Below are 461,373 nucleotides of genomic sequence, written 5' to 3' on the forward strand. Positions count from 1 at the left end.
CACCAAGCTGTTCGAGGGGCTGGTCAAGGAAGGCCTGGGCCTGGAAAAGAGCGCGCGCAAGTTCGCCGGCGACCTCGCGACCAGCCAGGCCGACGCGGTCCGCGACGCCGTCGAGAATCGCGTCGGGCAGGCCCGCGAACGCGCTGCCGACACCTGGGACCGGCTGGAGAAGGTGTTCGAGGAGCGCGTGCAGCGCGCCCTGGTCAAGCTCGGCGTCCCCGGTCGCGACGATCTCGCAGATCTCAGCCGTCGGGTCGAGGCGCTGACCGCGGAGCTCCGCCGACAGGGCGGCGGCAAGACGGCCAAGGCCCCGAGCAGGACGGCCGCCAGCCGTTCCGCGAAAACGGCTGCCAAGAAAGCCACCGCATCGCGGGCAAAGACCAGGCCAGCAACGGCGAAGAAGGCCGCCGGCAAGCCGGCCAGGAAGACCGCAACCCGCAAGGCCGCCCGCAAGGCATCGCCAGGCGCCTGATCGGGACATCCCACTCCGATGGCGGCCCCGCCGCCATCCGCGTCCACCGACGCACCGTTTGGCCCGCCAGTCCGTACACCCGTATGCTCCCCTCCCCTTACGGTTCCGGACTGGCGGGCTTTCTGCTTACCGGCACCGCCATCCGGAGCGGCGCCGAGCCGACCTGAGCACCGCCACGGATTGGCCGTCTGCCTAGCCGCTCACTGACTTCGACGTCGACAACGCGTATAGTCGCCGCGCCTCGCGCGCGTGCGCGTGCGCGATCGCAAGAAGACATCGCACTCGAGGACAGGATGCTCACGGTTTCAACCGTCTTGACCACACTCGGCGTCACCGCCGCCATCGGTGCGCCGCTGACGATCTATCTGTGGCGGATACGCCGTCGCAATCACGAAGTCGGCCGCGGGCTGGCCGCGCTGGCCGCGATGCGCTGGCGCGAGTTCTCCGGTTTCGTGGTGGAGGCGCTGCACGCGCAGGGATTCGAGGCCGACCGCCTCGACTCCTCCCCCCAGAGCGGGCAGGCCGCCGACCTGAAGCTGACCCGCAATGGGGAGAGCTGGCTTCTGAGCTGCAAGCAGGGCCTCAACTACCGGATCGACTCCACGCAGATCGCCAGCCTGGCGGACGCGGTACGTTTCGCCGGCGCGTCCGGGGGCATCGTCGCCACCCTCGGCTCGATCCAGAAGGAAGCCCGCACGAACAACCGTGGCATGGAGCTGATGGACGGCCCCGCGGTGTGGGAACTGGTCGAACCGCTGCTGCCGGCCAGTCTGCGCGACGACCTGGCCGAGCACGCGAAGCGGCGCAGCATCGGCGAGACGCTTCTCGCCTGGGTGATCGCCCTGCTGACCGGCGGCGTGGTCGCATTCGCGATCTCCAACGGCGGCGGCGACACGGCGGCGGTGCCCGCGACCGATGCTTCCACGCGCGCCGCACAGGATGCATCGGCCCCCGCCGTTCCTACGCCCGCCCCCCCTCGGGATGCGGCAACCGCGACGCCTTCCGACGCCACTACGGCGGCCGAACCGGCCCAGCCGGCTTCGCCCGCCGAGGCGCCCGCACTCGACGAAACCCAGCAGCGCCGTGAGGTGGTCGAACGCGTCAGACAGCTTCCCGGCGTCAAGCGGGTGGCCTGGTCGACCCGCTCGACCCTGCTGATCGACATGGATGGCAGCGTCGCCGACGGCCCCGCCTTCACCCGTCCGATCTGTACGGTGCTGGAGAAATACGAGGCGTTGCGCGCGTCGCGGCTGCAGCTGCAGCCGCCGGAAGGCAGCGATGCCCGGGTGCGTTTCATGCAGTGCCGCACCTACTGACCGGCGACGCGCCGGACGCCTGAGCCGCCCCGCTACCGACTGCCGGAGGCGGTCCCCAGGCGACACGCGGCCGTCGCGTCGCCGGCGCCCGGGACACCGATTCCCGATAGCCGCCGCCCCGTGCGCCGGCCTACCAGTGCACCCCGCGCATCAGCGCGGCGAACGCGATCTGCTCGTTGCTCGGCTGCTCGTTCCTGATCCCTTCGCGGCTGCCCTTGGCGGCCGCCGAATCCGGGAACAGCTCGAAGGCGGTGTTCATCACGACCTCGTAGGCCTTGGGCGCGAGCGCATTGATCACCGCGGCGAAAATGCCCAGGCGCGTCGCGATCCGGCTGGGCCGCTCGATGATGCCCTTCACCACAAGGTCGGCCGCCTCCTCCGGCGTCAGCGTCGGCACGCTGTCGTACATCTTGGTCGGCGCGATCATCGGGGTCTTCACCAGTGGCATGTTGATCGTGGTGAAGGCGATGCCCTTGCCCGACAGCTCGCCCTGGGCGCAGCGGCTGAACGCATCCAGCGCCGCCTTGGATGCGACATAGGCGGAGAACCGCGGTGAGTTCGCCAGCACGCCGATCGAGCTGATGTTGATGATGTGTCCCTTGCGTCGCTCGGTCATCTTCGGCATGAAGCCCATGATCAACCGCAGCGAGCCGAAATAGTTCAGTTGCATCGTCCGCTCGAAGTCATGGAAGCGGTCGTAGCTGAGCTCGATCGAGCGCCGGATCGAACGGCCGGCGTTGTTGATCAGGATGTCGACATGACCGTGCTCGGCCAGCACCTGCTGCACCAGCCTGTCGCAGTCGGCCATGTCCGAGAGGTCGGCGGTATAGGCGAAGACCTTCGCGGGAGATGCCTTGCCGCCGGCCGCCCTCATCTCGTCGCGCGCCTTGAACAGCTCCTCCTCGCCGCGCGCGACGATCACGGTGATCGCACCCGCCTCGGCCACCCGCTTCGCCGTGGCCAGACCGATTCCCGACGAACCGCCCGTGATCACCACGACCTTGTTGCGCACCTTGCCCTTCAGCGTGCGGTCGACGAACAGGTCCGGATCGAGATTGCGCTCCCAGTAGTCCCACAACCGCCAGGCATAGTCCTCCAGCCGCGGCACCGCGATGCCGCTGCCCTTCAGCGCGCGCTCGGCGTCGCGGTTGTCGAAGCGGGTCGGATAGGTGACGAACTTCAGCGCCTGCCTGGGAATCCTGAAATCGCGCAGCAGCATGCCGACGAAGCGTCGCACCGGCGGCAGGCTGCCGACTGCCATCCGCACGCTGCCGGGCACGAAGGCGAACATCCGCGCATCGATGCGCATCGTCATTTCGGGCGCGTGCCCGGCGCGGGCGAACAGGTTGAGTACCTCCCCGACCCGCTGCGGCTCGGAATCGGTCAGGTGGAAGCAGTGGCCGTCGAGCCGGGGCTTGTGGGCGATGTGGTCCATCGCGTCGGCGACGAAATCGACCGGGACGATGTTGATGCGGCCGCCCTCGACGCCAAGGGTCGGCACCCACGGCGGCAGCATCTGCCGCATCTTCTTCAGCAGGGTGAAGAAGTAGTACGGGCCGTCGATCTTGTCGATCTCGCCGGTCTGCGAGTGGCCTACGACGATGCCGGGACGATAGATACGCCACTTGACGCGCTTGTCGGCACGCACCAGTCCCTCGGACTCGTGCTTGGTGCGCAGATAGGGATCGTCGAGGCCTTCTGCCTCGTCGAACATGTCCTCGCGGAACACGCCCGGATACAGGCCGGCCGCCGCGATCGAACTGGTGTGATGGAAACAGCCGGCCTTGATCGAGGCGGCGAGATCGAGCGCATGACGGGTGCCCTCGACATTGGCCGCGTGCTGCGATTCCGGGCTGGCGGTCAGGTCGTAGATCGCCGCCAGATGGAAGAAATGACGGATCTTGCCGGTCAGCGCCTTGCGCTGGGCCGCGCTGACCCCGCAGTCGGGCTTGGCCATGTCGCCCTGCACCGCGACCACGCGTTTCATGTCCCAGCCCATCCGCCGGCCGATCTCATCGAGCTTCCTGCGCGACTCCTTGCGCACCAGCACATGGACCGTGCCCTTGCGCTTGAGCAGGTTGCCGACCAGAAACCGGCCGATGAAGCCGGTCGCGCCCGTGACGAAGTAATCCATGACTCCTCTCTCCCCAACCTGCCGGCCGCGCCGATGCGGCCGTCCCGGGCTTACGGTGCCAGAGCCCCGCATGCAGCACAATTCCCTTCCGTATTGACCGCCCCCCCGCTGCGTGATGTGATTCGGGCGAATCCCAACGTCGAGACCAGCACCGATGACGGACCTCAAGCGTGCGTTCGAACAGGCCTCCAAGGATGTGCACGACCTGTCGGAGCGCCCCGACAACGACACCCTGCTGCGGCTGTACGCGCTCTACAAGCAGGGCAGCGAGGGCGACGTGAGCGGGCCCAAGCCGGGCTTCTTCGACTTCGTCGGCACCGCCAAGTACGAGGCCTGGGCCAAGCTGGCCGGTACCTCGAAGGAAGACGCGATGCGCAAGTACGTCGACCTGGTCGGCAAGCTGCGGTCCTGAGGCCGTCATCCGGGCGAATGGCCAGGCAGACGCGCCAGCGCATCCTCGATGCCAGCCTCGCGATGTTCAACGCGCAGGGCGAGCCGAACGTCACCACCAATCACATCGCCGACGAGCTGGAGATCAGCCCGGGCAACCTGTACTACCACTTCCGCAACAAGGACGACATCATCGAGCAGCTGTTCGCGCGCTTCGAGGAGCGCATGGACGATGCGCTGACGGTGCCCGAGGGGCGGCTGCCGGGACTGGAGGACATCTGGCTGCAGCTGCATCTGGTGTTCGAGTGCATCTGGGACTATCGCTTCCTGCACCGCGACCTGGTCGAGATCCTCAGCCGCAACCGCCGCCTGCGGCTGCGCTTCGCACGGATCCTGCGCCGCGCCGACGAGCGCGCCCACGCGGTGATGCGCGGCCTGCTGCAGGCGGGGGTGATGCGGGCGTCGGGCAGCGAACTGGCGGCGACCGCGACCAACGTGCTGGTGATCGCAACGTTCTGGCTGAACTATGCGGCCGCCCGCGGCGACAAGGACGAGCACGCCGCGATCCGCGACGGCATCGTCCAGGTGATGATGCTCGTGGCCCCGTTCCTGCGCGACGCCGAGCGCCTGCACCTGAATCACCTGACCCGCGCCTACATGACCTGACCGCTGTCGCCGCGACGGAACCTGCGGTTCGCGCCGCAAGCATCGCCGTGGCATCGCACGCCGCCGCATCCAGTCCACCGCAAGGAACCGCCATGGCCGCCAAATCCTCCTGGGCCCCCTTCCCGCATGACGCCAAGCCCTTCACCTATGCCGGCGACGCGCTGAAGAAAGCCTGGCCCAAGCTGCATGCGGGCGATCTGGAGCCATTTCCCGACGCCACACGCGCCGCCGTGCTGATCGACGCCGCCGGCAAGGCGGCGCCGAAGAAGCTCGATGCCGACGCCCTTGCCGCCGAACTGCAGGAGGCCTGGCGCGCGTTCCACCGCGGCGACTTCGAGCGGGCTTTCGAGCTCGGCAGTGCGCTCGGTCCGGTCGGCGCATCGGTCGCGGTCAAGGCGCTGGGCATCCACGCCACCTACCTGGTCGACGACGACGGCGAACGACTCAAGCGCTACGAGCGGGCCGCCAAGCTGGCCGAGGCCGCGGTCGCCGCCCTGCCCGACGAAGCCAACAGCCACTACCGCCATGCATTCGCACTCGGCCGCTACAGCCAGGGCCTGAGCATCGCCAAGGCGCTGAAAGCCGGCATTGCCGGCAAGGTCCGCGCCGCCCTCGACACCGCGCTGGAGCTGGCGCCCAAGCACGCCGAGGCGCATACCGCGATGGCGCTGTACCACGCCGAGATCATCGGCAAGGTCGGCGCAATGATCGGCGGGCTGACCTACGGCGCCAAGGCCGCCGCAGCGGAAAAGCACATTCAGACCGCGCTGAAACTGACCCCGCAGTCGCCGATCGCCCATATCGAGCACGGCAACGTCCTGCTGCTGCTCCACGGCGAACGTCAGGAAGACGCGGCCGCAAGCGCCTATGAGAAGGCCGCCAGGCTCAAGCCGCTGGACGCGATGGAGGCGCTCGACGCGGCCTGGGCCGCCGACCAGCTCGAATGAGCCCGGACGCACGGACGCCGAGGGGACGCTTGCCTGCCGCCGCGGCTGCCAGTAAACTGCGCGGCCCACGCCAGACGCCTTTCACGGCCCTGAGCACGGGCGGTTAGCTCAGCGGTAGAGCATTGCCTTCACACGGCAAGGGTCGCAGGTTCGATCCCTGCACCGCCCACCAATCCCGAAGGGCCGGCTCATGCCGGCCCTTTTTCATGTCATCTACCGGCTCATGCCGGCCCTTTTTCGTGCCATCCACCGGCTCATGCCGGCCCGTTCTTGCGCCACCCGCGGCCGGCGGCACAGACTTTCCGTGCTGCCGTACCGGCCGCCACGACTGGAGACGCCGATGCCGTCCGCAACGCCCCTGCTCTACCACAACCCGCGCTGCTCGAAGTCGCGCGCGGCGCTGGCGCTGCTGAACGAACGCGGGATCGAGCCCGGGATCGTCGCCTATCTGGAGCAGCCGCCGTCGATCGACGAGCTGCGCGCCCTGCTCGCCCGGCTGGGCCTGGGCGCGCGCGAGCTGCTGCGCAAGGGCGAGGCCGAGTACGAGGAGCTGGGCCTGGACGATCCGGCGCTGGGCGACGAAGCCCTGATCGCGGCAATGCACATGCATCCGCGGCTGATCGAACGGCCGATCCTGGTCGTCGGCGAACGCGCGGTGATCGGCCGGCCGCCCGAACGGGTGCTGGAACTGCTGGACTGACGCGTTCAAGCTTGAGTCGAATGCGCGGGACGTGCCGTGAGTGGCTGGGACATCAACCCATGATTGTCTGCCATCGGTCGTTCCGGATGAGTCCGACGGTACGTTCGGCAAATGACCAGATTCCCCAGTCGCTGCTTCGCAGAACGGTGAATTGCAGCTGCTTGCGGTTCGGTATTTCCAGAGGCACGAGGTCATCCCCCGACACTTTGTCTATCCCCGCAAGATGCGCCGCATAGATAGAACCCGCGTGGGAGGCTATGCCCCAGTAGTGCCGATCCTCATCGCTATGATTGAGGACCTGCCACTGGTCACCCGATCCAATCAGGACCACGCCATTTCCGCCTGAAATCGCATAACCCTGGCCTGCAAGGGTACAGATACTTGTAAGGTCCGTATTGGTCGGGATATCCAGCGTGGTCCAGCGCTTGCCGTTGAAGTGTGCGGCATAGCCATCGGAGGTAACGGCAACGAAGTCATTTCTGTTGGCGCCGGCGATGTCTTCGATGGTGACGTCCTCACCCTCGACTCTGAGGGGGGGGGAGAGTTTCGATCGTCTCGTTATTCAGCCGATAGACTTGCCCGACCGAGCCCACGCAGATCACATCGTCACCGATGATGCGTATCCGCCGCAGCGGCCCTTCGTCGTCTACCGGCAAGTTTGGAAACAGTGTGCGAGAAGCGCCCAGCTCATCTTTGGTCGTGGGGATCTTCCAATCGAAACGGACAATGGTGCCGTTTTCTCCCAATACATAGGCCAGGCCGTCGGCGCTGGCATCGACCGACAATATCGCTTCGCCGGCCAGGGAGAAGTCGAGCCAGAGGCCATTCTTCTTAACGCCCACCCGGTTCTTCGGATCGTCATAGTCATCGCCAACGGTGCAGGCGAGGATGACGACATCGGGCGCGGGGCTTACGCCCTCCTGGATAAAGGCGTCTTGGATGAATTCGGAGTCTGAAATGCCATTCATGAGCAGGTTCCTTTTTTAGGCATCAGGTTCGCATTGGGCGGCGCGGCTGCTTGGCGCGCGGCAGCGGGTCGCTGGGTTTTACTTTCAACGTCATACTGGCGTGCCCCCGCTTCATAGCGACTTGTCCCGGCGCATCGCCTCGACCTTCGACGGCGCGGCGAACGAGTCACTGCTCGCATCGGCCCAGAAGTCGCGGAACACCGCGTGCTCGGGTACCTGGCCGAGCAGCTCGCCGGGCCTGAGGAATCTGTGCAGCGCCGCCAGCGAGCGCACTTCGATTGGCGAGACCCGTCGCAGGATGTGTTCCGGGCCGACCTGGCCGGGTTCGCTCAATCCGGCCGCGCACAGCATGTCTCGCAGCGCTTTCAGCGTGTTCTGCTGGAAACCCGCCACCCGCACCGCCTTGTCGTCGACGTCGAGGCGGCGCCAGCGCGACGGGTCCTGGGTCGCGACCCCGGTGGGACAGCGGTCGGTATGGCAGCTCAGCGACTGGATGCAGCCCAGCGCGAACATGAAGCCCCGGGCGGCGTTGCACCAGTCCGCCCCCATCGCCAGTGTCCGGGCGAGATCGAAGGCGCTGGTGATCCGGCCCGCCGCACCGATCCGCACCCGGTCGCGCAGGTTCAGACCGACCAGGGTGTTGTGCACCAGCATCAGGGCCTCATGCATCGGCAGGCCGACATGGTCGATGAACTCCGCCGGCGCCGCACCGGTTCCGCCCTCGGCGCCGTCGACGACGATGAAGTCCGGCAGCACGCCGGTTTCCTGCATCGCCTTGGCGATGCCGAACCACTCCCACGGATGGCCGACGGCGAGCTTGAAGCCGGTCGGCTTGCCGCCGGACAGCTCGCGCAGGCGCGCCACGAAGGCCAGAAGCGATTTCGGCGAATCGAATGCGCTGTGACGTGCCGGCGAGATGCAGTCCTCGCCAACCGGCACGCCGCGGGCGGCGGCGATCTCCACGGTCACCTTGGCACCGGGCAGCATGCCGCCATGGCCGGGCTTGGCGCCCTGCGACAGCTTGATCTCGATCATCCTGACCTGCGGGTCGCGGGCGTTCTCGACGAACCGCTCTTCACTGAAGCTCCCATCCGGGTTCCGGCAGCCGAAGTACCCGGAACCGATCTCCCAGACCAGATCGCCGCCGTGCTCGCGGTGGTACGAGGAAATCGAACCCTCGCCGGTGTCGTGATAGAAACCGCCCAGCTTCGCGCCTTTGTTGAGCGCACGGATCGCGTTGGCCGAGAGCGAGCCGAAGCTCATCGCCGAGACATTGAACACGCTGACCGAGTACGGCTGCGCCGTGGCCTGGCCGACCACGACGCGGAAATCGTGCGAACCATGCTCGACCGGGCTCATCGAATGATTGATCCATTCGTAGTCGACCGCGTAGATGTCCTGCAGGCTGCCGAACGGACGCACGTCGCTGACCGACTTTGCGCGCTGGTAGACCAGTGCGCGCTGCTGCCGCGAGAACGGCACCTCGTCGGTATCGGACTGTATGAAGTACTGACGCATTTCCGGACCGATCGATTCCAGCCCATAACGGAAATGCGCCAGGATCGGATAATTGCGCCGCAGCGTGCTGGTCTTCTGCAGCAGGTCCCAGGTGCCCAGCGCGCTCAACGCACCGAACAGCAGCACCGCCCATCCCCATCCGGGCTGCCAGTACCAGGCGAGCAGCGAAATCACGGTCAGGGCCAGGCAGGCGATGTACGCTGAATATCGGGACATGCGACGTCGGAAGCTCCATGTTGGAATTGCCCCGCACAACGGCAGGCAGGAGCGGCATAAGCCGTGCTGGCGGGTCTGCGTGAAAACCCGATCGCGACTTGCGCCGCTCCTACGAAGAACATGCGGATCGACAGGATACCGGGTAGCCCGGGTCAACCATCGGACGGCGCGGCCGGCTGCACCCCTGCATCGCGCAGCGCCCGAAGGATCCGCTGGCCGGCGCGGCCATCGGCCGGCTGCAGTTCCAGCCGCACCTGCTCGGCCTCGATAGCGGCCCGGCTGGCCGAACCGATGATGCCGTCGACTTCGCCGATGTCGTGCCCCCGGGCGAGCAACAACGTCTGCAGCTCGCGACGCTCGGCGCGCGACAGCCCCGGATCGTCGGTCGGCCACGACGCCACGAAGGGGCCGTATCCACGCAGCCGGTCCGAAAGGTGCGCGATCGCCAGCGCGTAGCTCTCGGCCGCATTGTAGGAATAGATCGCGTCGAAGTTCTTGAACACGAGGAATGCCGGCCCCTGGCGCCCGGCCGGCAGCAACAGGGCGGCCTGGGTGTTCCCGGGCACGGCGAATGCCTGCCCGTCGACCCGTGCGACGCCACGCCCGCTCCAGTACGACAGCGGACGGCGACTGGTCCGTCCGGACACCGCGGTATCGAAGCGGTCCGGCAACCGCACCTCATGTCCCCAGGGCTGGCCGCTGCGCCATCCCGAACGCTTGAGGTAGTTCGCGGTCGACGCCAGCGCATCGGGAACGCTGTCGACCAGGTCGCGGCGGCCGTCGCCGTCGAAGTCGACGGCGATCCTGCGATAGGTCGAGGGCATGAACTGGGTATGGCCGAACGCACCGGCCCAGGAGCCGACCAGCTTGTCTGCGGCGACGTCGCCGGACTGCACGATCCGCAGCGTCTCCAGCAACTCGCCACGGAAGAAGCCCTGCCGGCGCCCCATGCACGAGAGTGTGGTCAGCGAGGTCAGCAACGGGCGCTTGCCGAACACATCGCCGTAATCGCTTTCCACGCCCCATACCGCGACCACGGTGGCCGGATCGACGCCGTAGGCCGCCTCGACCCGCGACAGCGTGTCGGCATGTGTCTGCAGCATCGCGCGACCATCGGCGACGCGCTCCTCGTCGACCAGGCCGGCCATGTAATCCCAGATCGGCGTGGTGAACTCGGGCTGGCGGTCGAGCAGCTCCAGCAGCGAAGGGTCGGCGACGACTCCGGCGACGTGGGTGTCGAAGGTCGTCGCGTCGATGCCCGCAGCCAGCGCCCTGCCGCGAAGCGACTGCACGCAGCTGCCGATGTCCGCAGCTGTGGCGGTGGTACAGAAGCCGGCGCCCAGCAGCGCGGCGACGAGGATCGGGATCCGTATGTGCATCGCACCAGCTTACCTGCTGCCATGTGCAAACCGGATCATCGGCCATGCATCGGGATCGATCCCTCCATCGACTTCACGATGCGGGATGGCCCGTTGCGTCGCGGCCATCCCGACCGCCAGCGGGAGCTGGCGGGCCCGTTCCTGGTGGAAGGGGCCCGGCCGCCAGTGCCTCCGTCCGGAGTGCCGTCACCTCAGGGTTGCGCGTCTTCGATCTGCAGATCGTCCAGGTAGAACGACGTGCCGGCGGAGCCCGTTCCCACCAGCACCACCGAAACGGTCGCCGCGCCTGCGGGTGCCTGCACGACCGCATCCACCGACTGCCATCCGGCTTCCTGCACCGGCAGCGCCAGCACGCTGGTGTCCAGCACCTGTCCGTCTCCGGCGCGCCAGTCCAGCACCAGCCGGGGATTCACGGGATTGCCGACGCCACCCCGCACCCAGACGCTCACGGACTTGTTGCCCGGCGAGGCGGCATAACCCGGGTAGTTCGCCACCTCCACCCCCCAATACGCATCGACGACATCCACGCGCAGGCTGTAGCCGCCGCCGTGCGCCTGTGCGTCGCTGCGGGCCACTTCCGCGCCGTACCACGCGCCCCATGAGCCCAGCGATCCTTCCAGGGTCGCGGTGTCGGCATCGACCAGGTTGCCGACGGGGCCCGGTCCCGGCCCCCCGGACTGATCGCTGGTGCTGCCGGTATCCTGCAGGTAGGGCGCGACCTGCCATGCAGCGAAGCCGATGCGCTCGCCCCATCGCTTTGCGAACTGCCACGGACCGAAGTAGCGGTTCTCCGCGAAGCGGTTGCCGGCGTTGAACATCACCTGTTCCTGGATCTCGGCGACGGTGTATGGCGACCAGGGCAGATTGTCGGCGCCCGTGGCGATCAGCGCCTGTACGCCGCAGTAGTCGGCACCCTCGCAGGGGACGACATCCGGATCGAAATGGAATTCGTTGCGCACCACCTCGATGTTGCGCGCGTGCCAGCGGCAGTCGGTGCGATACGGCTCTTCGGCGATCCGCGTGTAGCACGGGTGAGCGGCGTTGATCGGATCGACGTAGTCGTAATCGTGCGGCCCCGGGATCAGCGTGGGCGTCACGAACGGCGTGCAATAGCCCTTGCTGGTGTTGCCGTTCGAATTGCAGAACCGGTTGGTGTTCTCGTAGATCGACACGCCCGAGAAATTGTTCTCGAAATAGTTGTCGTGGACGCGGATCCTGGCAGCGCCGGACGTCGCGGTGGACAGGCGCGAGTCGCCGCCGGACTCGGACAGGTAGATCGCCGGCGCCGGCGACCCCTGGTTGCGCAGCCCCTTGACCCAGGCGTTGTTGATCAGCGCGTTGCCGCGGATCGTCGCGTTGTAGCTGATCTCGTACCAGATGCCCTCGTCATCGTTGTTCTCGATGTAATTGCCTTCGAACAGGAAGTCGATGTTGTTGGTGTCCGCCCACAGACCGACGCTCTTGTTGTCGTGGACCCAGTTGTTGGTCACGCGGGCGCCCTGCACGTCCCAGAACTTGCCGCCGCCGCTGCAGCCGCAGCCGGGCTCCAGCACTTCCCAGTCGTCGGTGTTGTTTCCTGCGATCTCGTTGTGGTCCAGCTCGATGCCGGTGATCGCCGGGCCGCCCTCCACCGGCATCTTGAACATGCTGAAACCATACTGCCCGTTGTCCTTCAGGCAGTTGTAGCGGACGGTGTTTCCGCTGCCGAGGAACACGCCGGCGCCGTCGTTGTCGACGACGGTGTTGTACTCGATCAGCCAGCCGTCTCCCGCATCGTGATTGACCACGCCTTCGTTGTTGTTGTCCAGCCCGCGACCGAAGTTGCGGATGGTCAGGTGGCGGATGGTGACGTTGGTGGCGGTGCCGGTGAAGGCGTACAGGTTGAGGTTGCGTCCGTCGATCACCGCGCCCGGAGCGCCGACGTAGGTCGCGCCATCACGGGCGATGATCTGCCCGTACAGATCATCGCCGAGCGTATGCACGCCGGGTGCGAACCAGAACGTCGCGCCCGGACGGTTGAAGTCGAATCCGCTGTTGTCGCCGGCGGGAACGACAATGGCGCCGCCCGGTGGTGTCGCCGGACCGTCGAGCACGGCCGCGTTTCCACATATGCGTGCCGGCGGCTCCATCGGCCAGGGTGTGCTGCTGTCCGCAGCCCCTGCTCCGCCCTGGGCATGTGCGGCATCGGCGCCCAGCCCGGAAGCGGCCATGGCGAACACGAAAGCCGGTACGCCGACGGAACGAAAACGACGGAAGAGCGGCTGGCGTCGTGCAATGGACATCACGGACCTCCTTGTTGAGTGATCGTGCGGACCGCGGACCGGCCGGTCCGGCGCAATGCGAGAGTCTGCTGCAGCGCATCGGCAAAGACCTGCGACGCGATCACAGTAGGCACAGGAAAGCGCCATCGGATCCGCCTTCACCGGAACGGAGGCGTCGCCGCCGCGCCGGCTTGGACAAGCGCGGGTGACCCCGTCCCCGCATTCCAACGGAATCCTCACCGGCAGACCGGTGGCACGACAGCAACTGCAAATGCCGCTGCGGGCGGAGGGAAGCCGCTTCCCGCGGAGACCGGGACGGCTTTGGGCGAGCACCCGGGGGCTGAAGCGGAATGGCACGTCGTTCGCCGGCGCCTTCTGCCCCGCCCCGGCTCTCGCCATCAACGCGGACGCCCCTCGGATCGCGTCCCCGCGTTCGCCTGGTGCCCGGAGCCGGGATCGAACCGGCACGGCCTCGCGGCCGGCAGATTTTAAGTCTGCTGCGTCTACCAGTTTCGCCATCCGGGCAGCGCTCTGGAGGCCGGCAGCTTACCGCAGGAGCGACGCGGGCCGTGAGCCGCTGCAGAAACGGTCGTGGGAGCGGCGTAAGCCGCGATCGGGAACGCGATCAGTTCATCCGGAAGCTCAATCGCGGCCTGCGCCGTTCCTGCGTTGGTCGTCCCGGAGCCATCGACCGCGAAAAGAAAACGGGACGTCCCTGGAGGAACGTCCCGCGAGTCTGGAGGCCGAGGTCGGAATCGAACCGGCGTACACGGATTTGCAATCCGCTGCATAACCACTCTGCCACCCGGCCGGTGACTGTCGGCAAGCTTAACGCCTTTGCGGGCGTCTGCGCACTGCGGCGCTTTTCGCTTCCCGGAAAAGACAAAACCCCGCGAGGGGGCTTTGTCTGAAAGGCTCGCCCGGATCGGACTGGCCTCATCGAAACTGGAGCGGGAAACGAGACTCGAACTCGCGACCCCGACCTTGGCAAGGTCGTGCTCTACCAACTGAGCTATTCCCGCTGAGGAGCCGCCATTTTAGGCATCGCCACGAAACTGTCAACTAGTTTTTCGCGTTTCCCGCATCTTCCTTCAGGGTCGGCCAGGCGGCACGCAGATAGGCCAGCCCGGACCACAGCGTCAGCAGCGCGGCAGCGGCAAGCAGCCACTCGCCGATCACGAATACAGGCAGGCCGATGAACGGTTCCTGGTACAGCAGGCAGACCAGCGCGACCATCTGCACGATCGTCTTGACCTTGCCGATCGTGGCGACCTTGACCCTCGCGCGCTGGCCCAGTTCGGCCATCCACTCGCGCAATGCGGACACCGCGATCTCACGGCCGATGATCACCGCCGCCCACAGCGTCATCCAGACCGTCGGATGCTTCTGCACGGTCAGCATCAGTGCGATCGCGACCATCAGCTTGTCGGCGACCGGATCGAGGAACGCGCCGAACGCCGAGTGCTGGTCGTAGCGGCGGGCGATCCAGCCGTCCAGCCAGTCGGTGATCGAGGCCAGGGCGAAGATGAACGCGGCGGCGAAGTTGGTCCATTTGAACGGCAGGTAGAACACCAGCACCAGTACCGGGATCAGCAGGATCCGCAGCAGGGTCAGGAGGGTTGGTACCGTCAACTTCATGCAGTGCTCCGCGGGGGTGGGCGGTCGTCGTTGGGGGTGTCGAGCCCGTGCAGGGTCGCATAGATGCGCTCGGCCAGCGCCACGTTTACCCCCTCGACCCGCGCGATCTCCTCGACCCCGGCGGCCTTGAGACCACCCAGGCCGCCGAAATGCCGCAACAGATTAGCGCGCCGGCGCGGCCCGATGCCGGCGATGTCCTCCAGCCGGCTGCTGCCGCGGGCCTTCTGGCGGCGGCCGCGATGGCCGGTGATCGCAAAGCGGTGCGCTTCGTCGCGGACCTGCTGGATCAGCTGCAGCGCCGGCGACTCGGCGCCCGGACGCACGGCGCGCCCGTCCGGCAACAACAGCTCCTCATCGCCCGGTCGCCGTGCCGGCCCCTTGGCGACGCCGACCAGGACCACGCCCTGCACGCCGAGCTCGTCGAGCGCCTCGCGCGCCTGCGCCACCTGTCCTGCCCCGCCGTCGATCAGCAGCACGTCCGGCAACACGCCGTTCTCGTCCATCGCGCGCCGGAAGCGGCGGCCGATCGCCTGGTTCATCGCGGCGTAGTCGTCGCCCGGCTCGATGCCGGCGATGTTGTAGCGCCGGTACTGGCCGCGTACCGGCCCCTCGGCGTCGAACACCACGCACGAGGCGACGGTCGCTTCTCCCATCGTGTGGCTGATGTCGAAGCATTCGATCCGCGCGGCCGGCTCGGCCAGGCCCAGCAGGGCCTGCAATGCCTCGCTGCGGGCCTTCTGCGCCGCATGGCCGGTGCGTTCGGTGGCCAGCGCCAGCTCCGCGTTGCGACGGGCCAGGTCGAGATAACCGGCCCGCTCGCCGCGGACATTGCTGCGGATCTGCACCTTGCGGCCGTCGGCGCTGGTGGACAGCGCATGCTCGATCAGCTCACGGTCTGGAATGTCGCGGTCGAGGATGATCTCGCGCGGCGCCACCTGCTCGCCGTAGTACTGCGACACGAACGCCGCCAGCACCTCCTCGGCGCTGTCGCTGCCGTTGGTCTTCGGAAAGAAGGCGCGGGTACCGAGATTGCGGCCGTCGCGGAACGCCAGCAGCAGCACGCAGGCGGCGGCGTCGCGCATCGCCACCGCGAGCACGTCGAGGTCGGCAGCGCGGCCGTCGACGTACTGGCGCGCCTGCAGGGTGCGGATGGAACCGATCAGGTCGCGCAGGCGCGCGGCCTGTTCGAATTCCAGACGCGCGCTGGCCGCCTCCATCAGCTCGCCGAGCTCGCCTGTCAGCTCGTCGCTGCGGCCTTCCAGCAGCATCGTCGCCCGGCGCAGGCTTTCTGCGTACTCGCCAGCCTCTACCAGACCCACGCAGGGCGCGCTGCAGCGGCCGATCTGGTACTGCAGGCAGGGCCGCGACCGGTTGCGGAAGACGCTGTCCTCGCAACTGCGCAGGCGGAACAGCTTGTGGATCAGGTTCAGGGTCTCCCGAACCGCTCCGACGCTCGGGTACGGGCCGAAGTAGCGTCCCGGAATCGAACGCGCGCCGCGGTGCATCGCGATCCGCGGCCACGCCTCCTGGGTCATCAGCACGTAGGGATAGCTCTTGTCGTCGCGCAGCAGCACGTTGTAGCGCGGTCGCAGCGACTTGATCAGCTGGTTCTCCAGGATCAGCGCCTCGGCCTCGGTGCGGGTGACCGTGACCTCCATCCGCGCGACCTGCGACAGCATCGACGCGATCCGCGGCGACTTCGGCGAGGCGTTGAAGTAGCTGGCGACGCGCTTCTTCAGCGCGCCGGCCTTGCCGACATAGAGCACGCTGTCGTCGGCCGCGATCATCCGGTACACGCCCGGCGCAGTGCTCAACAGGCGAACGAAGGCCTTGCCGTCGAAGGATTCGGACGTGGTGGCGGGCTTCGCGTCTGGCATGGCGGCGATTATCCCGTACCCGCGCGGCCCGGGGCGACCGGGTCGGCAGAGGGAGATTCAGGGACGGCGCTCGCGGATGAACACGGACAGACCGCTGAGGCGCGCTATCGGCGTCTGTCGGCGGTCATCCGTGCCCCGGCCGGCTCTGCTCCCCGGCCGTCGCCAGGCGCGCGATCACGCCGGCGGCCGCCGCATCCAGCAAGCGGTAGACGTGCTCGAACTGCGCCGGGCCGCCGGTGTACGGATCGGGAATCTCGGTGACGCCGGGCACCCCCGCCCACTCCAGCAACAGCGCCGAGCGCGCCCGCGCACCCTCCGGAGCACGCGCACGGACATCGCGCAGGTTGCCGCGGTCCGCGCACAGCAGCCAGTCGAAATCGTGATGGTCGCCGCCGCGGAGCTGGCGCGCGCGCAGCTGTGCGATGTCGATGCCGTACTCGCGCGCCTTCGCGATCGCTCGCCGGTCAGGAGGATCGCCGACATGCCAGTCGCCGGTACCGGCTGAATCGAGCTCGACCCGACCGGCCAGCGGCGAGGCCGCGATCCGCGCCCGCAGCACCCCCTCGGCCAACGGCGAGCGGCAGATGTTGCCCAGGCAGACGACCAGCAGGCGAATCGGTTCAGCCATGGCCGCCCGCCAGCCGCGCCTCGGCCCGGGCCAGGTCCTCGGGCGTATCGACGCCCGGCGGGAACGGTTCGGGGGTACGCGCGACGGCGATCCGGAAGCCGGCCTCCAGCGCGCGCAACTGCTCCAGCGACTCGATCCGCTCCAGCCGCCCCGGCGGCATCTGTGCGAATCGCTTCAGGAACCCGGCCCGATAGCCGTAGATGCCGATGTGGCGCAGCCAGTGACCGCCGTCCGGCAACCGGCCGCGGTCGTGCTGGAACGCGTCCCGCGGCCACGGCAACGGCGCCCGGCTGAAGTACAACGCGTCGCCACTGGCGGCCTGCACCAGCTTCACCGTGTTGGGATCGAACAGGGCTTCGACATCCTCGACCGGCGTGGCCAGGGTCGCCATTTCCGCGCCGCTGTCGCGCAGCAACGCCGCCACCGCCCTGATGCCCGCTGCCGGTGCGAACGGCTCGTCGCCCTGCAGGTTCACCACCACGGTGTCGTCGGCCCAGCCGGCGATGCGCGCGCACTCGGCCAGGCGGTCGGTACCGGACGCATGCCCGCGGGCGGTCATCGCGACCCGTACCCCGGCCCCGTCCAGCGCCGCGGCGATGCGCGCGTCGTCGGCGGCGACCCATACCTCGCGCGCACCGGCGGCGAGCGCGCGGCGGGCGACATGCAGCACCAGCGGCTCGCCGGCCAGCAGCCGCAACGGCTTGCCGGGCAGCCGCGAAGCGTCGTGGCGGGCGGGAATGGCGACGACGAAATCGGACATGCCTTTCAGCGCCCCCCGTCCTGCGGCCCCTTCGCCCCGGCCCCAGAGGCCATCGTTGCCTTGATCGCCTCCGCCATGCCGTCGACTTCTCCGGACAGCAGCATGCCCCAGCCGTTCCCATGGGGCCTGATGCTGACGACCTCCAGCTTGGTCAGCGTGAGCCCGCCAGCCTCGACCGTCCCGCGGGCGACGAAGTGATGGACCTCGCCTTCCTGCACCGAGCCCAGCGGAACGAAGTCGGTGATCCTGATGCCGCCCTTGCCCGGCAATCCGGTCGTCGCCTGCTTCTCGACGAACCGCAGGAAGCTGCGCATGAAACGGTCCGCGGGCATTGCCGCGACCGTTCCTGCGTCGGCCTTGCCGCCGAACAGCATCTTCGCCAGGGCATTCGCCTCCGTCCTGGGCATGGCCCCGAACACGGGCGCCAGCATCGCCCGGAAGCGCTCGGCCTCTTCCGGATGGACGAAGTCGGCGGTCACGCCCACGCCGTCCTCGCGCACCGCTTCGACATAGCGCTGCATGAAGGCCTCGGGCGTCTCCGCGGCGGCCGGGGCGGACAAGAGCCCCGCGACAAGCCCCAGGATCAGCACCGACAGCAGGTGCTTGCATGTCGACATCATCGGATTCGCTCCTCGTTACCGCACGAATGCCCTCCCCGGGCGCCAATCCGGTCCAGCAAGGCCACCCAGAACCCCTCGGGCAGCTCCGCGCTCACCGGCACGCTGAAATGCAGCCCGGTACGGAAGGCCGTGCACTTCACCGCGTCCTTCTCGGTCATCAGCACCGGCAGCCGGCTGCCGAACTCGAAATCGGCTTCGCTGTAGGCGTGGTGGTCCGGGAACGCATGCGGCACCACCGCGATCCCGAGCCCGCGCAGCATCGCGAAGAAACGTTCGGGATCGCCGATGCCCGCGACCGCGTGCACGCGCTGTCCGGCGAATGCGGACAGCGGCCTCGGGCGGCCTCCCAGCAGCGGGATCGCCTCGCCGCAGCGCAGGCGCATCGGCCACTCGCCGAACCCGGCGCCCCCGCCCGCCTCCCGGTCCTCGCCGAGATTGAGGACGCGGAAGTCGCATCCGGCGCCGCGCTCGACCGGTTCGCGCAACGGCCCGGCCGGCAGCAGGCGGCCGTTGCCGTAGCGGCGGCGGCCGTCGATCACCTCGATCTCGATGTCTCGCGCCAGCCGGTAGTGCTGCAGGCCGTCGTCGCAGATCACGATGTCGCAGCCGGCCTCGACCAGAGCGCGAGCTGCGGCGACGCGGTCGCGATCGACCCGGACCTTCGCGCCGGTACGGGCGGCGATCAGCACCGGCTCGTCACCGCCCAGCTCGGGATCGGTATCGGCATCGACCCAGCGCGCCTGGCCGGCATCGTCGCGGCCATAGCCGCGGCTGGCCACGCCGGGCGTGAAGCCCTGTTCGCGCAGCCGGTCGACGAGGGCGATGGTCAACGGGGTCTTGCCGGATCCGCCGACGGTGATGTTGCCGACCACGACCACCGGCACGCCCGGATGGCGACTGCGGCGCCCGTCGCGGTACAGCCTCCGCCGCAGCGCGACCACGCCGCCGTACAGCCCCGCCAGCAGGCGCGCGTGCAGCGGCACCGGCGCCTGTTCGTACCAGTACCGGGGCATCTGCCCGGTCGCCCGCGACGGCTTCGCGCTCATGGCGCCTCGCGGAACTGGAGGCGGTGCAGGTGCGCGTACAGTCCGTCCGCGGCGATCAGCTCGGCATGGGTGCCGCGCTCGACGATGCGGCCCTCGTCCATCACCAGCACCTGGTCGGCGTGCTCGATCGTCGCCAGCCGGTGCGCGATCACCAGGGTCGTGCGGTTCGGCATCAGGTGGTCGAGCGCGTCCTGCACCAGCCGTTCGGATTCGGCGTCGAGCGCGGCGGTCGCCTCGTCGAGGATCAGCACCGGCGCATCCTTCAGCATCGCGCGGGCGATCGCCAGACGCTGGCGCTGCCCACCCGAAAGCCTGCCGCCCTTGTTGCCGATGCCGGTATCGGCGCCGTCGGGCAGTTTCTCGACGAACTCCATCGCATTGGCGCCGCGGATCGCCGCCTCGAGCTGCGCGGGCGTCATCCGCTGCAGCTCGCCATAGGCGACGTTGGCAGCGACGGATCCGTCGAACAGCATCACCTGCTGGCCGACCAGGGCGATGTTGCGACGCAGGTCCCGCAGCCGGTATTCCTGCAGCGGATGACCGTCGAGCAGGATCTCGCCGGCTTCCGGATCGTAGAAACGCGGTATCAGCTTGACCAGGCTCGACTTGCCGCTGCCGGAGCGGCCGACGATCGCGGTGACCGTGCCGGGACGTGCGATGAAATCGACGTCGGCCAGCGCCGGCGTGGATTGTCCGGGATAGCGGGCGGTGACGCCGCGGAACTCGAGCACGCCCCCGGCGCGGGCGAGCGGACGGGTACCGGTGTCGGGTTCGTCGTCTGCGTCGAGCACGCTGAACAGGCGCTCGGCCGAGGCCACGCCACGCTGCAGCATGCCCTGCACATTGGTCAGCTGCTTGAGCGCCGGAATGATCGCCATCATCGCGATCATCAGGGCGACGAAGCCGCCCGCGCTCAGACGTCCCGCGGCGGCCTCACGGCCGGCGAAGAACAGCAGCAGGGCCAATCCGACCGACCCCATCAGCTGCACCATCGCCGAGGAAATGCTGCGGGTCGACTCGACCTTGACGCTCAGGCGGCGGTGGTGGTCGGCCTGGGCGGCATAACGCTCCAGCTCGACGTCCTGGGCGCCGTAGACCTTGACCTCCTGCTGGTTCGACAAGGCCTGGTCGGCCGACTGCATCAGCTGGCCGCCGCTCTCCTGGATCCGATGGCTGATCCGCCGGTAGCGCTTTCCGACCCGATCCATCACCCAGGCCAGCGGCGGCGCCATGACCAGGATCGCGATGGTGACCTGCCAGCTGGTCCACAGCATGACCACCAGGCTGGCGATCACCTGGAACGACTGCTGCAGCATGACCTTGAGCGCGTCGACCGCGGCCTGGGCGACCTGGTCGCTGTCCGAACCCAGTCGCACCAGCATCGACGGCACCGGTTCGCTGTCGAAACGCTGTCCCGGCAGATGCAGGTACTTGCCGAGCACCCTGACCCGCAGGTCGCGGGCGATGCCGCGGCCGGCGCGTGCCATGCCGATGTCGCTGACGTAGCCGGCGATGCCGCGCAGGACGAACAGGCCGACGATGATCAGCGGCAGCCAGATCTTGAGCCGGGAGCCCTGGTTGATGAAGGTCTCGTTGACCACCGGCTCCATCAGCTTGGTGAACGCGCCACCGGCCGCTGCTTCGATCAGCATGCCGACCAGCGCCAGCAGCAGCAGCGGTCGATAGGGCTGCGCGAAGGCCAGCAGTCGCCGGTAGGTCTGCCAGGCCCCTGCCGAGCCGGTCATCGGGCGGCCCCGCCTCCACCCTCGGAGCCGATCGGCGCGGCTCCGGCCGGCTGCGGCGCAGTCGCGATCATCACCCGCTTGAAGCCGAGCTGGCCCAGCGCATCGTAGGCGGTGACCACCGCCTGATGCGGCGTACGCGCATCGGCCCGCAACAGCACCGGACGCTCGCGGTCGCTGCCGGCGACTTCCGCCACGGTGGCCTTCAACGATTCGAGGTCGTCGCGGATCACCTCGTGGTCGTCGACGAAATAGCGGCCATCGGCGTTGACCAGCACGCTCAGGGCCTGGTCGGGTTCGGTCGGTTCGCCGCTGGCCTGCGGCAACTGCAGCTTGAGCACCGAACGCGAATCGAAGGTGGTGGTGACCACGAAGAAGATGATCAGCACCAGGATCACGTCGATCAGCGGGACCAGATTGATCTCCGGTTCGTCGAACGCGCGGTGGTCTTGGATCCGCATGGTCCCGGCCTCAGGCGGTCGCCGCGGCCGGCTGCGACGGACGGGCCGGCGCGGCGACGGGGGCCGTCCTTGCCGGGTCGAGGGTGTCGAGCAACTGGATCGCCTCGTGCTCCATCGCGACGATGTACTCGCCGATCCGGCCGCGGAACCAGCGGTGCATCATCAGCGCCGGGATCGCGACGATCATGCCGGTTGCGGTGCAGACCAGTGCCTTGCCGATGCCTCCGGCCAGCTGGTTGACGTCGCCGATGCCCTGGTCGCCGATCACCAGGAACATCTGGATCATGCCGACCACGGTGCCGAACAGGCCCAGCAGCGGACCGGCGGCCGCGATCGTGCCGAGGGTGTTGAGGTAGCGCTCCATCCGGTGCACCAGGTGGCGGCCGACGTCCTCGATCCGCTCGCGGACCTGGTCGCGCGAACGGTGACGCACGTCGAGCGCCGCCGCCAGCAGGGTTCCCAGCGGCGAAGTCTTGCGCAGGGACTCGATGTGGGCCGGGTCGAGCTTGCCGCGACCGGCCCAGGCCCGCACCTCGTTGCCCAGCCCGGGCGGCAGCACCGCGGTGCGGCGCAGGGTCCAGGCGCGTTCGACGATGATCGCCAACGCGACCAGCGACAGCAGCAACAGCGGGATCATCGGCCAACCGCCGGCCTTGACCAATTCGAGCACTCGCGAACCTCCGGCCGGAGCCGTATTCAATCCGGCCGATAGGATAGCCCAGCCCGCGGAATTCACGTCACCGCGCCCGCAGAGGGCCTCCCGCCACTGTGACCGGGTCGGCGAAGCGGAGAGGAGCCGGGGCACTCCCGAACGCGCCGCGGGGCGCGCATCGGCCGCGGACATTCCGCTGAACGCGCTTCCGGTGCCGCACGGCGCAGCCCCGCCCCGCCGTGCCCATTTCCCCTGCGGCTCAGCGCCCCGCCCGGGCCGCCAGCCTCCGCGCCTCGGCATCCCACAGCCGCGGCTGCGTCGCCCGTCGCGCATTCACGTCGACCCCGTCGCCGCCGATGCGCACCTGCAGGGCGCCCGCCAGGGCGGTGTCGTGCACCTCGGCACCCGCCACCTGCCAGCGGTCGAGGACCGCGGGTTTCGGGTGACCGAAACGGTTGCCGAACCCGGTCGAGACGATCGCATGGCGCGCGGCGGTCGCGGCGACGAAGCCCGGATCGGAGGATGCGCCGCTGCCGTGATGGGCGACCAGCACCACTTCCGCACGCAGCGCGTCCGCGGCCCGTCGCACCAGTCCGCGCTCGATCACCTCGCCGATGTCTCCGGTCAACAGCGCCGCGCCGTGGCGGGTCTCGATCCGCAGCACGCAGCTGGCCTCGTTGCGCAGATAGGGGAAATGCGGCGTCGGATGCAGGAAGCGGAACCCGACCCCGTCCCAGCGCCAGCCCTCGCCGGCGACACAGGGTCGCGCCATCCGCACGTCCGCACCCGCCGGTGCGAACGGCGCCACGACCCTGTACTCGCGCGCCACCGCCTCCAGCCCACCGACATGATCGTTGTCGGCGTGGCTGACCACGGCGCGATCCAGACGGGACACCCCCAGTGCACGCAAGGCCGGCACCACCGCCCGTTCGCCGGCATCGTAGCCATCGCGCACCGCCGGACCCATGTCGTACAGCAGCGTGTGTCCGGCGGTACGCACCACCACCGCCAGACCCTGACCGACGTCGAGCACGTGCAGCTCCACCTCACCCGCCCCGGGCAGGTTGCGCGCGGGAAGCAGCAACGGCAGCCACAGCAACAGCGCCAGCGGACGTGCCGGCACGCCGCGCGGCAGCAGCAGCCAGAACGCGCCCAGCAACGCCATCGGCAGCGCGAACCAGCGAGATTCGGGCAACCAGCGCACCGCCAACGGACTCGCCCCAAGCCATTCGAACAGCGGCCAGCTCAGGTCGAAACAGTATGCCGCCCATCGCCAGGCCCACGTCCCCGCGCCTGCGTGCACGGCTTCCAGTCCGGTTCCGGCCAGCGACAGCGGCACCACCACCAGACTCCACCACGGCACCGCGACCAGGTTCGCGACCGGCCCGGCCAGCGAGGCCTGGCCGAACAGCGCGACGCCCAGCGGCAGCAGTCCGACCGTCGCCACCGCCTGCGCCGACAGGAAGCCACGCAGCGGCCTGCGCTCGTAGCCCGGCAGGCACCACAGCAGCCAGGCGACGCCGGAAAAACTGAGCCAGAAGCCCGCCGACAGCACCGACAGCGGATCGACCAGGAGAATCGCGATCGCGGCGATCGCGAGCGTGGCCGCCGGCTGGAAGCGCCGTCGCCATGTCCGCATCGCTGCGACCACGGCGATCATCAACAGTGTCCGCACGGTCGGCAAGGCGAAACCCGCAGCCGCGGCATAGACGGCGGCACCGCCGAAGCCAGCCATGGCGGCCGCCACCGGTCGCGGGAAACGCCGTCCCAGCCCCGGCAACAGCCACCACAGTGCGGCTGCCAGAAGCGCGGCGAATCCGGCGACGAGACCGACATGGAAGCCGGAGATCGCGATCAGATGGGTCAAGCCGTTCGCGCGCAGCAGCGACCAGTCGGCATCATCCAGTCCGCGGGTGTCGCCCAGCGCGAGCGCCCGCACGAAACGCGCGGTCGGCGATGGAACCCCGACGGCGATCCGGGCCGACATCGTCTCGCGCCAGGCATCGAGCCCGGACGCCGCGGTCAACCGCTGTGCGCGAGCCGGGTCGCGGACATACCCGTTGGCGGCGATGCGGCGGGCCAGCGCGTGCTTCTCGCCATCGAACCCGCCGGGATTGCGCAGCCCGCGTGGCGCCCGCACTCGCGCCGCGAAGCGCCAGCGCTGCCCTGCCCGCAGCGCTTCGGGCGCCACGGGATCGTCGTCATACCAGGACAGCCGCAGCAACCGCCCGCGCAGGACCTCGTGCCGGGCATCGCTGTGCTCGACACGGAATTCGAAACGGGTCCGGCGGGGCTCGTGCACAGGCAGGCCGACGATGCGACCGCTGACCTCCAAGTCCGTACGCTCCAGCGCTGGCGACAGCTGAATCGACAACGCATGGCTCGCGTGCAGCGCCGCCAGTGCGGCGCCGAGCACGAACGCGGCGGGCCAGCGCCAGCCCCGCCACAGCAACAGGCCCGCCGCGGGCAGCGCCAACACCGGCAGCGGCCACGGCGGCAGTTTCGGCAGCAGCATCGTGGCGACGATCCCGGCAAGCAGCGCCGAGCCCGTGGCAACGCCGAACAGTGCCGGCTGCGACCGCTCGGCGGTACCGCATGCGGTCGGGGGCGCGAGCCCTCCGATTCCATGTGTCGCCGAAGCGGTGGCGGTGAGAGATGTATCTGCCGGCGTCCCTGCCGTCGTGTCCATGGGTTCAAACCTCTTCCGTCGATAGCTCCCTGAGCCTGCCCTCGTGCAGTTCGAGCACCCGGTCCAGGCGACGCGCCAGACTGCGGTCGTGGGTCACCAGCACCAGGCTGGTGCCCTGCTCGCGATTCAGCGACAGCATCAGTTCGAACACGGTCGCGGCGGTCTTCTCGTCGAGGTTGCCGGTCGGCTCGTCGCCGAGCACGCAGGCAGGCCTGTTGACCAGCGCACGGGCGACCGCGGCACGCTGGCGCTCGCCACCGGACAGCTCGCCGGGCTTGTGACCGAGCCGGTGGCCAAGCCCCACGGCTTCGAGCAGGTGGCGTGCGCCTGCCTCGGCGTCGGCGAGCGCCTTGCCACCCAGCAACACCGGCAACATCACGTTCTCCAGCGCGGTGAACTCCGGCAACAAGTGGTGGAACTGGTAGACGAAGCCGAGTGCCGTGTTGCGCAGGCGCCCACGCTCGGCATCCGACAGCGCGCTCATCTTCTGCCCTGCGACATAGACCTCGCCGCCGGTCGGCGTGTCCAGCCCGCCGAGCAGGTGCAGCAGGGTGCTCTTGCCGGCGCCGGACGCGCCCAGGATCGCCACGGTCTCGCCGCGCGCCACTTCGAGGTGAAGGTCATGGAACACGTGCGTGCGCAGCGGGCCCTCGGCGTAGGTCTTGGCCAGGCCCTCGCAATGGATGACGGCGTCGCTCATCGCCACCCTCCCCGCGGCCACCGGCCGCGACGGCCGGTCGACCCGAGCCGCCGGGTCTTCCCTGTCCAGCCCTGGCGTTCGCGCACGCGCGCGACGCCGCCATCGGAATGCATGCACTCACTCATATCGCAGCGCCTCCGCCGGTGCGGTGCGCGCCGCACGCCAGGCCGGGTACAGGGTGGCCAGAAACGCCAGGGTCAGCGCGATGGCGGTGATGATCAGCACGTCGCTGGTCTGCAGGTCGGTCGGTAGGCCGGTGATGTAGTAGACATCCGCCGACGGCAGCAGGCTGACCCCGAAAACGCGCTCGATGATGCGCAGGATGTGTTCCAGATTCAGCGTCAGCGCGATGCCGCCGATCACGCCGAGCACGGTGCCGATGACCCCGATCAGCGACCCCTGCACCATGAATACCCGCATCACTCCGCCGGGGGTCAGGCCGAGCGTGCGCAGGATCGCGATATCGGCCTGCTTGTCCGTGACCAGGCCGACCTGCGACGCGACGAGGTTGAAGGAACCCATGAGGATGATCAGCGAAAGCAGCAGGCCGACCATCGTCTTCTCCATCTTCAGCGCGTGGTACATGTTGGCGTTCTCGCTGGCCCAGTCGCTGACGTTGTAGGGGCCTTCCAGCTTCAGCGCGAGGTCGCGGGCGACGTTCCAGGCCTGGTCCATGTCGTGCAGGCGCAGGCGCACGCCGGTCGCGCCATCGCCGATCCTCAGCAGGCGCTGCATGTCGGCCATGTGAGCCACGGCCAGACCGCGGTCGAACTCCTGGTGGCCGGCCTCGAAGATCCCGCTGACGGTGAAGCGCTTCTGCTGCGCGATCGCGCCCATCGGCGTGCTGCGGAAGTTGGACGTGGTCACGATCACGCCGTCGCCGACGTTGACACCGAGCCATAGCGCAAGCTCGCGGCCCAGCACGATGTTGAAGCTGCCCGGCTTCAGCGAGTCCAGCTCGCCCATCACCATCTTGTCGGCCAGTACCGAAGTGGTCGCCTCCCGCTCGGGAACGATCCCGCGCACCATCGCCGGCTGGTTGCGCGCACCGGAGAGCAGTGCCTCCTTCTCCACGTAGGGCGCGGCGCCGGCGACACGCGGATCGGCCAGCGCGGTGTCGATCGCACGCTGCCAGTCCTGCATCGGTTCGCCGTAGGCGCTGACCGTCGCATGGGCGACCATCTGCAGCATGCGATCGCGGATCTCGCGCTGGAATCCGCTCATCACCGCCAGCGTGGTGATCAGCACCATCACCCCGAGCGCGATACCGGCGATCGAGGCGAACGAGATGAAGGAAATGAAGCCGTTGCGGCGTTTGGCACGCAGGTAGCGCAGGCCGATGGCGACGGGGACTGGTTTCAGCATAGCGGGCTATCTTGCCACCGAATCCGCGTGCCGATCCGGCCGGCCGCGCATCAACGCCAGCCTCAGTTCACGTCGCGCCGGGGCCGGCAGCGTATCGGGCAGCCACAGCCGTCGACGCAGACGCCCGCCCACCGTCCGCCAGGCCATGAAGCCCAGCGGCCCGCGCCAGTCGATCCGCAGGTCCTCGACCGCCCTCCCGTCGATGCGAATCCCGCCCTCCGCGGTCACCACGAGGTCGAAGCGCGGGTGACCGGCTTCCCGCCGGACACTCCGAAGCGACCACGCGACCGCGACGAGCGCCGCGGGCCAGGCCGCCGTCGCAGGCAGGTCCGAAAGCAGGCAGCCCATCGCCGCTAGCAATCCGAGCAGCAGGATCGCGATCAACAGCCAACGCGACGGTCGCCACGGATAGCGTCCCGCCAGGGCCACCTCAGGGAGGCAGGCTGCGGATACGGTCGACGAGGGACTGGAGTTCGGCATCGGCGGCGCGGTCGTGGCCCATGAACCAGTGCCAGAGCCTATCGTCCTCGGTGTCCAGCAGCCTTAGGAAAACATCCCGCTCGTCGCTCGGAGCGCCACGCCACTCGCGCTCCAGATAGCGTTCGAACAACTGGTCGAGTTCGCGCATGCCGCGCCGGCAGCGCCAGCGCAGGCGCGCCCGCTCGCGCTCGTCGGCGCCATCCATTCCGGGCCCGCTCACACCAGCAGCTCCCAGGCCAGTGCGCCCCACAGCGCCCACAACACCAGCCCCCCGAACAGGTAGGCCTGAAAGCGATGCATGACCTTGTTGTAGGTGCAATGGATCGCGCTGTGCAGCACCCTCAGGACGACGAACAGCCACGCCAGCACCAGCACGGAAGTGGTCACCTGCCCGTTCGCCGCCGCGATCACCAAAGCCAGGTAGAACAGCACCGGCAGTTCGAACAGGTTGCGGAAGTTGTCGGCGGCGCGACTGTCGGTCAGCCGGGCCGCGGCCTGCGCCGAAGTCGCGACGGACTGCGGGTGGATGCGCTCGCGCCTCATCTGCCCGATGCGCATGAAGTACATGCGGAACCAGACCGCACAGGTCAGCGCCACCATCGCCAGTGCGGGCCACCAGATCGCGTTTTCCTCCATCACGCCCTCCTCCTCAAAAGAAAAGGGCGCGCTCGCGCACGCCCTTCGGGGATCGCTGGATCGCCACGCCAACCGCTCAGGCGCGCCGTGCCAGCATCAGCTTCTTGATCTCGCCGATCGCCTGCGCCGGATTCAGGCCCTTCGGGCAGGTCCGCGCGCAGTTCATGATCGTGTGGCAACGATAGAGCTTGAATGGATCTTCCAGATCGTCGAGGCGCGCGCCGGTGTCCTCGTCGCGGCTGTCGACGATCCAGCGATAGGCCTGCAGCAGGATCGCCGGGCCCAGATAGCGGTCGCCGTTCCACCAGTAACTCGGACAGCTGGTCGAACAGCACGCGCAGAGGATGCACTCGTACAGGCCGTCGAGCTTCTTGCGGTCCTCCGGCGACTGCAGGCGCTCACGATCCGACGGCGTCGCGCTCTGCGTGCGCAGCCACGGCCTGATCGACGCGTACTGGGCATAGAAGTGCGTCAGATCCGGCACCAGGTCCTTGACCACTTCCATGTGCGGCAACGGATAGATCGGCACCTCGCCCTTGCCGTCGCAATCCGAGATCGCCTTGGTGCAGGCCAGCGTGTTGGTGCCGTCGATGTTCATCGCGCACGAACCGCAGATGCCCTCGCGGCAGGAGCGGCGGAAGGTCAGGGTCGGATCGATCTCGTTCTTGATCTTGATCAGCGCGTCCAGGACCATCGGCCCGCAGGTCGACAGGTCGACCTCATAGGTGTCGACGCGCGGGTTCATGCCGTCGTCGGGATTCCAGCGGTAGACCTTGAACGTGCGGACGTCCTTGGCGTCCCGGGCTGCCTGGAAATGGCGGCCCTTCTGGATCTGCGAGTTCTTGGGAAGAGTGAATTCGGCCACGGGTACTCGCTCCGGATCAGTAGACGCGCTTCTTCGGCGGCACCACGTCGACGTCGTCGGTCAACGTGTACATGTGCACCGGGCGGTAATCGATCGACGTGGTGCCGTCCTCGGCGACCGAGCACAGCGTGTGCTTGAGCCAGTTCGTGTCGTCACGCTCCGGGAAGTCCTCGCGTGCGTGCGCGCCACGCGACTCGGTGCGGTTCTCCGCCGACACGATCGTCGCCAGCGCCTGGCCGAGCAGGTTGGACAGCTCGTAGGTCTCGATCAGGTCCGAGTTCCAGACCAGCGAACGGTCGCTGACCTTGACGTCGGCGAACGAGGCATGGATCTCGCGGATCTTCCGCACGCCATCGGACAGGGTCTCGCCGGTGCGGAACACCGCCGCGTCGGCCTGCATCGTGCGCTGCATCTTGTCGCGGATGACCGCGGTCGGCGTGCCACCGTTGGCGTTGCGCAGCTTGTCCAGGCGGGCCAGCGCCTCGTCGCAGGCATCGCCGGCCAGCTTGGCCTGCTTGCCGTCCGGCCTGACCGTCTCCGCGGCGCGGTTGGCCACCGCGCGCCCGAACACGACAAGGTCCAGCAGCGAGTTCGAACCCAGGCGGTTGGCGCCATGCACCGACACGCAGGCCGCCTCGCCGATCGCGTAAAGGCCCGGCACGACCTCGTCCGGATTGCCGTTGCGCAACTGCACCACTTCGCCGTGGTAGTTGGTCGGAATGCCGCCCATGTTGTAGTGGACGGTAGGAATGACCGGGATCGGCTCCTTTTCGACGTCGACGCCTGCGAAGATGCGCGCCGACTCGGCGATGCCCGGCAGCTTCTCGTGGATGACCTCGGGGCCGAGGTGGGTCAGGTCGAGCAGGATGTGGTCCTTGTGCTCGCCGACGCCGCGACCCTCTCGGATCTCGATCGTCATCGAGCGGCTGACCATGTCGCGCGGCGCCAGGTCCTTCACGCTGGGCGCATAGCGCTCCATGAAGCGCTCGCCGTTGCTGTTGCGCAGGATGCCGCCCTCGCCGCGGACGCCTTCGGTGATCAGGCAGCCGGCGCCGTAGATGCCGGTCGGATGGAACTGCACGAACTCCATGTCCTGCATCGCCAGGCCGGCGCGCAGCACCATGCCGCCGCCGTCGCCGGTGCAGGTATGCGCCGAGGTCGCGGAGAAGTAGGCGCGGCCGTAGCCGCCGGTCGCCAGCACCGTGCCCTGGGCGCGGAACAGGTGCAGCTCGCCGGTGGACATGTCGAGCGCAAGCACGCCGCGGCAGGCGCCGTCGGCGTCCATGATCAGGTCGAGCGCGAAATACTCGATGAAGAACTGCGCATCGTGCGCCAGCGACTGCTGGTACAGGGTATGCAGGATCGCATGGCCGGTGCGGTCGGCCGCGGCGCAGGTGCGTTGCGCCGGCGGGCCCTCGCCGAATCTGGTGGTCATGCCGCCGAACGGGCGCTGGTAGATCCTGCCGTCCTCGGTGCGCGAGAACGGCACGCCGTAGTGCTCGAGCTCGATGATGGCCGGGATGGCCTCCTTGCACATGTACTCGATCGCATCCTGGTCGCCCAGCCAGTCCGATCCCTTGACGGTGTCGAAGAAGTGGTAGCGCCAGTCGTCCTCGCCCATGTTGGCGAGCGCGGCCGCGACGCCGCCCTGGGCGGCGACGGTGTGCGAGCGGGTCGGGAACACCTTGGTGATGCAGGCGGTCTTCAGACCCTTCTGGGCGAGGCCGAAGGTGGCGCGCAGGCCGGCGCCACCGGCACCGACCACCACCATGTCGAAGGTGTGTTCGTGGATCTTGTAGGCAGCAGGCATGTCGGTTTATCCCAGCGCGATGCGGACGACGGCGAGCACGCTGGCGGTGGCCGCGACGAAGCAGACGAAAATGTTGGCCAGGTGCAGCAGCGTCGCCGACCACGGCGTGTGCACGTAGTCCTCGATGATCACCTGCAGGCCGAGCTTGGCGTGCCAGAACGTGGCGATCAGGAACGACACCAGCAGCACCGCGTTGCATGGATGGCCGACGCGCGCATGGACGGTGGCGTGGTCGCCGCCGATCAGCGAGATGACCAGGCCGACCACGTAGATCGACAGGAAGACCAACGCGATCGCGGTGATGCGCTGGATGATGAAGTGGCCGGTACCGTCCTTGGCCGAACCCAGGCCGCGGGCGGTCTTGAGCGGATTGCGCAGGCGCGCGTTGCGGTCCGTGCTCATGCGCCACCCCGCTGCATCATCGCCACCACCCACACCAGCCCGGTCAGCACCAGGCTGCCGAAGATGGAAATCCAGCTGTTGCGGACGAAGGCCGGGATCGAATACGCGAAGCCCGCGTCCTGGATCAGGTGGCGGATGCCGTTGAGCAGGTGGTAGGCCAGCGACCAGCTCCAGCCGAACAGGATCAGGAAGCCCAGGCCCGAACGGGCGAAGCCGGTAAAGCCGGCCCAGGACTCCGGCCCCGCGGCCAGGGCGATCAGGCCCCAGGCGAGCAGCAGGCTGCCGGCGGCGAGGACCATACCGGTGACCCGGTGCAGGATCGAGGTCACCATCTGCACCTGCCAGCGGTAGACCTGCAGATGCGGTGACAGGGGACGTTGGGGGTTCGCCATGAGTGGACGGACAGTCTCGGCTGGGCGGCGGAGCCGCGTGGCGGAAGGATCGGGCTTGTGCGGGATGGGGCGGGCGCGCGGACGCGTCAGAAGTCGATGCAGCGGCCGTTCTTTTCCCAGTCGCCATAGCGGGTGGGGTCCGGACCGCCACGCCCCCCGATCTCGACCGCCCTGGCGTCGTCGCTCACCGGCTTCGGTGCCGGTGCCTCGGGCGCGTCGGAATCGGGATCGCGGGTCGTTTCGCCTATCATCTCGGCGTTGAAGCTTAATTCCCGCCCCCATGCCTGACAACCCACAGAGCCACCTGCCGGACCCCGCTGGCCCGCTTTTTGCGTTGCCCGACTGCCACGTCGTCGCCTTGCGCGGACGCGATGCGCTCGCATTCGCGCAGGCGCAGTTCATGAACGATGTCGATGCGCTGGCCGACGGGCAGTGGCAGTGGAGCGGCTGGCTCACGCCGAAGGGCCGCGTGGTGGCGTTGTTCGCCCTGCTCCGGGTCGATCCGCAGACGGCCTGGCTGCTGCTCGCGGATGCCGATCCGGAGGCCTTTGCGGAGGCCCTGAGGCGCTTCGTGTTCCGCAGCAAGATTGAGATCGAAACGCTTGAAGGAAAAGCAGTTTATGCGGACTTCTCGGCGCCATCGGCAGCCCATGGCGCGCATGTCGGCCGGCTTGACGGCGACGAACTCGAGTTCGACATGGGCACCCCGGTCGCGCCGCGCCGGATGTGCGTCGGCGGCCGTCCGGCCGAGGAAAGCCCTGCGCAGGTCGCGCGTTGGCGCCAACACGACATGCAACACGGACTGCCGCGGCTGGAAGCCGGCCAGTCCGGACACTGGACGCCACAGCAGCTGTCGCTGGAGCGCCTGCGCGCCTTCAGCGTCAAGAAAGGCTGTTATCCCGGACAGGAAATCGTCGCCCGCACCCATTTCCTCGGCAAGGCCAAACGGGGGCTGATGCGGATCGAGGCCGCACAGCCGCTGGCAAGTGGACAGGAGCTGCAAAGCGAAGGCGGCACAGTCGGCACGCTCGTCAGCGTCGGCCACGACGGTGCCCAGTGGTCGGCGCTGGTGGTAGCGCCGCTCGACCATCCGCACGACGCACTGCGGGTGGAAGACGTCGAGGTCCGCGAGGCCCCGCTGTTGGACGGGCTGGCGCGCTGAGCGCTGCGCCGGCCCTGCCCCGCCCGCCTGCGGCGCCAGGCTATCCCGCCAGCTCGGTAGCGGCGTCGACGATGTCCTGCTCGCCCGGGATCACCAGGAAGGCGGCACCGGCCAGCGGCGTGTAGGTGTCGGCACCGACCACGCGGCGGAACGGACGCGCGCCGAAGCCGCCTTCGATTATCGCGGTGATCACGCCCTCGCCGACGCCCGCGCTGTGGCGCCCCTCGTCGACGATCAGGATGCGCCTGGCGCCGCTTGCCTGCTCACGGATCCAGGCCTCGTTGAGCGGCACCAGCCAGCGCAGGTCGACCACGCGGCACTTCCAGCCACGCGCGCGCTCGATCTCGCGCACCGCACGCAGGCTCATCGGCACGCCATTGCCGTAGGTGAAGATCACCAGGTCGTCGTTGCCCTCGCCATAGACCCGGCCCTCGCCCAGCGGCATCGCCTCGCCGGGCGGCGGGTAGTCGGTCAGCCAGCCGCCGTCGCCGGCCTCGTACAGGTCCTTGGTCATGTACAGCGCGATCGGCTCCAGGAACACGCTGACCCGCCCGTCGACCTTCGCCAGCGCGGTCAGCGTGCGCAGCATCGTCGCCGCGTCGTCGCCGCGCGACGGGCAGCCGACCACCAGGCCCGGAATGTCCCGCAGAGCGGTGATCGAGTTGTCGTTGTGAAAGTGGCCGCCGAAGCCGCGCTGGTAGCCCAGCCCGGCGATCCGCACCACCATCGGGTTGGCGTACTGGTCGTTGCTGAAGAACTGCAGGCTGGCCGCTTCGCCGCGGATCTGGTCGCAGGCGTTGTGAAAGTAGGCCAGGTACTGGATCTCGGGGATCGGCAGCAGCCCGACGTTGGCGAAGCCCTGGGCCATGCCGAGGATCATCGTCTCGTCGAGCAGCGTGTTGAACACCCGCCGCGGACCGAACGCCTTCTGCAGGCCCTTGGTCACCGTGTAGACGCCGCCCTTCTGCGCCACGTCCTCGCCGAACAGCAGCGTCTCGGGGTACTTCGCGAAGATGTCGTGCAAGGCATTGTTGATCTGGATCGCCAGATGCCGCGGCGGCTGGTTCTCGGGCAGCTTCGCCTCGCTGCCGAATGCCTGCAGACGGCGTTCGCCATAATCGGCGCGCTCCGCCTCCGCTTTCACCCGCGCGGGCGAATACGGCGCCAGAGGCGCGACGACGTCCTCGAGCCGCTCGAGCTTGGGACGGCGGTCGGCCTCCTCGGCGGCGGCGAAGCAGCGCTTGCGGATCGACTCGTACAGGTCGATCACCTCGTCCTTCGTCATCAGGCCCGAGTCCAGCGCGATCGCCGCACTGCGCAGCAGCGGGTCGCCGGCCTCGACGCGGCACAGTTCGTCGATCGAACGCCACTCGATCTCGAAGTCGGTGCCGGCATGGCCCATGATCCGGTTGGTGCGCAAGTGCAGGAAGGTCGGACGCCGGCTCGCACGGCAATGCTCGACCGCCGCCTGAACGTCGCCGTAGCCCGCGGCCAGGTCGAGGCCGTCGGCGTAGAAATAGTCGAGACCGTCCATGTTGCGGAAACGGCTGCCGATCCAGCCCGGCGGCGTCTTCACCGAGATGCCGATGCCGTTGTCCTCGCAGACGAACAGCACCGGCGCCGGCAGCTTCTGGTAGGCGGTCCAGGCGGCGGCGTTGAACGCGGTCTGCGCGGTCGCATGGTTGGCCGATGCATCGCCGAACGAACAGACCGCGATGCTGTCGTCGGGAATCGGCAACGTGTGACCGAGACGCCGGCCGGCCTCGATCGCGATCGCAGTGCCCAGCGCCTTGGGCAGGTGCGAGGCGATCGTCGAGGTCTGCGGCAACACCCACAACGGCTTGCTGCCCCAGACCTTGTGGCGGCCGCCGGAGGCCGGGTCGTCCTTGCTGGCCGCGAACGAGAGCGCCGAGTCCATCACCGGGTCCATGCCCGGCAACTTGCGGAAGCGTTCGGCCATGAAACCGCCGGAGCGGTAGTGCAGGAATGCCGGATCGGTGTGGCGGGTCAGCCGCGCGACCATCGCGTTGCCCTCGTGGCCCGACGAACCGATCGTATAGAAGACCTTGCTCTGCAGCCGCAACACGCGCGCCATCAGGTCCAGATGGCGGCTGATCAGCTGCGACTCGAACAATTCGCGGAAGCCGGCCGCGTCGAGTGCGCTGCCATCGAGGATCGCATCGGTCGCCGCCGGCCGGACATCGGCGCGGCGGTTCCAGCCCTTCACGAACTCGGTGAAATTGACGTCGCATATCTCGGCACGATTGAGTCCGCGCATGCGTGCCGGGATCGGATCGGGGACGGGCTGGAAGGTCATTGCGGTCTGGACGGGAGGCTAGGACGAAGCCGCTCATTCTCCTACACCGCCGCGCTGCCCGCACGTGCGTGCGGCGGCATCCGCGACGGACGTGCCGCGCGACGCCGATCTTCTACCGATCGCACAACCCGCTGCCGGCATGCGAGGCGGCAAGCGCCACCAGCACGACGGCGACGACGTTCATCGCGATGCCGGCCCGCATCATCTGTCCGATGCGCACATGGCCCGACCCGAAGACTATCGCGTTCGGCGGAGTGGCCACCGGTAGCATGAAGGCATAGCTCGCACCCAGGCCGATCGCGACCAGCAGGGGCATCGCGGGCACCCCGAGGCCCAGTGCGACCGCAGCCAGCACCGGCGTGAACGCGGTGGCGATCGCCGTGTTGCTGGTCAGTTCGGTCGCGAAGATGACCAGCACCGCCACCGCGAACACCACCAGCAGCATCGGAGCACCGGCCAGGCCATAGAGCCCGCTGGCGATGAAGCCGTCGACGCCGTGCATGCCGATTGCCGCCGCCAACGACAGGCCCCCGCCGAACAGCACCAAAACCCCCCAGGGCAGTCGCGCGGCCGTTTCCCAGTCCAGGACTGCACGTCCGCGTCCATCCGCCGCGCGCCCGGCGGGCAGCAGGAACAGCGCCAGCGCACCGGCCATCGCGATCACCGCGTCGGTCAATCCCGGCAGCCCGAGCCAGGCGACGAGCTGCGGCCGGAGGATCCACGCCAGCGCCGTCAGCGAAAACACCACCAGCACGGTCCGTTCGCCGCGCCCCATCGGCCCCAGGCCCTCGAGCATGGCGCGGATCCGGATCTCGCCCTCTGGCAAGGCGCGCATCCGGACCGGAAAGGCCAGGCGGGTCAGGTACAGCCAGGCCAGCACGAGGAAGGTCAGCATCACCGGCACGCCGAAGCCCATCCACGCCAGCATGGTGATGTCGCACCCCAGCTGCTCGCGTGCATAGCTGGCGACCACCAGGTTCGGCGGCGAGCCGATCAGCGTCGCGGAGCCGCCGATCGAGGCCGCATAGGCGATCGCCAGCATCAGGCAGGTGGCGAACGGACGCACTTCGTCTTCCGGCACGTCACCGTCGCACGACAGCATGCCGATCACCGACACCCCGACCGGCAGCAGGATGATCGTCGCCGCGGTGTTCGATATCCACATGCTCAGGAAGCCGGCGGAGATCATGAAGCCGGCGACCAGCCGCCGCGGCCCGGTACCGACCCGCAACAGGATGTTCAGGGCAATCCGGCGGTGCAGACCCCAGCGTTCCATCGCCAGACCCAGCATGAAGCCCCCCATGAACAGGAAGATGATGTCGCTGGCATAGGGCCGCACCGCCTCGGCCGGCGTCGTCACGCCGAGCAACGGAAACAGCACCACGGGCAAGAGCGCGGTAGCCGCCAGCGGTATCGCCTCGCCCAGCCACCAGACCGCCATCCATGTCGCCACGCCCGCGGTCATGCGCCCTTCCAGCGGCAGGCCGCCCTCGGCGGCATCGGGAATCAACGCGAAAGCGAGCAGTCCGAGCAACGGACCGAACCCGCGGGCCAGCCGCCGATGCAGACCCGGGCCCGCCGGTGTTTCCGCGCTCGACTGCATGGTCACCTCCGGGTCGGCGCCTGATCAGGTCGACTGGGCGATGCGACGCGCGGCGAAGGCATCGGGAGCCGCCATCGGCGTAAAGCCGGGCGTCTCCGTCACCCGTTGCAGCCAGCCGACGATGGCGGGAAACTCCGCCAGACCGATGCCGCCATGGCCGGCGACATGGGTATAGGCGAACAGCGCGATGTCGGCGATGCCGTACGACGGCCCGGTGAACCAGTCGTTCGCCTGCAGGTGGCGCTCCATCACCGCCAGTGCCGCCCGCCCCTTCTCGCGCAGGACCGGCAGCTCGGCCCGGCGGGGCGAGTCCAGCGGGGTCCAGCCACAGATGAAGCGGGCCACGGCGATGCAGGGCTCGTGGCTGTACTGCTCGAAGAACATCCAGCCCAGCGCCTGCGCGCGCTGCCAGGCATCGTCCGGGAGCAGCGTCGTGCCTTCCGCCAGCCACCACAGAATGGCGTTCGATTCGGCGAGGATGCGACCGTCGTCCAGCTCGATGATCGGCACCTTGCCGTTCGGATTCTTCGCGAGGAACTCCGGCGTGCGGGTGGAACCGTCGTCGGAGCGGACCTCGACCCAGCGGTATTCGCGCTCAAGTTGCTCCAGTGCCAGCCGCACCTTGTGGCAATTGCCCGAGGGCGAGAAACCGTAGACGGTGATCATTGTGCGCGCCCTGCGTGGCGTGCGCGCCACTGCTCGCGGGTCTGGCCCCAGATGTCCACTTCGTGCACGTCCAGCGGCGGCGGCAACACGCCCGGTCCGCGGCGGCTCGACCCCAGCCGTCGCGCCACCGCCTGCGACGCGGCATTGGCCGGCGCGATGCAATGGATCACTTCGCTCCAGCCCAGTGCATCGAAGGCCCAGTCGATCGCCGCGGTACACGTCTCGGTCGCATAGCCCTTGCCCCGCGCATCGGGGTGGAACGCATAGCCCACCTCGGTGCCCGGCCAGCCATCCGGCTGCCAGGGGCCGCCCTGCCCGACCCACTGCCCGCTCGACTTCTCGACCACCGAGAACATGCCGAAGCCCTGCAGCAGCCATGCGCCGGGCATCTGCAGGAAGCGACGCCAGGCATCGCCGCGCAGCAGTGGACCGCCGATATGGATCGAGCTCTCGTGGGCGAACATCTGCGCGTAGCGCTCGAAATCCTCGATCCGTGGCACGCGCAGGATCAGGCGCTCGGTTTCGATGACCGGGCCGTTGGCGATATCCAGACCCACTGCGGAACCTCCGTTGCGTCAGGTGAACCGCTTGCCGGCGCGACACGTTCGGTCCTGGCGCCGGAAGCCGATGAAGGTACGGATCAGAACGCGTTGATGCCGGTCAACTCGCGCCCGATCACCAGCTGGTGCACGGTCTCGGTACCCTCGTAGGTGATCACCGACTCCAGGTTCAACGCGTGGCGGATCGCCGAGTGTTCGGTGGTGATGCCGGCGCCGCCCAGCAGATCGCGGCACTCGCGGGCGATGTCGATCGCCATCCGGCAGTTGTTCCACTTCGCCAGCGATACCTGCTGCGGCTGCATCCTGCCGGCGTCTTTGAGCCGGCCCAGCTGCACCACCAGCAGCTGCGCGAGGGTGATCCGGCGGGCCATCTCGGCCAGCTTGATCTGCGCGCTCTGGGTCGCCGCGACCGGGCGGTCGAACAGGATGCGCTCCTTGGAATAGTTCAGCGCTTCGTCCAGGCAGGCGATCGCCGCGCCGATCGGCCCCCAGGTGATGCCGTAGCGGGCCTGGGTCAGGCAGCCCAGCGGCCCCTTCAGGCCCTTCACGTTCGGCAGGCGGTTGGCATCCGGCACCCGCACGTTGTCGAAGTACAACGCGCTGGTCACCGACGCGCGCAGGCTCATCTTGTGCTTGATCTCCTGCGCGGCGAAGCCGGCCATGCCCTTCTCGACCACGAAGCCCTGGACGCCGTCCTCGGTCTGCGCCCAGACGATCGCGATGTCGGCCAGGTTGCCGTTGGTGATCCACATCTTGGAGCCGTTGAGGATCCAGTCGTCGCCGTCGCGCCTGGCGTTCGTCTTCATGTTGGCGGGGTCGGAACCGCCGTGCGGCTCGGTCAGGCCGAAGCAGCCGATCACCTTGCCCGCGGCCATGTCCGGCAGCCAGCGCATGCGCTGCTCCTCGCTGCCATAGGCATAGATCGGATACATGCACAGCGACGACTGCACGCTGACGAAGCTGCGGATGCCCGAGTCGCCGCGCTCCAGCTCCTGGCAGATCAGCCCGTAGCTGACCGCATTGAGACCGGCGCAGCCGTACTGCTCGGGCAGCGAGGAACCGAGCAGGCCGAGCTCGGCGATCTCGCCGACCAGTTCCTTCGGGAAGCGCCCCTGGTCGAAGCAGTCGCCGATGATCGGCAGCACCCGCTCGTCGGTGAAGCGGGCAACCGTGTCCTGCACCGCCCGCTCCTCCTCGGTCAACAGTGAGCGGACGTCGTAGAGATCGTAGGGATGCAGGGCCATGGCGGATTCATGCGATAGAGGAAACCGCCATTGTATCGACGGCCCATCGGCGACGGCACCCCCGTCCGGCGCGCCGGGTCACGCCATGCGGCAACGCCCGGCGACGGCGCGGTCCGCAGAAGGCACGGAAAAGGGGCCGGTCGCCCGGCCCCTTCGTGATGGATCGCGGTGCCTTGCGGCAGCGGCAATGAACCGCCGCGCGTCAGCCGCGGGTGACCGGCCCGGCGGCATCGGCGGTCTGGATCACCACCTTGCCGTCGACGACCGGCAGGCGGTCACCCGGTTCCTCGTCCATGCGCACGGTGCGCTCCTGGCCCTCGAAGCGGTAGGTCACGTCGTAGCCGACCACCGCGTCCTCGTCGCCGAGCAGGATGCGCTCACCGGGCTTGCTGTCCACGCGCTTGGTGCCGGTCGAACCGTCCGGCGCCCGGTAGGTCACCTCGTAGCCGACCACGCGGGTGTTCTGCGAGGTATCGGTGACCGTGCGGCACTGACGATCGACGCGTTCGACGACCTGGCCGCCCTGGTGGTTGCGGTCGATCCTGTTGCCGATGTAGCCGCCGGCCGCGGCACCGGCCGCGGTCGCGACCTTGCGGCCGTTGCCGCCACCGACCTGATTGCCGATCACGCCGCCGATGATCGCGCCGGCCACCGTGCCGCCGACGTTGCCGTCGCGCTCGGGCATGCGCTCCTGCACCACCACGTCCTCGCAGACCTCGCGCGGATGGGTGCTGGTGCTGGTCTCGCGAACCGGATCGGTACCGATCACGGTCGCGTACAGCTTCTGCTTCTCGGTCACCGGCTCGACCGCCAGGACCTCGGCGAAATCGACCCGGCCGGTCTCAAGCGAAGCCGCGTCATCGGACCCGGCAGCATCCAGCGGCGAGCCCGGATCCGTCACCAGCGCCTGTTCGCCGCCGCGGTCGTCGCCGGTGAAACTCTGGTACGCCGCCACGGCAACGCCACCAACCAGCAGGGACGCCAACGCTACCGCCAACATGTTCTTGTTCATCACGGCCTCCATGAGCGGGAATTCGCCCGCATCGACTGATGGGGCGATTCCATCATCCGGAACCTGAACGGCTGCCTATTTTCGTAACGCGATCTTCAACCGCAGTGAACGACGTTCAGCTCGCGTGATAGCGTTCTCACATCCACCTTGACGAGGTTGCCGATGGCCAATCCAATACTGCTGCCGCTGATGGACTGGGCGCGCAAGCTGCGCTACCCGACCCTCTTCAAGATCACCGCCGTGGCCTTCGCGATCAGCGTGCTGTGGCCGTTCGATCCAGTGCCGTTCCTCGACGAGATCGTGCTGGGCCTGGGCACCCTGCTCCTGGCGAACTGGAAGGACCGCAACAAGACCGGTCATGGCAGGAGCGGCGACGTGATCGACGTTCCGCCCGGACGCGACGGCGGACGCTGAGCGCGCCTCCTGGTTCGCGCCGTCATGCTGGTCGACTCGCATTGCCACCTGGATGCGCCGGAGTTCGGCGTCGACCGACGAGACGTGATCGCCCGCGCGCGGGCCGCGGGCGTGACCCGGCAGATCGTTCCCGCGGTCAGCGCCGCCAGCTGGCCCGGCCTGCGCGAAGCCTGCCGGCTCGCCCCCGGCCTGCACGCGGCCTATGGCCTGCATCCGATGTACCTGGCCGAGCACCGCCCCGAGCACCTCGTCCAATTGCGGGACTGGCTGCAGCGCGAACATCCGGTCGCGATCGGGGAATGCGGGCTCGACTACTTCGTCGAGGGCCTGGACCACGACGCGCAGGGCCACTACTTCGATGCCCAGTTGCGGCTCGCACGCGAGTTCGACCTCCCGGTCATCGTGCATGCGCGCCGTGCCGTGGACGCGGTGATCGCGGCGATCCGCCGTTTCGGCCCCCTGCGCGGCGTGGTCCACAGCTTCTCCGGCAGCCCCGACCAGGCGCGCCGCCTGCACACGCTGGGCTTCCTGATCGGCCTGGGCGGCCCTGTCACCTATCCGCGCGCGAACCGCCTGCGCCGGATCGCCGCCGAAGTACCGATCGAAAGCCTGCTGCTCGAAACCGACGCGCCCGACCAGCCCGACGCGGACATCCGCGGCCAGCGCAACGAGCCGGCACGGCTGACCCACGTGCTCGGAACGATCGCGACCCTGCGCAACATGGTGCCGGACGAACTGGCCCGCGCCACCACCGCCAACGCCGAACGCTTGTTCGGGCTATCCGCCGTAAATGCATCGTGACGCCCACAGGAACGGCGCGAGCCGCGACTGGCTTGAAGGAAAAGCCACATCGCAGCTCACGCCGCTCCTGCGAATCCGGGCGGAGGAGAGCTGACCGGCCGCCAACAAACGGTCATTCGTGCCGATCCGCGTGAATCCGCGGCTCACGGCGTCCGCCGGCGGCCCCGCCTTGCCGGCGCAGCAGCATCTCGAGCGCCTTGCCGACAGCGGCGAACGCGAACGTACCGGTGACATGCGTCGCTGCACCCAGGCCGCCGCCGCAATCGAGCTTGAGCGCCGCCTCGCCGTCGACCTTCGGGCGCACGCCGCAGACGGTGCCGTCGGCCTGCGGATACTTCACGTTCTCCAGCGAGTACACCGCCGGCACGCTGAAGTAACGTGCCGGGCTGCGCGGGAAATTGAACTCGGCACGCAACTTCTTGCGGATCAGCGCCAGCATCGCGTCGTGCTCGGTTCGCGACAGGTCGCGCACCCGCACCAGGGTCGCGTCGGTGCGCCCGCCGGCCGACCCCACCACTACCAACGGCAGCTTCCGGCGCCGGCACCAGGCAATCAGCTCGACCTTGCTGCGGAAGCTGTCGCAGGCATCGAGCACCAGGTCGAAACCGCCTTCGAGCAGCTCGGCCACGTTGCCGGCGGTCAGGAAGCTCGTCACGGCGCTCACCGAGATTCCCGGGTTGATCGCCCGGCAGCGTTCGGCCATCGCCTCGACCTTGGCACGACCGTACTGACCGGCGAGCGCCGGCAACTGGCGATTGGTGTTCGACACGCACAGGTCGTCCGCGTCGATCAGGGTCAGGTGGCCGATGCCGGTGCGCGCAAGTGCCTCGACCGCCCACGAGCCTACGCCTCCCATCCCGACCACCGCGACCCGGCAGGCAGAGAAGCGGGCAAGCGCGCCTGCGCCGTAGAGCCGGTCGACGCCGGCAAAACGCTCCTTCAGCGACGCGTCCAGAACAGGGGAATCAGGGGCTGCGACCATCGGCATAGTGTACGGACGGCAGCCGCTGGCGCCGAGTCGCAGCATGCTATCGTGCCCGCCACATCCAAGGAGGCCAGGCCATGAACGACACCCAGCCCGACACCGCCGCCAAGGCGCCGACGACCGGCAATGCATCCAGGTACCTGTTCCTGTTGATCCTCGGCCTGGTCCTGGGCGTGATCGCGACGGTGATGGCGCTGCGTGCGATCGAGGCCCGCAAGACCATCGACGACCGCCTTCCCGACGCGGTGATGCACGTGCAGCAGTGGCACCTGGACAAGTTGCAGGCCAGCCTCAAGCAGAATCGCTGCGCCGCCACCGACACCCTGCCCCACCTGCGCACCCTGCGCGAGATGGCCAACGACCTCGAACCGGCATTCCCTGACCTTCGCGACGACGAGCGCTTCGTCCAGAGCGCCAGCAAGCTGCGCGCCACCCTCGACACCGCGCTGGCCAACCCACCGCTCAACTGCGCCGGCGTCGAAGCCGTGGCCAAGGACATCGGCAACGCCTGCAAGGCCTGCCACCAGGACTTCCGCGGCTGAACCCACGCTCATCCTGAACGACCCGAAACGGGGCGCCCGGAATTGGCGGAGCGTTCATGCGCGATCTCCTAGCGTGGAGCCGAAGCGCGGGAATGGGCCCGCGCATGCGCCCTTCGACGCAGGAGACCGGCATGAACAGGATCGATCCCAGCAACCGCGATTCGAACGATGCACGCCAGAACGCCCCGGACAATAGAGAGCTCCGTCCGCGCCGTTTCGACCTCCGCCTGATCGGCGTCGCCGGCGCAGGCATGCTCGCTCTGGCTGGCTGTGCGACTCCCGGCTATGGGCCGTCGGGTTCCGCCGGCTACGGCTCGTCCGCGCCTTCGTACGGCAGCGAGCGCTGCTACGACTGCGGCGTGATCACCCGCATCGAGCCGATCCGCACCCAGCGCGCCCCGAACGCCACCGGCGCGATACTCGGCGGCCTGGTCGGCGCGGTCGCCGGCCGCGAACTGGCCGACGACGAAAGCAAGGGCCGGCGCAACACCGCCACCGTCGCTGGTGCGGCGGCCGGTGCGGTCGCCGGCAATGCGGTACAGAACGCGGTCCAGACCCGCTACAACGTGCACGTGCGGATGGACGACGGACGCACCACGGTCGTCACGATGGACAGCATGGGCGGCCTGCAGGCCGGTTCGCGGGTGCGGGTCGCCAACGGCCGCGTCTACGGATACTGAGCCCTCGTCCGGGCTCCAGGGCCCTGATCGTCAGGCAAAGAAAAACCCGGCCAGACGGCCGGGTTTTTCATGGGTTCCCGATGTGCCTCCGGCCTGATGGCCGGCGGAACAGGTACGCGTACGGGAACCGCGGTGATTACAACGGTTCGACCGCGTCGGCCTGCAGGCCCTTCTGGCCCTGGACGACGGTGAAGGAGACCTGCTGGCCTTCCTTCAGGCTCTTGAAGCCCTGGGTCTGGATCGCGCGGAAGTGCACGAACACGTCCTCGCCATTCTCGCGGCTGATGAAGCCGAAGCCCTTGGCATCGTTGAACCACTTGACGGTACCGGTTTCACGGTTCGACATTGACTTGCTCCTTGGAACGTTGATTTGGACATCGCTTGCGCGAAGTGCTGGTTGCAAGGAGGAAGCGAGGTGCAACGATGTAGCGGATCGTCGGATCAACCGCATCGGGCCACGATTCACGGTGACCCTGGCAAGCGCAGCGTCCGCAACTTACCCCGCACCATGTGAAAATGCAATCCGACTCCGACCGGGGGAACCGTCCTCCCATCCAGGCCCGCAGCCGGTCGGTTTCATCCCGGTGCCGAGCGCCAGACCTGGAGCCGATGATTGGACATACACCACCTCTACTACACGCTTGCCGGCGTCCTGATCCTGATCGGCGTCGCGGGCACGGTGCTGCCGGCGCTGCCGGGCGTGCCCCTGGTCTTCGTCGGCATGCTGCTGGCCGCCTGGACCGGCGACTTCCAGCAGGTCGGCTGGATGCCGCTGACGATGCTCGGCCTGTTGACCGTGCTGTCGGTGCTGGTCGACTTCGCCGCCACCGCACTGGGCGCCAAGCGGGTGGGCGCCAGCCGCCTGGCCCTGGTCGGCGCGGTGATCGGAACCTTCGCCGGCCTGGCGTTCGGCTTCGTCGGCATCTTCGTGGCGCCGTTCGTCGGCGCGTTGATAGGCGAGCTGATCCACACCCGCCATGTCGGTCAGGCGACGCGGGTCGGGCTCGGCACCTGGCTCGGCATCGTCGTCGGCACCGTGCTCAAGCTCGGCCTGGCGTTCGCGATGCTCGGCCTGTTCCTGCTGGCCTGGTGGCTGTAGGAGCCGGTCCACGTTCCGGGCCGCCGCAATCGTTTTCATCGGCGGCTATCCTCGTCCCGTGACCCCGTTCGACTCCAAACCCGTCCTGACGGATGCTCCCCCGATGCCCAAACCTCTTCCCCGCACCGCGACCCCGGATACGAAACGCCTGCTGCTGTTGCCCGCCCTGTTCGCGTTGGCGCCGCTTGCCGGACAGGCCCAGCAATCGGCGCAGCCGACTACCGCGGAGGCCTGTCTGCGGATAGATGCCGATGCGGACCGCCTGGCCTGCTACGACGCGTTCCATCGCCGCCAGGCCGGCACCGCCCACGACGCCGACGTGGCCGCACGAGAGGCGCGGGCGATCGCGGAGAACCTGGAGATCGGCGAGCAGGTGGTGCCCGACGCGATACCCGCGATACCCGAGGTCGGCGGCGAGCTGTACCCGCACGAGGATCCGCTGCGCACGGCGATCGCCAATGCCGGCAAGGGCTCGCTGCTCGACAGCCGCTGGGAACTGGCGCGCGACTCCAAGCTGGGCACATTCAATTTCCGCGCCTACAAGCCGACCTACCTGTTGCCGGTGTTCTGGACCAGCGACGTCAACGACACACCGGCGTCGCCGAACCCCAACAACACCGTCACCACACCGCTCGGCCTGCAGGACCTGGAGTCCAAGTTCCAGCTCAGCTTCAAGATGAAGGCATGGGAGAACATCTTCGGCGACAACGGCGACCTCTGGCTCGGCTACACGCAGAGTTCGCGCTGGCAGGTCTACAACGCCGACATCTCGCGGCCGTTCCGAGAGACCAACTACGAACCCGAGGCGATGCTGGTGTTCCGCAACAGCTATCACCTGCTCGGCTGGAGCGGACGGATGGCGGGCATCGGCCTCAACCACCAGTCCAACGGCCGTGCCGATCCGCTGTCGCGCAGCTGGAACCGGGTGATCGGCATGGTCGGCCTTGACCGCGAGAACTGGTCGCTGGTGCTGCGGCCGTGGTGGCGGGTTTCGGAAGATCCGGCCGACGACAACAACGCCGACATCGAGGACTACGTCGGCCGCGGCGACGCGACCCTGGTCTATGTCCACGGAGGCCACCAGTTCTCGTTGACCGGCCGCCATTCGCTGCGCGGGGACGATCGTTCGCATGGCTCGCTGCAGTTCGACTGGGGCTTTCCGATCGACAACGGGCTGCGTGGCCATCTGCAGGTGTTCGATGGCTATGGCGAGAGCATGATCGACTACAACCATCGCGCGACCTACATCGGCCTGGGTGTATCGATGCTGGAGTGGTACTGACGCCGTCGCGATCGTCCGTCGCAGCGCCGGAGACGGTCCCGGACGATCATGATCCACCGCACCGGCCCGGTGACGTCAAGCGCAAGGAGAACACGCGATGAAGATGCGACGCATCCTGTCCCTCGATGGTGGCGGCATCCGCGGCCTGGTCAGTTGCCTGTGGCTGCAGGGGGTCGAGGTCGCGCTTGCGCAGGCAGGCAAGCCCGGCCTGCTGAAGCGGTTCGACCTGCTCGCCGGCAGTTCGACGGGCGCGCTGATCGCCTGCGGGCTGGCGCTGGGGCGCAATCCCGCCGAGCTCGCCGAGCTCTACCGCAGGCAGCGCCACGACATCTTTCCAGGGATGGCCGAGCGCCTGTGGTCACGCGCGGGCCGTCTGTTCACACAGGGCGCATCGGCGCCCCGCTACGACGGCAAGGGCCTGGAGAAGGTGCTGAAGAAGACCTTCGGCAGCGCCACCCTCGGCGAGGCGAAAAAGCCGCTGCTGGTCACCAGCTACGACACCGTGTCGCGCAAGCCCGTGATGTTCAAGAGCTTCAAGCCGGAACATGCCGGGCTGCCGGTCTGGGAGGTCTGCCGCGCCTCGGTCGCCGCGCCGACCTATTTCCCGGCCCACGGAATGACGGTCGAGGGACGCAAATGCTCGCTGATCGACGGCGGTGTCGTCGCCAACAACCCGACCGCCTGCGCGATCGCCGAGGCGATGCGCAAGGACCGCCGCGTCGACAGCGCCCACGACCTGTTGGTGCTTTCGGTGGGTACGGGCGAGCGCAACCGGCCGATCAATCTCAGGACCGCACGGGAATGGGGGGCGCTGGAGTGGGCAGTGCCGATCATCGACGTGCTGTTCGACGGCAATACCGACTCGGTCGACTACATCGCCCGCCACATCGTCGGCGACGGCTATTTCCGCATGCAGGCCGAACTGATGCCCGGGCTCGACGACCTCGACGACGTCACGGAGACCAACCTCGCCGGTCTGGAGGCGATGGCGAACAGCTATCTGCTGCGCGCGGATACCCAGCAGCGGCTCGCCGGGCTCGCGGCCCGGCTCTGAGCCGGACCGCCCGGACGCAGGCTAGGTCCAGTCGTCGATGCCTTCGCGCGCGTAGACCTCGCGGAACGACGGCAGCGCCTTCATCCGCTGCGCATGCGCCGACAGGGCTGGCCAGCCGTCGGCGGGGCGCGGCATGTTGCGCGACCAGCGCATCAGCATCGTGAACACGAAATCGACCGCGGACCTCGTATCGCCGAGCAGGTACGGCCCATTGGCGGCGAGGTGTTCGTCCACCTGCGACCAGGCCGACTCGATCGTCTCGCGCGCCCTCGCCCGGACCGCGCCGGCGCTCTCCTCGCCCGCCGGTTCGTCGGAGTAGAACCACGCGCGATAGGCCGGCATCAGGGTGTAGGCGGCGAACAGCATCCAGCGGTAGTAGGCGGCGCGGGCGGCGCTGCCGACCGGCGGCGCGAGGCCGGCCTGCGGATGCAGGTCGGCCAGGTGCATCGCGATCGCGGTCGATTCGGTCAGGACCTGGCCATCGATCACGAGCGTCGGCACCCGCCCCTGCGGATTCAGCTTCAGGTATCCGGGCGACTTCTGCTCACGCCTGTCGAAATCGAGCATCACCAGCTCGTGCTCGATCCCGAGCTCGATCAGCAGCCAGTGGACCACCAGCGACGCGGTGCTCCTGGAACCGTACAGGACGACGGACATCGGTTTTCCTTCTGCGAGGGGGAGGACGGACAAAAAAGAAGCCGGCACGTGCGCCGGCTCCACAGGAAGGCACTCAGGCTTCGACGACCACCGGGATCTTGCCGATCCGGGTTTGCCACTCGCGCGGACCGGTGCGATGCACCGACTCGCCGGTCGAATCGACCGCGACGGTGACCGGCATGTCCCTGACCTCGAACTCGTAGATCGCCTCCATGCCCAGGTCCTCGAACGCCAGTACGCGGCTGGCCTTGATCGCCTTGGACACCAGATAGGCCGAGCCGCCGACCGCCATCAGGTAGACCGCCTTGTTGTCGCGGATCGCATCGATCGCCGCATCGCCGCGCTCGGCCTTGCCGACCATTCCCAGTAGGCCGGTCTGTTCGAGCATCTGGCGGGTGAACTTGTCCATCCGGGTCGCGGTGGTCGGGCCGGCCGGGCCCACCACTTCGTCGCCGACCGGATCGACCGGACCGACGTAGTAGATGAAGCGGTTGGTGAAATCGACCGGCAACTTCTCGCCCTTGTTGAGCATGTCGACCATGCGCTTGTGCGCGGCGTCGCGGCCGGTCAGCAGCTTGCCGTTGAGCAGGATCACTTCGCCCGGCTTGAAACTGGCGACTTCCTCCCTGGTGATCGTGTCGAGGTCCACCCGGCGCGCGTTCTGCGGGTTGTAGGTGAGCTTCGGCCAGTCCTCGAGCGACGGCGGATCGAGCGCGACCGGACCGTTGCCGTCGAGGGTGAAGTGCGCATGACGGGTCGCCGCGCAGTTCGGGATCATCGCGACCGGCAGGTTGGCGGCATGGGTCGGATAGTCCTTGATCTTGATGTCGAGCACCGTGGTCAGGCCACCCAGGCCCTGTGCGCCGATGCCCAGCGCGTTGACCTTCTCGTACAGCTCCAGCCTCAACTCCTCGACCCGGCTGGACGGACCGCGGACGATCAGGTCCTGGATGTCGATCGGCTCCATCAGCGATTCCTTCGCCAGCAGCATCGCTTTCTCGGCGGTGCCGCCGATGCCGATGCCGAGCATGCCCGGCGGGCACCAGCCGGCGCCCATCGTCGGTACCGTCTTCAGCACCCAGTCGACGATCGAATCGGACGGATTGAGCATCGCGAACTTGCTCTTGGCCTCCGAACCACCGCCCTTGGCGGCGACGATCACGTCGACGGTGTTGCCCGGCACGACCTTCACGTTGACCACCGCCGGGGTGTTGTCCTTCGTGTTCCGGCGCGCCCCTGCCGGCTCGGCCAGCACCGAGGCACGCAATTTGTTGTCCGGATGGTTGTAGGCGCGGCGCACGCCCTCGTTGACCATGTCCTCGACGCCCATCGTCGCATCGATCCAGCGCACGTCCATGCCGATCTCCAGGAACACGGTGACGATGCCGGTGTCCTGGCAGATCGGACGGTGGCCCTCCGCGCACATGCGCGAGTTGATCAGGATCTGCGCCATCGCGTCCCTGGCCGCCGGCGACTGCTCGCGCTCGTACGCCGCCGCCAGATTCCGGATGTAGTCGACCGGGTGGTAGTAGCTGATGTACTGCAGGGCGTCGGCGACGGACTGGATCAGGTCGTCCTGCCGGATCGGAACGGGAGCGCGGGACACGGAAACGTCGGAAGCGGGCTGGCTGGCGGTCACGGGATGGGCTGGCTTGCGGCTGGGGCGCATATTCTAGCGACCCGGCCTGCCCCCCGCCCCTGCCCCTCCCACCCGGCGCCGCTTCCACCCATGGATGCGACGAAGCGTGCGAGCGCCGCGACGAAGCGAAATACGGGGCCCGCCCGCCCCGCGCTAGCATGGGGCACCTGCGGTCCCGGTCCGAATGCCCATGGCCATCGCCATTCCCCATCCGTTGGGGCTCAGCCACAAGCAGCTGTTCTGGATCCTGCACCTGGGCGGCTGGTTGGCCTACCTGGGGCTGGGTTACCTGAGCGCGCTGGCCTACGGCAAGCCCGGCGGCTACGCGATGGTCTACCTGGCCACCGGTGCGACCGGCGCGGCGACCACGCTGGGCCTGCGCTACCTGCTGCGCGCCTGCCGGGGCCGGCCGCCGGCGCTGCAACTGGCGATCATGGTGCTGCCGATCCTTGCCAGCTCGGCGCTGATGGAACGGGCCGGTCGCCATCTCAAGCTCGAGTTCTGCCCGGATTGCTCGCCGGAGAACACGCTGACGGCGTTCTTCTATGCGCTGAGCAACATCTATGTCGTCCTGGCCTGGGTCGGGCTGTACCTGGGCATCACCTACTACAGGCAGTCCCAGGACGAGACCCGGCGTGCCCTCGCCGCGCGCACGATGGCGCACCAGGCGCAGTTGAAAATGCTCCGCTACCAGCTGAATCCACATTTCCTGTTCAACACCCTGAACGCGATCTCGACCCTGGTGCTCGACCGCGACAACGCGAACGCGAACCGGATGGTGCAGAGCCTGTCGGCATTCCTGCGCCACTCGCTGGACAGCGACCCGATGCAGCGGGTGACCCTGCGTCAGGAAATGGACGCACTGACCCTGTACCTGGACATCGAGAAGGTCCGTTTCGCCGAGCGGCTGCAGGTGGAAACCGAAATCGACGAGGACTGCTGGCGTGCGCTGCTGCCCAGCCTGCTGCTGCAGCCGCTGGTCGAGAACGCGATCAAGTACGCGGTCGCGCGCCAGGTCGAGGGTGGCCTGCTGCGGATCGAAGCGCGTCGTGACGGAGACCGGCTGGTGCTGACGGTGACCGACAACGGCCCGGGCTGCCTGGCGCTGGAGGGCGACACCCTGCCCGCAGGGAACGGCGTCGGCCTGCGCAACACCCGCGAGCGCCTGCGGGTGCTGTACGGCGAGGCCGGCACGCTGTGCGCGCGCAACCTGCGGCATGGATTGGAAGTCCGGCTGCAGTTGCCGTTCGAGACCTCTGCCACTTCGGAGCGCGGCCTTGTCCGGACCGATCGCTGATACCCGGCCCCCGCACGGTTTGAAGGACGGCGCCATCCGGCCGATCCGCACCCTGATCGTCGACGACGAGCCGCTGGCGCGACGCGGACTGGTGCTGCGGCTGGCGGGCCATCCCGACATCGAGATCGTCGGCGAATGCGGCGATGGCGCCGCCGCGATCGCCCAGGTGCATCGGCTGCAGCCCGAGCTGATGTTCCTCGACGTGCAGATGCCGGGGGCCGACGGTTTCGCCACCCTCGGCCAGATCCCCGCCGCGGAGATGCCTCTGGTGGTGTTCGTCACCGCCTACGACCACTACGCGATCCAGGCCTTCGAGGCCTCGGCGGTCGACTATCTGCTCAAGCCGGTCGACGAACGACGGCTCGAACAGTCGCTGGAACGTGTCCGGCAGGCCCGCGAGCACCGTGCCGCGCTCGGCCACTGCTCGCAGCTGCTGGAACTGCTGGGCGGGCTCAGCGGCCGGCCGCCGCTGGAACTCGACGAGGCGCTGCAGCCGGATGCGCTGGAGCAGTTGCAGCGCGACGAGCGGCTGTCGGTGCGCGATGGCGGCCGCGTGGTGCGGGTGCCGCTGCACAGCATCCGCTGGATCGATGCCGCCGGCGACTACATGTGCATCCACACCGACGACGATACCCTGGTGCTGCGGGCGACGATGCGCGAACTGGAGCGGCAGCTCGACCCGCGACGTTTCCCGCGCATCCACCGTTCGACGATAGTAAACGCACGCCGGGTCATCGAGACCCGGCCGCACAGCAATGGGGAAAGCTTCCTGCGGCTGGATTGCGGACAGGAGTTGAAGCTGTCCAGGAGCTACCGCGACCGGCTGCAACTGCTGCAGTAGCCGGCGGGCCCACCACGCGGTCTTTGCGGCGATCGCATCGGAGTGCAGCCGACGCAACGCTTCGCCGCGACAGATGCCCGCTTCGCCGCAGGCCATGACCAACGGGCCATAGCCGGTCCATTCATCGCGCGCATCGTGCCCGCAAGCCGATGCGGACACGCCGATGAAACTCACCCAAGCCTCCCTCGCCAATCCGGCCGCGGTCGCCGTCGCGGTCTGCATGGTCTGCGCGTTCGGCCTGATCAGCCTGCTCGGCCTGCCGCTGCAGCTGTTTCCCGACATCGAGCGGCCGCAGATGAACATCCAGACGTCATGGCGCTCGGCCTCGCCGCAGGAGATCGAATCGGAGATCGTCGAGCCGATCGAGTCGGTGATGCAGGGCCTGCCCGGACTGGAGGAGATCTCCTCCGACATCAGCGCCGGAAACAGCTGGCTCAACATGAGCTTCGCGGTCGGCAGCGACATGGACGCGACGCTGGTGGAGGTGCTGTCGCGTATGAACCGGCTGCCCCCGCTGCCGCGCGATGCCGACCCGCCGGTGGTGCAGTCCGGGGGGTTCAACGCCGGCGACACACTCAGCTTCTTCTTCGTGCAGAAGTTGCCGGGCACGGCGGGCGGTGTGCACGACTACAGAAAGCTGATCGAGGACCGCATCGTCCCGCGCCTGGCCGCGATCGAAGGCGTGGCCGGCGTCGAGGTCCGCGGCAACGATGCCGACGAACTGACCATCGCCGTGGACCCGCAACGCGCCGCCGCGCTCGGCATCCAGATCCCGGAGATCGCCGCGCTGGCCGCGGGCGCGACCGACGTCTCCGGCGGGTCGGTCGAAGTCGGTCGGCGCGAGTACGTGATGCGCTTTGCCGGCCGCTATTCGCCCGAGGCGCTGGGCGGCCTGATCCTGGCCTGGCGCGACGGCCGCCCGGTACGGCTGGCCGACATCGCCCGGATCGATGTGCGCCCGCCGCCACGCGGCGCCGTGTCCTACCAGAACGGCAACCCGGCCATCGGACTGCGCATCCTGCGCGCGAACGGCGCCAACGTGCTGGCAACGCTGGACGAGGTCGTCCGCACGGTCGACGCATTGCGCGAGACGGAGTTGCGTCCGCACGGAATCGACATCGCCCAGAGCTTCGACTCGGGCATCTTCATCCGCCGCGCGATCCGGTTGCTGTCCGGCAGCCTGGTGGCCGGACTGATCCTGGCGGTCGGCTGCCTGTGGTGGTTCCTGCGCGACGCGCGCGCGACCGCCCTGATCGCCTGCGCGATCCCGATCTCGATCCTGGCGACCTTCATCGTGTTGAAGCTCACCGGCCGCAGTCTCAACGTGATCTCGCTGGCCGGGCTCGCGTTCGCGGTCGGCATGGTGATGGACGCCGCGGTGGTGGTGGCCGAGAACATCGTCCGCCTGCGCGAATCGGGCATGCCGGCGCTACAGGCGGCGCTGCAGGGCACCCGCCAGGTCGGCGGTGCGTTGCTGGCCTCGACCCTGACCACGGTCGCGGTGTTCCTGCCGGTGATCTTCATGGAGGACGTCGAAGGCCAGCTGTTCTCCGACCTGGCACTGACCATCGCGATCGCGGTCGGAGTGTCGCTGCTGGTCGCGGTCACCGTGCTGCCGGCCGCGGCCGGCCGCTGGCTCGGCATGGGCGGGCGCGGCGACGGCGGGGCCCCATGGGCGCGGATCAGCCGGCATGCGCTGGCGGCCACTGCCAGCCGCCGGCACCAGCTCGCCTGGATCGCCGGTCTGGTCGTCGCGCCGGTGGCGTTGACCGTTGCGCTGATACCGCGGATCGACTACCTGCCGCCGGTGCAACGCGCCGCCGCCGACGCCAGCATCGACCTGCCGCCGGGCATGAGCATCCAGCGCGCCGACCGCGAGATCGCGCCGGTCCTGCTGGAGCGGATGCGGCCGTACATGGACGGCGACCGGGAGCCGAAGCTGCGCAACTGGTACCTGAATTTCTGGGGCGCCGGTTCGGCCTCGCTGGGTGCGCGCACCGAAGATCCGGCCCAGACCGACGCGTTTCTCACGATCATGCGCGAGGAAATCCTCGCCGGCCTTCCGGACACGCAGTCCTCGGTCTTCCGCGGCGCCCTGTTCGGCGGTTTCGGTGGCTCCGCGCGGGCGATCGCGATCCATCTCCAGCACCCGGATGCCGATGCCCTGATCGAAGCCGCGGAACTGGGCCGGCAACGGCTCACCGAACGTTTCCCGGAAGGCACCGTGCGCAGCTGGCCCAATACCGCGGCGGCGACGCCCGAGCTGCGGATCACCCCGGACGACCGCCGTCTGGCTGAAGTCGGCTGGCGCCGCGACGACCTCGCCACCACGGTGCGTACGCTCGGAGATGGCCACTGGCTGGGCGAGCAGTTCGACGGCGACCGGCGCCTGCCGATCATCCTGCGCGGCGCCGGCGAACCGAGCCTGGACTCGCTGCGCTCGGCACCGCTGGCGACGCCGTTCGGTGGCATCACCCAGCTTGCCGACCTCGCCCGCATCGACACCGTGCTCGCACCCAGCCAGTTGCGCCGGCTCGACGGCCGCCGCACGGTCAGCCTGACCGTCGATCCGCCCGCGTCGATCTCTCTGCAGGAAGCGCTCGAGATCGTCGATCGCGAGATCGTGCCGGCCCTGCGCGCGTCGCTGCCGGCCGACGCGGCGGTGCAGGTGTCCGGCAGCGCCGACCGGCTCGGCGAGGTGGTCCGCACGATGGGCGGCAACTTCGCAATGGCGCTGCTGGTGCTGTTCATGCTGATGGCGGCGATGTTCCGCTCGCTGCGCGACAGCGGCTACGTGATGGCGACGCTGCCGATGGCGATCCTCGGCGGCGTGCTCGGCCTGCAGGTGCTCAACCGGGTCTCGGGGCAGAGCCTGGACCTGCTGTCGATGATCGGCTTCATCATGCTGCTGGGCATGGTCATCAACAACGCGATCCTGCTGGTCGCGCAGACCCGCGAGGCGCAGGCCGAGGGCCACGATCTCGACGGCGCCCTGCACGAGGCGCTCAGCCGGCGCCTGCGGCCGATCCTGATCGCCGCGCTGACCGGGGTGATGGGCGCGTTGCCGATGGCGGTCAATCCCGGCCCGGGCGCCGAGATCTACCGCGGCATGGCGGTGGTCACCGTCGGCGGCATCGCGCTCAGCCTGCTGTTCACGGTGCTGCTGATCCCGGCCCTGCTGCGGCTGCTGGAAGCCCGGCTGCCGCACCACGTCCCGCAACCTTCGGCCACGGTCGTCGCGCAAGCGGTCTCCCCCTCCTGAAACCTGCGGATGAAGCCCCCATGTCCACGCGCAAGAAAATCCTGATCGCCGCCGCGGTGCTGGTATCGGCGGTGGTGCTCTACCAGCTTCGCAACACCTCACCGACTGCCAACACGCAGGCGCAGACGGCGACCGCCGAGGACGCGCCACCGGCCGCGATGGTGCGGGTGGCGCCGGCGGTCGACACCGAGTTCGCGCCGTTGCACCGCGCCACCGGCAGTGTGATCAGCCGCCACGATGCCCGCATCGCCAGCGAGCAGGACGGACGCATCGTCCGGATCGCCGATGTCGGGCAGCGGGTCGAGGCCGGCGCGGCGCTGGCGGTGCTGGACGACACCGCGCTGCGCCTGCGCGAGCGGGAAGCCAAGGCCGAGCTGGCCCGGATCGACACCCTTCTCGAACAGGCGCGCCGCCAGGAGCGCCGCTACGCGCAGCTGGCCGATGCGCAGAACATCGCCCGCGCCCAGTACGAACAGCTACGTTCGGATCGCGACGTGCTCGCGCAGGAACGCGCGCGCGCCGCCGCCCTGCTGGAACAGACCCGTCACCAGCGCGCGCAGATGGTGATCCGCGCGCCGTTCGCCGGCGTGGTCGTCGAACAGCATGCCCGGATCGGCGAGTTCCTCGCGCGCGGCGCGCAGGTTGCCCGCCTGGTCGACACCAGTGGACTTGAAATCCAGGCGCGTGCCCCGGTGGCCCTGGCCGCGCAGCTGGCGGTCGGCGATCCGGTCCGGGTGCGTGCCGAAGGTGAGCGTTCCATTGCCCGACGTCCGGCAACGTCATCGGCACCGGCATCGGCATCGGCATCGGGCGAATATCGCATCACTGCGGTGGTCCCCGTCGGCGACGAGGCGTCTCGCCAGCTCGAGATCCGGGTCGCGCTCGACGACGGCCGGCTCCCGGTCGGCAGCGCGGTCGAGCTGGCGATCCCCAGCGAAGCGCCGCGCCAGGTCGTCGCGGTACCGCGCGATGCCGTGCTGCTGCGGCGCGGAGGCAACTACGTGTACCGGGTCGACACGATGCAGCGGGCGCAGCGGGTCGACGTGGAACTGGGCGAGGAGCTCGACGGCCTGGTCGAGGTCGACGGCGAACTGAGCCCGGGCGATCTGCTGGTCGTGCTCGGAGGCGAACGTCTCGAACCCGGTCAGCCGGTGCGGATCGAGGCGACGGAGGCCGTCGCCTCGCATGCCGGCCCCGGCCTCGGGACCGGAAGCGCCGCCCGCCTTGCCGGGACGGCGCGATGAGCCGGCGCCGTTCCGCCGCTGAGGCATGGCTGCTTCTCGCCGTGCTGCTGGCTCCGTCGTCCAACGCGCATGCCTGGGAGCTGACCCCGGCGCAGATGGAGCGGCTGGTCCGGGACGTGACCGCCGCGCAGAATGCGGCCACCGCCCCCAGCGCCGACCTCGAAGACGTCGAACGCCTGTACGACCTCTACACGCCGGATTTCGTCTACGAGCATCCGATGATGGATGACGTGTACACACGCGAGCGACTGCGGAACAATCATCTCGCGGCACTGGAGAAGGGACGCTTCGAAGGCCCCGGGGCCGCCGGGCACGCCTATCGCATCGTCGGCATGATGCACGGCGACAACGCCACCGCCGTCCAGCGCATCAATGCACGGATGGGAGACCGGGCACCGCGGATGGCCGTATTCGAGTTCAGCGACGGCAAGGTCTCGCGGATACGGGAGTACTGGAACTACTGACACGACGGCCACCCTGAGCCACCCCGCCGTCGGCATCGCGGTTCTGCCGCCGTGCCGTGCGTGCGCGCCGGCCGGTTTCGCGTTTCAAGGCGAGCGGCCAGAATCACGGGCATGGACACCCTGATCCTTGCTCTGGACCTGGTCGGCACCTTCGTGTTCGCGCTCAGCGGCGCGATGATGGGCGTGCGCCGACGCCTGGACCTGTTCGGCGTGCTGGTGCTGGCCTTCGCGACCGCCAGCGCGGGCGGAATCCTGCGCGACCTGCTGATCGGCGCGACCCCGCCGGCCGCGCTGCACGACTGGCGCTATCCGGCGATCTGGATCAGCGCCGGCCTGATCGCCTTCGCATGGAGTCCGTGGATCGAGCGCCTGGATCATCCGGTGCGGGTGTTCGATGCGCTCGGCCTGGCGGTGTTCGCGGTCGCCGGCACCGACAAGGCGCTGGGCGCCGGCATCGGCCCGCTGATGGCACCGTGCCTGGGCATGCTCAGCGGCATCGGCGGCGGCATGCTCCGCGACGTGCTGCTGGCACGGGTGCCGCTGGTGCTGCATGCCGAACTCTACGCGGTGGCTGCGCTGGCCGGTGCCAGCGTCGTCGCGATCGGCGACGTGCTGCGGCTGCCGGCGTTTCCGATGACGATCATCGGCGCCGCGCTGTGTTTCTTCCTGCGCCTGGCCGCGCTTCGCTACGGCTGGCATCTGCCGAAGGCGCTACAGGCGCCGCCGGCGGAAGGCAGCGACTGAACCGATTCCACGCTCGGCGTCCCCCAGGCTGTCACATCGGCGCCTCCTGCCCCGTCCCCGATCCCATGACGACCCAGATCTTCGAAACCCATCGTGCGCGCCTGTTCGCGCTGGCCTACAAGCTGCTCGGCAGCCGCAGCGACGCCGAGGACGTGGTCCAGGACGCATGGCTGCGCTGGTCGCAGGCCGACCACGACAGCATCCGCGACCCGGAGGCCTGGCTGGTCACCGCGACCACCCGGCTCGGCATCGACCGCCTGCGCCAGGCACGCCACGAACGCGCAACCTACCCCGGCCCATGGCTCCCCGAACCGCTGCAGGTCGACACCGCCCCCCCATCCGGGCGGGATCCCGAGCAGCATGCCGACCTGGCCGGGCAGGTATCGCTGGCGTTCCTGGCCCTGCTCGAGCGCCTGGGCCCGGAGGAACGCGCAGCATTCCTGCTGAAGGAGGCGTTCGACTACGACTACGCGCAGATCGCGCCGCTGCTTGGCCACAGCGAGGCCAACTGCCGGCAGATGGTTCACCGCGCACGCAGTCGCCTGCAGGCCGGACGTCCCCGCTTCGAGGTGACCCGCGACCGCCATCGCGAGCTGCTGGAACGGTTCATGCACGCATCGCAGTCCGGCGACAAGGCGGCGATCACGCAGTTGCTGACCGCCAATGCGCGGCTGGTTTCCGACGGCGGCGGCAAGGTCACCGCGGTGATCCGCCCGCTGCTCGGCGCCGAGCGCATCGCCCGCCTGTACTGGGCGGTGGCACGCCGGATCGGCAGCACGACCCAGGCCCGTATCGGCACCGCCAACGGCGAGCCGGCGCTGCTGCGCTGGCACCGGGGCCGGCTGCATTCGATCACCACGATCTCGGTCGACGGCGACCGCATCAGCGAGGTGCTGACGGTGATGAACCCGGACAAGCTACGGCGCTGGCAGCACGGTTGAGGCTGGCAGGCCCCCCACGGTATTCGCAGGAGTGGCCGCAGGAGCCGCGAAAGCCGCGAAAGCCGCGAAGGAGCTTTTCCATGAAGGACCTGTCGCGGCTCATGCCGCTCCAACGGCCGTGGTTACAGGGCGCGGGCCGATATTGCCGGTGTCACGCGACGGCGCCCTCGCCCGTCTACCTCGTGCAACGGCCGTGGTGGCCGCCATGAGAAGAGAGCAACGCAATGAATGCATCGCACATCGATTACACCGTCCACGTTCCGCGACACTTCCAGCAGCTGGTGCAGCTCAGCGGCCAGCTGTACAAAGGGCCTCTCGGCGCGCAGCTGGTCGAACTGATCTCGCTGCGCGTGTCGCAACTCAACGGCTGCGTGTTCTGTCTGGACATGCATGCCGACGCGCTGCGCAGGGCCGGCGTCGCCCAGCGCAAGCTCGACACGGTCAGTGCCTGGCGCGAGAGCCCGCTGTTCGACGATCGCGAACGCTCCGCGCTTGACTGGGCGGAGACGCTCAACGCGCTCGGTCACTCGTCGGTACCGGACACCGCGCTTGAAGCGCTGCGGGCACAGTTCGACGAACGCGAGATCTGCGAACTGACCTTCGCGGTCGCCGCGATCCGCGCCTGGAACACGCTCAACGTCGGTCTGCGCAAGCCGTTGCCGGAAACCCCATACGCCGCCGCCGCGGCCTGAGCCGACCCTCCTCTCTCCCAAGTGCGAACGGCCTGCCCCGCCGCAGGCCGTTCCTCACGTGCGGCGGCTACACTGCAGGCGTCCCGGTCACGACAGGCCCCATGCACGCCACCGCGTCGTCCCCGAATTCATCCCGACCGAGCCTGCGCGAGCGCTTCGATGCGTTGCGCAACCTGCCGCCGTTCCTGCGCCAGATCTGGGCCACCAGCCCGGGGCTGACCCTGATGACGCTGGGGTTGCGCCTGGTCCGAGCGCTGGTGCCGGTGGTGATGCTCTACATCGGCAAGCTGATCATCGACGAGGCGGTACGCCTGGTCGGAACCGGACTGCCGCCCGGCGGGCTGGAGGATGCGTGGCGATCCGGGGTGCTGCATCCCCTGGCCTGGCTGCTGGCGATCGAGTTCGCTCTGGCGATCGCCTCCGACCTGATCGGGCGATTGGTCAGCTATGGCGACGCGCTGCTGTCGGAACTGTTCACCAACGCCACAAGCATCCGCCTGATGGAGCATGCGGCGACCCTCGACCTGGAGGACTTCGAGGACCCGGACCTGCAGGACAGGCTCGACCGCGCACGCCGCCAGACGATGGGCCGCATGAACCTGATGAGCCAGCTGTTCGGCCAGGTCCAGGATGCGGTCACCGTGATCAGCTTCGCCGCCGGATTGCTGGTCTATGCGCCGTGGCTCATCGCCCTGCTCGCGATCGCGCTGGTGCCGGCCTTCATCGGCGAATCGCACTTCAATGCGCTGGGCTATTCGCTGAACTTCGCATGGACGCCGGAGCGCCGCCAGCTCGAGTACGTGCGGCAGATGGGTGCCAGTGTGGAGACGGCCAAGGAGGTGAAGATATTCAACCTCCACACCTTCCTGATCGCCCGCTACCGCGCGCTGGCCGAGCGCTTCTTCCGCGCCAACCGTGCGCTCGCCCGCCGCCGGGCGGTCTGGGGCACCCTGCTGGCGGCGCTGGGAACGCTCGGGTACTACGTCGCCTACGCCTACATCGCCTGGCGCACGGCGCGCGGCGACTTCAGCATCGGCGACCTGACCTTCCTCGCCGGCAGCTTCCGCCGCCTGCGCCAGTTGCTCGAAGGACTGCTGGTCGGGTTCTCGCAGGTCGCCGGACAGGCGCTGTACCTGGACGACCTGTTCTCGTTCTTCGAGATCGAACCCGAGATCGCCAGCCCGCCCGATCCGCGCGCGGTGCCGGTGCCGATCCGCGAAGGCTTCGTGTTCGAGAACGTCGGCTTCCGCTACCCCGGCTCGGAAAAGTGGGCGCTGCGCGGGCTCGGGTTCGAGCTGCGCGCCGGCGAGGTGCTCGCCCTGGTCGGCGAGAACGGCGCCGGCAAGACCACCCTGGTCAAGCTGCTCGCGCGTCTGTACGACCCCGATGAAGGCCGCATCCTGCTCGACGGCCACGACCTGCGCGAATACGATCTGGACCAGTTGCGGGCGAACATCGGGGTGATCTTCCAGGACTTCGTCCGCTACCACCTGACCGCCGGCGAGAACATCGGCGTCGGCCGCATCGAGGCGATGGACGATCATGCCCGGATCCGCGAGGCGGCCCGGCGCGCGCTCGCGGACGAGGTGATCGAGGGACTGCCGCAGGGCTACGACCAGGTCATCGGCCGCCGCTTCAAGACCGGTGTCGACCTGTCCGGCGGGCAGTGGCAGAAGATCGCGATCGCCCGCGCCTACATGCGCGACGCCCAGGTGATGATCCTCGACGAACCGACCGCCGCGCTCGACGCACGCGCCGAGTTCGAGGTGTTCCAGCGCTTCAAGGAACTGTCCGACCGCCGCACCGCGGTGCTGATCAGCCACCGGTTCAGCAGCGTGCGCATGGCCGACCGCATCCTGGTGCTGGCCGATGGCCGGCTCGAGGCCAGCGGCACCCACGACGCGCTGATGGCCGCCGGCGGCCGCTACGCCGAGCTGTTCGAGCTGCAGGCCGCCGGCTACCGGTAGAAGCCGCGCAAGCCGCGATGAACCTTCCATGGAAGTCCCCTTCACGGCCTGCGCCGCTCCCACGGCACACCCACGCGGGGTCCGCCGGGCAGCCGACAGCGGGGGTACAGCGTCGACCGCGGCATTCACGTAAAATCGCCGTTTCGATTCAATCCCCCCGCTCCTCATGTCCGCAGCCTTCGGCACCGAGACCGTGCTGGACGTCCGTCACTGGACGGACGACTACTTCAGCTTCACCACCACCCGCGACGACGGCTTCCGTTTCGACAACGGCCAGTTCGTGATGATCGGCCTCGAGGTCGACGGCAAACCGCTGCTGCGCGCGTACTCGATCGCCAGCGCGAACTGGGAAGAGCAACTGGAGTTCTTCAGCATCAAGGTGCCCAACGGTCCGCTGACCTCGCGCCTGCAGCACATCAGGCCGGGCGACACCCTGCTGGTGGGCCGCAAGCCGACCGGCACCCTGCTGATCAGCGACCTGCACCCGGGACGCAACCTGTACCTGCTGGGCACCGGCACCGGTTTCGCGCCGTGGCTGTCGATCGTCAAGGACCCGGAAACCTACGAGCGCTTCGAGCGGGTGGTCCTGTGTCACGGCGTACGCGAGGCCAAGGATCTGGCCTACCGCAACTACATCCTCAACGAACTGCCTCGGCACGAGTTCCTCGGCGAGATCATCAGCCGGAAGCTGCACTACTACCCGGCGGTGACCCGTGAGCCGTTCGAGTTCCAGAGCCACGACCACCGCGGCCGGATGACCGACCTGATGGCCAGCGGCCAGATGATGAAGCACCTGGGAATCGAGCCGCTGGACGCGGAACACGATCGGGCGATGGTCTGCGGCAGCCCGGCGATGCTGGCCGACTTCCGCGCCCTGCTCGACGGCCGCGGCTTCACCGCCGCGCCGCGGATCGGCACGCCTGGCCAGTACGTGTTCGAGCGCGCGTTCGTCGAGAAGTAGGCGCGCGCGTCGGAACGCCGACGACCATCACGGCCGGACGCTCCGATCCGCTCCGGCCACGTAGAATGTCTCCGTTCCACTGTTCCAATCCCATTGGATCCGCCCCGCTGGAGAGACGACGATGAAGATCCTGGTTCCGGTCGACGGCAGCCCCATCAGCACGCGCGCCGTACGCTTCGCGATCAGGCTGGCCAAGCAATTGGGCAAGCCGGCCAGCATCACCGTGCTGGCGGTCAGTCCGCCGCTGTTCCCCGGCGTCGAGCGCAAGATCGGCTCGGCCGCGGTCAGCCGGCACCACGCCGAGGATCACGAGCAGATGCTGGCCGACGCGCGCAAGGCGCTTGACCGTAGCGGGCTCGATGTCCATGAGCGTGCCGAGATCGGCGATGCCGCGACCACGATCCTGGACGTCGCCGGCAAGGAGCGCAGCGACCTGATCGTCATGGGGTCGCACGGCCGCGGTGCGGTCAAGGGCCTGCTGCTGGGTTCGGTTTCCAGCAAGGTGGTCGCTCAGGGCAAGGTGCCGGTGACGATCGTGCGGTGACGCCGATCCGACGACGGCAAACGGCGGCCACGGCCGCCGGCAGGACCCCGCTCAGCCCAGTGCCGCCTCGATGTCGTCGGTCAGCGCCTCGGGCTTCTCGGTCGGCGCGTAACGCTTGAGCACGCGGCCATCGCGACCGACCAGGAACTTGCTGAAGTTCCACTTGATCGCGTCGATGCCGAGGAAGCCGCCTTTCTCGTCCTTGAGCCACTTCCACAGGGGGTGCGCGGCATCACCGTTGACGTCGACCTTGGCGAACATCGGGAAGGTCACGTCGTAGTTCAGCGAGCAGAAGTTCCTGATTTCGGCCTCGTCGCCCGGTTCCTGGTGGCCGAACTGGTCGCAAGGGAAGCCGAGCACCACCAGCCCGCGCTCGGCGTACCTGCGCCACAGCGCTTCCAGTCCCTCGTACTGCGGGGTGAAGCCGCACTTGGAGGCGACGTTGACGACCAGCAGCACCTTGCCGCGGTAGTCGTCGAGCGCGACCTGTTGGCCGTCGATGCCGGTGGCGGAGAAATCGTAGGCGGTGGTCATGACCGTGTCCTTGAGTCGATGGGGTCGTCCCGCAGCATAGCCGTTCCGGCAATGCCGCGACCGCGCCGCCGGTCGCGGACAGCGCGATCGCTCCACCACGATCGCCCCCCACAAACGACAACGCCGGGACATGCCCGGCATTGTCGCTATCCGGCCGCCACGGCCGCTGGCAACGGGCCTCAGAACGAGGCCTTGAACTCCACGCCGACCACTCGCGGCTCGTTGATGAAGCCGGTCAGGTTGTTGAAGTCGATGCCGCCGACCGCCTGCACCTCGTCGAGGATGTTGCGGCCGAACAGGGCGACGTCGTACCTGCCGTAGCCCCAGTTGTAGCCGACCCGGAGGCCGCCCTCGACCAGCGACTTGCCGGTGAACTCCTCCGACTCGTAGAGGAAGAAGTTGACCTCGCTGCGGTACGACCAGTCGGTGAACACGTAGAACTCGCCGCCGTTGTCGAGCGGCATGCCCCAGCGCGCGGTCAGGTTGTGGGTCCACTCCGGCGCCTGCGGCAGCGGGTTGCCGTCGATCAGCGCCTTGCCGTTGCCGTCGATCGGGTCGGTCACGGTACAGGCGGCGCAGACCGACACCGCCAGGTCGTCGTCCTTGATCTCGGTGTCGTTGTAGCTGCTGCCCAGGGTCACGATCAGGTTGTCGCTCAGCCAGGCCTGGAAATCGACCTCGAAGCCGCGGCCGACGCTCTTCTCGGCGTTGAGCAGGATGTTGGCGTTGGCCGAGCCGCCGACCGCGGTCAGCTGCTGGTCCTTGACCTCGTACCAGAAAACGCTGGCATTCAGGCGCGCGCGGCGGTCCCACAGGTCGGCCTTGATGCCGATGTCGAACGCGGTCGAGGTCTCCGGCTCGGCGACCGACTTGGCGTTGAACGCACCGGCAGCCTGGATGCTGCTGCCGCGGTAGCCGGTGGCGACGCGGGCGTACACGTTCACATCGTCGCTGATCGCGTAGGTGCCCGACAGATCCCAGCTGAACTTCTTGTCTTCCGGCGCGGCCGACAGATCGCCATCGGGCTCGGCCGCGGCCAGGTCTTCGAGGGTGCACAGGCCGTTCAGCACGCATGGCACGAAGCCGGTGTTCCAGTACTCCTCGACGTTCAGCTCCTTCTCATCCCAGGTGTAGCGTGCGCCGGCGCGCAGCTCGACCCTGTCGGTCGCCTGCCAGGTCGCGGCGCCGAACACCGCCCAGGAGTCGTTGGTCTGGTTGACGCGCTCGTAACCGTCCTGCGCACCGCCGGCGAGCGAGTCGTAGCTGAAGCTTTCGACGTCGTAGTCCTCCCTGAAGTAGAACAGGCCGGCCTGCCAGTCGAACGCGGTGCCGGTGTTCGACTCGATCCGGAACTCCTGGGTCCACTGCGAATGGTCCGGAATGCCGTCGGCGGTCTCGGAAGCGAACGGAATCACGCCGGGGCCCGAGTCCGGCAGGAACACCGCGCCGAAGCCGCCATCGATGTCGCCGCGGCTGTAGGTCTCGACCGACTCGTAGCCGGTGATCGAATGCAGGGTGTAGCTGCCCAGCTCCCAGCGCAGGCGGGCGCTGGCGCCGCGGCTGTCGAGCTCGGAGTGGTTGAAGCCGTCCAGCGAAACCTTGTCCTCGTCGAAGCCGTCGACCAGGTCGTTGCTGCCGGGCTTGAAGATGTTGGCGCGGAACAGCCGCGCGGTGCCATTGAGATGGCGCGCATGGGCGTTGAGCAACGCCTCGAAACCGTCACCCTCGTACAGGAACTGCACGCGCGCGGCGGACTCGTCGTAGCCCTCGAAGCCGTCGTTCGGGCCCGGATAGGTGTTCTCGACCCAGTCGTCGCGGCGCTGGAACATCGCCGAGGCGCGGGCCGACCAGCGATCCGACAGGCCGCCGCCGACCGCGCCCTCGAAGTTGATCATGTCGTCGCTGCCGTAGCCCAGCTTGCCGTAGCCGCTGAACTCCTGCGACGGGCGCACCGAGTCGAACTTGACCACGCCGGCCGGGCTGTTGCGGCCGAACAGCGAACCCTGCGGCCCGCGCAGCACCTCGACCTGGGCCGTGTCGAAGATCGGGAAGCCCTTCAGGATCGGGTTCTCCTGGACCACGTCGTCGTAGACCAGCGACACCGGCTGCGAGGTGTTGAGGCGGAAGTCGGTGTTGCCGTAGCCGCGGATGTAGAAGCGCGGGAACGCGCGGCCGAACGAGGACTCGATGTTCAGGCTCGGCACGCGACCGGACAGCACGCGCACGTCGCCGCCGCTGGAGCCGAGCACGTCGAGGCTCTCGGCGTTGATCGCGGTGATCGACATCGGCACTTCCTGTGCGTTCTCGACCTTGCGCTGTGCGGTCACCATCAGGGTGTCGAGGGTCTTGGCCTCGCTGTCGGCGACGGTGTCGTCGGCCCCCGCCTCCTGCGCGAAGGCGGCAGGCGCGAGGCCCATCGCGAGCGTGGCGGTGATGGCGGCGGCCAGGGCGTGGCGGGCGAGGACGTGCTTGGCGGTCATGTGGATTCTCGGCAAAGGGGCTGTCGGGAAGGGCTGTCTGGACGAACTGTCGGAACGAATGGACGTACACGGACGTGCGGCCGTCGAGGACGGGGGCCGTGGCTTGCATTGCTGGACAGCCGGTCATGCCGCCTTCCTGGCATCGGTACGGCTTCCGTGACCGGCATGGACCGGGTCGGTCTGGACCGTCCCCTGACGGCCCGGGCGCGGGGCTGCGCGCCTCGGCGGATCGCGTGGCAGGCGGATGTTACAACATCGTTAAAGAGCACGTACTCGGGCGTACGCCCCACCCTCCCCAACCGTGTCCGCCCCCACAGGAGCGGCCATGGGAGCGGCGCAAACCGCGATGGGGCTATTCGGGAAGGCCGGATCGCGGCTTACGCTGCTCCTGCGCCCAGGCAACGGAGGCGAGCCGGCTGCCCGGCGCGCTCAGCGGCCGCTGGCCTGCAGCCGCACCGGCGCGACGAACGGCCGGATGCCCAGTGCCTCGTGGATCTCGCTCGGGTAGTAGGCGCGGTCGCCCTGCAGCACGAAGGCGACCTTGCGGATGTCGGCGATGTCCGCGGTCGGGTCGCCGTCGAACAACACCAGATCGGCGCGCTTGCCGACCGCGATCGAACCGCGGTCGTCGAGGACCCGCGCGTACTTGGCCGCGTTCCAGGTCGCGGTCTGCAACGCCTCGGCCGGGGTCATGCCGGCCTGCACGTACAGCGCCAATTCGCGCTGCAGGGTGAAGCCGACCATCTCGTCGGTGCCGGCGACCACCGGCACGCCGGCCGCATGCGCGCGACCGACGAACTCGACCAGCTTGGCGAAGCTGCGGTCGTAGCGTTCGGCGGTGGCGTCGTCGGGAATGTCCATCTCGGCGGCGCGACGGCCGCGCTGGATGTCCGGCGGCAGGTGGTCGGCGACGTCGGCGACGATCGGCGACATCTCGCCGTCGCGCTGGTGCAGGAACTCGAAGGTCGCCAGCGTCGGGTCGATCACCACCTCGTTCTCGACCAGACTGGCGATGAAATCGCGCACCGGCGCACCGTCGAGGTCGAGCCCGGCGGTCTTGTCGGCGACCAGGTAGAAGCGCGCCAGGGTACGGGTATCGGTGGTCTCGTCGACGAAGAAGTTCAGCAGCAGCTGGTTGATGTGCTGGACCTCGTCGTAGCCGGCGTCGATCACGTCCTGCGCGCGCAGGAAGGCCGGCACGTGCCCGCTGACCCGCAGTCCCTTCTCGTGGGCATAGGCGACGGTGTCTTCCAGGATCGCCTTCGGGAACGAGTTGTAGATCTTCAGCTGCGGGTAGCCGTTGGCCGCATACCAGTCGATCGCCTCCTTCGCCCCGGCCAGGTCGCTGACGACGAAACCGTTGCGCGCGGAGAAGTCGCTCTCGCCCTCCAGGAAGCCTGCGGCGACGATCCGCGGCATCATCAACTTTCCGGCCTCGGCGTCGCGGATCAGTTGCTGCAGGGTCGCGTTATCGTTGCCCATGTCGCGCACGGTGGTGACACCCGAGGCCAGATTGAGGCCGCCGTCCCAGCGGCCGACATGGCCGTGGCTGTCGAACAGCCCGGGCAGCAGCACGCGTCCATCCGCATCGAGCACCTGGTCGGCCGCGGCCAGTTCGCTGCCCGCGTCGCTGACCGACGCGATGCGGCCGTCGCGGACCATGACGTCGCGGGGCCCGCTCAGGCGACCGTGCTCGCTGTCGAAGACGCGGGCGTTGCGGATCAGCAGGGTCCCGGCGACCGGATGCGCAAGCCGCTGCCGCAGGCCCGCCAGCACCTTGCCCTCGGCCGCCTTCTGCCGCGCCTCCAGAGTGTCGGCGCTGCCCTGCCAGCCGTCCTCGATCAGTTGCAGCCAGCCCGGCAGGATGAAGGCGAACATCCGCGGTGCCTCGCCGGTGGTCGCCCAGACGAAGGTCGGGGTCAGGCCGACGCCGGTCAGCGCCAGCAACTGGACCTGCTGCGTCCCCTGCGGCCCCGATACATCGGCCGTCTCGACCTGGCGCATGGTCAGGGTGCCGCCCGGGATCAGTGGAAGCTTGCCATCCGGGCGTTGCGCCAGTGCGGTCAGCGCGACCGAGAACGACTCCGGCGTGCCCCCCAGCGGCGAGTACTGCGCAGTGCCGGCGACCGGCTGCTCGCCCTCGTCCGAGGTCGACTTCCAGCGCGCGATGCCGTCGACGCGGCTGAAGCGCTCTTCCACCGGCGCCCCGAAGGTCGAAGCCCCGGTGACCTCGTACTCCCGGAAGGTACCGTCGTCGGCAAGGCTGAAGCGCTCCTTCAGCTCGGGACCGCGTCCGTTGTCCTTGAACACGAACTCGACCTCGACCGTGCCGTCGTCATGACGGGTCACCACCTGCCGGCCGGCCTGCTTGCCGCCGTCGACGAGGGCGACGTAGCGCAGTGTCTCGGCGGCGTGCGCCGTCGCCGCCAGGGCGCTCAGCAAAGTGGCGGCAAGCAGAACGCTGCCGGTGCGGCGCCAGTGCCGGCACGCGGACCTGGCGATGTCGACATGTCGGTTGAGGGGCATCACGGGGACTCCGGTCGGGTGCCCGGTCCCTGTCCGGGCGGAATCGGAAGATCGCGGCGGCGACGCAACGGAGCGGAGGGGGCGCCCCGGCTGCCGCATGGACCCGATGCGTCGCGGGCACGGGACTGCCCGCTCGCGCACCATGCCGCATGGTGGCAGGCGCGGACAAGTGAAGCCACCCACCGCGGCGCGTGACGTCCGCCACGCCACCGCAGCGGCGTGATCGCCGACACGGTTCGTACGGCCGGGCCGGGACCGCTACTGGATACAGTCGGCCAGCGGCATGTTGAGCGACTGCCAGGCCGAACCGTCCCGGGTCGACTCGGCGAACAGGACCAGCCCCAGACGACGCGGGTCGGCGCCTTCCGGGAGTTCGATCGAGGTCTCGCCGATCACCGGCGCGTGCCCGACCGCCCATGGCCCCTTCAGCGCCCGCACCACGCGGTCGTGGTGCAGGGTCAGCCCGTCGTTCTCGCCTGCCCGCACTTCGGTGCTCAGGCCATCCTGGTACAGCGCCAGCCACAGCATGCCGTCGCCCGTGGGACCATCGCCCGGTGCCGTGGCACCGGCGGCGGGCTCGGCCTTGACCCCGACCCGCAGCCGCGAGTCCTCGACCACGACCCGCATCAGCAACGACACCGGCGCCGTCGTTTCGCGCGCGCCGCGCAGTACTGCGCGTGCACGGCGATCGTCGCGCCAGTCGAGCATCGTCTTGTCGCCGACCATCACCTGGGGGGTGTAGACGGTGCGCCCCTCGTCGAGCTTGACCCGTACGCGCTGGCGCTGGCTGTAGGCGGGATCGGCGAAGCGGTCGATCCAGCCGATCTCGTCCCAGTAGTCGACATGGAACGCCAGCAGCGAGATCCGCGCCGGGTCTTCCTCTCGCGCCAGCGTCGACAGCCAGTCGTCCGCGGGCGGACAGTCGCTGCATCCCTCGGACGTGTACAGCTCGACCAGGGGTGTCAGCTTCGGCTCGCTGCCCACATCGCAGGCGGTCGCGGCCCCGGCCGCCGCCTCGGCCGCGGCCATGCCCGGTACCAGCAGGCAGGCGGCCAGCATCCATCCGCGCCCCGGCCATGACGTGTTCATAGGGGTGATCATCGAACGCCTCCGCCTGGATGGATTGCGCATTCTTCGTGCAGGTTCGCGATAAAAACCGGGAAAATCGGCAAAACAGGCTTCAACTCCGCGCTTCGGCTCGCTCATGTTCCCGCCGCCGGTCCGACCGTCGGCGACGCGGGGTCAGGCCGCGTGCGCAGGATCCATCCCAACGCGCTGGAGCAGGCCAATGAAGTCCCGATTGAGCCCGACCCAAGAGGGCCAATACCCCCGCAGGCGGGATCCGGCTGCGACACCGGCAAGGCAGACAGGCCCGGAACATGGCTTTCGTCAGGGGCCGCCTGGCGCCCCATCCGTTAGGCTTCGGGATTCCTTATGACGAGGTCCGCCTGATGAAACACCCGCTTGCGTTGGCCCTGGCCTTGGCCCTGGGCGCAGTCGCCGTCCCGTCCCATGCCCAGTCTGCCGATGGTGCCACCGCCGTGTCCCCTGCCCTCGCCTCCAACCCGTTCCTGCACGAAAGCCCGCTGCCGCTGCACTACCCTCAGTTCGACAGGATCAAGGACAGCGACTTCGCGCCGGCGTTCGACTACGGCATGGCGGAACACCTCAAGGAGATCGAGGCGATCGCCGGCAACCCGGAGGCGCCGACCTTCGACAACACCATCATCGCGATGGAGAAGAGCGGCCAGGTGCTGGACCGCGCGCTCACCGTGTTCTTCAACCTGACCGGAACCGACACCAACGACACCCGCAACAAGCTGCGCAGCGATTACGCGACGAAGTTCGCCGCGCACCAGGACGCGGTGGCATTGAACGGCAAGCTGTTCGAGCGCGTCGACGCGCTCTACGAAAAGCGCAACGAGCTGGGGCTGGACGCCGAGGGCGTGCGCCTGATCGAGCGCTACCACACCAATTTCGTCCGCGCCGGCGCCAAGCTCAGCGAGGCCGACAAGGCCCGGCTGAAGGAGATGAACGCCGAACTGGCGGCACTGGGCACCAAGTTCAGCGACAACGTGCTCAAGGAGGTCAACGCCTCGGCGGTGGTCGTCGACGACGTCGCCGAACTCGACGGGCTGACGGAGGCCCAGATCGCCACCGCCGCGCGCATCGCCAAGGAGCGCGGGATGGACGGCAAGTACGTGATCACCCTGCTCAACACCACCGGCCAGCCGCCGGAATCGCAGCTGACCAACCGTGGGCTGCGCCGGCGCATCCACGAGGCCTCGGTCGCGCGCGGCAGCCGCGGCGGCGAATTCGACAACCGCGAGATCATCTCCAAGGTGATGAAGCTGCGCGCCGAGCGCGCGAACCTGCTCGGCTATCCGAACCACGCCGCCTACGGGCTGGAGGACCAGACCGCCCAGACCCCCGAAGCGGTGAACGCGATGCTCCGCCAGCTGGCTCCGGCCGCGGTCGCCAACGCCAGGCTCGAGGCCGCCGACCTGCAGGCGATGATCGACAAGGAACAGGCCGCCAAGGGCGAGCCGACCTTCAAGCTGGAACCGTGGGACTGGGCGTTCTACACCGAGAAGGTGCGCGCGGAGAAGTACAACTTCGACGAGTCGCAGCTCAAGCCTTACTTCGAGATGAAGAACGTGCTCGAGAACGGCGTGTTCTACGCCGCCGGCCGCCTCTACGGCCTGAAGTTCGAGGAGCGCACCGACCTGCCGAAGTACCACCCCGACACCTGGGTCTACGACGTCTTCAACGAGGATGGCTCGCAGCTGGCGATCTTCATCTTCGACCCCTACGCGCGCGACTCCAAGCGCGGCGGTGCGTGGATGAACTCCTACGTCTCGCAGTCCGGGCTGACCGGGGACAAGCCGGTGGTCGCCAACCACCTCAACATTCCCAAGCCACCGGCCGGCGAGCCGACGCTGATGACCTGGGACGAGGTGACCACCACCTTCCACGAATTCGGCCACGCCCTGCACGGCATGTTCTCCGACGTGAAGTATCCGTTCTTCAGCGGCACCAGCGTCCCGCGCGACTTCGTCGAGTACCCGTCCCAGGTCAACGAGATGTGGGCCGACTGGCCGGAGATCCTCGCCAACTACGCCAAGCACCACGAGACCGGCGCGCCGATGCCGCAGGAGCTGCTGGACAAGGTGATCGCCGCGTCCAAGTTCAACCAGGGCTTCGCCACCACCGAGTATCTCGGCGCGGCCATGCTCGATCAGCGCTGGCACCAGATCGGCGCCGGCCAGGTGCCGGACGCCGCCGCGGTGATGAAGTTCGAGGCCGATGCGCTGGCCGCCGACGGCATCGACTACCGGCCGGTGCCGCCGCGCTACAAGACCCCGTACTTCAGCCACATCATGGGCGGCTACTCGGCCGGCTACTACGCCTACATCTGGTCCGAGGTGCTGGATGCCAACAGCGTGCAGTGGTTCAAGGACAATGGCGGGCTGACCCGGGCCAACGGCGACCACTTCCGCGAGACCCTGCTCTCGCAGGGCGGCAGCCAGGACGCGATGAAGCTGTTCCGCGACTTCGCCGGCCACGATCCGAAGATCGAGCCGCTGCTGGAGAAGCGCGGCCTGAGCGCCACCACCGGCGTGGCCACGTCCGGCGAGTAAAGCCGGCGTAGTCACAACCAGGCCGTCGGCCACGACGCCACCCGGAGCGGTCCGGGTGGCGTTTTTCGTTGCCGTTCCGCCCGCCAGGGTGATCAGGCCGCCGAGTCCGCAGCCGCCTCCCAGTCCAGCCACGTGCCGGGGTCCTGCGGCAGCACCGTCACCGGGGTGCCGCGTGCGGCTTCGCGCAGACGGCCGATCGGATCCCCGACCTCGACATATTCCTCCATCCCGCTCACCCCGTAATGGATCGGCACCAGTCGCCGCGCACCGATGATGGTCGCCGCCGCCACCGCCTGCTCCGGAGTCAGCACCCCCGGCTGTCCGCTGACCGGCTTGCGCCAGCCAAAGCGTGCGCCATTGACCGGCAGGAAGGCAGCGTCGAAGGGACCGTACTGGCGACCGATGCGCCACCAGTGGCCGTGCCACAGGGTGTCGCCGCCGTGGAAGATGCGGCGCCCGCCGGCCGACACCACCCAGGACACCTGCGGATCCCCGTAGCCGTCCGATGCCGGCACCGCGGTGGCGGTGAAGTCGCCCAGCAGTTGCGGCTCCCACGCCTGGGCCGGCCACGCCCGCGCGGCCTCGGGCAGAGGACGTGGATTGCTGCCCGCCGGATGCAGCAGCACCCCGCCTCCGCCCAGCGCGTCGGCCACCGCGGTGGCGTCGAAATGGTCGCCATGCGCGTGCGTGACCAGGACATAGGCATTGCCCTCGATCGCGCCGACCGGAACAAGCGGGTCGGCGAGCCTGTCGCCCCAGGCATCGGTACTGGCCAGTGGATCGATCAGCAGGCTCGCCTGCGGCAACTGCAGGCGGATACCGGCCCAGGCCAGCCGCTGCACCCGCAAACCGTCGCTCGCGGTCGCGGCACGGGCGTATCCGCCCGGCAGCAGGTTCAGCGCCAGCAGACCGGCCGTGCCGGCCAGCAGCTGCCGGCGCCGCAGCGACGGACCGCGACCGCTTCCACCATCGCCGTTCATGCCGCCACCTCCGTGACCGCGGCATCGAGCTCGAAGATCGACTGCGCGAGGATCACCTCCAGGTTGTGCCGGTGCCACTGGCGCTCGAAGGCGGTCGCTTCAACTGAGGGCGCCAGGCAGTCGTCGATCGGGATCGCCGCGATCCGCTCCGCGATCGGCACCCGGGTGGTGCCGGTGCGGATCAGCATCACCCGCTCGCGCAAGCGGTCCAGATAGTGGATCGCGTTGTCGAGCACGGCCGCCGGGAACTGACCGACATGGCCTCCGACCACACGGCCGCGGCCGAACTGGCGGATCCGTCCGATCGCATTGCGGATCAGCTCCGGATCGGCCCGCGACAGGTAGACGATGTTGCCGACGATGGCATCGCCGACGCAGACCAGATCGGCGTCGGGGACGTCCACGCAGACATGGTCCATGGTCTTGCCCGGGTTGTGCACGAAGCGCAGCCGATGCCGCCCCCAGCGCAGGCTCATCCCGGTGTCGAACAGCAGTTGCGGATCGCGATAGAACCCGTCGACCCTCCGGTTCTGCGACAGGAAGGTGTGCCGGTAGTGCCGATGCGCGATCGTCAACGCATCCGGAAACAGGCACATGCCGGCGATGTGGTCGCTCATGAAGTGGGTGGCGGCGACCGCGCGCACAGTCCTGCCCATCTCCCCGCACAGGACCCGCTGCAGGCTGCGGGCGTCCTCGATGCTGCCCAGCGAGTCGACCAGCAACGCATCGTCGCCATCGAGGAAGGCGGTGGCGACCGACTGATGGTCGCGGCCGACGAACATCAGCACGTCGGGCGCCAACGTCTCGTAGCGAAGTGTTTCATTGTTCATCGCGAGCACCTCATGAAATGCGATGACGCCATCATTGCCAGCGCCCACAGGCGCGACAAACGACAATTGCCCGCTTTCACGTTAGAAAAAATAACTTGATAGGATGCGCGATCGCAGCCGCGCCGAGGCGACCGTGAAACCCCGCCACCCCGCTCCGCTCAACGCGCTCAGGGCCTTCGAGACTGCCGCGCGCTGCCTCAGCTTCCAGACCGCCGCGGGCCGCCTGTTCGTGACCCCCGCCGCGGTCAGCCAGCAGGTCAAGCGGCTGGAGGCCCATCTCGGCGTCAAGCTGTTCCATCGTGGCCATCGCGCGGTCGAGCTGACCGCCGAGGGCGAAGCGCTGGCCACGTCCCTGGGCGAGGTGTTTGCGCGACTCGACCTGGCCCTGGATCGCGCCACCGCCGCCGCCCATACCGACCTGCGGGTCAGCACGATGGAATCGTTCGCAGCCAAGTGGCTGGCGCCACGGCTGCACCGGTTCCACCACGACTTTCCCGAACTCAGGGTGCGGATCGAGACCGGCGACGACCACGTCGACTTCGCCCGCGACGGCGTCGACGTCGCGATCCGCTACGGCCCCGGGAACTACCCGGGCGTCCAGGCCGAACGCCTGCTGGAAGCGCCGGCGTTCCCGGTCTGCGCGCCGTCGCTGGCCGGCGACCGCGAACACCCGCTGACCACGCCCGACGACCTGCGCCATCACACTCTGCTGCACGACGACAGCCCCGCCCGTCGCCATGGCATACCCGACTGGCCGGCATGGCTGGCCGGCAGCGGTGCGACGCGGGTGAACCCGCGTCCGGGCCCCGTCTTCGCCAGCATCTATCTCGCCCAGGAGGCCGCGATTGCCGGTCATGGCGTCGCCCTGGGACTGGCGCCGCTTGTCGAGGAGGACCTGCAGGGCGGTCGCTTGCTGCGTCCGTTCGATCACGTCGCCGGCAACGCCTACGCGTTCTGGCTGGTGCGTCCGCGCGATGCCGCCGCACACCCGGCACTGGACGCGTTCTGCGCATGGCTGCGCCGCGAAGCCGCGACCGAATGAACGCGCCCCGCTCGGCTGCGACGACTGCTGGCGTTCCCCGCATGACCGCCGCCCTGCCCGTCGATGCCGTGGATGCCTGTGATGCCCTGGCCGACTGGCTGCGACGGTACCGGCACGTGTTCGTGCTTACCGGCGCCGGCTGCAGCACTGCATCGGGCATCCCCGACTACCGTGGCAGCGACGGCAACTGGAAACGCAGCGCGCCGATCACCTGGCAGGCCTTCAGCGGCGATCCCCTGGCGCGGGCGCGCTACTGGGCGCGCAGCCAGGTCGGCTGGCCACGCGTCGCCGCCGCAGGGCCGAACCCGGCCCATCTCGCCTTGACCCGCCTGCAGGCCCTGGAGCGGATCGAGCGACTGGTGACCCAGAACGTCGATGGCCTGCACGAACGTGCCGGCAGCCGGGACGTGATCGACCTGCATGGACGCATCGACATGACGGTCTGCCTCGGCTGTGGCCTGCGGATGCCACGAGCCGGGATCCAGACGATGCTGGAGACGGCCAATCCCGAATGGACAGGACTGGACGCGGGCTCGGCGCCGGACGGCGACGCCGACCTCGAAGGGCGGGACTTCAGCCACTACCGGGTTCCGGACTGCGATGCCTGCGGCGGCCTGATCAAGCCCGACGTGGTGTTCTTCGGCGAGAACGTTCCGCGTGCCCGCGTCGATGCCGCCCATGCCGCGCTCGCCCGCGCCGACGCGATGCTGGTCGTGGGCTCCTCGCTGATGGTCTACTCGGGCTACCGCTTCGCCCGTCTCGCGCGCGGGCACGGCCTGCCGTTGGCGATCCTGACCCACGGCGTCAACCGCGCCGATCCGCTGGCGACGCTGAAGCTGGAAGCGGACGCGAGCACGGTACTGCCGGCTGCGGTGGCGCAGATGGAGCGCTGACCCGTCCGCTTCCGTGCCCGCCTTCCACCTGCCTCGCGCCGGCATCGCCCGCCCGGCGGTGACGCGACTTCCGTGCCGCATCACCGCCCCGCGCCTTCCTTGGGGCTATCCTTCCTGCCGTGGCGGGCGCCGCCGTCCGAGCGGCGCTCAGCGACCCCGATGCGGTGGCGGCACCGCGCGGTCGAGCTCGATGCGGTTCAGGTCCAGAAACAGGTCCCGCGCCATCACGCCCAGATCGGGCTGATCGATGAAGAAACCATTGGCGCCGAGGCCGTACAGCTGCAGCGCCTCGGCCATCACCGACTGTACCTGGCCGTTCGCCGACCGCGCGAGGAAGCGCTCTTCGGCACGCAGGGTGTACGGATGCACCAGCAGGCCCTGCCCGAGCGCGTGCGCCAGCATCGGGTGCACGAGTCCGGTGCTGCGCGCCGCCACCTCGGCGTTGCCGTCGCCATCGGCATCGACCGGCGGCTCCAGCGGCAGGCGCGGCAGCAGGTTGCCCTTCCATGGCCCCACGCCGGAAGCGTAGTTCGCCTTCATCCAGGCCAGCACCGGCTCGGTGGCGAACGCGCCGTAGCGGGTGTTGGCCCCCAGGCCGCCTTCGACCACGGTGTTCAATCCGCCGTACAGCGCGACCAGGTCACGACCCTGGGCAACGTTGTAGCGGACGTCGTAGGGCACCGCGTCGTGCAGGTCGTCGTAGAGCTGGACCAGCGGCAGGTCGACGCCGGCCGCCGGCATGATCGCCTTCTCCAGCTCGATCAGGTTCTCGAACTCGAAGCTCTGGATGAACACGCGCTCCGGATCGGTGAACCCCTCGGCGACCAGCGTCTCGATCAGCTTCGCGCCCAGCGACACGCTGATCGGCGTACCGTCCAGGTGGCGCCCTTCATGGGCGAAGTAGGTCGGATGCTTGGTCTCCGGATAGACGCCGATCCGGCGGTGGCCGCGGCTCTCGCGCTTGATCAGCTGCAGCACCTCGGCAAAGGTCGGAATCGCATAGCGGCCGTCATGGCGGGCGTTGCCGGGACGCACGCCGGGGATCCGCTCCTTCGCCCGCAGCGTCCTGATCTCCGCCAGGGTGAAATCCTCGGTGAACCAGCCGGTCAGCGGCTGGCCGTCGACGATCTTGGTGGTGCGGCGGTCGGCGAACTCCGGGCGCTCGGCGACATCGGTGGTGCCGGAAATCTCGTTCTCGTGACGGGCGATCAGCACACCGTCCCGGGTCGCGACCAGATCGGGTTCGATGAAGTCCGCACCTTGGCGGATCGCCAGCCGGTAGGCCTCCAGGGTGTGCTCGGGCCGGTAGCCGCTGGCGCCCCGGTGCGCGATCACGATCAGTCCGCCGTTGCCGGCAGGACGATGATGGCGCCCCGCCGTTCGGGCATTCGTGCTCTCTGCGGCGGGGAGGTCTGACATGCGGGCTTCATCGGCACGGGCCGGCGGCGAGCCGACGGCCAGCGAACAGGCGGTGATCGAGTAGAGCACGAAGGATGCCACCGCGGACGCCGCCCGTGCGGGCAGGCTTCGGCGCGGACGGATCCGGAGTGGCGCTTCGACAGATGGGTTCACGGGGTGCCTCCAATGGCGGGCCGCGGACGCGGCAGGGGTCGGGTCGCCGACTCCCCCTGACAGCCGACGCGCCCAGCCTCGCCCGCGCGGATTGCGGTCCGATGACCGTCATGCGTAGCCGTGGTGACCCTGTGACCCGGGCCACGATGCGCCGCTCAGCGCGGAGCGACGTAACCGCCCGCCACGCCTTGCGGCGACAGCACCAGCTGCCAGAGCTGGGCGCGGCGGGTCCGGAAGGTCGCCATCGAACCGGCCAGGTAGAACCGCCACATCCGCCGGAAGCGCTCGTCGTAACGCGGCGGCAGCGAATCCCACGCCTGTTCGACGTTGCGCCGCCAGGCCTGCAGGGTCAGGTCGTAGTCGGTGCCGAAGTTGTGCCAGTCCTCGATGACGAACCGTCCCTCGACCGCGGTCGCGATCTGCGCCGGCGACGGCAGCATCGAGTTCGGGAAGATGTAGCGCGCGATCCACGGATCGGTCGCGCGATGGCTGAGGTTGCTGCCGATCGTGTGCAGCAGGCACAGGCCGTCGTCCGGCAGGCAACGCCGCACCACGTCCATGAAGGTCGCGTAGTTGGCGTGGCCGACGTGCTCGAACATGCCGATCGAGACGACCCGGTCGAAACGCTCGTCCACGTCGCGGTAGTCCTGCAGACGGATCTCGACCGGCAACCCGTCGCACAGCTCCCGCGCGAACGTGGCCTGCTCCTGTGAGATGGTGATGCCGACGCCTTCCACACCGTGGCGCCTGGCGGCAAACCTCAGCAGTTCGCCCCAGCCGCAGCCGATGTCGAGCACGCGCATGCCCGGCGCCAGCCCGAGCTTGCGGCAGGCCAGGTCGAGCTTGGCCTCCTGGGCAGCGTCCAGGTCGGCCGCGTCGCGCCAGTAGCCGCAGCTGTAGACCAGCCGGCGGCCGAGCATCGCCCGGTACAGGTCGTTGCCCAGGTCATAATGGCGGCGTCCGACCTCACGGCTGCGGCGCCGGGTCTGCAGGTTGAACCAGCGTCCGCGCAGCCGGTCGAGGGCGGCCTGCCAGCCGCTCACCCGCTGATCGAGCCGGGCCTGCATCAGCCGCGCCAGGAAGCCGTCCAGCGAGGCGACGTCCCACCAGCCGTCCATGTACGATTCGCCGAGCCCCAGCGAGCCCTGCGCGAGTACCCGCGCATGGAAGCGCTCGTCGTGGATCCGCGGATCGCACGGGCCCTCGCCATCGACGCGCACGCCGGCCTCGGCCAGCAGGCCTTCCACCCTGCGCTTGATCGGAGAATGCGTTCCGGTCATGGCACCATCGCGCTGCGGCAGTTCGGGCACTCCCTGCCAGGTTGTCGGAAAACGCGCGTCCTTTGCGTTTCGGGGCGCGGACGGTCGGACCCCCGCCCGGCGCCCATTTGCCTACCTCACTCGGCAGCGAACAGCTCCCGGTACTTCTCGGCGACATGCGCACGCAGCACCGACGCCGGCACCTGCACGGACTGCTCGCCGTCCGAGTACGGCCCCACCTGGTAGGGCGGGAACACGAAACGGATCGCGGCGATGCGCCCGTCGCGGCCGATGACCGGTTCGAACTCGCTGTAGTTGTCGGGTTCCGGACCGGTGCCGTCCTCGATCATCCGGCTGGCGTCGCGCAGCATCCGCTCGCGCTCGCCCGGCGCCAGCTCGTCGGCGTCCAGGCGCTGCGACAGCGCGGTGTGCAGGGACTCCCTGACCTGCGTCGAGATCACCGGCCATCCGTCTCCGTCCTCGGGAAAGAGGTCGGTGATCCGCAACCGCCGCTGCTCTCCAGGCAGCCAGACGAAGCGCGCCAGCAGCGGCGAGCTGTGGGCGCCGCCGGTGTAGCTGCTGCCGTCGGCGGCGATCGCGAACAATTCCGGAGTGGCGGCGACCTGGGTGAAGGTCAGCGACAGGTCGTACGGCGCGGCCGTCTCCCCGTCCGCGCGCGCCGCGACCGCCTGCATCAGGTCCTCGCGGGCATCGTCGGCATAGTGCTTGAGTTCGGCCGCCAGCCCGGGGTACTTCATCGCCGAAGGCGGATAGGTGATTCCGATGACGTAGTCGGAGGTGACCTCGGACACGTCCTTCAGTTCCACCGGTTCGGGCGGGACGGACTGCGGGGACGATCCCGCCGTCGCCCCGGTGCTTGCCGGACCGGCGTCCGGGCTGGTGGCGGGCGGATTGCCGCGGTCACAGGCGGCAAGGACGGCAGCGGTGGAAAGGATCAAGACAGGAACGACGACGCGACGCATAGGCTCCATCCCGGGATGCAATGCCATCAAGTTACCGGGATCGACGTGATGCAACCATCACGGAATCATCGGACCGCCGTCGTCCGCAAGCCGTGCCCGCGTCCGCCCCCCGGCCCCGTCAGGCCAGCAGCGCCTGGTATTCCGGATGCCGCTTCACCCATGCCTCGGCATAGGAGCACTGCGTCCTCACCGCCAGTTGCGCCTGCCGCGCATACTCGAACGCCGCGCGCACCAGGTGACCGGCGACTCCACGGCCGCCGATCGCTTCCGGCACCCAGGTATGGGTGACCACCAGGACCCGGCCATCCAGGCGGTAGTCCAGGTACGCCCTCGTGTCATCGACCACCGTGGCGAAGCGGTGGACGTCGGCGTCATGGTGGATCGTCGGCGCGGTGGCGGGGGTCTGTTCGGTCATGCAGGGACTCCAGAGGACGACATTGACGGTAGCGCGGCCGGGCCGACCGCCTCCAACTATTAACACGGCCGGCCTTCCCTGCCGGTGAGCCCGCGGGTCGGGGATTTGGCTGCGTTTCAGCTCGGATCGACCCGACTCGTGGCCAGCATTGACGTATTGCGTCACATTTTTGACCGGATCACGACCGCCTGGACGTGATCACTATTGGCACGAAACATGCGAAACCCCGGGTAAGCGTCAAGGGGAGACAGGGCAATGACCAGCAACCAGATCGCTTTGATCCAGTCCGCCAGCGACTCGGTCCTGATCGACCGTCTGTTCACGCTGGTGCGCAGCGGCGCGGCCGGCGACGAATTCGACGTGATCGACACCGAGGTGTACGAGCGCTTCGCCCGCTCCTACGGCCAGCCGACGGACGAGATGGTCCGCGAGGACCACCTGCTCGCCGCCTGAGCGGCACCCGGGCACCGCCCGCACGGCGGCCCTACCCGCACGGCGGCCCTACATGAACGACGGGCTGGCCAGCTGACGCAGGAAGTGCTGGCCGACCTGCGGCTCCATGAACAGCATGAACAGCACACCGTAGATCGCGCCGGACAGGTGCGCGCTGTGGTTGATGTTGTCGCCGCCGTTGCGGTCCATCCAGAACGAATACGCCACGTACGCCACCGCGTAGACGATCGCCGGCACCGGCAGGAAGAACACGAAGATCAACGACCACGGCGCCAGCAGGATGTAGGCGAACAGCACCGCCGATACCGCACCGGACGCGCCCAGGCTGCGATAGTGCGGATCATGGCGATGGCGCAGCCAGGTCGGCAGGATCGCGACCACGATCGCCGACACGTAGAACAGCACGAAGCCGGCGTAGCCGATCCGCGGCAGGAAGAACGGTTCGATCGCGCGGCCGAAGAAGAACAGCGTGATCATGTTGAACAGCAGGTGCTGCCAGTCCGCATGGATGAAGCCATGGGTGACCAGGCGGTCGTACTGGCGCTTGCGCTCGATCGCCGGCGGCCAGAGGATCAGCCGCTCGAGCAGCCGCGGCTTCTCGAACGCCTGCCAGGTCACCAGCACGGTGATCGCGATCAGTATCAGGGTCGGCATCGGTTCTCTCGCATGTTCTCGTCCATTCCCCTCGCCGTGGCGAGGGGACACCTGCGCTGGCCGGTCACGCCGTGCGGTAATGGTCCTGCATCGGATAGCGGCGGGCGTACAGCGCGAACAGGATCGCCGCCACGAACGCGAACGCCGCGAAGAAGAAGGTCAGGAACGCGTTCTCGCTCAGGCCGGTGCTGGCGATCTGCGCGGTCACCGCCTCGTTGCGCACCGCCGCATTGGTCATCAGCACCCACAGGTTGCCGTAGGACACCGACAGCAGCCAGAAGCTCATGATCGTGCCCTTCATCGAACGCGGCGCCTGGCTGTAGGCGAACTCCAGCCCGGTCGCCGAGACCAGCACCTCGCCGAAGGTCAACAACAAATACGGCAGGATCTGCCACGCCAGCGACACCGTGTCGCCACCGTCGATCCACAGCTGGATCAGCCCGGCCACGATCCAGGCCACGCCCGAGAACGCGATGCCGAAGCCCATCCGCCGCAGCGCGGTCGGCTCGAAGCCGACGCGGCGCAGCAGCGGATACAGCACCAGGTTGTTGAACGGAATCAGCGCCATCACCATGATCGGGTTCAGCGCCTGCATCTGCGCGGCGCTGACCACCAACCAGCTCGGCCACCACCACAGCTCGTGCGGGATGTGCATGGTCTGGCCCTGCAGCACCCAGGTCGAGGCCTTCTGGTCGAACAGCGACCAGAACGGCGTGACCAGGGCGAACACGATCAGGATCCGCAGCACCGCACGCACGCCCTCGACCGCGTGCGCCGGATGCCGGCCGCCCGCACGCTCCAGCTGCATCGACGCGCCGGTCCCGACCAGCGCGATCAGCAGTCCCAGGCCGACCAGCACCGCCTTGACGAAGCCCAGCGACGGGATCAGCGCCAGCGATGCGACCGCCAGCACCACGCCCGCGATCGCGATCAGGGTGCCCGCGCCCTTCCCCGGCGCCGGCCCGAACAGTGCGCTGCGCACCACGTTGAGGAAGGAATCCGGGTCCGGCGGCGACGGCGGCACGTGCACGTACTTGCGGCGCCCGGCCCAGAAGATCACCGTGGCGATGAACATCAGGATGCCGGGGATGCCGAACGCCACGCTCGGCCCGTAGTTGCGCAGGAAGATCGGCATCAGCAGCGACGCGAAGAAGCTGCCGAAGTTGATCGTCCAGTAGAACGCGTCGTAGACGACCTTCGCCAACGACTTGTTGCTCTGGTCGAACTGGTCGCCGACGAAGGCCGAGACCAGCGGTTTGATCCCGCCCGACCCCAGCGCGATCAGGAACAGGCCGGTGTAGAAGCCGGTGCGGTTGTCCTCGAACAGCGCCAGGCACGCATGGCCGGCGCAGTACACCAGCGACAGCCACAGCACCGTGTTGTACTTGCCGAAGAAGCGGTCCGACAGCCAGCCGCCCAGCAGCGGGAAGAAGTACACGCCGATGACGAAGGTGTGGAAGACGTCCTTGGCCGCGCCCTCGCGGTCCGCCTCCGGCAGGTAGGCCAGCAGGATGCTGCTGACCAGGAACGGCACCAGGATGTTGCGCATCCCGTAGAAACTGAACCGCTCGCAGGCCTCGTTGCCGATGATGTAGGGAATCTGCCGGGGCATCTGCCCGGCATTGGCGGTCGCGGCGGGGGTCGACATCAAGTGGTTCCGGGGACTGGCACGAAGGGGCAAGCCTACCTCAGACCGGCTTGTCGAGGGATGTCCGGAACTGCGCTCCGTCGTGAATCAACCTGAACCCACGCTCATGGGCGGGCCGCTGCTTCCGCATCGACGGATCGTGCACTGCAACAACCCACACTGCTGACACCTGCTGTCGGCAGACGCCTGTACGCGCCCTGGCGTCGCGGCATCCCTCCGCTACCATACGGCGCTCCTTCACAAGGCCCGCCCGATGATGATCCGCACTCTGCCCGCCGTCCTCGTCCTGGCATTGTCCGCCCTTTCCCCGACTGTCGAGGCGGCTTCCGACACCTCGCTGACCACGGTCGCCGAGCGCAGCGGTTTCGTGAAGACCGGGCGCTACGACGAAGTGATCGCGCTGTGCGACGCCTTTGCCGCCCGCTACCCGGACGCGGTGCGCTGCCGGACCTTCGGCACCACGCCCGAGGGCCGGCCGATGAAGCTGCTGGTGGTCTCGCCGACCGGCGCGTTCACTGCGGCCGAAGCGCGCGCGCAGGGCCTGCCGGTGACCCTGATCCAGGGCGGCATCCATGCCGGCGAGATCGACGGCAAGGACGCCGGCTTCCTGGCGCTGCGCGAGCTTCTCGACGGCGAAGTCGCACCCGGCGTTCTCGAGCGGCAGGTGCTGTTGTTCGTGCCGGTGTTCAACGTCGACGGCCACGAGCGCTTCAAGGCCTGGAACCGCCCCAACCAGCGCGGCCCGGAGGAGATGGGCTGGCGCACCACCGCGCAGAACTACAACCTCAACCGCGACTATGCCAAGGCCGATACGCCGGAGATGCGGGCAATGCTGGCGCTGTACAGGGAATGGGACCCGCTGGCCTACATCGACCTGCACGTCACCGATGGCGCGAAGTTCGAGCACGACATCTCGATCATGGTCGAGCCCGTGCACGCGGGCGACATGGCCCTGCGCGAGGCCGGCTTCGCCTTCCGCGACGGCGTGATCGGGCGGCTGGCCGAACAGGGCTCGTTGCCGCTGCCGTTCTATCCGTCGTTCGTCGAATACGACAACCCGGCCTCGGGATTCACCGACGGCGTCGCCCCACCGCGCTTCTCCCACGGCTATACGCTGCTGCGCAACCGCCTGGGGATGCTGGTCGAGACCCACTCCTGGCGGACCTATCCCGAGCGCGTCCGCGCGACCTACAACACGATCATCGCTTCGCTGCAGCTGCTGGCCACGCACGGCCGCGACTGGCAGGCGGTCGCGCATGCGGCCGATGCGCGCGCGACCCGGCTGACCGGCACCGAGGTGCCGCTCGACTACAAGGCCACCGAGCAGGTGCGCGCGATCGACTTCCGCGGCTACGCCTACAGCCGGACGCCGTCGGAGGTCTCCGGTGCGCTGATGACCCGCTACGACGAGAGCACGCCGCAGGTCTGGAAGGTACCGCTGCGCGACCAGATCGTGCCCGACAAGACCGAGACCGTTCCCACCGGCGGCTACATCGTGCCTGTCGAACATGCCGAGACGGTCGCGCCCCTGCTCGACGTGCACGGACTGCGCTACACGCGGCTCGCCCGGCCGTTGCAGCACACTCCTGTCGAGGTATTCCGCGCCACCGCCACCGCGTTCGCCGCGCAGCCGCTGGAAGGCCGCCAGCGCGTCGACATCGACGGCGAGTGGTCGCCCGGGACCCGCGACGTCCGTGCCGGCGCGTTGTTCGTGCCGTCGGCACAGCCCGGCATCCGCCTGGCGATGGCGCTGCTGGAGCCGCGCGCGCCGGACGCGCTGGCGGCCTGGGGCGAATTCAACAACGCGTTCGAGCGCAAGGAGTACATGGAGGACTACGTCGCCGAGGAAGTCGCGCGCGAGATGCTCGCCCGCGACCCGGCGGTCCGGGCCGAATTCGAGCGCAGGTTGCGCGAGGACGAGGCCTTCGCCGGCGATCCGCGCGCGCGACTGGACTTCTTCTATCGCCGTCATTCGTCGTGGGACGACCGCCACGGTCTGTACCCGGTGATGCGGATCGGCAAGGTGCCGGCCGGCGCTGAATGATCGGCTCGTTCCGGGGCGCAGGAGCGGCATGGTGAGCGGCGATAACACCGTCACCACGCGAGGGCGCGGATACTGGCGCGCCCGGCCTGCCGGGCAGTCCTGCCCAGGAGTCTTCATGCCACCGTTCCGCCGTCTCGTCCGATCCGCCCTGCCCACCCTGGCGCTGTGCATCGCGCTGGCAGGATGCCAGCCGGGCACGTCGCCGTCGTCGACGGACGGCGGTTCCACCGCATCCGCGCCCGTCGCCGACCGGGCCCGGCTCAGCGGCACCGCGGTCTACCGCGAACGGATCGTACCGCCGCCGGGTTCGCGCCTGCAGGTGCAGCTGATCGACGTCCTGTACGGAACCGCCCCGGAGGCGGTGCTGGCGGAGACGGAGATCGAGGACGTCGGTCCGCCGCCGATCGCCTTCAGTCTCGACTACGACCCTGCGTCCATCCGCGCGAACGGCCAGTACGGCCTGCATGCCGCCCTATACGGCCCCGAGGGCGCGTTGCTGTTCGTCGCAGACGTCCGCCACGCGGTCGCGCCCGGCCGCGACGAGCCCGTCGAGCTGTCGCTCGGGCGGGTGGCGCAGGAAAGCGCCGACGCCCCCGCCATCCATCCGGCCGACGGTATCGGCGACGCCGTCAACCGTCGCCACTGGCAATGCGGCGAACTGCGCGTGGACACCACGTTCGACCCGGCCACCCTCGATACCACGCTGTCGTTCTCCGGCCGCCGTCTCGTCCTCGCCCAGACCGCCACCGCCACCGGCACCCGACATGCCGACAAGGCCGGCAACGAGTTCCGCAGCGAGGGCGACCGTGCCCTGCTGACCCTGGACGGTCAGCCGCAGATCGAATGCACGCCGAGCGACACCCCGTCGCCGTGGACCGACGCGGCCGACCGCGGGATCGGTTTCCGTGCCGCCGGCAACGAGCCCGGCTGGTGGGTCGAGGTCGGCATGGGCGAGGCACCGACGATCGAGGCCGTGCTCGACTACGGTGAGCGCAGCCTGGAGGTCGAACATGCGCAACCCGACGAGCTCGGCTACACCGGGATCACCGCCGACGGCGAACGCGTCACCCTGGTGATCGACCGCACGCCCTGCGAGGACGGCATGAGCGGCGAGGCCTTCGAGGCCAGCGCGCGGCTGGAGGTCGACGGCCGACGCTACAGCGGCTGCGGCGCGTTCCTGTTCGACTGAGCGGCACCGCCGCCTGCGGCGGCGGGACCGCGCGGCCATCGGGCGCCATCGCGCGTCGCTGCACGCCGCCGGACCCGGCCGTTCCCGGCCCCCGACAGCGCGTTCGCGTTGATCGTGATCAATCCCCTGCCCTCCGCCGCGTGGTCCGATGACCCGGCCTTGACACCCGGCTCGGGCGGGAGAAAGATCGGACCGGCTGGTCCAACCAATTGGTCCAACCAACCGGTTCAGGTCACGAAACAGTCATGCCCCGTCCTCGCTTCCACAAGCTCGACGCCCGGCGCCAGGAGTCGATCCTCGAAACCGCCGCCGAGGAGTTCGCCGCGCATGGCTACGACCAGGCCTCGCTCAACCGCATCATCGAGCGCCTGGGGCTGAGCAAGGGTCAGTTCTATTACCACTTCGACGACAAGGTCGACCTGTTCCAGGCGGTCATGGACTGGGCATGGGCGCTTGGCGTCCCGGAGGAGATCGGCGACTTCAGCCACCTGCAGGCCGACAGCTTCTGGCCCACCCTGGAGCGGCTGTCGGAGCGTTCCCGCGAGATGCTGCGCGAGCGGCCGTGGTACGTGGGCGTCTGGCGCCCGCTCTACCACCCGCCGGCCGATCCGCGGGCACGGCAGGTCGCGCAGGAAAAAATCGCGCAGATCGAGGCGATCCGGATCAACTTCATGCGCCATGGGCAGAAGGTCGGCTGCATCCGCGACGACATGCCCGAGGACCTGCTGATGACCGCGATCTTCAGTCTGCGCGCGGCGCTTGACCGCTGGTTCGTCGACCATTGGGACGAGCTGACCGCCGATCAGTGCGACACCCTGCCGCGGTTGATGCTGGACATGTTCCGGCGCATGTTCGAGCCGTGAACCGATGGCACGCGAACCGGCCACCGCGGTATTCGAGGTCGAGGGCCTCAGCAAGGTCTACACGATGGGCGAGGTCCAGGTGCGTGCGCTGGACGACGTCGACCTCAGCCTGCGCGACGGCGATTTCGTGGTGCTGCTCGGGGCCTCGGGCTCGGGAAAGTCGACCCTGCTGAACCTGCTGGGCGGACTCGACACTCCGAGCAGCGGTCACATCCGCTACCGCGGCGAAGCGCTCGACGCCGGCGACGAGGCTGCATTGACGCGTTACCGGCGGCACCACGTCGGCTTCGTCTTCCAGTTCTACAACCTCATTCCGAGCCTGACCGCGCGCGAGAACGTGGCGCTGGTGACAGAGATCGTCAAAGATCCGCTCCAGCCCGAGGAGGCATTGGCGCTGGTCGGCCTCGAACACCGGCTCGACCACTTCCCATCGCAACTGTCCGGCGGCGAGCAGCAGCGCGTGGCGATCGCCCGCGCGGTGGCCAAGCGTCCGGCGGTGCTGCTGTGCGACGAGCCCACCGGCGCGCTCGATCTCTCCACCGGCGTGGTGGTGCTCAAGGCGTTGGCGCGGGTCAACGCGGAGATGGGCACCACCACGCTCGTGATCACCCACAATGCGTCGATCGCCGAGATGGCCGACGTCGTGCTGCACATGGCCGATGGCCGGATCGTCTCCTCCGAGCGCAACACGCACAAGCGCTCCCCGGACGAACTGAAGTGGTGAGGCCGTGCGCATCTCGGCCCTGAACCGCAAGCTGCTGCGTGACCTCCGGGCAATGGCCGGCCAGGCGTTCGCCATCGCGCTGGTCCTGGCCGCCGGCATGGCGATGTGGGTGATGTACCTGTCGAACTTCCAGTCGCTGCAGCGCAGCCGGCAGTCCTACTACGAGGAGCAGCGCTTCGCCGAGGTGTTCGCCTCGCTCAAGCGGGCACCGGAATCGCTGGCCGCGCGCATCGCCGACATTCCCGGCGTGGCACGCGCCGAGACCCGGGTGGTGGCGGACGTGGTGCTCGACGTTCCCGGCCTGCAGGAGCCGGCCAGCGGCCGGCTGATCTCGATACCGGCGGACCGGCGCCCGGCGTTGAACGACCTGTACCTGCGCGAAGGCCGCTGGATCTCGGCCGGCCGCCCCGACGAGGTGCTGGCCAGCGAGGCCTTTACCCAGGCGCATGGCTTCCATGTCGGCGACCGCTTCGCGGCGATCATCAACGGCCGCAAGCGCACGCTGGACATCGTCGGCATCGTGCTGTCGCCGGAATACGTCTACAGCATCAGGCCGGGAGAACTGGTTCCGGACGACCGCCTGTTCGGGGTGTTCTGGATGGAGCGGCGTGCGCTGGCGAACGCCTTCGACATGGAAGGCGGCTTCAACGACGTGGTGCTGGAGCTGGCGCCGCGGGTGCAGACCGACGAGGTGATCGCCAGGCTGGACGCGCTGCTGGAACGCTATGGCGGACTGGGCGCCATCCCCCGCGCGCTGCAGCCCTCGCACTGGACGCTGGAATCGGAACTGCAGCAGCTGCGCAGCATGGGGATCGCGGTGCCGGCGATCTTCCTGCTCGTCACCGCCTTCGTGCTCAACGTCGCCCTCGGCCGGGCGCTGGCATTGCAGCGGCCGCAGCTGGCCGCGCTCAAGGCACTGGGATACCGCAACGACGAGCTGGCCTGGCACTACCTGAAATGGGCCCTGGCGATCGCGACGCTCGGCGCGGCGCTGGGGGTGGCCGCCGGCGTCTGGCTCGGTGCCGGCATGACCGATCTCTACGCGCAGTACTTCAGCTTTCCGCAGACCGATTACAGGGTATCGCCGGCCGTGGTGCTGGGCGCAGTGGCGATCAGCCTGGTCACGGCGATGGTCGGCGCCTACTCGTCGGTGCGCCGTTCGGTCCGCATTCCTCCGGCCGAAGCGATGCGGCCGGAACCGCCCGCGCGCTACCGGCGCAGCATCGTCGAGCGACCGGGATTGCGGCAACGGCTGGGCATGGCGACGCGGATGATCCTGCGCAACCTGGAACGGCAACCGTTGCGTGCGCTGGCGTCGATCACCGGCATCGCCTTCGCCGCCGGCATCCTGCTGTTCGGTTTTTCCCTGATCGCCTCGACCGAGCGCCTGATCTCGCTGCAGTTCTCGGTCGCCGAGCGGCAGGACGTGACGGTCAACTTCGTCGAACCGGCGTCGTCGTCCGCCCGCCACGCCCTGGCGCGGTTGCCGGGCGTCCTCGCGGTCGAACCCGTGCGCACGGTACCGGCCCGCCTGCGCGCCGGCTTCAGGCATCGCGACCTGGCGATCACCGGACTGCCCACGGATGCGCGGCTGCGTCGCATCGTCGACATGGACGGCAATGCGGTGGCACCGCCGCCCGAAGGCCTGGTGCTGTCGGCGATGCTGGCGCGCGTGCTCGACGTCGTTCCCGGCGACCGCGTGACCCTCGAGATCCTGCAGGGCCACCGTCCGCACGTCGAGGCGACCGTCGCCGGCCTGGTCGACGATTCGCTCGGCCTGTCCGCCTACATGGACATCGAGGCGGTGCGCCGCCTGATGCGCGAGGGCGGCACCCTGTCCGGCGCCGCGTTGAAGATCGATCCCGCACGGGAAGGGGCGCTGTCGGACACGCTGAAGGCGATGCCGGTCATCGCCGGGGTCGCGATCAAACGCACCGTGATCGAGAATTTCCGCGAGACGATGGCGCAGAACATCGGCCTGATGATCACCATCAACGTGCTGTTCGCCGGCATCATCGCCTTCGGCGTGATCTACAACGCCGCACGCGTGTCGCTGTCGGAGCGTGCGCGCGAACTGGCGAGCCTGCGCGTGCTCGGTTTCACCCGCGCCGAGATCTCCTTGATCCTGCTCGGCGAGCTCGCGATCCTCACCGCGCTCGCGCTGCCGTTCGGGGCCGTGCTCGGCCAGGGCATGGCGCAGGCGATGGTCAAGTCGATCGAAAGCGAGGTCTACCGTTTTCCGCTGTCCACCACTCCGGCCACGGTCGCCTGGTCGGCACTGGTGGTCATCGCCGCTGCTGCCGTATCCGGCCTGATCGTGCGACGCCGGCTCGACCGGCTCGACCTGGTCGGTGTCCTGAAAACCCGGGAATGAACCACGAGGAGTCGTCGCGATGCCGCGCCCTGGAGCCCCCCTGCAAAGGATCCCCGCCTTCGTCCGCCGCTTCGGATTCCTGAAGAGGCGCAGCGTGCTGCTCGGCGGTGCGGCCGTGCTCGCGCTGCTGCTGGTCGCATTGTGGCCGGAGTCGACCGAGGTCGACCTGGCCGACGTCACCACCGGCGGACTGCAGGTGACCGTCGACGAGGAAGGCGAGACGCGGGTGCGCGAGCGCTACGTGGTCTCGGCTCCGGTCGCCGGCGAAGTCGACCGCATCGAGCTGGAGCCAGGAGATCCGGTGGAAGCCGGACGCACGGTGGTGGCCCGGCTCCGCCCGTCCGCTCCGGTGCCGCTGGACATGCGCGTGCGCGCCGAGGCGGAAGCGGCAATCCCGGCCGCCGAAGCCGCACTCGCCCGCGCCGAGGCCGAGCGCATGCGCGCGGCTACCCTCGCCACGCGCGCCCGCCAGCAGTTCGAGCGGCTGCGGGCGCTGCAGGACAGCGGCGCGATCTCGCGCGATGCCGTCGATGCGCAGAAGGCGGAGACGGATGCGGCCCACGAGGCGCTGCGCTCTGCAGGGTACGCGGTCAGCCAGGCGCGACACGAGCTCGACGCCGCGCGCGCCCGGTTGATCCACCAGGACTCTGTCGCCGACGCCTCCGTTCGCCCGGCCGACGCCGACACCGGTGAGCTGCCCGTCCGCGCACCGATCAACGGAGTGGTACTGCGGCGCCTGCGCGAAAGTCGCGGCGTGGTTCCGGCCGGCACCGGTCTGCTGGAGATCGGCGACGCGGACCGGCTCGAGATCGTCTCCGACCTGTTGTCGTCCGACGCGGTGCGGGTATCGCCTGGCGACGCGGTGCTGATCGAACAGTGGGGCGGCGGCGACACCCTGCATGGGCGGGTGAGACGCATCGAACCCGCGGGTTTTCTCAAGGTTTCCGCGCTGGGCGTCGAGGAGCAGCGCGTCAACGTGATCATCGACTTCGAGGATCCGGTGGAGGCGCGCCAGGCGTTGGGGGATGCCTACCGGGTCGAGGTCCGGATCGTCGTCCGGCACGAGGCCGATGCGGTCAAGGTGCCGGTGGGCAGCCTGTTCCGCGACGCGGGGGAGTGGGCGGTGTTCGTCGCCGAGGATGGCCGCGCGCGACTGCGCAGGCTGACACTGGGCCTGCGCAACAGCCGCGAGGCGGAAGTGCTGGACGGTCTGCGCGCCGGCGAGCAGGTGGTGCTCTATCCCGCCGACGATCTGCACGATGGTGCGCGCATCCATCCACGCGAGAAGCGCGACTGATGGCAACCGCCGTTGTTCTGCTCGCGACGGCGCACCGATGGAGCATGCGGAAGCCGGGCGACAACAGAACCTGAACCCTTTGTGTTCGCGCTCACCTCGCGTCGATTCGCGATGTGTTCGGATGACCCGCAGTTCCATACGTCCCGCATGAATTGGTCCGTTTGAACCGGTCATCCCCCGCCCCGTATCTTCCCTGGTGGCGAGCCACCACAGTCGAAACCGCCAGGCCGGCGGCGCTTCGGCGCGGCGACGGCCTGCCACGCGGTCACTGGTGGCACAACAGCGTCATCTATCAGTTGACGCCGTGGAGCTATCAGGACAGCGACGGCGACGGCAAGGGCGACCTCCCCGGCCTGATCCGGCGCGTGGACTATCTCGCCTCGCTGGGTGTCGACGCGGTCTGGCTGACGCCGATATACGGCTCGCCGATGGACGACCTCGGCTACGACGTGACCCGTACGCGCCAGATCGATCCGCTGTTCGGCGACATCGGGGACTTCCGCCGGCTGCTCACGCTGATGCACCAGCGCGGCCTGAAACTGGTGCTGGACCTGGTGCTGAACCACACCTCCGACCAGCACCGCTGGTTCACCGAGAGCCGTGGCAGCCGCGACAATCCGCGGGCCGACTGGTACATCTGGGCGGACCCGGCCGAGGACGGAGGGCCGCCGAACAACTGGCCATCGGTCCTCACCGGCAAGTCGGGCTGGAAGTTCGAGCCCGCGCGCGGGCAGTACTACTTCTACAACTTCCTGCCCAGCCAGCCGGATCTCAACTGGCACAACCCCGCCGTGCGCGAAGCGCAGCTCGATACGGTTCGCTTCTGGCTCGAGGAAGGCATCGACGGCATCCGCCTGGATGCGGTGAACTTCTACTGCCACGACCCCGAGCTGAAGGACAATCCCCTGCGCACCGACAGCGACGGCAGGCCCGACGGCATCGCTCCCGACAACCCGGCCGCGCAACAGGTGTTCAGCCGCAGCTTCTGCCGGCCGGAAACCCACGACTGCCTGAAACCGCTGCGCGAGCTGGTCGATCGCCATCCGGGGACGATGCTGCTCGGCGAGGTCACCCTGTGCGAGGACACCATCCGCGAAGCGGCGGAGTTCACCCATGGAAGCGACCGCCTGCACATCGCGTACCACAGTGCGCTGCTGTTCCATGCGCCGGCGACCGCGCAGCGGCTGAAATCGATCATCCTGCGTACGCAGCAGGAGTACGGCGCACGCGGCAACTGCTGGATGGCCGGCAATCACGACTACGGCCGCATGCGCGACCTCTGGGGCGGCGGCGACCACGACGATCCGGATGCGTTCTACCGGATGATGGCGGCGCTGCTGCTGGCGGCGCCTGGCGCACTGTGCCTGTGGCAGGGCGACGAACTGGGCCTGCCGTCCGCGCGCATTCCCGAAGACATCGGCGAGGACCAGTTGCGCGACCCGTTCGGACGGGCGATGTACCCGACGCTGCCGGGACGCGACGGCTCGCGCACGCCGATGCCCTGGGACTGCGACGACGGCGACCATTGCGGCTTCAGCGAGGTGGAGCCGTGGCTGCCGATTCCCGCCTCGCACCGCGGCCTCTCGGTTGCGGCACAATCCGCCGATCCGGACTCCAGCCTCAATACCTGGCGCAACCTGCTGCACTGGCGCCGCGCGCAGCCGGCCCTTCTCGAAGGCGCGCTGCGCATGCTCGATCTGCCCGCCCCCGGCCTGGGCTGGTGGCGCGAGCACGATGTCCAGGGCGTGCTGGCGGTGTTCAACGTGAGTCCGCGGCCGCTGGAGCTCGATCTCGCCGCCTGCGGGGACAACGGGTCTGCCGATGCGCTGGAGCGGCTCGAGCCGGCATGGCTGCACGGCTGCGATGCCGAATGGAATCCCGCCACGCGCCGGCTGGCCCTGCCGCCCTGGGGCGTGTGGTTCGCCGCATGCGGGAAGGACGCGACTTCCGGCCGGGAGGCCTGATGTCCCGCACCGACGACGCGAACTGGTGGCGCCACGCTGTCATCTACCAGATCTACCCGCGCAGCTTCGCCGACGCCAACGGCGACGGCATCGGCGACCTCGCCGGCATACGCCGGCGCCTGGGCTACGTCCGCGAACTCGGTGCCGATGCGGTCTGGATCTGTCCGTTCGTCCGCTCGCCGATGAAGGACTTCGGCTACGACGTCAGCGACTACCGCGATGTCGAACCGGTTTTCGGCAGCCTCGACGATTTCGACGCGCTGGTATCCCACGCGCATTCGCTGGGCCTTCGCGTGTTGATCGACCAGGTCTGGAACCATACCTCGGACCAGCACTCCTGGTTCCTCGAAAGCCGCGCCAGCCGCGACAATCCGAAGGCCGACTGGTACGTCTGGGCCGATCCGGCACCGGATGGCGGACCGCCCAACAACTGGCGCGCGACGTTCGGCGGCTCCGCCTGGGCATGGGACGGGACCCGCCACCAGTACTACCTGCACAACTTCCTGGTCGAACAACCCGACCTCAACTGGTACAACCCCGGGGTCCGCGCCGCGCTGATCGAGGTCGGCCGTTTCTGGCTCGACCGCGGCGTCGACGGCTTCCGCCTCGACGTGGCCAACTTCTTCGCGCACGACCGCAGCCTCGCCGACAACCCGCGACGCCCAGCGGACCTGGCGAGGCCGGCCGGCGCGGCGCGCGACGACCCCTACTTCGACTTCATCAACCGGGGCACGGTCAGCCGGCCGGAGACCTGGGAGATGCTCGGCGAGGTACGTGCACTGATGGACGCCTATCCCGGCACCGTGGCGCTGGGCGAGATCTCCAGCGCCGAGGACTCGCTTGCATCCGCCGCCGAAGCGGTACGCGGTCGCGATCGCCTGCACACCGCCTACAACGCATCGCTGGTCAGCGACGAGCCGTTCACCGCCGACGGCCTGCGGCGCCTGCTCGACCAGATGCTGGCGTCCTTCGAGGCTCCGCATCTGTGCTGGACCTTCGGCACCCACGATTTTCCGCGGCTGAAGGGACGCTGGGCACTGCACCGGCGCCACGACGACGACACCGAGGCGCGGCTCGACCGCCTGCTGGCGACGCTGCTGCTGGTGCTGCCTGGCAGTTGCTGCCTGTACCAGGGCGACGAACTCGGCCTGACCCAGGCGCAACTGGGTTTCGAGCAGCTGCGCGACCCATACGGCATCGCCAACTACCCGCAGATCCTCGGCCGCGACGGCTGCCGGACACCGATGCCGTGGACCGACGCCCACCCGGGCGCAGGGTTCACCGATGCCGACGAGCCGTGGCTGCCGATCGCGGCCGAACACCTGCCCCTCGCGGTGTCGCGCCAGCAGGCGGACCCGGCTTCGCTGCTCAATGCATGGAAGCGGCTGCTGGCATGGCGGCGCGCACAGCCGGCGTTGCGCGAGGATCGCCTGCAACCGGTCGACGCGGCCGCCACCGTGCTGGCGTTCGAACGTGGCGAACGCAACCGGATGCTATGCGTGTTCAACCTGTCCCACGAGGCGGCGGTCCATCGTCTGCCGGGGGGCTGGAAGATGGACCCGGAGGCCTCCAACCTGGCGACCCTTCCGCCCGGCGGACTCGATCCGCTGCACCTGCCCGGCTACGGCTGCGCGATCGCCCATCGCCGCTGATCCGCTGCCGGCGGCGTCAGTCCGGCAGCACCCAGCGGCCGACGACCGCATGCGCATGGTGTCGCTGGATGTCGCTGCGGACCAGCGCGAAACCGTCGACGTGCCACGGCACCGGTGCGTCGATCGCGGTTTCGGTCCATACCTGACGGCAGTCGCGGGCGACGGTGACGTGCGGCACCAGCGCCGGTCCCTTGCCGAATCTCACGCCTGCCGCGGCGCCGCGACGTACCAGCCCGTCGTCCAGAGCCGCGCGCAGTTCGTGCAGTGCCGTCGGCACGGTATGGCAGCCGAGCCAGCAGACGCGGGCCGAGGCGAAGCCGCCGGCGATATCGAGCGGCAGCTTGAACGCGCCGATGCCGGCAGTGCACGCCGACTCGGCCGCGCCACGCGCCACCTCGAGCTCGCGCTCGCAGTTCTCCGGCAGCGTGCCGAGCCAGCGCAGGGTCAGGTGATAACGGTGCGGACGCAGCCGGCGGCCACCGTGCGGCTGTCCAGCCTCGACCGCCGTTGCCGCGGCGTCGACCCGCGCACGGATCGCATCGTCGGGCAACAGCGCGAAGAACAGGCTGTAACGCGGCGTCGCGTCCGCCACCTCGAAGCCGGCGAGCTGCGCCTGCCTGCTCACCGGTACCGCCCTGCGCTTGCGGATGGCGCCGCGACCGCCGCCACGTTCAGCGCTCCGCTCCGGAAGCCGGCGCGCCGGTCCGCAGGTGCCCGGCCAGTCCTTCCAGCTGCAGCGCCTGCACCCGGTCTACCACTGGCGCGATCGCCGCGAGGTCATCAGGCGTGTAGCCGCCGGCGCGGTAGAACAGCGTGATCCGGGTGGCGTCATCGCCCGCCGCGACGAGGCGGAACTCGAGTACGCCGTCGACGCCCATGCCCTGCAGCGGTCCCAGGCCGCCGGTCATCCGCAGCAGCTTGCCGGGTTCGACGAACACCACCTGCATGTGCCGGGCCTGGCGCTCGCCGTCCGTCTCGCAGAAGCAACCGCCGGCGCGCGGCTCGATCCGCAACCGCGACTGCGCGCCCCACCAGGTGTGATCCCTCGGCCACCAGAGATCGACGTCGTCGACCAGCGCCTGCCAGACGGCATCGGCATCGGCCGGCACCTCGACCGTGTTCTCGATGGTGAACCCGTGCTTCCCCGCATCCCTGACCCCGGCCGCGGCGGTTCCGCCAAGACAGGCCAGCAGCAGCGCCGCGGCGCCGGTTCGCATCCTCATAGCGGTTCTCCGTTGACGATGCGGCAAGATTACGCCAGCGCCCCCCGGACAGCGACGCACCGGCAGGCGCCGGGCGATCCGGGGTTCAATCGGTGGCATCCTCCAGCTCGCCCCAGCGGGCGTAGGCGGCGTCGAGCGCGGCCTGGGTGTCGGCGACCTCGGCGGTATGCGCGCTCACCGCCGCCTGTTCGCGCTGGAAGAAGGCCGGATCGTTCATCGCTCCGGTCAGTTCCGCCAGCCGTGCCTCCAGCTGCTCGATCCTCGCCGGCAACTGCTCCAGCTCTCGCGCATCCTTGTAGCTGAGCTTGCGGCGCGCGGGCGGCGCCGCCGGCCGGGCTGGAGCGGTGGCGGACGCCGGTGCGGCGCTGACCGTGGCAGCCGCTCCCGCGGTGCGGCGCTGACGCTCCCAGTCGCTGTAGCCGCCGACGTACTCGCCGACCCGGCCATCGCCCTCCATCACCAGGGTCGAGGTCACCACGTTGTCGAGGAAATCGCGGTCGTGGCTGACCAGCAACAGCGTGCCCGGGTAGTCGGCCAGCAGCTCCTCCAGCAATTCCAGGGTCTCGACGTCGAGATCGTTGGTCGGTTCGTCCATCACCAGCAGGTTGGATGGCTGCGCGAACAGCTTCGCCAGCAGCAGGCGGTTGCGCTCGCCGCCGGACAGGCGCGTGATCGGCGCCCGCGCACGTTCGGGCGTGAACAGGAAGTCCTGCAGATAGCCGATCACGTGCTTGGATCTGCCGCCGATCTCGACGTGATCGCGGCCCTCCGCGACGTTCTCCAGCGCGTTCCAGTCCTCGCGCAGGGTCGCGCGGTACTGGTCGAAATAGGCGATCCGCAGGTTGCTGCCCAGCCGTACCTCGCCGTGCGCGGGATCGAGCTGGCCGAGCAGCAGTTTCAGCAGGGTGGTCTTGCCGCTGCCGTTGGGGCCGATGAGGCCGATGCGGTCCCCGCGCATCACCGTTGTGTCCAGGTCCCGCACCAGCGGCCGTCCGTCGAACGAAAAACCCAGCCCCTTCGCCTCGATCACCTTGCGCCCCGACGCCTCGCCCTGCGCCATCGACATCTTCACGTTGCCCTGCAGTTCGCGGCGCTGGGCACGCTCGGTCCGCATCTGCCGGAGCCGCCGTACCCGGCCCTCGTCGCGGGTGCGGCGCGCCTTGATGCCCTGGCGGATCCATGCCTCCTCCTGCGCCAGCAGCTTGTCGAAACGCGCGTTCTCCTGGCTTTCGGCATTCAGGCGTTCCTCGCGACGACGCAGGTAGTTGTCCCAGTCGCCGGGCCAGCTGGTCAGCGCGCCGCGGTCGATCTCGACGATCCGGGTCGCCAGCGCGCGCAGGAACCGGCGGTCGTGGGTGATGAACACCAGCGCTCCCGGCCAGCCCTTCAGGAAATTCTCCAGCCAGTCGATCGCCTCGATGTCGAGATGGTTGGTCGGCTCGTCCAGCAGCAGCACGTCCGGCGACGACACCAGCGCACGCGCCAGCAGCACGCGCCGCTTCATCCCGCCGGACAGGCGCGCGAACACGGCGTCGCCGTCCAGCTCCAGCCTCTCCAGCGTCTCGGTCACGCGCTGGTCCAGCGCCCAGCCCTCGGCGGCCTCGATCCGCGCCTGCACCCGCGCCAGCGCGTCGGTGTCGACGGTTTCGGCATGGCTGAGGTGGTGGAACTCGGCCAGCCAGGCACCGAGCTCGCCCAGGCCTCCGGCGACGACGTCCCAGACATCGCCTTCGGCGCCCGCCGGCACCTCCTGTTCGAGCCGCGCGATGCGGACGCCGTCGGCACGGCGCACTTCGCCATCGTCGGGCTGCAGCTCGCCGTCGATCAGGCGCAGCAGGGTCGATTTGCCGGCGCCGTTGCGGCCGATCAGGGCGATGCGCTCGCCGGCCTCGATCGCGAGATCGACGTGTTCCAGCAGCAGCGGGCCGCCGACGCTGTAGTCGACGCCGATGAGATTGATCAGGGACATCCAACCATTCTAACGGGCCGGCGATACGCGGCGGCGGACGCGATGCTCACGAGCTGCAGGACAGCATCGAGCAGCCGGCGCGATCGCGGGCCCAGTCCGGGCGCCGCGCGGCGAAGGCCTCGCGCCCGGGCTGCTCGTCGTACGGCCGACGCATCACGTCAAGCAGTTCGGTCACGCCGCCGATGTCGCCCTGGTGGGCCCGGTCGATCGCCTGCTGGGCCAGGTAGTTGCGCAGCACGTAGCGGGGGTTGGCGGCGTCCATCAGCGCGGTACGGTGCTCCGGCGGAAGCGGGTCCTCGGCGATCCGTGCGGCATAGGCCGCAAGCCATTCCTGCAACGCCTGCATCACCGCCGCACGCTTGCCGTCGTCGTAGAACGCGTCGCCGAACAGATCCGGCGACAGCGCCGAAGGGTCGAGGGCGGACAACCGGCGGAAGAACAGCGTCATGTCGATCCCGCCCGCCTTCAGCAGCTCGCGCAGCGACTGCATCAGGGCGACGTCTTCGTCGCGGCAGGCCTCCAGCCCGAGCTTGGCGGCAATGTTGCCACGCTCGGCGCGGTTGAACGCCTCCACGTAGCGACGCAGCCCGTCCTGCAGCGCATCGACGCCGTCGAACAACGGCGACAGCGCGCCGGCGAGGCGGCCCAGGTTCCAGTACGCGACCTGCGGCTGCTGCCCGAACCGGTAGCGGCGGTGGACCGCATCGGTGGTGTTCGGCGTCCAGTCGGGATCGTAGTCGTCGATCCACCCGTACGGGCCGTAGTCGATCGTCAGGCCCAGGATCGACATGTTGTCGGTGTTCATCACCCCGTGGACGAAGCCGACCCGCATCCAGTGCGCGACCATCGCGGCGGTGCGCTCGCACACCTCGACGAACCAGTCGCCGTACAGCGGCTCACCTTCGCTCCTCCCGCCCCGGCCACGCAGGTGGGCGAAGTCGCGACGGATGCAGAAATCGACCAGTTGGCGCAGCAGATCGACGTCGCCGCGCGAGGCCGGCAGCTCGAAATTGCCGAAACGGATGAACGACGGCGCGACCCGGCACACGATCGCACCCGGCTCCGCCTCGGGATGGCCGTCGTAGAACATGTCGCGGACCACCGTCTCGCCGGTCACCGCCAGGCTCAGCGCACGCGTCGTCGGCACGCCGAGGTGGTGCATCGCCTCGCTGCAGAGGAATTCCCGGATCGATGAGCGCAGCACCGCGCGGCCGTCGGCGCTGCGCGAGTACGGGGTCGGCCCCGCGCCCTTGAGCTGCAGCTCCCAGCGCTCGCCGGAGGCGTTGACGATCTCGCCCAGGGTGATCGCGCGCCCGTCGCCGAGCTGGCCGGCCCAGTGCCCGAACTGGTGTCCGCCGTAGTTCGCGGCGAACGGCGCCATCCCGTCCAACTGGCGATTGCCGGTCAACACCTCGGCCGCGAGCGGGCTGTCCATGAAGGCGGCATCCAGCCCGAGCCGCGCGGCCATCTCCGCCGACCACGCCAGCATCCTCGGCGCCGCGACCGGCGTCGGCAGGACCCTGGACCAGGCCGCGCCTTCGACCTGACGGACTCCGGGACCGGTGTCCGGATCGCCAGGGGTCTCGCGGACGAAGGCGTTGTCGAAGCGCAGCGTCGATGAGGTGGAGAGCGACATGGGTGTCGGAAGCGTGCCGCGAGCGGGCGCCCCATGATCGCATGCCCGCCGGGGCCGGGTCTGACCCAACCGGCGCTGACCCGCCGACCATCCCGCGCCCGGGACACCGCCGTTGCGGCGTAGAATGCCGGATTGGCCCTCGCGGGCAGTCCCGAGGAAGCCTCCATGAACGACGACAGCACCACCGACGACAGCGCGACCGGCGCACCCCAGGCTCCGGCCTTCTCCGATCTGTCGCTGCCCGAGCCCCTCCTCAGGGCGCTGGCCGAGGTCGGCTACGAGTCGCCCTCGCCGATCCAGGCGGCGACCATCCCGCCGCTGCTGCAGGGCCGCGACCTGCTCGGACAGGCCCAGACCGGTACCGGCAAGACGGCCGCGTTCGCGCTGCCGGTGCTGGCCCGCGCGGTTCCCGGCCAGAAGAAGCCGCGGGCGCTGGTGCTGGCGCCGACCCGCGAGCTCGCGATCCAGGTCGCCGAGGCGTTCCAGAAGTACGCCCATCACCTGCCCGGCTTCCACGTGCTGCCGATCTACGGCGGCCAGAGCTACGGCCCCCAGCTGGCGGCGCTGCGTCGTGGCGTCGACGTCGTCGTCGGTACGCCGGGGCGGGTCATCGATCATCTCGAGCGCGGCTCGCTCGATCTCTCCGAACTCGAATGCCTGGTCCTGGACGAGGCCGACGAGATGCTGCGGATGGGCTTCATCGACGACGTCGAGGCGGTCCTGAAGAAGACCCCCGAGACGCGTCAGGTCGCGCTGTTCTCGGCGACGATGCCGGCACCGATCAAGCGGATCGCACAGACCTACCTGCGCGAGCCGGTCGAGATCGCGATCCAGGCCCGCACCACCACTTCCGACAACATCCGCCAGCGCTACTGGTGGGTCAGCGGCGTGCACAAGCTCGACGCACTGACCCGGATCCTCGAAGCCGAGCCGTTCGACGCGATGATCATCTTCACGCGCACCAAGCAGGCGACCGAGGAACTGGCCGAGAAGCTCACCGCACGCGGTTTCGCCGCCGCCGCGATCAACGGCGACGTGCAGCAGCAGCAACGCGAACGCACCGTGCAGCAGCTCAAGGAGGGCCGCATCGACGTGCTGGTCGCGACCGACGTCGCCGCCCGCGGCCTGGACGTGGAGCGGATCAGCCACGTGCTGAACTACGACATCCCGTACGACACCGAGAGCTACGTCCACCGCATCGGCCGCACCGGGCGCGCCGGCCGCAGCGGCGAGGCGATCCTGTTCGTAACCCCCCGCGAGCGCGGCATGCTGCGCGCGATCGAGCGCGCGACCCGCCAGGTGATCGAGGCGATGGAACTGCCGAGCATCGACACCGTCAACGAGCAGCGGGTCGCCAAGTTTCTCGGCCGCATCGGCGAATCGCTCGAGCGTCCTGACCTGGCGGTGTTCCGCGAGCTGGTCGAGCGCTACGAACGCGAGCGCAATGTGCCGATGGTCGAGATCGCCGCGGCGCTGGCCGGCCTGGTCCAGGGCGAACAGCCGCTGCTGCTCGATCTCCCGAGGGAGAAACCCCGCCCCGAACGCCCGCGCCACGACGCCGACAAGCCCGGCGGCGACCGGCCCGGCCGCGCGCGCGCGCCAAGCAACCGCGGCGAGGCGATGTTCGACGACGCCCATCCGCCTCGACACGTTCCGCACGTGCCGGACACCGGCATGGAGACCTTCCGGATCGAGGTCGGCCACGTGCACGGGGTCAAGCCGGGCAACATCGTCGGTGCGATCGCCAACGAGGCCGAGCTGGAGAGCCGCTACATCGGCCGCATCGACATCCGCCAGGACCACAGTTACGTCGACCTGCCCGAGGGCATGCCGCGCGAACTGATGGAACATCTGAAGAAGGTGCGCGTCGCCGGCCAGCCGCTGCGGATCAGCCGCCCTGGCAGCATCCCCGAGGACGCCGGCCGGCCGCCGCGCCGTCCGCACGGCGGGCGCCCGCACCCGGGCAAGCCACGCGGCAAGCCCGGTCCGCGCGGCCCGAAGAAGCCGCACCGCGGCCGCTGAGCAGGCCTTGCCGGCGCCCTTGCACGGACGGCCGTAGGATTCGCGCCCAGTCCGGCGATTCGCGCCGCGGGCACGAATGGAGCGTGGGAGCGCAACCGCGGGGTGCAGGGTTTGCGCGACAGACTCTGGGGTTCCCGGTGCGGTCTCGAGGATCGCGGCTTGCGCTCCGGCCTGCGGGCGCTGGCAGGCGGTGCTGGTTCCATTCGCTCATGACGACCTCAGCAGTCGCCATCTGCGGCCGCATCCACGCGGCGCCGGTTTTGGCATAGTGCAGCGATCGCCCGTCGCCGCGCCCGCTCCATCCATGCCACGCATCCAGGTCTTCCAGCATGTCGCCGCCGAACCGCTCGGCACGCTCGACCCGCTGATACGCCGGCGCGGGCACCGGATCCGTTTCACCAACTTCGAGCGCGACCCCGACGCGCAGCCGAACATGGAACGCTACCGCGGCCTGGTCGTGCTCGGAGGACCGATGAACGTCGACGAGCGGGACCGCCGCGCGCACCTGCGCACCGAGCTGCGGGCGATCGAGCGGATGCTGGAGCTCGGCCGCCCCGTGCTCGGCATCTGCCTGGGCGCGCAACTGCTCGCGCACGTGCTCGGCGCACCGATCCGCCGCCACCCGGCTCCGGAAGTCGGCTGGCACCCGCTGGCGACCACTGAAGCCGGCCGCTGCGACCCGGTACTCGCCCCGCTCGGCGACGCGGCGCCGGTGTTCCAGTGGCATCGCTACAGCTTCGAGGTGCCGCGCGAGGCCATCCACCTGGCACGCTCGCCGCTGTGCGAGCCACAGGCATTCCGTTTCGGCCACAACGCCTACGGTTTCCAGTTCCACCTGGAGATGGACGAGGCGCTGATCGAGCGCTGGCTGGCGAATCCGAGCTACCTCGCCGAGCTCGCCGCCGACGGCCACCCCACCGATGCCGCCACGATCCGCAACCAGACGCGCGAGCACATCGCGACGATGAAGGCGCAATCCGAGGCCGTGTTCAACCGCTTCCTCGACCTGGTCGGCCGGCCGCAGCGGCGGGTCACCCTGCCCTCGCGGGAGTTCGTCTGACCGGCCCGAACGGGCCTTGGCACCCGCTCAACCGAGCCGCAGGCTGCTCTCGAAACGGCGCTCGCGACCGTCCAGCGGGTCCCTGAAGCACAGCGAGCGGGCCAGCAACTGCAGCGGACGGCTGAAATCGTCGTCCGCCGGCGCCTGCAGCCACGGGTACAGGCGATCGTTGAGGATCGGGACTCCAAGAGCCGCCATGTGCACGCGCAGCTGATGCTTGCGTCCGGTGACCGGTTGCAGCCGGTAACGCCGGATTCCGCTGCCGGCGCCGCCGAGCACCTCGATGCGGGTCTCGCTGTTCGCATCGCCCGGTGTTTCAGCCATGCGGAAAAACGGCTCGCCACGCACGATCCGCGAACGACGGACGCGCGGAAAGCGGCCCTCCAGCGCCGGCGCGAGGGCTTCGTAGCCCTTGTCGATGCGGCGTTCCGGGAAAAGCGCCTGGTAACGCGCCCGCGTCGCCGGCTCGACCGAGAACATCACCAGCCCCGCTGTGTCCCGATCGATGCGGTGCAGGGGAACGAGGGTGTCGAGTCCCGTACGCCGTCGCAGCCTCGACAGCAACGTCTCGTCGACGAAGCTCCCGGCCGGCGTGACCGGCAGGAAGTGCGGCTTGTCCGCGATCAGCAGGTGCGCGTCGAGGTGGACCAGGTGCTCCTCGAACGGGATGGACGGTTCGTCGTCGACCTCGCGGAAATACAGTATCTCCAGCCCGACCCGATAGCGGGCGTCCGCGGACAATGCCTGTCCGTCCGCATCCAGTACCCGCCCGCGGGCGAAGCGCGACTGCCATGTCTCGCGCGGAATCCGCGGAAAATGTGCGCAGACGCCGTCGAGCAGGGTCGGCCACGTACCCGGCGGCAATTGCAGGCGGCTGGGCGGAGTTGTGGGCGCCGCGCTCACGGTCGTTGCATCATCGGGGGCGTTTCCGGCGGAAATCGAAGGCCTCTTCATGTCCACAGCCACGCGGGTTATCCCGGCTTTGCGCAGCGATTGCAAGGGCGCAGCCGGCACCATCCGGACGTTTTCCGCTTCCGGCGGCTCCGACGACGGCCGCGACGGCTAGAATGTCGCTCCTTTGCGCATCGAGCCGGAAATGGCCCTGAATTCCACCGTTGTGAAGGCGGAGCTGCAGATCAGCGACATGGACCGGCATTACTACGCCACCCATGACCTCACCCTCGCCCAGCATCCCTCGGAAACCGATCAGCGCCTGATGGTGCGTATCGTGGCGTTCGCGCTGTACGCCCACGACCGGCTCGAGTTCGGCCGGGGCTTGAGCAGCGAGGACGACCCGGATCTGTGGCAGCGCGACTACACCGGCGACGTCGACCTGTGGGTGGACCTCGGCCAGCCGGACGAATCGCGGATCAGGAAAGCCTGCGCGCGGGCACGCCAGGTCGTGGTGATCAACTACAGCGGCCACGCGGCCGACATCTGGTGGACCCGGATCGCCGGCTCGCTGACCCGGTTGAAGAACCTCACCGTGCTCGACCTGCGTCCCGACACGGTCGACGCGCTGGCGGCGATCGGCAAGCGCGGCATGCGCCTGCAGGCCCTGATCCAGGACGGCGAGCTGCAGCTGATGAGCGATCAGGGCAGCGTCGCGTTGCGGCCGAACGTCCGCCTAGCGCCGCAGTGAGCGCATGACCGCAGTCGCGCATGGCCATCACGACGTGCTGGTGGTCGGCGGCGGTGCCGCCGGCCTGATGTGCGCATTGACCGCGGGCCAGCGCGGGTTGCGGGTGGCGGTCGTCGAACACGCGAACCGGGTCGGCAAGAAGATCCTGATGTCCGGCGGCGGCCGCTGCAATTTCACCAACACAGGCACCTCGCCGGCTAACTACCTGTCGGCCAATCCGCATTACTGCAAATCGGCGCTGGCGCGCTACACGCCCTGGCACTTCATCGAGATGGTCGAGCGGCACCGGATCGCCTGGCATGAGAAGGAGCTCGGCCAGCTGTTCTGCGACGTTTCGAGCAAGCTGATCGTGAAGATGCTGCTCGACGAATGCGACGCCGCTGGCGTACGCATCCACACCTCGTGCGCGATCGAGCGGGTCTCGCTCGACGACGACGGCCGCTACCGGCTGAAGACCACCCATGGCGACATGTCCGCACCGCGGCTGGTGGTCGCCTGCGGCGGGCTGTCGATACCGAGCATGGGCGCAACCGGCTTCGGTTACGAGCTGGCCCGCCGGTTCGGTCACGAGGTGCTGCCCACCCGCGCCGGGCTGGTACCGCTGACCCTCAGCGGCAAGCACCTGGAGCGCATGGACGGCCTCAGCGGCGTGTCGTTGCCGGTGACCGCGCACAGCAACGGCCAGTCGTTCACCAACGCGATGCTGGTGACCCATCGCGGCATCAGCGGTCCGGCGATCCTGCAGATCTCCTCGTACTGGCAGCCCGGCGACGCACTGCATCTGGACCTTCTGCCCGGCGAGGACGCGCTGGAGTGGCTGCAGCGCCAGCAGGCCGCACGCCCGGCCGCCGAGCTGCAGACCGTGCTGTCGGAGGCGATGCCGAAACGCTTTGCCCAGCGGCTGTGCGAGGTCTGGCTACCGGGTCGCGCGTCCCATCGGCCGATGCGCCAGCTCGATCCGGCGCAGTTGAAAGCCATCGCCGGAATCATCGGCGCGTGGCCGCTGGTCGCCAGCGGCACCGAGGGTTACCGAACCGCCGAGGTGACCCTGGGCGGCGTCGATACCGACGGCCTGTCCTCGCAGACGATGGAATCGCGCCGGGTGCCGGGGCTGTACTTCATCGGCGAGGTCGTCGACGTCACCGGCTGGCTGGGCGGATACAACTTCCAGTGGGCCTGGGCCTCGGGCCACGCCGCGGGCATGGCGGCATGACCGCACCGTTCCTGCACCGCTGCGCACGCAGACCGGGACCGGCCGCCCGGTCCGGATCGAAAAGGCCCGCGCCGGCTCAGCCCTTCACCGCCCCTTCCATCGACGTGATGCAGTACCTGTTCCGCCCCGCCTTCTTGGCGCTGTAAAGGGCGCCATCCGCGGACGACATCAGCGTCTTGGCATCGACGGATGCATGGGTGTAGGCGATGCCGATGCTGGTGGTGATCTTCAATGTCGTCCCGTCCACCGCGATGGGGACGGCCATCGCCTCGACCAGCTTTCGCGCGATCGCCTCGGCCGCGTCCGGAACGGCAGCATCCTCGACCACGACCACGAACTCGTCGCCGCCGATGCGGGCCGGCAGGTCGATCGCCCGCACGTTCTCCCGCAACCGCCGGGCGAACGCGCACAGGACCTCGTCGCCCACTTCATGGCCGTAGGTATCGTTGATGCCCTTGAAGTGATCGACATCGAGATAGATCAGGGCCAGCGGATGCCCATGCCGGCGCAGACGCTTGAGCGCGAGCGAAATGCGTTCGTCGAACTGCCGCCGGTTGGCCAGGCCGGTCAAGGCGTCGACGCGGACCAGGCGCTCGAGTTCGCGCCGGCTTTCCTCCAGCGCCTGCTCGGCGACGACCCGGCTGGTGACGTCGCGCGCAGCCGAGATGATGTCGAACTCGCCCTTGCGGTCGATGCTGGGGATCGGCTGCGTCACCGCCTCCACCCAGATGTAGTGGCCGTCCTTGTGGCGCACGCGGTACATGTCCATCCTCGCCCTGCCCGAGGCGACGACATCGGCCATCGCCTCGGACTGATGGTCGCGGTCCTCCGGATGCATCAGGCTCCAGCGCGAACCGAGCATCTCGGCCGGTTCCCAGCCGAGCATGTCCCTCGCCGATGGCGAGACATACAGCCGCTCGCCATCGGGGCGCATCCGCACCACGAGATCGTGCGAGAAGTCGGCGAGCAGCCTGTAGCGGTGCTCGCTGTCGCGCAGGCGTGCCGTCAGCCGTTTGCGCTCGCCCATCGCCAGGGCCACCGGGATGATCATCAGGCACCCCCCGGCGATGTACAGCTGCAGCAGCGCGATGCGCTCCGGCGCACCGATGCCCTCCAGCGCCCACAAGGGACCGTATCCCATCGCCGTCAGGACGCTGCCGATCACCGCGAGCAGGATCACACCGACGGCCACACCGGCAAAACCGTGCCGGAATGCACCGAGCAACAGCGGCGGATAGGCGAGGAATAGCAGTGGGTACCTGAAGAAGAACACGGTGAAGGCGACCGCCGACAGCAACAGCATGATGCCGATGAAGCTGCCGCGCTTCCTTCCCGACAGTGCGAGCGACTGCAATCCCTCGCGATGGACGACGAGCGTCGTCGTGGCGAATATCACCATCCCGACTACATGCGCGGCGTACCAGCTGAACAGATCACGCAGGAAAGAGCCCTCATACACCACGACGGCGGTCGCGGCGGCGAGCACCCCCGACACCGCGCAGGCCGCCAGCGTACTGCTCGTCGCGATGCCACCCAACCTGATCCATTGCCGCGCATCGCCCACGTCCGGCACGAGCCGCCTGACGAACCCGGCGACGATCAGCACTTCGACGACGTTGCTCGCGCCGATGGCGGCGGCATACGCCACCGGATCTCCGGACAGCAGGTGGGCAACGACGTCGGCCGCCAGTCCCGTCGCGACGTAGCCCGGCCACAGGCGCGTCGGCCTGGACAGCAACCAGCCGGTGAGGATGCCGTTGCCGATCCAGATCGCGGACAACTCGCCGGGCGCGCGCACCAGCGCCAGGAGCAGCCATGCGCTCGCCCCGACAAGGAACGCCAGCAACAGGCGATCCAGCCACAGACGTTTCCGCGTCAGCGTCGGCGAATGATCCATCACGGGCCGCTCCAGAGCCGATCCTGGTCGCGGGGGGGCGCCCCGGGGGGCCCCGGGGGGGCGCCCCCCCCGGGGCAGGCCGCACCATGATGCCCCCGGGGCCGGTGACGCGATGTCAACGCGCATTCACGCAGGTCCATGATCCGGTTCCGGACAGCTGGCGAGATCCGGCGATGTCGACCGATCTCCATGCAGTGGCGTGGAACGCTCCGGATTCCGGCCGGGATACGGCCCGATCCCGCGGACGGGAAAATGCCTCGTGCCGGTCCCCGCTGCGGCGTCTCCTTCCCCTGCCACCGCTCCGGTCGCGGGATGGCGCGGCGACGGCTCCTAGATTAACGTTCGATCCAGCCAACAGGGATCGAAAGCATCGATGACCGCCCGGATGGAACGCAATCCACGCTCGTGGTTCGCCTGGCTTTCCGCGGGACTCGGCCTGTCGGCCCTGCTCGGCGTGTTGTGCTTCCATTTCCCCGAACTGCTGACCAGTCGCGATTTCCGGGCGGTCTACAGCGAAGACTTCGCCCGCCGCCTGTTGCTGTTCGGGCTGGTGATGGCATTCGCACTCGGAACCCTGGCGATCCTGCGCAACCGCAACAAGCGGGTCGCGCTGGTCGGGGTCGGCAGCGCGGCGCTGGCGGTGCTGCTCGGCGGGGCGACGGTGCACTTCGATCCGATCGAGTCCACGCCGTTCTCGCTGGGGCTGGACTGGTTCGTGATCTCGCTGTTCTTCTCGGCGCTGGTCTTCATCCCGATCGAGCGGATGCTGCCGGTGCGCTCGAAATCGCCGCTGCGGCCGGAATGGCGGACCGACCTGGCCTATTTCTTCATGAGCCACGTACTGGTGCAGTTCCTGCTGATCGCGGTGACGGCGTCGACCTCGGCGATCGCGGCGCTGGCCGTGTTCCCGGCGCTCAAGGCCGCGATCCAGTCGTGGCCGGTCTGGCTGCAGTTCCTGCTCGCGGTACTGGTCGCCGACATGGCCCAGGCGCTGCTGCACCGGGCCTATCACAAGCTGCCCTGGCTCTGGCGCTTCCATGCGGTGCACCATTCGAGCCGGCACATGGACTGGCTGGCAGGCTCCCGCATCCGCCTGGTCGAAATCGTGCTCACCCGCAGCGCGGTGCTGCTGCCGCTGGTGGTGCTCGGCTTCTCGGCCGAGGCGGTCAACGGCTACGTGATCCTGGTCGGACTCCAGGCGGTACTCGCGCACGCCAACCTGCGCACGGATTTCGGCTGGCTCGAATACCTGCTGGTCACGCCGCGCTATCACCACTGGCACCACGCCCGGCACATCGACTACATCGACACCAACTATGCGATCCACCTGCCGCTGGTGGACATGCTGATGGGCACCTTCCGCCGTCCGCCACGTGGCCAATGGCCGGAGGAGTACGGAGTGATGAAGCTGGAGACGGTGCCGCGCGGGTTCTGGGCCCAGGGGCTGATGCCGTTCTCGCCGCGCAAGGTATTCGCGGACTTCGTCGGCCGCGAGCGACCTGCCGCGCTGCAGGCCGATCGGGGACACGGCGACTGACGGCGGGCAGGATCGCGCGCGTCACCGGCGCAGCAGCGGCCGAACGCCCGCCTTCTCGGGTTCCAGGCCACACCGCGAAGCGATAGCGGTTCGAACACGTTTCAGGCATCGCCCAGGGCAACGCCCAGTCGCTCCTGGCCTTCCCGTGGCCAGCAGGCTTCGCTGTCGTAGTGCCCTTCCGCGGCCGGTACGTCCGATGGAAGTACGACCCAGGGCAGCTTCGATCGCGTGAAACAATGCGCTCCAGGCGTCAGTCTGCCCGGCTGATCCAATGTGCCTGTGAAGACAAGCGCTACGCGCGTGCCAAGATCGGGATGATGGCTCCACAGGGCAATGCCGCATTCTGGGCAGCGCAGGAGCGTCTGCGTGCGACCGGTGTCGGTGGGCACCACGCAGGCTCGCGGATCGCCGCTAAGCAGAGTTATCCGCTTCATCTCGATGATCGCGTTGACAGCGAACGCGCTGCCGGAAATACGCTGGCATTCCGTGCAGTGGCAGCAGTGCACGAAGATCGGTGCACGGGTGAGCCGATACCGGACTGCACCGCAGATGCAGCCCCCCTCGAAGACGCCGTCGATCATGTCTCTCCTCGCCATCATGTCTCTCCTCGCCAAGTAAGGATGTCCCGGAACGACGATCCGGAACGGCTCGATTCGACATCCGCTCCGGAAGAGCCTGGACGTGCGACAGCCCCGGGAGAGGTCGGGCATCCCGCTCCGGCAGCATCGATGACGGGCGGAGCCCGCGGAACCCGGATCAGTCCGTCTGCTTCTCTGCCGGCGGCACCAGCCTCAGGTGGTGGAAGTCGAAGCTGAAGTCGGTCAGCGGCGATATCGCCTCCATCCGCGCTTCGCGGATCTTGCCGTCGGGGTCGAGTGCGAAGCTTACGAAGGCATCCGCATTCAACCAGCGCTCATCCCAGCGCACGATGAAGGTGTCGTGCTGCCAGTGTTCGAGCGACCCGCGCAGCGCCGGCGTATGCAGGAAGCGCATCCGCAGCCGATCGTCGACCTGTTCGATCGCGACGTCGCCATACCAGCGATCGCGGTAGGTGGCGGCATAGCCGGCCAGCGGCAGCGATGGCCTCGATCCGGCGTCGCGCGCGGCCAGGTGTTTCTTCCAGTCTTCGGCGGCCTCGTCGCGATCCTTGGCCAGCGCGGCGGCGAAAGCCGCGTTCCAGTCGCTGGCCGGTGCGCCGAGCATCGCGTCCAGCGCACGCAGCGTGACTGCCTGGAAGGCGCTGCCGACCTCGGCGTTGGTCAGTACGACGATTCCGATGTCCCGTTCCGGCACCAGGGTCAGACGCGAAACCATGCCGGGCCAGCCGCCGGTGTGCCAGACCAGCTTCTCGCCCCGGTAATCGCTCAGGTTCCAGCCCTCGCCGTAGCCGGAGAAGTTCGGCATCGCCGCCTGCAGCTCCGGCACCGGCGCCTTGCCGACCGCGCGCGGCGTCACCACCGTCCACATCGCCTGCTGGCGCTTTTCGCTGAACAGCCGCTGCTCGCTCCCGGCGGCGTCCCGATAGGTTCCGCCGGCCAGCTGCAGCCGCATCCAAAGACTCATGTCGTGGACGCTGGAGTACAGGCCGCCGGCGCCGGAGACGTTGGCCCATGCCATCCGCGGTGCGGGCTGCAGGTCCTTGAAGTCGGCCTTGGCATAGCCGGTAGCGACCTCGTCGCCGGCGCGCAGCGCATCGCTGTTGAAGCGGGTCGCTTCCATGCCGAGCGGACCGAGGATGCGCTGCTGCAGGAACTGCCCGTACGATTGTCCGCTGGCCGCCTCGATCACCAGCTGGGCGACGCCGTAGAGAATGTTGTCGTAGGCATACTGGCCACGGAAACTGCCGTCGATCGGCACCTCGCGCAGGCGCCGGGCGACCTCCTCGGTGCTGTAGTCGGTGGTGGGCCAGTACAGCAGATCGCCTGCGCCCAGGCCCAGACCGCTGCGGTGGGCGAGCAGGTCGCGGATCCGCATCTCGCGGGTGATGTACGGATCGGCCATGCGGAACCACGGCAGATGGTCGATCACCCGGTCGTCGAGCGAAAGCTCGCCCTCGTCGGCGAGGATCGACAGCGACGCGCTGGTGAAGGCCTTCGTGTTGGATGCGATCGCGAACAGCGTATGCGGCCCGACCGGCGTCCGCGTCTCCAGGTCGCGCAGGCCGTAGCCGCGTTCGAGCACGATCTCGCCGTCCTGGACGATCGCCACCGCGATGCCGGGCACATCGAAGGTCTCGCGGGTCTTCTCGACGAAGGCATCGAACCCGGCCAGTGCGGGCGGCACGGCCGCATCGGAGGCGATGACCGCATCCTGCGCCGATGCCGGCGGCAATGGCGCGAGCGCGACCGCCAGGGCCAGCGCCAGAATCCCCGCCGGCCGCTTCCACCCGCCGCCCATGCGAGGGCCCAGCCTGTCTTTGTCGCCTGCTGTCCGCTTCATCCGCCACCTCGCTTCGTGCACAAGCGGCCGACGATACCGCAAGTCCACCGACGCGCCGGAGGGCCGGAAGTCGCATGGCATCATGTGCGCCCGCGCTCGCCGCCCACATCCCGATACGATGCTTCCGGTCCCCTCGTCCCTGCCCGGCCTCGCCGTGATCGGCGGCGGCCCCGCCGGCCTGATGGCGGCCGAAGCCGCGCGCGCGGCCGACGTGGAGGTCGACCTGTTCGAGGCCAAGGGCTCGGTCGGCCGCAAGTTCCTGATCGCCGGCAAGGGCGGTCTGAACCTGACCCACGGCGAACCGCGGCCCCGATTCGACACCCGCTATCGCGAACGCGCGGCGGCGGTCGGCCGCTGGCTCGACGACTTCGATGCCGAAGCCCTGCGCGCGTGGGCCCGCGGGCTCGGCGTGGACACCTACGTCGGCAGCTCCGGACGGGTGTTCCCGGACGACCGCAAGGCCGCGCCGCTGCTGCGCGGCTGGGTCCGGCGGCTGCGCGAACAGGGTGTGCGCTTCCATGTCCAGCATCGCTGGCTGGGCTGGAGTGACGCCGGTGCGCTGCGCTTCGAGACACCCGACGGCGAAACCGCGCACCATGCGAGCGCCACCGTGCTGGCGATGGGCGGTGGCAGCTGGCCGCAGCTCGGCTCCGACGGCGGCTGGGTCGACGCGCTGCGCGGACGCGGCATCGACGTCGCCCCGCTGGAGCCGGCCAACTGCGGTTTCGACATCGGCTGGAGCGCGCACCTGGCCCGCCATGCCGGCGCACCGTTGAAGCCGGTGGTCGCGCACTGGCGCGACGACGAGGGCGAGCATGCGCTGCAGGGCGAATGCGTGCTGACCGCGACCGGGATCGAAGGCAGCCTGGTCTATGCACTATCGGCCGGATTGCGCGAGGCGATCGCCCGTGACGGCGGCGCCGGCCTTGAACTCGACCTCGCCCCCGGCCGCACGCTGGAGCGGCTGCGCGACGAGCTGGCCCGCCCGCGCGGCAAGCGCAGCCGCACCGAGCACCTGCGCCGCGCCAGCGGCCTGTGCGCGGCCAAGGCGGCGCTGGTGGTCGAAGTCCTCGGGCCCGGCATGCTCGACGATGCCGCACGGCTCGCAGCAACGATCAAGCGCCTGCCGCTTCGGTTGCGGCGTCCACGTCCGATCGCCGAGGCGATCAGCAGCGCCGGCGGCGTACGCCTGGAGGGGCTCGACGACACGCTGATGCTGCGCTTTCCGCCCGGCCATGCCCCTTCGGGCGTTTTCTGCGCGGGCGAGATGCTCGACTGGGAAGCGCCGACCGGCGGCTATCTGCTGCAGGCCTGTTTCGCCAGCGGCCTGAAGGCCGGCCGTGGCGCGGTTGCATGGCTACAGCAGTTCTGAAGGAACTGCTTTCCCAAAAAGCAGCCAGTCATGTGACCAGAAGGCGGCGGCCCCATGCCTTTGCGGGACCGTAAGCGGCATGGATGCCGCGTCCCGCAAAAAGGCATGGGGCCGCCGGCTTCCCGCACATAACTCGCCGCCTGCGACAATCCAATATTCAGCCTCGCCGAAAGCACCCCATGATCCGCATCCTGACCCTCGCATGCCTGCTCTTCACCCTGGCCGCCTGCCGCGACCCCGGCCCGCCTCCCGGCGGCACCGTGGCCGAGCTGCAACGCCTCGACGTGGTTGAAGGCGACGGCGCCCTCGCCCGCCCGGGCATGGAAGTCACCGTCCATTACACCGGCTGGAACTACGACGAGCGCCGGCCGGACAAGCGCGGCGAGAAGTTCGACAGCTCGCTCGACCGCGACGAGCCCTTCAGCTTCCTGCTCGGCGCCGGCCGGGTGATCCGCGGCTGGGACGAGGGCGTGGCCGGCATGCGCGTGGGGGGCAAGCGCGAGCTGCATATCCCGGCTGAACTCGGCTATGGCAGCCGTGGTGCCGGCGGCGTGATCCCGCCCAACGGCTCGCTGGTATTCGAGGTCGAACTGCTCGACGTGCGCGAGCGCTGATCAGCGCCATGGTTTTGTAGCCCGGGTAAGCGAAGCGCACCCGGGAAGAGCGGCCGCCGCCCCGGGTGCGCTTCGCTTACCCGGGCTACGGGACTGTCGAAGTCGCCATCCCGGCTCCGGCCAGGGTCTCCAGCCAACTGTCCAGACGCGCCCGGGCATGGCTCTGCAGGACCTTCCGCAACATGGATGTTGCGGATGGGCCCCCATGGACAGGTTTACGGCGTGTCCTGCAGAGCCATGCCCGGGCGCGTCCTCATGCACGCACTCAAAGCAGATCCCATGCCCGGAATGACGGGCACGGAACATTGAGGCTTGAAAGCCCGTCGCGCGGCCCCATCCAGCGCCCTGTCCACGCAACACCGAGCACAGGAGCCCGCCATGAGCGTTGAAACCCACAAGGAAACCCTCGGCTTTCAGACCGAGGTCAAGCAGCTGCTGCAGCTGATGATCCACTCGCTGTACTCCAACCAGGAAATCTTCCTGCGCGAGCTGGTTTCCAACGCCTCCGACGCCATCGACAACCTGCGCTTCCAGGCCATCGCCCAGCCCGAACTGCTCGAAGGCCAGGGCGAGCCGCGCATCCGCATCTCCACCGACAAGGATGCCGGCACCGTCACCATCGAGGACAACGGCATCGGCATGAGCCGCGACGAGGTCGTCGCCAACCTCGGCACCATCGCCCGCTCCGGCACCGCCGAGCTGCTGCGCGGCATGACCGGCGAGCAGAAGAAGGACTCGCAGCTGATCGGGCAGTTCGGCGTCGGCTTCTATTCCTCGTTCATCGTCGCCGACCGGGTCGAGGTGTTCACCCGCCGCGCCGGCCAGCCGGCCAGCGAAGGCGTGCACTGGAGCTCCGAGGGACAGGGCGAGTTCCAGGTCGCGACGATCGACAGGCCCGAGCCCGGTACCCGCATCGTGCTGCACCTGAAGGAAGGCGCGGGCGAATTCGCCGACGACTGGCGCCTGCGCGGGATCATCAAGCGCTACGCCGACCACATCGGCGCCGCGATCGAGATGCCGAAGCGGGGCGAGGACGGGACCGCCACCACCGAGTGGGAGAGCGTCAACGACGCCAGCGCGCTGTGGACGCGTCCGCGCAACGAGGTGAGCGACGACGAATACCGCAGCTTCTACCAGCACATCGCCCACGACTTCGAGGATCCGCTGGCATGGAGCCACAACAAGGTCGAGGGCAACCTGGAGTACACCTCGCTGTTGTACGTCCCCGGCCGCGCCGGCTTCGACCTCTACCATCGCGACGCCAACCACGGCCTCAAGCTGTACGTGCAACGCGTCTTCATCACCGACCGCGCCGACCAGTTCCTGCCGAACTACCTGCGTTTCGTCCGCGGTGTCGTCGATTCCGGCGACCTGTCGCTGAACGTCTCCCGCGAGATCCTGCAGAACAGCCCGGCGGTCGGTTCGATGAAGACCGCGCTGACCCGGCGCGTGCTCGACATGCTCGCGAAGCTGGCCGGCGACGACGCGGACAAGTACGCGAAGTTCTGGGACCAGTTCGGCGAGGTGCTGAAGGAAGGTCCGGCCGAGGACTTCGGCAACCTCGAGAAGATCGCCGGCCTGTTGCGCTTCGCCTCGACCCACGACGACAGCGGCAAGCCCTCGGTCGCGCTCGCCGATTATGTCGCACGTATGAAGGAAGGCCAGGAGAAGATCTACTACCTGACCGGCGAGAGCCACACCCAGCTGAAGGGCAGTCCGCACCTGGAGGTGTTCCGCAAGAAGGGCGTCGAGGTGCTGTTGCTGAGTGACCGCATCGACGAGTGGATGATGGGCTACCTGCGCGAATTCGACGGCAAATCCTTCGTCGACGTCAGCCGTGGCGACCTCGATCTGGGCAGCCTCGACAGCAGCGAAGACAAGGCCCGGCAGGAAGAGGTCGCCAAGGCCAGCGAAGGGCTGGTGGAGCGGATCAGGACCGTGCTCGGCGAACAGGTGTCCGGCGTGCGCGTTTCCCACCGGCTGACCGAATCGCCGGCGGTGCTGGCCGCCGGCGAGCACGACGTCGGCGCGCAGCTGCGGCAGCTGCTCGAGGCCAGCGGGCAGGCGGTGCCCGAATCGCGGCCGGTATTCGAGCTCAATCCGGAGCATCCGCTGATCGCACGGCTCGATCGGGAGAGCGACGGCGAGCGCTTCGACGCCCTGACCCGGATCCTGTTCGAGCAGGCGTCGCTGGCCGCCGGCCATGGCCTCAAGGATCCGGCCAGCTACGTCGGCCGCCTCAACAAGCTGCTGGTCGAGCTGGCCGGCTGATGGGCATGCGCGGGGCGTAACGCCCCGCATGCCTCCGCAGCAGTGGCTTGAACCGCGATCCCCGGGCTGCGCCCGGGAGTCCCCAGAGTTTGCTGCGCAAACCGTGCGCCCCGCCGTTGCGCTTCCAGCCTCCATCGCGCCCGCGGCGCCACGTGTTCCGCTTCAATTCGCGCCCTGTGGCGCCTACGTGCTCTCCTTCAATTCGCGCCTCTGGCGCGAATCGCCCCCTGACTCAGGGGCTGGGCTCCATGACACAGGACCGCGATCAGGCCCTCGCGGGAAAGTCCCGACACGGCTCATGCCGCACCTACGGAGCCCCGCATCGCCCGCACTTCCCGCCGCGGCGGCGCCCCGAACAGACGCCGGTACTCGCGGCTGAACTGCGACGGACTCTCGTAACCGACCCGGTGCGCGGCCGAGGCCGCCTCCAGCCCCTCGCTGAACATCAGTCGCCGTGCCTCGTGCAGGCGCAACTGCTTCTGGAACTGCAGCGGCGACATCGCCGTCACCGCCTTGAACTGGTGGTGCAGCGACGACGGACTCATGTGCACCGCCTCGGCCAGCGACTCGATCCGCAGGCTCTGGTCGAAGCGCGAGCGGATCCACTCGATCGCACGCGCCACCCGCTGCGTGCGCCCATCGTGCACCGCCAGGTCGCGCAGGCGATGGCCGAGTTCGCCCATCAGCACCCGGTAATGGATCTCGCGGCAGGCCGCCGGCGCCAGCACCGGCAGGTCGCGCGGCTCGTCCAGCAGGCGCACCAGCCGCAACAAGGCATCGAGCAGCGCGCCCGACATCGAGGCCACGTACAGCCCCGGCTCGCCGGCGCCCGCCGTTGCCGTCGTCGCGTCGGGCCCCAGGTCCAGCATCAGCCGCGAGACTTCCTCGGTATCGATGTCCAGCCGCAGGCACAGGTAGGGACGCTCCGGGCTGGCCTCCAGGATCTGCCCGACGGCAGGCAGGGTCACCGACACCACCAGATAGTTGAGCGGGTCGTAGTGGAACACCCGGTCGCCGACCAGAGCCCGTTTGCTGCCCTGCACGACCACGCACAGGCAGGGTTCGTAGACCGATGGCAGGCCATCGTTCGGCGAACTGGCCTGGATCAGGGTCAGGGATTTCCAGGCCGAGGCATGCACCCCATCCCCGGGCACCCATCGGGCAATCCGCTCGGCCAGTTCCTGCTGGCGCGGGTCTCCAGAGCGTGCCGACGCGGTTCCGGATTCCGGTTGCAATTGCATGATTTTCATGGAATCTGCCATGCCGCCAAGCATACGCCGCGCACCCACGCTTCAGGAGCGCCAACGGGTCGACGTGCAGGATCGGGCAAGAATCCTGCGGCAACCGGCTACCGGCCCAGGGGCCCGCAGACCTAGGCTGGCTCCGCCGCCTGACAAGGCCTCTCCCCCCAACACCGGAACCCGTCATGACCGCTTCTCCCCCCACCGCCGTCCCCCGCCGCTCGCTCGGACAGGGCCTCACCGTGTCCGCCATCGGCCTCGGCTGCATGGGCATGTCCGACTTCTACGGCCCGTCCGACGAACAGACCAACCTCGCCGTGCTCGACCACGCCGTCGACATCGGCGTGAACTTCCTCGACACCGCAGACATGTACGGTGTCGGCCGCAACGAGGAACTGTTGTCCAAGGTGCTGGCCCGTCGCCGCGACGAGATCGTGCTGGCGACCAAGTTCGGCAACGTGCGAGCGCCCGACGGCACCTTCCTCGGCATCGACGGCTCGCCCGAATATGTCGCCGCGGCCTGCGACGCCAGCCTGAAGCGGCTCGGCATCGACCACATCGACCTGTATTACCAGCATCGTATCGATCCGAAGGTGCCGGTCGAGGACACCGTCGGTGCGATGGCGCGACTGGTCGAAGCGGGCAAGGTGCGTTTCCTCGGCCTTTCCGAGGCCTCCGGCGACACCGTGCGCCGTGCCGCCAGCGTGCATCCTATCGCCGCACTGCAGAGCGAGTATTCGCTGTGGACACGCGACGTCGAGGACGACGCCCTGATCACCTGCCGCGAACTGGGCATTGGCTTCGTCGCCTACAGCCCGCTCGGACGCGGATTCCTGACCGGTGCGATCGCATCGATCGACACGCTGGCCGACGGAGACTGGCGGCGACAGAACCCGCGCTTCCAGGACGGCAACATCGACGTCAACCGTGCGCTGGTACAGGCTGTAACCGAGCTGGCGCAGGCACGCGGCTGCACCCCGGCACAACTGGCGCTGGCGTGGCTGCTGCATCGCGGGCCGGACATCGTGCCGATCCCGGGCACCCGACGGATCGGCCGCCTCGACGAGAACGCAGCCGCGACGACGCTGGCGCTCGATGCGGCCGAACTGGCGCGGCTGGACGAGATCCTGGCCCGTCACGAGGTCGCCGGCACGCGCTACCCGGCCGCAGCCATGGCCAACGTCAACGCCTGACGCCTTCCCCCGGGATCTTCCCGGATTTTCCCCGTGCGCCGGCCAGGATGCCTGCTGGCGCACCTTCGCTCACCAGACCCACGTGCACGCCGCGCGGCGATGACGCACGCCCGTCAACACCTCCAAGCAAGCAGGAAACCCCATGTCAAACTCTCCCGCCAACTACGAAATCAACGGAAAAGTCATCGCCATCACCGGCGCCAGCAGCGGCATCGGCGAGGCCACCGCGTTGCGTCTGGCCGACCACGGCGCCCGCCTGGTCCTTGGCGCCCGCCGCACCGACCGCCTCGACGCATTGGCCGCCCGCATCCGCGAACGAGGCGGCGAGGCCTTGGCACAAACACTCGACGTGACCGATCGCGGCCAGGTCGGGGCGTTCATCGACGCTGCGGTCCAACACTTCGGCCGCCTCGACGTACTGGTGAACAACGCCGGCGTAATGCCGCTGTCGCCACTCGACGCCGGTCGCGTCGACGAATGGGACCGGATGATCGACGTCAACATCAAGGGCGTGCTGTACGGCATCGCCGCCGCACTGCCGGTGATGCGCTCGCAACGGTCGGGCCAGTTCGTCAACCTGTCCTCGATCGCCGGCCAGGTGCTATTCCCGACCGGTGCGGTCTATTGCGGAACCAAGTTCGCCGTGAATGCCATCTCCGAAGGCCTGCGCCAGGAGGCCGGCGCCGACATCCGGGTGACCACGATCGCACCGGGCGTCACCGCCTCGGAGCTGTTCGACAGCATCGCCGACACCGCCACCCGCGAACACCTGGAGAAGGAGTTCCCCGATCCGATTCCCGCCGATGCGATCGCGCGCGCGATCGCGTTCGCCATCGGCCAGCCGGCGGATGTCGACGTCAACGAGATGGTGGTGCGCCCGACCGCGCAGACGCTCTGAGCCGCGTCCACGGATGCCAGCACAGCGTGTCCGGCAGCGTCAGGCCGCCTGCCTGCCGTTGCCGGGCGCTTCCGGGCCGGCACCGTTGTTGCCGCTTCCGACATCGCCTCCGTCGACCAGCGGCCGCAACGCGGGATCCAGCGCCACGCGCTCGTCGAACACGAAGCAGCGGCCGTCGTAATGCGCGCCGCCGACCTGCTCGAAATAACCGAGGATGCCGCCGTCGAGCTGCAGCACGTTGTCCATCCCGGTCGCACGCATCCACAGCGCCGCCTTCTCGCAGCGGATGCCGCCGGTGCAGAAACTGACCACGGTGGCGTCGGCAAGCGCCTCGCGGTGCGGTTCCAGCGCGTCGGGCAGGTCGGTGAAGTTGTCGATCGGCAGGGTCAGCGCGCCAGCGAAACTGCCATGGCCGACCTCCTCGCGGTTGCGCGTGTCGAGCATCACCACCGGCCGGCCGGCATCGTCGTGCCCCTGGTCGAGCCAGCGCGCGAGATCGGTCGGCGCCAGCGCCGGCGCGCGCCCCAGCAGCGGCGAGGCATCGTCGCGGCGGAAAGCGATGATCTCGCGCTTGAGCTTGACCTTCAGCCTCGCGAACGGCTGCGTGCGACTGTGGCTGTACTTGACCCCGATGCCGGCGAAGCGCGCGTCCTCGCGCAGTGCCTCGACGAAACCGTCGATCGCCGCGGCGGTCCCGGCCAGGAACAGGTTCAGGCCTTCCCCGGCGACCAGCACGGTGCCGCGCAGATCGCGCGATCCGGCCAGTTCCCGAAGACGCGCTGCCAGCGGGGCCGGATCCTCGACCGGGGTGAAATGGTAGGCGGCGATATTGACGAACATCGGCCGATTCTACGCGGCCACTGCGTCTTCCACCCTGAATGCCATCGCCCCCTGACAACGGAACCCCGGCCCTTCTGCGCGGTCTGAACCTCCGCATCGCCAGGATGATCGCAGGGGACGCATGGGGCGTTCCCGTCGCGGATGGCGAGCCGGCGGCAACCCGCCGACCACAGGAGATGGAGGCGCAATGAAAGTACAGATCAATACCGACAACCACGTCCAGCACGACGAGTCCCTGACCCGCCACGTCGAATCGTCGGTCGCCGCCGCGCTCGACCGGTTCGGCGACCAGATCACCCGTATCGAAGTCCACATCCGCGACAGGAACGGCGGCAAGGCAGGCAGCGACGACAAGCACTGCATGATGGAGGCCCGCCTGGAAGGCCTGCCACCGATGACCGCCTCCGAGCACGCCGACAGCGTCGCCGCTGCGGTTTCCGGCGCCGCCCGCAAGCTGCAGCGCGTGCTCGACCATGCGCTGGGCAAGCTCGCCCACTGAGCCCGCCTGCAGGAGCGGCGTAAACGACATCCGCGGCTGCGCCCTGGAATCCCCGAAGTTTGCTGCACGAACCTCGGGGCCCTCGTTGCATCACCGCCTCCCCGTCGCAACTCCGGTACGAATCTCCCCCTGGCCCAGGGGCCGGGCCGATGATGCACGGAGGTGCAGGTCCCGCCCCCTCAGTCCTCCCATCGCCGCGCGCCGGCGCCGTCCTCGTGCAGGCGATCGCCGGGATTGGCAAGCCGGCAGCGGTCCAGCGACAGGCAGCCGCACCCGATGCAACCGCCGAGGGTGTCGCGCAACTGGGTCAGCCTGTGGATCCGCTCGTCGAGTTCGTCGCGCCACAGCGTCGACAGCCGCATCCAGTCCTGGCGGGTCGGCGTGCGCTCGTCCGGCAGGGTCGCGAGGGCGTCGCGGATGGTCGCCAGCGGAATGCCGACCTTCTGCGCAACCCGGATCACCGCCAGCCGCCTGAGCGTGTCGCGGGCATAGCGGCGCTGGTTGCCGGCCGTTCGCCGGCTGTGGATCAGCCCCTTGGTCTCATAGAAGTGCAGTGCCGAAACCGCCACTCCGCTGCGTCCGGCAAGCTCCCCGACGCTCAGTTCCGCATGCATGCCCATCGCGATCGACTGACCTCAAGCAATATCGAGGTCATCATCGTCGCCGCGCGGGCCTGCGCACGCAAGCCGTTCACGAACGCGTTGCGTGCAGCAGGACGCGGAGGGTCCGGGGCTCGACGACGGCAGGTGCCGGGCTCGCCGTGCCTGCTGCACGCGATGCGTCAGGTCTCGTCGATCATGCGCTGGTAGAGCGCGACCACCTGTCCCATCAGATGGACGGTGCTCCAGGCGGCGGCGTCGGCCGGTCCTGCCGCCGAAAGCTCGGCGCGCCGTTCCGGCGAACGCAGCAGCGCGGCGACGTGACCGGCGAATTCGGCCGCATCCTCGCGACTGACCACCGCGCCGCGGGTGTCGCGCAGAACGGTCGCCGTGCCCATCACCGCGGTGGAAACGACCGGCACGCCCAGCGCCATCGCCTCGGTCAGCACCAGGCCCTGGGTCTCGGTCGGCGAGGCGAACACGAACACGTCGCCGGCGCGGTAGGCGTCGAGCAGCGCACCGCGGCGGTCCAGGTTGCCGAAGAAACGCACGTTGCGCTGCAGCCCCAGCCGCTCGACCATCTGCTTGAGCCGCGGCGCATCCGGTCCTTCGCCGGCGATGATGAAGAGAAGGTCCGGGAAATCCGGCACCAGCCGCTTCACCACGTCGATCAGGAAGCCGATGTTCTTCTCAACCGCCAACCGGCTCACCGTGACCAGGGTCGGTCGCGCGGGGTCTATCCCGTGCCGCTGCCGGAACGCCGCGCCATCGCCGCCCTTGAACTCCTCCAGGTCGATGCCGGTCGGGATCACCGTCGACGGTGTTTCGATGCCGTAGCGGTCGAGCACTTCGACCATCTGCCGACTCGGCACGATCAGGTGATCGACGCCATGGCAGAGGAACCGCGACGCACGCCGCGCGACCATCCGCAGCGACCCGGCCGGCAGCCACGGCAGGTAGTGGGCGACGTACTCCTCGAAATAGGTGTGGTAGGTCTCGACCGTCGGCACCCCGCTCAGTTCCGATAGCTGCACGCCAAGCCGGTGCGCACGGAACGGCGTGTGGATGTGCACCACGTCCCAGGCCCGCGAGGCCAGCTTCGGCAGGATCCGGCGCATCGCCGAAGCCTTGATCAGGCGGTCCTCCGGATCGAAGAAAATGACGCTCGAGGGCAGGCGGATCAGCTCCAGCCCTTCCAGGCCGTCATCGGCGCGCTGGGCGGCTTCCTGCGGCGGGTGCGCGGACCCGGCATAGTCCGGCGCGACCAGGGTCACCCTGTGCCCCATCCGCAGCAGCGACTGAGCGAAGGTGCGGATCGACGTGGACACCCCGTTCACCCGGGGGAAATAGACGTCCGACAGCATCAGGATGTTCATCCCGAAAGGCTATGTCGGTGCGATGACAGGCAGGTTTCACCGCTGTCGCGACGTCGCGGTGCCGGTGCGCGGCGGGCTGGACACGGTCACCTGGTTGACACAGGCATCGACGCCGGCTCAGTCGTGCGCCGGGTCGGGAACCGACAGCAGCGCCAGCAGGGTCAGCGCGGCCGCCACGACCAGATAGCCGCCGACGGAGGCGAGGCCGTAGCGTCCGGCCAGCCAGGTTGCCACGTACGGCGCCAGCGAGGCGCCGAAGATGCCCGACAGGTTGAACGCCAGCGACGCGCCGCTGTAGCGCACCTCGGCCGGGAACAGCTCGGCCAATATCGTCCCCAGCGGTCCATAGGTCAGGCCCATGATGCCCAGCCCCAGTGCCAGGAACAGCAGCACCCCCGCGCCACTGCCGGCGACGAACAATGGCGCGAACAGCAGGCCGAAGGCGATGATCGCCAAGGTCGCCAGCACCATCATCCGCCTGCGCCCGACCCGGTCGGCGTAGCGCGCGGCCAGCGGAATGGTGAGTCCGAAGCAGACCACGCCCGCCATCTGCATCCACAGGAACTGTTCGCGCGTGTAGCCCAGCTGCGAGGTTCCCCAGCTCAACGCGAACACCGTCATCAGGTAGAACAGCACGAAGGTCGCCAGCGCCGAGACGGTGCCGACCAGCAGCGCGCGCGGATGCCGCAGCAGCACGTCGAGCATCGGCACCCGCACCCGCTCCTGGCGCTCCAGCACGCGCCGGAACGCCGGGGTCTCGTTGATGCTCAGGCGCACCCACAGTCCCAGGAACACCAGCACCGCACTGCCGAGGAATGGCAGCCGCCAGCCCCAGCCGAAGAACGCAGCATCGTCCATCGCCTCGGTCAGCAGCAGGAAGGTGCCGGTCGCCAGGAAGAATCCCAGCGGCGCGCCCAGTTGCGGAAACATCCCGTACCAGGCGCGCTTGCCCGGCGGCGCATTCTCGGTCGCCAGCAGCACCGCGCCGCCCCATTCTCCACCCAGTCCCAGACCCTGGCCGAAACGGCACAGCGCCAGCAGCGCCGGCGCAGCCACGCCCCACTGCGCATGCGTCGGCAGCAGACCGATCGCGACCGTCGACAGGCCCATCGTCAGCAGTGCCGCGACGAGGGTCGCCTTGCGCCCGATGCGGTCGCCGAAGTGGCCGAACACCGCCGAGCCGATCGGCCGGGCCAGGAACGCGAGCGCGAACGTCGCCAACGACTGCAGGGTCGACGACGCCGGATCTCCGGCCGGGAAGAACAGCGCCGGAAACACCAGCACCGCCGCGGTCGCGTAGATGTAGAAATCGAAGAACTCGATCGTGGTGCCGATCAGACTGGCGAACAGCACACGCCATTTCGAATTGGCCGCCGAAAGATCGGCCGCGTTGCCGGCCATCACCACATCGCTCATCAGGGTCTCCACGGGATTGCCGGCGGATCGCCGGTGTCACGGCGTACGGTCCCGGCCGCACGCGCATGCGCCGCTTCGATTGTAGGGGTCATCGCCGGCTGCCTGGGAATCCACAAGACAATGGAACCGTCCGGGGACACCGCATCGTCCTCATCGCTTGTGGGTGATCAGCCGCCGCAGATTGGCGCGCGCGCGGGCTTCCAGGCGCTGGTGGAAGAATTCGCTGAGGTAGATCCGTTCGCGCTGCAGAAGTGCCTTGACGAAGCGGCGGCGGTTGAGCCGGAATAGCCAGGCGGGTACGTGTCCACGGTACTCGCTGGCGATACCGCGATCGTAGGCATCGAACACCCCCGGATCGGCTCCGAGGATCGCCATGTCGCAGTCGAGAAAATGACGCACGTCGTCGGGCGCCGGATCCGCGTCGAAGTCCGAGGGTACGAATCCGCCGTGGCGCGCGGTCAGCCTGATCAGTTCCGCGACCCGTCCCGCGTCGATCCCGGCATCGGCCTGCCAGCGGCCGATCTCCTCGACCGCGAACACCGCAGACCGCGCTTCGTTGTCCCCTCGACCGGGCTCGTAGACCGCGTCGTGGTAGAGCACCGCCAACTCGACCTCGCGCGGCTGCCGCCAGCCGGGTCCGGCGGCGACATCGCGATAATGCCTCAGCACCTCCTGCACGTGGTCGAAGTTGTGGTACGCCCGCGCCGGCTCGGCATAGGCGGCCCGGAGGCGCTCCAGCTGGGCGGGGGGCAGATCGGGCATGGACATGCGGAACTCCGGCGCACGGGATCGACAGGCCGGGACAGGATAGCTGCGGGCGGCGCTCCGGCCGCTGGGACGACCCGTCCGCACGCCTCCGACAGCCGACAGGCGCTTGCACGTCTGGCCTCGCGTCATTGCCGGTCAGGAATCAACCGTTCGTCCGTTGAAAAGCACCTTTCATCAAGAAACAGTGCTCCTGAAATAACCCTGTAACCTACGGCGCACCGGAACGCGGTGTCATTCGTTCGTAACGGACATATGTTAGGCCGCGCGGCCTGGGAGGATTACGATGAAACACGCCATTCTGGTCGCATCGATGCTGGCCGCTCCACTGCTGGCACCGCTCCTTCTGGCCGGCACCGCGGCCGCGCAGGCCCCGCTCGCCGCGCCCGACAGCCAGCCCGCCGCGTACACGTTCGCGGTCGACCTCGACGCGCGCGGCCAGGTCACCGGCATCGCGCCCGATGGAGCGATGCCGGAGGCGGCCCGCAAGGAGCTGGAAAGCCGTATCGGCGAATGGGCGTTCACCCCCGCCGAAGCGAACGGACAGCCCGCCACAACCCGCACCTACCTGCGCGTCACCACCAGCGGTTCCCGCGGCCCCGACGGAATGATGAAAGTGCTGTCGGCAACCACCGGCCCGGGCGTCGCCAGCCTCGCCAATCCGGCCTACCCGACCACCGAGCTGCGCCGTGGCGAAGGCGGCATCGTGGTCCTGCAGCTTGCCGTCGATGCCAATGGTCGGGTCACCGGTGTCGATTTCTATGGCGACCGCCAGCGCGCGTCGCGCTCGCTCGCCAATGCGGCCAAGGTCGCCGCGCAGGACTGGCGCTTCAAGCCCGAGACCGTGAACGGTACGCCAATCGCCAGCACGGTGGTGCTGCCGGTGTGCTTCATGGCGACCCACCCGACCATGTCGACCTGCTCCTGGCAGGGACCGGACGCGAAGAACTTCAATCGCATGGACATCGTCGCGGTGAATCCGGCCGCGCGGGTCGAGACCGGTGTCGGCCAGTTCGCCAGCAACTAGTCGCGCACATCCGCCGATGACCTCCCGAAGTCTGCAGCGCGGACTTCGGGTTCCAATGCGCGGTTCCGATCCCCCGCTCGCGCCTTCGGCGCAAGCCGCCCCCTTCTCCCTTACCAGGGGCTCGAAATGCCGGCAGTCTGTCCAGAAGCCGGAGGCCGTGGGGTTTGCGGGATACGCTGCAAGTACGCCGATGTAAGCTCATCGTCGGCATCCATGCCTCCGAATATCCCGCAAACCCCACGGCCTCCGGCTTCCCGCGCGATGGAGCCTCTATTTACCCTCCGCTACGCTCAGCCGCCCGGCAAGCCGCCGCCGTGAACAACACGTCGGTCGAGGAGTTCAACGCCGTCTCGCACGAATCCTGCACCACACCGATGATGAAGCCGATCGCGACCACCTGCATCGCGACGTCGCTGGAGATGCCGAACATTCCGCAGGCCAGCGGGACCAGCAGCAGCGAGCCGCCGGCCACACCCGAGGCCCCGCATGCCGCGACGGCGGCGACCACGCTCAGCAGCAGGGCCGTCGCCAGATCGACCTCGATGCCCAGCGTATGCACCGCAGCCAGCGTCAGCACGGTGATCGTGATCGCCGCACCGGCCATGTTGATCGTCGCGCCCAGCGGGATCGACACCGAATAGGTGTCCTCCGGCAATTCCAGGCGCCGGCACAGATCCAGATTGACCGGAATGTTGGCCGCCGAACTGCGGGTGAAGAAGGCGGTGATGCCGCTCTCGCGCAGGCAGGTCAGCACCAGCGGATAGGGATTGCGACGGGTCAGCGCCGCCACGATCAGCGGGTTCGCGACCAGCGCGACGAACAGCATGCTGCCGACCAGCACCGCCAGCAGGTGCGCGTAACCGAGCAACGCGCCGAACCCCGACTCGGCGAGGGTCGCGGCGACCAGGCCGAAAATGCCCAGCGGAGCGATGCGGATCACCAGCCTGACGATGAAGGTCACCGCGCCGGCCAGGTCGGACACCACCGCGCGGGTGCCGTCGCCGGCGTGCCTCAGGGCGATGCCCAGGCCGACCGCCCAGGCCAGGATGCCGATGAAGTTGCCGTCGCGCAGCGCGCTGACCGGGTTGTCGACGATCTTCAGCAGCAGCGTGCGCAGGACCTCGACGATGCCCTCCGGCGGCGCCATTTCGACGCCGGATTCCACCAGCCGCAGCGACGAAGGGAAGACGAAGCTGGCCGCCACCGCGACCAGCGCGGCCATCAGGGTGCCGGCCAGGTACAGGCCGAGGATCGGCCGGATGTGGGTCGACTTGCCCTTCTGGTGGTTGGCGATCGCCGCGGTGACCAGCACCAGCACCAGCACCGGCGCGACCGCCTTCAGCGCCGAGACGAACACCGTGCCGAGCAGCCCGGCCGATGTCGCCGCCGACGGCCACAGCCACGCAAGGACGATGCCGGCCGCGAGTCCGACCAGTATCTGCACGACCAGGCTGGTGCCGAACAGGAAACGCAGCACCCGGCTGTCGGGGGCCACGCGCCGGGGTGAAAGCTTGTCGGATGCGGTCATGCCTGCGCCTGCGGACGGATTGCGCCGCATCCTCGCCTGAACACGCGAGCCCGGCAAGCCCATGTCCGCATCGCCGGCGGCAGTCCGCGGCTCGAGGCGCTAGGATCTGGGCTGGCATGCGTTCGAACCGGAGAAGCCGGGGCCACGCCACGCGGCGGAACGCATCGGGGAACCTCTGCCCGATACGATCGGGGCGGCACGCGCCCAAGGTGCGCGCCGGTCGACCGCGAGGCACCACCGCCTGGCCGGGCAAGGAACTGTCGCGCCTGCGGACCGGCGTACGGGCACCCGGCCCAGCGGAAGCGGTTCCTGCCGTCCGGTTCGACCAGAGATCTCCCGACGTCCCGCGAAGCCGTTTGCCATTCTGCCGATCAGAAAACACCTCACGCCAAGGACTGCCATGACGACACCACGTCTCGCGCGACGGTGCTCCGCCCTGCCCGATGCGGTGACGGCGGGGTTCTTCGCACTGGTCTGGATCGCACCGCAGGTACCGGGCGCGGGCGCGATCCGTACCGGCATGTTGATGATGCTGGTCGAGTTCGTCCTGCTGCACGCGTCGGCGATGATCGGCTCGATCGCGCTGAATGCGTCCAGCAGCCCGCGCAGGAAGCTCACCGCGGTCGGCGGCTTTGCCGCGCTGTACCTGCTGTTCATCGCCGCCTGGGCTTGGCAGTTCCGGGCCTGGTGGCCGCTGGTCGCTTTCGGCTGGCTCGTGGTCGGCAAGGCCTGGCTGGTCATGCAGCCACTGCCGCGCCAGGACAGGCGCCAGATGATGCAGTCCGAATGGGCGATCGGGGTAATGGCCTACCTTGCCGGGACGTTCGCCACCGTGTTCCTGCCGATACCCCGCCTGGGCATGGATCCGGCGATCGTCGCCGAGGCCGCCCTGCCCGGCAGCGGACTATGGGTGAGCAGCCCGCACACGGTGATCGCGTTCGGCGTCTTCTACTTTGGCGTGCTTGCGGTCACCAAGGCACGCGGTACCCGGCTGAAGCACGCCCACATACCAGGCAGTGATCCCGACTAGGAAGGAGATCCGGTCCCTGCCTGCTCCCCGCCTCAGGGCGCGGGTGGGCTGGAACCGGCGGCGAATGGGAACTGCATGAAGATCGCGGCGACCGCCTGGTCGGCGGCGGCGGCGCGCTCCTGCGGCGTACGCTGCACCACCCGCCCAATCGCGTCGCCGGTCCACACCAGCCGGTTGCGCGCAGCATCGACCACGTCGATCGTCAGCGTCCCCTCGGTATATCGGCTGACCTCGGTCTGGTCGTACCAGTACGGCACCGCGACGTAATGACGATGGCGGTAGCTGTAGAAGTACGTCACATCGGTGCGCGGCACCGTGTAGACGTCGGTCTTCTCCTGCACGACGGCCTGGAAATTGACCCGGAGGTCGGGCGAGGTCTCGTCGAAGACATAACCGCGCGCGTCCATCTCGCGACGAACGGAGGCCTTGATGCGGTCGGTCAGGTAGGTGGAGTAGCCCGACTCCTCCATCGCCAGCGGCTGGTAGAACGCATAGCTGCGATAGCGCGAGAAGTCGGCCTCCGGGTCGAGTTCGGTCCGCACCCGCGGTCCGCTGGCGCAGGAGGCCAGCAGGGCGATCGCGACACAGGCGAGAACGAAACGGACGAATCGATGGGGATGTCGCATGACGGGCCTCGGCGTGTGCGGTCCGGACGACCGATGCAGGAACGCTACACCGCCCGGCGTCGACATGGAATCACCATTCCTGTCGGACTGCTCCTGCCGGGTCCGGTCCGGACCGCCGCACCCGCCGCCCCGCCCGTGGCAGACTGCCCGCGAAGGCCGGACCCCGCCGGCCGGGAGTCCGGACATGATCCCGCATCGACCCGCCTCCGTCGCGCCGACCGCGTACGACCCACGCACGGCGCCGCGCCCTGGACGCCACGCGCCGTCCGCGCTGCCGGCATGGATCGCCACCCTGCTGCTGGCGACGGTGGCGGCCCTGTCGGCCGGCTGCGCCAGCCTTCCGCATCACGATCCGCTAAGCATCGACGTCGCCGGAATCGAGACCCTGCCCGGCGAGGGCATGGAGCTGCGCCTGGCGGTCAAGCTGCGTGTGCAGAACCCCAACGACAGCGCGATCGACTACCGCGGCGCGGCCCTGCAGATGAGCCTCAACGGCCGCCGACTGGCGACCGGCGTGAGCGACGTCGCCGGCACGGTCCCGCGTTATGGGGAGACGGTGCTCACCATACCGGTCACGGTGTCGGCGCTGGACGTGGCCCGCCAGGTCGCGGCGCTGGCGGACGGCGACGGCGGCGCCGACTGGCATTACCGGATCGAAGGCAAGCTCGAAGGCGGCCTGTTCGGTACCCGCCGCTTCGGCGACAGCGGCACGCTCGACCTTTCGCGGGAACTGGGTCCGTCTGACGGGCGCTGACGCACGACTTCATCCACCGCGACATCCGGCGCCGGGATTGGAGGCCCGGCTCTAGCCACATCGGGTATCAAGAACGCCTGGTGGGCTGAATGGAAACAGGCGGACAGGTGCACCACGAATATACCGTCGCGTTCTTCGACATCCTCGGCTTCAAGCGCACGTCCGAGCGGCTCGGGCTGGCCGAGGTCGAGCGCCGGTACCGCGCGCTGATCGAAGTGGTCGACCGCTTCAACGCCAATTCCGCCAGCCTGTTCGGCCTGCTGAACTTCGAGGAGTCGGCGTACTGGACCGAAGACGGCGACATCTTCATTCTCAACCGGATCGACGGCGCCTATGCCAGCGATTCGATCGTCGTGTGGACGTCGCGCTGGTGGCCCGAATCCCGCGAACTCGATCCCCGGACCCGCGCCCGGCTCGCGCGGGACCCGGAAACGGGCTGGCTGCACACGACGGTTCCCTGCGACAACCTGCTCAGCGTCTGCAACGAACTGGTCTGCCGCAGCATCGAGGTCGGCCTGCCGTTCCGCGGCGCGCTGGCGATGGGGCCGGCCCTGCTCGACTCCGCGCGCACCCTTTTCCTCGGGCCGCCGCTGATCCAGGCGGCGACGCTGGAGCGGGAGCAGGCGCTGATCGGCGCCAGCCTGTGCGCGTCCTTCATGCAGCAATCGATTCCCGAGCGCTTCGCGCTCGGCTTCGACCGCCACCTCAAGCCGGGGTTGGCGCGTGATTTCGGTGGCCAGGTGCTCGACTGGCCGCGTCACTGGCGCCTGACCCGCGGCAGCGATCTGCGCAGCCGGATCCAGGTGTTGTCGCGCGATACCGGCTCGGCCGAGGTGCACTACCGAAACACGCTGGACCTGATCGACCTTTCCGAACGCCAGGAGCGGCGACGGCAACCGTCCGCGCCCGCCGGCTCGCGCGGTCCGTCGCTGCGCGAAAGCCATCCGGCCTATGCCGGCGCCAGGCTGAAGACGCCGTTCCGGGCGATCCGCCGACGCCGCTGAACACGCGCACTTCCCGTCCGGCCGGAGCCGCGGTCCCGCCGGGCACGGTCCGATGCGGTCAAGGCATCAGATCGTCCCATCGGGACAGGGCGGTGATTCCACGTGCGCGGTTGGCCTTGGCCAGCAGCATGTAGACCTCCATCGCCGTCTCCATCAGGTTTCCTCCGGTCGCTGCCAGCACCTCGTCGGCGTGTTCGGCAAGGCGGTGCAGGCGGTCGCGGCGCAGGCGCAATCGCTCGATCGACTGCAACTCGGCTTCGATGATCTTGCGCACGTCGGCCGCGTCCAGCGGTTCCGGCAGCACCTCGGGAAACCAGTCCAGCGCGTCCAGCACCTGCCGGCAGAAACGTTCCGAGGTCGCGCCGAGCCAGCGCCCGTGTCGTGGCCCCTCGCCCTGCGCGCGGATCAGGCGTCCCATCTCCACTTCCATCGCGTCCATGCTCTTGTCCAGGGAACCGAGGCGGGCTTCGGCGAGAACACGGGGCTCGGAATTCTTGGACATCGGACTTGTTCACTCCGGACGGGGGCTGGCCGGCGACGCACGACGGTGTCGGTCCGCGCAGGCGCGACTTTCCGGTAGAACGCGAATCACCCGCGAATCCGGGCGCGGCGGACGGACACCGGAAGATCTGCACATGCCGTCGCCACGGCCCGTGCCAGACTGCAGCCCCCTGAACAGCCGGAGCCGCTTCGATGCCCGTCGCCCCCTCGCACACCGGACCGGTGCGTACCGCTCTCATCGGCTACGGGTTCGCCGGCAGGACATTCCACGCCCCGCTGATCCGCGCGGTCCCGGGACTCGCGCTGTCCGTGGTCGCCTCCGGCGACGCCGCCAAGGTGCATGCCGAGCTCCCGGACGTGGAGGTGATCGGCGACCCGCTGCGCGCGATCGCCGATCCCCGGGTCGAACTGGTCGTGATCGCATCCCCGAACGACAGCCATGTCGCGCTCGCGCAGGCGGCGTTGGGCGCGGGCAAGCACGTGGTGGTCGACAAGCCGTTCACCCTCTCTCTCGACGACGCGCGCGAGCTGGCCTCGCTGGCGGACGAATGCGGACGCCTGCTCTCGGTATTCCAGAACCGTCGCTGGGACAGCGACTTTCTCGCCATCCGCGATGCGATCGACGCGGGACTGGTCGGCGAGGCGATGCATCTGGAGTCCAGGATCGAGCGCTTCCGGCCGCAGGTGCGGATGCGCTGGCGCGAGCAGGCCGGCCCCGGCAGCGGCCTGTGGTGGGATCTGGGTCCGCACCTGGTCGACCAGGCCCTTCAACTGTTCGGGCTCCCCGAAAGGGTGCTCGGCTCGTTCGCCCTGCAGCGCGAAGGCGCCCGCACGCCGGACTGGGCCCACGTCGTGCTCGAGCATGGCGGGCGCCGCTCGGTGCTGCACGCCGGAATGCTCGCCGCCGGCGGCCACTCGCGGTTCCTGCTGCACGGCACCGGCGGCAGCGTGGTGAAGCCGGCGGCCGATCAGCAGGAGGCGCAACTGCTCGCCGGTGTCCGCCCGGGCGATGGCGAATGGGGCCTGGATCCGGATCCACTGCTGCTGCACGACGGCAGCGGCACAACACGCAGGATCGACGCGCCGCGGGGCGACCAGTCGCGCTACTACGCCGCCGTCGCCGGCGCCGTGCGCGGACAGGCGCCGAACCCGGTATCGCCGGCACAGGCGGTCGCGGTGATGGCGGTGCTAGAGGCCGCGATCGCATCCGCCGAAAGCGGACAGGCGATCGCTCCGGCACTCACCGACGCGGAACGCGAGGCGTTCACGACAGGCTGAGCCCGCCGGACCGGTCCATTCCGACTCAGGCGCTGCCGTCATCGCGCAGCCGGCGCCGGAACAGCGCCAGCAGCTTCTCCCAGGCCCGGGCGGCAGCGGCCTCGTCGTAGCGCGGCGTGGTGTCGTTGTTGAAGCCGTGCTGGGTTCCGGCCGGCTGGAACAGCGTGTACTCCACCCCTGCCGCCTCCAGCGCCGTCTCGTAGGCGGGCCAGCCGCCGTTGATGCGCGGGTCGTCCTCGGCCAGCACGACCAGCAGCTCGGCCTCGATCTTCGGCACGTCCTCCAGCGGCGGCGCGCTGCCATAGAACGGTGCCGCCGCGACGAGGCCGGGCAACTGCGTGGCCAGGTAATTGGCCATCGAGCCGCCATAACAGAACCCGACCACGCCCAGGCGCCCGTTGCCGCCCTCGATGTCATCCAGCAGCTTCGCAGCAGCGAGGAAGTCCTCACGCGTCCGGGCCTGGTCGAGTTTCGGGAACAGCGCCCGCGCTGCGTCCTCGCTGCCGGGATAGCCCCCGAGCGGGAACAGTGCATCGGGGGCGAAGACGATGAAGTCCTCGAGCGCCAGCCGCCGCGCGACGTCCTCGATATGCGGATTCAGGCCACGGTTCTCGTGGATCACCAGCACCAGCGGCAGCGGGCCCTCGGCCCTGGAGGGACGGGCCAGATAGCCGCGTCCGGAGCCGTAACCCTTCGGCGATGGAAACTCGCGGTATTCGGTGGCCAGTCGCGGATCGTCCGGGCGGACCTGCTGCGCCGCGGCGAAGTCGGGACTCAACGCGGCGAGCAGGCCGGCTGCTCCCGCCGTCCCCACCGCGAACCGCGCGGCGCCACCGAGGAAGCCGCGACGATCTATCGCACCGTGGACGTACTGGTCGAACAGGCGCATCACTTCAGGATCGAAGTCGCTGGCCTTCGGGCGACGGGAACTCGACATGCCGGATTCCTCGATGGCGACGGAAGCGGCAGCGTATCCGAACCGCGGTTAAGCGCCCGGAAACACCTGCCGGTGGCGTCCGGACGGAAGCCGCCGGCGCCGACGGCGATTGTGCGGGTCGCGGGACGCCGGGGTCCGCCGAGCGCCGCGGGCAATGTGAATCCGCTTTCGGATCCGGCGGTCCGCCGTCCGCTTCATCCGGAGCTCCGGCTGTGTCCGCTACAGCGTGGTGACCGTATGACCGCCCGCCGCGGTCAGCATCGCGTCGGCACGGTCGCGCTCGCCGCTGTTGCGGGCGTGGACGATCACCGCGGCGCGACCGTGCCGTATCTCCCTCAGCACGGTGCGGACATAGGCATCGTGGTCCGGCCGCAGGCCGACCAGGCCGCCTATCAGCAGCCCCGCCACGGCGCCGAAGAACGTCAGCGCCAGCAGCGAGATCATCGTGGAGCTGACGATCATCGCGACTCCAGTCAGGTGCAGCAGCACGAACAGCGCCGCGCCGGCCAGCGCCCCTCCGATTCCCATCGTGAGCAGCGCGCGGACGAAAGTCCGCCTGACGGCCGGTGTTCCGGACTCCAGCTTGCGCCTTGGAACCGGTTCGCGCGGATGGATCACCCGGACCTGGCCGGGCCCGAGCCTCAGGCCGAGTTGCAACCGGCGGGCCGCGGTTAGTGCCGTCGCGTCGTCGTCGAAGACGGCGGCCACCTGGGTGGCATGGATCTCGCCTGGGAAGGCATGGGACAGGGCCATACGCGGTTGCTGATACGCCGTCGGGTCTGGGGGTTGGAATGTCGCCGCCGATCGCGGCCCGTTGCTAGCGTCCTCCCATGGCGGTCGGTGTGGCGTGAACCCTTGCCTTGTGGATTCAGCGCTGCGTCAACAGCGTGAAACCCCGCTCCCTTCATCGCGCCGTCATCGCCGGAGGCGCCAGGACGCGGCTCAGAAAGCGGCCTCGAAGAGCTTCCGGCCAACCGGATCCGCCACCCGCGTCCAGAACACTACCCGCGCTGGACGGCGCCGGTCGGACTGGGCGCAGCCATCGGCGCACGCCGGTCGCGCCGCGACGGCAGGAACCGAATCCAGGACGGTTCGGCGCCGGCAACCGCAATGACCGGCACGCAGCAATCCTGCCCAACCGTCGCGGCCCCAGGCCATGGCGGGTCCTGCGAAATCCGCGCCCATCCGGATCGCCCCCGGGCCGGCTTAATCCTTCCACGCCGGGTTGCGGGTATCCTCTCGCCGGTCTTCCCCCACTATCGACAGGACGCTTCCTGCATGAACCGCCTCCTTCTCGTCGCTCTACTCTTTGCCCTGTCCGGCGCGCCGGCATGGGCCAGCAGCTTCGCAGGCTCCTCGGCCGGCGCTTCCTCGGCCGGTTCCTCGGCCTCCTCGGGCAGCACGTCGGGCGACGACAAGGTGGTCGTGCAGGCGCGCGACGATGCCGCGGCGTTCGTGGCCACCGAAGGCCGCATCCGCGGCGCCCGGCTCGAAGCCGCGTTGATGCACCTGCGCGAACGCGATCCGCAGGCGCGCGAAGCCAGCGACATGGCGTTGGCGAAGGCCATCCTCGCCCTTTGATCCGGTGAACCCACGGCGGCCGTCACCGCCGGCCCGGCGCTGTCTGGCATTGCTGCTGGCGGGGCTGGCATGGCTGGTCCCCGGTACCGGCGCCAGCACCGCTCCGCCTCCGCTGCGGATATCCGCATCCTCGCTGAATGCGCAGGAGGTCGATGCGACCGCCGAACTGGTCGAAGCCGCGTTCGCGCGGCTGCCTCAAAGATGGAGGCATGCGCTCCACCCTGATCTCGAGCTGGCATGGCGCGACGATCTGCCCGAACACGTTCATGGACGCGCGCGCGGGCGGAAACTGTGGCTCGACCGCACGTTGCTGACGGACTGGATGAGCGCATCCGGTGCGGCCGCGGAACATGCGGCACCGGAACGGTCGTCGCCTCGGCATGCCGCGCTGGCGACCCTGATCCATGAACTGGCGCACGTCTACGACCGTTCGGCGCAGGGCGGCCTGTCGCGCGAGCCGCGCCTGCTCGACCTGGCTGGTTGGCAGGTCGGCGCAATGCGGCTGGGCCTGCGCAGCGGGCGCAACGCGTTCAGCGACCGCAGCCCCGACCGCTACGAGCTGAGCGATCCGGGAGAATTCGTGGCGGTCAACCTGGAATACTTCCTGCTCGACCCCGAATATGCCTGCCGCCGCCCTGCCCTGCACCGGCATTTCGCCAGGCACTTCGGCGTTGTCAATGCACCGCCAGTCTGCGCGCCCGGCCAGGTATTCGTGCAGACGCCGGACGAGGCCGACGCTTCGGCGCTGCTGCGCATCGATGCCGACCGCATCTACCGGGTCGACTACCTGCTTGCCGAACCCGACGACCGGTTGATGAGCCGCTGGGGCCACAGCATGCTGCGGCTGGTGATCTGTGCGCCCGGGCGGCCGCGTGGACCGGACTGCCGGCTCGACCTGCAGCACCACCGGGTGTTGTCCTTCCGCGCCTTCGTCGACGACGTGCAGATCTCCAGCTGGCGGGGCCTGACCGGGTCCTATCCATCGAGGCTGTTCGTGCTGCCGCTGGAACAGGTGATCGACGAGTACACCAGGGTCGAGCTGCGCGATCTCCGCTCGGTTCCGCTGCGGCTGCACAGGGACGAGATCGCCGCCCTGCTCGAACGCGCCGCGCGACTGCACTGGAGCTACGACGGCCGCTACTACTTCCTGTCCAACAACTGCGCGACCGAGACCTTCAAATTGCTGCACGACGGCGTCCCCCGCCTCGCCGGCGAACGGCTCGCCAGCGTCACTCCGACCGGACTGCTGCGTCGCCTGCTGCGCACCGGCATCGCCGATGCCGCCATGCTCGACGACCGGCCGGAGGCCATCCGGCTGGGCTACCGCTTCGAGGCGCTGGATGCGCATTACCAGGCGATGTTCGAGATCGCGCGCCGTTCTCTGGCGCTGCCCCAGCGCGACGTGCAGGCGTGGCTGGAAGCATCGGCGGACGAGCGCGGCGGTTGGCTGGAGTCAGCCGACCTGCGCACTAGCGCCGCGCTGTTGTTGCTCGAGCAGGCCGCGCTGCGACGCGAGGAGCTGCGCGCGCGCGCGGACCTCAAGCGCCTGCTGCTCGACCGGGCAGCGGCGCGGCCCGCCGATCACGGCGACGAAACCGCCGATGTTCCTGCCCCGCTCGAACCGTCCCGGCGCGGTTCCGGATCGGACCGGGCCGAGGCGCGCGCCCGGCTGGACGAGCTGCTGCGGCTCGAAGGCTATTTCAGCCGCCCCGCAGCATTGCTGCCAGGAGATGGCTACGGACTGCCGCAGACGGAGGAGCGCCGCGCCATCGCCGATATCGGCAGCGATCATCTGGCGCGCTGGCGACTGCAGCGCAGCGACCTGCACGAAGCCGCCCGCCACTGGCTGCCCGCGTCACGACGCGCCGCGCTCACCGGCATCGAGGCAAACCTCGACACCCTCGGGCGGCGCCTGCGTGATCTGCACGTGGAAGACAATGGACTCCGCCTGCAGCGCAGCTCGCCTGGCGGGCCGTCCGACGCCCATTGACACGCGGCGGCGGCGGACGGGCTGCCGTTTTGCAACCCACGTCACCACCGCGATCGGGAGACCGCTGTAACAATCGACGACCATGATGGGCGGCAGTCTGGAAGACAGCGCCGCCCGCGGGGATGGAAGGAGCCTTGAACATGCGCAGGATCGCAGTTGCCCTGTTGTGGGCCCTTCCGGTGCTGATTGCGTCGACCGCCACGACGGCCTGCCATGCGCCTGCGCAGGACGAGGCCGCACAGGATCCGGCACACCCGTCGTTGCCATCTCCGGCGCCGACACGGTCCACGCCGGTCGGAACACCGGACGTGCCCGTTTCCGCATCCGCTCCCGCATCCGGCGACGCCGGAGAGCGACGACAGACACGCTGCGGATGGTTCGAGAATCCGACGCCGGGCAACGCCTGGCTGAGCGATCGCGACCGGACCTGGATCATCGGCACCCAGGGCGGGCCGCAAGCCGAGGGTGACTGGCCCGGGTTCGAAGGCGGGGAATGGATCGTCACCAATGGTTCCAGCTACGGCTACGGCTGCGCCTGCATGTCGGTGACCGTCGATGCCGCCGCGGGCCGCATCCTGACCCTCCAGGACGCACGCGCCGTGCCGCTGTCGCAATGCCGGGCCGACGCCGCGCTGCAGGAACCCGGCTCGTGACCGGCCGCGTCGGTTCGCCGCACTTCGATCACTCCACTCCCATCAGCCCCTGAAGGACTAGCACTGATGATCAAGCCAATGCACCGCATGCGAAATGGAGCATTCCGGGCGGCCCTGCCCGGCGTCGTCCTCGCCGCCCTGTTCGCCGCTTCCGCGCCCGCCTCGGCCGGCACCTGCGCCGGCGTGAAGGTCACCGCGTCCGCACTCAACGTACGCTCCGGCCCCGGCACCGGCTATGCCGTCGTCGGCACGGCCAACTCCGGCGAAACCTACGTCACGACCGGCCAGACCTCCGGCGCATGGAAGAAGATCTGGTTCGACAGCAATGCGCGCTGGGTCCATGCCAGCTCGTATACCCAGGCGGTCAACGTCAGCTGCGGCAAGGTCACCGCGTCGACCCTGAACGTGCGCTCCGGTCCCGGCACCGGCTACAGCGTGGTCGGGACGGTGTCGTCGGGATCCAAGTGGTCGGTGATCGGCAGCTCCGGCAGCTGGCGCAAGGTCTGGTTCGCCAGCCAGGCCCGCTGGATGCACGGCAGCTACCTCGACCAGAACGGCACCACGCCGTCGATCGGCCTGTCCGGCGTGACCATCAATGGCGGCGCCAGCTCGACCGGCAGCCGTTACGTCAAGGTCAGGTTCGGCTACAACACCTCGACCCCGACCCATTACCGGATCAGCCACAGCTCCACCTTCTCCGGCGCCAGCTGGAAGAGCTACACCGGCACCACCGTCGACTTCACCCTGTCCAGCGGAGGCGGCACCAAGCGCGTCTACCTGCAGCTGAAGAACAGCGCCGGTCGGCTGTCCAATGTGGGCTCCGACACCATCACCTACAACCCGTCGACCACCGCCAGCGGCTACCGGATCAACCGCGACGCGTTCTTCAGCCGCCTTCGCTATCACTATGGATCGCTGAGCCAGAGCCAGGTCGACGGCATCAACTACCTGCTGACCAACATCGAGAAGGACACCCGCCCGGCGATCAACAACCAGACCGTCTGGATGCGGCAGGTCGCCTACATGTGGGCGACCACCAAGCACGAGGTCGCCAATACCTACCAGCCGATCACCGAATACAGCAACACCCACTGCGTGAACTACGACGGCGGCTGCCGGTACAAGGGCCGCGGCTACGTCCAGCTCACCCACCTCTACAACTACCGGAAGATGTCGCCGATCACCGGCCAGGACCTGGTCACCTACCCCGAACGCGCGCTGTGGCCCAACGTCGCCTACACGGTGATGTCGTACGGCATGCACCACGGCACCTTCACCGGCAGGAAACTGGGCGACTACATCTACGCCGGGCACACCGACTACTACAACGCCCGCCGGGTGGTGAACGGTACCGATCGCGCCAGTCTGCTTGCCGGCTACGCGGGCAAGTTCCAGGACATCATGGAACGTTCCACCCAGAAACTGTGAACGTCCGGGTTACCGCGATGAAGCCCAACAAACCCGTGCTCGTTGCCATAGGCGCGACGGCCGCGATCGCGATCGGCGTCCTGGCATTCCGTGGACTCGCGGAGCCCTCCGGGTCCACGGCGACGGGGCCGGCCGGCGGCAATGCCCCGGCCGGCGCCGCCACGGCCGTGCCAGCTCCGATCGCCGGCGAGGCCAGTCACGATCCTGCCGCCGAAACCGCGCCGTACCGGGACAGCACCGCGTCGGTCGCGGACTTGCGCCGGCTCGTCGAAAGCCCGCACCTGACCGCCGAGCAGCAGACCGAGCTGCTGAACCTCAAGCAGGCGCTGCTCGACGACGCGCAGAGCGACAGCCAGGCATTGCGTGGGCTGATCGATGCGCTGCGCATGGATCCCGGTTCGTCGACCGCCGAACACCTGCTGTCGATACTCGGCGAGGTGCGCGATCCCGCAGTCGAACAACTCGGGCTGGAGATGTCGATCGCCGACGACAGCCAGGTACAGGCGGTTGGCCTCGACCTGCTGTCGCGGCTGGGCATAGCCGGACAGGACACCTACGAGCTGACCCGGCAACTGCTGGCCGACCCGACCCGCGATCCGGAAGTGCTGCGTTCGGCCATCCATGCGCTGCCGGACATCCCGCTGCCGGCCAGCGAGATGAACGGCACGGTCGCCCGGCTGGGCGAACTGTCGGCGACGCACGCCGATATCGGCGTGCGTTCGGAAAGCCTGTTCAAGCTTGGCGCCCTGGCCAAGGACGCGAACGACCTGCGACCGGTGATCGATGCGCTGGCACGCGACCGTCACATCGACGAGCGCATCAGCGCGGCGATGGCGATACGGAACAGCCAGGTGGTCGACGATGGCCTGCGCCGGCAGCTGCTGGACATGATGTCCAACCCGGACGAGCTGTGGGAGATCCGCCACTACGCGGCCGAATCGCTGCGGCGCTTCAAGCTGAGCGAAGACGATTACCGGCAGTACCAGCGCTTCAACGAAGAACTGGAAGTGATCCAGCGCGGCGGCTGACCCGCATGCCCTCGCATCCGGTCCATCGCCGTCGACCGTGCGGTGGCCTGCACGGTGCGGGCATCGCCTAGTACAGCGAGGTCCGGCGTCCCTGGCCCTTCACGGCCAAGGGCGCCTGGCAATCACGGTGCGGCAGACGTTTTTCCGTCCGCCACCTGCTGCGTACCGGCAATCCAGGCCTCGACGTTCGCGCGCAGCACCTGCATCGGCACGTTGCCGTGACGCAACACCTCTTCGTGGAAGAGTCGCAGGTCGAAACGGTCGCCGAGAGCGGCTTCGGCCTGTTCGCGCAACGCGACGATCTCCAGCGCGCCGGAGTCGTAGGCGGTCAGCTGTCCGGGCAGCATCGCCATCCGGTCGGCCAGCGCCTCGGTTTCGTCGGGACCGAAGCGGCCGGTCTCCTTCAGGTACTCGACGGTCTTCTCGCGGCTCCAGCCGAGCACGTGCAGGCCCGTGTCGGCGACCATGCCGCGGGCCGGCCATGCGCGACGCTGGATCTTTGCGTAGTCGTTGCTGTAGATGCCGGCCTCCTCGGCCAACCGCTCGGCGTAACGCCCCCAGCCTTCGGCATAGGCGGAGTTGAAGCTCAGCTGCGCCAGCGGTGTCTTGTCCTGGGTGAACGCGAACGCCAGCTGCATGTGGTGGCCCGGGAAGCCTTCGTGCACGGCGGTGATCTCGGCGCTGCCTCGGGTCTCGCTCGCCCAGCCCTCGCTGTCGATGCGGTAGTACGCAGGCTGCGTGGGATCGGCTGCGGCCTCGTAGTGCGCGCTGGCGCCGGAGCCGCGCATGAAGTCCGGAAACGGCTCGACCTTCATCTCCTGCTCCGGCAGCGCCAGGAACAGCTTCCTGCTGGCCTCGCGCGATCGCGCGACGACCTCACGCGAATAGTCGATCAGCTCCGCCTCGCTGGAGAAGCCGTTGTCCGGCGCCTCGCGTACCCGTTCGAGGATCTCGGCAAAGTCGTCGGTGCCGTACAGTTTCTCACCCATGCCGGCAATCTCGGCCATGTTCGCCGCCACCGCCTTCGCACCCAGCTCGTGGACCTCGCGCGCGCCGCGATCGAGCGTGGTGTAGCCGCGCAGCGAGGCGTCGTAGCAGGCCTCCCCGTCCGGGTTGGCCGAGACGCCGAGTTCGGTGCGTGCCTCCGCCATGTACTCGTCGCGCAGGAAATCGCGGTAGCGCGCCAGCGCAGGGTTGACCCGGTCGCGGATCACCGCTTCGAACGCCGTCCTGAATTCGGAATCGTCGCTGCGCCCGGCCGGCCCGGACAACGGCGAATCGGCGACGCTGGCGGTGGCGAGGCCGTCGACCTGCCCGATCACCCGTTCGACCACGCTGCGCGGCGCCGAGTAGCCAAGATCCAGCCCTTGGCGCAGGTTGGCGATCTCCTGGTCGACGAAGGCCGGCAGCGCCGACCAGCGCTCCAGCGCCTGTTCGCGCTCGACGGCGGTCGCGACCGGCTGGAAGCGCGCGTAGCGCGCGAGCATCACCGGCCAGCCGCCCATGTGGTTGACGTCCCACAGCTCCGGGCGGCAGACCCGCAGACCCTTCTGCGATTCCAGCCGCTCGGTCAGCAGCGCGTGGTCCAGCTTCAGCGCGGCGGTGCCCAGCGCATCGCGATCTATCGTCTCCAGCTCGGCCAGCATCGCGTCCTCGGCCGCGTCGATGCGGGCGATGTCCTCCGGCGCGCGCGGCGACCAGTGCGCATGATCCTTCAGCGGCAGTCCGAGCACGTAGCCGGCGATCGGTTCCTCCTCCAGGCCCAATGCGACCGCGCGTTCGGCCAGCGCCTTCATCCGGGCGTCGGCGCCTTCATCGGCGACGGCGGACAGTGCCAACGACAGTGCGCAGGCACAGGCCAGCGCACTCCAGCCCGGCACGGGCGTACGGGACGTGCGGCCGGGGCGGCGGGTCATCGGGTCGGGCATGGCGGGTTCTCCTTCTCCTTGCGGGTGGATGCGACGCGACTCCGTCGTGAGACTGGCCTCGCCCGACGCGGTCGACCAGTGCCGATCGGCCCATGGGCGCCATGCCGGCTCGCCGTCGACGGCCGCTCAGCGGCTCAGTTCGTACAGGTATTCGACGTAGGACATCACCGCGCCGTCGTAGCCCTCGACCTTCGGATTCGACGACTCGATCAGGAAATACTCGTCGGGCGCATGCGCGCCGCTGCCATGGCCAAGGCCAAAGTGCCCGGCCGGCAGGCTCAGCGGCGGATCGGTGAACACGAAGCCCGGATAGGAGCCCGCACCGCGCGGCCACAGCAGCGGGTCGAGCCCATGCCCGCGCAGCACCGCCAGCTGCGCCTGGATGAGCTCGGCGTCGGCATCGGTGCTGGTCGGATCGTAGCCACCGGTGACGTTGACCTCGATGTCGCCGTAGCCGCGCGCGGCGAGATGCGACTTCAGCGCGGCGACCGCAGCGTCCTTGCTCATCCCCGGCACCAGCCGCAGGTCGAGCTTGGCCGCCGCGCGATGCGGCAGCACGGTCTTGCCGCCGGGTCCGGTATAGCCGCCGACCAGCCCCTGGATGTTGACCGTCGGCTGCGACACCAGCCGTTCGTTGGCCTGTTGCCATGGCAGGTCGTCGATCCAGTGCGGCACGCCGAACAGCTTCTTCATCTCCGCTTCGCTGCGACGCGAGGTCGCGGCGGCGATCATCGCCCGATGCTCCTCGCTCAGCGGCGGCGCGACCGGATAGCCATCGATGGTGATGGTGTTGCCGTCGTCGGAGACCAGTGTGTCGAGCGCCTTGACCAGCCGCCAGGCCGGACTGTCGACCATCGCCTTCAGCGAGGAATGGATGTCCTTGGCCGGCCCGCGCCCCCACTTCTCGCCGCTGGCGACCAGCTCCAGCTCGACCACGCCTTTCGCACCGAGACTGACGGTGACCTCGCCATCCAGGCCCTGCAGCGCCATCGGCATGAACACCCCGATGCTGTCGGCGAGCGCGGCCCGCACCTTCGGATGGAGGACGAACTGGCCGATGTGCGGCGAGCCGATCTCCTCCTCGCCCTCGGCGACCAGGACCAGGTTGACCGGCATCGGCTGGCCGGCGTCGCGGATCGCGCGCAGCGCCGACAGCATCGCCGCCTGCGGTCCCTTCTGGTTGACCGCGCCGCGTCCCATCATCACCGTGCCGACGCCCGGACGTTCCGTCAGCTTCGCCTCCAGCGGTGGCGAACTCCATTCGGCCGGGTCGAACTGCTTGACGTCATACATGAAGTAGACCCCGACGGTCTTCTCCGCCTCTGCATCGAGCGTGGCGAATACCCCGGGCTTGCCATCGGTTTCGATGATCTCGACGTGCTGGAAGCCGGCATCCCGTGCGAGCCCGGCCATGTACTGCGCACCTTCGCGCGAGTTCAGATCCTCGGCGGCGATCGACGGCAGCGCGATCCACTCCTGCAGCCGCTTCACCGAAGCATCGTGCTGCGCGGCCACCTCGGCCCGGATCGCGTCGAGGTCGGGGGGCGCCGCTCGCGCGTCGTCAGCCAGAATCCCAAGGAAGAAAGAGACGATCAATGCGGCAGACGCCACATGACCACGCCGAGCCAGACAACCAGACAGTTCCATCCTGCGCTCCTCCAGTCTCGCTTGCGGATCCGCCGATACTAACCCGACCGCTTCGATCAGGCCTCTCCGATTCGTTGCCCCCGTTGTGATGCATCGCAACAACCCGGGTCGCGAGCGTCATCTCACTTCGCGTCGGCGATCAGACCAGCGCGGTTGCCGCCAGCAACAGCGATATGGGCACGGCGACCGCCCAGCTCCGCCGGGGCCACAGGGTCATCAACAGCACCCAGGCCAGCGCCGCAATCACCAGCGAGGCGGCCCAGAAGATCGGCCCTTGCCCCCAGCCACGGTCGGCCGCCGCGACCGCGAAGCCCAGCGGCAACAGGCACCAGCCGGCCGCCCGCAACAGGCGGCGCCTTGCCGGCGCCGGGTCGGTACCGAACACGGCCTTGTGGTGTCGGGGCAGGCCCAGCGCCAGCAGGATCCAGGCAGTCAACGACAGCGCGAGCACGAGTCCGAGCATCAGCTTGCCTCCGCGGCCTGCGCCCGGGCCCGGGCTGGTGCCCGCGATGCCGAAGCCGGCTGCCGACGCTTCTGCCGGTACGCCAGTGCGGCATAGGCGATGGCAAAGGCGAGCGCGCCAAGGTCGACGGCGGCCAGGGCGTACTCGCCACGCGACAGGGTCGCCAGCAGTTGGCTATCCGGAGTCGCGAGCGCGTTGACCACCGGCAGGGCCGCCAGCGCGGCCGCGGTGGCGGCGAACAGATCGCGCCAGCCGTGCCCTCGGCGATCGCGCCACGCGCCCCAGGCCGCGGCCAGGATCCATGTGATGCAGAACACCGCGACCTCGGCCTCGGCGCGATCGGCCAGACCGGCAGGCAACAGGCGATTGGCGAGCAGCATCGAGACGCAGGCCAGCGGCATGCCGGCAACCACGCCGACGTTGAGCCCTTGCACCAGGCCGTAGCCTGACAACGCGCCGGCCTCGGCCACTCGCCTGGCGCGCTTGCTCACCCACACCTGCATGCCGCTGGCGATCATCACGCATCCCGCAATGCCCATCAGGAAGTACAGCCAGCGCAGCGAGGTGCCGCCGAACTGTGCCATGTGCATGCCGCCGAGGTAGCTGTAGGTCGTGTAGCCGCCACCGGGTTCGCCTGTCTGGTGCAGAAAGTGGCCGTCGGCGGCGTCGTAGAACACCTGCTGCAGGTTCCAGGCGACCTTGCGGCTGTGATCGCCACCGAAGGAGATGGTCGCGCTGGCGTCGTCGGGGTGGTGGACGCTGGCCCAGGTGACCGGGACGCCGAGGCGGCGCTGCGCATCCTCGACCAGGGCGTCGATCGAGTGCAGCCGCGCAAGCGGCTCGCCGACCTCGGGCCGTTCGTACAAGTCGCCGGCTTCTTCGTAGAACTTCAGGACGTCGCCGTCGTACGCGGCATTGATGCCCGCGAACATGTAGTTGGCCACGAAGATCGCGACACCGGTGTAGGCGATCATCAGGTGGAACGGCAGCCCCAGCACACCGGTGACGTTGTGGCCGTCGAGCCACGCCCGCTGCCCGCCCTGCTTCGGCCTGAAGGTGAAGAAGTCCTTGAAGATCCGCTTGTGGATCACGATGCCCGCGACCAGGGCCACCAGCATCAGCATCCCGGCGAAGCCGACGACGTACATGCCGACCGTGCCCGCGTGCAGGTTGTAATGCAGGGTGAAGAAGAAATCGCCACCGGCGGTATCGGGTACCGGTCCGCCGGTCGTCGGATCCAGTGCCTGGCGGGTATGGCTGCCATCGTCGTAGTAGACGTACGACTCCATCGCCCGCTCGCGATCGTTGCCGGCCGTCACGTACCACGCATGCGCGTCGGGCGCGCGCTCGCGCGAAAGGGCGATCGCTCGGTCGAAAACCGGTCGATCCGGCACCTGCACGCCATGCAGCGCCGGCCGCATCCAGTCGTCGATTTCCTTGTCGAAGCAGGCCAGGGTGCCGCCGACGAAGATCGCGAACAGCAGCCAGCCGACCACCAGGCCGGCCCAGGTGTGCAGCCACGCCATTGATTGCACGAAGGAATTCTTCATCGTATCCGCCTGTGTTTGCCGGCCCGAGGATCAGGGCCGTCGCGCGAGCTCTGGGAACAGCATCGTGGCGCCCAGCAGCACGCTCGCGAACAATCCCGGCACCCACCACGCGCGCCACGCCGACCGCGCGGCGAACGCGTGGATCGCCGCCGCACACCAGACCGCGAAGGACAACAGGCTGGCCGCGATGACCCGGTCGACCCTGGCGAGTGGAAGCACCAGGGTCAGGAACGCGGTTGCGCCGTGCGCGAGGTAGTAGCCGCCCACGACCGCCGCCAATACGCGTGCCGCTACCGCACCGCGGTAGCGCCATCCCTGCCTGGAGGCGCGACGCGACATCGTGGCGGTCCGGGTCGTCGACATCGACTCAGAACCGGTAGCTGAGCGTCAGCGAAGCATGACGCGGCGCACCGTAGTAGCCCTGCTCCCAATACAGGCTGGGGACGTACTTCTCGTCGGTGACGTTGTCGAGGTTCACCGTCGCGCTCCATTGCGGTGCGAAATCGTAGCGGGCCATCAGCCCCAGCAGGGCGTAGGCATCCTGGTTGATACGCGCGGGGCGGCCATCGCTGCCGATGATCGCCGTCTCGCGATAGATGTCGCCCTGCCAGTTCAGGCGCGCGCCCAGCCGCAGGCCGTCCACGCCGGGCACCTGCCACGTCGTCGAGATCCGGAAGAGCTCGCGCGGGACATAGGTGCGTGCGGTGCGGCCATCCGCGTCGTCGATCTGCAGCCTGGTGAAGCCACCGGCAACCTGCCAGTACTCGCCGATGCGGCCGGCGACGTCGAGCTCGAAGCCCTGCGACTCGGCATCGACACCGCGGTAATAGGTCTGTCCCGTTTCGGTGTTGAAGCCCGCCGACTCGGCCAGGTTGTCCTGGCGCGTGCGGAATACCGCCAGCGAGGCATTGAGGCCGCCGTCGAACCACTCGCCCTTGAGGCCCAGTTCCGAGTTGCTGCCGGTCAGCGCGCCGAGCAGACGGTTGTTCCCGTCGACCTCGGACTGCTGGTTGAAGATCTCGCCGTAGCTGGCGTAGGCCGAGTAATGTTCGCCCAGGTCCCAGACCGCGCCGGCAAATGGCGTGGTGCGGGTCTCGTCGACGGTATTCGCCTGGCCGTAGCTGAAACCGCGGGTCTCGGCACGGCTGCGGCTGGCGCCGGTGATCAGTTTGAAATTGTCGGCGAGGTTCCAGCGTACGGTCGCGTAGAAGCTATGGCGGCGGTAGTCGAATCGGGAACCGTCGGAATAGGCATCGAAAGCGGGCTTCGGGTAGCGACCGTTCCATTCCTCCAGTGGCGGCAGCGGCGTACCAATGTCGGCGCTGAACCATGAGACCTCCTCATTCTCGCCATCGGCCCAGTTCGCACCGATCACCACGTCGTGCTCGCGGCCACCGAGGGTGACCGGACCGGTTGCATAGACGTCGGCGTAGTGCGCGCTGAACTTGCCGTCGTAGTCGGATGGATAGGAGTACAGGCCCAGGCCGGTCTCGCGATCCGGGGTTCCATACACGTAGAACAACTCGGTATCGCTCTCCATCTTCTCGTAGTTCAGCGACGCCCGCAGGTTCCAGTCGCCGATCGCATGATCGAGCTCGACGAAGGCACGGGTGTCTTCCTGGTCCCAGAACGACCAGTCCGACGCGGTGCTGGTGGAAACGTCGTAGTCGGTCGGGCTGCCATCGCTGTAGAGCAGCGGCAACGCGCCCCACAGCGGGCTGTTGGGGTTGTTGCGCTGGTAGGAGACGCCGGCGGCCAGGGTCGTGGCCGTCCCCAGGTCGGCCTCGACCACGCCGTAGTAGACCTGCTTCTCCAGCGAATAGCGATCCAGATGGCTGTCGCCCTTCTCCCAGGCGGCCACCGCGCGGCCGCGCACGCCGCCCTCCGCCGCGAGCGGACCGGACACGTCGACATCGATACGCCGCCTGTCCCAGCTGCCTACGGTGAGCTGTGCCTGGCCGCGCAGGTCGGTGGTCGGGCGCTTGCGCACGAAGTTCACCGTCGCCGACGGATTGCCGGTCGACGACATCAGGCCATTGGCGCCGCGCAGCACCTCGATGCGCTCGTAGATCGCGGTGTCGAGGTCGCCGTCCTGGATGCCGTACGGCAACGGCAACCCCAGTCCGTCGCGCTGGAAATTGGTGATGTCGAAACCGCGCGCGGTGTAGTAGGTGCGGCTGGTCTCCACCGCCTCGACGGTAACGCCGGTGGTCGCGTCGAGCACGTCATTGACACTGGTCAGGCCGAAATCGTCCATCTGCTCACGGCCGACCGCGCTGACAGACTGCGGCGTCTCCCGTGGCGAGAGTTCCAGGCGGGTCGCGGTTGAGGTCTGGACGACGCCATACCCGTCCGGCTTCTGGCCGGTGACCCGGACGGTGTCGAGATCGGTCGCATCGGCGCCGGAGGCTGCCGCATCCGGGCCGGCAAGCGCGCCGGGGGACTGAAGTGCCGCGGCGATGCAGACGGACATGACGGCGACGGGGATCGACCGCCGGCGGGCATGCGTGGCGGACGGGGTGTGGACGGTCATGGGGGCGTGCTCTTTCAGGATCGTGGACGAACGGCTCGCGGGCGGCTGCGGACATCCGCGACCTGCGCAGCCTGCAAATGAGAATATTTCTCAATTTTAAATGGGAAACGTTCTCACTTGCAACGCCAGCCGACCGGCACGCGCTGCCCCCGTCTGCTGCACCGTTCGATCGCCCCCCTCCCATGACAACCGTCGCCGGCCGCTTCCCTCCGTGTCATCGCCCACCTCTGTGGGCGATGCTTTCAAGGAAGCGTCATGCGGCTACCCCACCCGCTCCCTGATCGTCCGCATCGGTGGAGCGCCACCGGCCGCCGCCGCTCCCGACGATCGGCACGCGAAACCGCATGCGCCGGTAGAGGCTGCCTACTCCCTGCGGATCGCCTCGACCTGGATCCGCAATGCGACCTTCATGTCGAAACCCCAGTCCTTGCCCGCATCGATGCCGAAGGCCGCGCGGTCGATCGTCGCGTAGGCGTCGGCGCCGCACCAGTCGCGCTTGTACATCGGATGCGGCATGCACTTGAACGACCGGATATCCAGCGTCACCGGCCGGGTCACTCCGCGCAGGCTCAGCTCTCCATCCACCCGGGTCGGCACGCCATCGACGAAGTCCGCCAGCGTGCCGGTGTAGGTGGCGGTCGGATGGTTCGCGGTATCGAAGTACTCCGGCCCGGCCATCTCGCCGTTGAGCACGTCGTGGCCGAAATCGATGCTGGAGAGATCGACCTCGACCTCGAGCGTGCCGCTGCCGGCCTCCTTGTCGAGGGTCACCTCGCCGCTGGTGCGGTTGAACTTGCCCCGCCACACCGAGATGCCCACATGGTCGGCCTCGAAGCTCGGGTAGGTGTGATCGGGCTCGATCTCGTAGACGACCGGCTCGGCAGCGAGGGTGGTGGCGAAAACAGCGACGGCCAGGACGGCGGCCAGGGTCGACGGACGGCGGACGGCGTTCATCTCGGTTCTCCGGTGGTCAACGGGACGACGGTTCGCCGCCCTCTTGCCCGTACGACGGACACGGGCCGCGCGATTCGACAATCGCCGCCCGGAGACCATGCCGGATCTTCCCGGCGAGTGCATCGGACCGGCTCGGCAGACAGCAGGCCCGGGGCCGATCTATCCGGCCAATCGGATCAGTTTCTGCTCGTGGCGCAGCCCCTTGGCCAGGCTCACGCACATCAACAGCAGCACGAAGGTGAAAGGCAGCCCCAAGCTGACCGCACCCGCCTGCAGCGCATCCAGCGCCGCCTCGCCGCCGATCGCCAGCAGGACCGCGGCGATGACGCCCTCGGTCACCGCCCAGAAGATCCGCTGCGCGACCGGCGCATCGACCATGCCGCCGGAGGTGATGCTGTCGATCACCAGCGAGCCCGAGTCCGACGAGGTGATGAAGAACAGCAGCACCAGGGCAATGGCCAGTACCGACGTGATCGCGGTCCACGGCAGGTTCTGCAGCATCTGGAACAGCGCCAGCGACGAATCGCCGATGCCCTCGGCCAACGCGCCGACCCCGGCCATCGACTGGTCCAGGCCGCTGCCACCGAACGCGCTCATCCAGACGATGGTCAGCAGCATCGGAACCAGAAGCACCGCGGTCATGAACTCGCGCACGGAACGGCCCTTGGAGACGCGGGCGATGAACATGCCCACGAACGGCGACCACGAGATCCACCACGCCCAATAGAAGATCGTCCAGCCATGGTAGAAGCCGTCGTCTTCGCGTCCGACGGGATTGCTCAACGGCAGGAGGTATTCCACATACGAGAAGAGAGTGGTCCCGACGTTGCCGACGAAGGCCATCAGCGATCCAGCGACGATCACGAACAGCAGCAACGCCGCAGCCGCGAGCATGTTGATGTTGCTCAGCAGCTTCACGCCACCGTCGATCCCACGGATCACCGAGATCGTCGCGATCGCGGTGACGCCTGCGATTATCGCGATCTGCAGCGCCAGCCCGCCCGACACCCCGAACAGGAACTCGATGCCGCCCGCCGCCTGCTTCGCACCCAGTCCCAGCGAGGTCGCCAGGCCGAACAGCGTGGCCAGCACCGCGAGCACGTCGATCACGTGGCCGAGCGGTCCCCAGACGCGGTCGCCGAAGATCGGATAGAAGGTCGAACGGATCGTCAGCGGCAAACCCTTGTTGTAGGCGAAGAACGCCAGTGACAGCGCGACCACGCCATAGATCGCCCAAGGATGCAGGCCCCAGTGGTACATGGTCGCACCGAGCGCGGCGCGGCGCGAAGTCCCGGTGCCGCCGGCGATGTCCAGCGGAGTGCCGAACCATTCGGTGAAATAGCCGACCGGCTCGGCCACGCTCCAGAACATCAGGCCGATGCCCATGCCGGCCGCGAACAGCATCGCGAACCACGACGGCCTCGAGAACTCCGGCTCGGCATCGGCACCGCCGATCCTGATCCGGCCGACCGGCAGCACGATCAACGCCAGGCAGAACAGCACGAACACGTTGCCGGCGCTCAGGAACACCCAGTCGAAGGTGTTCTGGATCCACGTGCGCGTCGCCAGCAACGCCTCGCCGGCGCGCTCGGGCATCGCCAGCGAAAGCGCCACGAACAGCGCGATCAGGGCCGCGCTGACGATGAACACCGGGTTGTGAAGATCCAGGCCGAACGCCTTGATGTTGTCCTGGCCTACCTCGTAGTCGGTCTCGTAGACCTCTTCGAGCTTTTCGATCTGCTGCTGGACGTTCAAGACGCGTACTCCTCGATGATGTCGTTGCCGGGCCGGGCTTGCCGGTTGCTGTCGTTGCGTCGCGACCGCGACGCCGGGCTCTCCCTGTGCGGTTGTCCCCGTGCGGTTGTCCCCGCCGGAGAACGGAATCTCAGAAATAGAAGCCGACGTTGACGTTCAGGCGCGAACGCCAGCGGTCGGAGCCAAGCTCGTCGATGCCGATGCCCGGGCCACCGACGAACCACATGTTCTTGCCGGCGATCCAATCCACGTAGGTGAACATCGTGCCCTTGGCGAAACTGCAGCCGGCGACGTTCTGCCATGACTCGCTCAATCCGGGATCGTCGTCGACCGGCCGGGTCATGCTCAGGTTGTTGTAGCAGGTGATGCCGTCGAACCAGCCCGTGCGTTGCAGCGCATAGGCGACGTTGAAGGTGGGGACATCGGCCCCGGCCGCTATCTCGAACGGAAACTGGAATGCCGACATCGCGATCCGCGGCTCGTCGATACGATAATGATAGCGGGCCCACTGCCCCTGCAACGTCAGCGGACCGCGTGTCCACTGCGCATGCAGCGCCGCACCGTGATGGCCATGCCGGCCTCCGTCGACGCGATTCTCGATCTTGCCGGCGAACAGCGAGGCGCCCAGCGCAAGCGCGCCATCGCCCAGGTCGCGCACGTTCTCGTAGCGGAGGTTGAGGCGCTCCCGTTCGCGATACGGCGAATCGACGGTGGTGGCCACGTCGAACGAGTAGCGATCGAAGCGCGCACCGGTGCCGTATTCGTCGCCGGAGAACACTCCGGCATGGAACCTGTGCGGACCCGCATCACGGCGCCACACTATGCCTGGATCGTAATCATCCTCGATCCCGAGATAGTAGCCGGAGCCGAACCAGAAACTATGGGAAGCATATGGCAGCAGACCGAACGGCACCTGCTGGATGCCGACACGGATGTCCGAGGACTCGCCGAACTTCCAGCCCGCCCATGCATGATGCACGGCATGGAAGCCGTCGTACCAGCGATACTGCAACGAGAAGAACGCCGGGCCGGCATGGCCCTTGGCATCGACCCGGACCAGCTCCAGATCGGCGCCGGGATCGTCGCCATAATCGAGCCAGCCGTAATTGAAGCGCACCGCACCACCGAGATCGAGTCCACGATCGCCTTCTTCGGCATGGACCGTGAACGTCGACAACAACAGGGCTGAACCAAGAAAACGCGCAAAACCACGAAAAATCACCGGCCGATCGCTCCCCCATGCATGCTGGACAAGCGATACAGGCTAGCGCGCCGAAACGATCATTGCAAAAAACGCACGCAGGAAAACAGCTGATTTTCCGGCTATATCCGCGTCACCAGGAGCTTTCCGGCGAACGAGTCGATCTGTCGCGACCGCATGAAACGAACGAAGATTACTCAGCTTTCGCGTGAATCCGCGGAGGACGCAATGGCAGGAATATGGCGTCCTTGCGGCGCCGCGGAAGTCTCGCGCACGGATGCCGGCGATCGGACGAATCGGGGCCGCGTACGAGGCCCCGGAGCGACTGCGGCGCCCGGATGCGATCGTCCGCCGGACGTGTTCTGCGACTGACCCCGCTAGCGCCGTTCATCGTTTGCGGCGTTGCCATGTCCAGGCTCCGGCGCCGCGTTCGGGTGCGCTGAATGGATCACTTCGCCGGCCCGTATCGTGTGACGGACATCGGAGAAGGCGGTCGGATCCCGGGCCGGATCCCGCGCGAGAACGACAAGGTCGGCATCCATGCCCACCTCCACACGTCCCTTGCGCGCCGAGTGGCCGAAGCGCTGCACCGGAGCGGTGGTGAGGCTGGCGAGGATCGCGCGCCAGTCCATGCCCGCGCCCGCCATCAACTCGAGCTCGCGGCGGGTATCGGGCAGGTCGATGTAGCCAACGTCCGTGCCGAACAGTACCTGGCCGCCAGACTCGTGGAAGATGCGCAATTGCTGCTGTGCCATGCCCGATATCCTGGCGACCACCTCTTCCGGTGCCCGCTCCTTGCGCACCTCGACTTCGAACAACGCCAGGGTCGGCGTCAATGCGACGCCGGCATCGACCAGCCGTTGTGCCAGCGCCGGGCTCCACGGTCCGTCCGTCGGCGTGGTGTGCGCGAGCACATCGACGCCGCTGGCCAGCGCGACCTCGATGCCCTCCCGCGTGGTCGGATGGGCGAAAGCCGGCTTGCCGGCGGCATGCGTCGCGTCGACGACCGCACGCGCGATCGCCGTGTCCATCACCTGCACGCGCCTGCCCTCGTCCACGATCGCGCCGATGAACAGCTTCACGCCGTCGCTGCCGCCCTCCAGCTGCCGCCGCGCACGTTCCCGCGCCTCCCGGTCCGTCGCGACCTCGGCGCTCGGCGCGCCCATCCCGTCCAGCATGTCCTCGACGTAGGACGGCGTACCGTCCGCCGGAAAGAACGGCATGCCGACGGTCAGCAGGGCGGGTCCGGCCATCTCGCCAGCGGCGATCCGGCGACGCAGTGTGGCAGCGTTGTCCGACGGAAAGGACGCGATGTCGAACACCGTCGTGAAGCCCCAGCGGGTGAACAACTGCCGCAGTGCGAACCCCAGCTCTGCCGACGTGCGCGTATCCGCCTCGCGCAGCGGCAACGGCAACGTATGTGCGTGGCTGTTCCAGAATCCCGCGGTGACCGTTCCGCCCTCGGCATCGATCACCGCGACGCCGTCCGGCAGCGCGACCGACGTGCCGAGCTCGACGATCCGGCCATCGCGCATCAGCACCGTGGCGTTCTCGATCGGCGCCGCCTGCGGGTCCGGGTAGACGCGGGCGTTGACGAGCGCAAGTTCCTGTGCCGGCGCCACGCCGGCCACCAGGAGCGCGAATGAGAACACGCAGCTCCGGATCCACTTCATCGACGGGTCTCCGCCGCCACGCATGCCGATGCGCTGGACGTTGTCATCTTCATTCACCTCTTGCGCGGTGATGCGCGACCAGGGCGTTGGCATGTCCATGGCCAAGCCCGTGCACCGATTTGAGCGCCGCCACCCTCTCCATGTGCTTCATTCCATTCATGGCGTCCAGCACTTCCATCCAGTGATCGATCGGCTTGCCGTAGGTCTTCTCGATGGAAGGAAAGTAGGACGCAGGGCCCTTCGCCTTGTTCTGTACCGTCATGGTCAGCGTTCTCCCGCCGCGGCTTCGATCGCGGCGACATTCATCTTGTGCATGTCGAGGAAGGCCCGGGTCGCCCGGGCGATGCGGGCCTCGTCTCCGGACGACATGATCTCACCAAGCAGCAGCGGCGTGACCTGCCACGAGACGCCGAAGCGGTCCTTGCACCAACCGCATTGCTCGGCCTCGGGCACGCTGGACAGTTTCGACCAGTAGCGGTCGATCTCGCCCTGGTCGCGACAATGGACGACGAACGAGATCGCTTCGTTGAATCCGAAGCCATGCTCGCGACCGCTGTCCATCGCCGCGAACCAGGTATCGCCGAGCCGGAAATCGGAGTACATCACCGCACCTTCGCTTTCCTGCTCCACGTCGGCGGGATAGCGGATCAGCCGCCCGTTCTCCGAGTCGTCGAACACCGAACGGTAGAACGCCCCTGCCGCCTCGGCCTTGCCGCAGGCTTCGCCGGTGAACAACAGGGAGGGCATGATCGTCGGCGGCGGTCGGTCCGAAGGCTCGGCCAGGATCAGCTGCCACGACAGACCATGGCGGTCCTGTACCCAGCCATAGCGCGGGCTGAACGGGTACGCGTCGAGCGGCATCAGCGCCCGTCCGCCTTCGATCAGCGCGGCCCAGGTCGCGTCCAGGCGCTCCCGGGCCCGGGGGTCGCGCGCCGGGTCGAAATTGACGATGAACGAGACCGACGGGTTGAACCTGAACAAAGGCCCGGCGCTGATCGCCATGAACGATTGTCCGCGCAGACTGAATGACACGACGTCGCAGTCGCCGGAGGGCGTGTCGCGCAGGGTAACGGTGGATTCGACCTTCGAATCCGGGAAGATCGAGCAGTAGAACGCCGCGGCCTCGGGTGCCTGGCGGTCGAACCACAGGTGTGGGGTGATCGGTCGGGCCAGCGTCATCGGTTTCTCCTCGTCTCGGGGGCTCGATAACAGACGATCGAGGCAGGACGGATTCGACATCCGTCTGGAGATTCTCTCTTCATCGGGCAGCATGATGGCGGGCGCCCGGCTCGTCCGCCAGCACCCGCCGCCCCGCTGCGCGTCCGATGCATCCGTTGCGGAGGCTGCGGATGCATCGGAGCGCATGCCGGTCCACGCTCAGGCCGGCACGCCGGGCCGCGGCCGCATCGCTCGCAGTCCCATCCACCCGAGTTCGGCGAACACCAGGACCACCAGCGCCTGTGCGCAGACGAAGGCGACACCGAATGCCGCCGGCTGCCAGGTCGGACCGAAAGCGACCCAGGCACTGGCGGCCACCCAGGCGAAGTTGATCGCGATCACCGCAGCCATTGCGCCGTGCGGCACCGCGACGCGACGCGACAGCATCAGTACCCACAGCGCGAACGGCGCACAGATCGCGCCCCCGGTGCGAAGCAGGCCGGCGGGCAACTGCAGCACCGGCGCCAGCATTTCCGCCCCGAGGATCAACATCAGCGCGGTGGCGCCGGTCGCCAGGCCATCGATCAGCAGCAGGCGGGGCAGGAACTTCGGACTTGCGAAACGGTGCAGTGCCGACATTTCGTTTCTCCTCACGGTTGGGATGCCGGCATGCTGCCCCTGCCCCCGCATCGACACCATTACGCCGGAGGTAATGCTCCTGCCTCCCCCGCTTGGGCTATGGTCTGCAGCCATGGCCATCCCCGAACCCGCCCACCGCCCCTTCGGCGAGCAACTGCGCGAGTGGCGCCGTCGCCGCCGGCTGTCCCAGGAAGACCTGGCCGGCCTCGCCGACATCTCGCCCCGACACCTGAGCTTCCTCGAGACCGGCCGCTCCACCCCGAGCCGTACGATGCTGCTGCGGCTTTCGGACCGGCTCGACGTTCCCCTGCGCGAGCGAAACCGGATGTTCACCGCCGCCGGCTATGCGCCGGTGTACGGCGAGCGTGCGTTGGACGATACCGGCCTCGATGCGGCACGGCGCACCATAGAACTGGTGCTGCGCGGCCACGAGCCCTTCCCCGCCCTGGCGGTCGACCGGCACTGGCGGATGCACGCGGCCAATCGCGCCCTCGCGCCATTCCTGCGCGGCGTCGCACCCGAGTTGCTGGAGCCGCCTATCAACGTGCTGCGCCTGAGCCTGCATCCGGAAGGCGTGGCGCCGCGAGTGGCGAACCTGGGCCAGTGGCGCGCGCACCTGCTGCATCGCCTGCAGCAGCAGGTGGAAAGCACCGGCGACTCCACGCTGGAAGATCTGCTTCGGGAGCTGCGCGGCTATCCGGGACCGGAGCTGGAGGAAGCGCTGGAACCGAACGCGGTCGCCATACCGATGCGGCTGCGCAGCGAGTTCGGCGAGCTGTCGTTCCTCAGCACCACGACCGTGTTCGGGACCCCGGTCGAGGTGACCCTGTCCGAGCTCGCGATCGAATCGTTCTTTCCAGCCGATCCACGCACAGCGAAGGTGATGCGCACCCTGTCACTGGTGGGCCGGATGTTGCGCTTCAGGTTGCCGCCGTTGAAGTGATCGCGGACGGGCAGTCCGCGGAAGCCGGCTACGCATCTAGCCGGCCGGATGCGCCAGCGCGTGGTCGATCGCGGCGCGCACCGCTGCGACCTGGGCATCGTTGCACTGCTGCGGGGTCGCCCTCGGGCTGTCGGGATAGACCTCGGTCGTAGTCGTGAAGCGGGCGCCGGTGATGCCGGCGCACAGTCCCAGCGCCTGCAGCGGATAGCGGATCACCCCATGTGCGACCACCGGCGAGCCGATGATCCGGCCATTGGCATCGGCCGGTGCGATATGGGTGACCTGCTCGACCGCGGCTATCACCGCCTGCTGGAAGGCCGGCTGCGGGTTGTCGCTGTCGTCGACCAGATAGAAGCCATCGGGAATCCCGCCCGGTTCGTACGGCTTGCCGTCGCGCGCGGCCAGCGCCGGACGGAACTCGCTCTCGTCGCTGTCGGTGGTCTCGTGCAGGTCGATGTGCATCGCAAAGCGTCCACGCAGCGGCGCCACCAGGCGCAGCAAGGCCGCGGATTCTTCGGCCGGACTGTCTTCGCGGAACGAGCGGTTCGGATCGATCGCATGGGCGTTCCAGCGGTGGATGCGCTCGTAGGCCCATGGGCTGACGCAGGGCGCGACCAGCAGGTTGGCGCGGCCTTCGTAGTCGCCGGCATGCCGCGCGACGAACTGCAGCGCACCGTGCACACCGCTGGTCTCGTAGCCATGCACGCCGCCGGTGACCAGCATCACCGGCAGATCGTCGCGCCAGTCCGGACTGCGGATCGCGTACAGCGGATAGACCTCGCCGGCATAGTCGAGACGACCGTATTCCTCCACCTCGAAGCGCTCGCGAAAGCGCTCGATCAGGGCCAGCACGTCGTCCGCATAGCTGCGGTGACGCACCTGTCGCGACAGCCATTCCGCCTTTTCGGCTTCGCCCCAAGGCACCCCGGGCGTACCGATCGGATAGAAGGCGGCGGGATGCGTCATTCCGGAGGCTCCAGGGCGGGGGCGGAGCGCGAACTCTAGCATCCGGAACCCGAGCTCGTCCGTGCCGACAGGCGTGGCCGCCGCCGTCGACATCCGCATCCGCCCCCCCGCCCTGTTCCCCTACCACGTTTCCCCAAAGCCCCCCCGGGCCCGTGCCCTGCCGTCCCCAACCCTGGCGGGCAGTCCTGCGTCACCGGCTAGATATCGAGGGGGAAGAAGCCCCAGCAGTCCGCTGTATCGCGCGCGGTCGGAGCACCGCGCGCGGCGCAGATCTGGCGCGCCTGCACGATCGTGTCGGCATAGGCGGCATCGTTGGTGTCGGCCAGGGCGTGCGACATCTCGTGCAGGATCGTCTCCTGCTTGAGCTGGTCGTCGGCATTGCGGAAGCGCACGTTCAGCTGGATCTTGAACGCGAGATCGCGTGCCGGCGACACGGTGATCGGAACGCCGTTGTGCATGAACACGTAACTCTGGGTTCCATTGTTGATGTTTCTGCGCACATCGGACCAAGCGGCCTGGAAGCTGTTCGGATTGCCCGGATCGACCGCGCCGTCCTGATCGGGATTCACCACCGGCGGGCCCGCCGCTGCGTACTCGTCGGCGTCGTGGTCCTGCCAGTCCGCATACTCGATGTAGACGGTCCAGGTGTTCAGAGCAGTGGCCATCGCCGCATAGACCCTCTGCAACGTACCCAGGAAGGTGTCGTCGCCCGAGCCCAGCGCCGGCACCGGACCCGCACCGAACTGCACGCCGAAATAGGTCGTCAGCGCTCCCCGCACGGTAGTGGCGTCGGCGTTTCCCGGATCCAGCAGTGTGTTGCGGTTGCGCCGCTGCAGCCAGTTCGCTGCGTTCCGGGCCAGGGCCACGGCATCGATGAAATAGGTGTCCAGCGCCTCCACTTGGGCCTGGCCACGGTAAATGCGGGGCATCTCGGATTCTCCTGGGTTCCGGGCCGGATCGCCCGTCGACACCAGGAACGCCGGCTCAGTCCGGTTGTGAAGCCGGAAGGGACGGGATGCGCGGAGAGCTAGCCGCGCTGCAGTTCAGGCACGCCGGCTTCGACTGCGTCCCCGCCCTTGCGCAGTCCGTTGGCCGCCACTCCCAGCCAGATCAGGATCATCGCGATCTCGACCTTCTGGGTCAGCCCGCGTGGCGCATCGCGCCACAGCGCATGGACCCAGAGCCCGACGAACGCCAGCGCCGCCAGCACGAACGCCGCTGCGAAGCACCGGCGCCAGCGCGGGTCGCGACGCAGCCGCCAGGCCTGCAGCAGCATCGCCGTGGTCACGCACAGGAAGGCCGCCTGAGCGGCAAGGCCGTGCACCAGCGTCTCCAGCGTGACCGGCTGGCCATGGCGTCCGGTTTCCGCCAGCGCCGTCACCGCCAGCGCCAGACCGGCGCAGGCGAACAGCAGCATCGGCGCCGCGCTGCGCGCCTGCGGCCGCAGCTCGACGTACCAGCCAACGCCGAGCGACACCAGGGACAGCGCCAGCGCGAAATAAGCGGTCTGCACCCACAGACCGTACGGGTCGAGCAGGTAGAAACTCAGCGGCGTCCGCAGCCAGTCCAGGTCGGTGCGTACGAACTGCGCCACCGTGCACACGAGAGCGAAGGCCAGCACGCCTCCCAGAGCAAGGGTACCCAGGCGGCGCGGCAATACGGAAGGAATCGTCATGCGCATATGGTGCACCTGTCGCCGAGCCGGTCAAACACGGACGACCGACGGGGCCCCTGCCTGCGGCGCGGCGCCTCGGGACAGGACGGTGGCGCTCACTGCACGGGCATCGCGTTGCAGTGGTGGACCGTGACGGGAGACCGGCTCCGACCGCCTGGCCGTGGCTGGATCCCGACGGCCGGACCGATGGCGGACGGATCCGGCGTACCGTGAACCGGGTCACAGCTTTTTGGTAGATTCGCTGCGCCAACAGGGGGAAGGATCCATGCAGTCAGTTGCAAGTCGCGCCGCTCTGGTCGAACGACTAGACCGCCAGTCGCTCCAGTCACCGGCTCTCTACAAGTTCAAACTCGCCCTGCTTGCCGGACTGGGCTTTCTGGTGCTCGGCGGCTCGGCCGTCGTCGCGCTGGCCGTCTCCGTCGGACTGGTGGTGGCGCTGTACCTGGTCAGCCCGGTATTGCTGATCAAGCTGATCAAGATCATCTGGATACCGATTGCGTTCGGCTGGCTGGTGCTGAAGGCACTGTGGGTACGCTTCGAGGCGCCGGACGGCTATCGTCTCGCACCGGGCGAAGCCCCCGAGCTGGTCGCGGAGGTCGAGAGCCTGCGTCGGGCGACCCGGGCGCCGAAGCTGGAGGCGATCATCATCACCCCCGAGCTGAATGCCTTCGCGGCGAGCGTTCCCCGCGCTTCCGGACTGTTCGGTCACACGTACTATCTGGTGCTCGGTCTGCCGTTGATGCAGTTGCTCGGGCGTGAAGAGATGGCGGCGGTGATCGCCCACGAGTTCGGACATTTCGGCGGTGGCCACAACCGTTTCGGCGGCTGGATACACCGGGTCAGGATCAGCTGGTACCGGGTGATGTCGGCGCTCTCCGAGAGCGATGCCTGGGCGTCGAAGCCGTTCACGCGCTTCTTCCACTGGTACGCGCCGTTCTTCGACGCCTATAGCTTCTCGCTGGCGCGCGCGAACGAGTACGAGGCCGATGCCACCGCGGCGAAAGTGAGCGGCGCGGAGAACACCGGCCGCGCCCTGGCCCGGGTGCACCTGGGCAGCGACCGGCTCGAGCGCGAATTCTGGCCACGGCTGAGGCAGGACAACCTGCGGCAACCGCAACCGCCGGCTCGCCTCTATCACGACATGGCCCAGCACCTGCGCAACGCTGGCGACGGATCCCCGGAACAGATGCAGGAGGCGCTTCGCGCCGGTGGCGGCTACGACGACACCCATCCCACGCTGGCCCAGCGCCTGCAAGCGCTCGGAGTGGAGTCGCTGAGCATCGACCGGACCGCCGGCCCCTCGTCGGCCGAAGTCCTGCTCGGTGCACTGGCAGGCACGCTGGAGGAACATTTCAGCAGCCAGTGGCGTGAGGAGGTCGAACCGGCCTGGACGCACAACCACGCCCGCCATGCCGATGCGCGGGTGCGGCTGGAGGAACTGGAGCGGATAGAAGCGCCGACCCCCGGTCAGGTGGTCGAGCATGCCCACCTGGTCGACGAACTGCGCCCTGAGACCGACGCGCTGCCGCTGTTCGAGCATGCGGTCGAGCTGGCGCCGGACGATGCCTCGGCACGCTTCCGGCTCGGCAATCTGCTGCTGATGCGCGGCGATGCCTCGGGTGTCGAGCACGTGCGTACCGCGATGCGCCTGGATGCCGGCGCGATCGAAGCGGGGTCGCAGCTGTTGATGCACTACTATGCGTCGATCGGCGACGTCCGGGGCCAGACCGAAGCCGAAAGCGCCCTGGAACAGCTGTACGAGGAACGGCAGCGGGTTGCCGCCCGGCGCGGCAAGGTGTCTGCCTCCGATACCCTGCTGCCGCACGGGCTGGACGAAGAAGTGCTGGATGCCGTGCGCGGACAGCTGGAGCGGCTGGACACGGTCAAGCGGGCATGGATCGTCCGCAAGCACGTCAGCGACGATCCCGACGAGCTGCCGCACTACGTGATGCTGGTGTCGTGGCGCGGGTTGGTGTTTTCCGAGGGCGGCAACCTGCAACGGGTGGTCGATGCGGTCGACCTGCCAGGCAGCTTCATGGCCATCACCGCGCCGAACCAGCGCAGGATCGCGAACAAGGTCAAGAAGGTCGCCGGCGCGCCGGCCTACACCCGTACGCGCTGACCCGGCTCACCATCCGCGGCTTCCACGACCCACCGGTTGTTACTTCAGTACCTCGGTCGCGTCGACGATCTCGACGCCCTGCAGTTGCCCCAGCCAGGCATCGAACCAGGGTTTGTGCGATACACCGACGATCGACAGCACGCGCACGCCCGGACGTTCGCGGAAGCTCTCGCGGATGTTCGCGATCATGCGAAGGTTGCGGATCTCCCAGCCGGCCACCCATATCTGCGGGTAGCGGCCGGACGAGGAGAAGCGCATCGCGGTGCCGGCGTTGGCGTCGGCGAGCATCTCGAGGTTTCCGGGGCGGTTGATCCTGCGATACAGGCCAAGCATGTCGCCCTTTTCCGCGAGTTCCTTCTGCCGCTGCTCCGCCGCGTCCAGCGCGGTCCGGTCGGAGTTCCACGCCGCCATCAGGTCCTTGCCGAAGGTTTCCTCATCGACGATCTTCAGGTTGTCCCCGGTGTGGTTGTCGACGGCATGCACCCGTTGCAGGCCCAGCCGTGCCGCCAGCCGCGCACCGATCAGGTAGCTCTCGTTGTTGCGCGTCTCCAGCGCCTCGAGCATCTCGACCAGGCTTGCGTCCAGGCCGTCGCCCGCGCGCCGCTCCGACTCCGGCAGCTGCCACCACTGCACCAGCGCCGACGCACGGTCGTTGGCTGCCAGGAACCTGGAGGCCAGGCGGCGGCGTTGCGCCGGCGCAGGCCGGTCCGGCCAGTTCTCCAGCATTTCCCGTACCTCGGCGATCGCCGCCGGCACGTCGAGACCGGTCGCGGCCTCCGCTGCGTCGGTGTCGGCGCAGAAGTCGAGCGCATAGACTTTCGGATGGCGGACCATCAGATCGCATTCCTCGCCGCTCATCGACTCGATCGTGATGATGTCGGGCCGGAACGCCGCCAGCCGCTCGATCACCGGCTCCAGCGACGTCGGCTCGAAGTCCTCGGGCATCCCGCTCAGATGGACCGAGCCCAGCACCAGCACCCGCGCGGGTTGCCCGCTCATGTCCGCGTCCAGTCCGGTCAGATCGACCTGCGCCTGTACCGCAGCCGGCAGCATCAGCGTCAATGCCAGCGATCCCATCCTCATCCAAGCCCTGCCCATTCGGTGCTCCCTCGTCTGCCGTCGCGCGCCAACCGGCGCAACGGATACTCACGGTGCGAGGCCGGCGGCCCGCCTGTCGCAAGCGATGGTCCGACAACTCGCACGCGCACCCATGCGCCATTGGTCACGACCGTGACGCACGGCATGGGCCTGGCGGCGGTTTCCGCGACACGGGCGCGGGGGACCGGCCGATCACCCGGACATCCCGGTGTGCGGTCGCAGCCGTCGTCGTCGGCTGGCGACGACGGCTTTCGCCCCTCATCCGGCCACGGCCATGTCGATCCCCGCCTTCCTCGTTCGTCGCCCTTCCGAAGGCGCACATCCCGTGTTCCGCCTGCCCCGGAGGTCACCATGTCCTATATCGACGGATTCGTCATCGCCGTCCCCACCGCCAACAAGGCCCGGTTCATCGAGCACGCCCGTACCGGCGACTCGGTCTTCATCGAGTACGGTGCGCTACGCGTGCTGGAGTGCTGGGGCGACGACGTGCCCGACGGCGAGCAGACCGATTTCCGGCGCGCGGTGAAGGCCCGGGACGACGAGACGGTCGTGTTCTCATGGATCGAATGGCCGGACAAGGCCACCCGCGACGCCGGCATGAAGAAAATGATGGCCGGCAGCGACCCGCGCATGGACCCCGCGAAGAACCCGATGCCGTTCGACGGCAAGCGCCTGATCTACGGCGGCTTCGCGCCGGTGCTGGAGATGACGAAGTAGCGCTGCGGATCCGGAGCGTTCGTTCCTTCACGCGGGCGGCAGCCACCGGCCGGAGTACCGTTCCTGGCGGCGGCCTGGCATATGCCCGGGACGCGGCTCACGGCAGGTAGGTCACCGTCAGCTTCGCGCCCGCACCACGACCGACCCACAGGTACGCGGTCGAGGTCTGGTCGTCGCTGAAACGCAGCCGCAGTTGGGTCCGCCCGTCCTTGTCGATCGCCGCCAGTCCGTCGGTGGAGAACAACGTGCTGGCCTGGATGCCGCCGCTGAAGGGCGGCAGCCGGGCGACGTCGCTGGCAGCGGTGGCATGGCTCCAGTCGGCCGTCTCGATCGTGCAGGCGCCGATGCAGTCCGGATGTGCATCGATCACCAGCGCGTTGCCGGACGGGTCCGACCACGGATCGCCGAAGGCGCTGCCGTAGGTCACGGTCAGCGTGGCCGAGGTGACCACGGCGGCGTCGGGGATCGCCGATGTATCGAACGAGAGCAGCGCGCGGTTGAACTTGCCATCGGTGCCGCGTCCGATCGCGAGGCCGTAGTAGGCCTCCAGCGTCCCTACCGCCGCGGCGTCGCCGCCGCTGCCGGCCTTCACGTAACCATCGTTGGCGTCCTCGTTGTCGAATGTCACGGTGATCGCGCTGCCGCCACCCGACCCGCCTTCCACGGTGACGTTCACAGCCCCCGAGCTGCCAGTGTTGCCGGCAAGATCGACCGCCCTCGCCTGCAGCCGATGCGGTCCGCTGGTCGCGGCCGACGCATCCCAGCCCACGGCATAGGGCGCATCCGCATCGATGCCGAGCAGCGCGCCGTCGAGCAGGAACTCGACCCGCTCGATACCGACGTCGTCGCTGGCAGCCGCGCTGACGGTGACGTTGCCGGCGACGACCGCGCCGTCGGCCGGTGCGGTCAGCGATACCACCGGGGCGACGCCATCGAGGTTGTCCAGTCCCCAGAAACGGCCGATGTGATAGCTGGAGCAGATGTTCGCGTCGAGGATGTAGGCGCCTGCTGTACCGCACTGGCTCTCGCCGCTGCCGGGATCGACCGGCGTCCCGTGGCCCATGCCGGTGATCGTATAGGTCTCCACCCGTGCCTGCCCCGCGGCATCCCGGTAGACCTTGTGCGGATAGCCGGCGATGCTGTCGGATACGTCGGCGACCTGGTCGATGCCATGGACATCGGTCCATTGCTGCATGCTCTCGGTCAGGTTCATCGGCCGGACGACGTAATCGGCATCGCCGTGCCAGATCGACACGATCGGCCACGGCCCGTCCCACGACGGATACGCGGCACGCACCTTGTCGCCCCACTGCGCGGGAGACAGGTCGCTGCCGGGATTCATGCAACTGAAGGCCGCGGTCTGCGATGTCGCGCAGCGGTGCGGCAGGCCGGACAGGATCGCGCCGCCGGCGAACACGTCCGGATAAGTCGCCAGCATCGTCGCCGTCATCGCACCGCCGGCGGACAGTCCGGTGACGTAGACCCGCGACGGCGCTACGGCGTGGTCGGCGATCATCCGGTCGACCATCTGCTTGATCGACAGCGCCTCGCCCTGTCCACGCGCGGTGTCGCCCGACACGAACCAGTTGAAGCATCCGCTGGAATTGTTGCTGCTCTGCTGTTGCGGCAACACCAGCGCGAACTGCCAGCGGTCGGCCAGCATCTGCCAGCCCGTCTCGGCATCGTAACTCGCGGCACTCTGCGAACAACCATGCAGCGCGACCACCAGCGGCGCGCCAGCCGGCAGGCCGGCGGGCACGTGCTTGAACATGCGCAGATTGCCTGGATTGCTGCCGAAGCCGGCGACCTCGGTCTGCGCCAATGTCGACACCGGCGCTGCCGCCACCAGCAGCAGCGTTGCCGTCAGCGCCCCGCGCCATCGATGTCCTTTCCGGCTCCCACACCCAGACATTGCGATCGGCATCGTCGACTCCCGCGACCCTGGATGCCGCCAGTGGGCCACAGCGCCGACGGCCGCGGCATTGGCCGATGGGGCAAGCTGCAGTGCAGCAGAATTCCGGTGGGGACTGGAGGGGGAGAGGCAGTCGGCTGCCCCTCCTCCCCGATACACGGAAAGATCATGTCCCTGACCGGCTGGATGGACCCCGTCAGGCGGCCAAACCGATCCCGGCGAGCGCCTGGTCGAACGCGACTTCGCCGGCAAAGCCGCCCGCGCTCACCGCGGTCCGCTGCTCCTCGACTGCATGGGCGAAGGCCACCGCCGGATCGGCTTGCAGCCTGTCGAACAGGCGTTGCAGGTTCGGATAGTCGCGGCGATCGACGGCCTGGTGGTACTCGTTCCAGCGGGCGATGCCGATGAAATAGGCATCGGCCAGGGTGCGGTGCCCGCCCAGCAGCCAGGGCTTGTCGCCGAGCATCGCCGACAGGTCTGCGTGCGCCTTGCGTACCTTGGCGCGTCCGAACTCGCCCAGGACCTGCTTTTCCGTGCCCTCGCTGCCGTGCTCCAGCGCATACCACAACGGAACGTAGGCGCCGAAGAACGAGGTGTTGAGGAAAGCCAGCATCTGATTGAGGCGATCGAATTCCGGCGTGCCCTGCGCGAACCCGATACCGCGGTCGACGCCGCGTGCACCGATGTGGTTGAGGATCGCCATGCTCTCGCTGAGGAAGGCGCCGTCGGCGGTGAGCAGGGTCGGGGTTTCGCCGACCGGATTGATGCGCCGGTAGGCCTCGCCGGTAACGACTTCCGGCATCTCCACCCGGCTGAGCCGGTAGGGCTGGCCCAGCCACTCCAGGGCAACGATCGAGCCGAACGAGCAACCTGAAGGAACGCCGTAGAAAAGGACGGGGGACATCACGAACTCCTTGGTCTGGTTTCGGGTCGGCGGTCGCAGACCCGGTGCCAACAATCTATGTTCGTGCACCTTCACTGAGTAGACGGGCAGAATTGGACTTATCATCCACGAACAGAGACTTTGATGGCGCTCAATCTCAACGACCTGACGTTCTTCGTCGCCGCAGTCGAGCAAGGCGGCTTCGCCGCGGCATCGCGTCGCTTGGGCCTGCCCAAGTCCACGGTCAGCAAGCGCGTCGCCGCGCTCGAGGACGCGCTGTCGATCCGCCTGATCCATCGCACCTCGCGAAGCTTCACCCTGACCGAGCTGGGCCGCGACTTCTACGAACACGCGCGTGCCGCACTGATAGAAGCCGAAGCCGCCGAGGCCATCGTCCGCCGCCGCCAGGCCGAGCCCAGCGGCACCGTACGCATCACCGCATCGGTCCCGGTCGCCCAGTCGTATCTGGCCGACGCCCTGCCGCTGCTGGCGCGGCGGCACCCGAAACTGCAACTGCAACTGGATGTGACCGACCGCTTCGTCGACGTGCAGCAGGAAGGCTTCGACATCGCCGTGCGCAGCCACTTCTCACCCCTGCCCGACTCCGGGCTCGTGCAGCGGCAACTGCTGGTCGAACCCGTCGTGCTGGTCGCATCCGCGGCCTATCTGGCGCAACGCGGCGTCCCTCTGTCGCCCGACGAACTGCAACACCACGATGGCCTGCTGACCGCTGCGTCCGCCACCACCTGGACACTGTTCGATCATTCCGGCGAACGCCTGCGGGTGCAGCCGCACGCGGCGATGATCGCCAACGAATCGACCGTGCTGGCGCAGGCCGCGATCGAAGGACTGGGGATCACCTGCCTGCCCGAGGGGATGTGCCGGGCGGCACTCGCCTCCGCTGCCCTGACGCGGGTGCTGCCGGAATGGAATGCCGGCACCGTGACCACGACCCTGGTGATGCCGCACCGGCGCGGACTGCTCCCAGGCGTCCGGGCGACGGTAGAGTTCCTGGTCCAACGCCTGCAGGAGCGGAAACCGCCAGTCAACGCTCTGTCCTGACGCCCCCAGACCGGCCGCGATCACGCCGCAACAGGTTCAGGCTGGTGACGCCGGAACGACGGGCGCTGTCCGCGGGTCATCCACCGCCACAGCCACTCCACCGGCCCATATCGGAAACGCGCCAGCCACCAATGGCTCATCGCCATCTGCAGACCGAACAGCACGAGCCAGAACAGCAGCACCGGCGCCAGGCCGTGTCCACCGCCGACACCGGCCCCGATCGCGTAGAACAGCGCCACTGCCGCCACGCTTTGCAGCAGATAGTGAGTCAGGGCCATCCGCCCGACCGCCGCTAACGGCACCAGCCATCGGCGCAGGCGTGGATGGCAGAACGCCAGCACGAATCCCGCCGCGTAGGCGACGCCCAGCGCGACCGGCTCCAGACGTGCCAGCATCCGCAACGCCAGCTTCAACGTCCGGGTGTCGAGGTCCGGATGCGCGGCCCGCCACGAGGCCTGCACCTCGGACAGTCCCATCAACCCCAGGCCGACCGCCAGGCCGCCGGCGAACAGCCACCGAAGCAGGCTGCGATGCCGCCACGGATCCTGCAGCAATCCCTTGCGCCCCGCCCAGTATCCGAGCAGGAAGCGCGACAGCACGAAACACAGCAGCGCCCAGTTCGCCAGCCGCGCCCAGTTGGCGACCGCGATGTTGCCGTGCAGGGCGGCCATCCAGGAAGGTGTCGAGAACGCCTGCCAGGCCTGCGCGAAGACCTCCTTGCCGGCGGGAATCTGTGGCAGCCACGAGCGCACCGTCGGCGCGACCAGCGGTGGCAATACCGCAATCGCCAAGGCGGTCGCCAGCAGCGCGCGGTCAGGCAGATGCCGGAATGGCAGCATCAACACGCCCACCACGGCATAGGTCAACAGGATGTCGCCCCACCAGATGAAATAGCCGTGCACCAGGCCGATCAGTGCCAGTGCCGACATCCGCCGCAGGTAGCGCCGCACACCCGTGTCGTGCGCCGGGCGATCCAACTGCAGCGAAAAGCCCAGCCCGAACAGCAGCGAGAACACGGTGATGAACTTGCCGTCGGCCAGCAGCGACATCGCCGCGATCGCGGCGCCGTCGAATCCCGCGGTCGGAAGTTCCGAGCGCACGCTCTTCGGCATCAACTCGTACAGCGACAACCAACGCAGGTTGACCACGGCGACGCCGGCCAGGGCGAAGCCCCTCAGCGCATCGATGACCTCGTAGCGCGGACGGATGGTTGCGGCCAGACACGTGCTCCCGGTTCGCGGCAAGGGGCACAGGATACGGGAGCGGCCATCGCCATGCCGGTCCATGGCGCGCGAGACCCTCCCGCTTCATCGGCGGACGGCAGCACAGCTTCCCGACCCGCGCCCCGGAACGTCGACGTCGTGAAGCTTCGCGGTCCGGCGCAATGCCCACCGGCGAGGGAACCGCCAGGCAGCTTCCGGCCCGGCATGCATCGCTTGCCCGCCAGGCGGACCGCTCCCGGACCACTCCCGTCGTTGCGCGATCCATCCCGACCATGCAATGGGCAAGATTCTCCATACAATCGGCTTCCCGCCCACAGCCTTCGCATCGGTCAGGATTCGTGCTTTCCGGCGCCGGCGCGGCACATTCTTCAGTACCACGATCGCAACAGGACACCCGAGGGAGGACGCTGTCCCATAACCATCCGGCCGTACCCATCCAGACGCAATACGGATCCAGCTTCAACAGGGGGCAATACACGTGAAGACGATCGTAGCAGCGATGTTCATGTCAGCCGGCCTCGCCGGGTGCGCGATCTACCCGGTCGCGCCAAGATGGAGCGCAGACGAAATCGACGACGCCGCGACCCAGGACGCATTTCTGGCCGCGGATCCGGAAGGCGCGCTCAAGCGGGTGCAAGGCGTACGCCAGTTGCTCGCGCAGGAAACCGATGCGCGCCAGAAGGCGGAGATCATCGCCTCGGAGGCCACGTTCTATGGAACCTTTCTGGCCGCACTGGGCGTGGCGATCGACAAGGTCGGAGTGAGGAACACGGGCGCCGGAGCGGCAACGCTTTCGGGGCTGTTCACCGGTCGCTACCGGCTCGCCGACCAGCAGGTCGTGTTGCGCAAGGCCGAAGCGCGGGCGGCCTGCCTGGAAAAGACGTTGACACCCGCGGTGTTTGACCAGAAGGAGCTGGAACGACTGACCGGCGATTCCCGCAGCCGGGCGCGCGCCACCGCCGAAAGCATGAAGCTGGGCGACGCGGCGATACTCAACGCCGCCGACAATCCTGCCCTCAATCGATGGGCCCTGTCCGAGGCCGAGACCCTCGTCGCCAATGCCAGTACCGGACGGGAGCGGATTCCAGAATTGACCTGGCGCGCCCTGCGCCGCCTGACCAACGACCTGCGTATCGCCCTGGCGGGCATCCCGCTGACGCCGATGACGCGGGACCAGATGCAGCAGACGATCAACGATGCGGTCACGCAGGAAGAGCTCGCGGAAGGCCGGGCCGAGGCCGCCATCAAGAGTTCCGGGGCCCCCGATCCGGAGACGGCCCGGATGTTGAAGGAACTGGCGGCCGCAGCGGCCGTCGAGGCCACGATGGAGGCCTGCTTCGTCGAGTACCCGCAGTAGGAGGGAGACGCCGTTCCCGCTGCGCCCACAGGAGCGACCGCGGACCGTGCGCGCCACGGTCGTCCCTGATGCCTCACCTGCGACGGCCGGCGACGCTGCCGGCACCGGCAGACGCACGGGAACCGCATGTTCGTACAGGACCGCACATGCGCGTTCGCGTGGCCTCCTTGTCACCTCTCACTACCGGAGTCGATCCATGAACGACGACGAAGCCGCGATCGGTACCGTCCTCGATGCGATGTACGCGATGATCTCGGGCCCCGCCGGGCCACGCGACTGGAGCCGTCAGGACGAATTCTTCCATCCCGCATGCCGACAGATCCGTACCGGGGCGGATGCCGATGGAACGCCGTGGATGCAGAGCTTCGGACTGGCCGAATACCGGGAGAATGCCGACCGATTGCTGTCGAGCATGGACTTCTACGAAGTCGAGACCCACCGCGAACTGCGGATCTTCGGCAACATCGCCCATGCCTGGAGCCGCTACGAAGCCCGCACCTCGCCCGATGCACCGCGGCCCGAACGGCGCGGCATCAACAGCATCCAGCTCTACCGGGAAGCCGACGGCCGCTGGCGGATCATCCACATGATCTGGGACAACGAGCGGCCGGGCCTGCGGATTGCCGACTGATCGACAAGGATTGCGGCAAAGCCCGGCGGGCGCGAGGCAAAGGCCACTGCACCGGATCGCACGACCGAACCGGTGCGGTCCTGCCCCTGGCCTCTCACGGCGGCGGCGCGTAGGCGACCAGGATCGCCCCCAGAATCGCGTCGGGGAACGCAATCGGACCGCATCGCTGCCGGGAAATGCCTCTTCCCGTGCCCGACGCGAACGGGAGAAGAAGCCGATTCGTCCGGCTCGACTTCAGTGTCGCTCTTGTATTCGACCCGGCGTGGACCGGCACTACGGACGGCCAGCGTCGAAACCGTGACGCATGCACCATTTTTCGTGCGGCCATGACCGGTTTGCCCGCATCCGGTCGTTTGGCCTGGATGGAAACGCCATTCATGCCTGCGGTGTTTCCCCGGGCCGCAAACGAGTGGCCCGGCTCAGGTGGCATGGAATCACGACTCCATATCGAGGGATTGAAATGAAATCGACCAAGAGCACTCAGCTCCAGGCACAGGGCCCGTTCCGGGCTGGAAACGTGATAAAAGTCTCACTTCCTGCGAGCGCCTACTACGATCTGAGCACCTTCCAGAAGGTGCAGAAGGACATCCTCGGCCGGCTCGGATGCCTGGCCTGTTGTTCCGGTTGGGACATCCGATGGGACGTGCAACGCAACTTCCTCGTCGACGAAAAGCTGAACGTACTGGCGAACGACGGGCCTGCCGCTCCGGGCTTCTGACCTGATGGCACCTCTTCCCGAACTGGGTGTCGGGATCGTCTACTTTCCCGCGCTCGAGCCCCTGCTCGACGCGGGAAAGGGACTGATCGACGTCATCGAAGTCGAGCCGCAGCCGCTGTGGCTCATGGACTCGCAGGCCGGCGGGAGTCCGCGTCTCGACGAACGTGCCTTCGACCGTCTGCGTGCGCGCCCCCAGCGCAAGCTCGTCCACGGCGTCGGCATGCCGCTGGCCGGCACCCTGGGCCTGGACATGCCGCAGATCGCGCCTTTCCTCGAATCCATTGCGCGGCTGGACCCACCATGGATAAGCGAGCACCTGGCGTTCCTGCGTGCCGGCCCACCGCATCGGGCGTTCAACACCGGCTTCCTGTTGCCGCCGCTGCAGTCGCAGGAAACCATCGAGACGAGCGTGCGCAACATCCGGCGGATGCAGGCGGCCGTCGGGCGTCCGCTGGCGTTCGAGAATCCGGCCAACTATCTCAGGCCGCTGCCTGGCGAGATCGGCGACGGAGCGTTCCTGGCCGAGATCGCCGAACGCGCCGATTGCGGCATCCTGCTGGACCTTCACAACCTCTGGTGCAATCAGCTCAACGGACGGCAAAGCGTCGACGAAGTGTTGTCGGCATTGCCGCTGGAGCGCGTCTGGGAAGTGCATCTTGCCGGCGGCGACGCGATGGACGGGTTCTGGCTCGACGCCCATTCCGGACCTGTTCCCGATCCGCTGATGACGCTGTGCAGGCACTGGTTTCCGCGGCTGCCGAATCTGAAGTCCGTGGTGTTCGAGATCATTCCCGACTACCTGCCCGCCAAGGGCATCGACACGGATGCGCTCCTTGCGCAGCTGCAAGCCATCCGCGATCTCTGGGAAACACGCGGATCACGTGCCCGCCGGGCTGCACGCTCCCGCCCGAGGAAGACCTCGCCCGATGTCGGCGCCGACCTGCCTTCGCAGAGCGAATGGGAGAACACGCTGGCACGACGGGTCAACCGGCGGCATACCCCGGAACCTGCCGATGCGACCTGGATCCACGACCCGGCCATCGGCATCCTGCAGCAACTGGTGACCAATGTCCGCGCTGGGATGCTGGTCGACCTGCTGACCTTGAGCTATCGGCTGATGGTGCTGTACCTGGGCGAACCGCGCGTGCGCACGCTCATGGAGACGTACTGGGAGCAAACGATGCCCGAGCCGTTCGCCGGCCGCGAGGCCGCCCGCTTCGCGCGCTTCGTTCGCGACCAGCGCCTTGCGGTGCCCTACCTCGACGAGGTCCTCGCCTACGAGGTCGCATCGATGGACGCGGTGGCCACCGGCGTCGCGAGACAAGTAGCCTTCAGCAGCGATCCGCGGGTGATCGTCGAGGCCCTTCGTGCCGGACGGCGTCCGGATGCAGTACCGGCGGGACAGTACGAACTGACGGTCACGCCATGAGCGGCGGTGACAGATAAGGACCCACACGAGGACCTCCACCCGCCTGTCGGGATGGCAGCAGACGCCACCGCCGACGTCCTGTCCTGCCGACGTTCCCACCGGCACGCGCTGCCAACCGCGCCTGGCGCGTGATGTCGGGCATGCGCGCCACCCGCAACGCCATGCCCGGTCCGCTATCATCGGGCGCCCCACGTTGCCGTGGTCCTGCCAGGAGAACGCGATGCCCGCAACACCTGTCCCGATGGTGCCCGTGGTCGTACCCCCGCAGCGCGCACTCATCGAGCGCGGCGGCTGGACGCGGTCCGTCGGGATCGCATCGCATGGGTTGCTCGTACTCGCCGCCCTCGCCTGTCCTGCCACCGCCGCGTTCGCCCGCGACGCCGCCTCGACCGGGCCGGCGGCGCCAGCGGTCGTGATCGAGGATGTGGAGCGCTTCTATCGCATCTACGACGCTGCCGGGAGAATGCCCGACGCCGGACGGCTGCAGCGTGACTATCTCGACCCCGGATCGGACGGCCTGCACCACTTCGCCCGGCTGCGCCGCGTCACCGGCGAAGCGATCGCCGCCACCCTGGACAAACGGCCGGAACTGTACGAGCAGGCCCGCAGCTGCATGCGTGTGATGCCGCAGGTCAAGCAACGGCTTGGCCAGGCACTGAACAACCTGGCCACGCGCTACCCGGAAGCGAACCTGCCGCCGGTGACGATCGTGGTCGGTCGCGGCAAGCCGGTCGGCATCGGCTACCCCGACAGCGGACTGCAGATCGGACTGGAAGCCCTGTGCGCGGTCGACTGGATGAATCCGGACCTGGAAGACCGCTTCGTCCACGTGATCGCGCATGAGTATGCACACGTCCAGCTGGCCCCGGAGAGCGCCAACCTCGAACAGGCCACCGTGCTGGAGCGATCGCTGATGGAAGGCGCGGCCGAGTTCGCCGCCGAGCTGATCTCGGGCAGCACCGCCTATGCGCATTTCGACACGCTGACGCTTGGCCGCGAGAAGGAGATCGAGACCGCGTTCCAGGCCGACGTCGACAAGACCGACCTCGGAGCCTGGCTCGACAACAGCAGCGCGGAAAAGCCGGGCGATCTCGGCTATTGGGTCGGTTACCGGATCGTCAAGGCCTACTACCTGCACGCCGACGACAAACGCCGGGCCTTTCGCGAGCTGCTGCGGATGGAAGATCCGGAGGCGTTCTTTGCGGCGAGTGGCTGGTATCCCGGCATCGAATTCGAAGAATAGATTCGGGGCGATCGACCGGTCGATCAGCCGGGACGAACGCCAGCGCCAGTGGCACGCGAACGCCATCGCCCCGGATCCACCGCTCCGCCCTGGTGCGGACTTCATCCCGCCGCGCATCCAAACCGTGAAAGCGGTCCTGCTTCATGGGTAGGGGGTACGAGCGTGCGTCCGTTCCGGTCGCCACGGCTCGCCAGCACGCCCCCCAGGTCAACTGCGATCGGCCCTGGTGCCCGGCCTGCCGTCATTGCTGTCCACTTCCATTCTTTTCCAAGGAGTTTCGGAATGCGCAAGTTCAGTATGTCGGTCCTCGCAGCCACCGTCGCCATGGCCGTGTCAGGAGCGGCTTTCGCCGCCGACGATCTTCCGCCCGCACTGAAGGCGGCCATGCAACGCGACCTGGGGTTGTCCGGGACGCAGCTGGCCCAGTACCTGAAGACCGAGCGCCTCGCCACGCAACAGGAGCGGCTCCTGCAGAGGCAGATGGGCCGCAACTTCGCCGGCGCCTGGCTGGAGCGCAAGGCCAACGGCTCGTATGGCCTCGTGGTGGCCAGCACTTCGCCCGTCGCCGCCCGGGGCCCCGCGGGCGTAGAGACGCGCCAGGCCCGCCACAGTCTCGCCGCGCTCAATGCGGCGAAGGGCCAGCTCGACAGCCAGCTCGGCCGATCCGGCGGAGTTCCGAGGGGCGTGTACAGCTGGGCGGTGGACCTGCCGAGCAACAGCGTCGTGGTCGGCGTCGCACCGGGCGCGGAGGATGCGGCGATCGACTTCGTCGCCCGCAGCGGACTGGATGCGAACACGGTGCGATTCGAAACGATGACCGAGGCGCCGCAGCGGCGCGTCGACATCCAGGGCGGCCGCGGCATCCTGCGCAACCCGGGCGACGGCTATCTGTATGCCTGCTCGATCGGTTTTTCGGTCACCAAGGGCTCGACCAAGGGCTTCGCCACCGCGGGCCACTGCGGCGACACCGGAGAGATCGTCTACCAGGAGCTGTCGCAGTGGTCGCTCGGCGTCAGCCTGGGTTCGTTCGCCGCCTCGACCATGCCGGACGGCAACCAGACCGGCCCCGACCGCGGCTGGGTGCAGGTCGACAGCACCCATACCCTGCAGCCGAGCGTCTACGGCTACGGCAAGGGCGACGTCACCGTCCATGGCAGTACCGAGGCCCCGGTCGGCGCCGCGCTGTGCCGTTCCGGCCGCACCACCGGCTGGCGCTGCGGCTCCATCCTCAGCAAGAACCAGACCGTGTCCTACGTCGACGGCTCCGGCAACCCGGATGGCACCGTCACCGGGCTGACCCGGACCTCCGCCTGTGCCGAGGGCGGCGATTCCGGCGGTTCGTTCATCACCGGGGCCGGCCAGGCCCAGGGCGTGCTGTCGGGCGGCAGCGGCAGCTGCAAGGGCCGCCAGGGCCGGACCGGCGGCGGTAACAGCTACTACACGCCGATCAACCCGATCCTGAGCGCCTACGGGCTGACCCTCCGTACCAGCCCGTAATTTCCGCCGCTGGTTCGCAGCAAGGGCGCTCCGGGTCTCCGGGGCGCCCTTTTTCATGCGCCCGGGACATTCACCGTCCGTAGATCGAAACGAGGCTTGAATGGGGCCATGGACGCGCTGCCCCGCCATGCGCAGCAGCTGATGGGACAGGTCCTCGACCTGGTCGCGGAACGGTTGCGGCCGGACGTCGAGCTGCTCCTCCTGCGCCTCGATGATGCGATGATCGAGCGTGCGCGCGAAGAGCGCGACGACGAGATGCTCGCGCAATGGATGGGTTCGCGACAGGCGCTCGGACAGCGTGGGGCCGACTTCTATCCATCGCTCATCGACATGCTGCGACGCGAATTCCTCACGGCCCGCGATCATCTGGCTCCCGCGCTGTCGACCGGCATGTCCCGCGATCGCCTGCAGCCGTTGATGCTGCTCGATGAACACATCGTCGACGAGGACGGTGCGCTCGCCGGGATCGCCGCACGCCACGAATCGCGCGCCGGTCTGCAGCTGATGCTGCTCGGCCACCGTTTCGCCGTGCTGCTGGAGCGCCCGCCGCTCGATGCCGCGGCACTGCCGCTCGGCCCGCGGGCGTTCTGCCGTGCGTTGCGCCACGCCGCGCACGAAATCGGGCTGCCGATCCACGCGCGCATGGCGCTGTATGGCGTGTACGACACCCAGAACGGTCCACGCTACGAAGCGCTGGTGCTTGCGGTCAACGACCTGCTGGACAAGGCCGGCGTGCTGGCCGGACTGAGCTTCGTGCCCTTGCCTGCGCGCGACTCGGCGCATCACCCCGGCCGCGGACGGCAGCGCATGCCGACGGCTGCATCGGCCACGGACGATACCCTGCTGTCGGAAGTGGAGGCGGTACGCATCGTCAATGCCGCGCTCGACGAACTGATGCCGCCCGGCTCGTTGCCGAAGGACCGGCTGGCCGAGTACCACGGCGCGGTAGCCGCGATGGTGCGCCTGGTGTCGCGCTTCGGCTCGCACTCCGATGAATGGATGCGCTGCAGGATGATCGTCGCCGAGCTCGTGGACGCTCTCCGCGCCGGCCGCTCCATCGACCCGGCGACCCGGGAATGGATAGCCGGATCGCTTGCGCTGCTGGACTATGCGCCGGACGAGTGCGAACGCCTGGCGACAGCGCTGATCCATATCGGTGGCGACGCCATCGCGGCCAGCGGTGCGGAACCGGCCGCCCGGCGCCTGCAGGCCCGCATCGATGCGTTGCCCAAGGGCGCACTGATCGGCTTCAGTCGCGACGGCGGCATCATGCGCGCCCGGCTGCGCGACCATCGCCGGGACACCCATCGCGTGCTGCTCGCCAGCGAAGACAGCGGCCAGGAGGCATGGATAGATGTCGACACCATCACGCGCCTGATCGCCGATGGCCGGGCCTGGCTGCTCGCCGGCAGCGGAGGCGCACGGTGAGCGCCGAGGACACTGGCGCGGAGGGCCGCCGCACGCCACGCCAGCACGTCGACGTGCTCGTTCCGGTGATCAACGCGATGACCCGACGTGCGCTTGGCCTCACGCGAGACATCTCGCGCGGCGGGATGAAGGTGCAAGTCGCTGCTCCGCTCGTCGACCACGCCCTGTACCAGGTGCAGGTGGAACTGCAGCTCGGCGACCGCCGACTGCCGGTAGAAGGCGGGATGCAGGTGATCCACCAGGAGCGCCTCCCGGACGGCAGCATTCTCGCGGGAGTGCGTTTCATCCATCTCGACGCGGCGAACAGACAACGTCTGGTCGAGTGGCTGGCAGCGGCGGACGCGCCCACGCGCTGAATCGGCGTGTCCGCGTTCGGCGCGGGACCAATGGCACGTGCCCGTGCAATCGCAGGTGGGCACGCTTGCGTCGACCTCCCGGCTTTCATGCGCCCCCGGCCGCCTTGCGACCGCAGCTGGCCACCGACGCCAACCGGTGTCGCCATCGCACGGTCCAATGCATTCAGCCGGCGCCGACACCCATATTGGAGAAGGGCAATGAAGAAGAGCGTAGCTGTTGCAGTGTGTCTGAGCGCGTGCTTCGCACTGTCCGGGTGTATCTCCACTGCCGGGCCCCGCGCTACAACGCCGGACTCCATGCATGCCGCAGCCGTCGACGAAGCGTTCGCCGAACTGGTGCGTCGCCACGGAATCAATACCGCTGGCGTGGCGTTGATCGACGGCGGTGAGATCGCGTGGACCGGCTACTACGGCGAACAGAGCCCCGGCGTAGCGGCATCGGAGACGACGTTGTTCAACGTCGCGTCCATCACGAAGGTGTTCACCGCCGAAACCGTGCTTCGCCTGGCCGATGCGGGCAAGCTGTCGCTGGACGAACCGATGGCCCCGTACTGGGTCGACCCGGACATCGCCTACGATTCGCGCCATCGGCAGCTCACGCCGCGCATGGCGCTTGGCCACACCACCGGATTGCCGAACTGGCGGTTCATGTCGCCGGAACGGAAGCTGCATTTCGTGCGAGACCCGGGCACCGCCTACGGCTATTCGGGCGAAGGCTACGAGTACCTGGCGCAGTACGCCGGCAAACGGCTCGACGCCGACTTCGGCGATCTGGTACGCCAGTACCTGCTGGAGCCTGCCGGGATGTCCGGTGCCGCCTACAGCATTCGCGAGGATACGTTCGCGCGACTGGCCGAAGCGCGCGACGGGCACGGCCGGTTCCATGGACACTACTGCCGCCCGAACGGCTGGTGCCGGAAGCCCGGCACCTACTCCGCCGCCGACGACATGGCGATCACCGTCACCGATCTTGCGCGTTTCCTCAGCCTCGCCCGAAGCGGAGACGGCTACAGCGATGCGATGCGCGAACAACGCGATCGCGTGCATGTCGACCTCGGCGACCAGAACCCGGTCGACTGCGCCCGGGTCGCCCCCCGGCAATGCCCGGTGTCGCAGGGCTACGGCCTCGGCTGGCAGGTTCTGCACTACGACGACGACACGCTGCTGACGCACGGCGGCAGCGACTGGTCGGAGCTTGCGCTGTCGTACATCCACGTGCGCTCCGGCGACGGCCTGGTGATCCTGTTCAACGCCCCCAACCTGCGGGCGTTGGCCGCGATGCCGGAGGCGATCCGTCTGCTCGACCCGGGCTCGCCGCTGGCATCCAAGTACGAGCAGTGGTACGAGAAGGCCCGGCAGCAGTCCGCGAGCGACTGACCGTCGCTTCTTTGCGCAACGAGTCGTCGGCAACGTTCGTCGCCTTGCGGCGACCGCCGCGCGCGCCTGAGGTCAGCCGCCTCTGTCGCCTGATCGCGTGCGGGGTCGCGGCCGCGGCCACAATTCTTCCCGGCGACGCCTGGCCGCTCGCGGCGGGCCGCGGCACTGGCTCGTCCAGGCCGGCCGCGGAACCGGCCGCCGGGCCTCGTCCGATGGCGCGCAGGCAATGGCGCCCCGCGATCGCGGGGCGCTCTTCCGGCTTTCCCGCCGGGCCAGACCCTGCTACTTCCAGCCCGTCGTCCAGTTGCCCTGCCAGACGACGTCAACACCGCTGGCATCGTCCCTGAAGCGGATCATCTTCGCCTGGCCGGTGCCCAGTTTGTAGAGCAGCACGTGGCCCCTCCCGTTGATCAGCATCGGCGAGAACGCCGTCCAGCCGGTTGTCCAGCTCATCGCCGAGGTGACTTCGACACCCTGTCCGCCCGACTTGAGCTTGATCAGCTTCGCCTCCCCGCTCGCCGCCTTGTAGCCGAGCAGGAACTGCTGGCCCTGATGGGAGACCGGAACCAGGTTCGTCCATCCCTTCGTCCAGGTGCCGGACCACACTTCGTCGACGGCAATGTTCGTGCCGCTGCCGGTGATCCGGTCGATCTCGACCTCGCCGGTGCCGCCCTTGTACATCAGCAGGTATTGCGCGTTGCCGAGCTTGTACGGAATGAGCGCGGTGCGCCCGGCTTCCCAGGTACGCCGGTAGACGTTGCTCGAGCCGTCGCCGCTCGCGCGGATGCGGTCGATGTTCGCGTAGCCGTGGACCGAGTCGTAGGCGATGAAGTATTTGTCGCCGTCGAGTGTCAGCGGGACGAAGTCGGTCCAGCCCTTGTACCAGGTCCCGCTGGTCAGATTCGTCACGCCGGCGCCGTGGAGATTCATGCGCAGGAAGCGCACTTCTCCCGTCGACGACTTGTAGACGATCGCATGCGGATGGCCGTTGGCCGCCAGATGGTAGGGCATGAAGTTCGTCCAGCCGGTGCTCCACGACCCTTCCCAGGTCGTGGTCACACCGGCACCACCCGCGTTCACCCGGACGATCTTGGTCTGGCCCGAGCCGGGCTTGTAGAGCAGCTCGTACTGGTAGCCGGTCTGGGTCCAGCCCATGAACGTGTTGCCGGCGCAGTTCAGGCTGATGATCTTCTCCGCGCTGTTCGTCCCCCAGGTGCCGTAGGAACTCGGATTGCCGGCGTGCGTATTGATCAACGCTCCCGCGAACGCGATCCGCACCGCATCGTTGTCGCGCAACTGGGTGTAGTGCTGGTGGATCGCCTGCGCGCCGCTCTTGCCGGTACGCCCGATCTGCTCGCCCTGGGCGACCTGGCGTCCGACCACGATCGGCAGCGGGGTCTCCGTCTCCAGATGGATGTAGTGGGTGACCCAGCCATTGCCGTGGTCGAGATAGACGCGGTACTCGTCGCCGACCATGCCCGCGAACGTCACCGTTCCCGCGGCGGAGGCCAGGACCGGTTCGCCCGCACCGATGTTGGCCAGATTGTTGCCGCGGACGGTGATGTCGATGCTGTCCGGATCCGGCCAGTGATTGCTGTAGGTCGATGCATCCCAGATCTGGCCGCACTCGGCCGGGAACTGGAACAGCGGCCGGGGACCGGCGGCATGCGCGGAAGACATTGCGGCGATCAGGATCGAGCCGGCCAGGAGTGTCGTGCGGAGTTTCATCGTGCTTCTGCCTCTAGATGGGTTGTGGGTCGCCGTCCGGCCGGATCGTCACCGCGACTGTCGCGGAGCCGGTGATCGCCTGCGGCGTCATTGGACCGAACCCGAGCGGTGTGCCGATGCCCAGGCTCCGGTTCGCAGGGGTAGTCGCAAAAACACAAGCGAACCCGCCACCCCGTGCCTGTGGCCGTGAAGAACAGCTCGACCGGCACGGTATTCCGCCTGCAGGAGCGGGGCGCTCCGGGCGGCATACGAGCGTGCACTGGCGTATTTCAACAGGCCGAACCGCGGCTTCACCGATGCCGGACTGCGCGAACGGCCGGTACAGGAGCAGTTGCGGACGAACCACGACTTCAAGGCACTGGCGATCGAGTGATGCCTGCGGCCAGGTGCGGCCGGATCCGGCCGCGGACGGGGCGGCCTGCCATCCGCATCGGGCCGCCAGTGACCATCGGCACTCGCCCTGCATCGTCCGGCTTCCGCACTCTCGTGGTCCAGTCCGCGATGGCAGCAACGGGGCACGATGCTCCAGCTGGCGCATCACGTGCGGACAACCGGATTCGAGGCTTGGCGAATGATCAAGGATTCCCCTGCTTGCAGCACCAACATGCGGTCGAAGGTCGGGACGGTCGTCTGTTGTCTCGCCGTCATGACCTCCCTGCACGCGGTCGCAGGCTCGCGAGTTCCGGATCCAGCCGAGCCCGCGTGCACGGAGACGGCTGCGGCCGCGCGTATCCAGAACAACCTGCTGCCGTTTCACTATCTCGAAGGCCAGGTTTCGACGAGCTCCATTCCGCAGCAGATGCTCGCGCAGGACATTCCCGGCGTCAGCATCGCCTTCGTCGACGACGGGAAGATCGCATGGTGCCTGACCTACGGCTACGGCCGCCTGGCGGATGCGGAACGGGTCACGCCGGAAACGGTGTTCACGGCCGCCTCGTTGAGCAAGCCGGTGGCTGCAATGACGGCTCTGGCGCTGGTCGATCGTGGACAGCTGGAGCTGGACGGAGACGTCAACGCTCAGCTGGTCGACTGGAAGATTCCCGAAAGCGAATTCCTGACAGACCACAAGGTCACGCTGCGGCATCTGATCGGCCATACGGCGGGAATAAAGAATCACGTGTCGACGTCGTACGGCATCGACGACGACATCCCGACGCTGGAGCAGATGCTTGCGGGCACCGGACCGTCGGTGGATCCGGCCGTCACAGTCGTCGCGACGCCTGGCGAACGCTACAAGTACTCCAATCCCGGGTATTCCATCGTCCAGAAGTTGGTGCAGGACGCCACCGGACAGGATTTCCAGACAGTCGTCGAGAGGCTCGTCTTCACTCTGGCCGGCATGGACGACAGTTCCTTCAGCCAGCCGGCTCCGGCACGCCTGATGGAGAGGGCGGCTACCGGCTACTCGAACGAACTGCGCCCCTACCCCTACATGATCTTTCCATTCCAGGCCGCCGGAGGCTTGTGGACCACGCCCAGCGATCTGGCCACGTTCATGGCAACCATCATCGACGACTACCACACCGGCCGCGGTACGCTGATATCGAGAGGCATGGCGGAGGAAGTCTTCTCCCGATCGGAAGTCAGGCTCGGTTTTGCGAAGAAGCTCGGCGCCGACGATGACCTGATCTTCGAGCATTGGGGCAGCAATGCGGGTTTCACGAGTTACATGGTCGGCTCGCTGAAGGACAGGCAGGGTCTGGTGATCATGACCAACAGCGACAACGGCTTCGGTCTTATGGCCTCGATCGCCAGGTCGGTGGCACTCGAGTACGGCTGGGCGCCGCTCGAGCCCGTGGTCTATCGGCCGGTATCCACGCCCCTCGACCATCCGGAGCGTTTCACCGGCCGCTTCGGCAACCGGGCCGACGCTTCCCAGACGCTCGTCTTTTCGCTGCAGGACGACGCGCTTCACGTGCTCACGGCCTCCGCGGAATCGCCGCAGGCACTGGTGCAGGTGGCCGATCGAAAATACATCCTGCCGTCGCGCCATACGACCTACGAGTTCCTGGAAGGCAAGGACGGGATCGTGACCTGGGTCCGCGTGACGACGGAGAGCAGCTACAACTACGACCTCCCCCGGAATGACTGAGGGCCGCTTCCGTCGCATCGGCCGATGGATGGCGACGGCCTGCCTGCTCGGCGCATTGCTACCGGGCCACGCGTCACCGCCACAGGATCGGGCGGACCGCCACGAAGACCCGGATTTCGCCGGACTGGAACGACTGATCGTCCGGGAAATGGAGAGCGCCGGGGTGCCCGGACTTTCGATGGCCGTCATCCGCGACGGCGCGATCGTCTATCGCGGCGCGTTCGGAGTGACGAACCTCGAAACAGGCGAACCGATCACCGAGCGGACGCTGTTCGAGGCCGCTTCCCTGTCGAAGCCCGTGTTCGCCTATTTCACGATGCTGCAGGTCGACAAGGGGCTGCTGGACCTGGACCGTCCATTGCACGAGTACCTGCCCCACGAAAGCCTCGTGCCGGATCCGCGCCACGAGCTGCTCACCGCGCGCATGGTGCTCGCCCATGCATCGGGCCTGCCCAACTGGAGGAGCGAAACGGGCGGCGAGCTGAAGCTGCTGTTCGAGCCGGGGACACGGTTCGGATACTCGGGCGAAGCGTACGAGTACCTGAAGTCCGTGCTCGGGCACATCCTGCGCACCGACGATGAAGGTCTCCAGGCGCACCTGAAGCGTGAAGTCGCGGACCCCGCAGGTGCGCGGTACATGCAGTACACCTGGGACGACGCCATCCCGTCCCTGAAGGCGTTCGGCCACAGGAACGGGGCCGTCACCGACAACGACCGGCATGACCGCAACTTCGGCGCGGCCTACAGCCTGATCACCACGCCCTCCGACTACGCCCGTTTCCTGATCGCGCTGATGCGCCCGGTCGGTTCGAATGCCGCCGTGGTCGAGGACCTGCTTTCCCTGCAGACCGCCCTTCCGCCGGAACGCGGCGAGATGCACCGGAGTCTGGGGTTCCCGGTCAAGAAAACCGGGAAGGGGTTCAGGTACTACCACTCGGGGAACAACGGCGATTTCAGGGCCTACTGCCACTTCTACAGGGACACCGGCGACGGCGTCGTGATCTTCGGGAACTCCGACAACCTGTTCACGTCGGACCTTGCCGGACACGTCGTGGAGTACCTCGGGGACCGGTGGTTCTACATGTAGGACGGTGAAGCGCAGCAGTCCACGGTGCGTTGACCGCTGCAGTGCTAGGTTCGCCTGGCCATGGACAATCGCACCATCACCGTTTTCGGCGGGACGGGGTTCCTCGGCAGCGAGATCGTCAGGCGACTGGCTTCGTCCGGCGCAAGGGTGCGCATCGCCGCCCGCCATCCCGATGCACTCGACCTAGGCGAGCTGAGGCCCGAGCCCGAGCGGGTGAAGGTGGACATCCGGGATGCCTCGGCGATCGCCGCAGCAATGACCGGCGCCTGGGGCGCGGTCAATGCGGTCTCGCTGTACGTCGAGCATGGCGACCTCGACTTCGGGACCATACATGTCGACGGTGCGCGGACCGTGGCGCGGTGCGCCCGGCAGGCGGGCGTGACCAGGCTGGTGCATGTGTCCGGCATAGGCGCCGATCCGGCCTCCGCCTCCCGGTTCGTCCGCGCCCGCGCCTACGGGGAGCGCGCCGTGCGCGGAACATTCACGACGGCGACGATCCTGCGGCCCAGCACGATGTTCGGACCGGACGACGCCCTGCTCTCCAGCCTGGAGCGGGTGACGCGTCTGCCCGTGGTGCCCCTGTTCGGGTCCGGCGACACCCGGTTGCAGCCCGCGTACGTCCGGGACGTCGCAGCCGCGGCTGCCGCGGTGATCGAACGCCCGGACACGCAGGACCGCGTCTTCGAGCTGGGGGGCGCCACGGTCCACACCTATCGCGAACTCGTACGCATCGTCTCTGCGCATCTTGGCAGGCGCAGGTGGCTGCTTCCCCTGCCCTTCCCGATCTGGAAACTGATCGCGTCCGCATCGGGTGTCGTCCTCAGGAATCCACCCTTGACCGTGGACCAGGTCATCCTGATGCAACGCGACAATGTGGTCAGCCCGGATGCACCCGGCTTCGAAACGCTCGGCATCGAACCCGATGGACTGGCATCCAGACTGGACACCTGCCTGCCGACGCAGAGCGAGCGACGCCGCTGAAGTGATGCCTGCACTCGCGATTTTTCCGTGTTTTCGTGCACTTTTTTCATGCTCCGGATTTCACGGCGCGTCGAACGGACACCTGCGATCTTCGAGGCTCCTGATCCATGGATCGACATCGCCGCGATCAATCCCGATGCCCCGCAACAACCGCTCCGCTCCACTGTCGACGTATGCCTCGCTCGCGCTGGGCATGGCCGTGTTCGGCAGCGGCACGCCGGTGAGCAAGCTGGTGACCTCGGCGTTCCCGGTGTTCCTGGGGTCCGGGCTGCGCATGGCGCTCGCGGCGCTGGTCCTGTTGCCGTTCGTCCTGGCCGATCGCAGGAACGTACGGCGTTTCGATCGCAGGGACTGGCTGCTGACGACCGCGATCGCCGCGATCGGCATGTTCGGCTTCAGCGTGTTCATGCTGTTCGGCATGCAGCAGGTATCCGGCGTGGTCGGCAGCGTGGTCATGAGCACGACGCCCGCGGTGACCGCGCTCGGCGCGTTCGTCTTCCTTCGCGAGCGCCTGGGCTGGATCAAGGCCGCCGCGGTCGCGCTCGCGGTCGCGGGCGTGCTGGTGTTGCAACTGGGCGGGAAATCGGACGGACCGGACGGCGGCGGCAACCCGCTGGTCGGCATGCTGCTGGTGTTCGGTGCCGTCTGCAGCGAGGCCGCATACACCCTGCTAGGGAAACGGGCCAGCGAGCACGCGCGGCCGGTGACGATCGCCGGCCTTGCGGCGATCATCGCGACGCTGCTTTTCCTGCCGTTCGCCATCCATCAATGGCCGGACTTCGAAGCCGGACGGGCGATGCCGCGCGACTGGATCGCGCTGGGCTGGTGGGGGGCGGGAACGATGGCACTGGGCTCGGTGCTCTGGTACCGCGGCGTGTCGAAGGTACCCGGCGGTACCGCCGCCGGCTTCATGGGCGTGATGCCGGTCAGCGCGCTGCTGCTGTCGTACCTGTTGCTGGGCGAGCCTTTCGTGTGGATCCACCTGATCGGCTTCGCGATCGTGTTCGCGAGCGTGCTGCTGATAGCGCGCGAGCACGCCAGGGAGTCGAGTGAATGAACAGCCGTAACGCCAAACCCGATGACAGGCCCATCGTCCTGATCACCGGCATCGCCGGCAGCGTCGGCTCGGCGCTGGCGTCGGCGCTGGCACGGGACTATCGCGTGGTCGGCATGGACGTGGCCGAACCCGAAGTCGCGGTGGACTGGATCGAGATCGATCTGACCTCCGGGAAGTCGGTCGAAGGCGCGGTACGCGAGTTCCGCGAGCGCCATGGCGAACGCATCGCGTCGGTCGTGCATCTGGCCGCGTACTTCGACTTCTCGGGCGAGTACAAACCCCTGTACGACAAGGTCAACGTCGACGGTACGCGCCGTCTGCTGCGCGCATTGCAGTCGCTGGAGGTGGCGCAGTTCGTGTACTCGGGAACGATGCTGGTGCACCAGGCGACCGTCCCCGGAGAGCGCATCGACGAGGATTCGCCGATCCGGCCACGCTGGGCCTATCCGGAGTCGAAGGCGCGCGCCGAACGGGTGATCGCCGAGGAACATGGCGGCATTCCCTACGTACTGCTGCACCTGGCCGGCCTCTACGACGGGCGCACGGCCGTGCCGACCCTGGCGCAGCAGATCGCCCGGATCTACGAGCGCGACTTCACCGGCTACGTGCATGCCGGAGACGAGGACGCCGGACAGTCGATGATCCATCGCGACGACATGATCGACGCCTTCCGCCGCGCGATCGACCGTCGCGACCGGCTCCCCTCCGGGACGACGGTCCTGGTCGGCGAGCCCGAGGCGATGAGCTATCGCCAGCTGCAGGACGCACTGGGCGAGCTCATCCATGGCGAAGAGTGGACGACGATCAACCTGCCACGGCCGCTCGCAAAGGCCGGCGCCTGGCTGCAGGGTGCGGCGGAGCCGGTGGTGCCCGATGCGATCGACCATGGCGAGAAGCCCTTCATCCGGCCGTTCATGATCGAGATCTCGAGCGATCATTACGCCCTCGACATCAGCCGGGCGCGCGAGCTTCTCGGCTGGGAGCCGGAACACCGCATCCAGGACATGCTTCCCCGGATCGTCGCGTCGCTGGAGCGCGACCCCGTCGGATGGTATCGCGACAACGGGATCACGCCGCCGCCGTGGCTCGAAGAGGCGGCGGACAAGGTCGACCGGCCCGAAGCGCTGCGCCAGCATGCCGAGGACACGTTCCGCGACGCGCACCGACGGCACCTGTATGGCCCGTTCGCGGTCGCGATGCTGGGTCTGTGGCTGGTCGCCTCGCCCGTGACGCTTGGTGATATCCCGGCCGCGCTTCGCTGGAGCGACAGTCTCTCCGGCATCGCCCTGGTGCTGCTCGGAATGATGACGCTGTCGTGGCGCCTGGCATCGCTGCGCTGGCTGGCCGCCGCGGTCGGCCTGTGGGTGCTGTTCTCGCCGCTGGTGTTCTGGACCGGCAACGCGGCGGCCTATCTCAACGACTCCCTGGTCGGCACCCTGGCGATCGGATTCGCCGTGGCGCTTCCGCCCAGTCCGGGAGTCTCGCCGGTGGCCGCGTGCTCGGGACCGACGGTGCCGCCCGGCTGGGAATACTCGCCGTCGGACTGGAGCCAGCGGCTTCCCATCATCGCGCTGGCGCTAGTCGGCCTGTTCGTCTCGCGTGCGATGGCGGCCTACCAGCTGGGTCACGTCGACGGCGTCTGGGAACCGTTCTTCGACGTCGCCGGCCCGAAGAACGGCACCGAGACGATCATCACCTCGAGCGTATCGGAGGCGTGGCCGGTGCCCGATGCGGGGCTTGGCGCCCTGGTCTACCTGCTCGAGATCCTGACCGGCCTGATCGGATCGACCCGGCGCTGGCGCACCATGCCTTGGCTGGTGGTGCTCTTCGGCTTCCTGATCGTGCCGCTGGGCGTGGTGTCGATCACCTTCATCGTGATCCAGCCGATCGTCATCGGCACCTGGTGCACGCTGTGCCTGATCGGTGCCGCGGCGATGGTGTTGCAGATCCCCTACTCGCTGGACGAACTGGTCGCCACCGGGCAGTTCCTCCATCGGCGCCGGAAAGCGGGCAGGAACCTGCTCTATGTCTTCTTCGCCGGCGACACCGACGACGACAGCAGGGTCCCGCACGACGGCAGGGAGTTCGACCGCGCCCCCATGGACGTGCTGCGCGATGTCGGCGGCGGCAACGTGAACGCGCCATGGAACCTGCTGCTGTGCATCGCGATCGGCGTGTGGCTGATGTTCACACGGCTGACGGTCGGCGCCGAGGGCCCGATGGCGAATGCCGACCACCTGATTGGTTCGCTGGTGATCACCGTGGCGGTATGCGCGCTTGCGGAAATCGCGCGCCCGGTACGCCTGATCAACATCGGGTTCGGCGTGGCGCTGCTGGTGACGCCGTTCATGCTTGGCGCCACGACAGTCCAGACCGGGTCGAGCCTGGTCTGCGGAGTCGCGCTCATCGCGCTGAGCCTGCGGCGTGGGCCGATACGCATGCGCTACGGGAACTGGAACCGGCTGCTGATCTGAGCAGGGCCGCGTGCGGCTGCGGATCCGCGCCTGTACATGGATGCCAGGCCTCGATTCGCATTGGTCCAATGTGGATTTCACCCCGCCCGCATGCCAGCTGGACTGGATTGCCGATCGGGCTACCGACCGGAGTCGCGAAGACATGCCCCCTCCCCGCAAGCACGGATCGAAACCGACGCAGGCCGCAGCCGCACGCGCAAAAGGCGTCCGCCGGAAAGGCGGACATGCGAAGAAGGACACGCGGCGCTGGTCGCAGCACGTCACCGAGACCAGCGACGCACTGGACCTGCGGGAAGGCGTGTTCACGCTCGACGATCCCGCAGCCATGGCGCGCTCGCTCAAGCGCTCGGCCGAGGACAGCCGGCGTCGCAAGAGCGATCCGTATCGCTCGGCGATGTCGATGTTGACCTTCTACATCAACCGTGCGGGAAAGAACCTGCCTGCCAGGCGTCGCGACATCCTGGAGTCCGCCAAGGACGAGCTGCGCAAGCTCTACGGCCGACCCATCCGGAAGTAGCGGCCCATGACCGCAAGACCGGCTTTCCGAAAACGTTGAAGATCGACGACCCACCCGAGTTCCGGAGAATCCAGATGACCCGCAAGAACACGATATGCCTCTGGTACGACGATGCCGCGCACGATGCGGCGACGTTCTACGCCGAGACCTTTCCGGACAGCTCGGTGGACGCCGTACATCGCGCACCGGGCGACTCCCCGTCCGGCAGCCAGGGCGATGTCTTCACGGTCGAGTTCACCGTGCTTGGCATCCCCTGTCTTGGCCTGAACGGCGGACCGACCTTCAAGCACAGGAGACGTTCTCATTCCAGGTGGCGACCGAAGACCAGGCCGAGACCGACCGTCTGTGGGATGCGATCGTCGGCAACGGCAGCCGGGAAAGCGCCGGCGGCTGGTGCAAGGACAAAAGGGGTCTGTCCTGGCAGATCACGCCCCGTGCGTTGACGGAGGCGATCGACGACCCGGATCGCGGGGCCGCCAGGCGCGCGTTCAACGCCATGATGGAGATGCGCAGGATCGACATCGCCACGATCGAAGCGGTCCGGCGGGGTCGAGTCCGCCACTGACGGAGAGCAATGGACCGGATCAAGCCCCATCCGGCGCACTCCCGTACACTGGGGGCCTACCCACCCAGCGAGTGCCCATGGCCAAGAAGCCCAACTATTCATTCGAGAAGCGCCAGCGCGAGCTGGCCAAGCAGAAGAAGAAGGACGAGAAGAACGCCAGGAAGCGCGCAGAGCGCGAGGCGACGAAGGACGATTCGCCCACGTCCGCCGACGAATCGGAATGAACGACACGGCGCCGGCGACCCCGCAGATCTGGGTCGATGCGGACGCGTGTCCGGGGCCGATCCGGGACATCCTGTTCCGTGCGGCCGAGCGCACACGGGTGCAGGTCACCCTCGTCGCGAACCAGTGGCTACGCACGCCAACCTCGCGCTACATCAGGGCGCTGCAGGTCCAGGGCGGCTATGACGTCGCCGACGATGCGATCGCCGAGCGGGCGCGACCCGGCGACCTGGTGATCACCCAGGACATTCCGCTGGCCGCCCGCGTCGTTGCGAAGGGCGCCGACGCCGTCAACCCGCGTGGCGAACGCTACACCGCCGACAACATCGCCGAACGGCTGTCGATGCGGAATTTCATGGACGAGCTGCGCGGCGCCGGCGTGCAGACCGGCGGGCCCGCCCCGTTCGGCGCGCGCGACCGGCAAGTGTTCGCCAGCCAGCTGGACCGCTGGCTGGCTGCGCGGCGCTGAAAGCCGGCCGACACACCGCGTCCGTCCGGCATCGCTCAGTACTGCCACCAGATGACCACGCTCGCGATCGTGTTCCACATGGCGTGGGCCACGATGGGCGCGGTCAGCCGACAGCCGCGGGCGACATACAGCAGCGTCATCGCCAGACCTCCATAGAGGCCGGTATCGATCATTCCAGCCACACCCTGGTAGCCGTGGAGTGCGGCGAACGTCGCCGTGACCAGCAGTATCGCCGCGACCCATGCACCGCGCCCGCGGCCCAGGATTCCACGCAGCGCAGCCAGCAGATGCCCCCGGAAGAACAGCTCCTCGCTCAGCGCTCCGGCCCAGGCCAGCGCGATGAAGGCAGCCAGGCCGCCGACGGAATCGCCGATCTGCGCCGAGTTGGCGACCACGTCGCTGCGATCGGCACCTCCGGTCGCCGGAATCACCACCAGGAACTGCAACAAGGCAAAAACGACAGCGGTCCCGGCCCCGATGAGCGCGTCGACGCGCCAGTGGGCACCGACCCAACCGACATCGCCCAACCGATACCCTGCGATGCGCAGCCCCAGCAGGACCGCCGCAGGACCGAGCACGAGCTGGAACAGCGCGACCCATGCGTACGCCGCGCCCTGCAGCTCCAGCCCAAGCAGCACGCTGGGTATCCATTGCGACGCGATGGTCGCCACCAGCCAGGCGACCGCACCGACGATCAGCGCGGCCAACCAACGCTTGCGGGATACCCGTCCGGGCCGCGAGTCATCCATGCATCTGCTCCACTCCGGTTCCAGCCGATGCTAGCCGGATCCGGGAATCTCGCCCCGTGTCGATCGTCAGGCCCGTCCGGTCGATGTTCCGCTTGCGGACCATCGGGCAGCTCGGCTGCCATGCGTCCTGCGCCCGCCCTTCGACTCTGTCCCTGCCGCCGTTCTCGCGGCATGGAGCATCCGGTCTGTGGACGTTTCATCGGCGGGCCCGGAGCGCGGCCCGCCGGTTCGGGCGTTTCTCAAGACCGTGCCCGCCCCGTGACCTGACGCCTCCGCGTGTCGAACTCCGGCCCACCCGACCGTCACCCAAGCAGGACGGGGCGCGGGCGCGGACGGCCGGGTCCCGCCATGCAGGCGATGAAGCTCCGCGTCCCCGGACAGGAGAACGCAGATGATGCTCGAGAACAGGATTGCCGTGATCTACGGCGCTGGTGGTTCGCTGGGCGGCGCCGTTGCCTGCGCCTTCGCACGTGATGGCGCCAAACTGATGCTGAGCGGCCGCAGGTTGGAACCGGTGGAAGACCTTGTCGCCGCGATCCGCGCCACGGGCGGCAACGCGCAGGCCGCCCACGTCGATGCGACCGACCGCGACGCCGTCGACGCCCTCGCAGGATGAAGACCCATGGCAGCGGTGTGATCCTGTCGCTGACCGCCACGCCCGGCGGCATCGGCTATCCCAACGTCGGCGGCTTCGGCCCTGCCTGCTGTGCCATCGAGAGTTTCTCGTGCGACCTGGCCAGCGAACTGGGACCGCACGGCGTGCGGGTGACGAACATCCGCTACGCCGGATCGCCGGACTCGCGCGTGTTCCGCGAAGCCGTCGAACAGAGTGGCGAACGCGCCGATCGCGTTCGTCCACCCTGGAAAATGAAGTCGCCTGCGCATGCGGGGCCGCGCCAGTCGAGTTGACCGACACATCAGAACGCCGGCTCAGGGCCCGTCCTCGTCTGTTCACGCCCCCCTGTCACCATCCTCAGGGTGCCATGAAGATCCAGGGGCTTCGCTACTCAAGGCACCCCGACCAGACCGTATCTCCATTCGAGAGCCGAGAAGGGCCGCCTTCGAGACCGTCTGCCTCGCGACTTTGGAACCGGTGAAGCCGGCGCCATCTTCATCGGGATCCGAGTTCCCGCGACTCCGAGGGTCGCATCCGGCCCCATGCTCTATCTCGATACGGGCGACAGAACGGCCACCGCCCCGCCTGAAGCCGCAAGCGACAGTTCCATCCGGCCTGCCGCCGTTACCTGCCTCTCGCTGGAGCGAAGACTGTTGATGTCGTTGCCGTCCTCGAGAATCGACGCGCGGTAAGCCACGTCATCCTCCAAGAATGCCAGTGGCACATCGAGAACCCGCGCCTTTTCGTTCGTCATGGCGCCGACGTACCAGTCGCGCCCCTTTCTGCGGGCAGTGACGATGTACTGGCCGATGTCGCCTTCGAGAACCCGCGTCTCGTCCCAGGTGGTCGGCACCTGGCCGATGAAGCGAGCACCATCCGCCCAACTGCCGTCCTCGTTCGTGTACGCCTCGGGGCTATCGGCGACCATCACCAACGGCGAGTCGTAGACCACATACATGGCCACGGCCTGGCCACGCGTGGTCTGTACGAACGGCCGGGTGGATCGCTTCTGGACGGCGAACCGTTCCGGCGTCAACGACCGGAAGCCACCGGGTGTGTAGTCGATCGGCCCCAGGATCATGCGCGTGAACGGCAAGGTGACGTTGTGGGTGGCCGTGACTCTCGTGCTCCACTTGTTGTACTCGGCACCAAGCACGCCTTCCTGGGTCATGTAGTGCGGATAGGTACGGGTCAGGCCATCCGGCGGATAGGCACCATGCAGGTTGACCATCAAGCGGTGTTCGGCCGTCTTGCCCAGAAGCCTGTGATAGAAGCCGACCATGTCCTGGTCGCTGCGATCCATGAAGTCGACCTTGATGCCCTTGACGCCCCACGATTCGTACAAGGGCAGCGCCTCGTCCATCTGCCGGTCCAGCTGTTCCCATTGCAGCCAGATCCAGACACCGATCCCTCTTTCCTGCGCATAGGCGATGATGGCTGCCATGTCCATCTCCGCGACCGGCTTGGTGACGTCGGCTGGCGACGGCGTCGTCGAGCTTCCTTCATACCAGCCCTCGTCGATCAGGATGTATTCCAGGCCCATCGAAGCGGCGTGGTCGATGTATGCCTTGTAGGTGGCCGTGTTGACGCCCGCGTCGGGGAGATCGACAGCCCAGCCGTTCCACCAGTCCCAGGCGGCCTTTCCCGGCTTTATCCAGCGGGTGTCCGCGAGTGCCGACGGGCTGCCGAGCGTCGCGATCAGGTTCGACTCCGCGAGACCGCCGGGCGTATCGGCCATCATGACGACACGCCAGGGAGTGACGAGCGGCTTCTCGGCAAGCGATGCACGTACCGCCGGCCTCAGATATCCCGCACGCGGCTCCACTTCGGCACGTGGTGAGAGCGCCAACTGCAGGCCCAGCCCGCCGTCGCCCCGGCCGCTGTAGTACGCACCCGCGTAGTCGCGTTTGTCGGCTTCGGCGATGGCGAACGTGACCTGCTCCGTCTTGGCCTTGCAAACCAGGGGCGCATCGAAGAGATGAAACGCACGGATGGCCGACGCGCGGATCGGATCGAATTCGCCCTCGTGCGAGTTCTCATGGCGCCCCGGATTGAAACCCCAGCAGCGGTAGTCGGCCGGGAAGAAGAAGCCCGTCGACTCCGAGATGATGTTCAGCTCCGTGGCATCATCGCGCTGCGGCAGTACGTAGCGGAACGCGATGCCCTCGTCGTAGGCCCGGGCAACCAGGCGCAGGCCCATGGAGGCATGCTCTCCCGAGAACGTCAGTTCAAGCTGGTTGTAGCGGTCGGGAACGCTCGATGCCTTGCCCACGACAGGACGATAGACGTCGTCCACCCTCTCGCGTTCTGCACCTTGCAGCTTCATCGAGCTGCCGTCGATGACGCCCTCGTTGGTGACGAGCCCGAGCGGTGATGACGAAATGACCATGACGCCGTCCCGGACAACCGCATAGGACAGAGCGCCCTCGCTCGCGGTGACTTCCAGCCGGACACGGCGATCGGGCGACTCGACGACGTATGGCGGTTGCGCCCACGACGGCAGCGACACGGCCATGGCAAGAGCTGCTGATGTGATGCTCAGCGACAGGTAACGCATGATCGAATTCGTCTCTCCGAGTGACCGTGAAGCGAACCGGGTTCAGGACATTCTCTACGCGAAGCGCTCGGCCAGGCGCTGGTCAGTACACTGACTGACAGCGACCGCGATCGTCATGATCCCCACCGTGTTCGAGCTTCACCCGGTTGGCCTCATGTCACAAATGAAATAATGAACAGCTGCTATGCCGTAGACGAATAGAACCGGGCTGCACCTGCGCCCGTACCTTGCAGCAGCTCGTCAACGTCAATATCGGGCATCAGGCCATTGCAGCGAGTCAGGCCGAGTTTCGCGCCGATGGCTCTGGCACGCACACGAAATTCCGGTGCAAAGGCGGGTGGCTGCCGTGGCGGCTGCGGTGCCCTGTCCTGCTGCAGCCAAGGCGCCGCCGGGCTCCGGAAGATGATCTCGACCCCCAGGTAGTCGCGGGCGAAGCCTACGAACTCATCCCGGGAGAAGGTCTCCCCGTCCTGCGGATCGACGTAGCTCAGCGTCGGCTCCTGAACCGCCATGGCCACCAGCGTCAGCCGCTGCCGGTATCGATTGAAGAACGGATAGGCGCTGCGCACTGCGCACTGCGCACTGCGCACGCCGGCAGGGTGCGATGCCGGGCCCGCCCGGGCCGATGCCCGGAGCGCCGGCCCTCACATGGAAGCGCCGCACCCGGTCCGCATGCAGCCACCATCCTCGCCGTCGGCATCCAGGTTCTCCGGGCCCGCCGGCATATTCCTGCGATTGCCGACGCGCCCGGGGCGCAATCCGTATCATGCCACCGCATGACCGACCGCCTCCCCGAGTTTTCCGACCTCCCGCTCAATCCGGCGCTGCTGCAGGGCCTGGATGCGTTCGGCCATGTGCAGATGACGCCGGTCCAGGCCCAGGGGCTTCCGGCCCTGCTCGAAGGCCGCGACCTGATCGCCCAGGCGCCCACCGGCAGCGGCAAGACCGCCACGTTCGGGCTGGCCCTGCTGCACCACCTCGACCCCGCGCAGATCCGCCTGCAGGCGCTGGTACTGTGCCCGACCCGCGAACTGGCCGACCAGGTCGCCAAGCACATCCGCAGGCTCGCCACCGGCATCGCCAACCTCAAGCTGCTGACCCTGACCGGTGGCGTTCCGCTCGGACCGCAGCTCGCATCGCTCACGCACACGCCGCACGTCGTGGTCGGCACTCCGGGGCGCGTGCTGGAACTGCTGGAGAAGCAGGCGCTGGGCCTGCGCGACATCCGCGTACTGGTGCTCGACGAGGCCGACCGCATGCTCGACATGGGCTTCGAGGAACCGATCCGCAGGATCGTCGCCCGCACTCCGAAGCAGCGGCAGACGCTGCTGTTCTCCGCCACCTGGCCGGATGGCATCCGCACGGTCGCGGACCGCATCCTGCGCGACCCGCTGACGGTCGCGGTGGAGACAGGCGAGCCCCACGCCGACATCGAACAGCGCTTCTTCGAGGTGGACAGCGCGCGCAAGCCCGCCGCCCTCGCCGGCCTGCTGATGGAATACAACCCCGAATCGGCAGTGGTGTTCTGCAACATGCGCCGCGACACCGAGGAAGTGGTGTCCTCGCTGACCCACCTGGGCTTCTCCGCCGCCGCCCTGCACGGCGACATGGAGCAGCGCGACCGCGAGGAAGTGCTGGTGCGCTTCGCCAACCGCAGCTGCCAGGTGCTGGTCGCCAGCGACGTCGCCGCGCGTGGACTGGATGTCGAGAACATCGGCGCGGTCATCAATTACGAGTTACCCACCGACCCGGCCGTCTACGTGCATCGCATCGGCCGCACCGGCCGCGCCGGCCGCAAGGGCGTCGCGCTCAGCCTGTGCGCCCCGCGCGAGATCGCCCGCGCCCGGGCGCTGGAAGAACTGCAGGGCACGCCGTTGAACTGGCAGAAGCCGCCGATCGCCGCACTGCGCCCGGGCGCCGCCCCGCCCGCGACCATGGCCACCCTGCGCATCGACGCCGGCCGCACCGACAAGCTGCGCCCCGGCGACATCGTCGGCGCCCTCACCGGCGACGCCGGCCTGCCCGTCGACGCGCTCGGCAAGATCGACATCTTCCCGACCCGCAGCTACGTCGCGATAGCGCGGTCGAAGGCCAACCAGGCGCTGTCGCGGTTGCAGGCGGGGAAGATCAAGGGAAGGAAGTTCCGGGTGCGGAAGGTTTAAGGAACCTCTCCGATCAATTCAGAGATTCCGTGCGCCATGAATGGCGACACGCGAATCAAGCACGCAAGTGCTTGATTCGGCGGGAGCAAGGTCGAGCCTGGCTTGACCTTGCGACGTCTGAACAAGCCCAGGATGGATTTGTTCAGACCTTCCCCAAGGGACGACGGCGGATCCGTCGCTCCCGGGTTGGAGGCCGGCTCCGCCTTGCGGCCAAGGCAGTCCTGCAAAGCCGCTGCCGGGCCTGTCCCTGCTCCGGCAGTGCTGTCGATTTCCCGCCCCGCGGCTCGTCGACCCGGTAGACGGACACTTCGATCCGCATCGGGAGACCTGCAATGACACCGACCATCACCGCGTTCCGGGCTTCGCCCGATGGCGGCCGGGGACTCGCGCGCGACATGCGCGTGCGGTGGGCGCTTGAGGAGGTCGGCCGGCCCTACGACGTGCGCCTGCTGTCGTTCGAGGAGATGAAGCAACCCGCACACCTGGCGCTTCATCCCTTCGGGCAGATTCCCACCTATGAAGCCGACGACCTGGTCCTGTTCGAGTCGGGCGCGATCGTGCTGCATCTCGCCGAACGCTTCGAGGGCCTGCTGCCCGCGGATGCCAATGCCCGCGCCCGTGCGATCGCCTGGATGTTCGCCGCGCTCAATACGGTGGAGCCGCCGATCGTCGAGCGCGAACAGGTCACGTACACCGAAGGCGACAAGCCCTGGTACGCGCATCGCCTGCCCCTCCTCGAAGAGCGGATCCGTCACCGGCTGGGCCAGCTTTCCGGACGTCTCGGCGTTCGCGACTGGCTCGCCGGCGCTTTCAGCGCCGGCGACCTGATGATGGTGATGGTGCTGCGTCGCCTGGAAGGCATGGAGATCCTGGAAGACTTCCCCACCCTCGTCGCCTACGTCGCGCGCGGTCAGTCGCGACCCGCCTATCAGCGTGCGTTCGCCGCGCAACGGGCGGTGTTCGCCGGAAACGCCGCGACCGGGAAGCCTGCCCGGCATCGGGCGTGAGAGCGCGGCATCCGGCTGGCCCGCACGGACTTCTCGCGTGTGCGACCGCAGCAGACGCTGCAGCGAACCGCGCATCGTGCCGTGCCCGCCCGGCCTTTCCCTGCCTGCCTCGATCCATCGTCAAGCGCCCGCCCGGCGGCTTGCGCCATACACCGCCTGAACAGCACGCAGACGCGTCATCTTGTGCTCCCTGGCATGCCCTTTCGCCGACACAGGGACTAGACTGCCAAGCCGATTTCCCAGCAAGGAGTGCTCGATGCAGCGGTCGGAACAACGTCACACGCAGGAAAACGTGACGCAAAACACAATCGCACCCGCCGGGAGCGCCGCCTCCCTGACGGCAGATGCGGCGCACCGCGTGCTCGTCGAGTGGAACCGGACCGCGCAACCCTACGACCGGATGGAAACCATCTGGGGGCTCTTCGAGAAACAGGCACAGGCACATCCGGGACGCACCGCGATCATCGACGGACATGCGCAGATCGACTACGCGCAATTGGCCGCACGGGCGAACGCCATCGCAGGCAAGTTGGTGACGCGGGGCGTGCAGCCGGGAGCCCTGGTCGGCGTGTGCATGGGCCGCACCTGGGAACTGGTGGCGGCTCTGCTGGGCGTCCTGCGGGCAGGATGCGCATACGTGCCACTGGATCCCGAATATCCGCGGGAGCGGGTGCGCTACATGCTGGAGCACGCCCGGGCGGCGGCCGTCATCGTGGACGGCGAGAAACAGGCCGGGCTCTGCGCCGGGGCAACCGAGCTGGTGCGACTCGACGCGACAGGCGAACGGTTGCCGGACACGATACCCGGCCCCTCGGCACGGGATCTCGCCTATGTCATCTACACGTCGGGCTCGACCGGACAGCCCAAGGGCGTCGCGGTCGAACATCGAAGCGTCGTGGCGATGACCCGGTCGATGCGCAAGCTGCTGGACGACGAAGAGCTCTCGGGCGTGCTGGCGGCGGCCTCGATCTGTTTCGACACCTCCGTCATGGAGATCCTGGGGACGTTGTCGCTCGGCGGAACGGTGGTGCTGTCGGAAAACGCGCTGGCGCTGCCGGAACTGCCGTCGGCGGACCGGGTACGCACGACCGTCATGGTGCCGTCGGCGATGCAGGGCCTGCTCGCGGCCGGCGGGCTGCCGGAAGGCGTGCGCTGCGTCGTGCTCGGCGGCGACGTGCTCAAGCTCCCGCTGGTGGAACAACTGCACGCGCTGGCGCAACGGCCGCGCGTGCTCAACGTGTACGGGCCGACCGAGCACACGGTCTACTGCACCGCCGTCGAACTTCCGCCTGGCGTGAAGGCGGTCACGATCGGCAGACCCGCGTTGAACTGCCGCGCCTACATCCTGGACGACGCCCTGCGGCCAGTGCCGGAAGGCGTGCCGGGAGAGCTGTACCTGGCGGGGGACCAGCTCGCACGTGGCTATCTTCACGATGAAGCGCGCACGAAGGAGCGGTTCGTCGAGGTGGATCCGAACGGACCTGCGGGCAGCCAGATCCCGGACCAACGGCTGTACCGGACCGGAGACCGATGCCGCTGGACGGAAGACGGCGAGATCGAATTCCTGGGTCGACTCGACCAGCAGGTCAAGCTCCGCGGTTTCCGGATCGAACTGGAGGAGATCGAATCCGCGCTTGAGTCGATGGAGGGCGTCGACGATGCAGCGGCGGCGGTCGTCGACGTCGAGGGCGGCAAGACCCTGCTCGTCGGGTACGTGACCAGCCGGGACGAGGCGGTGACCAACGAGGCCGTGCGCATGCGCGTGGCGGAGCGGCTGCCCAGGTACATGGTGCCCCAGGTGGTGATGCGGCTCGCCGACATGCCGCGCCTCCCCAACGGCAAGCTCGACCGCAAACGGCTTCCGCGCCCGGAACTGGGGCGGGACTACGGCATATCCGACACGGCGGACCCGCATGCAGGCATCAAGGTCTCCGACAAGGCCGGGGAACTGTCGTCTCGCCTTGCGGGCCTGTCGAGCAGCGAACGGCATGCGGCCCTGCTGGCGACCATCCAGGCCGAGATCGCGCGCTTCCTCCGCCTTCGCGATCCCGCACAGGTTCCGCCGCACCAGGCGTTCGAAGTCCTCGGCCTCGACTCGCTGGACTCGGTCGAACTGAGCCATCGGTTGTCCACGGTGCTGGGCCGGAAGCTGCCCGCATCGATCCTGGTCGAATACCCCACGCCCGCCGCCGTTACCGATCACCTGCTCGATGTCCTGGAAAGCGGCGCCGCGGATCGGATCCACGACCGGGCGAGCCGCGCGGCCGCCGACACGCTGGGGCATTTCCAGGCGCAGATCCAGTCCGGCCATCCGCCGTTCCTGGCGGCACGGGCACCCGCCTGGTCCGCGACCGACAAGGGCACGCTCATCCGCGCGCTCAAGAGCCTGCTCACCCGCTCGGGACGGGAGCCGTACAGCAAGCTGGTACGCACAGGCAGCGGCCACAAGGGCACGGTCGCCGACGTGCACACCGGCGAAGAGCACGAAGCGATCATCTGGAGCACCAACCTGTATCTCGGCCTGAACCGCGACAAGGACGTCATCCAGGAAGCCCGATCGGCCCTGGAACGCTTCGGCACCGGGATGGGAACCTCCCCGACCGCATCCGGCATGACCGATCTCCACCTGCAGTTCGAGAAGGAGTTCGCGGAGCTGGTGGGCAAGCCTGCCGGATGCCTGTTCTCCACGGGATTCACCGCGAATCTCGGCGTGATCGCGGGCATGGTGGGCGACAAGGACGTGGTCGTGATGGACCAGCTCTGCCACGCGTCCATCGTCGACGGCGCGCGCCTGAGCGGCGCCAGGATCCGGACCTTCAAACACAACGATGCGTCCGACCTGCAGTCGGTGCTTGAAGCCGAAGCATCTCCCTACCACACGACCCTGGTGGTGCTCGAAGGCGTCTACAGCATGGGAGAGGGAACCGCGCCGGTGGCCGACATCGTGCGCACCGCCAAACGGCACGGTGCGCTCGTTCTCGTGGACGAGGCGCACTCGTTCGGCTTCTACGGTCCACGCGGCGCCGGCATCTGCGCGGCCCAGGGCGTCACCGACCAGGTCGATTTCATCATGACCACGCTCAGCAAGGCGCTCGGCAGCCTCGGCGGCGTGATCGCTGCCAGCGAGGAGCACGTCGCCCTGCTCAAGACCTCCGCCCGGGCCTATGTCTTCCAGGCGACCGCCACGCCCGCCGACATCGCCGCCGCGCTCGCCGCCTTGCGGCGGCTCCGCACCGACGACGCGCTGCGCGAGCGGCTCTGGGACACCACCCGCTACATGCGGGAGCGCTTCTCCGAAGCCGGCTACGACCTCGGCACCGGCGACGGCCCCATCGTCACTCCGCATTTTTTCGACAGCGACCTGCTCTACGCCATCGCGCGCGGCCTGCACGCGCGCGGCATCCACACCACCGCCGTCACCTATCCGATCGTGGAGCGCGGACGCGGCCGCCTGCGGTTCATCTGCTCGGCATCGCATACCCGCGAGGACGTGGACAGGACACTCCAGACATTGATCGACGTGGAACGCGAAGCGAAGGCGGCACGCCCGGCCGCGACCGCTCACGCGGCCGGCGACAATGGATCGCAAGCAGACCGGTCGATCGCATCCGACGAGGACACCGGCGCACCGGGCCAGCAGACCCAAGCGCGCGGCGCCCATCCGGGGCGTCCCGGCGTGGAGGCGTGGGCAGCGGCCTTCGCCAGCCATCTCCAGAAGATGCTGGCCGCGTCGTCGGGTCCGATGCCGAGCCTCGCGGTGTCGATCGGGCTGCCGGACGACGGCGCCCCCGTCGCGATACGGATCGATGGGCGCGACGTCGCACTGGCAGGCCCGCCTGCCCCGCATGCGCCATCCTGCACGCTGCAGCTCTCCGACGACCGCGCGATCTCCGCGCTGTGCGTATCCGACGTGCAGAGCCTGCTGGACAGCGTCATCGGGGGCGGCTGCGTGCTCGGCGGCCAGGTCGAACCGTTCGTCTGGCTCATCGGGCGCATGGCCGAACGGCAAGGGCTGGACGCACGGCTGCGATAGAGGGCTGCCAAGACTCTCCGGCCTGCACTGCCGATGCCTCGGCATGCAGGCTGCAAACTTGCCTGTTCGACCTTACCGTCATCACAGTAAACCTGGTTGCCATCGCACACGGGATGTCCCTCGTTACGGCAAACCGTGCGATCAGTCCATCGGCGGAGCGCAGATACTGGACGGACTGGAATGACACCGGACTCACCAGTTCCACGCCACCGAGATCGCGGCATCGCCTTCTTGAACGCGGATAATCCGCCGCAGACCCCATGGGATCTCCCATTTATCACCCCCCTTCTTCTGACCCGGCGCAACCTGGGAGAGACCTGTCGATCACGCATGCAAACCGGCCCGGCAATGACCCGCAAGGTGGTTCCCCGTCCTTTTATTGCCGTTTTACATACCTCGTTTCAATCGACATACTCCCATCGACTTGCCAGAGGAAGCCAGGCTGAGTCGACCGAAGCAGATCAAACAGAATCGACAGGGGAACGGTTATGACCGCGATCAGGGAGTATGCGAAATCGATTCACGCGAACCTCGCCGGATTTCTGCCTTCACAACCATTGGGCAACAGCTCGAATGTCGGCGACCTTTATTCCATTGGCACGTTCAACAAGAGCAATATCGAAAAGATCGGCAGCATCTACAATTTCGGCGGAGAGCCGCAGGAACTGCACTCAACGAAGAAGGCCGAGCAGCTGAGCCTGCAGAGCGCGACCGGCGTGAAGGCCACCTCCAAGCTCAAGGGCAATGCGCCCACGATCCCAGGCAGCAGTCTCGGCGTTGACGAAGCGGGGATCACCGTCGAATTTCAATCGAACACATCCTACCTCTTCGTGGCCGAAGGGCTCAGCTACAAGGAACCGGTCAACATGCCAGCGTTCCTGACGTCGGCCAGGACCGCCATCGGCAAGGTGGACCCGCGGCAGATCGGCTTCAACTCGCTCTGGCTGGTCATGAGAATTGCCGAGGTTGACCGTTATACGCTTGCACTCGCGAAAAGCAGGGCCGCGGTGTTCGAGGTAGGTGCATCCGGATCAGTCACGGCTCTCGGGCTCTCCGACCTAGCATCAGCGGAAGCATCCTTGAAACTCGCCAGGACCCATAACCTGCAGTACAGCGTCCTGTCTTCGAAAGGGAGCGGCATCTTCTTTTTCGCCAAGAAGGTGGAAGTTGGCGGCGCAATACGTGCGTATACGCCGGTGGGCGGCTATTGGCCCCCAAACAAGTCCGCCAGGCGCGCCTCTTTCGAAGATCTTTCTGGCGACGATGTGAAGGCATTTCTCGACGCCCTTTAGAGAACCTGGCTGGCTCTGCGGTACCGCGTGCCATGGACGGTGCGCCAATCAAACTGCAGGCGATCGTTTCGACGAGAGCGGGGCCGACCCCGACTTCCGCTTGCAAGGTCTGGACAAGTCCAGGATTTGGGTCATCCGGGCTGTCAGAGGTACCAAGGATGCTGGCAGTTTGCCTTGCCGCCGCCTCCCTCCGCCCTTCTTGCTCGTTGCTGTCCATGGGATCAAGATCCCCGGTTGTTGTCGGGGTGCTCGCTCTGCCCTCGGTTTTTGGGCGCATACTCCGCGGACCGACTGCGACCGCAGTCCAGCGCCGAGGCGCCGAGGAGAAGCACATGAGCAAGGGCCTGAACCAGAAGAAGGACCAGAAGAAGAAGCCGGCCAAGTCGATGAAGGAGAAGCGGGCCGAGAAGCGCGACAAGAAGGCGACCAAGGGCTTTGCTCCGGTCTGAAGCCTGCCCCGCTCAGGCAAAACGAAAGACCCGGAAGAATCCGGGTCTTCCTGTTCGAGGAAAGCGCACCCTGTCCCCTGTTTTCCACATCACCGGACAGAGGGGCCCTGGCCCTGCGCGGGACGATCGGGCGGCCATGCGAGCCGCCCGCCCGATCGATGTCCGGGGGAAGCGGCTCCGACCCTCGTCTTTCTGGCGTCACCGTGGATCGGACTTGCGGCCCTGCCGGCGCACCCAACTACAGGCTCACGTCGATCGGGTCCTTGCGACAGGGCGGAACGGGCAGCGACAGTTCGCCCCTGACCCGATCGATGCCGACCGGAAAGCCATGAACTGCGCCCGCTCGACGCACCGATGGATGGTCTCAGCCGTCCTGCGCCGCGGCTTCACGGCCCTGCTGGCGTATCAACGCTTCCTCGCGTGCATCGTTGATGGCGTGTCGCACGCCATCGATATCGGGCACCGATTCGTCGTGGGCGAACTCCCCGGTCAGCTCGCTGTCAGGCCGCAGCGCGCCGGACTCGAACAGTGCCCACATCTCCTCGCCATACCAGGTCTCCAGCAATTCCGGCGCCCAGGCGCCCAGGCTGGCGGTGAGGTTGTTGACGTCGCGCAGCAGCATCGTGCGCGCGGCGTTGTTGCCGGCGGCGTCGACTACCTGCGGGAAATCGATGATCACCGGGCCGTCGGGCGCCACCAGCACGTTGTACTCCGACAGGTCGCCGTGGATCAGGCCAACGCACAGCATCTTCACGACCTGCCGCATGAGGAAGCGATGGAAACCGCAGGCCTGGTCGTGCGACAGCTCCACTTCGCCCAGCCGCGGCGCGGAATGCCCATCGGCGTCCACCACCAGCTCCATCACCAGTACGCCGTTGAAGTAGCCGTACGGCTCCGGCACGCGTACGCCGGCGTCGCGCAGCCGGTACAGCGCATCCACCTCGGTGTTCTTCCAGGCCGCTTCCTGCTGCTTGCGCCCGTACCGGGTCGCCTTGCCGATGGCGCGCATCTCGCGGCTGCCGCGCACCTTCCGTCCTTCCTGGTACTGCACGCGCTGCTGGAAGCTGCGCTGCGCCATGTCCTTGTAGACCTTCGCACAGCGCACCTCGCCGCCGCTGCGCACCACGTAGACCGACGCCTCCTTGCCGCTCTTGAGTGGTCGCAGCACCGCGTCGATGACGCCGTCGTCGATCAGCGCCTGCAGCGCGGTGGGGGTTTTCATGGAATCCTGGAGGAAAGTCGCGGCGCGGAAGGCACGGAGGGGGCGGCATTCTCGCACTACGGCGCCGATGCTGCCGGGAATGGAACAGGGACGATTCAGGCGCGGGAATGAACCTGAACAGGTTCGCCCCCCGCTTCAGCCCCCACGAAGCCGGATCATCGGCAGCGCCATCAGACCGAGCAGGAGGACGATCGCGATCACCGTCAGCACGATGCGCAAGGGTCCGGCACGCAGCACGGTCCAGAACGTCTCCGCGGTCCCGTCGCGGACCGCGGCCTCGCGCTCGGCGCGCACGGCGTTGCGCCTGGCAATCGGCCATCAGGCGCCTGGCCTGCGCGACATTCGCATCCTCCCTGACATAGATTCCGCCCGCCGAGATGCCCCACAGGCTGGGTGGGGTTTCGTAGAACGCAATGCGCGCCGCATCGAGCCATCGATGCATCAATGCATCGCGCACGTCGTCGACCCGCCGTCAGGCCGGTTGCGCAGGTTCAGCAGGCCCGGCCATGGCGGGATGACAGCGGTCCCTCAGCGCCGCCCCGCCGCGCAGATCGTCGTGTTCGGGATGCGGACACTGCCATCGGCGGACAGGTACGGCCGAAGCCCTTCGGCGAGCCGGCGCCGATATTCCGTCCGCTGCCCGGACGGCCTGTCGAGAAACAGGGCGGCAAGGTCCGGAGACACGTCCAGCACGTACTGCGTGCACTCGTCGGTGGATGCCCACTCCAGGGTCAGCTCGACCGGTTCGGCGCGGACGTCCGCGAATCCGGCGTGGATCATCGCCTTCTCCAACGCGTCCTGCGCCGGTCCGGGCAACGAAGGCGCCTGTGGCCTTGGTGCCGGTAGACCGAACGTTTCCCGGGCGACAGCCTCCGCAAGATCCGCCAGCGGGCGGCTGCCGGCCCCTGCCCACACCGCCGTGGCGAACGCACCGCCGGGCACGAGCATGCGGCGTATCGTCGCCAGCGCACCCGGCGGATCCGGCAGGGACATCACGCCCCATCGGCAAAGAACCGCATCGAAGCTGCCGTCGGGGAAATCCATCCGCGCTGCATCGGCCTGCCTGAACTCCACGTTCGATATCCCCGCCCTGGCCGCCCGCTCCCGGGCGATGTCGAGCATCCGCGATGAAACGTCCGTCGCGACCACCCGTCCCGCGGGTCCGACGCGGCTCGCCGCCAGCAACGCGGGCTCACCAATCCCCGTTGCGATGTCGAGCACCCGCTGCCCGGGTTCCACCTCCGCCAGTTCCAGCATCCGTTCGCTGACGCATCGCGCCGCGTTCTCGATCGTGCGCCACCACTTCTCCCAGCCGGCTGCAACACGATCCCACTGTTCGCCCTGGCCTTCCTCACCAGGTGCCGGGACATGGGACGGGGTATTCACGGGTTCGATTCCTCGAAAGCCGGTCGGGGTGGACGCTTCCCAGGCGAGGGGGCGCAACGACCGTCTCCGCCCCTTTTAGTCGGGTTGAGATCGCATGGGAAGGCCCCAGCTTCTGTAACTCGGCCGTACCGCCTCGGAGGCACCGTCTTGACCGACTGGTTCAAGGCTCTTACGAGCATCGTCAACAATCACGAACCCTCGCCCGACCCGCATGCACTGCCCCGGGCCGCCGCCGCGCTGTTGCTGGAGATGGCGGTCACCGCCGAAGGGGGCGACCAGGTCGAACTGGACGTGGTCCACCAGGCGATGGCCAAGGTATTCGGCATGGCGCCGGCCGAGCTCGAATCGCTGATGGAGCAGGCACACGAGGCACGGCGTCAATCGATATCGCTGCATGAATTCACCCGCGGCCTGCGACCTGGACTCGATCCCGAGCAGCGTGCCGAACTCGTCGAATGGCTGTGGCGGGTCGCATTCGCCGACGCGCGGCTGGACATGCACGAGGAGCTGATGGTCCGCCGCGTGGCCGACCTGCTCGCCGTTCCGCATTCCGAATTCATCCGTCGCAAGCTTCTGGCGAAGGCGCGGTAGCGGAAACGCAGGAACAGGCCCGGTTGAACCACCGGCTCCTGCCTAGAAGGTGCATCCGACGCCGTTTGTCCCGGACGCCTGAAACCTTCAGCCCCGACGAAGCCGCAGGTTCCGCCATCTCGGGACGTCCTTGCGGAAGTCGACGGCTTCGCCATCGCTGGTGAAGAACAGCCCGGGCTCCTGCTCGACCACCAGGCGGACGCCGTTGATGAACAGGTAGCCGTTGCGGCGTTCCACCTTTACGTCGAACGCAGGTTTACCCCACTGGTCGACGGTGTACGTGCCGAGATGGCGTGCCCAGGTGTCGAGATCCGGACCGGGTGGATCGTTCGGCCCTTCGTTGTAATCGAGGCTTGCCTCGCCCTTGCCGCATTCCAGATGGGCAGGGAGACCGTCAGCCGCCGGAACGTACTGGTATCCCGTGAGGTCTCCGTCCGGCGCGGCCGTGAAGAACGCCGTCGGTGCATTCACCAGCAGGGGGCCGTGCGTTCCGCCCGTGTCTTCGTCGAAGCGCAGCCCGTCGCCCTCCTCCCTGATGCGCGCGGTGACGTTCCTGCCGACATAGGAGCCGACAAGTTCGCGCCGCAACGCGGCGGTCGGCCGGATCGGCGCGATGGCCTTCGCGGTCAGCCGCGGCATGGCCGCACCAAAACGACCGGTCAGCGCTCCCTCGATCAACTTGCTGCCGAAGCGGTACGGTGCGGACGCCCGGCGATTGAACATCGCCGCCCAGCCGAGCCGGGCGGCAGGACAGTAAACGAAAACGCAGCCGAAACCGAAGCCGCCGCCCTGATGGCTCAACACGCGCACGGGGGTCTCTCCATAGCGGACCTCGTTGCGGATGACACCCAGGCCGTAGTCGCCGCCCAGTCCGAAGCCGTGCATCTCCTGCCAGATATCCGGATCCAGCAATGCGTCACCGCGCACCCGTCCGCCGTCGAGGTGGAATGCCAGGTACGCGGCCATGTCGCGCGCACTCGCGTACACGCCGCCTGAAGCCACGAGCGGCGTCACCGCGGGAATCGTGTCGTATCCCTCTTCGTGGCCTACGGCGCGGTTCCTCCGGGCGGTGTAGACCTCCGGATCGGCCGTGCTGTCGTGCATGCCGAGGGGCTCCAAGAGTTTCCGGCGCAGCCATTGCGCGTATGGCATTGCGGTCCTCTCATGGAGGATGAAACCCGCAAGGTCGTACCCGAGGTTGGAGTAGCGATAACGCTCGCCTACGGGAAAGCGCAGCCACGTATCCGAGATGCTGCGGACATGCGCCTCGAAGCTGGGCGATTGCGGCTCGTAGTTGTTGCCCGTGGGTGCCTCGTGCGTGAGTCCCGCCCGGTGACACAACAGCAGCCGCAGCGTGATGCGGTCCTGCGGGTTGGCCTCGAAACGACTCGAAACCTTGAATCGCGGCAGGTAGCGGACGATGGGCACGTCGAGGTCCAGCAGTCCTTCCTGGGCCGCGAGCAGGACACCCACCGCCGTGAAGTGCTTGGACGTCGACTGGATGCTGAAGATCGTCTCGCTGTCCACGTCCACGCTGTCGGGACCGCCCGTCTTGCCAAAGCCTTCGACCCATACCGGCCGGCCATGATCGAGGAGGCAGACAGCCGTGCCTTCGACACTTTGGGCCGCCATCCCGGCGACGATCGCCGCACGCTCGGCCTTGACCAGCGCGTCCAGCGAGTCGCCCGTCGCACCCGGGGCCGGCTGTGCGTCCAGCCGGCCTCCCACGCCCGCCAATCCGGCGGCAACGCCCGTCGCGGCATGGGCCAGGAAGGAACGGCGGTTCATCGGGTACGTCATGGGCAGCCTCCTCTTCGTCATCGCGGCGACAAACGGCTTCGCAAGACCGGGAAAGAACGAGCTCCCCTGTCCGGCAACCGCAAAAACGGACTGATCTATGCCCGCCTCTCGTCCGCCGCCGCAAAATGCGCGAACTGGGCGGCGTGCGCCTTGCGGAAGGCGGAACGGTCGGTGACACGCGCGACATAGGCCTCTGAAGCGGGGCGCTCGCCGTGGGCGCGGAGCTTCGAAACCCGCAGCACGTCCGCCATCACCAGGTCGGCGACGGTGAAGCGGTCGGCGGCGAGCCACTCGCGCTCGCGCAGCACCGCCTCCAACTGCTGCAGCCGCTTGTCCATCCAGCCGGTCAGGCCGTTGTCCTCCTGGCCGGACAGCGACAGGAACCACCAGGGCACGGTCACCATTTCGATCGAGTTGAGCGCCGCCACGACCCATTGCAGCGTTGCCGCCGCACCGGACGCATCGCGCGGCATCAGCGCTTCGCTCTTGCCCGCCAGGTGCAGCAGGCAGGCCCCGCTCTCGAAGATCGAGACCTCGCCGTCGGTCAGGAACGGCACCTGCCCGAACGGCTGGCGGTCGAGATGATTGGTTTCGCGATCATCGAACGGCACCGTCCGGACCTCGTGCGCCAGCCCCGCCTCCTCGGCGGCCCAGCGCAGGCGCAGGTCGCGCACGAAGCCGCGCGGCCCCGGCGGCACCCAATCGTACGTCCAGATGGTCAGCGTATCGGCCATGGTCCCGTGCCTCTCCATAATGGATTCCGACCCTGCATCCTAGGCGGCGGCGAGGACCAGCGACAGGACCGACTCCCTCCTGTCACGGTGGGAATTGGCTGGTCAGGCGATTCGACTGGCTGACGACCTGCACGTTCCGCTCCCTCGACCCCCACACGCATCACGGCACCACGGCGGGCGCGCTGCTACGCTGGGCGTCATCCCATCCCGAGACGTCCCCGATGAAATACCTGCTTGTCCTCCTGCTCGTCCTGCCGCTGTCCGCCTGCGTCATGTTGCCGGGAGACTTCGGCGGCCCCGCCGGCAAGCGGCTGGTCTGCCACAAGGGCAAGAAGACACTGGAGCTGCCGCCCGAAGCGATCAGCGCCCACCTCGGCCACGGCGACTACCGGGGGCCGTGCCACTGAGGCGACAGCCGGGCGCGGCCAGCGCCGCCGCCGGCCATGCCAGGGCGCTCAACACGTGACCAGGTCGGTATGGCCGAAGCCCAGGCTGTAGTCGAGCACCGAGATCACCACCGGCTCGATGCGGAAGATGCGGACCTGGTCGGCCGTGGGCATCGGTATCGGCAGCGGCGTCTTCTGTTCGGGGTACTTGCCGGGGAGCAGGCGCAGGATGCGCCCGCCCTCCGCGGGGTCGAGCACGGGCCTCGCCCGCGCGGCCATCGACAGACCGGTGATGCGCATGATGTCCGGCGTGTCGTGGTCGATGGTCAGCGACACCCGGTCGTCGCGCGCGATGTTCGCGGCCTTCTGGCTCTCGAGCCCACACAGGAAATACAGCACCAGGCCCTCGTTGACATAGCCCACCGTGGTTGCCTGCGGCCAGCCATCGGGGCGCAGCGTCGCGATGGTCATGATGCGGTGCGCATCGAGCAGCGCCTGGATCTTCCGCCGGATCGTCTCGTCCACGCCGGTTCTCCGCTGTGGAAACAGCAGGCATCCTCCGCCAGCATGGGCGCCGGCATGTTGATTTGAGTCATTAAAAGGAACGCCGACGAAGCCCCCGGGTACATGAACCCGGCCTTCATTCCCGCGAAGACCGGCCACCGGGACCTGAACAGCCGCGTCCGAAAGAAACGCGCCCGAAAGAAGATGGCGCGGAATGGAGGTTCCGCCCCACCGTTGCGGGCGCGCAGGGCCGCTGCCCGGGCACTGCCGACCGCGCCGTCACCCCGCCACGGGTTTAGTTGTGTAAGCTGGCAGCCGCACCACCGTTGCATTCGCGCGTCCCCTCCGACTGCCGTCGCCGGTTTCGCTCCCTCCATGCGTGACCACCCGTTTCGGGTGTCGCTTCCCGGGAGCGCCCATGCCAGGCCATTCCTTCCCCGCCCCGACCCCACCCGCCCGCGAGCGGCCGCGCGCATGAGCGCCGTCGCCGCCGACGTCCCGCTGTGCAGCCGCTGCGACGCCGTGTGCTGCCGCCTCACGGTGGTCCTGCAGCCGGAAGACCGGGTCGCCGGACATCTCACCACCCATACCGCCGCCGGCCTGCACGTCATGGCGAAGGACAAGGATGGCTGGTGCGTCGCGCTGGACGGTGCGCGCATGTGCTGCTCCATCTACGAGAGCCGCCCCTCGGTGTGCCGCCGCTTCGTCATGGACGGGCCGTACTGCCAGGCCGTCCGTGAGGACTACCGCGACCACCGCACGCGCGGCATCCCCCTCGTCCTCTACTGACCCCACCTGCGCGAGCATCCGATGAAATCCTATATGGCGGTCTTCCGTTTCACCCTGAGCCCCAGCCAGAGCATCGGCCCGGCGCAGTTGCACGCCCTGTGGGCCCGCGCCTGCCAGACGCCGCAGGTCAGCGTCGCCCGCAACCTCTTCCGCGGACGGCCGACGTACTCGCTGTATGCCGCGCACCAGCTGCGCGACCTGCCGGAGGTCGAGCGGCGCCTGCGCCAGCTGCTGGAGGAAAACCACCTGAACGCGTCGCTGACCGCGATGCATTCGCACTGACGACGGCCCACAGCCGCCATCCCGTTCATTCTCGAAGCTCCACGGGAACGGCGGAGCCCATGCGCTACATCTTTTCGCCCGGGAGGCGGCTGGCCTGCTCCACCCAATCGGTGAGCTGCCGGGCGTCGAAGGCGTCGCCTTCGCGCAGGTGGACATAGCGGACATCCGGCACCTTGGAGGCTTCCGGCGGCACCGGGTGCAGGGACTCGCCGCGGAAGAACGTGACCTTGATGTAACGGTCGTAGCAGTGGAACGAGAGGAACCAGCCCTCGGCACGCGGAGCGCCGTAGAACGGGGAGTTCCACTTCACTGCCTTGCGCACGCCAGGGACGGTGCGGCCGATCAGCGTGTCAAGGCGCCTGGCGACGGCGCGTTTCCACCCGGGGATCGCCTGAAGATAGGCGCGCACCGGTGCATTGCCCTCGCCTTTCGGGATCTGCGGGTTGCCGCCCGACAGCAGGCGCGGGCCGGAGCCTGTTGTCTTCTTCGCCCGCTTCGTGGCGGGCTTCTTCTTCGCCTTTCCGACGGTCTTCTTCGTTGCGGTTTTCTTGGTCGTCTGTTTCGTGGCGCGGCTCGCCGACTTTTGGGCCGCGGCCTTCTTCGCGGGCGTGCGGGTCGGCTTCCTGGCCGCTTTCTTTGTCGCGCTGCGCGGCCGCTTTCCGGCGTTCCTGGTGGCTTTCGTTGCCATGCGCTCACCTTTCCGGAGGTGGAGGGGCCCAGCCTAGGAAACTCCCGGTGAAGCCTGCGCCAGCGTGGCGCCAAGCCCGGCATCGCCCTTGCGGGGCCGCCCGGAGTGATGGGCTTCGTGCGCCAAGCCATTGATTCCACGCGTCACGTACGCGACTTCGCACGCGAAGTCGTCGACCTGACGCATCAAGTCCGTGACCTGACGTTCCAGGTCGGTGACTTGGCGTTTCATATCGCCGACTTCGCGCGTCAAGTCGATGACCTCGTGTTCCAGGTCGTTGACTTCACGCTCCAGGTCGTTGACTCCATCGTTCAAGTCGTTGATCTGACGGGCGACGTCGGCGATCTGGCGGCTGATGTCGGGCACCAGGCATGCGGATTTCGATTCAGCGGAACACCGTGAAGGCTGGCCATGCACGGTCTGCCGGTACCGATCGCTCGGCCGCTTCCGACCCGGGGCTGGCATTCGGGAGCGGGTCGCAAGCGACAGAGCCACGCATCCCGGAGGCCGGTAGAATCGTCGAATGCCCTCGCCTCGCAAACATCCACAGCCCGAGATTCCGCGCCCCTTCGTCTGGCGTCCAGGTGACGGCCCCCATGCCAGCTGCATTCAGCGTATGCGCGACCACTTCCGTCGTCCTGCAGAACCGATGGGTGAAGCCTGGTTCATGGGCGAGCGGCGGATGTTCGATCTGCTGCTCGGCGACCTCGAGGAACTTTCGCTAGAAGAGCTGCGCGAACCGCTCGAGGAGATTGCATCTGGAAATTCCAGTTTCGGCCCCATGGACGAGTGGACCGCCTGGTATCGCTACCTGCTGGCACAGCTCGTCCCCCGCCACACAGAGCGATCGTTCGACAGTCTGTACCAGCACCTCGTCACGGCGTTCATCGCCGTGCATCCGCGCCGCATAGACGAGCCATACCCCGGTTTCGCCGATGACGCGCGGCAGACATTGGGCCGCTGCCTGATGGATCCGTCCCGCTGGACAGGAGATCGGCTGGCGGTTCCGGCGCCGGAAGACCCGTTCGCAGGCGGGCGGCGCGCTGCGTTTGAGTGGAACGTGGCGTGCGGGGACTTCTCGGCGGGCATGTTCTTCTGCGCGAAGTACCTCGACGAGGACGAACTCGACGCCTGGCTCGACTCGGTATTCGCAATCCGTTGCCCGCTGTGGACGTCGCAACTCTACAACTGGCTTTTGGCAGCCCATCCTTTGCTTGCGGGGCGCGTCCTGGAGCTGGCCAAGCTCGATTCCGACCTGTCTACAAACGTTGTGTGGCTCGGGGCGCACGTACTGAAGGGAGACTTCTCCGGTGTTCACGAACCATCGCCATCGCCGCTGCCCTTGTTGTCCCCGGACCGTTGTGAGGCGGTACTGGCTGGTGCGCGCAGGCACGTGTCGGAAGCGAGCTATTTCGCCTGGCTCGACGCAATCAAGCCATACCCCTATCTAGAGACCATGCAAGGTGGCGCGCCGAGTCGCTTCGCCGATGTTTTCAACATCGCCTGACAGGTCCGCGCTTGACCGCAAGTGGTCACCCGCCATCCGGTTGATCCGTGCCAGAACCGCATCCAACCTATGCGACGCGGCATCCATTTCACCCCGGCACTCGCACCTGGAGTGCGCCTTGCCGCCCGCCCCGCGCGGGCGCCTGCATGCCGGGCGGGGCCCGGAACGCAACAGGCCGCCCGGAGGCGGCCTGTCGTGTCTGCGCGGTGGGGCCGGGTCAGCTGGGCTCGACGGCCCTCCGGCGGGTGCGGGCGAAGCGGCCGCCGATTTCCCGACGCAGCTCGTCCAGGCCCTGCGCGGCGCCGGACAACTTGATCTGGCCATAGCCCTCCAGCGCCACGTCCATGACGTCGCTGCCCAGGGCCGCCACGGTGTCGTCCACCCGCGACACCAACCGCTGCAGGCGCTCCAGCAAGGGCTTGAGCTGGTCGAAGGCGAGCAGGTCGGCCTGCGCCGCGGCCAGGTCGAGGCTGGGCGGCACGATGGTCGGGTTCTGCTCCAGCACGCGCAGCACCTGCCGCGCGAACGGCTCCGAGCGCGGGCCCATCAGCATCAGGCCACGGCGGTCGCCGCTCTCCATCGACAGCAGCGCGGGCAAGGCCTCCTCGATCTGCTGCAGGCCGGCGACCACCGCGGCGATCTGCGCATCGGTGAGGGTCATTTCAACAAGGTTCTGGGACACGTAGGCACTCCTTTGACATTCCATGTGTGGGACCGGCGCTGCTGGCCGGTGGCGCCCATGCCGGGCGCCCACGCATGGTCCGGGCAATCGGCCGGAAAGACAGTCGGGCAACTGCGCCTGGCGGGGTAGGAATTTTCCTAGCCTGGTCCGGTGGGTGTCGTAGAGTGGCTGCGTGGGGGCAAGATCGTGACGGCACCGGCGGACTGCCGCCAGTCGGGCCATGCCCGCAATGCCCACGACGGACGCTGACCCCACACGCACCTGCTTTTCCAGGAAATCAAAACATGAGCAAGGAGTTTGGCTTCACCTGCTGTTCGGTCCTGAATGCCAGCAAGATCTATGTCGCCGGAGTGGCTGTGGAACTCGAGGACGATGGCGTCGATCACGCCATCCTGTTTGAGCATGCCGATGGCGACTGGGACAGATGGTCCTTCGAGCATCGACTGGCCGGAATCGCCAGTTACGAGGAGAACGGCGTTGCAAAGCTCATCACTGCCGGAATCGATGGACACATCGAAACGGCAGATTTCGATGGGGCCGAAGAAGAACACATCACCGTGGGCGCCAATGAAACCGGCCCCGGCATCCTGTGCCCCTTGCACTGTATCCGGATCATCGGCGGCCATGCCTACGTGGCCGGCACGGCACGCCAGGTCTTCAGGCGAAAGCTTGGCGAGACAGGATGGACGCGCAGCGACCATGGCTGCGTCATTCCTCGTTCAAGCGACGAAATCGGCAGCTTCCACGACATTGATGGCGCGGACGAAAACTGGCTGGTTGCGGCGGGGCTCGGTGGGGAAATATGGCTCTCGACATCCGGGACATGGAAAAAGCTGGACAGCCCCACCCACGTCCGACTGGAAGCCATCAAGCATCTCGGCGGCACGAGATTCATCGCTGCCGGAGCCGAAGGCACGATCGTCATGGGAGACGGAGAAGCCCTGCACACGCTGGAGCACGACGCCACACATGAAACCTTCTCAGGCATCGAGGCGGCATTTGGAAGAATCTATCTCAGCACCGACCAGGGCAACCTGTTCTGCATCGACAGGGATGGCGCGCTGAGCCCGGTGGACACCGGCCTGCCGCCATCACCTGGAGGCGGGCACCTCTCATACAAGGATCAAAACCTGCTGTTCGCCTGCGACTTCCATGTCGCCCTGTTCGACGGACATGACTGGCAGGAACTGCATCCGGCGGGATGAACCTGCTTTTTCCGCGACGCCGGGGGCATCCCTGCCACGCCCGGCGCCGCATGCCGGCCGGCTCAGTGCCGGGTGGCGGTGTCCTGCCGCCGGGTGGGGAACGTGGGCGACGGGATCATCGGGTCGGCGGACTCGTGCGTGACCCGCTCCCGGACCGGGACGACGCCGTAGACGGGGCGCGTTTCGCCCACGCGGCCGCCGAGGCGCTGCGTGTGCACCTGCAAGAGAATCCCGCGCAGGGCCTCCGCCTCTTCAAAGATCGCGTGCCCGATCGTCGGCAGCGTCTGGTCCGCGAACGTGGCGTCGCCGCTGCCGGTCACCACGTCGCCATGCGCCGACAGCTTGGCGGCCAGCGTCTGCAGCGCGTCGATCTGGTCCACCGTGACGCCGAAGAAGAAGTCGCCCTGTGCCTCGGCCGCTTGCTGCGCGGGCGTCGCCCTGGCAGGCGCATCGTAGACCTCCCGCGGCGTGGGTGCGGCCTCCCGCTCTGCCGGCGACGACAGCGCATCGAGCACCCGTTCGGCCTGTTCGGCCTGCTGGCGTTGGCCTCCCCTACCACCGCGCGCCTGGCCTGCGGGCACCCGCGAACGGGATGCCCCGGAGGTGTCGAATATCGCCCCGCCCGTTCGTCGTACCGTCGAACCCGGCCGGAAGATCGACATGATCCGCAAGAACATCATCTGCCGGTGGTTCGATAGCACCGCGGAGGCGGCGCAGCGCGGTTGAGAACCGCGGTTGGCCTGCGCGCTCCATCGAAAAACACACCTGACCCCACTTCCAGGAGATGCCATGAAGATCGTCACCAGCCTGAGCTTCCAAGGGCAGTGCCGCGAAGCGTTCGAGTTCTACGCCGACGTGCTCGGCGGCAAGATCACCGCCGCCTTCCCCTACGGCGAGGCGCCGCCGGACATGCCGATCACCGACGACAAGTACAAGGACTGGCTGATGCATTGCTGGCTGGAGGTCGGCGACCAGGCGCTGATGGGCGCGGACATGGACGTGGAGTGGGCGCCCAACGTGGACAAGCCCAAGAACGGGTTCGACGTGACCCTGCATACCGACGACATCGCGCAGGCGGAGCGCTGGTTCACCCGGCTGGCCGAAGGCGGCCGGACCGTCATGCCGTTCGCCGAGACCTTCTGGTCGCCCGGCTACGGCGCCCTGATCGACAGGTTCGGCGTCCCGTGGATGGTGAACACAGTGCCGTCGGGGGATTGGAAGCCGTCGCACGGGTAAGTGCCTGACGGGCAACGCTGTAGATGCCGGCGCAGGAGTCGCTCCTGCGCCGGCTCGGCTACAGCCTCATGTCGTGGAATCGGGGCCGCGGCCTGCGCGCAGGCCAGCGCGGGCACAGGGCTTCGACCACTTCCATCAGCGCCAGCCAGCGCTCGAACGGGTCGGTAACGGGCTCCGGGCGATAAGGAACGCCGGCTCCACGCACCAGAACCGGTTCGGGCAGCGGGTCAGGCGCCGGCAACGACCTATGAGGCTGGGCGTAGCTGCATCTCATCAGTGATGACTATTGAAACCCCCAAGGAAAGGCAACTTGAACTCACATCTGGCACCCGAGGTGCAAAGCGGCTATTCAAGGATGACATCCTCCGTCATTGGAGATCTTAGCTTACAAGTCGTCTCCATTCCTTTCGTTGCGCCACCGGGACCCATAAGCCGTTCAAATGCATAGTGGACCACACACTGACCGCATTCCCTCTCCAAAGGCCGCCCGTGAGGCGACCCTCGCCCAGCGCCATGATGCACTCTTACTCAGTCGCTGGCTCCGGGGCAGGGCTAAAGACAACTCTCGCCATGCAGTCGGGGCCTCTATCGGGGAAACCGAAGCTGACCTTCAGCTTGTTTTGTTGGATTTCGAGATAGTGATGTGGGTTCGGATCGCCTGGTGAGGGCACGGCACTGCGCGTGGCATCGGGATATTGCCGCAGCACATCTTCGTGCGAAACACATGCACCACCCAGTTCGGCAATGAGTATGCCTACCTGCCCGGACTCACGGATGCGGATATCCGCCGCATCAACCCGCAACCTCCCCCCGATCACGAAAGAACCACCGGTCGCATCCACCCTGCCACTATCTCTCTGTTTGACCTCCAGATCTGCCACTGGCCACGTATCAATTACGGTTTGCCCCCCGCGTTCGACAGAACTGCTCAGTGTGGCCACAAAGTTCCAGAGTGCATCCTGCTCGGACTGCTCAGCCGACCTCGTCCCTGACACTGCTGGGACTGCGAACATTCCCATTCCCAACGCGGCAATCAATCCTGCTGCACAAGCGTTAGTAATTCGCATCGTAATAGTCTCCGTAAATGAATCTGCCCCTTGCTTCGTGCCCGGGAAGAAGGCCCTGCCCCGGCGCTTGGCCCAACGTTCCGCGGCCTGATCGCCGTCACCGCCGGTGCCTCCGCACCGAGCACAACGAGTGGAAGCCCCAGGCAGATGCCTGGAGCTTCCTCATGCGCGCCTAATGGTGGGTGGCAGTCTCAGCGCCGGCCTTCCTGGATGCCAACTTGTAGACAATGAAGCCAATCCAGGAAAACCCCAGGACCGCGGCGCATCCGACCAGCCGAGATACTGCGCTCTTCCTTCCATCCCTGATGACCAGGAACCCCGGTATCAGGTAAAGGAAAATCGCAATATTGATGATTGCAAGCGTGTTCATTCTCTCTGCCTTTCAGATCAACAAGGAAGATACCGGATGTTATCGCCGACGATCGAACACACCCACTTGGTGCGCCCGGTAGCCGCCACCTCCCACGGTGAGGATAGCCCGGCGCCGCATGCCGGCCGGCTCAGTGCCGGGTGGCGGTGTCGTGCCGCCGGGTGGGGAACGTGGGCGATGGGAGCATCAGGTCGGCAGGCTCGTGCGTGATCCGCTCCCGGACCGGGACGACGCCGTAGACGGGCCGCGTTTCGCCCACCCGGCCGCCGAGGCGCTGCGTGTTCACCTGCCAGAGAATCCCGCGCAGGGCCTCCGCCTCTTCAAAGATCGCGTGCCCGATCGTCGGTAGCGTCTGGTCCGCGAACGCGGCGTCGCCGCTGCCGGTCACCACGTCGCCATGCGCCGACAGCTTGGCGGCCAATGTCTGCAGCGCGTCGATCTGGTCCACCGTGACGCCGAAGAAGAAGCCCCCCTGCGCTTCGGCCACTTGCTGCGTGGACGTCGCCCTGGCAGGCGCATCTTGGACCTGCCGCGACGTGGGTGCGGCCTCCCGCTCTGCCGGCGACGACAGCGCGTCGAGCACCCGCTCGGCCTGTTCGGCCAGCAGCTCCAGGCAGACCGCCAGTTCGCCCGCGCCGGCCCCGGGGGCCCCTGCCGGTGCCCCGTCGCGCGCCCGCGACTGTGCCAGATGCGACAAGCGCCGCATGTGCTCGTACAGGCTCTTAAGCCGGACCTGGCCGTCCGCGGGCAGGACGTAGCCCACCGCCTTCGTCTCTTCGGGTTTGCGCTTGGACATCGTCGCCTCCTCCTTCCGTGAAGTGCCCGCCCACCGGGACGGCGGACGGGAAGTCGGGAGGTTCGAAACCGCACGTAGACGGCGGGCGTATTTCCCCGAAGGGTGTTGTATTAGCCGCCCTCCCGACGCAGGCGTCGCGTCGGTCGCGCCCGCAAGTGTACGGGCACAAAAAACCCACCGGTTTGACGGAGGTGGGTACCGCTACGTGAGGAGTTTCGACGCTCCTTGAGGGTGAGTCTGCAATAGCTTTGATGGGTGGGTCAAGAGGTGAGCTAGGCGTGCAAGGCTGCCGGGCAATTGCCTCTGAGGAAGTCTACTCTGCCCCTGTCTTTCGGCACGCATGGTCAGTGATATCGCCTCGCGCTTGAACTCCGCCGTGAACCGTTGATGCTTCTGCATCGAACACCTCCATACGAGGATTGTCCCCGCTATATGGTGTCCGAAAAATCAGGAGTGGCTCACTCCGCCCCCTTTAGTCGCAAGGAATCGCTTTCCGTACTACGCTAGGGGTGCCATGGCATACCTCACAGGGGGCGAACATGCGAGCTGGCGAATTACTACAAGGCCATGCAGGCCTGAGAGAAAGGCGGGAGCAATCGTCAAGGAAGCTTGAAGAGCTTACGAAAGAATTGAACACGCTTGAGCGTGTCAGAGAGCTATCAGGAGTTACAGTATTCGCTGCAGGCTCATATGGCCGACTAGAAGCAGGCGTATCTTCTGACCTGGACCTCTTTGTTGTAGCTAACGGCAACAATATAGCTCCACTCGATCAGGTCCGACTTCTGGCATCCATCGCTGACATCAATGACCGGCTTGGATTTCCTCCTCTCGACGAGGAAATGCGCTTCTTCAGAATTTACACCCAATCCGAGCTAATTGACCACACAGGAAAGCCAGTCGACGACACAGAGAATTCCTTTACGGCAAGAATGCTCTTGCTTTTGGAGAGTCGATGCGTCGCCGGGGATCTAGCTTACAATCAAATAGCCGCCGCTGTCGCTAACAACTACTTTCGAGACAACAAAGGCAAGAAGGATTTTCGCCCTCTATTTTTACTTAACGACCTCCTAAGATATTGGAGAACTTTGTGCTTGAACTATGAAGGAACTCGCTCCGATCCAACCAAGCGATGGCGCAAGAAGAATCTAAATCTTCGATTTAGCCGTTTATCTACAGTATTCTCGACTGTCGTAGCATTACTCGCCTTTCGGCCAGGCAAAGCAGAAGGATTTTTGCCCTTAGTTTCACTGACGCCATTTGAAAGGCTTGCAAGATCCTTGGACCAGAGTGGTGATCCAAGCCTAACTCAAGGATTCAATGAGCTGCTTGACAATTACGAATGGTTTCTACGACTAAAAGATGAAAAAGGCACAGAGAGTATTTTGACAGATGACTCTACAAAAATCGAAGCAAGACAACGAGCCGAGTCCATATCCTGCTTTTTTAGCAGAATTTTGAACAGCGAGGCATACAAAGATAATGCACGCTACTTGACTCTATAATACTTGAGTCCATAAACAGTGGATCACTTTATCTTTATTGTTTTTGATGACCCGCATGTCGTCGGCGTGCTTGACTTCTTGGCTGAAGCCTTAAATGGCAGACGATGGAGAACCCCGCCACACCTGACAATCCAGGGGCCATTTTCAGAAAAACCCACAGCAGGAGACATTCAATCCATAAAAGACAGGTTGAATGATGACGCGCTACTTATAGCGAATCCAGGCATATTTAAAACGCGCCTAGGATCGGCCGTATACCTGAGAGTCGAAAGCCCAAACTTGAAGAAAGTCTGGAACAAGCCAGACTTTCCAATAGAAAAATACGGATTCAATCCACACCTCACCTTATATGATGGCCCCAATATAAAAAGAGTCATTAGCGCGCACAACTTCTTAAAAAAGAACAGAATAGAGTTAATCTGTCGAAACTACAGCGTAATTCCGTACGTATCTAAGCAAATGGATCTTTTTCCTGCCAAAGGAGCAGACGGGGACACAAATGCTGTTCAAAAACTAATAACCTTGGGAAAGGTTAGCAGCTCCTTTCGTGCAGCATTCATGCAAGCAATAAGCAGTGAGTAGAGATCAACTCTGCTGAGAATGAGCTCAAGCTTAAGGGAATCTTTTTCGTCCTTGCTGACCCCAACGGTTACATAGAGACCCTTTCCCCTTCTAGACCACACGCCTCTTCCGCGGTCGCCCTAACGCTTTTGCCAGCTGCTCTTCGCACGCCCGGATAGATGTACATACCGTGTCCGTTGCAAGCAACGTAACTCGCTCGGTGTTCTGAAAGTCGTCATGCGACGAAATCGCCTCATCAAACGCATGAATAGCGTCCGTCGTGATCTTTGAATCGGACGGGTCGATGCAGACGGCTTCATGCACAAGCACACGAAGCCGTCGAATGTCACTGATAATCAAGCCAGCGGACAGAGCAGTTTTGCGGACGGAATCACTATCGACGTAGTGCTGTATGGCGGAGTTGGATATCTTAGCCAACAACATTTTCGCATCGCCATGCCACTTACCGAGCCAATCACGATCATGCTTGCTACGCTCTCGAAGCACGGTAAGGTGATGAGCAATCAACGCCGTAATAATAGGCAGGACAATTGTGAGCCACCAAGGCGCTCCGGACGCCACCCCCCCTGACGCCGCCCCCATCTCAGTGTGATCTCTTCTCTGCTGCTGCATCCTCAATTCGGCGCCAGGCAGTAGCAACTGCGTCAGGGTCATCCGAGGCAATAATCGTCATCCTTCTCTTGGCTTCATCAAGGCCCAATCTTGCTCCCAACTCCCCAAAGGCCTCGTCTAGAAAGCCAGAACTGTACCCAGCACTTCCACTTAAGTCGAAAGTAACGAATTCGTATTCTTCCAATAGAGGGAGCGCAATTGTTTCGCGAAATTCCTCGCCAGAGTGTTCACCGTGCTTCCTACGCCTACCGCCAGGAAACCTCGTAAAGCTCTTGGCAACGACGTATGTAAATGAACTAGGCATGTTGCACCCTCGATTAAGCTGCGACAGCAGCGAAGTCCTTAGTGACGCCACGCAGCTTCCAAACAATAAGTGATCCATCAATTCCACCATTCAGCAATTGAATACTCGCCCCGCCGCCAGTTGTGACGTACTCAACGTCACCACAATTGGCGATCACACGAAGCGATCCTTCGACACCCAATTGATCCAAGAATTGCTTCAATTTATCCAATCCGTGACCACGCCGTTTTGACGCATAACGCGAGATAGGCTTACGAACCGCACGATCTATCCATTGCCCATCCGCCCAACCGGCAAGACGAGCTAGAACTCGCTTTTTCTTCTTTCTTCGAATGGTAGTCGGAATTCCAGCCCCCTGATCATAGAACACGAACCCAATCGAAGACTCCTGATGATCCGCGTACCCAACTAGCCACCACTCCTTGTAGAGATACGGCCGATCCGAAACAACTTCATATGCATGCTCAAACACATTATCCATGCACTCGATCAGCGCAACGTGAAGTCTTTTCCGATCAGCTTCCTCAAAAGAAAATTCTTTCGCAAAGCACTCCAACAATGAATCAACGACCCTCGGAAGCGTTTTATTTCGCCGCTCAACTCGAACGTATGTTCTAGATTTATATGACGCGGGAAGTTTAGGGGGCTTAATGTCTAGCGCTTCGTAAAATCCAACTTCTGACAACAATTCGGTCACTTCATGCGACTTGGGATGCGTCCCCGTTATAACTGTTCGACTCCCGCAATACACTTCACAGCGTTGAATCTCTGCAACAACCATGAGCGCAACATCCGGCGACATACATCGCACATTTGTATGGTCGAGCGTAATCCTCTTAAAGTTACCACCTAGCGCCGCACTTCGAATTTCCCTCAGCAAGTTCGCAACCACTTCGACATCCGCCAATGTTTCAAGGCTTAGCCGCTCCGGAAATTCGATCATCTTTGATCCACGAGATTTCCCTTTCAGACGAAACCTAGGGTTCTTCCTCGGCTGATGTTCTGTAGACCAGCGATCAGGCACATAGTTCCGCCCTTTGCGAGCTATTCGTTTTGCCCCTCTCTGTTCTGCGGTAACGACCTGCCGCCAGCGGGCCTTCGGATTGCCCTGACCATTTCGCGCCAAATCTACCTCCTCCTATGGACAAATTCCGCGCATATGCCTTCGGCCGCCTATACCTCACATATTCCGCCGATACTCCCCACCCACGTCATACAGTGCATGGCTGATCTGGCCCAGGCTGTGGGTCTTGACCGCTTCTATCAGCGATTCAAACACATTCCGACGCTCGCGGGCGGCGGACTGGAGGTAGGCGAGGCCTGAGTTGCCCTCTGCGCCGCTGGGCGGCGCGCCCTCACCCTGCCCTCTCCCGCGAGCGGGAGAGGGTTCCAAATCGTTGCGCAGCTGCTGGAAGTTGCGGACGTTGTCGATCTGCTGGCCCTTCTCGGCCTCGGTGGAGCGGATCAGTTCGATCTCGGTGACGATGTCGCCGGCGTGGTCCTTGGGCAGGAAGGTGTTGACGCCGATCAGCGGCAGGCTGCCGTCGTGCTTCTTGTGCTCGTAGTAGAGGCTCTCTTCCTGGATCTTGCCGCGCTGGTACATGGTGTCCATCGCGCCGAGCACGCCGCCGCGCTCGCTGATGGCCTCGAACTCCTTGTAGACGGCCTCCTCGACGATGTCGGTGAGCTTGTCGACGATGAAGCTGCCCTGCCAGGGGTTCTCGCAGAAGTTCAGCCCCAGCTCCTTGTTGATGATCATCTGGATGGCGACGGCGCGGCGCACGCTCTCCTCGGTGGGCGTGGTGATGGCCTCGTCGTAGGCGTTGGTGTGCAGGCTGTTGCAATTGTCGAACAGGGCGTACAGCGCCTGCAGGGTGGTGCGGATGTCGTTGAACTGGATCTCCTGCGCGTGCAGGGAGCGGCCGCTGGTCTGGATGTGGTACTTCATCATCTGGCTGCGCGCGGAAGCGCCGTAGCGCTCGCGCATGGCGCGGGCCCAGATGCGGCGGGCGACGCGGCCGATGACGGTGTACTCCGGGTCCATGCCGTTGGAGAAGAAGAACGACAGGTTGGGCGCGAAGTCGTCGATCTTCATCCCGCGCGCGAGGTAGTACTCGACGATGGTGAAGCCGTTCGACAGGGTGAAGGCGAGCTGGCTGATCGGGTTCGCCCCGGCCTCGGCGATGTGGTAGCCGGAGATCGACACCGAGTAGAAGTTGCGCACGCCCTTGTCGACGAAGTACTGCTGGATGTCGCCCATCATCCGCAGCGCGAACTCGGTGCTGAAGATGCAGGTGTTCTGGGCCTGGTCCTCCTTGAGGATGTCGGCCTGGACGGTGCCGCGCACGGTCTTCAGCGTCTCGGCCTTGATCCGGGCGTAGGTCTCGGCGTCGACGACCTGGTCGCCGGTCACGCCGAGCAGGCCCAGGCCGAGGCCGTCGTTGGTCTCGGGCAGTGGGCCGGAATACTCCGGCCGCCTCTTGCCTTCGAACAGCTTCTCGATGGTGTCGTGGGCGGCATCCCAGCGCGCCTGGTCTTCGCGCAGGTACTTTTCGACCTGCTGGTCGATGGCGGTGTTCATGAACATCGCCAGGATGATCGGCGCCGGGCCGTTGATGGTCATCGACACGCTGGTGGTCGGCGCGCACAGGTCGAAGCCGGAGTACAGCTTCTTCATGTCGTCCAGCGTGGCGATGTTGACGCCGGAGTTGCCGATCTTGCCGAAGATGTCCGGGCGCGGGGCCGGGTCCTCGCCGTACAGGGTGACCGAATCGAACGCGGTGGACAGGCGCGCGGCCGGCTGGCCGACGCTGAGGTAATGGAAGCGGCGGTTGGTGCGCTCCGGGGTGCCCTCGCCGGCGAACATGCGGATCGGGTCCTCGCCGGTGCGGCGGTACGGGTAGACGCCGCCGGTGTACGGGTAGGCGCCGGGCAGGTTTTCCTTCTGCAGGAAGGTCAGCAGCTCGCCCCAGGATTTGTAGGTGGGCGCGGCGATCTTCGGGATCTGCTGGTGGCTGAGCGACTCGCGGTAGTTGTCGACGCGGATGGTCTTGTCGCGGACCTGGTATTCGTTGACCTCGTCGGTGATCGACTTCAGCCGCGCGGGCCATTCGCGCAGCAGCTTGAGCGCCTCGGACGACAGCGACTGGATGGCGTCGTTGTAGCGCTGGCGCAGGGTGAGCAGGGTCTTGTCGCCGCCGTCGGTGAGGTCGCCGGCGTCGTAGAGGTCGAGCTGTCTGGGCAGCTTGGCGTCCTCCAGCGCTTCCAGCGCCTGCCAGCAGGCCTGGGCGCGGTCGGCGATCTCGGCCTGGGTTTCGATCTGGCGGTTGATGCCGCGGCCCTGCTCGGCGATCTCGGCGAGGTAGCGCACGCGGTTGCCCGGGATCAGCACGGTCGCGCGCGGTTCCTTCAGCGAGGTGTCGATGTCGGGCGACCACTTCTCCGCCGGCAGTTCGAGCTTCTCGCGCAGCAGGCGGCACAGGTTGGCGAACATCCAGCTGATGCCGGGGTCGTTGAACTGGCTGGCGATGGTCGGGTAGACGGGCACGTCCTCGTCCTTCATCGAGAACGCGGTGCGGTTGCGCTTCCACTGCTTGCGCACGTCGCGCAGGGCGTCCTCGGCGCCGCGCTTGTCGAACTTGTTCAGCACGACCAGTTCGGCGAAGTCGAGCATGTCGATCTTCTCCAGCTGGCTGGGCGCGCCGAAGTCGCTGGTCATCACGTACATCGGGAAGTCGACCAGGTCGACGATCTCCGAGTCGGACTGGCCGATGCCGGCGGTCTCGACGATGACCAGGTCGTAGCCCAGGCCCTTGAGGAAGCCGATCGAGTCCTTCAGCACCGCGTTGGTCGCCGCGTGCTGGCGGCGGGTCGCCATCGAGCGCATGTAGACGCGCTTGCTGCGCAGCGAATTCATGCGGATGCGGTCGCCCAGCAGCGCGCCGCCGGTGCGGCGGCGGGTCGGGTCGACCGAGATCACCGCGATGCGCATCTGCGGGAACTGGGCGAGGAAGCGGTTGAGCAGCTCGTCGGTGACCGAGGACTTGCCGGCGCCGCCGGTGCCGGTGATGCCGACCACCGGGGTCTTGCCGCCGGCCAGCTGCCATTGCTTGCGCTGGTGGGCCAGCTCGGCCTCGTCGACGGCGCCTTCCTCGATCGCGGAGAGCATGCGGCCGATGGTGATCTCGTCGTCGATGTCGACCGCCTTCGCAGGGTGTTCGGCGGCCTTGCGGCCTTCGCTGGCGCGGCGGACGACGTCCTCGATCATCGCCACCAGGCCCATGTGCATGCCGTCGTTGGGGTGGTAGATGCGCTCGACGCCGTAGGCCTGCAGCTCGCGGATCTCCTCCGGGGTGATGGTGCCGCCGCCGCCGCCGAACACCTTGATGTGGCCGGCGCCGCGCTCGGCGAGCATGTCGACCATGTACTTGAAGTACTCGACGTGGCCGCCCTGGTAGGACGACAGCGCGATGCCGTCGGCGTCCTCCTGCAGCGCGGCGCGGACGACGTCCTCGACCGAGCGGTTGTGGCCGAGGTGGATGACCTCGGCGCCCTGCCCCTGGATCAGCCGGCGCATGATGTTGATCGCGGCGTCGTGGCCGTCGAACAGGCTGGCGGCGGTGACGAAGCGCAGCGGGGTGCTTTCGGTATCGGCCTGGGGACCTTGGCTGACGGGAGCGTGGCTGGCGGGGCTACTCATGGCGCGGCTCAATACGGTTGAGGCAAGAACCGGATTGTAACGCGCCGCCCCGGCCGGCTTCCCGTGCCGTTGCGTATGCCCGCACCCACCGCCCTTGGCGAGCCCCTTGCCGCATCCCCGCAGGAGCGGCGCGAACCGTGCACCCGATTTCGTAGGAGCGGCGTGAGCCGCGACCTGGTAGGTTCCGGAGGAAAGCCCCATCGCGGCTTACGCCGCTCCTACGGGTACCCACCGCTCGCGGCGGGACGCGGATGGATCATCCGTCTCGCGGCGCGCGGGTTAGGCTTGAGGGATGAACGAACACGCAGGTCCGTCATCCGCCACGCCCCGCCCCGTGACCGCCGAGGTGCGTGCACGCGCCGAGTCCTGCTTCCGCCAGGCCCAGGCCGATGTCGCCGCGCAGCGGCTGGAGCAGGCTGCGGCCGGCTACCGCGAGGCGGCACAGGTCGGTCACCCCGGCGCGCAGCTGGAACTTGCACGGATGCGGCTGTACGGCATCGATGCCGCGGCCGATCCGGACGAGGCGGTGCAGTGGCTGCAGCGCGCGCAGGCGGCCGGCCATCCCGCGGCCGGCTACCTGCTGGCGATGGTGGCGCTGGGCGACCCGTCGTTGAGCGACGCGGGATCGGGCGATACGCCGGCCGGCGGTGGCGGGGGCGACCCGGACATCGCCGCGCGGGTCATCACTCAAATCAACCAGTGGATGCTGACCGCGATGCGCCACGAGCTGGCACCGGCACTGCGCGCGGCGGCGATACTGTTCGGCCGCAGCGCCGATTCCGACGACCAGACCCGCTGCCTGCAACTGCTCGAACGCGCGGCCGGCCGTGGTGATGTCGTCGCCGCGCAACTGCTGGCCGAGCGGCTGGCGCGCGGCGAGGGCTGCCCTCGGCAGCCGCAGGCGGCGGAGGACCTGTGGACGCAACTGGCGCGCGCGGGCGTGCCGCGGTTGCCGGCGATCGAGGGCGTGCCGGTCGCAAGCCCGCCGGCCGACGACGCATCGCCGGGGCGGGCCACGGCCGCCGGCGTTCTCGACTTCGCCGAGGCGCTGCGGCTGCCGGCTTCGGCGACGCTGTCGGCGACACCCGCGGTGCGCCAGTTCGACGGCCTGCTGTCGGCCGACGAATGCCGGCTGCTGGCGGCGTCGGCGCAACCGTTGTTGCACCCGTCGATGACGGTCGACCCGGTTACCGGCGCGGCGGTCGCCAATCCGTTGCGCACCAGCCAGGACGCCGGTTTCGACCCGCTGCACGAGGACTTCGCGCTGCGCCTGGTGCAACTGCGGATGGCGCGCGCGGCCGGGCTGCCGCTGCGCAATGCCGAGCAATTGATCGTGCTGCGTTACGCGCCCGGCCAGGAATACCGCCCGCATCGCGACTACCTGCCGCCGTCGACGCTGGCCGCCGACCATCCCGAGGCCGGCAACCGGCTGCGCACGATCTGCGTCTATCTCAATCCGGTGCAGGCCGGCGGCGAGACCGAGTTCCCCGACACCGCGCTGAAGGTGGCCCCGCAACCGGGACGCGCGGTGGTGTTCGACAACCTCGACGGCGACGGCCAGCCGCAGCCGGCCTCGCTGCATGCCGGCTGCCCGGTGCGGGCCGGCGAGAAATGGCTGGCGACGCTGTGGATCCGGCAGCGGCGCTACCGCACGTTCTAACGTGCCCAGCCGCTGCGGAAGGCGTGCCTGAACGGGGCAAAAGCCCCGCCCCGCATGCCGCAGCGCAGCATCGAACATACCTAGCCGTATCCGACTAATGGATTAGACTAGCGCCCCTGCGACGGCCACCCCACCACCGCCGCGCAGACGCAGGACCCGGATCCGATCCGGCACCACTCCCCAAAAAAGAACTGTCGGCGAGATGCCTCGCGTCCCATGCACTGGTGCATCGGGCCTCGCCGACGCGGAGCACCCGATGATTTTCGAAACACTCGAAAGCTACGGCCACGAGCAGGTCGTGTTTTGCCACAACCCGGATGCGGGCCTGAAGGCCATCATCGCGATCCACAACACGGTGCTGGGTCCGGCCCTGGGTGGCACCCGCATGTGGCCGTACAAGACCGAGCAGGAAGCGCTCAACGACGTGCTCCGCCTGTCGCGCGGCATGACCTACAAGAACGCGGTCGCCGGGCTCGACATCGGCGGCGGCAAGGCCGTGATCATCGGCGACCCCAGCAAGGACAAGTCCGAGGCGCTGTTCCGCGCGTTCGGCCGCTTCGTCGACTCGCTCGGCGGCCGCTACATCACCGCCGAGGATGTCGGCATCGACGTCAACGACATGGAATACGTGTATCGCGAGACCGAGTACGTGACCGGCGTGCACCAGGTCCACGGCGGCTCCGGCGACCCGTCGCCGTTCACCGCCTACGGCACCCTGCAGGGCCTGATGGCCGCGCTGAACAAGCGCTTCGGCGACGAGGAAGTCGGCAAGTACAGCTATGCCGTGCAGGGCCTGGGCCACGTCGGCATGGAATTCGTGAAGCTGCTCAAGGAGCGCGGCGCGAAGATCTTCGTCACCGACATCAACCAGGGCCTGGTCGACAAGGCGGTGTCCGAGTACGGCGCCGAGGCGGTCGGCCTGGACGACATCTACGACGTCAACGCCGACGTCTACTCGCCGTGCGCGCTGGGCGGCACCGTCAACGAGCAGACCCTGCCCCGCCTGAAGGCGAAGGTGATCTGCGGCGCGGCCAACAACCAGCTGGCCAACAACGCGATCGGCGACGAGGTGGCCAAGCGCGGCATCCTGTACGCGCCGGACTACGCGGTGAACGCCGGCGGCGTGATGAACGTGGCGCTGGAGATCACCGGCTACAACCGCGAGCGCGCGATGCGGATGATGCGGACGATCTACCACAACCTCGGCCGCATCTTCGAGATCGCCGAGCGCGACAGCATCCCGACCTACAAGGCCGCCGACCGCATGGCCGAGGAGCGCATCGACATCATGGGCAAGCTGAAGCTGCCGATGGGCCGCACCACCCCGCGCTTCCAGGGACGCATCCGCGGCGGGCATTGATCTGGGCCTTGTCCAGATCAATCCAAGGTTTGCAATGCAAACCCTGGGCCCGCTGCAGTGCATCCGAATCCCCCGCCGCTGCCGCGGCCGCCCCCCTTCAGCAAAGGGGGGCTCCGCCAATCGCCAGATAAAGACGGCGGTGCCCACACTTTCCACAGGGACTAGGTAGAAGCCATGCGTCCATTTCCATTAGGCGAAGAGATCGACGCGCTGCGCGAGGCGGTCCGTCGTTTCGCCGAGGCCGAGATCGCGCCGCGCGCCGAGACCATCGACCACGAGAACGTCTTCCCGCAGGACCTGTGGGCGAAGCTGGGCGAGATGGGCCTGCTGGGCATGACCGTGCCGGGCGAGTTCGGTGGCAGCGGGATGGGCTACCTCGCCCACCTGGTGGCGATGGAGGAGATTTCGCGTGCGTCCGGCTCGGTCGGCCTGAGCTACGGCGCGCATTCCAACCTTTGCGTCTCCAACCTGTTCGCCAACGGCACGCAGGCGCAGCGCGAGAAGTATCTGCCGAAGCTGTGCAGCGGCGAGTGGAAGGGCGCGCTGGCGATGAGCGAGCCCGGCGCCGGCTCCGACGTGGTCGGCTCGATGTCCTGCCGCGCGGAGCTGAAGGGCGACGTCTGGGTCGCCAACGGCAACAAGATGTGGATCACCAACGGTCCCGAGGCCGACGTGCTGATCGTCTACATGCGCACGGCCAGCCGCGAGCTCGGCTCCAAGTGCATGACCGCCTTCATCGTCGAGCGCGGCATGAAGGGGTTCTCGACCGCGCAGAAGCTCGACAAGCTCGGCATGCGCGGCTCGAACACCTGCGAGCTGGTGTTCGAGAACTGCGAGATCCCGGCCGGGAACGTGCTCGGCGAGGTCAACAACGGCGTCAAGGTGCTGATGAGCGGCCTCAACACCGAACGGCTGGTACTGAGCGGCGGTCCGCTGGGCCTGATGCAGGCAGCGCTCGACATCGCCCTGCCCTACGTTCGCGAGCGCCGCCAGTTCGGCCAGGCGATCGGCACGTTCGGGATCATGCAGGCGAAGATCGCCGACATGTACACCGCGCTGCAGTCGGCCCGCGCGTTCGCCTACCAGGTCGCGCGCGACTACGACGCCGGCCACAAGAGCCGCATCGATGCCGCCAGCTGCCTGCTGCATGCGTCCGACGCGGCGGTGCAGGTCGCGCTGGAGGCGATCCAGGCGCTCGGCGGCAACGGCTACATCAACGAGTACCCGACCGGCCGCATCCTGCGCGACGCGAAGCTGTACGCGATCGGCGCCGGCACGAACGAGATCCGCCGGATGCTGATCGGCCGCGAGCTGTTCAACGGCAACAGCTAGTCTGCTGTGGCCGGTCTTCCGGATGCCGGCTCTCGCCGGTTACCCGCCGCCGCGCAGCCGGCTGGGGGCGGCGCCGAAACGGACGCGGAATGCACGCGAGAAACTCGACAGTGAGCGGAAGCCGTTGCGATAGGCCACTTCCGACACCGGCAGGCTGGACAATGCCGGATTGACCAGCATCGCCTTCGCCTTCTGCAGGCGCAGTTCCTTCAGCCGTTCCATCACCGGCTGTCCGCTGTCATGGAAGAGCTTGTGCAGATAGCGTTCGGAGATGCCACAGCTCCGCGCGATGCCCTCGGCAGTCAGGCCTTCCATCGCATGATTCGCGGCGATGAAATCGAGCACACGGCGCTTGTGTGCGGCCACCAGCGAGCGGTCGTCACAACAAGTGCCGGGGGCTCCGCGCAGCATCAACGCGACCAGATCGCAGATCTGTCCTTCCAGCAGGCTTGCCTCGCCGGCGCCCAGGTGCTCGGCCACGCGATAGGCATGGCGGAGGTGGTGACCCAGCAGCTCAGCGCGTGGATTGCTGCCGTCGAGCTCGGCGGCATGGGCCGTGGGCAGGCTCGCCACCCGTTGCTTGAGTAGATGAGTGGGAATCTTCAGGTTGAAGGTTTCGTAGCGCCCCTGCGGCTGGATGTCGGCCGATACCGCACCGTGCAGAAAATAGATGCGGCCCGGCGTGATTTCGATGCTCTCTCTGTCGATGCGATTGCGTGATGCGCCTGCCATTGGCAGCGCCACCACATAACAGGGGTCGTCGAAGCGGCTGAGATTGCGTGGCGTACGCCGCAGTCGCAGTCCGTCGATCGCGAAATGGTTGTAGCGCAGTGCGCCCAGTGCACGGGTGCCAAGCCGGTCCAGCCGCCAGTCCTCGCGATGCGGCAGCATGTCGAGCTCGCCCCACTGGGGATCGGCGATGGTCTGCCAGGAGGGCACGCGCGCCACGTCGTACCGCGACGCCGGATAGGGCGCGACCGGAAGGCGCGGCCTGCTTGCAACGATGGACATCTTCACGCTCCGGGTCGGACATCGGACGCCCCGATCATAGGGACAATATCGCCCCACGCACGCTGCGCTGCGCCACCGGCGGCGCAGCTGCGGTCAAGCGAACGTGCGCCGACGGCGAAGCCGTACCCGGTTCGGCTGGCCATAACGATGCCATCGCGGAGTAGAAGCCCATGGGAGCCCGAACCTTCACGACTATCGCTGCCGTTCTGTTGCTGCCGGTCTCGCCCCTTCCGGCCCGATCCGTTCGGAGCTCGTGCCGGGCATGACCATCACGCCCGACGTCACCTACCCACTCTTTTTCACCAGCCCCAGGGCAAGCTCCAGTTCGTGTTCCAGCTGGGCGGTTCGGGCAGCGGCGACTGGCATTTCTACGAGTACGGCGCCACCGGCTGGAAATATGTCGGCATGCTCTTTTCCCGGCTGGGCAGCTACGCCGGCAAGGGCCGTCGGTGCGCCTATCCCAACCCGTTCCGCTACGACCGGAACGGCCGCCTGCACGTCACCTGGAGTTGGCGCGAGGACGGCACCGGCCTCAACGGCAACCATGACCTCGGTTACGCCTACGCCACCGCCCATACCGCGCTGACCAACGCGGCCAACAGCCACTCCGGTGGCACCATCGTCAGGACCGGCACGTTGCGCGCTCACGCCGACGGCATGCTCGGCGCGGGCGACGTGATCGTCGTCGACACCGCCACCCTGCAGCTCTCGCATGGCACCTCACACGACTACCTCGCGGACGACGCGATTCTGGTCGCCGATGCCACGGCCTCCGAGGACCTTGCGTTCACGGGCACCGGCACCGTAGGTGCGCTCTCGCTGAACGGTGGCGCCAGCTTCGTCGCCCCCGGCTCATGGGGCGCGCTCGGCTCCGATGCGGTCAATGCCTCCGCCCGCTTCGCCGGCACCGGTCTGCTGCGGGTCCTCGGGGGAGAGTAGACGACTTGCGCGGTGAACGGCCTCGGCCTGCGCCCGGCAGCCCCACCGCCCCTGGCATCCAGCGCAACGCCACGGGCTGTACGGCTGCGGTCAACCAGACGTGCGTCTACGGTGAAACGACGCACGGCCGAGCTGGCTATAACGGTGTCATTGCAACGTACTGGGAGATTGCATGCGCAAGAACTGTCTGGCGGCGGCCATCGGGGCCGGCCTGGCGATGTCGCCCGGCACCGCGGCGTGGGCGCAACAGGCCGGCGCGGATATGCCGGCAGCCAAGGTGCCGGCCGCGACCGAAGCGGCAACCACGCTCGATGCGCTCACCGTCACCGCGCGGCGCCGCGCCGAATCGGTGCAGGACGTGCCGGTCGCGGTCAGCGCGTTCGGCGCCGACCAGCTCGAGGACCTGCAGGCCGACAACCTGTCCGGACTGCAGGGCGCGGTGCCCAACCTCAACGTCGCCCAGGGCCGCGGCAGCGCCTCGTCGGCCAACGTGTTCATCCGCGGCATCGGCCAGCCCGACGCCCTGCCCAGTTTCGATCCGGGCGTGGGTATCTATGTCGACGACGTCTACTACTCCCGCATCCAGGGCGCGCTGTTCAACCTGTTCGATATCGAGCGCATCGAGGTGCTGCGCGGGCCACAGGGCACCCTGTACGGCAAGAACTCGACCGGTGGCGCGATCAAGCTGGTCACCCGCGAGCCGGGAGACAGCACGACCGGGATGGTCGAAGCGGCATTCGGCGACCACGGCCGTGCCGACTTCCGCGGGTACGCCGCGACGCCGCTGAGCGACACCGTCGGCGTCAGTGCCGCGCTGATTTCCAGCCATAACGACGGATACGTCCGCGACGACTCCGGCCGCCATTACAACGACGACAGCACCGGTGCCGGCCGCGTCAAGCTGTCGCTGCGTCCGGGCGATGCGTTCACCGCGACCCTCGCCGTCGACTACACCCGGCAGAACAACGCGCTGACGCTGGGCAATCCGGAAGCGCCGCTGTTCCGGGTCGACCTGGCCACCGGCGGCAGCGATCTGTTGTTCGTACCGTCATCGGGTGATTACGACTTCGTCAGCAACACCTCGATCGACGCCGGCCGCGGCCAGCACCTGGTCCACCAGGGCATCAGCGCGACGCTGTCCTACGCGCTCAACGAGGCCTGGCTGCTGAAGAGCATCAGTGCCTACCGCGACCTCGACCTGGCCTACTACATCGACATCGATGCCTCACCGTTCCGGCTGGGCGACACCTACGCGACGCTGGATCAGGACCAGCTCAGCCAGGAGCTGCAGCTGCAATACGACAACGGTCGCAACATCCGCGCCGTCTACGGCCTGTACTGGCTGCAGGAGGAATACGACGGTCACCAGGACGTGGTCAGCGACGACGTGCTGCGCTTCGGTCCGATGCCGGTCGCCTACCGCACCCTCAGCGACGACCGGCAGAAGGCGACCAGCAGCGCCGCGTTCGGCCAGGTGTCGTGGGAGTTCATACCGGGTTGGACGCTCGGCGCCGGCCTGCGCTACAGCCACGAACGCAAGGACTACCGGCGCGTCAACGCGGCGATCACCAGCCTGCCGCCGCTCGACAGCCGCTTCAGCTTCACCGGCAGCCGGAGCTGGACCGCCTGGACGCCCTCGCTGAGCCTGAGCAAGGCCTTCGGCGACAACGTGATGGCGTACGCGTCGGCCAACCGCGGTTTCAAGTCCGGCGGCTTCAACGGCCGCGCCAGCCGCGACGCCGAGACGCGCCCGTTCGATCCCGAATACGTATGGACCTACGAGCTGGGGCTGAAGTCGACCAGCCGCAACGGTCGCCTGCGCGGCAACATCACCGCGTTCCACAGCGACTATCGCGACTTCCAGGCGCGCGTGGCCGATGTGGCCGATCCCGGTTCGCCGGTTCCGAGCTTCGTGTTTCCGGTGCTCAACGCGGCGGAAATGAGTATCGACGGCGTCGAACTGGAAGGTACGGCGCTGCTGGGCGAAGGCACCCGGCTGTCGGCGCAGGTCGGCTGGATGGATGCACGCTATGAGTCGTTCGACGACCCGCGTACCGTGCTCGATCCGAATCTGGCGAACCTGCACGATCACGTCCCGTTCTCGCCACGCTGGACCGCGCAGCTGGCGCTCAGCCAGAGTTTCGGGCTCGGCAACGGCAGCACCCTCACGGTCGGCGGCGACGTCTCCTATCGCGACGACACCTGGCTGAGCGTCGACAACCGCGCGACGCTGCGGCAGCCGGCCTACACCCTGGTCGGCCTGTTCGCGAGCTGGGACTCGGCCGACTTGCGCTGGCAGTTGCGCGCCGGCGTACGCAACCTCACCGACGAGGTCTACAAGACCGACGCCCAGGAATTCTCCAGCGTCGCCAACGTGCAGACCGCCTACTACGGCTGGCCGCGCAACTACTCGGTCTCGCTGCGCTACAGCTTCTGACGGCAACGAAAATGGACACCATGACCCTCGACTACACCGAGCACCACTGCCGCGCCGCCGATGGGCTGACGCTGTACTGCCGCGACTACCCGGGGCCCAGGACGTCGCCGCCGATGGCCGTCGTGTGCCTGCCCGGACTGACCCGCAACTGCCGTGACTTCGAGGCCCTGGCGCGGCGACTGGCGGTGCGCTGGCGCGTGATCACCCCGGACCTGCGCGGCCGCGGCCGCTCGGACCGCGACCCCGACTGGAGCCACTACCAGCCGCAGGTCTACGCCACCGATGTGCTGGGACTGATCGACGCACTGCACCCCGGACCGGTGGCCCTGGTCGGTACCTCGTTGGGCGGGCTGGTCGGCATGCTGATCGCGGCGGCCCGGCCCGGGCGGCTGGCCGGACTGGTGCTGAACGACATCGGCCCCGAGGTCGCCCCCGAAGGCGTGGCGCGGATCCGCAGCTACGTCGGCCAGAACGCCGCCGTACGCGATTGGGACGAAGCTGTGGCGCAAACGCGGCTGAGCTACGGGGTGGCCTATCCCGATTTCGACGACGCGCAATGGCAGGCCTTCACCCGGCTCGGCTATCGCGAGGATGCGCAGGGCATCCCGCAACCGGATTACGACCCCGAGATCCGCCGCGCCGCGCAGGGCGACAGCGCCGCATTGTCATTGTGGCCGCTGTTCCCCGCGCTGGCGGCAACACCGATGCTGGTGGTGCGCGGCGAGCACTCCGACATCCTCGCGCCGGCGACGCTGGAGCGCATGCAGGCCGATCACCCGCGCCTGCAGTCGGTCACCATCGCACAGCGCGGGCATGCGCCGACCCTGGACGAGCCCGGCAGCGTGGAGGCCATCGAGTCGTTTCTTGCCGGTCTGTGATGCTTCGCTTTGCCTGCGGAGCGGTGCCGCGACCCGCGACCCGCGGCCCTGCAGACATGGGCGGGATCGGCCCGATTCGCCCGACGTTTGCCGCACTGCGGCATCGCGGCCCATAATCGAGAATTCCCGACCCCCACGGTCGTACCGTCTGTGCAGGAGTTCTCCATGAGCGACGTCGTCATCGTCGGTGCCAAGCGCACCGCCATCGGTTCCTTCCTCGGCCAGTTCACCGGCACGCCCACGCCGGTGCTCGGCAGCGCGGTCATCACCGGCGCGCTGGAGCAGGCCGGTGTCGCCGCCGACCAGGTCGACGAGGTGATCATGGGCTGCGTGCTGCCGGCCGGCCTCGGCCAGGCGCCGGCCCGCCAGGCCGCGCTCGGCGCCGGTCTGCCTGCCGCGGTCGGCTGCACCACGATCAACAAGGTCTGCGGCTCGGGCATGAAGGCGGTGATGTTCGGCCACGACCTGATCAAGGCCGGCTCGGCCAGCGTGATCGTCGCCGGCGGCATGGAGTCGATGACCAACGCGCCGCACCTGCTCAACGGCTCGCGCACCGGCATCCGCTACGGCAGCGCCGACTTCCTCGACCACATGGCGTGGGACGGCCTGACCAATCCGTACGACGGCAAGGCGATGGGCGTGTTCGGCGATGCCACCTGCGCCGAGTACGGCCTCGATCGCGAGGCGCTCGACGCGTACTCGGCCGAGAGCGCACGCCGTGCGCAGCAGGCGCAGGCCGAGGGCGTGTTCAAGGACGAGATCGTTCCGGTCACGGTCAAGACCCGCAAGGGCGAAGTCGTGGTCGACAGCGACGAGGAGCCGGCCAAGATCGACACCGGCAAGATTCCGACCCTGCGCGCCGCATTCGGCAAGGACGGCGTGCTGACCGCCGCATCCTCTTCGAAGATCTCCGACGGCGCCGCCGCGACCGTGCTGATGAGTGCCGACGAGGCGGGCAGGCGCGGCCTGAAGCCGATCGCGCGCATCGTTGCCCACGCCACCCATTCGCAGGCGCCGGAACGGTTCACCACCGCTCCGGTCAAGGCGATCGCCAACGTGCTCGAAAAGGCCGGCTGGCAGGTCGGGGACGTCGACGTGTTCGAGGTCAACGAGGCATTCGCCTGCGTGGCGATGGCGCCGATCAGGGATCTCGGCATCCCGCACGAGAAGTTGAACGTCCATGGCGGCGCACTCGCCCTGGGTCATCCGATCGGCGCCAGCGGCGCCCGCCTGATCGTCACCCTGCTCAACGCCCTGAAGGTCCGTGGCGGCAAGCGCGGCGTCGCATCGCTGTGCATCGGCGGCGGCGAAGCGACCGCGATCGCGATCGAACTGGCCTGACCGGCGGAGAACGGCAGGCGCGAAAAACGCCCTCCGTACCGTGGGTTACGGACACGGATAACCGCCTGTTAACATGCCCCGGTAAGATAGATGAACAAGCCGCTTGACACGCGTCACCGGCTTGTCATCATGTTATCGGCGCGCAGTTGCGCGTTGCCAAACCAAATCGACGAGGATTCCGAATCATGACCATGAACAAGGCGCTGCTCGCCCTGGCCCTGGGCTTTGCCCTGGCTGCATGCACCAATCAGCAGCAGGCTCAGGACGCTGCTGCCGACGCTTCCGAGGCTGCCACCGAAGCCGCCGACGCTGCCACCGCCGCTGCCGAAGCCGGCACCGACGCGGCTGCTGACGCTGCCCAGGCTGCTGCCGACGAGGCCGCTGCCGCTGCCGACGCCGCCGCCACCTCGGCCGACGCCGCTGTGGACGCGACCACCGACGCCGCCGCCGACGCGGCTGCCGAGATGGCCGAACAGGCTGCCGACACGGCCGAAGCCGCTGCCGACGATGCCGAGGCTGCTGCCGAAGAAGTCAAGCAGTAATCTGCCGCTTCAAGCTGTATCCGAAAGCCGCCGGCGCCTGCCGGCGGCTTTTTCCTTGAGGGAAGGCGGTCGGGCTTCCGGGTGGACCCGTTGACACGAGTCGAGGCCGGAAGGCCTCGCCATCTTCGCCTGCCCTCCACATTCCGCAGCCTAGGCTGCCCACCGTTCCACAGACAGATACCGGAGATCCCATGAACACCAAGCTGTATGTTGCCCTCATCGCTTCCGTGCTGGCTCTGACGGCTTGCCAGAACGAGACCTCCACCGCCCAGAACGCCGCGGCCGAAGCCGAAGCCGCCGCCGACGAGGCCGGCGCCGCTGCTGCCGACGCCGTCGACGCCGCCGGTACCGCCGTGGTCGAGGGCGCCGATGCCGCCGCCGCCGCGACCGGCGAGGCCGCTGCCGAAGCCGGCGCCGCAGTCGAAGGCGCCGCCGACGAGGCCGCGGCTGCGGCCGACGCCGCCGCTGCAGATGCCGCCGCCGCAGGCGCCGATGCCGCCGATGCGGTCGCCGACAAGGCGCAGGAAATCGCCGACAAGGCGCAGGCCGCCGCCGAGGAAGCCAAGGAAGACGCCGGCAACTGAGCCGCATCCGACCACGCGTTCCGCAAGGGCCCGCATTCGCGGGCCCTTGTTTTTTGGCCGGCGCGTCGGTGCAACGGGGCGAGCGCGTGGACGGCCCGCAAGCGGCGCTGCGCATGGTTTCGCCGGACGGCGGCGCGCTGGCCGCTCCGGGACCTTTGTGGTTTGATGCCGACCTCGTTCCCGATGCCGTTGCCCATGCCCGCGATCACTTCCCAGCTCGACCCGCGCTCGCAGGACTTCCAGGACAATGCGGCCTACCACCGCGCCCTGGTCGACGAGCTCGACGCCCGCCTCGCCCGCGCCGCGCTGGGCGGCGGCGACAAGGCGCGCGACAAGCACACCGAACGCGGCAAGCTGCTGGTCCGCGACCGCATCACCGCCCTGCTCGATCCCGGTTCGCCGTTCCTGGAGATCGCGCCGTTGGCCGCGGAAGGCATGTACGACGATGCCGCGCCGGCCGCCGGGATGGTCTGCGGGATCGGCCGGGTGATGGGTCAGGAGGTGGTGGTCGTCGCCAACGACGCGACCGTCAAGGGCGGCACCTATTTCCCGATGACGGTGAAGAAGCACCTTCGCGCGCAGGAGATCGCGCGCGAGAACAACCTGCCCTGCGTATACCTGGTCGACTCCGGCGGTGCGTTCCTGCCGCTGCAGGACGAGGTGTTCCCGGACAAGGAACACTTCGGCCGCATCTTCTACAACCAGGCGCGGCTGTCCGCCGAGAACATCCCGCAGGTGGCGGTGGTCATGGGCAGTTGCACCGCGGGCGGCGCCTACGTGCCGGCGATGTGCGACGAGTCGGTGATCGTGAAGGAACAGGGCACGATCTTCCTCGGCGGTCCGCCGCTGGTGAAGGCCGCCACCGGCGAGGTCGTGGATGCCGAGACCCTCGGCGGCGCCGACGTGCATACCAGCGTTTCCGGCGTCGCCGACCACTTCGCCGAGGACGATCGCCATGCGCTGCAGATCGCGCGCGACATCGTCGGCACCTTCAATCGCCGCAAGACCCTGCCGGTCGCAACGCGGCAGGCGGCCGAGCCGCTCTACCCCGCCGAGGAGCTGTACGGGATCGTGCCGAGGGATACCCGGCGCCCGTTCGACATCCGCGAGGTGATCGCGCGGGTCACCGACGGCAGCGAACTGCAGGAGTTCAAGGCGCGCTACGGCAAGACACTGGTCACCGGCTTCGCCCACATCCACGGTTACCCGGTCGGCATCGTCGCCAACAACGGCATCCTGTTCGCCGAGAGCGCGCTCAAGGGCGCGCACTTCATCGAGCTGTGCAACCAGCGCGGGATCCCGCTGGTGTTCCTGCAGAACATCACCGGCTTCATGGTCGGCAAGAAGTACGAGCAGGCGGGCATCGCCAAGGACGGGGCCAAGATGGTCACCGCGGTGGCCTGCTCGCACGTGCCCAGGTTCACGGTGGTGATCGGCGGCAGCTTCGGCGCCGGCAACTACGCGATGTGCGGCCGGGCCTATGGCGCCCGCTTTCTCTGGATGTGGCCGAACGCACGGATCAGCGTGATGGGCGGCGAGCAGGCGGCCAGCGTGCTGGCCACCGTGCGCCGCGACGGCATCGAGGCGCGCGGCGGCGAATGGAGCATGGAGGACGAAGAGACCTTCAAGACACCGATCCGCGAACAGTATGAAACCCAGGGCAGTCCGTGGTACGCGACCGCCCGGCTGTGGGACGACGGCATCATCGACCCGGCCGACACCCGTCGCGTGCTCGGCCTGGGCCTGTCGGCGAGCCTCAATGCGCCGATCGAGAGCGGCCCGGGCCGCGATGGCACCCGCTTCGGCGTGTTCCGGATGTAGCCGTCAGGCGGGACGTCGGCGCCGGGCCTGTCACGAAGGGGCGATCGCGTAGGGAGTCGTGCGGATCGATCGGCGGACAACTGAACAGGTGTCACCCAGGTTACCGTTGGCCGATTGTTGAGAGCGGTCACAGCGGACACCGGCCACCTGCGTGCTAGCCTCGGTTGTTGTCGATTTTTCCGCGGCTTGCGCCCCCCAAAGTCCCGCCAGAGGAGTCCCGCACGATGGCCATTTTCAACAGTCCCGCCTCCCCACAGAAGCGCGAGAACGCGCCGCCGCCGGAGACTCCGACGCCGCGCGCGGTCGAAACGCGCCCCGAGCCGTCGTTCGCCTCCCCGGCCACCGCACCCGCACCCGCGACCCAGCGCGCGCCGGCGAACCAGCTGAAGGAATCGGTGATCGCTTCCGACCTGACGATCGAGGGCAAGATCGAGGGCTCCGGGCACGTGCGCCTGGCCGGCAAGTTCAAGGGCGATGTCAACGTGCAGGGCGATCTGACGATCGAAGTCGGCGCCAAGCTCAACGGCGGGGTCAAGGCCCGCAAGGTGATCATTGCCGGTGAGCTGGAAGGCAACATCGATTCGGCCGAGCGTGTCGAACTGCTCGACAGCGGCGCGATGATCGGCGACATCAAGGCCGGCACCGTGACCGTCGCGGCCGGCTCCAAGATGCGCGGCCAGGTCGAATTCGGCTGGAGCGGCAAGGACGGCAAGTCGAACGGTTCCGGCAACGGCAAGGGTGCCGCCGGGGAGAACGGCGCCGGCGCATGAGCGCGCTCCGCCCAGGCACGCCTGGCGCGACGCGGACCTGCCCGCACTGCAAGACCACGATCCTCGAAAGCGCGAACGTCTGTCCCGCGTGCCAGCACCACCTGCGCTTCGATCCCGACGCGGTCGGGTCGAAGGCGCAGCGCACGGTGCCGCTGCGGGTGGAAGGCACGATCCGGCCGCAGCCGACCGACGGCGCGCTCGAATACACGATGGTGGTCTCGATCCGCAACGAGCGCGGCGAGGAGATCGATCGCCAGGTGATCGGCGTCGGCGCGCTCTACCCGGGCGAGGAACGCAGTTTCACGCTCGCGGTGGAGGCGTTCGAGGTCAAGGGTTACCGCGCCGGCAAGGGACGCAGCCGGCACTGAGCGGCCCGCGCGCACGGCCCCCAGCTCTGCCGCCCGCACGATGGGCGGCCATCAACAGAACCCATCGCGGCTTACGCCGCTGCTACAGGAGCGGCGTGACCCGCGATGGCCGTGGCCTGAAGGTCCGCTCAGTCCGCCGGTCCGCAACCGTCGCAACCTCCACAGGCGCCGGCGGCTCCCGTTGCGCGCGGGGCGATCCAGCGTCCCAGCGCGCGCATCCAGCCGGGCCGGCGCTCGCGTACCATCGGCACCGCGCATGCCACCCGCAGCCGGCGGGTGAACGCCGGCAACTGCCGGTTCAGCACGTAGGCCGCGCTGGCCACTACCGCCAACGCGATCAGCAGGTACTGCAGCAGCAGACCGGTCTCCATCATCCCGCCCCCAACGCCACCGCGACCTGGTAGGTCAGCATCGCGGCCAGATAGGCGAGGCCGAACAGGTAGCCGGCCGAGATCGCGACCTGCTTCCACGAGCCGGTCTCGCGCTTGATCGTCGCCAGGGTCGAGATGCACTGCGGCGCATAGATGAACCACACCAGCAGCGCCAGCGCGGTCGCCAGCGACCAGCCGTCGCTGATGACCGGTGTCAGCGCCTGGGTCGCCGCTTCGTCGTCGGCCGCCGACAGCGCATAGACCGTCGCCAGCGACGACACCGCGACTTCTCGCGCGGCCAGGCCCGGGATCAGCGCGATGCAGATCTGCCAGTTGAAGCCCAGCGGCGCGAACACCGCGGTCATCGCGTGGCCGATGCGGCCGGCGAAGCTGTAGTCGATCGCCGGACCGGTCGCCCCTTCCGGCGCGCCGGGGAAGCTGAGCAGGAACCACAGCAGGATGGTCAGCGACAGGATGATGCCGCCGACCCGGCGCAGGAAGATCCACGCCCGCTCCCACAGGCCGATCAGCAGGTCGCGCGGATGCGGGACGCGGTAGGACGGCAGCTCCAGCAGCAACGCATGCTCGCCCTTGTCGCGGCGCCACTTCTTCATCACCCACGACACCGCCAGCGCGCTGAAGATGCCGGCCATGTACAGCGCGAACAGCACCAGGCCCTGCAGGTTGAAGATGCCGACGTCCCGCTGCGGGATGAACGCGCCGATCAGCAACGCATAGACCGGCAGCCGAGCCGAACAGGTCATCAACGGCGCGACCATGATCGTCGCCAGGCGGTCGCGGGGGTCCTGGATCGAGCGCGTCGCCATGATGCCCGGGATCGCACAGGCGAAACTGGACAGCAGCGGGATGAACGAGCGCCCCGACAGCCCCGCCGACGCCATCAGCTTGTCGAGCAGGAACGCGGCGCGCGGCAGGTAGCCGGACTCTTCCAGCGCGAGGATGAACGCAAACAGGATCAGGATCTGCGGCAAGAACACGATCACGCCGCCGAGGCCGGCGATGATGCCGTCGGCAAGCAGGCTGGTCAGCGGCCCCTCCGGCAGGGTCGCGGTCACCCACTCTCCCAGCGCGCCGGTGCTGCCGTCGATCAGGTCCATCACCGGCGTAGCCCAGGCATAGACCGCCTGGAAGATCAGGAACATCACCGCCGCCAGTGCGGCCAGCCCGAATACCGGATGCAGCAGCCAGCGGTCCAGCGCGTCGTCGATCGCGGCCGTGCGGCGCGGCATGCCGACCGCGAGCGACAGCAGCCGCCGCGTCTCCGCGTGCAGGGCGTCGGGATCCTCGGCGGCGCCATCGGGCATCTGCCGTTTGGGCGGATGCAGTTCGCTTCCGAGCGTGTCGATCTTCGCCACCAGCTCGCGCGCCCCATGCCGCTGCACCGCGACGGTCGCCACCACCGGCACGCCCAGCTCGCGCTCCAGCGCCTGCAGGTCGACCTCGATCCCGCGCCGGCGCGCGGCATCCATCATGTTGACCGCCAGCACCATCGGCTTGCCCAGCGCGCGCACCTCCAGCGCGAAGCGCAGGTGCAGGCGCAGGTTGGTCGCATCGACCACGCAGACGATCACGTCCGGCGCGGCCTCGCCCGGATAGAAGCCGCGACAGAAGTCGCGGGTCACCGCCTCGTCGAGGCTGGCGGCATGGAAGCTGTAGGCGCCGGGCAGGTCGAGCACCGCGTAGTGGCGGCCGGACGGCGCACGCAGGCGGCCTTCCTTGCGCTCGACGGTGACGCCGGCGTAGTTGGCGACCTTCTGGCGGCTGCCGGTCAACTGGTTGAACAGCGCGGTCTTGCCACAGTTGGGGCTGCCGACCAGGGCCAGGCGCAGGGCGGGTGCCTCGCTCATGCCGTGCCTCCTTCGACCGCGACGCGCACGCGTGCGGCCTCGGCCCGGCGCAGCGCGAAGCGGGTGAAGCCCACCTGCACCAGCAAGGGTTCGGCAGTGAACGGACCGGCCGCCATCAGTTCGACGCGCTCACCTGCGACGAAGCCGAGTTCGCGCAGACGGCGGGCGATGGCATCGTTCGGAATCGCGTCCTCCACGCACTCGACGATGGCCGCAACGCGGCGCGGCAGTTCGGACAGCTTCAAGTCGCGCACCTGAGCAAATAGGAATTGTTCTCAATTCTAGCACCGACATGCCGCGATTAGCGCGTCCAGCAACGGCTCGCCCGTCCCCGGCACGCCCGGCGCAAGCGGCTTTCCGGCCTTGCCTTATCATCTGCCGGGTGTTCCGACCGACCCGGCAAAACTCCCGATGAGCTCTCCCCTGCTGACCCTGCGCGATGGCGCGGTCGCCCGCCTCCGGCTCAACCGGCCGGATCTGCACAATGCCTTCGACGCCAACCTGATCGCCGCGCTGACGGCGGCCTTGCTAGGGCTGGCCGATGAGGACGGCGTCCGCGTGGTGGTGCTGGAGGGCGAAGGCGCCTCGTTCTCCGCCGGTGCCGACCTGAACTGGATGCGTTCGATGGCCACCGCCAGCGAGGACGAGAACCGCGAGGATTCGCTCGCCCTGGCGCGGCTGATGCGCACCCTGGACGAGCTGCCGAAGCCGACCATCGCCCGCGTCCATGGCGCGGCGTTCGGCGGCGGGGTCGGCCTGGTCGCCTGCTGCGACATCGCGATCGGCGCCGAGGGGGCCCGGTTCGGTCTGACCGAGGCCCGGCTGGGCCTGCTGCCGGCGGTGATCTCGCCCTACGTGATCGCCGCGATCGGCCCGCGCCAGGCGCGTCGGCTGTTCGCGACCGCCGAGATCCTCGACGCCGACGAGGCCCGCCGGATCGGCCTGCTGCACCGGGTCGTCGCCGCCGAGGCGCTGGACGAGGCGGTCCAGCGGGAGATCGACCTGTTGCTCAAGGCCGGCCCGGTGGCCGCCGCGACCGCGAAGCGGCTGGTGCGCCAGGTCGTCGCCCATGGCGACCGCGACCGTCACGACCACGACAATGCCGCCCTGATCGCCCGCCTGCGGGTGTCGCCGGAAGGCCAGGAAGGCCTGACCGCCTTCCTCGACAAGCGCAAGCCGGAATGGATCGGAGGCTGACGGCATGTTTGAAAAAATCCTGATCGCCAATCGCGGCGAAATCGCCTGCCGGGTCATCCGCAGTTGCCGTCGCCTCGGCATCCGCACCGTGGCGGTCTATTCCGAGGCGGATGCCGATGCCCAGCATGTGCGCCAGGCCGACGAGGCCTACTGCATCGGCGGTCCGCGGCCGGCCGACAGCTACCTGCGCGGCGATGCGATCCTGGCCGTCGCCCGACACAGCGGCGCGCAGGCGATCCACCCCGGCTATGGCTTCCTCAGCGAGAACGCCGACTTCGCCGACGCGGTCGAGGCCGCAGGACTGGTGTTCATCGGCCCGAAGGCCGCGTCGATGCGCAAGATGGGCAGCAAGGCCGGTGCCAAGCAGCTGATGGAGACCGCCGGTGTCCCGGTGGTGCCGGGCTACACCGGCGAAGACCAGTCGACCGCGACATTGCAGGCCGAGGCCGACCGGATCGGTTATCCGCTGATGATCAAGGCCGCGCACGGCGGCGGCGGCAAGGGCATGCGCATCGTGCGCGAGGCCGGCGAGTTCGTTGCCAGCCTCGAGAGCTGCCAGCGCGAGGCAGCCAACGCATTCGGACGCGACCGCGTACTGCTGGAGCGCTACGTCGAGAAGCCCCGCCACATCGAGATCCAGGTGTTCGGCGACCGCTTCGGCGGGGCGATGCACCTGAACGAGCGCGAGTGCTCGGCGCAGCGCCGCTACCAGAAGGTGCTGGAGGAATCGCCGTCGCCGTTCCTCAGCCCCGAACTGCGTCGCGCGATGGGCGAGGCGGCGGTGCTGGCCGCGCGCACGATCGACTACGTCAACGCCGGCACGGTCGAGTTCATCGTCGGCCAGGACGGACCGGCTTCCGGGGCGAACTTCTATTTCATGGAGATCAACACCCGCCTGCAGGTCGAACACCCGGTCACCGAGATGGTCACCGGACTGGACCTGGTCGAGTGGCAATTGCGGATCGCCGCCGGCGAACCGCTGCCGCTGACCCAGGAGGAGGTCCGCCAGGACGGGCACGCGATCGAGGTGCGGCTGTACGCCGAGGATCCCGAGGCCGGCTTCCTGCCCGGCTCCGGACGGCTGGAACGGCTGCGTCTGCCGCGGCCCGATGCGGGGGTGCGGATCGACGCGGGCGTGGTCGAGGGCGACACCGTGACGATCTTCTACGACCCGATGATCGCCAAGCTCATCGTCCACGACCGCGACCGCCCGACCGCCCTCGCCCGCCTGCGCGATGCGTTGTCGCAATGCGCGATCGAGGGGCCGAAGTCGAACGTCGCATTCCTGGAACGGCTGGTGCGCCACCCGGCGGTGGTCGGGGGCACGATCGATACCGGCTACCTGGACCGCCACCTCGACGAGTTCACCGGCACCGATGAGGCGGCCGACGCCGACATGGTGCTCGCCGCCGCGGTCGCCGTGCTGATCGAGCAGGAACGACTGACGCGCGAGCGGGCGCTGGCCTCGGCCGACCCGCACTCGCCGTGGGCGATCGCCGACGGCTGGCGGCTCGGCCACGGCAGTCGCCGCAGCATCGCCCTGCTCCACCGCGGCCAGCGGCTGGAGCTGCATGCCCAGGGCAGCGGCGGCGACTACCGCATCGAGTTCGCCGGCGACAGTCACCGGATCGCCGGCGCGCGCCTGGCCGACGGCCGGATCAGCTTCCGTATCGGAGACCGTGGGCTGCGCATGTCGGTGATCGACGACGGCCGTACCCGGGTCGTCCATGACGGCGACCGGCGCCTGCAACTGCAGCCGGTGGCGATGTACCAGGCCGGCACCACCGGCGATGCGGCCGCCGCCGACGCCCTGACCGCGCCGATGCCGGGACGCGTCGTGGTGGTCCGGGTCGGCGAAGGCGACGAGGTCGAGGCGGGCCAGGAGCTGATGGTGATCGAGGCGATGAAGATGGAGCTGAGCCTGAAGGCACCGCGCGGCGGCACGGTGGCCCAGGTCCAGGCCGCGGTCGGGGACTTCGTCGATGCGGACGTCGTGCTGGTAGCGCTGGCATCATGACGGCCATGAAGCCCGCCACGCCCGCCCAGGTCCGGATTGTCGAGGTCGGCCCGCGCGACGGCCTGCAGAACGAGAAAGCGCTGGTCGCGACCGCCGACAAGATCGCGCTGATCGACCGGCTGTCGGCGACCGGGCTGCAGAGCATCGAGGCGACCAGTTTCGTCAGCCCCAAATGGGTGCCGCAGCTGGCCGACGCCGCCGAGGTCTATGCCGGCATCGCCCGCCGGCCGGGCGTGCACTACCCTGTGCTGGTGCCGAACGAGAAAGGCTACGAGCGCGCCCGCGAGGTCGGGGTCGAGGAGATCGCAGTGTTCACCGCCGCGTCCGAGGCGTTCAACCGGAGGAACATCAACGCCGGCATCGACGAGTCGCTGCAGCGCTTCGCGCCGGTGATGGCGCGGGCGCGCGAGGATGGCGTGCGCGTGCGCGGCTACGTTTCCACCGTGCTCGGCTGCCCGTACCAGGGCGAGGTCCCGCTCGCCGACGTGGTGCGGGTCGCCGTTGCGCTGCACCGGATGGGCTGCTACGAGGTCTCGCTCGGCGACACCATCGGCGTCGGCACGCCAGGCAAGGCGCGGGCGATGTTCAGGGCCGTCGCCGCCGAGGTGCCGGCCGCGGCGCTGGCGGTGCATTTCCACGACACCTACGGACAGGCGCTGGCGAACATCCTCGCCTGCCTGGAGGAAGGGGGCGCGGTGGTCGATGCGGCGGTCTCCGGCACCGGCGGCTGTCCCTACGCGAAAGGCGCCAGCGGCAACGTCGCGACCGAGGACGTCGTCTACATGCTGCGCGGGATGGGCGTGGAAACCGGCATCGACCTCGACGCGCTCGCCGGAACCGGCCGCTGGCTCGCCGCACTGCTCGGCCGCGACAGCGGCAGCAAGGTGGCGAAGGCACTGGCGGCCTCATGACCGTGTCGCCGCCCGTACGCCCCGCTTCCGGCGCCGACCCGGCGTCGTCGGACGACGTGCTGGCGGCGCTGGAACGCGCGCTCGAGGACTCCGCCCAGCCCGAGCCGGTGCGCACCCTGTTGCGCGATGCGCACGATGCGCTGGTGCGGGCACGCGCGGATGCCGACAGCGCAAGGCAGCGTTACGACGCGCTGTTCCATGCGGTTCCCGACCCGGTCAGCATCATCGACTACGACGGCACCGTGCTCGACCTCAACCGCGCCGGGATGAGCGCCTACAAGCGTCCACGCGAGGACGTGGTCGGCCGACCGATCCACGTCCTGAACCCGGACCTGCCGGCCGACCACATGGCGCCGGTGGTCGAGACGCTGCGCCGCGGCAACACCTACGTCATCGAAGTCACCAACATGCGCGCCGACGGCACACGCTTCCCGGTCGAGGTGCACTCCGCCGCATTGCAGTACGACGGCCGCGAATGCCTGGTCGCCGTGGCCCGCGACCTCAGCGGTCGCCGCGACGCCGAGCTGCGCTACCGCGAGCTGGTCGAGACCCTCGACCAGGGCATCCTGGTGCAGGACGCCAGTGGGCGCTACATGTTCGCCAATGCCGCCGCGATGCGGATCTTCGGCATCGGCAAGGGAAAGTTCCTCGAAGACGAGATGCGGCCCGACAACTGGCTGGTGATCGACGAGCACGGCCGCGAACTGCCGCCCAGCCAATGGCCCGCGCAACGGGCGCTGCAGTGGGGCCGCACGATCGAGAGCACGCTGCTGGGCTTCTACCACCGCGAGCGCCGCCAGCTGAGCTGGCTGTCGGTGACCTCGGTGCCGCACTACCCTGCCGGCGGCGACCGTCCGCGCCAGATCCTGTCGCTGTACTCGGACGTGACCGCGCTCAAGCGCGACAGCGCCCTGTTCGACCGCGCCCAGGCGCTGGCCCACATCGGTGGCTGGGAATGGGACAGCGGCCGCGACGAGCTGTACCTGACCGACGAGGCGCAGCGGATCATCGGCTGCCATCCCGCGCCGCGCTACATGGACGCCTTCATGGCCTGCCTGCGGGTGCCGGACCGGCAACGGCTGCGCGACGCGCTGGCCCGGGCGATGGCCACAGGCAACGGGCTGAGCATGGAGCTGCAGGGCGTGCACGGCAGCGGCAAGCCGTTCTGGATCCGGGTGATCGGCGAGCCGCTGGTCGGCACCGCCTACAGCGCGCGGCTGACCGGCACCCTGCAGGACATCACCGAGCGCAAGCAGGCCGAGGAAGTGCTGCGGCTCCAGGCGCGCACCGATCCTCTGACCGGCCTGCTCAACCGCGACGCGATCCTGGAGGAGCTCGACGGCTGGCTGCAGGAACCCGAGCCCACCCGCATCGCCGTGCTCTACATCGACCTGGACCGATTCAAGATCGTCAACGACATGCTCGGGCACGCCGCCGGCGACCGCCTGCTGATCGATGCGTCCCGGCGCATCGCCCACGTGGTCGGGCTGGAAGGCCTGATCGCCCGCTTCGGCGGAGACGAATTCCTGGTCATCTGCATGGCGCAGGACGATCCGGAACGGCCGCAGCGCCTTGCCGGGGCGATCCTGCAGGCATTCGGCACCGCGTTCCGCCTCGATGGCGAGGAGTTCAACATCACCGCCAGCATCGGCATCGCCCACGCCCCGCAGGACGGCCTGGCCTCGCAACAGCTGATCCAGTGCGCGGACGTGGCGATGTACGACAGCAAGCGGCGCGGCCGCAACGGTTCGCAGGCCTTCACGCCCGAGCTGGCCGAGCGCCAGTTGCAGCGGCTGCAACTGGAAACCCACCTGCGCCGCGCGGTCCACAACGACGAGTTCCATCTGGTCTACCAGCCCCAGGTCGACATGCGCAGCGGCCGCCTGCTCGGCACCGAAGCGCTGATCCGCTGGCGCAACCGCTCGCTCGGCGAGATGCGCCCGGATCGTTTCATCGACCATGCCGAGTCCACCGGCGACATCGTCGGCATCGGCCGCTGGGTGCTGCAGGAAGCCTGCCGCCAACTGCGCAGCTGGCGCGACCAGGGCCTGGCGCTCGACCGCATCGCGGTCAACGTGTCCTACCGCCAGTTCCTCAGCGAGGACCTGATCCTGAGCGTGCGGGAAGCGCTCGGGCAGAGCGGCCTGCCCGGCCACATGCTGGAGCTGGAGTTCACCGAACGTGTGCTGATCGAGGACGAACCGGACACCCTGCGCGCCTTCGAGGAACTGCGGGCGATGGGCGTATCGCTGTCGATCGACGATTTCGGCGAAGGCTACAGCGCACTGAACTACCTTCGGCGCCTGCCGATCCATGGCCTCAAGCTCAGCCAGCTGTTCATCCAGGGCGTGCCAGGCAACCAGTCCGACATCGCGGTCTGCCAGGCGGTGACCGGCATCGCCAACAGCCTCGGCTTGCAGGTGGTGGCCGAAGGCGTCGAGCACGAGGCCCAGCGCGACTTCCTGCTGCAACTGGGGATCCGGTTCGGCCAGGGTTTCCTGTTCGCGCCGGGGTTGCCGCCGGACCAGTTGCTGCAGCGCTACCGGACGGATGCGTCGGGCTGATGCGGAACGGGGCGGAACGGATGATGCCCGGCACTGGGAAGTGGCTTCCCACCATGGCCTACCGCGACTTTCACGATGTTCCGCGGCTGACCCTGGTCGAGGATGACGATTGCGGATTCCGGGTGCTGGATTGCCGTTTCGACGACGGCAGCGACGACTACCCGGATGCATACGAATTCTTCTTCGCCGGCCGCGAACATCGCCAAGCCATCGGGTTTCTTGATTCGCGCGACGAAGATATCCGCCGGGCGTGCGTCGCGCGGATACCCGTTGCCCGGGTCGAGTTCGACCCCACGAGGAGATGCCGACTGCGGGTCGCGCACGCTCGCCTGCCAGCCCCATTGCCGCGGAAAAGCGGGATCAGGCCTTAGAATGTCCGGCTCGCCCCGCTTCTGGAGCCGTACCGACATGCAGCTCGATTCCTCCCTGGCCATCGTCACCGGTGGCGTTTCCGGCCTCGGTCTGGCCGTGGCCCGCCATCTGGTCGCCCATGGCGGCAAGGTCGCCCTGTTCGACGTCAACGACGAGAAGGGCGCGGCCGCGGTCGCCGAACTCGGCGAAGCCAGTGCCCGCTACTTCAAGACCGACGTCACCTCCGAAGACGGCGTGGCGGCCAATGTCGAGGCCGCGCGCGAGTTCCTCGGCGGCCTGAATACCGTGGTCAACTGTGCCGGTATCCTCGGCGCCGGCCGCGTGCTCGGCCGCGAGGCGCCGATGCCGCTGGGCAATTTCCAGGCCACGGTCATGGTCAACCTGGTCGGCAGCTTCAACGTCGCCAAGGCCGCGGCCAACCTGATGCAGCACAACGAGCCCGGTACCGATGGCGAGCGCGGCGTGATCGTCAATACCGCGTCCGTGGCGGCCTACGAGGGCCAGATCGGCCAGGCGGCCTATTCCGCGTCGAAGGGCGGCGTGGTCGGCATGACCCTGCCGATGGCGCGCGAGCTGGCCCGGTTCGGCATCCGGGTGATGACCGTGGCGCCGGGCGTGTTCTGGACCCCGATGGTCGACGGCATGCCGGAAAGCGTGCAGCAGTCGCTGGCGGCGTCGATCCCGTTCCCGTCGCGCCTCGGCCAGCCGGAGGAATTCGCCGACCTGGTCGCCTACATCCTCGGCAACACCTACCTCAACGGCGAGACGATCCGCCTCGACGGCGCGACCCGACTGGCACCGAAGTAGCGAGCAGGGGCCGAGGGCAGAGGGCTGGACGACCTTCACGACCCCGGCCGCCCTCCCGCTCGAGTTCCCTATCCCCGCACCTCATCAGCCCTAAAAAAAATGAAAGCCAGCGACATCAAGAAAGGCAACGTCGTCGAATACAACAGCGGCGTCTACCAGGTCCGCGACATCGACCGCAGCTCGCCGCAGGGCCGCGGCGGCAACGTCCGCTTCCGCTTCACCATGTACAGCGTGCCGGGCGGCAACAAGCTCGACGCCAGCTTCGATGCCGACGACGACCTGAAGGAGATCGAGCTCAGCCGGCGCCAGGCGACCTATTCGTACCGCGACGGCGAGGCCTTCGTGTTCCTGGACGACGAGGACTACGCGCCCTACACCCTCGATGCCGACGTCGTCGGCGACGCCGCCGGATACATCGTCGACGATCTCTCAGGCTGCTACGTCCAGCTGATCGACGAGCAGCCGGTCGCGCTGCAACTGCCGCAGACGGTCGCGATCGAGGTCGTCGAGACGCCTCCGGAGCTGAAGGGTGGCACCGCGACCAAGCGTCCGAAGCCGGCCCGGCTGTCGACCGGTATCGAGATCATGGTCCCGGAGTACATCGGCAACGGCGAGCGGGTGCTGGTCAACACCACCACCGGCGAGTTCTCCGGCCGCGCGGACTGAGGCCATGCGCCGACCCGGCCCCGTCCGATGGCGGGTCCGGGCATGCCGCGCTGCTCGGATCGCGGCTTACGCCGCTCCTGCGAAGACCGCTCCAACCCAAGCCGTCTGTTCGTCAGTCCGGCGTTTCCCGCAGGAGCGGCGTAAGCCGCGATCGTTCATGACCTGACCGGACCGTCAGGGCGCCGCGCTACCGCCTACCCGCGCTGCAACCACTTGACCGCCATCCGCCGCATCGACTCGTCGGAGCCTGCGTCTTCGGCCAGCGCGCGGATGTCGCGCCAGGCCAGGTCCAGCGACTCCTCGCTGACGACGAAATCCTCGTTCTCCCCGGCCCTGACCACGTAACGCACATCGAAGTGCCAATGGCCGGGCACCGCGCCGCGCTCGGGAATCCAGTGGCGGTCGAGATCGAACGGCTCCGGTTCCACCTGCAGGCCCGACAGGCCCGACTCCTCCTCCGCCTCCTTCAGCGCTACCCGTGCCAGGTCGCGGTCGCCGTCGGCATGGCCGCCCAGTTGCAGCCATCGACCGAGCTTGCGGTGGTGGGTCAGCAGCACCCGGCTCCCGGAACGGTCGACCAGCCAGGCCGAGGCGGTGAAGTGACCGGCCAGGCGCGAGCGCGAGAACGGATCCTGAGGGGCGTCCAGCAACGCGATGAAGGGCTCGAAACCAGCTTCCTTCGGCCAGCGGCCAGCGTAGTCCAACAGAGCCTGTCGCAGGACGTGAATGGCTTCCCGGGGTGTGTCCGTCATCGTCGGCGCGGGTGCGGAAGGGGGCGCCATTATGCGGGCGCGCAGGCCGGTTTCGCCCGCTTGCCGCTGCTTTCCCGCGTGGGTTAAGGTGGCGCGCCCCCCACGGCCATACGCTCGCTGCGCCGCCTGAACGGGCGGCGGATCACCATCCCCAGGGGAACCCGATGTTCAAAGATCTGTTCGTCACCAAACCGGTGGAACCCGCCGCGCACGTCGATGCCGGTGAGCCGGTGGAGGGCACGCTGCAAGGGGAGGCGAATCTCAAACGTGTATTGACCGCCCGCCATCTGGTCCTGCTAGGTGTCGGTGCAATCATCGGAGCGGGCATCTTCGTGATGACCGGCCAGGCGGCTGCCAATCATGCCGGCCCTGCGATCATGCTCAGCTTCGTTCTCGCGGGAATCGCCTGCGCGTTCGCCGGCCTGTGCTACGCCGAGTTCGCGTCGATGATTCCAGTCTCCGGCAGCGCCTACAGCTACACCTACGCCACCCTCGGCGAGGCGGTGGCCTGGTTCGTCGGCTGGAGCCTGGTGTTGGAATACCTGTTCGCCGCGTCTGCGGTCGCGGTGGGCTGGTCGGCCTACACGGTCAGCCTGATGGAATCGACCGCACAGATGATGGGCAGCGACTGGAAGTTCCCGGCGATGTTCGTCTCGGCGCCGGTGACATACGCCAACGGGCAGTTCGCCGCGACCGGTTCGCTGTTCAACCTGCCGGCGGTGCTGATCGTCTGCGGCGTCGGTTACCTGTGCTACATCGGCATCCGCCAGTCGGCCACCGCCAATGCGGTCATCGTGGCGGTCAAAGTGACGGTGATCCTGGCGCTGATCGGCTTCGGTTCGCAGTACGTCAATCCCGACAACTGGACTCCGTTCATTCCCGCCAACGAGGGCGGCGACCGCTTCGGCTGGCCTGGCGTACTGCGCGCCGCATCGATCGTGTTCTTCGCCTACATCGGCTTCGATGCGGTCTCCACAGCGGCACAGGAAGCTAAGAATCCGCAGCGCGACATGCCGATCGGCATCCTCGGCTCGCTGGTGGTGTGCACAATCCTGTACATCGTCGTCGCTGCGATTCTGACGGGCATGCTGCCCTATACCCAGCTCGGTACCGCCAAGCCGGTCGCCACCGCCCTGGAAAACTATCCGGCCCTGGGCTGGCTGAAGTTCGCGATCGAGGTTGGCGCGGTCGCCGGCCTGACATCGGTGATCCTGGTGATGCTGATGGGCCAGCCGCGCATCTTCTTCGCGATGTCCCGCGACGGGCTGATGCCCAGGTTCTTCGGCGCCGTTCACCCGAAGCACCACACCCCGCACAAGGCAACCGTGGTGGTGGCGATCATCGCCGCCATCCTGGCCGCCTTCTTCCCGCTGGGGGTGCTCGGCGACCTGGTTTCGATGGGCACCCTGCTCGCGTTCGCCACCGTATGCGTCGGCGTGCTGATCCTGCGCCGCACCCGCCCGGATCTGCCGCGCTCGTTCCGGGTGCCGGCAGCGCCGCTGATCTGCATTCTCGGTGCGCTGTCGTGCCTTGCGCTGGTCGGTTTCATGGGCTGGTACAACTGGGCCCTGCTGGCGGCCTGGACGGCGGTCGGTTTCCTGATCTACTTCGGCTACGGCTACGGCCATAGCAAGCTGCGCCGTGCACGGGGCTGATCGCATGATGTCCACTCCACGCGAACCCAGCCTGCTGCAGGCGCTGACGCCCCTTGTCTTCCTGGCCGTGCTGCTGGCCGGCGCGGTCTACGTCTACGGCTCGGACGCTTCCTACGGCGCCAACCAGGTGTCGCTGATGCTGGCTGCCGGCGTCGCCGCGCTGGTCGGGCTGCGCAACGGCCAACGCTGGCAGGAAATCCAGGACAGTCTGGTCCACGGCATCTCGCTGGCGATCGTGCCGATCTTCATCCTGCTCGCGGTCGGCGCACTGATCGGCACCTGGATCCTCAGCGGCACGGTACCGACCCTGATCGTCTATGGCCTGAAGCTGCTGCACCCGTCGATCTTCTATCCGGCCGCGTGCCTGATCTGCGCGATCGTGGCGCTGGCGATCGGCAGCTCGTGGACGGTCGCCGGCACCCTCGGCGTCGCCTTGATCGGCGTCGCCCAGGGGCTCGACATGTCGCCGGCGATCACCGCCGGCGCGGTCATCTCCGGCGCCTATTTCGGCGACAAGATGTCGCCGCTGTCGGATACCACCAACATCGCCCCCGCCGCGGCAGGCAGCGAGCTTTTCGCACATATCCGCCACATGACCTGGACCACGGTGCCGAGCATCGTGATCGCGCTGGTGCTGTTCACCGTGGTCGGGCTGGGCGCCTCCCGCGGCGAAGGCGGCGGCGGCTTGGACGACCTGCCGACGGTGCTGGCGGGCCAGTTCAACCTCGGCCCGCACCTGCTGGTTCCGCTGGTGGTCGTGTTCGTGCTGGCGGTACGCCGGTTCCCGGCCTATCCGACGATCCTGATCGGCGCGCTGCTGGGCGGCGTGTTCGCGGTGGCGTTCCAGCCCGACCGGGTCGTCGCGTTGGCCGACAAGGAAGCGCTGTCGCGGCCGCTGGCGATGCTGGCCGGGGTCTGGAGCGCGCTCGCCGACGGCTACAAGGCGGGCACCGGCAATGCCGCCGCCGACGAGCTGCTCAGCCGCGGCGGCATGAGCAGCATGCTCAACACGATCTGGCTGATCATCTGCGCGATGGGCTTCGGCGCGGTGATGGAGAAGACCGGCCTGCTCGAGCGGATGATCCGCAGCGTGCTGAAGGCAGCCCGGACCACCGGCTCGCTGATCGCGGCGACCCTGGCAACCGCCGTCGGCGCGAATGCCATCGCCGCCGACCAGTACATGTCGATCGTGCTGACCGGCCGCCTGTACCGGCCCGAATACGCGCGCCGCGGCCTGGCTCCGGTCAACCTGTCGCGCGCGCTCGAGGACGCCGGCACGATCACCTCGCCGCTGATTCCATGGAACACCTGCGGCGCCTACATGGCGGTCACCCTCGGCGTCGCCACCCTGGACTACCTGCCGTACGCGTTCTTCAACCTGGTCAGCCCGTTCGTGTCGGCGATCCTCGCCTACGCCGGTTTCAAGATCCTGCGCGTGACGCCGCATGCCGAGGCGGCGGTGTCCGCGACCGACCATTCCACACCGGCCTCCCCACAGCCGTAACCCCGTAGATACCTGCATCCCCGCGAGGCACAGCGAAGCGTTATGGAAAAGAAATCGATCCACGGCATGTGGTCCTCCCGCCTGGCCTTCATCCTCGCCGCCACCGGGTCGGCGGTCGGACTCGGCAACATCTGGCGCTTTCCCTACCTGGCTTCGGACAACGGCGGCGGCGCCTTCGTGCTGGTGTACCTGGCCTGCATCGCCGTCCTGGGACTGCCGATCCTGCTCAGCGAGATCCTGATCGGCCGCCACGGGCGCCAGAGCCCCGTCAATTCGCTGGCCAGTACCGCCGAGGAGTCCGGCGCTTCGCGCGTCTGGGGCGGCGCCGGCCTGAACGGCATTCTCGCCGGCGTGCTGATCCTGAGCTTCTACAGCGTGGTCGGTGGCTGGACCCTGCGCTACGCCTGGCTCTACCTCGCGCAGCTGTTCGGCGCGGATCCGATCAGCGACCCCGCCGCCAGCTTCAACGGCATGCTCGCCAGCGCCGGCACGCTGACCTTCTGGCACCTGCTGTTCATGCTGCTGACCGTCGGCGTGGTCGCACTCGGCGTCGAGAAGGGCCTGGAGCGGTCGGTGAAGTTCCTGATGCCGGCGCTGTTCGTACTGCTGCTGGTGCTGGTCGGCTACGGCGCCACCACCGGCCACCTCGGCGAGGCGGCGGCGTTCCTGTTCAAGCCCGACTGGAGCAAGGTGTCGGCCTCGGTCGTCGCCAGCGCGATGGGCCAGGCCTTCTTCACCCTCAGCCTGGCGATGGGCTCGATCATCACCTACGGCGCCTACCTGCCCAACGGCATCTCGATCCCCCGCGTCGGCGTGACCGTCGCCGCCGCGGACACGACGGTGGCGCTGCTGGCGGGACTGGCGATCTTCCCGATCGTGATCGCCTTCGGCATCGATCCCGCCGGCGGCGGCCCCGGCCTGATCTTCAATTCGCTGCCGCTGGCCTTCAACGAGATGCCGTTCGGCACCGTGTACGGGCTGCTGTTCTTCGTGCTGCTCGCCTTCGCCGCGTGGACCTCGTCGATCTCGCTGCTCGAGCCGGGCACGGCCTGGCTGGTGGAACAGGGCATCATGAGCCGCCGGGCCGCGTCGTTCTCCCTCGCAGGGCTGTGCTGGATGCTCGGCCTGCTGTCGGTGTTCGGCTTCAACCACCTCGCCGACGTACGGCCGTTCGGCCAGGACATCATGACCTTCATCGGCCTGATCTCGAACGACCTGATGCTGCCGTTCGGCGGCCTGCTGATCGCGCTGTTCACCGGCTGGGTGGTGAAGGAAAGCATCCTGCGCGAGCAGCTCGCGGGCCTGCCGCAATGGCTGTTCACGCTGTGGCGCTGGATCATGCGGATCGTCGCCCCGCTGCTGGTACTGATGGTGCTGGTCAACGCGCTGGCTTAATTGGCGCATGCGCCAATTAAGCTCCCGAAGTTTGCGTTGCAAACTTCGGGCCCCAGGCCATGCCTCCAATCCCCCGCTCGCGCCTGCGGCGCGAGCCGCCCCCTTACCAAGGGGGAGCATGGCATTGCCGCCTTGCGGCCATGCCACCCCAAGGTTCGCTGCGCAAACCTTGGGTCCCGGCTCGTACTCCCAATCCCCCGCTCGCGCCTGCGGCGCGAGCCGCCCCCTTACCAAGGGGGCTTGAAGCGCCGGCCAACTGTCCGGAAGCCGCCGGCTTCCCCTCGCACACCCACCACGCACGCTAGAATTGCGGCATGAGCGCTCTCCCCTACGACCCCGCCCGCCTGTCCCATTGCGCGGGCGAACTGATCGTCAACATCCGCGAGCTGTCCGAACGCGGCTGGACCCCGGCGACCAGCAGCAACTTCTCGCTGCGGATGGACGACGAGCACGTCGCGATCACCGTATCCGGACGCGACAAGGGCAAGCTGACCGAGGCCGACATCATGGTCGTCGACCTCGACGGCCAGCCGGTCGCCACCGACAGGAAGTCCTCCGCCGAGACCCTGCTGCACACCCGCCTGTACCGGCGCTTCCCGGAGATCGGCTGCGTCCTGCACACCCATTCGCTGGTCCAGACCGTGGCTTCGCGCCTGTTTTCCGGCAACGGCCACATCCACCTGGAAGGCTACGAGCTCTTGAAAGCCTTCGCCGGCAACACCACCCACGAGATGACGGTCGAGCTGCCGGTGCTGCCCAACAGCCAGGACATGCCGACCCTCGCCGCCCAGGTCGACGCGCTGCTCGATGCCCAGCCGATGTGGGGCTACCTGATCGACGGCCACGGCCTCTACGCGTGGGGCCGCGACATGGCCGAGGCCCGCCGGCACCTGGAGGCGTTCGAGTTCCTGCTCGGCTGCGAGCTGGAAATGAGGAAATTCTGAGGCCGGTCCCGGCCTGCGGCGGACCGGGAGCGTCGGCCGCGCCGGTCCGCAACCGCGCCCGTCCCGGGCGCGAAACCGCCGGAATGGCCCGGCGGAACCTGGAGGAAACACGAGTGAGCCGCCTGCGCATATTCTCCGACCACGACCCATCGGCACCGCACCTGACGACGCACGACCATGCCGAGATGGCCCGCGAACTCGGTCGCATCGGCGTCTCGTTCGAACAATGGCAGGCCACGCAACCGGTCCGGCCGGGCGATGCGCCGGAAGCGATCATGGACGCCTACCGCGCCGACATCGACCGCCTGGTCGCCGAGCGCGGCTTCCGTACCGTCGACGTGGTCAGCATCGCGCCGGACAACCCGCAGCGCGAGGCGATGCGCGGCAAGTTCCTCGACGAGCATTTCCACAAGGAGGACGAGGTCCGCTTCTTCGTCGCCGGCTCGGGTCTGTTCACCCTGCATGTCGACGACAAGGTCTACGAGATCCTGTGCGAAGCCGGCGACCTGATCGGGGTTCCCGACGGCACCACCCACTGGTTCGACATGGGGCCTGAACCGAGCTTCGTCGCGATCCGCTTCTTCACCGAACCCGACGGCTGGGTCGGCCACTTCACCGGCACCGACATCGCGCAGAAGTTCCCGCGCTACGAGTGATTCCTTCCCGCCACGGATGTCGCGGATCAATACGGATATGGCGTTCTGGAATGCGCTGCGCCTTATCCGAATGCATCCGCGTTGACCCGCAGCCCCGAATGCCCTGAGCCAATGCCAAAAGCCATCCTCACCGACATCGAAGGCACCACCAGCAGCATCTCCTTCGTCAAGGACGTGCTGTTCCCGTACGCACGCCGCGCCCTGCCCGGCTTCGTGCAGGCGCGCGGCAACGAGCCGGGGGTGCGCAAGTGGCTGGACGCGGTGGCGACCGAGAACGGCGGCATCTGCAGCGACCGCATGATCGTCGAGGTGCTGCAGGGCTGGATCGACGAGGACCGCAAGCACACCGCGCTCAAGGCCCTGCAGGGGATGATCTGGGCCGACGGCTACCGCAGCGCCGACTTCACCGCGCACATCTATCCGGATGCGGCCGCCACGCTGGAAGCCTGGCACGCCGCCGGCCTGCCGCTGTACGTGTACTCGTCCGGCAGCGTGCCGGCGCAGCGGCTGTTCTTCGGCCACAGCGATGCCGGCGATCTGACCGGGCTGTTCTCCGGCTGGTTCGATACCGAGATCGGCGGCAAGCGCGAGGCCGACAGCTACCGCCGCATCGTCGAGGCGATCGGTGTTCCCGCCGGCGAGGTCCTGTTCCTGTCAGACGTGGTCGAGGAGCTCGACGCCGCCCGCGAGGCCGGCCTGGCCACCGCGCTGATCGACCGCCGCGACGACTACCCGCAGCCGCGCGAGGGCGACGCGGCCCATGGCCACCCGCGCAGCGAGACCTTCGACGCACTCGGCGTCGGGCCGTGAACGCCGGCAAGTCCGGCTCGCTGGCCGGCATTGCGTTCCGCGAGGCGCAGGCCGACGACCTCCCGGCGATCGTGAGGCTGCTGGCCGACGACGCGCTGGGCCGCGAACGCGAACGTTATGCCGTGCCGCTTCCCGATACCTATCGCGTGGCGTTCGAATCGATCGCGGGCGACCCGAACAACACCCTGATCGTCGCTGTCGACGGCGCTGACGAGATCGTGGGCGTTCTCCAGCTCACCGTGATTCCATCGCTGACCTACCAGGGCCGATCCCGCGCGTTGATCGAAGGCGTTCGCATCGCCGCGTCCATGCGCGGCCGTGGGCTGGGCCGGGAGATGTTCGGATGGGCGACCGGGCTCGCCCGGGAACGCGGCTGTCGTCTGCTCCAGCTGACCACCGACAAGCGCCGCCCCGACGCGCTGCGGTTCTACCAGTCGCTGGGATTCGTCGCCTCGCATGAAGGCATGAAGCTCGAGCTTCAGGATTGACCGGGAACCCATCATTCCCTTAGGAGCGGCGTAAGCCGCGATCGGGCTTGCATGGGAAGGCTTCATCGCGGCTCACGCCGCTCCTACACGTGGAGGCGAGCGACCCTGCCCCCTGAGTCAGGGGGGCGATTCGCATCGCAGATGCGAATGGAGGTGTGGGAGCGCAACGGCGGGGCCCAAGGTTTGCGAAGCAGACTTCGGGAGATGTCCGGGCGCAGCCGACATCATCCCCGTTCAGCCGTGCAGCTTCTCGCCCCGCGCCAGCATCGCCGCGAACCTCTCCGCGCGGGCAACTCGGGTCTCGGCCTTCTTCGCGGTCTGCACCCGCCAGCAGAACGCATAGCGGTTGGTCCGGTCGAGCTGATCGAAGAAGGCCTGCGCCGCCGGATCGCCCGCCAGCGCCGCCTCGAGTTCGGCCGGCACCTGCATGCGGCTGGCCGACTCGTAGGCCGCCGCCCAGCGCCCGTCCGCCCGCGCCGCCTCGACCTCGCGCAGGCCGCCTTCGCGCATCCGCCCGGCCGCGATCAGTGCCTCGGCCTTGCCGACGTTGATCTTCGACCACACGCTGCCGGGACGACGCGGAGTGAAGCGCTGCAGGAAGAACCGCGCGTCGCAGGCGCGCTTCTGGCCATCGATCCAGCCATGGCAGAGGGCGACGTCGAGCGCCTCGGCATATCCGATGCTGGTCGCGCCGCCGTCCTTCTTTGCGATCTTCAGCCACAGCCCGGCCGCACCGGGATGCGTGGACAGCCATCTGTCCCACGCGGCGACGGTGGCGAAACGCCTGACCGGCAGGTCGCCGGGCAACGCAGCGGCCGCTGGAGCTTCCATTCCGTTCCCGGCAGCCATGGTCAGCTCCCCGCGTTCATGGCTGCGCCTCGGCGAGCCGGTAATCGATACCTGCACGCTGTTCGCCCTGCCAGCGGTCGAACGCCCGCACCTCGACATGGTGAACGCCGACGTCCAGATCCGTGGGCAGCGCACCGCGCCACAGATGGCTGGATACCTCGGCGTCGGCCTGGCGATCGTAGCCGCGCAGCGTCGCCGCGGCATCGTCGGCGGCGTTCTCGGCGAGCACCCGCGGATCGGCACGCAGCACCCGCCGCATCGGCTGCCATTCGCCGCCGTCGACCCGGTATTCGACCCGGGTGTCCGCGTCGCCCATGAAAACGTTCGCATACACGCCGTAACCCGGCCAGGCACCGCGGCGCAGCACCTTCGGCGCATGCAGCGCGATGGCGTGGGTCAGGTCGCTGCGATCCGCCGGCAGCCGCGCGACCCGCCACTGCAGCGCATGGCTGCCGTCGGCCCGCACCCGCAGCCGCGCATGGCCGTTCGGAGTGCCGTCGCGCATCGTGGTGTCGGGAATCCCCTCCGCGTCCTTCACTCCGGACCAGAACGAGCCGCAGGTCGCGCCGACGTTGTACTCGTGCAGCGGATTCGCGCCATGCCAGCCGCTGTCCGGACCATGCCACACCTGCTGCTGCATGTGGCTGTGTGCGCTCAGCAGCAGCACGTGCTCGAAGGGCTGCAGCATCGCGAACAGCCGCTCGCGGTCGGCGCGACGGAAGGTCTCCTGCCCCGGTACGGTGTCGAAGAACGGGATGTGCACGGCGATCACCAGCAGGCGATCCCGTCGTGCGCGCGCCAGGTACTGCTGCAGGAACGCGAACTGGTCCTCGCGCAGTCCGCCGACGTAACGCGGGCTCTGCCCGGGCCGGTAGATCACGTCGTCGAGCACCACGAACGATGCCTGCGGCTCCTCCCAGGCGAAGGTCTCCGGGCCGTAGTGGTGGCGGAACGTCGACAGCGATGCGACGTCGTCGGGCGCGTCGAAGTCGAGGTCGTGGTTGCCGGGCACGTGCAGCCACGGAATGCCCATCCGCGCGGTGACCGCGTTCATCGCCGGGTACAGCGAGAGATCGTCGTTGACGATGTCGCCCAGGCTGATGCCCAGCGCGGCGTCGGCCCGGCCCGGTGCGGTCGACGCGGCCAGCAGCGGTTCGACGATGTCGCGGCGGTAGTAGTCGACGTCGACCTGCGATTTCGGCTGCGGATCGCCGAACACCAGCACGTCGAGTCCCCGTCCGTCCGGCGCGGCCGTCACGTCGTCGGCCGTGCGCGCAGGCCAGAGCGCGAAGTCGCGACAGCCATCGGTGCCGACCGGCACACCGCCGTACTCCAGGCCTGGGCCGGGCTCGCGCTGCAGATTGCCCCAGTAGTCCGGCAGCCCGTTCGCCCGCGTCGGCACCGCGTGCCCCGGCGGCTTGATCACGAAGCGGCTGCGGCCATCGATCGCCGGCAGCCGGTAGCGCCCGTTCGCATCCGTTTCGACGATGACGGCGCCATCGGACACCTTCACCCCGGCCAGCCCGGGCTCGCCGGCATCGCGATGGCCATCGCGGTCGGCATCCAGATACACGGTGCCGCCATCGCAATCCGGCGCCGCGGTACGCGCCGTCGCGGGCCGCCCGGCCGCCAACGCGACCGCTACGGCAAGAACCGCCCAGGCGCACGTCATTCGCATCGGGATCGGCTCCATCATCGGCTCTCGTTCAGGGGAGGCCGATTATGCCCGCCGGCCGCGACAACAGAGCGACACAGGGCCGGTCCTGACGGATCGACTGGCCGATCGACTGGCTCATCGACTGGCGGATCACCCAGAGCCGTGCCGCCGCCGCAGCACCGCGACGGCGTCGGACAACGCGAGGCCGCGCGCGCGTAACAGCACCAGCAGATGGTAGAGCAGGTCCGCGGACTCGTCGCCCAACGCCGCCTCGTCCTGCGCGACCGCGGCCAGCGCCGTTTCCACGCCCTCCTCTCCGACCTTCTGTGCGATCGCACGGGTGCCGGCATCGAACAGCCGGGTGGTGTAGCTGCCTGCCGGGCGCTCCTTTTCACGCTGCTCGACCACGGCGCCGAGTTCGGCGAGGAAGTCGCCGGGCGCGTCAGGGAAGCAACTGGGGCTGCCCAGGTGGCAGGTCGGCCCATTCGGCCGAGCCAGCACCAGCAGGGTGTCGCCGTCGCAGTCGGCCTGCAGCGAAACCAGGTCCAGGAAATGGCCGGAGGACTCGCCCTTGGTCCACAACCGCCGCTTGCTGCGACTGAAGAAGGTGACCCGTCGCGATGCCAGCGTCGCCTCCAGTGCACCGCGGTCCATGTAGCCCAGCATCAGCACCCGCAGCGTTTCCGCGTCCTGCACGACCGCCGGCAGCAGCCCGCCCTGTTTGTCCCAGGCCAGCCGGTCGAGCTGGAAGTCCGCCATCGAAGCCGCGGCCTTCCGCAGACAGCCCGCTTGGTTCTCACCCTCCATCGCGCACCTCGATTCCCTGACTCCGCAGTTCGCGCTTCAGCGCGGGAATGGCGATCGTGCCGGAGTGGAACACGCTGGCCGCGAGCGCACCGTCGACATCGGCGTGGCGGAAGACCTCGGCGAAATGCGCCGCCGCGCCGGCGCCGCCGGATGCGATCAGCGGCACCTCGCACAAAGAGCGCGCGGCCTGCAGCTGCCCGATGTCGTAGCCGCCGCGCACGCCGTCGCTGCCCATGCAGTTGAGCACGATCTCACCGGCACCCAGCCGCTGCGCCTCGACCAGCCAGTCGAGCGTGCGCCGGGCCAGCGCCCGCATCTTCGCAGGGTCCCCGCTGTACTGGCGCACCCGCCACTGGCCATCTTCGTCGCGCAGGCTGTCGATCCCGACCACCACGCACTGCACCCCGAACGCGTCGGCAATCTCGGCGATCAGCGCCGGCCGTTCCAGCGCCGGCGTGTTGATCGAGATCTTGTCCGCGCCGGCGTACAGCACGCTGCGCGCATCCTCGACGCTGCGGATTCCGCCGGCGACGCAGAACGGGATGTCGATCGTACGCGCGACCCGCTCGACCCAGTCGCGGTCGACCCGGCGCCGCTCCGGACTGGCGGTGATGTCGTAGAACACCAGCTCGTCGGCGCCTTCGTCGCGATAGCGCAGCGCCAGCCCGACGATGTCGCCCATGTCGATGTGGTCGCGGAAGCGTACGCCCTTGACGACACGCCCGTCGCGCACGTCCAGGCACGGGATGATGCGGCGGCTCAGCACGGCGGAGCCTCCAGCGCCAGCGCCGCCGGCAGGTCGAGGCGGCCGTCGAGCAGGGCCTTGCCGAGCACCGCCCCACTGCAGCCGGCCTCGCGCGCGGCGCGCACGTCCTCGACGTCGCGGATGCCGCCGGAAGCCTGCAGGCGCAGCTCCGGTGCGATCTCCAGCACGTGCCGGTACAGCCCGAGGTTGGGCCCGCGCAGGGTGCCGTCGCGGTCGATGTCGGTACACAGCAGGTGTCGCAGGCCCGCATCGGCGTAGCGGCGCAGCAGGGTATCGAGCCCGGCTTCGGCGGTCGCGGTCCAGCCGGAAATCGGCAGGCGCCAGCGGCCGGCATCGTCTCGGCGGGTATCCAGTGCCACCGTGACGCGATCGGTACCGAGCTGCGTCGCCCAGTCGATCACCCGTTCCGGCTCGCTCACCGCCAGCGAACCGATCACGACGCGGTCCGCGCCCGCGGCCAGCATCGCCGCGATGCCGTCGCGGTCGCGCACGCCGCCACCGGTCTGGACCTTCAACGCCGTCGTCGCCTTGATGGCCTCCAGCAGCGGCAGCAGGGTGTAGCCGCCGACCCGGGCGGCGTCGAGATCGACCAGGTGCAACCAGCGCGCACCGGCCTCGGCATGGCGCTGTGCGGTTTCCAGCGGTGTCGATGGGTAGCGGGTCTCGCGGTCGTAGTCGCCCTGCAGCAGCCTGACCACGCGGCCGTCGCGAACGTCGATCGCCGGCAGGACCCGGAACGGGGCGGCCCACGTCATGCCGCCGCCCTCGCCTCGCCCCGGGCGATGAAGTTCTCGAGGATGCGTGCGCCGGTGGCGGCCGAGCGCTCGGGATGGAACTGCGCACCGAAGCGGTTGCCGCGGCCACAGACGGCAGCGAACCGGCGTCCGTGGCTGCAACTGGCCAGGGTATCCGCACTCACCGGCGCTGCGTAGCCGTGGACGAAGTACGCGTAGGCGCCGGGCTCGATGCCTGCCAGCAGCGCACTGTCGGCGTCGATATCCAGGGCATTCCAGCCCATGTGCGGGACCCGCAGCCCGGGGCCACCCTCGAGCCGGGTGACGCGTCCGGGCAACAGACCGAGGCAATCGACATCGCCCTCTTCCGACGACTCGTACAGCAGTTGCATACCCAGGCAGATCCCGAGCAGCGGCTGACGCAGGCCACGGATGACTTCGACCAGATCCAGCCGCCGCAGCCGCGCCATCGCCGCGGCCGCCGCGCCCACTCCAGGCAGGATCACCCGGTCCGCGGCCCGGATCCGGTCGGGATCCGCGCTCAGCACCGCATCCACGCCGAGCCGCTCCAGCGCATAGCGCACCGAACCGATGTTCGCGCCGCCGGAATCGATCACCACCACCTGCATCACAGCTCTCCCATCACAGCAACCCCTTGGTGCTGGGCAGCTCGTTGCCCTCGCGCCGGATCGCCTGGCGCAACGCACGGGCGAACGCCTTGAAGCAGGCCTCGACCTGATGATGGTCGTTGTCGCCGTCGACCCGCAGGTTCAGATTGATCCCGGCGGTTTCGCACAGCGAACGGAAGAAGTGCGGCACCATCTGCGCCGACAGTCCTCCGATCCGCTCACTGCGGAACGTACCTTCGAACACCAGGTAGGGACGGCCGGAGAAGTCCAGCGCGACGCTGGCCAGCGATTCATCCATCGGCAGGGTGAACCCATGTCCGCCGCCGTTGCCCGCCACGGGCCCGGAACCTTCGGACGGATCGAATCCGTAACGGCCGATCCCGCGCTTGTCGCCCAGCGCCTCGCGCAGTGCCTGGCCCAACGCCAGTGCGCAGTCCTCGACGGTGTGGTGCTCGTCGATGTGCAGATCGCCCTCGCAACTCAGCGTCAGCGCGAAACCGCCGTGCTTGCCGAGCTGTTCGAGCATGTGGTCGAAGAAGCCGATCCCGGTCGACACGCGCGGCTCGGCTGCGCGGTCGAGGTCGACTTCGACCTCGATCCGGGTCTCGCGGGTGTTGCGGCTGATCTTCGCCGTCCGCGGCGCGTCGGCCAGCGCGTGCGCGATCCCCGCCCAGTCCCAGTCGCCACCGAACTCGCCGTTGCGCAGCTGGAACGCGCGGATGCCCAGGTTGCGCGCGAACGCGTTGTCGGTGGGACGGTCGCCGACCATTGCCGACCGCGTCCAGTCGACGCTGCGATCCTTCAGGTAGTGCAGCACCAGTCCGATCCCCGGCTTGCGGGTGAGCGCGTTGTCGTCCGGGAAGCTGGTGTCGATCAGCACCTCGCGGAACACGATGCCCTGGCTCTCGAACAGCTGCATCATCAGCGCGTGCGGCCCCTCGAAGCTCTCGCGCGGGTAGGCTTCGGTGCCCAGCCCGTCCTGGTTGCTGACCATCACGAACTGGTAGCCGGCGTCGCGCAGTCGCAGCAATGCCGGCACCACGCCGTCGACGAAGCGCAGTTTCTCGTAGCTGTCGATCTGGTGGTCGGGCGGCTCGGCGATCAGGGTGCCGTCGCGGTCGACGAACAGGATCGGTCGCAGTGCGCTGCTCATGCGACCGCCACCCGGGCTCCGGCGCCGCTTCCACGCCGCAACACTTCCAGCACCTGCGCGCTCTGCTCGGGGGTGCCGATGCTGATCCTGAGGGCGTCCCCGAGCGCGTCCTGGGCACGCATGTCGCGGACCACCACGCCGGCATCGAGCAACCGGCGGCACACGCCCCCGGCATCGTCGAACCGAACGAGCAGGAAATTGGCGCGCGACGGATACGCCCGGCGCACGCCCGGCAGGCTCCGCAACGCGGCATACAGGCGCTGGCGCTCGTCAACCGTCGCCTGTACGCGGCCGACGGTGACGTCGCGGGCGGCACGGGAGACGGCAGCCAGCGCCGCTTCGACGCAGGGCAGCGGCAGCGGATACGGCGCCTGGCAACGCTGCAGCACGCCAATCAGCGCGTCCGCCGCGATCACCGTGCCGATCCGCGCGGCGGCCAGCGCGTGCGCCTTCGACAGCGTGCGCAGGACCGCGACGTTGTCGAACTCGTCCAGCAGGCTCGCCAGCGAAGCCGCCTGCGCGTATTCGATGTAGGCCTCGTCGACCACGACCACCGCCCGGCCCCGCAGGCGCGAGGCAAGCCGGCGGATCGCATCGCGCGGCAACAGGGTGCCGGACGGGTTGCCGGGCGAGCACAGGAACACGATCCGCGCCGCCGCGCGCTCGCTGGCGGCGGCGACCGCCTCGAAATCGCACTCGAAGCCGTCGGCGGTGTCCAGCAACGGCACGTCGACGACCCGGGCACCGTGCAGCCGCGCGCACACGGCGTACATGCCGAAGGTGGGCGAGGTGATCACGACCGCATCGGCGCCGGGACGGCAGAGCGCGCGGATCAGCAGATCGATGCCCTCGTCGCTGCCTCGCCCGACCAGCACCTGCGACGGTGCGACCCCGTACATGCCGGCGAGTGCCTCGCGCAAGGCCTGTGGCTGCGGCTCCGGATAGCGGCGCAGTCCGGCGCCCGCCGCGGCCGGGCTGTCCCAGGCCGATTCGTTGGCGTTGAGCCATATCCGGCCCTCGGTCCGGTCGCTGCGCGCGGAGCGGTAACCGGCGAAGTCGCGCAGATCGGGGCGGACCAGGTCGAGCACGCCGTTGACCGTGTCCGCGCTCATGCCGCAGCCTCCAGGCGCAGGGTGACCGCGCGCCGGTGCGCCTCCAGCCCTTCGGCGGCGGCCAGTTCGGCCGCGCACGGGCCGATCGCCGCCAATCCGCGCGGCTGCACTTCCTGCACGGTGATCGCGACCTGGAAACTGGCGACGCTGACGCCGCTGCAGTAACGGGCGGCACCCGCGGTCGGCAGCACGTGATTGGTGCCGCTGCAGTAATCGCCGAGCGCCTCCGGAGCCCAGTCGCCGAGGAACACCGAGCCCGCCGCCTGCACCCGGTCCAGCTGGGCACGCGCGTCGCGCAGGGCCAGGATCAGGTGCTCGGGCGCATAGCGGTTGCTGATGTCGAACGCCTGTTGCAGCGATTCGACATGGATCAGGTAGGAGCCGGCCAGCGCCTGCCGGGCGATCCCTTCGCGCGGCAGCGCCTTCAGCTGTTGCTCCAGCGCCCGCCCGACCCGCTCGATCAGCGCCGGATCGTCGCTGAGCAGCAGCACCTGGGAATCGGGACCATGCTCGGCCTGCGACAGCAGGTCGGCGGCGACGAAGGCCGGGTTCGCGCCGGCATCGGCGATCACCAGCACCTCCGACGGGCCGGCCGGCATGTCGATGCCGACCGCGCCGCCCGCGGACACCTGCCGCTTGGCCTCGGTGACCCATCCATTGCCGGGCCCGAACAGCTTGTCGCAGGCAGGCACGCCGGCAGCGCCGTAAGCCATCGCCGCGATCGCCTGCACCCCGCCGAGCTTGAACACCCCGCCGCGCGGCGTGCCACCGATACCGCATGCGGCAGCGGCGTACAGCACGGCTGGATCGGCGCTGCCATCGGCGCGCGGCGGCGTGCACAGCACCACGTCGCGGCAGCCGGCCAGGCGCGCAGGCACGCCCAGCATCAGCGCGGTGGACGGCAACGGCGCGGAACCGGCCGGTACGTACAATCCGACCCGCCCGATCGGGCGCAGGATGCGCTCGCAGCGGACGCCATCGGCGGTATCGACCGCGTAGGCCACGGCCATGCCGTCGCGATGGAAACGCTCGATCCGTCCGGCCGCGTCGTCGATCGCGTCGCGCAGCACCGGCGGCAGGCTGTCTGCGGCCCGCTCGAACTCGTCCTCGCCGACCTGGAAGCCGTCCAGGTCCACGCCGTCGAAACGACGCGCGTATTCGCGCAGCGCAGCCTCGCCGCGGACGCGCACGTCGTCCAGCATCGCCGCCACCGTCCGCGTCACCTCGGGCGCCTGCGCGGCAGCGGGGCGCGTCAGCACCGCCTCACGCTGCGCCGGATCGAGCCTGGCCCATTCGACGCGGTTCATGCCAGCATCCCTTCCACCGGAAGCACCAGCAGCCCGCGTGCGCCTGCCCGCTTGAGTTCCTCCAGCCGCTGCCAGGTCACCGCACCGTGGCACAGCGCCTGCAGGGCCAGGCCGTCGCCGCCGTCGATCTGCATCACCGTCGGCGCTTCCGCATCCGGCAGGAGAGGCAGCAGCGATGGAATCGCCTCGCGCGAGGCCTGGAACATCAGCAGCTTGCTGTGACGCATCCGCAGCACCCCGTCGAGCCGGCGCAGCAGCAGCTCGGCCAGCCCGGCACGGGCGTCGTCCCAGATCCCGTCAAACGCGGGCTGGCGGGGTGTCGCCTGGTCGAGACCGGATGCACCGCTCGTGGCCGATGACGGCCCGGCCAGCACCGCCTCGCTCTCCAGCAGGGTCATCACCGGCTTGAGCTGGTTCGCGGCCAGGGTCGCGCCACTGGACACCAGGTCGCATATCGCATCCGCCTGTCCGAGCCGGGGCGCGATCTCGACCGAGCCCGACAGCTCGACAACCTCGGCGGCGATTCCCTGTCCGTCCAGCCACTGGCGCAGGATCGCCGGGTAACTGGTCGCCAGGCGGGTGCCGGCGAGCTGCGCCTGCGACTGCCAGGCCCAGGTTTCCGGCACCGCGATCGCGAGCCGGCAGCCACCGAAGCCGAGCGGCCGCCATTCGCGGAACGCCTCGCTCCCACCCCCGGCCTTCAGCGCGATGTCCTGCTCGAGCAGCACGTTGCGGCCGACCACGCCCAGATCGCAGACTCCGTCGCGGATCAGGCCCGGGATGTCGTCGTCGCGGACCAGCAGCAGGTCCACGGGCAGGCTCTCGCCGTAGCAGAACAGGCGATCGCGGCTCTCGCGCCAGCTCAGCCCGCAGGCGGTCAGCAGCGCCCGGGCCGGCTCGGCCAGCCGGCCGGACTTCTGTATCGCGATCCGCAGGCGGTCGCGCGCGCCGTTGCCGGTCTTCGGATTCATCGTTCCTGCTCCGTCCTCAACGGGTTGCCGCGCGCGTGCGCGCCATCGCCATCGCATAACCGCCGGTACCGCGCTCCATCGTCCGCGCGACCCGCCCGATCGTGGTGACGCTGACCTGGGTCAGATCGTGGATCTCGCGATACGGGATCCCCCGGGCCAACAGCGGCACGACCCGCCAGCGGTCGGTCATCGCCTCCAGTTCGGCCGGGGTGCACAGGTCCTCCAGGAACGCGCGGACCTGCTCGGCCGTGCGCAGCCCGGCCAGCGCCTGGGCCAGCTCGGCCAGCGCATCCCCGGTCTCTTCATCGTGTTGGCGTCGTTTCATCGCAGCGCGCTGCCCATCTACAGAATAATGTATTAACGCGTTAATACATTATTCGACCGTGGTGGCCGTCGTCAAGCCCCTGCGTGGAACACCGGCTCTGTCCGGGCGCGCTCCGAAGTACACTCAGGGCGCCACAGGGGGTTGTTCAACTGTCACTCAAGGATTTGCGGATGCGGATCAGAGGCTTCTGGCCCGGCGTCGTGCTCGGACTCCTGCTGCTGTCCGGATTCCACGCCCACCCCGGCCATGCCAGCGAGATGGCGCCGGCACTGCTGCCCAAGGATTCGTCCGAGTTCGTCCTCGCCCCGCACGTCAGCTTCCTGCACGACGTCGCCGGTGGAATGCGCCTGGAGGATGCCGTCGCCGCACGGCGCGACGGCGCCTTCGCTCCCCTGCCCGGCGGCAACAACTCGTTCGGCTTCCAGGACGGCGCGTTCTGGTTCCACGCACGCATCGTCAACCGCGATCCCGACGAGAGTCAGTGGCTGCTGGTCCAGCAGTACCCGCTCAGCGACAGTATCGACCTTTACGCCCTGCATCCCGATGGACGGATGGAGCACCACCAGGGGGGCGATCACCGACCGTTCTCGGCACGCAGTGTCCGCTACCGGCACCCCAATTTCTGGCTGGACCTGCCAGCGGACCAGCCGGTCGACCTGTTCATCCGCATCCAGAGCGAAAGCTCGATGCAGGTCCCCCTGCGGCTTTACACGCCGACCGCGTTCGCCGAGATGTCGCGCGACGTGCAGTTCGGAATCGGCCTCTACTACGGGATCCTGCTGTCGCTGTTCTTCTACAACCTGGTGCTGTGGCTGACCACGCGCGACTCGAGCTATTTCTGGTACGTGTTCCACCTGACCGCGTTCGGACTGGTGCTGTTCACCCTCAACGGACTGGGCTTCGAATACCTGTGGCCGGACTCGGCCTGGATGGCCGACAGATCGGTGCCACTGTCGATATGCCTGGCTCAGGTCGGCGTCCAGCAGTTCGCGCGCAGGTTCCTCGACCTGCGCAACCGCTGGCCCACCGGCGACCGGGTCGGGCTCGGCCTGATCGGCTTCTTCCTGCTGCTCGGCGTCGCTTCGGCATTCCTCCCGTACCGCATCTCGACGCCGTTCGCGTCGGCGAGCGTGTTCATCAGCGTCGGCTGGGTCGCGGTGGAAGCGATCGTGGCGATCCGTCGCGGCTACGCGCCGGCACGGATATTCCTGCTTGCGTGGGCGACGTTCCTGGTCGGGACGGCGATGTTCGCCTCGGTCGCCTTCGCGCTGCTGCCGAAGACCTTCGTCACCGAGTACGGCGTGCAGATCGGCTCTGCGCTGGAGATGCTGCTGCTGTCGATCGCCCTCGGACACCGCTACGCTGCCCTGCGCAACGAGAACGAGCGCATTGTCCGCGACGCGAAACGGCAGCTCGAGCACCAGGTCGAGAAACGCACCCGCGAGCTGAGCGAGGCGCTGGGCCAGCTCGGCGATGCCCATGCACGGCTGCGCGAATCCAGCCAGCGCGACGCACTGACCGGCCTGCACACCCGCCGGCATTTCCACGAGCAGTTGGCGCCGATGCTCGAGGAGGCGCGATCCGGCGGGCGCCCGCTGTCGCTGCTGATGATCGACCTCGATCACTTCAAGGAGATCAACGACCGTCACGGCCACCTGGCCGGCGACGCCTGCCTGCGCTGGGCGGCCCATGCGATCGGCGATGCACTGCGCCCGCATCGTGCGCTGGTCGCGCGTTTCGGTGGCGAAGAGTTCGTCGCCGCCCTGCCCGATCACGATCTCGCTGCCGCCACCGCTGCGGCGGAAAAGATCCGCCACCAGCTCGACTCGGCGCCATGCGAAGCGCTCAACCGCAAGACGGTGGTGACCACCAGTATCGGCGTGCACCAGATCGACATCGCGACGGCGGGCGGGATCGACGCCGCCTTGGAGCGCGCCGACCGCGCGCTGTATCAGGCCAAGGCGGAAGGCCGCAACTGCGTGCGGACCTCCACCGTCGCCGGCTGAAACGGCGAGCTGACGCTCAGTCTACGCCGAGCGCCGAGCGGGCGGCGGCGATCACCCGCCCGTCCTCCACCAGGCGCACCGCCGTCGCGACCTCGGCATCCAGCGCGCGGTCGCGCTCGAGGAACGGAATCGCCTCGCGGATCGCCGCGTGCGCGGCCGCGACCGCGATCCCGGGGCCATACTCGCCCGACTCGGCGAGCTCGGCACGCAGACCCTCGACTTCGGCCATGAACCTGTCGCGGGCCGGCGCGTCGCTGGCCGGCATCCCGGCGACCTTGGCCGCGAGCGCGTCGGCATCGGCGTGCCGCGACAGGTCGCGAGCGGCGTTGATCATGTCCCGGCGCAGATCCAGCGCCTGCGCCGCGGTGTACAGCTCCAGCGCCAGCACCTTGCCCAGGTCGGCGACCATCGCCAGCACGTGGCGGGCTTCGTTCGCGCCCATCGACACGTGGTCCTCGGCATTGGCGCTGGTCGGGATCGAATACACGGAGGCCGGCATCGCGCGGCTGGACAGATCGTTGACGATCGCCGCCGCGGTGTACTGCACGATCATGTGGCCGGACTCGGTCGAGTCCTCGTTGCCGATCAGGAATGCCGGCAGGCCGTCGTTGGTGGCCGGGTCGACCAGCTTGTTGAGGCGGCGCTCGGAGATGCTGGCCAGCACCGGGATCGCTGCCTTCACGTAGCTCATCGCCAGCGCCAGCGGCATGCCGTGGAAATGGCCAGCGGAGATGACCTGCTCCTCGACGTGCTGCCTGTCGGCATCCGGGAACACGATCGGGTTGTCGGTCAGCGCGTTGAGCTCGATCTCCAGCACCCGCGCGGCCTGGGCGACGGCATCGCGCACCGCACCGTGCACCTGCGGGATGCAGCGCAGCGAGTAGCTGTCCTGCGGCTGGTGCTTCTTGCCGCCGCGGAACGGCCGGAACCGGGTGTAGAACTTCTCGCGGCCGTGGCGCTGGTCCAGCGGCACCCAGTCCCAGCCGATGTCGAAGCGCAGCGCATGCGCTCCCGGCAGACTCGCTGACAGCACGCTCCAGCTGTGCGGCAGCCATGGCCGGAAGCGCGGCACCAGGTGGTAGGGAATGTCCGACAGCGTCGAACCTTCGAGCAGGCGGCGCAGATTGGCCGCGACCTGGACCTGCCCCGGATGCGGGCGCAATGCGTGCACTTCCTCGGCGAACGCGCCCAGGCGGCCGGCGAAGGCGTCGATCGTCATCGCCGCGGCGAGATCGGCGGTATCGAGCAGGTCCTCCAGCCGGTGCAGCGCCAGCACGCCGCAGGCCAGCATCTGCGCGGTGCCGTTGTTCAGCGCCAGGCCTTCCTTGTAGGACAGCCGCACCGGCTCCAGACCCGCGCGCGCCAGTGCTTCACCACCCGGCATGCGTTCGCCCCGGTGGAATGCCTCGCCGCCGCCGAGCAGCACGATCGCCAGATGCGACAGCGGCGCCAGGTCGCCGGACGCACCGACCGACCCCAGCTGCGGCACCACCGGCACCACGCCGGCATTGAGCATCGCGGTCAACGCCTGCAGGGTCTCCACCCGCACGCCCGAGTGCCCGCGCAGCAGCGTGTTGATGCGGATGCACAGCATCGCGCGCACCACCTCGGGCGCGAACGGCTCGCCGACGCAGACCGCATGGGTGACGATCAGGTTGCGCTGCAGTTCCTCGTGCAGGGTCTCGTCGCTGGCGGCCACGCCCGGCAACGCCTCGCGCAGGCGGTGCGCGCCGAGCAGGCGGTCGGCGTTGCTGCCGAATCCGGTGGAAACGCCGTAGATCGGTTCCTCGCGGCGGACCTGCTCGGCCAGGAATTCGGCCGCGCGCGCCACCGCCGGCAACTGTTCCGGCGCGAGTTCGACGTGCGCGCCGTAGGCGACGTCCACCAGTTGCGTCCGCGTCAGCGAGCGGCCATCGAGTCTGATCGGTTTCATTGAGTCTTCAAAAGCCCTTGAGCCGCGGATCGACGCGGATGAACGCGAACGGATCCGAATGAACGAAATGCCTTATCCGCGTTCATCCGCGGAATCCATGCCCGATCCCTGCCTCATCGTCCTTCCAGCACCCGCGCCTGCTCCAGCTCGACCTTGAGCGAGCCGGCCAGCTCCTCGCGGGCGACCTCGAACTGCATCTCGCGCTTGAGGTCCTTGACCGCGACCACGCCGCGCGCCTTCTCGTCCTCGCCCGCCATCACGACGAAACGGATGCCCGCGCGCGAGGCGTACTGGAACTGCTTGCCGAGCTTGCGCGGCTCCATCTGCACCTCGGTGTTGATGCCGCCGGCGCGCAGTCGCCGCGCGATGTCGAGCGCATCGGTCAGGCCATCGGCATCCATCAGCGCGACCATCGCCTGCACGGTGCTGTCGGCGACGTCGATCACGCCGGCATCGCGCAACTGCCAGAACAACCGGGTCAGGCCGATGGAGATGCCGACGCCGGGCAGCTTCGATTTGGTGTAGTGGCTGGCGAGGTTCTCGTAGCGCCCGCCGGAACAGATCGAACCGATCTGCGGATACGCGTCCAGGGTGGTCTCGTAGACCGTGCCGGTGTAGTAGTCGAGGCCACGCGCGATCGAGAAGTTCAGCGCGTAGTGGTCCTCCGGCACGCCCAGTGCGCGGACCAGCTCCAGCACCTCGCGCAGTTCGGCAACGCCGTCGCGCAGGGCCTGATTGGCGGAGGCATCGTCGACGAGCGCGTCGAGCCGGGCGATCGCGTCGGCATGCGAACTGGAACGCGCCTTGACGAACTCGAGGATCCGCGCGACCGCCTCGGCCGGCAGCGCAAAGCCCTCGCCGGTCAGCGTCTCCCGCACGTGGTCCTCGCCCCGCTTGTCGAGCTTGTCGACCTCGCGCAGCACCAGCGCCTGGCGCTCCGGGTCGGCGATGCCCTGTGCTTCGAAGAAGCCGCGCATCAGCTTGCGGTTGTTCATCTGGATGGTGAACTTGCCGATCGCCATCTCCGAAAACACCGCGTGGATCACGGCCGGCATCTCGGCGTCGAAGCGCACGCTCAGGCTGTCCTTGCCGATCACGTCGATGTCGCACTGGTAGAACTCGCGGAAGCGGCCGCGCTGGGCGCGCTCGCCGCGGTACACGCGCTGCATCTGGTAGCGGCGGAATGGAAATGCCAACTCGTGCTCGTGCTCGGCCACGTAGCGGGCCAGCGGCACGGTCAGGTCGAAGCGCAACGCCAGCTCGGGCAGGCCTTCGCCGGCCTTCTCGAGCGCGCCGGTCGACTGCACGAAATAGACCTGGCGCTCGGTCTCGCCGCCGGACTTGGTCAGCAGCACTTCCGACAGCTCCATGACCGGGGTCTCGACCGGCAGGAAGCCGAAGCGCTCGAAGTTGCGGCGGATGGTGTCGAGCAGGCGCTGGAAGGCGATCTGCTCGGGCGGCAGCAGCTCCATCACCCCGGCCGGGGTACGTGGCTTGATCGGAGGACTGGACGAAAACGGACTGGACAAGAAAGGACTCCTGTCGGGAGGGGCCGGACGGCGTGCCGGCTCCTGCGCGCGGACTATCGAGATGCAAGCCCGACAGTCTAACGGCTGCGGCATCGCCGACACAGACGAGGCACCAAAATTCGCGCGGGGCTATTGCCACCTTCCGAACGCCTCTTTACAATGCCGGGCTCTGCCGTCGGGGTGTAGCTCAGCCTGGTAGAGCGCTACGTTCGGGACGTAGAAGTCGCAGGTTCAAATCCTGTCTCCCCGACCAATAGATTCAAGCACTTACGAGAACCCGGCCTAGCGCCGGGTTTTTCGTGCCCAAGAGGTTCTGCAGCGCTTCCGCGGCAGCGTTCCCGCAACCGCCGGCCGGATCGGGATCGAGCTGCGGGCCGGCAGGCCCGCGCGGGCGCCATACGGTCGAGCCGAAGCGCCATGCGAACTGCAGCCATGCCCCTGAGCGTGACGCGAAGGCAAACGTCGGCACAGGAACTCCGGCTGAACCGGCATCCCGGACGTGGCCATGGCACCCATGCCTTGTTGGCGCCAAGGACCTGCCGATTCTCCTCGCCCGCCGGATCTCCGCCTCCAGCATGTCCCGCCACAGGCGATCTTCGATCCTGGCGGACTGGATCCCGGGAAGAAGGACGGAAGGCCTTCCGGCTCGAAACGCTTCCGTCCTGTTTGTCTCCGCCCGTCCGCTACGCGCCGTATCCGATGACCGTGGATAACCCAGGTGCGTCACCAGAACAACGCGTACAGCGCCGCCAGGATCGCCAGCACGGCCACGGCACCGGTGTTGAAGACGGCGTCCGTTCGATAGTCCACGTCACGCGTCTGGATGACGTCCTTCTCCGGCACATGCGGGGCGGCCAGCGAAACCCCCACGGCCAGCACGAGGGCCAGCAGAAACACCAGGCCGACGCGATCGATGAACGGCAGCGCCGGCCACGCCAGCTTCAGCACGATCGACAGCACGAACGAGCCCAGCGCCGCGGCCAGCGCACCGGCCTCGTTGGCGCGCTTCCAGAACAGGCCCAGCAGGAAGATCACCACGATGCCCGGGGTGAAGAAGCCGGTGTATTCCTGGATGTACTGGAAGGCCTGGTCGAAACTGCCCAGCAACGGCCGTGCGGTCAGGATCGCGATTCCCATCGCCACCACGGCGACGATGCGCCCGGTGCGCACGATCTGGCGCTGGCCGTGATCGCGACCGTGGCTGTAGAAGTCCAGGGTGAAGATGGTCGAGATCGAATTGGTCATCGATGCCAGCGACGAGACGATCGCCGCGATCAGCGCCGCGAACACCAGGCCGAGCACGCCAGTCGGCAGCAGCGACATCATCGCCGGATAGGCCTGGTCGGGACGTTCCAGGTCCGGCGCCAACAGCACCGCGGCCAGGCCCGGCACCACCACGATCACCGGCATCAACAGCTTGAGGAAGGCGGCGAACAGCACGCCCTTCTGCGCCTCGGCGATGTCCTTGGCCGCCAGCGCACGCTGGATGATGTACTGGTTGAAGCCCCAGTAGCTCAGATTCATGATCCACATGCCGCCGATCAGCACGCTGATGCCCGGCAGGTCCTTGTAGAAGGGATTTTCCGGCGACAGGATCATGTGGAAGTGGCCCGGCGCCTCGGCGCGCAGACGCTCGAACCCGGCCCACAGCCCGGCCCCGCCGGAAAGCTGGTCAAGGGTGATCCCGACCAGCAACAGGCCACCCAGCACCAGCAGCGTGACCTGCACGATGTCGGTCAGCGCCACCGCCTTCAGGCCGCCGTAGATCTGGTAGGCCAGCGCGAACAGCGCCAGCGCCACCAGCGCGGTCATCTGGTCCAGGCCCGACACCTGCGAGATCGCCAGCGATCCCAGCCACAGGATCGAAGTGAGGTTGACGAAGACGTACAGGCCCAGCCAGAACACCGCCATGAGGATGCGGATGCGATTGCCGTAGCGCTCCTGCAGGAACTGCGGCATGGTGTGGATGCGGTTGCGCAGGAACACAGGCAGGAAGAACTTGCCGACGATCAGCAGCGTGGCCGCCGCCATCCACTCGTAGGAGGCGATCGCCAGGCCCAGCGCGTAGCCCGAGCCGGACATGCCGATGATCTGCTCCGCGGAGATGTTGGCCGCGATCAGCGACGCGCCGATCGCCCACCATGGCAGCGCCTTGCCGGCGAGGAAGTAGTCCTTCGCGTCCTTGGCGTGGCCTGCCTTCTCGCGCGACACCCACTGCGCCAGCACGAAGATGCCGGCCAGGTAGGCAAGCACGATGGTGATATCAAGTGTCGACAAACCCATGCCGTTCTCCCCTTCGGCGGCGGACGAGGCGGGTGCCCGGTCACTGGACCGGGCAATCCACCGTGACTTGCGCTTCGTTCAGGGCACCCAGAGCGATGCGCGAGACCGACAGGTCCAGTGCGGCAGCGCTTTCCAGCACCGGCACCTGTTCCAGCCTGCCCACGTCCGCTCCCGCCTTGGCGAAGCACTTCAGCGGAACGCCGACGACGGTCCACTGCCCCTGCGGCAGCGCTGCGAGCGTCGCCTGCACGTCGACGCGGCCGCCGCAGTCCCCGCCGCAGCCGACGCCCAGCCATACCGGCGCCTCGACGGCACTGTCGCGGCGCAGCGTCAACTGCAGCTGCACGTCGCCGTTGTTCTCGCGGGTGAGATCCAGCGGCGTGGCGGATGCCAGTACCAGTCTTGCAGGCGAGGCGCCCGACCACTGCAGACGGCGGCCGTCCTCCTGCGCCATGTGGTCCGTGGCACTGAGCCTGAGACTGCCGTCGGCCAGCGCCACGGGGACCGTGGTGGCTGGCATGTTCGCCTGCGATGCGCTGGACAGCTGCAGGGCCAGGCCGACGGCCGGCTTGCCCTTGGCGAAATAGACGCCGCTGGCCGACTGCTCGCCGGAAACGCCGGAGTCCTCCGGCAACGGTTCCAATTCGCCCTTGTCGGCATAGCTCAGGCCGTAGCCGAACGCGAACAGCGGATCGTAGTCCTCCTGCCCCACGTTGTTGGCGTACTGCACCGCCGTGCGCGGCCAGCTGAAGCTGAGCTTGCCCTTGAAGTCGTGCTGCACGCTGCCGTCGGCCTTGCGCAGCAGGACGTCGGCGATCCCGGCGCCTTCCGAGCCGGGCAGCCACGCGGCCACGAACGCGTCGGCGGCATTGAGCTCGCGATTGACCCACAGCGGGCGGCCGCTGAGAAACACGGCGACCACCGGAACGCCGTCGGCCTTCAGCCGCTTGATCAGCGTGAGGTCGGCATCGTTGCCTGGCTTGTACAGCAGGTTCGGGATGTCGCCCTGGAATTCGGCGTATGGATTCTCGCCGAACACGACGACCGCAACGTCCGGCTTGCGCGCATACGTGCCGTCGATCGACAGGACCGCTTCGCCGCCGGCGGCTTTCGCCTGCTGCGCGATGCCCTCGTAGATCGTGTCCGCATTGGGGAAGTCCTTGCGTGCGGTGCCAGTGCCCTGCCAGTTGAGCGTCCAGCCACCGGCCTGCTTGCCGACATCGTCGGCGCCGTCGCCGGCCACCAGGATGCGCTGCCCCGGCGCCAGCGGCAGCACGCCACCGGCGTTCTTCAGCAGCACCAGCGATTCGCGCACCGCCTGTCGTGCGACCGCTCGATGCCCGGGCGCACCGAGCAGCGCGAACTGCCCGCCGACCGCGCGCGACGACGGCTTGCCCGCTTCGAACAGACCGAGCCGGAACTTCACCCGCAGGATGCGGCGTACGGCATCGTCCAGGCGCGCCTCGCTGATCGTGCCTGCCTTCGCCGCCGCCAGCGTGCTCTCGTAGAAGCCCTTCCAGCTGTCCGGCGTCATCGCCATGTCCAGACCGGCGTTGATCGTCGCCGGACAGTCGGTATTGCTGCAGCCCTGCACCTGGCCATGACCGTTCCAGTCGCCGACGACGAAACCGCCGAATTGCATCCGTCCCTTCAGCGCGTCGGTGAGATACGGCCTGTTGCCGTGCATCTTCTCGCCGTTGACGCTGTTGAACGAGGCCATCACGGTCTGCGCGCCGGCCGCGATCGCCGGCGGGTAGCCGGCACCATGGACGCGTACCAGCTCCGGCTCGGTGATCCGGGTGTCGCCCTGGTCCTTGCCTCCCGTGGTGCCGCCATCGCCCAGGAAGTGCTTGACCGAGGCGATCACATGACGGCCGTCGAGGAACTCCGGCGTGCCGACCCTGCCCTGCAGGCCCTCGACCATCGCGCCGGCAAAGCTGGCCACCACCTCGGGCGATTCGGAATAGCCTTCATAGGTCCGGCCCCAGCGATCGTCCTGCGGCACCGCCACGGTCGGTGCGAACGCCCATTCCATGCCGGTGGCGCGCGTCTCCAGCGCGGTGATCTCGCCGATCTTCCGCAACAGATCCGGATTGCGCGTGGCGCCCAGGCCGATGTTGTGCGGGAACAGCGTGGCGCCGACGATGTTGCTCTGGCCGTGCACGGCGTCTATGCCGAAGATCACCGGGATCGCCTTGCCGCCCTGCGAGGTATCCATCGACGCCTCGTAGAACGCATCGGCCAGCGCCAGCCATTCGGCAGGCAAGGCGTCATAGCGGCCGTCGGGATCCGAGTTGCCGCCGGCCAGGACCGACCCCAGCCGGTACTTGCGCACGTCCTCCGGCGTGATGCTGGCGATGTCGCCCTGCACCAGCTGGCCGACCTTTTCCTCCACCGTCATCGTGGCCATCAGCTCGGTGATGCGCTGTTCCAGCGCGGCATCCTCGGCCAGTGGCCAGGTCACCTGCGGCCATGGGTCGGCGTCCGCCGCCGGTGCCGGCGCACCGGTCCGGTCGTCGCCGTTGCAGGCGCCCAGCGCCAGGACCAGCGCGGCCAGCAGTGCGCCCCGGCGCGGGAAGCTCAGGCTATGCATCGTCATCGTGCTCATCCCTCCATCTGCTCCAGTTCCCTGCCCTTGGTCTCGTGCACGTACTTCAGCACGAAGAACACCGAGATCGCCGCGGCGACGGCATAGAGGCCGTAGGCTGCCGCCAGGCCGATGCCGGTCAGCAGCATCGGGAAGGTCCAGGTGATCAGGAAGTTCGATCCCCACTGCGCCAGGCCCGCCACCGCCAATCCCGAACCACGGATCTGGTTGGGGAACATCTCGCCCAGCATCACCCACATCACCGGCCCCCAGGACGCGTTGAAGAAGATCACATACAGATTGGCCGCGACCAACGCCAGCACGCCCATGTCGTTCGACAGCTGCAGCTTGCCGGCCGCGTCGAGGTTGCCGGTGGAGAACGCGAACGCCACCAACCCAAGGGTGACCGCCATGCCGGCCGAACCGACCCACAGCAGCGGCTTGCGGCCGATGCGGTCCACCAGCAACATCGACACGATGCAGGCACCGATGCTGAGCGCACCTGAGATCACGTTGATCAGCAGGGCGTCGCTCTCGGAGAATCCGACCGCCTGCCACAGCACCGCGCCGTAGTAGAACACCACGTTGATGCCGACCAGTTGCTGGAAGGTCGCCAGGCCGACGCCGACCCAGACGATGGGACGGATCTTTCCGGTCGCCTTGCTGATCAGGTCCGACAGGCGCGGACGATGATGGTCCGCGGCGAGGGATGCGTCGATCTCGGCCAGCTTGCGGGCGCCGGCGTCGCTGCCGTAGAGCCGCGTCAGCACCGACAACGCGCGCTCCTTGCGGCCCTTCACCACGAGGTAGCGCGGGCTCTCCGGGATGAACAGCAGCGCCACCAGGAACAGGGTGGCGGGCACGATCTCGACCCAGAACATCCATCGCCAGGCTTCGTGGCCCAGCCACCATTCCGTGATCGACGACCCCGCCACCTTCGCCAGCAGGTAGTTGCTGAGGAACGCCGCGAACAGGCCGCCGATGATCGCGATCTGCTGCACCGTCGCCAGCCGTCCGCGGTAATGCGCGGCCGACACCTCGCTGATGTAGGCCGGCGACATCACGCTGGCCGCGCCGACGGCCAGGCCGCCCAGCACGCGGTACAGCACGAACTCCAGCGATCCGGTGGCGATGCCCGAGCCCCAGGCCGAGACCAGGAAGAAGACCGCCGCCACGATCAGCACGTTGCGCCGTCCGTAGTGGTCGGCGAGGCGGCCGGCGAAATATGCGCCGACCGCGCATCCCAGCAGCATCGAGGCCACGTTGAAGCCGGTGCCGACCGAATCGGAGTCGAACGCCCGCTGCAGGCCGTCCACCGTGCCGTTGATCACCCCGCTGTCGAAACCGAACAGGAAACCGCCGATCGTCGCCACGATGCTGACCATCACGATCAGCCGCGTGTTCTCCCCTGTACCTGTACTCATTGAGCCACCCTCTGTGATCTTGTGTCGTGATGCCGGTTCGCCACGCTCAACGCAGCAGGTACTGGTTGAGCAGGTTCTCGTAGCGCTCCTGCTTGCCGCTGGCCTGCGCGGGCTCGCCGTTCTTCGTTGCCAGCGCGGCGAGGTCGGCCAGGCCCAGCCGCCCTTCCGCGAACGCCTTGCCGTCGCCGGTGTCGAAGCTGGCGTAACGGTCGCGGCGCCACTGCTCCCACGGCGAGGCGGTCAGCAGCGCATGCGCCACCTCCAGTCCGCGGGCGAAGGCATCCATGCCGCCGATGTGGGCGATGAACAGATCTTCCATATCGGTGGACTCCCGACGCGGCTTGGCGTCGAAGTTCAGGCCGCCCACCAGTCCGCCCTGGCGCAGGACCACCAGCATCGCGCCGACGGTGTCGTACAGCTCGGTCGGGAACTGGTCGGTATCCCAGCCGTTCTGGGCGTTGCCGCGGTTGGCATCGATGCTGCCGAGCAGGCCGTGATCGGATGCGACCTGCAGGTCGTGCTCGAAGGTGTGGCCCGACAGCGTGGCGTGGTTGGCCTCGATATTGAGCATGAAGTCGTCCTGCAGCCCATGGGCATGGAGGAAACCGGCGACGGTCGCGCTGTCGAAGTCGTACTGGTGCTTCATCGGCTCCATCGGCTTGGGCTCGATGAAGAACTTGCCCTCGAAGCCGATGCTCCGGCCATAGTCGCGCGCAGCGGCCAGGAAGCGGGCGAAGTGCTCCAGCTCGCGCTTCATGTCGGTGTTGTGCAGGCAGGCATAGCCCTCGCGGCCGCCCCAGAACACGTAATGCTCGCCGCCCAGCTCAACGGTCGCCTCCAGCGCCGCCTTCACCTGTACCGCGGCACGGCTCACGACGGCGAAATCCGGATTGGTGGCCGCACCGTTCATGTAGCGCGGATGCGAGAACAGGTTGGCCGTGCCCCACAGCAGCTTCATGCCGGTCGCCCGCTGGCGCTCCCCGGCCATCGCAGCCATGTGCCGGAGGTTCTTCTCGTACTGGCCGACGTCGTCCGCGTCCGGCGCCAGGTCGATGTCGTGGAAGCAGTAGTACGGCACGCCCAGCTTGGTGAAGAACTCGAACGCGGCGTCGACCCTGGCCTCGGCCGTGGCCATCGGTTCGCCCTTCTCCCACGGGAAGCGCCGCGTGCCCGGACCGAACGGATCGTGGCCGGCATTGCAGAAGGTGTGCCAGTAGCAGACCGCGAAACGCAGGTGCTCGCGCATGGTCCTGCCGCCGACCCGCTTCTGCGCGTCATAGACCTTGAAGGCCAGCGGATTGTCGGAACCGGTGCCCTCGTACGGAATGGCGCCGATGCCGGGGAAGTACTCCTGTGCGCCGATGAAGGGCTGCGTGCTCATGGTGCGGTGTTCCTGTGGATGGGCGGGGAGGAAGACGTCAGCCGCGCTGCAGCGGCGTGACGGCGTCGAGGTGCTGGAGGAAGCGGCGGTAGGCGGCCGCGTAGGCCGGCGTGCGTGCAGGATCCGGCGTTACGGACAACGCCGGATCGGCGGTCACATGCTCGCGGGCGATCTCGGCGATGGAAGCGGCATCGCCACCGGCCCGGCGCAACGCCCACAAGGCCTGCAGCGCCGCACCGAAGGCCGCGCCCTCGGCCTGCGCGGGGACATCGACCGGCAGCCCGAACACGTCGGCCACCATCTGCCGCCAGGCGGCGCTGTTGCCGCCGCCGCCGGTCAGCACGATGCGCTCGAAGCGCATGCCGGCATGGACGAAGGCATCGAAGCCGTACTTCAGGCTGTAGGTCGCGCCCTCCATCGCGGCGCGGTAGACATGCGCAGGCGTCGTGTTCGTGGTGTCCAGTCCGGCCAGCACGCCCTTCCCCAGTGGCAGGTCCGGCGTGCGCTCGCCGTTGAGGAACGGCAGCATCACCAGCCCGCCGGCCCCGGGTGGCGTGGCGCGAACGAGCGCATCGCCCTCGCGCGCCTCGAAACCGAACAGCCGCGCGACCTGTTCGGTCGCCACGGTGCAGTTCATCGTGCAGATCAGCGGCAGCCAGCCGCCGGTGGACGAACAGAAGGCGGCCCAGCGCGCTTCCGCGTCGATCACCGGCGTGTCGGAGTACGCGAACAGCGTGCCGGACGTGCCCAGGCTCATCGCCAGCCGCCCTGCCTCCACGCAGCCGGTACCGACGGCGGCCATCATGTTGTCGCCGCCGCCGACGGCGACCTTCACCGTCGCGGGTACTCCCAGCTGCCCGGCCATGGCAGGCGCGATGTCGAACAGCGCATCCGGCGAGGCGATCGGTGGCAGACAGGCGCCGAGATCGCGATCGGGATCGGTCGCGTGCAGCAGGTCGGCCGACCAGCTCCGTGTGCGCACGTCCAGCCAACCGGTGCCGGACGCATCGCCGTGTTCGCAGAAGCGCTGCCCGGTCAACACGAAGTTCAGGTAGTCGTGCGGCAGCAGGATGGTCGCCAGCCGCGCATAGGCGTCCGGGCGGTGCGTCTTCGTCCATGGCAGCTTGGAGGCGGTGTAGCCGGCCAGGACCGGGTTGCCCGCCAGCGCGATCGCGCGCGCGGTCCCGCCCACCGCGTCCATGATCCGCGCGCACTCGGCGGTCGTGCTGGTATCGCACCACAGCTTGGCCGGCGCGAGGACGTTGCCGTCGGCGTCCACCGGCACGAAGCCGTGCTGCTGGCCCGACACCGCCAGCGCGGCGATGCGCGCGCGCGCGGCCGGATCGATCCGGTCGAAGCACGTCCGTACCGCGGCCACCCAGTCGGCCGGATGCTGCTCGCGACCGCCGTCATCGTCGCTGATCAACGCCAGCGGCGAACTCACCGTCGCCACCACCTCGCGCCGTGCGGCGTCGTACACCACCACCTTGACGCTTTGCGTACCCGCATCGATGCCAGCGACCAGACTCATTTGGTGCCCTTCGTGTTCATGCCTTCACCATCGCGCCACCGTGCAACCGGACCGTCGCTGACTCACCCGCGACGAGATCGAGTTCGAGCGTGCGGCCGGCATGCACCAGCTGGTAGCGGCCGCCGCGTGCGGAATGCAGCGTGGCACGGGCCAGCCGCCCCCCCTTCCAGGCCATATCAAGGCGCGCCGAGTTGCGCACGCATACACCTTCGACGTCGCCGTCCGGCCACGCCGCGGGCAACGCGGGGAGCAGGAAGATCGATCCGCCCCAGCTCTGCACCAGCATCTCGAGGATGCCGGCGGTACCGCCGAAGTTGCCGTCGATCTGGAACGGCGGATGCGCGTCGAACAGGTTCGGATAGGTACGCGATGGGCCGAGCAGCATGCCCAGCACCTTGTACGCACGCTCGCCGTCCCACAGGCGGGCCCACAGATTGATGCGCCAGCCGATGCCCCAACCGGTCGCTTCGTCGCCGCGGATCTCCAGCGACTTTCTCGCCGCGGCGGCCAGATCCGGCGTGTCGCGCACGTTGATCTGGCTGCTGGGATGCAGCGCGTACAGGTGCGAGACGTGGCGATGATCCATCTCGGGTGCATCCATGTCCCAGTCTTCCTGCCACTCCTGCAGCTGCCCTGCCCTGCCGATGCGGTGCGGAGGCAGGCGGTCGCGCAACGTCGCCAGTCGCCGGGCAAAGTCGCGATCCACATCCAGCATTTCGCTGATGGCGATGCACTGGCCGAAGAGGTCGCGCAGGATCTGCGCGTCCATCGACGGGCCTGCGCAGACCGAGGCGCCATGCGGGTGCTGGTTCTCGGGCGACAGCGACGGCACCGTGACCATGGTGCCCGTGTTCGGATCCTCGACCAGGGTCGCGGCGAAGAACTCGGCCGCGCCCTTGAACAGCGGCCAGATCTTCTTCAGGTACGCAGGATCGCGCCCATAGTCCCAGCGATCCCACAGTTGTTGCAGCAGCCATGCTCCACCCAACGGCCACATGCCCCACTTCGCGCCATCGACCGGCGCGGTCCGCCGCCACAGGTCGGTGTTGTGGTGGACCACCCAGCCGGGCGCGCCGTACATCGCCTTCGCAGTGTGCGCGCCGGTCTCGGCAAGGTCGAACAGCATGCGCTCCAGCGGCTCGATGCATTCGGACAGTGCGTTGGCCTCGCTGGGCCAGTAGTTCATCTCGGTGTTGATGTTGATCGTGTATTTGCTCTCCCACGGCGGGGACAGCAGGTCGTTCCAGATGCCCTGCAGGTTGGCCGGCTGGCTGCCGGGACGGGAGCTGCAGATCAGCAGGTAGCGGCCGAACTGGTGATACAGCACCGCCAGCGCCGGATCGTTGCCTTCGGCGAAGCGCGCCACGCGCTCGTCGGTCGGCAGGTCGGCGGCCGGCGTTCGTCCCAGATCGATCGAAACGCGGCGGAACAGGCGCCGGTGCTCGGCCACGTGATCGTCCAGCAGCGCCTGCCACGATTTGCGCGCGGCCGCATCCAGTTGCTCCCGCGTGATCGCCTCGGGATCGCCGCCGACGTCGTCGTAGCGGCGATAACTGGTGGCGGCGGTGAGCAGCAGCACCACTTCGTCCACATCGGCGACCTCGATGCGGTCGCCCTGCCGCTGCATGCGGCCGCCCTTGGGCAGCACGCGCAGCCGCAGCGCGAAGCGCAGGCGACCGTCGATGCCGAACGCAGCGCCGTTGCGGCCGCGCAGCAACAAGCCATCGTCGCCATCGGCGACGACTTCCGTGACCCGGTGATCGCTGTCCAGGCCGATGCGCACCCTGAGGCGGCCGGGCTTGTCCCCGCTCAACCGCACGGCGATGCACTGGTCCACCGGCGAAACAAACGTCTCGCGACGGTGCAGCACGCCGCGGCTATGGAAAGAGGTGACCGCGACGGCGCTGTCCAGATCCAGCTCGCGGCGGTACTCGCCGATGTCCGACACTTCGATGAAATCCAGCGCGAGATCGCCGAGCGGCTGGTAAGGCATCTGCTTCATCGGCCGGGCCATCATTTTCGCCTGGACCAGCGCCTCGGCCTCGGCATAGCGTCCGGCGAAGATCAGCCGACGCACCTCGGGCAGGGCGGCCAGCGCTTCGGGTGGCGTCGGATCGTAAGGACCGCCGGCGTACAGCGTGTCCTCGTTGAGCTGCAGGCGCTCGTGCTTGCCGCCGCCCCAGACCATCGCGCCGAGACGTCCGTTGCCGAGCGGCAGCGCTTCCACCCATTGCATGGCCGGCCGCGGGTACCACAGCGTCAGCGCACCCTCGCCCGCCGAGGACGCGGTCGCGCCGGCGGAACCGGCGCCAATCGGCGAAGCCATGGCCTCCCGCATGCCTGCGGCCGCCGTGCCGGCGCATCCAAGTCCGGCCATCGCCAGGCCCGCGGCAACGCCCTTGAACAACAGGCGCCGGGAGGGTTCCACCGGCGATCCCGGCGTCGTCGCATCGCTCGCTTTCATGTCGCCTTGGCGGTTGTCGCGCTCTTGCATCGGTACCTCGCAATCCGTTGGGTGGCGGCAATGCCGCCCACCCTTCATGGCCAACCCTTACGCGCCCGCGGCGCGACGCGGCACCACGACCGGATTGCCGTCGTACTCGACCTCGATGTCGAAGCCCGGTTCCAGTTGCCCCATGTCCTCGCCCGGGCCATCGATCCAGCGCACGCGGAAGCTGCGCTTGGCCGGCATGCCCGGGAAGCCGTCGCCTTCGCGCGCCCCCAGGGTCAGTTCGCCCCTGGCTTCGTCCCAGACCAGCGGAACGCGGCTGGACTGGCCGCGCTCGTAGCCGTAGCTGCGGCCGTCGTCCTCGTACAGCGAGAACGTGCCGTCGGCGCCGGTGTAGACCTCGATCGTCACCGGTGCGTCGGGCTGTTCGTCAACGTACTGCTGAACCACCGCGCGCGGCACGATGGAGCCCGCACGAACGAACAGCGGCATGCGCTGCAGCGGTGCCGCGGCTTCGATGGTCTGGCCGCCCTCGTAACGCCTGCCGGTCTCGAAGTCGATCCAGGTCGTGCCCGCCGGCAGGTAGACCGGGCGCGTCGTGGCCTTGAACGCCGTCACCGGCGCGACCAGGAAGGCCGGCCCGAACATGTACTGGTCCGCGATGTCGCGCACCTTCGGATCGGCCGGAAAGTCCATCGCCAGGGTCCGCAGCAGCGTGCCGTCCCGATGGTAGGTATCGCCGGCCAGCGTGTAGATATAGGGCAGCAGCGTGTAGCGCAGCTTCAGGTAGTGCACGAAACTGTCGTAGTGCGGCGTGCCTTCCGGTGCGATTTCCCAGATCTCGCGGTACGGGAACTGTCCGTGCAGGCGGAAGATCGGCACGAACGCGCCGTGCTGGAACCAGCGCAGGCTCAGCTCGCGCCATTCGGCCAGGTGCGCCGGATCCTGCGTCTCGTAGCGCTTCTCCGGCGAGAAGCCGCCGATGTCGAAGCTGACGTTGGGCGCACCCGCCATCGAAGCATTGACCAGGGCGGAAATCTGCTCGCGCAGGTCGTCCCAGCGCGGCACGACGTCGCCGCTCCAGAACGCCGCACCGGCGCGCTGCTGGCCTGCGAAGAACGCGCGCGAAAGGATGAAGACGCGCTTGTCCGGGTCAACCTCGCGCGAACCACGATAGACGCCCTCCGAGTGCACCAGCGGATAGGAGTTGAAGAACTCCACCGAAGGCCCCAGCGCGGTCGGCGTGGTGCGCGCCTTGCGCTCGCCGACATCGAGGTTGCTGTGCAGGTCGGGCTCGCTGGCGTCCAGCCACCAGGCATCGAAGCCCCTGCTGTTGAGCTTGTCATTGACCTGGCGCCAGAAGATGTCCCGGGCCTCCTCCGAGTACGGGTCGTAGAAGGAGCTGAGATAGCCTTCGCCGATCCAGTCGCGCTCGCCGACCTCGACGTTGCGCCGGTACATGTGACCGGCGGCATCGAGCTCCTTGTAGTGCGCTGTGGCCGGATAGAACTTCGGCCATACCGAGATCATGATCTGCGCATGCTGGTCGTGGACGTGCCTGACCATGCCGTCCGGATCGGGGAAGTACTCGGCATCGAAATCGTGCGACCCCCACGCGTCCTCCGGCCAGTACGACCAGTCGAGCACGATGGCGTCGATCGGCAGCCGGCGGCGGCGGTACTCGTCCAGCACGCCGGTGAGTTCGGCCTGGGTCTTGTAGCGCTCGCGGCTCTGCCAGAAGCCGTACGACCATTTCGGCAGCAGCACGGCCTTGCCGGTCAGGGTCCGGTAGCCGGCCAGTACCTGGTCGGCATCACCGCCCGCGACCACGTAATAGTCGATCGCCTGCGCGGCTTCTGACCAGATCGACAGGTCCTTCGCTTCGTCGGCAGGCAGCGGGTCGCGGTGCAGCAGCGCGATGTAGGCCGGCTCGATGCGGTCCCACACCAGTTTGACCTTGTGGCGCTGGCCGGACTTCATCTCGAGGGCGAACTCGTGATGCCAGGGGTTCCAGTTCTGGCGCCAGCGGTCCAGCACCAACTCGTCATCGATGTAGAGTTTGGCGTACTCGCTGTTGTACAGCGAGAACGTATGGCGGCCGTCGCTGCGGGCGGCAATCTCGCCTTCCCACACCACTTCGCTGCGACCTCCCTCGGCCAGGTTCTTTCCGGCTTCGGGGAAATCGGCCAGATCGCGAACGTACTGGTAGTTGACCGTGGACTCGCGGCGCTCCAGCACCTGCTTGCCGTCGACGCTGTAGCGTGCGGTCAGAGCACCCGGCTCGCCATGCGCGTCGAACAGGTCCAGCGTGGCGTCCAGCGGCAGCAGGCCGCGGGGATCGCCATAGCGGGTAATGGCGTTGCTGTCCCAGAGGATGCCGTAATGGCGCGTGGAGACCAGGTACGGGATCGCCTTGTCGATGTTGTGCTGAAGCAGCTCGACATCGCGGCCCTTGAGGTTCATCCAGCCCTGCTGGTGCAAGCCGGTGCCGTAGAACGCTTCGTCGTCCGGCGACTCGAAGCGCTGGCGGATGCTGTAGTAGTCCCGGCCTTCGAGCGTCACCGGCGTGAAGGTGCGTTCGCGCTCGGTGAGCAACGGCTTGCCTGCGGCATCGAAGAAGCTGACACGGCCGGTGCGCGCGTCGATCTTCGCCGATACGCCCTCCGTGGCCAGCGTCACCTCCCCGTTGGCCTCGTCGATCTTCACTTCGGGTGGCGCGCCGTTCTCGACGCGCATCAGGCTGGGCGTGCGGATGAAATCGCCATCAGGATCGGCCATGACCCGCAGGATGCCCGGCGCCACCGCTTCAACCTTCACGTCGGCGGCCGCCGCGTCCGTGGGCCTCACGATCACGCCATGATCGACCCTCTCCACCGCGCCGCTGCCCGTTGCGCCGGCGCATGCCGCGACCAGGGCCAGCAGCGGCACGCTCAACGTCTTCAAGTAACCCATCGCCTGCTCCTCCCGGGGATGCACGCCGGCATCCCGTTCCATTGATCGTTCAGTAGGTCGCCAGCTTTACCCGCAGGAGCTGCGGGACGCTGGAAAAGTTGAGTCCATAGTCGGTCTGGTCGCCGTTCCAGCGACGGCGGAACACCCACTCGCCGTCGATGTAGGTGCCTTCGTCGACGTACTCGTAGATCTGCCGGGCGGCCATCGCCGGATCGGACGCGTTGATGTTCACCCGTGCATGGGCGCCGGCCACCAGGAACTCGTCCGGCCCCAACTGCACGACCAGCGCGCGGCCGATCGGCTCCGGATTGCCGGGCGGCTCCCCCTGGAACCAGAACTGCGGCACACCATAGGTCACCACCATGTTCCAGCGGTCGTCGATCTTTACCGTCTGCACCGGCTGGCCCGGCTGCTCGGCGACTCCGCGCACCCTGCCCTCGAAGCTCGCCTGGGCGATGACGCGCGCGGCGGGGCGGACGATCGCGTAGTTCAGCGCGAACGACTCGAGCGTATCCTCGTCCACGTGCTTGGCGCCCAGAGGCCAGTTCGAGTAGCGCGAGTAGTCGATGCCGAACGGAGACCAGCCGATCGCCTGTTCGCCCAGCGCGGAGAAGAAGTAGCGCGCGTACTCCTCGCGATTGCCTGTCTCGGCGACGAACAGCGGATTGTCTCCGCGCGAGTAGCGATCCAGCACCGTGGTGTAGTGCATGTACTCGGGCATGTAGATGTCCGGAGCGAACAGGTCGACATGCGGCGCCGCCGCCTCGTAGATGTCCAGCACGTTGTCGGTCGGCCCGCCGCTGGCGTACTGCCCCGGCTGACCCGGATTGAACGGGCCGCGCAGCGCGGCATTGATGTACATCGGCAGCGGATATGCTGCCTTGCCGGCTTCGGCCACCTGGTCGATGTAGCGTGCGATGTGCCAGGCATGGAAGAACTCGTCGGCATCGGGGCCGAACGCCTCGCGCCAGGTGCCGGGGGACTTGCCCAGCTTCTTCAGCAATGCTTCCGGAACCTGGCCGTCGAACGCCGCCTGCGCCAGCGGCGAGAAGTCGCGCACGCTGCCGTAGGTACCCGGCTCGTTCTGCGGCTGCACCATGATCACGGTGCGCTGCGGGTCCGCCTCCTTCAGGTGCGTCATCAGCGCCACGAAGGCCTTGCGATCCGCGTCCAGCGTGGCCGGCGCGTGCGGCGACAGCGAGTTCAGCGTGCGCCCATCGGACGTGATCACGCGCGGGAAGCGCGCATTGTCCAGCTTGACCCAGGCCGGCGCATAGTTCGGCCCGTTGTTCTTCCAGGTGGCGAACCAGAGCAGGATCAACCGCACGTCGTGCTCGCGCGCCTGCCCGAGCAATACATCCACGAAGGAGAAATCGAACTCGCCCTCCTTCGCCTCGATCTGCTCCCATGCGACCGGCACCATCACCGTGTTCGGCTTGAGCACGTCGATCGCCGGCCACACGTCGTCCAGGGCCTGCGGCCAGTTGCTGGAGTTGTTGACCTGCGCGCCGAGCACCAGGAAAGGCGAACCATCGACCAACAAGGCATGGCGGCCGTTCTCGCTGACGATCCGCGGGATGGGCGACGCGTCCGTCGCCCGTACCCTGCCACTGGCCGATGCCGCGACCTGGTCCTTGCCGTCTTCAGGCGCCGGACGGCAGGCGGTCAACGGCCAGCTCATGATCAGGACCACAAGGAACGACAAGGCAAGCCGCTGGAACATCATCGGGAGCACTCCTGTTTCATGACGCATCGCTCACCACGCGTCGCTGCGGAAGGGCGAGGCGGGCAAGCCGGTGGCGTTGACCAGATCGGCATCCTCGGGGTTGTCGCGCCACGCGTAGCGCACTGCAACCGGCCGGGGCACCGCTTCGCTGCGTATGATCACGTGACCGTCCGCCAGGATCGCCTCGGCCGGATGGAACAACTGATCCGCTCCCGCAAGCGTGAAGCCATGCACGCGGTTGCCGCCCCCACGCACGGCCAGCGGACCGCCGGCGCCGTCGAAGTCGACATGGGCCGCGCCGCCTTCGAAACGTGCCCTCCGGTACACCGGTCCGTGGAAGATCAGGGCTTCGCCGTGGGCAACATGGCGTGCGGCCAGCGCCAGGCGCCTGCCGACCTCCTGCTTGTTGAGCGGATGGATGTCGTCCGCATCGCCGATATCGATCGTCACCGCCTGCGCCGTCGCCGGCAGCGAAAGCGTGGCCGACTGCGATTCGCGCAACACCGCCCATGGGCTCTGGTCGCCGCTGTCCGCACCGGACGAGAAGTTCGCCAGCTGCACCCAGAGGAATGGAAGCGATGGCGCTTTCCACTGTGCGCGCCACTGTCCGATCAGCGCCGGGAACTGCTCGCGATAGCGCAGCGCATCGGTGACCGTGCCCGCGTTGGACTCGCCCTGGTACCAGATCACGCCGCGCAGCGGGTATGGCAGCAGCGGATGGATCATGGCGTTGTACAGAAGCGTCGGATGCTGGTTCTTGTCGTCGATCAGCGCGACCGTGACGTCGGCCGGCCGGAACGACCAGCCGATCAGCGGGCGCGCCTCGCCACCGTGCGGTTGCACGAACACTTCCTCCGCCTCGCCGTGGATGCCGCCGCCCCCGCCGAAATCGGATACCCGGACGGCGACCTGGTTGACGCCCCCACGCAGTGCCGACGTCGGCACGACGTAGCGCCGCGGCAGGTTGTACTGCATGCGGGTCTTGCCGACCTGCGTGCCGTTCACCCAGGTGACATCCGAGTCGTCGATGCGCCCCACGCCCAGCGTGACACCGGCGCGTGCTTCCTCCTGCGTCAGCACGAACGTGGCGCGATACCAGGCCACGCCGTCCATGCCGTTGAAGCCGACGGCCTCCCACAGCGTCGGCACCTGGATCGGCGCCCAGGCGCTGTCGTCGAGACCGGCCTCCTGCCAGCCGGCGTCGTCGACCGGGACCGCAGGCCAGCGTTCGAGATTGCGCCGCGTCTGCGCCAGCGCGCGCGCATCCGCCTCGCGCAATTCATCGGTGCGCGCAGCCAGCGCCTTCGCGTCGACGCCCTGTGCGGCCGCATCCATCCATGCCTCGATGCTGCTGCCGCCCCAGGTACTGTCGACGATGCCGATCGGTACGCCGGTGGCCTTGCGCAGTTCGCGCGCGAAATGATGCGCGACGGCGGAGAAGCTCCCGGCGGCCTGCGGCGACGACGCCACCCACTCGCCGCCGGCCAGCTGCGCCTGCGGCTCGCCCGACCATGATTTGGGAATCTTGAAGTGGCGGATCTGCGGATCGGTGGCACGCGCGATCTCTGCTTCCGGGTTCGCGGACTGTGCGATCGGCCATTCCATGTTCGACTGGCCGCTGGCCAGCCAGACGTCGCCCACCAGCACGTCGCGCAGCACGCGTGCACGCCCTCCGTCGTCGATCCGCATCTCGTACGGACCGCCGGCCTTCTGCTCGGGCAGCGACAACATCCACTCGCCACGGTCGTCCGCTGTCGTCGCGTCGCGATGGCCGGCGAACTCGACGTTCACCCGCGTTCCCGGCACGGCATGCCCCCAGACGCGCACCGGCTGGTCGCGCTGCACCACCATGCCGTCGGCGAAGATCCGCGGAAGTTCCACCGCCGGCGCGGATACCGCGATGAGCAGGCCGGCCAACAGCAGGCCAGAACGGAGTGAGGCGGCATGAATCATGGTGAAGCTCCGTCTGGATCGGGTCGCGGTGCGGTCGAATCGGATCGATAGGCATCCGCCACCACCTCCCACGCCAGTTTTCGCTCGCCGCTCTCCGACAGCAGTCCCTTGCGATTGAAACCCTGCTGGTACGGATGCATGCGCACCGGCGATCGGAAGTCCGACAGCACCCATGGCAGCGTGCCCTGCACGAACGGGAGACGTTCGATCATGCGGAACTGCTTGCGGTAGAACTCGGCCTGGAACTCCTCGTTCCAGTCGCTGGCCAGGTCGGCAGGACCGTGACGTCCGTGGCGGGCTCCGGCGCCGAATTCGGATATCAGCAACGGCTTTCCGGGCGATATCCACTCCACCTCTTCCGGTGCGACCGGCCACGGCACATACCAGCCGTAGTAGATGTTGGCCCCGATCACATCCAGCGCCTGGAACAGTGGATCGTGCATCTCCAGTCGTGCGCCGTGGAAGCCCGGACCATAGAACGCCGCGGCGATCAGGCGGGTCGGATCGGTTGCGCGGGCCTGTGCCGCCAGCGCGGACAGCACGGCATTGCGCGCATCGCCTGGCGCCGTTTCATTGGCGATGCCCCACATGATCACCGCCGCGCGGTTGCGGTCGCGTCCGATCATCTCGGCCAGCATCTGCTGCATGCGCTTGCGCGTGCCGGGATCCTCGAAGTCGATGCCCTGATAGACCGGGATCTCTTCCCACAACAGGATGCCCATGCGATCGGCAAGGCGCGCGAAGCCCTCGCCGAACGGATAGTGCGAGGTGCGCGCGAAGTTGGCGCCCAGCGCCTTCACCCGTTCCAGCAGGCGCCGGTAGTCGTCGTCGGACGCGGCACGCCGGCCGTCGATTTCCTCGTGCAGGTTGACGCCAAGCAGGCGCAGCGGTTCGCCATTGAGCAGGATCCGGTCGCCCTGCACCACGATGCTGCGGAAACCGATCTCGTCCTCGACCGTGTCGCCCGCGCCGGATACGCGTACGCGGTAGAGCTTTGGCCGCTCCGGCGACCACGCCTGCAGGGGGGCACTGAACGCCACCTCGGCGCGTCCGTTCGCGTCGGTGCGCGCAGGGAACGACACGCCCAGCTCGGGCAGCTCCACCTTCACCGGCAACCCGGCCTGCGCAGGCTCGAGCCGTACCCAGCCGCGGATCTCCTGGCCGCCGCCGGGTGCGAGCTGCAGGTGATAGTCGTGGACGTGCTGGGCCGGCACCTCCACCAGCCGCACGCTTCGGGTCAGCCCGCCGTAGTTGAACCAGTCGAATCCCATCGCCGGAACCGAATCCCGGCGACGGCGGTTGTCGACGTGCACCAGCAGGCGGTTCGCGCCCTGCTTCAGCTTGCCGGTCAGCTCGAACTGGAATGGCGTGAAGCCTCCCTCGTGGCTGCCGACCGGTTCGCCGTTGAGGAACACGTCGGCCCGGTAGTTGGCGGCGCCGAAATGCACGAAGACGCGGCGACCCTGCTTGCGCAGCCGTGCCGCGTCGAAATCGAACTGCCTGCGGTACCAGACCGACCCTTCCAGCCAGTGCAGCTCCGGCTGCTGGGTATTGAAATCGCCCGGCACCTGCAGGGTGAAGGCATCATCGAAACCGTATTCGAGGAACTCGTCGCGCCGCTCGGGTACACGATCGCGCCATGCCGCCTTCCAGTCGCCCATTCCCGCGCCGTAGGCATCCACCATCGCCTGCCAGCGGCCGTCCAGCGAGCGTGTCGAGCGCCCCGCGACATTGGCGATCAGCGACGGCAGATCGCCCGGCTCCGCCGGCTCCACCAGTGCAGCATTCCCTGCCGCCGCTTCATCGGCAGGCAGCGGGCGATACCCGTCCTGCGCCCCCGCCCCGACCGGAACGGCCAGCACGAGGATCGCCGGGAACAGGCGCAGGGCCCGCAGCAGCGGCCTCACTGTGGATCCCCGTACCAGATGCCGCGCCCTTCGGTGCCGAAGTAGACACGGCCGTGCAGGCGCGGATCGCCGGTCACGTGACGGACGACGCCGCCGAATCGCCGGGCGTCATCATCGATGCGCTGCCAGCGGCGCCCGCCGTCGTCCGAGCGGTACAGGCCACGCTGGCCCCGCACCTCGCCGAATACGAACAGCACGGGCGCATCGCCATCCTTCGCCGGCTTGCCCAGCCCCACCGACATCACGTTGTCGACGCCCGGCACACGCTCCAGCCTGCCGGGCGACCAGTGCAGCAGGCCGCGCCACGAGGCCGCGATCCATGCCTCGCCCGTCTTCCACGGGTGCGGGCGGATCTCGGCGCGATGCCAGTCGCCGACCTCGCCGACCGCCGCATCCACTTCCCGGAAGGCGACGCCCCCGTTTCCGCTGACGTACAGCTTGCCGGTCGCCGCATCGAAGCCGTAGTAGATGCCTTCGTCGATGCGGTCGGCCTCCACCACCGCGGTCTTCGGCAGCCCCTCCACCTGTTGCCAGTGCCCCCCCATGTCGGCCGTGATCCAATGGTGTTCGCCGTTGCGGGGTCGCCAGATGGCGCGCTCGCCGTCGGCGGCCAGCGTGATCTGCCCGGCGCCTTCGCCGTCGGGCGGCTCGGTCGCGAACGCCTTCCACGTGCGGCCGCCGTCTTCCGACCATGCACCCCGCGTCGCACCCTGCGGGCGGTCGTGGAAATGACCGGTACGCACCATCAGCCGCGGCGCCCGGCCGGCGAAAGCCAGGCTTTCGGTATTGGAGAAGCGCGCGCCTGCAAAGCGCTGTTGCGATACGTCGAGGTCGTCGTGGACGAAGCCGTCGATGTCGCCGAGGCCGCTGACCAGGTGCGCGCCATCGGGCGGGCTGACCAGCGCCAGCGGCACGGTTTCCTCGAAGCCGGCCTGCTCGAAGCGCCACTGCATCGTCGCGCCCGCATCGAACGCCCGCGCGTTGTCCGAAACCCACACGCCGTAGCCGGTGACGAACCAGATCCGGTCCGGGTCGTGCGGATCGATCTCGACGTCGGCCATCCAGTGCGGCGTGGCGTCCTCCGTCCACGGCGCTGAGGCGTGGTCGAAATCCGAGCGCGGCAGCGTCGCGATCCACGTGCGACCGCCGTCGGTGCTGCGGTACAGGTCGTCGTGCGGCTGGTATCGGCGGAAGGTGGTGGCGACGATGACGTCGGGATCGGTCGCGTCCACCGCCACCGCGCCCCAACCGAATCCGGCCCCGGCGGCGGGACGGGGCACCGGCGTGATGTTCTCCCAGGTTCCGTCGGCGGGGTCGAAGCGCCATACCGCGCCGTCGCTCATGTTGTTGGGCCCCGGCTCGTCGCCATAGCTCAGCAGCCAGCGGCCACGCCCGTCTCGCACCATGTGGCTGGGGCGCAGGCCTACCGGCTGCCGCGGAACCGGGTGCCAGCTGGCGCCGCCGTCATGCGAGCGGTACAGGCTGGTCTCCTTCGTCGAAACGCCGGCATAGATCGTCTTCGACGGCGAACCCGTGCTGCCGCTGGCAGGATCGAACACCACGAAGGCGACACCGACCGGACGCGGGTCGCGCCAGCCGATCGCCGCGGCCGCGGATGATTTTGCGATGGCGGGAAAGCCCGGCACCTCGTGCCACGTCGCGCCGGCGTCGTCGCTGCGCCACAGGCCGTCGGCGCGCGTGCCGAACAGCAGCACGCGTCCGTCGTTGGGGTCGACCGCCAGCCGTTCGCCGTTGCCCCGCCCCTGCTCGTTGCCGCCGAACCGGAACGGCAATCCGGTGCGCCGGAACGTCACGCCGCGGTCGGTCGAACGCAGGATCACTCCGTTCTGTCCGCGCTCGTGCAGGTAGGTGCCGACCGCCAGGTACAGGCGGTCCGGATCGGAAGGATCCAGCGCCAGGCTCTCCACGCCGAAGCGGCCGCTGTCCTCGTATCCCATCCAGTCCATCAGCGGCTGCCAGCGCCGTTCCGCCGGCATCCAGCGATACGCGCCGCCGATGTCGGTGCGCGCATACAGCAGCCCTCTTTCGCGCGGGTGGAACACGAGCCCGCTGACGAAGCCGCCGCCGCCGATGGCGACGTTGCGCCAGTGGTAGGCGGTGACGTCGTCCTTCGCCGCCGCAACGGGCGCCAGCAGGAAGACGATGATCGCGAAAGCCAGGCGGAGCGAGAGCACGGAATCTCCTGTCGGAAGGGACAGCCGGTGTGCCGGCAGGAAGCACACATTCCCGGGAACGGCCGGGAAACCCGGCCGTTCCGCAGCGGTACCGTCAGAACGTCACGCGGACGGTCGCGGCGTAGCGCGTGTCGTTCACGTACCAGGAGGTGACGCGACGGCCTCCGCCGTTCTGGTCCATGATCGTGCGTTGCTCGGCGTTGTTGAGATTGTTCATCTCCAGGCCGATCTTGATGTTGTCATTGACGCTGTAGAAGATCGAACCGTCCAGCTGGCCGTAGGCATCGCTGTATACCGGCAACTTCCAGGCGATGCTTTCGCCATCGAGATTGTTGTTGGTGCCGTTGTAGCCGTTGGGGCCTATCGACAGCAGGTACTCGCTGCGCCAGTTGTAGGCCAGGCGGATCTGCCAGGGTCCCTTCTCGTAGAAGGCGGCCACGTTGTAGGAATTCTTGGACAGGCCCTCGGCCGGCAGATCGCCGAACGTCGAGCCGTCGGTATCGATCGGCTGCGCATCATCCTCGGCCGGGACATCGGTCGAACTGTCGATATAGGTGTAGTTGGCCGAGACGCCGAAGCCGTCGAACGGCGCCGGCAGGAAGTCGAAGAACTGTGTCCAGCCGATCTCCGCACCCTGAATGCGCGCCTCGCCGGTGTTGATGGGACGAGTGACCAGGTATTCGTATTCGTTGCCGTCGGTACCCGGATAGGCTTCCAGTCGCGCCTGGTTGCGGAAATAGTCCTTGATGTCCTTGTGGAAGAAATTGACCCAGGCCATGCCCCCCCTGTCCGGATCGAAGTACCACTCCAGCGACAGATCGAACTGGTTGGCCTTCATCGGTTCCAGGAAGGGGTTGTCGGCGGTACTGGTGAGATCCAGATCGGTGACCGGCAGCACCTCGCCGGGGTTGTTCGGATCCTGCGTAACGCCATCCTTCAGGTCGACATTCAACGTCTGGTAGGCCTGCATGTCGCTGAAGGCCGGCCGGGCGATGGCCTTGGAAGCGGCGAAGCGCACGATGAGGTTATCGACCGGTTCCCAGCGCACGTTCAGACTGGGCAGCACATCGGTATAGGAATTGTTGGCCGTGATCGGCACCGATTCGCCGGCGCCCAGATACGGCGCATAGCTTTGGTTCGGGAAAACCAGGAATCCGCTGGTGGAATTCTTGGTGCGCACCACGCGCACGCCGACGTTGCCGTCAAGGAGGACGTTGTCCAGGGCGAAATCCAGCATCGCGTAGGCGGCAGTGGTGGTTTCGCTCTGCTCGTTGCGCCACTGCGGATCCTGCATGTTGCGTGGCGTGATCTGCCCGAAGCAGCAGTCGTAGTAGGGAGTAGCGGCGCCGTGGATGTCCAGATAGCTGCCTGGAAAACCGAGCGCCGTCCCCAGCACCGGCGCGAAGAAGGAGCCTGGCGTGCTGGCGTCGCCACGGAAGAAGTTCTCGAAGGTGTTCTGGTGCACCAGGCTGGAGTTGACCTGGTCGTTCAGATCCAGCGAAGGCAACTCGTTCAGCGCCCACCCCAGCATCCAGGGCTGGAACACAGCCTGCCAGTCGTAGCCGGTATCGACACTGGTCGCGGCGCGGTCGGTCAGGCGCACGCCGAACTTGGCAGCCCGGAAGAAGCCGCTGTCGAAGCTGTGCCTGAGATCGGCGCGCCAGGCCAGCTGGTCGGCCTCGTTGTCGTCGCGATGGTCCATGGTGAAACCCCAGTAGTAGTTGTCGGGGTTCCCGGTGAACTGCTCGTCGACGCCGATGGATGGCTGGCCGCCGCTGAGGTCGACATCGATATAGGGCACGTTGACGCCCAGGGCCACTGTGGAATCCAGCGCCTCGGTGGTCGCCTTGATGTACTGCATGTCGGTGGACAGCTCGGTGCGGTCGGTGAGCCTCCACTTCAAACCAAACGCGAGATCGGTGGTCTTGGATTCGCGGTGCGACGCGCGGATGTCGGTGCCCATCGGGATGTCGCCGGACTGGACCAGCCGGCCCGAGCGGAACACGTTGCCGTCCAGATCGAAAGGCTGGCTGGTGTCGATCGCGACCGCGGTGGGATCGTTGCCGACGAAGATCGCGTCCTCGTACCAGAGCTCGTCGTACCGGCTCTGGAAGCCGGTGGCGTACAACTCGACGCCGTCGACCGGGCGCCACTGCAGGGCGATATAGGCGCCCTGGCGCTCGCGCTCGTACTCCAGCGTGCGCCAGTCGGCGCCGCGAGGCAGCCACAAACGGTCGTTGGCACCGTCGCCGTCGACATCGGTGGTGGCGGTCTCGAAGAACGGCCGCACGAACATGCCGTCGGTGCGGGTGGCCAGCTCCGAATGGGCGACGTCGACCAGGATGCCGAAATCGCCGGCATCGGTATTCCACCGGTTGCTGTAGAGCGCGGAGGCCGATGGCTTCCACTTCTCGGTGAAGTCGCCGTAGTTCCCGCTGAGGCTGAAAGCGATCTTCTGGCCGTCGAAGTCGAGAGGTTTGAAGGTACGCAGGTCCACCGTGCCGCCCAGGCCTCCCTCGATCATCTCGGCCTTCTGGTTCTTGTACACGTCGACGCCGGCCATCAACTCGGACGGCACGTCCTGAAAGCCGATGGCGCGGCCGCCGTTCGCGGAAAAGCTGTCGCGGCCGTTGAGCTCCGAGCGTACCTGGGTCAGGCCGCGCACCTGCACGCCGCTGCCCTCGGCGGAGAAGTGTTCCGGATCGCCGACCGACAGGAAGCGATCGATGGTCACGCCGGGAATGCGCGAGAGCGTCTCGGTGACGCTGCGGTCGGGCAATGCGCCGATGTCCTCCGCGGTAACCGAATCGACGAAGGTGTCGGCGTCGCGCTTGATGTCCTGGGCCCGGTAGACCGAAGCGCGGATGCCGGTGACGACCACGGCATCGAGATCAGTGGCCTCCTCTTCCTGCACGGAGGGTTTGGATTCATCGTCCTGTTCGGAAGTCGCGGCTTCCTGCCCGTAGGCGGGCATCGACAACAGCAGTGCGATGCTCAGGGCGAGTATGGCGGGTTGCGGATGGCGGCCGGCGGAGCGGCCCGCACGGAGACAGGCCGCGGAGCGGCGCTGACGCATTGACATGGATGTTCCCTCCCAGGACACATGGCAATCGATCGGGTTGTGATCCCGGCCGCAGGCATCTGCGCGCCCGATGGCCGGATGAAGCGCCCGGCGCCAACGGCCTGCGGGCCGCGGTCGTCGGTATTGCGTTGCTATCCGTGGGGGGATGCCGGGATGGTCGAGGCTTCCGGCCGGCCCGGGCGATCACCCGGCGGCCCTGGGACCGCCTTCCCTTGACTGCGGCGCGAGCATAGGCGGCCCACACATGCCATACCAATGAAATATTGGGCGCGAACTATACCCAATGCGAATACATGCTTTCCCCAACCCCGATCAGTCGGTTTCTCCGTTGCGCGCGACCGGCGGCATGCCCGCGCGCGAGGTCGCCGGTTCGGCGTAAAGGCGCCGTGCGGTGGTGCGCAAGGCATCCAGCACCCGTTCGGCACCGGGCGACAGCAGCTGATCGCGGCGGCGCACGATGCCGAAGAACTCCATGCGCACCCCCAGGTCGAGGGGCAGCACGCACATCTGGCCCGTCTGCAGGTACGGCCCCACCGACTCGGTCGGCAGCGCGGTCAGCAGGTCGCTGTGCCGCAGCAGATGGATGATCACCGGCAGCGAAGCCGTCTCCACGATGTTCTGCGGAGGCGGCAGCCCGTGCTCGAGGAACACCGCGTCCAGGCGCGAACGCAGCACGCTGGCGGTCGGCGGCATGATCCAGCCGTAGTCGGCCAGGTCGGCGTGGGTGATGTGCGGCCGCCGGGTCAACGGATGCCCCGCATGCACGATGACCGCATGGGGTTCGTCGGCCAGCGGCTCGAAATCGAGTTCGCCCGCGCCTTCCGGGTCCATGATGCGGCCGACCACGATGTCCAGCTGCCCGTCCAGCAGCTTGGCCACCAACGGGCGGCTGTAGTCCATCTCGACCTTGATCAGGATGTCGGGGAAGTCGCGCTTCACCGCCGCGATGGCCTGCGGGACCAGGTTCGTCCCGGGATTGACGACGGTACCGATCGCGGCCTGCCCCATCCGTCCGCTGCGCAGCGCGGCGATCTCGTCGTGGGCGCGCCCGATCTCCGACAACGCCGAGCGCGCGCGACGGATCAGCACCTGCCCATACCAGGTGGGCTCCACCCCCCGGGCATGGCGCTCGAACAACGGCACGTCCAGCAGGCTTTCCATCTCCGCCAGCAGCTTGGAGGCAGCCGGCTGGGACATGTTGGCGGCCTCCGCGGCCCGCACGACCGAACGCTGTTCGTACAGATGCAGCAGCAGGTGAAGGTGGCGCGTCTTCAGGCGCGTGGCGCCGAACCAGCCGGTGGTGGGTTGGATCATGGGAGACCTCGGGCACATAAACTATTCACGCAAGGAATAGCTTATGACAAAAATTTCATTTGTCGTGCATAGATGTGCACGCGACGCTATGCCACGCTTCAGGCGCCGACCGGCGGCCATGTCCGACCACCCCGCCGGAAGATGCTCCATGACGGCCGACGCAGGCCCGTCGCGGGCGGTTCCCGCATCCGATCAACGCCGGAAGGAGGGCCCATGGCGACATCGCAGTCCGACGGCGCAGCAGGTGCCGGCGCCATCGCCGCGTCCTCGCCGTACGGGAAACCGAACCCGTGAGCGGCCGCCTGTCGGGCAAGATCGCCCTGGTCACCGGCGCCGCCAGCGGGATCGGCCTGGCCACGGCGCGGCTGTTCGCGCGCGAGGGCGCCACGGTCGTCGGACTGGACACCCGCCCGGTACCCGCGCCGGACGATGGCATCGGGCATTGCCTGGCCGACATCACCGACGCCGTCGCCGTCGAGGCTGCCGTGCAGACAACGGTGGCCGCACACGGCCGCGTCGACGTGCTCGTCAACAATGCCGGCGCCGACGTGTTCTCCGAACCGCTGTCGCTGTCGGACGAAGACTGGGAGCACTGCCTTGCGCTGAACCTGAAAGGCGCCTGGCACCTGTGCCGTGCGGTGCTGCCGACGATGCTGGCGCGGGGTGCGGGCGCCATCGTCAACATCGCCTCGGTGCACGGGCACCGGATCATCGCGGGCTGCTTTCCGTACCCGGTGGCCAAGCATGGACTGATCGGCCTGACCCGTGCGCTGGGCATCGAATACGCCGCGCGCGGCATCCGTGTGAACTCGATATCCCCGGGCCTGATCCTGGTGCCGCGCATCGAATCCTGGTTCGAACGCGAGCCCGGCGCACGCGAACGCCAGACCGCCCTGCTGCCACCCCGGCGCATCGGAACCCCGGAGGAAGTGGCCTACACCGCATTGTTCCTCGCCAGCGACGAAGCCCGCTTCATCAACGCCGCCGACATCGCCATCGATGGCGGTCGATCGCAGGTCTACCACGATTGAGCCGCATGGACGCGACCGCCCCCTCGCCTTTCCGCCTGCCCTTGATCGCAATCCTGCGCGGCATCGCGCCACGGGACGCGGCGGCGCACGTGGGCGCGCTGGTGGAGGAAGGCTTCGATGCCATCGAGATTCCGACCAACTCCCCGCACTGGGAACGCAGCGTGTCGGAGGCGGTGCGCCAGCACGGCGCGCACGCGACGATCGGCGCCGGCACGGTGACGAGCACCGCGCACGTGGAGGCGCTGGTCGACGCCGGAGGCAGGCTGGCCGTCACCCCCAACACGCGTCCGGCGCTGGTCCGCCATGCGGTCGATCGAGGGCTGCAGGTGGCGGCGGGCTTCGCCACCGCCAGCGAAGCGTTCGACGCGCTGGAGGCCGGCGCGCAGATGCTCAAGCTCTTCCCCGCTTCCGTCTACGGCCCGGCACTGGTACGCGCCCTGCGCAGTGTGCTGCCGCCGGTCCCCATGTTCGCCGTCGGCGGCGTCACGCCCGACACCCTCTCCGGTTACCTCTCAGCCGGCTGTCAGGGCGCCGGCGTCGGCGGCGAGCTCTACAAGCCCGGCCAGCCCGTGGAGCGGACGCGCGAACACGCGCGGCGTTTCCGCCAGGCCTATCTGGACCACATTGCATGAAGATCGTCCGCCTCAGCACGTACCACGCAGCACCGCGCTGGCTGTTCCTCAAGATCGAGACCGACGAGGGCGTGACCGGCTGGGGCGAGCCCGTCATCGAGGGCCGCGCCGGCACGGTGGAAGCGGCCGTGCATGAGCTCGGCGACTATCTGATCGGCCAGGATCCGGCGCGCATCAACGACCTGTGGCAGGTGCTGTACCGCGGCGGCTTCTACCGCGGCGGCGCGATCCTGATGAGCGCCATCGCCGGCATCGACCAGGCGCTGTGGGACATCAAGGGCAAGACGCTCGGCGTGCCGGTGTACCAGCTGCTGGGCGGGCTGGTGCGCGAACGGATGAAGACCTACCGCTGGGTTGGCGGCGATCGCCCCGCCGACATCGTGGCGCAGATGCAACGCTACCAGGCGCTGGGCTTCGACACCTTCAAGTTCAACGGGACCGAGGAGCTGAAACTGATCGACAGCCCGCGTGCGATCGACGCGGTGGTGTCGAAGGTCGCGGCGATCCGCGAGGCGATGGGCGAGCGGGTGGACTTCGGCATCGATTTCCACGGCCGTGTCAGCGCACCCATGGCACGCGTGCTGCTGCGCGAGCTCGCGCCGTTCAAGCCGCTGTTCGTCGAGGAGCCGGTGTTGCCCGAACAGTGGGAGTACTACCGCCCGCTGTCCGACGCCACCTCGATCCCGCTGGCCGCCGGCGAGCGCATGTACTCGCGCGCCGAATTCAAGCCGGTGCTTGCCGCCGGCGGGCTGGCGATCCTGCAACCGGACCTGTCGCATGCCGGCGGCATCACCGAATGCGTGAAGATCGCCGCGATGGCCGAAGCGCACGACGTGGGGCTGGCGCCGCATTGCCCGCTCGGCCCGGTGGCGCTGGCCGCGTGCCTGCAGGTGGATTTCGTCTCCCACAACGCGATGCTGCAGGAGCAGAGCATCGGCATCCACTACAACTCCGACGCGGACCTGCTGGACTACGTGCTGAACAAGGACGACTTCCGCTGCGACGACACCGGCAGCATCGCCGCGCTGCCGAAGCCGGGGCTGGGCGTGGAGATCGACGAGGACCGCCTGCTGGCCGCCAGCCGACACCCGCCGCGCTGGCGCAACCCGCTGTGGCGACACGCCGATGGCAGCGTCGCCGAGTGGTGAGGGCATGACGGCGACGATGGCGACCCTGGCCGTCGACAGCCGCTGCACGCTGGGCGAAGGCATCCTGTGGTGCGATCGCCGCCGGGTCCTGTACTGGACCGACATCCTCGCCGCCGAGCTGTGGCGCCACGATCCCGACACCGGACACACGCATACGTGGTCCCTGCCCGGTCCGCTCGGCTGCCTGGCCCTGGGCGAGGACGGGCGCCTGCTGCTGGGACTGGCCAAGGGCCTGTACGCGAGCGACGTCGAGGCGCAACCGGCTTCGCGCGAGCTGGAGCTGGCGAAACTGGCGGACGTCGAGACCGACGTCCCGCTGACGCGGGTCAACGATGGCCGCGCCGACCGTCAGGGTGGCTTCGTCTTCGGCACCAAGAGCGAGCATCGCGACCTGCGTCGCGCCGGCCGCTTCTACCAGTACACCGCGGCGCATGGCCTGCGCGAACTCGCGCTGCCACACGCGGCCATTCCCAATTCGATCTGCTTCGACGCCGCCGGCGCGCGGATGTACTTCTGCGACTCGGTGACGCCGCGGATCCTGCAGTGCCGCTACGACAGCGTCACCGCAACGGTGTCGGACATCCGCGTGTTCGTCGAACTGGACGTTCCCGGCGCGGAACCCGACGGATCGATCGTGGACGCCGAGGGCGCGCTGTGGAATGCGCAGTGGGGCGCAGGCCGGGTGGTACGCTACCTGCCCGACGGTCGCATCGACCGCATCGTGCCGGTGCCCGCCCCGCAACCCTCGTGCTGCACGCTGCGCGAGGACACGCTGTACGTCACCAGCGCGAGGGTCGGCCTTGACGCGGATGCACTGGCCGCGCATCCGCTGTCGGGCGGTGTGTTCGCGCATCGCAACGAGCGCCCGCTCGCCCGCGCGGAAGACAGGGTCCGGCTGCCATGATCGCGGTCGACTGGGGTACCAGCAGTCTGCGCCTGTACCGGATGGCCGACGATGGCCAGGTCCGCGAACGCCGCCGCAGCGACCAGGGTGTGATGGCCTGCGCGGGACGTTTCGGCGAGGTTCTGGCCCGGGAGATCGTCGGCTGGGACGACACCGATGTTCTGCTGTGCGGCATGGTGGGCGGGCGCGGCGGCTGGCACGAGATGCCCTACCTGCCCTGTCCGGCCGGCAACCATGCGCTGGCCATGGGCATGCAGCGCTTCCTGCCGCCCGGCTTCGAGGATCGCGCACTGTGGCTGGTACCGGGCCTGCGCGACAGCGGATCCGATGCCGTGCCGGACGTGATGCGCGGCGAAGAGACGCAACTGGCGGCCCTGCTCGACGTGCTGCCCGGGGGCGCGCACCAGGTCTGCCTGCCCGGTACCCACAGCAAGTGGGTCACCGTGCGCGACGGGCAGGTGCAGCGCATCGCCACCGCGATGACCGGCGAGCTGTATGCCCTGCTCCGTCAGCACGGCACCCTCGGCCAGTTGATGCCGGCGGGCGAGACGCGGTTCGACGGCTACGCGTTCGACGCCGGCATCAAGCGCAGCGCGGACACCGGCGGCCTGCTGCACCACCTCTTTGGTGTGCGCGCCGCGGGCTTGTTCCAGCAGTTCGCGGAAGCTGCGTTGCCGTCCTACCTCTCGGGTCTGCTGATCGGCCACGAGCTGCGCGCCTCCGGCCTGCTCTCGCATGCGCCGCGTCCCGCGCAGGTGCACCTGATCGGCAATGACCGCCTGCTGACCTCCTACGCGCACGCGCTGACGTCGCTGGGCGTGGGCGTGCAACGCCATCCGGAAGATCTCGCCGCGCGCGGCCTGCATGCGCTGTGGATGCGGCGCGCCATGGCCACCGCCACCACCTGAGGGACACTTGATGCTGAAGCGATGCGTGCTGACGTTGATTGCCGGCCTGACCATCGGCACCGCCTGGGCGGGCGACGCGGTGTTCCGCGAGGTCCGCTACCGCGGCGACGACGGAGGGCCGCCGGTCGCGGCCAACCAGTATCGCAATCCCGTGGTGGCCGGCTTCTACCCGGACCCGTCCGCGATCCGCGTCGGCGACGACTTCTACCTGGTCACGTCCACGTTCGGCTACTTTCCCGGCCTTCCGGTCTTCCACAGCACCGACCTGGTGTCGTGGACGCAGATCGGCAACGCCATCCATCGCCCGGGACAGATCGACTACGGCCAGAAGGAGGAGCTGACGCGCGGCCTGTTCGCCGCCACGCTCGCGCATCACGACGGCACCTTCTACGTCGCCAACACCTGCTTCTACTGCGACCGCGGCAACTTCGTCGTCACCGCCAGGGACCCGGCCGGTCCGTGGTCGGACCCGATCTGGCTCGGCATCCCGGGCATCGATCCGTCGCTGTTCTTCGACGACGACGGCAGCGCGTGGATCGTGCACAACGGCGTGCCCGACGGCGAGCTGCGCTATGACGGCCACCGCGCGATCTGGCTGCAGCAGTTCGACTTCGACAAGCGGGAACGCGTCGGCGAGCGCATCCTGCTGGTGGATGGCGGTGCCGATCCGGCGACGAATCCCGAGCACGTCGAAGGTCCGCACATCTTCAGGCACGATGGCTGGTACTACCTGACGGCCGCCGAGGGCGGCACCGGCGAGCAGCACGCGCAGATGGTCTGGCGCAGCCGCGCGCTCACCGGCCCATACCAGCCGTTTCCGGGCAATCCGTCGCTGACGCAGCGCGACCTCGACCCGAACCGTCCCGACCCGGTGACGTCCACCGGGCATGCGCAGTTCATCCAGCTGAAGGACGGCACCTGGTGGGCGGTCTTCCTGGCCACGCGCCCGTATCGCGGCAACCAGTACAACCTGGGCCGCGAGACCTTCCTGCTGCCGGTGACGTGGGAGGATGGCTGGCCGCTGATCCTGCCGCGCGGCGAGCGGGTGCCGGCGGTCGTGCAGCGGCCCGGCCTGCCGCGCAACCCGCAGCCGCTGCCGACAACGGGGCCGATCGCGTGGACCGAGCGCTTCCATGCGCCATCGCTGCCGCCGTCGTGGATGACGATGCACCCGCCGGAGACGGCGTGGTACGCGACCGGCGCCTCCGGCCTGACGCTCACCCCTTCGACGATGCCGATCGGCGCATTCGGCAGCGTACCCGGACAACCGGCCTACCTCGCCCACCGCCTGCAGCACCACAAGGCGACGATCGAGACCACGCTGGCCTCGTTCGACCCGGCAATCGGCGAACTCGCCGGTCTGGCGCTGGTGCAGAACGAATACGGCCACTACGTGCTCGGAGTGGAGCGCGACGCGCAGGGACTGGCGGTGTCGCTCTACCGGCGTGCGGGCCGCGAGGGGACGCCACACGGGGATCGCCTCGCGCGCATCCCGCTGGACACGGAGGCGATGCCGGTGTCGCTGCGCCTGCGGATCGACGGTCCGCGTCTGGATGCGGAGTATGCACCCGAGTCCGGCGAGTGGAAGCCGGTCGCGACGGGACAGGATGCCAGCCTGTTGAGCGTCGAGACCGCCGGCGGCTTCATCGGCAACACGTTCGGCCCCTACGCGGTCCGCCGCTGACCGCACCATCACGGGAACTTCCCTGTCCGGCGCCTCGCGCCGCACCCTGTTCAAGGCCGGACTCGCGGGACTGGCCGCTGGCCGCTGTCGCGGGGCATCGCCGCGGCTCCCGGATGCGCGACTCCGCCGCCACGGCATGCCGCGGGCATCGAGGGCCAGCACAAGGCGGACCTCGGCGATGGCAGCTACCTCAATCCGGTCGTCGCCGGCGACCGTCCCGATCCCACCATCCTCAAGGACGGCGACGACCACTGCATGACGTTCTCGTCGTTCATGCCTGCCCCGGCCTGCTGATCTGGCACTCGACCGACCTGGTCGACTGGACACCGCTCGGCCCGGCGCTGCATGAACCCGTCGGCACGGTCTGGGCGGTCGACCTGTGCAGGCACGGCGACCGCTACTTCATCTATCTACCGGTGCTGGCCCCCGACGGCGGCCGCACATGGACCCGGCTGGATGCCCGCATGGAAGTCGCCGGCATCCACCACAACGTGTTCGGCGGTTTCCTCAGCCTGCGGCTCGCGCTGTACAGCGCCGGCGAAGGTGCCGCCCGGTTCAGCGACTTCCGCTATCGCGCCCTGACCTGAGCGCGGCCGCGCACCGGGAGGCCGCCAAAGGCGGTGTCCACCCCGGCACGTCTCCAACACCGCGTCGCGATCGGCCGGATTCTTGCTGCCGAGGATTTCTCCGCAACCGTCGCTCGCTCCCGCGTCGCCGTGTCCACGCCACCGGCACCGCGCCATCGGCCGGCCGAGCGCCGGTCCCGTGTGCCCCGGAGCGCATCCTGATCCGCATCACGCCCCGGCTTTCTTGCGGCTGGCTGGACGACTGCAGGTCGGAAAGGTGAGAAAAGGTGAGTTTCGGTGATTCATAAATGTGATGGTCATCACATACAATTTCTCGCTCATTCAGTTCCCCCATGGGGCTCATCGGCCGCCAGCCGGCTCGATGGACAGTCGCCCCGCTCCCGCCCCGCGCAGCCCGAATGTCGGGATTCCGCCGCCTTCCGGGTTGGCGGAAGTCCCATGGAGGCCGTTTCCTCCCGACACCGATCGCGGCCGGAGAGCCATTGCAACAGCGCCCGTGCGACTCGCGGGAGCCTCCGAGCGGGCGGCAGGGTGTGGGGGAAAGCTTCGGCGCCGCCTCCACTGGAACGCGCCCCGCGGCAGCGTGGCACGCATTTTGCTTGTCTTTTACATAAATTTGTGACGAATCTCACATTCGAATATCCACTCCATCACGGACCGATCATGCATTCGAAGCAGCATCTCGCCGTCGCCCTGGCGCTGGCATTGGGCATGACGCCCGGCGTCGGCATCGCAGCAAACCATGAGACGGCGATCGTCGAGATCGAACATCTGCGCGGCGAACACCGGTGGCTCGACGCACTGGCCGCGATCGAACGAGCCCGGGCCGACGCTCCCGATGACCCCGCCCTGTACCGGTTGCAGGTGCTGACCCTGCTCGATCTCGGCAGCAGCCACCAGGCGTGGGCGCATTACCGGGTCCGCCCGGAACTGTTCGACAGGAGCGAGGCCGAACGGCTCGAAGGCGCGCGGCTGGCCCGGCTGGTCACCTGGGGCGGTCTGTACGCCGAATCCGAGCAGGCGAGGACGCAGAACCTGGCCCTGGCCGAGCAGGCCCTGCAGGACCGCCGGGCATCTTCGGCCGTTTCCGATCTGCGAACGCGGTTCGACGAAATCGTGCTGCTCAACCGTCTCGAGCGCCATGACGAAGTCGTCGCCCGCTACCGTACGCTGCAGGCCGAGCAGGTCGAACTGCCCCCCTATGCGCTGGCGCGGGTCGCCGAATCCCTGCTCGCCGAACGCCACCCCGCCGAAGCGATCCCGCTGTTCCAGCAGGTCGGCCACGAGATGCCGGAAGACTGGGACGCCCACCTGCTGCTGGGCTACGCCTATTCGGAAAGCGAGGATTTCGACGCCGCCTATGACCACCTGCAGGCGCTCAAGGCCGCCGAACCGGCGTGGCTGCGTGCGCCCGGGGCACGTCGGGATCACGCCAATCCCCGCCACTTCGATGCCGACCGCAACCTCGCGCTGTTGCACCTGTACGGGCAGGACACGGCCGGTGCGCAGCAACGCCTGGAGGCCCTGGCCGCGATCGGCCCCAACAACGCCGGGCTGCAGAGCGCGGTCGGCGAGGTCTACCGCACGCGTGGCTGGAGCGAGCGGGCGCTGGAACGCTTCCAGATGGCCGCCACCCTTGAACCGGAACACGTCGGCGCCGCGATCGGCCAGATCGGCAGCCTGCTCGATCTGGATCGCGTCGATCTGGCACGTCCGCTGCACGACCGCCTGCTGGCCGAGCATCCGCGCGACGTCCAGGTACGGCAGATGGCCCGGGACTGGGACAACCGGATGGGCTGGCAGTGGCAACTGGAAGCCACCAGCGGGCGCAGCGACGGCGACGATGGCGGCGGGAGCGCCTCGCCCCTCGGCAACCGCGACGGCAGTTACCGGGTCGCGGTACAGAGCCCGCTGCTGAACGACCGCTGGCGCATCACCGCCGAAACCCGCGACGCCTGGGCCGATTTCCAGGGCGCGCGCGTGCACGACCACCGCAGTGGCCTTGGCCTGTCCCACGCCTTTGGCCGGCTGACCGCCAATGCCGGCGTCGACCGGGCGCACGACGGCTGGACGGACCAGGGCACCGGCTACTACCTGAATGCGGACTGGCGTCTGGGCGACACCTGGCGGATCGGCGCCGGATGGCGGCACAACACGCCGGATGGCTCGTTGCAGGCGCGCCGTTCAGGCATCACGGCCGATGAGCTGAGTCTTCACGCCAGCTGGGCCCCCTCCGACCACGGCCGCGTGGATGCCGGACTGCAGCAGCTCCGCTACGAGGACGGCAACCGGCGGGAGACGCTCTTTGTTGACGCTGAGCGTCGCCTTTTGACGCGCCCCCACCTGCTGCTCGACGGGCTCGCCGGCGGCCATGCCGGCCGCGGCAGCCTCGACGATGCCCCCTACTTCAACCCCCGCCGCGACCGTTCGCTGCGGATCGGCGCCCGGCTGGATCACATCGCCTGGCGCCATTACGACCGTCACTTCCGCCAGCGCTTCACCGCCAGCGCGGGGCCGTACTGGCAGGAAGGCCATGGCAGCGCCTGGGTGCCGCAACTGCGCTACGAACACGAATGGCGCTTCGGTACCGGGCGCCTGCTGCAGTACGGGGTGAACTGGTCGCGGCCGGTCTACGACGGCGTGCGCGAAGAGCACCTCGGCTTCGACCTCGCGTTCCGCTGGGGGGAATGACATGGACCGCACCGACATGAACCGCATTCCTGCCTTCGTACTGTCGATTCTCGTTCTGCTCGCCGCAGCGCTGGCGCCGGGACGGGCCGATGCCGGCGAGCCCGGCCGGGGCGACCTGCTCGTGATCAGCTATCACGACATCCGCGACGACGTCGCCCGCAAGGGCGACCCGGACCTGTACGCGGTCGGCACCCAGAACTTCGCCGCACACCTGGACTGGCTGGCCGGCCATGGCTACCAGCCGGTCGCGCTCGCCGACGTGATCGCCGCTGCGAACGGGGAACGGCCGCTGCCGGACAAGGCGGTCCTGCTGACCTTCGACGACGGCCTGCGCAGCGTCTATACCCACGCCTTTCCGCTGCTGCGCGCGTATGGCTATCCGGCGCTGGTCGCGGTGGTGACCGACTGGGTCGACATGCCGGCGGGGCGCCAGATCGACTACGGCCCGCGGATGTTCTCGCGCGACGATTTCCTGACCTGGACGCAACTGCGCGAGATGCAGGCCAGCGGCCTGGTCGAGGTCGCTTCGCACAGCCACGACATGCACCACGGGGTGAATTCCAATCCGCAAGGCAATTCGACCCCGGCCGCCGTCACCCGCATCTACGATCCGGCAGCGAAGCGCTACGAGAGCGAGGCCGAGTACCTGGCACGCGTGCGCGACGACCTGGCCACCAGCGCGAGTTTGATCGAGCGCGAGCTCGGCCGCGCGCCACGCGCGATGGTCTGGCCCTATGCCGCGTACAACAGCCAGGTCAATGCCATCGCCGACACGCTCGGAATGAAGGTGACCTTCGACCTGGAGGGTCGCAACCAGCCGATCGTGCCGGGCATGCACGGCGACGGGCTGCACGGCCTCGCACGCCTGCTGCTGTTCGACAATCCCGGCATCGACGACCTCGCCTACGAGCTGCGTCACGACGAATCCCTGGAAGGCATGCGTGCGTTGCAGGTCGACCTCGATTACGTGTACGACGCCGACCCCGCCCAGATGGAGCGCAACCTCGACGCGCTGGTCGAGCGGGTCAAGCAGATCGGTCCCAGCCACGTATTCCTGCAGGCCTTCGCCGACCCCGACGGAAACGGGTCCGCCGATGCGCTTTACTTCCCCAACCGGCACCTGCCGATGCGTGCGGATCTGTTCAACCGGGTCGCGTGGCAGTTGCGCACCCGCGCCGGCGTGCAGGTGTTCGCTTGGCTGCCGGTGCTCGGCTACGAGCTGCCGGACGCGTCGCTGCGTCGGTCGCTGGCGATCGACGGCAGCAATCCGGCCGAGACGTTCCGCCTCGACCTCTTCCAACCGGAGACCCGTCGCATCATCTCCGGGATCTACGAGGACCTGGCCGCCAGCGGATACTTCGAGGGTCTGCTGTTCCACGACGATGCGCTGCTGCGCGACGACGAGCTGGTCGGTACCGCCCCCTCCGATCCGGCCGCGCGTACGCAGGCGCTGATCGACTTCACCCTCGAACTGCGCGACGCCGCCGGCAAGTGGCGTCCGAAGCTGCAGTCGGTACGCAACCTGTTCGCCGCGCCGGTGCTGCAGCCCGAAAGCGAAGCATGGTTCGCGCAGCGGCTCGACGCGTTCAACGCCGCCTACGACTACACCGCGGTGATGGCGATGCCGTGGATGGAGGGCAGCAGCCGGCCGCAGGCGTGGCTGGACCGGCTGATGGACGAGGTCCGGCGGCACCCGCGCGCACTGGAACGCACCGTGTTCGAACTGCAGACGGTGGACTGGAACACCGGCGAACCGATCCCGGCGGATCTGCTGAAGGCCCAGGTCAGGCGCCTGCAGGCCCGCGGCGCGCGCCACCTGGCCTGGTATCCGGACAACTTCATCGACGACGTACCGCCGATGTCCGATGCGCGCGAGGCGATCTCGGCGCGCTCCTTCCCCTACCTGGAACCCTGAGGCACGGCATGGAAAGCATTCCCTTCTGGCTGTTCGGCTTCGCGTTCTACTACCCGATCGTGATGTCGTTCTTCTGGATGTCCGGCGGGCTGTACTACTACCTGCGCCGCGAACGGCAGGTGCCGCCGCGCACCAGCCCGCCGCCGATGCCGGAAATGCCGATGGTCTCGATCCTGATCCCCTGCTTCAACGAGGGTGAGCAGGTCGACGAAACGATCGCGGCCGCGCTCGCACAGCACTACCCGGACTTCGAGGTGATCGCGATCAACGACGGCAGCAGCGACGACACCGCGGAGAAGCTCGACCGGCTCGCCGGGCGTCACGAACGCCTGCGGGTGGTCCATCTGGACCGCAACATGGGCAAGGCCAACGCCCTGCGCATGGGCGCGCTCGCGGCACGCTCGGAGTATCTGGTCTGCATCGACGGCGACGCCCTGCTCGACGAATACGCGACCCACTGGATGGTCTGGCACCTGACCTCCGGTCCGCGCGTGGGCGCGGTCACCGGCAACCCACGCATCCGCAATCGCTCGACCCTGCTGGGCAGGATGCAGGTCGGCGAGTTCTCCTCGATCATCGGGATGATCAAACGCGCGCAGCGCGTGTACGGCCGGCTGTTCACCGTGTCCGGAGTGATCAGCGCCTTCCGCCGCACCGCGCTGCATCGGATCGGCTATTGGTCCGACAACATGGTCACCGAGGACATCGACATCAGCTGGCGCCTGCAGATGGACCACTGGGACATCCGCTACGAGCCCAACGCGTTGTGCTTCATCCTGATGCCGGAAACGCTGAAGGGCCTGTGGCGCCAGCGCCTGCGCTGGGCGCAGGGCGGCGTCGAGGTCATGCTTCAGCACAGCCGGGATCTCCTGTCGTGGCGCAAGCGGCGCATGTGGGCGGTGTTGGGCGAGTACCTGCTCAGCGTGGCCTGGGCCTACACGATGCTGCTGATCATCGTGCTGTGGGCGCTGGGCAAGTTCATCGCGCTGCCACCCGCACTGCACATCGAGACGCTGCTGCCGCAGTGGCACGGGGTGATCCTGGCGCTGGTCTGTCTGCTGCAGTTCGCGACCAGCATCATCATCGACCGGCGCTACGAGGCGCGGGTCGGCCGCAACTACTACTGGATGATCTGGTACCCGATGGCCTATTGGCTGGTCGGCATGCTGACCACCGTGGTGGCCTTGCCCAAGGGCATCCTCAAGCGTCGCAACACCCGGGCGGTATGGGTCAGCCCGGACAGGGGAATACGATGAAACACGATTCGCTGCTGATCGAGCGCCCCACCGCGCGCCCGCTGGCCGTCCGTACCGCCTGGGGCGTGGTCACCGCGATCTGCTGGGGCCTGTATGCCTATCTCTGGCTGCCGTTGCTGACCCTGATCCTGTGGCTGTTCGGCGTGCATACCGCCGTCACCGAGCTGTACCTGCGCAACAACCAGGTGGAGCCGTTCATGCTGATCGTGCTGCCGCTGGTCGCTCTGGGGGTTGCGGCGCTGCTGACCGGCTGGGCCGAGCTCAACCGGGCGCGCTTCCGCAACCGCGAGCGCCGCTCGGCGACGCCCGATGCGACCGCAGCCGAAGTGGCCGACACACTGGGTGCGACTCCGGTCGTCGCCAGCGCACTGCGCAGCGGGAAGATCACCGTGGTCAGCATGGACGACAAGGCCCGGCCACTCGCTGCTGCGCACCGGCATCCACCATCCGGCAAAGCGGAACCGGCACCGCGAGCGGCGGCGGCGCCCCTGGATCAGGACGCGGTACGCGACTGCCGATGACGGACCTGGCCCTGGCCACGCACCACGAAACGCTCGATCGTCAGCGACTCCGCACCCATCGGGCCATAGGCATGCAGACGGGTGGTCGAGATGCCGATCTCGGCACCGAGGCCGAGCTCGCCGCCGTCGTTGAAGCGTGAGGAGGCATTGACCATCACCGCGGCACTGCGGGTGCCGCGGATGAAGGCCTCGGCCGCCGCGGGATCGGCGGTCGCGATCACTTCGGTGTGGTCGGAACCGTATCTGCCGACATGGGCCAGCGCGTCGTCGATGTCGTCGACGACCCGCACCGCGAGGATCAGGTCGAGGAACTCGGCCGCGTAGTCGGCTTCGTCGGCGGCGACCGCCTGCGGGCACAGCGCCCGCGTCCGTTCGCAGCCGCGCACCTCGACACCGCGCCGGATCAGCGCTCCGACCGCTGCCGGCAGGAACCTGGCGGCCACGTCCGCATGCACCAGCAGCGTCTCCAGCGCGTTGCAGACGCCCGGACGCGAGGCCTTGCCGTCGACCAGCAGGTCGCGGGCCAGATCCAGGTCGGCGGCCGCGTCGACGTACAGATGGCAGACGCCCTTGTAGTGCTTGACGACCGGCACCCGCGCATGTTCGGCGACGAAGCGGATCAGTCCCTCGCCGCCGCGCGGAATCGCCAGGTCGACCAGGTCGCTGAGCTGCAGCAGCTCGAGCACGTGCTCACGGGCCGGGTCGGTGAGCAGCGACACCGCGGCTTCCGGCAACCCCTCCTCGCGCAGCGCGGCATGCAGGCAGGCGGCGATCGCGGCATTGCTCGAGCGTGCCTCCGAACCGCCGCGCAGCAGCACCGCATTGCCGGCCTTCAGGCACAGCGCGGCCGCATCCGCGGTCACGTTCGGCCGCGACTCGTAGATCATTGCGATCAATCCCAGCGGCACCCGCTGGCGCTCGATCACCAGGCCGTTGGGCCGGACCTCGCGACGGGTGACCGCGCCGACCGGGTCCGGCTGCGCGGCCAGCTCGCGCAGCGCCTGCGCGATCGCGGCCAGGCGGACGCCGTCCAGGCGCAACCGGTCCAGCATCGCCGTCGACAGGCCGGCCTTCTCGCCGCGGGCCGTGTCGTCGGCGTTGGCGGCGAGCACCTGCTCCCGATCGCGCTCGATCCGTTCGGCCATGCGCTCGATCAGCCGCTGTCGCCGCTGCGGCGACAATGCCGCGATCGCCGGCTGTGCGGCCCGCGCCGCCTCGGCCAGGGCGCGTACGTGACCATTCATGCGTCGTTCTCCTGTCCGGGCTGGCGATGCCGCGATTCGTGCAGCGCCGGCTCCCGACGCGGCCCCAGCAGTACCAGATCGTCGCGATGGACCACCGATTCTCCATAGCGGAACCCCAGCATCGATTCGATGTCGTGGCTGCGCCGGCGCGCGATGCGGCGGATTTCGTCCGCCGCATACTGGGCCAGCCCGCGGCCCAGCGCCAGCTGGTCGGATTCGGCGACGATCTCGACGACGTCGCCACGACGGAAGTCACCGATCACCCGCACCACTCCTCCCGGCAACAGCGACGCGCCGCGCACCTGCAGCGCATCGGCGGCGCCCTGATCGACGAACAGCGCGCCCGCGCCAGGTGCGTGGCGCAGCCATTGCTTGCGTGCGCGCAGGCGATCGCCCCCGGCACTCACCAGCGTGCCGCACAGGCGGTCCTCGCAAAGCGCGGTGACGACGTCCGGGTCGCGTCCGCAGAACAGCGCGGTGGCAATGCCGGCGGTGGCCGCCTTCGCCGCCGCCTCCAGCTTGGTTCGCATGCCGCCGGTGCCGAGCGCCCCTGCGTCGCCGCCGGCCATGGCGACCAGTTCGTCGGTGACGCGTTCGACGCGTGTGATCGGCCGCGCCGCCGGCTCGCGCTGCGGATGGGCGCTGTACAGCCCACCGATGTCGGTCGCGATCAGCAGCAGGTCGGCATCGACGAGCGACGCGACCGCCGCGGCGAGATTGTCGTTGTCGCCGAGCTTGAGTTCGTCCACCGCTACGGTGTCGTTCTCGTTGACGACCGGCAGCGCACGTAGACGCAGCAGCTCGCGCAGGGTCGCGCGGGCGTTGAGATAACGGCGGCGGTTGCGCAGGTCGTCGTGGCTGAGCAGCACCTGCGCGACCGGCAGGCCGACCAGCCGCTGCCAGAACCCGATCAACGAGGCCTGTCCCAGTGCGGCCATCGCCTGCTTCGGTACCAGACCGCTGCCGGAGGCATCGACCCGCCCGCGGCCGGCCGCGACCGCGCCGGACGAGACCAGCACGACCTCCCGTCCCTGTGCGGACGCGGCATCGATGAAGCCCGCCAGCGCCTTCGCGTGGGTGGGGTCGAGACCGGACTCGCCGGCCACCAGGCTGCTGCCTACCTTGAGCACCGCACGGCGCCAGGGGGGCAGGGGTTGCGATGTGAAGTCGGATGCGTTCATCGGCTGGTGATCTGGGAGCGGCAGGGAGCGCGTGGTGTCGGCGGACATCCGGACCGGATGCCTTCCTCACCGCGTCCCCGGCCGCACCGGCCCGGATGGCAGTCGCCCCAGTCTGGATAACGTCGGCCGGGGCGGCGATGACGAAGCGTCATGCCGTCATTCCTCGGCCAGCGCATCCAGCCGCTGCCGCAAGGCCTCCAGGCGCAGGTCGGCTGCCGCGCCCGGCGAGACCCGCGCATCGAGGCTCGCCTGCGGATCGCCCTGCGCCCAGCGCTGCGGATCGGCGGCCTGCCGGTAGGCCTCGCGGAACGGCAGGCCTTGCCGCGCCATTTCGACCGCCAGGTCGGTTGCGTACATCGACGGCTCCAGTGCCGCACGCATCCGGTCCTCGCGCCACTCCAGGTTGCGCAGCAGGTCCGGCAGCAGTTCCAGCGCCATCAGCCCGCGGCCGAACGCATGGAAGATCGCGCCCTTGGAGAACTGCAGGTCGCGGTGATAGCCGGACGGCAGCGACAACAGTTGTTCGATCTCGGTCCGCGCGGCCGCCGCAGCCGAATAGCTGGCGCGCATCAACTCGATCACGTCGGGATTGCGCTTGTTGGGCATGATCGAGCTGCCGGTGGTGTATTGCGAAGGCAGCTCGATGAAGCCGTACTCGGAACTGGTGAACAGGCTCAGGTCCCAGGCCAGCCGGCGCAGGTCGAGCAGTGCCGAGCCCAGGGCCTCGATCGCAGCCATCTCGAACTTGCCGCGCGACAGCTGGGCGTAGGTCGCCGACAGCTGCATGCGGCCGAAACCCAGCGCCGCGGTGGTGTGCTCGCGGTCCAGCGGCAGGTTGACGCCGTAGCCGGCCGCGCTGCCCAGCGGATTGGCGTCGAGCCAGTCGCGGGTCTGCGCGGCCCGCCACGCGTTGTCGATGAAGCCCTCCGCCCAGGCGGCCCACCACATGCCCAGCGAAGACACCACCGCACGTTGCAGATGGGTGTAACCGGGCAACGGTACCGCACGCTCGGCATCGGCACGGGCCAGCGCGACTTCGGCGATCTCGCGCGAGATCGCGGCGACGCATTCGAGGCGGTCGCGAAGCCACAGCCGGGTCGCGACCAGCACCTGGTCGTTGCGGCTGCGGCCGGTATGGATCTTCTTGCCGGTATCGCCCAGCCGCTCGACCAGGCGTGCCTCGATCGCCGAGTGACCGTCCTCGTACCGCTCGTCGAGCACGAAGCGACCGGCGCGGAAGTCCTGCGCCAGCTCGGCGAGCCCGCGCCGGAGCGACTCGAGTTCGTCTTCGTCGAGGATGCCGATCGCCTCCAGCCCTTCGGCATGCGCACGGCTGGCCTCGATGTCGAACAGGAAGAACTCGCGGTCGAGGATCACGTCCTCGCCGGCGAGGAACTGCTGGATGCGCGCGTCGACCTTGACGCCCGGCTTCTGCCAAAGCAACTGACTCATGTACCCACCTGTCTACTTGCGCCTGCTGGTCCATCGGACCGCGAATCGACGCGGACATGCGCGGACGAAGCAACACCCCGATACAAGTCCGGCATTGCCTTGTCCGTGTTCATCGCGCAATCCGCGGCATGAGAGTCAAACCGGTATGCCCGCCCACTCGTCGTATCCAAAGGCGAGATTGAGGTTCTGCAGCGCCTGGGTCGCCGCGCCCTTGAGCAGGTTGTCCTCGGTCGCGACCGCGACCAGCCGGCACCGGTCCGGCGACAGCGTGAAGCCGCCGATCTCGACATGGTGGCGGCCGGCGATGCGGCTGACCCACGGCGCCTCGTCGACGACCCGGACCAACGGCTCGCCGGCGTAGCGGTCGCGATAGCGCGCGGCCACTTCTTCGAGCTCCAGCGCCCGCGTCAACGGCATGTTGGCGGTGATCGTCAGGCCACGGAAATGCGGCGCGACGTGCGGCAGGAACTGCACTTCGTGCCCGAGCTGCGCGCTCACCTCGCGCTCGTGCACATGGCCGGTCAATGCGTACGGCATCAGGTTGTCGCGCAGCTTTGCGGTGTCGTTCTTGTCCGACGGGGTGGTGCCGGCTCCCGAGTAGCCGGACACGCCGAAGCACTGCGCCGGCCCGGCCATCACGTCGAGCATCGGCGCCAGAACCAGCTGCATCGCGGTCGCATAGCAGCCTGGATTGCTGATCCGGCGCTGACCGGCGTAACGGTTGCGGGTCAGCTCGGGAAGGCCGTAGTACCAGTCCGGATCGAAGCGGTAGTCGGCGGACAGATCGACGATGACCGGATCGGCTGCGGTACCCCGGGCGACCGCCGCGTCGAAAGCGTCCACGCACAGCCCGGCCTTGCCGTTGGGCAGCGCCAGCACCACCGCATCGGCGCCGAGCGACGGCAGCGCCTCATGCGACGGCGCGCTGTAACGCAACGCGCCACGATACGCGTCGATGTGGTCGGACACGCGCTGGCCGTCGAGCTCGCGCGACGAGACATAGCCCAGCTCGAAGCCGGGATGGCCGGCGATCAGCCGGATCAGTTCGGCGCCGACATGACCGCGCGCGCCGACGATGCCCACGGTGGCGGTCATCTCAGGATTCTCCGGGCCGGGTTCCGCGCCCCAGCCGATGCAAAAGGTTGCGCTTCACCGCCGGCCATTCCGATTGGATGATCGAGAACACCACGGTATCGCGGAAGCTGCCATCCGGCAGCCGCTGATGGTTGCGCAGCACGCCATCCTGCTTCGCGCCGAGGCGGGCGATCGCGGCGCGCGAGCGATGATTGAACCAGTGGGTGCGGAATTCCACGGCGATGCAGCCGCGCGCCTCGAACGCATGCGACAGCATCAGCAGCTTGGTCTCGGTGTTCACCGCAGTCCGTTGCGCGGACGCGGCATACCAGGTGTACCCGATCTCGGCGCGCGGAGCGGCCAGGTCGAGTCCGAAGAAGCTGGTCTGTCCCAGCACCTCGCCATCGGAACGCCTGACCACGACCATCGGCATCGCCTCGCCGCGGGCCTGGCGGTCGAGGAAAGCATCGACATGCGCTGCCATCGCCTCCGGTCGCGGCACGCTGGTGAACCACAGCTCCCACAATCGTCCATCCGCACAGGCACGGGCCAACCCTTCGGCATGACCGGCCCGCATCGGCTCCAGCCGCACGCCCTCGCCCTCCAGCGCGACCGGCGTCCAATGCGCGGCAGTGCAGCCGTTCATTCGGCGCCGCCCTGCACGACGGACTCGTGCAACGTGACCGTCCGGCTGGCGCAGTGCTCGACGCAGCGGGCGATCGCATCGAAGCCTTCCATGCCATACCAGAACACCCGCCATTTCTCCTGGCGCAGGCAGCCGTCCGACTCGGCGAAATAGAACGGATTGACCGGATTGCCGTTGCGCGAACGCCAGAACAGACCCGGATTCTGCTCGCGCATCACCTGCCAGACCGCGCGGCCGAGCCCCTCGCCCTGGGCGTCGTCGAGCACCGCGAACTTGTCCAGGTACACGCCGGCCTCCTCGCGGGTGAGGATCACCGCGGCACGGTAGTTCTCGCTGACGTAGGCCTTGTGCAGGCGGGTGTCGTCGAAATAGCTCCCGACCAGCTGGCGGCCGAACGCCGACTCGATCAGCGTGCGCAGCCGCGACAGGTCGAGCTCGTCCCAGCGCGTGACTTCCAGCACCCGCTCGCCGCGCCGTACCAGGGTGCCCGAGCCCTTGTGGGTGAACAGTTCCTTGGCCAGCTCGGACGGCTTGGTGATCGACACCGACGAGGTCAGCGGCAGCGTGTCGAGCAGCGCCTTGATCTGCTCGATCTTGACCTTCATGCCGCCATTGACCCAGGGCTGCTGGATCAGGTGTTCGTATTCGGTGGTCAGGTTGATCGAGTCGATCACCTTGCCGCGCTCATCGAGCAGCCCGCCGGTGCCGGTCAGGAACACGATCTTGTACGGCTGCAGCACCTGCACCAGTTCGTTGGCGGCGAAGTCGGCGTTGACGTTGAGGATCTGTCCGCCGGCGGTCTCGCCGAGACTGGCGATCACCGGTATCGAGCCGGCCTTCAGGCTGGCCTCGATCGGCGCCAGCTCGACCCGTCCGACCTGGCCGACGAGGCCGTAGGTGTCGCGGTCGATGTACTCGGCCTCGAACACGCCCGAGACGATCGATGTCGCGCGCGCGTCGAATGCCTGCAGCGCCTCGACAAGCTTCAGGTTCTGCGCATGGAACACGCGGCGCACGATCGCCAGCGCCTCCGGCGAGGTCACCCGCAGGCCGTTGACGGTCCGCTTCTCGATGCCGGCCGCGGTCAGCTCCTGATCGAGCTGCGGGCCGGCGCCATGGATGACGATCGGAGTCAGGCCGACGTCCTGCAGGAACGCCAGCGACGAGGTCAGGGCGTCGAGATCGTCGCGCAGCACCGCGCCGCCGACCTTGACCACGGCGAAACGCTTGGCGTCCAGCTGCGAGAAGCGCTTCAGATATTGGCTGATCTCCTTCGCGCTGGCCATGCTCGACAGCAGCCGCACGATGGTCTGCCGGGTCTGGATGTCGTGCGCCATGTCGCGACTGGGTTCGCGGGTATCGTTCATCGCGATGTTCACGCCTGCGCCCCCGTGTCGAGAATGCGGACGATGGAGTCGGTATAGCGCTGCAACTGGGCCAGCTCCACCCATTCGTCGGCGGTATGGGCCTGGGCGATGTCGCCGGGGCCGTAGACGAAGGCGGTCAGGCCGGCGGCCGAGAACAGCGAGGCTTCGGTCCAGAAGTCGACCGCGTTGCCGATCGGCAGGCCGAGCTCGTCGGCGAGATCGCGCGCCTCCAGCCGCCTGCGTTCGGCATCGGCGACGTCGCCGCCCGGCAGCGACGGACCGCGGAAGGTTTCCTGGTAGCTCTCCAGCGCCGCCTCGTCGGCGAACCCGCGCAGGGCCTCGTGCAGCGCATCGATCGACATCGACGGCAATGGCCGGAATCCGAAGCGCAGCTCCGCGCTGGGGGCGATCATGTTGGCCTTGATCCCACCCTCGACCCGGCCGATGTTGAAGCGCAGCCCGGTCAGTCCGCCGAAGCGCTGGTGCGCCTGCGCCTCGACGTGATCGAGCGCGCGTCCACCCCAGCGGATCGCCTGGTGCAACGCACTGGCGTGCATCGCGTTGGCCCCGGACGCATGCCCGGCGACGCCGCGGAACTTCATCAGCACCGAGCTGATGCCGCGGTGCGCCAGCACCGCCTCGCAGCGGGTCGGCTCGGCGATGATCGCCTCGCTGAAGCCATGGTCGCCGGCGAGCACGTTCCGCTCCAGGAAAGCGGCGATGCAGCGGGCATCGTTGGCCTCCTCGTCGGTACTGAACAGGAACGCGGCGTCGCCGGCGGTCACCGACGCCGCGGTCAGCAGGCCGGCAGCCGCGCCCTTGATGTCGCAGGCGCCCAGGCCGATCACCCGCTCGCCGTCGATCCGCAGCTTCAACGGATCGGCCGACCACGCCTCCGAAGACGGTACGGTGTCGAGATGGACGTTGAACACGCGACGGGGATCGCCGCGCACGGCCAGCATCGACACCGCGCCGGCGCCGTGGTCGGTCACCCGGACGTCGAAGCCTCCGAGGTGTTCGCGCAGGTAGTCGAAGATTCCGCCGGTGCCGATCCGCCGCGGCGGATTGCGGGTGTCGAACGACACCAGCGCTTCGAGGTGCTTGAGGGTCTTGGACAGCACGTCGGGTTCCCTCAGCCCTTGCCGCCGCGGTTGATCTCCGCCCACAGCGTGCTGCTCATGCCGAACAGCTTGATGAAACCTTCCGCCTCGGCCACGCCCCAGTCCGCGGCCTGCGCGTAGGTCGCGCCCTTGGCGTTGAGGATGTGCGCCGACTCGACCGCGACCGCGTCGACCGTGCCGCCGCTGGTCTCCAGCGTGACCTCGCCATTGACGGTCGACTGGCTCGACGCCAGGAACGCCTCCAGGTCGGTCTTCAGCGGATCATGGAAGAAGCCTTCGTAGACCAGCTCGACCCACTTGCGCGCGACGTCGGGCTTGAAGCGGTTCTGCTGCTTGCTCAGCACCGCTTCCTCCAGCGCGCGGTGCGCGGCCAGCAGCGCGGACAGGCCCGGCGCCTCGTAGACGATGCGGCCCTTGAGGCCGATCGTGGTGTCGCCGGTGTACAGGCCGCGGCCGACGCCATAGCGCGCGAACAGGCCGTTGAGCTTCGCCAGCATGACGTGGCCGGGGATCTTCTCGCCGTCGAGCGCGACCGCCTCGCCGTTCTCGAAGCGGATCTTCACCCGCAACGGCTCGGCCGGCCACTCGGCACGTGGCCGGCACCAGCCGCGCGCGCCCTCGCCCGGGGCCTGCCAGCGGTCGATCTCGCCGCCGGACAGGGTCACGCCGAGCAGGTTCTCGTTGATCGTGTAGGCCTTCTGCCTGGCACGGACGCCGAAGCCCCGATCCTCCAGATAGCGCTGCTCGTACGCGCGGACTTCGGTGTGCTCCTTCTGGATTTCGCGGATCGGGGCGACGATCTCGTAGTCGCCCAGCGCCTTGACCGCTAGATCGAAACGCACCTGGTCGTTGCCCATGCCGGTGCAACCGTGCGCGATCGCCTTCGTCCCCAGCTCGGCGGCGCGCTCGAGCGCGGCCTCGACGATCAGGTAGCGGTCGGACACCAGCAACGGATACTGGCCCTGATAGCCCTCGCCGGCCCACACGAACGGCTTGACGAAACCCGACCAGATCGCCGGACCGCCGTCGACGGTCCGATGCGAGCTCACGCCCAGTTCGACGGCGCGCTTCTCGATGAAGTCGCGCTCCTCGGCATCGACGCCGCCGGTGTCCGCGAAGACGGTATGGACGCTCCAGCCGCGCTCCTGCAGGTAGGGTACGCAGAAGCTGGTGTCGAGGCCGCCGGAGAAGGCGAGAACGATGTCGTTGCTCATGAGATGGGGGTTCCGGAAAAAAGTCGTGGTAAGCGATGGGAGTACGGAAAAGTCGGCCGGATCACGCGCCGACCAGCGCGGCCATGACCGCCTTCTGCACATGCAGACGATTCTCGGCCTCTTCGATCGCGATGCAGTTGGGCGAATCCATCACCGCGTCGGTGGCCTTGACGTTGCGGCGCAACGGCAGACAGTGCGAGAACACGCCGTTGTTGGTCAGCGCCATCTTGGCCTCGTCGACGATGAAGTGCCGGTACCGGTCGCGGATCGGCTTTTCCGGGCCCCAGTTGCCGAAGTACGGCAGCGCGCCCCAGCTCTTGGCGTAGACCACGTCGGCGCCGGCATAGGCGCTCTCGATGTCGTGGCTGACTGTCAGCGAGCCGCCGTTCTCGGCGACGTTCCGCTCGGCCCAGCCCATGTAGCGCTCGTCGAGGACGTAGTCGCTGGTCGGACACAGCAGGGTCACGTCCATGCCCATGCGGGTGGCGATGGTCAGTGCCGAATTGGCGACGGCGGTATTGAGCGGCTTCGGGTGGTAGGTCCAGGTGAGGACGTACTTCTTCCCACGCAGGTCGCTGCTGCCGAAGTGTTCCTGCAGCGCCAGCGCGTGCGCCAGTTCCTGGCAGGGGTGGGTGATCGTCTCCATGTTGATCACCGGCACCGGCGAGTATTTCGCGAAGCTCTTCAGCACGACGTCCTCGCGGTCATGCGCCCAGTCGACGAACTTCGGGAACGCGCGCACGCCGATCAGGTCGACATAGCGGCCCAGCACCCGCGCGACCTCGGCGATGTGCTCCTCGGTGTCGCCGTCCATCACCGTGCCGAGGTCGAACTCGATCGGCCACGCGTCCTTGCCCGGCTGCAGGACCACCGCGTGGCCGCCGAGCTGGAACGCCCCCAGCTCGAAGCTGGTGCGCGTGCGCATCGAAGGGTTGAAGAACACCAGGGCGATCGAACGACCCCTGAGCTGGTCGCCCAGCTTGTCACGCTTGAACGCGGCGGCCCGGTGCAGCAGCGCATCGAGTTCGGGACGGGACCAGTCCTGGGTATTCAGGAAATGCTTCATCGCGGATTCCAAGGCGGGGGTACCTGTGGCGGTACCGGGAGAGGATTGCCGGGCCCCGAAAGCAGAAAAGCCCAGCGGCGAGGCTGGGCTTTTCATGTGTCATCCACGTGATGCGGATGCTCCATGGAAACAGGCGATGTCGCCTACCCAGCCGGTCGTGGCGGGTACGGTCGGCGCGCGCGCGAGGTCATGCCCGCCGCCATCCAGGCGGAGGTCAGGATATCGGCGTCGGCATAGGTCGCGTTCATCAGGGGGCGAATGCTCGCATGGCGCGCGCGCAGGCGCAAGCGCGGCGGCCGGCAGGGGGAGGACACCGCCGTCAGCGGTCGTTCGCGACCGGAACCACCGGCGTGATCGAGACCCGGATCCGGAGGCGGTTGCCCGGATCGTCGCGCAGCCGCGAGCGGTACTTCGCCCCCTTGTAGAGATAGTCGACGTCATAGGCGATCGGCCGGTGGAACTCGCGTTCGACCTGCACCGCGCGGCAGTCGATCGCCTCGCTCTCCCCCTCCTCCTCGCGGCCGCCGTTGCGGGTCAGCGCGTCCCGTACCGCTCCGACCATCCGCGAAAGGCGCGAGTCGCTCTCGCTCGGCGGGCGCGGCGACTGGTCGCACTCCTCCTCGGTCCGGGTCGCGGTCAGGGTCTGGTAGACCGGCGTCACCCGCAGCACCTGCGCATAGTCGTAGCGCACGTTCTCCGCCTGCACGACGACGCTGTCCTGTGCCTGCGACTGAACCGCCGGCAGGGCAGCCAGCAGCACGGCAGTCATCAGCAGGCGGGACAACGGGAGGGGTCGGAGCATCTCGCGGGCGCGGTCAGGTTTGTACAGAAATTGTATGGGCAGACCCCGCCGATGGCATGAACCCAAGCTGTCATCTATAAGCTGCCATCGATCCCGCTGCGGGATCCTCATCGCCCGGGGAGGCCATCCCTCCCGACCGATATCGACCGTAGGCCGGACCCGGGTCTTCCACCGGATGCATACCACCACTCGCAACGGGCCGACGCGGGGATGCGGCGTCGCGACCCGGCCGGACCTCGCGCGGGCCTGTGATCGCCGCTTGCGTGATCACCGCTTGCGGCAACTGCCGGGCCAGGCCGGGAGCGCACGTTCGACGGCGGGCAACGCGTTTCCGTCACACGGGCATCCGTCCATGCGAGCATCCCCACCTTCGTGCGGATCCGTCGGCCCCATCGGCTCGAGTACCCCGCGGCCTGCCCAATGGCGCCGGCAGGCCCTAGAATGCCCTCAAATCCTGCTGCGCCTCCCATGAGCCTTCACCTCTACAACAGCCTGACCCGGCGGGTCGAGCCTTTCTCGCCGGCCGATCCGGCGCGCACCACGATGTACGTGTGCGGTCCGACGGTCTACAACTACGTCCATATCGGCAACGCGCGCGGGCCGGTCGTGTTCGGTGTGCTCGCCGATCTGCTGCGCCGGCGCTTCGGCACCCTCGCCTACGCGCGCAACATCACCGACATCGACGACAAGATCAATGCGTCGGCGTCGGAACAGGGCGTGCCGATCTCGGCGATCACCGACCGCTATGCCGCCGCGTACCGCGAGGACATGGCCGCACTCGGCGTTGCCCCGCCGGACCTGGAACCGGCCGCCACCGCTCACATTCCGCAGATCGTCGCGATGATCGAACGGCTGGTCGAGAGCGGCCACGCCTATGCCGCGGACGGCCACGTGCTGTTCGCGGTCGACAGCTTCGACGGCTACGGCAAGCTGTCGCGGCGCGATCCGGACGAGATGCTGGCCGGCGCCCGCATCGAGGTCGCCCCGTACAAGAAGGGCCCCGGCGACTTCGTGCTGTGGAAGCCCTCCAGCGACGATCTGCCGGGCTGGGACTCCCCCTGGGGCCGAGGCCGTCCGGGCTGGCACATCGAATGCTCGGCGATGGCCGCCGCGCACCTGGGCGAGACCATCGACATCCATGCCGGCGGCGTCGACCTGCAGTTCCCGCACCACGAGAACGAGATCGCGCAGAGCGAGTGTGCGCACGGCGGCACGGTCTTCGCCCGCTTCTGGCTGCACAACGGCATGCTCAACTTCGACGGCGCGAAGATGTCGAAGTCGGTCGGCAACATCGCCCGCGTCCACGACCTGGTCCGCGAACACCCGCCCGAGGCGCTGCGCTACGCGCTGCTGTCGGCGCACTACCGCGGCCCGCTGGACTGGTCGGACGCGCTGATCGAACAGAGCGTGCGGACGCTGGATCGGCTGTACGGCACCCTGCGCGATCTCGCCGATGTCGAGGCCGAGGCACGGATCCCGGAAGCGATCGAGACAGCCCTCGACGACGATCTCAACACCCCGCAGGCACTGGCGGAGCTGGCCCGGATCGCCGGCGAGGCGCGCAAGGCAGTGGACGCCGCCGATCGCAAGAGGCTGAAGTCGGAGCTGCTCGGCGCCGGTCTCGCGCTGGGCCTGCTGCAGCAGGATCCGGCTGCATGGTTCGCGCGCGGCGCCTCCGGCGAGGACGACGCCCGCATCCAGGCGCTGGTCGACGAGCGCGTCGCCGCCAAGCAGGCGCGCGACTTCGCCCGCGCCGACGCCATCCGCGACCGGCTCGCCGCCGAGGGCATCGTGCTGGAGGACACCCCGCAGGGCGTGCGCTGGGTCAGGAAGCACGCGTAGCGCGCCATCGACGTTGCCCCCTGCCCCATGGGAGCGGCGATCGTTGCGTCGGCAATGCCTCATCGCGGCATACGTCGCTCCTACCGCGTGCGGTTCCCGGCAATGGGCCCTGGCCGCTACACAATCGCCTCATCGGCCGTTGCCGGCGGGGGCGTAGAATCGGATACGTGATGAATGCAGTGACCGCCCCCGTTTCGCCCTTCCCTCTCGAGCCCACGGCCGCCGCCGCGCAGGCGGCCATCCGCGACGAATTCGCCTTCTTCGGCGACTGGGCCGAACGCTACCAGTACCTGATCGACCTCGGCCGCAAGTTGCCGGAGCTGCCCGAGGGGTGGAAGACCGAGGAGCACCGCCTGCACGGCTGCCAGTCGATGGTCTGGATCGTCCCCGAGGGCGATGCCTCGCGGCTGGACTTCCACGCGATCAGCGACTCGGCGATCGTGTCGGGCCTGATCTATCTCGCCCTGCGGGTCTATTCCGGCCGCAGCGCCGCCGAGATCGCCGCGACGGATGCCGACTACATCGCCGACATCGGCCTGGCCAGGCACCTGTCGCCGACCCGCAGCAACGGCCTCGCTTCGCTGCTGGCCTTCATCCGCGCGGAAGCGGCAAAGCACCTGTAGGAGCAACCCCTCGTCCCGGAAAAGCGAAAGGCCTCGCCGAAGCGGGGCCTTTGTTATCCAGCCCCCCAAGCTGGGGGCGATTCGCGCGCAGCGCGAATGGGGGTGTCAGCATGTCCCGAGGCCCAAGATTTGCGCAGCAAACCTTGGGCAAGATTTACAGGCATAGCCTGTAAATCTCAGTCTCCCATCTGCTTCTGCAGATGCTCCCAGCGCTCCTGTGCGTCGATCGTGCGCTCGGCGGTCAGGCGCGCCTCCAGGCGCTCCAGGCCGATCTCCTCGCCGGTGTCGAGGCAGAACCCGTAATCGCCGCTGTCGACCCGCTTGAGCGTGCTGTCGATCTTGCTGATCAGCTTGCGGTAGCGGTCGCGGGTCCGCAGCTCCAGCGAGTTCTCGGTCTCGCGCGTCGCGCGCTCGGCCTCGTCGCCGACGTCGCGGACCTCCTCCTTGAGGTTCTCGATGGTCTGCTTGGATTCCTCGACCAGATCGGCACGCCACTGCAGCAGGCGCTGGCGGAAGTACTCCAGCTGCAGCGGGCTCATGTACTCCTCGTCGGGACCGGGCTTGTAGCCCTCCGGCAGGATCGGGCGGCCGCTGGCCGGGTCGGTCTTGTACGGCACGATCTTGAACTTGCTCTTCGGTGCGGGCGCCGGCGGACGTGCGGCCACTGCGACCGCGACCTTGCCCGCCGAGCGCTTGGCGACGGCCTTGGCGTCGGCCGGGCCATCGGCCTTGGCCGGTGCGGTCCTGGTGGCCGGTCGGGCAGCCGGTTTCTTCACCACGGTGGTGCGGACGGCCGGCTTCGCCGGCGCCGGGGCGGCGGCCTTCCTGGCCACGACCGGCTGGGCAGCCGGTTTGGCAACGGCCTTCTTCGCCGGCGCCTTCTTCGGCGCGGGCTTGGTGGCGGGTTTCTTGGTTGCGGCGGTCTTGCCCGCGGCCTTCGCAGACGCCTTCTTCACCGCAGGCTTCGCGGCCGGCTTCTTGGCAGCGACCTTCTTCGCGGCGGCGGGCTTCTTCACGGCAGGCTTCTTCGCGGCTTTCTTCACGGCGACCTTTTTCACGGGGGACTTTTTCGCCGCCGGCTTGCCGGCCACGGCCTTCTTGGCGGCCTTCTTCGGCGCGGCCTTCCTGGCGGCGGGCTTGGCGACCTTCTTGGCCGGCTTTGCGGCCTTCGCTGATTTCTTCTTCACTGCCACGGGCGACTTGTCCTTCTGGTTCCCTTGTGACGGGAAAGCGCGCTGTTATACCCTGCCACGGCTACCGCGGCAACCGCACGCCCTGCGGGTTTCCGCCATCCTACACGTCGTGATCGATCATCTGCTCATCGCCCTGCTGCGCCTCTACAAACGGTGGATAAGTCCGCTGCTGGGGCCCCGCTGCCGCTTCCACCCCAGCTGCTCGGTGTATGCGATGCAGGCGATCGCGCGATTCGGCGCGCTGAAGGGCAGCTGGCTCGCCGCTCGTCGGCTCGCCCGCTGCCATCCGCTGAACCCGGGCGGGCTCGACCCGGTCCCGCCGGCCCCAGGCCAGCACGCCCTTTCTGAACCGAACCCGGACGCACCCACATGCCATCCCCCGAACAGACGCTGATCGTCAACGCCCGCCTGGTGAACGAAGGCCGCGAGATCGAGGGCGACCTGCGCATCGCCGACGGCCGCATCGTCGAGATCGGCGGCGGACTCGCCTCACACGCCGGCGAGACCGTGATCGATGCCGGCGGCCGGCGCCTGCTGCCGGGCATGATCGACGACCAGGTCCACTTCCGCGAGCCGGGCATGGAATACAAGGCCGACATGGCGACCGAATCCGCCGCGGCGGTCGCCGGCGGCCTGACCAGCTTCATGGACATGCCCAACACCAGCCCGCCGACACTCGACGCCGCCGCACTTGAGGACAAATATCGCCGCGCCGCCGGTCGGGTCTGGGGCAACCACGGCTTCTACATGGGCGCGAGCAACGACAATCTGGAGGCGATCCGTGTGATCGACCCGAAGGCCACGCCCGGGCTGAAGGTGTTCATGGGCGCCTCGACCGGCAACATGCTGGTCGACGACCCGGACACGCTGGATGCGATCTTCCGCGACGTCCCGACCCCGATCATCACCCATTGCGAAGACACCCCGATGATCGAGGCCGAGACCGCCCGCTACAAGGCGAAGTACGGCGACGACATCCCCGCCGCCTGTCATCCCGACATCCGCTCGCGCGAGGCCTGCATCAAGTCGACCCGGCTCGCGCTCGAGCTGGCGCGCCGCCACGGCACCCGCCTGCACGTGCTGCACATCTCCACCGCCGACGAGCTGGCGCTGTTCGAACAGGGACCGCTGATCCGCGCCGACGGAAGCCGCAAGCAGATCACCGCCGAGACCTGCATCCATTTCCTGCGCTTCGACCGCCGCGACTACGAGACGCTCGGCCACCTGATCAAGTGCAATCCCGCGATCAAGGAGCCCTCCGACCGGGAGGCGTTGATCCGCGCGGTGGCCGGCGACGTCATCGACGTGCTCGCGACCGATCATGCGCCGCATACGCTGGAGGAGAAACACAATCCCTACGTGCGCGCGCCCAGCGGCCTGCCGCTGGTGCAGTTCGCGCTGGTCGCGGCGCTGGAGCTGGTCCACGAGGGCCACATGGACACCGCGCAGGTCGTGCAGAAGTTCGCCCATGCCCCGGCCCAGCTGTTCGACGTCGCCGGACGCGGTTTCCTGCGCGAAGGCTATTTCGCCGACCTGGTCCTGATCGACGACACGCCGTTCACCGTGGAGCGCGACCAGGTATTGTCGAAGTGCGGCTGGTCGCCGTTCGAGGGGCGCAGCTTCCGCTCGCGGATCGCGTCCACATGGGTCAACGGCGTCCTGGCCTGGGATGGCGAACGCCTCGTCGGCGGCCCGAACGGCCAACGCCTGACGTTCGCCCGGTGAACGGCGCGTCGATGGTCGCGCGGACCGGCCGGATGTCCGTACTGCTGCTGTTCTGCGCCTGCACCGCTCACCCGCCGCCGGCCGGTGCGACGCCGTCCGCGCAGGCCGACCGGCCGCCGGCCCTGCCCCCCGTCGCCCAGCCCGTCGCCCGGCCTGCCCGGGTCACCTTCCTGCCGACCTCGGTGCCGCAGGGTTCGCTGGTGGTCGGCCTGACCGATCCCGAGGCCCGGGTCGAATATGACGGCCATACGCTGAGGGTCTCGCCACAGGGACGTTTCGTGTTCGGCATCGGCCGGGACGCGACCGGCCCGGCCGTGGTCCGCATCGTCCAGGCCAATGGCCAGGTGCTGGTGCAGCGCATTGCGGTCACCCCGCGCGACTGGCCGGTCGAGCGCGTCAGCGGCGTGCCTCCGAAGACCGTCGACCCGCCGCGGGCGATCGCGGAACGTATCGCCCGCGAACAGGCGGAAGTGACCGATGCACGCCGGCGCGACGATGCGCGCGACGACTTCGCACAGACCTTCGTCTGGCCCGTGCAGGGCCGGATCAGCGGCCGCTTCGGCAATCAGCGGGTCTACAACGGCACGCCGAAGTCGCCGCATTCGGGCATGGACATCGCCGCCGCCAACGGCACCCCGGTCAAGGCCCCTGCCGGCGGCATGGTGACCTATGCGAACCCGGACATGTACCTGACCGGGGGCACGATCCTGATCGACCACGGCCACGGCGTCAGCTCGAACTTCCTGCATCTGTCGCGACTGGACGTGAAGATCGGCGACCGGGTCGAACAGGGCCAGACGATCGGCGCGGTCGGCGCGACCGGCCGTGCGACGGGACCGCATCTGCACTGGGGGATGAACTGGTTCACCACCCGCATCGACCCCCTGTTGCTGGTCGGGCACGGACCGTAACCCGCCCCATCGTTCACCCTTCTCACGCGCGGCGGCGCGTTCGTCATGATCGGTCGCCGCCGCTCCCCCTGGCGCGGTTCACCACCCGCATCGACCCCCTGTTGCTGGTCGGGCACGGACCGTAACCCGCCCCATCGTTCACCCTTCTCACGCGCGGCGGCGCGTTCGTCATGATCGGTCGCCGCTCGCCCGCCTGGCGCGGTTCACCACCGCATCGACCCGTTGCGGACGGCGCTCATACCGACGCTCCTGCGGACGACCTCTCGTGAGGATCAGCCGTGCCAATCCGGCGCCTGCATCAGGCGACCCAGCGGCTGGTGGCTCGGGGTGCGGGCCAGATCGCCGGGGCTGACGCCCTTGGGGTGGGTGGCCGCGAACGGCAGCACCGCCTCCGGCAGACCCTGCAGCGCGGAACGCGCCGCCGATTTGAACTGCGCCGGGACCTGCTCGCCGATGCCCAGGCGGGCCCGCACCTCGCTCGCCAGCGCCTCCAGCTCGGCAGCGGAAACGTCACCGATCCGGCGTTCCAGGTCGGTCGGCGTCGCCGATCCGGCCATGTCCACCTCCGTCTGCAGGAACCGCGCCTTGTGCTGTGGCCTCAGCAGCGACCAGACCTCCTCGATCAGCTTGCGGACGTTGCCGGTGTACGGCAGCGGCGGGTCCGGCGGCGGAGTGACGACGATCTCCGGCGCCAGCCGGCCTTTCGGCCTGGCTGCGTTCTCGGCGAAACAGCGATAGACGAATTCGCTGCAGGTCATCTTGCCCGCGTCGTCGCTGAGCAGGCTGTCGAAGGCGGCCCGCAGCACGCTCCGCAGCCACATCGGCGCGCCCGGGAAGCTCTTGCCTCGCACCGCGACCACGATGCCGATCATCGCCAGCTCGCTGGTGGCATACTGTAGCCCGAGCAGCCCGGTCCCGTGCGCGACCACCTGCGCCCGCTCCTGCTCCGACAGCGGACTGCGGTCGTAGGCGACCGGCCGGAACGCATCGACGAGGTACACCGGGCTGCCTTCGGCCAGTCGCGGGGCCAAGGGGACCGACATGATGCCGTGGGTAATCGACTCGTACAGCCGGCCATCGTCGGCCATCACCGCGGAGTGGCTGTACACGCTGTCGCTGGCCCAGGCGATCAGCGTCGACAGCTCGCTGCGTCCCCGCATCAGCAACACGTCGCCCGGCTGGACCACGTCCGCCGCCACCGTCTGGATCGGCCGCACCACCGAATGCTCGTTCATCACTTGCCTCCCCCCTGAAGGCGATTGTTGGAAATCGGCCGCTCCCTCACCCGGAAGCGGCGGCAGCCGTGGGTCCGGAGCGGTGCTCAGGCACGCGCACCGCGTCCGGAGAACATCGGCCGGATATGGCCGATCACGCGGTCGCGCCCAGCCGACTTGCTCGCATACAGGGCGGCATCGGCGCGCTCGAGCAGTTGCTCGGGCGTCTCGCCGGGCTGCAGTTCGGCGACCCCGAGGCTGAGGGTGACGTCGACGACGGCGTCCTCGGCCGCGATCGGCCGGCAGTTCACCGCCGAGCGCATGTTCTCGGCGACGCCGATCGCTTCCTTCAGCCCCGTGCACGGCAGCAGCACCATCATCTCGTCGCCACCGTAGCGGCCGATCTGGTCGTAGGTGCGCAAACGATTGCGCACCCGCAGCGCGACGATGCGGATGCATTCGTCGCCGACCCGGTGACCGTGGGTGTCGTTGATCAGCTTGAAGTGGTCGATGTCGAAGAACACCAGCGACAACGGCATTCCGGATTTGTGAGCCTCATCGACACTGGTCCTGAGCAGATCCTCGATCACCGGCCTGGAGCTGGTGCCGGTCAGTGCGTCGTAGGAGGCCATCTGGCTCGCCTGGTCGCGGTCGCGACGCAGTTCCTGCATCTTGTCGGACAGTCCGATGGTGACGACCAAGCCGGCGATGGCGAAGCCGGCCGGATAGGCGTAGGCCAACCAGTACGGTCCCGCCCATACGCCCAGCACCTGCAGCACCCGCATCGTGACCAGCGCCATCAGCGGCAACCACGAAACCAGCACGAAGCGCGCCGACCGCTGGCCGCGCAGGCTGCCGCTGACACTGGCGAACAACACCAGCAACACCGAAGCCAGGATCACCAGGTTGCCGGCCAGCGCCACGTACCGCGAAACGCTGAACACCGCCAGCGCCGCCAGCAGCAGAGCCAGCCCGTTGCAGATGTGCAGCGAACGCAACACCCGCGGCTGGTGTTGTCGCAGCTCCATGAAGTGGGCGAGAAAACCGTTGCTGGTGACCAGCGCGAGGAATCCGAACACGCGCCCGGCACGCGGGTCGCCGGCCAACCGCTCCGCAAGTTCCGGAAACACCCGCAGATCGCCGCCCAGGGTCGCCAGGTACAGCACCTGGCACAACAGCGCGATCATCAGGTAGAGATACGCCCGCTCGCCGACCCCGCCCCAGAAACCGAACGCGAGCACCGCCAGCACCATCATCGTCACCAGCACGGCCGCCCGCCAGCTCGCGTACGCCAGGTCCTGCCGGTGACTCTGGACTGCCGGCTCCACCGACACCTCGATGGCGATCGGCGTGGGCGTATGCAGGCGGATGTCGACGTGCTGGCCGCGTTCCAGACCGCGCGGCAGCGGAACGAAGAACGCACGGGCCGAATGGGCAAGGTCCGCATCCTGCCCCATCAATGCCCGCCGCAACGGCAACAGATCACCCGGGCGCCAGATCTCGGCCCGGCTCAGGTATGGAAAGTGGAGGACGAGTCGCGGGTCGCGGTCGGCCGGGATGGCCTCCAATGCGGTGATCCGCCACCAGTGGATTCCGATCCGCTCCTCGCGGATCGTGCGTCCGTCGCCATGGGGGACGAAATCGTCGTCGAAATCGCCGGTCAGCACCCGCGCCGGGACCGGGTCGCCTTCGAGACGGGACACGTCCAAGGCCTGCGCGGCCCCATCGGTCGCGACAGCCAGCAACAACGTCAATGCGAATGCCCGCCATCCCCGACGCAAGGACATCCCCCCGGATCGTCCGCCACGCACCCGCCGAGCATAGCCGATCCGCGCGCGGCAGGCTGCGCGATGGCGGGGCCCCCGGTTCTCCGGAAGCTGGCGCTACGTCTGGCGGGAGGCCGGGCCCGCGCCGCTGACCCGGGCCACGGCATCGTGCGGGTGAAGGCTCTCGAAGTGCGCGACCTCGGCCTCGAAGCGCTCGACGTGCGGGTCGTGCGCGAGCACCGACGCCACCCGCCGCGCCGCGTCCTCGCAGAACATCAGGTTGGCCGCGTTCAGGGCTGCGAAGGCCTGCTCGTCCTGGCGCTTGACCGCCGTCTGGACCGGGGTCGCAAGGCGTTGCTCGAGCGCGTCGATCAGGGCCGCCAGCGGCAGTTCCTCGAACTGCGGCCGCAACTGCAGGCGCACGCTCGCGCGGCTGCGCTGGGCATGCGGCGTCGCCGCCAGGCCACGCTCGGAGGCCAGCCAGTCGCCGACCACGGCGGTCGAGATCGGCCGCGCGTCGGCGAAGTCGGCGACGAAGCGCTCGGCGTTGAGCTGGCGCGACAGCGCCGCCGAAGCCGGACAGGTGCTGGAGTACTCGACCGAGAACGCCAGCGACAGGCGCAGGTGGCCGCCTTCGAGCAGTGCCTCGATCTCGACCGGATAGCGTTTCCAGCCCGCATTGCCGCTCGCCAGCGCGGGCCGCAGCAGCATCTGGTCGTAGCGCAGCACCAGCCGCGCCGACGACGACAGCCCTTCCTGCGAGTCGACCAGCGACTGCAGCACGCGGCGCAGGCCGGCCGGAGTCACCGCTTCGCTGGCGAACGCATCCTGCAGCCGCAGGTACAGGCGCGACATGTGGATACCGCGCGCATCGGCGTCGTCGAGGCTGACCGCGACATCGACCGACGCGGCGACCTGGACCGGCTCGCCGCCCGGCGTGGCGATGCGCAGCGGCAGCGCGATATGCGACATGCCGACCCATTGCAGCGGACGCGCCTCGGCGGCGGCCTCGAAGGCCACGTCGGGAAGCGATCGGGTCGGGCTGGAGGGCGAAGTCACGGCTGGGCCTTGGTTCGTTGCAGGGTCATCTCGCTCACCCCGTCGGAAGTGGGGACGTCGGCCACGGATGCAACCGCGCCGGTCGGCCGCCATTGTAACGGCCCGCTGCCGGCCGGCCCCGGGCGGGGGCGGAACAGTCAGTTGCGCGGACGCGCCCGCGCCGCCCGCCAGCCCACCGCCAGCGAGACCCACGGCTTCAGCGGCCGTCCCGGGTCGGCCCGGGCCAGACGGGCCCGGGCCAGTCCCGCCCACAGCCGGCGCGGCAGGGTCGAGGCTGGCGCCTGGGGCCAGCGCTGGCGCAACTGTTCGGCCCAGATCGCCAGCGGCGCGCCCTCGCCGGCCCGCGCGAGTACCGCCAGCGGCACGTGGCCGTCGCCTTCGTGGAAGAAGCGCATCTGCAGCAGGCTCGCGGCGACCGCGTCGCGACCGGCGATCGCCGTTTCCGCGGCGACCGCGGCGTCGATGCCGAACAGCCTGTCTTCGGCCTCGGAAACGGCGGCGGCGAACGGATCCAGCATCGCGAACGCCTCGGCGTGGTCGCGCGGACGCTCGCGGCTGGCCCGCAGCGCCGGCAGCGTCGCCGACAGCGCCGGCCAGTCCACCGCTTCCCGCTGCAGTACCGCGCCCAGTGGATGCCGCCGCGCGCCGCGCGCCCAGCCTTCCAGCTCCTCGCCCCACCAGGCCAGCTTGGCCTCGCCGGGACGTGGATCGCGGCCACCCCAGGCAGCATCGGTCCATTCCTGCAGCAACGCCGCCCATGCCGATGCCAGGGAGCGTCCGGGCGCGGGCACGAACACCTCCGCCACGCCCCACTCCGGCCAGCGCTGCCGCCACTTGGCTATGAAACTGTCGAGCGCGGCACGATTCCCGGCGGCAATCCCGCCGTTGCGGTCGTCGTCGACAACGACGCGGCTGTCGCGATCGTCGGCTCCGCTCACGGTTGCGGCCAGCGCATGGGATCGACCAGATCGGCCGGACGCTCGATCATCACGTCGCCGCCCCAGTTCACCGGGTCGTCGACCGCGAGCCGGTAACCCCACAGGGCGACCACCGAGCGCATCCCGGCCGCACGGGCGGCGACGATGTCGCGCCTGTCGTCGCCGACGTAGACGCAATCGGCCACCGCGAGACCGAGCCTGTCGGCCGCCACCATCAGCGGCAGCGGGTCGGGTTTGCGCACCGGCAGGGTGTCGCCGCCGATCAGTACCGCGCTGCGGGTGTGCCAGCCCAGGTGCGGCAGCAGTTCGCGGGCGAGATACTCGGGCTTGTTGGTGACGATGCCCCAGACCGTGCCGGCCGCCTCGAGCGCACCGAGCATCGCCTCGATGCCCTCGAAAACGCCCTCATGGCGTCCGATCTGGCGCTGGTACTGGTCGAGCAGTTCGGGAATCCAGGCCTCGCGCTGCGTCTCGGACAGATCCGGAAACGCCACCTGCAGCATCGCCCGCGCGCCGCGCGATACACAGGGCCGGAACTCGGAAAGAAGCATGGGCGCCCGGCCGCGCGCCACCCGCATCGCGTTCGCTGCCGCGAGCAGGTCGTGGGCACTGTCGGCGAGGGTGCCGTCGAGATCGAAGAGCGCGGCCTTGGGAAAGTGCATCGAAGGGAAAGTGGGGTTGGCGGTTGCGGTCGTCGGGTATCGCACTGCGGTTTGCCGATGCTCAGCCACCGCTCCGACCGGCGGCCGGCGCATCGGCTTCCGGCTTCAACGCGCATGCCAGGTAGTTGACGTCGGTACGGGAGATCACCCGGGCGCCGTTGCGCCACGGTTCGTACATCAGTCCGCTGACGTCCTCCAGCTGCAGGCCGGCGGCGCGCAGCCAGGCGGCCAGTTCGGACGGCCGGATGAAGTCGCGGTACTGGTGGGTGCCCTTGGGCAGGACGCGGGCGACGTATTCGGCACCGACGATCGCCAGCGCGAACGCGGCCGGCGTCCGGTTCAGGGTCGACAGGAACAGCCGTCCGCCAGGCTTGAGCAGGGTCGCACAGGCGCGGACGACCGCAGCCGGGTCCGGCACGTGTTCGAGCATTTCCATGCAGGTGACGACGTCGAACCGCGCCGGCATCTCATCGGCCAGCGACTCGACCGACTGCAGCCGGTAGTCGACGCCGACCCCGGTCTCCAGCCGATGCAGACGGGCGACCTTGACCAGCTCGGGCGCGAGGTCGATCGCAGTGACCTCGGCGCCCTCGCCCGCCAGCGCCTCGCTGAGCAGGCCGCCCCCACAGCCCACGTCCAGCGCCTGGGCCCCGGCCAGCGCGACCCGCGCGGTCACATAGCCCAGCCGCGCCGGGTTCAACGCATGCAGCGCCTTCTGCGGGCCTTCCGGATCCCACCAGCGTTGAGCCAGGGCGCCGAATTTGTCCAGCTCCGACTGACGGAAATTCTCGTTTGCCTCGGCGCCGGTCACAGACATTGCTCCGCTTCGAACCATCCACGTCCAGGATCCGCCATCCCGGCCCGCGCAGCCATCCGCGGGCGCTGCCCGCCACGCAAGCCAATCGCCCGCAGATGCGGCGACTCGCCCCGCCAGCGTGCGCCGTACGTGTCCGGTCCCGCCTGGCGGAAGCCGCCGCCGGGCGCGCGATCGGGTCGGGAAAATGCCGTCGGGTTCATGACGCTCCTCAGGAAATCCGGATCGCGGCGATCCGCTTGCGCCACTCGCGCGCCGTGGCGACCAGCGCATCGGCGTCGACGTCCACCAGCTGACGCTCGCGCAACTTGGCCTGGCCTGCGACCCAGACGTCGGTGACCTGGTGGCGACCGGCGGCGTAGACCAGCTGCGAGATCACATGGTGCAGCGGCTGGGTCTCGATCCGGGCCAGGTCGACGCAGGCCAGGTCGGCCTGCTTGCCGGGCTCGATCGAGCCGATGCGGTCCTCGAAACCGACCGCACGGGCGCCGCCCAGCGTCGCCGCATGCAGCGCGCTGGCGGCGTCGAACGCGGACGCGTCGCCGGCGACTGCCTTGGCCAGCAGCGCGGCGGTACGCGTCTCGCCGAACATGTCCAGATCGTTGTTGCTGGCGCAGCCATCGGTACCGATCGCGATCTTCACTCCCGCCTTCTCCAGCCTGCCGACCGGGCAGAAACCCGAGGCCAGCTTCAGGTTCGACTCCGGACAATGGACGACGCAGACGCCGCGCTGCGCGCACAGCGCGATCTCGGCATCGGTCAGCTGGGTCATGTGCACCGCGACCAGGCGGTCGGAGACCAGGCCGAGCCGGTCCAGCCGTGCCAGCGGGCGCTGGCCGTGCTTCTGCCTCGACTCCTCGACTTCCTGCGCGGTTTCGTGGGTATGCAGATGCACCGGCATGTCGAGCTGGTCGGCCAGCATGCGGATGCGCTCGAAGCTGGCGTCGGACACCGTGTACGGCGCGTGCGGCACGAACGAGGTGGCGATGAAGGGATCGTCGCGCCACTGGTCGTGCACCTCGATCGCGCGGTCGAAGTATTCGTCGTCGGACTGCGCCCACGCGGTGGGAAAATCGATCACCGGCAGGCCGACCCGGGCGCGGAAGCCCAGGCGCTTGTAGACCGCCGCCTGCACGTCCGGGAAGAAATAGTTCTCGTTGGCGCAGGTGGTGCCCCCGCGCAGCATCTCGGCGACCGCCAGCTCGATGCCGTCGGCGACGAATTCCGGCCCGATGACCGCGCCCTCGACCGGCCAGATGTGGCCCTGCAGCCACTCCATCAGCGGCAGGTCGTCCGCGATTCCGCGCAGCAGGGTCATCGGGTTGTGGGTATGGGCGTTGACCAGGCCCGGGATCAGCGCCGAGTGGGGCCGCGACACGGTCCGCCCGGCGGAGAAGCGCTCGCGCGCCTCGCGGATCGGCAGCACCGCGACGATGACGCCGTCACGGACCGCGACCGCATGCTGTTCGAGCACCACGCCGTGCGGCACGACCGGCACCACCCAGCCGGCTTCGATCAACAGGTCGCAGGACTGCGGAGCATGTTCGGTCGTCATTCGTTTCCTTCTGCAAGCGATCCCCGCCCGGGCGGGGATCCCGTTCTCTCCGTCCGCCGGGCGTCAACGAATCGGACGCTGGGGCCGGAGACGCCATCCACCGTGGAGGCGGATCCGCTCCGTCCGCGGCCGCGGGTGGCCGCGGGCCGGATCGTCACTTCACGCGGCCGACGTACTCGCCCGAGCGGGTGTCGACCTTGATCACCTCGTCCTGGTTCACGAACAGCGGCACGCGGACCACCGCGCCGGTCTCCAGGGTCGCCGGCTTGCCGCCGCCGCCGGAGGTGTCGCCGCGCACGCCCGGGTCGGTCTCGGTGATCTTCAGCTCGACGAAATTCGGCGGCTGCACCGCGATCGGGGTGCCGTTCCACAGGGTCACCACGCACTCCTCCTCGCCCTTGAGGTACTTGCGCGCGTCGCCGATGCCGGCCTCGTCGGCCTGCACCTGCTCGAAGCTCTCCGGGTTCATGAAGTGCCAGTACTCGCCGTCCGCGTACAGGAACTGCATGTCGGTATCGACGACGTCGGCGGCCTCCAGCGAGTCGGTCGCCTTCATGGTCAGTTCGACCACGCGGCCGGACTTGATGTTGCGGTACTTCACGCGGGTGAACGCCTGGCCCTTGCCCGGCTTGACGTACTCGGTGTCGGTGATGATGCACGGCTCGTTGTTGACGAGGATCTTCATCCCGTTCTTGACGTCGTTCATGCCATAGCTGGCCATCGTGGAACTCCTGCAGTGTTCTTGAAAGGTGAAAGTGTTTCGGGAAAACGTTCTGCAACCGGAAGGCCTTCCGCATGCGGCCCGGGGCGCCACGTGCCGTGGCCGCGCCGGTCGCCGGCACGCGGTCGGCGGTAGAATGTCGGGCTGCGCCGTCGCGTGAGCCGTTCACGCACACCGCCGCAGGCACGAAATCAGTCGCACATGATACCCGCAGCCCCCGCCTCCATGCAGCCGTCGACCTCGCCCGCGGGCCCCGCGGCCGCATCCGCCCCCCAGCGCTGGCAGCAGCTCTGGCGCGATGCGGTGCGCGAACCCGGCGAGCTGCTGGCCATGCTGGGGCTGGATGCGGCGGCCCTGAAGTCCGGCGACGCGGCGGCGACGCAGTTCCCGTTGCGGGTGCCTCGCGGCTTCGTCGCCCGCATGCGCGCCGGCGACCCGCACGATCCGCTGTTGCGCCAGGTACTGCCGCTGGACGATGAGATGCGGCCGATGCCCGGCTTCGCGCTGGACGCGGTCGGCGACGCCGCGGCCAAGGCCGCCGACGGGGTGATCCGCAAGTACCGCGGCCGCGCGCTGCTGGTCGCGACCGGCAGCTGCGCGGTGCACTGCCGGTACTGCTTCCGCCGCCATTTCCCCTATGCCGAGGAGGCCGCCGCGGCCGCGGGCTGGCAGCATACGGTCGAACTGATCCGCGCCGATCCGGGCATCGACGAGGTGATCCTGTCCGGCGGCGATCCATGGTCGCTGGCCTCCCACAAGCTGGCCGAACTGACCGGCGCCCTCGCCGGCATACCCCATCTCAAGCGGCTGCGGGTGCACACCCGGTTGCCGGTGGTGCTGCCCGAGCGGGTCGATGCGCCGTTGCTGGACTGGTTGGCGGGCCTGCCCTGGCCGGTCACCGTGGTCGTGCATGCCAACCACGCCAACGAGTTCGACGCCGACGTGGACGCCGCGCTGGCGCGCCTGCGCGAGGCCGGGGCGATCCTGCTGAACCAGGCGGTGCTGCTGAAGGGCGTCAACGACAGCGTCGACGCCCTGTGCGACCTGAGCGAGCGCGGCTTCAGGGCCGGCGTGCTGCCCTACTACCTGCACCAGCTCGACCGCGTTCAGGGCGCCGCCCATTTCGAGGTCGACGACGCCGAGGCGCGGCGCCTGCACGCGGCGGTCGCGGCACGATTGTCGGGTTACCTGGTGCCGCGGCTGGTCCGCGAAGTCGCCGGCGACCCGGGCAAGCGGCCGCTCTGAACCCGGTACCCGTACGGATCCGCCCCGGCGGGATCCCGCTGTCCCGGAACGGCAACGTCGAAGCTGTCGACTACCCGGCAGGCCCACAAGGCGATCGCGGCCGGTCCGCACTGCGACCCACTGGGCAAACCATCATGATGCGCATGGACGCGCCGACCGCATTCATGCCATAACGGCGTGGGGAGGACGATCACTCATGCAATTCGGCAAAGACCTGCCACTCCGGCTCCTGGTGGTGGACGACAGCGTAGAGGCCGCGGAGGCCATCGTCAGCCTGCTGCGCAACAGCGGCATCGCGGTAAGGCCCAGCCGTCCGGAGAATGCCGACGCGCTGGCGGAGATGCTCGCCGGGCAGCCGTTCGACATCGTCCTCGCCGCCCACGATGCGACCACCGTCGCGCTCGAGGAGGTGATGCAGCGCGTCGACGCCAGCGGCAAGGATCTGCCGGTCCTGGTCCTGCACGACGACATCGACACTCCGCGCCTGCTCCGGGCTGCCGCGATCGGGGCGCGCGGGATCGTGCTGCGTCCGCAGCCCGAATTGCTGCGCGAAACCGTGATGCGGGAGTGGGCGGACCTCGAGGCGCGACGTTCGCTGCGCAAGCTCGAGAACCATGTCCGCGAGACCGAACGCCGCTGCGACGCGCTGATCGAGTCCTCGCGCGACCCGATCGCCTACATCCACGAAGGCATGCACATCCGCGCCAACGCGGCCTACCTGGAGACCTTCGGCTTCGAGGACTTCGAGGAGATCGAGGGCATGTCGCTGCTGGACATGGTCGCGCCCCAGCACGTGGACGACTTCAAGCAACTGCTGAAGAAGCTGTCGCGGGGCGAGCCGCCGCCGCCGCGCTACGAGCTGGAGGCCCGCGGCCTCGATGGCAGCGCGTTTCCCGCGGTGATGGAGTTCACCGCCGCCACCTACGAGGGCGAACCCTGCCAGCAGGTGGTCCTGCGCCGCCAGGAGCTCGACCCCGAGCTGGCCCGCGAGGTCGAGGAGCTGCGCCAGCGCGACCAGGTCACCGGTCTGCTCAACCGCCCGACCTTCCTGCGCGCCCTCGAGGACACCGTCGCCGACGCCGCCGAGAAGGCCAGCCAGCACGCGCTGCTGCTGATCGAACCCGACCATTACGCGCGCCTGCTGCAGGACATCGGCCTGGACGAGGCCGACGACCTGGTCGCCGCCTGCGCACGCCGCCTGCGCGAGGTGCTCGGCCCGGACGACATCGCCGCCCGCTTCGGCGAGCATCAGTTCGCGGTGCTCCGCCGCAACAGCGAGCATGCCGACTCGATGGCGCTGGCCGAGACGGTCCGGGCCGCCTTCGCTTCCGCGGTGCTCGATACCGGCAGCCGCTCGCTCAACGCCACCGTCAGCATCGGCGGCGTCCAGATCGGCCAGAAGATCGCCAACGTCTCCTCGGTGCTGGGCAAGGCCAGCCAGGGCGTGCTGTCGGCGATCGGCGTCGGCGGCAACCGGATCGAGCTGTTCGACCCCAGCGCGGCCGACCGCGCCGAGGAGGAACGCGTGCAGGCCTGGGTGGGCCGGATCCGCGACGCCATCGACCACGACCGCTTCATCATGCACTTCCAGCCGCTGGTCGGCCTGCACGGGCCACCGGACCAGATCTACGAAGCCTACCTGCGCCTGCTCAACGAGCACGGCGAACTGGTCCAGCCGATGACCTTCCTGCAGATCGCCGAGGAGCACGGCCTGTTGTGGGAGATCGACCGCTGGGTGGTCGGCCACGCGATCGCGGTGATCGGCGAACGCCGCAAAGCCGGCCACGACACCACCGTTCTGGTCAAGATCACCGAGGTGTCGCTGCAGGACGACAGCCTGCTCAAGCACATGGCCGAGCAACTGGCGCGCCACGGTGCCGAGGGCCGGCAACTGGTCCTGCAGTTGCCCGAGTCGAAGGTGTTCACCCATCTGCGGGCTGCGCAGGCCTTCCAGCAGGGCGCCGCCAAGCTGGGCGTGCGGGTCGGCCTCGAGCAGTTCGGCCGCGGCCTGAATTCGTTCCAGCTGCTGAGCCATTTCGATGCCGGCCTGGTGAAGCTGGACCGCAGCTTCATGGACGATCTGCCGAACAACCCGGATCACCAGGCGCGGATCCGCGAGATCACCGCCAAGACCCGCGAGAACAACCGGCTCACCATCGCCGAGTTCGTCCAGGACGCCTCCAGCATGAGCATCCTGTTCGGCGCCGGGATCGACTACGCCCAGGGCCAGTTCCTCGCTCCGGCCGGACCGGAGATGAATTACGAGTTCTGAGGGCCGAGGGCCGAGGGCCGGGAATGCTTCCGCAGGAGCAGCGCAAGCCGCGATGGGGCTTTCGGATGAAGACCAATCGCGGCTTACGCCGCTCCTATGTCATCGCCCCCGACTCAGTGACCGAGGGAGCGAGTCGCACCGCAGCTGCGAACGGGTATGGAAACCCGACGGCGGGGCCCGGCTTGCGCCGCAGACTTCGGGGGATTCCCGGACGCAGCCTCGGGATCGCTGCTCGCGCTGCTCCTGCGGCCTGTCCGGCGCCTCGGACATTGCGGCGAAGAAACGAAGAAGCCCGCCATCCGGCGGGCTTCTTCGTTGCAGTGCCGGCAGCTTCGCCGGATCAGCCAAGCACGCGTCCGCCTACCGGCTCGACCGGCGCATTGCGCAGCGCCTGGATGCGCTCGGCCAGCGGCGGGTGGCTCATCAACAGGCGGCGCAGGCCGTGGGCGACGCCGCCGCTGATGCCGAACGCGGCGACCTGCTTGGGCAGGGTGCTCTCGCCGTAGGTCACCGACAGCCGCTCGAGCGCGGCGACCATCTTGTCGCGGCCGGCCAGGCGCGCGCCGCCGGCATCGGCGCGGAATTCCCGGTAACGCGAGAACCACATCGCGATCATGCTGGCGAACAGGCCAAACACCATGTCGAGCACGAAAACGATCACGTAGTACCCGATGCCGGGCGTATCGCGGCCGCCGCTCAGGTAACCGTCGATGACGCGGCCGACGACGCGCGCCAGCACGATCACGAAGGTGTTCAGCACCCCCTGGATCAGCGCCATCGTGACCATGTCGCCGTTGGCGACGTGGCTGACTTCATGGCCGAGCACGGCCTCGGCCTCGTCGCGGCTCATCGCCCGCAACAGGCCGGTAGACACCGCGACCAGGGAATTGTTGCGGCTCGGCCCGGTCGCGAACGCGTTGATCTCCGGCGCGTCGTAGATCGCCACCTCGGGCATCCTGATTCCGGCCGCTTCGGCCTGGCGGCGCACGGTCGTGACCAGCCACTGTTCCGCCTCGTTGCGCGGCTGCTCGATCACATGGGCGCCGGTACCGCGCTTGGCCATCCACTTCGACATCATCAGGGAGATGAAGGAACCGCCGAAGCCGAACAGCAACGCGAATATCAGCAGGCCGGCATTGCTGCCGGTGCCGATGTTGATGCCGAAGACCTTCTGCAGCACCGCCAGCACGATGCTGATCAGGGCCAGCACGGCCAGGTTGGTGGCCAGGAAAAGGGCGACTCGCTTGAACATGCTTGCTTCCTCCGCGCCACGTGCGCGATACCGCCGAAGTGTGGCAGGCTCCGGGCAATTTCAAGTGAACAGACGACGTGGCCGACCCCGCCTCCGACCGGTCCCCGGCTGATCCGGCACAACGTGCAAAGCCGGTGCCGTATCGCGGCCGGTTCGCCCCCTCGCCCACCGGCGATCTCCACGCCGGCTCACTGCTGGCCGCGTTCGGCAGTTGGCTGCTGGCCCGCCGTGCCGGCGGCGAATGGTGGGTGCGGATCGAGGATCTGGATCCTCCGCGCGAGGTCGCCGGCGCGGCCGGGCGGCAACTGGCCACGTTACGCGGCTTCGGGTTCGAATCCGATGCGCCCGTGGCGTTCCAGAGCCAGCGCCACGCGCTGTACCAGGACGCACTCGATCGCCTGCTGGCGTCCGGCGCGGCGTTCGAATGCCATTGCAGCCGCACCGACCTGGCGGCCGCCGGAGGCATCCACCGCCGCTGCGTCGCCGACTCCCGGCGCCCGCAACCGGCAATCCGGCTTCGGGTCGCCGACGGCACCACGATCACCTTCGACGATCGGATCCAGGGACCACAAACCCAGGAGGTCGCGGGCACGGTCGGCGACTTCGTACTGCGTCGTGCCGACGGCCTCTGGGCCTACCAGCTCGCCGTCGTGGTCGACGACGCCGCACAAGGGATCACCGACGTGGTCCGCGGTGCCGACCTGCTCGATTCGACGCCGCGCCAGATCCTGTTGCAGCGCGCGCTGGGACTGCCGACGCCGACCTACGCGCACCTGCCGCTGGTCACCGATGCCCGCGGCCGCAAACTGTCCAAGTCCGACGTGGCGTGGCCGGTGCACGCGGACGATCCGTTGCCGACGCTGCGCCTGGCCTGGGATGCGCTCGGACAGGATCCGCGTGTTCTCGCCGATGCCGGCGACCTCGCCGGGCTGCTGGCCGCCGCCCGCGCGGCATTCGCTCCTGACCGCATCCCGCGCGCGTTGCCCGCCACCGGATCCGCGATGCCGGTTGCGACCTGACCGGTTGCGGCAGTAACACATCCTGGAGCTATATTGGAGCGGGGCCGCATCGTTTCGGCCGAGGAGAGGAAGACATGCAGTCACGCGTTGCACTGGTCACCGGCGGCACCGGTGGCATCGGTACGTCGATCATCAAGCGACTGGCCGCGGCGGGGCACAAGGTCGCCACCAATTACCGCGACGAGGGCCGCGCCAGAGCGTGGCAGGAAAAGATGAAAGCCGAGGGCGTGGAAGTGACGATGGCGCCGGGCGACGTCACCTCGCCCGAGCAGGCCGAGTCGATGGTGCGCGAGATCGAGCGGCAGCTGGGACCGATCGAGATCCTGGTCAACAACGCCGGCATCACCCGCGACACCACCTTCCACAGGATGAAGCCGGACCAGTGGAACGACGTGATCTGCACCAACCTCAATTCTGTCTACAATGTCACCCGCCCGGTGATCGAGGGCATGCGCGAGCGCAAGTGGGGCCGGATCATCCAGATCAGTTCGATCAACGGTCTCAAGGGCCAGTACGGCCAGGCCAACTACGCCGCGGCCAAGGCCGGCATGCATGGCTTCACCATTTCGCTGGCCCGCGAGAACGCGCGCCTGGGCATCACCGTGAACACCATTTCCCCCGGCTATGTCGCCACCGACATGGTGATGGCTGTACCCGAGGAGGTACGCGCGAAGATCGTCGCCGACATCCCGACCGGCCGCCTCGGCGAGCCCGACGAGATCGCCTATGCGGTCGCGTTCCTGGTCGACGAGCAGGCCGGCTGGATCACCGGTTCCAATCTCGACATCAATGGCGGCCACCACATGGGCTGGTGAGACGGATGTCCGCCGGGCCGTGCCCGGCAACTCCCGAAGAAGAAGCACCGCGCAGGGTTCCGGCCCCGTCGATATTCTCCGCCCGGTGTGCGCGTGACGCGAGCCGCCCCCTGATTCAGGAAGGGAGGACGTCCGGGTACGACCCGGATATCTCCCGGAGTTCACTGGGCAATCTTGGCCCCATGGGCATGCTTCCACGCCCCATTCGCGCCTGCGGCACTGCACGCCTTCTTTCAATTCGCGCGTGCAGCGCCACTGCTTTCTTCGATTCGCGCGTGCGGCGCTTGCGGGCCTTCTGTCAATTCGCGCTTGCGGCGCTTGCAGGCCTTCTTTCAATTCGCGCCTGCGGCGCGAATTCCCCTCCTGACCCCAGACTGCTTTCTTCGGCGGCACTCCTGTTGCAAGGGGCGGGGGCCGGGAACCGTTTCCATGCTTGCGGCAGCCGCGCGACAGTTGCAAGCCCGTTGCGGCTGCGCCATGCTGCGGGGCACCACGAATCCGAGTTCACGCTTCATGGCCGCAACCCGTGTCATCAAGAAGTACCCGAACCGCCGGCTCTACGACACGGAGATATCCAGCTACATCACCATCGAGGACGTCCGTCAGCTGATCGTGGACGGCGAGTCGTTCGAGGTGCGCGATGCCCGCAGCGGCGAGGACCTTACCCGCCAGGTGCTGCTGCAGATCATCGCCGAACAGGAGCAGGACGGCGAGCCGGTCCTGTCGACCCAACTGCTGAGCCAGATCATCCGCTTCTACGGTGACTCGCTGCAGGGCTTCATGGGTAGTTACCTGGAGCGCTCGATGCAGCTGTTCCTGGACCAGCAGCAGCAGTTCCGCAAGCAGATGGGCGGGCTGATGGGCGAGACGCCGTGGGCGATGATGAACCAGCTGACCGAGCGCAATCTGGCGATGTGGAAGGAGTTCCAGCAGAACCTGTCCGGCAGCGTCGGCCAGACTCCGACCTCCTCCCGCCCCGACGCCAAGAGCGAAGGCGGCAACAAGCGCGGACGCTGACCCCACGCGACACGCCCAGCTCGCAAGCGCAGCGTACGCCGCGCTCCCGTCAGTGTCCCCCGCAGGAGCGGCGTAAGCCGCGCGGTCGGCCGTTCCGAGAAAGCCTCACCCGCGGCTTACGCCGCTCCTGCGCCGTGCCCCGTCCCTGAACCAGGGACGTTTCGTGCCGCAGGCACGAATTGAAGGAAGGGATGTGACGCCGGGCAATAATCGGGGTGCGCAAGCGCAACGGCGGGGCCGGGTTGCGCAGCCCAACCTCGGGATTTCCCGACGAAGCCCCAGGATCGCGGCTTACGCCGCTCCAACGGGTTGCGGCATCCGCTTACTGCCCACCGCAATACTTCTGGCGGAATGCCTCCGCCTGCGGCATCAGCGCCTGCAGCTCGGCGATGCGGTTGGCCGGATCGGGATGGGTCGAGGCGAACTCCGGCGGCCGCTGGCCGCCGCCGAGCTGGCTCATCCGCTGCCAGAGCGGTACCGCCCCGTTCGGGTCGTAGCAGGCCGCCGCGGCGAGCATCAGCCCGACACGATCGGCCTGGGTTTCGTGATTGCGGCCGTACGGCAGGATCAGGCCGTACTGGGCACCGGCGCCAAGTGCCGCCATGATCGCCTGCTGTTGCTGCGGATCCATGCCGCCGACCGCCATGCCGGTCGCGACCTGCCCCATCTGCACCAGCTTCTGCTGCGCCATCCGCTGCGAACCGTGGCGCAGCAGCGCATGGGCGATCTCGTGTCCCATCACCACCGCCATCGCGTTTTCGCTCTGCGCGATCGGAATCAGGCCGGTGTAGACGGCCATCTTGCCGCCAGGCAGGCAGAACGCATTGGCTTCGTCGGACTGGATCACCGCGACGTCCCACTGGAAGTTCTGGTGGGTCGTCGGCATCGCCTGGTTGTGCATCGCCGCCAGGTCGGCGGTGACTTGCGGCACCTTGCCGATCAACCTCTGGGCGATGGTGCGTATCTGCTGGCTGGCCTGTGCGTCCGGCGGCAGCAGCGCCCCCTGCGCGTTGGCGTCGCCGAGCACCTGGCGGAACGCCTGCGCCCCCAGTTGCACTTCCTCGTCGGCACTGGCGCCGTAGTGCGCGGTCTCGCCGGTATAGGGATCGACCTCGGCATTGCCGAACCATTGCCAGGCGGCATAGCCGGCGAACAACAGCAGGATCCACCAGCGGAACTTGCCGCCACGGCGGCGGCCGCCGGCCCCGCCTCGTCCCATGCCCGTCGTCTCGACCCTCATCGCACGCTCCTCATGTCCTGCCCCGTTTCCGCCTCGCCGGTTGATCATCGACCGGGCCGGCCGTTCAGATCTCGCGCACGACCCGGAATCCGACCCGGGCATTGGTGGTGTCGCCGCGTACCGACAGTCGCCAGGCCGAGCGAGTCTGTTCCGGCGAACTCGCCCAGGAGCCGCCCCGAACCACCTTCTCGCGACAGCCCGGATTGACCCAGGCGTGGCCGTCGCGCGGCGCACGGCGGTAGTTGTCGTGCCAGCAATCGGCGACCCATTCGCTCACATTGCCGGCCATGTCGTGAAGCCCGTACGCATTGGCGGCATAGCTGCCGACCTCGGCCGGCCCCCAGGCGCCGTCGCCGTAGCCCTCGAACGCGTTGCGCCAGCGGCGGCCGCTGGGCGACGTGTCCAGGCCGCCGGTGAAGTTGCCGGCACCGGCCGGCGGTGCGCCGTCGCCCCACGGGAACCGGCCCTGGCTGCCCGCACGCAGTGCGTACTCGAACTCCGCCTCGCTCGGCAGCCGGTAGGTGTGACCGGTCTGCTCGGACAACCAGCTGGCATAGGCGGCGGCATCGGCGGCGCTGACGTGGACGACCGGCATGTCGTCGTCGGCCGGCCTGCCCGTGTATCCGTCTTCCGGGCCGGCCCCGCCGCGACGGACCAGGTTGCCGCTGCGCTCGTCGTAGACGGTCGAATAGCCGCGGCGGACCGCGCGCGGCTCGTTGCCGGTCGCCTCGACATAGCGGCGGAATTCGGCGACGGTGACCTCGGTCCGCGCGACCGCAAGCCCGCGATCGAAACGGATGTTGCGGGTCGGCCGCTCGCTGTCGCTGGCACCTTCCTCGTCGTCGGCCGCGCCCATCGTGAACGCGCCATGCGGGATCACCACCATCTGCGGCCCGCGGCCCCCGTTCTTCAACGCATCGGTGAACACCTGGCCAGGGCGGAACAGGCCGTAGTGGGTCGCCAGCTCGATCCGCTCGCGCAGTTCGGCCGCGGCCGGATCGCCCTTGGGCGCGATCCGCAGCAGTTCGGCCAGGTGTTCACGGGCGGTGTCGAGGCCATCCTCGCGCGACAGCGCCGCGATGCCGAGATCGCGCAGGTCGCCGATCCGCGACGCCCGCTTCGCCGCGATCCGCTGACGGGCGTGGGCGACGGTGTCGTTGCCGGGCCGGACCTTCGCCGCACGCGCAAGCTCGGCCTCGGCCCGTTCGTAGTCGTAGGCTTCCGCCGCCTGCTCGGCGCGACGTATCAGCGCGCTTTCCGACGCAGCCAGACCCTGCAGCGCGCGCGCGTCGCCTTCGCGCAGCTCCAGCGCATGGCGGAAATGCGCGACGGCTGCATCCTTGCCATCGTCAATGCGACCGGCCTCCAGCGCCCGTTCGCCGGCACGACTGGCCTGCTGGACCCGCTCCATCGACTCCACGCGTTCCAGATAGGCGACGACCGGCTCGGCGTCGGCGGCGACCGCGCGGGCGACCGCGACGACCTGCTGGGCCCGCTGCAGGCCCTCGGGCGCGGTGTCGATCCCGGCCAGGGCCGCGTCGCCCTGTTCGATCAGCGCCGCGATCGCCCGCTGCAGGCCCTCGTCGGCCTCGCGGGCGGCCTCGGCATCCTCGCCGGCATGAGCCTTGAGCGCCAGGTAGATCGGGATGGCGCTTTCCGAATCCTCGTACAGATTGCCGGCCTGCAGCGCCTCGTCGGCCCCGGCCTGCAGCGCCTCGACATTCTCATCGGTCACCGAGACCGTTGGCGTCTGCCAGTCCGGGACCGGCCCCAGCGCCTGATCGTCGCTGACGGTGACGCTTGGCCCGGCCTGCTCCTTGGCCTCCGGGGCCTGAGCCTCGACGCCCTGCTGCGCCGGCTCGCGCGAGCATCCGGCCAGCACCACGGCGATCGACACCAGCAGCGCGACCACGCCTGCCAGAGCGCCACACCAGCGTGAACGGGCGGCAGCCGCACGGCCGCCCGCGGCGGCGGACGTCATGCGCTGATGGATTGGAATCGTCGCTCGCAAACGTCCTCCGTACGGGTCCGCGGGGCCTGTGCACGGACCGCCACGGGCGGCGTGCCCGTTATCGTGCCCGCTGAAAGTAGGCTATTGTCGCCCGCTCCAGCAACTTCCGCCCGGCCCTCCGCCCGACGCCGCCAGTGTCCGCCCCGATCACCGACCCCACCGCGCTCCAGGCGCGCTTCGCCCCCCGCCCCGCACGCATCGGGCTCGACACCGAATTCATCCGCGAACGCACCTACTGGCCACAGCTGGCGCTGGTGCAGATCGCGATCGATGGTCCGGAGGGACCCGATATCGTGCTGGTCGACCCGCTCGCGCCCGGTATCGTCGAGGCGCTGGCCCCGGTGCTCGCCGACCCGGCGATCCTCAAGATCATGCACAGTCCCAGCGAGGACCTCGTCGCGTTCAGGCACGCCTGCGGCACGGTGCCGGCGCCACTGTTCGACACCCAGCTCGCCGCCGCCCTGGCCGGGATCGGCAGCGGCCTGGGTTATCAGAAGCTGGTCGAGCAGTTGACCGGAGTGACACTGGCCAAGGGCGAGACCCGCTCGGACTGGCTGCGCCGGCCGCTGTCCGCCTCGCAGCTCGAATATGCCGCCGACGACGTCCGCCACCTGTTCGAGCTGCACGACGTGCTCGATCATCGCCTGGGCGAACTCGGCCGTCGCGACTGGCTGGCAGAGGACGCCGCGCGCACCGTCGCCCTCGCCGCCAGCGACGCGCTGGAGCCGTGGCCGCACCTGTCGATGCGCAGCGCCCAGTTCCTCGACATCGATGCGCAGCGGCGCCTGCTGCGGCTGTTGCGCTGGCGGGAATCGCATGCGCGACAGAGCGATCGCCCGAAGTCCTGGATCCTCGACAACGAACTGGCAGGCGCCCTCGCCCGCAATCCGCCGATCGACCTGGCCGGGCTGCAGCGCGAGTTCGACAGCCATCCGAAGGCCCCGCGCAAGCTCGCCGCGACCGTGTGGGAGGTGCTGAACACCCCGCTCGACGACGAAACCGACATCCCCGACGCCGGCATCGCCGAACGCCGCGACCGCAACCGCCTGCGCAGACTGCAGAGCGCCGTGGCCGCGCGCAGCGCCGAACTGGGCCTGCCCGACGGCGTGCTCGCGTCGCGGCGCTGGCTGGAAATCCTGCTCGACCAGGGCACCTGGCCCGACGCCCTCGCCGGCTGGCGCCGCGAAGCGCTGGAGCCGACCCTGGCGCCGCTGCTGGCGGAAGGCTGAACCGCGGGCCGGGCGCCCCTTCGACACTGCGGCGGGCGGTTCTTTCCACCCCAGGCAGGCACCCGGGCTTCCGGCACCGGCTCCGTACCGCATCCGCGCCTCGGGCCGGCTCCGATATCTGCGTCGGCACCGGTATTGCGGAACCGCTGCAGGCGGGAATCCCTCCTGTCCTGCGGCCCGGCGCACGCGCTACCGGGGCTTGGCGGATGCGGCGGCGCCCGCTACACTTGCCGCCTTCGTGGGGCGGTAGCTCAGCTGGGAGAGCGTCGCGTTCGCAATGCGAAGGTCGGGAGTTCGATCCTCCTCCGCTCCACCATTCATCCAGCGCTAAAGTTCGAGGAAGGCCGGCAACTGTCGCGAAAGCGGCGAATTCCGGCCTTTTTTCGTTTCTCCGCCCGGAATCCCGCGACGGGTCCGCGCTCCGTCGATCGCCACCATTCACCCGGACTTGACCGGGCGCCGCCGATGGTGGACCGCAAAGCGCCGGCCCACTCGCATGTCACCGCAACAGCCCGCCTCCCCCCGTCCGTTCGCGGCGGTCGCGCGCCATCCCTGGTGGAGCGCGGTCGCCGGACTGATTGTGGCCACGATCGTGCTGGCGCTGTTATGGGATTGGAACTGGTTCAAGGGCCCTGTCGAGCGGATCGTCGAGGCGCGCACCCGGCGCAGTTTCGAGATCGGCGGCGACCTCGACGTCCGGCCCGGCCGCATCACCCGCATCCATGCCGGTGCGGTGAAGCTTGGCAACGCGGCCTGGTCGGAGCACCCCACGATGGCCAGCGCCGCACGCCTGGAGCTGCAGGTCCGCACGTTGCCGTTGCTCGCAGGCCGGGTGCGGATACCCGAGATCCGGCTGACCCAGCCGCGATTGCTGCTGGAAGCGAATCCCGATGGCGGCGGCAACTGGAACTTTCCCGCCGGCGACGACGGCGAGCCGGTCCGGCCACGCGGGCTCTGGATCGACGACGGGCGGCTGCGGTTCCTGGACGCGTCGCAGAAGACCGACATCGACCTTTCGCTCTCCAGCCGCAGCCCGACGCCGGGGACCGTCGCTCCCGTGGAAGTCGCCGGCAAGGGCCGCTGGAAGGGCGCCGCGTTCGAGCTGGAAGGCCGCGCCGAGTCACCGCTGGCGCTGCAGGACGAAGCCCCGTCCTACCGGATCGATCTTCGTGCACGCGCGGGCAACACGCGGGCGCACGCACGCGGCGAACTGGTCGACCCGCTGCGGCCGCGGGACTTCGACCTGCAGCTGGAGCTGTCCGGACAGGATCTGGACGAACTCTATCCGCTGATCGGCATCGCGCTGCCACCGACCCCGCCCTACGCGCTCGACGGCCACTTCAGCCGGATCGGCGACACCTGGCGCTACGACGGCTTCAACGGAAAGGTCGGCGACAGCGATCTGGGAGGCTCCGCCAGCGTCACCGTCTCCGGGCCGCGTCCCTACCTGCGTGCCGATCTCGTATCGAAGCGGCTGGACTTCGACGACCTCGCGGGTTTCGTCGGTGCCACGCCCCGCCTGGATGCCGGTCACGGCGCCTCAACGGGTCCGGAGCCGGAACCGCAACAGCCGGACGCCAGCGGTCGCGTGCTTCCGGACACGCCTTATCGCCTGGACAAGCTGCGCGCGATGGACGCACAGGTGCGCCTGCGCGCGCTACGCATCGATGCGCCGCGACTGCCGCTGGACGACCTGGATACCAGGCTCGAACTGGAAGGAGGCGTACTCCGGCTGAAGCCGCTGGACTTCGGCGTCGCCGACGGCCACGTCCGCGCCGACATCCGCATGGACGCGCGCCAGGACACGATCCGCACCCGGGTGGACGGCAGCGTGCGTGGGATCGCCCTGGACAAGCTGTTCACCGACGCGCAGCTGACGGAAAACGCCTTCGGCAAGATCGGAGGCCACCTTGCGATCTCCGGTACCGGCAACTCCGTCGCGGACATTCTCGGCAGCGCCGACGGCGATATCGCAGTCGGCATGGGACGCGGGCAGATCAGCAACCTGCTGCTCGAATACGCAGGCCTGGACATCGCCGAAGCACTGCGCTTTCTGCTGACCGGCGACCGCAACGTCCCGATCCGCTGCGCATTCGGAGACTTCGGCGTCGACGACGGCGTCATGACGTCACGCACGCTGGCGTTCGATACTACCGACACCATCATCGTCGGTGAAGGCGAGATCAGCCTGCGCGAGGAAACGTTCGACCTGGAACTGCGTCCACGCCCGAAGGACCGCAGCATCCTGACGTTGCGCTCGCCGCTGGTACTCGAAGGTACGTTCCGGGACCCGGACATTCATCCGGACATGGGCCGACTGGGCGTACGCGGCGCGATCGCGCTCACCCTGGCCAGCGTCACGCCGCCTGCCGCGCTCCTGGCCACGCTGGAAACCGGTGGCGGCGAGGATCACGGTTGCGGCGGCCAGTACGCCGAATGACGCCGCAGCAACTGCATCCGGACGCGACAACGGCGAACCTTTCCTTCTCGCCGGCTTGCCATCGAGTTAATGCCGCCGGATGCAGGCTGGTCGCGATGGCCGCCACCGCATGACGTCCCACGAGGACATGAAGAGGCCGCTGCCATCCGCCATCGTGTCCGTACAGGAGCCTGCGATGAGTTCCCCGCTTTTCGATCCGAGGGCTGCCACTCTGTCCACCGCATTGGCCGTCCTGATGCTTGCCGCGTGCAGCAGCCGCGGCATTCCGCCCGGCGATTCCACGCAGCAGCCGCAACCGGCGCCAGCCGGAACCCACGGTCAGGGCACCGGTCCAGACCCCGAACTTCCGGAACCCCGAACGTCGTTGATACCTACCGTCGACATCGCGCCGGCGGTCGGCTGGGCAGGCGACGCGCAGCCGACGCCGTCGGAAGGCTTTGCGGTCAACGCATTCGCACGCGACCTCGACCATCCACGCACGGTCTACGTGCTGCCCAACGGCGACGTGCTGGTTGCCGAGAGCAACGCCCCACCGCAGAAGGTGGACCTGAGCCTGAAGCGCAAGGCCATGGAAGCGGTGATGAAGCGCGCCGGCGCGGGCGTTCCGAGCGCCGACCGCATCACGCTGCTGCGGGACGCGGACGGCGACGGCGTCGCGGAAACACGCACGACCTTCCTGGAAGACCTGATGTCGCCGTTCGGCATCGCACTCGTTGGCGATACCCTGTATGTCGCCAACGCCGACGCGCTGGTGAAGGTGCCCTATTCCGAAGGCACGACCCGGATCACGACCACTCCGACGCAGGTCGCGGCACTGCCCGGAGGACCACTCAATCACCACTGGACAAAGGCGCTGCTCGCCAGTCCCGACGGCAGCCGGCTGTACGTCGGCGTCGGCTCCAACAGCAACGTCGGCGAGAACGGCATGGAGATGGAAGTCAACCGCGCGGCGATACTCGAAGTCGACGCAGACAGCGGCGCAACCCGGGTGTTCGCTTCCGGCCTGCGCAATCCGACCGCGCTGGACTGGAATCCGGGCACCGGCATGTTGTGGGCGGTGGTGAACGAGCGCGACGAACTGGGCGACAACCTGGTTCCGGACTACCTCACGTCGGTGCGGGACGGCGAGTTCTACGGCTGGCCGTACAGCTACTTCGGCCAGCATCGCGATCCGCGCATCGACGAGGAGCAGCAGCGGCCCGATCTGGTGGCGAAGGCGGTCGTGCCCGACTACGCGCTGGGCTCTCACGTCGCGCCGCTCGGTCTGGCTTTCTATACAGTCGATTCCGATGCGCGGCAGGCGCTGCCCGATCGCTACCGCAACGGTGCCTTCATCGGTTTGCACGGTTCCTGGAACCGCTCTCCCAAGGTGGGATACAAGGTGGTGTTCGTGCCGTTCTCGGGCGGAAGGCCGGCGGGACCGATGGAAGACATCCTCGGCGGCTTCGTGAATGCCGATGGCGAGGCGCAGGGCCGGCCGGTCAGCGTAGCCGTCGATGCGCACGGCGCCGTGCTGGTCGCCGACGACGTCGGCAACGCGATCTGGCGCATCACCGGGACGGCTACGCCGTGACCTGCGGCCACCTGGCCCGCCGTGCCGGGGCAGGATCCCGACGCAGCCCACCCAGGTTCCACGCCCCTCGACAATGGCGTGAACGGCGTGGACCGGCCATCCCGCAGCATGATCCGGAGAGTCGCTCCTGATGGCCAATGACAGCGCCACCGGCTCGCGCACCGCCGCAAATGACCAGGGCCGGACGGCCGCGGCGATCTCCGGCAGCCCGGCCCATGGACGCATCGAGGCGATCGATCTCGCCCGCGGGGTTGCGGTATGCCTGATGATCCTCAGCCATGGCGTCAACGGCCTGCTGGAGTTCGACGACTTCGCGGACTGGGGCATGGTGCCGTTGCATGCGATCACCAAGTTTGCCTCGTCGCTGTTCATCATGGTGTTCGGCATCGCGCTGGCTGTCGCCTTCGTACCGAAAACGGGCACGACGGACTGGCCACGGCGGCGCAACAGGTTGCTGTGGCGCGGACTGGTGGTGCTGTTCTGGTACAAGGCGCTGACCGTGGTCGAGATGTATGCGCAACACGATCGCGAAGCGATCCTCGGTACGTTGCTGTATCGCAACTTTCCCTCCTACGTCGAGATCCTCGGCTTCTACGCCATTTCGCTGCTGTGGATTCCATGGCTGCTGCCGATCTGGGCGCGTACGCCCGCTCCGTTGCGTTGGGCGAGCCCGGCATTGCTGGCGCTGGCGTCATGGTGGCTGCTGGAAAACTTCGACTTCTGGGGCGTGCCGCAATTGCAGGCGATCCTGGTCGAGCACCCCGACTACTACACCTGGGGCCAGCTCTCCCGTGGGCCGCTGGTGCTGCTGGGCATGCTGATAGGCGGCGTGCTGCTGCGCTGCCATGCCAGCACGCGCGCACGTCTGGCGCTGGCCGGCACGCTGGCGCTGGTCGCGGTGGGGCTCCTTGTCGCCTTCCGCGTGCAGGCGGGCGCCGGACTCGACGACCAGTTGCAGGCGATCGCCCGCAATGCCGGCAAGCACCCGCCCGAACTGATGTTCATGCTGTTCAGCATGGGCGGGGCGTTCGGCCTGCTGGCGCTGTCCATCGCCGGCGGCGGATGGCTGGCGCGCGTCCTGCGACCCGTTACCGTCATCGGCAGCGACGCGCTGATGGCCTTCGTGTTCCACATCGTGGTGATATTCGTCCTGTTCCGCGATGCACTGGGCTATCTGCACGACGTGTCCTACGGGTTCGCGCTGACCTTGAGCCTCGGACTGGTGCTGGCCACGGCGGCCTGGATCTGGCTGCTGCGGAAGGTTCAGCGCAGGTCGTGACCCTGCCCGCAGGCTCTACGACGATGATCCGGGCATTCCGCATTCTTCTCGTCATCCTGGCGTTGGCGACGACCGGCCGGGCCAGCGCCCAGCCTCTACCGGTCGTGCCGCCGCCGGCATGGACCGGGGCGTTGCGCGACAGGCTCGAAACGGTCGATGCGGGCTTTCCGGGTGAGATCGGCGTGTACGTCCACCACGTCGGCCTCGACGAATCCTTCTCGTACCGCGCCGAGGAGCGCTGGTATCTGGCTTCGGGAATCAAGGTGCCGGTGGCGATCACGGTGCTCCGCCGCATCGAGGACGGAGAGCTCGCCCTCGAGTCGCGTATCCGGCTGCAGCCCGGCGACTACGTGGACGGCGCCGGGCAGACCAACGCCCATCCCGTCGGCACGCCGCTGCGCATCGACTACCTGCTAGAGCAGATGCTGGTCTACAGCGACAATACCGCCACGGACGCATTGATCCGGACCGTCGGCCTGGACTCGGTCAACGCGGTGGCGGCCGAACTGCTGGAGGACGGCGGCTTGGTGATCACCAGCCTCGCCGACGTCCGCCGTCGCGCGTACGGGATGTTCCACCCCGGTGCCGCGGACCTCGATTCGCAGGACATGTTCGCCCTTCGCCGTGCCGCGGTCGGTCCCGCACGCGTCCACCAGCTTGCGGAACTGCTGGGCGTGACACCCACCGATTTCCTGTACCCCGACCTCGACAGCGCCTTCGAGGCGTACTATGCCACCCACGTCAATTCCGCGCCGCTGCAAGACTTCGGCCGCATGCTGACGAGGCTCGCGGATGGGCTGGCTTTGGGCCGGGAGGGAACGGCCTACCTGCTCGACACGATGACGCGGGCGAAGACCGGCGCGCGGCGGATCAAGGCCGGCCTGCCCCGCCACGCGCGCTTCGCGCACAAGACCGGAACCCAGCATCGCCGCGCCTGCGACATGGGCATCGTCACGATGCCGGTGGACGGCAGCGTCGAGCAGGTGGTGATAGTGGCCTGCGTTCGCGGAGTAGCGTCCACCGCCAGGAACGAACGCGCCCTGCGCGAGGTGGGCAACGCTGTGACCGCGTCCGGCGTGCTTGCGCGGAAGACGCCCATAACCAAGGAGGCGACGCCGTATCACCGGCTGCCGTGAAGACCTCCTACATGGTTGTGGGATGTCTTTAAAACAGCTGTCCGTGGTACCTCCCAGTTGCTGTCTCTCTCAAACGGCTGGGGCCGCCGTCCACTCTTCAGTATCTTTCCAGAGGACACGCTGGCTGCACTTTCCCTTCTTCAGACATCTGAGACGGCATAGGCCTGGTAGAAAGCTCTGCGCTAACGGTCAACGACGGCCACCCGTCGTGGCTCCACCTGTCGTGGCTCCACCCGTCGTGGCTCCACCCGTCGTGGCTCCACCCGTCGTGGCTCCACCCGTCGTGGCTCCACCTGTCGTGGCTCCACCTGTCGTGGTTCCACCTGTCGTGGTTCCGCCTGTCGTGGTCCCGCCTGTCGTGGTCCCGCCTGTCGTGGTCCCGCCTGTCGTGGTTCCACCTGTCGTGGTCCCGCCTGTCGCTGCTCCGCCTGTCGTGCCACGCCCACCCGCCTGCGGGCGTTGAGGGGTGCTGTTCGGTCTCGGCACTTCCAGCGGGGTTTCCGCCATCGAGGTCTGGCCGGCTTCGCCGATCGCGGTGTCCATCGCGCTCCGGCGGGCGCGTTCCGACTCGTGCTGGGCCTGCAGGCGGGCGGTGCGCGCGGCGGAAGGATCGGCTTCGGCGACCGGATTGATCGAGGCGTTTCGGATGCGGTCGGCCTGGGCTTGCGCCGCCATTCTGTTCAACGGCAGGTAGTCGCTGCGGAAGTTCAGTTCGACCGAGGAGTTGAGTTCCAGATCGGTGTTCATCTCCTCGGTGCTCTGGTTGCGCTGGGTCGAGACGTAACCGATGTTGTTCTCGATCTCGGCACTGGCGCCCCAGGGCCCGACCCCGAAGCTCCCCGCGGCACGCACCCGGTTCTGCAGGCTGAACTGGCTGCCGCGGTCCTCGCTGGCGGCACTGCGGGTGTCGACGTGGAAACGCATCGCCGCATTGATGCGGCCGCTGTCGATGACGATCCGGTGCATGCCCATCATCACCATCGTCGCCAGCATCTGCTGCCGCTGGCGGGCCAGGTAGCGGCGCGCCAGCGGCACCAGCTGTTCGGGATTGCTCGCATCGACGGACTCGCCGGGCTCCATGCCGAGGGTCGCGCGGATCGCCTCCTCGTCCGGCATCGAAGCTCCGCTGCGCAGCCGCAGACGACTCTCCGCGACCTCCTCCGGATCAGGCTCGAAATCGGGGTCTGGAGTCTCGTACTCGATCGAGTCCGGAAAATGGTCGGCCACCCATTGCCGCACCTGCGCGAGGCCGAACTGGGTCTGTTCGAAGCCTTCCGCCGAAGCCGACACTGCGTTGAGCAGTTGCACGTACTGCTGCATCTGCTGGGTACTGGAATCGAGCATCGCGCGGAACACACCGTTGATCAGGTCGGTCACGAAGCGCGGGAACGACACCGCATTCAGCACCGCCTGGGTGGTGCCCGCGACGCGGTCCGCCGCCGCCGCGAATCCCGGCTGCGATTGTGCCCGGGCCATGGGCATCGGCGCCGGCCGTCCCTGGTCGCCACCGCCGAGCTCACGTACGATCGCCTGCTGCGCCTGGCCCTCCTCGTCGATGAGTTCGGCGGCCAGCGCCGAGACCCGCACCATCGCGCCTGCCAGCGAACGGCGGTCGTCGGCCGAGAGATTGCGATAGTTCGGCGCCCGTTCCAGCACTTCGCGCACCGCGCTGCGGATCCACGGTGCGGGCGCCTGCCCGCCCCTGGCAACCACGGGCGGCGACGCCATCCCGGAAGAGGAACCATGAAAACCGGGGGCCGCCACGGCCGCCATCTCAGGCCACCGCCGGCAATGCGGGAAGCGCCGTTCCACCCGTTGTCGCCGCCTGCCTGTCATTCTCGATCCGGCCGCTCAGCCAGCGCTGGGCCGCGCCGATCAGCTCAAGGTCGCCCGGATCGACTGTCGGAGCCGGCGTCCCTGCATGATCGGCCAGCCACAGCAGCACGGTCTGGCCGGCGCGGCCGAGATCGACGTGGCGTTGCACGAGACCCGCTCCCTGCCCCCGGGTGTCACCGGCGACCGCGACCAGCGCCCACAGCGAATGAACGCCGAATGCGGTCTGCAGCATGCGATCGCGCATGAATCCCAGTGCCTGGTTGATGTTCTCGACGATGTCGCGTGCGGCCATCGCCGCCATCGGGTCGACCCGCAGCGACAGGAACTCGGCCAGCGAGCCGATCGCCGTTTCCAGCACCACGCGTTCGCGGATGTCGCTGCCGTCGGCCTGGACGACGATGGCTTCGCACAGCCCGGCCATCAGTTGATCGAAGTACGGCGGCTCGATCGCCCGGGCGAAGATCGCAGCGCGTTCGCCCTCGCCCAGACGCTCGCGCCGTGCGCGCCAGAAGTCGTTGAGCAGGCGTGCAACCGGGCCGATCGGCTGGGTGATCGCGCCGCTGGCGAACAACCCGGCGATCAGTTCCGCGGTCGCCAGCAGGCCTGCATCCTCGAGCTTGGCGGCGAAGTACAGCGGCGCGGCCGCACGCAGCCGGACCCGGTCGAGACCGCCGGCCGGACCAGGCGGCAGATCGATCGCGCCCAGTTCGTCGATGCCCGGGCCGGCCAGCGCCGATGCGAGCACGTTGCGGTCGCCCAGCACCGCCATCGCCAGCGACAGTGAGCGCAACAGCCCGTCGTGCTCGTGTCGTGGAAGGAGACAGACATCCGGTGGTGGCGGGGCCAGGCGCATGCGCGTGCTCCGCTCAGCCGCCGCTGCCGGCGGCCGCGTTGCGCGTGGAGGGAACGTAGTTCGGATCGATCGGAGTCGAGTTGCCCTGGATCGCGGCGATCATCGCCGGCGAGGCCAGCTTCTCCATCGGGAAGTAATCCGACTTGAAGTTGACCCGCACCTCGCCGGTCAGCTTGGCCTTCATCTCCTGCTTGGATTCGGACTCCTCGTCCACCGACGAGGACACCGTGGTCATGTGGGTCTGCACATTGGTATTGGCGGTCGCGGCACCGCCCCATCCGAAGTGCGCGCCGGCCACGGTGGTGTTGCGGTTGTAGCTGGTGTCGCGGTCGTACAGGGAGGCGGCCGCGCTGCGCTGGGCCTGGTCGGAAGCGCGGAAGTCGAACACCACCTTGGCGTTGATCGCGCCGTCGGTGATCACGATCCGGTTGATGCCGAGGATCACCATCGACGACAGCAGCTGCTGGCGGCTGCGCGCCATCTGCATCCGCGCCGCCTGCGCCAGCCGGCCTTCCTGCTCGGGGTCGGACAGGTCGGTGACCGGCTTGGCCATCTGCATTTCCTGGTTGACCCGGCCCATCACCTCCTGCGCATTGTCTTCGTTCACGAGCGCAATGCGCGGGCCGGCACCCTCGTCGAAGCCGTCGCTGCCGGTTTCGATGCGGAAATCGCCCGGGAAGCGGTCGACCAGCCAGTCTCGCGCGTTGTTCAGGCTGATGTTGTCGGAGGCGAACTGGTCGACGGTCTGCGACACCGACTTGAGCAGTTCGCCGTAGGCGCGCATCTGCTGGATCGAGGCGTCGACGATCGCCTGGAACACGTTCTGGATCAGGCCGCCGACGAAGGCCGGGAAATCCACCGCGCCTATGTACTTGCGGAAGTTGGTCGCGCCCTGTTCGACCGAGCCGGCCTCGAAGTCGCTGCCGGCGAAGGTGCCGACCTTTTCCGAGGCCTTGCGCTTGGCCGCATCGACCTCGCCGGCCAACGCGCGCGCCAGGCCGCCCTGCGGCGCCTCGTCCTTGGCCAGAACGCCACGTCCCGGGGTCAGTTCCTGTCTGGCGAGTCCATCCGGATTCGACATGTACGAGGCGACCCGCACCATGTTGCGGGCCAGTTCCTGCTGCTCGGCGACCGGCAGTTCGCGAAACCCCTGCGAGGACTCGAGCAGCCGTCGCACCTGCGGCCGCACCGCGGCCAGGGTTTCGTCATCCAGCCAGGCCGGGTTATGGGCTGCGCGTGGCACGGGTTCGCTCATGGCGTGGGCTCCGTGTCGGTTCGGTGGCCGCGCCCCTGGTCAGGGCGTGGCCGCGGGAGGGGCGGCCGCCGGGGTTTCGCCGGTCGCGGGCGCGGTGCCGGACTGCGCAGGCGGCGGCCGATTGGCCATGGTCTTGACCATGCCCGGCTGCGCGTTCATCTGGATCGCCGCGATCGCCTCCGGGTTGGCCATTTTCTCCAGCGGCAGATAGTCGCTCTTGAAGTTCACTTCGACCTGGCCGGCCAGGCTCGCGCGGGCCTGCAGCGATGCGTCGTTCTGCAGCTGCGAGGTGCTCATCATCTTGATGATCGGCTGCTCTGTGTACTTGTAGTTGCCCTTCGAGTACCAGCTCGCGTCCTGGCGGTTCTCGCCCGTGCCGCTGCCGCCTTCGTACTGGTAGTCGTACTCGCCCTCGCGGTTGCGGGTCTTGGCGATGTTGCCGTACGCATCGCGCTGATGATCCATCTTGGCCGCACTGTGGCGGTACTTGAGGTTGTCGCGGGCCTGGAAGTCGTACATCACCTTGGCCGAGATGCGGCCGTCGGTGACCACGATGCGGTTGATGCCCAGCATCACCAGGGTCGCGAGCAGTTGCTGGCGGCCGGTCGCGATCTGGGTGCGCGCGGCCGGCACCAGCAACGCCTCGACCAGCTCGTCGTCAAGACGGGTGATCGGCTTCTCCAGCGGCAGAGACTGGTTCAGGCGCTCGATCGCCCGGCGTTCGTCGACGTCCTGGCGCACGACCACGCGCGGCTCGTTGCCGGGCTGCTCGTCGCCGAAGCCGCCGAAATCGCCCCAGTCGCCGCCCCCCATCTGCAGCTGGAAGATGTCCGGGAACTGCTCGACCAGGTGGTCGCGGCCCTGGTTCTGGGTGGTGTTGTCGTCGCGGAACTGGTTCAGGCTCTTGGAGACATCCGCGACCAGCTTGGCGTAGGCCTCCATCTGCTGGATCGAGGAAGTGACGATCGAATTGAATACGCCGTCGATCAGTCCTGTCACGAACTCGGGGAAATTGACCGCCTGCATCAGTGCGCCTGCCTGTTGCACGCCGGTCTTCAGCGCGGTGCCGAACTCGGGCTGATCCGACGCCGGCAGGGGTTCGCTGTCATCGCCTGCAAGCGCGCGTACCTGCGGGCTCTGCTGATGCGGCTTCAGGCGGATGCCGTCCGGTTCGGCCAGATAGCTGCCGATCTGGACCAGCCCCTTGGCCAGGGCCTCGCGCTTTTCCGGCGCCAGGTCCTGGAACGATTGCGCCTGCTCCAACATCTGCCGCACCTTGCGGCGCACGACATCGGTGGTTTCCCGGCTGGCCGTCGGGGCGGCCGCGGGAGAACCCGTCGACGCCGCCATCGCACGGGCCGAGGGGACTGTCTTGGGAAATATGGCGGACATGGCCTGTGCTCCGGATAGGGGTTGATGCTGAACTGGAATGGCGACGTCGGAGCCGGGTTCCCGCAGGAGCGGCGCAAACCGCGATGAAGCTTTGCGTGAAGTCCCTGTCGCGGCTTACGCCGCTCCTGCCGGACGCTCCGACGGGTTGTCGACCACGGCGTTCACTGCAGCGCCCTCGCCTCCTCCAACTGCTCGCGCATCTCGAACTCGATCGGCCGCACGTACAGGCTGATCCGCGCCGGCGAGTTGGGCGTCACCCGGATGCTCAGCACCGAGAAATGCCCCTGTTCGCCCGCCTCCATGCCGAATGCTTCCAGCCAGCGCGACAGCGCGGCCAGCTGGCGCGGGCGCTCGGCCAGGCCGAGCTTGAGCAGATCGAGAAAGCGCGCCGGCAGGTCGGGCAACGACGCCAGCAGGATCTCGAGCTTCATCTCGACGCCACCGGGGGTGTTGCGCATGCCGATCAGCACGCCGCCGGACGGCAGCTCGAAGCGCCCGCCCAGGGCCACGCCGACGATCCGCATCAGGCTCGGCAACTGATGGCCGATCCCGAGCCGGTTCATCAGCGGCCCAAGCGCCGACACCATCAGCGGGCCACGGTGCAGGAAGGTCACCCGCTGGCTGCCGGCCTCCCGGTTGCAACCGATCGAGGTGAAGATCGGCATCAGGCTCGGCATCTCGTTCATCGCCTGGCGGGTCAGCCGTGCGAGCGGTGCGGCGAGCGCGTCGATCTGGCTGGGAAGCAGCTCGTAGTAGATCTTGGTCGCGTACAGCCCGTCCTCGTCGAACGCGCTGCCGAACCAGGCCCCATAGCTCATCCAGCCCAGGCCGCCGAAGCCGCGCCACTCCTCGCTGCGCGAATCGAACCAGCGCAGCGCATCGCGGCCGAACACCGGACACACCAGTCGCCGCATCTCGCGGGTGGCTTCGTCGCGGCGCGCGACCGGCGACGCTTCCGGGCCGAGCGGCTCGATCGTGAAGCGAAGCGTGCCGGGCTCCGCCTCCGAAAAGGACGGCTCGTACGGCACCGCACCCGGGGTCAGCGCATTGCGGGTGTAGGCGATGTCGTCCTCCGGCAGGCTGAAGGTACGGTCGATCAGCGAGTCCAGATAGGGCAGAGGATCGCGCGTACCCAGCGCCCGCGCCGCGCTGCTGAGCGAACGCTTGACGTGGGCCGCCATCGGCCGTTTGCCGGTGTGGCTGATTGGCTTGTTCATGGCCTTGCTCCCATGACTGTGAGGCCCTCGATGACGTGGCGATGCCGGTTCACAGCGGCGGCAACGCGCCGTTCAGGCTGCCGCCGATGCCGCCGGTCAACGACTCCAGCGCTTCGCGCGCGAACGCCGGCATCTCGATCGGCTTGCTGGTGATGACCGGCGACTCCACCGGCTGCGCGAACTGCTCGACGTGGTCGTCCTGCACGCCGCCTACCGCCAGCCACTGCTCGCACGCCTGCACCAGATCCCAGTCATTGGGCTCGACCGTCGGCCGATCGCTGCCGCGCAGTTGCGGATTGGTCAGCGCCGCCAGCGAGATCACCTCGCCGAACCGCCCGCCCAGACGCTGGTGGTGATTGGCCAGCCAGCGGATGATCACCGCACCGGCATGGGCCTGGGTGCGGTAGCGGTGGGTATTGCGCGGCCCGCCAAGATAGTTGGCGTTGACCTGGTCGATCACCTGCCAGATGTCGCGTGCGCCGAACGCGGTACGCAGCTCCGGATCGTTGAGCTTCTCCAGGTACTCGCGGATCATCGACTGCAACTCGGTCGCGGCGAAATAGGCGATGCCGTACCCATGCAGCGAAAGATTCGCGGCCAGATCGCGGCCGGCCTTGCGGACCTGCTCCTGCGACACCGCCACCGGGATGTTGCTGCGCAGCAGCCGGTCGACGGTGAGCTGGCGCGCGAACGAGGACACCGCCGAGACGAAGCGCAGCCACAGGTCGTTGAACTCGCGGTTGGGCTGGTTGCCGTTGGGGTCGCCGCCGGGTGCGCCGAACACCCGCATGTACAGGTCGCGGCGCTCGCCCTCGGTGATCCGGTCGACCGCACGCTTGTAGTAATTGAACAGGTAGTCGCCGGCCTTGCCGCGTCCCAGCGGCAGCAGTCCCGCGCGGAACAGCTCGACGATGCGCTCGACCACCTGCGGCAGGTGCATCTCCTCCAGCATCCAGGAGAAGTAGATCGCCTGTACCGCGTGCAGGTTCTCGCGGACGATCTCGACGTCGGTGCTTTCGTCCAGGTCGGGGAGCACGATCTCCATCGAGGACGGCGGTGCGCCGGCCACGACGCCGGTGTCCATGTCGTACGCGTTCTGGATGCGGCTGGCGAGCCAGGCATCGTTGGCGCTGACCTTCTCGTTGGCGAGGCGACGCACCACCGCGGCGACGTTGCGGCCGCTGAGCGCGCAGATCGTCTCGGACGGCCCCGGCTCGAATGCGGCCAGGCTCGCACGGATGGAGGCGGCGACCGCGGCATCGCTGGCTTCGGCCTTCGCCTCCTTCGCGGTGGCCAGCGCTTCCCTGGCCAGCACCGCGGCGGTTTTCGCCTGCTCGGCAGCCGCGTCGGCGGCCTTGGTCGCCAGGGTCAGCGCGCGCTTGGCGGCGGTCACTTCCTTGTTGCCACGCGAACTTCCGCCCTGCAGGGCATCGAGCTCGGCCTGCTTCTCCTTCACCGTGCGGGCAAGGGCCTGGGCCGACTCCTTCGCCGCCTGGGCGGCGCGTTCGGCCTCGGCGGCGCGGGTCGCGGCCCCCTGCGCGGCGTTGATCGCAGCGCGCTTGGCCATCGCGTGGTCGAGCACCTCGGCACGGCTCTGCGGGTCGCCGCCTGGTTCCACGCAACCGACGATCGCCGGATCGACCAGGCCTGCATCGATCTGCGACTTCAGGCTGACCTCGTAACGCTGGCTCAACTGCGCGTACACCGCATCGAACAGCGCCCGATGACGGCGATACTCGCCCTGGGCGCTGCTGATCTTCTGCACGAAGTCCGGGCGCGAAGCATCGGTGTAGCCGTCGATCTGCAGCAGACCGCAGATCGACGCGATCTCGCGCTCGTTCTTCTCCAGCGGGTCGAGCAGGTTGCCGAGCATGCGCTGGCTGCCAAGCAGGCCATACTCGTGCACGAAGGCGTTGTCGCGACGCAACTCGCTCCAGTCCTTCTGCTGATGGGTCGCGGCGACCAGCCGGTAGAACGGATCGATCACCACGTCGCTGCCGAGCTGCTTGCGTATCCGCGCCAGCTCGTCCAGCTGCTTGCTGTTCAGGCCGCCGCTGCTTTCGGCTGTCTTGTCGATGGTTTCGAGGACCTGCAGGCGGGCGCGCAGCTCCTGGCGCTTCTTCAGCTCGCGCTCGCCCAGGTCGACCAGCAGGATGCGTTTCATGACTGTTCTCTCCTATCGGGAACGGAGTGGATGGAGCGGGCGCGACGCACTGTCGGAACGGCCGCCGCGGTGCCCACCGGTTTGCGGGACTTGCAGGAACTTCGTTTGCTCGCCATGGGGGTTCTCCTCGGCAGCGGTGCATGGGTGTTGCCGTGCGGTCGCATGGCAACGGTCTTGCAGTGATCAGGCCGCGACGCGGTCGGCCCCGGATTCAGGGAAATGTTGCGGCGGACGTTCTCCAGTGTGTCCGGCCTCCGGCGTGCCGGTCGCGTCTTCCCCGGCGGACGCCTCGGCGAGGTCGCGGTCGATACGGCGGTCCAGGAGCCGCAGCGCGGCCATCGCGTCGACCACGCCGCGTCCACAGCCGGTGACGCCGGCACGGCCGAACGGACGCGCGCTCTCGACCAGCAGTTCGCGCGTCTCTTCGCTGTCGAGTGGCCATGCGCGGCGCTGCGCGCGCGAAGCCAGCAGCGCGCAGACCGCAGCGACGAACGGAGCGGCGAAGCTGGTGCCGGTCGCGTTCTGGTAGCCGTGCAGCCCGCAGGTCAGGATCTCGCGGCCGGGCGCGCATACGGAAACATGGCGTCCGCGGGTGCTGAAGCTGGCCGGTTGCAGGTCGCGGCCGACTGCGCCGACCGCGATCACGCCGTCATGGGCCGCCGGGTAGTAGCGCTCCTCGAGCCCCGAGTTGCCGCTGGCGGCGACCAGGATCACGCCACGCGCCAGCGCATAACGGATGACCTCCTCGTGCGGTCGCGGCGCGTCACCCGCCAGCGCGCTTTCCGGGGTGCCGAAGCTCATGTTGACGACCTTGACGTTGAGGTCGATCAACCGCTTCATCCCGGCATCGATGTTATCGAGCGCGCCGACCCCGAAACGGCGGTCGCCCGGACCGAGCGCCGCGCCCAGCACACGTACCGGCGTCAGCCCGCACGCACCGGCACCGCCCGGCGGTATGCCGCGCCCCTGGGCGGAGAGGATGCCGGCGCAACCGGTGCCGTGGCCGACCTCGTCCTGCGGCTGCTCGCCACGTTCGCGGTAGTCGCCGACCAGGGTCAGGCCGCCGACCAGTTCGGGATCGAGATCGACGCTGTCGAAACCGGCGCGCAGCCGCGCATGCAGTTCCTCGTGTTCGAGCGCGACGCCGGTATCGGCCAGGCCGATCACGGTCGCCGGGTCGCCCGGCTCGTAGGCCAGCGCTTCGGGAAGCCGCAGCAGCTCGCGCGCCCACCGCGGGTCGGCCACCGTGCGCGGATCGACCCGCTCCAGATCCGCGCGGTCGGTATCGGCATCGGCGGCGACCGCGAACGGGCCGCGGCAGAGATGATCGAGACACACCCGCTCGACCACCGGCACCTCGGCCAGGGTCTGCAGCAGGGCCGGCACCCCGGCCGGATCGCGTACCTCGATGCGCAGCACCCGCGCGACCCCGCTGATCTGCTCGACATCGTCGAAGCGGCGCGCACCGGGCACCGGTCGCTCGATACGCCGCTTGCGGGCGCTGTGCAGGCGGGTGACCCGGAACGCGCCGCCGTGGTGCCGCAGCAGGCGGTCGATCACGCCACCGTCGATATGCTCGGCCTTGTCGGTGCCGTAGCCGACCACCGCACGCAGCCCGGGCACGTGCTCGGGAACCTCGCCTAGACGGAGCGTCAGCAGCAGGCGGCCAGGCACCCACGCCGGCATGCGCGCCCGTGGTCTTCCGGTGCCGGAGCCGATGGAATGACGGTTCATGGCGTTCCCCACTGGCCGAGACGGCCCTCGCTGAGCTCGACCCGGGCGATCTCGCCGTCGCCGAAGTCCAGTTCCGCCTCGCAACCGAGCTGGTGCGCCAGCGGTGCGAGCACGATGCCGTCCTCGACGGATTCGACCACCGGTACGGTCTCGCCAGCGGCACGGACCAGCGGCAGGCGTCCGCCGCGCAGCGACGGCGTGCTCAGGTGCACGCGACGCCCCGCGCCATTCGCGGCGCCGGCCTCGACACGGGTGACCCGTGGCGCGGCAGCGCTCATCAACGCCTGCTGCAGACGATTGACCGGCATCCGCGACAGCCGCGCGATCACGTCCGCGCCGGCGCTCTTCTTCAGTTCGTTGAGCTGGGTGACGGTGCGCACGCCGATCCGTTCCAGGCGGCGTTGTTCGTCCTCGGTGATGCGGTCGCCGAGCGCCTCGCGCAGGCTGAACTTCGGGTCCTCGGCTTTGAAGTCGACCGCGTTCTCCTCGATCATCGGCTTGGTGATCGTGGTCAGCGCGAGCTTGATCGTGCTGGCCTCGGATTCGCCCGGGCCGGCGGGACGCAGGAATACCTCCTCATCGACCATCTGCACGAACGCGCGCAGGTCGAGCGAGACGTCCTTGACCGCGAACGTCAACGGCAGCTTGCCGACACGGGCCTTGATCGCCATCGCAGCCTGCGCCTTGTCCAGCTGCTCGGTGAGGGCCTGGATGAAGAGATCGAACGGGATGCCGCTGTCGCGGACCAGGGCCGGAATCTGTGCGCTCATGGCCACGCCTCCCCATGCGTTCCGGCGTCGTGTCCGTCGTCGCGACGATGTTCCGCTTCGACCGCGCCGCCCCAGGCCAGCCGCAACTTCGACGGCGCGGTCTGCCAGTCGCCGGGCCCGCGGCTGCGCGGCACGTCGGCCAGCAGCACGCAGCCGCCGTCGCGCAGGACCGGACGCAGCTCCAGCGGCAGGGTCATCTCGACCCCGGCCAGCTGCACTCCGCCCCGTGCCTCGACCGCGAGCAGGCCGTCGTGCAGTTCATCGAGCAGGCGGGACAGCTCGCGCAGCATCATCCACCTCCCTCGGCCGGCGGAACCGGCGCGGTGGCGGGAACCGCGGGCGCCGGCGCCTGGGCTGCCGCGGGCTGCGGCCGCATCGCCGGCGAGTGACGCTGGATCAGCGCGGCCTTGGCCGGCTCGACCATGCGCTCCAGCGGCAGGGTCTCGCTGACGAAGTTCAGCTTCACCTCGCCGAACAGGTCGGCGCGGACGTTGGACTCGTTCTGCGCGTTGACCGCGACGGTCGACACCATCGTCGAGCTCTGCCCCTCGTAACTGAGGCTGCCGCGTTCGCCCCAGTTGGCGACGGCCTTGGGATCGGTGCCGGCGGCATACCCGACCTTGGCCGCGTCCTGCGCGGCGGCGCGGAACATCACCTTGCTGGTGATGCTGCCGTCGCGCACGACCACGCGGTTCATGCCGAGCATCACCATCGTCGCCAGCAGCTGCTGGCGCTCGCCGCCGACCTTCAGCCGGACCTGGGGCAGGATCCGCTGCTCCAGCAACTCGGTGGTGAGGCTCTCGTTCTCGACGCCGTACTCGGCCAGCCAGGCCGGCTCCAGGCCGTCGCTTCGCGGCACCAGCTGCGGCTCGACCCGCTCGCCGCCATCGGGCAGCAGCAGTTGCACGTCGCCAGGGTAGCGGCTGGCGAGCCAGTCGCGGGCCTGGTTCGGGGTGACGTTCTCCTCGGTGAACTGTTCGAGCGTCTTGGCGACAGCGGTGACCAGGCTGGAGTAGCTCTCCATCTGACGGATCGACGCATCGACGATCGCATCGAATGTTCCGTGCACGAGCTGGGCGACGAATCCGGGAAAGTCGATCTCGTTGACCATCGCGCCGGCACGCCGGGCGATGGTCTCCGTCGCCTGGGGCTTCGGCGCCGAGCCGGCGCCGGCCTGGGTGTTCTCTCCCTCGCCCGCCAGCGCGCGCACGGGGAGCGAGCCGCCGCGGGGCGGGAAGATCCTGCTGCCGGTGCCGTTGCGCTCGGACACGATGCATTCCTCAGGCCGTGGTCACCCAACCGTTCTGGCGCTCGTAGCGGCCGTCGCCCAGCAGGCGCAGCGCGATCCTCGCCAGCGGACTGCCTTCGGCCAGTCCGACGAAGCGGTAGTCGATGCCGACCTTGAGCGCGGCGACGCCATCGACGTCGTCGGCGTTCTCTATCCGCGCGACCACGTCGACGCCGTGGTCGAGCGCCAGCGACTGCGCCGGGGCGGTCCCATCGCGAACCCGCCCCGATGGGTGACCGTTCGCCGTGGCCACGGCGATGCGGACATCGCCGACCGAACCCTGTGCGGCACGGAAACTGACCGTCAGCGGCAACGGCGCCGGCTGGCCTTCCAGCGCCGGCCACCCGCCCAGTTCCATGTGGACCTCGGTCGGCTCGCCGCTTCCGCTCGTGGCGGCCGTGGTCGGCGCCTTCAGTCCCTCCAGCTGCTCCAGCGCCCAGGTATTGTTGTCGTCCTGGCCGCGCAGCAGGTGCATGCGGGTGCCGGCGACGCGACTGGGCTCGACCGGTTCGATGCGCTCGCTGGTCGCCGCGCCGTTGCCGTTGCCCGTTCCGTTGCCGCCTTCCAGCGCCCGCACCGGCGACGGTGGACGCGCCAGGCGCAGGCGGCCGCTGCCGCGCTGGTTCGATACCGGAGTACGTCCCGCCCCCCGCGCACCGAGCGAATGCGAGGTCGCCGTGGTCGCGGGCAGGTACAGCACCCGCCAGTTGCCGTAGTCCGGCTCGGCCATGTTGCCGTAATCGGCGGCGAAGTCGGCGAACGGCAGCCAGTCCTCGTAGCCGCCATTGCGCGGATTGAACGCGACCGGATCGCCGTCGAACGCGACCCGGGTGTCCCAGGGATTGAGCACCTTGACCTCGGTCGCGGCCGGATCGTCCAGATCGCCGCGGATGCCGGCGACCACCACCGCATGCGGTGCGCCGACGATCACCACCCACAGCGGGCCGTGCAGGCTCAGCCAGCGCGCCCATTCGCGCGGCGAATGGTAGAGGCTGGCGTTGGACGGCTGCGGAATCACGGTGAAGCCGTAGCGGTCGCGCACGTCGTCGAGCAGGTCCCAGCCATACGAAGTCGCCAGCGAGGTGCCGACTTCCTGAGCCAGCGTCTCCGGCGAGATCGACTGGTTGCGGCGGTACGACAGCAGCATCGCCATCGACGCGGCCCAGCAGGCGTTCTTGTCCGGCTGCGGAATCAGCGCGACCGGGTAGTCCGATGGACCGTCGTCCTGCAACGCGCGTACCCGCATCCGCGGTGTTTCCGGAGCGCGCAGCGCCTGCGTCGACAGCGCCAGGGCGATTCCGAGCAGCTCGTCGCGCGCCTTCAGGTGGCCGACGTAGGCCAGGGTGCCGTTGCGCAGCCGCACCAGATCGTCGGGCGTGCCGGGATCGCCGGACTCGGTCGACAGGGCGATGCCGGCCGCCTCGAACGCCGCGTACACCAGCTCCGAGCAGTAGAACGAACGTGCGGTATCGTCGTCGACCCCGGCCAGATCGCGGATCGCGTCCAGCACACGGCTCGAGAACGGGAACAGGATCCGGTGACCGATGCGGGCGACGCCGGCGTAGTTGTACGGCTGGCCGACCTGGGCCCGGGCGAAGTCGACGATCGCCTGCGCGTGGCCCTCGTCCACCCGCGGGTCGCGGTAGGCCACCGCCAGGATCGCGCCGTCGATCGCGGTCGCCAGCGGCACCTCGCGGACGCCCTCGCCGACCGCCTCGATCACGTTGCCGTCGCCGGCGTAGATCATCGCGTGGCTGATCGCCGACAGCGTGCCGGCACGGATCGCGTACGAGACGGCGTGGCGCGCGGTGGATACGATGATGTCGCCCGGTGCGAGCGCATCGGGGCCGATCGACTGTCCGCCGATGCCGGGATCCAGCGGGATCTCGAGTGACTGCGAAAGCGCCTGCGCGGCCGAACCGATCCGGACCGGGCCGACGATGCGGTACTCGCTGGCCGGGCCGCAGTCGACGTAGCTGGAGTCGACCTCGACGTCCCAGTTGCCGTCTCCGAGCAGGCCCAGCGGCGTACCGCCATGATCGAGCGGATTGTAGGCGTAGATCCGCTGGCCGTTGGCGTAGAGCTCGTAGGCCGGGAACTCGTCATGGCCGCCGACCACACGGGCCTCGACCCGGTCGCCGTTGACCCGCACGTGCACGGCGAGGTTGGCGTCGATGTCCGGTGACAACGCGACCAGCGGCAGCGCACCCTCGACGTGGAAGCTGACCACGATCGAACCCTCGGCCATGCTGATGATGCCGTTGTGCGAACTGCCGCCGAGCTGGACGCTCAGGTTGTCGTCGGTCGTCGCCAGGGTCTCCCGGGCGCTCGGATGCGCGCCCTGCTTCAGGTTGCGGTACCAGCTGGGCTTGCCGGCGACGGCCTCGGTGTCGCCGGCCGCGTACTCGGTGGACTCGCCCCAGTGACGGTCGATCACGTCGAGGCGGGCCCGCGTTTCGCCGTCGCCGAAATGCAGGCGCGCGGCGACCTCCGCACGGCTGCCGCCGCCATCGTGCTGGAAGCCGCGGCCGTCGCCGCCGAACGCGCGATCGGAGACCACCGGACGCTCCATCAGGATCGCCGGCGATGGAATGAACACGCGCAGCTTCAGGTCGACCGGCAGCAGGTCGAATGCGCCCTGCGCGCGCGCGCGTGGCGCCTGCGCGCGGACCGGCGCGCGACCGCGCATGCGGATGCCGCTGTCCAGGGCGAAGCTGGTGGCCCGGCCCTCGATCCAGTCGATCTTCCTTGGCGTGATGAAGCAGCCGCGGTTCAGCCCGCGGTCGACCGGTTCGCCGCTGACGTGCACCGCGCAGATCAGCGCCTGCAGGTCGCCTCCGGAGCCGCTGACCGTGTACACCGGCGAACCGCTGGCGCCCATCAGCGACAGGATCGGATAGTCGATCGTGTCCGGTGTCGGCGCCTCGCTGACGTAGCCGCCATGCAGATGCTGCATGTCGCCGTCGATGATCAGATCCAGCTCCGGCACCTTGCGCGAGCCGGCCGAATAGCCGCAGACCACCACCGGGAGCTGCGTCGACGGGCTGGCGTTGAGGAAGCGGAAGAACTGGCCGTGCGGCGCCTCGATCGGCACGTCGTCGATCACCGCCAGGTCGTTGTCCCAGTCCCCCGGACCGGTGTAGCCCGGCGCGATCCGCCACGACGATGCGTCGACGGTCGCATCGCCGAACGGCATGCCGCCGGTACCGTTGCGGCCCGGGATGATCTGTACCGTCGCCTTGCCATGCAGGTTGTGGGCGCAGGTCAGGATCCGGTTGCGGCCGATGTAGAAGCCGGTGCCCTGGTACTGGCTGCCATCGGCCTTGGTCATGATCAGCTGGCAGATCGCCGAGTGCGGGAACTGGCGCGTGTCCGAGACCCCCGCGAACCATTCCTCGCGGGCCTGGCTGAACGCGTCCAGCGTGCACTGCAGCGCCGTCGACGGATTGCTGGGGTCGTAGAACGGCGCGATGATCTCCTGCGCGCGCGAGTAGGCGCGACGGCCGCCGCGCGCCCGCAGTCCCTGCGAGGTCGGCGCCGGCGCGGCGTCGGGCTCGTAGCAGGTCCGCGAAGTGACCATGCCCATGTAGTAGTCCCAGTCCCAGACCGCATTCGGGCAGCCGGTGTGGGTGGTGCTCGTATCGGCCTCGGAATGGCCGAGGATATGGGTGCGGTCGTCCGGTATGCCGTACTGGTCGCACAGCCAGGACACCAGCGCCGCCGATGCGCACATCTGCGCCGGGGTCGGATTCAACCCGCGGGTGTTGGCGACGTGCTCGATGCCGATGCTGGTGCCGTTGGCCGAACGCGCGTGCCAGGCGACGTCGTCGTGGCGCACCATCTGCACCACCTCGCCGTCCTGGCCGATCACGTAGTGGGCGCTGACCTTGGCGTCGGGATTCTGGAACCAGCCGATGGTGCCGTTGATGTTGGCGCCACCGTCGGTGATGTGGATGACGATGCGCTCGATCGTGCGTCCGCCGGAGGTCGCACGGAAATTGCCGCCGTGGGCCGCGACGAAGCGGTCGGCCTGCGGATACTCGGGCGCCGGTGCGTTCAGCGCATGCGCGCGACGCGCCAGCGCCTGCGCGGTGGCGACGTCGTCGGGGATCGGCCCTTCGATGCCGTGGCGGCTGTCCTCGTCCTCGCCGCCGGCGCCGAGCGCGCGGGTGCGGCCACGGGCGCCGCGGCCGAGCGCGAACGACAGCGTCAGCCCCCAGCCGGCCGCGGCCGAGCGGATCCAGTCGAGCTTGGCCGGGGTGATCCGGCAACCCAGGTTGGTGGTCTCGCTGTGCGCGGCCACGTGCACGCCGACCATGTGCGCCTGCGGGTTCGCTCCCTCCTCGATCCAGTACACCGGAGAACCGCTGGTGCCGCCGAGGGTCTGCAGGTCGTAGTCGAAGGTCTCGTCGGTGGGCAGGCTGCGGATGTGGCCGCCCATCATGTGCTGCCTGTTCGGGTCGATGGTCTCGTTGACGAACTGATCGACCGTATCGGCCGGATCGGAATACGCGGCATAGCCGCACACCACCACGCCTTCAGGCCGCGATTGGGTCAGCTCCTCGACCAGGTCGAAATAGTTGCCCGACGAAGCCGCGTTCGCCGCCGGCACATGGATCAGCGCCATGTCGAAGTCGCGATTGCCGACCACGTACGACGGATGCATCTGCCAATCCGACGAACGCACACGGAACCGGCCAGCGGGTTCATTGGACGCATTCTTGGCCGGCACGATGATCAGTTCGCTTTGCCCACGCACCACGTGCGCGGCCGTGAGCAGCAAGCGCGGACCGATGAAGAACGCGGTGCCGCGTTCCCCGTCGGCGCTGTTGCGCACCTGGCAGATCGCCGAGTGCGGCGGCGCCGTGGTGTCGGACACGCCGAGCCACCACATCGCGCTTTCGAGGAAGAAGCCGGCCTGGGTGGTCAATGCATCCCACCAGCCGGTTGGCTGGTAGTAGGACGACACGACCTTCAGCGAACGTACCGGCGCCTGCCCCGCCGACGGCCGCGCGACCGGCCGGCGCATCCGGTGGGAGAGGCTGTAGCCACGCAGCGACTGCGCCACGGCGGGCGCGGGAGTGGCGATCGCCGCCGCGCTGCCCCGCCCGTTGCCGCTGGCACCGTTCCCGTTGGAGGCGCTGCCGCCATTGCCGTTGGCATGGCCGTTGCCGTTACCGTTGATAGTACCGATGGCGTCCGCGGTCGGGGAACCGCCCTCCTGCTGCCACAGGTCGTCGGGATAGCCGTCGCTGTAAGGCACCGTATCGTCCGGCGCCGTAGCGCGTACGCCACTGCCGCCATTGGTCGCGGCGGCACCGCGGCCATTCCCGCTGCCGGCCTGCGCGGGGGCCAGCACGTCGCCGCCCCAGGTCAGCGCATGGCCATTGCTGTCGCCCAGGCCGTTGCGTGCGGTGCGGCGCAGCCCGCGTTCGGTCAGCCCGGACAGGCTGACGTACATGTGCCCGGCATCCGGCACCTTGACCGAGATCGGCCGGCTGCGGTCCTTGTCCTGGTAGGTCGCCAGGCCGAAATACAACCGCGACTGGCCGACGAAGCGCGCGACCACGCCGGGCGGTACCAGGTAGACGGATTCGCGGCCACCGGCGGCATAGCGGCCGCCACCGCCGCCCGAACTCAGCAGGCGGCTGGAGAAGAAATTGTGGGTCGTACGAAGTCCGCTGTTCTCGGGCCTGAGCAGTTCCGGATCGGTGGCCAGGCCGATCTCGAACAGGGGAAGGTCGGTGCGGACGGTAAAGCCCAGCACGCTGAAGCGATCGTCGATCGACTCGCGGTTGGCTCGGATGACTGCCATGGCTGAACTCCTAGCGGCGCTTGCGTGCAGGAATGGGGAGAACCTCGACGTCCAGGGCCGGGCCCGGCGCGCGCGGCTCCAGCGTCAGCGAGACCGGCTGGTCGTCGGCGCCGTTGATGACCGTGGATACGCGTTCCCAGAAACGCTGCTGGGCATCGATGCCGATGCCTTCCAGATGGGGCTTCATGAACTCGACCACCGTTTCGAGGTGGCGGAAGAACACCCGTTGCCCGGACTGCACGTGCTCGACCGAGCCGCGCCACTCGGCGGCCACGGTTTCGCGGTCGCTGCGCTCGCTCCAGACGCGGACGATGAATGCTGCGGTGCGATCCTCGAGCAGTGCCATGACAACCCGCCCATGCAGTGAGGCCTGGGCCGAGCCTGCGCCGCCCACCTCACGAGCGGATCACCGCCGCATCACACGCGGATCACGCTGGCGACGCGACGCGTGATGGAGGTGTGACGGGCGCGCGAGCCGACATCGGCGCATTGCCCGGGCGGCACGGCAGGGACAGGCATGGGCCGGACGCACGCGGCGCCGGCCGCTTCCGCGGAGGATCGGCAACGGGAGGACGGGCGGCTACCGCCGCAGGAACGTCAGGCTCAGCTGCAGCTGCGCATCGGCTTCGGAGAGCTGCCGTCTCGCCAGTTCGATCAGGATGCACGGATCGGCAGGATCCCCATCGCGCGACTGCCCCGTTGCCGGGGAGTACGGTCCCGACTCCGGCATCGTCCACGCGCGCTCGCGTGCGGGCATGCCGACCGCACTGTCGGCGATCCGCCGGTAGACCTCCATCGTCTCGCGCATCGGCTGGATCGCCAGCTCCCGCCGCAGCAGGTCGCGGCAGCATTCGAACTGCTGCAGCGCCTGCGCGCGTTGTCCGCTCATCACGTACAGCTGCATCAGGTCGCGATGCACGTCCTCGCGCAGCGCATCGCTGTCGAGGATCGCCTGCGCGCGAGCGATCGCCTCCTCGTAGTCGCGGCGGATCGTCGCCAGCTGCATCAACCGGCCGAGCGCGTTGAGATAGCTGCGACGGTGCTTCTCGCGCTCGCGCAGGGCCCAGTCGTCGGTCACGTCGAGCAGAATGTCGGACTTGTACATCGCCACGCCGCGGCGCAGGCCGTCGATGTCGGCATCGCTCAGCCGTTCCGGCGCCCCGGCCAGGCCCGGCGAGATCAGCCGCTCGAACTCCTCGACGTCCAGCCACACCCCGGCCGGGCCGTTGAGCCCGATCGCCCCGCGGCGATCGCTGACGATCAGGTCGCCCTGCTTCAGCGGCGGCCGTTCGACCATCCGCCGCAACCGCCACAGCGCGGTGTTGAACGATCCCGGCGTCGACGAGGCGGTGCGCTCCGGCCACAGGTTCGCCAGCAGCTCGGAGCGGCTGAAATAGCGCCCGTGCCCCAGCGCCAGGTAGGCCAGCAGGTTCGCGCAACGCCCGGCGATGGCCACACCCTCGCCACCGTCGCCGCTGGCGACGGACAACGAGCCGAACAGCCGGATTCTGAGCATCGCGTGATGGCTCCTGCCGTGGCGGACGGGCGCGCCGTCCGGACATTCCCGCCCCGTGGGGCCGATGCCGCGGCGGTGGCATCCGCGGCGGCACCGACGTCGTCCCCTGCCTTCGTGACATGTTTCTCATATCCGCATGCGTGCCGGAAGTCCGGGCGGTTGCTGGCCGCTGCAAGTCGCGCTGACCGTTCATCATGGGCGCAAGCCGCGTTTACCTCCGTCCGCGATTGACAGCGGAACGGGACAACTTCAGGCAAGAATCCCTTACCGGACAGCGGCGGCGGACGGATCGGACTCCATCGGCAGGGATCGCGGAATTAAGGAGGCAGGGTGGGCGCGCTATCGCTCAGAGTCAGGAAGGCCCGGGTCCAGGCGACCCTGTCGCAGGCCGAACTCGCCCGCAAGATCGGGGTCAAGCGCAGCGCGGTGACACAGTGGGAGCACCCTGCCGGCACCACACCGAGCGTCGATCACCTGATCAGGCTGGCGTTGGAGACCGGGGTCAACTTCGAATGGCTCGCGACCGGCCGCGGCCCGACCCGTTGCGAAGGCAACGAACCGATCCCGGCGGTGATCATCGACGACTACGCCCGCGACGAACACGAGAGCCTGGCGCTGACCCAGTTCCGCAGGCTGTCGCCGAGCCGCCGCAGGATGGCCCTGGAGATCCTCGAGGTCCTGGCCCGGTGACCGGTCCGGAACGGGACGGCGGCGACCGATCGCCGCCGCCGTCGGTCCCGGGTTTCCGTACCGGCGGCGGTTCGTGCGAAAATATCGTCTTTACGGCCCCGTAGCTCAGCTGGATAGAGCATCCCCCTCCTAAGGGGAAGGTCGCACGTTCGAATCGTGCCGGGGTCGCCATTGTTTTTCGCGCGTCCATTCGCGACAACCCCGCACATCCATGTGCGGACTTTTCAATGCAAAAGCCTGCGCCTTGCGTGCGGGCTTTGCCTTTCGTGGTTCCCGGCCACGCCCCCAACATGGAGTTCCCGATGACGCACCCCGTCCTTTCCGCCCTTGGCCTGACCGGCACCGAATCCGGCACCTACCTCGGCAACAGCGAGTGGTCGAAGACCCGCGACGCCGGCGTGCTGGAGCCGGTCAACCCGACCGACGGACAGGTGCTGGCGAAGGTGCAGGCCTCGTCCAAGGCCGACTACGACACCATCGTCGAGCGCGCCGAGGCCGCGTTCAGGGTCTGGCGCACGACCCCGGCGCCGCGCCGCGGCGAGGCGATCCGCCTGTGCGCCGAGGCCCTGCGCCTGCACAAGGACGCGCTGGGTTCGCTGGTCGCGCTGGAGATGGGCAAGTCCAAGCCCGAGGGCGACGGCGAGGTCCAGGAAATGATCGACATCGGCGAGTTCGCCGTCGGCCTGTCGCGCCAGCTGTACGGCCTGACCATGCACTCCGAGCGCCCCGGCCACCGCATGTACGAGCAGTGGCACCCGCTGGGCCTGGTCGGAATCATCTCGGCGTTCAACTTCCCGGTCGCGGTCTGGGCCTGGAACAGCTTCATCGCCGCGGTCTGCGGCGACATCAGCATCTGGAAGCCGTCGCCGAAGACCCCGTTGTCGGCGATCGCCTCGATGAAGATCTGCAACGAGGCGCTGCGCAAGGGCGGCTTCCCGGACATCTTCTTCCTGTTCAACGACGCCGGCACCGAACTGGCCCAGCATTTCGTCGACGACAAGCGCATCGCCCTGGTCAGCTTCACCGGCTCGACCAAGGTCGGCCGCGTCGTCGGCGAACGCGTCGCCCGCCGCATGGGCCGCTCGCTGCTCGAACTGGGCGGCAACAACGCGATGATCGTCGATGCCAGCGCCGACCTGAAGCTGGCGATCCCGGCGATCGTGTTCGGCGCCGTCGGCACCGCCGGCCAGCGCTGCACCACCACCCGCCGCGCCTTCATCCACGAGTCGATCTACGACGACGTGCTGGCCAAGCTGGTCGCCGCCTACAAGCAGGTCGAGGGCAAGATCGGCGATCCGACCGACCCGGCCAACCTGATGGGGCCGCTGAACAGCTCCGACGCGGTCGACGCCTACCTCGAGGCGATCGAGGCGGCCAAGGCCGCCGGCGGCAGGATCGAGACCGGCGGCGCGAGGATCGACCGTGCCGGCAACTTCGTGCTGCCGACGATCGTCACCGGTCTGTCCAACGATGCCGACATCGTCCAGCACGAAACCTTCGCGCCGATCCTCTACGTGATGAAGTTCAGCAGGCTCGAGGATGCGATCGCGCTGCAGAACGCGGTCCCGCAGGGCCTGTCGTCGGCGATCTTCACCCAGAACCTGAAGGCCGCCGAGGCGTTCCTGTCGGCGGCGGGCAGCGACTGCGGCATCGCCAACGTCAACATCGGCACCTCCGGCGCGGAGATCGGTGGTGCGTTCGGCGGCGAGAAGGAGACCGGCGGCGGCCGCGAGTCGGGCTCCGATGCGTGGAAGGCCTACATGCGCCGCCAGACCAACACCATCAACTACTCGGACGCGCTGCCGCTGGCCCAAGGCATCAAGTTCGACCTCTGACGGCAGGCGGCCCCTCCCCCATGCGCCTGGCCGCCGTCTCGGACATCCACGGCAACCTGCCCGCGCTGTCGGCCGTCATCGCCGACATCCGCGGGCGGGACTGCGACGTCGTGGTCAACCTCGGCGACATCCTGTCGGGGCCTTTGTGGCCGGCGGAAACCGCGGACCTGCTGCTGTCGCAGGACTGGCCGACGATCCGCGGCAACCACGAGCGCGAGCTGCTGGAGACCCCGCGCGAGGCGATGGGCACGTCCGACGCCCATGCCTTCGACGCCCTGCGCGACGAACACCGGGCCTGGCTCGCCGGGCTGCCACCGACCCGCCGGCTGGCGACCGATGGCCCCGGCGCCGAGGTCTTCCTCTGCCACGGCACGCCGGACGACGACATGGCCTACTTCGTCGAATCGCCGGCACCGGGCGAGGCCCGCGCGGCCAGTCCGGAGGAAGTGGCCGCCCGCAGCGGCGGCAACCCGGCCCGGGTCATCCTCTGCGGCCACACCCATCGCCCGCGGATCGTGCCCCTGCCGGACGGACGCCTGGTGGTGAATCCGGGCAGCGTCGGCCTGCAGGCGATCCACATCCGCGGCGGTGCCGACGGCATCGACGGTCCACCGCATGCGATCCAGACCGGCTCCCCGCAGGCACGCTACGCCCTGCTCGAGCGCGACGCCCGCGGCTGGCATGCGCGCATCGTCGAGGTCGAATACGATCACCTGGCCGCGGCCGAACGGGCCGCAAGGAATGGCCGCCCGGACTGGGCCCATGCGCTCGCCACCGGGCGCACTTCAATGGAGAACTGAGAGCCGATGTACGCGCTCGCCCGCCCCTTTCTGTTCAGCCTCGACGCCGAGCACGCCCACGGCGTCGCCCTGCGTGCGCTCGACAAGGCCCACCGGATGGGCCTGGGCCCGCTGCTCGCCGCGCCGCCCGCGCCGCTGCGGACCCGGGCGTTCGGCCTGGACTTCCCGAACCCGGTCGGCCTGGCCGCCGGCATGGACAAGAACGGCGAGTACATCGACGCGCTGCTCGCGCTCGGCTTCGGTTTCGTCGAGATCGGCACCGTCACCCCGAAGGCGCAGGAGGGCAATCCGAAACCGCGGATGTTCCGCCTCCCCGAGCACGAGGCGGTGATCAACCGGCTCGGCTTCAACAACCAGGGCGTCGATGCGCTGGTACGCAACGTCGAGCGCGCGAAGCTGCGCGACAAGGGCATCCTCGGCATCAACATCGGCAAGAACAAGACCACGCCCAACGAGATCGCAGACGGCGATTACATGTACTGCCTGTCGCGGGTCTATCCGCTGGCCGACTACGTGACCGTCAACATCTCCTCGCCGAATACCGCCGGCCTGCGCGAGCTGCAGGAAGAACAGCAGCTGCGCCGGCTGATCAGCATCCTGCGCGAGGAGCAGGAGCGGCTGGGCGCCAAGCATGGCAAGCGGGTGCCAATGCTGGTGAAGATCGCCCCCGACCTGAGCGACGCCGACATCGACGCCTGCGCGCGCGTGCTGACCGAACTCGAGGTCGACGGCGTGATCGCGACCAATACCACGGTCTCGCGCACCGCGGTCGAAGACCATCCGCTCGCCCGCGAAAGCGGCGGCCTGTCGGGGCGCCCGCTGATGGGTCAGGCGACCACGGTGCTGCGGATGATGCGCACGCGCCTGCCCGAGTCGATCCCGCTGGTCGGTGTCGGCGGTATCCTCAGCGGCGCCGACGCGGTCACCAAGACCGCGGCCGGAGCGACCCTGGTCCAGTTCTACAGCGGCATGGTCTACCGCGGTCCCGGGCTGATCCGCGAATGCGTCGAGGCGATGCGCCGTCGCAAGGAAGCCCCGAGCAGCGGACCGCTGAAGCCGGGGCGCTGAGTTGCCGACACCCCCGGAACCGACGGCCATGGCGACCTCCGTACGCACGGGGACGAGGACGAGCGGCGCGCGCACCACCGGCCGGTGCCGACGGCCTCACCGCACATGCACGGGCCGGACATCACGCGTCTCATGACATCGCCGTTCACCCTGCTCCGCGACGCGCCTCTGCGCATGCGCAACACCTTCGGCATCGCCGCGCGCGCGCCGCTGCTGGCTGAAGTCGCCGATGCCGCGGCGCTGCCGGAGCTGTTGCACCGCCCCGAGTTCGCCGCGCAGCCGCCGCTGCTGCTCGGCGGCGGCAGCAACCTTCTGTTCGTCGGCGATCCAACGGTGCCGATGGTCGCACTGACCGGACACCAGCTCCGCTACGACGATGCCGGCGACGGGCGGGTGCGCGTTCGCGCCGAAGCCGGCGCCAACTGGCACGGTTTCGTGATGGAGACGCTGGCGCGCGGGCTCGGCGGGCTGGAGAACCTGGCGCTGATTCCCGGCACCGTCGGCGCCGCACCGATCCAGAACATCGGCGCCTACGGCGTCGAGGTGCGCGAGTTCGTCCATGCGGTCGAGGCCTACGAGCCGGCCAGTGGCCGGATCCACCGTTTCGATGCCGACGCCTGCGCGTTCGCCTACCGCGACAGCCTGTTCAAGCGCGAGCGCGACCGCTACATCGTCACCGCCGTCGAGTTCGAGCTGCCGCGGGCCGATGCCGGCCACGCGCCGAAGCTCGACTATGCCGGCATCGGCGACGAGCTGGCCGCGATGGGCACCGACGTGCCGACCGCGCGCGACGTCGCCGAAGCCGTGATCGCGATCCGCCGTCGCAAGCTGCCCGACCCGGCCGTGGCCGGCAACGCCGGCAGCTTCTTCAAGAACCCGATCGTCGCCGCCGGACAGGCCGAAGCGCTGCGGCGCGAGCATCCGCGCCTGCCGGTCTATCCGGTCGCGCCGTTTCCGGCCGATGCCGCCGGACACGGCGACACTCCGCAGGGCGGCTTCTGCAAGCTCTCGGCAGCCTGGCTGATCGACGCCTGCGGCTGGAAGGGCCATCGCGACGGCGATGCCGGCATCGCCGCCAGCCATGCCCTGGTGCTGGTCAACCACGGCAATGCCAGCGGCGAACAGCTGCTCGACCTCGCCCGCCGCATCGCCGGCTCGGTGTCCGGACGCTTCGGCGTCGCACTCGAGCCCGAGCCGCGCATCGTCGGCGCTCAGTGGTGATCCCCGAACCGCGCATATTCCGCAGCTGCGGCGCAGGCCGCGACCCGCACCCGATTCGTGCCTCTCGCGCCGCCCGTAGGCGCGACGCCCGCCTGTCTGTTTGCGGCGGCATTGCCTGTAGGAGCGGCGCAAGCCGCGATTGGACGCTCGCGACCTCGCCCATCACGGCTTGCGCCGCTCCTACGGAGGCTTCCATGCTCGCCTGCGCCGCCCGCGACCGCGCGGGCGCACACCGCTTCGTCTTCACTCCCCCGCCCGCCCCCCTGGTGCCATGACCGCTCCCGCCCGGACCACACACGCCCGCGCCGCGCTGCTGATGTTCGGCAGCACGATCTTCTTCGCCTTCATGGTGATCGCGATCAAGCTGGCCTCCGAAACGCTGCATACCTTCGAGGTCGCGTTCTTCCGCAACTTCTTCGGCATGCTCGCGACCGTGCCGCTGCTGATGCGCCACGGCGCCGGCATCCTCAGGACCGACCAGTTGCCGCGCTACGTGTTCCGCTGCTTCATCGGCGTGGTCTCGATGTTCTGCGGCTTCTGGGCGATCGGCCACCTGCCGCTGGCGCAGGCGGTGACGCTGTCGTACTCATCGCCGCTGTTCGTGACCATCTTTGCGGTGTTCTGGCTCGGCGAACAGGTCCGCGCGCGTCGCTGGGCCGCGGTGGCGATCGGCTTCATCGGCGTTCTGGTTATCGTCCGTCCCGGCACCGAAGGCTTCACCGCGGGTACCCTGATCGCGGTCGCCGCGGCGGTGCTGAGCGGCCTTGTCGCGATCCAGATCAAACAGCTGTCCAATACCGAACCGGCCGACCGCATCGTGATCTACACCACCCTGCTGTGGGTGCCGATGTCGCTGCTTCCCGCCGTCGCGGTATGGGAATGGCCGCAGGGCATCACCTGGCTGTGGGTGATCGCCGCCGGCGTATTGGGCACCGGCGGCCACATGCTGTGGACCCGCGCGCTCAAGCTCGGCGAGGTCTCCGCGCTGACCCCGATCAGCTTCATGCAGCTGCCGATCGTCGCCGTGCTCGGCTGGCTGCTGTTCGACCAGGGCGTCGACCGCTGGACCCTGACCGGCGCCGCGATCATCCTCGCCGCCAACGCCTACATCGCCCACCGCGAGGCCGTCCTCGCCCGCCGCGCCGCGACCACGGCGCCGGTGGAGGGCGCCAAGCCGGGGTACTGAGGATGCGCCGTTCGCCCCCTCCCGAAGCAGGGGGCGAAGCCGGCACGCCCGCTTCTAGCCGGCACCCTCGTCCGGCGCCGGCTGCAACTCCGCCGCCAACGCCTCCAGCTCCGCGATCTGCGCCTCCAGCGCATCGTGAAGCTCGCCCTGGCGCGTCATCAGGTCCTCGATCCTGCCGGCCTGCTTCAGCTTCGACAGCTCGCCATCGAACAGCAGCCACTGCGCGGTCAGCTGCTCGACGTAATTCTTCGAGTAATGCCGCATCTCCTTGAGCTGCGCCAATGCGTCGTTGACATGCTCGAGCGGCGTCTTGTTCTCCGTGGACATCGCGACCTCCGCTGCTTCCAAGGGTCCTCGCAGGGTAGGACGGTGAAGCTGGATGGGGGCCGAATGCGGCTCTCTATCAGGTCTGGGGTTGATCCCGGATGCCTTTTGACCGCAACGACTCATACAGCTGCCCCGGCCCCAGCAGAATGTCCTTCAAACCCTCGCGGATGCGCTCGGAGCCCAAGGCCTGGCTGCTCATCGTAGTGTGCACATCGAGGAAATCCATGATCGCGTGCATCAGCGCTTCCTTCAGGTCAGGGGAGTTGGAGAAGTGTTCCTTGGTGTTGCTAACCGCCTGTGAGACCAGCGTTCCGTTATTCAACATCTGACCCTTTACCCCATCCACGAAACGTAGCTGGTCGTCGTCGGTAATCTGCCCCTCGAACAAGCCATTCACCTTCTCGATGATCTCTGCCAGATAAGCCCGTTGCTTCTCCTGCACATGGCCGCTGCCAACAGCATCCACGGGAGGCAGCTTCAATGCCTCTCCGCTCCCGGCATAGAGATTCTGCGCGGCACCCCGGCGCAAGGTGTGATGGGTCAATACCACCTTCGACAGGTCGACCTCGTCGCGCTCACGGCCGAACTCCAGCAACGGGATCAGGCGCCGGTAGAAGATGAAGCGCTTCTCGATGTCGGTGTTTCCGTAATCGAACATCTGCGACAGGAAGGCATAGAGCCGGTTGAACGTGCCCATGTCGCCCTTGAACAGCACCAGTGCCTCCAGCTCGTCCTTGGCAGCCTGCGCAGCCGCTTCATCATCCCTTGCCCCTGCCGTGGTTTTGGCCTGCTGTGCCGCCTTGTAGCGCTTGAGCAACCGCTCCGCGACCGGTGCCAGGGCAGCGCTGAGTTGGGCCTGGGTTCCGGCAGGGTCCATCTCCACCTTAGCCACCCGCTCGACCTCGAACTCGTCGTAATGGCCACTGGCATCGAGCTTGGCACGCAGGTCATAAACCAGGTTGGGATCGGTCGCGGCCTCCAGTTCGGCGGTTTCGTAGTACGTCTTGAACGCCTTGAGGACTTCGGCCGGGTCGTTGACGAAGTCAAGGATGTAGGTCGTGTCCTTGCCAGAGTGAGCACGGTTCAGGCGCGACAGCGTCTGCACCGCCTGGATGCCACCCAGCATCTTGTCCACGTACATGCCGCACAGCAGCGGCTGGTCGAAACCGGTCTGGAACTTGTTGGCCACCAGCAGCAGGTGGTAGTCCTCGCAGGCGAAGGCCTCGCGGATGTCCTTTCCCTTCAGTTCAGGGTTGAGCAGCTTGCTGGTTTCGGTAACTGCTTCCGGGAAGCTCTCCGGGTCATTCACCTCGCCGGAAAACGCCACCAGCACGCCCAGCGGGTAGCCCTGCCGCTCGATATAGCCACGGATCGCCTTCTGCCAGCGCACCGCCTCCTTGCGCGTGGCCACCACCACCATCGCCTTGGCCCTGCCATCCAGCAATGGCTGCACGTTCTCGCGGTAATGCTCCACCACGATCTGCACCTTGGAGGCGATGTTGTACGGGTGCAGGCGGACCCACTGCATGATTCCCTTCATCGCCGCCGAACGCTCGACCTGCTTGTGGTCGATCTCCTTGCCTTCGTGCGCCAGCCGGAAAGCCAGGTCATAGGACGTGTAGTTGCGCAGCACGTCGAGGATGAAGCCCTCCTCGATCGCCTGCCGCATCGAATACACATGGAACGGCTGTGGCAGCCCATCCGGCCCCGGCCGCCCGAACAGCTCCAGCGTCTTGCCCTTGGGCGTGGCGGTGAAGGCCACGTAGGTCAGGCCGCTGCCACCGCTGCGCGCCTCCATCTGCGCCGCCAGCAAGGCCTCGGTATCGACCTCGCCGCCATCCTGCAACTCAGCCCACTCCTGCGCACTGAGCAATTGCTTGAGCTTGGCCGCCGCCTCGCCGGTCTGCGAGCTGTGCGCCTCGTCGGCAATCACCGCGAAACGCTTGCCCTCGGTGGCCGCCAGTTCCTGCACAGCCTGCAGCGCGAACGGGAAGGTCTGGATGGTGCAGACGATGATTTTCTTGCCGTCCTTCAACGCCTGGCTGAGCTGGGCACTCTTGCTGCCGTGCTCGTTGGTGATGGTTTCCACCACGCCGGTCGTGCGCTCGAAGTCGAAGATCGCTTCCTGCAACTGCGCGTCCAGCACGTTGCGGTCGGACACCACCAGCACGCTGTCGAACAGCTTGTTGTGGGCATCGTCGTGCAGGTCGGCGAGGAAATGCGCACTCCAAGCAATCGAGTTGGTCTTGCCCGAACCGGCCGAGTGCTGGATCAGGTAGCGCTGCCCCGCCCCGTTAGCGCGAACATCCGCCACCAGTTTCCGGGTCGCGTCCAACTGATGATAACGCGGGAAAATCACCGTGGTCAGGCGCTTCTTGTCGTCACGCTTGCCGATCAGGTAGCGGTGCAGGATGTCCAGCCAGCTGTCGCACTGCCAGACCTCCTCCCACAGATAGGCAGTGGCAAAGCCGCCCGGATTGGGCGCATTGCCCGCCGCGCCATTGTTGCCCCGGTTGAACGGCAGAAAGAACGTGTCCTTGCCGGCCAGCCGGGTGGTCATCATCACCTCGGCCTGACTGACCGCGAAGTGCACCAACGCGCCGCCCGGGAAGGCCAACAGCGGCTCGCGCCGCCCGCCCTTCGGCAGCGGGTCGCGGTCGAAACGGTACTGGTCCACCGCATCGCCGACGCTCTGGGTGAAGTCCGACTTCAGCTCCGCAGTTGCCACCGCTATGCCGTTGACGAACAGCACCAGGTCCAGCGCGTCATTCGGCTTGTCCGGTGAGTGGCGCACCTGCCGCACCACCCGCAAGCGGTTGGCCGCATAGTGCTGCTGGATCAACGGGTTCATCGCCAGCGCCGGCTTGAACTGCACCAGCGACAACGGCGCCTTCAGCCCCACCATCTCCACCCCACGCCGCAGCACGTCCAGCGTGCCGCGCTCGTCCAGGTTCTTGCGGATGCGGTCCGCCAGCCGCTCGCCGACAGCAGGGCCGTGGGTCTTGCTCAACGCGGCCCAACTCTGCGGCTGGGTGGCCTCGATCCACGCCAACAAGTCCGGCAGGTACAGGCCGCTGGCGCGGTCGTGGTGGGCGGCATCGCCTTCGGCGTACAACCAGCCGTTGGCGGCCAGATGCCGGCAGATTTCCGACTCGAAGTGGTGTTCCTGGTGCAGGTTCATGCTCAGGCCGCCCCCTCGGCTGGCACATCATCGGTGAACAGGCGCACGTAGGGCTCGTAACGGAACCTGCGGTTACGCGCGTATCCGGTCATCTCCATCAGGATGCCCAGCTCGACCAGCTTTGCGACCAGATTATTCGCTGCCGCATAGGTCGTTCCAGTCATCCCCTTTACATCGGCCACGGTGACAATGGGGCGATCGAACAGGCTCTCGAGCACGCGGTGACCATTGCCGGCCGCGCGCCCAAGCCGTTCGGTAATCGCCATTCGGTGCCCCTCGCGCAGCAACTGGATGCGCCGTGCCGTTTCCGCTGCCTCCCCGGCCACCTCGATCACGCCTCGCAGGAAGAACTCCAGCCAGGCTTCCCACTCGCCACGATCGCGCACGGCCTGCAGATGGTCGTAGTAGGCCTGCCGATGTCGGCGGAAGTAATGCGACAGATACAGCACGGGCTTGTGCAGTACACCGCACTCGGTCAGCAGGAAAGTGATCAGCAGGCGCCCCACCCGCCCGTTGCCATCCAGGAAGGGGTGGATCGTCTCGAACTGCACATGCGCCAGCGCGATCTTGACCAACAGCGGCAGGCCGTCGTCCCGGTGCAGGAAACGCTCCAGGTCACCCAGCGCCTGCGGCACCTCTTCGTGGGGCGGCGGCACGAAGCTGGCCGTGGCCAGCGTACAACCGGCCGGACCGATCCAGTTCTGGCTGCGGCGCAGTTCCCCCGGTTGCAGGCGTCCGCCACGCACCCCCTGCATCAGTTCGGCATGGATCTCGCGAATCAGCCGCACCGACACGGGCAACTCGTCCAGGCGCGCCAGGCCATGCTTCATGGCCCGTACGTAATTGACCACCTCGTCCACGTCACGCGGCATGGATTCGTCGAACAGGTCTGCCTCGGCGGCCAGCAGGTCCTGCAGCGAGCTCTGGGTGCCCTCGATCTGGCTCGACAGCACCGCCTCCTTGCGGACGTACATGAAAACGAACAGATCCGGGTTCGGCAGGGTCAACACCGAACCATCCAACCGGCCCAGGGCACGGTCGGCTTGCGACAACAGACTCGGCAACTCACCGACCAAGGCCACTGGCGGGTCCGGCGGCAATGCGGCGGGCAGGAAAGCGCTGTAGCCGGTCGGCTGGCGGATGTAGCGGCCGGCGCGGGCTGAAGCGACTTGCGGGCTCATGCGTTTCCCCGAGTTGCGCATGGGCCGGGCGACACTCCATGCGATAGCCTGAGTTTACTATAGAGGCGGCTGCGCTCCATATTCAATCCAGCCTGCAACAAGAAGGCCGAAGCACTGCCTTATTTCACTTTGTGCAGTTCTCAACTCTCGTTGTAGCTGCGCTCGATCAAGGGCTTGGCGCGCTCCAGGTCGGCCATGCTGTGCAGGGTCAGCTCCAGGTCGCCGGTGCCCCAGGTACCAATCTGGCGCACGTCGCGGCTGAAGCCCTCCTCCAACGCCACCGTGTCCGGGGCGACCTTGAGGTACACCAGCATCTTGTTCGGGTACATCACCACGCAGACAAAGTTCTTCAGGCGGCGGAAGGCGGTGTAGAGCTTGAGCTTGCGCTCCTGCACGTCGTCGCCCAGGGCGAGGACGTGGGCCGCCAGCGCGTCGTAGACGGCGCGCGTCTCCGGCAGCGAGCCGGTGTACTGCTCGTCGAAGCTCTTGTCCTTGCTGGGGCCCTTCGGCTTGGGCGCGGAGGCCGCGTCCGGCTTGGTCGTGGTCACGTCGGCCACGCTGACCGCGTTGACCAGTTCCAGAAGCAGCAGGTCGTCGGCGAACAGTTTGTAGCGCAGCAGCTCGATGTTGCGCGGAATCTGCTGCACCGCATGCTGGTCGTAGCGGGTGAAGTCGGCGGCGATGCACAGCAGGCGGGTGCCGGACCAGTCGATGGCGTCGGCCGCGTCCTTGCCCAGTTTCTCCATCACCAGCCAGCGGAATTCGGCCTGGTGGTCGAGCAGCCAGTCCAGGTAGAACAGGCCCTGGTTGATGACGTTCTCGTTGCTGTGGCGCTTGTACTCGACAATGACCGGGCAACCGTTCTCGTCCAGCCCGAGCGAGTCGATGCGGCCCTTGTGGGTCTTGCCGGTGGCGTATTCGCTGGCGAGGAACTGCACTCCGAGGAAGGCCGGCATCTGCGCTTCGATCAAGTTCTGAAGTTCCTTCTCGATCGCGGCGACACGGCCGGGCAGCTCGGTGGCCTGACCAGCGGACAGCCGGAACAACTGGATATCGCTCATACGTTCCTTTCCTCCCTGTACCACTTCTGCCGACCAGGTTCGCGCGGAAACAGCTTGAGCAATCGGGGTTTTTGAGGTTCAAGCCAAAGCACACGGTCAAACGCGGAGTTGAATGCACCACTGCTGGCGGAGCGCAAGACCGAGTCCCTCACTTCTACCAGCTCTCCGCCGGAGGACCAGTCGTAGCAGATCAGGAGCCAAAGCTCGTCGCATCTGCTTTTGGCCTTCGCCGCACTCTTGTTTTTCCGGTCGATGACACGCTGAACATCGCCCGCCTTCACCTCTCCAACCCAGCCACTTTGCTCGGCATGCCACAACTGATCTCGACCATCCAGGCTTGGCCCAACGCGGATCGATGCGACCCCCGCGGGCAACCCGTCAAGGATGGCAATGCTGCTTTGAGGCCATTTCAGCCCGGCAGCATGCAACAACACCACATGCGCGATAGGCGCAACGAGAGCATCACAGCGTTTCCTGTCGAGAGTTTCCGGGCTCTGGAAACAAACTCTGACGTATGCAGCAGGGCCACCCAATCCCAGATAGTGCTCCCATGCCCTTCGGACCACCGCGTTCTTCCTGCTCTGAATCTCCTGTTGGGGCCGACCGGCCACCGGGGCGGCAAAGTACTCGGTGACCTCGACGCCGATGGACCTATCCGTCGATCTAAGGATGAAGTCAGGCACCTCGGAATCTTCAATGATACCGACCTGTAAGAGTGGGTCGATCTTTCCGGCCTGCTGCAAAAGCCAACGTTCACGCGACTTGTTTGCCATCACCCCGCCCCCTTGAACTCAGGAAGCGCCACGCACGTCGATCTTGCCGGTGACGGCGGCGGAGATCAGGGCGCTGCGGCGTTCTCGGAGTAAATCGATGGCACAAACAGCCTCCTTCTCAAGATTGGCCATGATCGAAAGTTGCTCGTCAAGATAGGCCCCTATCTCCAATTGCTCCGCTTCTGGCGGCCTTGTTATGACCGTCTGATTGAGATGCGTTGGCCCAAAGTGCTGGATGGTTGTCCCAGCCTTCAGCAAGTCGATCTGCGTAATGAACTGACTGGACACAACAAGGTGCCGGATATATGGCTTGTGCATAACTCCTGACACACTTCGAAGGCGGATAATCCCGGTGTAGGGAATGCAGCCAGCCACATCAGGACCAACCTCGCACACGGTACCCATGCTTGCGCTGGCACTGATCAACAGATCGCCCTCTGCTACGCGAAAGTGCTCCCATTGTTCAGCCACTCGCGCCGGGGCCAAGTAGTTGCAGCCATCGAGTGTGGCCCATCTACCTTGCACACCTGAGACCCTTAGCAAGGGAACACCTTCATCGTGGAAGTCGGTGGCGAGGATTCCCGGCCCTTCCTGAAAGTCGACACAGTATCTGAAAGGAGCAATCTCCCAATGCACCGGCACATGGCCCAGCCAGAGGATGCCGGAGTCCTTCATCGGGACGTTGGGGTTGAGGCCGCGGGTGACGGCGTGGGAGATGGTGGCCTCGCGCTTTTCTGCCAGCAGCGACAGCAACTTTTCCTGCTCGGCGATAAGGGCGTCGATCTTGGCGGTTTCGCGGTCGAGGAAGGCAACGATTGCGTTCTGCTCATCCTGCAACGACGTGGCCAATCGAATCTCACCTATGATGGATCCATTGAGGTTGGCCAAACCCGTTGTGGAGTTAGACAGCAAATCCAGCTGTGTACGTGCCAATCCATTGTTGAGGAGGTACCAAGCTAGCCTCGGACTAAGCTGCCCATCAAGACGCAAGCGCTGCATGAAGTTGGAGTAACAGGCGCCCATGGCCGCGACACTCTCGTCAACCAGCGTTGTCTTACCAATGTGCAACGCACTACCGCTTGACTTTGTGACCAGCAGGTCGCCCTCCTGCAACAGGGCAGAAAGCCTATCCCTATCAGCAAGCTTGCGCATAGCAGGCTCGCCTATTTGCCAATACCCGTCTACCGTCTGCTCAGTAGAACGCAGTACGGCCGTGTCATCGCTTCCGTCAGGGTCTTCGCCCCATACACCACCGTCGTTTTGCTCAATGACCCACTTGAATCGCTGTACTTTCCAGTGGGCTGGAACATCTCCAAGCCAAGGCACCCCACTGTCCTTGTACTCCGGATACCTCGGCAAACTCATTCCGCCAACTCCTCCAGCATCTTCATGATGTTGGCCGACACCTGCTTCAGCTCGGCATCGATCTCCTCCAGCGGGCGCGGCGGCTCGAACACGTAGAAGTGGCGGTTGAACGGGATTTCGTAGCCGACCTTGCTCTTGCTCTCGTCGATCCACGCATCCATGGCGTGCGGCAGCACTTCGCGCTCGAAGTATTCGCCGATGTGCTGCCCCAGCGGCACGTTCTCGGTGTCGCGCAGCTTGCTGTCGGACTGGGGCTGGCCCTTCTGTTTGCCCTTCTGGCCGAGGACGATATTGCCGGCCTCGTCGCGCAGTGGCCGTTCGACGGTGATGGTGGTGTAACCGAAGGCTTCGTTGCGGAAGCGGCGCGACAACGGGGCGCGCTTGAGCTTGCCGCCTTCGGGGGCCTTCGGGTCGGCATCGCCGTCGCGCAGGACGTGGCGGCCGGCTTCCTTGCCGTTGGCATCGAGCACGGTGACCAGGTCGGCCTCGGCAAAGTCGCCGAACAGTTTGGTGACCTCGGCGATATGCTCGTCGCCCATTTCCTTGCGCTTGCTGCCCAGGCTCTTGCGCATCTTGCGCCAGAAGCGGCTGGCGTCGATCAGTTGCACCTGGCCCTTGCGGTGGGCGGGCTTCTTGTTGGAGACGATCCAGACGTAGGTGGCGATGCCGGTGTTGTAGAACATGTCGGTGGGCAGGCCGATGATGGCCTCGACCAGGTCGTTCTCCAGCAGGTAGCGGCGGATTTCGCTCTCGCCGCTGCCGGCGCCGCCGGTGAACAGCGGCGAGCCGTTGAGGACGATGCCGAAACGGCTGCCACCCTCGCCGCCCTTGACCGGGGCCATCTTCGAGACCAGGTGCAGCAGGAACAGCATGGAGCCGTCGGACACGCGCGGCAGGCCGGGGCCGAAGCGGCCGTCGAAACCCTTCTGCTCGTGCTCGGCGCGCACCGCCTTCTGCACCTTCTTCCATTCCACGCCGAACGGCGGGTTGGACAGCATGTAGTCGAACTTGCGCTGCGGGAAGCCGTCGTCACTGAGGGTGTTGCCGGCGACGATGTTCTCGACCGGCTGGCCGCGGATCAGCATGTCGGCCTTGCAGATGGCGTAGGACTCGTCGTTGAGTTCCTGCCCGTACAGGGTCAGACGCGCGGTCGGGTTGTGCTCGGCCAGGTGTTCGGCGGCAACCGAGAGCATGCCGCCGGTACCGGCGGTGGGGTCGTAGACGGTACGGACCACGGCGTTGCCGGCGCTGAGCACTTCGTCATCCTCGATGAAGATCAGGTTGACCATCAGGCGGATGACTTCGCGCGGAGTGAAGTGCTCACCGGCGGTTTCGTTGGACAGCTCGGCGAACTTGCGGATCAGCTCCTCGAACACGTGGCCCATGCGGGCGTTGTCGACCTTGTCCGGATGCAGGTCGATGTTGGCGAACTTCTCGGTGATTAGGTACAGCAGGTCGGCCTTGGCCAGGCGCTCGACCTGGGTGTGGAAGTCGAAGCGCTCGAAGATGTCCCGGGCCTCCGGCGAGAAGCCCTGGATGTAGGCATAGAGGTTCTGGCGGATGTGGTCCTGGTCACCTAGCAGTTTGGGCAGGTCCAACGGCGAGACGTTATAGAACTTCGCCGCGCCGACGAGGCGGCGCAGGAACGGGTCCGGGTTGACTCCGGCATCGGACTTCTTCTTGTTCTCGGCCAGCACCTTGTCCTTGGTGGGCGCCAACACGCAGTCGAGGCGGCGCAGCACGGTGAACGGCAGGATCACCTTGCCGTACTCGGATTGCTTGTAGTCGCCACGCAGCAAGTCGGCGACGGACCAGATGAAGGCGGAAAGCGAGGATTGGTTCATTCGTTGTTCTGATAGTGAAAAATCACGGCAACGGGAGGGCGGCCTAAGCTCTACCCCCTGCGAAAAGGGGTTCCTACATCTCCGGAATCGCCATCAACGCCTCTTCATCGGCCTTGCTCGGGCGCTGGGCTTCTGCTTTCGCTTCCAGCCGCGCCTTCTCGGCCTGGTGCCGGACTCGGATCTCGGGCGGAATCACGTCGAGCTGACGATTCTGCTGGAACAGCGCGCGGTCGCCGGGGGCGAGCTGGCAGTTGCGGCTGAGCACTTCCAGTTCGTCGCCGGTGCGGGCGGCGGCGCTCTGCAGGTGGACGACGACGGCGAGGGTGTCGCCGAGCGGTTCCAGCGCGAGGCAGACCGCGTCAACGGTCGCCTGGCTGCGTTGTTCGTTGTGTTCGACGATCGCGAGCAGATTGCTGCGGTCGACCCAGGCCACGGAACGCACGCCTGCGACGCCGCGCGCGGCGGCCCGGGCGGCTTCGGGATCGATCGGGCGACGGGTATCGGGGACTTTCATCGAGCGCATCAGGTCGGTGTGCATGGCCTCGAACCGGCGCCGGGTGGCCTCCTGGTCGCCGGACAGGGCCGCGGCGCGCAGGGCGGCGAGGTTCGCGGCGGTCTCGACGGGGTCCAGCGGCTGACCGGCCTGTTGCGGGCGCGACGGCTGCGGCTCCGGTTCCGGCGCTCGGCTGCATGCGCCCAGGACGAAAAGGACGCTTGCCGCCATCCAGGTTCCGACCGCCGTTCGCATCGCCTGCTCCCTCCCCCTCGCGAGCGGTTCAGGATAAGCCATCACGGTTCGGGCCGATGTGCGTGAGATGGGCGCAGGCCTCACGCGATGCGCCTGCGGGACGGCGGCAGGCTCGCGCGGCCGTCACGACCGATGCCACGGCTGCCAGACCGCTTGCGATGCCAATGCCGATGTTATAACGTTAGTCATAACAATGGAGGTCCGTCATGAAACTCAAGATCACCAGCATCGGCAACTCCGCCGGTGTCATCCTGCCCAAGGAACTGTTGGCCCGGCTGCGCCTGGAGAAGGGCGACGCGCTGTACGCGCTGGAGACGCCGGACGGGATCCGGCTGACGACCTTCGATCCGGAGCTGGCGGCGCAGATGGAAGTGGCCGAAGAGGTCATGCGCAGGCGCCGCACCCTGCTGCACAAGCTCGCGCAGTAGAGGGAGGGCTCAAGGATGATCATCTGGATCGGAAAGGCTCTCATCCTCGCCATCCACGAACGGCAGTTGGCCGAACACGGTGGTGGCACTGGCGTTCGCGATGAGGGCCTGCCCGAATCGGCACTGGCCCGCCCCTTGCAGACCCAGGCCTACGGCGATCCTCCACCGGACCTGGCCGACCTTGCCGCCGCACTCGCCCACGGCCTGGCGCGCAATCATCCGTTCGTAGACGGCAACAAGCGCACCGCAGCAGTCGCCTGTGAGACTTTCCTGGTGCTCAACGGTGCGCGCCTCGACGCCAGCGACCTGGAGCTGTATCCGCAATACATCGCCCTCGCCGACGGCAGCCTCGACGAGGCCGGCTTCGCCGGATGGCTGCGCGCGCATGTCGTGGTCGCGGCGCCGCGCGTGCAGGAACCTGCGGCGGCTTACGGAAACCGCTGAGTCGGCGGGCCCGCCCTGGCTCAGCGGCGCTCGCGTCCCCACGGCCGCGTGCCGTGGAACACGACCAGATACGCCGACACCGCCCACAGGCTGGCGGCGGCCCAGCCGGCGAGGATGTCGGTCGGGAAATGCACGCCCAGATACAGCCGCGAGACGCCGACCAGCAAGGTGAACGACAGGCCGCCGGCCACCACCCACCAGCGCGCGCGGGTCGGCCAGGCCAGCAGCATCAGCACCCAGGCCAGGGTCATCGAGCCCATCGCGTGACCACTGGGGAAACTGTAGTTGTGCTCCGGCGCGATCGATTGCCACAGCTCGGGCCGCTCGCGGGCGAACAACAGCTTGGTACCGACGTTCAGCAACCCCGAGCCCGCCAGCGCGATGCCGGCGAAGATCGCCTCGCGCAGTCGGCCGCGCAGGTTGAGGAAGACCACCAGCGCGACGTCGAACGGCACCACGCCGTACAGGTAGCCAAGCTGGCTGAGCACGACGAAGAAGCGGTCCAGCGCAGGGCCATGCAATTGCTGCAGGGCCTGCAGGATCGGCTCGTCGAAGTGGACCGCCTCGTGCTCGTGTATCTCGTCGGCGATCTCGGCGAAACCCCACAGCGGCAGCAGCAGGCCGACGAAGGCCAGCGCCAGCCGCCGCCAGTGGCGACGCACGAAGCGCAGCAGGGCCGCGGTTGCGCCGCCCAGGGTCCGCCAGGGATGCCGCAGGCCTTCGTCGCTCGCTTGCGCGTCCGGCCGCGGCGAAAGCGCGTCCTCGCGCGCGTGCGGATCAGGCATCGGCACCGGCGCCGAACTTGCGCTCGACGTAGCGGTCGATCAGTTCGACGAATTCGCGGGCGATGCCTTCGCCGCGCAGGGTCACGGTCTTCTCGCCATCCTCGAACACCGGCGCCGACGGCGCCTCGCCGGTGCCCGGCAGCGAGATCCCGATGTTGGCGTGGCGCGACTCGCCCGGTCCGTTGACCACGCAGCCCATCACCGCGAGGGTCAGGTTCTCGGCGCCCGGATGGGTGACTTTCCACTCCGGCATCTTCGCCCGCACGTGCGACTGCACCTGTTGCGCGAGCTCCTGGAAGAAGGTGCTGGTGGTGCGACCGCAGCCCGGGCAGGCGGTGACCATCGGCGTGAACGCGCGCAGCCCCATGGTCTGCAGCAGTTCCTGGGCGACGATGACCTCGTTGCTGCGCGCCTGGCCCGGTTCGGGGGTCAGCGAGATGCGGATGGTGTCGCCGATGCCTTCCTGCATCAGCACGGCGAGCGCCGCGCTGGAGGCGACGATGCCCTTGCTGCCGATGCCGGCCTCGGTCAGGCCCAGGTGCAGCGCGTAGCGGCCACGACGGGCGAGCTCGCGATAGACCGCGATCAGCTCCTGCACGCCGCTGACCTTGGCGCTGAGGATGATGCGGTCGGCCGGCAGGCCGATCTCCTGCGCGCGCGCGGCCGAATCCAGCGCCGAGCGGATCAGCGCCTCGCGCAGCACCTCGGCGGCTTCGCGCGGCTCGGCCAGGGCGTGGTTCTCGTCCATCAGCCTGGCCGCCAGCGCCTGGTCGAGCGAGCCCCAGTTGGCGCCGATCCGGACCGGCTTGCCGTGCCGGATCGCCAGTTCGATCAGGGTCGCGAACTGCGCGTCCTTCTTCTTGCCGAAACCGACGTTGCCGGGATTGATGCGGTACTTGGCCAGCGCCTCGGCGCAGGCCGGCTCTGCGGTGAGCAGCTGGTGGCCGTTGTAGTGGAAGTCGCCGATGATCGGCACCTCGATCCCCATCATCGCCAGCTTGTCGACGATGCGCGGCACCGCGGCGGCGGCCTCGGCAGTGTTGACGGTGACCCGGACCAGTTCCGAACCGGCGCGCCACAACTCGGCGACCTGCTTCACGGTGGAGGCGACGTCGGCGGTGTCGGTATTGGTCATCGACTGCACCACCACCGGCGCACCGCCGCCGACGACGACCTTGCCGATGCCGACCGCGACGGTATCGCGGCGCGGAGCGGGACCGAAGGCGGGCGTGGCACAGGGAAGCGGACTGGGGACGGCGTTCATCGGCACGGCGAATCGGGGGCGAATCCCTATTCTAGCCGGGAGCCATGACCCGGACCCTACCTCCGGCATCCTTGCGGGAGTGATCGTGGAAGCGGCGCAAGCCGCGATCCGAAGTGTCGGGAAGGCCCGTCGCGGCTCACGTCACCCCTACCGGCGCCTCCTGGGAAATCCGGGTGCCGGCATGGCTCAGCGGATCGTCGCGCCGCGCAGCACCGGTTTGCCGTCGACGACGTCGGTCCACACCATCCGCGCCTCGTCGCCCTGCACCGCGAGCCGTGGCACACCGCTGCCGCGGCCGCGCACCGCCAGGGTCGCAACGTCCAGCTTGTGCGGCGGCGACCGCAGCCGGGCATCGAAGCGGGCCAGGCGCAAGCGCTGGGTGTCGGTTTCCTCCAGCCAGCCGACCAGGACGTGCTCGCCGGCCAATGCGATCGAAGCGCGCCCGAGCACATGCGGGCCTTTGGCGACGGCGACCGGCGCGCCGAAACGGTCGCCGGCATCGTCCGAACGTGCGATCCGCACCTCCGGGGCGCCGTCGGCCTGGGTGTACCAGGCAACCCAGACCGTGTTGCCGCGCGCCTCGACGACCGGGCCATTGACCGGACAGCCGGGCATCATCCAGCCATCGCTGTGGACATCGCGCGGCACGGTCCAGGCACCATTCTCGAGGCGGACGATGCGGGTATCGCGGATCTCGCCGTCGCTGCGCCCGCGGTAGACCACGACCGCCCCCCGATCGGTGACCGCCGCGTCGGTGGTGCAGCAGTCGCAGGTGGACGTATCCAGCGGCCATTCGGAAACCTGGGCCGGGGCCGTGCCTTCGTACACGGCGGCACGCAGCATCATCGGCGCGCCGCCGCCATGGTGGCCGTCATCGTGACCGGTCTGGCCGGCGGCGGCCTTCTGCCGGCTGTCCAGCCAGGCGATGCCGAGCGCACCGTCGCCCTGCGGCCAGAAGCTGACGAAGCCGTGATCGCCGGGCGAATCGACCAGATGCACCAGTTGTGGCGACGACCAGGTCGCACCGTCATCACCCGAGCGCACCAGCTCGATGCCGTAGTCCAGCCGCGACGGCCCGGTGCTGCGCAGCCAGTGCGCCCACAGCGAACCGTCCGCAAGTGCGTAGAGGTGCGGCGTGTCCGCCCAGTTGAGGAACCAGTCGTCGCCCTCGGCGATCGTGCGCGGCGGCGACCAGTCCCGCCCCGGCGTGGCGCGGCTGAAGCGCAGCCGGTGTCCGGCCGGGACACCGTCGCCGGCGGGATCGGCGACCGGTTCGATCCAGCCCAGCAGCCAGCTGCCGTCCGGGCTGGCCGCCAGGTCCGGTTGCGCGGCGCTGGCCGTGACGGGCAGCGGCAGCGGCACCGCGCGGGTGAATGCCGCGTCCGCACCGGCGTCGTCCGGCTCCGGCGCCGCCGTACAGGCGGCCAGACCCGCCACAGCCATTCCCAGGATGCCCGCACGCAACGCCAGGCCGCTCATGCCCATCCGCACTTTCCTCCGCCATTTCGACCATTGAACCACGCAGCGGCCGACTGCGCCCGGCTCCGGTGCCGGCAGCGATGCGCACGCCGACGCTTGGAACCCCTCGCCTGCAGGTGTAGGGTGCCCCTCCCATGACGACGCCCGACACCCTCACTCCGAGCCAGCTGAACGCGCTCGCGCGCAATCTGCTGGAGGACAGCTTTCCGCTGGTCTGGGTCGAGGGCGAGCTGGGCAACGTGTCGCGGCCGGCGTCGGGGCACCTCTACCTGACCCTGAAGGATGCCCGCGCGCAGGTGCGCTGCGCGATGTTCAGGCCCAAGAGCAGTTGGCTGAAGTTCCAGCCACGCCAAGGCCTGCACGTGCGCGTGCGCGGCCGGCTCACCCTGTACGAAGCCCGAGGCGAGTACCAGATGGTGCTCGACCACATGGAAGAGGCCGGCGAAGGCGCATTGCGCCGCGCGTTCGACGAACTGAAGGCCCGGCTGCAGGCCGAGGGCCTGTTCGACGAAGACCGCAAGCGCCCCCTGCCCCGCTTCGCGCGCCGGATCGGCGTGATCACCTCGCCGACCGGCGCGGCGGTGCGCGATGTGCTCAGCGTGCTGGCGCGGCGCTTCCCGCTCGTGGAAGCCGAGGTACTCCCGGTCCCGGTCCAGGGCGACGGTGCGGCCGCGCAGATCACCGCGACGTTGCGCGCGGCTGCGGCATCGGGTCGCTACGACGTGCTGCTGCTGACCCGCGGCGGCGGCTCGCTCGAGGACCTGTGGGCGTTCAACGACGAGGCGCTGACTCGGGTGGTCGCGGACTGCCCGGTGCCCGTGGTCTCGGCGGTCGGGCACGAGGTCGACTTCAGCCTGACCGACTTCGCCGCCGATCTGCGCGCGCCCACGCCATCCGTCGCCGCAGAGCTGCTGGTGCCCAGTCGGGACGACCTTCGTCAGCGACTGGGTGCGCTTGCCCGCGGCCTCGACAAGCATCAGACCCAGCGCCTGCGCGAGGCGATCCAGCGCGCCGACCGCGCCGCGCTGCGGCTGCACGCGCTGCGACCGCAGGCGCGACTTGCCGCGCTGCGCCAGCGCCAGGCCGACGCCCTGCGCCGGCTGCGCTCGGCATGGCGGCAGCGCATCGAGCGTGAGCGGGCGAGCCTGCGGCATACGGCGGCGGTGTTGCGCGCTGCACATCCGCAGCAACGGATCGAGCGCTTCAGGGAACGGCTGCGCGCGCTGGCGGCGCGACCGCAGTCAGCGATCGCGCGCCGCCTCTCGCACGAGGCCCTGCGCCTGCGCGGACTGGCCCGCTCGCTGGAGGCGGTGAGCCCACTGGCCACCGTCGCCCGTGGCTATGCGATCGTGCTGCGCGAGGATGGCCGCGTGGTCCGCAGCGTGCTCGACGCCGCCCCCGGCGACCGCCTGCAGGCGCGCCTGTCCGACGGCTCGCTGCGGGTGCGGGTCGAAACCGGCGACGATCGACCACGCTGATTGCTTCGTCGTTCGGCTTGACCGCTGCGCGTGCAGGAGCGGCGCAAGCCGGACAGGACCTTGCCTCATCGCGGCTGACACCGCTCCTGCGGCTGCTCCTGCCAGCGCTCTGCCGTCCTCCCCGATGCCTGCCGCGCACGGCGACAGGACACATCGGCGCCGCAGATCGCAGAATCCACGCTCCCGCCACCCGCATTGCGCTAGGGTGTCGCAGGTCGAACGCATCGGAGGCTGCGGTTTGAAGAAGCCCGACTTCAAGAAGAGATATCCCTACTACCTCGCCAATCGTCCGGTCACCGCCAAGACCGAGCTGGAAGTGCTCGACAAATACAGCGGCAAGCGCGCGGCAAGGGTTTCTTTCGCCGACGCCGCCGCGGTGCGCAAGGCGATCGTCGCCGCGCACAAGGCGCGCCCGGCGATGGCCGCGTTCCCGCCCGACAAGCGCCGCGACGTCCTCGAACACTGCGTGCGCCGTTTCGAGGAGCGCGCCGACGAACTGGCGCTGGCGCTCTGCATCGAGGCGGGCAAACCGATCCGCGACGCCCGCGGCGAGGTCACCCGGCTGGTCGACACGTTCCGCATCGCCGCCGGCGAGGCGACCCGGCTCGGCGGCGAGGTGCTCGAGCTGGGCATCTCCGAGCGCACCCGCGGTTATCGCGGCATGACCAAGCGGGTGCCGGTCGGCGTCTGCAGCTTCATCACCCCGTTCAACTTCCCGCTCAACCTGGTCGCGCACAAGGTGGCGCCGGCGATCGCCGCCGGCTGCCCGTTCGTGCTCAAGCCGGCGGCGAAGACGCCGATCGGCGCGTTGATCATCGCCGAGGTGCTGGCCGAAACGGACCTGCCGAAGGGCGCGTTCTCGGTGCTGCCGTGCTCGAACGAGGACGCCGCGCTGCTGGTCGAGGACGAGCGCATCGCACTGCTGAGTTTTACCGGCGGACTGGTCGGCTGGGAGCTGAAGGCACGCGCCGGCAGGAAGAAGGTGACCCTCGAGCTGGGCGGCAACGCCGCCTGCATCGTGGACGCCGATCCCGGCGCCAGCCTCGATCACGTGGTCCAGCGGCTGGTGTTCGGCGCCTACTACCAGAGCGGCCAGAGCTGCATCAGCGTGCAGCGCATCTACGCCCACGCCGACATCTACGCGAAGCTTCGCAAGAAGCTCAGGGCCGCGGTCGCGAAGCTGCCGATGGGCGACCCGCGCGACGAAGGCACCTTCATCGGCCCGGTAATCGACGAGGCCGCGGCGCAGCGGATCGAAGCGTGGATCGACGAGGCCCGTGCCGGCGGCGCAAAGCGGCTGGCCGGCGGCTGGCGCGATGGCACGATGATCCCGGCGACCCTGCTGGAGCAGGTGCTGCCGACCTGCGAGCTGTATCGCAAGGAAGCGTTCGGCCCGGTCGCGATGATCGAGCCGTTCGACGATTTCGACGCGGCGATCGACGCCGTCAACGACAGCGACTTCGGGCTGCAGGCCGGCGTGTTCACCGGCAACCTCGCCCACGCCATGCGCGCCTGGGACCGGCTCGAGGTCGGCGGCGTGGTGGTCGGCGACGTGCCAAGCTTCCGCGTCGACAACATGCCCTACGGCGGCGTAAAGGATTCCGGCCTCGGCCGCGAGGGCGTGCGCTACGCGATCGAGGACATGACCGAACCCAGGCTGCTGGTGATCCGCGGCTGAGCACGGACGTCGGGGGCTCCCGACCGTCCGCAGGACCCACGCAAGCCGCGTTGGCCTGCCGGACCGCCCGCTCGCGGCTTGCGCCGTTTCCACGCGGACTTCGGGAGAAAAACGAGCAGGTGGAGGACGCACTGCGACTGCTGGAGGAAAGCGGCGACGGTCTGCACCGGCGCGACCTTGGCGGGCGACAGGTCGTCGTCAAGCGGCGAATCGGTGCGCCGACGGGTTTCTTCGCCGCCGAAGCGCGCGGGCTGGCGGCATTGCGGGCAACCGCGACCCTCCGGGTGCCCGAGGTATTCGCCGCCTGCGATGCCGGCATCGTGCTGGAGGATCTTGGCGATGGCCGGCCCGGCAACGCGCAATGGGCCGCCGCCGGCATCGCGCTGGCCGCGCTCCACCGCAATCGCGGCGCCGCATTCGGGTTCGGCGCCGACGGCTGGTGTGGTGACAGCCGCCAGGACAACACCCGCGACGTCGATGGTCATCGTTTCTTCGCCGAACGCCGGCTGCTGCCGCAGGCCCGCCGCGCGCGCGACCGCGGCCTGCTCGGCCACGGCGACATCGCCCGCATCGAGACGCTGTGCGCGCGCTTGCCGGAATTGATGCCCGACGCGCCGCCGGTGCTGGTCCACGGCGACCTGTGGAGCGGCAACCTGCACGCCTGCGGCGATGGCGATCTGGCGCTGATCGATGGTGGCGCGGTCCACCACGGCTGGGCCGAGGTCGACCTGGCGATGCTGGTGCTGTTCGGCGAGCCGCCGATGGCTTTCTTCGATGCCTACCAGGCAACAGCGGACATCGACGGCAGCTGGCGCGAGCGTGCCGGCCTGCCGAACCTCTACCACCTGCTCAATCACCTGAACCTGTTCGGCGACGGATACCTGCCGGCAGTGCGGCGGATCCTGGGACGCTTTGCCCCCGGCCGCCGCGCATGACCACCTGCAGAAGCGGACGCGCGAGCGGCGCAAGCCGTGACGAGGCTTACCCGGAGATCAATCGCGGCTTGCGCCGCTACGGCGATCATGCCTGTTAGGCATTCCTCCGGGCCGTCAACCCCGTTCTCCGATGCGGTGCGTTCAAGACCATGAACGCCACCACCGCAACGGAGTCCTGCATGAACCGCATCGCCCGCCGAACCCCGCTCGCCGTCGCCATCGTCACCGCCTGCCTGCTGGCCGCCTGCCAGTCGGCCGGACCGCAATCCGGCGGCGACCTCGAGCACGATACCTCCACCGCGGCCGTCCCACCGGCCGCGCAGCCGGCCGACCAGTCCGGCGACGCCGCTGCCGTGGTCCTGCAGGAACACGAGGCCAAGGCCGCGCACGAGGAATCGGCATCGCTGGACCGGGTCGAAGTGACCGGCGCGCGCCGCGAAGGCCGCTCGCGCGTGCTGAAGCCGGTAGCCAGCATGGCCGCCCCGGCCGAGATCGCCTACGCGCCTCCTGCCGCGATGGTGGCGCCGCCGTCTCCGCCGCCGCCCCCGTACTACTCGCAGCCGGCCAACACCGAGAAGTACGCCGAGCGCGAAGACAATCCGGTCCAGCGCACCCGCGAACAGCCGGTGTCGACCTTTTCGATCGACGTCGACACCGGCAGCTACGCGAACGTGCGAAGGATGATCGGCGACGGCATGCGTCCGCCCGCCGACGCGGTGCGCGCCGAGGAGTTCCTCAACTACTTCGACTACGGCCATCCGGCCGCGGCCAGCCGCGAGGTGCCGTTCCGGGTCTCGACCGAACTGGCGCCGGCGCCGTGGAACGCCACGCGGCAACTGCTGATGATCGGCATCAAGGGCTACGAGGTACCGAAGACCACCCTGCCGCCGGCCAACCTGGTGTTCCTGATCGATACCTCCGGCTCGATGAACTCGCCCGACAAGCTGCCGCTGCTCAAGCGTGCGTTCTCGATGCTGGCGCGCGAGCTGCGGCCACAGGACCGGGTCTCGATCGTGGTCTACGCCGGTTCGGCCGGCCTGGTGCTGCCGCCGACCCCGGGCGACCGCCAGGGCGAGATCCTCGCGGCGCTGGAGCAACTGCAGGCCGGCGGCAGCACCAACGGCGGCGAAGGCATCCGCCTGGCCTACGCGATGGCGCGGCAGGCCCATGTCGAGAACGGCGTGAACCGGGTGATCCTCGCGACCGACGGCGACTTCAACGTCGGCACCGTCGACAACGACGCGCTGGAGACCCTGGTCGCCGACCAGCGCAAATCGGGCATCGCCCTGACCACGCTGGGATTCGGCCGCGGCAACTACAACGACGCGCTGGCCGAGAAGCTGGCCGACGTCGGCGATGGCAACCATGCTTATATCGACAGCGCGCAGGAAGCGCGCAAGGTGCTGGTCGAGGAGATGGGCTCGACCCTGATGACGATCGCCCGCGACGTGAAGATCCAGGTCGAGTTCAATCCGGCCCAGGTCGCCGAGTATCGCCTGATCGGCTACGAGAACCGCATGCTCGCGCGTGAGGACTTCGCCAACGACAAGGTCGACGCCGGCGACATCGGCGCCGGTCACGAGGTCACCGCCCTGTACGAGATCACTCCGGTGGGTTCGGGCGCCGAGCGGTTGCCGCCGCTGCGTTACGGCGGACAGGAGGCCGCGCGCGCGGAGGGCGCGAGGCTGCAGGACGAACTCGCCCACCTGCGGCTGCGCTACAAGCGTCCCGGCGAGAACGACAGCCGCCTGATAGAAACCCCGATCCGCACGTCGCAACTGGCGGCCACGCCGAGCCCGTCGCTGCGCTTCGCCGCCTCGGTCGCCGGTTTCGCCGATCTGCTGCGGGGCGGCAGCCGCTTCGACGACTGGGGCTGGGACGCGGTGCTGGCGACCGCACGCGGCGCGCGTGGCAACGACCCTTCCGGCGAGCGAAGCGGCTTCGTGCAGCTGATGGAGGCCGCAAGGCCGCTGGTCGAGCCTGACGCGACCGCCGTGGTCAGCGAATAGGCCGACACGGAAGAGATGCAGCCGGCCCTTGCGACAACGGCGCATCGGGCCAGGGGCTCGATGCGCCGTTTCATTCGGGACCGACGGACCGATCCGGTCGGTCCCCATGGAACTGGGCGAACGACAGCGCCCGGCACGTGCTCCAACGCGGGGAAAGGACGTCCCTCAGTCCGCCGCACAGGCCGAACAGATCCGCTCGACCCGGTAGCCGGCCTCGCGCAGGCCCTCGATCAGGCCGTCGTCGCCGGCCAGGTGCATCGCACCGACCACGACCATCACGTCGTCCTCGCCGGCCTCGTCGAGCATCCCGCGCAGCTGCGGCAGCCAGGCCTGGTTGCGCTCGACGTTCACCGTCCGATACGTCTCGGGGGTCTTCTCCTTCATCTCGTCGATCGCGAGGCGCTCCAGGGCTTCGATGTCGCCGCCGCGCCAGGCCGCGTGCAGTTCGTCGAGCTTGCGGGCGGCCTCCTCCGGCGCCTCGACCAGCTCGGTCAGGCCGATCACCTGCTCGTCCATCGGCGCGCCGTCGAGCACGCCGAGCTGATGCTCGAGCGTCTCGAGCCCGGACGCGGGCTTGCCGGCTTCCCTCGCCCGCACCATCAGGTGCCGGTCCAACCCCTGCTCGCCGCTGAAACCCAACGGTTGCGCCATTCCCATCAGCAACGACAGGCTCACGAACCAGGGCTCGAAGCGGTCGAACGCCGCCATCGGCAGCCCCGCCCCCCCCATCACCGTGGCCAGCCTGTCGTAGGTCGGCGAAGGCAACACGTCGCTGAGCTTGCCGCCATCGGCGTAGCCGGCGGCCTGCAGGAACTTGGCAGTGTTGGAAGGGTCGTCGATCTGCTCGGGCGAGACCTCGAACACCAGCCGCTCGGCGTCCTCGAACGCCGCGTCGACGTCAGCCGACAACGGGTAGTCGGCGGCCTTGAGCAGATGGAACGCGCCCAGCAGGTAGACCGTGTTGTCGTCGTCCGACACCTGCCACAACAGCGGTACCGGTGCCGATGCGGACGCATCCGGCTGCACCGGCGGTTCAGTGGCGGTGCCCGCCGACTCGGCCGCGGAGGCGGCGAAGGACAGGCCGATGGCCAGCACGGTGGCGGCGAGCGACTGGCTCAGAGGGCGGATGCGCATGGGACTCCTTGTCGGATCAGGTGGTGGAACCCGCGCTGCTTCGCGAAGGTTCCGGGAAGGGTCATTTGGCGGAGAAGCTGTAGGCCTTCTCGCCGGCGGTGATCGCCAGGTCGAGGCGGTTCTCCAGCGGCGGCAGCGGACAGGTCGCGAATGCGGTGAACGCGCATGGCGGGTTGTAGGCCTGGTTGAAATCGAGCAGCACCCGACCCTGCACATCGGGCTTGGGCGCATACAGGAAGCGGCCGGCGCCGTAGCTGCCGTGGCCGCTGGTGCGGTCGGCGAACACCAGGAACAGCTGCTCGTCGCCCTCGTCCAGCGCTTCCAGCCGGTAGGTCTGGCCATCGCGCTCGAATTCGACCACGCCGGGATTGGAAACCTCGTCGGTGGTACCGACGATATTGGCGATCGGCAGCGTCTTGCCGCGAGGATGGGCGACGAAACGTCCCTGGATCCGCCAGCCGCTGTCGGCCGGCCAGTACTCGATGCCCTTGAAGCCGGTCCGGGTGGGCGCGTCGGCGTGCTTCACCCGCAGGGCGTGACGGTCGCCACGGCTGAGCACGGTCAACAGCCCCCTGCCCTCGTCGAAGCCGATCACGCTGGGGCCAGCGGCATCGTCGTCGGCGCGCAGCGTGGCCGGAGCGGTCAGCGGTTCGCCATCCAGGGTCAGGGCGGTGCCCTTCTCGGGCACGAAGCGGATCTGCCCCGACTTCAGCTCGATCATGCCCATGTGGGCAGGCCCCACCGCCAGCCGGATGCCATTGTCGGCGTCGCTGCCCATGTAGTGCGGCCCCGGCTCCAGCCAGTGCAGGCCGACCAGGGTGGTCCAGCCATCGGCCGCGGTCAGCCTCGCGGCGCGCTGCTCGCGCCAGCGTTGCTGCTCGGCCTGGAATGCATCCGCGACGGTGTTCGCAGCGGCCTCAGCCGCCTCGTCTCCAGGCACATCGCCGCCGCCGCAGCCGCCCAGCGCAACACCCGTCACCAGCAGGCCCATCATCGTCCACCTCTTGCCAATCGAATTACCGGTCATTCTCGCCCCCATGCACCATGCAAACCTCAGCGCCCCCGCAGGAACCAGCGATCGATCTCGGGCAGGCCGAAGCGCGTCCAGGTCGGACGGCCATGATTGCATTGCCCGGAACGCTCGGTCGCCTCCATCTCGCGCAACAGGGCATTCATCTCGGGCAAAGTGAGACGGCGGTTCGCGCGCACCGCGCCATGGCAGGCCATCGTCGCCAGCAGCTCGTCGCGGGCGGCCGCGACCCGCCTCGACTCGCCATGCTCGCGCAGGTCGGCCAGCACGTCGCGCAGCAGCGCTTCGACGTCGCCGTGCGCCAGCAGCGCCGGCACGCTGCGCAGGGTCAGCGACTGCGGGCCGCTGCGGGTGACCTCGAAGCCGAGCTCGGCCAGTGTGGCCGCCTCGCGCTCGGCGACATCGGCCTCGCGTTCCGACACCGCCAGCGTCGCCGGCACCAGCAGCGGCTGGGTGCTCAGACCCGCGCCGTCGTGGGCACTCTTGAGCTTCTCGTAGCCGATGCGTTCGTGGGCCGCGTGCATGTCGACGACGACCAGGCCTTCGGCGGACTCGGCCAGGATGTAGATCCCGTGCAGTTGCGCGAGCGCATAGCCCAGCGGCGGCAGGGTCGCGTCGCCGCTGTCGGGCAGTTGCGGCGGCGGCGACGCCGTGTCGATTCCTCGGCCGCCGTAGAGCGCCGCGTAGCCGGCGCGGGTCTCGGCGACCTGCAGGCCGAGCGGCGACTGCGGCATGTAGCCGGTGCTGGCAGGCATGGCGCCGGCCGTTGCGGCGTTCGCGACTGCGCCGGCCAGCGCCGCCTCACCGGTTCCTGCCGCGGCGACTGCCGCCACCGATTGGACGATGCCGGCGCGGGTACCGGCCAGCGCCTCGTGCAGCGTGCGGTAGACGAAGTCGTGGATCAGCCGTGCGTCGCGGAAGCGCACCTCGTGCTTGGCCGGATGCACGTTGACGTCGACCCGGCGCGGGTCGAGTTCGAGGAACAGCACGTAGGCCGGATGACGGCCGTGGAACAGCACGTCCGAATAGGCCTGCTTGACCGCGTGGGCGACGCTGCGGTCGCGCACCGCTCGCCCGTTGACGAACAGGTACTGCTGGTCGGTGCTGGCGCGGTTGTAGGCCGGCTGCGCGATCCAGCCGTGCAGGCGCAGTCCGGCCGCCGCATGGTCGACGCGCAACGCGTTGCGGGCGAACTCCTCGCCGAGGGTCTCGTTGAGTCGCACGTCCGACAGCGCGCCGCCGTCGAGCAACGAGCCCTCGCCCTTCCAGCGCCGGGTGGGTTTGCCGTTGTGGGTCACCCGCAGTTCGACATCGGGACGGGCCAGCGCCAGCTGCCGCAGCCATTCCTCGATATGCCCGAGCTCGGTACGTTCGGCGCGCAGGAACTTGCGTCGCGCCGGCACGTTGAAGAACAGATCGCGGACCTCGACCGTCGTGCCCTGCGGATGCGGCCTGGGCTCGACATCGCCGACCCGGCCGCCCTCGACCTCGAGCACGCTGCCGTGTGCGCTGTCCTCGCATCGCGAACTCAGCGAGAAACGGCTGACCGACGCGATCGACGGCAGCGCCTCGCCACGGAAACCGAGGGTGGCCACGCCTTCGAGATCGTCCAGCGAGGCGATCTTGCTGGTCGCATGCCGCGACAACGCCAGCGGCAGCTCGTCGGCACCGATGCCGCCGCCGTTGTCGCGGATGCGGATCAGCCGCACGCCGCCTTCCTCCAGATCGATGTCGACGCGGCTGGCACCGGCATCGAGGGCGTTCTCGACCAGTTCCTTGACCACCGAGGCGGGTCGCTCGACGACCTCTCCGGCAGCGATCTGGTTGATCAGGATGTCGGGCAGTTGTTTGATCGTCACCCTGGCGATGATAACGGCAAAGCCGGGTCACGGATTGCGTGGATCAGAGCCTTTCGATCGGCTGTGGATCGGAGCCGGTGCGTGGAAGTCCGTGAGCGACTCACACCTGCCTGCCGGAGATGATCGGCCGGAGACGACAACGCAGCGCTTTGGCCGCGGATTGCGCGGATGGATCCGGACCGGATCATTCATGCGGCTTCGGATCGCGTTCATCCGTGTCGATCCGTGGCCCACGGGCGCCTGCCTTTCCGTCCGCAGAGCGTCCGGCGCCAGGAGGCGGGAACGGTCAGGGGCTGCCGCCCGGCCCGCCGGCTTCGGTGCCGCCGGCGCTGGCGCGGGCCGCGTACAGGGTGCCCGGCGGCGGCTGCCGCACGAAATAGGCATTGACCCCTTCGAGCACCGCGGCAGCCAGCTTGCGCTGGTGCCCCGGGCTCGTCAGCAGGCGTTCTTCCTCCGCATTGGAGATGAAGCCTGTCTCCACCAGCATCGCAGGCATGTCGGAGGTACGCAGCACCGCGAAGTTGGCCTTCTCGACCCGGCGCTTGTGGCCGATCCGGCCAAGGCTTTCGAGCACGTGCCCGGCCGCTTCCTCGGAGGCCTTCATCTGGCCGCTCTGGGTCAGGTCGATCAGTACGTTGGCCAGGGTGTTGCTGGTCTCCTGCAGACGCACGCCACCGATCAGGTCGGAGGCGTTCTCCTTGTCGGCCAGCCAGCGCGCGCGCTGCGACGTCGCGCCGCGCAGGGACAGCACGTAGACGGACGCGCCGCGGGCACTGTGGTTGTGCGCGGCATCGGCGTGGATCGAGACGAACATGTCGGCCTTGGCCTGACGCGCCAGCACCGCGCGACGGTTCAACGGGATGAACACGTCGGTGTCGCGGGTCAGGTAGGCCTTCAGGCCCGGCGTGGCATTGACCTGCCGCGCCAGCTCGCGCGCGACGGCCAGGGTGACGTCCTTCTCGCGCTTGCCGTTGGGACCGATCGCGCCGGGATCCTGGCCGCCATGACCGGCATCGATCGCGATGATCAGCGGCCGCATCCCGACACCGCGGCTCATGTCCTGCAGGGTGCGCCCACGCTGGGCGGACTCCGACAACGCGGGGGCGGCCGGGCGCGGTGGCGCGGCGCTGGCGAGCACCTGTCCGGTCGCGGCGGCTCCCGTCCGCTGGGGCTGGGTGGCGGCGGTCGACGGCGGCTGGGTCGCCGCGGCACGTGCCGCCAGCTCGCTGATCAGGCGGGTCGTCGCGGCCGCCGAAGCCGCGGCATCGGCCCCGGCGTCAGTTGCTTCCGGGGCTGCTTCCGGACCATTGCCGGCGACGGCGCCCTGCACGGTGCGGGCCGGGATCGAGCCCGACGATGTCGCCGGATTCGAAGCCGGTAAGGTCACCGCACCTGCCGCGGCAGGTTGCTGCACGGAACTCGCGAGGGTCGAGGTACCGTCGCCCGGCCACTCGAGCACGAGGCTGGGACCATTGGCACCGGGCTCCATGCGCGGCTTCAGCACCGCCACCGGCTGGGCCAGGTCGAACACGATGCGGGTGGTACCCGGTACCGGATGGCCGGTACGGACCGCCTTGACGATCCCCGACCCCGCCGGAAGCTTCAGACTGCCGGCCAGCTCGGAGCCGGGAAGGTCGACGACCAGGCGGTCGGGACCGGTCAGGCTCAGCGTGCGAATCTCGGCCTCGGCATCCAGCAGGATCTCGGCACGGGTGCCGGTTGCGCCCGAACTCAGACGCAAGTCATTGATTTTGGAGGCGTGCGCAAGATTCCAGGCCAACGCGCCCAGCAGCGCTGTGGCCAGCAGGAGTTTCTGAACGGTGGTTCCCCTTGCACGCATGGACGCTAGTCAAGCACCACGGGCAACCATTTGCAAGCTTTTTCCCTTACGAATCCGATACCTGCCGACACTTCCTTCATTTCCGTTCAGGAGTAGCCGGCAACTAACGATTCCCATCGCCGGGCGGCAGGCCTGCGTCGGCGGTCAGCGCTCCGGTTCCAGCGCAGCCAACCAGTGGACTCCGGTAGCCGAGGCCGGCACCAGATGCGCCCGCCGCCCGCTCCCCGCGACCGCCAGCTCCACCACCAGATCCGCACGAGGCAGTGCCCCTGCGCCGCGCTCCGCCCACTCCACGAGCCACAGCGCGACATCGTCGGCGTCCAGCCCCAGGTATTCCAGCTCGCCCGCGTCGGCAATCCGGTACAGATCCAGGTGCCAGGCCTCGCCGCCGTCGGCGAGCGGATAGCGTTCGACCAGGGTGTAGGTCGGGCTGCGGATCGTGCCGCTGACGCCCAGCGCCCGCAACATCGCGCGCGCCAGGGTCGACTTGCCGCTGCCGAGATCGCCACGCAGGTAGACCACCGCGCGCGATGGCCGGGTGGCCGCCATCCGTCGCCCCAGCGCAGCGGTCGCATCGGGGTCGGCGAGCTGGAACTCGAGCACCGCGTCATTCATCGCGGGCAGCCTCCGGTGACGTGGGCGGGAAACGATGCAGGGGATTGCCCAGCCGCCGCAACCAGGGCATCAGGTCCGACGGCAGCAGTCCGCGCTCGCCGGCGCCTGCCGCGGCCGCGTCGGCGGCCGCCGAGTGCAGCAGCGCGCCACAGCACGCGGCATCGAAGGCGTCCAGCCCCTGCGCGAGCAGTGCGGCAACGACCCCGCACAACACATCGCCCATGCCGCCGACAGCCATACCGGGATTGCCGGCGGCGAGCACGCGCAGCCGTCCGTCCGGTGCCGCGATGACGGTACCGGCGCCCTTGAGCACGATCGCGCAGCCGAAGCGCGTGGCCAGCGTGCGTGCCGCGCCGAGGCGATCGGCCTGCACTTCCGCGGCCGACCGGCCGAGCAGACGCGCCGCCTCGCCTGGATGCGGGGTCAGGACCACGCCGGCATCCGGCGCCGGCGCTCCCTGCGCAAGCAGATTCAGCGCGTCGGCATCGAGTACGGCACGCCGCGCACCGCGTGCCGTTCCGAACAGCTTTCGGCCCCATTCGTCCAGACCGAGTCCCGGCCCGATCGCCAGCACGTCGGCCTTCTCCAGCAGCGGCTCCAGCAAGCCCTCCGCGACGGCATCGACCCCATGCACCATCGCCTCCGGCCGCCGCGCCAGCGCCGCCGCCACGTGCGCCGGGCGGGTGACGATGTCGACCAGGCCGGCGCCGCTGCGCAGCGCGGCCTCGGCCGCGAGCAGGATCGCGCCGCCGTGGCCGAGATCGCCGCCGACGCACAGCACCCGACCGTTGCCGCCCTTGTGGCTGTCGCGCCGGCGCGGACGCAGCCAGCAAGCGAGATCGTCCGCCTTCAACAGGCCGGCGACCGGCGGCCGTCCTTCCCGGTCGGCCGCGGTCAGGTCGAGGTCGGCCAGACTGCGCTCACCGACGTGGTCGAGCGCCGCGCCGGTGGCCAGCCCGGCCTTGGCAGCGATGAACTCCAGGGTGCGGTCGGCGACCACGGCGACGCCCAGGACCGCGCCGCTCGCGGCATCGACGCCGCTGGGCACGTCCAGCGCCAGCACCGGCACCGCTGCGGCGTTGATCGCGGCGATCAGCCCGACGGCCTGGCCCTCGGGCGCACGGGCCAGGCCGATGCCGAACAGCGCGTCGACCACAAGGTCGCACGCCGGCAGCGCACTTTCGAACACGAGGACGCGGCCGCCATCGGCGCGATAGCGCTCGGCTGCCCCGATCGCCAACTCGCTGCGCGGCGCATGCATGTCCAGCCGCACCACCACGACATCGCGCCCGGCGCCGAGTGCCTGGCGGGCCAGCTCGTAGCCGTCGCCGCCGTTGTTGCCGGGCCCGCAGACGACCGCGATCCGTTGCAGATCCGGCCAGTGTTCGAGCAGCGTGCGCCAGGCCGCCTGGCCGGCCCGCCGCATCAGTTCGGCAGCATCGCCCAGACGTTGCGCGGCCCGCGCCTCGATCGAACGCAGCGTCACGATGTCGAACAACCCGGCGCCGGTCGGAAAGGCGTCGGACGGCGATCTGCCCGGGGCGGACTCGGCATGCATCGCGCGATTCTATACTTGCGTTGTCGTGAACACTGTCGCCGCCCAGGAAGTCGATTACACCGCGCTGGCCGCACGCGTGCGCGAACTGGCGCGCGAATTCGGCTTCCAGCGCTGCGGCATCGCCGGGGTCGAGCTGGGCGAGGACGAAGCGCACCTGCGCAGCTGGCTGGCCGAGGGACTGTACGGCTCGATGGACTGGATGGCGCGACATGGCGACAAGCGTTCGCGGCCGTCGGAACTGATCCCGGGCACCCTGCGGGTGATCTCGGTCGGCCTGGACTACGGCCACAGCGACGGCGACGACGCCTGGCAGACGCTGGCCGATGGCGAACGCGCCTATGTCGCCCGTTATGCGCTGGGTCGCGACTACCACAAGCTGATGCGTCAGCGCCTGCAGCGGCTGGCCGAACGGCTGGCGGCCGAGGTCGGCCCGTTCGGTCACCGCGTGTTCGTCGACTCAGCGCCGGTGCTCGAACGCGCACTGGCGCGCAACGCCGGACTGGGCTGGATCGGCAAGCACACCTGCCTGATCGACCGGGACGGCGGCTCGTGGTTCTTCCTGGGCGAGATCTACGTCGACCTGCCGCTGCCCGTCGATCCACCGGCCAGCGCGCACTGCGGCACCTGCACCCGCTGCATCGACATCTGTCCGACCCGCGCGATCGTCGCGCCGAACCGGCTCGATGCGCGCCGCTGCATCGCCTATCTCACGATCGAACACGAGGGCGCGATCCCGGAAGAGCTGCGCGAGCCGATCGGCAACCGCATCTTCGGCTGCGACGATTGCCAGCTGGTGTGCCCATGGAACAAGTTTGCGCGGCGCACCGACGAGCCGGACTTCCGTGCGCGCAACGACCTTGACCGCGCGACCCTGGCCGGGCTGTTCGCCTGGGACGAGGACGAGTTCCTGCGCCGCACCGAAGGTTCGGCGATCCGCCGCAGCGGACATGAGCGGTGGCTGCGCAACATCGCCGTCGCGTTGGGCAATGCGCCGACCACGCCGGAGGTGGTGGCTGCGCTGGAGTCGCGCCGCGGGCATGACAGCGCACTGGTCCGCGAGCACGTCGAATGGGCGCTGGCCCGGCATGCGGACACGACGCGCAGGGGACCGTAGGGGCCGCGCAAGCCGCGATTCCGGGCTGCGCCCGGGAATCCCCAAGTCTGCTTCGCAAACCTTGGGCCCCGCCGGTGCGCTTCCACACCCCATTCGCGCTGCGCGCGAATCGCCCCTGACTCAGGGGGCCGGGTCAGGCTCGATTGTCGTTGGGGCACGGATTTCCTGCAGGAGCCGTGGCGGCTCAGGCCGGGTTGGCGATCTCGACCAGGTTGCCGTCGGGATCGCGGAAATACACCGACAGGATCGGTCCGGTGGCGCCGGTACGAGGCACCGGCCCCGCCTCGATCGCGACCTCGAGCCGACGCAACCGCTCGATCACCGCAGCCAGCGGTTCGGTGGTCAGCAGGCAGAAGTCGCCGCTGCCCCTGGTCGGCGCGACGGCGTGCGGCCGCAGTTCGTTGCCGGCCTGGTGCAGGTTGATCTTCTGCCCACCGAAGCGCAGCGCGTGGCGGCCCTCGCCGAATACGACCACCTCCATGCCCAGCACGTCGCGATAGAACGCGCAGGTGGCCTCGATCGATCGGACGGTCAACACGAAATGATCGAGGCGGATCATGTCATCGCCGCCGCAGTTCTTCGAGCAGGACCCGCGTTACCGGGTCGTCGGCCTCGGCCTCGCCGTCCAGTGCCGGCAGCAGGCGGCTGGCGACCTGCTTGCCGAGCTCGACGCCGAACTGGTCGAAGGCGTTGATGCCCCAGGCCACCGACTGCAGATAGACGCTGTGCTCGTACAGCGCCAGCAGCGCACCGAGCGCGCGCGGAGTCAGCGCATCGAGCAGGATGGTGGTGGTCGGACGGCCGCCGGCGTAATTGCGGTGCGGATCGTCGCTGGCCTGGCCGTTGGCGAACGCCTCGGTCTGGGCCAGCAGATTCGCGTGCAGGGCCCGGTGATTGTCGGTGTAAGGCGCGTCGGCGCGCACCACGCCGATGAAATCGGCCGGCACGATCGAGGTGCCCTGGTGCAAGGCCTGGAAGAAGCTGTGCTGGGTGTCGGTACCGACACCGCCCCACCAGACCGGCACGGTATTGCCGGCCACCGGCGAACCGTCGCGGCGCACCGACTTGCCCAGGCTCTCCATCACCAACTGCTGCAGGTAGTTCGACAGCAGCTTCAGGCGGTCGTCGTACGGCAGCACCGCGTGGGTGGCATGGCCGAGGGCGTTGCGGTTCCACAGGCCGGTCGCGGCATGCCAGGCCGCCAGGTTGCGCTCCAGCGGCGAACGCAGCACGTGCGCGTCCATCTCGGCGGCGCCGGCGAGGAAATCCTCGAACGCGTCCATGCCGATCGCCAGCGCGATGGGAAAACCGACCGCCGACCACAGCGAGTAACGTCCGCCGACCCAATCCCACATCGGCAGGATGCGCCCGGCCGGAATGCCGAAGACCTCGGCCGGACGCTTGACGTTGGCCGACACCGCATACAGCCGCTGCGCCGCGCCCGCACCGAGCCATTCGCCCAGCACCTGGCCGTTGAGCAGGGTTTCCTGGGTCCCGAAGGTCTTCGAGATCAGGATGCCGGCGGTACGCGCCGGGTCGAGGCCCGCCAGCACGCGCTGGGCCGCATGACCATCGACGTTGGAGAGGAAATGCACGCGCAGGCCGCGACCGGCGGGATCGGCCAGCGCATCGACCGCGAGCCGCGGACCGAGATCGGAGCCGCCGATGCCGACGCTGACCACGTCGGTGACCGCGTCGGCCTCCAGCGCTGCGACCAACTGGCGCATCTGCGTGCGCGCCTGCAATGCCTGTGCATGCGCGGCCCTCGCCGCCGGCGCATCCGACAGATCGCTACGCAGCGCGGTGTGCAGGACCGCGCGATCTTCAGTCAGGTTGATCTTCTCGCCGTCGAACTGGGCACGGATCCGGTCTTCGGCATCGACGTCGCGCAGCAGCCCGAACAGCGCGCCGAGCGCGTCGCGGTCGTAGCCCTGGCGGGCGAAGTTGGCGTAGACCGGACCGACCCGCAGCGCCAGTTCGCGGGCGCGGCCGGGATCGGCCTGGATCAGGTCGGAGGTGCGCCGCTCTTTCAGGCGCGCCACGTGGGGCTGGAGTGCGGTGTCGATCCTGTCCGTGGCGCTCATCGAAGGCCTTTGCCGGCGGCCGTCAGGCGGCCTGGGCGGGGATGGAGTGGTTGGTGTGGGTCAGCCGGTTCTCGCGGTCCACGTAGACCAGAGTCGGCTTGAACTTGGCCGCCTCGGCTTCGTCGCACTGGCCGTAGGCACAGATGATGACCAGATCGCCCGGCTGGGCCAGGTGGGCGGCGGCGCCGTTGACCGAGATCACCCCGCTGCCTTCCTCGCCGCGGATCGCGTAGGTGACGAAACGATGGCCGTTGTTGATGTTGAAGATGTGCACCTGCTCGTATTCGCGGATGCCCGAGATGTCGAGCAGGCGGCCGTCGATCGCGCACGAGCCCTCGTAGTGCAGTTCGGCGTGGGTGACGGTGGCGCGGTGGATCTTGGCCTTGAGCAGGTTCAGCAGCATGTCGGTTCTCCGTCGCGGGACGGCTTCGGCGGGGACTCTGGAGATCGGGCCGGATCAGAAGCCGGCCCTGGGCTTTCGAGTTTAGCAGCGGATGGCGCGCCGCAACATAACCCGGCCTGACGCGACGGGTGCCGGCGACAGCGAGCCGCGCAACACTGCGTTGCGCTCAGATCCCGAATTCGAGGTTGTCGATCAGACGGGTTCGCCCGAGCCGGGCCGCGACCAGCGCCACCAGGGCACCTCCGCCCGCAACCGCCGCCGCGGCCGGCGCGGACAGGTCCGGGCGGCGGACGACCGCGTAGTCGACCGCGAAGCCGGCTTCGGCCAGCCGCTGCACGGCCGCGGCTTCGACCTGCGCCAGCGGCCGGCCGGCACGCATGGCCTCGCGCATCTCCAGCAGGGTCGCGTGGATGCGTGCCGCGCACGGCCGCTCTTCGGCCGACAGGTACTGGTTGCGCGAACTCATCGCCAGCCCGTCGGCCTCGCGCAGGATCGGCGCGGCCAGTATCTCCAGCGGGAACGACAACTCACGCACCAGATAGCGGATCACCGCCAGTTGCTGGTAGTCCTTGCGTCCAAATACTGCGACGTCGGGTTGTACCTGGTTGAACAGCCGGGCGACGACGGTGGCGACGCCCTCGAAGTGACCGGGACGATGGGCACCCTCGAGCGTCTCCGTCACTCCCGGCACCCGTATCTGCACGGTGCCGCCGGTTCCGAACGGATACATCGTCTCCACCGCGGGCAGCCATAGCGCATGGCAGCCGGCGGTCTCGAGCCCGGCGGCGTCGGCTCCGGGCGTACGCGGGTAGCGTGCGAAATCCTCGTCGGGGCCGAACTGGGTCGGATTGACGAACACGCTGGCGACCACGCGGTCGGCGTGGCGCAGCGCCAGATCGACCAGGGAGAAGTGGCCCGCGTGCAGGTTGCCCATCGTGGGCACCAGCGCCACGCGCAAGCCGGCGCGCTTCCAGTCGGCGACGCGTTCGCGCAGCGCATCGAGTTCGGTGAGGGTTTCGAGCATGAGCGCAACTCAGGGGCAGCCACGGATTACACGGATGAACACGGACAAGGCGAAACCGGAAACGACGATCAAAAAGCACTGTCCACGTTCATCCGCGCGAATCCGTGCCAGGAACTATGCATACGAATGCGCGGCGTCCGGGAATCGACCCTCGCGGACCGCGTCGGCAAAGGCCGCGCAGGCACCGGCCACCGACCCGCCCTCGGCGAGGAAGTCCTTGACGAAGCGCGGCCGGCGGTGGCCGCTGTTGAGGCCGAGCATGTCGTGCAGGACCAGCACCTGCCCGTCGCAACCGGGACCCGCGCCGATGCCCACCGTCGGGATCTCGATGTCCGCGCTGATCGCGGTCGCCACCGCGGTGGGCACGCATTCGAGCACCAGCAGGCTGGCGCCGGCCGCCTCGACCGCGCGCGCGTCCTCGCGCAGGCGCGCGGCCGCGGCCTCATCGCGCCCCTGCACCTTGTAGCCACCCAGTCGCAACACCGATTGCGGGGTCAGGCCGAGGTGGGCGCAGACCGGGATCTCGCGATCGACCAGATACCGGACCACCTCCAGCTTGTGGCCAGCGCCTTCCAGCTTGACCATCCCCGCTCCTGCCTGAAGCAGCGCGAGTGACGCCTCCAGCGCGCGCTGCGGGTCGGCATCGGCGGCGAACGGCAGGTCGGCGATCAGCAGGGCCTTGGACAGCCCGCGGGCGACGCAGGCGGTGTGATAGGCGATATCGGCAACGGTCACCGGCAGCGTGCTGTCGCGCCCCTGCACGACCATACCGAGGGAATCGCCGACCAGCACCAGATCGACGCCGGCGGCATCCATCGTGCGGGCAAAACCGGCGTCGTAGCAGGTCAGCATCACCAGCCTGCGGCCGTCCTGTTTGGCCTGCCGCAACTCCGGCACGGTCCATGGCTTGTCTTCGGCGGCGCGGGCCTGTTTGGAAGTGGGGGCGTACATGTGCCTGGAGCCTGTCAGCGCTAGCAGTCCCTAGCGTATCGCCTCGATGCCGGTGACCGCCATCGTTTGCAGCCGCGTGCGCGCCGGACCGACGCCGGGAATGACCACGTCGGGCGCGATCTCCACCAGCGGCAGCAACGCGAACGCGCGTTCGTGCAGACGCGGGTGCGGCACCTGCAGACCCGGCAGATCGAGCCTGGCATCGCCGTACAGCAGCAGGTCCAGGTCCAGCGTGCGCGGCCCCCAGCGGAGAGCATCGTCGCCGCGATCGCGGCCGGCACAGCGCTCGATCTCCAGCATCGCCGCCAGCAGCGCCTGCGGAGCGAGCGTGGTTTCGAGCGCGACCACCGCGTTGATGAAGTCCGGCTGCGCGGTCATGCCCCAGGCCGGCGTGCGATAGAACCTGGAGACCGCCCCCATGCGTACGCCGGGCACGGCGGCGAGCGCGGCGAGCGCTCCGCGCAGGGTGGCCGGCACGTCGCCCAGGTTGCCGCCGAGCCCGAGATAGGCGACCACGGACTGCGTCATCGGCTCTGCGTTCCGCTCCCGACCTTCCCGCTCAACCGGAGGCCGGTTTGCGACGGCGACGGCGACGGCGGCGCGACGGTGATGCGCCTTCGGAGTCGTCGTCGGCATGTTGGCCGGCTTCCAGTTGCGCGGCCAGCGCGTCGCCCGGCTTGGTCTGGGCTTCGCGCCAGAACGCGACGTCGTCGGCGTGCTCCGGCGAGGCCGCGAGGCGGAGGCTGAGGAAGTCGAACGCGGCACGGAAACGCGGATGCGCGAGCAGGCGGAACACCCGCTTGCGCTGGCGCCCGGAAAAGCGCGACTGCAGCAGCCAGATTTCCTGCATCGGCTGCGAGAAGCGACGCGGCAACGCCACGGTATCGAGCTGGTGCACGGTGACCCGGTCGGCCGCCCGTCGCTGCGCCTCGACCGCATGCACCTGCTGTGCCTGCAGCTGCGCCAGGGTCCGGCAGTACGCGGGCCACAACAGCAACGCGAACAGGAAAGCCGGCGACACCGGCTCGTCGTCGGCGACCCGCCGGTCGGTATTGCGCAGACCTTCCAGCAGCATCCGCCGCAACGCGCCGCTGCGATTGGAGGCGAGCGCGGCGGCGCTTTCGGGCAGCAGCGCCGGCAGCAGGCCATGGCGCTCCAGGCCAAGGAAGCTCTCGACCGCGTGGCCCGACAGGAACAGCTTCAGACATTCCTCGAACAGCCGTGCCGGCGCCGATTCGGCCAGCAGCGGCGCCAGCCCGCGGATCGGCGCGGCGGTGGCCTGCTCGATCTCGAACCCCAGCTTGGCCGCCAGCCGGACCGCCCGCAGCATCCGCACCGGATCCTCGCGGTAGCGGGTTTCCGGATCGCCGATCAGGCGCAGGGTCCGGTTGCGCACGTCGTCGAAACCGCCGACGTAATCGCGGACGGAAAAGTCCTCGATCGAGTAGTACAGCGCGTTGGCGGTGAAGTCGCGCCGGATCGCGTCCTCTTCGATCGTGCCGTAGACGTTGTCGCGGACCAGACGGCCGCCGTCGACCTCGCGATCGCCGCTGCCGTCGTCGCTGTTGGCCCGGAAGGTCGCCACCTCGATGATCTCGCGGCCGAACACCACGTGCGCAAGGCGGAAGCGGCGGCCGATCAGGCGGCAGTTGCGGAACAACTGCTTGACCTGCTCGGGGGTCGCGTCGGTGGCGACGTCGAAGTCCTTGGGGTGGCCGCCGACCAGCAGGTCGCGCACCGCGCCGCCGACCAGATATCCGGCGAAGCCGGCGTCGCGCAGGCGGTACAGCACCCGCAACGCATTGGAGCTGATCTCCTTGCGCGAGACACAGTGCTGGTCGCGGGGAACGATCCGGAGCGAAGCGCCGGAGGCGGAGTTGTCGGTGTCGTGATCGGCTGGCATTCGGGCGGACTTTGCCGCAGCTCAATGGAAGGTAAAAGATGTCTTGCGGAATCGTTGCCAACGCGGGCAACAGCCCACTATACTAGCAGGCCGCCCTGATCCTGAACGGATTGCGGCGAACATTGCTCCCTTCGTCTAGAGGCCTAGGACGTGGCCCTCTCAAGGCTAAAACAGGGGTTCGAATCCCCTAGGGAGCGCCAATTCCAAAGGCCCGTGTCGCCAGGCACGGGCCTTTTCCTTTGCGGCACACGCCCTGGGGGATCTGAACGGTTCGACAGATTCGTCAGCAACGAATCCGGACAGCCGCAGGCTGCCCGAAGGGCGCGCCACCGGGATGTGCCGCGTCCATCCCCTGGGTAGCCTGTTCCGAAGGCCCACGCCAGCAGGCCGGGGCCTTTTTCCTTGCATCGCGCCTATCGGCGTCGCACGCTGCAGCCGTCAGGGCAGCTCCCTTCTCGGCCGCGGGTGGACAAACGCGCCCCGGGCCGGCACGAGTATGGGCTTCCCCGGCAGCGGCCGATAGAATGACCGGCGCATCTCCAAGGAATCCGCCATGCCCTTCGTCGTCACCGAGAACTGCATCAAGTGCAAGTACACCGACTGCGTCGAGGTGTGCCCGGTCGACTGTTTCCACGAGGGCCCGAACTTCCTGGTGATCGACCCGGACGAGTGCATCGATTGCACGTTGTGCGAACCGGAGTGCCCGATCAATGCGATCTACCCCGAGGACGACGTACCGGCCGGGCAGGAAGCATTCGTCGCCCTCAACGCCGAACTGTCGCAGGCGTGGCCGGTGATCACCGCGCGCAAGGAGCCGCTGCCGGACGCCAAGGACTGGGAAGGCAAGCCGGACAAACTGCCGCTGCTGGAACGCTGAGCGCGGCCACGCCACTCCGCGCCCGATCAACGAAAAAGGGCGTCGATCGACGCCCTTTCCGCGCACGCCGCCGACCCGGCCCGCGCCTGCCGGCCGGTGCGCGGACGCAGCTCGTCATTGCCCGCCCAACGCCTCCTGCAGCGAGCGGACCAGCTGGGCCGGAGCATCGCCCGAGGCCGGTACCCCGCGCGGGTCGACCGCCGACACGTAGGCGCCGCCTTCGGTGTCGCTGACCCGGACCAGGAAGTTGCTGCCCTGGTAGTTGACGTCGTACGCGCCCAGCAGCTGTGCGCGGCTGACGATGGTGACGCCCTCGATCCTCTCCAGCGCCTCGCCGATCCGCGCGAACACCTCGTCGCGGCTGCCCTGGGCGTTGAAGCCGAGTGCCGACGCCGCGCCGGCGCGGCGGGCCTCGATCACCGAGCTGGCGGTCACGCTTCCGCCGGCCTGGGTATCGTCGGCCGACGGCAGCGGCGGCGGCACCTCCAGCGGCCGGTCGGCCGGATCCGCGGCGTACAGGTCGTCGCCCTTGCGGAACCAGCTGCAGCCCGCGGTCGCGACCAGGGCGGTCGCCAACGCAGCGGCCAGTGCGGCGCGGGAAATCATCGGGAAGCGTGAAATCATGGAACTCTCCGGAAAGGCCGTCGGCGACGACCGGGTCAGGCCGCGAGCGACTTGCGGCATTCGTCCTCGATCCCGCGGATCGTGGCCAGCATGGCGGTCGCCGCATCGCGATGGCGCTCCGACAATACCTGCAACGGCAGCCGCAGATCATGGCCGATCCCCTGCAGCGCCAGGAGGGCCTTGACCGGGGTCGGATTGGGTTCGATGCCGAGGAAGGCATAGACCTCCTGCAGACGCGCATCCCAGGCGCGGGCCTTGTCGCCCTGCCCGCCCAGGGCGAGGTTGCACAGGTGGCGGAACGTTGCCGGCACCACATTGGAGGCGACCGAGATCACGCCACGCGCACCGGTGAGCATCGCCCGGCATGCGGTCGGATCGTCGCCGCTGAGGACGGTGAAATCGCGGTCCTGCAACCCGAGCAGGGCCTGCATGCGCTCGGGCTCGCTGCGCGCTTCCTTGATCGCGACGATTCGCGGATGTCCTGCCAGCTCGGCGACCGTCTCCGGCAGCAGGTCGCAGCCGGTCCGCGACGGGACGTTGTAGAGCACGATCGGCAGCGCGCCGTCGTCGGCGATCGCGCGGTAATGGGCGACCAGGCCGGCCTGGGTCGGACGCACGTATGGCGGCGTCACGACCAGTGCGGCATCGGCGCCGAGCGCGGCGGCACGGCGGGTCTGCTCGATGGTCTTGGCGGTATTCGGCTGCCCGGTCCCGGCCAGCACCGGCACCCTGCCGGCGACGAACTCGACCGCGCTGCGCAACAGCAGGTCGTACTCCGCGTCGTACAGGGCCGCGGCCTCGCCGGTCGAGCCGGCGGCCACGAGGCCCTGGCTGCCCTGCTCGAGCTGCATCGAAAGCAGCCTGTGCCAGGCGTCGAGATCGAGTTCGCGTGCGACGTCGAAGGGCGTCGCCAGCGCGGTGATGCTGCCGGATAGTTGCAAGGGGGGACCTTTCGGAATGACGGGCACGGCGTGGCGGACGGTGATGCGCGCACGGCTGCGCAGGCGCAGAGCCGATGTTACTTGCGGCGCGAAAGCGCGGGCAAGTATGCTGGCCGCAGGCGGCTGGTCCCTGAACGGGCCGACCGCGACACGCATCACCCGTCACATCCGTCTCCAGTTCCAGCGCAGGCGCCGCCTTGACCGATTCCGCTCCCCGGCCGTCGCCGACGGAAAACCACCTCCTGATCAACGCCTATACGACGCATCCGGAGTCGCCGCTGCTGTCGGTGACACGCCGGATCAGCGACAGCGGCTGCAACCTCGTCGACGCGCGCCTGGCGACCGTCGGCCGCGACGTGTCGGTGACCGCACTGGCGGTGGGCTCCTGGGACGCGGTGGCCAAGCTGGAGGCGATGCTGACCCGGCTCGAGCGCGAGGAAGGGCTGAAACTGGTCTGGTACCGCACCGGCGCCAAGCAGATCCAGTCGAACCTGCTGCCCTATGTCGTGGAGGTGGTCGCCGCCGACAAGCCCGGGATCCTGTTCCAGCTGGCGGATTTCTTCGACCGCCAGGGCATCACCATCGAGAGCCTGCACTGTTCGCGCTATCGTGCGATGCAGACCGGCGCGGACATGTTCTCCGCCCAGGTCACCATCGGGGTGCCTGCGAACATGCACATCGCAGCGCTGCGCGACGATTTCCTGGAGTTCTGCGACCACCTGAACCTCGACGCCATCATGGATCCGATGAAGTTCTGACCGAGGCGATCAAGTACATGGCCGAAGACGGCAAGAAACTCCCCGCCAAGACACTCAAGCTGCCGCTGGCCCTGTCCGGCGGCGACAGCGCCACCCTCGGCGACTTCGTCGGCCAGGGGCATGCAGGTCAATGGCTTGTCCTCTACTTCTACCCGAAGGACAGCACGCCGGGCTGCACCACCGAAGGGCTGGACTTCAACGCGCTGCTGCCGGAGTTCGAACGATCCAGCGCCGCCGTGCTCGGCGTCTCGCGCGACTCGGTGCGTTCGCACGACAGCTTCTGCGCCAGGCAGGGCTTCAGGTTTCCGCTGGTCAGCGACACCGACGAGGCGCTGTGCAAGGCCTTCGACGTGATCAAGCCGAAGAAGCTGTACGGCCGCGAGTACGTCGGCATCGAGCGCAGCACCTTCCTGATCTCCCCCGAGGGCGTCATCGCCCAGTCATGGCGCAAGGTGAAAGTTCCCGGCCATGCCCAGGCCGTCCTCGACGCACTCAAGGCTGCCCAGACGCAGTGACCCGCCCCGCCCGCCCGATCCGACGCCGTCCCGCCCCGCGGGCCACGGCGGCTTTGCCCTGTCCGCCGCCAGGCGGAGCCGTCCGTCCCCGCCCCACCCCCAGGAAGCCCGAATGACGCGAAGCAAGCGCATCTACGTGCTCGACACCAATGTCCTGATGCACGACCCGACCGCCCTGTTCAAGTTCGAGGAGCACGACGTGTTCCTGCCGATGCAGGTCATCGAGGAGCTCGACAACGGCAAGAAGGGCACCTCCGAGGCCAGCCGCAATGCGCGCCAGGTCAGCCGCTTCCTCAACGAGCTGATCGAAGCCCAGGGCGGCAAGGGCAACCTGCACGAAGGCATCGTCCTCAGCCGCCCCAACGGCCTGCAACTGCGCGGCGAACAGAGCAGCGGTCGGCTGCTGTTCCAGACCGACAACTTCGACGCCGGCAAGCGCTTCGGCGCGGTGATCCCGGACAACGCGATCCTCGGCGCGATCCTGGCGTTGAAGGAGGCGCAGCCTGAAGTGCCGGTGGTGTTCGTCTCCAAGGACATCAACCTGCGGATCAAGGCCTCGATCGCCGGCATCGCATCGGAAGACTACGAGAACGATCGCGCGCTCGACGACTTCAGCCTGCTCTACGCCGGCGCGACCGCGCTGCCCGAGGACTTCTGGCAGCGCAACGGCAAGCACCTGAAGTCGTGGACCGAGAAGGGCCGCACCTACTACGAGATCGCCCGCCCCGAGCCCGGCGACGGAGAGGACCCCTGGTACCCGAACCAGTTCCTGTACCTGCCCGGCGACGACGAGTCGGAAATGAAGGTCCTGCGCATCGGCGACGACAAGGTGGTGCTGCAGATCGTCGACGACTTCCGCCACAGCCAGCACGCGGTCTGGGGCATCACCGCACGCAACCGCGAACAGAACTTCGCGCTCAACGCGCTGATGGACCCGGAGATCGACTTTGTCACCCTGCTCGGCACCGCCGGCACCGGCAAGACCCTGCTGGCGCTGGCCGCCGGCCTGGCGCAGACGATGGACCAGCAGCGCTACCGCGAGATCATCATGACCCGCGCGACGGTCAGCGTCGGCGAGGACATCGGCTTCCTGCCCGGCACCGAAGAAGAGAAGATGACCCCATGGATGGGCGCGCTGACCGACAACCTGGAGGTGCTCACCCACAACCAGGACGGCGGCAGCTGGGGTCGCGCGGCGACCAACGACCTGCTGGCGTCGAGGATCAAGATCCGCTCGTTGAACTTCATGCGCGGGCGCACCTTCCTCAGCCGCTGGCTGATCCTGGACGAGGCGCAGAACCTGACCCCGAAGCAGATGAAGACGTTGATCACCCGCGCCGGCCCGGGCACCAAGATCGTCTGCCTCGGCAACGTCGAACAGATCGACACCCCGTACCTGACCGAGACCACCTCCGGCCTGACGTATGCGGTCGATCGCTTCAAGCACTGGGAGCACAGCGCCAGCGTGACCCTGCGCCGCGGCGAGCGCTCGCGGCTGGCCGACTACGCATCCGAAGTGCTGTGAGCGCACGGCGCACGGTCGCGAGCGTGCCGAAGGTCGGCCCGAGGGCCGGCTCTCCGACGCCATGATCTCGCGGCTGCCGGCCTGGGTATGGCTGGGCGCCGGCAGCCTGGCCGTGGTCGCCGGCATGGTCAACGTGGTCGGTTACCTGGGCTTCGAGCACCAGGCGATCACCCACCTCACCGGCACCACCAGCCTGCTCGGCGCGGCGCTGGCCGAGGGCGACGGCCGCAACGCGCTGCGGCTGTCGCTGATGGTGGCCGCGTTCGTCGCCGGGGCGGTGCTCAGCGGCATCATCATCCAGGACAGCACCCTGCGGCTGGGACGCCGCTACGGCGTCGCGCTGATGATCGAAGCCGCATTGCTGGCCCTGGCGGTACCGCTGCTGCACCGTCACCAGATGGCCGGCGCCGCACTGGCGGCCGGTGCCTGCGGGCTGCAGAACGCGATGACCGCCACCTACTCTGGCGCCCTGGTGCGTACCTCGCACCTGACCGGGATGTTCACCGACCTCGGCGTCTTCCTCGGCCACCGCCTGCGCGGGATGCCGTCCGACCAGCGCCGGCTGTGGCTGTGTCTGGTGATCATCGTCGGCTTCCTGCTCGGCGGCGTGGCCGGCGCGATGCTGTTCCGGCACCTGGGCTACGACACGCTCTATCTGCCTGCCGCGCTGACCGGATCGACCGGCATCGCCTACGTCGGCTATCGCCTGCTGCGCGGGGGAACGGGCACACTGTCGTCATGACTCCCGACCAACGCCCTGCCAGCGTGCTGACCATCGCCGGCTCCGACTCCGGCGGCGGCGCCGGCATCCAGGCCGACCTGAAGACCTTCGCCGCGCACCGCGTGCATGGACTCAGCGCGCTCGCCGCACTGACCGCCCAGCACACCCGCGCCGTCACCGCGGTGGAGGTACCGCCGACCGCGTTCCTGCGGGCCCAGATCGATGCCTGTTTCGACGACTTCCGGGTCGAGGCGGTCAAGCTCGGGATGCTGGCGAACGCGGCCGTCATCCATGCCGTCGCGGACGCGCTGGAATCGTACCGTCCCGCACGCGTCGTGCTCGATCCGGTGATGGTCGCGACCTCGGGCGCCAAGCTGCTGGCCGACGACGCTCTCGATGCGCTGCGCACCCGGCTGCTGCCGCTGGCCAGCGTGGTCACCCCCAACATCCCCGAAGCCGAACTGCTGCTCGGCCATCCGGTCGCCGACGCGGCCGCCGCCGAATCGGCGCTGGCCGAGTTCATCGACGACCTGGACGCGCGCGCGGTGCTGCTCAAGGGCGGCCACCTGGATCGCGACGAACTCGTGATCGACCGCTACCGGGACGGCGACCGCATCGCCCGGTACAGCCACCCGCGGCTGGATCTCGACGCCCATGGAACCGGTTGCACGCTGGCTTCGGCGATCGCCGCGCGGCTGGCGCTCGGGCACGCGCTGCCAGAAGCCTGCGAACTCGCCGCCGACTACGTCCATCGGGCCCTGCGCGGCGGCTATCGGCCCGGCCGCGGCGCAGTACTGGTGCTGGACCACTTCGGCGCGGCGGAGGCGGCATGAGCGCGATGCCTGGTTCCGCGCCCGCCATCGAACTGCCCTGCGAAGCCGCCGACGGCCATCGCTGGTCGCTGCTGATCCATCGCCCCGCCGGAACCCCGCGAACGGTACTGACCTGGCTGCCGGCGCTGGGCGTGGCCGCGCGCCACTATCAGTCCCTTGCCGAGGCACTTGCCAAGCGCGGCGTCGCAACGGCGATCCACGAATGGCGCGGCAGCGGCAGCAGTTCGCTGCGCCCGGACAGGCACACCGACTGGGGCTACGCACAGCTGCTCGCCACCGACCTGCCCGTCACCGAAACGGCGGTGGCCGGCGCGTTCCCCGACATCGGACGCACCCTCGGCGGGCACAGCCTGGGCGGACAGCTGGCCTGCTGCAGGCTCGGCATGGTACCCGCCGTCGCCGACCGGCTGTGGCTGGTGGCCAGCGGCTCGCCGTACTGGCGCGCGTTCCCGCCTCCGACCCGGTGGTGGCTGCCGTTGGCCTACCGCTTCCTGCCGTGGCTGGCCGAAGCCCGCGGCGCGCTGCCCGGCCGCCACATCGGTTTCGGCGGCGAAGAGGCGCGCAGCCTCATCGGCGACTGGGCGCGCAGCGCGCTGAGCGGTCGCTACCGGGCACGCGGCCTGGAGGCCGATCTGGAAGCGGGCATGGCCGCACTGGCGCCGAGGGTCCGCACCGTCGCGTTCGCCCGCGACTGGCTGGCGCCGGAGTCCTCGCTGGACTTCCTGCTGTCCAGGTTCGGCCGTGCCGAGGTAAGCCACGCGCTGCTGGACTCGGCCGCGCTCGGCACCCGCGCCGACCACTTCGCTTGGATGAAGCAGCCGGCGGCGGTCGTCGAGGCATTGACCGCCGACGACGACTGAGCCGTTCCGGATGCGCTCGTCCCGTCAGGCGACCGCGGCACGCGCGCGCATCGCCGCGACCGCCCGGGTCCGGTAGCCGTCCGGATTGAGCGACTGCCAGCGCCAGGCGTCGCGGCACATCGCCTCGATGTCGAGCTCGGCACGCCACCCCAGCCGCTCCCGGGCGAGCGAAGGGTCGGCGAACACCTCGGCGACGTCGCCGGGGCGCCGGCCGACGATCTCGTAGGGGACGGGCCGGCCGCTGGCGGCCTCGAAGGCGTGCACCAGTTCCAGCACGCTGACACCGCGCCCCGTACCCAGGTTGACGGTCAGGCCGCCGCGGTCCCCTGCAAGATGATCGAGCGCATCGGCGTGCGCGCGCGCCAGGTCCATCACGTGCAGGTAGTCGCGCACGCCGGTGCCGTCGCGGGTGGGATAATCGCCGCCGAACACCTGCAGCCGCTCCCGCCGCCCGCCCGCGACCTGGCAGACGTAGGGCATCAGGTTGCCGGGAACGCCACCGGGCGCCTCGCCGATCAGGCCCGATGCGTGTGCGCCTACCGGGTTGAAATAGCGAAGGTTGGCGACCTGGAAGGCGGGATCGCCCGCCTCCACGTCCGCAAGCAACTGTTCGGTCACCAGCTTGGTGCGTCCGTAGGGATTGGTGACCCTGAGTTCGGCGTCCTCGCGTACCGGCACCGTGTCGGGCATTCCGTACACGGTCGCGGAGGAGCTGAACACCAGGCGCTTCACTCCCGCCGCCGCCATCTCCTGCAGCAGCGCGATCGCGCCGCCGATGTTGTTGTCGAAATACTCCAGCGGGCGTGCGCAGGACTCGCCGACCGCCTTGAGCGCGGCGAAATGGATCACCGCGTCGAAGCGGTTCCGCGCGAACACCCGGGCCAGGCGCGTGCGGTCGCGCAGATCGAGCCGCTCCACCGCGATCGGGCGTTCCAGCAGCAGCTCCAGCCGCGTCACCGCCTCGGGCGAGCTGTTGCGGAAGTTGTCGACGATGACCACGTCGTGGCCGCGCTCGATGAGGACCACGCAGGCATGGGCACCGATGTATCCCGCCCCTCCGGTAACCAGAACTCGCATCAGCGCCTCGACGGCTTGCCTGCCTGACCGGAACAACGCGAAAGACGCCGGCGACAGGAAAGGTTGCCGGAAATCCCCTGTTTCCCCGTTCGGTCCGTACAGAGCGACGACGCCGAGTCGTCGCGCGCATGCCATCGAGCTGCCTGCCGTCGATGGACATGCCCAGACCTTCCGCCGTCCGAACACTTCCGGAGACCTCAAGCATTTATGGATGCCCCGCTGCCGAAACCGGAGCAGATCCGGATGGCCGTCGTGGGTCTGGGATACGTCGGATTGCCGCTGGCCGTCGCGTTCGGCCGGCGTTGGCCGACCCTCGGCTTCGACGTCAATCTGGCCCGGATCAACGAGCTGGAACGCCACCACGACCACACGCTCGAGGTGACCCGGTCCGCCCTGCAGGAGGCGACCTGGCTCAGATTCAGCGCCGACGCGGGTCGCCTGCGCGACTGCAACGTCTACGTGGTGACCGTCCCGACGCCGATCGATGCCTACAAGCGTCCAGACCTGCGTCCGCTGGAGGCGGCCAGCCGCACGGTGGGCGAGGTCCTGTCGCATGGCGACGTGGTCATCTACGAATCCACCGTCTATCCGGGCGCGACCGAGGAGGTCTGCGTGCCGATCCTGGAGCGCGAATCCGGCCTGGTCTTCAATCGCGATTTCCACGTCGGCTACAGCCCGGAACGGATCAACCCCGGCGACCGGGAGCACCGGTTGGAGACCATCACCAAGGTCACCTCCGGATCGACCGCGGAAGCCGCGGACTTCATCGATGCGCTGTACGCGTCGATCGTCGGCGCGGGCACCCACAAGGCCTCCAGCATCCGCGTCGCCGAAGGCGCGAAGGTGATCGAGAACATCCAGCGCGACGTCAACATCGCCCTGGTCAACGAGCTGGCGCTGCTGTTCGACCGGCTCGGCCTCGATACCCAGGAGGTGCTGGCCGCCGCCGGCACCAAGTGGAACTTCCTGCCGTTCCGGCCCGGCCTCGTCGGCGGCCACTGCATCGGCGTGGACCCGTACTACCTGACCCACAAGGCGCAACAGGTCGGCTTCCATACCGACGTGATCCTGGCCGGACGCCGCACCAACGACGGCATGGGCCAGCACGTCGCCCGGCGCGTGGTGCGGCTGATCCAGAAGCACGACGGCCATCCGCCCAGCTGCCGCGTGCTGGTGCTCGGGCTGAGCTTCAAGGAGAACTGCCCGGACCTGCGCAACACCCGGGTGGTCGACATCGTCCAGGAGCTCGGCGAGTACGGGATCGGGGTCGACGTGCACGACCCCTGGGTCGATCCCGTGCAGGCCCGCCAGGAGTACGGGCTGGAACTGGTCGACGCACCGGGTCCGGCCGGCTACGACGCCGTCGTGCTGGCCGTCGCCCACCACCAGTTCGTCGCGATGGGCGCGTCCGGCCTGCGCGCTTTCGGCAAGCCAGGCACGCCACTGTTCGACGTCAAGGGCGTGCTGCCGGGAACCGAAGTGGACGGAAGGCTCTGACAGGCTGCCGGAAAGCGCACCCACGGTGCGTTTTCCGGATCGCGGGGCCGGGGCTGGCCCGGACCCGCTCGCGGCGGAGCAGGCGCTTGCGCGATGGCTCCGTCGACGCGGCCGTCGCCGGCCGCATCACCAGGCCACCCCCAGATGGGTTGCCAACCGGGAGAGACACGGACATGCGGGTTCTGGTCACCGGCGCCGCCGGGTTCATCGGTTTCCATCTCGCCCAGGCGCTGCTGGCACGGGGCGACGAGGTGCTGGGCTACGACAACGTCAACGACTACTACGATCCGCAGCTGAAGGAAGCGCGCCTGGCACGGCTGCGGACGCACGCGGGATTCGGCTTCATGCGTGCCTCGCTGGAGGACCGCGACTCGATCGAACGGGCCTTCGACACCTTCGCGCCCGAACGGGTCGTCCATCTTGCGGCACAGGCCGGGGTGCGCTATTCGATCGAGAATCCACGCGCATACATCGACAGCAACGTGGTCGGCTTTCTCAACGTGCTGGAAGGCTGCCGCCACCATCCGGTCGAGCATCTGGTCTATGCGTCTTCGAGCTCGGTCTACGGCGCCAACACCCGGCTGCCGTTCTCGGTCGACGACGACGTCGACCATCCGGTCAGCCTGTACGCGGCGACCAAGAAGTCCAACGAGCTGATGGCGCACACCTACAGCCACCTGTACGGCCTGCCGACCACCGGCCTGCGCTTCTTCACCGTATACGGCCCGTGGGGCCGGCCGGACATGGCGCTGTTCCTGTTCACCCGCAACATCCTGGCCGGGCGACCGATCGACGTGTTCAATCACGGCCATCATCGCCGCGACTTCACCTACATCGACGACATCGTCGAGGGCGTCGTGCGCACCCTGGACCGGGTGCCCGCGCCCGATCCCGGCTACGACTTCGCCCATGCCACGCCGGCCGCCTCGGCGGCCCCGTACCGCCTCTACAACATCGGCAGCGACCGTCCGGTCGAGCTGATGACCTACATCCGCCTGATCGAGGCATGCCTCGGCCGCCGCGCCGAATGCAACCTGCTGCCGCTGCAGCCGGGCGACGTGCCCGAATCCCACGCCGACGTCGGGGCGCTGCGTCGCGACGTCGGCTACGCGCCGACCACGCCTGTCGAGATCGGCATACGCCGCTTCGTCGAGTGGTTCCGGGAGTACTACGACGCCTGATCCGGACGTCCATCGCGACTGGCCGGGCCCGGCGTGCCGCTGCGTTGTCTATTGCTGAACAAGGGGAACGCCGTCATGCGCCAGATAACCGCACTGCTGCTGATCGTTTTCGTCCTGCTGCTGGGTGCCTGCGCCACCACGCCCGGCACCGGCTCCGGACCGCCGCCGGGCAGCGCGGCGACCGCCGTCGACGAATACCAGATCGGTGTCGACGACATCGTCCAGGTCACCGTCTGGCGCAATCCCGACCTCGGCATCACCGCACCGGTACGTCCAGACGGCATGATCTCGGTGCCGCTGATCGGCGATGTCCAGGCCGGCGGGCTGACCCCGAGCCGGGTCGCCGCCGACATCGGCCAGAAGCTCTCGGCCTACGTCCGCGACCCGCAGGTCGCGGTCATCCTCACCGACCTGCGCAGCCATGAATACCTGTCGCGGGTGCGGGTCACCGGTGCGGTGCGCCAGCCGGTCTCGATTCCGTACCGCCAGGGCATGACCGTCCTCGATGCGGTGCTGGCCGCCGGCGGGGTGACCGAGTTCGCCGCGGGCAACCGCAGCAGCCTTCACCGCAAGAACGGCAGGGGCGCGTACGACGCCTATCGCGCCTACGAGGTGCAGCTGGACGAGATCCTCAACGGATCGGACCTGAGCACCAACTACCCGGTGGCTCCCGGCGATGTGATCACCGTGGCCGAGCGCGCCCTGTGAGTACCGAACTCTCCGAATGGAGTGGAGGTGCCGCTCCCCGGCAGGGGCTGCAGCGCATCGGGCGCGTCTCCCCGGCCATCCCGCTGGCCGGGATGGCGCTGAAGGAAGGCCGGCGGCACCCGGTGCTGCTGGCCGCGGCATTCGCGGCGATCGCTTTCGTCGCGCTGATGATGGGGCTGTCCGCGCCGAAGAAATACACCGCCACCGCGACCGTCCGGGTACAGGAGGAAAGCATCATCCAGCCGCTGATGAAGGGCCGGGCGATGACCACGACGGTCGTCGACCATGCCGGCATCGCCCGCGAGATCGCCTTCGGCCAGCAGGTGCTGGACGGCGTCATCCGGGCCGGCGGCTGGCCGCACGAGGACATGAGCGCGATCGATGTCGATCGCCTGCGCGACCAGATCGTCGCCCGCACCGAGATCTACAACCCGCACCAGAACAACAACCTGATCAAGATCAGCTACGCCGACGTCGACGCGCAGCGGGCACAGCGCGTGGCCCAGCGGATCGCCGATTCCATCATCGCGGTGAATCTCAGGAGCAAGGCCGCCGAGAGCCGGACCGCCTACGAGTTCATCGATGCGCAGGCGCGCCAGTACGAGAAGGAACTGGGCGAAGCCGAAAGCGCACTGGCCGCGTACTACCGCCGACATCCCGAGGCGCTTCCGGGAACCAGCGAGATATCCAGCCGCCGGATCGGCGAACTGCAGCGCGAGACCGACCGTGCGCGGATGGATGCGATCGACCAGCGTGCGCAGGCCAGCGCACTGCAGTCGCACCTCGGCCGCGAGAACTCGCTCGGCGCCAGCGTCCGTGCGATCCAGATCCAGCAGCAGCTGGCGACGCTGCAGAAGGAACTGGACACGCTGGCCCTCAACTACACCGAACAGCATCCGGACATCCGCCGCATCCGCAACCAGATGGGCGATCTGCAGGCCGAGTTGCGGCGCGAGCGCAGCAATCCGACTCCGGCGATCGCTGCAGTGCCGGCCACCGCGACGCCGGCGTACAGCGACCTGCGCGCACGGCTGGCCGACGCCCGCAGCCGCAGCGCCGCATCCGCCGAACGGGTCGCGACCGCCGAGCGGCTGATCGCCGAAGAACGCCAGCGCAGCGAGCAGCTGGCGCTGATGGAAGGCGAGCTGGCCCAGCTCCAGCGCGATTACGACACCAGCAAGGTGCTCTACAACGACATGATCGAGCGGCGCGAGAACGCACGCATGTCGATGCTGCTGGACGCCGAGCACGGCGAACTGAGCTTCCGGATCCAGGAGGCGGCGGCGCTGCCGCTGCAGGCGACCGGGCTGCGTCTGATGTACGTGGCGCTCGGTGGACTGATGCTCGCGGTCGCGCTTCCGGTACTGGCACTGCTGGCCTGGGTCAAGCTCGACCCGCGCATCCGCACCGCTTCGCAGATCGAATCTTCTATCGGACTTCCGGTGCTTGGCTCGGTACCTATGAGCTACACGCCGTCGCGGACGGCCCAGGTGCGCAAGCGGCTGACGATCGCCGCGGCCCTGGTCGCCTCGGTGCCGCTGGCGTTCGCACTCGCGATGATCCTCAGGTAGACCCGCCCATGAACGACCCAGGTATCGCATCGTTGGAGCGCGACCTCCGTGAACGGTTCCAGCTTCCCGACAAGTCCGTCGGCCGGCCGGCGGAGACCAGCCTGCTCAGTCCCGAGCAACGTCGCGAGATCTCCATCATCTGCGCGTCGACCGCGCCGAGGGCGCAGGTCAACGCGTTCCGCAACCTGCGCACCCGGCTGCTGGCGATCGCCGGCGGACAGTCGATCACGACCGTCGTCGCGCCTGTCAGCAAGGGCAGCGGCGGCAGCTTCGTCGCCCGCAACCTGGCCGCGGCGATGGCGTTCGAGGAAGGACGCAACGCGCTGCTCGTCGACTGCGACCTGCAGGATCCGTCGCAGCACACCACGATGCGCATCGACGCCGGGAACGGCGGGCTGACCGACTACCTCGACGACCCGGTCGCCGACGTGGCCGACATCCTCTACGAGACCGGCATCGCCAGGCTGCGGCTGATCCCGGCGGGCACCGCGCCGCGGCCCGACAACGAGTATTTCACCCGCTTCAAGATGCGGTTGCTGATCGACTCGCTGAGCTACCGCTATCCCGACCGCTATCTGTTTCTCGACAGCCCGCCGGTTCTGGGTGCGCCAGATGCACGACTGCTGTCCCACCTGGCCGATGTCGTGGTGCTGGTCGCCGGGTATGGCCGCGACACGCCCGAGGCCATCGCCGAGGCCGCCGCCAACTTCGACCCCGGCAAGTTCGCGGGAGTCGTGTTCAACGAAGGCGTCTAGGGCGGTGGATCCCGGAACCGGCCGACGCGAGGGGGAATCATGACGGTGAACCCGCCATCTGAACGTGGCAGCCGCGGCCCTCGGACTGCGCGACCCACCACCGCAACCGCTTGCCCGCCCCCGGCGCGGGCCCGGAGCCTGGCTCCGCTCGCGCTCGCGCTGCTGGCCTGCGTGCCGGCCCGGACGATGGCGGTCGACCTCGACTACGAGATCGGCGTCGCGGTCAAGCGACAGGACAACATCGCACTGACCGCATCCGGCAGGGATCCGATATCGGAAACGGTGGTATCCCCGCGCGCCTACTTCGAGGCCCGGCAGGACGGTCCCCGCCTCAGGTTCGTCGGCCAGGGCGCGCTGGAGTACTTCGACTATCTCGACGACACCTTCTCCGACGAGACCCGCGCACGCTTCAACGGCCAGCTCGACATCGTCGCGATTCCCGACCGGCTGGAGTTCGTATTCCGGGATTACCTGAGCCAGCAACCGGTGGATCCGCTGGCTGCCTACGCGCCGGACAATACCCAGCAGATCAACGTGTTCGTCGCCGGTCCCACCCTGAAGGCGCGCTTCGGACCTGCGATGCGCGGCCAGCTGGACCTGCGCTACGCCGACAACCACGCCGAGGAAAGCGAAAGCTTCAATGGCAACCGCTACAGCGCCGCCGCGCGGCTCGCCCGCGACCTGTCTCCGACCCGCGAAATGTCGGTCAACCTGGCGGTGGTGGACGCGGACTTCGACCAGTCCGGCGACCTGCGCGACTACCGCCGCTACGAGGGTTTCGTCAATCTGACGAGCCGCCACGCGCGCATGGAAACCGATATCGACCTGGGCCATTCGCGGGTCGAGCTGGACGGCAGCGGCCGCGAGGATTCGACCGCGCTGGTACGTGCGTCGCTGGAATGGGAGCTGTCGCCGCGCAGCCTGATCGGACTGTCCGTCCGCCAACAGTTCACCGACAGCGGCGAGGACATGACCCGGCCGCTGGAGCTGGAGGAGATCCGGTTCAACGATTTCAACGTGCCCTACCTGGTGGAGCCCAGCGTATTCGAGGAACGCCAGCTCCGCGGACGCTACCGTTATCGCGGCGACCGCCTGAGTCTGCAGGCGATTCCCTATGCGCGACGCGTCCGCTATCTGGACGCCACGCTCGAGGACGAGAACCGGCGCGGCGTCATCGTCTCCGCCTCCTACAGACTGCGACCGCGCCTGACCGCGACCTTCTACGCGCTCAGGGAGAACCGCGAGTTCGTCGACATCGACCGTGAGGACGACGATTTCACCTACAGCATCGGCCTGGCCAACCGTTTCACCCGCCACTGGACCGGGCGCATCGACTTCCTGCACCAGGAACGCGACAGCAACGTCGACAGACGCAGCTTCGACAGCAATGCGGTCCTCGTCAGCCTGAGCTACCGGCGTTGATGCGAGGATGTCCGCGATGCGTGCCACGGACGCCCGCCTGCCAACCGGCCCGCTCCGCATCGGCCGGCCAGGCGATGCACGCCACATGACGGGCGTCAGCGCTGCCGGACGCGACCGGCGCGGGCGACCGGCGGTGGCACCATGACCGAACCGATGTTCTGGATGTCGGTCGCGGGCGTCGTGCTCGCCTATGCCGGCTACCCGGCCTACCTGGTCCTGCGACGGTCCCTGGATCCATGGCCGGTCGTCCCGCGTGCGTGGACTCCGCCGGTCGACGTGCTGCTGGTCGTGCACAACGCCGGGGATGCGCTCGAAGCGAAGGTCGCGAACCTGCAACGGCTCGACTATCCGGCGCAGCGCCTGACGGTCCACGTCGTCTGCGACGGGTGCACCGACGCCACCGCCGCCGTTGCCCGGCGGCTGGCATCGGGACGTGTCCGGGCAACCGTATTTGCGGAAAGACGCGGCAAGTCCGCCTGCATCGGCGACCTGCTGCCGACGCTGACCGGCGACGTCGTCCTGTTCGTGGACGTCAGGCAGACGCTCGCTCCCCACGCCCTGCGGGCACTGACCGCCGCGCTCGCGGATCCGTCGGTCGGCGCGGCGAGCGGGGAGCTGGTGATACGCGATCCCACCGGCTTCGCGGCCGGGGTCGACGCCTACTGGCGCTACGAGAAGGCGATCCGCCGGCTGGAAAGCGCCACCGGATCGATGGTCGGCGCGACCGGCGCCCTCTATGCGGCGCGACGGCAACTGATCGGTCCGGTGCCGCCGGGGCTGATCCTCGACGACATGTGGATCCCACTCTCGGTCGCCGACGCCGGCTACCGGATCGTCGCGGTCGATGACGCGATCGCGGTCGACCACGCACCTCCCGATCCCGCCGCCGAGGAGCGGCGCAAGCGCAGGACGCTGAGCGGCAACTACCAGCTGCTGCATCGGCTGCCTCGGCTGGCGCTGCCCGGTGCGCATCCGCTGTCGCTGCGGCTGTGGGGGCACAAGTGGTCGCGACTGCTGGTGCCGTGGCTGCTGGCCACCGCGCTCGCCAGCAGCGCACTGCTCGCGGCGGCAGGCAGCCGGCTGTATCTGACGCTGTTCCTGCTGCAGGCCGGCGCCTACGCTCTGGCGATCCTCGGTCGACGATCGGCGTGGCTCGCCGGCCGTTTTCCGCCGGCGCGCGTGGCCGCGGCGTTCCTGAGCCTGAACGCGAGCGCGGCTCTCGCACTCGGCGACTATCTGCGCAATCCACGGGCGCACCTGTGGCAGACCACCCGCTATCAGGAGAGCGGCCGATGAGTTCTCCCCGGCCGCTGACACGTGTCGTCTACGTCGTCTCGCTGTTTCCCTGCGTCTCGGAGACCTTCATCGCGCGCGAGATCGGAGCGTTGGTCGCGCATGGCGTCGATGTACGGATCATCTCGCTGAAGAATCCCTCGAAGGCACTCGTGCAGACCGGCTCGGCGGCACTGCTGGACCGTGTGCGCCACCCGTTGCCGTGGTACCGCGCCATGGCCGGCGTCGGCGCTGCGTTCGCGCATGCACCGGCCACGGTGCTGCGTGCCGTCGCGCTGGTCGTCGCCGACGGCTGGCGAAGACCGCTGGTCGCGTTCAAGTCGCTGGGGGCGCTGTTCCGCGCGTTCCAGCACGCCGGCTGGCTGGAGGATTTCGACCCGCAGGTGATCCACGCGCACTGGGCCACCTACCCCTCGACCGCCGCCTGGGCACTGGCGCACGTGCTCGACCGCCCCTTCAGCTTCACCTCGCACGCGCACGACATCTACGTGGAGAACCAACTGCTGGCGCACAAGATCGCCGATGCCGCACTGGCGGTGACGATATCCCGCTTCAACGTCGAATGGCTGAGCACGCGCGCGACGCCGATCGCGCGCGAAAAACTCAGGATCGTCCACTGCGGCGTCGACATGGAGAATTCGCCGTGGCGACCGGGAACGCGCGACACACGGACCGTCCTCGCGGTCGGCCGGCTCGATCCCGTCAAGGGCTTCGACACCCTGATCGGCGCGATCGCGCTGCTGGCGCGACGTGGCGTCGAAGTCGACTGCCGCCTCGTCGGAAACGGGCCGCTGTCCGATGCTCTGCAGCGTCAGGCCGCCGCCCTCGGCGTCGCCCATCGGATCGTGTTCACCGGTGCGCAACCGCAGGAACTCATCCGCGCGTGGATGAACTCCGCCACCGTGTTCGCATTGCCGTCGCAGGTGGCCGCAGACGGCAACCGCGACGGCATTCCGGTCGCGTTGATGGAGGCGATGGCCAGCGGCTGTCCGGTTATCAGCACCCGGGTCTCCGGCATCCCGGAGCTGATCGAGAACGGAGCCAACGGCCTGCTGGTCGAACCAGGCGATCCCGAAGCCCTCGCGGACGCGATCCAGCGCCTGGTCGAGGACGAGGCGCTGGGCGCCCGCCTCGCGCTGCAGGCACGCCGGCGCATCGAGGAGCAGTTCGACGCCCGCAAGGAGGCCGGCCGGCTGCACGCGCTGATGCAGGAGATCGCGCATGCCGCCTGAACGCATCCTCATCGTCACCGACGAGATGGAGGTCGGCGGCAGCCAGCGCCAGATCGTCCACCTGCTCGCCGGACTGGACCGGCAGCGCTGGCAGCCCGAGCTGCTGTTCTTCCGCAGTCCCTCGCGCCTGGTCGACGAGGTCCGCCGCCAGGGAATCGAAGTGCATCAGCTGCGCAAGCGCGGGCGGGTCGATCCGCTTTTCCTGCTTGCCTATGCCGCGTTGCTGCGCAGGCGCCGCTTCGCCCTCGTCCATGCGTTCTCGCTGACCGCCGAACTGTGGAGCACGATCGCCGCGACGATCGCCATGTCCCCGCGCCGGCGGCCCGCGCTGGTGGCCTCGGTACGGGGGCTCTACCTCGATGCATCGCACACCTTCTGGCGCATCAAGCGCTTCATCGCCCTGCGCAGCTGCGCGGTCGTCGCCAACGCGCAGGCATGCGCCGATGCGGCGGCGGCGGGTACCGGCGTCGAGCGCAGGCGCTTCGAGGTGGTACCCAACGGGATCCTGGTCGCGCCCCCGCTGGACGACTCCGCACGCGAACGGACCGAGCGCGGAATCGGCCGTCCGCCGGGGCGTCCGTTCGCGCTGTTCGTCGGGCGCCTGGTCGAGGTGAAGAACCTGCCCTGCCTGATTCGTGCGCTGGCCCGACTGCCCCGGGAACAGCGGCCATGGCTGGCGCTGGCCGGCGACGGCCCGATGCGGCCGAGGCTGGCGCAACAGGTCGCCGCGGCCGGCCTCAAGGCCGACGTCCGCTTCCTCGGCGAACGCGACGATGCCGTCGCGCTGATGCAGATCGCCGACATGCTGGTGCTGCCATCCTGGCAGGAGGGCATGTCGAATGCGGTGATGGAGGCGATGGCCGCGGGGTGTCCGGTCGTCGCTTCGGCGGTTGGCGGCAACGTCGAGCTGATCGATCCGGAGCGGACCGGGCTGCTGTTCGCCAGCGACGACGACGCCGAGCTGGCGCTGTGCCTGCAGCGCCTCGGCGGGCATCCCTCGCTGCGCCAGCGGTTGGCCGGCGCCGCGCGCGAGCGGATGCTGGCTACCCACTCGATCGCGAGGATGATCGCCGGCACCGGCCGCATCTACGAACGCTGCATCCGTCAGGTCCGGCCGGCCCCCGCCGGCGAAGGCGCTGCGCGCGCGGCCGCCAAGGGGGACGCGTGAGCGCGCGCATCTCCGACGGGCGCCGCCACGCGCCGCGCGTGCTGATGGTACTCGACGGTCCCTTCCCGTCCGATCGCGGCGGCGGCGCCGAGGCCCAGGTCGGCCTGCTGGCGGCGGCGATGCGAAAACGCCGGCAGCGCGTGACCGTGGTGACGCCGATGGCCGCCGGTGGGCCGATGACGCCGGTCTCGCGCGTCAACGGTGTGCCGGTCTGCCGTCTGCGCTATCCACGGATCCGCCGGCTGGGCGGACCCTGTCTGTGGCTGGCGCTGGCCGGCCTCCTGTTCGCCCGGCGTCGGCGCTACGACGTCTGCCACGTGCACGTCGCGCGCAGCCTGGCGGTCGTCTGCAGCCTGGTCGGGCCGCTGCTCGGCAAGCGCGTGGTGATCAAGGTGTCCGGCTCCTGGGATCTCGAACGCGGCGCGCTGGCACCGGACGCTCGGCTGCCCGGTCGCATCGCCCGCCTGTGCCTTCGGCGCGCGGATGCCTGGCAGGCGATCAGCCGGCGAATCGCGTCGACGCTGGCCAGTCGCGGCATGCCACCGGCGCGGATCGTCGCGATCCCCAATGCCGTGGACTGCGGCGCCATACGCGCGACGGCCGGGATCGCGTCGCGAAGCAATCGCTACGGCGACGGAACCCGGCTGGTGTTCGTCGGCCGCCTGGTCGAGGAGAAGGACCTGCCGACCCTTCTGGAGGCGTTCGCCGAAGCCTCGGCCGCCAGGCCGGCACTGCGGCTCGCCATCGTCGGGTCGGGGCCGTTGGCCGACGTCCTCGCCGCCCACGCCGATGCACTCGCGATCGCCGACCGGGTGGAGTTCACCGGCCACGTCGAGGACGTGCGGGCGATGCTTGCAGGCGCCGACTTCGGGGTGCTGCCGTCGCGCTTCGAGGGGCTCTCCAACGCGCTGCTCGAATGCATGGCGGCGCGGCTGCCGATGATCGCGAGCCGGATCAGCGGCAACGAGGACTTCGTCCGCGATCGCGAAAACGGCTGGCTGTTCGAGCCAGGCGACCGCGCCGGCCTGGTCGCCGCGCTGCTGTCAGCCACGGACACACCCGACGAAACGCGCCGCGCGATGGGCGCCCGCGCACGCGAGACCGTCCTGCGCCAGGCAGGCATCGATGCGGTGCTGTGCCGTCTGCGTGCCGTCTACGAAGGCCGTCGGGACGCCGTCTGCACGGCGGCGGACGTCGAGCGGAGCCACTGAACGATGTGCGGCATCGCCGGCATCGTCGCCGCCCCCGGCCGGCCGGCCCCGTCGACGGAGCTGGGCAGGCGGATGATCGACGTGATCCGCCATCGCGGCCCCGACGACCATGGCCTGCATTGCGACGAACAGGCCGTGCTCGGGATGCGCCGGCTGTCGATCGTCGATGTCGCCGGCGGCCATCAGCCCGCCTATGCCGCGGAAGGCCAGGTGTGCCTGGTCTTCAACGGCGAGATCTACAACTTCCGCGAGCTGCGCCGTGGATTCGAGAAGCAGGGTGCCCGCTTCGACACCCGTGGCGAGGCGGAGGTGATCCTGCATGCCTATCTGCGCCACGGCGCCGATGCGATCGCGATGCTGGACGGCATGTTCGCGATTGCGATACGCGACCAACGCAGCAACGAACTGCTGCTGGCGCGCGACCGTTTCGGCGAGAAGCCGCTGTACTACGCCCACGGCCCCTGGGGCCTGCTGTTCGGATCCGAACTCAAATCGCTGCTGCAGTCTCCCGACTGCCCGCGCGAGATCGATCCGGCCGCGCTGTCCGCCTATCTCGCCTACGGCTACGTGCCCTGCCCGCTGAGCATCTTCGCCGGCGTGGGCAAACTCCCGCCCGCGCATCTGCTCAGATTCCGCGAAGGCCGCATCGAACTGCGGCGCTATTGGCGTCCGAGCCTCGCCGTGCGCACGCCGCTGGATGAGGACGCGGCCGGGGAGCGGCTCGCCTGGTTGCTCGACCGCGCGGTCTCCAGCCGGCTGGTGTCCGACGTGCCGTTCGGCGCCTTCCTCAGCGGCGGCCTGGACTCCAGCACGGTGGTCGCGTTGATGACCCGCCACCTGAGCCAGCCGGTCAAGACCTTCAGCATCGGCTTCCGGGAAGCGGCGTTCAACGAACTCGCCGATGCGCGACGGGTCGCGCGCCACCTCGGCACCGAGCATCATGAGCTGGTCGTGGAACCCGACGCGGTCGAACTGCTCGAGCGGCTGGTCTGGCATTTCGACGAGCCGTTCGCCGACTCCTCTGCGGTGCCGACCTTCCTGGTATCGCAGCTGGCCCGCCGCCACGTGAAGATGGCACTGACCGGCGACGGCGGCGACGAGCTGTTCGGCGGCTACGACCGCTACCGGCGGCTGCTGGCGATGGAACGGCTCGGCCCACTGCGCGGACCGGCCGGCGTCGCGATGCGGATCGCCGGTGCGGCCCTGCCCGACCCGCTCGGCGGCCGCCTGCAACGGATCGGCGAACGCCTGCGATTGCCGTTCCGCCAGCGCTATCTCAGCGGCGTCGCGCTGATGCGGGCCGACACCGCGGCCGCACTCAACGCCCGCGCCGGCGGCCATGGCCACTACGACCTGCCGGCGATCGACGACCCCGGCGCCGACCTCGGTGCCGGCGACTCGGCCCTGGACCGCGCGGTGGCGATGGACCTGCAGAGCTACCTGCCCGACGACATCCTGGTCAAGCTCGACCGGATGGCGATGGCCAACTCGCTCGAAGGACGCTCTCCGTTCCTGGAGCCGGAGCTGGCGACGTTCGCGCTCAGCCTGCCGGAGCGCCTGCGGGTGTCCGGCGCCGATACCAAGGTGCTGCTGCGACGTGTCGCATCGCGATGGCTGCCGCCACAGGCCGTCGACAAACCCAAGCAGGGGTTCGCGGTCCCGCTGGCGGAGTGGTTCCGCGGCCCGCTTCGTCCGCTGGTCGCCGACACCCTCGCCAGCCGTGCGTTCCGCGAACGCGGCCTGTGCGATCCGGCCGCCGCGCAGGCGCTGCTGGATGACCACCTCGCTGGCCGGGCCAACCGGGATCAGGCGTTGTGGCAGGTGACCTGTCTCGAACTGTGGGCGAGGCGGTTCCTGGACACGACGGCGCAGGAGGAGGTTCCGTGCTGCTGCGCATGACGCTCGCCATCGCGATCATCCTGATGCCGAACCTGCTGTACCTGAAGTTCGGCACGGCGATTCCCGGCCTGAACCCCGCCAACCTGCTGCTGGTGCTGCTGATCGGTGCGCTGGCGCTGTCCGACCGCGACAAGGCGCCGGCGACGACCGGCATCATGACATCGCCACTGTTGTTGTGGGTGGCGACGCTGACGATCGGGTTCGCCATCGCGATCATCACCTCGCCGATGGGCTTCGTCGACGATCTGACCCATCTGAAGAACCTCGTGTTCTTCCCGCTGTTGTACTTCGTCTACCGCCGATGCGGCCTCGACCTGACCTGGACCCGGCGGCTCATCCACCTTTCGATGGCGGTGGCGGTCTTCGCCGGACTGGACGCGGCGATCGACGCCCTGTCCTTCGACACCAGCCAGTACTCCGATGCGCAGCGCAGCGCCGGGCCATTCGGCGGCGTCAACGCCTCCAACCGCGCCGGGGTCTTCTACGCGATGTTCCTGCCGCTGCTGCTGGCGACCGCACTGTTCAACCGGGACCGGCCGAAGCTGAGGCTGGCCGCACTGCTGGGTTGCGCGATCCTCGCGATCGGGATCATGGCGACCTTCTCACGCCAGGCCTACCTGATCGCGATCGTGATCTCGGCGCTGCTGCTGTTGCGGCGGAGCGTGCTGCTGGCGGCGATGCTTGCGCTGATCGCGATTCCCACGGCGGCGCTGCTGCCGGATGCGGTCAGCGAACGCATCGCCGGCACACAGCAGTACGACGCGGTAGGTGCGGTCCAGCTGGACAGCAGCACCGCCAGCCGCTTCGAGATCTGGTCGGGCGCATGGAAGATGTGGAAGGACCACCCACTCGGCGTCGGCATCAACCGCTTCCCGCACTACCTGGGCGACTACTCGTCGACCCACGAATCGCGCGACGCCCACAACGCGTTCGTGCTCATGCTGGCCGAATGCGGCTTGCTGGGCGTGGCCGCGATGCTGTGGCTGCTGTGGCGGCTGCTGAAGCTGGGCCTGGCGATCCGCGAGGTGACGCTGCCGGACGATCACGAGAGCCGGGCGTTGTACGTCGGCTTCATGGGCGCCACCCTGGCGATGGCGCTGGGCAATGTATACGGAACACCGTTCTTCGACGGCCTGGTGATGGGCAATTTCTGGGCGCTGTGCGGCCTGATCGAGCACTACGTGGCACTGAAGGCCGATGCCGCACCCGCGCCTGCGCCGGACACCGCGGAGGCCTCCGACCCGCGGGTGATCGGCGCCTGTTTCCCGTTGTCCGCACGCGCGCTTCCCGGCCGCTACGCCTCCGGCGAACGGTTTGCCGAGCGGCACATGCCGGGTCGCCAGCACACACCGTCATGAAGCAGGCCGTCCTGAGGCAGGTGCGGATACTGGCGGCCATCGCCACCGGATGCATCGGCAGTGCGTCCACAATCGTGCCGCCGGTGCATGCGGCCACCTTCCACGTCCGTGTCGACGGTGGCGACGCCACCCAGTGCAGCGGTCTTGCGGACGCGCCCTATCCCGGCGCCGGCAACGGCCGGGCCTGCGCATGGAACCACCCCTTCGTCGCTTTGCCGCCGTCGGCTCCGGCACGCATCCGGGGTGGCGACACCCTGATCGTCCGGCCCGGCGGTTACGAGATCGGACCGGGCGCACCCGACTCGGGAAACTGTGCCGCCACCGGCGACTGCGCACTGTCGACGCTTCCCGGCGGCCCTTCCCCACAACAGCCGACCCGCCTGCTCGGCGGCTCCTCGGAAGACGTCTGCTCGGCACCGCCGCAGCTGTGGGCGTCCGCCGGCAACCGCGCGGTGATCCGTCTGGACGGCATCGAGCACGTCGAGATCGGGTGCCTGGAGATCACCGATCACAGCGCCTGCATCGTCGGCTATCCGGCCCGCGGCGACGGCGCGCGCGAGGACCTGCGCTGCGCGGAGACGCCCGGTACCGGCGCGGGCTGGGGCCGCGACGGCATCGTCGCCCGCGACGCCGGCAACGTGCTGCTGCGCGATCTCGACATCCACGGCATGGCCGGCAACGGCATCCGCGCGGGCCGGCTGCGCGACTGGACCCTGCGGCGCGTGCGCCTGCATGCGAACGGCTGGGCCGGTTGGGACGGCAATGTCGGCAGCAAGGCAGAGCCCGACTCGGGCAACCAGGGACATATCCGCTTCCTGGACAGCGAGATCGCGTGGAACGGCTGCGCCGAACGCCATCCCGAGCGCACGATCACCGGCTGCTGGGCACAGCAGCAGGGCGGCTACGGCGACGGCCTCGGTACCGCGCGCACGGGCGGCGACTGGCTGTTCGAGAACGTACGCGTGCATCACAACACCTCCGACGGACTCGACCTGCTCTACCTCGACGGCAGCGGCAGCGTCACCCTGCGCCGGGTCCTCGCGTTCGCCAACGCCGGCAACCAGGTGAAGACCTCCGGTCCGATGCGGATCGAGAATTCGATCCTGGCCGGAAGCTGCGGCTACTTCGCCGATCTGCAACGTGCCGAGCCGGAACGTTCGATCATGACCGGCAGCGACCATTGCCGGGCGATGGGCAACACCCTGTCGGTTTCCTTTACCGGCGACTCCCGGGCGGTGATCCGCAACAACGCGATTTCCGGCGAGGGCGACTGCCTGCTGGTCACCACCGGCGGTTCGTCGCGGGCCCGCGCGCAGGTCGTGAACAATCTGTTCGTCGGCGGCGTTCAATGGCAGCCGGACGCCGCTGTCGCCGACCACCGCATCGAGGGCGAACCGACCTGCGGCCACTACACCGTCGACGGCGACGCGCAGCTGGAGTTCGAGCGCAACCTGTTCTGGCAGGTCAAACCGGGATCGTGTCCCGCCGGCAGCCTCTGCGACACGCCACCAGGGCTGCAGCCGTCCGACGACGAGGTGCTGCGCTGGTCGCCGGCCCCGGGCAGCCCGCTGATCGATGCCGGAAAGCCGCTGGACGATCTGGAGACCGATTATTCCGGCAGGGCCCGCGACGGCACGCCCGACATTGGCGCGATCGAGGCCCGTCCGCGCGATTGAGCGCCATCGCCGTGGTGCTGTCGCCAGTCCAGCCACCGGTAATAGACCATGCCGACCCATTCATGCAGCGCATCCTCGGTCTTGACCAGCGCGCTGGCACGGGGGATCAGCGATCCCGGCAACGCGAACGGCACCTGCCGGTAATCCGACGCGAGCGGGCAGGCGTCGAAACCGGCACGCGCCATCGCGTAACGCGCCCTCGGCACGTGCATTGCCGAAGTCACCAGGACGACGTCGCGCGGCAACGCCGGCCGCAGCCGGGCCAGTCGGCGCGCGTTGTCCCGGGTCGTCGTCGACCCGTCCTCGACCCGAAGCGCTTCCGCGGCAACGCCCAGACGCCTCGCGTAACGCGCCATCAGCATCGCGGCCGCGACGGGGCGGGAGGTGTCGCCCCCGCCGTCCGCCGCCTGCTGCGGGCCACCGGACATCACCAGCACGCGTCCCGGCGCCGCACGCCACCAGTCGACGGCGGCCTCGACGCGGCGCCGGCTGGTCAGGCCGAGGGCACTGAAACCATCGGCATCGCCGGACGCGCCGTCGACTGCGCCGGCCAGCACCACGGCGACGTCCGCAGCGGCGTCCCGGCAAACGGCCGAGACGCCGCGCGCCGGCGCCTCCAGCGCGCCGACCAGCAGGTTCGCCACCAGCGGCGTCGTCGCCAGCACGGCCAGCCCGGCAACCGCCACGCAGACGCGCAACAGCCGCCGTGCCCATCGCGCGTGCGAGCGCGCGCACAGGCACGCCCCTGCCAGGGCAACCAGCAGCCAGCTCAGCGGCGACAGCATCCACATGCTCGATCTCCGCGGGCCGTCATGCCAGGGACCTGGAGCCCGTTCATGCGACACCCGTCGTCTTCAGCCTGAAGACCGTTTCGCGGAGCTTCCTGTCCAGGGCGAACACCGGAACGAGATAGAGCAGCAGCCACAGCACACCGCCCACGACGACCCGCAACAGCGGCGCGGCCCCGTCCAGTGGCCCAACCAGGCCCATCGACGCAATGAACATCGCGGCCGCGCCCAGCGCCAGCAGCAGTTCCCGGCCGGCCGGGAACTGCAGCAGGTCCCGCGGACAGAACGCGCACCGCGACAGTGCCAGCATCAGGTAACTGGCCACGGTCGCGTACACCGATCCCATCACTCCGTGAACGGGAATCCACAGCAGGTTGAGGCCGATGTTGGCCGCGGCGGCCGCCAGCGTAAGCAGCATCACGGTCATCGTCCGCTTCTTCAGCAGCAGCCCGTAGCCGCTGACGTCGAGCATCGGCAGCAGCGCGAACAGTGCGCCCAGCCACATGAACACCGGCCCCGACGCGCTCTTGCTGGGACCGGTCAGGACCTCCAGCACGTCGGCGCCCACCGCCCATATCGCCGCGCCCACCCCGATCGAGACATAGGTCACCGGCTGCAGCACGCGCAGCTTCAGCGCCCTCACCTCCTGCGCACCGGAGGTTCCATGGACACGGTTGGCGACCGGATTGAACGCGCCCCACAGCGGATCGCTCATGATCACCGACACCTGCATCGCCAGCGCGCAGCCGATCGTGTAGACGCCGACCGCGGCGTAGTCCCCGAGCATGTGCTTGAGCATGATGCGATCGATCGACACCAGCAACATGCCGACCATCTCGTTGACGACCAGGGGCAGGCTGTAGGCGAGCGATGCGCGATAGGCGGAAAGATCCAGCGACTTCCGCGAGAACGACAGGTTGCGGAATACCCACCACGCGTAGCCTCCGGCCAGCAGCAGTGCGGCGGCGATCTTCCCCGCGTAGACGGCGGTCGCGCTGCGCTGGACCCAGTAGACGAACGACAGGATCAGCACCAGCTCGATCCAGCGCCAGGACACCCGGCTTACGTTGAGCAGGCCGGAACGCTCGCTGACCCGCAACGTCATCTCGACGTGGCTGATGAACACCAGCAGCGGCATCAGCATCAACGCGCCCCAGAACACCGGCGATACCTGCACGCCGCCGAAGCCGATCACGCCCATCGCAACCAGCGCCAACACGCTCCACAACCCCAGCGAGACCGCCATCGGCACGAACACCAGGTTGGTCGCGAAGTGCCGCAGCCGCCCCTCGTCGCCGCCGAACGGATACAGGCGCAGGATCGCGTGCTGGCCTCCGAGCTTGACCACGGCGATCGCCAGCATCAGCCAGGTGTCGTAGTAGCCCAGTATTCCGTACTGGGTGTTGTCGAGCATGCGGGTCAGCGCCGGGAACGAGATGAACCCGGCGGCCATGATCAATACCGTCGCGCCCGAGTAGCGCAGGTAGTGCCGGCCCAGGCTGAGGTTCGGCTGCATGCCCATCTACGGTCTGCCAGCCCGCGTGGGAGCGGCCGCCGTCGCGAGCGTCCCTCCGCTGCGTTGTCGGATGTCCAGGGCGATTGCGCGGTCGGTCAAGGCGGTGCTCGCAGGGTCGACGACATGGCCGCACGCCCGGATGTCCGGGCGGTGTAGGAAGCCCACGGGCGGCCCGGATGACGGTTCGCGTCAACCATCCGAACGTGACGGGCAGCACAACGCGGACAACCTTCCTGGCACGGACCCGGCGCATCCGCCCGCAGCGCTCCGAATGTCCCGCCCCCCGTTCATCCGAACCCTGTCGGACCCGACAACCTGCTGCTGCGTGAATCGAATCCACGTCGCGCTAAGTCCATGACGCAGTTCCTTTTTTCGTCGCTGTTTGCGCGACACAGCGCACAACAGCCCCAGCGACCCGTCCATAGCATCGCTTCCGGCTTCGGGGAGAGCCGCTTTTTTCTTTATTCCACTTGGCATTTCAGTGAATGGCGTCCTTGGCGTCGGAGTCTGTTGGACACAATGATCAAATCGAATCTGAGCAAACGCGCTCTCTGCGTTCTTCTTGCACCGCTTGGCCTGGCCGCCGTTGGCTCGGCCCATGCGGCGACCACCTACTACGTACGTACCGACGGCGGCAACGCCACCCAATGCAACGGCCGCTCGAACACCGCCTATCCGGGCAGCGGAAGCAACCAGTCCTGTGCCTGGAAGCACCCCTACTACGCCCTGCCGAGCAGCGGCACCGCCCGCATCGCAGGCGGCGACACGCTGATGATCGGCCCGGGTGAATACAAGATCGGTTACGGCGCCGAGGGCATGGCCGGCGGCTGCGCGTCCGGCGACCGCAGCGCCTGCTCGCTGGGCAAGGTGCCCAGCGGCCCCAGCGCCAGCCAGAAGACCCGGATCCTCGGCGACAGCAAATCGCCGCCGAAACTCTGGGGCGCGGAGCGCACCTGGAGCGTGATCAGCCTCGACGGCAGCTCGAACGTCGAACTGGGTCACCTGGAGATCACCGACAAGGACCAGTGCGTCTCGGCGCACAGCGTGGCCAGCGCAGCCTGCAACCGCAGTTCGGCGCCGTATGGCAACTGGGCCTCGATCGGCATCTCGGCCAGCAACTCCGGCAACGTCCACATCCACGACGTGAACATCCACGGCCTGGCGCTGCAGGGCATCAACGCGGGCGGCCTGAGCAACTGGACGCTGGAACGCGTCAAGATCAACCGCAACGGCTGGGCGGGCTGGGACGGCAACGTCGGCAGCGCCAGCAGCAACTCCGGCAGCATCGTCTTCCGCGATGGCGAGATCGCCTGGAATGGCTGCGGCGAGAATCCGAGCACCGGTGCGCCGGTCAATTGCTGGGGCCAGAAGGCCGGCGGCTACGGCGACGGCCTGGGCACGCTGCAGACCGGCGGCCAGTGGCTGTTCGAGGACATGTTCGTCCACCACAACACCTCCGACGGCCTGGACATGCTGTACATGGACGGCGCCGACGGCAGCTCGGTGACGATGCGTCGCGTGTACGCGGTCGACAATGCCGGCAACCAGCTCAAGGTCAGGGGCAACAGCACGATCGAGAACTCGGTGGTGGTCGGCAACTGCGCCTACTTCGCCGGCAAGTACTACATGCAGGCCGGCGACATGTGCCGCGCCTCGGGCAACGCGATCTCGGTCACCCTGTCGCCGAACGACAAGGTCTTCATCCGCCACAACACCATCACCGGTGAAGGCGATGGCCTGATCATGACCACCGACGGCGATGCCAGCGCGACGACGACGATCCAGAACAACGTCCTGGTCGGTGCCAACGACTATCTGGCGACGGTCGCCGGCAGCCCGCAGCTGGCGGTGGCGCACATCGTCTACAACAGCTCGGCCAGATCGGTCTACGCCGGCAACCTGGTCTGGAACGTCAAGAACAACCAGTGTCCGTCGGGCAGCATCTGCGGACAGAACCCGAAGCTGACCAATCTGAGCCTGGACGACTTCGATGCGACCCCGCTGGCCAGCAGCCCGGCAGTCGACGCGGTGGCGGTGCTTTCCGGAGTGACGACCGACTTCTATGAAGCGCCGCGTCCGGCGGGCAGCAAGTCGGACATCGGTGCGGTCGAGGTGCAGGCCGGCGGCACCACGCCGTCTCCGACGCCTACCTGCAGCCGCGCCAGACCGGTGCTATCGCTGACCGGCCCCACCGATGCGGTCGCGGTCGGGCTGACCGTCAACTACTCGCTGAAGATCACCAACAAGGACAGCGCCGGGTGCAGCAACACCAGCTTCTCGCTCGCACGCTCGGTACCCAGCGGGTGGACCGGAACGCTCTCGGCGGGCAGCGTTGCCCTGGCACCGGGCGCGAGCTCGACGGTCACCCTCGGCGTGACGGCCGGCAACGGCACCGTCGCCGGTGCCTACAACATCGGCGCCGGCGCCAGCAGCGCCGTCGGCAGCAGCCACACGGCCAATGCATCGGCGGTGTTCAACGTCAAGGAGGTCAACACCTCGGGCGGCCAGGTGACCCAGGCGGTCGGCACCGACAAGAGCGCGTACATCGGCGGCGAGACCGTCTACATGAGCGCCCTGGTGAAGCAGGACGGCACGGCGGTCGCCGGCACGACGGTCCGGTTCACCGCGACCAAGCCGAACGGCATCGAGATCGTGATGAGCGCGACCACCGATGCCCAGGGCTACGCCCGCGCCAGCTTCGTCAGCGGCACCGGTCCGAGCTCGATCGGCAACTACGGCCTGAGTGCGGTCGCCACCGTCGACGGCAAGAGCGTGACCTCGACCACCGGCTTCTCCGTCAACGACGCCGGCGCCGGTCAGTCCGACCCGGTCGAGCCGGCCCCGGTCGAGCCCGACCCGACCGAGCCGCCGGTGGTCGTGGTTCCGCCGGAGGGCGGCGAACTGGCCCAGGAGATCGAGACCAACAAGGGCCTGTACGGCCTCGGCGACAACGTCCATATCAGCGGCCGCGTGCTGGACGGTAGCGACTCGGTGGCAGGCGCCCGCGTCGACATCCGCGTCTACCGTCCGAACGGCAGCATCCAGAAGCTGTACGCGACCACCGACGGCGACGGCCATTTCGAAGCGGTCCACTCGATCGGCTACAACAAGAAGGAAGCCGGCGACTACGCCGTCAAGTCGACGGCTACCGTCAACGGGAACACCGTCACCGCCACGGCGGTGTTCAAGGTGATCCGCTAGGGAACCGCGACCCCTCTCCCCCAACGATTCCATCGTCGGGGGGAGGAATTCATCTGCAGCGTTCCCGGCCGGCTTGCCGCCTCCCGGAACGCGACACGCGATCGGGCGAGGCGACTCGCCCGTTTTTTCTGCGCGAGCGTTCCAGGCAACCGTTACCCGCGCGCCGTCGCTCCCGTCGACATCCCGCCGGGCCGGAGGTTTCCTCCGGAGTCATGCCCGGGATGGCGCGATGCGGGGACTGCATCACGCAGCCCGAATCCACGCACGTCGATCGCTTCCAGCGCACCGGCACGGCTGTAGGTATGGCATCCGTCGCGCGCACCGGCCGCTTCGGCGTCGAGCCTGCCCAGCATCCGCTCGCGATAGCGATCAGGGCCGAGCTCGAGCACTTCGTTGAACACGATCGCCGCGCCGTAGCTGCCGACGCAGTCCTGCGCGGGTCGCACCAAGCGCCCGCGGTCGACGAACAACCGCCCCGCCATCCGGGCGCGTCCTGCGTCGTCGACGATCGGATTGGCCGGATGAGGCCGGTAGGGTCCGGTCAACGTATCGGCCACGAACAGGAACAGGCTGTCGCACGAGCTGGCGCCGCTTTCGGCGACATTGACGAACAGGAACCAGTGCCCGGCGTGGAAGTGCAGCACAGGGTCGACGCATTGCCAGCCTTCGATCAGGTCCGCGAGCGGCCGCCAGTCCAGCGGTGATCCGCCGCACTCGTACAGGGTGACGCGGCAATCCTGCCCCGATTCCACGGTCATGAACCGGCGACCTTCCCAATCGAACACCTGCGGAAACGACAGGTGGCACGGTCGCTGCAGGGCAACGCCGAGACGCTCGGCCTGCCCCGCCGCATCGACACGGAGGCAGGCGATCACGCCTGCATTGACCTCGTCGGGACATTCTTCCACGTAGACGAAATCGCCATCCGGCCCATCGATCGCGCATGGGTCTGCCCAGTAGCATCCGTGCGGCGCGACCAGCGGGCAGTATCCGCTGGCACTGGGGAGGTCGGGATCCATCGCCTCGGACTGACGACGCACAAGTACCGACCAGCGTCCTTCACGCGAACACGCGCGATTCCAGCGATCGCGCACGCGCACGCCGATCGTGGCGACGAAGGCACGCACCGTCGCCAGCCGCCCTGGGCGACACGATGGAGGGACGAGCCGCACGGAGACGACGCGGCGGTCGCCGGCTGCGGGCTCCGGCGCGTGCAATTCCGCGAGCAGCCCGCGGAGCAGCAACGCCGGCAGCTTGCGGCAGGCCCGCTCCCGCTGTCCGCTCAGCGACGCCCGGTAGGTCGCCGCCGTGCCGACGGCCAGTGGACGCCATGTCCCGTCCACGCGATCCGCCTCGAGTCCGACCGTCGTCGCCGCCGGCTCGATCAGCGGCGACAGCAGGACGAATGTCGCGTCGCATTCGTGCAGCAGCGATGCGTCCAGTCGCCAGCAACCGCGGCGGGCGCCCGCGGCGATTTCGGCCGCCCCTTCCAGATCGGCCGCCAGGATCACCAGGTCCGGTCGCCTTTCCCGCAGCCACATGAGCGCGGCGTCCCGCCCGGACTCCGGCGCGGACGGAGGCCGGGCCATGCCGGACTGCGGCACCGGCACGACGGTGGCGAAGCCGGTGCCGGCCGGCGAACGCCATCTCTCGACCGCCAGCGCCATCCGCAATTCCGGCCTGCGGCAGTCACTGCCGGGCAGCTTCGCCCCCGCTACCGGCAACACGTCGACATCGAGCCATCCGGCACGGCCGGCGAGGCGCATGAAGTCGTCGAGCCAGCCGGGCATCGTCGCCGGCGTCACCAGCACGACCCGCAGCGGTCCGGCACGCCGCACGTCCGCCAGGTACAGCGGCGAGACATCCGACGGCGCGTTCGACTCGCCGGACGGGGCCCCACGCGGACTGTCCGGCACCTGCATCATGCGGCGGCCTCCTCCACGGCCGAAGGCCTGCTGTCGACGGGGGTAGTGTCCGCGGACCATGCGATGCCGGTCAGCCACGCCTCCATCGTGTCGAGCAGGCGCTCGCGGTGGCTGCGCGCGTAGAACGTATGGTCGCAATCCGGCCAATAGCGCATCGACACGCGTGGATCGCGGGTGCCGGCCCCGAGGCCCCAGTAGAACTGGCGCGGATGCAGGAACCTGTCGGTATAGCCGCCGGTGAAGATCCACAACGAACGCACGCCGCGCTCCACCAGTCCTGTGAACTGCCGGCGGGCGACCGCCTGGGACGGCCACTCGCGATACATGCTGCTGTCGCCGCCCGCGCGGCCGCCGGGCGGCAGTCTGCGCACCAGTCGCGCGGCGATGCCGGGCCACGCCTGCGGCCCGCGGCGCAGCACGTCGCGGGCACGGGCGAGATGGAACCACGGCCCGATGAAGCTGATGCCGTCGATCATGACCAGTCCGCCGACGCGGGTATCGTCCTGCGCCGCCATCCAGGCAGCGTCGGCGGCGCTGCAGACGCCGCCGACGACGAAGCGGGTCTGGCCGGTCTCGCGGTGCAGCGTCCCGATCGCTTCCAGCGCGGCCTCGCGCGGTCCGCAGCCCTTCAGCCGCGGCGTTTCGCCGACTCCCGGCGACTCATATCGGAACGTGCGGATGCCATGGCGGGCGAGCCGATGGGCCAGTTCGACATGCAGGCGGAACGGCCCGGCCCGCGGGATCAATCCGGCGCTGGGCAGGACCAGGATCGGGGCGCCGTCCGAACGCGTCCCGGTCAGCACCCCGGACAGTCGCGAATGCGGTCCGAACCTCAGGATCTCATCCATCGCCCTGGCCCCCCGCAACGCCGCCGTGCGCCGCCGGCACGGCCGTCGACCACCGGCACAGGGCCTGGCCGAGTGCGTCGACGACCCGGTGCAGGCCGGGCGACATGAACAGTGCCGACTCCATCCGCGTGCTGCCGCCGAAGGCCGGCGTATCCGCATCGAGTACCAGACCGGATTCGGGCTCCAGCTCGAGCGTCCGCATGTGCGGACGGGTCACCGTCCAGAACGCAAGCTGCGATCGCACCACGGGTGCCGGCATCCCGAACGCCGCCAGATCCTCGCGCAACTGCCGCGATGCGTTCATGCCCATCAGCTGTGCATCGTCGCCCGCATCGGGGACCGAGATGCGGCGGTTGCGCAGGATCGAATAGCGGCTTGGCGACCGTCGCTCGGCGGCATCCTCGCGCTCCAGTTCCTGCAGCCAGTTCAGTCCGTCCAGGATCGGCTCCCACAACACGACCAGATCCGGACGGGCCCCTTCCCCGATCCACGACATCACCGGCAACGCGCCGCCACGGAACGCGACCACGACCAGGCGCTCGACTCCGCACACGCCTTCGGCTTGCTCGCGCAGGCGTTCGCGCAGCGCCGACTCGACCACGCACAGGTCACGACGCATGGAATGGAAGTCGGTGTCCTCGCCCAGCCCCATCGAGTCGCCCATGCCGTAGAAATCGAACTGCATCGATACGAAGCCGAGCGACGCGAGGTGATGCGCGATCTCGCTCAACAGCCGCCTGCTGCGCGGCAGCTCGTGGAACAGCGGCGCCACCAGCAGCACGCCCACCCGCAGCCTGTGGCCCCGCGGCATGTGCACCGCCGTGTAGAGCCGGCGTCCGGGCTCTCCCGCCCATTGCGGATGCCAGACATCGGCGCCGTCCCGGCTTTCCCGCATGGGGACCTGCGGCTCGCCCGCCGGCGCTCGCCCGTTCGCTGTTGCCTGCATGGATTGGGTCGCCCGCATGTCCACTCGATGGGTCTCTGTTTCCTGTCGATGCCGTGCGCCCGTTTCGGCCATCCAGCCGGTTTCAGCCGGAGACATGCTTCGAGGATGCACCGCCGAAGAGCCGTTTCAGGCGCGCCCCGAATCCGGGTCTCGGCCCCGAGCCCGGGTCGGCGGGCAGATCGACGGCGATCTCCGAAAGCCCCTGCGACGCGAGGCGTACGAGCTTGATCTGCAGCCCGGTCTCGCGGGCGACCCGCTCGGCCATCTGCATGCCCTGCATCGAATTGCCTCCCAGATCGAAGAAGTTGTCGTCCGGCCTCACCCGAATCCCCAGCATCTCTTCCCAGATCGCCGCCAGGTAGCGCTCCTTGGGGTCGAGGCTCGTCCGCGCACCGCCATTCGTGCCGGCGTCCGCGGCGACATGCCCGGCCGTCGCGGGTTCGGCCGCCGCGCCTTCCCGGCTGCCGGTTCCGGTCGCTTCAACGGCGACGGGAGCAGCGCCGATCATCAACGGCTCGCCATCGTCGAACCGGGCCAGCTCGCGCAGCAGCTGCCTGGGATTGCCGGCGATCGCCTCCAGCATCGACAGGTAACGGCGGTGGATCCGCTCTGCCGTCGACGCCTCGTAGATCTCGGCGTTGTAGACCAGTCCGCCGATCAGGCCACCGGCATTCTCGACGAACCACAGCCCGATGTCCTCGGTCGCGCCCGGCTGCAACACCGGCACCCGCGAGTGGCTGAGTGCGCCCCAGCGGACCGGCCGGTTGCGGGCGTCCTGGAACGAAAAAAGAGACTGGTACATCGGGCTGCCCGTCGGGTTGCCGTCGGCACTGCCGCGCAGGCTCAGGTCCGCCGCGAGATCCTCAAGGCGCACGTCCGGGTTGGCGAAGCTGTCCAGAACCTCGGCCTTGATCCCGCGCACCGCGTCGGCGAACGTGCCCTCGGGATCGATCCGGACATGCAGCGGCAGCAGGGTCGTGAAGTAGCCCATCAGGTGCTCGAGCTCGGCCGCATTGCGGCCACGCACCGGGGTCCCGACGACCTGATCGTACTGCCCGCTCATCCTCGCCAGCACCACGCAGTACGCGGTCAGCAGGACCATGGACAAGGTCGCATCGACGTCCAGGCCGGCCCGGTGCAGGCGCGCGGTCAGTTCGCTGGGGACGCTGGTGGTGATGCTGCGCCCCTCTCCGGACATCCCCCGCCGGCGCGGGTGGTCGGTCGGCAATGCCTTCGGCACCTGCCGGTCCCTCGAATACGCGGAGATCCGCTCGCGCCAGAACGCCAGCTGCCTCGCGTACCCGGGCCCCTGGACCCATCCGCGATGCCAGGCGGAGAAGTCGCCGTAGCTCACCGGCAGCTCCGGCAGGACCGGCTCGCGCCCCTCGCAGCGTGCGGCGTACAGCTCGGACAACTCCGCGTACAGCACGTCGAACGACCAGCCATCCCAGATCAGGTGATGCGGCATGAAGAAGAGCACGTGCTCGTCCTCGCGCAGCCGGAACAGACGTACGACGAACAGGGGCGCGCGGTCGAGGCGCTCGAACGGCACGTGGATCAGCTCCTGGATCCTCCGGCGCAGCGTCTGCTCGCGCTCCTCCACGGCCAGCCCGGACAGGTCCTCGACCTCGCCGATCACGGGACCGATGTCGTCGTGGACGATCTGCACCTCCTCGCCATCGACGACCTCGAAGCCCGTCCGCAGCACGGTCTGCCGCTGGGCGAGCGCGCGCAACGCGGCATCCATCGCAGCGACGTCCATCGGTCCGGTCAGGCGATGCGCGGAAGGCGTGTTGTAGGTGACCTGGCCGGGATTGAAGCGCTCCAGCCGGAACAGGCGTTCCTGCATCAGCGACAACGGCGCGCGACGGCGATCGGGCAGGCGCGGCACCGGGGCGCCCTCCGCCGCGCCGGACGCTCCATCACCGCGTCCTTCGCCGCGTTCGATCAGCGCGGCCAGGCCGGCCACGGTGGGCGCATCGAACAGCGCCCGCATCGACAGGCTCACGCCCAGCTGCCTGTTGATCCGCGCCGTCAGCTGCGCGGCCAGCAGGGAATGCCCGCCGAGGGAGAAGAAATCATCGTCGACGCCGATGCCGGGCAATGCGAGCACCTGCTCCATCAGGGTCGCCACCTCGCGCTCGGTGCCTGTCCGCGGCGCCACCCGTTCCGGCGCCCGCCGGCCTTCGACCGAAGGAGCCGGCAGCGCCTTGCGATCGACCTTGCCGTTCGGCGACAACGGAATCGCAGGCATGAACACCAGGTGCTGCGGCACCATGTAGGCCGGCAGCGACCTGCGCAGGTGTTCGAGCAGGCTTTCCTCGTCGGCGGCGCCGGCCTGCCGGAGCACGACGTAACCGACCAGGCGGACATCGCCGGGACGATCCTCGCGCGCGATCACCGCGCAGTGCGCGACCCCGGGATGGGCGGCCAGGTTGGCCTCGACCTCGCCGAGCTCGATCCGGTAGCCGCGCACCTTCACCTGGAAATCCAGCCGTCCGAGATGCTCCAGCGTGCCGTCGTTGCGCCAGCGGCCGCGATCGCCGGTGCGGTAGATGCGGTCGCCGGCCGTGGCGGCGCCGGCTGCCATCGGGCCGGGTACCGCCGAGAACGGATCGGGCAGGAAGCGTTCGCGGGTCAGTTCCGGACGGTTGAGATAACCCAGCGTCACCCCTGCCCCGCCGATGTAGATCTCGCCCGGCACGCCAACGGGACAAGGCTGGCCATGCTCGTCGAGCACCCACACCGAGGTGTTGGCGATCGGGCGCCCGATCGTGATGCCCCGTTCAGGATGGTCCAGGCACGCGCAGGTCGACCACACCGTGGTCTCGGTCGGACCGTACATGTTCCACAGGCTGCCGCAGCGCGCACGCAGTGCCACTGCGAGCTCCTGCGGCACGCTTTCGCCGCCGATCAGGGCCTTGAACCCGCGGCCGCCGCTCCAGCCTGATTCGAGCAGCACGCGCCATCCCGACGGCGTCGCCTGCATCGCGGTGGCACCGCTGCATTCGAGCAACCGCCGCAGTCCGGCGCTGTCGCGCACCTCGCAACCGGCCATCACGATGCCCGCGCCGGTCACCAGCGGCAGGAACAGCTCGGGCACCGACATGTCGAACGACGTCGTCGTCACTGCGACCAGACGGTCGTCGGCGCCGAGACCGGGCTCGCGGCTCATGCTGGTGAGCAGGTTCACCAGCGCGCGGTGCGGCACCACCACCCCCTTGGGCCTGCCGGTCGAGCCGGAGGTATAGATGACATAGGCCGGTGATTCCGGACCGGCACCGCCCGCGCGCGGCGTACCGGTGCGGCTCCAGGCCTGCGCATCGATGTCGGCGTCCAGCGCCAGCACCCGCTCGCGCGGCAGGCCCAGCGCCTGCGCGGCGCCGCCGAGTTCGATCACGCATGCGAGGCCGGCATCCTCGGCCATGAACTTCAGGCGGTCCGGTGGATAGTCGGGATCCAGCGGCACGTATGCGGCGCCGGCCTTGAGCACCGCCAGCACCGCCGTGTAGAGCTCGGGATCGCGGCGCATGCAGATGCCGACCAGATCCCCCGCGCCGAGCCCGCGTCCCTGCAGGACGCGTGCGAGCGCGTTGGAACGCCGGTCGAGTTCGCCGTAGCTGATCGTCTTCGCAGGCGCGCCGGAAGCATCGAGAAGCCCGTGGACGATCGCGATCCTGTCGGGCGAGGCGGCGGCGACGTCGGCGAACCGCATCTGCACCGGACGCTCCGGATCGAACGCGGTGGGCGCCGGCTGCAATGCCGACAGCGCCGCCTTCTGCTCCGCGTCCAGCCACCCGAGTCGATCCCAGGCGGTTCCTGGATCGGCGACCGCGCTGCGCAGCAGTTCGGCGAACGCGGCCATCCAGCGCCGGATCGTCGCCGCGTCGTACAGGTCGGTGTTGTACTGGCACTCCAGCCGGATCGCGCCGCCGGCCGGCACCGCATTGACGAACAGCTCGAAGTTCTCATGGCTGCGGGCGTTGGCGCTGAACTCGCAGCTCAGCCCCTCGAGCCCCAGCGCATCGTCGTCGACCTTCTGGTCGAGGTTGAACAGCACGCTGACCAGCGGCAGCCGGCTCGGATCG

Annotated in this window: 387 protein-coding genes, 8 tRNA genes and 3 pseudogenes (2 of these 398 running past the window's edge); 188 read left to right on the forward strand and 210 right to left on the reverse strand. The window is 68.4% G+C overall.

What is annotated here, in order from left to right:
• On the forward strand, window positions 1-472 hold the 3' portion of the coding sequence (locus tag L3V18_RS02000) for a phasin family protein (RefSeq protein ID WP_237052930.1). It extends 152 nt beyond the left edge of the window; 472 of the gene's 624 nt are visible here — the last part of the coding sequence; its start codon lies beyond the left edge, outside the window; its stop codon occupies window positions 470-472.
• 314 nt (window positions 473-786) lie between these two features.
• Window positions 787-1,788 (forward strand): restriction endonuclease, encoded by a 1,002-nt coding sequence (locus tag L3V18_RS02005; protein ID WP_237052931.1) that lies wholly within the window; start codon window positions 787-789, stop codon window positions 1,786-1,788.
• Between the two features lie 130 nt (window positions 1,789-1,918).
• On the opposite strand, the gene L3V18_RS02010 is transcribed toward L3V18_RS02005, so the two are convergent.
• On the reverse strand, window positions 1,919-3,922 hold the full coding sequence (locus L3V18_RS02010; RefSeq protein ID WP_237052932.1) for an SDR family oxidoreductase: 2,004 nt from the start codon (window positions 3,920-3,922) through the stop codon (window positions 1,919-1,921).
• A 154-nt stretch (window positions 3,923-4,076) separates the two neighbouring features.
• Here L3V18_RS02010 and L3V18_RS02015 point away from each other — a divergent pair, with 154 nt between their 5' ends.
• The 5 genes from L3V18_RS02015 to arsC all read left to right on the forward strand — a co-directional run bounded on the left by L3V18_RS02015 (window position 4,077) and on the right by arsC (window position 6,625).
• Entirely contained in the window at window positions 4,077-4,334 is a 258-nt protein-coding gene (locus tag L3V18_RS02015) for an acyl-CoA-binding protein (RefSeq protein WP_237052933.1), read from the forward strand.
• 17 nt (window positions 4,335-4,351) lie between these two features.
• A complete protein-coding gene (locus L3V18_RS02020; RefSeq protein ID WP_237052934.1) occupies window positions 4,352-4,978 on the forward strand; it encodes a TetR/AcrR family transcriptional regulator in 627 nt (208 codons plus the stop codon).
• Between the two features lie 92 nt (window positions 4,979-5,070).
• Window positions 5,071-5,925 (forward strand): tetratricopeptide repeat protein, encoded by an 855-nt coding sequence (locus L3V18_RS02025; RefSeq protein ID WP_237052935.1) that lies wholly within the window; start codon window positions 5,071-5,073, stop codon window positions 5,923-5,925.
• Window positions 5,926-6,022: 97 nt separating this feature from the next.
• Window positions 6,023-6,097: transfer RNA gene (locus L3V18_RS02030), tRNA-Val, on the forward strand.
• A 168-nt stretch (window positions 6,098-6,265) separates the two neighbouring features.
• Window positions 6,266-6,625, forward strand: coding sequence for an arsenate reductase (glutaredoxin) (arsC, locus tag L3V18_RS02035; RefSeq protein ID WP_237052936.1), 360 nt, complete (start codon window positions 6,266-6,268; stop codon window positions 6,623-6,625).
• A gap of 515 nt (window positions 6,626-7,140) precedes the next feature.
• Here the strand turns inward: arsC and L3V18_RS02040 are convergent.
• The 27 genes from L3V18_RS02040 to L3V18_RS02170 all read right to left on the reverse strand — a co-directional run bounded on the left by L3V18_RS02040 (window position 7,141) and on the right by L3V18_RS02170 (window position 31,981).
• Window positions 7,141-7,593: a hypothetical protein gene (locus tag L3V18_RS02040; RefSeq protein ID WP_237052937.1), complete on the reverse strand. Its 453-nt coding sequence runs from the start codon at window positions 7,591-7,593 to the stop codon at window positions 7,141-7,143.
• 111 nt (window positions 7,594-7,704) lie between these two features.
• Window positions 7,705-9,327: an FMN-binding glutamate synthase family protein gene (locus L3V18_RS02045; protein ID WP_237052938.1), complete on the reverse strand. Its 1,623-nt coding sequence runs from the start codon at window positions 9,325-9,327 to the stop codon at window positions 7,705-7,707.
• A 152-nt stretch (window positions 9,328-9,479) separates the two neighbouring features.
• Window positions 9,480-10,706, reverse strand: a complete 1,227-nt coding sequence (locus L3V18_RS02050; RefSeq protein ID WP_237052939.1) for a lytic murein transglycosylase — start codon at window positions 10,704-10,706, stop codon at window positions 9,480-9,482.
• 191 nt (window positions 10,707-10,897) lie between these two features.
• On the reverse strand, window positions 10,898-12,988 hold the full coding sequence (locus tag L3V18_RS02055) for a right-handed parallel beta-helix repeat-containing protein (protein WP_237052940.1): 2,091 nt from the start codon (window positions 12,986-12,988) through the stop codon (window positions 10,898-10,900).
• 417 nt (window positions 12,989-13,405) lie between these two features.
• Window positions 13,406-13,492, reverse strand: a tRNA-Leu gene (locus L3V18_RS02060).
• Window positions 13,493-13,704: 212 nt separating this feature from the next.
• A tRNA-Cys gene (locus L3V18_RS02065) sits at window positions 13,705-13,778 on the reverse strand.
• Between the two features lie 135 nt (window positions 13,779-13,913).
• Window positions 13,914-13,989 (reverse strand) — tRNA-Gly (locus L3V18_RS02070).
• A 40-nt stretch (window positions 13,990-14,029) separates the two neighbouring features.
• Window positions 14,030-14,605 carry a CDP-diacylglycerol--glycerol-3-phosphate 3-phosphatidyltransferase gene (gene pgsA / locus L3V18_RS02075; RefSeq protein ID WP_237052941.1) on the reverse strand — a complete coding sequence of 192 codons (576 nt, stop codon included), beginning with the start codon at window positions 14,603-14,605 and terminating at the stop codon, window positions 14,030-14,032.
• Window positions 14,602-16,482: an excinuclease ABC subunit UvrC gene (uvrC, locus tag L3V18_RS02080; protein WP_237052942.1), complete on the reverse strand. Its 1,881-nt coding sequence runs from the start codon at window positions 16,480-16,482 to the stop codon at window positions 14,602-14,604. The genes pgsA and uvrC overlap by 4 nt, the downstream gene beginning before the upstream one ends.
• A 124-nt stretch (window positions 16,483-16,606) precedes the next feature.
• The gene (locus L3V18_RS02085; protein ID WP_237053685.1) at window positions 16,607-17,098 is read right to left on the reverse strand and encodes a low molecular weight protein-tyrosine-phosphatase; all 492 of its coding nucleotides are present in this window, start codon (window positions 17,096-17,098) and stop codon (window positions 16,607-16,609) included.
• 4 nt (window positions 17,099-17,102) lie between these two features.
• Entirely contained in the window at window positions 17,103-17,870 is a 768-nt protein-coding gene (gene kdsB / locus L3V18_RS02090) for a 3-deoxy-manno-octulosonate cytidylyltransferase (protein WP_237052943.1), read from the reverse strand.
• Between the two features lie 5 nt (window positions 17,871-17,875).
• On the reverse strand, window positions 17,876-18,490 hold the full coding sequence (locus L3V18_RS02095) for a hypothetical protein (protein WP_237052944.1): 615 nt from the start codon (window positions 18,488-18,490) through the stop codon (window positions 17,876-17,878).
• Window positions 18,487-19,536, reverse strand: coding sequence for a tetraacyldisaccharide 4'-kinase (lpxK, locus tag L3V18_RS02100; RefSeq protein WP_237052945.1), 1,050 nt, complete (start codon window positions 19,534-19,536; stop codon window positions 18,487-18,489). Before lpxK ends, L3V18_RS02095 begins: the two co-directional genes overlap by 4 nt.
• Window positions 19,533-21,281 (reverse strand): lipid A export permease/ATP-binding protein MsbA, encoded by a 1,749-nt coding sequence (gene msbA / locus L3V18_RS02105; RefSeq protein WP_237052946.1) that lies wholly within the window; start codon window positions 21,279-21,281, stop codon window positions 19,533-19,535. Before msbA ends, lpxK begins: the two co-directional genes overlap by 4 nt.
• Window positions 21,278-21,739: an ExbD/TolR family protein gene (locus L3V18_RS02110; protein ID WP_237052947.1), complete on the reverse strand. Its 462-nt coding sequence runs from the start codon at window positions 21,737-21,739 to the stop codon at window positions 21,278-21,280. Before L3V18_RS02110 ends, msbA begins: the two co-directional genes overlap by 4 nt.
• A gap of 10 nt (window positions 21,740-21,749) precedes the next feature.
• Window positions 21,750-22,409, reverse strand: coding sequence for a MotA/TolQ/ExbB proton channel family protein (locus L3V18_RS02115; protein WP_343226301.1), 660 nt, complete (start codon window positions 22,407-22,409; stop codon window positions 21,750-21,752).
• 241 nt (window positions 22,410-22,650) lie between these two features.
• Window positions 22,651-24,906 (reverse strand): DNA internalization-related competence protein ComEC/Rec2, encoded by a 2,256-nt coding sequence (locus tag L3V18_RS02120; protein ID WP_237052948.1) that lies wholly within the window; start codon window positions 24,904-24,906, stop codon window positions 22,651-22,653.
• Window positions 24,907-25,084: 178 nt separating this feature from the next.
• Window positions 25,085-25,780: a lipoprotein-releasing ABC transporter ATP-binding protein LolD gene (gene lolD / locus L3V18_RS02125; protein WP_237052949.1), complete on the reverse strand. Its 696-nt coding sequence runs from the start codon at window positions 25,778-25,780 to the stop codon at window positions 25,085-25,087.
• A gap of 117 nt (window positions 25,781-25,897) precedes the next feature.
• Window positions 25,898-27,145 carry a lipoprotein-releasing ABC transporter permease subunit gene (locus L3V18_RS02130; RefSeq protein WP_237052950.1) on the reverse strand — a complete coding sequence of 416 codons (1,248 nt, stop codon included), beginning with the start codon at window positions 27,143-27,145 and terminating at the stop codon, window positions 25,898-25,900.
• Between the two features lie 6 nt (window positions 27,146-27,151).
• Complete coding sequence (locus tag L3V18_RS02135; protein ID WP_237052951.1) at window positions 27,152-27,529, reverse strand: hypothetical protein; 378 nt, start codon at window positions 27,527-27,529, stop codon at window positions 27,152-27,154.
• Window positions 27,530-27,575: 46 nt separating this feature from the next.
• Entirely contained in the window at window positions 27,576-27,830 is a 255-nt protein-coding gene (locus tag L3V18_RS02140) for an FAD assembly factor SdhE (RefSeq protein ID WP_237053686.1), read from the reverse strand.
• 11 nt (window positions 27,831-27,841) lie between these two features.
• Window positions 27,842-28,261, reverse strand: coding sequence for an MAPEG family protein (locus L3V18_RS02145; RefSeq protein WP_237053687.1), 420 nt, complete (start codon window positions 28,259-28,261; stop codon window positions 27,842-27,844).
• A 76-nt stretch (window positions 28,262-28,337) separates the two neighbouring features.
• The gene (locus L3V18_RS02150; RefSeq protein WP_237052952.1) at window positions 28,338-29,126 is read right to left on the reverse strand and encodes a succinate dehydrogenase iron-sulfur subunit; all 789 of its coding nucleotides are present in this window, start codon (window positions 29,124-29,126) and stop codon (window positions 28,338-28,340) included.
• 16 nt (window positions 29,127-29,142) lie between these two features.
• Window positions 29,143-30,936: a succinate dehydrogenase flavoprotein subunit gene (sdhA, locus tag L3V18_RS02155; RefSeq protein ID WP_237052953.1), complete on the reverse strand. Its 1,794-nt coding sequence runs from the start codon at window positions 30,934-30,936 to the stop codon at window positions 29,143-29,145.
• A gap of 6 nt (window positions 30,937-30,942) precedes the next feature.
• Window positions 30,943-31,338, reverse strand: a complete 396-nt coding sequence (sdhD, locus tag L3V18_RS02160; protein WP_237052954.1) for a succinate dehydrogenase, hydrophobic membrane anchor protein — start codon at window positions 31,336-31,338, stop codon at window positions 30,943-30,945.
• The gene (gene sdhC, locus L3V18_RS02165; protein ID WP_237052955.1) at window positions 31,335-31,730 is read right to left on the reverse strand and encodes a succinate dehydrogenase, cytochrome b556 subunit; all 396 of its coding nucleotides are present in this window, start codon (window positions 31,728-31,730) and stop codon (window positions 31,335-31,337) included. The genes sdhD and sdhC overlap by 4 nt, the downstream gene beginning before the upstream one ends.
• A gap of 86 nt (window positions 31,731-31,816) precedes the next feature.
• Window positions 31,817-31,981 (reverse strand): DUF1674 domain-containing protein, encoded by a 165-nt coding sequence (locus tag L3V18_RS02170; protein WP_237052956.1) that lies wholly within the window; start codon window positions 31,979-31,981, stop codon window positions 31,817-31,819.
• Window positions 31,982-32,010: 29 nt separating this feature from the next.
• On the opposite strand from L3V18_RS02170, the gene ygfZ reads away from it, so the two are divergent.
• Complete coding sequence (gene ygfZ / locus L3V18_RS02175) at window positions 32,011-32,892, forward strand: CAF17-like 4Fe-4S cluster assembly/insertion protein YgfZ (RefSeq protein ID WP_237052957.1); 882 nt, start codon at window positions 32,011-32,013, stop codon at window positions 32,890-32,892.
• Between the two features lie 40 nt (window positions 32,893-32,932).
• Here ygfZ and L3V18_RS02180 read toward each other — a convergent pair whose 3' ends face one another.
• The 6 genes from L3V18_RS02180 to L3V18_RS02205 all read right to left on the reverse strand — a co-directional run bounded on the left by L3V18_RS02180 (window position 32,933) and on the right by L3V18_RS02205 (window position 40,294).
• Entirely contained in the window at window positions 32,933-35,209 is a 2,277-nt protein-coding gene (locus L3V18_RS02180) for a thiamine pyrophosphate-dependent enzyme (RefSeq protein WP_237052958.1), read from the reverse strand.
• A gap of 112 nt (window positions 35,210-35,321) precedes the next feature.
• Window positions 35,322-36,812, reverse strand: coding sequence for an SLC13 family permease (locus L3V18_RS02185; protein ID WP_237052959.1), 1,491 nt, complete (start codon window positions 36,810-36,812; stop codon window positions 35,322-35,324).
• A 24-nt stretch (window positions 36,813-36,836) separates the two neighbouring features.
• Entirely contained in the window at window positions 36,837-37,478 is a 642-nt protein-coding gene (locus L3V18_RS02190) for a glutathione S-transferase family protein (protein WP_237052960.1), read from the reverse strand.
• Window positions 37,475-38,035: a GNAT family N-acetyltransferase gene (locus tag L3V18_RS02195; RefSeq protein WP_425493452.1), complete on the reverse strand. Its 561-nt coding sequence runs from the start codon at window positions 38,033-38,035 to the stop codon at window positions 37,475-37,477. Before L3V18_RS02195 ends, L3V18_RS02190 begins: the two co-directional genes overlap by 4 nt.
• 83 nt (window positions 38,036-38,118) lie before the next feature.
• Window positions 38,119-39,282, reverse strand: coding sequence for an acyl-CoA dehydrogenase family protein (locus L3V18_RS02200; protein WP_237052961.1), 1,164 nt, complete (start codon window positions 39,280-39,282; stop codon window positions 38,119-38,121).
• 202 nt (window positions 39,283-39,484) lie between these two features.
• Window positions 39,485-40,294, reverse strand: coding sequence for a glycine zipper 2TM domain-containing protein (locus L3V18_RS02205; protein WP_305068964.1), 810 nt, complete (start codon window positions 40,292-40,294; stop codon window positions 39,485-39,487).
• A 162-nt stretch (window positions 40,295-40,456) separates the two neighbouring features.
• Here L3V18_RS02205 and L3V18_RS02210 point away from each other — a divergent pair, with 162 nt between their 5' ends.
• Together L3V18_RS02210 and L3V18_RS02215 are read left to right on the forward strand one after the other, a co-directional pair.
• Window positions 40,457-40,708: a DUF6116 family protein gene (locus L3V18_RS02210; RefSeq protein ID WP_237052962.1), complete on the forward strand. Its 252-nt coding sequence runs from the start codon at window positions 40,457-40,459 to the stop codon at window positions 40,706-40,708.
• Between the two features lie 24 nt (window positions 40,709-40,732).
• Window positions 40,733-41,509 carry a TatD family hydrolase gene (locus L3V18_RS02215; RefSeq protein WP_237052963.1) on the forward strand — a complete coding sequence of 259 codons (777 nt, stop codon included), beginning with the start codon at window positions 40,733-40,735 and terminating at the stop codon, window positions 41,507-41,509.
• 112 nt (window positions 41,510-41,621) lie between these two features.
• On the opposite strand, the gene L3V18_RS02220 is transcribed toward L3V18_RS02215, so the two are convergent.
• Window positions 41,622-42,491, reverse strand: coding sequence for a tRNA threonylcarbamoyladenosine dehydratase (locus tag L3V18_RS02220; RefSeq protein ID WP_425493453.1), 870 nt, complete (start codon window positions 42,489-42,491; stop codon window positions 41,622-41,624).
• Between the two features lie 80 nt (window positions 42,492-42,571).
• Between L3V18_RS02220 and L3V18_RS02225 the strand changes: the two genes are divergently transcribed.
• Entirely contained in the window at window positions 42,572-43,036 is a 465-nt protein-coding gene (locus L3V18_RS02225) for a hypothetical protein (RefSeq protein ID WP_237052964.1), read from the forward strand.
• A 251-nt stretch (window positions 43,037-43,287) separates the two neighbouring features.
• Complete coding sequence (locus L3V18_RS02230) at window positions 43,288-43,716, forward strand: glycine zipper 2TM domain-containing protein (protein WP_237053691.1); 429 nt, start codon at window positions 43,288-43,290, stop codon at window positions 43,714-43,716.
• Window positions 43,717-43,852: 136 nt separating this feature from the next.
• Here L3V18_RS02230 and L3V18_RS02235 read toward each other — a convergent pair whose 3' ends face one another.
• Window positions 43,853-44,062, reverse strand: a complete 210-nt coding sequence (locus L3V18_RS02235) for a cold-shock protein (RefSeq protein ID WP_036206291.1) — start codon at window positions 44,060-44,062, stop codon at window positions 43,853-43,855.
• A gap of 267 nt (window positions 44,063-44,329) precedes the next feature.
• Between L3V18_RS02235 and L3V18_RS02240 the strand changes: the two genes are divergently transcribed.
• The 3 genes from L3V18_RS02240 to L3V18_RS02250 all read left to right on the forward strand — a co-directional run bounded on the left by L3V18_RS02240 (window position 44,330) and on the right by L3V18_RS02250 (window position 47,151).
• Window positions 44,330-44,815, forward strand: coding sequence for a DUF456 domain-containing protein (locus tag L3V18_RS02240; protein WP_237052965.1), 486 nt, complete (start codon window positions 44,330-44,332; stop codon window positions 44,813-44,815).
• Window positions 44,816-44,918: 103 nt separating this feature from the next.
• Window positions 44,919-46,097 carry a phospholipase A gene (locus L3V18_RS02245; protein ID WP_237052966.1) on the forward strand — a complete coding sequence of 393 codons (1,179 nt, stop codon included), beginning with the start codon at window positions 44,919-44,921 and terminating at the stop codon, window positions 46,095-46,097.
• 97 nt (window positions 46,098-46,194) lie between these two features.
• A complete protein-coding gene (locus L3V18_RS02250; protein WP_237052967.1) occupies window positions 46,195-47,151 on the forward strand; it encodes a patatin-like phospholipase family protein in 957 nt (318 codons plus the stop codon).
• A gap of 21 nt (window positions 47,152-47,172) precedes the next feature.
• On the opposite strand, the gene L3V18_RS02255 is transcribed toward L3V18_RS02250, so the two are convergent.
• Together L3V18_RS02255 and L3V18_RS02260 are read right to left on the reverse strand one after the other, a co-directional pair.
• The gene (locus L3V18_RS02255) at window positions 47,173-47,808 is read right to left on the reverse strand and encodes a glutathione S-transferase family protein (RefSeq protein ID WP_237052968.1); all 636 of its coding nucleotides are present in this window, start codon (window positions 47,806-47,808) and stop codon (window positions 47,173-47,175) included.
• Window positions 47,809-47,881: 73 nt separating this feature from the next.
• A complete protein-coding gene (locus L3V18_RS02260; RefSeq protein WP_237053692.1) occupies window positions 47,882-49,393 on the reverse strand; it encodes a fumarate hydratase in 1,512 nt (503 codons plus the stop codon).
• 244 nt (window positions 49,394-49,637) lie between these two features.
• Here L3V18_RS02260 and L3V18_RS02265 point away from each other — a divergent pair, with 244 nt between their 5' ends.
• The 11 genes from L3V18_RS02265 (at window position 49,638) to L3V18_RS02315 (ending at window position 62,404) form a co-directional block, all read left to right on the forward strand.
• On the forward strand, window positions 49,638-50,744 hold the full coding sequence (locus tag L3V18_RS02265) for a sensor histidine kinase (RefSeq protein WP_237052969.1): 1,107 nt from the start codon (window positions 49,638-49,640) through the stop codon (window positions 50,742-50,744).
• Window positions 50,725-51,585, forward strand: a complete 861-nt coding sequence (locus L3V18_RS02270) for a LytR/AlgR family response regulator transcription factor (protein ID WP_237052970.1) — start codon at window positions 50,725-50,727, stop codon at window positions 51,583-51,585. The genes L3V18_RS02265 and L3V18_RS02270 overlap by 20 nt, the downstream gene beginning before the upstream one ends.
• A gap of 163 nt (window positions 51,586-51,748) precedes the next feature.
• Window positions 51,749-54,847, forward strand: coding sequence for an efflux RND transporter permease subunit (locus tag L3V18_RS02275; RefSeq protein WP_237052971.1), 3,099 nt, complete (start codon window positions 51,749-51,751; stop codon window positions 54,845-54,847).
• Between the two features lie 20 nt (window positions 54,848-54,867).
• On the forward strand, window positions 54,868-56,091 hold the full coding sequence (locus L3V18_RS02280) for an efflux RND transporter periplasmic adaptor subunit (protein WP_237052972.1): 1,224 nt from the start codon (window positions 54,868-54,870) through the stop codon (window positions 56,089-56,091).
• Window positions 56,088-56,555 carry a nuclear transport factor 2 family protein gene (locus L3V18_RS02285; RefSeq protein ID WP_237052973.1) on the forward strand — a complete coding sequence of 156 codons (468 nt, stop codon included), beginning with the start codon at window positions 56,088-56,090 and terminating at the stop codon, window positions 56,553-56,555. Before L3V18_RS02280 ends, L3V18_RS02285 begins: the two co-directional genes overlap by 4 nt.
• Window positions 56,556-56,666: 111 nt before the next feature.
• Window positions 56,667-57,299 carry a trimeric intracellular cation channel family protein gene (locus L3V18_RS02290; RefSeq protein WP_237052974.1) on the forward strand — a complete coding sequence of 211 codons (633 nt, stop codon included), beginning with the start codon at window positions 56,667-56,669 and terminating at the stop codon, window positions 57,297-57,299.
• Window positions 57,300-57,364: 65 nt separating this feature from the next.
• Window positions 57,365-58,240, forward strand: coding sequence for an RNA polymerase sigma-70 factor (locus tag L3V18_RS02295; RefSeq protein WP_237052975.1), 876 nt, complete (start codon window positions 57,365-57,367; stop codon window positions 58,238-58,240).
• 224 nt (window positions 58,241-58,464) lie between these two features.
• Complete coding sequence (locus L3V18_RS02300; RefSeq protein ID WP_237052976.1) at window positions 58,465-58,932, forward strand: carboxymuconolactone decarboxylase family protein; 468 nt, start codon at window positions 58,465-58,467, stop codon at window positions 58,930-58,932.
• Window positions 58,933-59,033: 101 nt separating this feature from the next.
• Window positions 59,034-60,899 carry an ABC transporter ATP-binding protein gene (locus L3V18_RS02305; RefSeq protein ID WP_237052977.1) on the forward strand — a complete coding sequence of 622 codons (1,866 nt, stop codon included), beginning with the start codon at window positions 59,034-59,036 and terminating at the stop codon, window positions 60,897-60,899.
• A 166-nt stretch (window positions 60,900-61,065) separates the two neighbouring features.
• Entirely contained in the window at window positions 61,066-61,860 is a 795-nt protein-coding gene (locus L3V18_RS02310; RefSeq protein ID WP_237052978.1) for a ferredoxin--NADP reductase, read from the forward strand.
• A gap of 121 nt (window positions 61,861-61,981) precedes the next feature.
• Entirely contained in the window at window positions 61,982-62,404 is a 423-nt protein-coding gene (locus L3V18_RS02315) for a universal stress protein (protein ID WP_237052979.1), read from the forward strand.
• Between the two features lie 51 nt (window positions 62,405-62,455).
• On the opposite strand, the gene L3V18_RS02320 is transcribed toward L3V18_RS02315, so the two are convergent.
• From L3V18_RS02320 to L3V18_RS02335, 4 genes are all read right to left on the reverse strand, one after another.
• Window positions 62,456-62,938, reverse strand: a complete 483-nt coding sequence (locus tag L3V18_RS02320) for a glutathione peroxidase (RefSeq protein ID WP_237052980.1) — start codon at window positions 62,936-62,938, stop codon at window positions 62,456-62,458.
• 179 nt (window positions 62,939-63,117) lie between these two features.
• Window positions 63,118-65,418, reverse strand: coding sequence for a TonB-dependent receptor (locus L3V18_RS02325; protein WP_237052981.1), 2,301 nt, complete (start codon window positions 65,416-65,418; stop codon window positions 63,118-63,120).
• 429 nt (window positions 65,419-65,847) lie between these two features.
• Window positions 65,848-67,944, reverse strand: coding sequence for an amidohydrolase family protein (locus L3V18_RS02330; RefSeq protein ID WP_237052982.1), 2,097 nt, complete (start codon window positions 67,942-67,944; stop codon window positions 65,848-65,850).
• Between the two features lie 258 nt (window positions 67,945-68,202).
• Window positions 68,203-69,045, reverse strand: coding sequence for a DUF1223 domain-containing protein (locus L3V18_RS02335; protein ID WP_237052983.1), 843 nt, complete (start codon window positions 69,043-69,045; stop codon window positions 68,203-68,205).
• Window positions 69,046-69,395: 350 nt separating this feature from the next.
• Between L3V18_RS02335 and L3V18_RS02340 the strand changes: the two genes are divergently transcribed.
• Window positions 69,396-71,585 carry a M3 family metallopeptidase gene (locus tag L3V18_RS02340; protein ID WP_237052984.1) on the forward strand — a complete coding sequence of 730 codons (2,190 nt, stop codon included), beginning with the start codon at window positions 69,396-69,398 and terminating at the stop codon, window positions 71,583-71,585.
• Between the two features lie 92 nt (window positions 71,586-71,677).
• On the opposite strand, the gene L3V18_RS02345 is transcribed toward L3V18_RS02340, so the two are convergent.
• Window positions 71,678-72,565: an MBL fold metallo-hydrolase gene (locus L3V18_RS02345; RefSeq protein ID WP_237052985.1), complete on the reverse strand. Its 888-nt coding sequence runs from the start codon at window positions 72,563-72,565 to the stop codon at window positions 71,678-71,680.
• Complete coding sequence (locus tag L3V18_RS02350) at window positions 72,562-73,395, reverse strand: MBL fold metallo-hydrolase (RefSeq protein ID WP_237052986.1); 834 nt, start codon at window positions 73,393-73,395, stop codon at window positions 72,562-72,564. Before L3V18_RS02350 ends, L3V18_RS02345 begins: the two co-directional genes overlap by 4 nt.
• A 103-nt stretch (window positions 73,396-73,498) precedes the next feature.
• Here L3V18_RS02350 and gcvA point away from each other — a divergent pair, with 103 nt between their 5' ends.
• Entirely contained in the window at window positions 73,499-74,437 is a 939-nt protein-coding gene (gene gcvA / locus L3V18_RS02355) for a transcriptional regulator GcvA (RefSeq protein WP_237052987.1), read from the forward strand.
• Between the two features lie 41 nt (window positions 74,438-74,478).
• A complete protein-coding gene (locus L3V18_RS02360; protein ID WP_237052988.1) occupies window positions 74,479-75,330 on the forward strand; it encodes an NAD-dependent protein deacetylase in 852 nt (283 codons plus the stop codon).
• Window positions 75,331-75,477: 147 nt separating this feature from the next.
• On the opposite strand, the gene L3V18_RS02365 is transcribed toward L3V18_RS02360, so the two are convergent.
• The 4 genes from L3V18_RS02365 to L3V18_RS02380 form a co-directional block, all read right to left on the reverse strand.
• On the reverse strand, window positions 75,478-76,749 hold the full coding sequence (locus L3V18_RS02365; protein ID WP_237052989.1) for a glycerophosphodiester phosphodiesterase family protein: 1,272 nt from the start codon (window positions 76,747-76,749) through the stop codon (window positions 75,478-75,480).
• 308 nt (window positions 76,750-77,057) lie between these two features.
• Window positions 77,058-78,182 carry a cyclopropane fatty acyl phospholipid synthase gene (gene cfa / locus L3V18_RS02370; protein ID WP_237052990.1) on the reverse strand — a complete coding sequence of 375 codons (1,125 nt, stop codon included), beginning with the start codon at window positions 78,180-78,182 and terminating at the stop codon, window positions 77,058-77,060.
• 116 nt (window positions 78,183-78,298) lie between these two features.
• Entirely contained in the window at window positions 78,299-78,988 is a 690-nt protein-coding gene (locus L3V18_RS02375; RefSeq protein ID WP_237052991.1) for a DUF3298 domain-containing protein, read from the reverse strand.
• Between the two features lie 274 nt (window positions 78,989-79,262).
• On the reverse strand, window positions 79,263-79,559 hold the full coding sequence (locus tag L3V18_RS02380) for a GNAT family N-acetyltransferase (RefSeq protein WP_237052992.1): 297 nt from the start codon (window positions 79,557-79,559) through the stop codon (window positions 79,263-79,265).
• Window positions 79,560-79,814: 255 nt separating this feature from the next.
• Between L3V18_RS02380 and L3V18_RS02385 the strand changes: the two genes are divergently transcribed.
• Complete coding sequence (locus L3V18_RS02385) at window positions 79,815-80,012, forward strand: hypothetical protein (RefSeq protein WP_237052993.1); 198 nt, start codon at window positions 79,815-79,817, stop codon at window positions 80,010-80,012.
• A 48-nt stretch (window positions 80,013-80,060) separates the two neighbouring features.
• Here the strand turns inward: L3V18_RS02385 and L3V18_RS02390 are convergent, their stop codons facing one another.
• Both L3V18_RS02390 and L3V18_RS02395 read right to left on the reverse strand, forming a co-directional pair.
• Entirely contained in the window at window positions 80,061-80,666 is a 606-nt protein-coding gene (locus L3V18_RS02390) for a rhomboid family intramembrane serine protease (RefSeq protein WP_237052994.1), read from the reverse strand.
• Window positions 80,667-80,730: 64 nt separating this feature from the next.
• Window positions 80,731-82,314 (reverse strand): POT-type proton-dependent oligopeptide transporter, encoded by a 1,584-nt coding sequence (locus L3V18_RS02395; RefSeq protein WP_237052995.1) that lies wholly within the window; start codon window positions 82,312-82,314, stop codon window positions 80,731-80,733.
• A 256-nt stretch (window positions 82,315-82,570) separates the two neighbouring features.
• On the opposite strand from L3V18_RS02395, the gene L3V18_RS02400 reads away from it, so the two are divergent.
• The 8 genes from L3V18_RS02400 to L3V18_RS02435 all read left to right on the forward strand — a co-directional run bounded on the left by L3V18_RS02400 (window position 82,571) and on the right by L3V18_RS02435 (window position 94,421).
• Window positions 82,571-84,358, forward strand: a complete 1,788-nt coding sequence (locus L3V18_RS02400) for a M14 family metallopeptidase (RefSeq protein ID WP_425493468.1) — start codon at window positions 82,571-82,573, stop codon at window positions 84,356-84,358.
• A gap of 115 nt (window positions 84,359-84,473) precedes the next feature.
• Window positions 84,474-85,547, forward strand: a complete 1,074-nt coding sequence (locus tag L3V18_RS02405) for a YbaY family lipoprotein (RefSeq protein WP_237052997.1) — start codon at window positions 84,474-84,476, stop codon at window positions 85,545-85,547.
• Window positions 85,548-85,792: 245 nt separating this feature from the next.
• The gene (locus L3V18_RS02410) at window positions 85,793-86,410 is read left to right on the forward strand and encodes a TetR/AcrR family transcriptional regulator (protein WP_237052998.1); all 618 of its coding nucleotides are present in this window, start codon (window positions 85,793-85,795) and stop codon (window positions 86,408-86,410) included.
• A gap of 4 nt (window positions 86,411-86,414) precedes the next feature.
• Window positions 86,415-87,134, forward strand: a complete 720-nt coding sequence (locus L3V18_RS02415) for an ABC transporter ATP-binding protein (RefSeq protein ID WP_237052999.1) — start codon at window positions 86,415-86,417, stop codon at window positions 87,132-87,134.
• Between the two features lie 4 nt (window positions 87,135-87,138).
• Window positions 87,139-89,508, forward strand: coding sequence for an ABC transporter permease (locus L3V18_RS02420; RefSeq protein ID WP_237053000.1), 2,370 nt, complete (start codon window positions 87,139-87,141; stop codon window positions 89,506-89,508).
• Window positions 89,509-89,527: 19 nt separating this feature from the next.
• On the forward strand, window positions 89,528-90,805 hold the full coding sequence (locus tag L3V18_RS02425) for an efflux RND transporter periplasmic adaptor subunit (RefSeq protein ID WP_237053001.1): 1,278 nt from the start codon (window positions 89,528-89,530) through the stop codon (window positions 90,803-90,805).
• 161 nt (window positions 90,806-90,966) lie between these two features.
• Window positions 90,967-92,769 (forward strand): alpha-amylase family glycosyl hydrolase, encoded by a 1,803-nt coding sequence (locus L3V18_RS02430; RefSeq protein ID WP_237053002.1) that lies wholly within the window; start codon window positions 90,967-90,969, stop codon window positions 92,767-92,769.
• A complete protein-coding gene (locus tag L3V18_RS02435; RefSeq protein WP_237053003.1) occupies window positions 92,769-94,421 on the forward strand; it encodes an alpha-glucosidase in 1,653 nt (550 codons plus the stop codon). Before L3V18_RS02430 ends, L3V18_RS02435 begins: the two co-directional genes overlap by 1 nt.
• A 16-nt stretch (window positions 94,422-94,437) precedes the next feature.
• Here the strand turns inward: L3V18_RS02435 and L3V18_RS02440 are convergent, their stop codons facing one another.
• From L3V18_RS02440 to L3V18_RS02455, 4 genes are all read right to left on the reverse strand, one after another.
• A complete protein-coding gene (locus L3V18_RS02440) occupies window positions 94,438-95,046 on the reverse strand; it encodes a 2'-5' RNA ligase family protein (RefSeq protein ID WP_237053004.1) in 609 nt (202 codons plus the stop codon).
• Between the two features lie 46 nt (window positions 95,047-95,092).
• The gene (locus L3V18_RS02445; RefSeq protein WP_237053005.1) at window positions 95,093-95,644 is read right to left on the reverse strand and encodes an SRPBCC family protein; all 552 of its coding nucleotides are present in this window, start codon (window positions 95,642-95,644) and stop codon (window positions 95,093-95,095) included.
• Between the two features lie 85 nt (window positions 95,645-95,729).
• On the reverse strand, window positions 95,730-97,613 hold the full coding sequence (locus tag L3V18_RS02450) for an ATP-binding cassette domain-containing protein (protein ID WP_237053006.1): 1,884 nt from the start codon (window positions 97,611-97,613) through the stop codon (window positions 95,730-95,732).
• Window positions 97,614-97,659: 46 nt separating this feature from the next.
• Window positions 97,660-99,249 (reverse strand): protein adenylyltransferase SelO, encoded by a 1,590-nt coding sequence (locus L3V18_RS02455; protein ID WP_237053007.1) that lies wholly within the window; start codon window positions 99,247-99,249, stop codon window positions 97,660-97,662.
• A 165-nt stretch (window positions 99,250-99,414) separates the two neighbouring features.
• Here L3V18_RS02455 and L3V18_RS02460 point away from each other — a divergent pair, with 165 nt between their 5' ends.
• Both L3V18_RS02460 and L3V18_RS02465 read left to right on the forward strand, forming a co-directional pair.
• Window positions 99,415-101,271, forward strand: a complete 1,857-nt coding sequence (locus L3V18_RS02460; protein ID WP_237053008.1) for a DEAD/DEAH box helicase — start codon at window positions 99,415-99,417, stop codon at window positions 101,269-101,271.
• A 304-nt stretch (window positions 101,272-101,575) separates the two neighbouring features.
• Complete coding sequence (locus L3V18_RS02465; protein ID WP_237053009.1) at window positions 101,576-102,331, forward strand: type 1 glutamine amidotransferase; 756 nt, start codon at window positions 101,576-101,578, stop codon at window positions 102,329-102,331.
• A 27-nt stretch (window positions 102,332-102,358) separates the two neighbouring features.
• On the opposite strand, the gene L3V18_RS02470 is transcribed toward L3V18_RS02465, so the two are convergent.
• Window positions 102,359-103,234, reverse strand: a complete 876-nt coding sequence (locus tag L3V18_RS02470) for a pseudouridine synthase (protein ID WP_237053010.1) — start codon at window positions 103,232-103,234, stop codon at window positions 102,359-102,361.
• A gap of 193 nt (window positions 103,235-103,427) precedes the next feature.
• On the opposite strand from L3V18_RS02470, the gene L3V18_RS02475 reads away from it, so the two are divergent.
• Together L3V18_RS02475 and L3V18_RS02480 are read left to right on the forward strand one after the other, a co-directional pair.
• Window positions 103,428-103,973: a YaeQ family protein gene (locus tag L3V18_RS02475; protein ID WP_237053011.1), complete on the forward strand. Its 546-nt coding sequence runs from the start codon at window positions 103,428-103,430 to the stop codon at window positions 103,971-103,973.
• 4 nt (window positions 103,974-103,977) lie between these two features.
• Window positions 103,978-105,186 (forward strand): BaiN/RdsA family NAD(P)/FAD-dependent oxidoreductase, encoded by a 1,209-nt coding sequence (locus tag L3V18_RS02480; protein ID WP_237053012.1) that lies wholly within the window; start codon window positions 103,978-103,980, stop codon window positions 105,184-105,186.
• Between the two features lie 76 nt (window positions 105,187-105,262).
• Here the strand turns inward: L3V18_RS02480 and L3V18_RS02485 are convergent, their stop codons facing one another.
• Entirely contained in the window at window positions 105,263-107,083 is a 1,821-nt protein-coding gene (locus tag L3V18_RS02485; RefSeq protein ID WP_237053013.1) for a sensor domain-containing diguanylate cyclase, read from the reverse strand.
• Window positions 107,084-107,456: 373 nt separating this feature from the next.
• Between L3V18_RS02485 and L3V18_RS02490 the strand changes: the two genes are divergently transcribed.
• Window positions 107,457-108,620 carry a sterol desaturase family protein gene (locus L3V18_RS02490; protein WP_237053014.1) on the forward strand — a complete coding sequence of 388 codons (1,164 nt, stop codon included), beginning with the start codon at window positions 107,457-107,459 and terminating at the stop codon, window positions 108,618-108,620.
• Window positions 108,621-108,721: 101 nt separating this feature from the next.
• Here L3V18_RS02490 and L3V18_RS02495 read toward each other — a convergent pair whose 3' ends face one another.
• The gene (locus L3V18_RS02495; protein WP_237053015.1) at window positions 108,722-109,201 is read right to left on the reverse strand and encodes a GFA family protein; all 480 of its coding nucleotides are present in this window, start codon (window positions 109,199-109,201) and stop codon (window positions 108,722-108,724) included.
• Between the two features lie 175 nt (window positions 109,202-109,376).
• The gene (locus L3V18_RS02500) at window positions 109,377-111,017 is read right to left on the reverse strand and encodes a serine hydrolase (protein ID WP_237053016.1); all 1,641 of its coding nucleotides are present in this window, start codon (window positions 111,015-111,017) and stop codon (window positions 109,377-109,379) included.
• 160 nt (window positions 111,018-111,177) lie between these two features.
• Between L3V18_RS02500 and L3V18_RS02505 the strand changes: the two genes are divergently transcribed.
• The 3 genes from L3V18_RS02505 (at window position 111,178) to htpG (ending at window position 115,316) form a co-directional block, all read left to right on the forward strand.
• On the forward strand, window positions 111,178-112,431 hold the full coding sequence (locus tag L3V18_RS02505; RefSeq protein ID WP_237053017.1) for a TIGR03862 family flavoprotein: 1,254 nt from the start codon (window positions 111,178-111,180) through the stop codon (window positions 112,429-112,431).
• A 179-nt stretch (window positions 112,432-112,610) separates the two neighbouring features.
• Window positions 112,611-113,045: an FKBP-type peptidyl-prolyl cis-trans isomerase gene (locus tag L3V18_RS02510; protein ID WP_237053018.1), complete on the forward strand. Its 435-nt coding sequence runs from the start codon at window positions 112,611-112,613 to the stop codon at window positions 113,043-113,045.
• 378 nt (window positions 113,046-113,423) lie between these two features.
• Complete coding sequence (htpG, locus tag L3V18_RS02515; RefSeq protein ID WP_237053019.1) at window positions 113,424-115,316, forward strand: molecular chaperone HtpG; 1,893 nt, start codon at window positions 113,424-113,426, stop codon at window positions 115,314-115,316.
• Window positions 115,317-115,612: 296 nt separating this feature from the next.
• On the opposite strand, the gene L3V18_RS02520 is transcribed toward htpG, so the two are convergent.
• Complete coding sequence (locus L3V18_RS02520; protein WP_237053020.1) at window positions 115,613-116,566, reverse strand: AraC family transcriptional regulator; 954 nt, start codon at window positions 116,564-116,566, stop codon at window positions 115,613-115,615.
• Window positions 116,567-116,742: 176 nt separating this feature from the next.
• On the opposite strand from L3V18_RS02520, the gene L3V18_RS02525 reads away from it, so the two are divergent.
• Both L3V18_RS02525 and L3V18_RS02530 read left to right on the forward strand, forming a co-directional pair.
• Window positions 116,743-117,750: an aldo/keto reductase gene (locus L3V18_RS02525; protein WP_237053021.1), complete on the forward strand. Its 1,008-nt coding sequence runs from the start codon at window positions 116,743-116,745 to the stop codon at window positions 117,748-117,750.
• Between the two features lie 142 nt (window positions 117,751-117,892).
• Window positions 117,893-118,648: an SDR family oxidoreductase gene (locus tag L3V18_RS02530; protein WP_237053022.1), complete on the forward strand. Its 756-nt coding sequence runs from the start codon at window positions 117,893-117,895 to the stop codon at window positions 118,646-118,648.
• 39 nt (window positions 118,649-118,687) lie between these two features.
• Here L3V18_RS02530 and L3V18_RS02535 read toward each other — a convergent pair whose 3' ends face one another.
• A complete protein-coding gene (locus tag L3V18_RS02535; RefSeq protein WP_237053023.1) occupies window positions 118,688-119,488 on the reverse strand; it encodes a sulfurtransferase in 801 nt (266 codons plus the stop codon).
• A 187-nt stretch (window positions 119,489-119,675) separates the two neighbouring features.
• Between L3V18_RS02535 and L3V18_RS02540 the strand changes: the two genes are divergently transcribed.
• Complete coding sequence (locus L3V18_RS02540) at window positions 119,676-119,987, forward strand: HPF/RaiA family ribosome-associated protein (protein WP_237053024.1); 312 nt, start codon at window positions 119,676-119,678, stop codon at window positions 119,985-119,987.
• A gap of 179 nt (window positions 119,988-120,166) precedes the next feature.
• On the opposite strand, the gene soxR is transcribed toward L3V18_RS02540, so the two are convergent.
• The 4 genes from soxR to L3V18_RS02560 all read right to left on the reverse strand — a co-directional run bounded on the left by soxR (window position 120,167) and on the right by L3V18_RS02560 (window position 124,146).
• Window positions 120,167-120,601: a redox-sensitive transcriptional activator SoxR gene (gene soxR / locus L3V18_RS02545; protein WP_237053025.1), complete on the reverse strand. Its 435-nt coding sequence runs from the start codon at window positions 120,599-120,601 to the stop codon at window positions 120,167-120,169.
• A 167-nt stretch (window positions 120,602-120,768) separates the two neighbouring features.
• Window positions 120,769-121,962, reverse strand: a complete 1,194-nt coding sequence (locus L3V18_RS02550; RefSeq protein ID WP_237053026.1) for a glycosyltransferase — start codon at window positions 121,960-121,962, stop codon at window positions 120,769-120,771.
• Between the two features lie 117 nt (window positions 121,963-122,079).
• The gene (locus L3V18_RS02555; RefSeq protein ID WP_237053693.1) at window positions 122,080-123,363 is read right to left on the reverse strand and encodes an MFS transporter; all 1,284 of its coding nucleotides are present in this window, start codon (window positions 123,361-123,363) and stop codon (window positions 122,080-122,082) included.
• Between the two features lie 165 nt (window positions 123,364-123,528).
• The gene (locus tag L3V18_RS02560; protein ID WP_237053027.1) at window positions 123,529-124,146 is read right to left on the reverse strand and encodes an HD domain-containing protein; all 618 of its coding nucleotides are present in this window, start codon (window positions 124,144-124,146) and stop codon (window positions 123,529-123,531) included.
• 283 nt (window positions 124,147-124,429) lie between these two features.
• Here L3V18_RS02560 and L3V18_RS02565 point away from each other — a divergent pair, with 283 nt between their 5' ends.
• Entirely contained in the window at window positions 124,430-125,170 is a 741-nt protein-coding gene (locus L3V18_RS02565) for an energy transducer TonB (RefSeq protein WP_237053028.1), read from the forward strand.
• Window positions 125,171-125,444: 274 nt separating this feature from the next.
• Here L3V18_RS02565 and sstT read toward each other — a convergent pair whose 3' ends face one another.
• Entirely contained in the window at window positions 125,445-126,698 is a 1,254-nt protein-coding gene (gene sstT / locus L3V18_RS02570; RefSeq protein ID WP_237053029.1) for a serine/threonine transporter SstT, read from the reverse strand.
• A 400-nt stretch (window positions 126,699-127,098) separates the two neighbouring features.
• Between sstT and L3V18_RS02575 the strand changes: the two genes are divergently transcribed.
• Window positions 127,099-127,728, forward strand: coding sequence for a hypothetical protein (locus tag L3V18_RS02575; protein ID WP_237053030.1), 630 nt, complete (start codon window positions 127,099-127,101; stop codon window positions 127,726-127,728).
• 32 nt (window positions 127,729-127,760) lie between these two features.
• Here the strand turns inward: L3V18_RS02575 and L3V18_RS02580 are convergent, their stop codons facing one another.
• Window positions 127,761-128,354 carry a DUF4136 domain-containing protein gene (locus L3V18_RS02580; protein WP_237053031.1) on the reverse strand — a complete coding sequence of 198 codons (594 nt, stop codon included), beginning with the start codon at window positions 128,352-128,354 and terminating at the stop codon, window positions 127,761-127,763.
• 184 nt (window positions 128,355-128,538) lie between these two features.
• Between L3V18_RS02580 and L3V18_RS02585 the strand changes: the two genes are divergently transcribed.
• Together L3V18_RS02585 and L3V18_RS02590 are read left to right on the forward strand one after the other, a co-directional pair.
• Window positions 128,539-129,108 carry an LEA/WHy family protein gene (locus L3V18_RS02585; RefSeq protein ID WP_237053032.1) on the forward strand — a complete coding sequence of 190 codons (570 nt, stop codon included), beginning with the start codon at window positions 128,539-128,541 and terminating at the stop codon, window positions 129,106-129,108.
• An 89-nt stretch (window positions 129,109-129,197) separates the two neighbouring features.
• On the forward strand, window positions 129,198-130,112 hold the full coding sequence (locus tag L3V18_RS02590; RefSeq protein WP_237053033.1) for a hypothetical protein: 915 nt from the start codon (window positions 129,198-129,200) through the stop codon (window positions 130,110-130,112).
• Between the two features lie 58 nt (window positions 130,113-130,170).
• Here the strand turns inward: L3V18_RS02590 and L3V18_RS02595 are convergent, their stop codons facing one another.
• Window positions 130,171-130,614 (reverse strand): hypothetical protein, encoded by a 444-nt coding sequence (locus L3V18_RS02595; RefSeq protein WP_237053034.1) that lies wholly within the window; start codon window positions 130,612-130,614, stop codon window positions 130,171-130,173.
• Between the two features lie 191 nt (window positions 130,615-130,805).
• On the opposite strand from L3V18_RS02595, the gene L3V18_RS02600 reads away from it, so the two are divergent.
• A complete protein-coding gene (locus tag L3V18_RS02600; RefSeq protein ID WP_237053035.1) occupies window positions 130,806-131,891 on the forward strand; it encodes an oxidoreductase in 1,086 nt (361 codons plus the stop codon).
• A gap of 25 nt (window positions 131,892-131,916) precedes the next feature.
• Here the strand turns inward: L3V18_RS02600 and L3V18_RS02605 are convergent, their stop codons facing one another.
• Window positions 131,917-132,828, reverse strand: a complete 912-nt coding sequence (locus L3V18_RS02605; RefSeq protein WP_237053036.1) for a dienelactone hydrolase family protein — start codon at window positions 132,826-132,828, stop codon at window positions 131,917-131,919.
• Between the two features lie 219 nt (window positions 132,829-133,047).
• Window positions 133,048-133,581 carry a hypothetical protein gene (locus L3V18_RS02610; protein WP_237053037.1) on the reverse strand — a complete coding sequence of 178 codons (534 nt, stop codon included), beginning with the start codon at window positions 133,579-133,581 and terminating at the stop codon, window positions 133,048-133,050.
• Between the two features lie 525 nt (window positions 133,582-134,106).
• Between L3V18_RS02610 and L3V18_RS02615 the strand changes: the two genes are divergently transcribed.
• The 5 genes from L3V18_RS02615 (at window position 134,107) to L3V18_RS02635 (ending at window position 139,508) form a co-directional block, all read left to right on the forward strand.
• Window positions 134,107-134,409 (forward strand): DUF2388 domain-containing protein, encoded by a 303-nt coding sequence (locus L3V18_RS02615; RefSeq protein ID WP_237053694.1) that lies wholly within the window; start codon window positions 134,107-134,109, stop codon window positions 134,407-134,409.
• Between the two features lie 4 nt (window positions 134,410-134,413).
• On the forward strand, window positions 134,414-136,399 hold the full coding sequence (locus tag L3V18_RS02620; RefSeq protein WP_237053038.1) for a DUF7844 domain-containing protein: 1,986 nt from the start codon (window positions 134,414-134,416) through the stop codon (window positions 136,397-136,399).
• Window positions 136,400-136,539: 140 nt separating this feature from the next.
• Window positions 136,540-137,052 (forward strand): DUF4087 domain-containing protein, encoded by a 513-nt coding sequence (locus L3V18_RS02625; RefSeq protein WP_237053039.1) that lies wholly within the window; start codon window positions 136,540-136,542, stop codon window positions 137,050-137,052.
• Window positions 137,053-137,118: 66 nt separating this feature from the next.
• On the forward strand, window positions 137,119-138,480 hold the full coding sequence (locus L3V18_RS02630) for an SH3 domain-containing protein (protein WP_237053040.1): 1,362 nt from the start codon (window positions 137,119-137,121) through the stop codon (window positions 138,478-138,480).
• A gap of 17 nt (window positions 138,481-138,497) precedes the next feature.
• Window positions 138,498-139,508, forward strand: a complete 1,011-nt coding sequence (locus L3V18_RS02635; RefSeq protein WP_237053041.1) for a hypothetical protein — start codon at window positions 138,498-138,500, stop codon at window positions 139,506-139,508.
• 122 nt (window positions 139,509-139,630) lie between these two features.
• Here L3V18_RS02635 and L3V18_RS02640 read toward each other — a convergent pair whose 3' ends face one another.
• The 13 genes from L3V18_RS02640 to L3V18_RS02700 all read right to left on the reverse strand — a co-directional run bounded on the left by L3V18_RS02640 (window position 139,631) and on the right by L3V18_RS02700 (window position 155,009).
• Entirely contained in the window at window positions 139,631-141,436 is a 1,806-nt protein-coding gene (locus L3V18_RS02640; protein WP_237053042.1) for a DUF885 domain-containing protein, read from the reverse strand.
• 126 nt (window positions 141,437-141,562) lie between these two features.
• On the reverse strand, window positions 141,563-143,083 hold the full coding sequence (locus tag L3V18_RS02645; protein WP_237053043.1) for a M20/M25/M40 family metallo-hydrolase: 1,521 nt from the start codon (window positions 143,081-143,083) through the stop codon (window positions 141,563-141,565).
• 139 nt (window positions 143,084-143,222) lie between these two features.
• Window positions 143,223-143,546, reverse strand: a complete 324-nt coding sequence (locus L3V18_RS02650) for a DUF3325 domain-containing protein (RefSeq protein WP_237053044.1) — start codon at window positions 143,544-143,546, stop codon at window positions 143,223-143,225.
• Complete coding sequence (locus L3V18_RS02655) at window positions 143,546-145,096, reverse strand: PepSY-associated TM helix domain-containing protein (RefSeq protein ID WP_237053045.1); 1,551 nt, start codon at window positions 145,094-145,096, stop codon at window positions 143,546-143,548. Before L3V18_RS02655 ends, L3V18_RS02650 begins: the two co-directional genes overlap by 1 nt.
• Before the next feature lie 30 nt (window positions 145,097-145,126).
• Entirely contained in the window at window positions 145,127-145,459 is a 333-nt protein-coding gene (locus tag L3V18_RS02660) for a hypothetical protein (RefSeq protein ID WP_237053046.1), read from the reverse strand.
• A gap of 4 nt (window positions 145,460-145,463) precedes the next feature.
• A complete protein-coding gene (locus L3V18_RS02665) occupies window positions 145,464-147,629 on the reverse strand; it encodes a TonB-dependent siderophore receptor (protein ID WP_237053047.1) in 2,166 nt (721 codons plus the stop codon).
• Between the two features lie 363 nt (window positions 147,630-147,992).
• Window positions 147,993-148,583, reverse strand: coding sequence for a YceI family protein (locus L3V18_RS02670; protein ID WP_237053048.1), 591 nt, complete (start codon window positions 148,581-148,583; stop codon window positions 147,993-147,995).
• 159 nt (window positions 148,584-148,742) lie between these two features.
• On the reverse strand, window positions 148,743-150,338 hold the full coding sequence (locus tag L3V18_RS02675; RefSeq protein WP_237053049.1) for a BCCT family transporter: 1,596 nt from the start codon (window positions 150,336-150,338) through the stop codon (window positions 148,743-148,745).
• Between the two features lie 130 nt (window positions 150,339-150,468).
• Window positions 150,469-151,515 carry a hypothetical protein gene (locus L3V18_RS02680; RefSeq protein ID WP_237053050.1) on the reverse strand — a complete coding sequence of 349 codons (1,047 nt, stop codon included), beginning with the start codon at window positions 151,513-151,515 and terminating at the stop codon, window positions 150,469-150,471.
• A gap of 401 nt (window positions 151,516-151,916) precedes the next feature.
• A complete protein-coding gene (locus L3V18_RS02685) occupies window positions 151,917-153,269 on the reverse strand; it encodes an amidohydrolase family protein (protein ID WP_237053051.1) in 1,353 nt (450 codons plus the stop codon).
• Window positions 153,262-153,474, reverse strand: coding sequence for a DUF4287 domain-containing protein (locus L3V18_RS02690; RefSeq protein ID WP_237053052.1), 213 nt, complete (start codon window positions 153,472-153,474; stop codon window positions 153,262-153,264). The genes L3V18_RS02685 and L3V18_RS02690 overlap by 8 nt, the downstream gene beginning before the upstream one ends.
• A 2-nt stretch (window positions 153,475-153,476) precedes the next feature.
• Window positions 153,477-154,391, reverse strand: a complete 915-nt coding sequence (locus L3V18_RS02695) for a VOC family protein (RefSeq protein ID WP_237053053.1) — start codon at window positions 154,389-154,391, stop codon at window positions 153,477-153,479.
• 198 nt (window positions 154,392-154,589) lie between these two features.
• Window positions 154,590-155,009, reverse strand: coding sequence for a hypothetical protein (locus L3V18_RS02700; protein WP_237053054.1), 420 nt, complete (start codon window positions 155,007-155,009; stop codon window positions 154,590-154,592).
• Between the two features lie 112 nt (window positions 155,010-155,121).
• On the opposite strand from L3V18_RS02700, the gene L3V18_RS02705 reads away from it, so the two are divergent.
• A complete protein-coding gene (locus tag L3V18_RS02705) occupies window positions 155,122-155,952 on the forward strand; it encodes a helix-turn-helix domain-containing protein (RefSeq protein WP_237053055.1) in 831 nt (276 codons plus the stop codon).
• Between the two features lie 36 nt (window positions 155,953-155,988).
• On the opposite strand, the gene L3V18_RS02710 is transcribed toward L3V18_RS02705, so the two are convergent.
• The 3 genes from L3V18_RS02710 to L3V18_RS02720 all read right to left on the reverse strand — a co-directional run bounded on the left by L3V18_RS02710 (window position 155,989) and on the right by L3V18_RS02720 (window position 158,593).
• Complete coding sequence (locus L3V18_RS02710) at window positions 155,989-156,918, reverse strand: M14 family metallopeptidase (protein ID WP_237053056.1); 930 nt, start codon at window positions 156,916-156,918, stop codon at window positions 155,989-155,991.
• 197 nt (window positions 156,919-157,115) lie between these two features.
• On the reverse strand, window positions 157,116-157,847 hold the full coding sequence (locus L3V18_RS02715; protein ID WP_237053057.1) for a hypothetical protein: 732 nt from the start codon (window positions 157,845-157,847) through the stop codon (window positions 157,116-157,118).
• A gap of 98 nt (window positions 157,848-157,945) precedes the next feature.
• Window positions 157,946-158,593 (reverse strand): DUF998 domain-containing protein, encoded by a 648-nt coding sequence (locus L3V18_RS02720; protein ID WP_237053058.1) that lies wholly within the window; start codon window positions 158,591-158,593, stop codon window positions 157,946-157,948.
• A 265-nt stretch (window positions 158,594-158,858) separates the two neighbouring features.
• On the opposite strand from L3V18_RS02720, the gene L3V18_RS02725 reads away from it, so the two are divergent.
• Window positions 158,859-160,715 (forward strand): M48 family metallopeptidase, encoded by a 1,857-nt coding sequence (locus L3V18_RS02725; RefSeq protein ID WP_237053059.1) that lies wholly within the window; start codon window positions 158,859-158,861, stop codon window positions 160,713-160,715.
• Between the two features lie 39 nt (window positions 160,716-160,754).
• On the opposite strand, the gene L3V18_RS02730 is transcribed toward L3V18_RS02725, so the two are convergent.
• Window positions 160,755-161,792 carry a DUF5694 domain-containing protein gene (locus L3V18_RS02730; protein WP_237053695.1) on the reverse strand — a complete coding sequence of 346 codons (1,038 nt, stop codon included), beginning with the start codon at window positions 161,790-161,792 and terminating at the stop codon, window positions 160,755-160,757.
• Window positions 161,793-162,164: 372 nt separating this feature from the next.
• Here L3V18_RS02730 and L3V18_RS02735 point away from each other — a divergent pair, with 372 nt between their 5' ends.
• Window positions 162,165-162,530 (forward strand): DUF1428 domain-containing protein, encoded by a 366-nt coding sequence (locus L3V18_RS02735; RefSeq protein WP_237053060.1) that lies wholly within the window; start codon window positions 162,165-162,167, stop codon window positions 162,528-162,530.
• 97 nt (window positions 162,531-162,627) lie between these two features.
• On the opposite strand, the gene L3V18_RS02740 is transcribed toward L3V18_RS02735, so the two are convergent.
• Together L3V18_RS02740 and L3V18_RS02745 are read right to left on the reverse strand one after the other, a co-directional pair.
• Window positions 162,628-164,361, reverse strand: coding sequence for an extracellular catalytic domain type 1 short-chain-length polyhydroxyalkanoate depolymerase (locus tag L3V18_RS02740; protein WP_237053061.1), 1,734 nt, complete (start codon window positions 164,359-164,361; stop codon window positions 162,628-162,630).
• Between the two features lie 277 nt (window positions 164,362-164,638).
• Complete coding sequence (locus L3V18_RS02745; protein ID WP_237053062.1) at window positions 164,639-165,346, reverse strand: glutathione S-transferase family protein; 708 nt, start codon at window positions 165,344-165,346, stop codon at window positions 164,639-164,641.
• Between the two features lie 123 nt (window positions 165,347-165,469).
• Between L3V18_RS02745 and L3V18_RS02750 the strand changes: the two genes are divergently transcribed.
• The gene (locus L3V18_RS02750; RefSeq protein ID WP_237053063.1) at window positions 165,470-166,387 is read left to right on the forward strand and encodes a LysR substrate-binding domain-containing protein; all 918 of its coding nucleotides are present in this window, start codon (window positions 165,470-165,472) and stop codon (window positions 166,385-166,387) included.
• A gap of 20 nt (window positions 166,388-166,407) precedes the next feature.
• On the opposite strand, the gene L3V18_RS02755 is transcribed toward L3V18_RS02750, so the two are convergent.
• Window positions 166,408-167,631: a DUF418 domain-containing protein gene (locus L3V18_RS02755; protein ID WP_237053064.1), complete on the reverse strand. Its 1,224-nt coding sequence runs from the start codon at window positions 167,629-167,631 to the stop codon at window positions 166,408-166,410.
• 628 nt (window positions 167,632-168,259) lie between these two features.
• Between L3V18_RS02755 and L3V18_RS02760 the strand changes: the two genes are divergently transcribed.
• The 9 genes from L3V18_RS02760 (at window position 168,260) to L3V18_RS02800 (ending at window position 177,646) form a co-directional block, all read left to right on the forward strand.
• Window positions 168,260-168,967, forward strand: a complete 708-nt coding sequence (locus L3V18_RS02760; protein ID WP_237053065.1) for a hypothetical protein — start codon at window positions 168,260-168,262, stop codon at window positions 168,965-168,967.
• A gap of 196 nt (window positions 168,968-169,163) precedes the next feature.
• Window positions 169,164-169,598, forward strand: a complete 435-nt coding sequence (locus L3V18_RS02765) for a Cif family virulence factor (protein WP_237053066.1) — start codon at window positions 169,164-169,166, stop codon at window positions 169,596-169,598.
• 460 nt (window positions 169,599-170,058) lie between these two features.
• On the forward strand, window positions 170,059-170,316 hold the full coding sequence (locus L3V18_RS02770; protein WP_237053067.1) for a hypothetical protein: 258 nt from the start codon (window positions 170,059-170,061) through the stop codon (window positions 170,314-170,316).
• 4 nt (window positions 170,317-170,320) lie between these two features.
• A complete protein-coding gene (locus L3V18_RS02775; RefSeq protein WP_237053068.1) occupies window positions 170,321-171,745 on the forward strand; it encodes an MbnB/TglH/ChrH family RiPP precursor modification enzyme in 1,425 nt (474 codons plus the stop codon).
• Between the two features lie 220 nt (window positions 171,746-171,965).
• The gene (locus L3V18_RS02780; protein ID WP_237053069.1) at window positions 171,966-172,988 is read left to right on the forward strand and encodes a DUF2268 domain-containing putative Zn-dependent protease; all 1,023 of its coding nucleotides are present in this window, start codon (window positions 171,966-171,968) and stop codon (window positions 172,986-172,988) included.
• A 282-nt stretch (window positions 172,989-173,270) separates the two neighbouring features.
• Window positions 173,271-174,485, forward strand: a complete 1,215-nt coding sequence (locus L3V18_RS02785; RefSeq protein ID WP_237053070.1) for an alpha-lytic protease prodomain-containing protein — start codon at window positions 173,271-173,273, stop codon at window positions 174,483-174,485.
• A 108-nt stretch (window positions 174,486-174,593) separates the two neighbouring features.
• Window positions 174,594-175,913 (forward strand): DUF1631 family protein, encoded by a 1,320-nt coding sequence (locus tag L3V18_RS02790; RefSeq protein ID WP_237053071.1) that lies wholly within the window; start codon window positions 174,594-174,596, stop codon window positions 175,911-175,913.
• Entirely contained in the window at window positions 175,910-176,269 is a 360-nt protein-coding gene (locus L3V18_RS02795; RefSeq protein WP_237053072.1) for a PilZ domain-containing protein, read from the forward strand. Before L3V18_RS02790 ends, L3V18_RS02795 begins: the two co-directional genes overlap by 4 nt.
• Before the next feature lie 297 nt (window positions 176,270-176,566).
• Window positions 176,567-177,646: a serine hydrolase domain-containing protein gene (locus L3V18_RS02800; protein WP_237053073.1), complete on the forward strand. Its 1,080-nt coding sequence runs from the start codon at window positions 176,567-176,569 to the stop codon at window positions 177,644-177,646.
• A gap of 282 nt (window positions 177,647-177,928) precedes the next feature.
• Here L3V18_RS02800 and L3V18_RS02805 read toward each other — a convergent pair whose 3' ends face one another.
• Complete coding sequence (locus tag L3V18_RS02805; RefSeq protein WP_237053074.1) at window positions 177,929-179,374, reverse strand: M23 family metallopeptidase; 1,446 nt, start codon at window positions 179,372-179,374, stop codon at window positions 177,929-177,931.
• 571 nt (window positions 179,375-179,945) lie between these two features.
• Here L3V18_RS02805 and L3V18_RS02810 point away from each other — a divergent pair.
• From L3V18_RS02810 to L3V18_RS02850, 9 genes and pseudogenes are all read left to right on the forward strand, one after another.
• Complete coding sequence (locus tag L3V18_RS02810; protein ID WP_237053075.1) at window positions 179,946-181,466, forward strand: serine hydrolase domain-containing protein; 1,521 nt, start codon at window positions 179,946-179,948, stop codon at window positions 181,464-181,466.
• On the forward strand, window positions 181,459-182,553 hold the full coding sequence (locus tag L3V18_RS02815; RefSeq protein ID WP_237053076.1) for a serine hydrolase domain-containing protein: 1,095 nt from the start codon (window positions 181,459-181,461) through the stop codon (window positions 182,551-182,553). The genes L3V18_RS02810 and L3V18_RS02815 overlap by 8 nt, the downstream gene beginning before the upstream one ends.
• Window positions 182,554-182,613: 60 nt before the next feature.
• Entirely contained in the window at window positions 182,614-183,534 is a 921-nt protein-coding gene (locus L3V18_RS02820; protein ID WP_237053077.1) for a complex I NDUFA9 subunit family protein, read from the forward strand.
• A gap of 136 nt (window positions 183,535-183,670) precedes the next feature.
• Window positions 183,671-184,591, forward strand: a complete 921-nt coding sequence (locus L3V18_RS02825; RefSeq protein ID WP_237053078.1) for a DMT family transporter — start codon at window positions 183,671-183,673, stop codon at window positions 184,589-184,591.
• Complete coding sequence (locus L3V18_RS02830; RefSeq protein ID WP_237053079.1) at window positions 184,588-187,065, forward strand: vitamin K epoxide reductase family protein; 2,478 nt, start codon at window positions 184,588-184,590, stop codon at window positions 187,063-187,065. Before L3V18_RS02825 ends, L3V18_RS02830 begins: the two co-directional genes overlap by 4 nt.
• Window positions 187,066-187,075: 10 nt before the next feature.
• Entirely contained in the window at window positions 187,076-187,582 is a 507-nt protein-coding gene (locus L3V18_RS02835) for a DUF3175 domain-containing protein (RefSeq protein ID WP_237053080.1), read from the forward strand.
• 74 nt (window positions 187,583-187,656) lie between these two features.
• Window positions 187,657-188,147: pseudogene (locus L3V18_RS02840) on the forward strand (VOC family protein).
• Between the two features lie 77 nt (window positions 188,148-188,224).
• Complete coding sequence (locus L3V18_RS02845) at window positions 188,225-188,371, forward strand: hypothetical protein (RefSeq protein ID WP_237053081.1); 147 nt, start codon at window positions 188,225-188,227, stop codon at window positions 188,369-188,371.
• Complete coding sequence (locus L3V18_RS02850) at window positions 188,368-188,838, forward strand: YaiI/YqxD family protein (protein ID WP_237053082.1); 471 nt, start codon at window positions 188,368-188,370, stop codon at window positions 188,836-188,838. Before L3V18_RS02845 ends, L3V18_RS02850 begins: the two co-directional genes overlap by 4 nt.
• Before the next feature lie 35 nt (window positions 188,839-188,873).
• Here the strand turns inward: L3V18_RS02850 and L3V18_RS02855 are convergent, their stop codons facing one another.
• Window positions 188,874-189,587, reverse strand: a complete 714-nt coding sequence (locus L3V18_RS02855; protein WP_237053083.1) for a CPBP family intramembrane glutamic endopeptidase — start codon at window positions 189,585-189,587, stop codon at window positions 188,874-188,876.
• A 391-nt stretch (window positions 189,588-189,978) separates the two neighbouring features.
• Here L3V18_RS02855 and L3V18_RS02860 point away from each other — a divergent pair, with 391 nt between their 5' ends.
• Together L3V18_RS02860 and L3V18_RS02865 are read left to right on the forward strand one after the other, a co-directional pair.
• Entirely contained in the window at window positions 189,979-190,203 is a 225-nt protein-coding gene (locus L3V18_RS02860; RefSeq protein WP_237053084.1) for an SDR family NAD(P)-dependent oxidoreductase, read from the forward strand.
• A gap of 17 nt (window positions 190,204-190,220) precedes the next feature.
• Window positions 190,221-190,496 (forward strand): SDR family oxidoreductase, encoded by a 276-nt coding sequence (locus L3V18_RS02865; RefSeq protein ID WP_237053085.1) that lies wholly within the window; start codon window positions 190,221-190,223, stop codon window positions 190,494-190,496.
• Between the two features lie 254 nt (window positions 190,497-190,750).
• On the opposite strand, the gene L3V18_RS02870 is transcribed toward L3V18_RS02865, so the two are convergent.
• Both L3V18_RS02870 and L3V18_RS02875 read right to left on the reverse strand, forming a co-directional pair.
• On the reverse strand, window positions 190,751-192,760 hold the full coding sequence (locus L3V18_RS02870) for a glycoside hydrolase family 97 protein (protein ID WP_237053086.1): 2,010 nt from the start codon (window positions 192,758-192,760) through the stop codon (window positions 190,751-190,753).
• Between the two features lie 182 nt (window positions 192,761-192,942).
• Entirely contained in the window at window positions 192,943-193,329 is a 387-nt protein-coding gene (locus L3V18_RS02875) for a hypothetical protein (RefSeq protein ID WP_237053087.1), read from the reverse strand.
• 207 nt (window positions 193,330-193,536) lie between these two features.
• Between L3V18_RS02875 and dbpA the strand changes: the two genes are divergently transcribed.
• The 4 genes from dbpA (at window position 193,537) to L3V18_RS02895 (ending at window position 201,254) form a co-directional block, all read left to right on the forward strand.
• On the forward strand, window positions 193,537-194,922 hold the full coding sequence (gene dbpA, locus L3V18_RS02880) for an ATP-dependent RNA helicase DbpA (RefSeq protein ID WP_237053088.1): 1,386 nt from the start codon (window positions 193,537-193,539) through the stop codon (window positions 194,920-194,922).
• Window positions 194,923-195,254: 332 nt separating this feature from the next.
• Entirely contained in the window at window positions 195,255-195,929 is a 675-nt protein-coding gene (locus tag L3V18_RS02885; RefSeq protein WP_237053089.1) for a glutathione S-transferase family protein, read from the forward strand.
• A gap of 181 nt (window positions 195,930-196,110) precedes the next feature.
• Window positions 196,111-199,962, forward strand: coding sequence for an amino acid adenylation domain-containing protein (locus L3V18_RS02890; RefSeq protein ID WP_237053090.1), 3,852 nt, complete (start codon window positions 196,111-196,113; stop codon window positions 199,960-199,962).
• A gap of 488 nt (window positions 199,963-200,450) precedes the next feature.
• On the forward strand, window positions 200,451-201,254 hold the full coding sequence (locus tag L3V18_RS02895) for a hypothetical protein (protein ID WP_237053091.1): 804 nt from the start codon (window positions 200,451-200,453) through the stop codon (window positions 201,252-201,254).
• Between the two features lie 813 nt (window positions 201,255-202,067).
• Here the strand turns inward: L3V18_RS02895 and L3V18_RS02900 are convergent.
• The 4 genes and pseudogenes from L3V18_RS02900 to L3V18_RS02915 all read right to left on the reverse strand — a co-directional run bounded on the left by L3V18_RS02900 (window position 202,068) and on the right by L3V18_RS02915 (window position 204,311).
• Entirely contained in the window at window positions 202,068-202,925 is an 858-nt protein-coding gene (locus L3V18_RS02900) for a PA4780 family RIO1-like protein kinase (RefSeq protein WP_237053092.1), read from the reverse strand.
• A 135-nt stretch (window positions 202,926-203,060) separates the two neighbouring features.
• A complete protein-coding gene (locus tag L3V18_RS02905; RefSeq protein ID WP_237053093.1) occupies window positions 203,061-203,219 on the reverse strand; it encodes a hypothetical protein in 159 nt (52 codons plus the stop codon).
• A gap of 52 nt (window positions 203,220-203,271) precedes the next feature.
• Window positions 203,272-203,367 (reverse strand): annotated as a pseudogene (locus tag L3V18_RS02910) (DUF6164 family protein); the annotation flags it as partial.
• A gap of 86 nt (window positions 203,368-203,453) precedes the next feature.
• Window positions 203,454-204,311: a class I SAM-dependent methyltransferase gene (locus tag L3V18_RS02915; RefSeq protein ID WP_237053094.1), complete on the reverse strand. Its 858-nt coding sequence runs from the start codon at window positions 204,309-204,311 to the stop codon at window positions 203,454-203,456.
• A gap of 147 nt (window positions 204,312-204,458) precedes the next feature.
• Here L3V18_RS02915 and L3V18_RS02920 point away from each other — a divergent pair, with 147 nt between their 5' ends.
• Window positions 204,459-204,902, forward strand: a complete 444-nt coding sequence (locus L3V18_RS02920; RefSeq protein ID WP_237053095.1) for a tellurite resistance TerB family protein — start codon at window positions 204,459-204,461, stop codon at window positions 204,900-204,902.
• 87 nt (window positions 204,903-204,989) lie between these two features.
• On the opposite strand, the gene L3V18_RS02925 is transcribed toward L3V18_RS02920, so the two are convergent.
• Window positions 204,990-206,702, reverse strand: coding sequence for a serine hydrolase domain-containing protein (locus L3V18_RS02925; protein ID WP_237053096.1), 1,713 nt, complete (start codon window positions 206,700-206,702; stop codon window positions 204,990-204,992).
• 95 nt (window positions 206,703-206,797) lie between these two features.
• On the reverse strand, window positions 206,798-207,436 hold the full coding sequence (locus L3V18_RS02930) for a glutathione S-transferase family protein (protein WP_237053097.1): 639 nt from the start codon (window positions 207,434-207,436) through the stop codon (window positions 206,798-206,800).
• A 221-nt stretch (window positions 207,437-207,657) separates the two neighbouring features.
• On the opposite strand from L3V18_RS02930, the gene L3V18_RS02935 reads away from it, so the two are divergent.
• Window positions 207,658-207,843, forward strand: a complete 186-nt coding sequence (locus tag L3V18_RS02935; RefSeq protein ID WP_237053098.1) for a hypothetical protein — start codon at window positions 207,658-207,660, stop codon at window positions 207,841-207,843.
• Window positions 207,844-207,891: 48 nt separating this feature from the next.
• On the opposite strand, the gene L3V18_RS02940 is transcribed toward L3V18_RS02935, so the two are convergent.
• Entirely contained in the window at window positions 207,892-208,347 is a 456-nt protein-coding gene (locus tag L3V18_RS02940) for a pyridoxamine 5'-phosphate oxidase family protein (protein ID WP_237053099.1), read from the reverse strand.
• Window positions 208,348-208,800: 453 nt separating this feature from the next.
• Between L3V18_RS02940 and L3V18_RS02945 the strand changes: the two genes are divergently transcribed.
• Both L3V18_RS02945 and L3V18_RS02950 read left to right on the forward strand, forming a co-directional pair.
• Window positions 208,801-209,115: a YkgJ family cysteine cluster protein gene (locus tag L3V18_RS02945; RefSeq protein WP_237053100.1), complete on the forward strand. Its 315-nt coding sequence runs from the start codon at window positions 208,801-208,803 to the stop codon at window positions 209,113-209,115.
• Between the two features lie 21 nt (window positions 209,116-209,136).
• Window positions 209,137-209,397 (forward strand): hypothetical protein, encoded by a 261-nt coding sequence (locus L3V18_RS02950; protein ID WP_237053101.1) that lies wholly within the window; start codon window positions 209,137-209,139, stop codon window positions 209,395-209,397.
• A 64-nt stretch (window positions 209,398-209,461) separates the two neighbouring features.
• Here the strand turns inward: L3V18_RS02950 and L3V18_RS02955 are convergent, their stop codons facing one another.
• Both L3V18_RS02955 and L3V18_RS02960 read right to left on the reverse strand, forming a co-directional pair.
• On the reverse strand, window positions 209,462-210,085 hold the full coding sequence (locus L3V18_RS02955; RefSeq protein ID WP_237053102.1) for a DUF1801 domain-containing protein: 624 nt from the start codon (window positions 210,083-210,085) through the stop codon (window positions 209,462-209,464).
• 33 nt (window positions 210,086-210,118) lie between these two features.
• Window positions 210,119-210,451, reverse strand: coding sequence for a hypothetical protein (locus L3V18_RS02960; RefSeq protein WP_237053103.1), 333 nt, complete (start codon window positions 210,449-210,451; stop codon window positions 210,119-210,121).
• Between the two features lie 250 nt (window positions 210,452-210,701).
• Here L3V18_RS02960 and L3V18_RS02965 point away from each other — a divergent pair, with 250 nt between their 5' ends.
• Complete coding sequence (locus L3V18_RS02965; protein ID WP_237053104.1) at window positions 210,702-211,592, forward strand: hypothetical protein; 891 nt, start codon at window positions 210,702-210,704, stop codon at window positions 211,590-211,592.
• 217 nt (window positions 211,593-211,809) lie between these two features.
• Here L3V18_RS02965 and L3V18_RS02970 read toward each other — a convergent pair whose 3' ends face one another.
• A complete protein-coding gene (locus L3V18_RS02970; RefSeq protein ID WP_237053105.1) occupies window positions 211,810-212,274 on the reverse strand; it encodes a hypothetical protein in 465 nt (154 codons plus the stop codon).
• A gap of 284 nt (window positions 212,275-212,558) precedes the next feature.
• On the opposite strand from L3V18_RS02970, the gene L3V18_RS02975 reads away from it, so the two are divergent.
• A complete protein-coding gene (locus L3V18_RS02975) occupies window positions 212,559-213,479 on the forward strand; it encodes a beta propeller repeat protein (RefSeq protein WP_237053106.1) in 921 nt (306 codons plus the stop codon).
• Between the two features lie 62 nt (window positions 213,480-213,541).
• Here the strand turns inward: L3V18_RS02975 and L3V18_RS02980 are convergent, their stop codons facing one another.
• Window positions 213,542-214,159, reverse strand: coding sequence for a hypothetical protein (locus tag L3V18_RS02980; protein ID WP_237053107.1), 618 nt, complete (start codon window positions 214,157-214,159; stop codon window positions 213,542-213,544).
• Window positions 214,160-214,268: 109 nt separating this feature from the next.
• Between L3V18_RS02980 and L3V18_RS02985 the strand changes: the two genes are divergently transcribed.
• A complete protein-coding gene (locus L3V18_RS02985) occupies window positions 214,269-214,715 on the forward strand; it encodes a VOC family protein (RefSeq protein WP_237053108.1) in 447 nt (148 codons plus the stop codon).
• A gap of 524 nt (window positions 214,716-215,239) precedes the next feature.
• Here the strand turns inward: L3V18_RS02985 and L3V18_RS02990 are convergent.
• From L3V18_RS02990 to L3V18_RS03000, 3 genes are all read right to left on the reverse strand, one after another.
• Window positions 215,240-215,782, reverse strand: coding sequence for a hypothetical protein (locus L3V18_RS02990; RefSeq protein WP_237053109.1), 543 nt, complete (start codon window positions 215,780-215,782; stop codon window positions 215,240-215,242).
• A 172-nt stretch (window positions 215,783-215,954) separates the two neighbouring features.
• Entirely contained in the window at window positions 215,955-216,152 is a 198-nt protein-coding gene (locus L3V18_RS02995; RefSeq protein WP_237053110.1) for a hypothetical protein, read from the reverse strand.
• Window positions 216,153-216,282: 130 nt separating this feature from the next.
• Window positions 216,283-216,948: an XAC0095 family protein gene (locus L3V18_RS03000; RefSeq protein ID WP_237053111.1), complete on the reverse strand. Its 666-nt coding sequence runs from the start codon at window positions 216,946-216,948 to the stop codon at window positions 216,283-216,285.
• 539 nt (window positions 216,949-217,487) lie between these two features.
• Between L3V18_RS03000 and L3V18_RS03005 the strand changes: the two genes are divergently transcribed.
• Both L3V18_RS03005 and L3V18_RS03010 read left to right on the forward strand, forming a co-directional pair.
• Window positions 217,488-218,450, forward strand: coding sequence for a nucleotidyltransferase family protein (locus L3V18_RS03005; protein ID WP_237053112.1), 963 nt, complete (start codon window positions 217,488-217,490; stop codon window positions 218,448-218,450).
• Window positions 218,451-218,468: 18 nt separating this feature from the next.
• Window positions 218,469-219,032, forward strand: coding sequence for a 2'-5' RNA ligase family protein (locus L3V18_RS03010; RefSeq protein ID WP_237053113.1), 564 nt, complete (start codon window positions 218,469-218,471; stop codon window positions 219,030-219,032).
• Between the two features lie 90 nt (window positions 219,033-219,122).
• Here the strand turns inward: L3V18_RS03010 and L3V18_RS03015 are convergent, their stop codons facing one another.
• The 4 genes from L3V18_RS03015 to L3V18_RS03025 all read right to left on the reverse strand — a co-directional run bounded on the left by L3V18_RS03015 (window position 219,123) and on the right by L3V18_RS03025 (window position 224,647).
• A complete protein-coding gene (locus L3V18_RS03015) occupies window positions 219,123-219,686 on the reverse strand; it encodes a hypothetical protein (protein ID WP_237053114.1) in 564 nt (187 codons plus the stop codon).
• Complete coding sequence (locus tag L3V18_RS19380; protein ID WP_425493454.1) at window positions 219,616-220,038, reverse strand: STAS-like domain-containing protein; 423 nt, start codon at window positions 220,036-220,038, stop codon at window positions 219,616-219,618. Before L3V18_RS19380 ends, L3V18_RS03015 begins: the two co-directional genes overlap by 71 nt.
• Entirely contained in the window at window positions 219,962-220,891 is a 930-nt protein-coding gene (locus tag L3V18_RS03020) for a hypothetical protein (RefSeq protein ID WP_237053115.1), read from the reverse strand. The genes L3V18_RS19380 and L3V18_RS03020 overlap by 77 nt, the downstream gene beginning before the upstream one ends.
• 237 nt (window positions 220,892-221,128) lie before the next feature.
• Window positions 221,129-224,647, reverse strand: a complete 3,519-nt coding sequence (locus L3V18_RS03025) for a methylmalonyl-CoA mutase family protein (protein WP_237053116.1) — start codon at window positions 224,645-224,647, stop codon at window positions 221,129-221,131.
• 292 nt (window positions 224,648-224,939) lie between these two features.
• On the opposite strand from L3V18_RS03025, the gene L3V18_RS03030 reads away from it, so the two are divergent.
• From L3V18_RS03030 to L3V18_RS03040, 3 genes are all read left to right on the forward strand, one after another.
• Window positions 224,940-226,307, forward strand: a complete 1,368-nt coding sequence (locus L3V18_RS03030; protein WP_237053117.1) for a 2OG-Fe(II) oxygenase — start codon at window positions 224,940-224,942, stop codon at window positions 226,305-226,307.
• Window positions 226,308-226,563: 256 nt separating this feature from the next.
• A complete protein-coding gene (locus L3V18_RS03035; RefSeq protein WP_237053118.1) occupies window positions 226,564-227,667 on the forward strand; it encodes a Glu/Leu/Phe/Val dehydrogenase dimerization domain-containing protein in 1,104 nt (367 codons plus the stop codon).
• A 174-nt stretch (window positions 227,668-227,841) separates the two neighbouring features.
• Window positions 227,842-228,999 (forward strand): isovaleryl-CoA dehydrogenase, encoded by a 1,158-nt coding sequence (locus L3V18_RS03040; protein WP_237053119.1) that lies wholly within the window; start codon window positions 227,842-227,844, stop codon window positions 228,997-228,999.
• A 39-nt stretch (window positions 229,000-229,038) separates the two neighbouring features.
• On the opposite strand, the gene L3V18_RS03045 is transcribed toward L3V18_RS03040, so the two are convergent.
• A complete protein-coding gene (locus tag L3V18_RS03045) occupies window positions 229,039-230,010 on the reverse strand; it encodes a helix-turn-helix domain-containing protein (protein WP_237053120.1) in 972 nt (323 codons plus the stop codon).
• Window positions 230,011-230,157: 147 nt separating this feature from the next.
• Between L3V18_RS03045 and L3V18_RS03050 the strand changes: the two genes are divergently transcribed.
• The 9 genes from L3V18_RS03050 (at window position 230,158) to L3V18_RS03090 (ending at window position 239,690) form a co-directional block, all read left to right on the forward strand.
• Complete coding sequence (locus L3V18_RS03050) at window positions 230,158-230,949, forward strand: BNR-4 repeat-containing protein (RefSeq protein ID WP_255783620.1); 792 nt, start codon at window positions 230,158-230,160, stop codon at window positions 230,947-230,949.
• 172 nt (window positions 230,950-231,121) lie between these two features.
• The gene (locus L3V18_RS03055; protein ID WP_237053122.1) at window positions 231,122-233,386 is read left to right on the forward strand and encodes a TonB-dependent receptor; all 2,265 of its coding nucleotides are present in this window, start codon (window positions 231,122-231,124) and stop codon (window positions 233,384-233,386) included.
• 11 nt (window positions 233,387-233,397) lie between these two features.
• On the forward strand, window positions 233,398-234,264 hold the full coding sequence (locus L3V18_RS03060; RefSeq protein WP_237053123.1) for an alpha/beta fold hydrolase: 867 nt from the start codon (window positions 233,398-233,400) through the stop codon (window positions 234,262-234,264).
• A gap of 165 nt (window positions 234,265-234,429) precedes the next feature.
• Window positions 234,430-235,605 (forward strand): thiolase family protein, encoded by a 1,176-nt coding sequence (locus tag L3V18_RS03065; protein WP_237053124.1) that lies wholly within the window; start codon window positions 234,430-234,432, stop codon window positions 235,603-235,605.
• Window positions 235,606-235,790: 185 nt separating this feature from the next.
• Window positions 235,791-236,147 carry a hypothetical protein gene (locus L3V18_RS03070; RefSeq protein ID WP_237053125.1) on the forward strand — a complete coding sequence of 119 codons (357 nt, stop codon included), beginning with the start codon at window positions 235,791-235,793 and terminating at the stop codon, window positions 236,145-236,147.
• A 191-nt stretch (window positions 236,148-236,338) separates the two neighbouring features.
• Window positions 236,339-236,731, forward strand: coding sequence for a hypothetical protein (locus L3V18_RS19205; protein ID WP_255783623.1), 393 nt, complete (start codon window positions 236,339-236,341; stop codon window positions 236,729-236,731).
• 195 nt (window positions 236,732-236,926) lie between these two features.
• Window positions 236,927-238,552, forward strand: a complete 1,626-nt coding sequence (locus L3V18_RS03080; protein WP_237053126.1) for a carboxyl transferase domain-containing protein — start codon at window positions 236,927-236,929, stop codon at window positions 238,550-238,552.
• 224 nt (window positions 238,553-238,776) lie between these two features.
• Window positions 238,777-239,322 (forward strand): bactofilin family protein, encoded by a 546-nt coding sequence (locus tag L3V18_RS03085; protein WP_237053127.1) that lies wholly within the window; start codon window positions 238,777-238,779, stop codon window positions 239,320-239,322.
• On the forward strand, window positions 239,319-239,690 hold the full coding sequence (locus tag L3V18_RS03090; protein WP_237053128.1) for a hypothetical protein: 372 nt from the start codon (window positions 239,319-239,321) through the stop codon (window positions 239,688-239,690). Before L3V18_RS03085 ends, L3V18_RS03090 begins: the two co-directional genes overlap by 4 nt.
• Before the next feature lie 128 nt (window positions 239,691-239,818).
• Here L3V18_RS03090 and L3V18_RS03095 read toward each other — a convergent pair whose 3' ends face one another.
• The 3 genes from L3V18_RS03095 to L3V18_RS03105 are packed head-to-tail and all read right to left on the reverse strand — an operon-like array spanning window position 239,819 to window position 242,174.
• Window positions 239,819-240,064 carry a DUF6587 family protein gene (locus L3V18_RS03095; protein WP_425493455.1) on the reverse strand — a complete coding sequence of 82 codons (246 nt, stop codon included), beginning with the start codon at window positions 240,062-240,064 and terminating at the stop codon, window positions 239,819-239,821.
• Window positions 240,061-241,929, reverse strand: coding sequence for a ferrous iron transport protein B (gene feoB / locus L3V18_RS03100; protein ID WP_237053129.1), 1,869 nt, complete (start codon window positions 241,927-241,929; stop codon window positions 240,061-240,063). Before feoB ends, L3V18_RS03095 begins: the two co-directional genes overlap by 4 nt.
• Window positions 241,926-242,174 (reverse strand): FeoA family protein, encoded by a 249-nt coding sequence (locus L3V18_RS03105; RefSeq protein WP_237053130.1) that lies wholly within the window; start codon window positions 242,172-242,174, stop codon window positions 241,926-241,928. The genes feoB and L3V18_RS03105 overlap by 4 nt, the downstream gene beginning before the upstream one ends.
• Window positions 242,175-242,340: 166 nt before the next feature.
• Between L3V18_RS03105 and L3V18_RS03110 the strand changes: the two genes are divergently transcribed.
• The 7 genes from L3V18_RS03110 to yeiP all read left to right on the forward strand — a co-directional run bounded on the left by L3V18_RS03110 (window position 242,341) and on the right by yeiP (window position 250,463).
• Window positions 242,341-243,126: an enoyl-CoA hydratase-related protein gene (locus L3V18_RS03110; RefSeq protein WP_237053131.1), complete on the forward strand. Its 786-nt coding sequence runs from the start codon at window positions 242,341-242,343 to the stop codon at window positions 243,124-243,126.
• Between the two features lie 4 nt (window positions 243,127-243,130).
• The gene (locus tag L3V18_RS03115; protein ID WP_237053132.1) at window positions 243,131-245,143 is read left to right on the forward strand and encodes an acetyl/propionyl/methylcrotonyl-CoA carboxylase subunit alpha; all 2,013 of its coding nucleotides are present in this window, start codon (window positions 243,131-243,133) and stop codon (window positions 245,141-245,143) included.
• Between the two features lie 5 nt (window positions 245,144-245,148).
• Window positions 245,149-246,054, forward strand: coding sequence for a hydroxymethylglutaryl-CoA lyase (locus tag L3V18_RS03120; protein WP_237053133.1), 906 nt, complete (start codon window positions 245,149-245,151; stop codon window positions 246,052-246,054).
• Window positions 246,051-248,618: a sensor domain-containing protein gene (locus tag L3V18_RS03125; protein ID WP_237053134.1), complete on the forward strand. Its 2,568-nt coding sequence runs from the start codon at window positions 246,051-246,053 to the stop codon at window positions 248,616-248,618. Before L3V18_RS03120 ends, L3V18_RS03125 begins: the two co-directional genes overlap by 4 nt.
• A gap of 53 nt (window positions 248,619-248,671) precedes the next feature.
• Window positions 248,672-248,989 carry a hypothetical protein gene (locus tag L3V18_RS03130; protein WP_237053135.1) on the forward strand — a complete coding sequence of 106 codons (318 nt, stop codon included), beginning with the start codon at window positions 248,672-248,674 and terminating at the stop codon, window positions 248,987-248,989.
• Window positions 248,990-249,026: 37 nt separating this feature from the next.
• Entirely contained in the window at window positions 249,027-249,797 is a 771-nt protein-coding gene (locus tag L3V18_RS03135) for an SDR family NAD(P)-dependent oxidoreductase (protein WP_237053697.1), read from the forward strand.
• 99 nt (window positions 249,798-249,896) lie between these two features.
• Window positions 249,897-250,463 carry an elongation factor P-like protein YeiP gene (gene yeiP, locus L3V18_RS03140; protein ID WP_237053136.1) on the forward strand — a complete coding sequence of 189 codons (567 nt, stop codon included), beginning with the start codon at window positions 249,897-249,899 and terminating at the stop codon, window positions 250,461-250,463.
• Window positions 250,464-250,657: 194 nt separating this feature from the next.
• On the opposite strand, the gene L3V18_RS03145 is transcribed toward yeiP, so the two are convergent.
• Entirely contained in the window at window positions 250,658-251,215 is a 558-nt protein-coding gene (locus L3V18_RS03145) for an NUDIX hydrolase (RefSeq protein ID WP_237053137.1), read from the reverse strand.
• A 164-nt stretch (window positions 251,216-251,379) separates the two neighbouring features.
• Between L3V18_RS03145 and L3V18_RS03150 the strand changes: the two genes are divergently transcribed.
• The 7 genes from L3V18_RS03150 to L3V18_RS03180 all read left to right on the forward strand — a co-directional run bounded on the left by L3V18_RS03150 (window position 251,380) and on the right by L3V18_RS03180 (window position 258,667).
• Complete coding sequence (locus L3V18_RS03150) at window positions 251,380-252,870, forward strand: amino acid permease (protein ID WP_237053138.1); 1,491 nt, start codon at window positions 251,380-251,382, stop codon at window positions 252,868-252,870.
• A gap of 7 nt (window positions 252,871-252,877) precedes the next feature.
• A complete protein-coding gene (nhaC, locus tag L3V18_RS03155) occupies window positions 252,878-254,374 on the forward strand; it encodes a Na+/H+ antiporter NhaC (protein ID WP_237053139.1) in 1,497 nt (498 codons plus the stop codon).
• A 66-nt stretch (window positions 254,375-254,440) separates the two neighbouring features.
• On the forward strand, window positions 254,441-255,769 hold the full coding sequence (locus L3V18_RS03160) for a sodium-dependent transporter (RefSeq protein ID WP_237053140.1): 1,329 nt from the start codon (window positions 254,441-254,443) through the stop codon (window positions 255,767-255,769).
• 314 nt (window positions 255,770-256,083) lie between these two features.
• Window positions 256,084-256,713 (forward strand): methylthioribulose 1-phosphate dehydratase, encoded by a 630-nt coding sequence (locus L3V18_RS03165; RefSeq protein ID WP_237053141.1) that lies wholly within the window; start codon window positions 256,084-256,086, stop codon window positions 256,711-256,713.
• A gap of 113 nt (window positions 256,714-256,826) precedes the next feature.
• A complete protein-coding gene (locus L3V18_RS03170) occupies window positions 256,827-257,369 on the forward strand; it encodes a 1,2-dihydroxy-3-keto-5-methylthiopentene dioxygenase (RefSeq protein ID WP_237053142.1) in 543 nt (180 codons plus the stop codon).
• Window positions 257,370-257,480: 111 nt separating this feature from the next.
• Window positions 257,481-258,179 (forward strand): acireductone synthase, encoded by a 699-nt coding sequence (mtnC, locus tag L3V18_RS03175; protein WP_237053143.1) that lies wholly within the window; start codon window positions 257,481-257,483, stop codon window positions 258,177-258,179.
• On the forward strand, window positions 258,176-258,667 hold the full coding sequence (locus L3V18_RS03180; protein WP_237053144.1) for a GNAT family N-acetyltransferase: 492 nt from the start codon (window positions 258,176-258,178) through the stop codon (window positions 258,665-258,667). Before mtnC ends, L3V18_RS03180 begins: the two co-directional genes overlap by 4 nt.
• Window positions 258,668-258,901: 234 nt before the next feature.
• Here the strand turns inward: L3V18_RS03180 and L3V18_RS03185 are convergent, their stop codons facing one another.
• The 11 genes from L3V18_RS03185 to L3V18_RS03235 form a co-directional block, all read right to left on the reverse strand.
• A complete protein-coding gene (locus tag L3V18_RS03185) occupies window positions 258,902-259,498 on the reverse strand; it encodes a YdeI/OmpD-associated family protein (RefSeq protein WP_237053145.1) in 597 nt (198 codons plus the stop codon).
• A 34-nt stretch (window positions 259,499-259,532) separates the two neighbouring features.
• The gene (locus L3V18_RS03190) at window positions 259,533-261,194 is read right to left on the reverse strand and encodes a calcineurin-like phosphoesterase C-terminal domain-containing protein (RefSeq protein ID WP_237053146.1); all 1,662 of its coding nucleotides are present in this window, start codon (window positions 261,192-261,194) and stop codon (window positions 259,533-259,535) included.
• 129 nt (window positions 261,195-261,323) lie between these two features.
• Window positions 261,324-261,932: a bifunctional phosphoribosyl-AMP cyclohydrolase/phosphoribosyl-ATP diphosphatase HisIE gene (hisIE, locus tag L3V18_RS03195; protein ID WP_237053698.1), complete on the reverse strand. Its 609-nt coding sequence runs from the start codon at window positions 261,930-261,932 to the stop codon at window positions 261,324-261,326.
• Window positions 261,933-261,969: 37 nt separating this feature from the next.
• Entirely contained in the window at window positions 261,970-262,746 is a 777-nt protein-coding gene (hisF, locus tag L3V18_RS03200) for an imidazole glycerol phosphate synthase subunit HisF (protein ID WP_237053147.1), read from the reverse strand.
• The gene (hisA, locus tag L3V18_RS03205) at window positions 262,740-263,501 is read right to left on the reverse strand and encodes a 1-(5-phosphoribosyl)-5-[(5-phosphoribosylamino)methylideneamino]imidazole-4-carboxamide isomerase (protein WP_237053148.1); all 762 of its coding nucleotides are present in this window, start codon (window positions 263,499-263,501) and stop codon (window positions 262,740-262,742) included. The genes hisF and hisA overlap by 7 nt, the downstream gene beginning before the upstream one ends.
• Complete coding sequence (gene hisH, locus L3V18_RS03210) at window positions 263,498-264,112, reverse strand: imidazole glycerol phosphate synthase subunit HisH (protein WP_237053149.1); 615 nt, start codon at window positions 264,110-264,112, stop codon at window positions 263,498-263,500. The genes hisA and hisH overlap by 4 nt, the downstream gene beginning before the upstream one ends.
• Before the next feature lie 10 nt (window positions 264,113-264,122).
• Window positions 264,123-265,250, reverse strand: a complete 1,128-nt coding sequence (gene hisB, locus L3V18_RS03215; protein ID WP_237053699.1) for a bifunctional histidinol-phosphatase/imidazoleglycerol-phosphate dehydratase HisB — start codon at window positions 265,248-265,250, stop codon at window positions 264,123-264,125.
• A gap of 8 nt (window positions 265,251-265,258) precedes the next feature.
• Window positions 265,259-266,374, reverse strand: coding sequence for a histidinol-phosphate transaminase (hisC, locus tag L3V18_RS03220; RefSeq protein ID WP_237053150.1), 1,116 nt, complete (start codon window positions 266,372-266,374; stop codon window positions 265,259-265,261).
• On the reverse strand, window positions 266,371-267,681 hold the full coding sequence (hisD, locus tag L3V18_RS03225) for a histidinol dehydrogenase (RefSeq protein ID WP_237053151.1): 1,311 nt from the start codon (window positions 267,679-267,681) through the stop codon (window positions 266,371-266,373). Before hisD ends, hisC begins: the two co-directional genes overlap by 4 nt.
• Window positions 267,678-268,652 (reverse strand): ATP phosphoribosyltransferase, encoded by a 975-nt coding sequence (gene hisG / locus L3V18_RS03230; protein ID WP_237053152.1) that lies wholly within the window; start codon window positions 268,650-268,652, stop codon window positions 267,678-267,680. The genes hisD and hisG overlap by 4 nt, the downstream gene beginning before the upstream one ends.
• Window positions 268,653-268,668: 16 nt before the next feature.
• Window positions 268,669-268,977, reverse strand: coding sequence for a YerC/YecD family TrpR-related protein (locus L3V18_RS03235; protein ID WP_237053153.1), 309 nt, complete (start codon window positions 268,975-268,977; stop codon window positions 268,669-268,671).
• A gap of 170 nt (window positions 268,978-269,147) precedes the next feature.
• On the opposite strand from L3V18_RS03235, the gene L3V18_RS03240 reads away from it, so the two are divergent.
• Window positions 269,148-270,983: a sensor domain-containing diguanylate cyclase gene (locus tag L3V18_RS03240; RefSeq protein ID WP_237053154.1), complete on the forward strand. Its 1,836-nt coding sequence runs from the start codon at window positions 269,148-269,150 to the stop codon at window positions 270,981-270,983.
• Between the two features lie 16 nt (window positions 270,984-270,999).
• On the opposite strand, the gene L3V18_RS03245 is transcribed toward L3V18_RS03240, so the two are convergent.
• Window positions 271,000-272,916, reverse strand: a complete 1,917-nt coding sequence (locus L3V18_RS03245) for an HAL/PAL/TAL family ammonia-lyase (RefSeq protein ID WP_237053155.1) — start codon at window positions 272,914-272,916, stop codon at window positions 271,000-271,002.
• 113 nt (window positions 272,917-273,029) lie between these two features.
• The gene (hisS, locus tag L3V18_RS03250) at window positions 273,030-274,415 is read right to left on the reverse strand and encodes a histidine--tRNA ligase (protein WP_343226311.1); all 1,386 of its coding nucleotides are present in this window, start codon (window positions 274,413-274,415) and stop codon (window positions 273,030-273,032) included.
• A gap of 206 nt (window positions 274,416-274,621) precedes the next feature.
• On the opposite strand from hisS, the gene L3V18_RS03255 reads away from it, so the two are divergent.
• Window positions 274,622-274,698, forward strand: a tRNA-Pro gene (locus L3V18_RS03255).
• 470 nt (window positions 274,699-275,168) lie between these two features.
• Here L3V18_RS03255 and L3V18_RS03260 read toward each other — a convergent pair.
• From L3V18_RS03260 to L3V18_RS03320, 13 genes are all read right to left on the reverse strand, one after another.
• On the reverse strand, window positions 275,169-276,728 hold the full coding sequence (locus L3V18_RS03260) for a sodium:solute symporter family transporter (protein WP_237053156.1): 1,560 nt from the start codon (window positions 276,726-276,728) through the stop codon (window positions 275,169-275,171).
• 40 nt (window positions 276,729-276,768) lie between these two features.
• Window positions 276,769-279,336, reverse strand: coding sequence for a glycoside hydrolase family 3 protein (locus L3V18_RS03265; protein WP_237053157.1), 2,568 nt, complete (start codon window positions 279,334-279,336; stop codon window positions 276,769-276,771).
• Window positions 279,333-280,757: a sugar porter family MFS transporter gene (locus L3V18_RS03270; protein ID WP_343226312.1), complete on the reverse strand. Its 1,425-nt coding sequence runs from the start codon at window positions 280,755-280,757 to the stop codon at window positions 279,333-279,335. The genes L3V18_RS03265 and L3V18_RS03270 overlap by 4 nt, the downstream gene beginning before the upstream one ends.
• A gap of 28 nt (window positions 280,758-280,785) precedes the next feature.
• Window positions 280,786-282,120, reverse strand: coding sequence for a xylose isomerase (gene xylA / locus L3V18_RS03275; RefSeq protein ID WP_237053159.1), 1,335 nt, complete (start codon window positions 282,118-282,120; stop codon window positions 280,786-280,788).
• A 37-nt stretch (window positions 282,121-282,157) separates the two neighbouring features.
• Window positions 282,158-283,651, reverse strand: a complete 1,494-nt coding sequence (xylB, locus tag L3V18_RS03280) for a xylulokinase (protein WP_237053160.1) — start codon at window positions 283,649-283,651, stop codon at window positions 282,158-282,160.
• A gap of 16 nt (window positions 283,652-283,667) precedes the next feature.
• On the reverse strand, window positions 283,668-286,028 hold the full coding sequence (locus L3V18_RS03285) for a glycoside hydrolase family 95 protein (protein WP_425493469.1): 2,361 nt from the start codon (window positions 286,026-286,028) through the stop codon (window positions 283,668-283,670).
• A 174-nt stretch (window positions 286,029-286,202) separates the two neighbouring features.
• Entirely contained in the window at window positions 286,203-289,052 is a 2,850-nt protein-coding gene (locus tag L3V18_RS03290; protein WP_237053161.1) for a TIM-barrel domain-containing protein, read from the reverse strand.
• A gap of 49 nt (window positions 289,053-289,101) precedes the next feature.
• Window positions 289,102-290,805, reverse strand: coding sequence for a DUF5597 domain-containing protein (locus tag L3V18_RS03295; protein ID WP_425493456.1), 1,704 nt, complete (start codon window positions 290,803-290,805; stop codon window positions 289,102-289,104).
• Window positions 290,806-290,808: 3 nt separating this feature from the next.
• Entirely contained in the window at window positions 290,809-292,728 is a 1,920-nt protein-coding gene (locus L3V18_RS03300) for a sialate O-acetylesterase (protein WP_237053702.1), read from the reverse strand.
• On the reverse strand, window positions 292,728-294,638 hold the full coding sequence (locus L3V18_RS03305; protein WP_237053163.1) for a glycoside hydrolase family 2 protein: 1,911 nt from the start codon (window positions 294,636-294,638) through the stop codon (window positions 292,728-292,730). Before L3V18_RS03305 ends, L3V18_RS03300 begins: the two co-directional genes overlap by 1 nt.
• Entirely contained in the window at window positions 294,635-296,833 is a 2,199-nt protein-coding gene (locus tag L3V18_RS03310) for a cellulase (protein ID WP_237053164.1), read from the reverse strand. Before L3V18_RS03310 ends, L3V18_RS03305 begins: the two co-directional genes overlap by 4 nt.
• A 94-nt stretch (window positions 296,834-296,927) precedes the next feature.
• The gene (locus L3V18_RS03315; protein ID WP_237053165.1) at window positions 296,928-299,915 is read right to left on the reverse strand and encodes a TonB-dependent receptor; all 2,988 of its coding nucleotides are present in this window, start codon (window positions 299,913-299,915) and stop codon (window positions 296,928-296,930) included.
• 312 nt (window positions 299,916-300,227) lie between these two features.
• Window positions 300,228-301,229: a LysR substrate-binding domain-containing protein gene (locus tag L3V18_RS03320; RefSeq protein WP_237053166.1), complete on the reverse strand. Its 1,002-nt coding sequence runs from the start codon at window positions 301,227-301,229 to the stop codon at window positions 300,228-300,230.
• Between the two features lie 290 nt (window positions 301,230-301,519).
• On the opposite strand from L3V18_RS03320, the gene L3V18_RS03325 reads away from it, so the two are divergent.
• The 12 genes and pseudogenes from L3V18_RS03325 (at window position 301,520) to pgaD (ending at window position 314,506) form a co-directional block, all read left to right on the forward strand.
• Window positions 301,520-302,260: an SDR family oxidoreductase gene (locus L3V18_RS03325; protein ID WP_237053167.1), complete on the forward strand. Its 741-nt coding sequence runs from the start codon at window positions 301,520-301,522 to the stop codon at window positions 302,258-302,260.
• Window positions 302,261-302,265: 5 nt separating this feature from the next.
• The gene (locus L3V18_RS03330) at window positions 302,266-302,892 is read left to right on the forward strand and encodes a 2-dehydro-3-deoxy-6-phosphogalactonate aldolase (RefSeq protein WP_237053168.1); all 627 of its coding nucleotides are present in this window, start codon (window positions 302,266-302,268) and stop codon (window positions 302,890-302,892) included.
• Entirely contained in the window at window positions 302,889-304,040 is a 1,152-nt protein-coding gene (gene dgoD, locus L3V18_RS03335) for a galactonate dehydratase (RefSeq protein ID WP_237053169.1), read from the forward strand. Before L3V18_RS03330 ends, dgoD begins: the two co-directional genes overlap by 4 nt.
• A gap of 4 nt (window positions 304,041-304,044) precedes the next feature.
• Entirely contained in the window at window positions 304,045-304,944 is a 900-nt protein-coding gene (locus L3V18_RS03340) for an SMP-30/gluconolactonase/LRE family protein (protein WP_237053170.1), read from the forward strand.
• A complete protein-coding gene (locus tag L3V18_RS03345) occupies window positions 304,941-305,852 on the forward strand; it encodes a 2-dehydro-3-deoxygalactonokinase (protein WP_237053171.1) in 912 nt (303 codons plus the stop codon). Before L3V18_RS03340 ends, L3V18_RS03345 begins: the two co-directional genes overlap by 4 nt.
• 10 nt (window positions 305,853-305,862) lie before the next feature.
• Window positions 305,863-307,536 carry a glycoside hydrolase family 43 protein gene (locus L3V18_RS03350; protein WP_237053172.1) on the forward strand — a complete coding sequence of 558 codons (1,674 nt, stop codon included), beginning with the start codon at window positions 305,863-305,865 and terminating at the stop codon, window positions 307,534-307,536.
• Window positions 307,537-307,582: 46 nt separating this feature from the next.
• Window positions 307,583-307,973: pseudogene (locus tag L3V18_RS03355) on the forward strand (family 43 glycosylhydrolase); the annotation flags it as partial.
• Window positions 307,974-308,000: 27 nt separating this feature from the next.
• Entirely contained in the window at window positions 308,001-308,123 is a 123-nt protein-coding gene (locus L3V18_RS19210; protein WP_255783775.1) for a hypothetical protein, read from the forward strand.
• Between the two features lie 663 nt (window positions 308,124-308,786).
• Window positions 308,787-310,814 (forward strand): poly-beta-1,6 N-acetyl-D-glucosamine export porin PgaA, encoded by a 2,028-nt coding sequence (gene pgaA, locus L3V18_RS03360; protein ID WP_237053173.1) that lies wholly within the window; start codon window positions 308,787-308,789, stop codon window positions 310,812-310,814.
• A gap of 16 nt (window positions 310,815-310,830) precedes the next feature.
• Window positions 310,831-312,729 (forward strand): poly-beta-1,6-N-acetyl-D-glucosamine N-deacetylase PgaB, encoded by a 1,899-nt coding sequence (gene pgaB / locus L3V18_RS03365; RefSeq protein ID WP_237053174.1) that lies wholly within the window; start codon window positions 310,831-310,833, stop codon window positions 312,727-312,729.
• An 8-nt stretch (window positions 312,730-312,737) separates the two neighbouring features.
• Complete coding sequence (pgaC, locus tag L3V18_RS03370; protein WP_237053175.1) at window positions 312,738-313,985, forward strand: poly-beta-1,6-N-acetyl-D-glucosamine synthase; 1,248 nt, start codon at window positions 312,738-312,740, stop codon at window positions 313,983-313,985.
• The gene (pgaD, locus tag L3V18_RS03375) at window positions 313,982-314,506 is read left to right on the forward strand and encodes a poly-beta-1,6-N-acetyl-D-glucosamine biosynthesis protein PgaD (protein ID WP_237053176.1); all 525 of its coding nucleotides are present in this window, start codon (window positions 313,982-313,984) and stop codon (window positions 314,504-314,506) included. The genes pgaC and pgaD overlap by 4 nt, the downstream gene beginning before the upstream one ends.
• On the opposite strand, the gene L3V18_RS03380 is transcribed toward pgaD, so the two are convergent.
• From L3V18_RS03380 to L3V18_RS03425, 10 genes are all read right to left on the reverse strand, one after another.
• On the reverse strand, window positions 314,479-315,750 hold the full coding sequence (locus L3V18_RS03380; RefSeq protein ID WP_237053177.1) for a glutamate-5-semialdehyde dehydrogenase: 1,272 nt from the start codon (window positions 315,748-315,750) through the stop codon (window positions 314,479-314,481). The genes pgaD and L3V18_RS03380 overlap by 28 nt on opposite strands.
• On the reverse strand, window positions 315,747-316,931 hold the full coding sequence (gene proB / locus L3V18_RS03385) for a glutamate 5-kinase (RefSeq protein ID WP_237053178.1): 1,185 nt from the start codon (window positions 316,929-316,931) through the stop codon (window positions 315,747-315,749). The genes L3V18_RS03380 and proB overlap by 4 nt, the downstream gene beginning before the upstream one ends.
• 156 nt (window positions 316,932-317,087) lie before the next feature.
• The gene (gene argH, locus L3V18_RS03390) at window positions 317,088-318,383 is read right to left on the reverse strand and encodes an argininosuccinate lyase (RefSeq protein WP_237053179.1); all 1,296 of its coding nucleotides are present in this window, start codon (window positions 318,381-318,383) and stop codon (window positions 317,088-317,090) included.
• A gap of 135 nt (window positions 318,384-318,518) precedes the next feature.
• On the reverse strand, window positions 318,519-319,478 hold the full coding sequence (gene argC / locus L3V18_RS03395) for an N-acetyl-gamma-glutamyl-phosphate reductase (RefSeq protein WP_237053180.1): 960 nt from the start codon (window positions 319,476-319,478) through the stop codon (window positions 318,519-318,521).
• 1 nt (window position 319,479) lies between these two features.
• Window positions 319,480-320,103: a GNAT family N-acetyltransferase gene (locus tag L3V18_RS03400; protein WP_237053181.1), complete on the reverse strand. Its 624-nt coding sequence runs from the start codon at window positions 320,101-320,103 to the stop codon at window positions 319,480-319,482.
• A complete protein-coding gene (locus L3V18_RS03405) occupies window positions 320,100-321,440 on the reverse strand; it encodes an acetylglutamate kinase (RefSeq protein WP_237053703.1) in 1,341 nt (446 codons plus the stop codon). The genes L3V18_RS03400 and L3V18_RS03405 overlap by 4 nt, the downstream gene beginning before the upstream one ends.
• Before the next feature lie 38 nt (window positions 321,441-321,478).
• Window positions 321,479-322,591 (reverse strand): acetylornithine deacetylase, encoded by a 1,113-nt coding sequence (locus L3V18_RS03410; RefSeq protein WP_237053182.1) that lies wholly within the window; start codon window positions 322,589-322,591, stop codon window positions 321,479-321,481.
• 11 nt (window positions 322,592-322,602) lie between these two features.
• Complete coding sequence (locus L3V18_RS03415) at window positions 322,603-323,805, reverse strand: argininosuccinate synthase (RefSeq protein ID WP_237053183.1); 1,203 nt, start codon at window positions 323,803-323,805, stop codon at window positions 322,603-322,605.
• 61 nt (window positions 323,806-323,866) lie between these two features.
• Window positions 323,867-324,871 carry an N-acetylornithine carbamoyltransferase gene (locus tag L3V18_RS03420; RefSeq protein ID WP_237053184.1) on the reverse strand — a complete coding sequence of 335 codons (1,005 nt, stop codon included), beginning with the start codon at window positions 324,869-324,871 and terminating at the stop codon, window positions 323,867-323,869.
• A gap of 319 nt (window positions 324,872-325,190) precedes the next feature.
• Complete coding sequence (locus tag L3V18_RS03425; protein WP_237053185.1) at window positions 325,191-325,673, reverse strand: hypothetical protein; 483 nt, start codon at window positions 325,671-325,673, stop codon at window positions 325,191-325,193.
• Window positions 325,674-326,141: 468 nt separating this feature from the next.
• On the opposite strand from L3V18_RS03425, the gene cysS reads away from it, so the two are divergent.
• Both cysS and L3V18_RS03435 read left to right on the forward strand, forming a co-directional pair.
• A complete protein-coding gene (gene cysS, locus L3V18_RS03430) occupies window positions 326,142-327,515 on the forward strand; it encodes a cysteine--tRNA ligase (RefSeq protein WP_237053186.1) in 1,374 nt (457 codons plus the stop codon).
• Window positions 327,516-327,685: 170 nt separating this feature from the next.
• Entirely contained in the window at window positions 327,686-328,138 is a 453-nt protein-coding gene (locus L3V18_RS03435) for a SufE family protein (protein WP_237053187.1), read from the forward strand.
• A 176-nt stretch (window positions 328,139-328,314) separates the two neighbouring features.
• On the opposite strand, the gene dksA is transcribed toward L3V18_RS03435, so the two are convergent.
• Entirely contained in the window at window positions 328,315-329,331 is a 1,017-nt protein-coding gene (gene dksA / locus L3V18_RS03440; protein WP_237053188.1) for an RNA polymerase-binding protein DksA, read from the reverse strand.
• Between the two features lie 97 nt (window positions 329,332-329,428).
• Here dksA and yidD point away from each other — a divergent pair, with 97 nt between their 5' ends.
• From yidD to L3V18_RS03455, 3 genes are read left to right on the forward strand one after another with little or no spacing between them, the layout of a single operon-like run.
• Window positions 329,429-329,725, forward strand: a complete 297-nt coding sequence (gene yidD, locus L3V18_RS03445; RefSeq protein WP_237053704.1) for a membrane protein insertion efficiency factor YidD — start codon at window positions 329,429-329,431, stop codon at window positions 329,723-329,725.
• The gene (locus tag L3V18_RS03450) at window positions 329,701-331,056 is read left to right on the forward strand and encodes a dihydroorotase (protein WP_237053189.1); all 1,356 of its coding nucleotides are present in this window, start codon (window positions 329,701-329,703) and stop codon (window positions 331,054-331,056) included. Before yidD ends, L3V18_RS03450 begins: the two co-directional genes overlap by 25 nt.
• Before the next feature lie 32 nt (window positions 331,057-331,088).
• Window positions 331,089-331,967 carry a M23 family metallopeptidase gene (locus L3V18_RS03455; protein ID WP_425493457.1) on the forward strand — a complete coding sequence of 293 codons (879 nt, stop codon included), beginning with the start codon at window positions 331,089-331,091 and terminating at the stop codon, window positions 331,965-331,967.
• Window positions 331,968-332,239: 272 nt separating this feature from the next.
• Here L3V18_RS03455 and L3V18_RS03460 read toward each other — a convergent pair whose 3' ends face one another.
• From L3V18_RS03460 to efp, 8 genes are all read right to left on the reverse strand, one after another.
• Window positions 332,240-333,202, reverse strand: a complete 963-nt coding sequence (locus L3V18_RS03460; protein ID WP_237053190.1) for a hypothetical protein — start codon at window positions 333,200-333,202, stop codon at window positions 332,240-332,242.
• 86 nt (window positions 333,203-333,288) lie between these two features.
• The gene (locus L3V18_RS03465; RefSeq protein WP_237053191.1) at window positions 333,289-334,884 is read right to left on the reverse strand and encodes a sensor domain-containing diguanylate cyclase; all 1,596 of its coding nucleotides are present in this window, start codon (window positions 334,882-334,884) and stop codon (window positions 333,289-333,291) included.
• A gap of 180 nt (window positions 334,885-335,064) precedes the next feature.
• On the reverse strand, window positions 335,065-336,006 hold the full coding sequence (gene folE2 / locus L3V18_RS03470; RefSeq protein WP_237053192.1) for a GTP cyclohydrolase FolE2: 942 nt from the start codon (window positions 336,004-336,006) through the stop codon (window positions 335,065-335,067).
• 137 nt (window positions 336,007-336,143) lie between these two features.
• Window positions 336,144-336,944, reverse strand: a complete 801-nt coding sequence (locus tag L3V18_RS03475) for a phytoene/squalene synthase family protein (RefSeq protein ID WP_237053193.1) — start codon at window positions 336,942-336,944, stop codon at window positions 336,144-336,146.
• The gene (gene gph / locus L3V18_RS03480; RefSeq protein ID WP_237053194.1) at window positions 336,941-337,606 is read right to left on the reverse strand and encodes a phosphoglycolate phosphatase; all 666 of its coding nucleotides are present in this window, start codon (window positions 337,604-337,606) and stop codon (window positions 336,941-336,943) included. The genes L3V18_RS03475 and gph overlap by 4 nt, the downstream gene beginning before the upstream one ends.
• A 61-nt stretch (window positions 337,607-337,667) precedes the next feature.
• On the reverse strand, window positions 337,668-338,423 hold the full coding sequence (gene ubiG, locus L3V18_RS03485) for a bifunctional 2-polyprenyl-6-hydroxyphenol methylase/3-demethylubiquinol 3-O-methyltransferase UbiG (RefSeq protein ID WP_237053195.1): 756 nt from the start codon (window positions 338,421-338,423) through the stop codon (window positions 337,668-337,670).
• A 208-nt stretch (window positions 338,424-338,631) separates the two neighbouring features.
• A complete protein-coding gene (locus tag L3V18_RS03490) occupies window positions 338,632-339,975 on the reverse strand; it encodes a TRZ/ATZ family hydrolase (protein ID WP_237053196.1) in 1,344 nt (447 codons plus the stop codon).
• Between the two features lie 154 nt (window positions 339,976-340,129).
• A complete protein-coding gene (gene efp, locus L3V18_RS03495; protein WP_237053197.1) occupies window positions 340,130-340,696 on the reverse strand; it encodes an elongation factor P in 567 nt (188 codons plus the stop codon).
• A gap of 201 nt (window positions 340,697-340,897) precedes the next feature.
• On the opposite strand from efp, the gene epmB reads away from it, so the two are divergent.
• Window positions 340,898-341,941: an EF-P beta-lysylation protein EpmB gene (gene epmB / locus L3V18_RS03500; RefSeq protein WP_237053198.1), complete on the forward strand. Its 1,044-nt coding sequence runs from the start codon at window positions 340,898-340,900 to the stop codon at window positions 341,939-341,941.
• Window positions 341,942-342,137: 196 nt separating this feature from the next.
• Window positions 342,138-344,213 carry an EAL domain-containing response regulator gene (locus L3V18_RS03505; RefSeq protein ID WP_237053199.1) on the forward strand — a complete coding sequence of 692 codons (2,076 nt, stop codon included), beginning with the start codon at window positions 342,138-342,140 and terminating at the stop codon, window positions 344,211-344,213.
• Window positions 344,214-344,553: 340 nt separating this feature from the next.
• Here the strand turns inward: L3V18_RS03505 and htpX are convergent, their stop codons facing one another.
• Entirely contained in the window at window positions 344,554-345,465 is a 912-nt protein-coding gene (gene htpX / locus L3V18_RS03510) for a protease HtpX (protein WP_237053200.1), read from the reverse strand.
• A 134-nt stretch (window positions 345,466-345,599) separates the two neighbouring features.
• On the opposite strand from htpX, the gene gluQRS reads away from it, so the two are divergent.
• The 3 genes from gluQRS (at window position 345,600) to phaR (ending at window position 348,316) form a co-directional block, all read left to right on the forward strand.
• Window positions 345,600-346,484: a tRNA glutamyl-Q(34) synthetase GluQRS gene (gene gluQRS, locus L3V18_RS03515; RefSeq protein WP_237053201.1), complete on the forward strand. Its 885-nt coding sequence runs from the start codon at window positions 345,600-345,602 to the stop codon at window positions 346,482-346,484.
• Between the two features lie 74 nt (window positions 346,485-346,558).
• Complete coding sequence (gene phbB, locus L3V18_RS03520) at window positions 346,559-347,299, forward strand: acetoacetyl-CoA reductase (RefSeq protein WP_237053202.1); 741 nt, start codon at window positions 346,559-346,561, stop codon at window positions 347,297-347,299.
• A gap of 513 nt (window positions 347,300-347,812) precedes the next feature.
• Window positions 347,813-348,316 (forward strand): polyhydroxyalkanoate synthesis repressor PhaR, encoded by a 504-nt coding sequence (gene phaR, locus L3V18_RS03525; protein WP_237053203.1) that lies wholly within the window; start codon window positions 347,813-347,815, stop codon window positions 348,314-348,316.
• Between the two features lie 322 nt (window positions 348,317-348,638).
• On the opposite strand, the gene L3V18_RS03530 is transcribed toward phaR, so the two are convergent.
• Together L3V18_RS03530 and L3V18_RS03535 are read right to left on the reverse strand one after the other, a co-directional pair.
• Entirely contained in the window at window positions 348,639-349,556 is a 918-nt protein-coding gene (locus tag L3V18_RS03530) for a M48 family metallopeptidase (protein WP_237053204.1), read from the reverse strand.
• Between the two features lie 64 nt (window positions 349,557-349,620).
• Window positions 349,621-351,537 carry a formylglycine-generating enzyme family protein gene (locus L3V18_RS03535; RefSeq protein ID WP_237053205.1) on the reverse strand — a complete coding sequence of 639 codons (1,917 nt, stop codon included), beginning with the start codon at window positions 351,535-351,537 and terminating at the stop codon, window positions 349,621-349,623.
• 164 nt (window positions 351,538-351,701) lie between these two features.
• Here L3V18_RS03535 and rnd point away from each other — a divergent pair, with 164 nt between their 5' ends.
• The 6 genes from rnd (at window position 351,702) to L3V18_RS03565 (ending at window position 359,224) form a co-directional block, all read left to right on the forward strand.
• Window positions 351,702-352,796 carry a ribonuclease D gene (gene rnd / locus L3V18_RS03540; RefSeq protein ID WP_237053206.1) on the forward strand — a complete coding sequence of 365 codons (1,095 nt, stop codon included), beginning with the start codon at window positions 351,702-351,704 and terminating at the stop codon, window positions 352,794-352,796.
• 240 nt (window positions 352,797-353,036) lie between these two features.
• Window positions 353,037-353,112, forward strand: a tRNA-Ala gene (locus L3V18_RS03545).
• A gap of 180 nt (window positions 353,113-353,292) precedes the next feature.
• A complete protein-coding gene (locus L3V18_RS03550) occupies window positions 353,293-355,236 on the forward strand; it encodes an AsmA family protein (protein ID WP_237053207.1) in 1,944 nt (647 codons plus the stop codon).
• Window positions 355,237-355,411: 175 nt separating this feature from the next.
• Window positions 355,412-356,809: a PQQ-dependent sugar dehydrogenase gene (locus L3V18_RS03555; RefSeq protein WP_237053208.1), complete on the forward strand. Its 1,398-nt coding sequence runs from the start codon at window positions 355,412-355,414 to the stop codon at window positions 356,807-356,809.
• Between the two features lie 130 nt (window positions 356,810-356,939).
• Window positions 356,940-358,088, forward strand: a complete 1,149-nt coding sequence (locus L3V18_RS03560) for a heparan-alpha-glucosaminide N-acetyltransferase domain-containing protein (protein WP_237053209.1) — start codon at window positions 356,940-356,942, stop codon at window positions 358,086-358,088.
• Window positions 358,089-358,111: 23 nt separating this feature from the next.
• Window positions 358,112-359,224, forward strand: coding sequence for a serine hydrolase (locus L3V18_RS03565; RefSeq protein ID WP_237053210.1), 1,113 nt, complete (start codon window positions 358,112-358,114; stop codon window positions 359,222-359,224).
• Window positions 359,225-359,413: 189 nt separating this feature from the next.
• On the opposite strand, the gene L3V18_RS03570 is transcribed toward L3V18_RS03565, so the two are convergent.
• The 13 genes from L3V18_RS03570 to L3V18_RS03630 all read right to left on the reverse strand — a co-directional run bounded on the left by L3V18_RS03570 (window position 359,414) and on the right by L3V18_RS03630 (window position 379,064).
• Window positions 359,414-360,952, reverse strand: coding sequence for a hypothetical protein (locus L3V18_RS03570; RefSeq protein WP_237053211.1), 1,539 nt, complete (start codon window positions 360,950-360,952; stop codon window positions 359,414-359,416).
• A gap of 46 nt (window positions 360,953-360,998) precedes the next feature.
• Window positions 360,999-361,913: a hypothetical protein gene (locus tag L3V18_RS03575; protein WP_237053213.1), complete on the reverse strand. Its 915-nt coding sequence runs from the start codon at window positions 361,911-361,913 to the stop codon at window positions 360,999-361,001.
• A gap of 13 nt (window positions 361,914-361,926) precedes the next feature.
• On the reverse strand, window positions 361,927-363,168 hold the full coding sequence (locus tag L3V18_RS03580) for a hypothetical protein (RefSeq protein ID WP_237053214.1): 1,242 nt from the start codon (window positions 363,166-363,168) through the stop codon (window positions 361,927-361,929).
• A gap of 39 nt (window positions 363,169-363,207) precedes the next feature.
• Entirely contained in the window at window positions 363,208-364,560 is a 1,353-nt protein-coding gene (locus tag L3V18_RS03585) for a hypothetical protein (RefSeq protein ID WP_237053215.1), read from the reverse strand.
• Window positions 364,561-364,721: 161 nt separating this feature from the next.
• A complete protein-coding gene (locus tag L3V18_RS03590; protein ID WP_237053216.1) occupies window positions 364,722-365,777 on the reverse strand; it encodes a hypothetical protein in 1,056 nt (351 codons plus the stop codon).
• Window positions 365,778-365,826: 49 nt separating this feature from the next.
• Entirely contained in the window at window positions 365,827-367,941 is a 2,115-nt protein-coding gene (locus L3V18_RS03595) for a hypothetical protein (protein WP_237053217.1), read from the reverse strand.
• Between the two features lie 183 nt (window positions 367,942-368,124).
• A complete protein-coding gene (locus tag L3V18_RS03600) occupies window positions 368,125-369,675 on the reverse strand; it encodes a S8 family peptidase (RefSeq protein ID WP_237053218.1) in 1,551 nt (516 codons plus the stop codon).
• Entirely contained in the window at window positions 369,672-370,445 is a 774-nt protein-coding gene (locus L3V18_RS03605) for a hypothetical protein (protein ID WP_237053219.1), read from the reverse strand. Before L3V18_RS03605 ends, L3V18_RS03600 begins: the two co-directional genes overlap by 4 nt.
• The gene (locus tag L3V18_RS03610; RefSeq protein WP_237053220.1) at window positions 370,442-370,738 is read right to left on the reverse strand and encodes a hypothetical protein; all 297 of its coding nucleotides are present in this window, start codon (window positions 370,736-370,738) and stop codon (window positions 370,442-370,444) included. The genes L3V18_RS03605 and L3V18_RS03610 overlap by 4 nt, the downstream gene beginning before the upstream one ends.
• The gene (locus L3V18_RS03615; RefSeq protein ID WP_237053221.1) at window positions 370,735-371,715 is read right to left on the reverse strand and encodes a hypothetical protein; all 981 of its coding nucleotides are present in this window, start codon (window positions 371,713-371,715) and stop codon (window positions 370,735-370,737) included. The genes L3V18_RS03610 and L3V18_RS03615 overlap by 4 nt, the downstream gene beginning before the upstream one ends.
• Window positions 371,716-371,725: 10 nt before the next feature.
• Window positions 371,726-377,548, reverse strand: a complete 5,823-nt coding sequence (locus L3V18_RS03620) for an N-acetylmuramoyl-L-alanine amidase (protein ID WP_237053222.1) — start codon at window positions 377,546-377,548, stop codon at window positions 371,726-371,728.
• A 10-nt stretch (window positions 377,549-377,558) separates the two neighbouring features.
• On the reverse strand, window positions 377,559-377,894 hold the full coding sequence (locus L3V18_RS03625) for a hypothetical protein (protein ID WP_237053223.1): 336 nt from the start codon (window positions 377,892-377,894) through the stop codon (window positions 377,559-377,561).
• Between the two features lie 234 nt (window positions 377,895-378,128).
• On the reverse strand, window positions 378,129-379,064 hold the full coding sequence (locus L3V18_RS03630; RefSeq protein WP_237053224.1) for an AfsR/SARP family transcriptional regulator: 936 nt from the start codon (window positions 379,062-379,064) through the stop codon (window positions 378,129-378,131).
• 330 nt (window positions 379,065-379,394) lie between these two features.
• On the opposite strand from L3V18_RS03630, the gene L3V18_RS03635 reads away from it, so the two are divergent.
• The 7 genes from L3V18_RS03635 (at window position 379,395) to L3V18_RS03665 (ending at window position 385,864) form a co-directional block, all read left to right on the forward strand.
• Window positions 379,395-379,754, forward strand: a complete 360-nt coding sequence (locus L3V18_RS03635; protein ID WP_237053225.1) for a helix-turn-helix domain-containing protein — start codon at window positions 379,395-379,397, stop codon at window positions 379,752-379,754.
• A gap of 94 nt (window positions 379,755-379,848) precedes the next feature.
• Window positions 379,849-379,925 (forward strand) — tRNA-Arg (locus L3V18_RS03640).
• 131 nt (window positions 379,926-380,056) lie between these two features.
• Complete coding sequence (gene amaB, locus L3V18_RS03645; protein WP_237053226.1) at window positions 380,057-381,589, forward strand: L-piperidine-6-carboxylate dehydrogenase; 1,533 nt, start codon at window positions 380,057-380,059, stop codon at window positions 381,587-381,589.
• Between the two features lie 20 nt (window positions 381,590-381,609).
• A complete protein-coding gene (locus tag L3V18_RS03650) occupies window positions 381,610-382,389 on the forward strand; it encodes a metallophosphoesterase family protein (RefSeq protein ID WP_237053228.1) in 780 nt (259 codons plus the stop codon).
• A 6-nt stretch (window positions 382,390-382,395) separates the two neighbouring features.
• The gene (locus L3V18_RS03655) at window positions 382,396-383,457 is read left to right on the forward strand and encodes a quinone-dependent dihydroorotate dehydrogenase (protein WP_237053230.1); all 1,062 of its coding nucleotides are present in this window, start codon (window positions 382,396-382,398) and stop codon (window positions 383,455-383,457) included.
• Between the two features lie 132 nt (window positions 383,458-383,589).
• The gene (gene murB, locus L3V18_RS03660) at window positions 383,590-384,678 is read left to right on the forward strand and encodes a UDP-N-acetylmuramate dehydrogenase (RefSeq protein WP_237053232.1); all 1,089 of its coding nucleotides are present in this window, start codon (window positions 383,590-383,592) and stop codon (window positions 384,676-384,678) included.
• Window positions 384,679-384,949: 271 nt separating this feature from the next.
• Complete coding sequence (locus tag L3V18_RS03665) at window positions 384,950-385,864, forward strand: DMT family transporter (protein ID WP_237053233.1); 915 nt, start codon at window positions 384,950-384,952, stop codon at window positions 385,862-385,864.
• Between the two features lie 54 nt (window positions 385,865-385,918).
• On the opposite strand, the gene L3V18_RS03670 is transcribed toward L3V18_RS03665, so the two are convergent.
• From L3V18_RS03670 to L3V18_RS03705, 8 genes are all read right to left on the reverse strand, one after another.
• Entirely contained in the window at window positions 385,919-386,191 is a 273-nt protein-coding gene (locus L3V18_RS03670; protein WP_237053235.1) for a hypothetical protein, read from the reverse strand.
• Between the two features lie 76 nt (window positions 386,192-386,267).
• Complete coding sequence (locus tag L3V18_RS03675; protein ID WP_237053236.1) at window positions 386,268-389,372, reverse strand: type I restriction endonuclease subunit R; 3,105 nt, start codon at window positions 389,370-389,372, stop codon at window positions 386,268-386,270.
• Between the two features lie 2 nt (window positions 389,373-389,374).
• Window positions 389,375-390,553: a Fic family protein gene (locus L3V18_RS03680; RefSeq protein WP_237053237.1), complete on the reverse strand. Its 1,179-nt coding sequence runs from the start codon at window positions 390,551-390,553 to the stop codon at window positions 389,375-389,377.
• Between the two features lie 140 nt (window positions 390,554-390,693).
• Window positions 390,694-391,614 carry a DUF5655 domain-containing protein gene (locus L3V18_RS03685; protein ID WP_237053238.1) on the reverse strand — a complete coding sequence of 307 codons (921 nt, stop codon included), beginning with the start codon at window positions 391,612-391,614 and terminating at the stop codon, window positions 390,694-390,696.
• Complete coding sequence (locus L3V18_RS03690) at window positions 391,611-392,387, reverse strand: hypothetical protein (protein WP_237053239.1); 777 nt, start codon at window positions 392,385-392,387, stop codon at window positions 391,611-391,613. Before L3V18_RS03690 ends, L3V18_RS03685 begins: the two co-directional genes overlap by 4 nt.
• Before the next feature lie 18 nt (window positions 392,388-392,405).
• Entirely contained in the window at window positions 392,406-393,752 is a 1,347-nt protein-coding gene (locus L3V18_RS03695) for a restriction endonuclease subunit S domain-containing protein (RefSeq protein WP_237053240.1), read from the reverse strand.
• Window positions 393,749-395,596 (reverse strand): type I restriction-modification system subunit M, encoded by a 1,848-nt coding sequence (locus L3V18_RS03700; RefSeq protein WP_237053241.1) that lies wholly within the window; start codon window positions 395,594-395,596, stop codon window positions 393,749-393,751. The genes L3V18_RS03695 and L3V18_RS03700 overlap by 4 nt, the downstream gene beginning before the upstream one ends.
• A gap of 73 nt (window positions 395,597-395,669) precedes the next feature.
• On the reverse strand, window positions 395,670-396,344 hold the full coding sequence (locus L3V18_RS03705; RefSeq protein WP_237053242.1) for a hypothetical protein: 675 nt from the start codon (window positions 396,342-396,344) through the stop codon (window positions 395,670-395,672).
• Between the two features lie 206 nt (window positions 396,345-396,550).
• Between L3V18_RS03705 and L3V18_RS03710 the strand changes: the two genes are divergently transcribed.
• Both L3V18_RS03710 and L3V18_RS03715 read left to right on the forward strand, forming a co-directional pair.
• Window positions 396,551-396,772 (forward strand): AbrB/MazE/SpoVT family DNA-binding domain-containing protein, encoded by a 222-nt coding sequence (locus L3V18_RS03710; RefSeq protein ID WP_237053243.1) that lies wholly within the window; start codon window positions 396,551-396,553, stop codon window positions 396,770-396,772.
• A gap of 15 nt (window positions 396,773-396,787) precedes the next feature.
• Window positions 396,788-397,216, forward strand: coding sequence for a type II toxin-antitoxin system death-on-curing family toxin (locus L3V18_RS03715; RefSeq protein ID WP_237053244.1), 429 nt, complete (start codon window positions 396,788-396,790; stop codon window positions 397,214-397,216).
• Window positions 397,217-397,236: 20 nt separating this feature from the next.
• Here the strand turns inward: L3V18_RS03715 and L3V18_RS03720 are convergent, their stop codons facing one another.
• The 3 genes from L3V18_RS03720 to L3V18_RS03730 all read right to left on the reverse strand — a co-directional run bounded on the left by L3V18_RS03720 (window position 397,237) and on the right by L3V18_RS03730 (window position 400,750).
• Window positions 397,237-398,001: a phosphatase PAP2 family protein gene (locus L3V18_RS03720; protein ID WP_237053245.1), complete on the reverse strand. Its 765-nt coding sequence runs from the start codon at window positions 397,999-398,001 to the stop codon at window positions 397,237-397,239.
• Window positions 397,994-399,265: a flavodoxin-dependent (E)-4-hydroxy-3-methylbut-2-enyl-diphosphate synthase gene (ispG, locus tag L3V18_RS03725; protein ID WP_237053246.1), complete on the reverse strand. Its 1,272-nt coding sequence runs from the start codon at window positions 399,263-399,265 to the stop codon at window positions 397,994-397,996. Before ispG ends, L3V18_RS03720 begins: the two co-directional genes overlap by 8 nt.
• A gap of 186 nt (window positions 399,266-399,451) precedes the next feature.
• Complete coding sequence (locus tag L3V18_RS03730; RefSeq protein ID WP_237053248.1) at window positions 399,452-400,750, reverse strand: sialidase family protein; 1,299 nt, start codon at window positions 400,748-400,750, stop codon at window positions 399,452-399,454.
• Between the two features lie 128 nt (window positions 400,751-400,878).
• Between L3V18_RS03730 and xseA the strand changes: the two genes are divergently transcribed.
• The 4 genes from xseA to L3V18_RS03750 all read left to right on the forward strand — a co-directional run bounded on the left by xseA (window position 400,879) and on the right by L3V18_RS03750 (window position 406,844).
• Entirely contained in the window at window positions 400,879-402,222 is a 1,344-nt protein-coding gene (gene xseA / locus L3V18_RS03735; protein WP_237053249.1) for an exodeoxyribonuclease VII large subunit, read from the forward strand.
• Between the two features lie 238 nt (window positions 402,223-402,460).
• Entirely contained in the window at window positions 402,461-403,900 is a 1,440-nt protein-coding gene (locus tag L3V18_RS03740; protein WP_237053250.1) for an aldehyde dehydrogenase family protein, read from the forward strand.
• A 119-nt stretch (window positions 403,901-404,019) separates the two neighbouring features.
• Entirely contained in the window at window positions 404,020-404,835 is an 816-nt protein-coding gene (locus tag L3V18_RS03745; protein ID WP_237053251.1) for a fructosamine kinase family protein, read from the forward strand.
• 179 nt (window positions 404,836-405,014) lie between these two features.
• Window positions 405,015-406,844: a vWA domain-containing protein gene (locus tag L3V18_RS03750; RefSeq protein ID WP_237053252.1), complete on the forward strand. Its 1,830-nt coding sequence runs from the start codon at window positions 405,015-405,017 to the stop codon at window positions 406,842-406,844.
• Between the two features lie 165 nt (window positions 406,845-407,009).
• Here L3V18_RS03750 and L3V18_RS03755 read toward each other — a convergent pair whose 3' ends face one another.
• From L3V18_RS03755 to L3V18_RS03780, 6 genes are all read right to left on the reverse strand, one after another.
• Window positions 407,010-407,978: a TraB/GumN family protein gene (locus L3V18_RS03755; RefSeq protein ID WP_237053253.1), complete on the reverse strand. Its 969-nt coding sequence runs from the start codon at window positions 407,976-407,978 to the stop codon at window positions 407,010-407,012.
• Window positions 407,979-408,039: 61 nt separating this feature from the next.
• Window positions 408,040-409,005 carry a DUF1684 domain-containing protein gene (locus tag L3V18_RS03760; protein ID WP_237053254.1) on the reverse strand — a complete coding sequence of 322 codons (966 nt, stop codon included), beginning with the start codon at window positions 409,003-409,005 and terminating at the stop codon, window positions 408,040-408,042.
• Between the two features lie 26 nt (window positions 409,006-409,031).
• Window positions 409,032-410,867 (reverse strand): DNA mismatch repair endonuclease MutL, encoded by a 1,836-nt coding sequence (gene mutL, locus L3V18_RS03765; protein WP_237053255.1) that lies wholly within the window; start codon window positions 410,865-410,867, stop codon window positions 409,032-409,034.
• Between the two features lie 286 nt (window positions 410,868-411,153).
• Window positions 411,154-412,707, reverse strand: coding sequence for an N-acetylmuramoyl-L-alanine amidase (locus L3V18_RS03770; protein WP_237053256.1), 1,554 nt, complete (start codon window positions 412,705-412,707; stop codon window positions 411,154-411,156).
• Window positions 412,708-412,851: 144 nt separating this feature from the next.
• Window positions 412,852-413,322 (reverse strand): tRNA (adenosine(37)-N6)-threonylcarbamoyltransferase complex ATPase subunit type 1 TsaE, encoded by a 471-nt coding sequence (tsaE, locus tag L3V18_RS03775; RefSeq protein WP_237053257.1) that lies wholly within the window; start codon window positions 413,320-413,322, stop codon window positions 412,852-412,854.
• Complete coding sequence (locus tag L3V18_RS03780; RefSeq protein WP_237053258.1) at window positions 413,315-414,880, reverse strand: NAD(P)H-hydrate dehydratase; 1,566 nt, start codon at window positions 414,878-414,880, stop codon at window positions 413,315-413,317. Before L3V18_RS03780 ends, tsaE begins: the two co-directional genes overlap by 8 nt.
• Window positions 414,881-414,905: 25 nt before the next feature.
• Here L3V18_RS03780 and queG point away from each other — a divergent pair, with 25 nt between their 5' ends.
• The gene (queG, locus tag L3V18_RS03785; RefSeq protein WP_237053259.1) at window positions 414,906-415,994 is read left to right on the forward strand and encodes a tRNA epoxyqueuosine(34) reductase QueG; all 1,089 of its coding nucleotides are present in this window, start codon (window positions 414,906-414,908) and stop codon (window positions 415,992-415,994) included.
• A 184-nt stretch (window positions 415,995-416,178) separates the two neighbouring features.
• On the opposite strand, the gene L3V18_RS03790 is transcribed toward queG, so the two are convergent.
• The 7 genes from L3V18_RS03790 to pcnB form a co-directional block, all read right to left on the reverse strand.
• Window positions 416,179-416,553, reverse strand: a complete 375-nt coding sequence (locus L3V18_RS03790; protein ID WP_237053260.1) for a VOC family protein — start codon at window positions 416,551-416,553, stop codon at window positions 416,179-416,181.
• 1 nt (window position 416,554) lies between these two features.
• Window positions 416,555-418,078, reverse strand: coding sequence for a glucose-6-phosphate isomerase (gene pgi, locus L3V18_RS03795; protein WP_237053261.1), 1,524 nt, complete (start codon window positions 418,076-418,078; stop codon window positions 416,555-416,557).
• Window positions 418,079-418,100: 22 nt separating this feature from the next.
• Entirely contained in the window at window positions 418,101-418,481 is a 381-nt protein-coding gene (panD, locus tag L3V18_RS03800; protein ID WP_237053262.1) for an aspartate 1-decarboxylase, read from the reverse strand.
• 166 nt (window positions 418,482-418,647) lie between these two features.
• The gene (gene panC / locus L3V18_RS03805; protein WP_237053263.1) at window positions 418,648-419,505 is read right to left on the reverse strand and encodes a pantoate--beta-alanine ligase; all 858 of its coding nucleotides are present in this window, start codon (window positions 419,503-419,505) and stop codon (window positions 418,648-418,650) included.
• A gap of 114 nt (window positions 419,506-419,619) precedes the next feature.
• Window positions 419,620-420,456 (reverse strand): 3-methyl-2-oxobutanoate hydroxymethyltransferase, encoded by an 837-nt coding sequence (gene panB, locus L3V18_RS03810; RefSeq protein WP_237053264.1) that lies wholly within the window; start codon window positions 420,454-420,456, stop codon window positions 419,620-419,622.
• Between the two features lie 30 nt (window positions 420,457-420,486).
• Complete coding sequence (gene folK, locus L3V18_RS03815; protein WP_237053265.1) at window positions 420,487-420,984, reverse strand: 2-amino-4-hydroxy-6-hydroxymethyldihydropteridine diphosphokinase; 498 nt, start codon at window positions 420,982-420,984, stop codon at window positions 420,487-420,489.
• A gap of 31 nt (window positions 420,985-421,015) precedes the next feature.
• A complete protein-coding gene (pcnB, locus tag L3V18_RS03820; RefSeq protein ID WP_237053266.1) occupies window positions 421,016-422,359 on the reverse strand; it encodes a polynucleotide adenylyltransferase PcnB in 1,344 nt (447 codons plus the stop codon).
• Between the two features lie 124 nt (window positions 422,360-422,483).
• Between pcnB and L3V18_RS03825 the strand changes: the two genes are divergently transcribed.
• Both L3V18_RS03825 and fdxA read left to right on the forward strand, forming a co-directional pair.
• Window positions 422,484-422,559 (forward strand) — tRNA-Glu (locus L3V18_RS03825).
• A 353-nt stretch (window positions 422,560-422,912) separates the two neighbouring features.
• Window positions 422,913-423,236 carry a ferredoxin FdxA gene (gene fdxA / locus L3V18_RS03830; RefSeq protein WP_237053267.1) on the forward strand — a complete coding sequence of 108 codons (324 nt, stop codon included), beginning with the start codon at window positions 422,913-422,915 and terminating at the stop codon, window positions 423,234-423,236.
• A gap of 114 nt (window positions 423,237-423,350) precedes the next feature.
• Here fdxA and L3V18_RS03835 read toward each other — a convergent pair whose 3' ends face one another.
• The gene (locus L3V18_RS03835) at window positions 423,351-423,860 is read right to left on the reverse strand and encodes a hypothetical protein (RefSeq protein ID WP_237053268.1); all 510 of its coding nucleotides are present in this window, start codon (window positions 423,858-423,860) and stop codon (window positions 423,351-423,353) included.
• A gap of 35 nt (window positions 423,861-423,895) precedes the next feature.
• Window positions 423,896-424,801, reverse strand: coding sequence for a 4-hydroxy-tetrahydrodipicolinate synthase (gene dapA / locus L3V18_RS03840; protein WP_237053269.1), 906 nt, complete (start codon window positions 424,799-424,801; stop codon window positions 423,896-423,898).
• 197 nt (window positions 424,802-424,998) lie between these two features.
• Here dapA and L3V18_RS03845 point away from each other — a divergent pair, with 197 nt between their 5' ends.
• The 6 genes from L3V18_RS03845 (at window position 424,999) to L3V18_RS03870 (ending at window position 430,013) form a co-directional block, all read left to right on the forward strand.
• The gene (locus L3V18_RS03845) at window positions 424,999-425,559 is read left to right on the forward strand and encodes a glycine cleavage system transcriptional repressor (protein WP_237053270.1); all 561 of its coding nucleotides are present in this window, start codon (window positions 424,999-425,001) and stop codon (window positions 425,557-425,559) included.
• A 17-nt stretch (window positions 425,560-425,576) separates the two neighbouring features.
• Window positions 425,577-426,074 carry a peroxiredoxin gene (locus L3V18_RS03850; RefSeq protein ID WP_237053271.1) on the forward strand — a complete coding sequence of 166 codons (498 nt, stop codon included), beginning with the start codon at window positions 425,577-425,579 and terminating at the stop codon, window positions 426,072-426,074.
• A 112-nt stretch (window positions 426,075-426,186) separates the two neighbouring features.
• Window positions 426,187-427,599 (forward strand): PhoH family protein, encoded by a 1,413-nt coding sequence (locus tag L3V18_RS03855; RefSeq protein WP_237053272.1) that lies wholly within the window; start codon window positions 426,187-426,189, stop codon window positions 427,597-427,599.
• Between the two features lie 61 nt (window positions 427,600-427,660).
• On the forward strand, window positions 427,661-428,341 hold the full coding sequence (locus L3V18_RS03860) for a YoaK family protein (protein WP_237053273.1): 681 nt from the start codon (window positions 427,661-427,663) through the stop codon (window positions 428,339-428,341).
• Entirely contained in the window at window positions 428,338-429,153 is an 816-nt protein-coding gene (thiD, locus tag L3V18_RS03865) for a bifunctional hydroxymethylpyrimidine kinase/phosphomethylpyrimidine kinase (protein WP_237053274.1), read from the forward strand. Before L3V18_RS03860 ends, thiD begins: the two co-directional genes overlap by 4 nt.
• Window positions 429,150-430,013: an alpha/beta hydrolase family protein gene (locus L3V18_RS03870; protein ID WP_237053275.1), complete on the forward strand. Its 864-nt coding sequence runs from the start codon at window positions 429,150-429,152 to the stop codon at window positions 430,011-430,013. Before thiD ends, L3V18_RS03870 begins: the two co-directional genes overlap by 4 nt.
• Window positions 430,014-430,037: 24 nt before the next feature.
• Here the strand turns inward: L3V18_RS03870 and galE are convergent, their stop codons facing one another.
• Window positions 430,038-431,090, reverse strand: a complete 1,053-nt coding sequence (gene galE / locus L3V18_RS03875) for a UDP-glucose 4-epimerase GalE (protein WP_237053276.1) — start codon at window positions 431,088-431,090, stop codon at window positions 430,038-430,040.
• A gap of 243 nt (window positions 431,091-431,333) precedes the next feature.
• Here galE and L3V18_RS03880 point away from each other — a divergent pair, with 243 nt between their 5' ends.
• From L3V18_RS03880 to L3V18_RS03940, 13 genes are all read left to right on the forward strand, one after another.
• Window positions 431,334-432,587: a nucleotide sugar dehydrogenase gene (locus L3V18_RS03880; RefSeq protein WP_305068965.1), complete on the forward strand. Its 1,254-nt coding sequence runs from the start codon at window positions 431,334-431,336 to the stop codon at window positions 432,585-432,587.
• A 173-nt stretch (window positions 432,588-432,760) separates the two neighbouring features.
• Window positions 432,761-433,768: an NAD-dependent epimerase gene (locus L3V18_RS03885; RefSeq protein ID WP_237053277.1), complete on the forward strand. Its 1,008-nt coding sequence runs from the start codon at window positions 432,761-432,763 to the stop codon at window positions 433,766-433,768.
• A 75-nt stretch (window positions 433,769-433,843) separates the two neighbouring features.
• Window positions 433,844-434,476: an XrtA/PEP-CTERM system exopolysaccharide export protein gene (locus tag L3V18_RS03890; protein ID WP_237053278.1), complete on the forward strand. Its 633-nt coding sequence runs from the start codon at window positions 433,844-433,846 to the stop codon at window positions 434,474-434,476.
• Complete coding sequence (locus L3V18_RS03895; protein WP_237053279.1) at window positions 434,473-436,047, forward strand: XrtA system polysaccharide chain length determinant; 1,575 nt, start codon at window positions 434,473-434,475, stop codon at window positions 436,045-436,047. The genes L3V18_RS03890 and L3V18_RS03895 overlap by 4 nt, the downstream gene beginning before the upstream one ends.
• Window positions 436,048-436,055: 8 nt before the next feature.
• On the forward strand, window positions 436,056-436,802 hold the full coding sequence (locus L3V18_RS03900) for a P-loop NTPase family protein (protein ID WP_237053280.1): 747 nt from the start codon (window positions 436,056-436,058) through the stop codon (window positions 436,800-436,802).
• A 186-nt stretch (window positions 436,803-436,988) separates the two neighbouring features.
• Window positions 436,989-438,224, forward strand: coding sequence for an outer membrane beta-barrel protein (locus tag L3V18_RS03905; protein WP_237053281.1), 1,236 nt, complete (start codon window positions 436,989-436,991; stop codon window positions 438,222-438,224).
• Between the two features lie 141 nt (window positions 438,225-438,365).
• Window positions 438,366-439,520 carry a glycosyltransferase family 2 protein gene (locus tag L3V18_RS03910; protein WP_237053282.1) on the forward strand — a complete coding sequence of 385 codons (1,155 nt, stop codon included), beginning with the start codon at window positions 438,366-438,368 and terminating at the stop codon, window positions 439,518-439,520.
• On the forward strand, window positions 439,517-440,749 hold the full coding sequence (locus L3V18_RS03915; protein ID WP_237053283.1) for a glycosyltransferase: 1,233 nt from the start codon (window positions 439,517-439,519) through the stop codon (window positions 440,747-440,749). The genes L3V18_RS03910 and L3V18_RS03915 overlap by 4 nt, the downstream gene beginning before the upstream one ends.
• Entirely contained in the window at window positions 440,739-441,917 is a 1,179-nt protein-coding gene (locus L3V18_RS03920) for a glycosyltransferase family 4 protein (protein WP_237053284.1), read from the forward strand. Before L3V18_RS03915 ends, L3V18_RS03920 begins: the two co-directional genes overlap by 11 nt.
• A complete protein-coding gene (locus tag L3V18_RS03925; RefSeq protein ID WP_237053285.1) occupies window positions 441,914-443,128 on the forward strand; it encodes a glycosyltransferase in 1,215 nt (404 codons plus the stop codon). The genes L3V18_RS03920 and L3V18_RS03925 overlap by 4 nt, the downstream gene beginning before the upstream one ends.
• Before the next feature lie 3 nt (window positions 443,129-443,131).
• Window positions 443,132-445,027, forward strand: coding sequence for an asparagine synthase (glutamine-hydrolyzing) (asnB, locus tag L3V18_RS03930; protein ID WP_237053286.1), 1,896 nt, complete (start codon window positions 443,132-443,134; stop codon window positions 445,025-445,027).
• Entirely contained in the window at window positions 445,012-446,385 is a 1,374-nt protein-coding gene (locus tag L3V18_RS03935) for an O-antigen ligase family protein (protein ID WP_237053287.1), read from the forward strand. Before asnB ends, L3V18_RS03935 begins: the two co-directional genes overlap by 16 nt.
• On the forward strand, window positions 446,382-448,061 hold the full coding sequence (locus L3V18_RS03940) for a choice-of-anchor Q domain-containing protein (protein WP_237053288.1): 1,680 nt from the start codon (window positions 446,382-446,384) through the stop codon (window positions 448,059-448,061). Before L3V18_RS03935 ends, L3V18_RS03940 begins: the two co-directional genes overlap by 4 nt.
• Here the strand turns inward: L3V18_RS03940 and L3V18_RS03945 are convergent.
• Window positions 447,995-448,852 carry a YdcF family protein gene (locus L3V18_RS03945; RefSeq protein WP_237053289.1) on the reverse strand — a complete coding sequence of 286 codons (858 nt, stop codon included), beginning with the start codon at window positions 448,850-448,852 and terminating at the stop codon, window positions 447,995-447,997. The two genes, L3V18_RS03940 and L3V18_RS03945, sit on opposite strands and share 67 nt — an antisense overlap.
• A 43-nt stretch (window positions 448,853-448,895) precedes the next feature.
• On the reverse strand, window positions 448,896-450,371 hold the full coding sequence (locus tag L3V18_RS03950; RefSeq protein ID WP_237053290.1) for a lipopolysaccharide biosynthesis protein: 1,476 nt from the start codon (window positions 450,369-450,371) through the stop codon (window positions 448,896-448,898).
• Window positions 450,372-450,884: 513 nt separating this feature from the next.
• Between L3V18_RS03950 and L3V18_RS03955 the strand changes: the two genes are divergently transcribed.
• Complete coding sequence (locus tag L3V18_RS03955; protein ID WP_237053291.1) at window positions 450,885-453,566, forward strand: NEW3 domain-containing protein; 2,682 nt, start codon at window positions 450,885-450,887, stop codon at window positions 453,564-453,566.
• Window positions 453,567-453,718: 152 nt separating this feature from the next.
• Here the strand turns inward: L3V18_RS03955 and L3V18_RS03960 are convergent, their stop codons facing one another.
• The 4 genes from L3V18_RS03960 to L3V18_RS03975 form a co-directional block, all read right to left on the reverse strand.
• The gene (locus L3V18_RS03960) at window positions 453,719-455,491 is read right to left on the reverse strand and encodes a glucosamine inositolphosphorylceramide transferase family protein (protein WP_237053292.1); all 1,773 of its coding nucleotides are present in this window, start codon (window positions 455,489-455,491) and stop codon (window positions 453,719-453,721) included.
• Entirely contained in the window at window positions 455,488-456,339 is an 852-nt protein-coding gene (locus L3V18_RS03965; RefSeq protein ID WP_237053293.1) for an alpha/beta fold hydrolase, read from the reverse strand. Before L3V18_RS03965 ends, L3V18_RS03960 begins: the two co-directional genes overlap by 4 nt.
• Window positions 456,332-457,234: an alpha/beta hydrolase family protein gene (locus L3V18_RS03970; protein ID WP_237053294.1), complete on the reverse strand. Its 903-nt coding sequence runs from the start codon at window positions 457,232-457,234 to the stop codon at window positions 456,332-456,334. The genes L3V18_RS03965 and L3V18_RS03970 overlap by 8 nt, the downstream gene beginning before the upstream one ends.
• 133 nt (window positions 457,235-457,367) lie before the next feature.
• Window positions 457,368-461,373: the 3' portion of a non-ribosomal peptide synthetase gene (locus tag L3V18_RS03975; RefSeq protein WP_237053295.1), read on the reverse strand. Its footprint extends 1,085 nt past the window's final position; 4,006 of the gene's 5,091 nt are visible here — the last part of the coding sequence; its start codon lies off the right edge, out of view; its stop codon occupies window positions 457,368-457,370.

Source organism: Marilutibacter chinensis (assembly GCF_021725675.1).
Classification (GTDB): domain Bacteria; phylum Pseudomonadota; class Gammaproteobacteria; order Xanthomonadales; family Xanthomonadaceae; genus Marilutibacter; species Marilutibacter chinensis.

Bases quoted from the DNA above. Each gene is read 5' to 3' on its own strand.
- L3V18_RS02010 (WP_237052932.1), bottom strand. From the start codon at position 3,922: ATGGATTACTTCGTCACGGGCGCGACCGGCTTCATCGGCCGGTTTCTG.
- L3V18_RS02015 (WP_237052933.1), top strand. From the start codon at position 4,077: ATGACGGACCTCAAGCGTGCGTTCGAACAGGCCTCCAAGGATGTGCAC.
- L3V18_RS02020 (WP_237052934.1), top strand. From the start codon at position 4,352: ATGGCCAGGCAGACGCGCCAGCGCATCCTCGATGCCAGCCTCGCGATG.
- L3V18_RS02025 (WP_237052935.1), top strand. From the start codon at position 5,071: ATGGCCGCCAAATCCTCCTGGGCCCCCTTCCCGCATGACGCCAAGCCC.
- arsC (WP_237052936.1), top strand. From the start codon at position 6,266: ATGCCGTCCGCAACGCCCCTGCTCTACCACAACCCGCGCTGCTCGAAG.
- L3V18_RS02040 (WP_237052937.1), bottom strand. From the start codon at position 7,593: ATGAATGGCATTTCAGACTCCGAATTCATCCAAGACGCCTTTATCCAG.
- L3V18_RS02045 (WP_237052938.1), bottom strand. From the start codon at position 9,327: ATGTCCCGATATTCAGCGTACATCGCCTGCCTGGCCCTGACCGTGATT.
- L3V18_RS02050 (WP_237052939.1), bottom strand. From the start codon at position 10,706: ATGCACATACGGATCCCGATCCTCGTCGCCGCGCTGCTGGGCGCCGGC.
- L3V18_RS02055 (WP_237052940.1), bottom strand. From the start codon at position 12,988: ATGTCCATTGCACGACGCCAGCCGCTCTTCCGTCGTTTTCGTTCCGTC.
- pgsA (WP_237052941.1), bottom strand. From the start codon at position 14,605: ATGAAGTTGACGGTACCAACCCTCCTGACCCTGCTGCGGATCCTGCTG.
- uvrC (WP_237052942.1), bottom strand. From the start codon at position 16,482: ATGCCAGACGCGAAGCCCGCCACCACGTCCGAATCCTTCGACGGCAAG.
- kdsB (WP_237052943.1), bottom strand. From the start codon at position 17,870: ATGTCCGATTTCGTCGTCGCCATTCCCGCCCGCCACGACGCTTCGCGG.
- L3V18_RS02095 (WP_237052944.1), bottom strand. From the start codon at position 18,490: ATGATGTCGACATGCAAGCACCTGCTGTCGGTGCTGATCCTGGGGCTT.
- lpxK (WP_237052945.1), bottom strand. From the start codon at position 19,536: ATGAGCGCGAAGCCGTCGCGGGCGACCGGGCAGATGCCCCGGTACTGG.
- msbA (WP_237052946.1), bottom strand. From the start codon at position 21,281: ATGACCGGCTCGGCAGGGGCCTGGCAGACCTACCGGCGACTGCTGGCC.
- L3V18_RS02110 (WP_237052947.1), bottom strand. From the start codon at position 21,739: ATGCGGATCCAAGACCACCGCGCGTTCGACGAACCGGAGATCAATCTG.
- L3V18_RS02120 (WP_237052948.1), bottom strand. From the start codon at position 24,906: ATGCTGCTGCCGAAACTGCCGCCGTGGCCGCTGCCGGTGTTGGCGCTG.
- lolD (WP_237052949.1), bottom strand. From the start codon at position 25,780: ATGAGCGACGCCGTCATCCATTGCGAGGGCCTGGCCAAGACCTACGCC.
- L3V18_RS02130 (WP_237052950.1), bottom strand. From the start codon at position 27,145: ATGCTGAAACCAGTCCCCGTCGCCATCGGCCTGCGCTACCTGCGTGCC.
- L3V18_RS02140 (WP_237053686.1), bottom strand. From the start codon at position 27,830: ATGGATGGCGCCGACGAGCGCGAGCGGGCGCGCCTGCGCTGGCGCTGC.
- L3V18_RS02145 (WP_237053687.1), bottom strand. From the start codon at position 28,261: ATGGAGGAAAACGCGATCTGGTGGCCCGCACTGGCGATGGTGGCGCTG.
- sdhA (WP_237052953.1), bottom strand. From the start codon at position 30,936: ATGCCTGCTGCCTACAAGATCCACGAACACACCTTCGACATGGTGGTG.
- sdhD (WP_237052954.1), bottom strand. From the start codon at position 31,338: ATGAGCACGGACCGCAACGCGCGCCTGCGCAATCCGCTCAAGACCGCC.
- sdhC (WP_237052955.1), bottom strand. From the start codon at position 31,730: ATGGCGAACCCCCAACGTCCCCTGTCACCGCATCTGCAGGTCTACCGC.
- L3V18_RS02170 (WP_237052956.1), bottom strand. From the start codon at position 31,981: ATGATAGGCGAAACGACCCGCGATCCCGATTCCGACGCGCCCGAGGCA.
- ygfZ (WP_237052957.1), top strand. From the start codon at position 32,011: ATGCCTGACAACCCACAGAGCCACCTGCCGGACCCCGCTGGCCCGCTT.
- L3V18_RS02180 (WP_237052958.1), bottom strand. From the start codon at position 35,209: ATGACCTTCCAGCCCGTCCCCGATCCGATCCCGGCACGCATGCGCGGA.
- L3V18_RS02185 (WP_237052959.1), bottom strand. From the start codon at position 36,812: ATGCAGTCGAGCGCGGAAACACCGGCGGGCCCGGGTCTGCATCGGCGG.
- L3V18_RS02190 (WP_237052960.1), bottom strand. From the start codon at position 37,478: ATGATCACCGTCTACGGTTTCTCGCCCTCGGGCAATTGCCACAAGGTG.
- L3V18_RS02200 (WP_237052961.1), bottom strand. From the start codon at position 39,282: ATGGCCCTGCATCCCTACGATCTCTACGACGTCCGCTCACTGTTGACC.
- L3V18_RS02205 (WP_305068964.1), bottom strand. From the start codon at position 40,294: ATGAACAAGAACATGTTGGCGGTAGCGTTGGCGTCCCTGCTGGTTGGT.
- L3V18_RS02210 (WP_237052962.1), top strand. From the start codon at position 40,457: ATGGCCAATCCAATACTGCTGCCGCTGATGGACTGGGCGCGCAAGCTG.
- L3V18_RS02215 (WP_237052963.1), top strand. From the start codon at position 40,733: ATGCTGGTCGACTCGCATTGCCACCTGGATGCGCCGGAGTTCGGCGTC.
- L3V18_RS02220 (WP_425493453.1), bottom strand. From the start codon at position 42,491: ATGGTCGCAGCCCCTGATTCCCCTGTTCTGGACGCGTCGCTGAAGGAG.
- L3V18_RS02225 (WP_237052964.1), top strand. From the start codon at position 42,572: ATGAACGACACCCAGCCCGACACCGCCGCCAAGGCGCCGACGACCGGC.
- L3V18_RS02230 (WP_237053691.1), top strand. From the start codon at position 43,288: ATGCTCGCTCTGGCTGGCTGTGCGACTCCCGGCTATGGGCCGTCGGGT.
- L3V18_RS02235 (WP_036206291.1), bottom strand. From the start codon at position 44,062: ATGTCGAACCGTGAAACCGGTACCGTCAAGTGGTTCAACGATGCCAAG.
- L3V18_RS02245 (WP_237052966.1), top strand. From the start codon at position 44,919: ATGCCCAAACCTCTTCCCCGCACCGCGACCCCGGATACGAAACGCCTG.
- L3V18_RS02250 (WP_237052967.1), top strand. From the start codon at position 46,195: ATGAAGATGCGACGCATCCTGTCCCTCGATGGTGGCGGCATCCGCGGC.
- L3V18_RS02255 (WP_237052968.1), bottom strand. From the start codon at position 47,808: ATGTCCGTCGTCCTGTACGGTTCCAGGAGCACCGCGTCGCTGGTGGTC.
- L3V18_RS02265 (WP_237052969.1), top strand. From the start codon at position 49,638: ATGGCCATCGCCATTCCCCATCCGTTGGGGCTCAGCCACAAGCAGCTG.
- L3V18_RS02275 (WP_237052971.1), top strand. From the start codon at position 51,749: ATGAAACTCACCCAAGCCTCCCTCGCCAATCCGGCCGCGGTCGCCGTC.
- L3V18_RS02280 (WP_237052972.1), top strand. From the start codon at position 54,868: ATGTCCACGCGCAAGAAAATCCTGATCGCCGCCGCGGTGCTGGTATCG.
- L3V18_RS02285 (WP_237052973.1), top strand. From the start codon at position 56,088: ATGAGCCGGCGCCGTTCCGCCGCTGAGGCATGGCTGCTTCTCGCCGTG.
- L3V18_RS02290 (WP_237052974.1), top strand. From the start codon at position 56,667: ATGGACACCCTGATCCTTGCTCTGGACCTGGTCGGCACCTTCGTGTTC.
- L3V18_RS02295 (WP_237052975.1), top strand. From the start codon at position 57,365: ATGACGACCCAGATCTTCGAAACCCATCGTGCGCGCCTGTTCGCGCTG.
- L3V18_RS02300 (WP_237052976.1), top strand. From the start codon at position 58,465: ATGAATGCATCGCACATCGATTACACCGTCCACGTTCCGCGACACTTC.
- L3V18_RS02305 (WP_237052977.1), top strand. From the start codon at position 59,034: ATGCACGCCACCGCGTCGTCCCCGAATTCATCCCGACCGAGCCTGCGC.
- L3V18_RS02310 (WP_237052978.1), top strand. From the start codon at position 61,066: ATGTCCGCAGCCTTCGGCACCGAGACCGTGCTGGACGTCCGTCACTGG.
- L3V18_RS02315 (WP_237052979.1), top strand. From the start codon at position 61,982: ATGAAGATCCTGGTTCCGGTCGACGGCAGCCCCATCAGCACGCGCGCC.
- L3V18_RS02320 (WP_237052980.1), bottom strand. From the start codon at position 62,938: ATGACCACCGCCTACGATTTCTCCGCCACCGGCATCGACGGCCAACAG.
- L3V18_RS02325 (WP_237052981.1), bottom strand. From the start codon at position 65,418: ATGACCGCCAAGCACGTCCTCGCCCGCCACGCCCTGGCCGCCGCCATC.
- L3V18_RS02330 (WP_237052982.1), bottom strand. From the start codon at position 67,944: ATGCCCCTCAACCGACATGTCGACATCGCCAGGTCCGCGTGCCGGCAC.
- L3V18_RS02335 (WP_237052983.1), bottom strand. From the start codon at position 69,045: ATGATCACCCCTATGAACACGTCATGGCCGGGGCGCGGATGGATGCTG.
- L3V18_RS02340 (WP_237052984.1), top strand. From the start codon at position 69,396: ATGAAACACCCGCTTGCGTTGGCCCTGGCCTTGGCCCTGGGCGCAGTC.
- L3V18_RS02345 (WP_237052985.1), bottom strand. From the start codon at position 72,565: ATGAACGGCGATGGTGGAAGCGGTCGCGGTCCGTCGCTGCGGCGCCGG.
- L3V18_RS02350 (WP_237052986.1), bottom strand. From the start codon at position 73,395: ATGAACAATGAAACACTTCGCTACGAGACGTTGGCGCCCGACGTGCTG.
- gcvA (WP_237052987.1), top strand. From the start codon at position 73,499: ATGCGCGATCGCAGCCGCGCCGAGGCGACCGTGAAACCCCGCCACCCC.
- L3V18_RS02360 (WP_237052988.1), top strand. From the start codon at position 74,479: ATGACCGCCGCCCTGCCCGTCGATGCCGTGGATGCCTGTGATGCCCTG.
- L3V18_RS02365 (WP_237052989.1), bottom strand. From the start codon at position 76,749: ATGTCAGACCTCCCCGCCGCAGAGAGCACGAATGCCCGAACGGCGGGG.
- cfa (WP_237052990.1), bottom strand. From the start codon at position 78,182: ATGACCGGAACGCATTCTCCGATCAAGCGCAGGGTGGAAGGCCTGCTG.
- L3V18_RS02380 (WP_237052992.1), bottom strand. From the start codon at position 79,559: ATGACCGAACAGACCCCCGCCACCGCGCCGACGATCCACCATGACGCC.
- L3V18_RS02385 (WP_237052993.1), top strand. From the start codon at position 79,815: ATGACCAGCAACCAGATCGCTTTGATCCAGTCCGCCAGCGACTCGGTC.
- L3V18_RS02390 (WP_237052994.1), bottom strand. From the start codon at position 80,666: ATGCCGACCCTGATACTGATCGCGATCACCGTGCTGGTGACCTGGCAG.
- L3V18_RS02395 (WP_237052995.1), bottom strand. From the start codon at position 82,314: ATGTCGACCCCCGCCGCGACCGCCAATGCCGGGCAGATGCCCCGGCAG.
- L3V18_RS02400 (WP_425493468.1), top strand. From the start codon at position 82,571: ATGATCCGCACTCTGCCCGCCGTCCTCGTCCTGGCATTGTCCGCCCTT.
- L3V18_RS02405 (WP_237052997.1), top strand. From the start codon at position 84,474: ATGCCACCGTTCCGCCGTCTCGTCCGATCCGCCCTGCCCACCCTGGCG.
- L3V18_RS02410 (WP_237052998.1), top strand. From the start codon at position 85,793: ATGCCCCGTCCTCGCTTCCACAAGCTCGACGCCCGGCGCCAGGAGTCG.
- L3V18_RS02415 (WP_237052999.1), top strand. From the start codon at position 86,415: ATGGCACGCGAACCGGCCACCGCGGTATTCGAGGTCGAGGGCCTCAGC.
- L3V18_RS02425 (WP_237053001.1), top strand. From the start codon at position 89,528: ATGCCGCGCCCTGGAGCCCCCCTGCAAAGGATCCCCGCCTTCGTCCGC.
- L3V18_RS02435 (WP_237053003.1), top strand. From the start codon at position 92,769: ATGTCCCGCACCGACGACGCGAACTGGTGGCGCCACGCTGTCATCTAC.
- L3V18_RS02445 (WP_237053005.1), bottom strand. From the start codon at position 95,644: ATGAGGATGCGAACCGGCGCCGCGGCGCTGCTGCTGGCCTGTCTTGGC.
- L3V18_RS02450 (WP_237053006.1), bottom strand. From the start codon at position 97,613: ATGTCCCTGATCAATCTCATCGGCGTCGACTACAGCGTCGGCGGCCCG.
- L3V18_RS02455 (WP_237053007.1), bottom strand. From the start codon at position 99,249: ATGTCGCTCTCCACCTCATCGACGCTGCGCTTCGACAACGCCTTCGTC.
- L3V18_RS02460 (WP_237053008.1), top strand. From the start codon at position 99,415: ATGAACGACGACAGCACCACCGACGACAGCGCGACCGGCGCACCCCAG.
- L3V18_RS02465 (WP_237053009.1), top strand. From the start codon at position 101,576: ATGCCACGCATCCAGGTCTTCCAGCATGTCGCCGCCGAACCGCTCGGC.
- L3V18_RS02475 (WP_237053011.1), top strand. From the start codon at position 103,428: ATGGCCCTGAATTCCACCGTTGTGAAGGCGGAGCTGCAGATCAGCGAC.
- L3V18_RS02480 (WP_237053012.1), top strand. From the start codon at position 103,978: ATGACCGCAGTCGCGCATGGCCATCACGACGTGCTGGTGGTCGGCGGC.
- L3V18_RS02485 (WP_237053013.1), bottom strand. From the start codon at position 107,083: ATGGATCATTCGCCGACGCTGACGCGGAAACGTCTGTGGCTGGATCGC.
- L3V18_RS02490 (WP_237053014.1), top strand. From the start codon at position 107,457: ATGACCGCCCGGATGGAACGCAATCCACGCTCGTGGTTCGCCTGGCTT.
- L3V18_RS02495 (WP_237053015.1), bottom strand. From the start codon at position 109,201: ATGATCGACGGCGTCTTCGAGGGGGGCTGCATCTGCGGTGCAGTCCGG.
- L3V18_RS02500 (WP_237053016.1), bottom strand. From the start codon at position 111,017: ATGGGCGGCGGGTGGAAGCGGCCGGCGGGGATTCTGGCGCTGGCCCTG.
- L3V18_RS02505 (WP_237053017.1), top strand. From the start codon at position 111,178: ATGCTTCCGGTCCCCTCGTCCCTGCCCGGCCTCGCCGTGATCGGCGGC.
- L3V18_RS02510 (WP_237053018.1), top strand. From the start codon at position 112,611: ATGATCCGCATCCTGACCCTCGCATGCCTGCTCTTCACCCTGGCCGCC.
- htpG (WP_237053019.1), top strand. From the start codon at position 113,424: ATGAGCGTTGAAACCCACAAGGAAACCCTCGGCTTTCAGACCGAGGTC.
- L3V18_RS02520 (WP_237053020.1), bottom strand. From the start codon at position 116,566: ATGAAAATCATGCAATTGCAACCGGAATCCGGAACCGCGTCGGCACGC.
- L3V18_RS02525 (WP_237053021.1), top strand. From the start codon at position 116,743: ATGACCGCTTCTCCCCCCACCGCCGTCCCCCGCCGCTCGCTCGGACAG.
- L3V18_RS02530 (WP_237053022.1), top strand. From the start codon at position 117,893: ATGTCAAACTCTCCCGCCAACTACGAAATCAACGGAAAAGTCATCGCC.
- L3V18_RS02535 (WP_237053023.1), bottom strand. From the start codon at position 119,488: ATGTTCGTCAATATCGCCGCCTACCATTTCACCCCGGTCGAGGATCCG.
- L3V18_RS02540 (WP_237053024.1), top strand. From the start codon at position 119,676: ATGAAAGTACAGATCAATACCGACAACCACGTCCAGCACGACGAGTCC.
- soxR (WP_237053025.1), bottom strand. From the start codon at position 120,601: ATGCATGCGGAACTGAGCGTCGGGGAGCTTGCCGGACGCAGCGGAGTG.
- L3V18_RS02550 (WP_237053026.1), bottom strand. From the start codon at position 121,962: ATGAACATCCTGATGCTGTCGGACGTCTATTTCCCCCGGGTGAACGGG.
- L3V18_RS02555 (WP_237053693.1), bottom strand. From the start codon at position 123,363: ATGGCCGGCAACGCGGCCGATCTTTCGGCGGCCAATTCGAAATGGCGT.
- L3V18_RS02560 (WP_237053027.1), bottom strand. From the start codon at position 124,146: ATGTCCATGCCCGATCTGCCCCCCGCCCAGCTGGAGCGCCTCCGGGCC.
- L3V18_RS02565 (WP_237053028.1), top strand. From the start codon at position 124,430: ATGAAACACGCCATTCTGGTCGCATCGATGCTGGCCGCTCCACTGCTG.
- sstT (WP_237053029.1), bottom strand. From the start codon at position 126,698: ATGACCGCATCCGACAAGCTTTCACCCCGGCGCGTGGCCCCCGACAGC.
- L3V18_RS02575 (WP_237053030.1), top strand. From the start codon at position 127,099: ATGACGACACCACGTCTCGCGCGACGGTGCTCCGCCCTGCCCGATGCG.
- L3V18_RS02580 (WP_237053031.1), bottom strand. From the start codon at position 128,354: ATGCGACATCCCCATCGATTCGTCCGTTTCGTTCTCGCCTGTGTCGCG.
- L3V18_RS02585 (WP_237053032.1), top strand. From the start codon at position 128,539: ATGATCCCGCATCGACCCGCCTCCGTCGCGCCGACCGCGTACGACCCA.
- L3V18_RS02590 (WP_237053033.1), top strand. From the start codon at position 129,198: ATGGAAACAGGCGGACAGGTGCACCACGAATATACCGTCGCGTTCTTC.
- L3V18_RS02595 (WP_237053034.1), bottom strand. From the start codon at position 130,614: ATGTCCAAGAATTCCGAGCCCCGTGTTCTCGCCGAAGCCCGCCTCGGT.
- L3V18_RS02600 (WP_237053035.1), top strand. From the start codon at position 130,806: ATGCCCGTCGCCCCCTCGCACACCGGACCGGTGCGTACCGCTCTCATC.
- L3V18_RS02605 (WP_237053036.1), bottom strand. From the start codon at position 132,828: ATGTCGAGTTCCCGTCGCCCGAAGGCCAGCGACTTCGATCCTGAAGTG.
- L3V18_RS02610 (WP_237053037.1), bottom strand. From the start codon at position 133,581: ATGGCCCTGTCCCATGCCTTCCCAGGCGAGATCCATGCCACCCAGGTG.
- L3V18_RS02615 (WP_237053694.1), top strand. From the start codon at position 134,107: ATGAACCGCCTCCTTCTCGTCGCTCTACTCTTTGCCCTGTCCGGCGCG.
- L3V18_RS02625 (WP_237053039.1), top strand. From the start codon at position 136,540: ATGCGCAGGATCGCAGTTGCCCTGTTGTGGGCCCTTCCGGTGCTGATT.
- L3V18_RS02630 (WP_237053040.1), top strand. From the start codon at position 137,119: ATGATCAAGCCAATGCACCGCATGCGAAATGGAGCATTCCGGGCGGCC.
- L3V18_RS02635 (WP_237053041.1), top strand. From the start codon at position 138,498: ATGAAGCCCAACAAACCCGTGCTCGTTGCCATAGGCGCGACGGCCGCG.
- L3V18_RS02640 (WP_237053042.1), bottom strand. From the start codon at position 141,436: ATGCCCGACCCGATGACCCGCCGCCCCGGCCGCACGTCCCGTACGCCC.
- L3V18_RS02645 (WP_237053043.1), bottom strand. From the start codon at position 143,083: ATGGAACTGTCTGGTTGTCTGGCTCGGCGTGGTCATGTGGCGTCTGCC.
- L3V18_RS02650 (WP_237053044.1), bottom strand. From the start codon at position 143,546: ATGCTCGGACTCGTGCTCGCGCTGTCGTTGACTGCCTGGATCCTGCTG.
- L3V18_RS02655 (WP_237053045.1), bottom strand. From the start codon at position 145,096: ATGAAGAATTCCTTCGTGCAATCAATGGCGTGGCTGCACACCTGGGCC.
- L3V18_RS02660 (WP_237053046.1), bottom strand. From the start codon at position 145,459: ATGTCGACGACCCGGACCGCCACGATGTCGCGTCGCGCCTCCAGGCAG.
- L3V18_RS02665 (WP_237053047.1), bottom strand. From the start codon at position 147,629: ATGACCGTCCACACCCCGTCCGCCACGCATGCCCGCCGGCGGTCGATC.
- L3V18_RS02670 (WP_237053048.1), bottom strand. From the start codon at position 148,583: ATGAACGCCGTCCGCCGTCCGTCGACCCTGGCCGCCGTCCTGGCCGTC.
- L3V18_RS02690 (WP_237053052.1), bottom strand. From the start codon at position 153,474: ATGACGGTACAGAACAAGGCGAAGGGCCCTGCGTCCTACTTTCCTTCC.
- L3V18_RS02695 (WP_237053053.1), bottom strand. From the start codon at position 154,391: ATGACGCTGGCCCGACCGATCACCCCACACCTGTGGTTCGACCGCCAG.
- L3V18_RS02700 (WP_237053054.1), bottom strand. From the start codon at position 155,009: ATGTCGGCACTGCACCGTTTCGCAAGTCCGAAGTTCCTGCCCCGCCTG.
- L3V18_RS02705 (WP_237053055.1), top strand. From the start codon at position 155,122: ATGGCCATCCCCGAACCCGCCCACCGCCCCTTCGGCGAGCAACTGCGC.
- L3V18_RS02710 (WP_237053056.1), bottom strand. From the start codon at position 156,918: ATGACGCATCCCGCCGCCTTCTATCCGATCGGTACGCCCGGGGTGCCT.
- L3V18_RS02715 (WP_237053057.1), bottom strand. From the start codon at position 157,847: ATGCCCCGCATTTACCGTGGCCAGGCCCAAGTGGAGGCGCTGGACACC.
- L3V18_RS02720 (WP_237053058.1), bottom strand. From the start codon at position 158,593: ATGACGATTCCTTCCGTATTGCCGCGCCGCCTGGGTACCCTTGCTCTG.
- L3V18_RS02725 (WP_237053059.1), top strand. From the start codon at position 158,859: ATGCAGTCAGTTGCAAGTCGCGCCGCTCTGGTCGAACGACTAGACCGC.
- L3V18_RS02730 (WP_237053695.1), bottom strand. From the start codon at position 161,792: ATGGGATCGCTGGCATTGACGCTGATGCTGCCGGCTGCGGTACAGGCG.
- L3V18_RS02735 (WP_237053060.1), top strand. From the start codon at position 162,165: ATGTCCTATATCGACGGATTCGTCATCGCCGTCCCCACCGCCAACAAG.
- L3V18_RS02745 (WP_237053062.1), bottom strand. From the start codon at position 165,346: ATGTCCCCCGTCCTTTTCTACGGCGTTCCTTCAGGTTGCTCGTTCGGC.
- L3V18_RS02750 (WP_237053063.1), top strand. From the start codon at position 165,470: ATGGCGCTCAATCTCAACGACCTGACGTTCTTCGTCGCCGCAGTCGAG.
- L3V18_RS02765 (WP_237053066.1), top strand. From the start codon at position 169,164: ATGAACGACGACGAAGCCGCGATCGGTACCGTCCTCGATGCGATGTAC.
- L3V18_RS02770 (WP_237053067.1), top strand. From the start codon at position 170,059: ATGAAATCGACCAAGAGCACTCAGCTCCAGGCACAGGGCCCGTTCCGG.
- L3V18_RS02775 (WP_237053068.1), top strand. From the start codon at position 170,321: ATGGCACCTCTTCCCGAACTGGGTGTCGGGATCGTCTACTTTCCCGCG.
- L3V18_RS02780 (WP_237053069.1), top strand. From the start codon at position 171,966: ATGCCCGCAACACCTGTCCCGATGGTGCCCGTGGTCGTACCCCCGCAG.
- L3V18_RS02785 (WP_237053070.1), top strand. From the start codon at position 173,271: ATGCGCAAGTTCAGTATGTCGGTCCTCGCAGCCACCGTCGCCATGGCC.
- L3V18_RS02790 (WP_237053071.1), top strand. From the start codon at position 174,594: ATGGACGCGCTGCCCCGCCATGCGCAGCAGCTGATGGGACAGGTCCTC.
- L3V18_RS02800 (WP_237053073.1), top strand. From the start codon at position 176,567: ATGCATGCCGCAGCCGTCGACGAAGCGTTCGCCGAACTGGTGCGTCGC.
- L3V18_RS02805 (WP_237053074.1), bottom strand. From the start codon at position 179,374: ATGAAACTCCGCACGACACTCCTGGCCGGCTCGATCCTGATCGCCGCA.
- L3V18_RS02810 (WP_237053075.1), top strand. From the start codon at position 179,946: ATGATCAAGGATTCCCCTGCTTGCAGCACCAACATGCGGTCGAAGGTC.
- L3V18_RS02815 (WP_237053076.1), top strand. From the start codon at position 181,459: ATGACTGAGGGCCGCTTCCGTCGCATCGGCCGATGGATGGCGACGGCC.
- L3V18_RS02820 (WP_237053077.1), top strand. From the start codon at position 182,614: ATGGACAATCGCACCATCACCGTTTTCGGCGGGACGGGGTTCCTCGGC.
- L3V18_RS02825 (WP_237053078.1), top strand. From the start codon at position 183,671: ATGCCCCGCAACAACCGCTCCGCTCCACTGTCGACGTATGCCTCGCTC.
- L3V18_RS02830 (WP_237053079.1), top strand. From the start codon at position 184,588: ATGAACAGCCGTAACGCCAAACCCGATGACAGGCCCATCGTCCTGATC.
- L3V18_RS02845 (WP_237053081.1), top strand. From the start codon at position 188,225: ATGGCCAAGAAGCCCAACTATTCATTCGAGAAGCGCCAGCGCGAGCTG.
- L3V18_RS02850 (WP_237053082.1), top strand. From the start codon at position 188,368: ATGAACGACACGGCGCCGGCGACCCCGCAGATCTGGGTCGATGCGGAC.
- L3V18_RS02855 (WP_237053083.1), bottom strand. From the start codon at position 189,587: ATGGATGACTCGCGGCCCGGACGGGTATCCCGCAAGCGTTGGTTGGCC.
- L3V18_RS02860 (WP_237053084.1), top strand. From the start codon at position 189,979: ATGATGCTCGAGAACAGGATTGCCGTGATCTACGGCGCTGGTGGTTCG.
- L3V18_RS02870 (WP_237053086.1), bottom strand. From the start codon at position 192,760: ATGCGTTACCTGTCGCTGAGCATCACATCAGCAGCTCTTGCCATGGCC.
- dbpA (WP_237053088.1), top strand. From the start codon at position 193,537: ATGACCGACCGCCTCCCCGAGTTTTCCGACCTCCCGCTCAATCCGGCG.
- L3V18_RS02885 (WP_237053089.1), top strand. From the start codon at position 195,255: ATGACACCGACCATCACCGCGTTCCGGGCTTCGCCCGATGGCGGCCGG.
- L3V18_RS02895 (WP_237053091.1), top strand. From the start codon at position 200,451: ATGACCGCGATCAGGGAGTATGCGAAATCGATTCACGCGAACCTCGCC.
- L3V18_RS02900 (WP_237053092.1), bottom strand. From the start codon at position 202,925: ATGAAAACCCCCACCGCGCTGCAGGCGCTGATCGACGACGGCGTCATC.
- L3V18_RS02925 (WP_237053096.1), bottom strand. From the start codon at position 206,702: ATGACGTACCCGATGAACCGCCGTTCCTTCCTGGCCCATGCCGCGACG.
- L3V18_RS02930 (WP_237053097.1), bottom strand. From the start codon at position 207,436: ATGGCCGATACGCTGACCATCTGGACGTACGATTGGGTGCCGCCGGGG.
- L3V18_RS02935 (WP_237053098.1), top strand. From the start codon at position 207,658: ATGAAATACCTGCTTGTCCTCCTGCTCGTCCTGCCGCTGTCCGCCTGC.
- L3V18_RS02945 (WP_237053100.1), top strand. From the start codon at position 208,801: ATGAGCGCCGTCGCCGCCGACGTCCCGCTGTGCAGCCGCTGCGACGCC.
- L3V18_RS02950 (WP_237053101.1), top strand. From the start codon at position 209,137: ATGAAATCCTATATGGCGGTCTTCCGTTTCACCCTGAGCCCCAGCCAG.
- L3V18_RS02955 (WP_237053102.1), bottom strand. From the start codon at position 210,085: ATGGCAACGAAAGCCACCAGGAACGCCGGAAAGCGGCCGCGCAGCGCG.
- L3V18_RS02965 (WP_237053104.1), top strand. From the start codon at position 210,702: ATGCGCGACCACTTCCGTCGTCCTGCAGAACCGATGGGTGAAGCCTGG.
- L3V18_RS02975 (WP_237053106.1), top strand. From the start codon at position 212,559: ATGAGCAAGGAGTTTGGCTTCACCTGCTGTTCGGTCCTGAATGCCAGC.
- L3V18_RS02980 (WP_237053107.1), bottom strand. From the start codon at position 214,159: ATGATGTTCTTGCGGATCATGTCGATCTTCCGGCCGGGTTCGACGGTA.
- L3V18_RS02985 (WP_237053108.1), top strand. From the start codon at position 214,269: ATGAAGATCGTCACCAGCCTGAGCTTCCAAGGGCAGTGCCGCGAAGCG.
- L3V18_RS02990 (WP_237053109.1), bottom strand. From the start codon at position 215,782: ATGCGAATTACTAACGCTTGTGCAGCAGGATTGATTGCCGCGTTGGGA.
- L3V18_RS02995 (WP_237053110.1), bottom strand. From the start codon at position 216,152: ATGAACACGCTTGCAATCATCAATATTGCGATTTTCCTTTACCTGATA.
- L3V18_RS03000 (WP_237053111.1), bottom strand. From the start codon at position 216,948: ATGTCCAAGCGCAAACCCGAAGAGACGAAGGCGGTGGGCTACGTCCTG.
- L3V18_RS03005 (WP_237053112.1), top strand. From the start codon at position 217,488: ATGCGAGCTGGCGAATTACTACAAGGCCATGCAGGCCTGAGAGAAAGG.
- L3V18_RS03015 (WP_237053114.1), bottom strand. From the start codon at position 219,686: ATGACCCTGACGCAGTTGCTACTGCCTGGCGCCGAATTGAGGATGCAG.
- L3V18_RS19380 (WP_425493454.1), bottom strand. From the start codon at position 220,038: ATGGTGGAATTGATGGATCACTTATTGTTTGGAAGCTGCGTGGCGTCA.
- L3V18_RS03020 (WP_237053115.1), bottom strand. From the start codon at position 220,891: ATGATCGAATTTCCGGAGCGGCTAAGCCTTGAAACATTGGCGGATGTC.
- L3V18_RS03025 (WP_237053116.1), bottom strand. From the start codon at position 224,647: ATGAGTAGCCCCGCCAGCCACGCTCCCGTCAGCCAAGGTCCCCAGGCC.
- L3V18_RS03030 (WP_237053117.1), top strand. From the start codon at position 224,940: ATGAACGAACACGCAGGTCCGTCATCCGCCACGCCCCGCCCCGTGACC.
- L3V18_RS03035 (WP_237053118.1), top strand. From the start codon at position 226,564: ATGATTTTCGAAACACTCGAAAGCTACGGCCACGAGCAGGTCGTGTTT.
- L3V18_RS03040 (WP_237053119.1), top strand. From the start codon at position 227,842: ATGCGTCCATTTCCATTAGGCGAAGAGATCGACGCGCTGCGCGAGGCG.
- L3V18_RS03045 (WP_237053120.1), bottom strand. From the start codon at position 230,010: ATGTCCATCGTTGCAAGCAGGCCGCGCCTTCCGGTCGCGCCCTATCCG.
- L3V18_RS03050 (WP_255783620.1), top strand. From the start codon at position 230,158: ATGCCATCGCGGAGTAGAAGCCCATGGGAGCCCGAACCTTCACGACTA.
- L3V18_RS03055 (WP_237053122.1), top strand. From the start codon at position 231,122: ATGCGCAAGAACTGTCTGGCGGCGGCCATCGGGGCCGGCCTGGCGATG.
- L3V18_RS03060 (WP_237053123.1), top strand. From the start codon at position 233,398: ATGGACACCATGACCCTCGACTACACCGAGCACCACTGCCGCGCCGCC.
- L3V18_RS03065 (WP_237053124.1), top strand. From the start codon at position 234,430: ATGAGCGACGTCGTCATCGTCGGTGCCAAGCGCACCGCCATCGGTTCC.
- L3V18_RS03070 (WP_237053125.1), top strand. From the start codon at position 235,791: ATGACCATGAACAAGGCGCTGCTCGCCCTGGCCCTGGGCTTTGCCCTG.
- L3V18_RS19205 (WP_255783623.1), top strand. From the start codon at position 236,339: ATGAACACCAAGCTGTATGTTGCCCTCATCGCTTCCGTGCTGGCTCTG.
- L3V18_RS03080 (WP_237053126.1), top strand. From the start codon at position 236,927: ATGCCCGCGATCACTTCCCAGCTCGACCCGCGCTCGCAGGACTTCCAG.
- L3V18_RS03085 (WP_237053127.1), top strand. From the start codon at position 238,777: ATGGCCATTTTCAACAGTCCCGCCTCCCCACAGAAGCGCGAGAACGCG.
- L3V18_RS03090 (WP_237053128.1), top strand. From the start codon at position 239,319: ATGAGCGCGCTCCGCCCAGGCACGCCTGGCGCGACGCGGACCTGCCCG.
- L3V18_RS03095 (WP_425493455.1), bottom strand. From the start codon at position 240,064: ATGATGGAGACCGGTCTGCTGCTGCAGTACCTGCTGATCGCGTTGGCG.
- feoB (WP_237053129.1), bottom strand. From the start codon at position 241,929: ATGAGCGAGGCACCCGCCCTGCGCCTGGCCCTGGTCGGCAGCCCCAAC.
- L3V18_RS03110 (WP_237053131.1), top strand. From the start codon at position 242,341: ATGAGCTCTCCCCTGCTGACCCTGCGCGATGGCGCGGTCGCCCGCCTC.
- L3V18_RS03115 (WP_237053132.1), top strand. From the start codon at position 243,131: ATGTTTGAAAAAATCCTGATCGCCAATCGCGGCGAAATCGCCTGCCGG.
- L3V18_RS03120 (WP_237053133.1), top strand. From the start codon at position 245,149: ATGAAGCCCGCCACGCCCGCCCAGGTCCGGATTGTCGAGGTCGGCCCG.
- L3V18_RS03125 (WP_237053134.1), top strand. From the start codon at position 246,051: ATGACCGTGTCGCCGCCCGTACGCCCCGCTTCCGGCGCCGACCCGGCG.
- L3V18_RS03130 (WP_237053135.1), top strand. From the start codon at position 248,672: ATGGCCTACCGCGACTTTCACGATGTTCCGCGGCTGACCCTGGTCGAG.
- L3V18_RS03135 (WP_237053697.1), top strand. From the start codon at position 249,027: ATGCAGCTCGATTCCTCCCTGGCCATCGTCACCGGTGGCGTTTCCGGC.
- yeiP (WP_237053136.1), top strand. From the start codon at position 249,897: ATGAAAGCCAGCGACATCAAGAAAGGCAACGTCGTCGAATACAACAGC.
- L3V18_RS03145 (WP_237053137.1), bottom strand. From the start codon at position 251,215: ATGACGGACACACCCCGGGAAGCCATTCACGTCCTGCGACAGGCTCTG.
- L3V18_RS03150 (WP_237053138.1), top strand. From the start codon at position 251,380: ATGTTCAAAGATCTGTTCGTCACCAAACCGGTGGAACCCGCCGCGCAC.
- nhaC (WP_237053139.1), top strand. From the start codon at position 252,878: ATGTCCACTCCACGCGAACCCAGCCTGCTGCAGGCGCTGACGCCCCTT.
- L3V18_RS03160 (WP_237053140.1), top strand. From the start codon at position 254,441: ATGTGGTCCTCCCGCCTGGCCTTCATCCTCGCCGCCACCGGGTCGGCG.
- L3V18_RS03165 (WP_237053141.1), top strand. From the start codon at position 256,084: ATGAGCGCTCTCCCCTACGACCCCGCCCGCCTGTCCCATTGCGCGGGC.
- mtnC (WP_237053143.1), top strand. From the start codon at position 257,481: ATGCCAAAAGCCATCCTCACCGACATCGAAGGCACCACCAGCAGCATC.
- L3V18_RS03185 (WP_237053145.1), bottom strand. From the start codon at position 259,498: ATGGAAGCTCCAGCGGCCGCTGCGTTGCCCGGCGACCTGCCGGTCAGG.
- L3V18_RS03190 (WP_237053146.1), bottom strand. From the start codon at position 261,194: ATGCGAATGACGTGCGCCTGGGCGGTTCTTGCCGTAGCGGTCGCGTTG.
- hisIE (WP_237053698.1), bottom strand. From the start codon at position 261,932: ATGGCGGACTTCCAGCTCGACCGGCTGGCCTGGGACAAACAGGGCGGG.
- hisA (WP_237053148.1), bottom strand. From the start codon at position 263,501: ATGACGTGGGCCGCCCCGTTCCGGGTCCTGCCGGCGATCGACGTTCGC.
- hisC (WP_237053150.1), bottom strand. From the start codon at position 266,374: ATGAGCGCGGACACGGTCAACGGCGTGCTCGACCTGGTCCGCCCCGAT.
- hisD (WP_237053151.1), bottom strand. From the start codon at position 267,681: ATGAACCGCGTCGAATGGGCCAGGCTCGATCCGGCGCAGCGTGAGGCG.
- hisG (WP_237053152.1), bottom strand. From the start codon at position 268,652: ATGAATCCGAAGACCGGCAACGGCGCGCGCGACCGCCTGCGGATCGCG.
- L3V18_RS03235 (WP_237053153.1), bottom strand. From the start codon at position 268,977: ATGAAACGACGCCAACACGATGAAGAGACCGGGGATGCGCTGGCCGAG.
- L3V18_RS03240 (WP_237053154.1), top strand. From the start codon at position 269,148: ATGCGGATCAGAGGCTTCTGGCCCGGCGTCGTGCTCGGACTCCTGCTG.
- L3V18_RS03245 (WP_237053155.1), bottom strand. From the start codon at position 272,916: ATGAAACCGATCAGACTCGATGGCCGCTCGCTGACGCGGACGCAACTG.
- L3V18_RS03260 (WP_237053156.1), bottom strand. From the start codon at position 276,728: ATGGGTTTGTCGACACTTGATATCACCATCGTGCTTGCCTACCTGGCC.
- L3V18_RS03265 (WP_237053157.1), bottom strand. From the start codon at position 279,336: ATGAGCACGATGACGATGCATAGCCTGAGCTTCCCGCGCCGGGGCGCA.
- xylA (WP_237053159.1), bottom strand. From the start codon at position 282,120: ATGAGCACGCAGCCCTTCATCGGCGCACAGGAGTACTTCCCCGGCATC.
- xylB (WP_237053160.1), bottom strand. From the start codon at position 283,651: ATGAGTCTGGTCGCTGGCATCGATGCGGGTACGCAAAGCGTCAAGGTG.
- L3V18_RS03285 (WP_425493469.1), bottom strand. From the start codon at position 286,028: ATGGCCGGACTTGGATGCGCCGGCACGGCGGCCGCAGGCATGCGGGAG.
- L3V18_RS03290 (WP_237053161.1), bottom strand. From the start codon at position 289,052: ATGGGTTACTTGAAGACGTTGAGCGTGCCGCTGCTGGCCCTGGTCGCG.
- L3V18_RS03295 (WP_425493456.1), bottom strand. From the start codon at position 290,805: ATGCGTCATGAAACAGGAGTGCTCCCGATGATGTTCCAGCGGCTTGCC.
- L3V18_RS03315 (WP_237053165.1), bottom strand. From the start codon at position 299,915: ATGTCAATGCGTCAGCGCCGCTCCGCGGCCTGTCTCCGTGCGGGCCGC.
- L3V18_RS03320 (WP_237053166.1), bottom strand. From the start codon at position 301,229: ATGATCCAACCCACCACCGGCTGGTTCGGCGCCACGCGCCTGAAGACG.
- L3V18_RS03330 (WP_237053168.1), top strand. From the start codon at position 302,266: ATGGACGCGACCGCCCCCTCGCCTTTCCGCCTGCCCTTGATCGCAATC.
- dgoD (WP_237053169.1), top strand. From the start codon at position 302,889: ATGAAGATCGTCCGCCTCAGCACGTACCACGCAGCACCGCGCTGGCTG.
- L3V18_RS03340 (WP_237053170.1), top strand. From the start codon at position 304,045: ATGACGGCGACGATGGCGACCCTGGCCGTCGACAGCCGCTGCACGCTG.
- L3V18_RS03345 (WP_237053171.1), top strand. From the start codon at position 304,941: ATGATCGCGGTCGACTGGGGTACCAGCAGTCTGCGCCTGTACCGGATG.
- L3V18_RS03350 (WP_237053172.1), top strand. From the start codon at position 305,863: ATGCTGAAGCGATGCGTGCTGACGTTGATTGCCGGCCTGACCATCGGC.
- L3V18_RS19210 (WP_255783775.1), top strand. From the start codon at position 308,001: ATGGAAGTCGCCGGCATCCACCACAACGTGTTCGGCGGTTTCCTCAGC.
- pgaA (WP_237053173.1), top strand. From the start codon at position 308,787: ATGCATTCGAAGCAGCATCTCGCCGTCGCCCTGGCGCTGGCATTGGGC.
- pgaB (WP_237053174.1), top strand. From the start codon at position 310,831: ATGAACCGCATTCCTGCCTTCGTACTGTCGATTCTCGTTCTGCTCGCC.
- pgaC (WP_237053175.1), top strand. From the start codon at position 312,738: ATGGAAAGCATTCCCTTCTGGCTGTTCGGCTTCGCGTTCTACTACCCG.
- pgaD (WP_237053176.1), top strand. From the start codon at position 313,982: ATGAAACACGATTCGCTGCTGATCGAGCGCCCCACCGCGCGCCCGCTG.
- L3V18_RS03380 (WP_237053177.1), bottom strand. From the start codon at position 315,750: ATGAATGGTCACGTACGCGCCCTGGCCGAGGCGGCGCGGGCCGCACAG.
- proB (WP_237053178.1), bottom strand. From the start codon at position 316,931: ATGAACGCATCCGACTTCACATCGCAACCCCTGCCCCCCTGGCGCCGT.
- argH (WP_237053179.1), bottom strand. From the start codon at position 318,383: ATGAGTCAGTTGCTTTGGCAGAAGCCGGGCGTCAAGGTCGACGCGCGC.
- argC (WP_237053180.1), bottom strand. From the start codon at position 319,478: ATGACCGCCACCGTGGGCATCGTCGGCGCGCGCGGTCATGTCGGCGCC.
- L3V18_RS03400 (WP_237053181.1), bottom strand. From the start codon at position 320,103: ATGAACGGCTGCACTGCCGCGCATTGGACGCCGGTCGCGCTGGAGGGC.
- L3V18_RS03405 (WP_237053703.1), bottom strand. From the start codon at position 321,440: ATGGCGCACGACATCCAGACCCGGCAGACCATCGTGCGGCTGCTGTCG.
- L3V18_RS03415 (WP_237053183.1), bottom strand. From the start codon at position 323,805: ATGAGCAACGACATCGTTCTCGCCTTCTCCGGCGGCCTCGACACCAGC.
- L3V18_RS03420 (WP_237053184.1), bottom strand. From the start codon at position 324,871: ATGAAGCATTTCCTGAATACCCAGGACTGGTCCCGTCCCGAACTCGAT.
- L3V18_RS03425 (WP_237053185.1), bottom strand. From the start codon at position 325,673: ATGCTCCGACCCCTCCCGTTGTCCCGCCTGCTGATGACTGCCGTGCTG.
- cysS (WP_237053186.1), top strand. From the start codon at position 326,142: ATGAGCCTTCACCTCTACAACAGCCTGACCCGGCGGGTCGAGCCTTTC.
- L3V18_RS03435 (WP_237053187.1), top strand. From the start codon at position 327,686: ATGAATGCAGTGACCGCCCCCGTTTCGCCCTTCCCTCTCGAGCCCACG.
- L3V18_RS03450 (WP_237053189.1), top strand. From the start codon at position 329,701: ATGCCATCCCCCGAACAGACGCTGATCGTCAACGCCCGCCTGGTGAAC.
- L3V18_RS03455 (WP_425493457.1), top strand. From the start codon at position 331,089: ATGTCCGTACTGCTGCTGTTCTGCGCCTGCACCGCTCACCCGCCGCCG.
- L3V18_RS03460 (WP_237053190.1), bottom strand. From the start codon at position 333,202: ATGAACGAGCATTCGGTGGTGCGGCCGATCCAGACGGTGGCGGCGGAC.
- gph (WP_237053194.1), bottom strand. From the start codon at position 337,606: ATGCACTTTCCCAAGGCCGCGCTCTTCGATCTCGACGGCACCCTCGCC.
- ubiG (WP_237053195.1), bottom strand. From the start codon at position 338,423: ATGTCTGTGACCGGCGCCGAGGCAAACGAGAATTTCCGTCAGTCGGAG.
- L3V18_RS03490 (WP_237053196.1), bottom strand. From the start codon at position 339,975: ATGACGACCGAACATGCTCCGCAGTCCTGCGACCTGTTGATCGAAGCC.
- efp (WP_237053197.1), bottom strand. From the start codon at position 340,696: ATGGCCAGCTATGGCATGAACGACGTCAAGAACGGGATGAAGATCCTC.
- epmB (WP_237053198.1), top strand. From the start codon at position 340,898: ATGATACCCGCAGCCCCCGCCTCCATGCAGCCGTCGACCTCGCCCGCG.
- L3V18_RS03505 (WP_237053199.1), top strand. From the start codon at position 342,138: ATGCAATTCGGCAAAGACCTGCCACTCCGGCTCCTGGTGGTGGACGAC.
- htpX (WP_237053200.1), bottom strand. From the start codon at position 345,465: ATGTTCAAGCGAGTCGCCCTTTTCCTGGCCACCAACCTGGCCGTGCTG.
- phbB (WP_237053202.1), top strand. From the start codon at position 346,559: ATGCAGTCACGCGTTGCACTGGTCACCGGCGGCACCGGTGGCATCGGT.
- phaR (WP_237053203.1), top strand. From the start codon at position 347,813: ATGGCCGCAACCCGTGTCATCAAGAAGTACCCGAACCGCCGGCTCTAC.
- L3V18_RS03530 (WP_237053204.1), bottom strand. From the start codon at position 349,556: ATGAGGGTCGAGACGACGGGCATGGGACGAGGCGGGGCCGGCGGCCGC.
- L3V18_RS03535 (WP_237053205.1), bottom strand. From the start codon at position 351,537: ATGACGTCCGCCGCCGCGGGCGGCCGTGCGGCTGCCGCCCGTTCACGC.
- L3V18_RS03550 (WP_237053207.1), top strand. From the start codon at position 353,293: ATGTCACCGCAACAGCCCGCCTCCCCCCGTCCGTTCGCGGCGGTCGCG.
- L3V18_RS03555 (WP_237053208.1), top strand. From the start codon at position 355,412: ATGAGTTCCCCGCTTTTCGATCCGAGGGCTGCCACTCTGTCCACCGCA.
- L3V18_RS03560 (WP_237053209.1), top strand. From the start codon at position 356,940: ATGGCCAATGACAGCGCCACCGGCTCGCGCACCGCCGCAAATGACCAG.
- L3V18_RS03565 (WP_237053210.1), top strand. From the start codon at position 358,112: ATGATCCGGGCATTCCGCATTCTTCTCGTCATCCTGGCGTTGGCGACG.
- L3V18_RS03570 (WP_237053211.1), bottom strand. From the start codon at position 360,952: ATGGCGTCGCCGCCCGTGGTTGCCAGGGGCGGGCAGGCGCCCGCACCG.
- L3V18_RS03575 (WP_237053213.1), bottom strand. From the start codon at position 361,913: ATGCGCCTGGCCCCGCCACCACCGGATGTCTGTCTCCTTCCACGACAC.
- L3V18_RS03580 (WP_237053214.1), bottom strand. From the start codon at position 363,168: ATGAGCGAACCCGTGCCACGCGCAGCCCATAACCCGGCCTGGCTGGAT.
- L3V18_RS03585 (WP_237053215.1), bottom strand. From the start codon at position 364,560: ATGTCCGCCATATTTCCCAAGACAGTCCCCTCGGCCCGTGCGATGGCG.
- L3V18_RS03590 (WP_237053216.1), bottom strand. From the start codon at position 365,777: ATGAACAAGCCAATCAGCCACACCGGCAAACGGCCGATGGCGGCCCAC.
- L3V18_RS03595 (WP_237053217.1), bottom strand. From the start codon at position 367,941: ATGAAACGCATCCTGCTGGTCGACCTGGGCGAGCGCGAGCTGAAGAAG.
- L3V18_RS03600 (WP_237053218.1), bottom strand. From the start codon at position 369,675: ATGAACCGTCATTCCATCGGCTCCGGCACCGGAAGACCACGGGCGCGC.
- L3V18_RS03605 (WP_237053219.1), bottom strand. From the start codon at position 370,445: ATGAGCGCACAGATTCCGGCCCTGGTCCGCGACAGCGGCATCCCGTTC.
- L3V18_RS03610 (WP_237053220.1), bottom strand. From the start codon at position 370,738: ATGATGCTGCGCGAGCTGTCCCGCCTGCTCGATGAACTGCACGACGGC.
- L3V18_RS03620 (WP_237053222.1), bottom strand. From the start codon at position 377,548: ATGGCAGTCATCCGAGCCAACCGCGAGTCGATCGACGATCGCTTCAGC.
- L3V18_RS03625 (WP_237053223.1), bottom strand. From the start codon at position 377,894: ATGGCACTGCTCGAGGATCGCACCGCAGCATTCATCGTCCGCGTCTGG.
- L3V18_RS03630 (WP_237053224.1), bottom strand. From the start codon at position 379,064: ATGCTCAGAATCCGGCTGTTCGGCTCGTTGTCCGTCGCCAGCGGCGAC.
- amaB (WP_237053226.1), top strand. From the start codon at position 380,057: ATGACGCACCCCGTCCTTTCCGCCCTTGGCCTGACCGGCACCGAATCC.
- L3V18_RS03650 (WP_237053228.1), top strand. From the start codon at position 381,610: ATGCGCCTGGCCGCCGTCTCGGACATCCACGGCAACCTGCCCGCGCTG.
- L3V18_RS03655 (WP_237053230.1), top strand. From the start codon at position 382,396: ATGTACGCGCTCGCCCGCCCCTTTCTGTTCAGCCTCGACGCCGAGCAC.
- murB (WP_237053232.1), top strand. From the start codon at position 383,590: ATGACATCGCCGTTCACCCTGCTCCGCGACGCGCCTCTGCGCATGCGC.
- L3V18_RS03665 (WP_237053233.1), top strand. From the start codon at position 384,950: ATGACCGCTCCCGCCCGGACCACACACGCCCGCGCCGCGCTGCTGATG.
- L3V18_RS03670 (WP_237053235.1), bottom strand. From the start codon at position 386,191: ATGTCCACGGAGAACAAGACGCCGCTCGAGCATGTCAACGACGCATTG.
- L3V18_RS03675 (WP_237053236.1), bottom strand. From the start codon at position 389,372: ATGAACCTGCACCAGGAACACCACTTCGAGTCGGAAATCTGCCGGCAT.
- L3V18_RS03680 (WP_237053237.1), bottom strand. From the start codon at position 390,553: ATGAGCCCGCAAGTCGCTTCAGCCCGCGCCGGCCGCTACATCCGCCAG.
- L3V18_RS03685 (WP_237053238.1), bottom strand. From the start codon at position 391,614: ATGAGCGATATCCAGTTGTTCCGGCTGTCCGCTGGTCAGGCCACCGAG.
- L3V18_RS03690 (WP_237053239.1), bottom strand. From the start codon at position 392,387: ATGGCAAACAAGTCGCGTGAACGTTGGCTTTTGCAGCAGGCCGGAAAG.
- L3V18_RS03695 (WP_237053240.1), bottom strand. From the start codon at position 393,752: ATGAGTTTGCCGAGGTATCCGGAGTACAAGGACAGTGGGGTGCCTTGG.
- L3V18_RS03700 (WP_237053241.1), bottom strand. From the start codon at position 395,596: ATGAACCAATCCTCGCTTTCCGCCTTCATCTGGTCCGTCGCCGACTTG.
- L3V18_RS03705 (WP_237053242.1), bottom strand. From the start codon at position 396,344: ATGCGAACGGCGGTCGGAACCTGGATGGCGGCAAGCGTCCTTTTCGTC.
- L3V18_RS03710 (WP_237053243.1), top strand. From the start codon at position 396,551: ATGAAACTCAAGATCACCAGCATCGGCAACTCCGCCGGTGTCATCCTG.
- L3V18_RS03715 (WP_237053244.1), top strand. From the start codon at position 396,788: ATGATCATCTGGATCGGAAAGGCTCTCATCCTCGCCATCCACGAACGG.
- L3V18_RS03720 (WP_237053245.1), bottom strand. From the start codon at position 398,001: ATGCCTGATCCGCACGCGCGCGAGGACGCGCTTTCGCCGCGGCCGGAC.
- ispG (WP_237053246.1), bottom strand. From the start codon at position 399,265: ATGAACGCCGTCCCCAGTCCGCTTCCCTGTGCCACGCCCGCCTTCGGT.
- L3V18_RS03730 (WP_237053248.1), bottom strand. From the start codon at position 400,750: ATGGGCATGAGCGGCCTGGCGTTGCGTGCGGGCATCCTGGGAATGGCT.
- xseA (WP_237053249.1), top strand. From the start codon at position 400,879: ATGACGACGCCCGACACCCTCACTCCGAGCCAGCTGAACGCGCTCGCG.
- L3V18_RS03750 (WP_237053252.1), top strand. From the start codon at position 405,015: ATGAACCGCATCGCCCGCCGAACCCCGCTCGCCGTCGCCATCGTCACC.
- L3V18_RS03755 (WP_237053253.1), bottom strand. From the start codon at position 407,978: ATGCGCATCCGCCCTCTGAGCCAGTCGCTCGCCGCCACCGTGCTGGCC.
- L3V18_RS03760 (WP_237053254.1), bottom strand. From the start codon at position 409,005: ATGACCGGTAATTCGATTGGCAAGAGGTGGACGATGATGGGCCTGCTG.
- L3V18_RS03770 (WP_237053256.1), bottom strand. From the start codon at position 412,707: ATGCGTGCAAGGGGAACCACCGTTCAGAAACTCCTGCTGGCCACAGCG.
- tsaE (WP_237053257.1), bottom strand. From the start codon at position 413,322: ATGAATGACGCGGTGCTCGAGTTCCAGCTCGCCGACCCCGATGCGACC.
- L3V18_RS03780 (WP_237053258.1), bottom strand. From the start codon at position 414,880: ATGCATGCCGAGTCCGCCCCGGGCAGATCGCCGTCCGACGCCTTTCCG.
- L3V18_RS03790 (WP_237053260.1), bottom strand. From the start codon at position 416,553: ATGATCCGCCTCGATCATTTCGTGTTGACCGTCCGATCGATCGAGGCC.
- pgi (WP_237053261.1), bottom strand. From the start codon at position 418,078: ATGAGCGCCACGGACAGGATCGACACCGCACTCCAGCCCCACGTGGCG.
- panD (WP_237053262.1), bottom strand. From the start codon at position 418,481: ATGCTGCTGAACCTGCTCAAGGCCAAGATCCACCGCGCCACCGTCACC.
- panC (WP_237053263.1), bottom strand. From the start codon at position 419,505: ATGCTCGAAACCCTCACCGAACTCGATGCGCTGCGCGAACGCGTCGCC.
- panB (WP_237053264.1), bottom strand. From the start codon at position 420,456: ATGTACGCCCCCACTTCCAAACAGGCCCGCGCCGCCGAAGACAAGCCA.
- folK (WP_237053265.1), bottom strand. From the start codon at position 420,984: ATGACGCAGTCCGTGGTCGCCTATCTCGGGCTCGGCGGCAACCTGGGC.
- pcnB (WP_237053266.1), bottom strand. From the start codon at position 422,359: ATGCCAGCCGATCACGACACCGACAACTCCGCCTCCGGCGCTTCGCTC.
- fdxA (WP_237053267.1), top strand. From the start codon at position 422,913: ATGCCCTTCGTCGTCACCGAGAACTGCATCAAGTGCAAGTACACCGAC.
- L3V18_RS03835 (WP_237053268.1), bottom strand. From the start codon at position 423,860: ATGATTTCACGCTTCCCGATGATTTCCCGCGCCGCACTGGCCGCTGCG.
- L3V18_RS03850 (WP_237053271.1), top strand. From the start codon at position 425,577: ATGGCCGAAGACGGCAAGAAACTCCCCGCCAAGACACTCAAGCTGCCG.
- L3V18_RS03855 (WP_237053272.1), top strand. From the start codon at position 426,187: ATGACGCGAAGCAAGCGCATCTACGTGCTCGACACCAATGTCCTGATG.
- L3V18_RS03860 (WP_237053273.1), top strand. From the start codon at position 427,661: ATGATCTCGCGGCTGCCGGCCTGGGTATGGCTGGGCGCCGGCAGCCTG.
- thiD (WP_237053274.1), top strand. From the start codon at position 428,338: ATGACTCCCGACCAACGCCCTGCCAGCGTGCTGACCATCGCCGGCTCC.
- L3V18_RS03870 (WP_237053275.1), top strand. From the start codon at position 429,150: ATGAGCGCGATGCCTGGTTCCGCGCCCGCCATCGAACTGCCCTGCGAA.
- galE (WP_237053276.1), bottom strand. From the start codon at position 431,090: ATGCGAGTTCTGGTTACCGGAGGGGCGGGATACATCGGTGCCCATGCC.
- L3V18_RS03880 (WP_305068965.1), top strand. From the start codon at position 431,334: ATGGCCGTCGTGGGTCTGGGATACGTCGGATTGCCGCTGGCCGTCGCG.
- L3V18_RS03885 (WP_237053277.1), top strand. From the start codon at position 432,761: ATGCGGGTTCTGGTCACCGGCGCCGCCGGGTTCATCGGTTTCCATCTC.
- L3V18_RS03890 (WP_237053278.1), top strand. From the start codon at position 433,844: ATGCGCCAGATAACCGCACTGCTGCTGATCGTTTTCGTCCTGCTGCTG.
- L3V18_RS03900 (WP_237053280.1), top strand. From the start codon at position 436,056: ATGAACGACCCAGGTATCGCATCGTTGGAGCGCGACCTCCGTGAACGG.
- L3V18_RS03905 (WP_237053281.1), top strand. From the start codon at position 436,989: ATGGCGGTCGACCTCGACTACGAGATCGGCGTCGCGGTCAAGCGACAG.
- L3V18_RS03910 (WP_237053282.1), top strand. From the start codon at position 438,366: ATGACCGAACCGATGTTCTGGATGTCGGTCGCGGGCGTCGTGCTCGCC.
- L3V18_RS03915 (WP_237053283.1), top strand. From the start codon at position 439,517: ATGAGTTCTCCCCGGCCGCTGACACGTGTCGTCTACGTCGTCTCGCTG.
- L3V18_RS03920 (WP_237053284.1), top strand. From the start codon at position 440,739: ATGCCGCCTGAACGCATCCTCATCGTCACCGACGAGATGGAGGTCGGC.
- asnB (WP_237053286.1), top strand. From the start codon at position 443,132: ATGTGCGGCATCGCCGGCATCGTCGCCGCCCCCGGCCGGCCGGCCCCG.
- L3V18_RS03940 (WP_237053288.1), top strand. From the start codon at position 446,382: ATGAAGCAGGCCGTCCTGAGGCAGGTGCGGATACTGGCGGCCATCGCC.
- L3V18_RS03945 (WP_237053289.1), bottom strand. From the start codon at position 448,852: ATGTGGATGCTGTCGCCGCTGAGCTGGCTGCTGGTTGCCCTGGCAGGG.
- L3V18_RS03950 (WP_237053290.1), bottom strand. From the start codon at position 450,371: ATGGGCATGCAGCCGAACCTCAGCCTGGGCCGGCACTACCTGCGCTAC.
- L3V18_RS03955 (WP_237053291.1), top strand. From the start codon at position 450,885: ATGATCAAATCGAATCTGAGCAAACGCGCTCTCTGCGTTCTTCTTGCA.
- L3V18_RS03960 (WP_237053292.1), bottom strand. From the start codon at position 455,491: ATGATGCAGGTGCCGGACAGTCCGCGTGGGGCCCCGTCCGGCGAGTCG.
- L3V18_RS03965 (WP_237053293.1), bottom strand. From the start codon at position 456,339: ATGGATGAGATCCTGAGGTTCGGACCGCATTCGCGACTGTCCGGGGTG.
- L3V18_RS03970 (WP_237053294.1), bottom strand. From the start codon at position 457,234: ATGCGGGAAAGCCGGGACGGCGCCGATGTCTGGCATCCGCAATGGGCG.